The organism is Pseudobutyrivibrio sp. LB2011, from assembly GCF_000701765.1.
GTDB lineage: Bacteria > Bacillota > Clostridia > Lachnospirales > Lachnospiraceae > Pseudobutyrivibrio > Pseudobutyrivibrio ruminis.
Genome location: NZ_JNJS01000003.1, coordinates 1 through 340858 on the forward strand (window position 1 = coordinate 1; position 340858 = coordinate 340858).

The 340858-nt window shown below is 38.8% G+C and carries 319 protein-coding genes, 5 tRNA genes, 1 rRNA gene, 1 riboswitch and 1 other annotated feature; of the genes, 32 read left to right on the forward strand and 293 right to left on the reverse strand.

The genetic code is table 11. From position 1 onward, the window contains the following. Positions 1–258 precede the first annotated feature (258 nt). The gene (locus T375_RS05825; protein ID WP_044936250.1) at positions 259–720 is read right to left on the reverse strand and encodes an RpiB/LacA/LacB family sugar-phosphate isomerase; all 462 of its coding nucleotides are present in this window, start codon (positions 718–720) and stop codon (positions 259–261) included. Between the two features lie 384 nt (positions 721–1104). Here T375_RS05825 and T375_RS05830 point away from each other — a divergent pair, with 384 nt between their 5' ends. Beyond that, positions 1105–2820, forward strand: a complete 1716-nt coding sequence (locus tag T375_RS05830; RefSeq protein ID WP_197019843.1) for an EAL domain-containing protein — start codon at positions 1105–1107, stop codon at positions 2818–2820. Between the two features lie 34 nt (positions 2821–2854). Here T375_RS05830 and T375_RS05835 read toward each other — a convergent pair whose 3' ends face one another. The 6 genes from T375_RS05835 to T375_RS13160 all read right to left on the reverse strand — a co-directional run bounded on the left by T375_RS05835 (position 2855) and on the right by T375_RS13160 (position 9395). Further along, positions 2855–3307, reverse strand: a complete 453-nt coding sequence (locus T375_RS05835; RefSeq protein ID WP_044936252.1) for a low molecular weight protein-tyrosine-phosphatase — start codon at positions 3305–3307, stop codon at positions 2855–2857. Between the two features lie 12 nt (positions 3308–3319). Then, a complete protein-coding gene (locus T375_RS13150) occupies positions 3320–3928 on the reverse strand; it encodes a hypothetical protein (protein ID WP_049960313.1) in 609 nt (202 codons plus the stop codon). Positions 3929–4013: 85 nt separating this feature from the next. After that, positions 4014–4649: a hypothetical protein gene (locus T375_RS05845; protein ID WP_044936253.1), complete on the reverse strand. Its 636-nt coding sequence runs from the start codon at positions 4647–4649 to the stop codon at positions 4014–4016. Between the two features lie 79 nt (positions 4650–4728). Further along, positions 4729–7293 (reverse strand): MFS domain-containing histidine kinase, encoded by a 2565-nt coding sequence (locus tag T375_RS13155; protein ID WP_049960314.1) that lies wholly within the window; start codon positions 7291–7293, stop codon positions 4729–4731. 18 nt (positions 7294–7311) lie between these two features. Beyond that, complete coding sequence (locus T375_RS05855; RefSeq protein ID WP_044936751.1) at positions 7312–8013, reverse strand: response regulator transcription factor; 702 nt, start codon at positions 8011–8013, stop codon at positions 7312–7314. Positions 8014–8207: 194 nt separating this feature from the next. Next, entirely contained in the window at positions 8208–9395 is a 1188-nt protein-coding gene (locus T375_RS13160; RefSeq protein ID WP_049960315.1) for a hypothetical protein, read from the reverse strand. A gap of 173 nt (positions 9396–9568) precedes the next feature. Here T375_RS13160 and T375_RS05865 point away from each other — a divergent pair, with 173 nt between their 5' ends. Both T375_RS05865 and T375_RS05870 read left to right on the forward strand, forming a co-directional pair. Then, on the forward strand, positions 9569–10297 hold the full coding sequence (locus T375_RS05865; protein ID WP_044936254.1) for a CPBP family intramembrane glutamic endopeptidase: 729 nt from the start codon (positions 9569–9571) through the stop codon (positions 10295–10297). A gap of 67 nt (positions 10298–10364) precedes the next feature. Beyond that, positions 10365–10757: a pyridoxamine 5'-phosphate oxidase family protein gene (locus tag T375_RS05870; RefSeq protein ID WP_044936255.1), complete on the forward strand. Its 393-nt coding sequence runs from the start codon at positions 10365–10367 to the stop codon at positions 10755–10757. A gap of 31 nt (positions 10758–10788) precedes the next feature. On the opposite strand, the gene T375_RS13820 is transcribed toward T375_RS05870, so the two are convergent. The 3 genes from T375_RS13820 to T375_RS05880 form a co-directional block, all read right to left on the reverse strand. Further along, positions 10789–10914, reverse strand: coding sequence for a hypothetical protein (locus T375_RS13820; RefSeq protein ID WP_256377526.1), 126 nt, complete (start codon positions 10912–10914; stop codon positions 10789–10791). A 106-nt stretch (positions 10915–11020) separates the two neighbouring features. Next, positions 11021–12406: a 23S rRNA (uracil(1939)-C(5))-methyltransferase RlmD gene (gene rlmD / locus T375_RS05875; RefSeq protein WP_044936256.1), complete on the reverse strand. Its 1386-nt coding sequence runs from the start codon at positions 12404–12406 to the stop codon at positions 11021–11023. Continuing rightward, positions 12406–13356, reverse strand: a complete 951-nt coding sequence (locus T375_RS05880; protein ID WP_044936258.1) for a 3'-5' exoribonuclease YhaM family protein — start codon at positions 13354–13356, stop codon at positions 12406–12408. Before T375_RS05880 ends, rlmD begins: the two co-directional genes overlap by 1 nt. Positions 13357–13534: 178 nt before the next feature. Here T375_RS05880 and T375_RS05885 point away from each other — a divergent pair, with 178 nt between their 5' ends. Continuing rightward, positions 13535–15577, forward strand: coding sequence for a beta-galactosidase (locus tag T375_RS05885; RefSeq protein WP_044936260.1), 2043 nt, complete (start codon positions 13535–13537; stop codon positions 15575–15577). Positions 15578–15611: 34 nt separating this feature from the next. Here T375_RS05885 and T375_RS05890 read toward each other — a convergent pair whose 3' ends face one another. From T375_RS05890 to T375_RS05955, 14 genes are all read right to left on the reverse strand, one after another. After that, a complete protein-coding gene (locus tag T375_RS05890) occupies positions 15612–16025 on the reverse strand; it encodes a hypothetical protein (RefSeq protein ID WP_044936261.1) in 414 nt (137 codons plus the stop codon). 92 nt (positions 16026–16117) lie between these two features. Then, positions 16118–18592, reverse strand: coding sequence for an endonuclease MutS2 (locus T375_RS05895; RefSeq protein ID WP_044936262.1), 2475 nt, complete (start codon positions 18590–18592; stop codon positions 16118–16120). A 19-nt stretch (positions 18593–18611) separates the two neighbouring features. Continuing rightward, complete coding sequence (locus T375_RS05900) at positions 18612–19268, reverse strand: HAD family hydrolase (protein WP_044936263.1); 657 nt, start codon at positions 19266–19268, stop codon at positions 18612–18614. 137 nt (positions 19269–19405) lie between these two features. Then, positions 19406–20026 (reverse strand): cytidylate kinase-like family protein, encoded by a 621-nt coding sequence (locus T375_RS05905; protein ID WP_033152996.1) that lies wholly within the window; start codon positions 20024–20026, stop codon positions 19406–19408. A 13-nt stretch (positions 20027–20039) separates the two neighbouring features. After that, positions 20040–20744 (reverse strand): ABC transporter ATP-binding protein, encoded by a 705-nt coding sequence (locus T375_RS05910; protein ID WP_033152994.1) that lies wholly within the window; start codon positions 20742–20744, stop codon positions 20040–20042. Between the two features lie 27 nt (positions 20745–20771). Further along, positions 20772–21530, reverse strand: a complete 759-nt coding sequence (locus T375_RS05915; RefSeq protein WP_044936266.1) for an ABC transporter ATP-binding protein — start codon at positions 21528–21530, stop codon at positions 20772–20774. Next, the gene (locus T375_RS05920; RefSeq protein ID WP_330371738.1) at positions 21530–22603 is read right to left on the reverse strand and encodes a branched-chain amino acid ABC transporter permease; all 1074 of its coding nucleotides are present in this window, start codon (positions 22601–22603) and stop codon (positions 21530–21532) included. Before T375_RS05920 ends, T375_RS05915 begins: the two co-directional genes overlap by 1 nt. A 9-nt stretch (positions 22604–22612) precedes the next feature. Further along, positions 22613–23494, reverse strand: coding sequence for a branched-chain amino acid ABC transporter permease (locus tag T375_RS05925; protein WP_044936268.1), 882 nt, complete (start codon positions 23492–23494; stop codon positions 22613–22615). Positions 23495–23728: 234 nt separating this feature from the next. Next, on the reverse strand, positions 23729–24916 hold the full coding sequence (locus T375_RS05930; RefSeq protein ID WP_044936271.1) for an ABC transporter substrate-binding protein: 1188 nt from the start codon (positions 24914–24916) through the stop codon (positions 23729–23731). 121 nt (positions 24917–25037) lie between these two features. Beyond that, positions 25038–25733 (reverse strand): pseudouridine synthase, encoded by a 696-nt coding sequence (locus T375_RS05935; RefSeq protein ID WP_044936272.1) that lies wholly within the window; start codon positions 25731–25733, stop codon positions 25038–25040. Next, complete coding sequence (locus T375_RS05940) at positions 25733–26605, reverse strand: methionyl aminopeptidase (RefSeq protein WP_044936754.1); 873 nt, start codon at positions 26603–26605, stop codon at positions 25733–25735. The genes T375_RS05935 and T375_RS05940 overlap by 1 nt, the downstream gene beginning before the upstream one ends. A 19-nt stretch (positions 26606–26624) precedes the next feature. After that, on the reverse strand, positions 26625–27335 hold the full coding sequence (locus T375_RS05945; RefSeq protein WP_044936273.1) for a hypothetical protein: 711 nt from the start codon (positions 27333–27335) through the stop codon (positions 26625–26627). Next, positions 27332–28435, reverse strand: a complete 1104-nt coding sequence (locus T375_RS05950) for a coiled-coil domain-containing protein (protein WP_049960316.1) — start codon at positions 28433–28435, stop codon at positions 27332–27334. The genes T375_RS05945 and T375_RS05950 overlap by 4 nt, the downstream gene beginning before the upstream one ends. Positions 28436–28644: 209 nt before the next feature. Continuing rightward, the gene (locus T375_RS05955; protein WP_033152984.1) at positions 28645–28884 is read right to left on the reverse strand and encodes a Veg family protein; all 240 of its coding nucleotides are present in this window, start codon (positions 28882–28884) and stop codon (positions 28645–28647) included. 321 nt (positions 28885–29205) lie between these two features. Here T375_RS05955 and T375_RS05960 point away from each other — a divergent pair, with 321 nt between their 5' ends. Next, a complete protein-coding gene (locus T375_RS05960; protein ID WP_044936275.1) occupies positions 29206–29937 on the forward strand; it encodes a lysophospholipid acyltransferase family protein in 732 nt (243 codons plus the stop codon). 35 nt (positions 29938–29972) lie between these two features. Here the strand turns inward: T375_RS05960 and T375_RS05965 are convergent, their stop codons facing one another. The 4 genes from T375_RS05965 to hpf all read right to left on the reverse strand — a co-directional run bounded on the left by T375_RS05965 (position 29973) and on the right by hpf (position 34011). Beyond that, positions 29973–31352: a UDP-N-acetylmuramoyl-tripeptide--D-alanyl-D-alanine ligase gene (locus T375_RS05965; RefSeq protein WP_044936277.1), complete on the reverse strand. Its 1380-nt coding sequence runs from the start codon at positions 31350–31352 to the stop codon at positions 29973–29975. 24 nt (positions 31353–31376) lie between these two features. Further along, a complete protein-coding gene (locus T375_RS05970; RefSeq protein ID WP_044936279.1) occupies positions 31377–32417 on the reverse strand; it encodes a D-alanine--D-alanine ligase family protein in 1041 nt (346 codons plus the stop codon). Positions 32418–32504: 87 nt separating this feature from the next. Next, positions 32505–33383, reverse strand: a complete 879-nt coding sequence (locus tag T375_RS05975) for a helix-turn-helix domain-containing protein (protein WP_044936280.1) — start codon at positions 33381–33383, stop codon at positions 32505–32507. Between the two features lie 94 nt (positions 33384–33477). Then, on the reverse strand, positions 33478–34011 hold the full coding sequence (hpf, locus tag T375_RS05980) for a ribosome hibernation-promoting factor, HPF/YfiA family (protein ID WP_044936281.1): 534 nt from the start codon (positions 34009–34011) through the stop codon (positions 33478–33480). Between the two features lie 232 nt (positions 34012–34243). Here hpf and ymfI point away from each other — a divergent pair, with 232 nt between their 5' ends. After that, the gene (gene ymfI / locus T375_RS05985; protein WP_044936282.1) at positions 34244–34975 is read left to right on the forward strand and encodes an elongation factor P 5-aminopentanone reductase; all 732 of its coding nucleotides are present in this window, start codon (positions 34244–34246) and stop codon (positions 34973–34975) included. Here ymfI and T375_RS05990 read toward each other — a convergent pair whose 3' ends face one another. Both T375_RS05990 and T375_RS05995 read right to left on the reverse strand, forming a co-directional pair. Next, a complete protein-coding gene (locus tag T375_RS05990; protein ID WP_044936284.1) occupies positions 34976–35593 on the reverse strand; it encodes an Hpt domain-containing protein in 618 nt (205 codons plus the stop codon). Positions 35594–35603: 10 nt separating this feature from the next. Further along, on the reverse strand, positions 35604–36569 hold the full coding sequence (locus tag T375_RS05995) for a helix-turn-helix transcriptional regulator (RefSeq protein ID WP_044936285.1): 966 nt from the start codon (positions 36567–36569) through the stop codon (positions 35604–35606). Between the two features lie 89 nt (positions 36570–36658). Between T375_RS05995 and T375_RS06000 the strand changes: the two genes are divergently transcribed. The 3 genes from T375_RS06000 to T375_RS06010 are packed head-to-tail and all read left to right on the forward strand — an operon-like array spanning position 36659 to position 39608. Beyond that, the gene (locus T375_RS06000; protein WP_044936286.1) at positions 36659–38053 is read left to right on the forward strand and encodes a MurL-like N-terminal domain-containing; all 1395 of its coding nucleotides are present in this window, start codon (positions 36659–36661) and stop codon (positions 38051–38053) included. Beyond that, positions 38037–39326, forward strand: coding sequence for a UDP-N-acetylmuramoyl-L-alanine--D-glutamate ligase (murD, locus tag T375_RS06005; RefSeq protein WP_044936287.1), 1290 nt, complete (start codon positions 38037–38039; stop codon positions 39324–39326). Before T375_RS06000 ends, murD begins: the two co-directional genes overlap by 17 nt. A gap of 9 nt (positions 39327–39335) precedes the next feature. Continuing rightward, positions 39336–39608, forward strand: coding sequence for a hypothetical protein (locus T375_RS06010; RefSeq protein WP_049960317.1), 273 nt, complete (start codon positions 39336–39338; stop codon positions 39606–39608). Positions 39609–39611: 3 nt separating this feature from the next. Here the strand turns inward: T375_RS06010 and T375_RS06015 are convergent, their stop codons facing one another. The 7 genes from T375_RS06015 to ung form a co-directional block, all read right to left on the reverse strand. Then, complete coding sequence (locus T375_RS06015; protein ID WP_044936288.1) at positions 39612–42284, reverse strand: AAA family ATPase; 2673 nt, start codon at positions 42282–42284, stop codon at positions 39612–39614. Beyond that, positions 42281–43366 carry a metallophosphoesterase family protein gene (locus tag T375_RS06020; RefSeq protein ID WP_044936289.1) on the reverse strand — a complete coding sequence of 362 codons (1086 nt, stop codon included), beginning with the start codon at positions 43364–43366 and terminating at the stop codon, positions 42281–42283. Before T375_RS06020 ends, T375_RS06015 begins: the two co-directional genes overlap by 4 nt. Positions 43367–43479: 113 nt before the next feature. Then, a complete protein-coding gene (locus T375_RS06025) occupies positions 43480–44325 on the reverse strand; it encodes an HAD family hydrolase (RefSeq protein ID WP_044936290.1) in 846 nt (281 codons plus the stop codon). A 151-nt stretch (positions 44326–44476) separates the two neighbouring features. Then, positions 44477–46546 (reverse strand): methyl-accepting chemotaxis protein, encoded by a 2070-nt coding sequence (locus tag T375_RS06030; RefSeq protein WP_044936291.1) that lies wholly within the window; start codon positions 46544–46546, stop codon positions 44477–44479. A 126-nt stretch (positions 46547–46672) separates the two neighbouring features. After that, positions 46673–47443, reverse strand: a complete 771-nt coding sequence (locus T375_RS06035; RefSeq protein ID WP_044936292.1) for a response regulator — start codon at positions 47441–47443, stop codon at positions 46673–46675. Positions 47444–47459: 16 nt separating this feature from the next. After that, positions 47460–49904 (reverse strand): ATP-binding protein, encoded by a 2445-nt coding sequence (locus T375_RS13165; protein ID WP_049960318.1) that lies wholly within the window; start codon positions 49902–49904, stop codon positions 47460–47462. A 142-nt stretch (positions 49905–50046) separates the two neighbouring features. Beyond that, positions 50047–50721: a uracil-DNA glycosylase gene (ung, locus tag T375_RS06045; protein ID WP_044936293.1), complete on the reverse strand. Its 675-nt coding sequence runs from the start codon at positions 50719–50721 to the stop codon at positions 50047–50049. A 173-nt stretch (positions 50722–50894) separates the two neighbouring features. Between ung and T375_RS06050 the strand changes: the two genes are divergently transcribed. Then, on the forward strand, positions 50895–52664 hold the full coding sequence (locus T375_RS06050) for a sensor domain-containing diguanylate cyclase (RefSeq protein WP_044936295.1): 1770 nt from the start codon (positions 50895–50897) through the stop codon (positions 52662–52664). A gap of 2 nt (positions 52665–52666) precedes the next feature. Here the strand turns inward: T375_RS06050 and T375_RS06055 are convergent, their stop codons facing one another. From T375_RS06055 to T375_RS06095, 9 genes are all read right to left on the reverse strand, one after another. Then, positions 52667–53194, reverse strand: a complete 528-nt coding sequence (locus T375_RS06055; RefSeq protein WP_033152949.1) for a transcription repressor NadR — start codon at positions 53192–53194, stop codon at positions 52667–52669. A 20-nt stretch (positions 53195–53214) separates the two neighbouring features. Then, complete coding sequence (nadC, locus tag T375_RS13775) at positions 53215–54066, reverse strand: carboxylating nicotinate-nucleotide diphosphorylase (protein WP_044936297.1); 852 nt, start codon at positions 54064–54066, stop codon at positions 53215–53217. Next, positions 54067–55374 (reverse strand): L-aspartate oxidase, encoded by a 1308-nt coding sequence (locus T375_RS13780; RefSeq protein ID WP_090482143.1) that lies wholly within the window; start codon positions 55372–55374, stop codon positions 54067–54069. It abuts the gene before it with no gap. 22 nt (positions 55375–55396) lie between these two features. Next, on the reverse strand, positions 55397–56305 hold the full coding sequence (gene nadA, locus T375_RS06070; RefSeq protein WP_044936299.1) for a quinolinate synthase NadA: 909 nt from the start codon (positions 56303–56305) through the stop codon (positions 55397–55399). Between the two features lie 778 nt (positions 56306–57083). After that, on the reverse strand, positions 57084–57335 hold the full coding sequence (locus tag T375_RS06075; protein ID WP_044936300.1) for a TIGR03905 family TSCPD domain-containing protein: 252 nt from the start codon (positions 57333–57335) through the stop codon (positions 57084–57086). 33 nt (positions 57336–57368) lie between these two features. Further along, positions 57369–58073 carry a YARHG domain-containing protein gene (locus T375_RS06080; RefSeq protein ID WP_044936302.1) on the reverse strand — a complete coding sequence of 235 codons (705 nt, stop codon included), beginning with the start codon at positions 58071–58073 and terminating at the stop codon, positions 57369–57371. A 77-nt stretch (positions 58074–58150) separates the two neighbouring features. Then, positions 58151–59308 carry an alanyl-tRNA editing protein gene (locus T375_RS06085; RefSeq protein ID WP_044936303.1) on the reverse strand — a complete coding sequence of 386 codons (1158 nt, stop codon included), beginning with the start codon at positions 59306–59308 and terminating at the stop codon, positions 58151–58153. Between the two features lie 12 nt (positions 59309–59320). Next, the gene (locus tag T375_RS06090) at positions 59321–59740 is read right to left on the reverse strand and encodes a hypothetical protein (RefSeq protein WP_044936305.1); all 420 of its coding nucleotides are present in this window, start codon (positions 59738–59740) and stop codon (positions 59321–59323) included. Next, positions 59730–60374, reverse strand: coding sequence for an HAD family hydrolase (locus T375_RS06095; RefSeq protein ID WP_044936306.1), 645 nt, complete (start codon positions 60372–60374; stop codon positions 59730–59732). Before T375_RS06095 ends, T375_RS06090 begins: the two co-directional genes overlap by 11 nt. Before the next feature lie 90 nt (positions 60375–60464). Between T375_RS06095 and T375_RS06100 the strand changes: the two genes are divergently transcribed. After that, entirely contained in the window at positions 60465–61232 is a 768-nt protein-coding gene (locus T375_RS06100; protein ID WP_044936308.1) for a YlmH/Sll1252 family protein, read from the forward strand. Between the two features lie 6 nt (positions 61233–61238). On the opposite strand, the gene nadE is transcribed toward T375_RS06100, so the two are convergent. Together nadE and T375_RS06110 are read right to left on the reverse strand one after the other, a co-directional pair. After that, positions 61239–61988 (reverse strand): NAD(+) synthase, encoded by a 750-nt coding sequence (gene nadE, locus T375_RS06105; protein ID WP_044936309.1) that lies wholly within the window; start codon positions 61986–61988, stop codon positions 61239–61241. A gap of 11 nt (positions 61989–61999) precedes the next feature. Next, positions 62000–62812 carry an NUDIX hydrolase gene (locus tag T375_RS06110; protein WP_044936311.1) on the reverse strand — a complete coding sequence of 271 codons (813 nt, stop codon included), beginning with the start codon at positions 62810–62812 and terminating at the stop codon, positions 62000–62002. A 157-nt stretch (positions 62813–62969) separates the two neighbouring features. Between T375_RS06110 and T375_RS06115 the strand changes: the two genes are divergently transcribed. Beyond that, on the forward strand, positions 62970–64025 hold the full coding sequence (locus tag T375_RS06115; protein WP_044936313.1) for an SGNH/GDSL hydrolase family protein: 1056 nt from the start codon (positions 62970–62972) through the stop codon (positions 64023–64025). Positions 64026–64027: 2 nt separating this feature from the next. On the opposite strand, the gene T375_RS06120 is transcribed toward T375_RS06115, so the two are convergent. The 30 genes from T375_RS06120 to T375_RS06265 form a co-directional block, all read right to left on the reverse strand. Next, the gene (locus T375_RS06120) at positions 64028–65311 is read right to left on the reverse strand and encodes an alginate O-acetyltransferase AlgX-related protein (RefSeq protein WP_044936315.1); all 1284 of its coding nucleotides are present in this window, start codon (positions 65309–65311) and stop codon (positions 64028–64030) included. Positions 65312–65319: 8 nt separating this feature from the next. Further along, positions 65320–66567, reverse strand: coding sequence for an MBOAT family O-acyltransferase (locus T375_RS06125; RefSeq protein ID WP_242839267.1), 1248 nt, complete (start codon positions 66565–66567; stop codon positions 65320–65322). 239 nt (positions 66568–66806) lie between these two features. Continuing rightward, entirely contained in the window at positions 66807–67901 is a 1095-nt protein-coding gene (locus tag T375_RS06130; protein ID WP_044936319.1) for an acyltransferase family protein, read from the reverse strand. Between the two features lie 5 nt (positions 67902–67906). After that, entirely contained in the window at positions 67907–68290 is a 384-nt protein-coding gene (locus T375_RS06135) for a PH domain-containing protein (protein ID WP_044936321.1), read from the reverse strand. A gap of 97 nt (positions 68291–68387) precedes the next feature. Beyond that, positions 68388–69227, reverse strand: coding sequence for a CPBP family intramembrane glutamic endopeptidase (locus T375_RS06140; protein WP_044936323.1), 840 nt, complete (start codon positions 69225–69227; stop codon positions 68388–68390). 11 nt (positions 69228–69238) lie between these two features. Continuing rightward, a complete protein-coding gene (locus tag T375_RS06145) occupies positions 69239–69895 on the reverse strand; it encodes a hypothetical protein (protein ID WP_044936325.1) in 657 nt (218 codons plus the stop codon). A 9-nt stretch (positions 69896–69904) separates the two neighbouring features. After that, a complete protein-coding gene (locus tag T375_RS06150; RefSeq protein WP_044936327.1) occupies positions 69905–70552 on the reverse strand; it encodes a hypothetical protein in 648 nt (215 codons plus the stop codon). Between the two features lies 1 nt (position 70553). Further along, on the reverse strand, positions 70554–71432 hold the full coding sequence (locus tag T375_RS06155) for an ABC transporter ATP-binding protein (protein ID WP_044936329.1): 879 nt from the start codon (positions 71430–71432) through the stop codon (positions 70554–70556). Positions 71433–71461: 29 nt separating this feature from the next. Further along, positions 71462–71830, reverse strand: a complete 369-nt coding sequence (locus T375_RS06160; RefSeq protein WP_090394782.1) for a GntR family transcriptional regulator — start codon at positions 71828–71830, stop codon at positions 71462–71464. Positions 71831–71992: 162 nt separating this feature from the next. Further along, complete coding sequence (locus T375_RS06165; protein WP_044936331.1) at positions 71993–72607, reverse strand: DUF6033 family protein; 615 nt, start codon at positions 72605–72607, stop codon at positions 71993–71995. Positions 72608–72784: 177 nt separating this feature from the next. Beyond that, positions 72785–73246: a hypothetical protein gene (locus tag T375_RS06170; RefSeq protein ID WP_044936333.1), complete on the reverse strand. Its 462-nt coding sequence runs from the start codon at positions 73244–73246 to the stop codon at positions 72785–72787. Next, on the reverse strand, positions 73243–74787 hold the full coding sequence (locus T375_RS06175; protein WP_044936335.1) for a DUF4153 domain-containing protein: 1545 nt from the start codon (positions 74785–74787) through the stop codon (positions 73243–73245). The genes T375_RS06170 and T375_RS06175 overlap by 4 nt, the downstream gene beginning before the upstream one ends. Before the next feature lie 2 nt (positions 74788–74789). Beyond that, positions 74790–75002: a helix-turn-helix domain-containing protein gene (locus T375_RS06180; RefSeq protein WP_033152907.1), complete on the reverse strand. Its 213-nt coding sequence runs from the start codon at positions 75000–75002 to the stop codon at positions 74790–74792. 17 nt (positions 75003–75019) lie between these two features. Next, on the reverse strand, positions 75020–75496 hold the full coding sequence (locus T375_RS06185; protein ID WP_044936337.1) for a DUF2975 domain-containing protein: 477 nt from the start codon (positions 75494–75496) through the stop codon (positions 75020–75022). 170 nt (positions 75497–75666) lie between these two features. Next, entirely contained in the window at positions 75667–76401 is a 735-nt protein-coding gene (locus T375_RS06190) for a nucleoside/nucleotide kinase family protein (protein ID WP_044936339.1), read from the reverse strand. Between the two features lie 146 nt (positions 76402–76547). Next, complete coding sequence (locus T375_RS06195) at positions 76548–78230, reverse strand: phospho-sugar mutase (protein WP_044936341.1); 1683 nt, start codon at positions 78228–78230, stop codon at positions 76548–76550. Between the two features lie 71 nt (positions 78231–78301). After that, entirely contained in the window at positions 78302–79588 is a 1287-nt protein-coding gene (locus T375_RS06200; RefSeq protein WP_049960320.1) for a bifunctional folylpolyglutamate synthase/dihydrofolate synthase, read from the reverse strand. After that, positions 79588–80106 (reverse strand): folate family ECF transporter S component, encoded by a 519-nt coding sequence (locus T375_RS06205; protein WP_044936343.1) that lies wholly within the window; start codon positions 80104–80106, stop codon positions 79588–79590. Before T375_RS06205 ends, T375_RS06200 begins: the two co-directional genes overlap by 1 nt. A 64-nt stretch (positions 80107–80170) precedes the next feature. Then, positions 80171–80266, reverse strand: a riboswitch (THF riboswitch). Positions 80267–80371: 105 nt separating this feature from the next. Then, complete coding sequence (locus tag T375_RS06210; RefSeq protein WP_044936345.1) at positions 80372–81058, reverse strand: 5'-methylthioadenosine/adenosylhomocysteine nucleosidase; 687 nt, start codon at positions 81056–81058, stop codon at positions 80372–80374. Positions 81059–81086: 28 nt separating this feature from the next. Continuing rightward, positions 81087–81548 carry an S-ribosylhomocysteine lyase gene (locus T375_RS06215; RefSeq protein ID WP_044936347.1) on the reverse strand — a complete coding sequence of 154 codons (462 nt, stop codon included), beginning with the start codon at positions 81546–81548 and terminating at the stop codon, positions 81087–81089. A gap of 12 nt (positions 81549–81560) precedes the next feature. Continuing rightward, positions 81561–82112, reverse strand: coding sequence for a DJ-1 family glyoxalase III (locus tag T375_RS06220; protein ID WP_044936349.1), 552 nt, complete (start codon positions 82110–82112; stop codon positions 81561–81563). 100 nt (positions 82113–82212) lie between these two features. Beyond that, positions 82213–82572 carry a hypothetical protein gene (locus T375_RS06225; protein WP_044936351.1) on the reverse strand — a complete coding sequence of 120 codons (360 nt, stop codon included), beginning with the start codon at positions 82570–82572 and terminating at the stop codon, positions 82213–82215. 143 nt (positions 82573–82715) lie between these two features. After that, positions 82716–83639, reverse strand: coding sequence for a SufB/SufD family protein (locus tag T375_RS06230; protein ID WP_044936353.1), 924 nt, complete (start codon positions 83637–83639; stop codon positions 82716–82718). Beyond that, on the reverse strand, positions 83639–84379 hold the full coding sequence (locus tag T375_RS06235) for an ABC transporter ATP-binding protein (protein ID WP_044936355.1): 741 nt from the start codon (positions 84377–84379) through the stop codon (positions 83639–83641). The genes T375_RS06230 and T375_RS06235 overlap by 1 nt, the downstream gene beginning before the upstream one ends. A 193-nt stretch (positions 84380–84572) precedes the next feature. Next, a complete protein-coding gene (locus tag T375_RS06240; protein WP_044936356.1) occupies positions 84573–85991 on the reverse strand; it encodes an amino acid permease in 1419 nt (472 codons plus the stop codon). A gap of 147 nt (positions 85992–86138) precedes the next feature. Further along, the gene (locus T375_RS06245) at positions 86139–87704 is read right to left on the reverse strand and encodes an ABC-F family ATP-binding cassette domain-containing protein (RefSeq protein ID WP_044936358.1); all 1566 of its coding nucleotides are present in this window, start codon (positions 87702–87704) and stop codon (positions 86139–86141) included. Positions 87705–87721: 17 nt separating this feature from the next. Then, positions 87722–89665 (reverse strand): ATP-dependent helicase, encoded by a 1944-nt coding sequence (locus T375_RS06250; protein ID WP_081821990.1) that lies wholly within the window; start codon positions 89663–89665, stop codon positions 87722–87724. Position 89666: 1 nt separating this feature from the next. Continuing rightward, a complete protein-coding gene (locus T375_RS06255; protein ID WP_044936360.1) occupies positions 89667–90386 on the reverse strand; it encodes a LiaF transmembrane domain-containing protein in 720 nt (239 codons plus the stop codon). Next, a complete protein-coding gene (locus T375_RS06260; protein ID WP_044936362.1) occupies positions 90383–90844 on the reverse strand; it encodes a LytTR family DNA-binding domain-containing protein in 462 nt (153 codons plus the stop codon). The genes T375_RS06255 and T375_RS06260 overlap by 4 nt, the downstream gene beginning before the upstream one ends. A gap of 92 nt (positions 90845–90936) precedes the next feature. Further along, a complete protein-coding gene (locus T375_RS06265; protein WP_049960321.1) occupies positions 90937–91767 on the reverse strand; it encodes a hypothetical protein in 831 nt (276 codons plus the stop codon). Between the two features lie 217 nt (positions 91768–91984). On the opposite strand from T375_RS06265, the gene sstT reads away from it, so the two are divergent. After that, complete coding sequence (gene sstT / locus T375_RS06270) at positions 91985–93238, forward strand: serine/threonine transporter SstT (protein ID WP_044936364.1); 1254 nt, start codon at positions 91985–91987, stop codon at positions 93236–93238. A 53-nt stretch (positions 93239–93291) separates the two neighbouring features. On the opposite strand, the gene T375_RS06275 is transcribed toward sstT, so the two are convergent. The 21 genes from T375_RS06275 to T375_RS06375 form a co-directional block, all read right to left on the reverse strand. Beyond that, positions 93292–94182, reverse strand: a complete 891-nt coding sequence (locus tag T375_RS06275) for a hypothetical protein (protein WP_044936366.1) — start codon at positions 94180–94182, stop codon at positions 93292–93294. A 44-nt stretch (positions 94183–94226) separates the two neighbouring features. Next, positions 94227–94718, reverse strand: coding sequence for a GNAT family N-acetyltransferase (locus tag T375_RS06280; RefSeq protein WP_044936369.1), 492 nt, complete (start codon positions 94716–94718; stop codon positions 94227–94229). A 141-nt stretch (positions 94719–94859) separates the two neighbouring features. After that, positions 94860–95843, reverse strand: coding sequence for a sugar ABC transporter substrate-binding protein (locus T375_RS06285; protein ID WP_044936371.1), 984 nt, complete (start codon positions 95841–95843; stop codon positions 94860–94862). Between the two features lie 14 nt (positions 95844–95857). Next, a complete protein-coding gene (locus tag T375_RS06290) occupies positions 95858–97849 on the reverse strand; it encodes a methyl-accepting chemotaxis protein (protein WP_044936373.1) in 1992 nt (663 codons plus the stop codon). Positions 97850–98061: 212 nt separating this feature from the next. Next, entirely contained in the window at positions 98062–99249 is a 1188-nt protein-coding gene (gene tuf, locus T375_RS06295; RefSeq protein WP_015548549.1) for an elongation factor Tu, read from the reverse strand. Positions 99250–99357: 108 nt separating this feature from the next. Continuing rightward, the gene (gene fusA, locus T375_RS06300) at positions 99358–101475 is read right to left on the reverse strand and encodes an elongation factor G (RefSeq protein WP_044936376.1); all 2118 of its coding nucleotides are present in this window, start codon (positions 101473–101475) and stop codon (positions 99358–99360) included. Between the two features lie 15 nt (positions 101476–101490). Continuing rightward, positions 101491–101961, reverse strand: coding sequence for a 30S ribosomal protein S7 (gene rpsG / locus T375_RS06305; RefSeq protein ID WP_033152875.1), 471 nt, complete (start codon positions 101959–101961; stop codon positions 101491–101493). A gap of 149 nt (positions 101962–102110) precedes the next feature. Continuing rightward, the gene (gene rpsL, locus T375_RS06310; RefSeq protein ID WP_028234583.1) at positions 102111–102530 is read right to left on the reverse strand and encodes a 30S ribosomal protein S12; all 420 of its coding nucleotides are present in this window, start codon (positions 102528–102530) and stop codon (positions 102111–102113) included. A gap of 156 nt (positions 102531–102686) precedes the next feature. Further along, positions 102687–106358: a DNA-directed RNA polymerase subunit beta' gene (gene rpoC / locus T375_RS06315; RefSeq protein ID WP_044936379.1), complete on the reverse strand. Its 3672-nt coding sequence runs from the start codon at positions 106356–106358 to the stop codon at positions 102687–102689. A 19-nt stretch (positions 106359–106377) separates the two neighbouring features. Further along, the gene (gene rpoB / locus T375_RS06320; protein ID WP_044936381.1) at positions 106378–110283 is read right to left on the reverse strand and encodes a DNA-directed RNA polymerase subunit beta; all 3906 of its coding nucleotides are present in this window, start codon (positions 110281–110283) and stop codon (positions 106378–106380) included. Positions 110284–110508: 225 nt separating this feature from the next. Then, positions 110509–110883 (reverse strand): 50S ribosomal protein L7/L12, encoded by a 375-nt coding sequence (gene rplL, locus T375_RS06325; RefSeq protein ID WP_028234586.1) that lies wholly within the window; start codon positions 110881–110883, stop codon positions 110509–110511. A gap of 41 nt (positions 110884–110924) precedes the next feature. Beyond that, positions 110925–111479 (reverse strand): 50S ribosomal protein L10, encoded by a 555-nt coding sequence (gene rplJ / locus T375_RS06330; RefSeq protein ID WP_044936382.1) that lies wholly within the window; start codon positions 111477–111479, stop codon positions 110925–110927. 39 nt (positions 111480–111518) lie between these two features. Continuing rightward, positions 111519–111653 (reverse strand) — a sequence feature (ribosomal protein L10 leader region). Between the two features lie 29 nt (positions 111654–111682). After that, entirely contained in the window at positions 111683–112378 is a 696-nt protein-coding gene (gene rplA / locus T375_RS06335; RefSeq protein WP_044936385.1) for a 50S ribosomal protein L1, read from the reverse strand. Between the two features lie 83 nt (positions 112379–112461). Beyond that, positions 112462–112887: a 50S ribosomal protein L11 gene (gene rplK / locus T375_RS06340; protein WP_028234589.1), complete on the reverse strand. Its 426-nt coding sequence runs from the start codon at positions 112885–112887 to the stop codon at positions 112462–112464. A 10-nt stretch (positions 112888–112897) separates the two neighbouring features. Further along, positions 112898–113428, reverse strand: a complete 531-nt coding sequence (gene nusG, locus T375_RS06345) for a transcription termination/antitermination protein NusG (RefSeq protein ID WP_033152865.1) — start codon at positions 113426–113428, stop codon at positions 112898–112900. Positions 113429–113442: 14 nt separating this feature from the next. Continuing rightward, positions 113443–113640, reverse strand: a complete 198-nt coding sequence (gene secE / locus T375_RS06350) for a preprotein translocase subunit SecE (RefSeq protein WP_033152863.1) — start codon at positions 113638–113640, stop codon at positions 113443–113445. 18 nt (positions 113641–113658) lie between these two features. Next, positions 113659–113808 (reverse strand): 50S ribosomal protein L33, encoded by a 150-nt coding sequence (rpmG, locus tag T375_RS06355; RefSeq protein WP_028234592.1) that lies wholly within the window; start codon positions 113806–113808, stop codon positions 113659–113661. A 168-nt stretch (positions 113809–113976) separates the two neighbouring features. Next, positions 113977–114837, reverse strand: a complete 861-nt coding sequence (locus T375_RS06360) for a carbohydrate ABC transporter permease (RefSeq protein ID WP_044936387.1) — start codon at positions 114835–114837, stop codon at positions 113977–113979. Positions 114838–114876: 39 nt separating this feature from the next. Then, the gene (locus T375_RS06365; protein WP_044936390.1) at positions 114877–115785 is read right to left on the reverse strand and encodes a carbohydrate ABC transporter permease; all 909 of its coding nucleotides are present in this window, start codon (positions 115783–115785) and stop codon (positions 114877–114879) included. A gap of 89 nt (positions 115786–115874) precedes the next feature. Further along, the gene (locus T375_RS06370) at positions 115875–117272 is read right to left on the reverse strand and encodes an ABC transporter substrate-binding protein (protein ID WP_044936392.1); all 1398 of its coding nucleotides are present in this window, start codon (positions 117270–117272) and stop codon (positions 115875–115877) included. A 119-nt stretch (positions 117273–117391) separates the two neighbouring features. Then, complete coding sequence (locus tag T375_RS06375) at positions 117392–118405, reverse strand: LacI family DNA-binding transcriptional regulator (RefSeq protein WP_044936394.1); 1014 nt, start codon at positions 118403–118405, stop codon at positions 117392–117394. Positions 118406–118725: 320 nt separating this feature from the next. On the opposite strand from T375_RS06375, the gene T375_RS06380 reads away from it, so the two are divergent. Together T375_RS06380 and T375_RS06385 are read left to right on the forward strand one after the other, a co-directional pair. Beyond that, positions 118726–121161, forward strand: coding sequence for a glycoside hydrolase family 94 protein (locus T375_RS06380; protein WP_044936396.1), 2436 nt, complete (start codon positions 118726–118728; stop codon positions 121159–121161). 119 nt (positions 121162–121280) lie between these two features. Next, positions 121281–122168 carry an RluA family pseudouridine synthase gene (locus tag T375_RS06385; protein WP_044936398.1) on the forward strand — a complete coding sequence of 296 codons (888 nt, stop codon included), beginning with the start codon at positions 121281–121283 and terminating at the stop codon, positions 122166–122168. Here T375_RS06385 and T375_RS06390 read toward each other — a convergent pair. The 16 genes from T375_RS06390 to metK form a co-directional block, all read right to left on the reverse strand. Beyond that, positions 122159–122608: a J domain-containing protein gene (locus tag T375_RS06390; RefSeq protein WP_044936401.1), complete on the reverse strand. Its 450-nt coding sequence runs from the start codon at positions 122606–122608 to the stop codon at positions 122159–122161. The two genes, T375_RS06385 and T375_RS06390, sit on opposite strands and share 10 nt — an antisense overlap. 106 nt (positions 122609–122714) lie before the next feature. Further along, a complete protein-coding gene (locus tag T375_RS06395; RefSeq protein ID WP_044936403.1) occupies positions 122715–124739 on the reverse strand; it encodes a glycoside hydrolase family 13 protein in 2025 nt (674 codons plus the stop codon). 202 nt (positions 124740–124941) lie between these two features. After that, entirely contained in the window at positions 124942–126777 is a 1836-nt protein-coding gene (gene ftsH / locus T375_RS06400) for an ATP-dependent zinc metalloprotease FtsH (RefSeq protein ID WP_044936772.1), read from the reverse strand. A gap of 33 nt (positions 126778–126810) precedes the next feature. Further along, positions 126811–127335: a hypoxanthine phosphoribosyltransferase gene (gene hpt, locus T375_RS06405; RefSeq protein ID WP_044936405.1), complete on the reverse strand. Its 525-nt coding sequence runs from the start codon at positions 127333–127335 to the stop codon at positions 126811–126813. Between the two features lie 4 nt (positions 127336–127339). Beyond that, positions 127340–128698, reverse strand: a complete 1359-nt coding sequence (gene tilS, locus T375_RS06410; RefSeq protein ID WP_044936407.1) for a tRNA lysidine(34) synthetase TilS — start codon at positions 128696–128698, stop codon at positions 127340–127342. Continuing rightward, positions 128661–128969, reverse strand: a complete 309-nt coding sequence (locus T375_RS06415; RefSeq protein ID WP_044936410.1) for a septum formation initiator family protein — start codon at positions 128967–128969, stop codon at positions 128661–128663. Before T375_RS06415 ends, tilS begins: the two co-directional genes overlap by 38 nt. Before the next feature lie 21 nt (positions 128970–128990). Next, complete coding sequence (locus tag T375_RS06420) at positions 128991–129230, reverse strand: RNA-binding S4 domain-containing protein (RefSeq protein WP_033152845.1); 240 nt, start codon at positions 129228–129230, stop codon at positions 128991–128993. Positions 129231–129304: 74 nt separating this feature from the next. Beyond that, on the reverse strand, positions 129305–129577 hold the full coding sequence (locus tag T375_RS06425; RefSeq protein ID WP_044936413.1) for an HU family DNA-binding protein: 273 nt from the start codon (positions 129575–129577) through the stop codon (positions 129305–129307). Positions 129578–129806: 229 nt separating this feature from the next. Then, positions 129807–130880 (reverse strand): hypothetical protein, encoded by a 1074-nt coding sequence (locus tag T375_RS06430; protein ID WP_044936415.1) that lies wholly within the window; start codon positions 130878–130880, stop codon positions 129807–129809. Positions 130881–131031: 151 nt separating this feature from the next. After that, positions 131032–132363, reverse strand: a complete 1332-nt coding sequence (locus tag T375_RS06435; protein ID WP_044936416.1) for a CCA tRNA nucleotidyltransferase — start codon at positions 132361–132363, stop codon at positions 131032–131034. Then, positions 132359–133798, reverse strand: coding sequence for a proline--tRNA ligase (gene proS / locus T375_RS06440; RefSeq protein ID WP_044936417.1), 1440 nt, complete (start codon positions 133796–133798; stop codon positions 132359–132361). The genes T375_RS06435 and proS overlap by 5 nt, the downstream gene beginning before the upstream one ends. Positions 133799–133927: 129 nt before the next feature. Continuing rightward, positions 133928–136189 carry an EAL domain-containing protein gene (locus tag T375_RS06445; protein WP_081821991.1) on the reverse strand — a complete coding sequence of 754 codons (2262 nt, stop codon included), beginning with the start codon at positions 136187–136189 and terminating at the stop codon, positions 133928–133930. A gap of 47 nt (positions 136190–136236) precedes the next feature. After that, complete coding sequence (locus T375_RS06450) at positions 136237–136893, reverse strand: RluA family pseudouridine synthase (RefSeq protein WP_044936418.1); 657 nt, start codon at positions 136891–136893, stop codon at positions 136237–136239. Between the two features lie 79 nt (positions 136894–136972). After that, complete coding sequence (locus tag T375_RS06455; protein ID WP_033152829.1) at positions 136973–137662, reverse strand: response regulator transcription factor; 690 nt, start codon at positions 137660–137662, stop codon at positions 136973–136975. Next, complete coding sequence (locus T375_RS06460; protein WP_044936419.1) at positions 137655–138809, reverse strand: sensor histidine kinase; 1155 nt, start codon at positions 138807–138809, stop codon at positions 137655–137657. The genes T375_RS06455 and T375_RS06460 overlap by 8 nt, the downstream gene beginning before the upstream one ends. A 65-nt stretch (positions 138810–138874) precedes the next feature. Beyond that, the gene (gene metK / locus T375_RS06465) at positions 138875–140056 is read right to left on the reverse strand and encodes a methionine adenosyltransferase (protein ID WP_033152825.1); all 1182 of its coding nucleotides are present in this window, start codon (positions 140054–140056) and stop codon (positions 138875–138877) included. Positions 140057–140239: 183 nt separating this feature from the next. Here metK and T375_RS06470 point away from each other — a divergent pair, with 183 nt between their 5' ends. Further along, positions 140240–141373, forward strand: coding sequence for an HD-GYP domain-containing protein (locus tag T375_RS06470; RefSeq protein ID WP_044936420.1), 1134 nt, complete (start codon positions 140240–140242; stop codon positions 141371–141373). Here the strand turns inward: T375_RS06470 and recD2 are convergent. From recD2 to uvrB, 7 genes are all read right to left on the reverse strand, one after another. Next, positions 141363–143594, reverse strand: coding sequence for an SF1B family DNA helicase RecD2 (gene recD2 / locus T375_RS06475; protein ID WP_044936421.1), 2232 nt, complete (start codon positions 143592–143594; stop codon positions 141363–141365). The genes T375_RS06470 and recD2 overlap by 11 nt on opposite strands. Before the next feature lie 53 nt (positions 143595–143647). Further along, positions 143648–144106, reverse strand: a complete 459-nt coding sequence (locus tag T375_RS06480) for a hypothetical protein (protein ID WP_044936422.1) — start codon at positions 144104–144106, stop codon at positions 143648–143650. Positions 144107–144196: 90 nt separating this feature from the next. Then, a complete protein-coding gene (locus tag T375_RS06485) occupies positions 144197–145015 on the reverse strand; it encodes a flagellar hook-basal body protein (RefSeq protein ID WP_044936423.1) in 819 nt (272 codons plus the stop codon). Between the two features lie 195 nt (positions 145016–145210). Beyond that, on the reverse strand, positions 145211–146017 hold the full coding sequence (locus T375_RS06490; RefSeq protein WP_044936424.1) for a flagellar hook-basal body protein: 807 nt from the start codon (positions 146015–146017) through the stop codon (positions 145211–145213). 149 nt (positions 146018–146166) lie between these two features. Continuing rightward, entirely contained in the window at positions 146167–147150 is a 984-nt protein-coding gene (locus T375_RS06495; RefSeq protein ID WP_044936425.1) for a rod shape-determining protein, read from the reverse strand. A gap of 356 nt (positions 147151–147506) precedes the next feature. Then, on the reverse strand, positions 147507–150329 hold the full coding sequence (uvrA, locus tag T375_RS06500) for an excinuclease ABC subunit UvrA (protein ID WP_044936426.1): 2823 nt from the start codon (positions 150327–150329) through the stop codon (positions 147507–147509). Between the two features lie 54 nt (positions 150330–150383). Further along, positions 150384–152372, reverse strand: coding sequence for an excinuclease ABC subunit UvrB (gene uvrB / locus T375_RS06505; protein WP_044936427.1), 1989 nt, complete (start codon positions 152370–152372; stop codon positions 150384–150386). An 860-nt stretch (positions 152373–153232) separates the two neighbouring features. Here uvrB and T375_RS13170 point away from each other — a divergent pair. Continuing rightward, a complete protein-coding gene (locus tag T375_RS13170) occupies positions 153233–154030 on the forward strand; it encodes a hypothetical protein (protein WP_049960323.1) in 798 nt (265 codons plus the stop codon). An 84-nt stretch (positions 154031–154114) separates the two neighbouring features. Here the strand turns inward: T375_RS13170 and T375_RS06515 are convergent, their stop codons facing one another. The 57 genes from T375_RS06515 to T375_RS06790 form a co-directional block, all read right to left on the reverse strand. Then, entirely contained in the window at positions 154115–154741 is a 627-nt protein-coding gene (locus T375_RS06515) for a YesL family protein (RefSeq protein WP_044936428.1), read from the reverse strand. A gap of 3 nt (positions 154742–154744) precedes the next feature. Continuing rightward, on the reverse strand, positions 154745–155440 hold the full coding sequence (locus T375_RS06520) for a hypothetical protein (protein WP_044936429.1): 696 nt from the start codon (positions 155438–155440) through the stop codon (positions 154745–154747). A 99-nt stretch (positions 155441–155539) separates the two neighbouring features. Further along, entirely contained in the window at positions 155540–157123 is a 1584-nt protein-coding gene (locus T375_RS06525; RefSeq protein ID WP_044936430.1) for a glucose-6-phosphate isomerase, read from the reverse strand. A gap of 90 nt (positions 157124–157213) precedes the next feature. Continuing rightward, a complete protein-coding gene (locus tag T375_RS06530; RefSeq protein WP_044936431.1) occupies positions 157214–157789 on the reverse strand; it encodes a hypothetical protein in 576 nt (191 codons plus the stop codon). 58 nt (positions 157790–157847) lie between these two features. Continuing rightward, positions 157848–159083 carry a hypothetical protein gene (locus T375_RS13690; RefSeq protein ID WP_049960324.1) on the reverse strand — a complete coding sequence of 412 codons (1236 nt, stop codon included), beginning with the start codon at positions 159081–159083 and terminating at the stop codon, positions 157848–157850. An 81-nt stretch (positions 159084–159164) separates the two neighbouring features. After that, entirely contained in the window at positions 159165–160238 is a 1074-nt protein-coding gene (locus T375_RS06540) for a Fic family protein (RefSeq protein WP_044936432.1), read from the reverse strand. Positions 160239–160338: 100 nt separating this feature from the next. Then, positions 160339–161406 carry a DUF4422 domain-containing protein gene (locus T375_RS13180; RefSeq protein WP_049960325.1) on the reverse strand — a complete coding sequence of 356 codons (1068 nt, stop codon included), beginning with the start codon at positions 161404–161406 and terminating at the stop codon, positions 160339–160341. A gap of 16 nt (positions 161407–161422) precedes the next feature. Further along, positions 161423–162490, reverse strand: coding sequence for an FkbM family methyltransferase (locus tag T375_RS13185; protein WP_049960326.1), 1068 nt, complete (start codon positions 162488–162490; stop codon positions 161423–161425). Then, on the reverse strand, positions 162480–163598 hold the full coding sequence (locus T375_RS06555; RefSeq protein ID WP_044936433.1) for a DUF5672 family protein: 1119 nt from the start codon (positions 163596–163598) through the stop codon (positions 162480–162482). The genes T375_RS13185 and T375_RS06555 overlap by 11 nt, the downstream gene beginning before the upstream one ends. Next, the gene (locus T375_RS13190) at positions 163591–164676 is read right to left on the reverse strand and encodes an FkbM family methyltransferase (protein WP_049960327.1); all 1086 of its coding nucleotides are present in this window, start codon (positions 164674–164676) and stop codon (positions 163591–163593) included. Before T375_RS13190 ends, T375_RS06555 begins: the two co-directional genes overlap by 8 nt. A 9-nt stretch (positions 164677–164685) precedes the next feature. After that, positions 164686–165930 carry a GT-D fold domain-containing glycosyltransferase gene (locus T375_RS13195; protein WP_049960328.1) on the reverse strand — a complete coding sequence of 415 codons (1245 nt, stop codon included), beginning with the start codon at positions 165928–165930 and terminating at the stop codon, positions 164686–164688. Between the two features lie 13 nt (positions 165931–165943). Further along, complete coding sequence (locus tag T375_RS06570) at positions 165944–167095, reverse strand: radical SAM protein (RefSeq protein ID WP_044936434.1); 1152 nt, start codon at positions 167093–167095, stop codon at positions 165944–165946. A gap of 33 nt (positions 167096–167128) precedes the next feature. Then, the gene (locus T375_RS13200; RefSeq protein ID WP_049960329.1) at positions 167129–168328 is read right to left on the reverse strand and encodes a glycosyltransferase family 2 protein; all 1200 of its coding nucleotides are present in this window, start codon (positions 168326–168328) and stop codon (positions 167129–167131) included. A 156-nt stretch (positions 168329–168484) separates the two neighbouring features. Then, positions 168485–169834, reverse strand: coding sequence for a glycosyltransferase (locus T375_RS13205; RefSeq protein WP_049960330.1), 1350 nt, complete (start codon positions 169832–169834; stop codon positions 168485–168487). Positions 169835–169997: 163 nt separating this feature from the next. Beyond that, on the reverse strand, positions 169998–171239 hold the full coding sequence (locus T375_RS06585; RefSeq protein ID WP_044936436.1) for a glycosyltransferase family 8 protein: 1242 nt from the start codon (positions 171237–171239) through the stop codon (positions 169998–170000). A gap of 117 nt (positions 171240–171356) precedes the next feature. Further along, complete coding sequence (locus T375_RS06590) at positions 171357–172859, reverse strand: polysaccharide pyruvyl transferase family protein (RefSeq protein ID WP_044936438.1); 1503 nt, start codon at positions 172857–172859, stop codon at positions 171357–171359. Positions 172860–172888: 29 nt separating this feature from the next. Then, positions 172889–173884 (reverse strand): hypothetical protein, encoded by a 996-nt coding sequence (locus T375_RS06595; protein ID WP_044936440.1) that lies wholly within the window; start codon positions 173882–173884, stop codon positions 172889–172891. A 253-nt stretch (positions 173885–174137) separates the two neighbouring features. Then, complete coding sequence (locus tag T375_RS06600) at positions 174138–175079, reverse strand: nitroreductase family protein (protein ID WP_044936441.1); 942 nt, start codon at positions 175077–175079, stop codon at positions 174138–174140. 85 nt (positions 175080–175164) lie between these two features. After that, a complete protein-coding gene (locus T375_RS06605; protein ID WP_044936442.1) occupies positions 175165–176253 on the reverse strand; it encodes a hypothetical protein in 1089 nt (362 codons plus the stop codon). 87 nt (positions 176254–176340) lie between these two features. Next, a complete protein-coding gene (locus tag T375_RS06610) occupies positions 176341–176868 on the reverse strand; it encodes a hypothetical protein (protein ID WP_044936444.1) in 528 nt (175 codons plus the stop codon). A 414-nt stretch (positions 176869–177282) separates the two neighbouring features. Then, a complete protein-coding gene (locus T375_RS06615) occupies positions 177283–177546 on the reverse strand; it encodes a hypothetical protein (protein ID WP_044936446.1) in 264 nt (87 codons plus the stop codon). Next, positions 177543–177683, reverse strand: coding sequence for a hypothetical protein (locus T375_RS13555; RefSeq protein WP_155952450.1), 141 nt, complete (start codon positions 177681–177683; stop codon positions 177543–177545). The genes T375_RS06615 and T375_RS13555 overlap by 4 nt, the downstream gene beginning before the upstream one ends. A gap of 219 nt (positions 177684–177902) precedes the next feature. Then, a complete protein-coding gene (locus T375_RS06620; RefSeq protein WP_044936447.1) occupies positions 177903–178985 on the reverse strand; it encodes a hypothetical protein in 1083 nt (360 codons plus the stop codon). A gap of 131 nt (positions 178986–179116) precedes the next feature. Beyond that, positions 179117–180136 (reverse strand): galactitol-1-phosphate 5-dehydrogenase, encoded by a 1020-nt coding sequence (locus T375_RS06625; protein WP_044936448.1) that lies wholly within the window; start codon positions 180134–180136, stop codon positions 179117–179119. An 11-nt stretch (positions 180137–180147) separates the two neighbouring features. Beyond that, the gene (locus tag T375_RS06630) at positions 180148–180846 is read right to left on the reverse strand and encodes an IspD/TarI family cytidylyltransferase (protein ID WP_044936450.1); all 699 of its coding nucleotides are present in this window, start codon (positions 180844–180846) and stop codon (positions 180148–180150) included. A 160-nt stretch (positions 180847–181006) separates the two neighbouring features. Continuing rightward, positions 181007–182248: a type II toxin-antitoxin system HipA family toxin gene (locus T375_RS06635; RefSeq protein ID WP_044936451.1), complete on the reverse strand. Its 1242-nt coding sequence runs from the start codon at positions 182246–182248 to the stop codon at positions 181007–181009. A gap of 8 nt (positions 182249–182256) precedes the next feature. Further along, the gene (locus T375_RS06640; protein ID WP_044936452.1) at positions 182257–182568 is read right to left on the reverse strand and encodes a helix-turn-helix domain-containing protein; all 312 of its coding nucleotides are present in this window, start codon (positions 182566–182568) and stop codon (positions 182257–182259) included. Between the two features lie 175 nt (positions 182569–182743). Beyond that, the gene (locus T375_RS06645; protein WP_044936454.1) at positions 182744–183859 is read right to left on the reverse strand and encodes a type II toxin-antitoxin system HipA family toxin; all 1116 of its coding nucleotides are present in this window, start codon (positions 183857–183859) and stop codon (positions 182744–182746) included. Positions 183860–183918: 59 nt separating this feature from the next. After that, a complete protein-coding gene (locus T375_RS06650; RefSeq protein WP_044936455.1) occupies positions 183919–184962 on the reverse strand; it encodes a galactitol-1-phosphate 5-dehydrogenase in 1044 nt (347 codons plus the stop codon). Continuing rightward, positions 184959–185660, reverse strand: coding sequence for an IspD/TarI family cytidylyltransferase (locus tag T375_RS06655; RefSeq protein WP_044936456.1), 702 nt, complete (start codon positions 185658–185660; stop codon positions 184959–184961). The genes T375_RS06650 and T375_RS06655 overlap by 4 nt, the downstream gene beginning before the upstream one ends. 8 nt (positions 185661–185668) lie before the next feature. Then, positions 185669–186331 carry a ribulose-phosphate 3-epimerase gene (locus tag T375_RS06660; protein WP_044936457.1) on the reverse strand — a complete coding sequence of 221 codons (663 nt, stop codon included), beginning with the start codon at positions 186329–186331 and terminating at the stop codon, positions 185669–185671. After that, entirely contained in the window at positions 186328–187695 is a 1368-nt protein-coding gene (locus T375_RS06665) for a hypothetical protein (protein WP_044936458.1), read from the reverse strand. Before T375_RS06665 ends, T375_RS06660 begins: the two co-directional genes overlap by 4 nt. An 11-nt stretch (positions 187696–187706) precedes the next feature. Further along, the gene (locus T375_RS06670) at positions 187707–188450 is read right to left on the reverse strand and encodes an alpha/beta hydrolase (RefSeq protein WP_044936459.1); all 744 of its coding nucleotides are present in this window, start codon (positions 188448–188450) and stop codon (positions 187707–187709) included. A gap of 34 nt (positions 188451–188484) precedes the next feature. Further along, positions 188485–189144, reverse strand: a complete 660-nt coding sequence (larB, locus tag T375_RS06675) for a nickel pincer cofactor biosynthesis protein LarB (protein WP_044936460.1) — start codon at positions 189142–189144, stop codon at positions 188485–188487. A gap of 84 nt (positions 189145–189228) precedes the next feature. Continuing rightward, positions 189229–189489, reverse strand: a complete 261-nt coding sequence (locus tag T375_RS06680; protein WP_044936461.1) for a DUF1292 domain-containing protein — start codon at positions 189487–189489, stop codon at positions 189229–189231. Between the two features lie 117 nt (positions 189490–189606). Further along, complete coding sequence (locus T375_RS06685) at positions 189607–191022, reverse strand: methyl-accepting chemotaxis protein (protein ID WP_044936463.1); 1416 nt, start codon at positions 191020–191022, stop codon at positions 189607–189609. A gap of 86 nt (positions 191023–191108) precedes the next feature. Continuing rightward, a complete protein-coding gene (locus T375_RS06690; RefSeq protein WP_044936464.1) occupies positions 191109–191798 on the reverse strand; it encodes a class I SAM-dependent methyltransferase in 690 nt (229 codons plus the stop codon). Between the two features lie 3 nt (positions 191799–191801). Continuing rightward, positions 191802–193304: a nicotinate phosphoribosyltransferase gene (locus T375_RS06695; RefSeq protein WP_044936804.1), complete on the reverse strand. Its 1503-nt coding sequence runs from the start codon at positions 193302–193304 to the stop codon at positions 191802–191804. 21 nt (positions 193305–193325) lie between these two features. Continuing rightward, on the reverse strand, positions 193326–193550 hold the full coding sequence (locus T375_RS06700; RefSeq protein WP_044936465.1) for a Lar family restriction alleviation protein: 225 nt from the start codon (positions 193548–193550) through the stop codon (positions 193326–193328). Between the two features lie 114 nt (positions 193551–193664). Next, positions 193665–195368: a phosphoenolpyruvate--protein phosphotransferase gene (gene ptsP, locus T375_RS06705; protein WP_044936467.1), complete on the reverse strand. Its 1704-nt coding sequence runs from the start codon at positions 195366–195368 to the stop codon at positions 193665–193667. A 15-nt stretch (positions 195369–195383) separates the two neighbouring features. Continuing rightward, positions 195384–195647, reverse strand: coding sequence for an HPr family phosphocarrier protein (locus T375_RS06710; protein ID WP_044936468.1), 264 nt, complete (start codon positions 195645–195647; stop codon positions 195384–195386). Positions 195648–195813: 166 nt separating this feature from the next. Next, positions 195814–197739, reverse strand: a complete 1926-nt coding sequence (locus tag T375_RS06715; RefSeq protein WP_044936469.1) for a PTS fructose transporter subunit IIABC — start codon at positions 197737–197739, stop codon at positions 195814–195816. A 64-nt stretch (positions 197740–197803) separates the two neighbouring features. Continuing rightward, positions 197804–198709, reverse strand: a complete 906-nt coding sequence (pfkB, locus tag T375_RS06720) for a 1-phosphofructokinase (RefSeq protein ID WP_033152758.1) — start codon at positions 198707–198709, stop codon at positions 197804–197806. 16 nt (positions 198710–198725) lie between these two features. Further along, positions 198726–199478 (reverse strand): DeoR/GlpR family DNA-binding transcription regulator, encoded by a 753-nt coding sequence (locus T375_RS06725; RefSeq protein WP_044936472.1) that lies wholly within the window; start codon positions 199476–199478, stop codon positions 198726–198728. Between the two features lie 205 nt (positions 199479–199683). Further along, positions 199684–202713 carry an EAL domain-containing protein gene (locus T375_RS13210; protein WP_049960331.1) on the reverse strand — a complete coding sequence of 1010 codons (3030 nt, stop codon included), beginning with the start codon at positions 202711–202713 and terminating at the stop codon, positions 199684–199686. Between the two features lie 142 nt (positions 202714–202855). After that, entirely contained in the window at positions 202856–203332 is a 477-nt protein-coding gene (locus T375_RS06735) for a hypothetical protein (protein WP_044936473.1), read from the reverse strand. A gap of 24 nt (positions 203333–203356) precedes the next feature. Continuing rightward, the gene (locus T375_RS06740; protein WP_044936475.1) at positions 203357–204301 is read right to left on the reverse strand and encodes a flavodoxin family protein; all 945 of its coding nucleotides are present in this window, start codon (positions 204299–204301) and stop codon (positions 203357–203359) included. A 67-nt stretch (positions 204302–204368) separates the two neighbouring features. Then, a complete protein-coding gene (locus tag T375_RS06745; protein WP_049960332.1) occupies positions 204369–204800 on the reverse strand; it encodes a hypothetical protein in 432 nt (143 codons plus the stop codon). Between the two features lie 2 nt (positions 204801–204802). Continuing rightward, positions 204803–206017, reverse strand: a complete 1215-nt coding sequence (locus tag T375_RS06750; protein ID WP_044936476.1) for an MFS transporter — start codon at positions 206015–206017, stop codon at positions 204803–204805. 26 nt (positions 206018–206043) lie between these two features. Next, a complete protein-coding gene (buk, locus tag T375_RS06755) occupies positions 206044–207111 on the reverse strand; it encodes a butyrate kinase (RefSeq protein WP_044936478.1) in 1068 nt (355 codons plus the stop codon). A 10-nt stretch (positions 207112–207121) separates the two neighbouring features. Then, on the reverse strand, positions 207122–208033 hold the full coding sequence (locus T375_RS06760) for a phosphate acyltransferase (protein ID WP_044936480.1): 912 nt from the start codon (positions 208031–208033) through the stop codon (positions 207122–207124). Positions 208034–208054: 21 nt separating this feature from the next. Beyond that, the gene (locus tag T375_RS06765) at positions 208055–208618 is read right to left on the reverse strand and encodes a 2-oxoacid:acceptor oxidoreductase family protein (RefSeq protein ID WP_033152747.1); all 564 of its coding nucleotides are present in this window, start codon (positions 208616–208618) and stop codon (positions 208055–208057) included. Then, positions 208618–209373, reverse strand: coding sequence for a thiamine pyrophosphate-dependent enzyme (locus T375_RS06770; RefSeq protein WP_044936482.1), 756 nt, complete (start codon positions 209371–209373; stop codon positions 208618–208620). Before T375_RS06770 ends, T375_RS06765 begins: the two co-directional genes overlap by 1 nt. A gap of 1 nt (position 209374) precedes the next feature. Beyond that, positions 209375–210463, reverse strand: coding sequence for a 3-methyl-2-oxobutanoate dehydrogenase subunit VorB (vorB, locus tag T375_RS06775; protein ID WP_044936484.1), 1089 nt, complete (start codon positions 210461–210463; stop codon positions 209375–209377). Between the two features lie 3 nt (positions 210464–210466). Next, positions 210467–210682 (reverse strand): 4Fe-4S dicluster domain-containing protein, encoded by a 216-nt coding sequence (locus T375_RS06780; RefSeq protein WP_044936485.1) that lies wholly within the window; start codon positions 210680–210682, stop codon positions 210467–210469. A gap of 38 nt (positions 210683–210720) precedes the next feature. After that, a complete protein-coding gene (locus T375_RS06785; RefSeq protein WP_044936486.1) occupies positions 210721–211419 on the reverse strand; it encodes a nucleotide-binding protein in 699 nt (232 codons plus the stop codon). 31 nt (positions 211420–211450) lie between these two features. Beyond that, on the reverse strand, positions 211451–212302 hold the full coding sequence (locus tag T375_RS06790; RefSeq protein WP_044936487.1) for a hypothetical protein: 852 nt from the start codon (positions 212300–212302) through the stop codon (positions 211451–211453). A 331-nt stretch (positions 212303–212633) separates the two neighbouring features. Here T375_RS06790 and T375_RS06795 point away from each other — a divergent pair, with 331 nt between their 5' ends. Together T375_RS06795 and T375_RS06800 are read left to right on the forward strand one after the other, a co-directional pair. Beyond that, the gene (locus tag T375_RS06795) at positions 212634–214007 is read left to right on the forward strand and encodes an LVIVD repeat-containing protein (RefSeq protein ID WP_044936489.1); all 1374 of its coding nucleotides are present in this window, start codon (positions 212634–212636) and stop codon (positions 214005–214007) included. A gap of 85 nt (positions 214008–214092) precedes the next feature. Beyond that, on the forward strand, positions 214093–214968 hold the full coding sequence (locus T375_RS06800) for a LysR family transcriptional regulator (protein WP_044936490.1): 876 nt from the start codon (positions 214093–214095) through the stop codon (positions 214966–214968). Here the strand turns inward: T375_RS06800 and T375_RS06805 are convergent. The 13 genes from T375_RS06805 to T375_RS06865 all read right to left on the reverse strand — a co-directional run bounded on the left by T375_RS06805 (position 214965) and on the right by T375_RS06865 (position 229469). Beyond that, complete coding sequence (locus T375_RS06805; protein WP_044936492.1) at positions 214965–216155, reverse strand: pyridoxal phosphate-dependent aminotransferase; 1191 nt, start codon at positions 216153–216155, stop codon at positions 214965–214967. The two genes, T375_RS06800 and T375_RS06805, sit on opposite strands and share 4 nt — an antisense overlap. 136 nt (positions 216156–216291) lie before the next feature. Continuing rightward, positions 216292–217767, reverse strand: a complete 1476-nt coding sequence (locus T375_RS06810; RefSeq protein ID WP_044936494.1) for a methyl-accepting chemotaxis protein — start codon at positions 217765–217767, stop codon at positions 216292–216294. Positions 217768–217941: 174 nt separating this feature from the next. Next, entirely contained in the window at positions 217942–219495 is a 1554-nt protein-coding gene (gene yjeM / locus T375_RS06815) for a glutamate/gamma-aminobutyrate family transporter YjeM (protein WP_044936496.1), read from the reverse strand. A gap of 213 nt (positions 219496–219708) precedes the next feature. After that, positions 219709–221730, reverse strand: a complete 2022-nt coding sequence (gene lysS, locus T375_RS06820) for a lysine--tRNA ligase (protein ID WP_044936498.1) — start codon at positions 221728–221730, stop codon at positions 219709–219711. An 84-nt stretch (positions 221731–221814) separates the two neighbouring features. Further along, positions 221815–223200 (reverse strand): MATE family efflux transporter, encoded by a 1386-nt coding sequence (locus tag T375_RS06825; RefSeq protein WP_044936500.1) that lies wholly within the window; start codon positions 223198–223200, stop codon positions 221815–221817. A 77-nt stretch (positions 223201–223277) separates the two neighbouring features. Then, positions 223278–223757 (reverse strand): transcription elongation factor GreA, encoded by a 480-nt coding sequence (gene greA / locus T375_RS06830; protein WP_044936502.1) that lies wholly within the window; start codon positions 223755–223757, stop codon positions 223278–223280. Positions 223758–223884: 127 nt separating this feature from the next. Further along, entirely contained in the window at positions 223885–224862 is a 978-nt protein-coding gene (dusB, locus tag T375_RS06835; protein WP_044936504.1) for a tRNA dihydrouridine synthase DusB, read from the reverse strand. Continuing rightward, on the reverse strand, positions 224862–225632 hold the full coding sequence (locus T375_RS06840) for a type III pantothenate kinase (protein ID WP_044936506.1): 771 nt from the start codon (positions 225630–225632) through the stop codon (positions 224862–224864). Before T375_RS06840 ends, dusB begins: the two co-directional genes overlap by 1 nt. Then, a complete protein-coding gene (locus T375_RS06845) occupies positions 225632–225973 on the reverse strand; it encodes a DUF6145 family protein (protein WP_330371741.1) in 342 nt (113 codons plus the stop codon). Before T375_RS06845 ends, T375_RS06840 begins: the two co-directional genes overlap by 1 nt. Beyond that, positions 225960–226730, reverse strand: coding sequence for a biotin--[acetyl-CoA-carboxylase] ligase (locus T375_RS06850; protein WP_049960333.1), 771 nt, complete (start codon positions 226728–226730; stop codon positions 225960–225962). The genes T375_RS06845 and T375_RS06850 overlap by 14 nt, the downstream gene beginning before the upstream one ends. Beyond that, a complete protein-coding gene (argF, locus tag T375_RS06855; RefSeq protein WP_044936509.1) occupies positions 226724–227719 on the reverse strand; it encodes an ornithine carbamoyltransferase in 996 nt (331 codons plus the stop codon). Before argF ends, T375_RS06850 begins: the two co-directional genes overlap by 7 nt. A gap of 125 nt (positions 227720–227844) precedes the next feature. After that, entirely contained in the window at positions 227845–229038 is a 1194-nt protein-coding gene (locus T375_RS06860; protein WP_049960334.1) for a cell wall hydrolase, read from the reverse strand. An 83-nt stretch (positions 229039–229121) separates the two neighbouring features. Continuing rightward, positions 229122–229469, reverse strand: coding sequence for a response regulator (locus tag T375_RS06865; RefSeq protein ID WP_044936511.1), 348 nt, complete (start codon positions 229467–229469; stop codon positions 229122–229124). Positions 229470–229625: 156 nt separating this feature from the next. Here T375_RS06865 and T375_RS06870 point away from each other — a divergent pair, with 156 nt between their 5' ends. Continuing rightward, positions 229626–230690: an undecaprenyldiphospho-muramoylpentapeptide beta-N-acetylglucosaminyltransferase gene (locus T375_RS06870; protein ID WP_044936514.1), complete on the forward strand. Its 1065-nt coding sequence runs from the start codon at positions 229626–229628 to the stop codon at positions 230688–230690. Positions 230691–230734: 44 nt separating this feature from the next. Here the strand turns inward: T375_RS06870 and T375_RS06875 are convergent, their stop codons facing one another. The 7 genes from T375_RS06875 to dapF all read right to left on the reverse strand — a co-directional run bounded on the left by T375_RS06875 (position 230735) and on the right by dapF (position 236437). Continuing rightward, entirely contained in the window at positions 230735–231034 is a 300-nt protein-coding gene (locus tag T375_RS06875) for a hypothetical protein (protein ID WP_197019844.1), read from the reverse strand. Between the two features lie 115 nt (positions 231035–231149). Then, a complete protein-coding gene (locus T375_RS06880; RefSeq protein WP_044936516.1) occupies positions 231150–231566 on the reverse strand; it encodes an HIT family protein in 417 nt (138 codons plus the stop codon). A 12-nt stretch (positions 231567–231578) separates the two neighbouring features. Continuing rightward, positions 231579–232571 carry an SCP-2 sterol transfer family protein gene (locus T375_RS06885; RefSeq protein WP_044936519.1) on the reverse strand — a complete coding sequence of 331 codons (993 nt, stop codon included), beginning with the start codon at positions 232569–232571 and terminating at the stop codon, positions 231579–231581. A gap of 3 nt (positions 232572–232574) precedes the next feature. Beyond that, a complete protein-coding gene (locus tag T375_RS06890) occupies positions 232575–233246 on the reverse strand; it encodes a rhomboid family intramembrane serine protease (protein ID WP_044936522.1) in 672 nt (223 codons plus the stop codon). Positions 233247–233248: 2 nt separating this feature from the next. Continuing rightward, complete coding sequence (dapA, locus tag T375_RS06895; protein WP_044936525.1) at positions 233249–234142, reverse strand: 4-hydroxy-tetrahydrodipicolinate synthase; 894 nt, start codon at positions 234140–234142, stop codon at positions 233249–233251. After that, positions 234129–235601, reverse strand: coding sequence for a UDP-N-acetylmuramoyl-L-alanyl-D-glutamate--2,6-diaminopimelate ligase (locus T375_RS06900; protein ID WP_044936528.1), 1473 nt, complete (start codon positions 235599–235601; stop codon positions 234129–234131). Before T375_RS06900 ends, dapA begins: the two co-directional genes overlap by 14 nt. Before the next feature lie 2 nt (positions 235602–235603). Next, positions 235604–236437: a diaminopimelate epimerase gene (dapF, locus tag T375_RS06905; RefSeq protein ID WP_044936532.1), complete on the reverse strand. Its 834-nt coding sequence runs from the start codon at positions 236435–236437 to the stop codon at positions 235604–235606. 154 nt (positions 236438–236591) lie between these two features. Here dapF and T375_RS06910 point away from each other — a divergent pair, with 154 nt between their 5' ends. Further along, positions 236592–237449, forward strand: coding sequence for an AraC family transcriptional regulator (locus tag T375_RS06910; protein WP_044936535.1), 858 nt, complete (start codon positions 236592–236594; stop codon positions 237447–237449). A gap of 4 nt (positions 237450–237453) precedes the next feature. On the opposite strand, the gene T375_RS06915 is transcribed toward T375_RS06910, so the two are convergent. The 25 genes from T375_RS06915 to T375_RS07030 form a co-directional block, all read right to left on the reverse strand. Continuing rightward, positions 237454–238263, reverse strand: a complete 810-nt coding sequence (locus T375_RS06915) for a nitroreductase family protein (RefSeq protein WP_044936539.1) — start codon at positions 238261–238263, stop codon at positions 237454–237456. Positions 238264–238596: 333 nt separating this feature from the next. Then, positions 238597–239391, reverse strand: coding sequence for a class I SAM-dependent methyltransferase (locus T375_RS06920; RefSeq protein ID WP_044936542.1), 795 nt, complete (start codon positions 239389–239391; stop codon positions 238597–238599). Between the two features lie 70 nt (positions 239392–239461). Beyond that, positions 239462–242032, reverse strand: a complete 2571-nt coding sequence (gene secA, locus T375_RS06925; protein WP_044936545.1) for a preprotein translocase subunit SecA — start codon at positions 242030–242032, stop codon at positions 239462–239464. A gap of 97 nt (positions 242033–242129) precedes the next feature. After that, entirely contained in the window at positions 242130–242441 is a 312-nt protein-coding gene (locus tag T375_RS06930; RefSeq protein WP_044936548.1) for an FHA domain-containing protein, read from the reverse strand. A 273-nt stretch (positions 242442–242714) separates the two neighbouring features. Then, positions 242715–243959, reverse strand: coding sequence for a restriction endonuclease subunit S (locus T375_RS13785; RefSeq protein ID WP_044936551.1), 1245 nt, complete (start codon positions 243957–243959; stop codon positions 242715–242717). 9 nt (positions 243960–243968) lie between these two features. Then, complete coding sequence (locus T375_RS06940) at positions 243969–245171, reverse strand: restriction endonuclease subunit S (RefSeq protein WP_044936554.1); 1203 nt, start codon at positions 245169–245171, stop codon at positions 243969–243971. Positions 245172–245182: 11 nt separating this feature from the next. Beyond that, a complete protein-coding gene (locus tag T375_RS06945) occupies positions 245183–246748 on the reverse strand; it encodes a type I restriction-modification system subunit M (protein WP_044936558.1) in 1566 nt (521 codons plus the stop codon). A gap of 13 nt (positions 246749–246761) precedes the next feature. Beyond that, entirely contained in the window at positions 246762–249524 is a 2763-nt protein-coding gene (locus T375_RS06950) for a type I restriction endonuclease subunit R (protein ID WP_044936562.1), read from the reverse strand. 409 nt (positions 249525–249933) lie between these two features. After that, on the reverse strand, positions 249934–250194 hold the full coding sequence (locus T375_RS06955) for a hypothetical protein (protein ID WP_044936566.1): 261 nt from the start codon (positions 250192–250194) through the stop codon (positions 249934–249936). 83 nt (positions 250195–250277) lie between these two features. After that, the gene (locus tag T375_RS13560; protein ID WP_155952452.1) at positions 250278–250445 is read right to left on the reverse strand and encodes a hypothetical protein; all 168 of its coding nucleotides are present in this window, start codon (positions 250443–250445) and stop codon (positions 250278–250280) included. Between the two features lie 35 nt (positions 250446–250480). After that, on the reverse strand, positions 250481–250789 hold the full coding sequence (locus T375_RS06960; RefSeq protein ID WP_044936569.1) for a hypothetical protein: 309 nt from the start codon (positions 250787–250789) through the stop codon (positions 250481–250483). Positions 250790–250891: 102 nt separating this feature from the next. Further along, positions 250892–252112 carry a DNA cytosine methyltransferase gene (locus T375_RS06965; RefSeq protein ID WP_242839268.1) on the reverse strand — a complete coding sequence of 407 codons (1221 nt, stop codon included), beginning with the start codon at positions 252110–252112 and terminating at the stop codon, positions 250892–250894. A gap of 75 nt (positions 252113–252187) precedes the next feature. Next, positions 252188–252838 carry a hypothetical protein gene (locus T375_RS06970; protein ID WP_044936572.1) on the reverse strand — a complete coding sequence of 217 codons (651 nt, stop codon included), beginning with the start codon at positions 252836–252838 and terminating at the stop codon, positions 252188–252190. 99 nt (positions 252839–252937) lie between these two features. After that, on the reverse strand, positions 252938–253168 hold the full coding sequence (locus T375_RS06975) for a hypothetical protein (RefSeq protein ID WP_044936575.1): 231 nt from the start codon (positions 253166–253168) through the stop codon (positions 252938–252940). A 14-nt stretch (positions 253169–253182) separates the two neighbouring features. Further along, on the reverse strand, positions 253183–253992 hold the full coding sequence (locus tag T375_RS06980) for a phosphoadenosine phosphosulfate reductase domain-containing protein (RefSeq protein ID WP_049960335.1): 810 nt from the start codon (positions 253990–253992) through the stop codon (positions 253183–253185). A 595-nt stretch (positions 253993–254587) separates the two neighbouring features. Beyond that, positions 254588–255391 (reverse strand): CRISPR-associated protein, encoded by an 804-nt coding sequence (locus T375_RS06985; RefSeq protein ID WP_081821993.1) that lies wholly within the window; start codon positions 255389–255391, stop codon positions 254588–254590. Beyond that, entirely contained in the window at positions 255375–257006 is a 1632-nt protein-coding gene (locus tag T375_RS06990; protein ID WP_044936582.1) for a type I-C CRISPR-associated protein Cas8c/Csd1, read from the reverse strand. The genes T375_RS06985 and T375_RS06990 overlap by 17 nt, the downstream gene beginning before the upstream one ends. Next, complete coding sequence (gene cas5c, locus T375_RS06995) at positions 257003–257647, reverse strand: type I-C CRISPR-associated protein Cas5c (RefSeq protein WP_044936585.1); 645 nt, start codon at positions 257645–257647, stop codon at positions 257003–257005. The genes T375_RS06990 and cas5c overlap by 4 nt, the downstream gene beginning before the upstream one ends. After that, a complete protein-coding gene (locus T375_RS07000; protein WP_044936588.1) occupies positions 257634–258332 on the reverse strand; it encodes a hypothetical protein in 699 nt (232 codons plus the stop codon). Before T375_RS07000 ends, cas5c begins: the two co-directional genes overlap by 14 nt. Continuing rightward, on the reverse strand, positions 258310–259842 hold the full coding sequence (locus tag T375_RS07005) for a hypothetical protein (protein WP_044936591.1): 1533 nt from the start codon (positions 259840–259842) through the stop codon (positions 258310–258312). Before T375_RS07005 ends, T375_RS07000 begins: the two co-directional genes overlap by 23 nt. Beyond that, positions 259802–262210 (reverse strand): hypothetical protein, encoded by a 2409-nt coding sequence (locus T375_RS07010; RefSeq protein WP_044936594.1) that lies wholly within the window; start codon positions 262208–262210, stop codon positions 259802–259804. The genes T375_RS07005 and T375_RS07010 overlap by 41 nt, the downstream gene beginning before the upstream one ends. After that, a complete protein-coding gene (locus T375_RS07015) occupies positions 262164–263456 on the reverse strand; it encodes a site-specific integrase (RefSeq protein ID WP_044936597.1) in 1293 nt (430 codons plus the stop codon). The genes T375_RS07010 and T375_RS07015 overlap by 47 nt, the downstream gene beginning before the upstream one ends. A gap of 191 nt (positions 263457–263647) precedes the next feature. Next, entirely contained in the window at positions 263648–264238 is a 591-nt protein-coding gene (locus T375_RS07020; protein ID WP_044936600.1) for a site-specific integrase, read from the reverse strand. A gap of 114 nt (positions 264239–264352) precedes the next feature. Then, positions 264353–264832 carry a hypothetical protein gene (locus tag T375_RS07025; protein ID WP_044936603.1) on the reverse strand — a complete coding sequence of 160 codons (480 nt, stop codon included), beginning with the start codon at positions 264830–264832 and terminating at the stop codon, positions 264353–264355. After that, positions 264804–265037 carry a helix-turn-helix transcriptional regulator gene (locus T375_RS07030; protein ID WP_044936605.1) on the reverse strand — a complete coding sequence of 78 codons (234 nt, stop codon included), beginning with the start codon at positions 265035–265037 and terminating at the stop codon, positions 264804–264806. The genes T375_RS07025 and T375_RS07030 overlap by 29 nt, the downstream gene beginning before the upstream one ends. A 147-nt stretch (positions 265038–265184) precedes the next feature. On the opposite strand from T375_RS07030, the gene T375_RS07035 reads away from it, so the two are divergent. After that, positions 265185–265388: a helix-turn-helix domain-containing protein gene (locus tag T375_RS07035; RefSeq protein WP_044936608.1), complete on the forward strand. Its 204-nt coding sequence runs from the start codon at positions 265185–265187 to the stop codon at positions 265386–265388. A gap of 3 nt (positions 265389–265391) precedes the next feature. On the opposite strand, the gene T375_RS07040 is transcribed toward T375_RS07035, so the two are convergent. After that, a complete protein-coding gene (locus tag T375_RS07040; RefSeq protein ID WP_044936610.1) occupies positions 265392–266036 on the reverse strand; it encodes a hypothetical protein in 645 nt (214 codons plus the stop codon). Between the two features lie 465 nt (positions 266037–266501). Next, a complete protein-coding gene (locus T375_RS07045; protein WP_044936613.1) occupies positions 266502–266807 on the reverse strand; it encodes a helix-turn-helix domain-containing protein in 306 nt (101 codons plus the stop codon). Between the two features lie 395 nt (positions 266808–267202). Here T375_RS07045 and T375_RS07050 point away from each other — a divergent pair, with 395 nt between their 5' ends. Together T375_RS07050 and T375_RS07055 are read left to right on the forward strand one after the other, a co-directional pair. After that, positions 267203–267832 (forward strand): hypothetical protein, encoded by a 630-nt coding sequence (locus T375_RS07050; RefSeq protein WP_044936615.1) that lies wholly within the window; start codon positions 267203–267205, stop codon positions 267830–267832. A 256-nt stretch (positions 267833–268088) separates the two neighbouring features. Further along, positions 268089–268340 carry a hypothetical protein gene (locus T375_RS07055; protein ID WP_044936619.1) on the forward strand — a complete coding sequence of 84 codons (252 nt, stop codon included), beginning with the start codon at positions 268089–268091 and terminating at the stop codon, positions 268338–268340. A gap of 44 nt (positions 268341–268384) precedes the next feature. On the opposite strand, the gene T375_RS07060 is transcribed toward T375_RS07055, so the two are convergent. The 3 genes from T375_RS07060 to T375_RS07070 are packed head-to-tail and all read right to left on the reverse strand — an operon-like array spanning position 268385 to position 270305. After that, the gene (locus T375_RS07060) at positions 268385–268792 is read right to left on the reverse strand and encodes a Sec23/Sec24 zinc finger-containing protein (protein WP_044936621.1); all 408 of its coding nucleotides are present in this window, start codon (positions 268790–268792) and stop codon (positions 268385–268387) included. A gap of 44 nt (positions 268793–268836) precedes the next feature. Next, complete coding sequence (locus T375_RS13215; protein ID WP_049960336.1) at positions 268837–270078, reverse strand: SH3 domain-containing protein; 1242 nt, start codon at positions 270076–270078, stop codon at positions 268837–268839. Continuing rightward, positions 270075–270305, reverse strand: coding sequence for a hypothetical protein (locus tag T375_RS07070; protein ID WP_044936624.1), 231 nt, complete (start codon positions 270303–270305; stop codon positions 270075–270077). The genes T375_RS13215 and T375_RS07070 overlap by 4 nt, the downstream gene beginning before the upstream one ends. Before the next feature lie 220 nt (positions 270306–270525). Here T375_RS07070 and T375_RS07075 point away from each other — a divergent pair, with 220 nt between their 5' ends. Beyond that, positions 270526–271203 carry a recombinase family protein gene (locus tag T375_RS07075; protein ID WP_044936627.1) on the forward strand — a complete coding sequence of 226 codons (678 nt, stop codon included), beginning with the start codon at positions 270526–270528 and terminating at the stop codon, positions 271201–271203. Beyond that, positions 271196–271672: a hypothetical protein gene (locus T375_RS07080; protein ID WP_044936630.1), complete on the forward strand. Its 477-nt coding sequence runs from the start codon at positions 271196–271198 to the stop codon at positions 271670–271672. Before T375_RS07075 ends, T375_RS07080 begins: the two co-directional genes overlap by 8 nt. Positions 271673–271859: 187 nt before the next feature. On the opposite strand, the gene T375_RS07085 is transcribed toward T375_RS07080, so the two are convergent. From T375_RS07085 to T375_RS07315, 49 genes are all read right to left on the reverse strand, one after another. Continuing rightward, entirely contained in the window at positions 271860–274382 is a 2523-nt protein-coding gene (locus tag T375_RS07085; RefSeq protein WP_044936633.1) for a hypothetical protein, read from the reverse strand. A 61-nt stretch (positions 274383–274443) separates the two neighbouring features. Then, positions 274444–275946, reverse strand: coding sequence for a restriction endonuclease subunit S (locus T375_RS07090; RefSeq protein WP_044936636.1), 1503 nt, complete (start codon positions 275944–275946; stop codon positions 274444–274446). Beyond that, positions 275943–277418 carry a type I restriction-modification system subunit M gene (locus tag T375_RS07095; protein WP_044936837.1) on the reverse strand — a complete coding sequence of 492 codons (1476 nt, stop codon included), beginning with the start codon at positions 277416–277418 and terminating at the stop codon, positions 275943–275945. The genes T375_RS07090 and T375_RS07095 overlap by 4 nt, the downstream gene beginning before the upstream one ends. A gap of 30 nt (positions 277419–277448) precedes the next feature. Further along, positions 277449–277778 carry a hypothetical protein gene (locus T375_RS07100; RefSeq protein WP_044936640.1) on the reverse strand — a complete coding sequence of 110 codons (330 nt, stop codon included), beginning with the start codon at positions 277776–277778 and terminating at the stop codon, positions 277449–277451. Then, a complete protein-coding gene (gene hsdR / locus T375_RS07105; RefSeq protein ID WP_044936642.1) occupies positions 277778–280123 on the reverse strand; it encodes an EcoAI/FtnUII family type I restriction enzme subunit R in 2346 nt (781 codons plus the stop codon). The genes T375_RS07100 and hsdR overlap by 1 nt, the downstream gene beginning before the upstream one ends. Positions 280124–280582: 459 nt before the next feature. After that, positions 280583–280945, reverse strand: a complete 363-nt coding sequence (locus tag T375_RS07110; RefSeq protein ID WP_242839272.1) for a prepilin peptidase — start codon at positions 280943–280945, stop codon at positions 280583–280585. A 160-nt stretch (positions 280946–281105) separates the two neighbouring features. Next, entirely contained in the window at positions 281106–281582 is a 477-nt protein-coding gene (locus tag T375_RS07115) for a flagellar export chaperone FliS (protein ID WP_044936647.1), read from the reverse strand. A gap of 40 nt (positions 281583–281622) precedes the next feature. After that, complete coding sequence (locus T375_RS07120; protein ID WP_044936651.1) at positions 281623–283020, reverse strand: flagellin N-terminal helical domain-containing protein; 1398 nt, start codon at positions 283018–283020, stop codon at positions 281623–281625. Positions 283021–283236: 216 nt separating this feature from the next. Continuing rightward, complete coding sequence (locus T375_RS07125) at positions 283237–286194, reverse strand: DUF6240 domain-containing protein (protein WP_044936654.1); 2958 nt, start codon at positions 286192–286194, stop codon at positions 283237–283239. A 97-nt stretch (positions 286195–286291) separates the two neighbouring features. Continuing rightward, positions 286292–286468 carry a hypothetical protein gene (locus T375_RS13570; protein ID WP_155952460.1) on the reverse strand — a complete coding sequence of 59 codons (177 nt, stop codon included), beginning with the start codon at positions 286466–286468 and terminating at the stop codon, positions 286292–286294. A 148-nt stretch (positions 286469–286616) separates the two neighbouring features. After that, positions 286617–286790 (reverse strand): hypothetical protein, encoded by a 174-nt coding sequence (locus T375_RS13575; protein ID WP_155952462.1) that lies wholly within the window; start codon positions 286788–286790, stop codon positions 286617–286619. A gap of 175 nt (positions 286791–286965) precedes the next feature. Beyond that, complete coding sequence (locus tag T375_RS07130; protein WP_044936656.1) at positions 286966–287448, reverse strand: hypothetical protein; 483 nt, start codon at positions 287446–287448, stop codon at positions 286966–286968. Then, positions 287445–288014, reverse strand: a complete 570-nt coding sequence (locus tag T375_RS07135) for a rod shape-determining protein (protein WP_044936658.1) — start codon at positions 288012–288014, stop codon at positions 287445–287447. The genes T375_RS07130 and T375_RS07135 overlap by 4 nt, the downstream gene beginning before the upstream one ends. A 449-nt stretch (positions 288015–288463) precedes the next feature. Beyond that, positions 288464–288817, reverse strand: coding sequence for a hypothetical protein (locus tag T375_RS07140; RefSeq protein WP_044936660.1), 354 nt, complete (start codon positions 288815–288817; stop codon positions 288464–288466). Further along, a complete protein-coding gene (locus T375_RS07145; protein ID WP_044936662.1) occupies positions 288817–290769 on the reverse strand; it encodes a DUF1266 domain-containing protein in 1953 nt (650 codons plus the stop codon). The genes T375_RS07140 and T375_RS07145 overlap by 1 nt, the downstream gene beginning before the upstream one ends. Before the next feature lie 27 nt (positions 290770–290796). Continuing rightward, positions 290797–292416 (reverse strand): GH25 family lysozyme, encoded by a 1620-nt coding sequence (locus tag T375_RS13435; protein ID WP_197019846.1) that lies wholly within the window; start codon positions 292414–292416, stop codon positions 290797–290799. 533 nt (positions 292417–292949) lie between these two features. Beyond that, positions 292950–293840: a hypothetical protein gene (locus T375_RS07155; protein WP_044936664.1), complete on the reverse strand. Its 891-nt coding sequence runs from the start codon at positions 293838–293840 to the stop codon at positions 292950–292952. A 138-nt stretch (positions 293841–293978) separates the two neighbouring features. Then, on the reverse strand, positions 293979–294455 hold the full coding sequence (locus T375_RS07160) for a hypothetical protein (RefSeq protein ID WP_044936666.1): 477 nt from the start codon (positions 294453–294455) through the stop codon (positions 293979–293981). 34 nt (positions 294456–294489) lie between these two features. Next, the gene (locus T375_RS07165) at positions 294490–295128 is read right to left on the reverse strand and encodes a hypothetical protein (protein ID WP_049960337.1); all 639 of its coding nucleotides are present in this window, start codon (positions 295126–295128) and stop codon (positions 294490–294492) included. A gap of 37 nt (positions 295129–295165) precedes the next feature. Beyond that, positions 295166–295654: a hypothetical protein gene (locus T375_RS07170; protein ID WP_044936668.1), complete on the reverse strand. Its 489-nt coding sequence runs from the start codon at positions 295652–295654 to the stop codon at positions 295166–295168. Positions 295655–295871: 217 nt separating this feature from the next. Further along, positions 295872–298883 carry a toll/interleukin-1 receptor domain-containing protein gene (locus tag T375_RS07175; protein ID WP_044936670.1) on the reverse strand — a complete coding sequence of 1004 codons (3012 nt, stop codon included), beginning with the start codon at positions 298881–298883 and terminating at the stop codon, positions 295872–295874. 23 nt (positions 298884–298906) lie between these two features. Continuing rightward, positions 298907–299506, reverse strand: coding sequence for a recombination mediator RecR (recR, locus tag T375_RS07180; RefSeq protein ID WP_044936671.1), 600 nt, complete (start codon positions 299504–299506; stop codon positions 298907–298909). A gap of 3 nt (positions 299507–299509) precedes the next feature. Continuing rightward, a complete protein-coding gene (locus T375_RS07185) occupies positions 299510–299851 on the reverse strand; it encodes a YbaB/EbfC family nucleoid-associated protein (protein WP_028243206.1) in 342 nt (113 codons plus the stop codon). Between the two features lie 15 nt (positions 299852–299866). Further along, positions 299867–301456, reverse strand: a complete 1590-nt coding sequence (gene dnaX / locus T375_RS07190; protein ID WP_044936674.1) for a DNA polymerase III subunit gamma/tau — start codon at positions 301454–301456, stop codon at positions 299867–299869. 33 nt (positions 301457–301489) lie between these two features. Next, positions 301490–302563 carry a 6-phosphofructokinase gene (locus T375_RS07195; RefSeq protein WP_044936676.1) on the reverse strand — a complete coding sequence of 358 codons (1074 nt, stop codon included), beginning with the start codon at positions 302561–302563 and terminating at the stop codon, positions 301490–301492. Positions 302564–302595: 32 nt separating this feature from the next. After that, on the reverse strand, positions 302596–304032 hold the full coding sequence (locus tag T375_RS07200) for an aminoacyl-histidine dipeptidase (protein ID WP_044936678.1): 1437 nt from the start codon (positions 304030–304032) through the stop codon (positions 302596–302598). Positions 304033–304052: 20 nt separating this feature from the next. After that, on the reverse strand, positions 304053–305312 hold the full coding sequence (locus tag T375_RS07205; RefSeq protein WP_155952466.1) for a tocopherol cyclase family protein: 1260 nt from the start codon (positions 305310–305312) through the stop codon (positions 304053–304055). 17 nt (positions 305313–305329) lie between these two features. Beyond that, positions 305330–305833: a transcription elongation factor GreA gene (greA, locus tag T375_RS07210; RefSeq protein WP_044936680.1), complete on the reverse strand. Its 504-nt coding sequence runs from the start codon at positions 305831–305833 to the stop codon at positions 305330–305332. A 133-nt stretch (positions 305834–305966) separates the two neighbouring features. After that, a complete protein-coding gene (locus T375_RS07215) occupies positions 305967–307499 on the reverse strand; it encodes a bifunctional metallophosphatase/5'-nucleotidase (RefSeq protein WP_044936682.1) in 1533 nt (510 codons plus the stop codon). Positions 307500–307510: 11 nt separating this feature from the next. Then, on the reverse strand, positions 307511–308320 hold the full coding sequence (gene phnE, locus T375_RS07220; RefSeq protein ID WP_044936684.1) for a phosphonate ABC transporter, permease protein PhnE: 810 nt from the start codon (positions 308318–308320) through the stop codon (positions 307511–307513). Between the two features lie 12 nt (positions 308321–308332). Beyond that, entirely contained in the window at positions 308333–309157 is an 825-nt protein-coding gene (gene phnE / locus T375_RS07225) for a phosphonate ABC transporter, permease protein PhnE (protein WP_033152647.1), read from the reverse strand. A gap of 4 nt (positions 309158–309161) precedes the next feature. Further along, positions 309162–309935 (reverse strand): phosphonate ABC transporter ATP-binding protein, encoded by a 774-nt coding sequence (phnC, locus tag T375_RS07230; RefSeq protein ID WP_044936687.1) that lies wholly within the window; start codon positions 309933–309935, stop codon positions 309162–309164. 81 nt (positions 309936–310016) lie between these two features. Further along, positions 310017–311075: a phosphate/phosphite/phosphonate ABC transporter substrate-binding protein gene (locus tag T375_RS07235; RefSeq protein WP_044936689.1), complete on the reverse strand. Its 1059-nt coding sequence runs from the start codon at positions 311073–311075 to the stop codon at positions 310017–310019. Between the two features lie 134 nt (positions 311076–311209). Continuing rightward, the gene (locus tag T375_RS07240) at positions 311210–311437 is read right to left on the reverse strand and encodes a hypothetical protein (RefSeq protein ID WP_044936691.1); all 228 of its coding nucleotides are present in this window, start codon (positions 311435–311437) and stop codon (positions 311210–311212) included. Between the two features lie 25 nt (positions 311438–311462). Continuing rightward, positions 311463–311867: an ATP synthase F1 subunit epsilon gene (gene atpC, locus T375_RS07245; protein ID WP_044936693.1), complete on the reverse strand. Its 405-nt coding sequence runs from the start codon at positions 311865–311867 to the stop codon at positions 311463–311465. Between the two features lie 13 nt (positions 311868–311880). After that, positions 311881–313278, reverse strand: a complete 1398-nt coding sequence (atpD, locus tag T375_RS07250) for a F0F1 ATP synthase subunit beta (RefSeq protein WP_044936696.1) — start codon at positions 313276–313278, stop codon at positions 311881–311883. A gap of 22 nt (positions 313279–313300) precedes the next feature. After that, complete coding sequence (atpG, locus tag T375_RS07255) at positions 313301–314167, reverse strand: ATP synthase F1 subunit gamma (protein ID WP_044936698.1); 867 nt, start codon at positions 314165–314167, stop codon at positions 313301–313303. A gap of 15 nt (positions 314168–314182) precedes the next feature. After that, a complete protein-coding gene (gene atpA, locus T375_RS07260) occupies positions 314183–315688 on the reverse strand; it encodes a F0F1 ATP synthase subunit alpha (protein ID WP_044936700.1) in 1506 nt (501 codons plus the stop codon). After that, on the reverse strand, positions 315685–316251 hold the full coding sequence (gene atpH, locus T375_RS07265; RefSeq protein WP_044936702.1) for an ATP synthase F1 subunit delta: 567 nt from the start codon (positions 316249–316251) through the stop codon (positions 315685–315687). The genes atpA and atpH overlap by 4 nt, the downstream gene beginning before the upstream one ends. Next, entirely contained in the window at positions 316239–316754 is a 516-nt protein-coding gene (atpF, locus tag T375_RS07270; protein WP_044936705.1) for a F0F1 ATP synthase subunit B, read from the reverse strand. Before atpF ends, atpH begins: the two co-directional genes overlap by 13 nt. Positions 316755–316794: 40 nt before the next feature. Next, on the reverse strand, positions 316795–317052 hold the full coding sequence (gene atpE / locus T375_RS07275; protein WP_033152623.1) for an ATP synthase F0 subunit C: 258 nt from the start codon (positions 317050–317052) through the stop codon (positions 316795–316797). Between the two features lie 47 nt (positions 317053–317099). Next, positions 317100–317828: a F0F1 ATP synthase subunit A gene (gene atpB / locus T375_RS07280; protein WP_044936707.1), complete on the reverse strand. Its 729-nt coding sequence runs from the start codon at positions 317826–317828 to the stop codon at positions 317100–317102. Then, entirely contained in the window at positions 317825–318271 is a 447-nt protein-coding gene (locus T375_RS07285) for a hypothetical protein (protein ID WP_177175634.1), read from the reverse strand. Before T375_RS07285 ends, atpB begins: the two co-directional genes overlap by 4 nt. Next, entirely contained in the window at positions 318264–318566 is a 303-nt protein-coding gene (locus T375_RS07290) for an AtpZ/AtpI family protein (RefSeq protein WP_033152619.1), read from the reverse strand. The genes T375_RS07285 and T375_RS07290 overlap by 8 nt, the downstream gene beginning before the upstream one ends. A gap of 32 nt (positions 318567–318598) precedes the next feature. Beyond that, positions 318599–319084 carry a deoxycytidylate deaminase gene (locus tag T375_RS07295; protein WP_044936711.1) on the reverse strand — a complete coding sequence of 162 codons (486 nt, stop codon included), beginning with the start codon at positions 319082–319084 and terminating at the stop codon, positions 318599–318601. A gap of 44 nt (positions 319085–319128) precedes the next feature. Continuing rightward, positions 319129–319581, reverse strand: a complete 453-nt coding sequence (locus tag T375_RS07300) for an arsenate reductase/protein-tyrosine-phosphatase family protein (RefSeq protein WP_044936714.1) — start codon at positions 319579–319581, stop codon at positions 319129–319131. Positions 319582–319610: 29 nt separating this feature from the next. Further along, entirely contained in the window at positions 319611–320672 is a 1062-nt protein-coding gene (locus T375_RS07305) for an L-threonylcarbamoyladenylate synthase (protein ID WP_044936716.1), read from the reverse strand. 86 nt (positions 320673–320758) lie between these two features. Next, a complete protein-coding gene (locus tag T375_RS07310; RefSeq protein ID WP_049960338.1) occupies positions 320759–322501 on the reverse strand; it encodes a glycosyl hydrolase family 18 protein in 1743 nt (580 codons plus the stop codon). A gap of 214 nt (positions 322502–322715) precedes the next feature. Next, on the reverse strand, positions 322716–322886 hold the full coding sequence (locus T375_RS07315) for a DUF362 domain-containing protein (protein WP_028234217.1): 171 nt from the start codon (positions 322884–322886) through the stop codon (positions 322716–322718). 330 nt (positions 322887–323216) lie between these two features. Between T375_RS07315 and T375_RS07320 the strand changes: the two genes are divergently transcribed. Beyond that, on the forward strand, positions 323217–323423 hold the full coding sequence (locus T375_RS07320; protein ID WP_015550586.1) for a DUF1858 domain-containing protein: 207 nt from the start codon (positions 323217–323219) through the stop codon (positions 323421–323423). Positions 323424–323465: 42 nt separating this feature from the next. On the opposite strand, the gene T375_RS07325 is transcribed toward T375_RS07320, so the two are convergent. Beyond that, on the reverse strand, positions 323466–324212 hold the full coding sequence (locus tag T375_RS07325) for an adaptor protein MecA (RefSeq protein WP_044936720.1): 747 nt from the start codon (positions 324210–324212) through the stop codon (positions 323466–323468). A 244-nt stretch (positions 324213–324456) separates the two neighbouring features. Here T375_RS07325 and T375_RS07330 point away from each other — a divergent pair, with 244 nt between their 5' ends. Both T375_RS07330 and T375_RS07335 read left to right on the forward strand, forming a co-directional pair. Continuing rightward, entirely contained in the window at positions 324457–325752 is a 1296-nt protein-coding gene (locus T375_RS07330; RefSeq protein ID WP_044936722.1) for a serine/threonine protein kinase, read from the forward strand. Then, a complete protein-coding gene (locus T375_RS07335; protein ID WP_044936725.1) occupies positions 325730–326359 on the forward strand; it encodes a hypothetical protein in 630 nt (209 codons plus the stop codon). The genes T375_RS07330 and T375_RS07335 overlap by 23 nt, the downstream gene beginning before the upstream one ends. A 152-nt stretch (positions 326360–326511) precedes the next feature. Here T375_RS07335 and dnaB read toward each other — a convergent pair whose 3' ends face one another. Genes dnaB through T375_RS07350 form a run of 3 tightly spaced genes read right to left on the reverse strand, consistent with a single transcriptional unit; the run spans position 326512 to position 330381 of the window. Continuing rightward, positions 326512–327864 carry a replicative DNA helicase gene (dnaB, locus tag T375_RS07340; RefSeq protein WP_044936727.1) on the reverse strand — a complete coding sequence of 451 codons (1353 nt, stop codon included), beginning with the start codon at positions 327862–327864 and terminating at the stop codon, positions 326512–326514. Positions 327865–327880: 16 nt separating this feature from the next. Beyond that, positions 327881–328327, reverse strand: coding sequence for a 50S ribosomal protein L9 (gene rplI / locus T375_RS07345; protein ID WP_033152605.1), 447 nt, complete (start codon positions 328325–328327; stop codon positions 327881–327883). Next, entirely contained in the window at positions 328324–330381 is a 2058-nt protein-coding gene (locus tag T375_RS07350; RefSeq protein ID WP_044936731.1) for a GGDEF domain-containing protein, read from the reverse strand. The genes rplI and T375_RS07350 overlap by 4 nt, the downstream gene beginning before the upstream one ends. 294 nt (positions 330382–330675) lie before the next feature. On the opposite strand from T375_RS07350, the gene T375_RS07355 reads away from it, so the two are divergent. Next, positions 330676–331782 carry an ABC transporter ATP-binding protein gene (locus T375_RS07355; RefSeq protein ID WP_044936733.1) on the forward strand — a complete coding sequence of 369 codons (1107 nt, stop codon included), beginning with the start codon at positions 330676–330678 and terminating at the stop codon, positions 331780–331782. Between the two features lie 45 nt (positions 331783–331827). Continuing rightward, a complete protein-coding gene (locus tag T375_RS07360) occupies positions 331828–332742 on the forward strand; it encodes a PucR family transcriptional regulator (RefSeq protein WP_090394894.1) in 915 nt (304 codons plus the stop codon). Between the two features lie 143 nt (positions 332743–332885). On the opposite strand, the gene T375_RS07365 is transcribed toward T375_RS07360, so the two are convergent. The 4 genes from T375_RS07365 to T375_RS07380 form a co-directional block, all read right to left on the reverse strand. Beyond that, positions 332886–333824: a transketolase family protein gene (locus T375_RS07365; protein ID WP_044936737.1), complete on the reverse strand. Its 939-nt coding sequence runs from the start codon at positions 333822–333824 to the stop codon at positions 332886–332888. Continuing rightward, on the reverse strand, positions 333824–334651 hold the full coding sequence (locus T375_RS07370; protein ID WP_033152596.1) for a transketolase: 828 nt from the start codon (positions 334649–334651) through the stop codon (positions 333824–333826). Before T375_RS07370 ends, T375_RS07365 begins: the two co-directional genes overlap by 1 nt. A 36-nt stretch (positions 334652–334687) precedes the next feature. Continuing rightward, on the reverse strand, positions 334688–336115 hold the full coding sequence (locus T375_RS07375; protein ID WP_044936740.1) for an ATP-binding protein: 1428 nt from the start codon (positions 336113–336115) through the stop codon (positions 334688–334690). 249 nt (positions 336116–336364) lie between these two features. After that, a complete protein-coding gene (locus T375_RS07380) occupies positions 336365–337798 on the reverse strand; it encodes a radical SAM/SPASM domain-containing protein (protein ID WP_044936742.1) in 1434 nt (477 codons plus the stop codon). A gap of 272 nt (positions 337799–338070) precedes the next feature. Between T375_RS07380 and T375_RS07385 the strand changes: the two genes are divergently transcribed. Continuing rightward, positions 338071–339069: a zinc dependent phospholipase C family protein gene (locus tag T375_RS07385; protein WP_049960339.1), complete on the forward strand. Its 999-nt coding sequence runs from the start codon at positions 338071–338073 to the stop codon at positions 339067–339069. Here the strand turns inward: T375_RS07385 and T375_RS07390 are convergent. The 7 genes from T375_RS07390 to T375_RS07420 all read right to left on the reverse strand — a co-directional run. Continuing rightward, positions 339066–339998: a D-2-hydroxyacid dehydrogenase gene (locus T375_RS07390; RefSeq protein WP_044936743.1), complete on the reverse strand. Its 933-nt coding sequence runs from the start codon at positions 339996–339998 to the stop codon at positions 339066–339068. The genes T375_RS07385 and T375_RS07390 overlap by 4 nt on opposite strands. Positions 339999–340062: 64 nt before the next feature. After that, positions 340063–340135, reverse strand: a tRNA-Phe gene (locus T375_RS07395). Between the two features lie 6 nt (positions 340136–340141). Continuing rightward, a tRNA-Met gene (locus T375_RS07400) sits at positions 340142–340215 on the reverse strand. Positions 340216–340228: 13 nt separating this feature from the next. Continuing rightward, positions 340229–340310: transfer RNA gene (locus T375_RS07405), tRNA-Tyr, on the reverse strand. A 21-nt stretch (positions 340311–340331) separates the two neighbouring features. Continuing rightward, a tRNA-Val gene (locus T375_RS07410) sits at positions 340332–340404 on the reverse strand. Between the two features lie 12 nt (positions 340405–340416). Next, positions 340417–340490: transfer RNA gene (locus tag T375_RS07415), tRNA-Asp, on the reverse strand. A 61-nt stretch (positions 340491–340551) separates the two neighbouring features. Continuing rightward, a 23S ribosomal RNA gene (locus T375_RS07420) occupies positions 340552–340858 on the reverse strand; the annotation flags it as partial.

Sequence of the window (340858 nt, forward strand, 5' to 3'; positions counted from 1 at the left end):
TGTATTAATTCAAGGTTTGTTTCACTGTTCAGTTATCAATCTTCGTTTATTTGTTTTGCTCTGTGTGACTTGCTGTCCCTCAGTGCTCGATTATAATATCACCTGTATCATCACTTGTAAAGCTTTTTTTGATGATTTTTTTAAAGTAAATCTATTCACCCTAAAAGCGCCCTTTTGTTTGAATTGCACTAATTGTTTGTACAATATTTGTAAATACCCCACAATACCAATTATAATCCCTTTACTTGCACCTCAACTTTACTTTACAGGCACGCAATGCTTATCGTTGATATCGCAAACCTTCTGTACTCTTCTTCTATACTTTTCTTCCATCAATGGTTCAGTATTAAGCCATGTCTTAACTACTTCCATTGCCATCAAACCACCAATGATCTTTGCACCAAGGCAAATGATGTTTGAATCTGTATGCTGACGAGCTAATGTTGCACATAATGGATCCTGGCATACTGCTGCATAGCATCCGTTTATCTTGTTTGCAATAAGTGCACTACCATAACCTACACCATCGCAGAATATTCCTCTGTCGCATTCACCTTTTGCTACTGCTAATGAAGCTGGATAAACAAAATCTGATAAGTCACAGCTATTATCATCGTATGTACCAAAATCTTCTACTTCATATCCCTGACTTAATAAGTAAGCTTTGATTTCCTCCTTCATTTGTGTTCCTGCATGATCGTTTGCCATTGCAATCTTCATATTTATTTCCTCCTACTTTTATATACATAACAATAATCATCCTACTAAAAGATAACATGTCTACTTTAAATGATAAAAAGGTATTTACTTAATTGCAACATATTCTTATTTCCGTCACAGATTGTTCATTGGAATTGGTCCATATAATAGCATACAATTATTTGTAGGGAGAGCTATGGATTTTATTTGGTTGAGGGGCTTATGTGGGATTATAGTTTCGCTATACCTAGCATCTTAATATTGACTATACTATTGCTCAATTACTTTATGCTACAAAGGCTACCTGTCAGAGTAAACAAGAACTTTGTCAGTCTTTTATTAATTGAGACAATAGTAATCTCTTCTGATATATTCTCCAGCTGGGCCTGTGAGAACTATTTAGCGTTGCCTAAATTTGTTGTTATCTTTAGCAATATGCTCTTCTTCGTATTTTTCATTCTAAGAGCATATGCTTTCTTTGTATTCACCTGCAGCATACTTGAGCTCAATCCTGTTGAAAACAAATTCAGAACATTTTTATGTAGACTACCATTACTTATTTCTGAGATAGTTACATTATCGTCACCTTGGACTAAAGCTGTCTTTTCTATAGAAAGTACCGGCTATCAGCGTGGCTATTTTTACAATATTATAGTATTAAATTTCGCCATTTATCTGTTTATGAGTACCTATGCTGTAATAATTTTCAGAGGCAAACTTAAGGCAAAAAGAGAATTTTACGGAGTTTTATTCTACTTGCTTTTACTTACAATCGGTCTGATTTTTAGAATCTTGTTACCTAAGTACCTCCTTATGGATACATTCTGCGTAATGACAATAATCTCTATAAATCTTCTTTTTATGAATCCAGAGTATTTTATAGAAAGAAGAACACGTTTATTCAATAGCGAAGGACTACGAATCATTCTTCAAGATACAACTAGGCAAAAATATAACACTATATTTGCATTTGTGATTAGACATTATCAAGAGGCCGTAGAAATCTATGGTGCAAAGCAGATGGATGTTGGTATCCGTCTCATCGGTTTATACTTAAGACGAATTCTCCCAAAAGAAAAGCTATTCTATTATCGATCAGGCAGATTTGTCATTATGACAAAATCCAGCGTCGATGTTTCAGCTGTAATTAAAAAAATCGAAGAACGTTTCAAGTCCCCTTGGTTATCCGACAACGTTGAACTGTATTTGGAGGCAAGATTTGTTGAAGTAAGCCCTGACTATGAAATGTATGATTCAGATATCGTTATTAATACTTTAGTAAATGCCCTGAGCAAGGCCAACAATAGTACGGACAAGTCTCATATACTTGTGGGCCGAGAAATGTTTGATACAATACAAAACAATACCGCCATCAAGAGGGCCCTTGAAAAAGCAATCGAAAACAATAAAATTGAAGTATTTTTGCAGCCTATTATGGATGCCCAGACAAATACTTTGGTAGGTGCCGAAAGTCTATGTAGAATTAGAGATGATAAAGGTGAAATAATATCTCCTAACAAGTTTATTCCAATTGCTGAAAGCAATGGTCGAATAAATCAACTGGGTGAACAGGTTTTTGAGAAAACCTGTAAATTCATCAGCGAAAATGACATGAGTACATTGGGATTAGAGTGGATTAATGTAAATCTATCTGCTGCACAATTTATGAAAAAGGATTTAGCATCGGATTTCAGTAATCTCATTGAGAAATATAATCTTCGCCCTTCCGACATTCATCTTGAAATAACAGAGGCGGTAATCGTTGATGATGATATTATGAATAATCAAATTCAAAGTCTTCGTCAAAAAGGATTCCTGTTTTCTCTTGATGATTATGGAACAGGCTATTCCAACATTAGTAGGCTTAAACATTCGCCATTTTCTAACGTAAAAATTGATATGAGTCTTGTATGGGACTACTGTGATAATCCAAATTTACTTTTACCTATGCTGATAAAAGCATTCAAAAAAACCGGATATAGTATTACTGCCGAAGGAATAGAAACAAAAGAAATAGAAGAAACAATGAAATCTATTGGATGCGATTATCTGCAAGGAATGTACTATTCGCCTCCAATTCCAATGGATGAATTTATAAAGAAATATACTAAAAGCTCTTAGCCAACAAGACTAAGAGCTTTTCTTGTTATCAATATTAATAATTTAGATGCATTAAAAGGCCTTCGCAACCAGCCAATACATCCCTATAACAAACGTCAAACTTTCGAGTGTACCAAGGATCATCAATATCACGTGGTCTATCGGTAAAATCAAGAAGCCTGTATATTTTGTTGTCCCTGTCTTCACCAAATTCATAGCGTAGGTCACGCATATTTTCTGCATCCATTCCAATTATATAATCATAATCTCTGTACTCGTCTTTTCTAATATGACGAGCTCCATAGCCGCTACAATCTATGCCTTTTTCATTAAGCAGTTGTCTAACTGGTGGATATACTGGATTGCCTATTTCCTCGTATGTCATAGCTGCACAGTCGATATAGAAATCCTCTGCAATTCCGCGTTTGTCTACCATATCCTGCATTACATATTTGGCCATAGGCGAGCGACAAATTGAACCATGGCAAACAAAAAGTATTTTAGTCATTATTATCCTCCGCTAAGACTGTAAATCCAGAGTCGGCATAGAATCTATTACTTCTTGTAAAGGAGACCATGCCATAACATCAAAATCATCTTCTCCTATACTAGCATTTTCATCCTCGTCCTCCAAGCCCTCGCCTTTGTTTCTATTAGTTTTTCTTGCCTCCTCTATTTCATCATTATTGCTAGGCAAACTAGCATATGCATCTGTCTTTTTGAATTCCCTTACTACTTCATCCAAGGCTGCAATTATAGCTGTTTTATATTCATCTTTATCTGAAATACTGTTGTAAGCAAAGAAAATAATGTCGTTAACCTCTTCTTTAGACTGAGCAGTCTTCAGCTGATGTTCCAGATTTTCAGCCATTCTTCTGATTCTGAGATATTGTAGATAGAGTTCTGGATTGTGCTCTTTTAAATATGACTCTTCCTTTTTAGTTAGCCTTTTCCCGCTTTTTATTTTTGCCTGTATTTTTTCCATCAGCTTAGGATCTTCCTTGCTATTTGAATCAGAGGCTTCCTCCTGTAGTTTTCTAACCACATTCGTCAAATGAGCTGATACCGTTTGGCCATCTATACTATTATTTTGAAAACTCATGTTTCCTAAATCAAATGATATCTGCATAGTCTTCTCCTATACCTTACAAATAAAAAAGGGTCATGAATGATTGTTATTTCATCCATGAACCTTTTGATATCCTTAATATCGTTTAAAGCATCAAGCCACTCGAACTATAAGTTCCTGAGCTTAGCGCCATAGCCTTATTGACTATTGTGTCAATAGAATCAACTGTGCTAGCAATGTTTTTGTAATATGAAGAGGTGCTACCAAGTAGAGCTTTGATATCCTCTGGATTTGCAGCTGCAAGCTTTTCCTGATCAATTACAAGCTTGTTATCGCTGCCCATTGAAATTCCGATATTTGCAAAATCCTCAGCCTTCGCTTTGTAAGCCTCCAAGAACTCTGATTGGAATGTGTTGTATAATGTGCCTCCACATGAGGTTAGATTTGTGATAGTACTGTTATAAGCAGTTACAAAATTAGTAACTCCCTTTAACAAGTCAGCATTATCATATTCTTTTCCTGACTCTGCCTCATATAAAGACTTATCATCAAGCTTTGAAAGAGCATCCAAAAGATTTGTAGCAGCCTTATCAACATTTTTGTATTTGCTGTTGGAGCTACTAGATGATAGTCCCATGGATTCCATCTTCTGCTGATATTTCAAATCATTGTTTGAGATGATTTGGTCGATAAGCGCATTTCCACTTTTTTTGCTATTTAACATTGAAAGCAGACCTTGACTACTCTGATAATACTCATAAGAATTATTAATCGTACTCATCAAAACCCTCCTTTTTTCATTCTCCATGTTTTATATCGGACAGGTTTTGCCACAAATTAACAGGTTAAGTTTATTATTTTTATTCTTCTGTTTTAAGCTCGTCAAATTCAACTATTGCTTTAAACAAATCTCCATCAATCTCAAGAGTCAATGAGCCTCCCATTGATTCTGTTAAGCTCTTTGCTATGGAAAGACCTAAGCCATTTCCATCTGTAAAACGAGACTTGTCGCCACGAACAAAACGCTCCATAAGCTCATCTGCTGAAATGTTTAACTCATTTTTTGATGTGTTTCTAAAGTTAAATCTGACTTTGCCGTCTACTCTCTTCAAATCAATATACGCTCTTGTATCCGGTTGCGCATATTTTACGATGTTAGACATAAGGTTATCAAAAACTCTCCAAAGATAGCGATTGTCCGCCATAAGGAAGATGTCATCTGCTGGAAAATCTGTTACTACTGTAATCTTGCCAGCTTCTAGTCTTTCACTAAATTCACCTATTGATTGATTTAGCAGAACAACAGCATTTATTTTTTCCATGGAAAATTTAATATTTCCTGTAGATGCTTTTGATGCTTCTATTAAATCTTCTATTAGCTTTTTCAGACGTGCTGACTGGCGACTAAGGACTCCTAAATATTCCTTTGCCTTTTCATTATCAATCTTTTCTTTGTCAAGCAAATCCACGTAGTTGATGATTGATGTAAGCGGAGTCTTAATGTCGTGAGAGACATTAGTTATAAGTTCAGTCTTCATTCTCTCGCTTTTGGTTCGTTCATCAAGAGCTACATTGATACCATCACCAATCTGATTCATGGCAATGGCATGCTCCTCTAAAAACAGTGGCATCCCCTTTAAATCAACCTTTGCTGATAAATCTCCTGCCGCAAGGGCTATGGCTGTCTCCTTTATTCTGGCATAGCTATATAACAATTTGCGAAGCACAACGACAAAAGCTATTTTTTCAAGTACCCAGAATGGAGCAATTCCTCTAGTATCGTACGACATCATAATTACAAAATATTCAATTATCGTAATTACGATAAAGATAAACCAAATTCTTCTAGTCCATTTAATATTTTTACGAATCTTTATTGACTGCTGATGAAGGATAGCAAGCCGACCCTTCCCCCAGACGATGATTTTGTAGGCACATGTATGCTTAAAGAATCGATGTAGTTTTACATTTACCGCTAAGTTTGCAGACCACATAAGACCTACTGCCATCATAGCTGCTGCAACTATTCCAAATATAAATATAGACATTCCAAGAGATAAATTGCTATCTCTCATTGTTTCTACAAGCCAATAGGATATTGCAAAAATAATATATTCCGTAATAATAGCGCACCAGAAAAATACATCAGTCCAAACCTTACCAATCCAATTAACGCTAATTTCATCGGAATCTTTTTTATGACCAATTGCACTCATAAACAGAACATAACATAGGATTGAAAGTATAAATGAAAGGACCGCTGCTATCGGAAATACGTATTTTGTATCCTCGGCAAATCCGATGAACCATTTAGCCTGTGCATAAAAATCATTTACTCCATTAAATGTATCTTTAGGGAAGCATACAAAAACATATTTTTCTGTTTCAGGATTTAAAGTTGCAACCTCAACTGTAGAAGCAGTTTCTAAATATGCTTCATAATTTATTTCTGAAAGTGTGTTATGTATAGTAGAAAAGTCAGCAATATATTCACCCATTGGTGCTTCCTCTCCGTACCCGTCCACATAAATATTAATAGCAAAATCTTCTATACTATCTGTGATTGGAGAAAACTGGGTATCTTCAATATACAAACCATCTGTATTTTCTACAGGAGCATTAGGCAGAGCACGTTCTGCCGGCAAATAATCAACTTCATATTCTTCTGTTGTTTCTTCTTCTGTTCCTTCTGAATCCTCATCTTCTATTGTATATGTAGTCTCATCACTATCTCCCTCTTCTAAAGGAGTATAATAATCTACCACATCCGGTTTATTGGCTTCCCAAATTTTTCTGTAAATAATATTTGCAGATGAGTTCCAATAAGCATCTTCTTTTGACTCTTCATCAGCATATGTGACTGTACAAATGTCATAACATGACTCACTAAGCTTGTAAAACTCACCGTTACTATATACGTACATGTTCTGACTTATAGGATCATAACCAATACCATTGATATCATAAGTTTTCCATTCAGTGGTATTTACATCAATAATCTGATTGCCACCCCATATGTCCAGGAAATTAGCACTAAGCACAAATTCTGTATCTGGATTAATACTGTAATCTCCTACATAAGCATTATCTGGAACAGTTGTGGTGAAATTTTTATATAAATACAAAGATTCATCATCAATATCAATGTTTTCAGCATTTGTCCCCTTGATAATGCCATAATAGCAATTCATTTCATCTAGCTTGTCTTTATTAAAATCATCCTGATTATTAGAAAGAGCTAGAGTGGCATAGCCGGTGCCTGCATATCGATAAACAAAATCTGAAAATGCATCTTTATCATTCGAATATAACTTCCAGCTTTGGAAGAATGCGCATATCACCAGTGATAAAACGCAAATAAATGCAAAAATAGTGCATCCCACTGCAAGAAGTATCTTACTTGCATTACTGTATAGTCGTTTCATAATCATCCTCCTGATGAGCTAGTCATCAATCTTATATCCGTGCCCCCAGACAGCCTTTAGGTATCTTGGATTGGCACTGTCATATTCTAATTTTTCCCTGAGATGGCGGATATGAACAGCCACAGTGCTTTCGGCACCAAGCACTGTATCATTCCAAACCTTCTCATAAATGTCGCGTGGTGAGAGAACTTCCCCCTTATGTGTCATAAGAAGTTTTAATATGTCATATTCAAGCGGAGTGAGATTTACCAGATTGCCATCAAGTGTAACCTCTTTAGATTTATCATTTAACTCGATGCCTCCAATTTGAAGGATACTGTCATTGTCAGAAGCTTCCTCTGTTGATGCACCAAGCAAAGTGTATCTTCTGATTTGAGATTTAACTCTAGCCATCAGTTCCACTGGATTAAAAGGCTTTGTTACATAATCGTCAGCGCCTATTGTTAGCCCCATAACCTTATCAGCATCTTCGCTTTTGGCAGTAAGCATAATAATTGGCACATTGGAAAATGTTCTTATTTCAGCCATAGCCGCAATACCATCCATTACAGGCATCATCACATCCATAAGAATCAATTTAATATCAGTCTGAGCTTTGATGGCATCTACTGCTTCCTTTCCATTTGAAGCACTAATTACTTCAAAACCTTCACTTACAAGATAGATTTTTAACGCTGAAATGATATCTGGTTCATCATCACATATTAGAATTTTGTTCATTTTATCTCCCATATTGTTTGGACCTTTCGGCCTCCTATGATTAATCACAAATATATATTATTGTATATTATCTTAAGTTCCAATGGGGTAAATTATTAAGATTTGTTTAAGAAAAAGATGGAAATAAAAAACTAGGAGCCTTTACCTAAGACTCCTAGTTGAAAATCATATTATGGCACTTCTAAATACTAATACTACAACGACAAATCAACATGGGCTACAGTTCCCGCAGCTCCTGTGCTTTCTTTTAGATATATTCCTGATTTTCTAAGAACTGCATCGGTCTGACCAGCCACATTCTTATATGAAAATTCAGTATCTATATTACCAAGGTAAATGGCTCCCACATCAGCCTGCTTCAGATTTAGAAGCTTTTCATTTCCCTCTGCATCCTTGGTCCAAACTTTAAGTTTGTTGAAGATAGAATCATTTTCGTCAATCCAGCCATTTTTGTCTTCATCATATTCTGACAAATCTCTGAAGCCATCGCCAGACTTTGTTCCAAATAATTCTGAACCATCGTTAATCTTGCCATCCTCATTTTTATCCAAAGCCAAGAAGCCACTTCCCTGTCCAACAAAAGAAATGTCATCTTCCTTTCCATCTGAATCAATATCAAACTTAAATTTTTGGTCAGCTATTGCTGTGGCATTTGTATCCATGTTTATTACAAGCGGGTCTGTAAGAATTCTTGTGTACGTCTCTTCTGATATGGAATCAATCTTTTGAGACAAGCTGCGGCCTAACATTACTTCCACATTAAAGTTTATGCTACGGCCATCGGAGGTTTGCACCGTTCCTGTGCTCTTAAATCCCGTATTTTCATACTCCAAATGAGAACCGGATGTTGCAGTAATGCGCTGCCATACCTGGGTAGTTGTACTACCTGCTGATGATAAATCAAGTGTGTTTTGCTTTGCTCCGTTTACACTAAACTTAACTCCATCCACTTCACATTTTGAAAATACATTGCGTTGCCAATCATTGAAGGCTCGCACTTGATCAGACAACTTTTTGTCGTTAGGGCTTGTTTTTCCATTGAGAAGATCAAGAATCTTCTTCACAAGACTAATCTGCAAATCTTCGAAATCCCACTGGGACATTTGAGCATTAGCCTCTCGAATCTGCTTATCATGCTCGGCCATTTGATTAATCATGCTTTGGAGATTCTTTTGTTGTCTTTCCTTTTCCTGTTCCTTTTCAGTTTTCTGATACTCTTCTAGTGATTCTTTTAATGATTTTTCCCCATCCTTTGATAACTCAACAATCGCACCAAGCGTATCCACATTCGCTCTCTGTTCAATTGTAACGGTTTCAATATGGGTGTAAGAATAAGAATTGTGTTGAGATGCCATGTTTACATGGCTGTTTTCAATCTTCATAGCGGACTCCTTTCCACAAATAAAGAATATAAAAGTGCCAAACGCCGAAAACTGTTGCACATCCATGTGCCTAATCTTCGTATTTTATATCGGATAAAAAACTGACAATTTATAGTTCCAATGCTAAAAAATGTGATAAAATATTTCTATAATGTATTAAAGGGGCTCACGTTATGGACAATAAGGTAATTTCAAAATCTGGAATCGATCCAAAAAAGCAATATTCTGAGTATCTCATTATTGCGTATCTGACTTACATGTCGCTGTACATCATTTTTAATTCAGCCATCGATTATTTTTATGAATCCGCTTCCATATACAGAATCGGAAACTATGTTGGACTGATACTGGCAGTCGGTACTCTAGTGCCACTGGTACGAAAAGTGCCTACAGACTTTCTGATTGAACCACTAAAAGTAAACAAAGCAAAAATCTGGAACGCTATTACTAGAGGCTTTTTGGTTTGTGCCTTTTTCGGTGGATTAATGATTCTATTGAAGTTTGCAATACTTCAGCTGAATCCAATTATGCTTAAGCGATGCCAGCCATTCTTTTATCTTGATAGATTGACTCCAGGAAAAATCACAACAAACACAATGTTATATCCATTCACTGCATTTTGGCAGGAATATTGTATGAATGTCATGGGTTATGACGGAATGCGCACACTGCTAGTTGGTAACCATCGAAAGCATAAATCTGTTTCCGTTGTAGCTCTATTCTTTGGAGCCATGCATTACACCTATGGTTTCCCAATGATAGCGCTCACAATTCTATTTGTTTTATTTATGAATTACATTTATCGTCGTACTAAAAACTTATGGGTTTGCATGCTAGTTCATATTATTCTTGGTCAGTTGCTATTTACTTTGCAACTGCAAAAAATAACCTTTTCTTTTTAATTGAAAATATACAAGCATTTGCCTATAATAGATTGTGTACAATTTATTTCATAAGGAGGATATTTTCATGAAAGAAGTTTGTCAGTTTTTAAAAGATGCTGGAGTTTACTACCTTGCGACAGTAGAAGGTGACCAGCCAAGAGTTCGCCCATTCGGCACAATTGAAATTTTCGAAGATAAGCTTTACATCCAGACAGGAAAGTCTAAAGATGTTTCAAAACAGATTCAGGCTAATCCTAAGGTTGAAATCTGTGCTTTCAAAGATGGTCAGTGGATTCGTATTTGCGGAGAGCTTGTAAGAGATGATCGTGTAGAAGCAAAGGCTCACATGCTTGATAACTATCCTGACTTAAAGGCTCAGTACTCTGCAGAAGATGACAATACTGAGGTACTCTACTTCAAGAACGCAGTAGCTACTATCTCATCATTCACAGCAGCTCCAAAGACAATCAATTTCTAATATACTAAAAGGGAGGTACAAACCTCCCTTTTTACATGCTTTTCTTACATTCTGGACAGATATGCTTTCTGCCATCAGCAATATATAACTTCACATCATTAAAATTCAAGTAAACCTTCTTTTTGCATTTCGAGCAAACATACATATATAAAGCCATTACGCTTCTCCCTTTAATATAGTGACTTCTAGCATTCACCATAAAATAAACATTACGAGAAGTATAATCCCTTTTGCGTTATGTATCAAGAGGTTTTGTGAAATATTTATCGTTTTATAACTAATTTTGCAACCGTCTCTGTGTGCATGGTGTGACCGAATTGATCAACCACTGTGTATTTCTCTAAATGATAGCCATGCTCCTCCAAATGCTTGAGGTCACGTGCTAGGGTGGCGCTGTCACAGCTCACATAGACGATGCGAGATGGCTGCATTTTTATCATGGTATCAAGAGCCACTACGTCGCAGCCTTTGCGAGGTGGGTCCACCATGATGACATCTGGATGGGACATCTTCTCATAAATCTCTGGAAGGACTACTTCCGCTTCGCCGCAATAGAACTCTGCATTGCCAAGTCCATTTAGCTTTGCATTGGCCTTGGCATTTTCGATGGCCTGAGGTACTACCTCGATACCGATTACACGGCCTGCTCGCTTTGCCATAGAAAGCGAAATGGTACCGATGCCGCAGTAAAGGTCCCAGACCTCCTCTGTACCGTGCAAATCTGCATATTCAAGTGCCTTACTATAAAGTCTTTCCATCTGATCGTGGTTCACCTGATAGAAGGAATTGGCACTGATATCAAAGGCGATTGTATCACCGCTAGTGAGGGTGATTGTATCGCGAATCGCTTCTTTGCCATATAAAGCTTTTGTCTCATATCCCATGATGACATTGTCACGGCGAGTGTTAACATTAAGCACAAGTGATGCAAGCTCTGACTCAACTGCCTTGACATGAGCAACTAGTGAATCCACCTTAGGCAGTGAATCGCCATTAACTACTACACATACCATTGTCTCACCTGTGGCCTTACCCTCGCGGACCAGGACGTGACGAATCTGGCCTTTTCCAGTAGCCTCGTCATATGGCTTGATGCCACATTCATTCATATAATCAATTACCGCATATACGATATCCATGCTCTTCTTTGAGCAGATTTTGCAATCATCTGATGGAACAATTCTATGGCTTCTGGCTCCGTAAAAGCCTGCAATAATATTGCCATCTTTATCAAGGCCGATTGGAACCTGGGCCTTATTACGATAGCGAAGTGGCTCGGTCATGCCGATAATAGGATCACGTATAGATTCCACAAACGCTCTATCGTATCCGCCAATTTTGACAAGGTTGTTTGCTACAATATTATCCTTAATCTCAAGCTGCTTATCATAGGATACCTGCATAATCTGGCACCCACCGCACTGCTTTGCATTTGGGCAGGCAGGCTGCACTCGATATGGGCTGGCCTCCACAACTTCCTTAAGAGCAGCAAAACAATAGGTCTTTTTAACCTTTGTGATGATGACGTCACATACATCTCCAACCACGGCATCCTTCACAAAAATGGTCACACCATCAGTGTGACCAATTCCTGCTCCCTCCAAGGACATATCTTCAATTGTAAGTCTTACAATATCATTCTTATTCATTAATTCTTTCCTGTTCTACGGATGTTTGAATCCAATAAACGATTGAATCCCTGCCATGTAAGGTTGTTTTCCTCAACATTTTCGAGAGCTTCAAAGATTGTTTCCATCTTGGCATCGATATTGTCAGCAAATGAAAGGGCGATAGCCTCTGCAATAGCTGGCTTCTTTGGTGAGCCAAACTCCAGCTCGCCATGATGAGAAAGAATACAGTGGATAAGCTCTTTACGCTTAACCTCTGGGAAATTTGGGATGTCGTCGATAGCTCTGTCTACCATGCTGGCACCAACAAAAATGTGACCAAGGAGCTGGCCTTCGTCAGTGTAGTCATTTCTAGGGAATTCTGAGAGCTCACGGACCTTTCCAATGTCGTGGAAAATAGCTGCTGTGATGAGCAAATCTCTATCTAAAAATGGATACTGATTGCTGAAGTAATCACAGTTTGTAGCAACTGAAAGAGTGTGCTCTAAAAGGCCGCCTGTGAAACCGTGATGAACAGATTTAGCAGCTGAGTGTCCCTTAAATGTCTCGATGAATTCTTTATCTTCAACGAAGTATTTGTTAAGTAATGCTTTCATATATGGTGACTTTACGGAATTGATAAGCTTGATTAAAGCACTCCACATTTCACCAATATCCTTCTTGCTAGAAGGAATATAATCAGATATTTCGAATTCGCCAGGATTAGCCTTGCGAAGTCTTTTAATATTAAACTGTAAAGCACCGTTCCAGCTTGTGATATCGCCAGTAACTGTAATGAAATCAAGCTCATCATAATCGCTGATGCCTTCGGAATCTACGTCCCAAATCTTGGCATCGATAGTGCCTGTCTTATCACAAAGAGTAAGTGATTCAAATGCCTTTCCAGTCTTAGATACACCAAGTGTTTTCTTCTTACATAAGTATGTCTCTGTACCTCTGTCTCCCTCTTTGAGGGTGTTAATATATTTCATTTATTACTCCATTCTAAGGCAAATAAATTGCCACAAAAGATGTATTTAATTATAAGTGATAGCCCATCGATAATCAATGCGAATGGGATGGTCGAAAATATAAATTATTTCTCTTTTTTTTATTCATTTTTGCACTTTTCGTATGATATTATTCTTTTAAGTATAAGGAGAAGAAAATATGGAACGAAACAGGCTTTTTACAAAGATTTCTGGGATTTTACACGGGGGTGATTACAATCCAGAACAATGGCTTGATAGACCAGATATTCTGGATAAAGATATTGCCTACATGCGAGATGCCCATATTAATACTGTCACTTTAGGTGTTTTCTCTTGGGCTATACACGAACCTACAGAAGGAAACATCAATTTAGATTGGCTTGCAGCTATCATTGAGAAACTATACAGCAACAATATCTATACTGTACTTGCAACTCCATCTGGGGCTCGCCCTGCATGGCTTGATGAAAAATATCCATCTGCTATGCGTTGCGATGAAATGGGTGTAAGAAATCATCATGGACTTCGCCATAATCATTGTATGCAGTCTCCAGAATACCGCGAGAAGGTCCGTATTATCGACACCGCCCTTGCAAAGCGTTTTGCTGGAAATCCTGCCATTCTCATGTGGCACATCTCTAATGAGTTAGGTGGATACTGCTACTGTGATACTTGCCGCAAGAAGTTCCAGGAATGGCTTGCAGATAGATATGATAACGATATTGAAAAATTGAATAAGGCTTGGTGGACCACATTCTGGTCCCACAAATTCAATAGCTTTGATCAGATTGACCCACCTTACTCAAATGGCGAAAATTGCGTGCTCGGTCTCAATCTTGACTGGAAAAGATTTAACACCTGGTCCGCTACAGATTTCATGAAGTTTGAAATAGACACTTTAAGAGAAAACGGTGCAACCGAACCTACCACCACAAACTTTATGGAAATGTTTATGGATTACGACTATCACTATATGAGTAAATTCATAGATGTAATCAGCTGGGACAACTATCCTGAGCTCCACAATAACTGGCAGTCTGATGCAGATACTATGCTTGAGCGTAGCTTCAATCATGCTTTATTTAGAAGTATGAAGCCAGGTCAACCTTTCATGATGATGGAGTCAGCTCCTGGAGTGGTTAACTGGAGACCTTATAACAAATATCGCCGTCCTGGGGTACATAAGCTTATATCAATGCAGGCTGTTGCAACAGGTTCTGATACCGTTCAATACTTCCAGATTCGAAAAGGTAGAGGTTCTTCCGAACAATATCACGGTGCTGTTATAGATCATATTGGTACCAATGACACAAGAATTTTTAAGGAAGTAGCTTCACTTGGTGATGATTTAAATCACATATCAGAGATAACAGGATCTGTTTCAGACAATAAAGTAGCTATTCTTTTTGATTGGGACAACAGATGGGCCATAGATGATGCTTGGGCTCTTGCAAAGGATACAAAGAACTACGACAAGACCTGTATGGAAATCTACAATGAATTTATGAGCTTTGGAATTGAGCCAGACATTATATCTTCTGATATGGATTGGTCAAATTATAAAATTATTTGTGCACCAATGCTTTATCTTCTTCACGATGGAATTGGGGATAAGATAGCTGATTTCATCGGTGAAGGTGGACAATTCATGGCAACCTACTTTACCGGCTATGTGGATAAAAGTTGTTTGAACTGGCTTGGAGGATTTCCAGGTGATGGGCTTCACAATATTTTTGGCCTTCGCTCTGAAGAAATCGATACACTTTATCCAGAAGATGTTGTAAATATTAGAATAAGACATAAAACAGGATTTACATATCACTCTGCTGCAGTTCGTGATTACCAGGAATTACTTAGAGATGTAACTGCAGATGTTTTGGCAAGATATGACAACGACTATATGGCTGGCACTCCTGCCATTACAAGAAATCAATTTGAAAAGGGATATGCATACTATGTAGCATGCCGTACTAATCAAGATGACATCGAATTCCTATATCGCGAAATGCTTGATAGAGCTGAAATTTCTTATAGCAAGCTTCCAGCAGGAATCGAAAAACACACTAGATTCGCTAATGATATTAGATATGACTTCTATCTTAACTGCACTGATAAACCAGTATGTATATCAAAGATAAATGGATTTGAACTGATTTCTTGTACATCAGTTGATGGAAAACTACACCTAGACAAATATGGCGTAGCTGTAATAAAGAATTAAAAAATGGACTGGCCCATGTGGCCAGTCCTATTTTTTACATATTTCGATTAAATGACACTACTAACACATCATCAGTTTCTTCATCCTCAACAAAGAAATCTGTTATTTCTACTCTGCGAAGCTGTCCATCGTCACCTTCCTGAATAACTCTGATTTCTACCTTATCGGCGCCCTTTTCATGCTCCTTCAAAAGATTCTCTCTAGAAAATGTTTTCTTAAATAAATCTTTATCCATATCATGGATGGTGGTACACCCCGACTCTATTAATTCATCGAAGGTGCCAGCAACGCTGCACTTAGTGGATGTGAAATTCTCACTCGTAAGCATGTAGTATGTGTTTTGTGTCAGATTACCCAATATTAAAAGTGGGTATTTCTTAAATACAGCCTGATTTAAAAGGCTATTTAAATGATCATCTGTTAATAATTCTTTTCTATTAGTCTCCATAATGCTCCCCTTTATTTCTCGACAACTTTATATAATATACTTCTATTGTTGAAAAATTGCAAGGATTAACATTATATAGTAAATCTTTTGAACTACTTAAACGTTACAATTGTGACACCTGCATCACCTTCGCCAAACTCTCCAAGATGGAATTCTGCTACGTTTTTACACTTGCGAAGATACTGCTGCACACCTGCTCTAAGAGCTCCTGTTCCTTTACCGTGAACAACACGAACAGATGTAAGGTGACTGATATATGCATCATCAAGGTATTTTTCAAGCTTCGCTATACCTTCATCTACTGTACAACCAAGAAGATTGATTTCCGGTGAAATAGATGCTGCTTTGTTGAATCCACCGTAAGTCATATTCTTGACTCTGGTTCCCTTCTTTGGAACAAATTTATCTTCCTCTTCGATAAGTACCAAATCTTTGATATTTACTGTAGATTTCATAATACCCATCTGAACAGTAACATCTCCCTTGGCATTAGGCGCAGTGCATACATTACCAGTTAGATTCATAGACAATACCTTTACCTTATCTCCCACATGAAGATTTGTTGGTACATTATGATTCTCCTGAACCTCAACCTTTTCTTTTGCTTTGCTCTTTGATTTATTAATACCTTTACCAAGGGCTGCACGTTTTGCTTCCATTGCGGAAATGTTGCCGCCGCCCTTACCAAATTTATTAAAGTCACGAATAGTTTCGTCTGCAATATCCTTTGCTTCCTGAAGGATTGCTGCTGCATCCTCGTGAGCCTGACGAATAAGCTCTTCGCGCTGTGATTTAATTTTTTCTTCTTTTGCTGTGGCATTAGCAAGCTTTGCTTCTGCTTCCTTTAAGTCTGCAGCTGCCTTTGCCGCATCTTCCTCCACCTGGTGACGCTTCTGCTCTAAGTCAACCATCAAATCTTCGAATGATCTATCATCCTCTGAAAGACGGCCCTGGGCGTCATCTATTAAATCCTGAGGAATTCCAAGCTTTGATGAAATTGCAAAAGCGTTGGATTTTCCCGGCACACCAATTATCAAATGATATGTAGGGCTAAGTGTTTCAAGTGAGAATTCGCATGAAGCGTTCTCTACTCCTTCTGTCGAAAGAGCATAAACCTTAAGCTCACTGTAGTGAGTAGTTGCCATTGTGCGTACATCCAAGGTATGTAATCTATCAAGAATAGACTGAGCTAATGCTGCACCTTCCTTTGGATCTGTACCAGCGCAAAGCTCATCAATAAGAATCAAGAACTGTGGAACCTTAGCTTCCTGATTAGTTCCATATATTACCTTTGAGTGATGCAAATCTTTTTGAGTCTTTGCAAGCATTTCCTCTGTCTCATGGGAATAGCTTCCACTGTTTATTGCCTCAAGAATGTGGACAATGTTTACCATATGAGATGAGAATGTTGATAAGGACTGTTCAATTGACTGCTCATCTCCAATATCTGCGTATACATCATCGAAAACAGCAATCTGGCTTCTATCCTTTGCTGGAATGTGAAGGCCAGCCTGTGCCATCAAAGTAAGAAGACCACATGTCTTTAGCGAAACTGTCTTACCACCTGTATTTGGACCTGTAACAAGCAAGAGATTGTAATCTTCACCAAGCTTGATATCTGTAGCTACAACCTTTTTAGGGTCCAATAGTGGATGTCTTGCACCTCTAAGATTAATGATTCCATCCTCGTTAAACTCTGGATTGCTGGCGTTAAGCTCGATTGCATAACGACCCTTAGCAAGAATGAAATCGATTTCTGTAAGAAGCTCAAAGTTTCTGATGATACCTTCTGATGATTCTGCAATTCTGTTTGAGATATTTGCAAGAATGCGGGCAATTTCATCCTGTTCACGAACCTGCAACTCTCTCAACTCATTATTTAAATCAACAGCCTGCATTGGCTCAATAAAGAATGTGGAACCTGTAGATGACTGGTCGTGTACCATTCCAGGAACTCTTGATTTAAAATCTGAGCGCACTGGTAAGCAGAATCTGCCGCCACGTACTGTAACAACTGGCTCCTGCAAGTAGCCACGTGTAGTTGTATTGTTGAGAAGAGAATTCATAACTGACTTAATCTTGTCGTTTGTTCTTTTCATTCCCATACGAATGTCATACAAAGCTGTGCTGGCATCGTCGGCAATTGTCTCTTCGTCGATAATACATCTTCTGATTTCGTTTAAGATGGCCACCTCTGGTGAAAGGCCATTAAAATAAAATGTTAATGCATCTTCCTCTTCCATCTGCTTGCCATAGGTTGCAACTCTTTTTGTAACCTCAAGAACTGAAGCCACTGCAAGAATCTCTTCTATGGTAAGGCTTGAGCCAAGCTCCAATCTGGCAAGGGATGGCCGCAAGTCTGTGGTGCCGCTAGCGCTGACATCTGAAAACTTTACAAGACGATTAAAAGCACAAGCTGTCTCCTGCTGCATTATTTTGATTTCTTCTATATCGTTTATTGGCAATAGCTCAAGGCATCGTTTCTTTCCCGCCTCACATGTTGCCAATTCTGCAAGTCTATTTATTATTTTGTCATATTCAAGTGTCTTTAATACTTTTAAATTCATTTAATCACTCCTGATTGGGTTAGGCTTCAAATAAGCTTTTCATATCCATTAAACTATCTAGTCGTGCATATAAAATCTTTTGCAGTTCTTCGTCTGGCTCAGATAAATCCGGAATCATTATTACATTACATCCCGCTCTATAGGCACTCATGCAACCGTTTGGAGAATCCTCAACTGCAAAAGTGTCTGCTGGATTCACCTGCAACTCTTTACATGCATAGGCGTATATATCTGGCGCAGGCTTCCCCTGCTCTACCATATCTGCGCATATAATAGCGTTGAAATAGTCGAAGAGACCGATTTTTTTAAGATATCTATGGGCACGCTCTTTATCATTTGCTGTCACAAGAGAAATAAAGATGTTATGCTCCTTAAGCCATGAAAGTGTTTCATGAACACCTGGCTTTAAAGGGATTCCTTCTTCTTTTAAAATATCCTCTACCAAAGCTTTTCGATAATCTCGAATTGCCCAATAGTCTACATCTTCGCCATACCATTCCCTAAACTTTTCGAATACGAATGGCCTTCCTAGGGAGCGAAGCTCAAGTGGCTTCTCTGGTGACATCTCATAGCCAAAATGCTTTAGTGCCTCTGGCCATGCTGACTGATAGTATTTTTCTGTATCTGTAAGGGTTCCATCTAAATCAAATAGAACTGCCTTTATTTTTTTCTCCATACAAGAATCCTTCATCCTATAATCTTAACAAAAAGACTTTAACACTGCCTACCTGCAAAAGCAAGAATTACCAGTTTTAAAGCACATTAAAAGAGAGTTGCTTTGATTGCCAAAGTAACTCTCTTTAGTAGTTAATCTTATCTGTTTTTAATATCGATGTATGACTTTACTACTTCGATTAATTTGTCATAATCCATAACTCCTGTATCTAAACAGAAATCGTAGTTCCTAGCATCATTCCAATCATGACCTGTGTAGTAACGATAGTAGTCGGCACGATGTTTGTCGATGTCGTGCATGCGTTTTATCAGCTCTTCATCTGTTCCACTGACTTGTTTGTGGAGTCGCTCCAAGCAATCGTCCTCTGATGCGTAGAAGAAAAGAGATAATACATATGGTCGATCCTTTAAAATATAATCTGCGCATCTACCAACGAAAATACAACTGCTTGTGTTAGCTATACGTTTGATAACATCCGCCGTCAGTTCGAAAAGATTGTCGTCGGAAGTAAATGCTGCATACTCAGGTGTCAATGGCATGCCTTTGTATTTGCCCTTTGCGGACATGAATATCTTTCTAACATGCTCATCAACCTGTCCGAACATCTCCTCGTTGATACCACTTTGATCTGAAGCCATACGAAGAATTTCTCTGTCGTATACAGGAATCCCCAATTCCTTTCCCAGCTTCTTTGCCAGAGTCAAGCCTCCTGAGCCATAGCTTCTAGCGATTGTGATAACTAGTTTTTTGTCATCCATGTGATGTACCCCCCTACTCACCTAAATAAGCTTTCTTTATGGAGTTGTCATTTAGAAGAGTTGTTGCATCACCAGAAAGTACTATATTGCCTGTTTCAAGGACATAAGCCCTATCCGCAATAGCAAGAGCTTTTTTAGCATTCTGCTCTACTAAAAGTACTGTGGTGCCTGCCTTTGAGATAGATTCTATGATATTGAATATTTCTTCTACATAGATTGGTGAAAGTCCCATTGAAGGCTCATCCATCAAAACTATACGTGGCTGGCTCATCAAGGCGCGTCCCATAGCAAGCATCTGCTGCTCTCCGCCTGATAATGTTCCTGCCAGCTGATTTTGACGTTCCTTAAGCCTCGGGAAGCTCTCGTAAACTCGCTCAAATGCATCTGCAATCTCACTCTTGTTACTTCTAGTATATGCTCCCATTTTCAAGTTTTCAAGTACTGTTAATCCCGCAAAAACTCTACGTCCTTCAGGCACGTGAGCCATTCCCATGGACACTATTTTATGGCCTGGAACCTTAGTAATATCTGTGCCTTCCAACAGTACTTTTCCTGAGGTAGGAGTAAGCATTCCTGAAATTGTTTGTAGTGTTGTTGTCTTACCAGCGCCATTAGCTCCGATAAGGGCAATTACCTCGCCTTCATTTACTTCAAAGCTAATGCCCTTGAGTGCTTGAATAACACCGTAATTAACAACTAAATCTTCAACCTTTAACATATGTAAACCTCTAGATTTTATTCTTAATTATTCTCCTAAATATGCCTTAATTACTTCTGGGTCGTTTAATACATCAGTTGTCTGCCCCTGTGAAAGCACACGACCAAAGTTTAAAACTGTAAGCTTCTCACAAATACCTGAAACAAGCTTCATATCATGCTCAATCAGGAGAATTGTTACGCCAAATTCTTTTCTAATCAGCGCGATTGTGTTCATCAAGTCCTTTGTCTCGTTTGGATTCATACCAGCTGCTGGCTCATCCAATAAAAGAAGCTTTGGATTTGTAGCAAGTGCTCTGGCTATTTCAAGCTCTCTTTGCTTTCCATAAGGAAGATTTGATGCTAGTACATCTGCTTCCTTATCAAGTCCAAACACCGACAAAATTTCAAGCGCCTTTTCATCCATTGCCTTTTCCACATTGAAATATTTAGGCAATCTGAAGATTCCAGTGGCTGTTCCATAGTCAAAGGAATTGTGTAATCCGATTTTTACATTATCAAGTACTGATTGATCTCCAAAAAGACGGATGTTTTGGAATGTTCTAGCTATACCAGCTTTATTGATTTCTGCAGTTTTCTTTCCTGTAATATCTTTTCCATCAAGGAAGATTTTTCCATCTGTTGGCTGGTAAATACCTGTAAGCATATTGAAAACTGTAGTCTTACCAGCACCATTAGGACCAATCAATCCATAGAGCTCTCCCTGCTCAATTTTCAAATTGAATTCATCTACGGCTCTAAGTCCACCAAAGGAAATGCCAAGATTAGTAACTTCTAGTAAGCTCATTAGCGCACCTCCTTTGTCTTTTTAAACTTGCCAACAATTGCCGCTGTAGTAATACCGTGTTCCTCACGCCACTTAAGAATTGCTGGAGCCCAGTTAAATAACATAAGTACAATCAAGACAATTGAGTAAATAAGCATTCTGTATGTCGAAAGTCCTCTAAGCATTTCTGGCAACATTGTAAGTACAACTGCTGCAATTACAGAACCAGAGAAATTACCGATTCCACCAAGGACTACGTATACAAGAATCATGATAGACATGTTGTAGCCGAAGTTGTTTGTTGTAGCTGTAAGTGAGTTGATGTTGTGAGCATATAAAACTCCACCAACGCCTGCTATGGCTGCAGAAATAGTAAATGCAACAAGCTTATATTTTGTAACTGGAAGACCTACAGTCTCTGCTGCAATCTGATTGTCTCTGATTGCCTTTACTGCTCTACCAGTTCTTGAGTTTACAAAATTGTGTGTAACAATAAGCGCAACTATCAAAAGAATAACTGCTATGGTAAATGTTGATTGTCTAGGTGTTCCTGTGATTCCCTGGGCACCATTTACAAGCATCTTGCCGGTAGGCTCCATACCAAGTGACATCTGATCCTTGATTGAAAAATGAAGTCCATTTGAATCAACACCTACATACAAAACATTAATTACGTTTTTGATAATCTCGCCAAATGCAAGTGTTACGATTGCAAGATAATCACCGCTTAATCGAAGTACTGGAATTGCAATCAAAAATCCAAATAACGCTGCCATCAGTGTTCCAATGACAAGAGCAAGGATGAAGCGTGGTACATCTGGGATGGAATCCTGGAATAACTTTGAAAAAAACGCAGATGTAAATGCGCCGACGCACATAAATCCTGCATGTCCAAGTGAAAGCTCTCCCAAATATCCAACACAAAGGTTAAGTCCAACAGCCACCAAAGAATATGCACATACTGGAACTAATAAGCCGCTCATTAAAGAGCTTAGATTTCCTGTTCCATCCATTATTGACATTACAATATAAAGAACAACTATTACTGCTAAGGTTGTTATTAATTTCTGTGTAGATTTGTTTAGTTTCTTCATTTCTGCCACCTACACTTTCTCTTTAATCTGCTTGCCTAAAATACCAGTTGGCTTAACAAGCAATACGATGATTAATACTGCAAATACGATAGCATCTGCAAGCTGACTTGAAATATAAGCTCTAGCTAAGATTTCGATTATACCAAGTAATAATCCACCAACAAGTGCTCCTGGAATAGAACCAATACCACCAAATACAGCAGCTGTAAATGCCTTGATACCTGGCATTGAGCCTGTGTATGGAGTAAGTGATGGATATGATGAGCAAAGCAATGCACCTGCTATTGCTGCAAGTCCAGAGCCGATTGCAAATGTAAGAGAAATAGTTGCATTTACGTTAATTCCCATCAGCACTGCAGCATCCTTATCCTCTGATACAGCCCTCATTGCCTGACCTGGCTTTGTGTTCTTTACAAACCACATCAATACAATCATGATAACAACGCATGTGATGATTGTAACAATGGCATTTCCTGTAATCTTTAATGCGCCGTCTGCAAATGAAAGGCCTTCCCAGTTAATAACAGATGTAAATGACACTGGATTTGAACCAAATATCATAAGTGCCATATTCTGCAAGAAGTAGCTAACACCGATAGCTGTAATCAAGACCGCTAGGTTTGTTGCCTTTCTAAGTGGTTTGTATGCTATCTTTTCTATTATCATTCCTAAGGCTGTGCAGCATACTATTGAAATAACAATAGAAACAACAGCAGGCATGCCGGAATTAGACATGCACATAAATACCACGTATGCACCAATCATGATTACATCTCCGTGGGCAAAATTCAGCATCTTTGCAATACCATAAACCATGGTATAACCAAGTGCTATAAGGGCATAAACGCTACCAAGGCTTAACCCATTAACTAAATAAGTTAAAAAACCCATAATTACTACTCTCTTTCCCGTATAATTTAAACACGATGCGGCCTCCCCCGTGTTCCTGAGGAAGGTGCTCCGCATCGTCTTTGATGTGCAATATTTAGATGAGGATGTAGCACACATTCGATGTGTACATCATTTAAGTGAGAATGTAGTTCACAAGCTCTTTCATTTCTCAAGGGAGACGTGATGTCGACCGGAGAAATCGGAAGGCTTGTGGACGTAACATCCGGACCAGGATTACTGTACAGATACGTATCCACCATCCTGGATGATGACAGCCTTTGGTGATTTAGAAACTTCACCAGCTGCATTCCATGTCATGCCTTCTCCTGTAAGTCCATCATAGTTTACTTCCTGGATTGCTGCGATAAGTGCTTCGCAGATTTCCTCATTTGAAGCCTCTGGAGTGAGATTTGCTGACTCAAGAGCTTCCTTAAGGATGTAGATTCCATCGTAAGCATCAGCTGCGAACTGGTTTGGTGTTCCACCGTACTGCTCTTCATACTTAGAAACGAATGACTGTGTTGCCTCATCCTCAGCATCAGCTGCGAATGGTGTAAGAAGATATACACCTTCTGCAAGGCTTACATCGAAGTTTTCAACACCAAGTAATCCGTCGAATCCGTCTACACCGAACATTGTTGGCTCATAGCCCATCTTGTTAGCCTGTGTAAGTACGATTGAGCCTTCTGTGTAATAGAATGGAAGGAAAAGAAGATCTGCTTCTGCATCCTTACATTTCTGAAGCTGTGTTGTAAAATCTGTCTTTGAATCAGATGTAAAAGCTTCTGTTGCTACGATTTCAAGTCCTACATTTGCTGCCTCTGTAGCGAAGTTCTGATATACACCTGTTGAATATGGATCTGAGCTATCATAGATAATACCAATTTTGCTTCCAAGACCATTTTCTGCAATGTAATCAGCTGAAACTGTACCCTGGTTAGGATCTGAGAAACAAATCTGGAATGTATTATCATGTCCCTCAGTAACACTTGTTGATGATGCAGATGGTGTAATCTGGAAGATTCTATCATTGTAAGTCTCTGCAGATACTGCTGCGCATGCGCCTGATGTTACAGTACCTTCAAGAATCTGCATTCCCCAATCCTTTAATGTGTTGTAAGCATTAACTGCCTTCTGAGGATCTGCCTCATCATCCTGGAAATTAAATGCTACCTGATATCCATTGATACCGCCTTCTGCATTAACTTCATCTACAGCAATCTGTATCGCATTCATAACACCCTGTCCGTACTGAGCAGCTCCTCCTGTAGTTGGTCCAATACCACCAATCTTCCAAGTAAGCTCTCCTGATGTGTCAACATTCTCAGACGAACCTGTTGATGCACTATTGTCCCCACATCCTGCAAACATTGTTGCTACCATTGCACCGCAAAGAGCAAGGCTTAACATTCTTTTCTTCATACTAATCCCTCCTATGACATGAAATAGGCTTTCCCCAAAAGCATATTCCACTTTCTTACTTCATCACTTTAAAGGCTAAAACCCCTCGTTGAAATTATATTAAACTTTGTAAATTAAATCGTCAATAAAAACTTTCACGCTTTAGTTCGGTGATGTGACTTTCAGGTAGTAATTCCTCGTCCAACAAAAGTGGTCCAAACGCCGTTCTTTTCAGCTCTAGCACCTGTTTTCCAACTGCAAAAAACATTCTTTTTACTTGATGAAATTTTCCTTCATGAATTGTGATATAACATGTATTTCCACCTTCATATTTGATGGTAGAAGGTGCTGTTAAGTCTCCTTCACCAATATGAACGCCATTTTCAAGTGCATTTATATCCTCAGATGTAAGAGGGCCATCCAAAGTAACAAAATACGTTTTATCTACATGTTTTTTTGGGGATAGTAATTCATGAGCCAAAGCTCCATCATTTGTGATAAGGAGCAAACCAGTAGTATCTTTATCTAATCTACCAACAGGAGCTAAGCCTTTTGGTGCATCAGGACACTTTCGGTAAAACAAATCCATTACTGTGGCTTCTTTTTTGTCCTCAGTGGCTGTAATCACTCCTTTTGGTTTATTCATCATATAGTAGTGGAACTGGGCATAAGCATAGTCTTTGCCACCATAAGAAATAGTTACACTATTTTCATCTACCTTTGTTTCAGGTTTATTTATTATTTCTCCGTCAACTAAAATAAGGCCCTTCTTTAGAAGAGCCTTTACTTCAGACCTGGTTCCGATATTTAATTCAACCAGTAATTTATCTAATCGCATCAATATGAAATTACCTCATAGCCTGTTTCTGTTACAAGTACCTGATATTCCCACTGAGCAGAAGGCTTACCGTCTAAAGTAGAAACCTCCCAACCGTTGTTAGGATCAGTTTTAATCTTTTGTGTGCCCATGTTAATCATTGGTTCGATTGTAAACATGAAGCCTGGAACTAATAGTAGTTCTGTGCCAGGAAGCGTGTTGTATCCAACCCATGGATCCTCATGGAACTCAAGGCCTACACCGTGGCCACCGATTTCACGTACAACCTGGTATCCATTTGCATGAGCATGCTCGCAAATAGCAGCACCTACATCGCCAAGGAATCCCCATGGCTTAACCTGTGCCAAGCCTAAATCGCAGCATTCCTTTGTTACTTCAACCAGCTTCTTTGTCTCTGGATCTACATCGCCAATCATAAACATTCTTGATGAATCAGAGAAATAACCATCAAGAATTGTAGAACAGTCTACATTTACGATATCTCCACTTTTAAGAATAACATCCTTAGATGGATATCCATGACATACCTGATCATTTACAGATGTACATACACTATAAGGGAAGCCCTCGTAGTTAAGTGGTGCTGGAATACCTCCCATTTTAATTGTTGTATCGTGTACGATTCTATCAATTTCAGATGTTGGCATACCTTCGCAGATAGCCTCTGCAACTGCATCAAGACATGCCATATTAATAACTGCAGATTCTTTAATCTTAGCAACCTGCTCAGGTGTTTTGAGCATATCGTGTCTTGGTACCTTGTGGCCCTTAACTGCAAAGCTTTCGATTTTTCTATCCATTGCCTCATGGCACTGTTTGTACTTACGGCCACTGCCACACCAGCAAGGGTCGTTTCTGTTTAATTTAACCATTTCTATTGCCTTTCTTCTTTTATTTCTTTTTCTTGTCCTCATCAGTTAATCCATTAATATAATTAAGCTTACTGTGGGATAATGTAATATCACCAAGCACAAGTCTATCCCAAAGTTTGTCATTAGTTTTGACCTGGTGCTGCTCCATTATCTGCTGATAATAGTATCCATCATACTTGTAGGCAGCCTGACTAGGGCCAAGCTCCTCTGCCAAATAGTTCTGATATTTTTCAGCTATGGCTGCAAGCCTGATTTGTTCGTTGATAGTTTCTTCTGAACATGGAAGCTTTTCCCATTGAATATCAAGCAAGTCCTCCCAAAAATCTGTAATTCGATATTCCAGTTCCTGTTCTTCCTCGTCTGTAAGGGTATCCATGCCTTCTGCCACTGCCATCTGATAAAAAAGATGGTCATGCACAGCCATCCCAAGCACAACCTCCTTCGCTTCCAATTGGATAAAGGTATCGTTTGTGTGAAGATTCCAGTAATCCTTGGTGTAATCAGGATTATAGATTCTAGCCTGCTCTTCTATCTTGCCTTCTTCGTAGAGGATATAAAAAGCCAAATCTTGAAATGTGATTTCCTCTGAATCAACGGTAACCGCTGTATCCTCAAGATGCTCCTGATAGTCCAGCTTTGCTCTGTTGTTTCCCATAGTAAGAAGTGCGTAGACCATTACAGCTACGCACAGAATTAACACTATAGGTTTTACGAGTTTATTGATTCTCATAGTACCCTTCGTATAGTAATTATTGAATGGCAATTAACTGATCGGTAATTAGTAATACCTGTAGCAGTACTTTGTGCTTCCACAATTGTACCTCCACCTTGGTATATTGCTACGTGTCCTGGGTAGCAAACTATATCACCGGGTTGCATATAATTGTAACTAACTTCTTGACCCACACTCCTAAATGAACCAGAAGTCATTCGCGAACCATAAGTAACGCCAAAGTTGGCTAATACCTGCTGAACAAAACCTGAACAGTCACATCCATTTGTAAGGGAATTACCTCCCCATACATAGGCATTTCCAACGAATTGGTTTGCATATGAGACAACACTGGAACCGCTAATGCCAGTAGCGTAACCAGGATTCAAATCTCCATTAACATTGTAACTTGAACTTGCTGAAGTGTTGGCACCACCGGATGTGTTGCCATTTGCTGCCGCTGCAGCTGCTGCTCTTGCTGCTGCAAGTGCCGCTTCTCTTGCTGCTATTTCCTTTGCTTCCTTCAGCTCTTCATCCAAATCATCCATCTCACCCTGCTTTTCACTAATCATAGTTTCAAGGGCTGATTCCTGAGTTGCTAATTCTGATTTGGAAGCTTCCAAACCTGCCTTTTCTTCATCAAGGGCAGTTGCCAATTCCTCGATTTCGGCTTGTGTAGCTTCGAACTGCTCAAGCTTTTCTCTATCATAGTCGTAAACGCTGCTTGCGTATTCTAGTCTATTTAAAAACTGGCTTATGGAACCAGACTCAAGTAACATTTCAAAAACGCTAGGGTCCTCAGTCTCATACATGTATTTGATTCTGAGCTTCATAGCTTCGTATTGCTCATCCCTTGCATCCTGTGCTTCCTGCAAGGCTGCTGCTGTTTCTTCTATTTCTGCTTCTGTATCTGAAATGGCTGTTTCTATTTCTGTAATCTGACTAACTAATTCGTATAAATCAGAATCCAATGTGTCGATTTCATCCTGTAAAGCATCCTGCTCCGCCTCGATTTCCGAAACAGAACGTACCGCTTTAGAAATAATTGAATCTGATGCAAGAAGACAGCCTATAAGGGCTACTCCCAAAACAGACTTAAATATTTTTTTGTATTTCATAAACACTATCTCCAAAAACCTGAGCCTTAGGCCCAATATCTAGTGCAAATTCTCATAATCTCTCTACATTATGATACAAGTTACAAGCCCAGTTTTCAATAATTTTACACAACTATTCAGATATCCTTCACAAAAAAACAAAAAAGAACCGCCGGAATAATCCGACGGTCCTACCAAATCCATATTTAGTTGTAACTAGCAAGCCAAGCTTAGCAAAGTTTCATGCGAATCTCTTTAGTAATAATATCTGTATAACTGAAAGAAAGTAACTGTGATGGGCTTGTTTCTGTGTCGTCAACTAAGATAGTGAATACACTAGGATAAGCCTCCTGTATAACACCCTGCTGGATGTCTACCTTATTACGTCCTCTGTCTAACTGAATTACAACTCTACTACCGCACTGCGATCTAACCGATTCACGTACTTTGTCAAAGTCCTCGCGTTCCATGATGTCCTCCCCCTTTTCTAGCATTTGAGTATTTAATGATATACTCTTATGTCGTTGGGGCCATTTTATCACTTTTTGTGAATTTTGTCAAAAAGTACGGCCGTTTTTTTGAATAATTATTATAAAAAACTCCTGAACCACTTACTATCATCACCATTTTATGCCAAATTAAATTTAGATATAACTGATAGTTTATTAATACCATTCACTTTTTGTGAGTAATTATTCATTTCCTCTACATTGATAATTAATATTAGCTATTCTATAATATAAATATTCGGAGAAAATATCTGAATAATACATCAAAATATGGAGGACTCTATGATTAGAACCATAATAACTGTAGCTTTCGTTGTTATATTCCTAATTTGCAGTATTCCAATCTGGCTAATTCTTCTTATCTTAGGTTTGTTCAATAAACCAGCCAAGGATAAAATTGCTTACAACATTGTAGCTTGGGCATTTGGCGTAGTTGCATTCTTAGCCGGAGTAAAATACGAAGTAAAAGGACTTGAGAATATTCCAAAGGACAAAGCAGTACTTTTCATTGGTAACCATCAAAGCTTTTTCGATGTAGTACTTGGTTATCACCTTTGCCCAGCAGTCACTGGTTTCCTTTCAAAGAAAACTTTTGAAAAGGTACCACTTTTAAATGTTTGGATGTACATGAATTATTGCCTATTCCTTACAAGAACAGATCCTAGACAGGATTTAAAGCTTATTATAAAAGCTCAGGAATACATTAAATCTGGCATTTCAATGTTTGTTTTCCCTGAGGGTACTCGTTCAAAGACTGGCGAGATGGCTGAATTCCACGAAGCAAGCTTTAAGATTGCTACAAAAACTGGTTGTCCCATCGTACCAGTAGCTTTCACAAACACAAGAGAAGTTTTCGAGACACATCTTCCTCGTTTAAAGAAAACTCACGTTATCGTTACTTTCTGCCCTGCAATTGACACTACAGCACTTGAAGGCGACAACAAAAAGAAACCTGGCGTATACGTAAGAGGAATTCTTGAGGAACAATTAAAAAAAGACGCAGAATTAATCTAAATCAAAAGGCACCTCATATGAGGTGCCTTTAATATTTATGCCAATCTTTCTTTTAACGCTTCAACTACTTTTGTAAAGTTCATAAAGTGTGATGCCTTTACTAAAATGGTATCTCCACCGCGGATGATAGGAAGTAAATCCTCAAGCATAACATCCACATCAGTATAATGATGAGCCATGCAAGAGCTATTCTTCTGAGATAATGATTTATTAATCTCTTCTGATAAATCTCCTACAGTGAATACATATCCAATATGATTATCCTCAAGAGCCTGTCCAATTTCATAATGAAGCTCACGCTCATCCTGTCCAAGCTCTCCCATATCACCAAGGACTGCAATTGTTCTGCCTGTAGCCTTTCCAAGGACCTCGATAGAAGCCTTCATTGATACAGGGTTTGCATTGTAGCAATCATCGATGATATTGATATCACGAATAGTGATAATGTTGTTTCTACCAGCAATTGTTTCAGCCTTTGATAAGCCTTTTGCAATCTCCTGAATTGTAAGACCAAGCTCTTTTCCAACAGCTGCTGCTGCAAGACCATTCATAACGTTATGGCTGCCTGGCAATGGAATTGTAACATCGATATGTTCATCATCCATATTGAGAATAGCATCTGTTCCAGTAAGACCATTTGGCTTTACGTCAGTGGCATTGATTTGCTGACCGTTTAGACCATAGAAAATCTTTCTAAGTCCAAGTGTGTCGGCATTGATTAGCTTGTCATCATCACCATTAAGGATAACAAGACCATTCTTTGGCATGTGTTCAAATACCTCTGTCTTTGCCTGAAGAATACCGTCTCTAGACTTTAAAAACTCCAAATGACACTGGCCAATATTTGTCATAACAACAATGTCTGGCTTTGCAATATCGCCAAGACGATGCATTTCTCCAAAATCAGATATTCCCATTTCAACAACTGCGACCTGATGATTATCTCTTATTCTGCAGATTGTAAGTGGAAGACCAATTTCGTTGTTGAAGTTGCCCTCAGTCTTTAAAACAGAAAACTTTGTTTCAAGAACTGATGTAATCATTTCTTTTGTACTAGTCTTTCCTACACTACCAATAACACCAACTACTGGAATAGAAAGCTCCATTCTGTACGCTGTTGCAATTTGCTTAAGTGCAAGCTTTGTATCCTGAACCTGAATATATGGTCCGCTAGGATTATCAAGCTCTTTTTCTGACAATGATACTAACGCACCCTTTGAAAATGCATCCTCTATGAAATCATGTCCATCTACACGAGCACCAACCATAGGAATGAAAAGAAAATCCTTTTCAACCTTACGATTATCATTTACAGCTCCTGCAATTTCTTGATTTTTTGCTGCTTCACAACCTGGTACTAAAACCAATTTTCCATTTGTAACTTCGGCAATCCTTGCCAATGTCATGTTCTTCATAAATATCACTCTTACTTCTATATCTTAGTATTTCTTTAAAGACACCTTAATCAAATGCTCGCATAAATCTTCGAAATCCATTCCAATAACCTTTGCTTCCTGTGGAAGTAAGCTTGTTGGTGTCATTCCTGGAAGTGTGTTTGCCTCAAGACAGTAGATGTTTTCGTCTTCATCCATCATAAAGTCCATACGTGCATATGTTGTAAGTCCAAGTGCCTTGAATGCCATCTCGGCGTATTTCTTCATGGCCTGAGTAGCTTTCTCGCTAATATCTGCTGGGCATGTCTCCACTGCAGAACCAGCTGCATATTTATTTTTGTAATCGTAGAATCCCTGCTTTGGTGCGATTTCGATAACAGGAAGTGCCTTGCCTTCCATAACACCATCAGAGAACTCACGACCCTTAATGAACTGCTCAATTACAACTTCATCTTCCCATTCAAATGCTGCATCTAAAGCTGCATCTAAATCCTCTGACTTTTCTACGATTGTAACTCCAATGGAAGAACCACCGCAGTTTGGCTTAACGATGCAAGGGAATTTGTCAAACTTGAATCCCTTTCTGTTTGCCTTTTTAAGAGATGTACCAACTGGTGTAGGAACTCCTGCTCTGTTGAAGAATTCCTTTGTCATCTGCTTATCCATAGCTATGGCACTTGAAATGTAATCATTTCCTGTGTATTTGATTCCATATAAATCAAAGGCAGCCTGAACCTTACCGCTTTCTCCATCTCCGCCATGGAGCGCCATAAATACAATATCAGCCTTCTGACAAATCTTTATAACGTTTGGTCCGAAAAAGCTTGGGCTTTGATCTGCTCTGCTTTTGATGATTGCATCGATATCTGGTGCCTCTGATGGGATAGTTTCAACCTTAACTGAATTGTTGATGCTGTCCTCGAAAATATCTGTGATATCACACTCTGCATCAGAATATCCCATGAAAACATCAAGTACTAATGCTCTATGTCCTCTGGCTCTAAGTGCTTCTGCTACCATTGAACCAGATTTAAAAGATACGTCACGCTCAGAGCTAAGTCCGCCTGCTAAAACTACTATATCCATAATATATCCTCTTTAAAAATGTTTTTTCCGAACCACATTATACGTTTTTTCTTTCAATATATAAAGCCACTTTTTTATTTATCTACTTTATTGGTCTGTTATGGTGTAATACTTATTAAAATAATTTATCATAGCTGCCGCCGCTTCAAAGAAGTCATTTATTATTTTCTCGCCCTCAGTATTTCCCATTTCTTTAAACAATTCTTGTTGCAGACACATAACCTGGAAGAACACTCTTCCATCTATGTTTTTTATAGCTTTTGAAAAAATATATCCAATACACTTTTCAGCTTTCATATAGTCATGCTTCGCTATAAGCAGTTTAGCTAAACCAGCTGAAACAGAATTACATCTTTTTCTATAGTAATCAGTGTTGTCGTGAAATCCGTTGTTTAATAATAACTCATACAGTTCCTGTGCCTTTTCCAGATAACCTGTTTCAAGCAATGCATTAGCTTTCAGATAAATACCAAAATGTTCTAGTTTCGTAAAATGCTGGCCTGTCAGCATATCGGATTTCTCCGTCTCATGATTTGTAGGAAACAGTTCCTCTATTCGTTCAATAAACTCCTCCTTATCCATTCCACTTTTCAGCATATAAACCAAATCGCTAAGCAGCACATATTTCTGATGTTCCTCATTTTCATGATCCATATATTTCTTGAACTTCTCCAGCTTCTTCTCTATTGTCTTTTTCCCCTTAGAATTTAAGGCCAAAATCAGTTCCTCCTTAACTTTTTGGAATTCCAGGTTCTCATTCATTGTCAGTTCATGATAATCAACACCATTTACCTCGAACTCAACGCAAATTTTGTCAAATGTCTTTACACTAGGACAAGTCTTTCCTGTTTCGATTCCAGAAAGGGTTGAAGGTGCACATTTCAGCTTCCACGCCATAGTCTCTTGGCTCCAACCATTAGACTTTCTGTAGCTGTGCATATTTCTTCCTAAATTCTTCAATACCATAAAAATAACCTCCTGATATATCTTTCTCACAAAGCGGAGATTATATAATCAGGAGGTTAAAATTCCTTGAAAATTTTATTATAAAATTGCGAATTTAGAACTCTGGTTCAATTAAACCGTAAGCTCCATTTTTTCTCTTATAAACAACGTTGATTTCATCAGTATCTGCATTGCGGAACATGAAGAAATCATGTCCTAACATTTCCATTTCAAGGCATGCATCCTCAGCATACATTGGTTTCATATCGAATGTTTTCTTGCGGATAATCTGGATTGTCTCTTCGTCCGAATCCTTCTCCTCGATGAAATCCTGTGCAAATATTGTTCTAGAATCTGATTGTTTCCTATCTATAATTTTATTTCTGTGTTTCTTTAACTGAGCTTCTAATGTGTTTGTAACTGCTTCGATTGAAGCGTACATATCTGAAGTAACTTCCTCTGCTCTAAGATAAGAGCCTTTCATTGGAATAGTAACTTCTATTTTCTGACGCCCTTTCTCTACGTCTAAAGTAACGATAGCTTCTGTGTCCTTATTGAAGTATTTGTCTAATTTCTTAAAACGCTCCTCCACTGCGTCCTTTAATCCCTGTGTTAACTCAATGTTCTTTCCAGTAATTGTTGTTTTCATGATGTCTACCACCTTTGCGACGTATTTGAAAAACTATAAAACAGATTAGTGACATTCACTAATTTTATATTTGCTAGGAAGTTTTTCATGTAAAAATTATACCAATAGTATTTCATTTTCTCAAGGCTTTTATCTGAAATCTTTCTTAAATAATTATTAATTGTGTATACAACAGTCTCTGGCGTATTGTGTTATACTAAGCACAGATATTACATTGGAAAGGCGTATATTTATGAAGAAAACTGCAATTATAACAGGTGCCAGCCGAGGAATCGGAAAAGCCATTGCTGTAGCCCTTGCTGCAGAAGGATATCATCTGGCATTGTTTTGTCATAACAATATAGAAATGCTGAATCAATTAGCTTCAGATTTAAAAGACCAATATAAAGTGGAAGTTTATACCTATCAAGGTGATATTTCTGATAGTAGTTTTGTAATAGATTCCTGCAATGATGCTTTGGCTAAGCTTGGCCAGGTAGATGTACTTGTCAACAATGCAGGGATTGCTCATATAGGATTATTAACAGATATGTCCGTAGACCAGTGGAACACAATGGTAGGCACAAATCTTTCGCCACTGTTTTACACAGCAAAAGCTGTGGTTCCTTCAATGGTTAATAAAAAGTCAGGAAATATTATCAACATCAGCTCAATGTGGGGCACTGTTGGAGCTAGCTGCGAAGTTGCTTATTCTGCTACAAAAGGTGGAGTCAATTCCTTTACAAAAGCTTTGGCCAAGGAACTGGCACCTAACAATATCTCCGTTAACGCTATCACTTGCGGTGTAGTTGATACAGATATGAATGGAATGCTATCAGCTGATGAAAAGGCTGAACTTGCTGAAGAAATTCCTATCGGCCGTTTCTGCCAGCCCGAAGAAATTGCTGAGACAGTTCTTGGCATAATAAAAGCCCCATCATACATGACAGGGCAAATTATTGGTGTGGACGGTGGCTATATTTAATTATTCCGCCAACAATATTTCGATTTTATCCCAATCCATTCTTCGAAGTTGCTTGTTTATTTCTGCAACCCGCTTTTGAGCCTGGATTGGGAGTTTATATTTATCCAATTCCTCTAAGATCATCTCAACAGCATCGTAATCCATTAATGGACTCACTTCTTTTAATGCTGCAAAAGCTTCCTTTAATTCCTCATCAGATATAGGCTTCTTGTTTGCTTTTTGCTGCTGTTTCCAGGACATGTATGGAAACAAACGTGTTTTATAGCTAACGTAAAGCTTTATAAAATCATCTAGATTGGCCTTTATATATCCTTTGTCATTGGCCTTTCCAGCCATTTCCAATCCAAGCGCCATCTCTGATAATTGCTTAGCTCCAATCATTCTGGCAGATGTTTTTAATGCATGTGCCTTGATTGTAAAATACTCGATATCACCATTTTGAAATGCATCAAGAAGCTCCGCCTGCTTCCCGTCTATATCGTAATAGAATGCCTCCAAAAACTTATCAAATTCTCTAACACTACCGCAGAACTTCAATCCACTTTCGATTGATAGTCCTTCTACTTCTGACAGCCCCTTTAATTCTGGCGGAAGACTCCCTTCTGTAATACTTCCCATTATTCTACCCCTATTTATCTATTATTGCTTTTATATAATCCTTAAACTTCCTTTCTTCCTCCTCCGGAAAACATATCGTTGCCCCTATTCCTGTAAGCCAACCGTACAATTGAGGTGAAACCGCAACTGATATACGAGCTCTAACCAAATCTTCTCCTTCTGCTCGAATATCAATATCTGCCCCAAATTTATCCAGCACAACGCCAATCAGTCTTTTATCAAACCTGATGGTAACAACTCTTTCATCACCTGCAAACATACTAATGTGTTGCTTTGCGTATTCGTGAGGATTAAGAGCACCGCGCTGTTTATCACCGCTTCTTTCCTCTTCAAGCATCTCGGCAGATATTATTTTATCTACGCGATAGTGCCTTATCTGCTGGCTATCATCATCGTATGCTACAAGATAATAGTTCTCATCATTTCTAAGAAGAAATGCAGGACTTACAACATAAATTTTGCCACCGTGCCTAGGCTTCATCTCCTTTGTGAGAGTCCAGTCCTGATATTTAAAAGACATTTTTTTATTATTATCAAGGCACTGGTAAATCACATCAATAGAATAGAAAATCTTTTCATTTCCTGTGGACCTTTTCTCTGGCACAACAACCTGACGAGTCAACTGAGTAGCTTCATCCATACTGGCCAGCGTGGTTATCTTTTCCACAAGTTCCTTTGTTTTCTTTTGAGATATGAACTTTGATGCACCTACCGCATCCACAAGTAGTTTGAGTTCCGCAAGCTCAAATACTCGTGAGCCTATGTAATAGCCTTTGTCCCCTTTTACCACATCAACACCGGCTTCCATAAGCGTAGCCATGTCTTTATAGACCGTTTTTCGCTCTGCCGAAATACCTCTCGCCTCAAGACGTCTTGTCATTTCGATAGCGTTAATCTGGTGTTGCTCATCACTTTCATTCATGAGGATTTGGTATTCGTTTAGAATTTTATACTTCTGTCCTCCAACGTGTGGCATAACGTCTCCTTAACTATTTTTTATTAAAGTATTATGATATATTATATATTTGATTATAAAAGATTTATAGAATGTTTCAAAGGAATTATATGAGTAGAACAGATTTTTATAAAAAATGCAGATTAGATTATCCTACCTTTACTTATCAGGGATATTCGTACGATTTAAATGACGAAGGCATTAGTATGACCTTTGATTTTTCAATTGATGGATTATCAGAGTTTCATCCAACCTGGTTCATACCTCGCATCAACACTGTAGATTCTATTGACGAATCACTTATTGATGATATGGTATTCTCCCTTGGTATGGTTGAACTTGTTAGCTATTGGAAAATAACTTGCCCTCCTACCGTTATTATTAAAGATAGAAAACTTACAGACCAGCAGATTAGCTGGTGGAAAAAGCTCTATTTTAATGGGCTAGGTGAATTCTACTACACAAACGGAATTGATGAAGATTTTGACGCCTTCATGACAGTTAAATGCGAAAGCGACAAGACTACTCGCCAGTTTGCCCCAGTAGATATACCTACAGCTTCTGCTAATAAAAAGCCAAAGGTTCTTATACCTGTAGGCGGCGGCAAGGACAGTGTTGTTTCTATTGAATTACTCAAAGAACATGCCGATATCAATTGCTATGTTATTAATTCAAGAGGCGCCACTGACGCCACTGTTGAAGTTGCAAATCTCACTGACAATACAATCTACGCAAAGCGTACTTTAGATAAAAACATGCTTGATTTAAACAAGCAGGGATTCTTAAACGGACACACACCATTTTCTGCCTTAGTTGCTTTTTCAAGCATCATCGCAGGATACCTTAACGGATTGAGCTTTGTTGCTCTTTCAAATGAGGGAAGTGCCAATGAGTCCACAGTATTGAACAGCTATGTAAACCATCAGTATTCTAAAAGCTTCGAGTTTGAAGCTGATTTTAGAAGCTACGAAAAAAATTATATCGGTTCTGGTGTATTTTATTTCAGCTTCCTTCGTCCACTTTCAGAGCTTCAGATTGCCATGCTGTTTTCTCGTTTCAAAAAATACCATGGCATTTTCAAGAGCTGTAATGTAGGAAGTAAGCAGGATATCTGGTGCGGACATTGCCCTAAGTGCTTATTTGTTTATATCATCCTTTCTCCTTATCTTTCAGTTGAGGAATTGGATGCAATATTTGGAAAGCGCTTATTTGAGGATGAAACCTTAATGGAAGATTTTGATAAGCTTTGCGGCATTCTTCCAGAAAAGCCATTTGAATGTGTCGGAAGTCGTGACGAGGTAAATGCATCTGTTACTGAAGCAATCAGCAAATACGCAGCTCGTCAAATGCCTCTTCCTGTACTACTTAAGCACTATCAGGATGAAGCTGTTGTTCCAGCTATTCCATTTGCAAAATATATAAAGCAATATTCAACAGAACATGCTTTAAATGAATACTTTGAAAAAATAATCAAGGACGCTCTTAATAATGAAAGAAACAATTAGAAATTTAATCAAAGACAAAAAAGTTTTAATTCTAGGATATGGACGAGAAGGACAATCAAGTTTTCGCATGATTAGCTCTGTAGGCGGATATCAGGTGCTTGATATTGCCGATGCAAATGCTGTTAGTTCTGATTTAACAGCAAGCCACAAGGTTATCACAGGTGCTAATTATCTTGACTGCTTAGATGAATATGATGTTGTTTTCAAAAGTCCAGGAATTGTTCTTCCTAAGGATATTAAGGAATACAGCTGCCATATTACCTGTCAGGCCGACCTGTTTTTACAGGTTTATGGTGCTCAGACAATAGGAATTACAGGAACTAAGGGAAAATCCACAACATCTTCACTTTTATATCATATACTTAAGGAGTGTGGTAAGGATGTTCTCTTCGGAGGAAATATCGGATTACCAATTTTCGATATCACTGATCAGATTCATCCTCGTACTATTATTGTATTTGAGCTTTCTTGCCACCAGCTTGAATATGCTCACTATTCACCATCAAAGGCAATCCTTTTAAATCTTTATGAGGATCACTTAGATCACTACGGAACAGTTGAAAAATACTGGAATGCAAAGAAAAATATTTATAGAAATCAAGGCTATTGCGATTTCCTTTTCTGCAATCCAGAGTTTTTACCAGCTCCTGGTGAATGCAAAGCTACTGTTATCAAGGTTAAATCTGCTGATTTACCATTCAACTCATTTGACGAGATTGAAGGCGTAACACTCCGCGGCACACACAATCTTTTCAATACCGCCTTTGTTTACGATATCTGCAGAAGATATGACATCACTGATGATGAGTTCAAGAAGGCATTAGCTTCTTTCAAGACTTTGGCTCATCGTTTACAGTTCCTCGGTTCTTTAGATGGCGTTGATTACTACGATGATTCAATCTCTACAACAGTAGAATCTGCTATTAGTGCAATTAAAGCCATTCCAAATGCTGGCACAATTCTTCTTGGAGGAATGGACAGAGGTATTGATTACGATCCTTTGGTTGATTTCTTACAGACACGAAGCTTAGAGCATATTATTTTAATGTATGATAGCGGAAAAGTTATTTTAGAAAAGCTTAAAGCAGCTACAAACGATGAGTTCATGACTCATGTACACTACATAGAAGAACTAGCAGATGCTTGTACCTATGTTAAAGAAAACGCATCTAAGGGTACTGCTGTTATTCTTTCTCCAGCTTCGGCAAGCTATGGTCACTTCAAGAATTTTGAGCAGAGAGGCGATTTCTTTAAAGAAAATATTGGACTATGAGGATAAAGTATGAGTAATACACGATATTCTTTTTTGAATGATGAAGGTCCTGCAGTAAAACACTGTTCTAAATGTGGTAGACGTATACCACTTAGCTCGCCTTATGACCAGTGCAAAGAATGCATGAAAAAAGAACTCTTTCCAAAGGTGAAAGAGTTCATTAATGAAAACTATGATGTCAACGAAATGATTGTTGCTCAAGAGTTTGGTATCGACCGAAGTATCATCCATGAGTGGGTCCGTGATGGTCACTTGGAATATAAAACACGTCCACAACTGTAGAATTTATATTCTACTGTCGTGGCATGTGAAATATACTGTTTGTCGTTCGTCGGCAATTTTATGAAGGAGTTTTAACGACTCCTTTATTTTTTTGTCATCAAGATTTGTAAATGGATCATCCAAAATAAGAATTGGCTTCTCATCCGGATAAAGCACGTCAACAAGAGCAAGTCTGGAACAAAGCGCTACCAAATCCTGGTATCCTTGAGATAGGTATTCCGCGCTTTTGGTGCTTCCCGAGTATGCCAGCTTTATATTTAAATCCATATCAAGCTCGAAGTCTTCAATGGCATAGCCTGACTTTGTAGCCTCTGGACCATTAATCAAGCTAAGATATTTATGAAGTCCATTTTGAAGGGGTTGCATATACTTTGACTGGAAGCTCTCCCTGGCTCTTTGAAGGAAATCCTCTGTCTTTGTAAGTAACTCTGCGTTCTTTTTGAACTCCTTTTCCTTTACCTCAAGACGTTCTATTTGCTCAGAAATATCGCTTAATCTTTCAACATCCTCAAGTGCCTGCGCAAGATTATCTTTCTCCTGCATAATCTGTCTATTGAGCTCCATAATCTGCTCATCCAAAATATTCTGCTTTTGCTGAAGATCATCCACTGACTGAACCTGCTCATTCACATCGTACATTTCCTCAAATTTGGCTATTTCTTCTTTGAGGTTGTCTACACGCTCTTTTATTGCAGTGTATGCACGTTTTTTAATGCTGATGCTTTGAATCTGTTCAAGGCGCTCAAGTGATTTATCAATCGGATATCTTGAAAGAATATTGTTGATATCCTCAGTCATGGTTTTGATAGAGCTTTCATGACTGTCTATCTCTTCTTGCTCCTCAAGATATTTTGCATACTTTTCAGCATCCTTTTTGAGCTGAGCAAGGAATTCGTACTCTCCACCCATTTCGTAGAGATTGATTCCATACCATGTGGCAAAAGGCTGAATCTTTGTGTATAGCTCCAGCTGCAAATCTGCAAGCTCATCAAGTGTACCTTCTGCTTCCTGATGTCTTGATTTTTCTTCTTCAAGAAGATGTCGGTACTGATCCAGCTTTCTACGAATTTCGTATACATTTTCCTGCATGGTATCAGCTCTGGTAAGAAGGAAGTGAGACAGAAATTCTGAGCACTCTTCCTGTAATTCTCTAAGCTCTAATGTGCTGAGTTCAAGAGCATCCTCTTCTTCCGATACACGCTCCTCGTATTCTGCAGCCTGTTTCATTTTATTCTTGTGGGTACGTCTTCCGCTGATTGAAAGAATAACCACATCCACAATGATGGCCACAAAGCTGACTATTTCTACAATTCTTCCAACTACATCTGTCAGATAGTTGCTAAACACAACACCTGTCATAATAAAGATAGCTAAGAAGATTGTACCGATAATATGCCAAACACTAACTGTATTTTTCTTGTTGAGCTTTTCATTTGCTTCCTGCTCTGCTCTAATGGTGATAAGTCTCTCGTTGCTTTGACTCACCCTTGCCTCAAGACCAGTAATCAAAGTAGTCTGGCGTTCTATATGAGAAAGCTGTTCGTCGGTAGGCTCCATTTTATCGAAGAAGAACTTAAGCTCTGTAAGCTGCTTGTTGGATTCCTCTGATAGTTTTGAGTGCTCTGCCTTAGCACGAAGCTCAGAAAGATTCGATGCCATTTTGTTCCACATAGCAAATTCAGTATCATCTGGAATTCGCTCTGTAAATGGCTTATCAAAAACTGGAGTCTCTCGGCTTCTATCCTCTGACAATCCTCTAAGGGCACGCTCGTGAACAGCCAAATCTCGCTCGGTCTGCTCAAGCATGATAATTTCATCATCGCTAGGAAGCCCTGATTTAAAGAATTCTTCCAGCTCAGATAGCTTTCCAAGCTCGCTATCAAGGTTTTCTTTATGAATCTTGTATGCGCCAAGCTCCTGCTCTTTTTTACTTTGAAGCTGGATTGTCTCAGCTAGCTTTACTTTCTCTGCATTGAGCTGATTAAGGTTGCCCTGCTTTTCTTCTACCAAGCAGCTCATAGCCTCAACGCTTTCCTCTATAGCTGGAAGTTTTTCGTATTCTTCCTTACATTTGTTTATTTCGTTTTTTACACCGTAAAGCTTGCCCGGGTTGATTTTACTATTTCTAGTGTATTCAACTCTTGCATCCTTTACGCTCTTTAGAGCTACATCAAAGTTGCTGATGTCGTCTCTGGCAGCAGTGAGATTTCCCATTTTTGCATTGAGAGAATCTGTCATCCCTGTTCCTAAAGAAAGCTGTGGAATATACACACTCTTCTCGAATGAATCTCTATCTACTCGAAACAGTTCTTCACCAATATCCTCAGTGTAGTCGTTTGATAAAAGCCCTGTCACATCATCATAAAGAGAAAATGTGTCGTCTTTATCTGTCTTGCCAAAGGTACGTTCAATTCGGTATCTACGGTCCTTTGCAGTAAAGACGATATTTCCTCCACAAAGGCTACCATCCCATGGAAGATAATGGTTTCTTTCCAGAAGCTTTTTCTTGGTATTTGGAGAATATTCCAATCCATAAAACATGGCCTTGATGAACACTGAAAATGTGGTCTTTCCCCATCCATTTTCCTGAAGTATTGGATTGAAACCTTCATCAAAATCATATTTAAATTCTGTAATCTTGCCAAAGTGGGCAATATAGCATGATACTAATTTCATTCAATATCCTCCCCCATAATGGCTCTAATTCCTAGTTCGATAATCTTGGCTTTCTCCTCTTCATCCATATCCTGTGCCTGAACAAGTCGAACGAATTCACCCTTCAAGCTCTTGTCATATTTGAAGCTGTCGTAATCAACTAACGTCTTTGTTCTGTCGTAGCATTTTACGAAGAAGTATTTATTCTCAAAGAGGCGAACGAAGCGCACAATATCGAGTTCATCATCCAGTTCACGCTCACCAGTAATAACAAACTTAATAAGGTCCTGATCATCCACATCGACCAACAGCTCTTTTGCCTTTGCCACAGTATCCTGCAATGACATATCAGCTGTAACCTCTACCTGAATCTCATGAAGTCTTCTAAGAGCAAAAGGAATAAACTCTGATGTGATTTGACCATCGTTTATCTCCATCAAAACAAAGCCCTTATCTCCGGTCTCATCGAAGCCACGACCCTCCAGACATCCTGGATAACAATACACTCCTCTGTCATCCAACTGCTCATAAATGTATTTATGCACATGGCCAAGAGCAAGATAATCAATAAACTTGCCCTTCAAAGCAGTGGTATTGATGATTTCAGCGCCATCCCTGCCATCATAATCAGACTGCTGCCCGTGCAACATAACGATATTAGTATTAGCAGAATCAAGCACCAAACGCTGAGCCATAGTTGCAACGTTTGTGGAATTAATTTCCATACCAGTAATCACAACATCATCAAGCTCATAGCTGGTCCATCCATCATCTGTAAACATATGGAAATTAGAAGGTATCTCATCTATACCCTCTTCCATAAAATCGCATCTATCATGGTTGCCCTTCAGATAATAAAACTCAATCTGTGGATTATTTACTATCTGCTCAACAACTCTTCTTTTAACTTCTTTTCTAATGTGGATTTTATCGAATAAATCTCCGGCAATAAGAATAGCACGCACCTGATTATCAAGAGCGTACTCTACCATACGTTCAAATGTCTCAATCAACTCTGAACGTCTAAGAAGTGCCTGGTCTTTATCAAGATTGCTTTCCATCTTGGAGTCTAAGTGCAGGTCTGCACAATGAATAATTCGCATACAATCTCCCTAACAATTTCTCCCTTATTCTTGCCTATAATTCTAGCACATCTCCCGCCCCCGTAACATCTTCTTTTTTCACCAAAAAGTAACGGCACACGCTATTCACTTTTTCATAAGGCCGGGATTAATTTTAATTCCTTCATCCCATTATATATTCCGTCTTCAGTGATATTAGTTGTGACGAAATCCGCTATCGCCTTTAAATCATCTGAAGCGTTTCCCATGGCAACCCCAATGCCAGCATATTCAATCATCTCAAAATCGTTTGGCCCATCGCCAAAAGCAACTGTGTCTTCTCTTGTAATACCTAAGTATTCAACAAGCTTTTCCATTCCCACAGCCTTTGTGATTCCACCAACTGCTATTTCACCAGAGGACTCGTTTTCATTTTTAAAGCTCATGGCAGTAATGTAGTAATCTTCCCCAAGCATCTCTTTTATCTGCCCAAGCGACAATCCAGCTTTGTAATAGCATATTTTCTCAGCATTTTCATACTTTCCTGCGTTATTTATTAAATTGTCATCAACATATTCATGCTCAAAAATTTTGGAAATATTCTCTGGAACTCTGTCCTTGAGACGTTCCTTGAAATTCTCATGCATCGCCTCAAAGCACTCAGATGTACCAACCACCTTGTCGGTGCATTGAAGCATGTAAATCATTTCTTGAGATTTCATAAAATCAAGAAGTTTAGATAGCTGTGCCTCCGTCATATGGTTTGCAAAAATTTCTTTTCCACCGTATGTAACATTTGCTCCAGCTGCAGATACGAATCCGTCGAATCCGAATTCTAATAGTCTTTCTTCAATTTGGCAGATGCTTCTGCCAGTACATAAAATAATCTTGTGGCCATTTGCCTTAGCCAATCTTAAAGCTTCTTTGGCGGATTCTGGAAATTCCCCGCCAAAATTGATGAGTGTGCCATCAATATCAAAAAATATAACTTTCTTACTCATAATATCTAGACCTCGTCGTAATTAATTCGATTATTCCATAATTAAAATTATCTGTCTAGACTATTATTTTCTAAAATATGCATAAAAAAGTGAGGTCACCTATGATTACATAAATGGCCCCACCCCTTATCAAAATTTTGTATTATTCGGATTATTCCGCAGTCTCTGTATCTAATCTGAACTGGCTTACAACTCTTGTTAAATCCTGTGCAATGCCATTCTGCTTATCTGACATTCCGTTAATCTCAGTTACTGTCTCAGATAGCTCGGAAACAGAATCCATTACTTCGCCACTGTTTGCAGCTGTATTCTGAGTAGCCTCTGCAATATTTTGAATTGCAGATTTTACTTCGTTCATAATCTCCTGAATTGACTCTGTCATGTTCGACAACTTTTCAGATGTTTCTTTAATTGATTCTGCATCCTGACCGTATCTTTCAGCAACACCTACAAAGTTTTTATAATCTGGTGTTACTGTATTTGAAACGTAATCAAGAAGAGATTTAGCGTTAGTTGCAAGGCCTTCGAAGGCATCCTGTATACCAGAAATAGTTTCCTGAATCTTTTCTACAGAATCTGTTGTCTGGCCTGCAAGCTTTCCAATTTCTGTTGCTACAACTGCGAAGCCTTTTCCTTGCTCGCCTGCACGTGCTGCCTCGATCGATGCATTAAGAGAAAGCAATGTAATCTGATCTGCAATGTCTGCAATTACACTTGCCATCTCACCAATGTTTTCAACAACCTTTGACTGTGCAATACTGTCCTCCAGCTTAGTCTCGAAGCTAGACTGCAAGGTTTGAGATTTATCGAAGGCCTCCTGGCTGTTCTTACCGATTTCTGTAGCTCTCTTCTGAATATCAATAGCAAGATCCAAGCTACCCTTTGTCTCATCATTTAAGCTGTCTGTAGACATTGCAACCTGCTCAACAGATGCTGAAAGCTGCTGTGTTGCGGCTGAGGAATTCATCATATCCTCGTTTACTGCTGTCATAATATCTACAATCTTATCGAACTCAATCTTCAGCTCATTTGCAGAAGATTTAAGATTATTACTTGCCTCGTTAATATCCACTGAATAATCTGAAATGCTTTGAATAACACCCTTGTTATTTCCGTACATATCATTCAATGACGTTGACATTACAGCAAGCTCATCCTTACCTTTTACAGAAAGCTTCTCAATTGTAAAATCACCTTCCGCAAGCTCTGTAGCAAAGTTTTGAACCTTTCTGATTGTCTTTGCTACACCGCCGATACCGATAACAATAATTACTATTGCTACTACCAATGCCACAACGCATACGATTACTAAACGATTGATTAACAGGTATATTGGCTGTTTTAATTCATATGCATCAATGGAAACCATAAGCTTCCATCCTGTCAAATCAATAGTATCAAAGTATACTTTGTAATCAGTCTTTCCTGAAGTATATCCAGATGTTCCTTCATCTTCAGCAAGGACTGTACTCATCATGGAAACAACAGATGCATTTTCATCTTCTGTTAAATATGCTCCTGTTTGAACTTTTTCGTCGTCATATCCTGCAATAAGAAGACCATCTGCAGCTGTAAGGATACCTACACCTGTTTTTCCTACAGTTACATTACTGATAATTTCAGTGATTGCAGATAGTTCAATATCTACTGTAACGCAACCAATCTTTGTTCCATTTACAACAATTGGGGTAGAACATGAGGACATTACTGTTCCAGATGTTGGATCATAATATGGATCTGTTATTACAGGGCCATCGCTTGCCATTGCATTTGTATAGTATTCCTGAGCGAAATAATCATATGCGGAATTGCTATATTCCCATGTAGTAACTGATTTGTCACCATCCTTATATACATATGGACCATAGTATTGTTGCTCTGGGTCGTAGGCATATGGCTCGAACCATAGTCCGGATCCTAGTACGATATCGTTTGTTGCTATCATATCCTGAAGCATCTTCTCATATGCATCCCATGCTGTGAATGTATATGATGAAGCAACACTGATAGCGATGGAATCTGCTAGAGTTTCAACATCCTGCAAATATCCACTTACCTCAGAAATATTTGCACGTAACTCTGCACTCATTGACTCTTGTGTTTTTGTATCTACAAGAGCATCACTTGATGTTGCCGACATAATAGTCAATACTATCTGAGCAATAACAAGTATTGGTAAAATCATTACCAGCATCTTGGTTCCGATTTTCTTAAAACTCATATTATCCCCTCCGTATTGTCTGATAATTGTCTACATTTTAATCTATATTTGTGTACAAATGTTGAAAATTCAACGTCATCAAGTGAACATTTTGTGCATAAAAAAGCGCCCCAAAGGGCGCTTGCTTTATGATTCTGCTTGTTTTAAGAAAATATTTTCTATCGCATTTATAATCTTTGTTTGCATTGGAGGCTTTACAAAATAGCCTGCTGGCTTCAGATCAAGTACAGCATCTACATGCTCCTTATCTGCAATTCCTGTAAGGAAAATTACTGGAACATTTTTGTAATCATCCTCTGCTCTAATCATTTCAAGAGTCTGCTTACCATCTACAACTGGCATTTCATAGTCAAGAATGATTAAGTCCGGTCTATCCTGTCCCATAGCTTTCATACACTGAGCCGCAGATGTTGCAAGAGTAACTCGATACTTATCCTGAAGCATATTTCTCATATTTCTAAGAAGTACTGGGTTGTCATCTACAACAATGATGTGACGCTTCTCAGTTTCTACTACAGCATTCAAAATAGCATCTGCATTCATGCTAAAAGCCTTGCAGATTTCCTTTATAATCTCTTCACGGCCTGGCTGCTGAATATGCTTGCACTGTCCTGAATAATAGTATGAAATAAACATTTGTTTCTTAAGCTCGCGCCCAAATGTTATGACAGGAAGCTGTTCATTGTACTCTCGAATCGCTTCAAAAATATCTTCCTGATGTGTTTCAAAGTCGTCAATGTCCATCAAAACTAAATCAGGAGCGTACAACTTCAACATGCTCTTAACTATTTTTGCACTACTAGTACATAACTGTGTATGGAAATGTTGTGCAAGGAATGAATTTACATCTGATGGAGATTCGTTACTGAAATCTCCCACTATAAGTATTTTACGCATTTTGTATTCTCCTTAACTAGCTTTGTAGCTCTTCAATATCTGCAAGTGCCTCATCGTCTTCTAGATTCATAATACGAAGATTTAATTGCTCTAGTTTAACTTGTTTATCATCGTCATAAGAATATGACATAATCTGTTTCATAATATTGTCGGCCTGCTCTGAGTCATGTGTCATAATTGACATCTTCAACATTTCAAGCAAAGCAAACAGTTCATCAATATCCTCCAGCTTAGGCTTTTCAACATCCGATGAAAGCACCTTCAGCCTTTCATGCATTATTTCCAACTCTTCAATAAGAATTGGTGTAATAGCTTTAATTCTATCGATATTATTGTCCTTAGCTGCAAACTCACAAGTCTTTGCAAGTCCGCCTAAGGCTGTAGCGCCAATTGTATTGGCCATGCTTTTAACTGCGTGAACTTTTATACGATAATCTTCAAGAGTGTTTCCACTGTCTATATCTTTATAATACCGAAGTATCTCATCCCTTTCAAACATTATCGAATCATAAAAATCCACCGCCGTCTGAAATACCATGTTTGTATCAGGGAAATGCAACAATGCATAATCCCAATCAATTCCTTCAATATCAGGAAGCTCAATTTTCTTAACACGATTCCTTCTTGCTTCATCTTTTGCATCAGGCTCATGATACTCCATCAACGACTCTGGAAGAAAATCACGGATTGTTTTTTCAAGCTGTGCAGGCACCACCGGCTTTGAAAGGAAGCCATGGAAACCAAGTGTTAAATATCTTTCTTTTGCTCCTGCAATAGCATTTGCAGTAAGTGCTATTACAGGTGTGCCCAAGCACTTATTACCTTCAAGCCTTGCCATAGCTTTGAAGGTTTCGACACCATCCATACCCGGCATCATATGATCCAAGAAAATCATATCAAAATGCTGATTCTTGATAAGTTGCAAGCAATCATATCCATTTTCAGCTTCAACAACTTTTACCTTGGAATCTCTAAGCAATGCAACGAACACCTTACGGTTCATAGCATTATCATCTACAACTAGGAAAGTAGCATTTGGTGCTTCAAAACTTGTGCTGTACTCATAATTTGAAGTAAGCTGCTTTAACTTCTGCTCAAAATCACCGATTGGCTCAGGATTTACTACCTCTTGGCTAATGGTAAATGAGAAAGTAGAGCCCTCGCCGTAGGTACTATCTACATTTAATGTGCTGCCCATCATCTTAAGAAGATTTTGAGTAATGGTCATTCCAAGGCCAGCACCTTCGATATTTCTGTTTCGATTTACTTCCAATCGCTCAAAGGATTCAAACATCCTTTTGATATCCTCTGGCTTTATTCCTATACCTGTATCTTTTACAGAAAAGGTAAGCTCAACATATTCGCCAAAGCTCTTTTTACAGGTGGTGGTTATTTCAATGTAGCCTTCCTGGGTATACTTTACTGCATTTGTGATGATGTTTGTAAGCACCTGCTTGATTCGAATATCATCACCTAACATATTGCAAGGGATATTGCTTGCAATGTTAAGCTTTAATTCCAGATTCTTTTCCTTTGCCCTTAGCACGATATTATTTAAAACATCATGCATAAGGCTCATGAAATCATATTCACCTTTAACGATGCCCATCTTACCTGACTCGATTTTGGTGATATCCAAAATATCATTTATTAATGAAAGCAGGTTTTGTGAAGCCGTCTTGATATCCAAAGCATATTCTTCAACGACCTTTTCTGAGGTTTCTCTCAAAATCATCTCGTCCATACCCATGATGGTATTGATTGGAGTTCTGATTTCATGAGACATATTTGCAAGGAAATTACTTTTTGCTTCTGTCGCTGTCTGGGCCTGCTTCTCAGCCTTTTTAGCCTGCAGTGTCTTTTCTAGCAAATCATCGTTATTGATAGCAGCTTGTCTATATAATTTTTCATAAATAGATCTCTGGAATTTAATAATTGAGCCGATTGCGAAGGCACTAATCATCATGGATTGTACCACGTCAAAAAATACGCTTCGCTTTGTCTGTAAGCTCACTACATATTCTGGATGATAATAAGAAATGACGTAGCAACCAATAATGATTGCCACATCAGTTAATAACATAAATAAGAAATCCATGCCGTCTAAAAGCATGAATATAAAAATAAGTCCCATGGAGAACCAGCAAACCATACCGCTGTTGATTCCTCCGGTAACAAAGAACATAACTGGAAACAGAGCTATTCCCACCACAAAACATACTGCGATAGTGCTGTTTTTCAGCCTATTCATATAGTTGGCCATATATATGCAGACTACATCTATTATCACAGAAACGAAAATAACTGCAGTCAAAATTCCTGACATACCGTTAATAATGTTGAATGGAATAGTGATAATTCCACCAATCAATCCAACAATAGTAATGATATTGAATAACACCAAATCTATAGGTAGGTCTGGACTAAAATACTTTTTCTGAAATGCCCTTAGTTTGTTCAAAACAACGTCCCCATTATCCCTTACAAAGTGTGTATTTTCACCGAAAATACCCTAAGATAAATATAAAGGAATAAATAAAATTGTACAATACCGGGGCCAAGAATAATTCGTGAAAAAACTGTGAAAACATCACATCTATCAACTATATATTCTCAATTTGCCAATCAATGGTGCTTAATCCCTTAGATTTCAAAAATTCATTAGTTTGTGAAAAGTGCTTGCATCCAAAGAATCCTCTGTATGCAGAAAGAGGTGATGGGTGTGGCGCTTTAAGTATTAAATGGTTCGGATTATTAAGCTTTGCACACTTTTTTGCAGCTGGTGAGCCCCATAGTAAAAATACTATTGGACGGTCCTGCTGATTTAAAATGTCGATAACCGCATCGGTGAATTTTTCCCAACCGATACCTGCATGGCTTGCAGCCTGATGTGCACGAACTGTAAGTACATTGTTAAGCATAAGAACACCCTGACGTGCCCATTTTTCCAAATATCCATTGTTTGGAATATAACATCCCAAATCATCGTTCAACTCTTTATATATATTCACAAGTGAAGGTGGAGTTTTTACTCCAGGCTTTACCGAAAAGCAAAGGCCATGGGCTTGACCAGGCTCGTGATATGGATCCTGACCAATAATAACTACCTTTACTTCTGATAATGGCGTAAAATCAAAAGCGTTAAAAATATCATCTGCCGGTGGATACACAGGATGCTCGTGATATTCCTTCTTCACTGTTTCATATAAGTCTTTATAGTATGGCTTTTTAAACTCTGGAGTAAGAGGCTCAAGCCAATCATTTGTAATTGCTGACATTATTCTTCCCTTCTATAAGTCATATATTTCTTGCCTTTTATTATATCTTATCCTTGTTTTCATTAAAACCATTCTATTTGACTATCAAATTAATAGGTTAGTCTTAAAATAATCACAACATAATGTTAATATGATTACAAAATATAATTTTAAACTATTAATTTGGAGGTCATATGTTTCAAAAAACCTATTATTTTCAAAGCATAGATGAGCTCGATGATATATTAAATACAATCTCAAATTCGGAAGCATACAATTCTGCTTCTGGTATTTTGATGCAATTATATAACTCAAAGACTGACGTGGATGAACAGGCTATGATTAATAAAATTACAAACCAATGTCCTAAGGCATGTCTTACTGGTATGACTGCTGCAAATATTGCTACGGAAGAATACGATATAAGCAGCTTTCCGCTACAGCTATCTGTTACATATTTTAAAGAAACACAGCTTGTTCAATTTGAATTCGATATGGAAAACACAACAGCTTTCGTGGCTGGCCGCGTTATGAGCAAAGCATTAGAAGATTTAGAGAATGTAAAATGTCTTCAAATACTTTATTACGCAAACAGTATTTCAATAAACAACTTTGTCCATGAGTTTAACCATCACCATATACCTACCTTCGGAGCGAAGGCTGGAAGAAACATTCGAGTGTTAAATCCTGCTCATATATATGGCAAAGGTGTATACTCTACCGGATTTATTGTTGTTGCCTTTGTAAGTACTTCATTAAAAATATATATGGACAACAATCTCGGTTGGCAACCTATCGGTTTGGAAATGGCTATCACCAAAACTTCCGGTAATAGCACTGTCGTTGAAGTGGATAAAAAACCTGCGGTTGATATATTTTCTAAATATTTGAAAGTTTCACCCAATAACCACTTTGTTCAGAATGTTTGCGAATTTCCTCTGATAATCGAGCGAAATAATTTCAAAATTGCAAGAGTTCCTTCTGGATATTTGCAAGATGGCAGCATTTCCTTCACGTCAGATGTGCAAAAAGGAGACCATTTTAGATTATCTTATGCAAATCCTGATAATCTCTTTGCTCTCACTGCTCAATCCGTAAATGATGTACACAATTTTGAACCAGAAGCGCTTTTCATCTTTGAATGTGGCAATCGAGTTAAGTTTTTGAAGGATAAATATTTAGAAGAAATCAAACAGTACTCCCACTATTATCCTGAATTATCAGTAACTACCGGCTATGCCGAGCTATTCTATACTGATGATGGATTTGGTGGAGACTTAAATAGTGCTTTAGTAGCAGTAGGCTTAAAAGAATCTGACAATTCTACAGACTGTATAATTCCATGTAGAGAGTATATTGTGGAAGAATCTGACTCTCAGGATACAAATGTTGATCAAGAAATTCCATTTTTAGAACGTATCTTAACTTTCCTAGAAAGCACTTCAAAGGAATTGGATGTTCTAAATCGAGAGTTAGGTAAAGTAGCTTATACTGATCAGTTAACAAAAATTTATAATCGTTGGGAATTGGAAAGAAAAATAGATGAAGCTCTCGAGCTCACCAATCAAGGCTCATCTTATGGTCTTTTCTTCATTGACATCGACCACTTTAAGCATGTTAACGATACTTACGGACACGATGTTGGTGATGCAGTGCTCCTATCAGTTGTAAATATTATTAAGGAAAGCCTAAAGGAAGGCCATATATTTGGCAGATGGGGTGGTGAAGAATTTGTTTATATTATCCCAGATGTAGATGAAAAGACTGCAGTAGAATTTGCCGAATCTATACGAAAGAAAATCGATGAAATATGCTTTGTGACTGTAAAACATATAACAATTAGCTTAGGTGTCACTTTGGCAAAACCAAATGACACCCTTGCATCATTTGTAAAAAGAGCGGATGACGCAGTATATGAAGCCAAGGAAAATGGCCGAAATCAAGTCAAATTCCATTTAGATTAGTATTACTGCAAAATCCAATCATCAAGAGGTAACCAGAAGCCCAAATCCTTAAGCTCCTGCTCAATAATATCAAGTGTCTCCTCATTATCTGCACTAATGATATGATAATGATATCCACTTGTAGCAGAGCTTAGGGATTTTGATTTTCCGGAAACTATCGCCTCCATAAATTCCTTTGCTTGCCTTCTTGAGCTGACATTAAGCGGTGCTTCAAGACGATTGTAAAAACGGTGGTTAATAATGATATTTTCTGCACATCCACCATTATCAACTATTGCAAAAAGCTCATCTAATATCTGATCATCATTGTGATGACTCTTTATAATTCTTTTGCATTTATTCTCAGATGCTAATACATATCCTCTGTTTGTTGAAGTAATTTCTATGCCATTAGCTCTAATTAATGCAATATCTGTGACCACAACCTGACGACTAACATCAAGTTCATTTGCCAGTGCTGTGCCCGATACAGGCTTATCCGATTTTCGAATTATCTCTATAAGTCTTTTTCTTCTTGCCTGTCCGTCCATAGTTCCTCCCTTTATGCAGATTAAACTGCATGTAAGTTTTTCATCGAAATATCAAGAATTGGAGCTGAATGAGTTAATGCTCCACTTGAAACATAATCAACTCCGCTATCTATTATATTTTTTATGTTCTCTTTTGTCACGTTTCCTGAGCATTCTGTTTTAGCGCGACCATTAATTATTGCAACTGCCTCTTTCATTGTGGACACATCCATATTATCAAGCATGATAATATCTGCACCTGCTTCCACTGCTTCCTTAACCTGCTCAAGAGTTTCTGTTTCGATTTCAATCTTTCTAACGAATGGTGCATATTCCTTAGCCATCTGAACAGCCTTTGTAATAGACCCTGCTGCTCCGATGTGATTGTCCTTTAAAAGAATACCATCAGAAAGATTGTATCTGTGGTTTTGTCCACCGCCACACTTTACTGCATATTTCTCAAAAATACGCATGTTAGGTGTAGTCTTTCTTGTATCAAGAAGAACAGTCTTGCTGCCCTCTAAAAGCTTAACAACTTGATTCGTGTATGTTGCAATTCCACTCATACGCTGAAGATAGTTAAGAGCCACGCGCTCTCCCGAAAGAAGAACACGAATGTCTCCCTTTACCTTTGCCATAAGCTGTCCCTTTGTGACCTTATCTCCATCTTTTACATACTTTTCCACAATTGTATCTTCATCAAGTATCTTGAATACACGCTCGTATACGTCCATTCCACAAATTACACCATCCTGCTTGCAGATAAGCTCCACTTCACCTGCCTGTGGGCCAGGCATAACAGAGTTTGTAGTAACATCCTCGCTTGAAATATCTTCGCGCAATGCCATTTTGATAAGCTCGTCTGCATTGAGCTTCATTGTAATATTGTTCATTTATATGGCCTCCTTTTCGGCTCTCATGTCTGCTTCTTTTTTGATTTCACCAACCACCATTGCATGGTAGTTTTCCATAATGCTTGGAAGATCCTCATAACCATCCATGTTTACAAGGTTATCAAAATCCTCTGCTGATTTATAGTCATTTCTTGCTGCAATATCCAGTGCGGCACGCTTTGCAAATACAAGGCTTTCAAGCAATGAATTGCTAGCAAGACGATTTCTTCCATGTACTCCATTACAGCTGGTTTCGCCAACTGCGTACAGCTGCTCCATTGTGGTTTTGCTGTCTTTATCTACATAAATGCCGCCCATGAAATAGTGCTGTGCAGGCACCACTGGAACCCAATCAGTAAGTGGATCATATCCAGCCTCCTTGCACTTGTTGTAGATATTTGGAAAATGATTTAAAATTTCATCCTTTGGAATTGGTGAAAAATCGAGCCATACATGCTCAGTTCCCTGCTCCTTCATCTTGTCAAAGATTGCATGACTAACCACATCTCTTGGCTGTAATTCATCTGTAAATCTTTCACCGTTCTTATCTCTGAGGACTGCTCCCTCTCCACGAACAGACTCAGAAATCAAGAAGCTTCGTCCACCCTGCTTTGTAAACAGAGTTGTAGGATGAATCTGTACATAATCACAGTTCTCCAGCTTAACATTGTGATACATAGCAAGTGCCAGAGCATCGCCAGAGATATGCCTGAAGTTTGTTGAATGAGGATAAACACCGCCTAAGCCTCCGCAGGCTAGTACCGTCACATCCGCTTCAATTGCAGTTGTTTTACCATCCATATCTGCAACAACAATTCCATAGCATACATTTTCATGACAAACCCAATCAACCATAGTTGTGTGTGCCATCAAAGTGATATTATCTCGCTCCTGCACTCTCGCCAAAAGCTTGCTGGTAATCTCACGACCTGTTATATCTGCGTGAAACAAAATACGATTGTTGGAGTGAGCCCCCTCTTTAGTAAAGAGGAACTCACCATCCTTTTTATCAAATTCTACCCCATAGTTAACCAAATCATTGATTATACTCTGAGAGCTCTTTATCATGATTTCTACCGACTCACGACGATTTTCATAATGACCAGCTCTCATCGTATCTTCAAAATATGCCTCATAATCTGCTTCGTCTCTAAGCATACATATGCCACCCTGAGCCAAAAAGCTATCGCATCCATCCAAGGCATCCTTTGAGATACATAATATTTTTTTATCCTGTGGTAGGCTCAGTGCACAAAACAAACCTGCAACACCTGTACCTACGATTACTACATCATATTTCTTTTCCATGATTCATACTCTTTTCCACAAATTACTTTGCCAACTCCAGCATTCGCTTAAGTGGAATAAGTGATTTTTCCCTCTTCTCATCACTTACTTCAACTACCCCTGTTCCATCTCTCAAACAATCTCTTACCTTCTTCAAAGTAACCTTCTTCATGTTTGGACAAATCTGAACAGAGCCTGCTGAATAAAATGTCTTCTCCGGATTATTCTTCTTGAGCTGATAAAGCACCCCAAGCTCCGTAGATATGATGAATTCTTTTTTATCAGATGCAGTAGCATAATCAATTATTCCTGAAGTGCTTCCAATATAGTCCGCATACTCCAATACATCTAATGTACACTCAGGATGAATCAGAACCTCCGCATCCGGATGAGCCTCCTTCGCCCTCTTTACCGCATCCACAGTAACAGCCTTATGCACATGGCAATAACCATCGTTAAAGATGAAATTCTTCTCCGGAACCTTACTAGCAATATACCTTCCCAGATTCTCATCAGGAATAAAATAAATATTCTTATTAGGCAATGACTTTACGATTTTCATCGCATTTGAAGAAGTAACACACACATCTGAATGCATCTTCAATTCCGCTGTAGAATTGATATAGCAAACAACTGCCACATCATCATACTCAGCCCTTACCTGATTAATCTTTTCCACCTCTGCCATATGCGCCATAGGGCAATCCGCTTTCTCATCAGGCATCAGCACCGTCTTCTCAGGATTCAGAATCTTAGCCGATTCCCCCATAAACTTAACACCTGCAAAAACAATGGTACTCTCCTTCAAATCCACAGCTACCTTTGCCAAATAGTAGCTATCCCCCACATAATCCGCTATAGCCTGCACATCATCATTAACATAATAATGGGCCAAAATAACAGCGTTCTTTTCCTTCTTTAACTCCTTAATCTCTTCTGCCAGAGTAGACATAACAATTCTCCTTTTACATGCCAATCTCAGTTGACAGCAAGTATACCACATGTATAGTCTACTGACAAGACACTTGTCAAAACACCGTCACGCCCTCCAGCCCTCTAACCTATCAAGGCCGCCATGCCCTCCCGGCCTCTAACGTATAAGGGCCACCCTACCCCGGCCCCCGGCACACCCGCCTGCTACCACCTGCAAGTATCATTGGAGCAGATTTTCGGATTACCTTAATGTGTAAAGTCGCCCATATGTAGGTGTACTTACGAAGCTTTTACTATTCGAAGGTAATGTATGGGTGGGACGGACAATGTAGTTTATATAATCATCTAGTCTTAACTAGTCTTTGTATTATTACTTTTGCTACTCCGTTCACAAAGAAAAATTAAAAAAGAGATATTTGTATGTATTGGCACCGTGGCACATTCAACATCGTGTTTCAAGTGACCACTGCTGCCGCCGTCCTAGCGGCAGCTGCCAATTCATATCAAATATCTCTTTTTATTATTCTAAGTTCATTCCAAAGCAAATAGTAATAAATACAAAGCTAGCTTAAGACAGATGATTACTCAGAGTAGTGTTTGTCCGTCTCCACCCATACCTTACCGATAGAATTGTAAAACTTTGTAAGAACACCTACTAATAAATATGAGCGACTACACATTTAGATAATCCAAAATCTGTGACGTACTTGCAGGTGGAAGCAGGCGGGTGTGCCTGGGGCCGGGGTAGAGTGGCCTTGTTTGCCTATACCGGGAGGGCATGGCGGCCGGGTGTACACCTAGGCCTGGAGGGCCTGTTCGATGCCTAGGGCAAGTTGGTCGGCGCAGCTGGTGCCTTTGAAGCCGCAGAGGTTGCCCTTGAGAATTTCTACGGTGTGGGCTGCATCGGCGCCCTCAAGGAGTTTGCTGATGGCGAGTGTATTGCCTGCGCATCCTCCGGTGAATTTTACGTTGTGAAGCTTGCCGTCCTCAATTTCGAAGTCGATTTTGCGGGCGCAAACTCCCTTTGGTGTAAAGCTGTATTTTTCCATTTAAACTCCTTTTTCGCTCTGCCAGTGAGCGTATTACATTGTGTCTATTGAATTTAGCATGTCTAGGTTTTTGACTTCCGTTTCTGTAAATACATCCTCAGAAAAATCTGCAGGCATTACAGATGGAGAGTACCAAACCTGACCCATGAAATAATTCATTATTTCTGAATCTCTGAAACTATAGCCGTGACGGGCATAGATTTCGTTTTTTGCGATGTGTATAACCTCTGCAGGTACATTTTCAAAATCTGCAGTGGTGTAAACTGTTGTGTCTGTGTTGAATAAGTATGTGCAGTAGCAAGCATCACCTGTTACACCACGGGATGTTTCCCAATAGCTTGATACTGTAGGCCAGTATTTGTTATCTGTGAGGTATTGGCTGCGTTCGGATATTGCCGCAGATATTTCCTCTGAGGACCAGTCTTTGATGGTGTCAACGTATTCGCCAGGATCCACAACTGTGATAACAGAATTGTCTTCCACAGCCTCCTCTGAGGATTCTGTGGATTCTGCTATGTCGGTTGTTTCTACAACTTCTTCCTGGGCTACCGCATTTTCCTCGCTCACTGTAAGTTTTTTATCCTTCTTGTGAAGGGCATTATAAGAAAAACAGCCTGCAAGTAGACCTACCACTATACATACTACGATTTCAATTGTCCATCGACGAACATTTTTGTTGTTATAAAGCTTAACTATAAGCTTACGTAAATCATCAAAACGTGAAAACATTCCTTCCATAGCTACTCTTCCCTTTTCCATTTTTCTTTAGAGTATACCATATTTTGACGAATTTGTTACATTATATTGCATTTTTGTTACATTGTTCGCTCGATTTCGTTTCTTGTAGCTGCTACGCTGCCTTGAGCCATTTGCTTGCTGCCGCCACCTTTGGCTCCTAAAAGCTCTCGCATTCCTGCGGCAATTGCTGCACAGTCCCTGGTCTTGCTTCCAATTACAAAGTTGTAGCCATCATCGTCATTTCCTGAGAATATGCAGCACAAGCCATCATGCTTTTCAACTAAAGCGTTGACTCCATCACGCATTATCTTTGCATCTAAATCTTCAGAGAAGATTGTGATATCAGGAATATCAGATGGATAGCTTTCTATTTGATTCATCAGTATTCCTGATTTGATATCGCTTATGCGATATTTCAACTGCTTGCCTTCATCCATCAATGAAATGATCTTATCTGGTACTTCATCCTCTTTGCAGCTCAATGTGCGGTACGCTTTAGCCAGCAATTTCATACGACGATTGTAGTCGTCTAAGGCTCTTAATCCACAAAGGATATAGATTCTTGTTCCGCCTTTGTATTTCTCGTATGATACCACTTTTAACATGCCAACCTGGCCAGTGCTTTTAACATGTGGTGCACAGCAGGCACATAGATCAACTCCTTCGATTTCCACCAATCGAACTGGGCCATCAATTTCTTTTTTACTTCTGTAGGCTATTGCTCCAAGCAGTTCCTGTTTAGGATAATATGCTTTGACTGCCACATCCGCAGCAATCACCTCATTTGCCTTTCTTTCGATATGCTCAACCATATCCTCTGAAAGCTCTATATTCAGATCGAGTGTGACCGTATTGTCGCTAAGGTGGAATCCAACATTTTCAGCGCCATATTCATTATGAGCAAGTCCTGTAAAAATATGCTCTCCTGTGTGCTGCTGCATATTTGAAAAACGATGGTTCCAATCAATCACACCATGAACTTCCTCACCAATCAGGAAGCCCCCTTTGCAGTAATGATAAACTGTATCCCCCTCAATCTGTACATCAACCACCTGATGCTCATCTAAATGGCCTATATCGCTGGTCTGTCCTCCCTGCTCAGGGAAAAACAAAGACTTATCAAGAACAACCTTATAAAGCTTTTGATCCTCTTTTACAGTTTCATCGCAAGAAATTACCTTAGCTGTAAAATCCTTTGCAAATGCATCTTCATCATAAAGTGCTATTGTTTTCATATATATTCACCCTTAGTTTTTGCCGATTGGAATACCAAAAATCTTTGTCTGGAATCCATCTCGTAAGGTCTCATAATCTGTGTAGTTAATAGTAGATTTGAAATGATTATTCCAAGTATCCTTTAGCTTGTCACAGATTTCTTTGCCATTTTCTTCATTTGTAAGAATAGATGGGAACACATAATAAATCATGAAATAATTCAGATTCATTAAGTCAGCGCCTCTTACCTTGCCAAACTTTTTGAATGCAGCTGTTACATCCTCGCAAAGCTCCTTTGCGCTAGCTTCTACATCATCAGCTTCCACCAAATCCTTTAGCAAATCATATCTCTGCTGATTAAACATATCCATCTGCTTTTCATAGTCCTTTTTGTTGTGGACCTTGCTAAGATATGCTACATCCTCAAACAATTTTTCAACATTAAATCCCATCAATAATACCTCCTAAATCTTTTATGTCATCCACCTTTGCTGCGTATCCATCTACTGAATCGCCATATCCATATGCTGCCCAGATGAAATCAACCCCCGCTGCATCGCAAGCATCCTTATCGCCTTGAATATCCCCGATGTAGACCGGTTTCTTCAAACCATTTTTCTTGGCAATTCCTTTTATGTTATCAGCTTTTCCAAGACCATTGTCACCATAACAAATGAAGTCAGTGAAATACTTTCCGTAACCACTTCTCTCCAGGAATGATTCGATATATCCCTGCTGACAATTGCTTACTATAAAAAGCTTTGTCTTTTTGCAAAGTGTCTCAAGTGTTTCCTCCAAGCCTTCATATGTTGTATCACCCTTTGACTGTGCCAAATCCTGCATCTCATATTCTTCGCAGAGCTTTACTGTATCGTATCTGCGATTTGAATCTTCGTCAGGAATACAGGCATCAGCAATGTCTGTCATTGTCTTTCCAAAAAGCTGCTGAAGCTTGGCTGGAGTGAACTTAACATCATACCCTTTATCCTTGCAGGCTCTTTCCCAGCTTGCAGCGAACAATGGTGTGTTGTCCCAGATTGTTCCATCCATGTCAAAAATCAATCCATCAGTATGTATCTTGCTCATTTAATTGCTCCATTTTCTATATATAACTAGGTGCTATTTTATAACATTTTCAGTATAATTGATAGATAAATTACCTAGAAAGGAAACGGTATGAACGACGACGATCAGCTTTTATATAAACGACTAATAGAGCTTTCTAACAGAGCCTATCAAAATAACATTTATACCTTCAGTGATTTTCTCAGCCTATCCCAGCAGGATGTACTTTATCAGGCTGCAAGAGACAAATCCTTTGCACCTATCAAATACGATTTGTTTGGTGGATATGAAAATTGCGAGCGCAAGATGGTTCGCTTTGGAAGTGAAGCAGATTTTGGATACGAAATTGATTTCCCCATTAAATGTATCAAGGTAGAGCCTCTTGCCAAGAAATTTGCAAAAGAATACACCCACAGAGACTACCTGGGCTCTCTCATGAGCCTTGGCATGGATAGAAAAAAGTTTGGTGATATCTTTGTAGATGGCATGGATGCGTATATCTACGCCGATGAATCTACTGCCGATTATCTCCTGGAAAACTTTGTTTCCGTAGGACGTAATTCTGTTAAGTGTTCTATCTCGGAATTGCCTGAGTCATATAAAAAATCAGCCCTAAAGGAAACCACCATACAGGTAGCCTCCCCTAGAGCTGATGCTGTTATTTCTAAAGTTTATAACCTAAGCCGCAAGGATACCATTCCATATTTCACCGAGAAAAAGGTATCGGTTAACGGTCACATTGTCGAAAACAACGACAAGATTCTCTCTGCTGGAGATTCGGTATCTGTCCGTGGCTTCGGTAAATTTAACCTCGTAGAAGAAGGTGGCCTGTCTAGAAAAGGCAAGCTCAACCTTGTGGTGGAAATCTTTGGCAGATAGCCGCAATTAATGTCTCTTGTATGCAGGCATTAACTGAAGCTTGTGAAGATTTGCCACATGCTTTCTATCGATTGATTCTCTAACGTCGGCTGGAATGTCGGCGTTGGAATCTGAAATATATTCATCAAGCTGAGCATACTTAAATCCAAGCTTATCTTCATCAGACATTCCTGATAATCCATCAGAAGGTGTCTTGTGCACTAACTCATTTGGAAGTCCCAAATATTCTCCAATCTGAAGAACCTCTGTAACTGTGAAATCCTGAAGCAATGAAACATCACCTGCTGCATCGCCGTACTTTGTTGAATATCCAACGTAATCCTCTGAAGCATTGCATGTGTTAACAACAAATGAGGTAACTGGCTGTCCCTGTGCAACTGCGTACAAAGTAGACATACGAAGACGTGGTGCCAAATTGATACGTAAATCCTTTGTTACTTCAAAAGCACTGGCCTTTTCAAAAGTAGCAATGGCTGCATTGTAGTAATCTGTAATAGGTACTACTTCGTTTGGTATTCCAAGGAAATCTACTAGCATCTTAGCATCTGCCAAATCTGACATCTCGCCATTTGGCATAATGATTCCAACTACTCTATCTGCTCCAAGCGCCTCTTTTAAAATAGCTGCTGTTACAGATGAATCCTTGCCACCAGAGATACCAATAACTGCTCTTGTGTTATCTCCGAATTTGTTAAACCATTCTCTTGTGTACTCAATCAGCTTCTTTGTTTGATCTTCAACATTAAACTCTCTCATCGTTATGCTCCTTATTTCAGTCGATATAATTCCGACATTCTACGTCCGACAATTGACTTTTCTTTCTTACCAACTGGCTCAATTCTGTCAGCAACCATAATTCTAAAGTTGGCCTTGTAAAGGCTGTGACCTAAAAGTAACTCATAGATTACCTGTAAATCAGGAAGTGTAAACTCTTTGTTTGCCATGCTGAATGGAAGGTCAGTATATTCGATTTCTCTTCTAAGCTTGATCATTGACTCAACAATAATCTCATCATGATCAAATGCCAACTGAGATTTGCTCTTTTGCGATGCTACAGTGTTTGCATATCTAACATTTCCGTTTTGGAATCTCTTTGTAGAAAGCTGATATACGATTTCCACTCCAATATCGTCATTGAAAATACGAAGCATATTGTCTGTAAACTCAAAATCAAACCATGCAGCTTCCAATGCATCATCACCGCCTCTTACTGGTGGTGCAACTGGAGAGAGTGCCATGTAAGCAACACTCATTACACGTGTACGAGGATCTCTGTTAGGCTTTGAGAATGTGTAAACCTGCTCAAGGAATACATTCTTAAGACCTGTCTCCTCCTTAAGCTCGCGGGCTGCCGCCTCATAGCATGATTCATCCTCGTGTACGAATCCACCTGGAAGTGCCCAACAATTAATGAAAGGATGAGCTCCTCTTTTTATAAGTAATATCTTTAAACCAGAATAATCTTTTTTAGGTCCTAATACCATCATATCAACTGTTACGGATGGTCTAGGATAATCTCCTGGGCTGTACTGTGCAAGAAATTCTTTTTCGGTTAAACCGTTCTTGTCTTTATACTCCATCTTATCCTCCTATTTTCCCTCATAATCAATAATTCCATAGTAGTAATGTACTACCTGTTTTATATTTTGTCAATCATTAATCAATATTTCTTACTATTCTTATTTATGATATACTTAATACTTGAAATCTAAATATTATGATGATTGGAGAATTATTTTGAGAAAAAAACTAATAGTAATCCTTTGGATATCATTGGTTGTTCTAGTGATTGCCTTTTGTTCTCTTGTAATTTATCAAAACAAATTGGCTGATGAAAAACTAAAAGAACAGGAACGTATAGAAGCCGAACAGGAGGCTGCTGCCTTAGAGGAAGCAGAAGAAGCTGAAGAAGAAACCGATGAGGAGCTTCCAGCTGACGAATATACCTTTACAGATTTAGAGGCTACTTATTTTGCTCAATCTGACGCCACTGTTCGCGAAGAGCCATACGACACAGCCGAAATCATTGGTACTCTTTCCATCGATTCCCGAATCTCCGTGGTTGGCACTTGCAATGAAACTGATTACTACAAAATAAAGATTAATGGAGATTACGGCTATATCGCCTTTGATGATGTTTCAGAAGAATACATCGACATACCAGTTCCTTCTGCAACAAAGTCTGTACCTACAGCATCAAAGGACATCCTTTTCATAGGTAATTCCATCACCTTCTATCCAGCCACATCTGACTGGTGGGGTTCAGGATGGGGTTGCGGCGCATCAGCACCTGCCACTGATTATGTTCATTTGACAGTTGCGGCAAAGGGATACTCATCATATGATTGCATGTCGCTTAGAGCTTGGGAGTTTTCCAACACTAGAAATTACGAGCTTGATGACCTGGATCCATACATCACAAATTATCAATACAGCACTATCGTTATTGAATTAGGTGAAAATGTTAAGGGACACGAAACACACTTCAAAGAAGATTTAAAAGATATGATTACATATATCAAGTCCTACAATCCTAATGCTCGTATCGTAATGCTTGATAATTTCTGGAAATATAGCAGTATCATTAGTACGAAAAAAGAGGTTGCTTCAGAAATGGGCTGTACTTATGTAAGCCTTTCAGATATTCAGGGTGTTGCAGAATATCAGCTTCAAGAAGGCGACCAATATACAGCACCCGATGGCACTGTATATACAATCGGTTCCTTCCTTGCCGGTCATCCAAACGATGCTGGATATGCAGCAATCGCTCAGCATTTAATAAGCGCTTTGTAACATTATTTCAAAACATTTATCACACGTTGCATTGTTTTAAATGCTTCATAGTCGTATCTTTCTACGGCTTCAATAACAATTACATCAGAGTTTTTGATGTCCGAGTGTATTTCCGACATATAATCACGATGCGCAAAAGTACACTCTGTAAAATCCTTTGAAATATAAGGCATCATGTTTACACGAAAGCTGTCGCCGATAAGGCACAGCTTTTTTTGATTTGCCCCATCACTTGTGGTATGGCAAACCATAGCCTCAGTGTCCAAGCCATTAACTGTAATCTCAGGGCGATAATCCACTGTGTATTCCACATCGTCATGGTAGATTTGATCATCTGGGATACCCATGTATGTGTATAACTCGTATTTTTCTGCATCCTGTGTGCCGGTAATCCATTGAGTTGGAGCGGTCTGCTCCACTCCCATTGCAGCGTAAAGTGCATTTGTGCCATACAATGCGCCAATATGATTCCAGTGGCTGTCGTATTTGTAGTAAGTCTGCAAAATACCTGCTGCATACAAGGATTCAGTAAGTGGATATAAATATGGTGTAGAGCAATTTTCTGAAATATAGCTGTGTAGCTGCTGCTCTCTTTTGTATGTGTTTGCTATATCGACTGTAGGCATGTACTGGGAATATACCTGTGATTTATTTGGAGCGATGTAAATATATAGCTCCTTTCCCTGGGCTGTACACAGAGCCTGCAGCTCATTAAGCTTGGCTGCATAGCTAGCCATCTCACTTTCGCTAAGTATATTTGTGCCCTGATAGCATTCTATTTCATTTTCCCCGTATAGGAACAGCCAATTCTCCCTAGCAAGGATTACATCCTGATATACGTGAAGCGGGAAGTATGTATCTGTTTCAGCCACCTCTTCTACTGGCTCGCTTGCTTGAACCTCCTCGCCTGGCACGATTGGTTTATTCGTCTCACCTTTGTCAGCACTTTCAACAATATTTGTAGGAGTATAAAGCTTGTTTCCAATGGCAATCTCCACTTTATCAAACTGACCTTCCACCCCATCATTAAGAGCTTTATACCATGTAATAAGGGTATATCGAAATGGTATTCTATCGTCAATAAAGCTTGAAACAGTTTCTCCAGAGTTAAGCAAATCGCCCCAGTCTATTGTGGCCGCCTCTCGATTCTCTGTCTCTACATTTGAAATCTTGCCATAGAAATCCGGAGCAACTACTCTAAGCAATCCTCCTCCCACCCATGGGAATACAAGGATTGCTAAAAAGACTAATATGAAGATTTTGTTCTTTAAATTCGTAAAATTCATATTGCTCCTTAAAACTGATAATAAATGAATGGATTGTAAGTTCCATTTACAAGGAATAACAAACTAACTAGTAATATTGCAAGGCACACTGCCATGTTACCCTTTACCGCTTTGACACTCATATGAGCCTGGACAAATCCTGCAAATATCACTGCTGCAAAAATAGCGATTACACCCATGCCTGATAAATATGTAAACAGGTTCAATATTCTGATTCCGCCTGCAAACATTCTAGAAATATAGGTAAATGCAGATATTATGGAATCCGCTCTAAACACTACCCATAAAAGATTTACAACAAAAAATGTTAATAATCTATTTAGGAATTTCACTGGATTCTTTTCCAATATCTTTCCAAACCAAACTCTTTCGAATATAAGCAAAATGCCATACACCAAGCCCCAAGTAATAAAGGTCCAGTTAGCTCCATGCCAAATACCTGTCAAAAGGAATACGATAAATATATTCATGCAGGTCTTTTTCATGGTACATCTGCTTCCACCTAGAGGGATGTACACATAATCTCTAAACCAGGTAGAGAGTGAAATATGCCAGCGTCTCCAGAACTCTCTAACTGATTCTGCCCTATAAGGATGATCAAAGTTTTCTTTGAAATCGAATCCAAACATTTTTCCAAGGCCTATGGCCATATCAGAATATCCGCTGAAATCATAGTATATCTGGAATGTGTAACAAATAGAGCCAAGCCATGCGACTGTAGCATCCAGCTGTGATATATCAGCTGCCCAGATTTTATCTGCAATGGACGCTAACGTATTTGCGATAATAACCTTTTTGCCAAGGCCAAAGCAAAATCGTTTGATACCAGCTGCAAACTCGTAGCTTCCAACACTTCGCTCTGTCAGCTGGCCCGAGATATCTTTATAGTGAACAATAGGTCCAGCTATCAGCTGTGGGAAGCATGAAATGTATAGCGCAAAATACCAAAAGCTGCTCTGTACCTCCACCTGGTCGTTGTATACGTCAATTACATAGGACAAAGCCTGGAATGTAAAAAAAGATATACCAACTGGAAGAACAATCTGTGGAAGATTTAATGCACCTGTGCCCACTCCCGAAAATAGATTTGTAAATCTATCTGAAACAGTAAGGCTTCCGCCAAAGAATATATTTTCAATTATCGCTATAAAAAAGTTGAAATATTTAAAGAAAAAAAGAATGCCTAAATCAAGAACAACAACAGATACCAAGAATATCTTGTTGAACCTGTGGCTATGACGATTGCTTGCGCACAAAAATCCCCCAGCCCAATTTATAAAAATAACTATGCCTATCAGCAGGAGATATTTCACCCCGCCGAAGGCATAGAACACCAAGCTGAATATTAAAAGGATTATGTTGGAAAGCTTAATCCTATTTGCATATGAACCACCTTTAAGCCTTGGAATACCATAGTAGGCCAACAGGCATAAAGGTAGGAAAATTGTAGTAAATAAAATAGAACTAAAAACCAAGTTATTCTCCCTTTGTAATACTAGTTTTTAATCATTAATGTAGTGAGTGGCTTTTTCTTGTTGAAAAATGAAACTACTACATCACATACATAAGCCCCAATGAGAGTCACCACCGTACATCCCAAAACCTTAGCTGGGAAGCTGATGCTTGGAAGTAGTGACTGCACTAATCTAATGCTATAGAACTGATTTAAGTATATAAGCAAGCTCATCTTTCCACACCAGCCAAATATAGGCTTGTCAAAGATTTGATGACATGGATTAACATTTGAAAATGTAAGAATTAAACCAATCATCATAATAAACAGTGTTGGGAAGCTGTATTTAGGATCAACTCCTGTTACTGCATATCCAAATACAAGTAAATAACAAACTAGCTCTACTATTGCTAAGATGTTTTTCCCTGCCTTTGTAAATTCGATTTTGTTAAGCTGTCTCGTAAGGCTATATGCACTACATCCAAGCGCCATTTCTGACATTCCTCTAAGGAAGCACTTGTAGAAGTGACCTGTCCAGCCATCAATTCCAGCCAAGCTGTTGTATTCATGAGCCATGTAGCCCAGCACAAAGAGTGCCAAAAGTGGGCAAACAATTTTTACAAAAGCCTCGTAGTGACGTCTAAGGAAGTACCAGAAAATAAAGGTAACCATAAGCCATACATCCAAATACCAGGTAAGCTTATTTACCCAAGTACTATCAAATCCAAAGACCTGAAGGAAAAATACAGAAGCCCAGGAATCAACCACATAGCTGATTCTTCCTTTTACTGTATTCTCCAAGAAATACGCATTTACGATAATCGTAAGAATAATCGCAAACAGATGATATGGAAAAACATTCTTGATTTTCTTCCACATCATCTGTGCTGTTTCTGTACCAATTAATTCTGTGCTGACAGATCTTTTAGCAAAAGCACTGGCAGCCAGCAGATAGCCTGAAACCAAAAAGAAAAACTCTACTCCAATATACCCATGATTGAAAAAGTATATTCCTTTTATTCCAATGCTAATATTTCCATCCACTGCAAATCGCTTGTGAATATGGAAAAACAGAATCCCCAAAGCAAAAATAAAACGTAAAAACTCCACTCGTCCATTTTTCCCTTGTTTACTCATATCGTCTAAAAATCTCCTTCGTGGATGTCATTGTCATCCACATCATCTACCATATTTTCTCTTGTGTATACACGCTTTGCCTCGCGCTGCTGTTCAACCTGAACTGAAAGCATTTCCTTAACATTTGCAGAATTCTTAACGTTTCTGATTTCAAATGTGCCAAGGCTTTTATCAGATGAGCTAACAATAATAGAACCAACACCAAAGATTCTCTGTCCTAAGCTGCGCTTAAGCTGTAAATCAAGGATTCTATATAGTCTAACTTCATTCTGCTCAAGGTTGAAAAAACCAGTTTCAACAAAGAGTCTGTCTTCACTCATGCTGTACTTTGTAAAGCTGATAGGTAAGCCCAAATGTCTTTTTCTATCATGCCATAAAATGTTTGCCATAGTTATCCTCCCAAATAAAAAATGATGTAGCCTTCGGCTACTAGAGGAGGCCTTTTCTGCGCAAAGCTTGAAAAAACCTCCTCATTAATTATATCACTTATGCCTCAATTGTTCCTTCTCTTTTTGCTATAGACTTGAGAATCAATCTTGTTAAGAAGAATGAACCAACTGCAAGTACTCCCGTAACAACTGCAGATGTGATCATACTAGAGGTGTTCGCGCGTCCCACCTCTGCTGTTTCCGCAAAATCCATTCCAACCTGTTCCATTGCCCAATTCATCATAAAAAGAAGTGCCATATTGTATCCGTTGAATACTATATGCATAATCATTGATGTGAAAACACTTCCGCTGGCTCTGTTTGTGTAAGCAAAAATCAAACCTAACACAGTTGCATAGCAGAACTGATTAATATTCAGATGAAGAGCACCAAACATTAATGCTGAAATAATAGCAGCTGCTGTAAATGGTAAGATTTTGTTTAATCTATTTGTAAAGAAACCTCTGCAAACAATTTCTTCTACTATTGGAGCGCTAATTACTGTAGCTACCAATGTGAGCCCTACTGATTCTGCTGCAAACTGATCTACTTCTTGCAATATTACATTTGGAACTATAAACTGTGAAAGTACATTTGCAAACATTGCCATAGGACTTACTACAATTGTAAGCAAAATAGTCTGAAAGAATGTTGCCACTTTTATTCCTTTAAACCCAAATGCTTCAACAATTGAATCTCCCTTTTTGATAGTGTAAGCAAACACCGGAATCAAAAGGCAAATATCCAAAACAATAACGTGGGCATATGTTGGAACATTAATGCCTAATACATTTGTAAATATCCCAAAGATTGTGTTAATACCAAGTTCAATTACTATTTCCAATAAAAATAATAACATTAACTTTGCTACTTCAATTTTGTCGATTTTCTTTTCCATTTTCTCTCCCTTTATAAATCATTATTTACTGCTACTCTTCTGGTTGTTAGCCAGGCGATAATAAGTGTAACTATTATAAAAACTATGATTCCAAGCCATATTCCAAGCTGATTGTAAACAGGATTTACTAGATGATCAAAAGCGCTTGCAAAGCAATCTCTAATTACTGGGAATATGTGCGAAAGTCTAGGAACTCCAAACATTAATACAAAAATGCCAACGTAATATACCCAGTATGCATTTTTTCCAAATCGAATGATGCTATTACCAACGGCCCCAGAAATCAACGAAAATAAACCAAAACAAATTGCCGCTACTTTTAACACTACGCTAGCTCCAACCACACTTGGCAAAGCAATGATAATCAAACTAATAATAATGATTTCAACCAAATCATATAGTCTTGTATAAATAAACATCTTTTTTCTTGTCATACCAAATGACAAAGCTCTTGGAAAATCTGTTGCAATCAAAAATGGTTTAAAGAATAAGCTCATTCCTATATATCCACCTGCAATAAAGCTTGCACATAGCTCTATAATAGTTAAGTCATCTTCTGTACATGCTGTTATTATTAGAGACAGAAGCACTGCACCAAATACGATTATCCCATAAAAGATTTCATTGTACTTCTTAATCTCAAATGTTGCTTTTAAATCTCTTATCATATCGTCCCCCTACCTAACCATCATGGTTTTGCTGAGCTTGTATCCCCAGGCTTCTAAACCTACAAATAAAAGTATTATTAATATTGGAAATAGAATTGGCGGTATACTAGCTACGTTTGTTACTAATATAGCGTTGCCATCTATTGCTGCTCCAACACCTATCATTCCACCTAATATGGCACATCCCAAAACAATAACCATAATTACAACTTTTCCATGTCTTCTAAGCTTGTGCCCAATAACATTTCCTGCCGCACCGGTTACAAGCCCCATTAATGCTGTTGCATATACATAGAACATAAAAAACTTGCTTAAGAATATTGATGCAACCACTGCCACAACCACTGTATTACATACAACTATAATTAATTGCTTTATTAGCTGGCCCACGAATATATCTTTTCTTCTAGCCCCCATTGAAAGAGTGAGACTATCATACCAGCCTGGGCCATACATAGAATAAATACCATTCAGTATTGCTGTAAACAAACCGCCAACCATCACAAACATTCTAGGAATGTATTCCTTTAAATCTTCGTCACTTCCGATTAGAATCCATTCCAGAATAAGCAGCATTTCGATTAAAAGTATAATTCCATAGTTTTTTAAGCCATTAATCAAATAGTACTTATATGTTCTCTTTGAAAGATCAGACATACTAAGCCTCCTTTCTCTCATCCACACTCATGGCATAGAAAAGATTCTGAAGTGAAACTGGCTCTACCATAACATCCTCGGAAAAACTATCAACTGGCTCATCAGCAAGCACTGTAACAACCTTGTTGCGTCCAATTGACTCTGGATGATAAACCTTTAAATCCTTTACAGCTGCATCTACCAATGTTTCTTCTCCGCTGATGCGATATGCTCTAGCTAATAAGCCTTCTGTATTTTCCTTAACAACAATCTGGCCATCATCAATCATGATAACCTCTTCAAACAATGAAGCTGCCTCTTCGATGATGTGTGTACTGATGATGAATGTTCTGCCAGTAGCTGCGTATTCTTCAATAACAAGCTTGTAGAACTGTTCTCTTGCTACAACATCAAGACCTGCAACTGGCTCATCAAGGATTGTAATTTCAGCCTTACTTGCAAGAGCGATAATGATTGTTACTGCTGAAAGCATTCCCTTTGAAAGTCTGTTGATTTTCTTCTTAATATCGATGTTAAAAAGCTTTATAAGCTCCTTTGCATATTCCTCATCCCAGTTAACATAAAATGCCTTTGCTGTAGATAAGTAATCCTTTACCCTGTATGTGTTTGGTCCAAACATTGTGACTGGTGAAATCTCTCTTGAATAACAGATTCTTGAAAGAGATTTTTCATTTTCCCATACTTGCTCACCGTCAAGTGTAACTGTTCCTTCTGAGGCAGGATTTTGAGCTGTAAGGATAGAAAGAAGAGTAGTCTTTCCTGCTCCGTTTCTTCCAATCAGTCCATAAATCTTTCCTGTCTCAATATTAATGTCTACGTTCTTTAGAACTGTGTCTTTACCATATCTTTTAACAATATTCTTTCCTACTAATGTGCTCATATATCCTCCATTCCTCCCATAAAGAAAAACTATACTTCACTAGTTTCATCAATAAGCTTTTTTAAATCTTCTTTTGTAATACCAATCAACTTTGCCTCGCTAATTATTTTTTTGAGGTAAGTTTCTTTGAAGCTTGTCTTTCGAGCTTCCATGATTTGTTCTTTAGCTCCTGCCTGTACAAACATACCAATACCTCTTTTCTTGTAAATGATTCCTTTATCAACCAATAGATTAATTCCCTTTCCAGCCGTGGCAGGATTAATCTTATAAAACTTTGATAGCTCTGTTGTGCTAGGCACTTGCTCTTCTTCCTTAATGATGTCCCTTAATATTTCATCTTCTATCATTTCGCTTATCTGCAGATAGATTGATTTATCTTCCCCTAAATTGCTTAACACACACCCACCTCCTTTACTTCATCGGTTAATTACTTGTGTAATTAACCATATCACCATATATTATATCTGTCAATTATTTTTCTAAATTTTTCTAATATTTTTTTGACAATAAAAAAAGTAGCAGACTCTTTCAAGTCTGCTACGGCCTATATTTACTAGGTTTTAACCTCTACATTCATCATACATGTCTAACAATGTTTTTGCTAAATCCTCATCCTCTTCTGGAAGGTCAATAAATGCTCCTGGAATTACATTGTAATCTTCCTCTTGTGTTGGTGTTGGATATTCACCGTAGGAAGTGGAAAAATGTAACTCATCATTAACCATCGTAAAATAATATTCTATGCATTCTAATGAACATCCTATTTCAATGCCGCATTTAGCTGCCTCTTTTGTGTTCTCTTGATATACTTCATCACTTGTCACATCTCTTAGTCTTTGAAGCATTTCCTGTTCAAATTCCGGATCAGCCTGCATCTTCTTTATAACAGATACATCTATTCTGACACTTTTCTGTCCTGGCTCTGTGTAGTTTTCTCCAACTAAGTTCATTGAGCCATCATAGCCATAAAATGCACCATGGTCCATAATCTTTGATGCATCATCCAAAGTAAATGCTACATCAGGGAACTGTTTACACATATCTTTGTAGTAAGACACAGTTGTATCTTCCTTCTCACTTTTCATAGTGAACTTAAAAACTGGCTTTGCTATCTCGTTTCTAAAGCCATTATATTTAATTTTCAAATTGTAATCAGCCGATACTCTACTAATCATCTCTAATCCTCCAGTCGGGATAAATAAAAAGGCACCTATTTCAATTTCATTCCATTGAAATAAGCGCCTTCCTTAGCTTCCCTATTGAACTATTACGTATAGAATATCGGGTATAAGCTTTTTTATTTTAATATACAAACTGCACTAAATTACACTTCTATATTTGGCCTTGAATACTTAATCGATTCTTCTTCTGTAAATTATTCTTTCACTCTCATATTGAACATATCTAACATCCTCAGGATCGAGAAAATCCCCTTTTTTAACTGTTATTATGCCATCACTATGACTAGTTTCTATTCCTTTTTCTGGATTAACCTCTGTACCTAAAGCAACTAAATACATCCAGACTACAATTATTAATCCTCCTATTACAGCACCCATTATAATAAACAGGTTTTCTAATGCATTAAATCCCTCTGATTTTTTAGTTGCCTTATACCTTAAAATATAAATACATAAAAAACCTATTCCTAATATCCACATGAACAGAACTAATTCATATAAATCCATATATATAAATTCTCTCAGCTCTAATTGTTTTGGCACACTGTGCAAAAGTATATATAATACTACAGATAGAACTGCAAGGACTTCAAAATATATTGTTGCAAATCGCTTTAAAGAGTCTTCTTTCATTTCGCATCCTCAAATACTTTCTCTGCTCTCCAATATGAATAGTTGAACTTTCTGATGCTGCCATCATATCTGCTTTCCCAATAATACATAAAAACACGATCTTTATATAGATTAAGTAACTCCTCATCCGACTGAAATGCTGGAAGTGCATCCAAAGACAAGCATTCTGTTACATATGATGTAATTGATTCGTATGAAGTATCATTTCCATCCACATGTGCCAAATCATACTTCGCTATCTGATAATCAGGATTAGCAAATGCAAATACTAAGTAAGCTACTGTGATTGTTACCATGGCAGCTTTGAATACTGGAAAATCTGGTTTATACAATCCAATAATCAAATATGCAAGCCAAAGGCTAAGTACACAAAGGAACCAAAGTACAAACAATCTAAGGAATGTAAGCGTATACGCTCCGATGTATAGAATCATCCTCATAGCGGAAGATGCAATCATTATGTATGTGCAAATGCCGATGATAGATAGAATACATGTTAACAATTTATTCTTTGCAAACATTCTTGAGCAAACTGACACAAGCGCCACGTTAATCAAGCATACTGCAAGCAACTGGTAGAATCCCTCGTGAGCATATGATGCGTATGTGTATCCAGCTGGTAAAGTCATGCTTCCTGTAAATAAGAATAATACCTGTATCAAGCAGAAAAGAAGATATACTAAACCGAGTAAAACAGTGAATGTAATAGCTATAAGCGGATTTGTGTTTCCCTGTTTTGCTGGACCGATTCCAATTTTCTTCTTATATAAGGAATTTGGAATTATATATGCGCAGATAAATGAGATGCACAATGTTAATACTATGCCAACAAAATCGCCAAAATTATCTGGTAGGTGGATGCCCTCAAATACTTTTTCTAAAATACGGCTGAACACTGCATCTGCTGACACAAGCAAGCTAACAACCACTGCAAGAAGCGGAACTGCAACAATAAGTCCAATAAGAACTGCCATAATGGCATTCTTTTTTTCTTTACTTGTCTCACTGCCTCTTTCCTTTACAAAAAGAGCAAAGTCCTGAAATGGCCACGCAATGTTTGCTATAGGTCGTATCATTGTAAGTGCGATTCCGCCAAGCCATCCAACTATGTCCCAGCCAGTAGTATCAATGTAAAGCTGCATGATAAATGAAAAGAATAGTAGGAATATAGCCAAGCCGCTAAGCCACTGGATGCTATAGCTTGTAAACATGCACTTTGTAACTGATAGCAATAACAATGAAATCACATAAAATAGATTTAATCCTATTTTTCCATTTTTATTTTTTAGGAATGGCAATCCATCAGTTTTTCTCACTAAATATATTAGGCCAAATGTTATTGCCATAAATATAGGATATGTAATTCCCGATTTATTCTTGTACAAGCAAAACGTATATACGATAGCAAATACAAGAGATAATAATCCATATTTTCTGAAGCTCTTTGCATCGCCTTTAACCTGCGCCTGCACTGGAGCTTCTAAAACAATATTTGTCATACTTGGTTCATTATAATTATTTTCTCTAGCGGTATTGTCCATAACTATTCCTCCTCATCCACAACGTATTCCAATATGTCACCCGGCTGGCAATCCAATGCTTTACATATGGCATCCAAGGTTTCCAGCCTAACTGCCTTTGCTTTATTGTTCTTTAGAATTGAAAGATTGGCATTTGTGATTCCAACTATTCCCGCCAGCTCAGTCAATCCAATTTTTCTTTTTGCCATCATGACATCTAAATTTATTACAATCATATTTTCACCTGAGCTTTCTATATAGTTAAATCATTTTCCTGCTTGTAACTAACAGCTCTTTCAAACACTCGAGCTAAAACCTTGCTGAATAATCCTGCAAAGAAGAATACCCCTGCTACCACAACAGCTGAAGGTGTGAAATAAACGAAGCAACGAAGTAGCTTCACTCCTGTGATTACAAATGCGTATGTTCCCATCTTGTAAAGACTAGTAACATTTGGCATTACAAAGCAATCATCCTCTATAACAGTTTTCATCATCTTTCTAAGCTCAAACAGAATCAAAAGTGCTGAGCCGCCAGCTACCATAATGGAAACAACTGCATATGGATAATGCTCTAAAATCTTTGCATACTCTGTTGTCTTGCCAAGAATCTTAATTGTAAGATTTACTGCATATTTCAAACCAAATGGAACGGCCACTTCCATCACTGCTCCTATGAAAAAGCATATGTCCAAAATCCTTTTTACAAATACATTTAATTTATTGTTCATTGTATGCCTCCAATGCATTTCATTTCTTAACTTAATTTTGTTATATCACTCTTATTTTTGTTTTGCAACAACTTTTTATCGTTTTGCGATAAATATTTTCCGTTTTACATTTGTTCTAAACATAAAAAAGCTCATCCCCTTTTATAAGGGATGAGCTAAAAACTCAATTATTAAATTACTTTATACTCATTGTTTTCCAGGATTTCCAGATTTAAGTCTGCTTTCTTGGAATGGTGTAAAACCTCTAGGGCATTGCGCATATCTGAGTATTCTACAAACTTCTTTGCAGCTTCCAATGGAGTGTTCTTTGCTTTGCGCTCCACCAATCTGCTTCGAAGCATATCCTCATCTGCGGAAATGAAAATAGTGTAGTCTGCCATACTTGAAATGTCCTTCCAACCATCTTCATCCAAAAGCAGATAATTGCCTTCCAGAAGCACTATATCTGAGTCAATCTGGATTGTGTCTTCCACGGGATTGTGGAGATTTCTGTCGTAGGTTGGCCAGCCACATTTTTCGCCACTGGCTACTAGCTGTACGCGCTTTGAAAGAGCATCCAAATCGAATGTAATTGGCGCGCCCTTTATCTCCACCATTTTGATTGTCTTTCCATCTCTGACAGTTTCATGACTAAGTAAGTAGTCCTGATAATGATGAAATCCATCCATTCCAATTGTCTGGATTTCCTTCACCCCATCTGTATTCTTGGACAAATACTCCAGAAAATCAAGAAGCGTACTCTTGCCTGCACCAGGAGGCGCTGCAAGCATCACAAGTATCCTCCGCCCCTTATCCTGCTGCATAGCCGTAAGCTTTCGTAGCAGAGGTATAAATATCTCGTTGACATTATCTTCGCTGTAGTACGCTTCTACATCGTAGCCGTTAATATTTGCTGAATATATCATTGATGGTGAATCTCCTATTTTGTTTCCCAAAGAGTAAGAAAGTTCAAGTAGACATCAAGCTCTACTATTTCTCAAGCGAGGTATGTCACCGAGCGGAGAAATCAGTAGGCTTGTAGTCGTAACTTGAACTTTCGTAGTCCTTAGAATTACTTAAATAAAGGTTTTAAAGCTTCAGCAAGCTTGTCTTTCATATTCTGTGCTTCAGCAAGATCTTTTCCTTTTGTTGTGAAGTAAGTCTTGATCTTTGGCTCTGTACCTGAAGGGCGTACAACAACTGTGCATCCATTTTCAAGGCCATAGATAAGAACATTCGAAGAAGGAAGTCCTGTCTCTGCTGTGTTCTTGTAATCTGTAACCTTTGTAACAGCGATACCTGCGATATCCTTTGGTGGATTTTCACGAAGTGATGTCATGATACCAGCCATTGTATCCATACCTGAAAGGCCTGGGAACTCAAATGAATCTACCTTGTTGAGGTAACGACCATACTCAGCATAAATCTCCTCAAGACGCTGCTTGATAGAGCTTCCGATGCTGCGGTAGTAAGCAGCCATTTCGCAGATAAGCATTGAGCCGATAACTGCATCCTTATCACGAACATAAGGACCTGCAAGGTATCCATATGACTCCTCGAATCCGAAGATAAATCTATCTACTTCTCCGTCAGCCTCAAGACCGGCAATCTGATCACCAATCCACTTGAAGCCTGTAAGAACTGAGCGAAGCTCTACACCATAGTGCTCTGCAACTGCATCAGCAAGTGGTGTTGAAACAATAGACTTAACTGCTACAGGGTTCTTTGGCATTGTGCCCTTTTCGATACGTCCTGCTGCAATGTAGTCAAGAAGAAGTACACCAACTTCATTACCAGAAACAAGCTCATAGCTTCCATCTGGGCACTTCATAGCAATACCAACACGGTCTGCATCTGGATCAGTAGCAAGCATTAAATCTGCTCCCTCTTTCTTTGCAAGCTCAAGACCAAGCTCAAGTGCTTCAAAGATTTCTGGGTTTGGATAGCTGCATGTTGTGAAGTATCCATTTGGATATTCCTGCTCTGGAACAATTGTTATATCTGTGATACCGATATCGTTAAGTACGCGTGTAACTGGAACTAAACCTGAGCCATTAAGTGGGCTGTAAACAAGCTTGAGGCCAGCTGTCTTGCAAAGGCCTGGACGAACCTGTCTATCTTCAATTGCTGCATAGAATGCATCCTTGCAGTCATCGCCAACAAACTTGATAAGTCCCTTCTCAACACCCTCTGCAAATGACATATATTTAACGCCATTAAGAATGTCTGTCTTTTGAATCTCTGCATAAACGATAGCTGCTGCATCGTCTGTCATCTGGCATCCGTCTGGGCCGTATGCCTTGTATCCATTGTACTTAGCAGGGTTATGAGATGCTGTAACCATAATACCTGCATTGCATTTATAGTAGCGTGTAGCAAATGAAAGTGCAGGAACTGGCATAAGTGCATCGTAAATACGAACATTAATACCATTAGCTGCAAGAACACCTGCTGCAGTCTTTGCAAAAACATCACTCTTGATACGAGAGTCATAACTAATTGCTACTGTCTGGTTGCCGCCCTGAGTCTTAACCCAGTTTGCAAGTCCCTGTGTAGCCTGACGAACTACGTAAACGTTCATACGGTTTGTACCTGCGCCAAGCACACCACGAAGTCCTGCTGTACCAAAGGCAAGTGCTACTGCAAATCTGTCTTTGATTTCTTCGTCATTCCCCTCAATTTTTAATAATTCTGGCTTTAAATCTGGATCATCAAGATCAGCTGCAAGCCAACGCTTATATTCATCATTGTACATAATTATTTCTCCTCCATATGTCCTTAACTGTTATAATTTTAAGTTTTCCGGTTAGTGGTGTCAACCTAACCTTAGGCTTTATCAAATAAGGAGATTAGATATAGTGAACCTGCTAAGCATACAACCTCAGACTGCTTTTTTATATCTTCAATGGTAGATTTTGAATCTAGAGGCTCGGCTTCAATTCCTCTTTCCTGTATCATCCCCGCCAACGCCTGTGGCTTCATCGTCCTTGGATTTGGCACAGCCACTGTGTAACACTTCTTCATCATAGGCGCAAGAGTATCAAGTATTAAATCCACTTCTTTGTCAGCAAGGATTCCTAGTACAAAAGTAACCTTTTTACCTGGGAAATAAGTTTCCAAGGATTCTCGCAAAACCTTTGCTCCCTGGCGATTATGCCCACCATCAATCACCAAAGGCGGGTTGTCTGATAGCAATGTGAAACGGCCAAACCACTTCGTATTTGCGATACCTTTTCTTATGGACTCCTCAGTAATATGGTATCCCTTCTCCATAAGCTTTCTTGCTGCTGCAATTGCCACTGCGGCATTATCTATCTGATATGTTCCAAGCATTGTAGTTTCATATTGGAGTCCCTCTGATACGGCAAAGCTCTGGCCATGGATATCTCTTGATAAAATCTTTGCAGGCTCCACAAACTCTATTGGGACATTATCATTCGACTTACAAGTAACTCTCAATACCTTCTGAACCTCAGGCTCCTGGGTAGCACTTACAACTGCTGTACCAGGCTTTATGATTCCAGCTTTTTCAGTAGCTATTTCCGTTAGCGTATTTCCAAGTATAGTCATATGGTCGTAGCTGATAGGGGTGATGATAGAAACAAGTGGAGCCGGTATTACATTTGTTGTATCCATTCTGCCACCCATGCTTACTTCTAAAAGTACAATCTCACAGCCCTTTTTCAGAAAATAGATAAATGCCATAACAGTCAGGAATTCGTATTCGCTAACAAAGACTCCATCTGCTGCAAGTTCATCGTAGGCAGGCTTTACTTCTGAAAACACCTCTGCAAAATCCACGTCTGAAATATCATCGCCGTTTACTTTGAACATTTCGTTATATCTATATAAAAACGGTGAAGTAAAGGCACCCGTAACAACGGATGCCTCATTTAAAATACTTGCTAAATATGATGTTGTGGAACCTTTACCATTTGTTCCAGCTATATGGACATATTTTAGTTTATTCTGAGGCTTGTCTAGTTTTTCCAAAAGCATTAATTCTGCATCTAAGGAGAAATAATCCTTCTTGGCTCCTCCACCCTTGGGTGGAATAAAATGGGGCATGTTTTTGAAAAAGTCTATTGCCTGAGAATAACTATATTCCTTCATTATTTTGCAAATTCTCCTATTCTTGTTCTGCCAAATGCTTTGACGATTGAATAATAAATCACTGACATAATAGGAATCATGATAAGTTCCTTTGGAAGTCGTGCCATGATTGTTGCAAAATAACCGTTCTGGAAATATAAAACGTCCAGCCAGTAGCTGTTTAATATAATTCCCACTACAATAGTGTAAACAACCTGAGTTGCCAACACTCTTGCAAATGTAATCTTTTTGTTGTGTAGCATCAGTCCAAAGATAATACCACCAACAATACTACTGAATGTAAATCCTGGGAAGAATGGGCCAGTTGGCTTTACAAGATATCCTCCGATATCTGTAATTCCTCCTACAACTCCTGCTACAGCAGGGCCAAAGAGCTGTCCGGCCATCTCAACTGGCAATGCGCCAAATCTGATTTCTATCAGCTGATTGATTGGTATTTTGAAAAATCCCAGTACAATTCCTAGTGCTGATAACATGGCTGCAGCTGTAAGTGTTTTTGTGTTAGTTAATTTCTTCATAAAAAATACACCTCCTTTGCAGTCTCCTTTTGTCTACAATGAAGGTGTAATAAACCTCGTATGTAGCAGCGGGATGCGACCATAAAACCGCGGATAATCCTTCGTCCATCTGCCAACTCCCTGTGCAAACGGCACTTAACGCTTTACAGTCTACTCTGCATTTCTTGTTAATAGTTGCCTAGATTATATGTGTATTCCACATAAATAGCAATACCTATTACAGAAAAAATCTCTTTCCCGTAATAGGTATAAATTATAGCCAATATTATTTTAATTTCTCAATTACATCCAAAACGATTGCAATTGACTGCTCTGCAGCTTTACCTGCAAATGTGTTGTAATCCATTGCACTTCCATCTGCATCTGAAATAGAACGAATAAGTGTAAATGGTACTTTGTTTACGTAGCATGTTTGAGCAATGCTTGCACCTTCCATATCTGCTGCGATTGCATCAAATCTTGTTCGAATTGTCTCACGCTGCTTGTTTGTATCTACAAATAAATCTCCTGAAGCAATAACACCAACCTCGTAATTGATGCCTCTTGCAGAAAGTACATCTGTAACATTCTTTCTAAGATCGGCATCTGCTTCAAAATTGATTACATTGATACCAGAGATAAGTCCTAATGGATCACCTACTGCTGTTGTGTTCATATCATGCTGAACAGCTGACTCTGCAACTGCTACATCAAGTACCTTAAGTGTAGGTACAAGTGAACCTGCTACTCCGATATTGATTACATGGTCTACTCCAAAATGAAGCACCATAATCTCTGTACAAATAGCAGCGAATACCTTACCGATTCCACTAACTGCTGCAACTACAGGCACGCCGTTAACTTCACCTTCAATAAAGTTTACACCACTGATTGTTGATGTCTTTTGATTCTTAATGCTTGGCTTGAGATTCTCAATCTCAATCTGCATAGCACCTATAATTCCTAATTTCATCTCTATCCTCCTAGTATTACTTCCTATCCTAATCTGGATAAGTGAATTCCATATTTGACCATGAATTAAGCACGTCCAAGTAACGCTGGCACTCTGTTTTAGCGAGCTGAATATCCAGGTTCTCATAGTGGCCACACTCAATTGCACTCTTTCCGAATACGTCTCCCTCGTGGTCTACTGTCTGCTTGAAAACTTTTTTAACTACTTCGAATGTCTTTTTAGAATCTACTCCCTTAATTACAAGATAGAATCCAGTCTGGCATCCCATTGGTCCAAAGTAAATTACATGGTCCGCGATTTCTGAGTTACGCATATATGTTGCAATCATATGCTCCACTGAATGCATGGTCGCATTATCCATATAATCACCTGCGTTTGGCTTACGAGTGCGTAAATCGTATGTGATTATATCTCCATCATCTACACGTGAAATGTAGAAGCCTGGAGTGAGTACATTATGGTTAATTGTAAAACTTTTAATCTTTTCCATTTTAAACCTCGTTTAATTATTATACACAATAGCCTGTGCCAGCTTATTTGCAACATCCTCACCCTTGAATGTCTTTACAATCTCAAGTGCGAATGGAATTGCTGTTCCCATACCACGGCTGGTAATGATGTGACCATCGTGGCAAACACTGTCGGTTGAAACATTTGCTCCCAGCAAATCTCCTTCCATTCCTGGATAGCATGTAGCTTTCTTTCCTTCAAGAAGTCCTGCCTTTCCAAAAACTGTTGGCGCTGCGCAAATAGCTGCAAGCCCCTTCTTTGAAGTGTTAAATCCATGTATCTGATCCATGAGAGGCTCACAAAGCCCAAGATTTAATGTGCCTGGCATTCCGCCTGGAAGCACTATCATATCTGCTTTTTCAAAGTCAGTATTTTCTATCAGCTTATCACAGTATGTTGTGATTCCATGAGCTCCAGGAACCTTTTTGTTGCCAGTGATAGAAACCATGTCTATTTCAATATCAGCACGTCTCAGAATATCAACAACTGTAAGTGCTTCTATTTCCTCGTGGCCTTCCGCCATAAATATAAGAACTTTGCTCATATCCGTTACCTCCCTGCTATTATCATATCAACTAAAATCTATGATAACACAAAAGAAGCCGAATTTCTCGGCTTCTTTTATCATCTATTTAATATTAAATTTATGCGTATGCATCAAATCGGCTTCCCGCCATTCCATAGCTAGCGCCTACACCTTTCATACTGTAGCTAGTATTGTTTGATGAGAACTGCATTGCTATGTTATTAAATTCATTTGAAACCTGAAGGGTTTTCTTTTGTCTCTCCAGTGGATCAATCTGAATCGCCTGGTCGTCTACATCCTGCACCTGGGCATTAGGGTACTGAACAGGAGATGCCCCATTCACTACGCCACTTTGCTTAGTAGACTCAGTATTGTAAACATCTGAAAAATCTGCATCATTATCAACCGCATAATTCATAGGCTGAACTGATGCTACATTTCCATATGAACCTATTCCCATAATTGGTGAAATCGCCATACTTATTCCCTCCGTGCTTTTTCATAATATCATGATTATGTTTTTCAAAACCAAAAATCACAATCTTTATAAAGTAAAATCACAGAGAATTCATTGATACACATGATGCCAAAATATGTAGCTGAAAGTATCTACTTTCGCTTTTATCTAAGGAATCCTGCCACAATTTGTTCTTCTGCCTCTTCTTCTGTAAGTCCTAGTGACATAAGCTTAATAAGCTGGTCGCCAGCAATCTTTCCGATGGCTGCCTCATGGATAAGTGCAGCATCCACATTCTTTGCATCAAGACGTGGAATTGCTACTACGTGTGCATTTCCCATGATGATAGCATCACAAGCTGCATGACCGTTACATGCTGTGTTACCTTCGATTGCTACTTCAAAAATCTGCTCAGAATCATCCTTTGCAACAGAACGAGAAACAACGTCTGCACTTGAACCCTCGCCGTTAAGAGCAACCTTGTAGTCTGATGTAGCTTTCTGTGTACCATGTGTCATAAGAGCTTCATGGATAAGAAGTGTCGCTCCTTCTGCAAGCTCAGCAACATTTGTACGGACTGTAGAATCAACACCCTTAATCTGAACCATTTCCATTTCTACATAGCTGCCTTCTTCCTGATATACATTAGTTACAGGATTAAGAATTCTGGCGCCTTTGCCATCGCCCTCGCCATAATGCTTTTCTACGTATTTAACCTTAGCATTCTTGCCAACGTGGAATGTGTGAATACCATCGTGCTGTGAGTCCTGGTCTCCACAGTTGGAAATACCGCATCCTGCTACGATAGTAACATCTGCGCCTTCTCCAACATAGAAATCGTTGTATACCATATCCTTAAGTCCACTCTCTGTAAGAACTACAGGGATGTGAACGCTTTCGCCCTTTGTACCTGGCTTGATTATGATATCAATACCTGGCTTATCTTCTTTTGTAACGATGTCGATATTTGCTGTTGTATTTCTACCTGCGCTTGTACCGTTTGCACGGATGTTGTATGCGCCCTGTGGAATACCATCTAAATCAGCGACCTCATGTAAAATGTTCTTTTGAATTGCATCTAAAGCCATTACTGGTCACCTCCTAACTTTTCGCAAGCAATATTCGCTGCTGCAGATGTACCTAAAAGTTCAGGAAGGATTTCATCCTTTGGTCCCTGCTTCTTAACCTTACCATTTTCGATAACAACGATTTCATCGGCGATATTTAAGATACGCTCCTGATGAGAAATAACAATGATTGTTCCGTTGATTGTCTTACGCATGTTCTCGAAAACCTTGATAAGGTTCTGGAAACTCCATAAATCGATACCAGCCTCTGGCTCATCGAAAATTGAAAGCTTTGTACCACGTGCAAGAACTGTGGCGATTTCGATACGCTTAAGCTCTCCGCCTGAAAGTGAGCCATTAACCTCGCGCTCAACATAGTCCTTTGCGCAAAGGCCTACTCGTGAAAGATATTCACAAGCTGCAGCAACTGAAATGTTTTCTCCTGCTGCAAGACGTAATAAATCAATTACTCTAATTCCTTTGAAATGAACAGGTGCCTGGAATGCAAAACTAATTCCACGCTTTGCTCTTTCAGTAATATTCTTCTGTGAAATGTCCTCACCATCAAGAATAATCTGTCCTGATGTAAGTTCATTTACACCCATAATAAGCTTTGCAAGTGTTGACTTACCGCCACCGTTTGGTCCTGTGATGACGATAAACTTTCCATCCTCTACTGTGAGATTAAGATTATCAATGATTTCTTTGGTAGTGTCACCCTCATCTTCAACCTTGTAACACAGGTTTTTGATTTCTAGCATATTTCTACTCCTAACTCTATAAAACTCTCCCTAACTACTATGCCAGTAGCAGTTAGGCACAACTAATTCGATTGCACAAAATTAATCGAGCTTTATTATATTACCACGTTTTGCTCTGTTTTTTTATTAAAAATTTATTAATAAAGGGCTACTGAGAAACATTCTCAGTAGCCCTACATTTTTCATTAACTAATTAATTGTTCGCTTTTTCCTTTTTAGCAATCATTGGTAAGATTACGCCAAGTGCTGCAAGCACGATTGGTGTAAGGATGTTAAGGAATGTGTTGAATAAATCTCCCTCAACATACATACCAAGTAAGCAGCTAGCTGCTGTTACAAAGAAGCACCAGCATCCAGCAAAGATTGCAACGCCCTGATTCTTAACAAACTTGTACTCAGGATTGAATTTCTCACCAGCCTTACGGAGCATGATGTATGCGAAGAATACCCAAAGGTAACGAAGTGGCATACATACTGAGTTAAGCTTTGTAAGCTGCTTAAGAACTACTGCTGCACCAGGAACGAATGACTGGATAAGGATGATAGCACCTGAAAGAACTGCAACCATCTTGATACCATTTACATAAGCGCCTGCATCGTTCTTCTTGAGAAGCTTAGATGGGATGAACTCTCTAGCATCCTCATTGTCAAGAAGCATACGAAGTGGAGCATCAATTGAAATAACAAGTGTTGAAAGCTGCCCGATAGCATTGCAAAGTGCATATATAATCATGATTGAATTTCCAACATGATAGTACTGACCAAGCTTCTGGAATGCCCAGTATGAACCGTTTGAATTGTATGCATCAAAGTTTGCATTGATTTCAGCTGGATCAAACATCATTCCCATAGCGATAGTACCAAGAATAGCACATACCATAACCATGACAGCAAGTGTAATCATTGCCTTAGGGAATCCCTTTGAAGGGTTTTCTACCTTGTTAACATATGGGGAAATCTTCTCACATCCACCTACTGCAAATACAAGGATTGAAAGTGATGTGAAGTACTTAACATTAAACTGTGGAATAAGTGTCTGTCTTGTAAATTCCATTGATACATAATCAGCATGAGGATTGATTGCAGGTGCTGCAAACATCATGATGATGTAAAGAATTGACATAACAAACATTGATGTACCTGCGATTGTAGCAAGCTTCTTAAGTGGATTAAGACCACGAGATGCTACATAGCAGAATAAAATCAAAATAGCGAATGTAACAAGCTGAACTGCAAGAGTTGGGAAGCTATCATAAGTTTCACCATTTCTGAAGATTGCCCAGCTAAGAGCCTTTAAGCCACCTGATGACTTAGAAGCAATGTAAGTGATGTGGCATGCCCAGTATGTCCAACCTGCATAGTAAGCTGCCTTTGCACCAGTTGTTCCGAAAATCCATGAGCTGACACCTCCGCCTGATGTCTTGAATGCTGAACCAAGCTCACCTACCATAAGTGCGTATGGCACGAAGTAGAGTGCAAACATAAGAATCCAGCTAAAGATGCTCTGGATGCCGTTAAAGTAGATAAATCCGTTTAAAACGTTTCCGAATCCCCATACAGTAGAAAACGCCATAAACGCAAGTGTGGACCACTTGATTTTTTTTGAATCCATTAATTAAATGTCCTCCCTTTTTTCTTTATCGGTTTAAAGCGAATATCAGTATTATACAGCATCTCTTTAAAGAATTAAATCAAGAATTAAATATTCAGACAATTCGCTTTAGCGCTTTAAACGGCTCATCTATTTATTAAATTGTAATTATATAGTTTTTGTAGTCCACTGACTGCAATCCCAAACGTCAGTGGCAAGTCCCTCGTAAAACTCTGGCTCATGGCAAACCATAAGGATACTTCCGTTGTATTCCTTAAGGGCACGCTTTAATTCATCCTTTGCATCTACATCCAAATGGTTTGTAGGCTCGTCCAAAAGGAGAAGATTTGTCTCGCGATTTAAAAGCTTGCAAAGACGAACCTTTGCCTGCTCTCCTCCGGAAAGCACTCTACAAAGACTTTCAATGTGCTTTGTTGTAAGACCACATTTTGCAAGTGCCGAACGAACTTCATTTTGATTATATGATGGGAATTCGTTCCAGATTTCCTCTATGCATGTTGTGGAAATGTGCTGATCCATCTCCTGCTCAAAATATCCAATCTCCAAAAACTCTCCCTGATAAACTGTTCCAGAAAGAGGTGGAATCAGCCCAAGAATACTTTTTAACAGAGTGGTTTTTCCTATACCATTTGCACCGGTAAGTACAATCTTTTGCTTACGCTGCATTTCCAGATTGAGAGGCTTTGAAAGTGGTTCATTTTTGTCGTAACCAATAATCAAATCCTTTGTAGAGAAGATTACACGGCTTGGTGTTCTTGCCTCTTTAAAATAAAACTCTGGCTTGGGCTTTTCAGCTGCAAGCTCAATGACATCCATCTTATCAAGCTTCTTCTGACGGGACATAGCCATATTTCTTGTGGCAACATTTGCTTTATTTCTTGCAACGAAATCCTTAAGCTCTGCTATTTCCTTTTGCTGACGGTTGTAAGCAGCCTGAAGCTGACTCTGCTTCATAGCATATACTTCCTGGAATTTATCGTAATCACCAACATAACGGTTAAGCTGCTTATTATCCATATGATAAATAAGATTGATTACTGAATTAAGGAATGGCACATCATGGGAGATAAGAATAAATGCATTCTCGTAGTCATTCAAATATCTCTTAAGCCATTCAATGTGCTCCACATCTAAATAGTTTGTAGGCTCGTCCAGAAGAAGGATATCTGGCTTCTCCAAGAGAAGCTTTGCCATAAGCACCTTTGTACGCTGTCCACCTGAAAGCTCCGTAACATCTTTATCAAGACCTAGCTCCAACACTCCAAGGGCTCTTGCAACCTCTTCAACCTTTGAATCGATCATGTAAAAGTCATGCATAGTAAGAAGGTCCGCAATGGTTCCTGCCTCTTCCATGCGCTTATTCATCTCGTCATCGTCTGTGACCTCACCAAGACTAGCGTAGATATCATTCATTTCCTGTTCCATCTCGTAGAGGAAGTCAAATGCTGAGTGAAGCACGCTGCCAATTGTCATGCCCTTTTCAAGCACTGTGTGCTGGTCCAAATATCCAACACGAACCTTTTTAGACCATTCGATTTTTCCCTCGTCTGGCTGAAGCTTTCCTGTGATGATGTTCATGAATGTAGACTTACCTTCACCGTTTGCACCAACAAGACCGATATGCTCGCCCTTCAATAATCTAAATGAAACATCTTCAAAAATGGCTCTATCTCCAAAACCATGGGATAAGTGTTCAACGTTTAAAATACTCATATATTACCTTTCTATCTCTAACTCTGCTTACGCATTCTACTTAAATATGATGAGGCGGCTGCCGCATAAGAACCGGCTGGCGCTTTTACTTCTGCCTTTATTGTTTCTTCTTTTTGTGGCCTCAGCTCATTTATAAATACTGATTGCTTATCAGTGTATTTGAAGATTGTGAGCTTTTCTTTTGCTCTTGTTATTCCTACATAAAAGATTCTACGCTCTTCTTCAAAGTTTTTCTTGTCTTGATCTGTTGCCCTTGAATTAGCCCTAATGACCTTATTAGGGAAAACTCCATTTATTGCATCTATTAGAATAACATTCTCATACTCCAAACCTTTGCTGGAATGAATAGTTGAAAGAATGAATTTGGCGCCTGGTTTATATTGCTTTTCCTGAAGAATCATTCTGAGCTCATTCAGTCTATTTAGGAATGATGGAATATCCTTTTCCTGCTTTGCTATCATCTTTAAAATAAAGACTTTGTTGTTATCTATGTTGTTGGAAACGAGATATTCCCCGTAGCCCATAAACTTTTCGATTCGATTTATGGCCTTATATGGGTTCTCACTGGCCATGTTCTTAAAATGAGTTCTAAGGGATCTGCAATTTCCAAGCACATGTCCATTAAGATTTAGAAGCTCTGCTGCATCTAGTATTCCTGAATGATTTCTCTCTGCAAGCTGACACATTTCAATTGCATCTTTCTTACTAAGGTAAGTCTGGAATTTGAAATATATCTTCATAAATATTTCTTCATCCATAGGAACAAATGCAAACCTGAGCATGTTTACTATATCTATCACCACTCGATTTGTGAAGAAGGCCATATCCGCATTTTTTATGTTGTATGGAACACATTCTCTTTCCAACAAATCTACAAGTGGTAAAACACTTTCATTATCTCTATATAAAACAGCTGTCTTTCGATTTATTTCTTTCGCTAAGCCCAGTAAATAAGAATACTGCTTCTCACGTCCAAGCTTTACGAACTCAATATCCGTTGATGCCGCTTTAGTTGCACAGATGTGCTTTTTATGTCTGTCTTTATTGTGCTGGATGAAAATATCCGCCGCCTCTACAATCCTTGCGTTAGAACGATAATTTTTATCCATCACAAGCACCTTCGCTCCTGGATGCTCATTTTCAAAGTTAAGAAGTGCATCAGGATATGCCGCTCTAAAGCCATAGATACTTTGGTCCTCATCTCCTACCATAAAAAGATTGCCCTTTGCACCTGCCAAAAGTGCAATAATCATATGCTGAATTTTTGATGTATCCTGAGCTTCGTCTACACAAATGTATTTGTAGATTTCCTGAAAATGATTAAGTACTACTGGCGAGCTCTTAAGCATTCTATATGCGTACATCATCTGGTCATCATAATCCATCATGTTGCGCTGCTTAAGCTCATTATTGTAGGTCTTGTAAATCTTTATTAAATCGATGCCCTCATCCTTGCCAAGCTTCTTAATCTCCTCATCAGAAAGGTACATATTTTTACAATATGTGATTAGAGTTCTGACGCCCTTTATATCACTATCTGTTGGGTATTCTCCTACAACATTTACATATATATTTGTCAGAAGCTGTCCTGTGAACTTTTCATCGGTACATAATTCAAATGGATCTTTTCCGATCATTCGACCATAATATGCAATTATCTTTGCACATATACCATTGATTGTTCTAAACTCCAGCCTATCAGCAAGCTCTGGCCCGAATATACTTATAAATCTTTCAGACATATCCTTTGTGGCTGCCACCGTGTAAGTAAGTGTTAAGATATTTTCCGGTGCAATGTTCTTGCAATAAATCATATACCCCAGTCTGTTTACCAAAACTGTGGTTTTACCACTTCCTGGCACAGCAAGAAGCAGCACAGGCCCTTCTACGGTCTGCACTGCTTCTAATTGTGCAGGATTTAATTGTTTTGTATATCTATCTAAAAACTCTTTTTCTGTCATATTACTCAAAATAAAAATCTATTGTTCCCATGCCATTGTCTACATTGGCTGTAACAAGTGGCAATGATGTATCATTAGAACATTCTCCATGCATATTAATCTTGCCCATGCCATTATCACAATTGAAACTTACTCTAAAGTCCTTTGGCATGTATATTGTAAGAGCGCCTAAGCCATTATCGATATTAAGTATTGCTCCTTCTGGATCAATTGTACAGTTATTGAGATATACTGTGAGCTGTCCAAGAGCATTGTCAATATTACCGCATTTAAGATTTTGAACATTTACATACTGACTCTTTGACCCCATATTGTTATCCAGATCAAATGTGCCGTCGCCTTCTGAATATTCATCACTCATAGAACCATCTACGGCTTCATGGCACTTATCTTTAATAACACTAATCTTTGGCTTTTTATCGAATATCAAAGAAAAACCGATACCAATCAAAACAAATGCTAAAATAATGACAATATAACTAACATTTTCAAGGCCAAGCTCTTTTTGGAATAAACATGCTGCTATACCCATTGGGAAGAATACACCAAAGAAGCTTTTTTCCATGAGTGCTTCGATAACAACTAGTGCAAGTATAATGCACATTCCTATTTTAACCAGTGGAAACGCTGTAAACGCCCCTGTTTTGCTAAGTAATAAACAAACAGCAAATGCAATTATTGCAAGACCTCTTGCTATAGCTTTAATTCTATAATCTTTCATCTTTTTATCCTCTTTTCATCCATGATTTCTAACAGTGCTTTAATGTAGTTTCTTGATGCATAAGCTTTTTTAGTGGCATTTCTAAATGAAATCTCACTTGCTCCGGTGATATTCTTTTTAATTGATGAAATCAACTCCGTATTTACGATAGTTGATTTAGACACCCTTAAAAAATATCTCGGGAGCATTTCTTCAAGCTCATATAGTTTTTGTCTAATCCTGTAGATGGATTTCCCCGTGTGGATTGATATGTAGTTGCCATCAGCCTCCATGAATAATATTGTTTTGACTTCCACATAATACTCCGTGTCATCAATATAGGCTGATATTTTCTGTCCCCCAGTCTGCTTGTTTGACAACAGTCGCTGCAGCTCTAATATCTCATCTGTTATCTCACGGCAGTGAATGGTTATCATATCCTGCTGTAAAGAATCATCTACGTCAATATTTATCTTCATAATTATTGGCGCCTCCTATGGTTTATATTCTACATATCTGATACTTCAAAACAACAATTTGGGATAAGAGGTGAAATATTATTTATGACGAGTTAAAAATCTTCGAGATCTGTAACCTCATCAACAAATATCTCATTATTTTCGATTGGTTTCTTTTTAGTTTTCTTTGGTTTTCTTTTGCTAAAATAAGCCTCTACCACGAAGTGCAAAATAAAGATTGCAACTATAATGTATAGGTGGCAGAAGAAGATATTTGTAATAACTCCATTATGCTTTAACAAATAAGCTGATGAATATCCCCTTAGGCAAAGTAGTCCGAGGAATGTAAGTCCCATAATCATGATGGGTATATTCTTAGCCGCATCTTTTATGCAGTTCAAAAAATCTTTGAAGCTGGCATCAAAATATACAAATCGGCCTATCATCAAGGTTAAGAAATAGGTTATGAACATATCATAATTATTATCTTCATATATAAACTTAATATAGCAGAAGATGATAATCATATAGAGCATTCCTGTAAGTCGAATAGACGCCATCTCACTTTTATTAAGACGTTTCAGCTTCACCAAGACATGGTCGCAAAATGTATTCAAAAGGATTGATATTATCATGAAAACTAACAATAAATAATCCTTATAGCTAGACCAAAATACAAAAAAAGGTCCTGCGGTTACGAATCTATTGATAAGATAATAAGCGGCCATAAATCCTATAATGCTTCCACCTGAAAAAATCAGCTCGTAAAATCTTTCTGTCAGAGAGAAAAACTCATGCTGCATCTTACGAGGATTTTTGAATCGTCCCTTTGAGTATATATAAAATACAGCATAAACAACTGCTAGTAATACCAATGCTAATACTAAGAAAATAATACAATCTGGTAATGTAAAATAATGCTTTACATATTCTGCGTAACTCATAATCAGCCTCCATTATTTACAAATAACTCATATTACGTTTCAAACATTTTAAATTTTATCAAACCTCTACCTATTTTTAAATGTTACTTATTGTTAGAAATAATTCAATTTATGCTTTATTTTTTTATGCTCTATTTACTTTAACGAGTTAAAGCGTTAAAATATCACTTAATTAATGCCTTGGTATAAGGTAAATAAACTAATAGGGAGTTCTTATATGAAACTAGTAAAAGCGTATAATAGCGTAAGTCTTATTATTAGGATTTTATGCGGATTATTGATTGGTGCAGTCCTCGGACTACTATTTGATAATCTCCAGGTTGTTTCACTTTTAGGTACTATTTTTGTTGGCGCTTTGAAGGCTGTTGCACCTGTACTTGTATTCGTGCTTGTTGTATCTGCCCTCGCTCAGGGAAATGACAAGCTTGATAGAAGATTTGGGCTTGTTATCATCCTTTACATGGCCAGCACATTTTTAGCATCAGTGGTTGCTGTTGTCGGAAGCTATGTATTCCCACAGACAATCATGCTCAGTGAAGCTGCAGAAGCAGAAACTGTACCTACAGGTGTAGGTGAGGTTCTTTCAAATCTTCTCGTAAACATGGTTGGCAATCCTATCGGCGCTATTGTAGATGGTCGTTATATCGGTATCCTTTTCTGGGCTGTTGTTCTTGGCCTTGCCTCTAAGAGAGTTGCCAGTGACAACACAAAGAAGGTGATGGAAGATTTTGCAAACATCGTTTCACTTGCTGTTAAATGGATTATCAATCTTGCTCCATTTGGTATCATGGGACTTGTTTATTCAAATGTTTCAACAAATGGACTTGCAATCTTTACTGACTACGGAAAGCTGTTAGCTCTTTTAGTTGGATGCATGCTTGTTGTTGCACTTGTAATTGATCCACTTCTTGCTGCTATCGTACTTCGCACAAATCCTTATCCACTTGTATTCAGATGCCTTAAGGAATCAGGTGTGACTGCTTTCTTTACTAGAAGCTCAGCTGCAAACATTCCTGTAAATATGGAGCTTTGCGAAGCACTTGGCATGGACAAAGAAATGTATGCTGTATCAATTCCTCTTGGCGCTACAATCAACATGGACGGTGCAGCTATCACTATCGCTGTTATGTCCCTTGCTGCTGCCAATACTGTTGGTATCCACGTATCATTTGCAACAGCTCTTATCCTTGCATTCATTGCTACTCTTGCAGCTTGCGGTGCCTCTGGTGTTGCTGGTGGTTCATTACTCCTTATCCCAATGGCATGCTCATTGTTCGGAGTTAACGCAGATGTAGCTATGCAGGTTGTTGCTGTTGGCTTCATCATCGGTGTAGTTCAGGATTCTGTTGAAACTGCTCTTAACTCTTCAGGCGATGTAATGTTTGCCGCTACTGCAGAATACTCACAGTGGAAGCGTGATGGTAAATCTCTTCCAACATTCCTTGGTGGAACTACTAAAGTTGATATCTAATTCTGTCTAGATATATTAAAAGCTCACCCCTTTATGAGGTGAGCTTTTTGCTTTTAAAATAAATCTAACGAACTGTCTAAATAGATTTCTTCTCTTACTATAAGCTGATATTCTGGCTTAACCATATAGTACAATATGAATTCCAAAACTATTGCACTTCCAAGGCTTCGGCCTTCTATTTTATAATTTGAAAATCCCATCGGCATATATGTGTTTTGGATATCCTCAATACTAATAAAGCCTGGATTTTTCATGGCATCTGAGAATCGATAGCCTCTTTTTGCCTGAGGAGATTGGCATATGTGATCCTCGCAATCCTCCCCAAGACTTTTTCTGCTAACATTTTCATAGCATTCTTTTCTATCTGTGCAGCCAAATGAACAGCATTCATTGCACAGAAATTCCACTTTATCTTTCTGATTTGTGGATAACAGCCCCAGTTTTTCAAAGGACTTGTTCAAACGAAAGTCCGGAACTACATATTTGAAATCTTCTCTATCAAGTTCTGCCTCTAAGTCTTTAAAATCTGTAAGGACCTTTGTGGTTGATGACACAAAGTAATACTCTGGATAGTTTTGCTTTATGTAATCCATAAGTAAGTCTGAGTATATGATAATACCATTTTGGGTACCAGTTTTTTCAAATAACTCACACAGCCTGTTGCATCGCTTGTCATCTAGGTGCTCTTCTCTGATTAGTGAATTACTAAATGTAAGTCTAGCGGATATGTGGTATTCTCTCAGTAACTTGATTACATCAGTGGCCTGTTCGTCTCCAAATCCAACGCGGCCACCGCCCCACAGACAATCTGCAGGAGCACCGTAGATTGAGCCTATTTCACACCAATCATAAAAATACTCTCTATGATTTTTGAAGAGTGGTAAAAGAACCTTGTAGAATTCATAAAACTCAAACAAGCCTGGTAAATGATAATATGCTTTCATTCTTGCTCCTAACAATTTTTTTCTATGGCAATTATAGCATTTATTTAGCTTATTCTTGTGAAGTATTGTGTATCATCTTCATGATGAATATACGCTCCGTTTGCAAGCTGTGCTTTAAGACTTGGTGTGTTGTCTTTGTTTACTGATAAATAAACCTCTTGTATATCCTTTTTTCTAGCTTCCTCAAGGGCTAGTTTTAATCCCTTTGTAGCATATCCCTTGCCTCTATAAGCTCTTCCTACGCCATAACCAATGTGGCCTGAGCCTTCCCTAAGAGCATCGTTCAAACAATGTCTAAGGTTAAAGATTGCCACATACTTATCCTCATCCTCTAAAACAAATGTAGTATCTGGCACAAATCCTTCAGGAAGATTCTTTCCCATGGACCAGTCTCTTTTTATCTCTATCCATTCAAGGAATTTGTCATAATCGTAGCCATATACCGGATTCAAGAAGCCATTCTCATCTGCCTCAAATGTCATAAACAACTCGTAAGACTTTTTGTAGTCTGAATCCTGTACTCTAATTAGTTCCATAAGTGTATCCTCCTGTTGTAAATATTGTTTTGTCATATCAAATGATATGAAATAAAGGTGTCCGCCTTATTAGCAGACACCTTTACTATTTTGTGGAAGTATACATCTATATCCTTGAACAGTCAAGCTTTTTCTTAATATTTATAGATAGTCTTTTGCATTCGATGCATCAACACTTTCAAATGGAACCCAAAGATGTAATTTATCGCTTGAAATTGTATCAAAATCACTTATGGATCCGCCATTTGCAAGTTCTATTGCCGCCTTTGCTGCCTCAGCTCCCTGTGGTGCTGCTGGCTGATATACTGTGAATACCATCTCTCCGTCTATAATAGCCTGGCAACCGTCTTGTGTTGCATCGACACCTAAAATTGGCATATCACTAAGATTAATATTATTATCCTGGCACGCTTGGATTGCACCTCTTGCCATGGCATCATTATTGCAAACTATTATGTCAAATTGTATGCCTTTGCTTACTGCAAAGTTTACATATTGTCTTGCAGTATCTGTATCAAAATCAGCAAAGTCTTCGAATACATAGTTTATCTTTTTACCACTGGCATTAAGGCCTTCCTTTAATGTTTTAGTTCTTCCTACTGTTGCAGAATGTCCATCAAGGCCCTTCAATAATAATACATTGATTTCATCCTTTGATGAAAACATATTTAAGATATACTCTGCTTGAAGTTGTCCGGCTACACCTTCATCTGAAGCACAGTAAATATATTTATCCTCTTTTAAAGTGGCATCATCAGGTGCATTATTACAGAAGATGATAGGTAAGTCCCCAGCTGCTGCCTCTAATTGTCTAGCAGTAGTTGCATCCTCCGCTATACACATTATTGCATCATACCCATTGCTTTGGGCCGACTTTATAGATTCTATCTGCTTCTCCAGAGAATTCTCTGCATAATCACACTCTACTGTAGCACCAACGCTCGATGCATATTCCTGGGCTCCTTCAGCTAATGTATCTCTAAATGCATTTCCTTCTTCCTGTGAATATGTAAACAGTATTTTTACACCACCACCGCCAGATGAGCTGCCTTTTGAAGAAGATAATCCACAACCAGAGATGCATACTGTAACTAACAAAATTAGTGATAATATTTTCTTTCTCATCTCGATTACCTCCATTAAATCTTAAACTGGTGTACTTGTTTGTCTAATTCAACTGAGGTTGATGCTAACATCTCAGATTCCTTAGCGACCTTCTCACTGTTGCTTGTCAGCTTAGATGACTGTTTAACAATTTCTTCTGATGTAGATAGGATAATATCGGCACTTGCTGCCTGCTCCTCTGAAATTGCAGCTACATCAGTTGCTACTGCATCTACTTCACCTACTTTCTCAATCATGTCAGCAACCATTTCATTAGTCTGCTGAATGTTCTGGTAAATTAATGAGAATGTATCAACGGCATTGTTAATATATTCGCTACTCTCATCAATACTCTTAACACTTTCTTCTGCCTTCTTTTCTGCATCTTTTACTAAATTGTCAATTCCGTAAACAAGTTCTGTAATCTGCTGAACTGAATTTGTACTTGTCTGAGCTAGCTTACCAATTTCGTTTGCAACAACTGCAAATCCTTTTCCTGTTTCACCCGCTCTGGCTGCTTCAATAGATGCGTTTAATGAAAGAAGATTTGTCTCTTCCGCAATACTACCAATCAACTTAACAATTTCTGTAATTTCATTAGATGCTGTTCCTACGTCGTTAATAGCATTCTGCAAGTCATTAATTGATGAAATGATATTGCTCATTGCATCACTGACTTTTTCCATGTCCTTCTGACCCTTGTTTGCTACAGATACAGTTTCTGTCATTTGCTCGCTTACGCTTTCGCCATTTGTTCTAGTATCTGTTACAACCATTGCAAGAGTTGTTGCACTGTTGGCGATTTCATTGATTGAGCTTGCTAATCCATCTACTGTTTCGTTCAAGCCCTGCATTGATGTTTCCTGCATTTTTGAAGCATCATACATTTCTCTTGATACTGAATTACTTTCATCAGCCTGATTATTCAGGTTCACCGCAATATTTCCAATCTTGCTTATCAGACCCTGCATAGTGCCAGCGAAATCTCTGATTCCCTCAGACATTGATGTAATTTCATTATTTCCTTTGACTTCTACTTCCATTGTGAAGTCACCATTTGTCATTGTATTGATAACTCCTGAAAGCTTATTTACAGGATTAATTAAGATATGTACTGTTCTCTCGATTAATACAATCAATACAATTATTCCAACAGCTGCCAGAACTGCAAGTATTTTTCCTAATGTTCTAACATCGTTCAGAATAGTATTTGAAGGAACAAAGGAAACAAGGATCCAATCTGTACCACTTACCTCACAAAATGCTGTCATATATCCATTGATTTCTTTTGTAGATAAATCATCAGAATTAATCGAATCAGCTACACCACTATAAAACTTATCTGAGCTATAGTCTGCGATATTTGCGCCTACCTTTGCAGAATCTCTATTACTGATAATTGTTCCAGTTGTGGCTTCTACGAGAAACGTTTCAGCATTTTCCATTTCAACGTTGGAATTTACAATAACAGTTATTCTATCCAATGTTACATCAGCGCCAAGTACACTAATTCCTTCTCCAAAATTAAGCATACCTGTAGCACTTATTACATTTACGCCATCATTATTAACATATGGTTCGCCATATGCCATGTTGATTCGCGTAGAACCTTCCTTGTACCAGTTAGATTCTCTGACGTTACTTTCTGTCTTTGATGAGCCGGCACCAGTGATTAAACGGCCATCGCTTGTCCCAATATAGAATCCGTCAGCAAAAGTACTGTTATAGCCCACTGTACCATCCAATATCAGTTTTAATCTTTCCTCATCTGGAGTAGTACTTTCTATTGTGTTTTTAAAGATTTTGAAAGAATCCAAATTATCATTCATCCATGCCTCAATATCGCTTTTCTGGCTTCTAATGGATGTCTGTAATAATTCCTCAGCTTCCTTCCTTAAACTATTAGAAGAAATCTGATATGAGATTAACACTAAGCCAATCATCATAACCGCTACTATTGGAATAATAATAACTAGAAGATTAAACTTGATGGAACCTCTTCGTTTTGTTTTTTTAAGCCCTTCCATTGCACCCTCCTTCAAAATTATTCTTATATCACACTATATTTACTAATGTCATTGCATATTCCTTGATACTAGTTCTTATGATACACAAATATTATTAATTTTCTGTGTCTCTTTGGTGTAAATATGTATATTTATCAATAAAAAAAAGCCCTCCGAGGAAAAATCCTCGAAGGGCATAATTTTATAATTTGGGTTGGGCTGTTCGCTCAAAATTATTCGATGATTGTAGCAACACGACCAGAACCTACTGTTCTACCACCCTCACGGATAGCGAATGTAAGACCCTGCTCCATAGCGATTGGGTGGATGAGCTCGATTGTCATCTCTACGTTATCGCCAGGCATGCACATCTCTGTACCTGCTGGAAGCTCGCAAACACCTGTAACGTCTGTTGTTCTGAAGTAGAACTGTGGACGATAGTTGTTGAAGAATGGAGTATGACGACCACCTTCATCCTTTGTAAGAACGTAAACCTGAGCTGTAAACTTTGTGTGGCATGTTACAGTACCTGGCTTAGCAAGTACCTGTCCACGCTGGATCTGGTCACGGTTAACACCACGAAGAAGTGCACCGATGTTATCACCAGCCTGAGCCTCATCAAGAAGCTTACGGAACATCTCGATACCAGTTACAACAGTCTTCTGTGTATCTTCCTTGATACCGATGATTTCAAGTTCGTCGTTAAGGTGAAGAACACCACGCTCTACTCTACCTGTAGCAACAGTACCACGACCTGTGATTGTGAATACGTCCTCTACTGGCATAAGGAATGGCTTATCTGTCTCACGCTGTGGATCTGGGATGTAAGAATCAACAGTATCCATAAGTTCCATGATCTTGTCGCCCCACTCGCCGTTTGGATCCTCAAGAGCCTTAAGAGCTGAACCCTTAATGATTGGGCAATCATTGAAGTCATACTCCTCAAGCTGCTCTGTAACTTCCATCTCTACGAGCTCGATAAGCTCCTCATCATCAACCATATCACACTTGTTAAGGAATACAACGATGTAAGGTACACCTACCTGACGAGAAAGAAGGATGTGCTCCTTTGTCTGAGCCATAACACCGTCAGTTGCAGCAACTACAAGGATAGCGCCATCCATCTGAGCAGCACCTGTAATCATGTTCTTTACATAATCAGCATGGCCTGGGCAGTCAACGTGTGCGTAATGTCTCTTCTCTGTCTGATACTCAACGTGAGCTGTAGAAATTGTGATACCTCTTTCACGCTCTTCTGGAGCCTTATCGATGTTCTCGAAATCTACCTTAGCGTTACCAGCAACACGCTCAGCAAGTACCTTTGTGATAGCTGCTGTAAGAGTTGTTTTACCGTGATCTACGTGTCCGATAGTACCGATGTTACAATGTGGTTTGGTTCTGTCAAAATGCTCTTTTGCCATTTTTAAAAATCCTCCTTAATATACTGCCCCTATTTGGGCAAAGTTAGTTCTATACTCTCAGTATCTCGATTATATCGAAAATACTGAGAGTTTTCAACTATTTATGTTTTATTTTGCGTGGTTAGAGATGATCTGCTCCTGAACGTTCTTTGGTACTGGCTCATACTTCTCGAAGAACATTGAGTAGTTACCACGTCCCTGTGTAGATGAACGAAGCTCTGTTGAGTATCCGAACATCTCTGCAAGTGGAACAAGTGCTCTAACAATCTTGCCGCCGCCAAGGTCATCCATTGACTGGATCTGACCACGCTTTGCGTTAAGTGATCCGATTACATCACCCATGTATTCCTCAGGCATTGTTACTTCAACCTTCATGATTGGCTCAAGAAGAACTGGAGCTGCCTTAGCCATAGCTTCCTTGAAGCACATTGAACCTGCAATGTGGAATGCCATTTCTGATGAATCGACTTCATGGTAAGAACCATCGTAAACGTCTGCTTCTACACCAAGAACAGGGAATCCGCAAAGGATACCAGCCTTAGCTGCTTCCTCGATACCCTCACCAACAGATGGGATGTATTCCTTAGGAATAGCACCACCAACTACTGAAGACTTAAATCTGAATGTCTCTTCAGCGTTAGCATCCATTGGAGTAAATCTAACCTTACAATGACCGTACTGACCACGTCCACCAGACTGCTTAGCATACTTGTATTCCTGATCAACTGCCTTTGTAAATGTTTCCTTGTATGCAACCTGAGGTGCACCAACGTTAGCCTCAACCTTGAACTCTCTAAGAAGACGATCAACAATGATCTCAAGGTGAAGCTCACCCATACCAGCGATGATTGTCTGGCCTGTCTCCTGATCAGTATGCTGACGGAATGTAGGATCCTCTTCAGCAAGCTTTGCAAGAGCTTCGCCCATCTTCTGCTGTCCAGCCTTAGTCTTAGGCTCGATAGCAAGCTCGATAACTGGCTCTGGGAATTCCATAGACTCAAGGATTACTGGATGCTGCTCATCGCAGATTGTATCACCAGTTGTTGTAAACTTAAGACCTACAACAGCTGCGATATCACCAGAGTAAACCTTGTCTAACTCTGTACGCTTGTTAGCGTGCATCTGAAGAATACGACCAACACGCTCCTTCTTATCCTTTGTAGCGTTAAGGCAGTATGAACCTGAGTTCAATGTACCTGAGTATACACGGATAAATGCGAGCTTTCCAACGAATGGATCAGCCATAATCTTGAAAGCTAAAGCTGCGAATGGCTCATCATCTGATGAGTGCTTCTCAACTGGGTTACCATCTAAGTCTGTACCCTGAATAGCTGGTACGTCTGTAGGAGCTGGCATGAACTCAAGGATAGCATCAAGAAGCTTCTGAACACCCTTGTTTCTATATGCAGATCCACAGCATACTGGGATAGCCTTACATTCGCAAGTTGCCTTACGAAGTACAGCCTTAAGCTCATCGATAGAAGGCTCCTCACCCTCAAGATAAGCCATCATAAGATCATCATCTAACTCACAGATCTTCTCAACGAGTTCTGTGTGATAAAGCTCAGCATCATCAGCCATATCAGCTGGGATGTCTGTGATAGAAATATCATCACCCTTATCATCGTTATAGATGTATGCTTTCATCTCGAAAAGATCGATAATTCCCTTGAAATCATCTTCCTTACCGATTGGAAGCTGAAGAACGATAGCGTTCTTCTTAAGTCTATCACGGATCTGATCAACAGCTCCGTAGAAGTTTGCACCAAGGATATCCATCTTATTGATGAAAGCCATTCTTGGTACGTTATATGTGTCAGCCTGTCTCCAAACATTCTCTGACTGTGGCTCAACGCCACCCTTTGCACAGAAGACACCAACGGCGCCATCAAGTACACGAAGGGAACGCTCAACCTCAACAGTAAAGTCTACGTGGCCTGGTGTATCAATGATGTTGATACGGTGCTCAAGAGCACCCTTCTTAGGCTTGCAGTTTTCCTGCTCAGTCCAGTGACATGTTGTAGCAGCTGAAGTAATTGTGATACCTCTCTCAGCTTCCTGCTCCATCCAGTCCATGGTTGCAGTACCTTCGTGAGTATCACCGATCTTGTAGTTAACACCAGTATAGTAAAGAATACGCTCTGTAAGTGTAGTCTTTCCGGCATCGATATGAGCCATAATACCAATATTTCTGGTACGCTCAAGTGGATATTCTCTTCCTGCCACTGTTTGTCCCTCCTATTAGAATCTGTAATGAGCAAATGCCTTATTAGCTTCTGCCATTCTATGCATTTCTTCTTTTCTCTTAACAGCTGAACCTGTGTTTCCAGCTGCATCCATGATCTCGTTTGCAAGACGCTCTTCCATTGTCTTCTCTGTACGTGTACGTGAGAACATTGTGAGCCATCTAAGGCCAAGGGCCTGACGACGATCTGGTCTTACTTCGATAGGTACCTGATATGTAGCACCACCGATACGTCTAGCCTTTACCTCAAGTACAGGCATAACGTTGTTCATAGCTTCCTCGAAAACCTCAAGTGCAGGTCTTCCAGTCTTTTCCTCGACTTTGCCAAATGCACCATATACAATCTTCTGAGCTACACCCTTCTTACCATCAAGCATGATGTTGTTGATAAGCTTTGTAACTACTTTGCTATTGTATATAGGATCTGCCAAAACGTCTCTTTTTTGAGTATGTCCTTTTCTTGGCACGATACTTCCCTCCTTAACTAAAATTTGTTAGATCAACGGTACTCACAAATTTACTTGTGTTCATGCATTATTTATTCTATAGAGAAAAAATAACAACATTAACCAAATTTTTGTGATATACAATAAATTTCCTAAGCCTTTACGCTATTTTACTTAGCATCCTTAGGTCTCTTAGCGCCGTACTTTGAACGTCCCTGCTTGCGGTTTGCAACGCCGGCTGTATCAAGAGTACCTCTGATTACGTGATAACGTGTACCAGGTAAATCCTTAACACGACCACCACGAATCAAAACAACGCTATGCTCCTGAAGATTGTGACCTTCGCCTGGAATGTATGATGTTACTTCGATTCCGTTTGAAAGACGAACTCTGGCAATCTTACGAAGAGCTGAGTTAGGCTTCTTAGGTGTAGCTGTCTTAACAGCTGTACATACACCACGCTTCTGTGGAGAAGAAGTGTTAGTAGGCTTCTTCTTAAGAGAGTTATAACCTCTCTGAAGTGCTGGTGCTGTAGACTTCTTTACAGATGTCTGACGACCTTTTCTAACTAGCTGGTTGAATGTTGGCATTCTTTTTTACCTCCTAATTTATTTCTTTACGCAAAAATAGGCATAAATATCCTATTAGCGCATGCTAGAACATTATATTTCCTTAATTTCATTATGTCAAGGTTAAAAATGTGAAAAAAAGACCCTGGCAATGCCAAGGTCTTTTATATATTTTGATTATTCTACATCTACAAGCTCATCTGAAAGTGCTTCTGCACCATTAGCTTCGCCTTCGAACTCTTCTGTAGACATTGCTGCATCTGCAAGCTGATTGTCTGTTGAAAGAGGAATGTTTGAATATCTCTTCATACCTGTACCAGCAGGGATTAAGCGACCGATGATAACGTTCTCTTTAAGTCCGTTAAGTGGATCAACCTTACCCTTAATAGCTGCATCAGTAAGAACCTTTGTTGTCTCCTGGAATGAAGCTGCTGAAAGGAATGAGTTAGTAGCAAGGGCTGCCTTTGTGATACCGAGGAGTTCCTGTGTACCAGTAGCAACTTCCTTACCTTCTGCCTCCATCTGCTCGTTAGCTTCTTCAAAGTCAAGCCAGTCTACAAGTGAACCAGGCATAAATCCTGTATCACCAGCCTCGTCAACTCTGATACGCTTTAACATCTGACGGCAAAGAACTTCGATATGCTTATCGTTGATATCAACACCCTGTAAACGGTAAACACGCTGTACTTCACGGATGAGGTAATCCTGAACAGCTGACTTACCCTTGATTGCAAGGATATCGTGTGGGTTTACAGAACCTTCTGTAAGCTCATCACCAGCTTCAAGTTCCTGACCTGAAATAACCTTGATACGTGATCCGTAAGGAATTAAGTACTTCTCTACATCACCTGTTTCAGAGTTTGTAACAACAACTTCTCTCTTCTTTGTCTTAGAATCTTCTTCGATAGAAACTGTACCAGCAATCTCTGTGATGATTGCAAGTCCCTTAGGCTTTCTAGCCTCGAAAAGCTCCTCGACACGAGGAAGACCCTGAGTAATATCGTTACCAGCAACACCACCAGTATGGAATGTTCTCATAGTAAGCTGTGTACCTGGCTCACCGATTGACTGAGCGGCAATGATACCGATTGCTTCACCAACCTGTACAGCACGACCAGATGCCATGTTAGCGCCGTAGCACTTAGCACAAACACCAACGTGTGAACGACAGTTAAGTACGTTTCTGATCTTAACTTTCTTGATTGGGTTGCCCTTATCATCAACACCCTTTTCGATGATTGCAGCTGCACGCTTAGGTGTGATCATGTGGTTAGCCTTAACGATAACCTCGCCCTTAGCATCGCAGATTGTGTAGCATGAGAATCTACCAGTAATACGATCCTTAAGTGACTCGATTTCTTCACGACCATCCATGAATGCGTATACCCACATACCTGGAATCTCGCGATTTGTACCAGCAACACAGTCAGATTCACGAACGATAAGTTCCTGAGCAACGTCAACCATTCGACGTGTCAAGTATCCTGAATCGGCTGTACGAAGAGCTGTATCAGAAAGACCCTTACGAGCACCATGAGCTGACATGAAGTACTCAAGTACATCAAGACCTTCACGGAAGTTTGACTTAATAGGAAGCTCGATAGTCTTACCTGTTGTATCAGCCATCAAACCACGCATACCAGCAAGCTGCTTGATCTGCTTTTCAGAACCACGGGCACCTGAATCAGCCATCATGAAGATGTTGTTGTACTTATCAAGACCATCAAGAAGGTCCTTAGTAAGCTCATCATCAGTCTCTTTCCAAGTATCTACTACTTCACGATAACGCTCTTCTTCTGTGATAAGACCACGCTTATACTGACGTGTAATCTTATCAACTGTCTCCTCAGCCTTAGCAATAAGCTCTGGCTTCTGAGCAGGTACTGTCATATCTGAAATTGAAACTGTCATGGCAGCAATTGTTGAGTAGTGGTAACCCATTGCCTTGATATCATCAAGAACTTCTGCTGTCTTTGTAGCTCCGTGTGTATTAATAACTTTTTCAAGAATCTGCTTTAACTGCTTCTTACCAACGTGGAAGTCTACCTCTGGCAAAAGCTCGTTCTCAGGATTTGTTCTATCTACATAGCCAAGATCCTGTGGGATAATCTCGTTGAAGAGAAGTCTACCAAGTGTTGATGAAACATTACCTGTAACAACAGTTCCGTCAGCATGCTGCTTTGAAACTCGAACTGTGATACGTGCATGCATTGTTAATGCATCGTTCTCGTATGCAAGAATTGCCTCGCTAAGGCTCTTGAAGATTTTGCCTTCGCCAAGCTCTTCTCTAGTATCACCTACAGACTTACCACGCTCCTGTGTGAGGTAGTAAATACCAAGTACCATATCCTGTGAAGGAACGGCAACAGGACCACCATCTGAAGGCTTCAAGAGGTTGTTAGGTGAAAGAAGCATGAATCTACATTCAGCCTGTGCCTCCTGAGTAAGTGGAAGGTGAACAGCCATCTGGTCACCATCGAAATCGGCGTTGAAAGCTGTACATACAAGTGGATGAAGCTTGATAGCTCTACCTTCTACAAGGATTGGCTCGAAAGCCTGAATACCAAGTCTATGAAGTGTAGGAGCACGGTTAAGCATAACTGGATGCTCTTTAATGACATCTTCAAGGATGTCCCAAACCTCTGGCTCAAACTTCTCTACCATCTTCTTAGCATATTTAATGTTGTGAGCCATTCCATTACCAACGAGCTCCTTCATAACGAAAGGCTTGAAGAGCTCAAGTGCCATCTCCTTTGGAAGACCACACTGGTAAATCTTAAGCTCTGGTCCTACGACGATAACTGAACGACCTGAGTAGTCAACACGCTTACCAAGAAGGTTCTGTCTGAATCGACCAGACTTACCCTTAAGCATGTCTGAAAGAGACTTAAGAGGTCTGTTACCAGGACCTGTAACAGGACGACCACGACGACCGTTATCGATAAGAGCATCAACAGCTTCCTGAAGCATACGCTTTTCGTTACGTACGATGATATCAGGAGCACCAAGCTCTAAGAGTCGACGAAGTCGGTTATTTCTATTGATAATACGACGATATAAGTCGTTAAGATCAGATGTAGCAAAACGGCCACCATCAAGCTGTACCATAGGACGAAGATCTGGTGGAATAACAGGGATAACTGTCATAATCATCCATTCAGGTCTGTTTCCTGACTCGCGGAATGCCTCAACAACCTCGAGTCTCTTGATGATACGTGAACGCTTCTGGCCTGTAGCGTTATCTAATTCAATCTGAAGCTTTGTAGCCTCTTCATCAAGGTCAATGTCCTTGAGAAGCTCCTGAATAGCCTCAGCACCCATTCCTACTCTGAAGCCGTTACCATACTGCTCTCTAGCTTCCTGGTACTCAGCTTCTGTAAGAACCTGCTTATACATGAGAGCTGTCTCTCCTGCATCAAGAACGATGTATGATGCAAAGTAGAGAACCTTCTCAAGTGTCTTTGGTGAAAGATCAAGAATAAGTCCCATACGTGAAGGAATACCCTTGAAATACCAAATATGTGAAACTGGTGCAGCAAGTTCAATGTGACCCATACGCTCACGACGAACGCTTGCCTTTGTGATTTCAACACCACAACGATCACAAACCACACCCTTATAACGAATCTTCTTGTACTTTCCGCAGTGACATTCCCAGTCCTTGCTAGGTCCAAAAATCTTTTCGCAGAAAAGACCATCCTTCTCAGGCTTCAGTGTACGATAGTTGATTGTCTCTGGCTTTTTAACTTCGCCACGAGACCACTGTCTGATCTTTTCAGGTGAAGCCAATCCAATCTGTATTGCGTCAAATGCTATTGGTTGATATGTCGCTTCTTTATTCTCTGGCATTTTCTAGCTCCCTTCCTATTTATTCCTCATCAAAATCATCTGCTACATCTGTAAAATCATCATCTTCTTCAAATGCTGCATCATCTTCATCATCAACAAGATCTCCATCAGAATCAAACTTCTTTGTAGAGAATCCTGCCTGTGCGAATGAATTGTCATCCTCGAAGGCAAAGTTTCTATCGCTTCCAGCGATGATTGCATTGAGGTCTGTATTTCCATATTCACTTGTTTCCATAAGTTCAACTTCTTCACGATTTTCATCGAGAACACGAACATCAAGACCAAGTGACTGTAATTCCTTAAGTAATACCTTGAATGACTCAGGGATACCTGGCTCAGGGATGTTTTCACCCTTGATGATAGCTTCGTATGTCTTAACACGACCGATAACATCATCAGACTTCATTGTAAGGATTTCCTGAAGTGTGTATGATGCACCATAAGCCTCAAGAGCCCAAACTTCCATCTCACCGAAACGCTGTCCACCGAACTGTGCTTTACCACCAAGTGGCTGCTGTGTAACAAGTGAGTAAGGACCAGTTGAACGAGCATGGATCTTATCATCAACAAGGTGGTGAAGCTTAAGGTAATGCATGTGTCCGATTGTTACAGGACCATCAAATGGCTCACCTGTACGACCGTCGCGAAGCTGTACCTTACCATCACGAGAGATTGGAACACCCTTCCAAAGTGCACGGTGTGCACGGTTTGTAGAAAGATACTCCATAACATCGTCACGAAGAATATCAACGTACTTGTCGTAGAATGTCTCCTCGCCGTTTGTAGCTTCTTCCTTGTCAAATGGCATATTTACATAGTCATTTGCAAGCTCAAGTGTATCCTGGATATCAATTTCATTTGCACCATCAAATACTGGTGTCTCAATGTCAAATCCAAGTGCCTTTGCAGCAAGTGAAAGGTGAATCTCAAGGACCTGACCGATATTCATACGTGAAGGAACGCCCAATGGGTTAAGTACGATATCAAGTGGACGACCGTTTGGAAGATATGGCATATCTTCTACTGGAAGTACGCGGGAAACTACACCCTTGTTACCATGACGACCAGCCATCTTATCACCTACACCGATTTTTCTCTTCTGAGCGATGTAGATACGTACTGATTTATTAACACCTGGAGAAAGTTCATCACCGTTCTCACGAGTAAATACCTTTGCGTCAACAACGATACCATAAGCACCGTGTGGAACACGAAGTGATGTATCACGAACCTCTCTTGCCTTCTCACCGAAGATTGCAAGAAGAAGTCTTTCTTCTGGAGTACGCTCTGTCTCTCCCTTAGGTGTAACCTTACCAACAAGGATATCACCTGCACGAACCTCAGCACCGATACGGATAATACCGCTCTCGTCAAGATCCTTAAGTGCGTCATCACCTACACCAGCAACATCACGTGTGATTTCCTCTGGTCCAAGCTTTGTATCACGAGCATCGATTTCGTACTCTTCAATATGAATAGATGTATAAACATCATCCTGTACAAGTCTCTCTGAAAGGAGAACCGCATCCTCGTAGTTGTAACCTTCCCATGTCATGAAACCGATAAGAGGGTTCTTACCAAGGGCAAGCTCACCATTCTTTGTAGAAGGACCATCAGCGATAACCTCGCCTGCTTCTACATGGTCACCCTTAAATACGATTGGACGCTGATTGTAGCAGTTAGACTGGTTTGAACGTGTGAACTTGAGAAGATCATACTCATCTCTTGTTCCGTCTTCATCAGCCTTGATGATAATACGCTTTGTCTCTGACATCTCTACGATACCAGCGCGCTTAGCAACTACGCAGACACCTGAATCGACAGCTGTCTTTGGTTCCATACCTGTACCAACAACTGGAGCCTCTGTAGTAAGAAGAGGTACTGCCTGACGCTGCATGTTTGATCCCATGAGGGCACGTGTAGGGTCATCGTTCTGAAGGAATGGAATAAGGGCTGTAGCAACTGAGAATACCATCTTAGGAGATACGTCCATGTAATCAAACATAGTCTTATCGTACTCCTGTGTCTCCTCACGGAAACGACCAGATACGTTCTTTCTCATGAAGTGGCCTTCTTCGTCAAGCTTGACGTTAGCCTGTGCTACATGATAGTTATCCTCTTCGTCTGCTGTCATATAGATAACCTCGTCTGTTACGCGAGGATTCTCTGGGTCTGTTTTATCAATACGTCTGTATGGCGCCTCAATAAAACCATACTCATTGATACGAGCATAGCTTGCGAGAGAGTTGATAAGACCGATGTTAGGTCCTTCAGGTGTCTCGATAGGGCACATACGTCCATAGTGAGAGTAGTGTACGTCTCGAACCTCGAATCCGGCACGATCTCTTGAAAGACCACCAGGACCAAGGGCAGAAAGACGTCTCTTATGTGTCAACTCACCAAGTGGGTTGTTCTGATCCATGAACTGTGACAACTGTGATGAACCAAAGAACTCTTTGATTGCAGCTGTAACAGGCTTGATGTTGATGAGGTTCTGTGGAGAAATATCCTCAAGGTCACGAGTTGTCATACGCTCACGTACAACCTTCTCGAGACGTGATAAACCGATTCTGTACTGGTTCTGTAAAAGCTCACCAACAGCACGAATACGACGGTTACCAAGGTGATCGATATCGTCATCCTTACCAATGCCGTACTCAAGATGCATATTGTAGTTGATTGATGCAAATACATCCTCAACTGTAATGTGCTTTGGAATCAAATCAGCTACTGAACGCTCAATAGCATCCTCAATATCTTCTTTTGTTGTGTTTTCTGAAAGAATTCTCTCTAATACTGGATAGTATACAAGCTCAGTAATACCAAGAGCTTCTGCATCGATATCAACAAACTTTGTGATATCAACCATCATGTTTGAAAGAACCTTTACATTGCGTGTCTCAGTCTGGATGAATACATGAGTAACAGCTGCGTTCTGGATTTCATCAGCCTTCTCAAGTGTAATCTTATCTCCAGCCTTTGCAATAATCTCGCCAGTTGTAGTGTCAACTACATCCTCTGCAAGAATATGACCTGCAATACGGTTGCGAAGCATAAGCTTCTTATTGAATTTATAACGTCCTACCTTTGCAAGATCGTAACGTCTTGGATCAAAGAACATACCGTGAATTAATGACTCGGCGCTATCCTTTGCAAGTGGCTCGCCTGGACGAAGCTTACGATATAACTCAAGTAAGCCTCCTTCGTAGCTACCCTGAGGATTCTTCTCAGTAATAGAAGGATCCTTTGCGAATGTAGCAAGAATCTTTGGCTCTTCGCCAAATACATCAATAATTTCCTGGTTTGTACCTAAACCAAGAGCACGAATAAGTACTGTAACAGGTACTTTTCTGTTACGGTCTACACGAACATAGAAAACGTCATTGGAATCTGTCTCATACTCTAACCATGCACCTCGGTTAGGTATTACTGTACATGAATAGAGCTCCTTACCAATCTTGTCGTGACCGATAGCATAGTAGATACCTGGTGAACGAACAAGCTGACTGACGATAACACGCTCTGCTCCATTAATAACGAATGTGCCAGTCTCTGTCATAAGTGGTAAATCACCCATGAAAATTTCATGCTCCTGCATGTCTCCGGACTCCTTGTTTACAAGGCGTACCTTTACTTTCAAAGGTGCTGCGTATGTTGCATCTCTTTCCTTGCACTGTGGGATGGTGTACTTAACTTCATCCTTGCACAATGTAAAGTCAACAAAGTGCAACTCAAGCTGATTACCCCTATCCTGAATAGGAGAGATATCAGCAAATGCTTCTTTTAATCCGTCCTTAACGAACCAGTCATAACTGTTCTTCTGGACCTCGATTAAATTAGGCATTTCAAGTACCTCTTTTTGTCTCGAGTAACTCATACGCAAGTTCTTTCCAGCTTTCACTGGACGTATTCTGTTTTTCTCCATTGACGTTCCACCTCTCATAATATTTAAATTTGGATAAATCTTATCAAATAAAATGTGTGAAAATCCGTGCATAAAAATAAGCATAGAAATACACACTGCACCACAATAGTGCAAACTACATTCTATGCCAAAGTCAATAACAAAGTCAAGTATTAAATTAGATATTTTCAAAAAAATTTAGCAGGTTCATTTGAACCTGCTAAATATAAAACAATCGAGTTTAACTTACTTAAGAGTAACCTTTGCACCGATCTCCTCAAGCTGAGCCTTGATTGACTCTGCTGTAGCCTTGTCAGCTGCTTCCTTGATAACCTTTGGTGCGCCATCAACGAGTTCCTTAGCTTCCTTAAGTCCAAGACCAGTAGCCTCACGAACAACCTTGATAACCTTAACCTTCTCAGAACCTACTTCTGTAAGCTCTACGTCGAACTCGTCCTTCTCCTCAGCTGCTGCTGCATCGCCAGCTGCTGCTGCAACTACAACGCCTGCTGCTGCAGAAACGCCGAACTCTTCCTCACATGCCTTTACAAGGTCATTTAACTCTAATACGCTAAGCTCTTTGATAGCTGCGATAAACTCTTCTGTTGTCATCTTTGCCATGATTATTTTCCTCCATTAAATAATAATAAAAATCAATTAAATTACTCTGCTTCTGTTGCAGGTGCTTCCTCTGCTGGAGCCTCTGCCTCTGCAGCTGGTGCCTCTGTAGATGCACCACCCTGCTCTGCGATCTGGTTGAGAACGCGAGCGAAGTTTGTGATTGGTGACTGTAAGCTTCCAAGTAACTTTGAAAGAAGTTCCTCTCTGCTTGGTACAGCTGCAACTGCTGACATACCATTAGCATCATAGAATGTACCTTCTACGACACCAGCCTTGATCTCAAGGTTTGTAGCTGTCTTAGCAAATTTAGCAAGAATTCTTGCTGGAGCTGTAGCATCATCCTTTGAAACAGCGATTGCACTTGGTCCTTCAAGAACATCATCAAGTGATGCAAAATCTGTTCCCTCGAAAGCGCGCTTCATAAGTGTGTTCTTGTATACCTTGTAAGTAACACCAGCCTCGCGAAGCTGCTTACGTAACTGTGTGTCTTCTGCAACTGTAAGTCCACGAGCGTCAACAACTACTACTGAAGCTGCATCCTTAATCTGCTCTGAGATCTCGTCAACTATTGGCTGCTTTAATTCAACTTTTGCCACGAATTTTTCCTCCTTATAATATTTGTTTGTTGCTTATATGAGGATAAAGTAAAACCCTCTATGTCAAAGACATAGAGGGTGATTAATCGATAAATACTTAATCGTCCTCGGCTGGTAGATAAAATCTTTACGGCTAACGCCACCTGCTGTCTTCGGCAACAACTTTATGCATTATATCATCATGTATATTGGGCTGTCAACAATTAGTTAGAAACCTTTGCAACATTAAGCTTAACGCCAGGTCCCATTGTAGGAGCAAGTGAAATGCTCTTAATGTACTGACCCTTTAAGCTTGCTGGCTTAGCCTTGTTGATAGCGTCCATAAGAGTCTGGAAGTTGTCCGCTAACTGCTCCTCTGTGAAAGAAGCCTTTCCGATAGGTACATGGATAATGTTTGTCTTATCAAGTCTATACTCAATCTTACCAGCTTTGATTTCTTCAACAGCCTTAGCAACATCCATTGTTACTGTACCAGCCTTAGGGTTTGGCATAAGTCCTCTAGGTCCAAGTACACGACCAAGACGACCAACAACACCCATCATGTCTGGAGTAGCAACTACTGAATCGAACTCTGCCCAACCTTCGTTCTGGATCTTAGGGATGAGTTCCTCGCCGCCTACGAAATCAGCGCCTGCAGCCTGTGCCTCATCAAGCTTAGCACCCTTAGCGAATACTAAAACTCGAACAGTCTTACCTGTACCGTGTGGAAGTACTACAGCACCACGAATCTGCTGCTCAGCGTGACGTCCGTCACAACCAGTTCTGATATGAGCTTCAATTGTCTCATCAAATTTTGCAGTAGCATTCTTCTTTACCTGTGCGATTGCTTCTGCTGGATCGAATGCAGCTGACTTATCGTATGAGCTAACAGCTGCAACGTATTTCTTTCCTCTTTTCATGTTTACCTCCTGTGGTTTATCGAGCTAATGCTCTCCCACTCAAATCTTTAATAGTAAGAACGTTGTTTTCGCTAAGCTGTGAATTATTCAACAACCTCAACGCCCATTGATCTACATGTTCCTTCGATCATGCTCATAGCAGCCTCAAGTGATGCTGCGTTAAGGTCAGGCATCTTTGTCTCTGCGATTTCCTGAACCTGAGCCTTTGTAATCTTTGCAACCTTTGTCTTGTTAGGTGTGCCTGAAGCCTTCTGAAGCTTGCAAGCCTTCTTAATAAGAACTGCTGCTGGTGGAGTCTTTGTGATGAAGCTGAAGCTTCTATCTGCATAAACAGTGATAATTGTAGGAACAATTGTATCTCCCATATCTGCTGTCTTTGCGTTAAACTGCTTTGTAAACTCCACGATGTTTACACCATGCTGACCAAGTGCTGGACCAACTGGTGGGGCTGGTGTAGCCTTGCCTGCTGGAATCTGCAACTTGATATAGCCTTCAATTTTCTTTGCCATGATATTCCTCCTAATCCATCTTGCGTACGTCTGTGAAATCAATTTCTACTGGTGTTTCACGTCCGAACATTTCAACGCTGATGGTTACTGTCTGCTTCTTAGCATTGATAGACTTAACAACGCCCACAGTATCTTTCCAGGTACCGTCTACGACACTAAGAGTATCTCCGACTTCGAAGTCAACCTCAACGTTGACTCTTTCAGTGCTTTCGCCTAGTAAGTATGCTTTAACTTCAGCCTCTGACAATGGCACTGGTTTACTTCCTGGTCCAACGAAGCCTGTAACACCTCTAGTATTTCTGACAACGTACCAGGTCTCATCATTCATAATCATCTCAATAAGAACGTAACCAGGGTACATCTTCTTTGAAACTTGCTTCTTGACGCCGTCCCTAGTTTCGGTAACCTCAACCATTGGTACTCTAACATCAAGAATCTGCTCCTCGAGATGTTGTGTCTCGATAGCCTTTTCAATGTTTGTCTTGACTTTGTTCTCATAGCCTGAGTAAGTATGAACTACATACCACTTTGCCTCTGCCATATGCGATGCCTCCATTATAAATTAACTAGGATATTTACACCCTTGTTGATCACTGCATCTAAAACGATGATGATCACTGCTACAACTACTGACACAGCAACAACTGCTGTTGTCTGTTTTGACACGTCCTTTGGATCTGCCCAGACAATCTTTCCAAATTCTGTCTTAAGACCCGCAAAACGTCCTGACTTGGTTTTCTTTTCCTCTGCCATTTTGCACCTCCCGGATGACTATTTAGTCTCTTTGTGCATTGTGTGCTTCTTGCAGAATCTGCAATACTTCTTTGTTTCCATTCTGTCAGGGTGTGTCTTCTTGTCTTTTGTCATGTTGTAATTACGCTGCTGGCACTCTGTGCAAGCTAATGTTATCTTTGTGCGCACAACTTCCACCTCCGTTAAATTTCTACTTTGGTCTACTTATACTCACTTGTCATAGCGAACAATTTGACAAGGCGAAAAAAGAGCATAAAAAAAAGACCTGCTTTTCTTAGTCGCTAGCTAAATTTAGCACACGACGCAAGAACTGTCAAGTCTTTTTCATTATTATGTTTAGCCCTTTACACCGCCAAGTGTTACTCCACCAACAATGTATCTAGAAAGTATTAGGTAAACAATTATAACAGGGAAGATTGAGAATGCAATCATAATATAAACCTGTCCCATATCAAACTTTAACCAGTCTGCATTACGAAGCTGAGCAATTAATATAGGAAGTGTCTTCTTTGTATCATCGTGAAGAACAAGAGCTGGAGTGAAGTAATTATTCCAGCTACCTACAAAGCTGAATATTGCCTGTACAGCAATTGCTGGCTTCATAAGGGGTACTACAATCTGGTTAAATGTTCTAAATTCGCCAGAACCATCAATTCTGGCAGCCTCGATTAAGGAAAGAGGTAATGTAGAATCCATGTATTGCTTCATATAAAAGAATACAGCAGGAGATGCAATCGCAGGAATAATAAGTGGGATAGCACTATTATCTAAATGCATCTTGTCAATGAGCTGTAAGAAACCAAGTACAGTTACCTGTGTTGGAATCATCATAATCATTAATATGAAGGTAAACATAAACTTCTTTAATTTGAAGTCATATGCATGGATAGCATAAGCTGTCATTGTTGAAAAATATGTTGCAAGTGTAGCTGTAAGTACAGCGATTATAAGCGAATTAATCATACCACTTACAATAGGTAATGTTCCATTTTTCAAGTTTGTCCAGTTCTCAATAAGATGGACACTTGGAAATGGAGTGAAACCTGCGCTCAATTCTGAATTGCTTCTGGTAGAATTGATAAATAATACATAGAACCAGAATAAGCACAAGAATGAAATTAAAATCAATACTATATAAGAAACTATTCTTCTAGCATGAACTCCGCCGCCTTGGCTGTTGCTTGTGTTATTTGCCATTTTTATTCTCCTCATCTATTTTACTTAATTTCAACGATTTTATTTCTGTTCCTGAACGTTAGTAAACTTATAAACTATCAAGCTTAAAATGGCTGTTATTACAAACATAAATACTGAAAGTGCACCTGCAAGTCCAAAGTTCTTACTATATAAATGCTTGTTCAAGTACATAATCAAAGTCATAGATGAACGCATTGGATTACCTGTACCATTTGTTAAGATCTGAGGTACATCAAACATCTGTAAACCACCAATGAGTGATGTAATCATAACAAATACAAGAATTGGTCTAAGTAAAGGCAATGTTATTTTATAGAAAATCTGATTAGCAGTTGCACCATCAACCTGAGCAGCCTCAAAAAGAGATGGATCAATTCCAAGCATACCTGCCATCAGAAGAATTGTCGTATTTCCAAACCACATAAGGCAGTTCATTGTAGCTACCAATCCACGAACACTTGCAGCGTGATCCATAAATGAGAATGCTTCCTTGAATACGCCAATTTGAATTAACAATGAGTTAATTGGTCCGCTATCTGCAAATAATGTAAAGAACAACATCGCAAAAGCTGATGCCATAATCAAGTTTGGTAAATAGATTACCGTTTTAAAGAATGTCTGACCTTTTAATCTAAGAGATGGATCTGTAAACCATGCTCCTAATAATAATGAAAGGATAATCTGTGGGATAAATCCTAAAACCCACATAATCATTGTATTCGCAAAATATGTTGGTAAATCACCGTTAGTTACAATTGTTGCATAGTTTGCAAGACCTACAAAGTTAGGTCCAATCTGAGTAAGGCCTGAACGGTAATTTTCAAAGAATGAATTGTATATAGTTGAAACCAGTGGGATCAACTGGAATATTAAAAATATTACTGTAAAAGGTATTAGAAAGATATAACCCCACTTATTATATCTAACAACTTTGCTCTTCTTGTTCATAAATGCTCCCTTTTAGTTCTTTTAAATAGGGCGCATAGGGCCAATCCCCACGCGCCCCAAATCATTTCACTGATTAGTTGCAGTTAGAATTAGTCAACTGAAACATCTGGATACTTCTCATGAACTGCTGTCTTGAACATATCGAGAGCCTCGTCCTTTGTTGCATTTCCTGTGAAGTAGTTCTTCATTGCCTTCTGGAACTCTTCTGTACATCCCTGATCATACTTAGAAAGGTTTGAAAGATCTACTGTCTCAGCGCCTGCTGCAAGCTGCTCGTATGGATTCTGACCACCGAGAAGGTCAAGGTTACCTTCATCAGATGATGCAAGCTCTGAAAGAACTTCCTTGCTGTTTACGCAGTCAGCGTATGTTGTAGCTATATCCTTAAGAACTCCCTTATCTGTTGTCATTGTAACGATGATATCTTTTACAAGGTTAGCATTGTCTGTACCTGTTGCAGCACATACCCATGTACCACCCCAGTAGTAAGACTGAGGACCTTCGCAATATCCCCAACCACCCTGGTTAGCGATTGTGCCATCCTGGTCTGCATCAAGACAGAAGTTAAAGAACCAAGCTGGTCCAAAGTAGCAGAATACCTTTCCTTCTGGTCTCTTACCCTTTGCCCAGTCATCGCTCCAAAGATCATCTGTATCTTCAGCGCCTGCTTCAATAAGTGCCATAGAATCATCTACCCACTTATCAACGTTAGGATCGATAACAAGCTTGCCATCCTGTACCCACTGTCCAGATACGTTGTTAGCATATGTTCTGTATGTATCGTTTACTGAGCACATTGTGTAACCAGCATCAGCGACCTTCTTAGCTGTCTCATTGTACTTATCCCAATCAGCTACTGCTGCCTGAACTTCTTCTGGATCATCTGTTCCAAGAACTTCCTTTGCTGCCTCTCTGTTGTAGATAAGACCTGCTGAGCATGCCTGCCATGAAGAACCTTTAAGTTTACCATTGCTATCTGTTACGATGCTCTGTGTATATGTGTACTGATCTGAAAGAACATCAGATGTAATGCCGAGGTCAGATAATGGCATTGTTACATCCTCGTCAACATACTTAAGAGCGTAATCAGCTTCTACCAAGAATAAATCTACCTTATCATCTGCAGCTGCGTCTGGCTGAGCGATAAGAGCCTCATCAAGGTTGTTCTGATATGCATTGTCTGTAGATGGTGTAATGTTCCAAACTACTTCAACATCACCAATCTTACCGTGAGTAGCATCTACTTCTTCGTATCCAGGATAGAAATCCTTTACACGTGTCTGCCACTCATCGTTCCAACAATAGATGTTAAGAACTTTACCTGTGTCCTCAGGAAGTTCTACTGCTTCTGCCTCAGCATCAATCTCCTCTGTTGATGCTGGAGCTGCTGCTTCTTCTGTAGAAGCTGTTTCTGAGCTTCCACAGCCAGCAAACATTGTTGCTGTCATTGTTGCCATTGCGAGCAAACTAACTAATCTTTTTTTCATTGTGTGTTCCTCCCAAAATATTTTTCCTGGACTTTCGTCCTTTGATGCTGATAACACATCAACATCATATCTACATTAATTTGTTTGCATTTATATAAGTTGATTTCTCAACCCAATGCCTAATTTAGTTTCTTTAGGGTATCTCCTTCAAGCAGTCTCCCTTTAACTACAACTCGCTGTACTAATGTAGTTTTTGGTCTTTCAATTAAATCGATAAGATTCTTTCCTGCTTGTCTTCCTAACTCTTCTGTATCCTGTCTATAAGTAGTAAGACGTGGCCTAATATGTCTTGCCACTTTGATTCCATCGAATCCAACTACTGATACATCATCAGGAACCTTTAACCCTTTTTCTGATATTGCCCTCATACCACCATAAGATGCATAATCATCAGGATAGAAAATGCAGGTTGGTCTGTTTTCTAATTCCAACAGCTTTAATGTGCATTCATAAGCACCATGTGTATCTCTATATGGAGATTCCATTAAGTACTCATCTGGAGTTTCTATTCCATATTCTTCCATCTTTTTATGGAAGGTAACTAATCTTGTGCGTGTTACCGAAGAATCAGCACCGTGTATGTAAGCGATTTTTCTATGGCCAGAAGCTACTGCAAAATCAACCAGCTCAGTCATGCCTCCAACATTATCTGAAAGGATTGTTGTTGTATCATTATAAATATGATCAATTGTTACAACTGGTATATCACTTTTTACTAGTTCAACTACTTCAGGATCTCCGAAGTGAACATTTGCAATAATTACACCATCGAATCTTCTATATCTTGCATGTGTAAGATAAGAATCTCTTCCAGGCCTTGATCTGTCATTTGAAATAAAGGTTATATCATATCCCTCTTTTTCAACTTCTCTTTTAAAGCCTTCAAGAACACTTGCGAAAAAGTCATGCTGTAAACCACTGTTGGCATCGTCCATGAAAAGAACTCCTATATTATGTGTGCGATTTGTTTTCATGGATTTTGCTGCTGCATTAGGAACATATCCTAATTCATTAGCAACTTTTCTGATTCTTTCCTTTGTTTCTGCGCCGATGTCACTGTGATCATTCAATGCTTTACTAACTGTAGCAACTGATACACCGCATCGACCGGCAATATCTTTTAATGAAACCATCACTCTCTCCCTAGTGTGTTAAACATCTGCTTAATCGTTTTCGTAATTTCAATATAGCCCCTTTTCACGAAATGTACAATAGTTTTTCGAAAATTTGTCTTTTCGTTAAAGTTTCGTAACCTGTTTTAGTGAAATATCGCCAAATATTTAACAGCCTAATTGCATTTTAGGATAATTATGGTATTCTAATGCCGAGAAATTATATCTTTTAACTTAAACGTTTACGCTTCGTTTTCTTTAAATTGACCGATTTTCTCTCAGATTATTCACTTAATCGTTTTCTGTATGAATAATTGTTTCTTAGTTTTAGGGAGGAATATATGAAGTTCGGACATTTCGACGATCAAAACAAAGAATATGTAATCACAACTCCAAAGACTCCATTACCATGGATTAACTACTTGGGTTGTACCGATTTCTTTTCTTTGATCTCAAACACATGCGGTGGCTATACTTTCTATAAAGATGCAAAGCTTTTACGCATGACACGTTATCGCTATAACGACACAACTCCAGATACAAACGGTAAGTATTTCTATATTAAGGATGGAGATACAATTTGGAATCCTGGCTGGCAGCCAACCAAGACTGAATTAGATTCTTATGAATGTCGTCATGGTATCGGCTACAGCAAGTTTACTGGTGTTAAAAATGATGTAAAAGCAGAACTTATTACTTTTGTTCCAATTGGTGATCCAGTTGAATTAACAAAGGTAACAATTACAAATAACAGCTCAGCTCACAAAGATATTCAACTTTTCTCATATGTAGAATGGTGCCTTTGGAATGCTGATGATGATATGAAGAATTATCAGCGTAACCTTTCAATCGGTGAAGTTGAAGTTATTGATTCAACTATCTATCACAAGACAGAATATCGCGAGCGTCGTAATCACTACGCTGTATATTCAGTAAATACTAAGATTGATGGTTTCGAGACAAGCCGAGATGAATTCAGAGGTGCTTACAATGGTCCAGATAGACCTGCAGCTGTAATTGAAGGAAAGCTTCACAATACTATCGCTTCAGGATGGTATCCAATCGCTTCACATCAGATTAATCTTTCACTTGATGCTGGAGAGTGCAAAACTTTCGTATTCGCTTTAGGATATGTGGAAAACCCTGAAGATGAAAAGTGGGAAAAACCAGGAATCATTAATAAAAAGAGAGCTAATGCTCTTCTCGCTAAATATCAAACTACTGAAGATTTTGACAACGCTCTTGCAAAGCTTAATACATACTGGGATGGACTTCTCAGCAAGTTCCATGTTGAATCAAATGATGAGCATGTAAACCGTATGGTAAATATTTGGAACCAATACCAGTGTATGGTTACATTTAACATGTCTCGTTCAGCTTCTTACTATGAGACAGGTATTGGCCGTGGAATGGGATTCAGAGATTCTTGCCAGGATTTACTTGGATTCGTACATCTGATTCCAGATAGAGCTCGCGAGAGAATCATTGATATTGCTTCAACTCAGTTCCAGGACGGTTCAGCATATCACCAGTATCAGCCTCTTACAAAGAAGGGTAATTCTGATATCGGTTCAGGATTTAACGACGATCCACTTTGGTTAATTGCTGGAACAAGCGCATACATACGCGAAACAGGAGACACATCAATTCTTAAGGAAATGGTTCCTTACGATAATGATATGTCAGTTGCTACAACACTTATGGAGCACTTAAAGCGCTCATTTAATTACATTGTAAATCACAAGGGTCCACATGACCTTCCACTTATTGGTCGTGCTGACTGGAACGACTGCCTCAACCTTAACTGCTTCTCAGAGCATCCAGGCGAAAGCTTCCAGTGCTTCGGACCTAGTGAAGGACCTGTTGCAGAATCAGTATTTATTGCTGGTATGTTTGTAAAATATGGTCGCGAATATGCAGCTCTTGCAAAGCTTATGGGTGACACTGCTGAAGAAGCTCGTGTTCTTGCAGAAGTAGATAAGATGACTGCTGCAATCGAAAAAGATGGTTGGGACGGCGATTGGTTCGTAAGAGCTTACGACGCTTACAGCCACAAAGTTGGTTCAAAGGAATGTGATGAGGGACAGATTTACATCGAGCCACAAGGTATGTGCGTAATGGCCGGTGTTGGCGTTGATGATGGTAACGCAAAGAAAGCCCTTGATTCTGTAAAAGAAAAGCTTGATACAAAATACGGCGTAATGATTTTACAGCCTGCTTACACAAGATATCATCTTGAGCTTGGTGAGATCACATCATATCCACCAGGATACAAAGAGAATGCTGGTATCTTCTGTCACAACAATCCATGGATTTCAATTGCTGAGACATGCATTGGTCGTGGTGACAGAGCATTTGAAGTTTACAAAAAGACCTGTCCTTCATACATCGAGGACATTTCAGAAATTCATAGAACTGAGCCATACGTTTACTCACAGATGGTTGCTGGCGTAGATGCCAGATTCCACGGTGAGGCTAAGAACAGCTGGCTCACAGGTACTGCTGCTTGGACATTTACAAATATTTCCCAGTATATCTTAGGAATCTACCCAACCTTAGAGGGATTATCTGTAAATCCATGTACACCTGCTGCATTTGGTGATTTCAATATCACTCGTGAATACAGAGGTGTAATATACAACATCGAAATCAAGAATCCTAACCAGGTTCAAAAGGGTGTTGCAAGCCTTACTGTTGATGGCAAGGAAATCGAAGGAAACGTTATCCCATTCGATTCTTCTAAAAAAACAGTTAGCGTGGTTGCTACAATGAAGTAAAAGAGTAATAGCTTTACTTTCTTCATTTAACCAATTCTCCTTCTTCAATAAGAGCTCATACGCCCCAGTATGAGCTCTTTATTTTTGACTTTTTGTCTATATACAGATAAATTATAGCTATGAACAGAACATTAACTTATGAAATCAATTCTGAATATGCAGGGTATTCTATTGACAAATATCTGAAATCCCAGGGCTATTCCAGCGCCAATATCACCGCAATCAAAAAGATGCCTAATAATGTGGTTATCGATGGTGAGTGGGTACATATGAATCGCAAACTCCAAGCCGGCGAGATTTTAACTGTAAATATCTCCGAGGATAATTCATCAGAAAAGATTCCACCAGTAAAAATTGATTTGGATATCGTTTATGAGGATGATGATATTATCGTTATCAATAAGCCTGCAGGACTTCCAATTCATCCAAGTTTAAATCACTACGAAGATTCCTTAGCAAACGGTCTGGCATATTATTACGAGGCTCAGGACAAGCCTTTTATATTTAGATGTGCTAATCGACTAGATAAGAACACCTCTGGACTTACCGTCATTGCCAAGCATTTAGTTTCTGGCAATATCTTATCTACAATGGTAAAAAACCGTGAGTTTCATAGAGAGTATTATGCCATCGTCCGCGGTCATCTTGATGAGCCTGAAGGCACAATAGATGCACCTATAGGACGTGTAGACGATTCTATCATTACAAGGCAGGTAGATTTTGAAAATGGTGAACGCGCAGTCACTCACTATAAAGTGATAGACGAGAAAAAAGGGCACAGCCTAATCTCAATCCATCTTGAGACAGGCCGCACCCATCAAATTCGTGTCCATTTTAAATATATTGGTCATCCATTAATTGGAGACCATTTGTACAATCCCGATTTTGAATATATGACAAGACAAGCATTGCATTCCCACAAAATCAGTTTTGTTCACCCTATAACAAAAAAGGCAATGGAGTTTATCGCCCCATTGCCTAATGATATGAATTTCATTTACATTTGATTTTTGAGATCCTCGTACTCACGATTTATCTCTGCCACGGTAGCTGTGTCGCCAGATTCTCCATCAGGATGGTAAATCTTAATAAGGTCCTTATAACGCTTTTTAAGGGCCTTTGGTGTGGTGACACCAGAAAAGAACATCTCCCCGTGGACGATGTTATCCTCAGCTACATAAGGCTCCACAGAGTGAGCCTGTACTTGATCAAAGAATTTCTTCTTTCTCTCAAATTGTAATTTATCGTCAGCAAGCTTCTGAGTCTCCTGGATTAATAATTCCCATTTCAACTCAAACTGTTTTTCCTGCTGTTCTAGAGTATGAATCCTTGCTTCAAACTCTCTTCTTTCTTTTAGCAAATCATTCCATGCTTTTTCTAACTCTTTATGTCGGTCCTCAAGTGCTTGCATGTCGATCTTGCCTTGACATGTGAGATCCTTTGCCATAATAACTCTCCCGTATAGTATTACATTCTAGGTATTGTGGAACTTTCCCAAAACTTGTAATGATTATACTATATGTTGTGCATGCTTGTAAAATAAAATATCAATTCTATCTTTTGTACACTATGCCGGTATATGGTTGAAGGCTGACGTGAAGGTTTCCTCCTTCAACAATTATATCGGTAGGCATTATTGAATAGCCAACCTCATTGGTCATAATTACTCTTTCCAAGTTGCAATTTAGTGGAACGCCAGCTATCCAAACTGGTATATCCACTTCTATGCCATTGCCATTGCTGTTGATAACTACGATAACTTGCTCATTGGCTGTGAATCTGGCATAGCTAATAAATCCCTGGCCACAATTTAAAAATCTAAACGAGCCCTGCTTAATGGCTGGACTTAGTTTATGAACCATAATCATATCCCTTGTGTAATCGATAAGATCATAGTTGCAGTGGCCCCATGGATATGTTCTACGGCTATCTGGGTCCGTAAATCCACACACCCCAGCTTCATCGCCGTAATACAATGTTGGCGCACCAGGCCAAGTCATCTGTACCATTTCAGCTAGCTTCATAACAGGAATACTTACACCATCCTCAGCAGCCTTAGCCCCTTTTGTGGCGAGTCTTCCTACCGTATGGTTTGTTCTTGTCAAAAATCTGGAATGGTCATGGTTGGACAGCTGATTCATTGCGCAATACAGTGATGGAGTTTTCAGCCTTGCCATGAAGTGCAGCATTGTGTTTTTGAATCTTTCACCATCGCCAATAGCACTAGGCTGGAACTCATCAGAATGCTTCTCCATTCCTGTCAAAAAGAAGGTAAGTGGCTCCATAAAAGCATCATAGTTCATAACCGTATCCCACTGGTCACCAGCCAGCCATGCACTTGGATTACCATAATGCTCTGCAAGTATAATTGCGTTTGGATTTGCCGATTTTACTGCGTCTCTAAAATCATGCCAGAATTTATGATTAAACTCTTCTGAATGACCTAAATCAGCAGCTACATCAAGTCTCCAACCATCACAATTATATGGTTCGCTAACCCATTTTTTGCCTATATTGAGGACATACTGACACAGCTCAGGTGACTCCTCATAATTTAGCTTTGGCAACGTATCATGACTCCACCAGCCGTCATATGATTTGTTGTCTGGCCATGTATCCTCATAAAAGTAAAAGAAATTGTGATATGGGCTGTCCTTACTCTCGTAAGCTCCAGGAGCATATCCCTCTTCCTTTGAATAAATCTTTTCTCTGTTGAGCCATTTGTTGAAAGAACCGCAGTGATTAAATACACCATCTATAATCACTCGTATTCCCTTCTCATGGGCCTCTCTAACAAAGTCTGCAAAGAATTGGTTACTTGCCTCGAGGTTTTCCTTATTGGTCACTCTTAGCTTGTATTTAGTGGCATGGGAATTGTCATAATCCCCGTCCTTTAAACACTCTCCCCCATCCTTTTTAATTACGGTGAGGTGAGGGTCTATATAGTCATAATCAGAGGTATCGTATTTATGGTTAGAAGGGGAAACAAACAACGGATTAAAATATATTACTTCAACCCCCAAGCTTCTGAGATAATGGAGCTTCTGTCTGACTCCCTCTAGGTCTCCGCCGTAAAATCTTCCTATATCAAGATTTGCAGGTATAGCATCCCAGTTATCAACACGCTCAACTGGTGCTCCTACATAATGATATTCATTTGTTTCTACATCTGTGCTTGGGTCGCCCTTATAGAATCTATCCACAAGGATTTGGTACATAACTGCACCCTTCGACCAGGAAGGTGTGGAAAAACCTGGCATAATAGAAAACTCGTAATGTTCTCTATGATCACGCCAGAGACCTACTCTATCGTAATAATAAAGGCCATAGTCGCCGACTATTTCAAAGTGATATCTAAACTCTTTATCTTCGAGCTTAACGTCGCATGCATAGTAATCAAACTCTCCACGAGCTCTCTCTAGATGCATTCTTATATTCTTATCACCAGATACTAAAAAGGCCTCCAGGTCTTCCTGATGGTAAACGCGCAGTCTGATAGTTACTAAGTCAAAAGGCTCCGGTTCCATAGGAGTTCTATATTCAGCTGTACCGTCCGAGTAAATAGCTTGGATGTTCATTCCAACTCCCCTTAGATATTTTTAGATAGTAAAAAAGACAGCAACGATCGCTGTCTTTTTAGGAGAAGGTATTTTTACTATGGGGTTAGTAAAAATTATATAATGTATTGGGGGGTTTTTACGATGTTTATTATATGACCTCACAATACTTAAGTGTGCACAAATATAACAAATACTGACTTAGGTTTTTGTGCATGTTGCACTATTCTCCCCAGTTTATACCCTCTACAGCGGTCTCATTCGTACCTGAAGATTCAAATAGGGCCTCAAACTCGCTTCGTCCTATCTTTTCTTTTTCTAATAATAGATTAGCACATTTGTGTAGTATCTGTTCGTTTTCTCGCAAAATTTTCACAGCTTTTTCATAACATTCATCAATGATGCGTTTAACTTCCTCATCGATAGCTTTAGCTGTTGCTTCTGAAAAGCCTTTTGTATGAGCCAAATCACGGCCGATGAATACTTCTTCATCGTCATCACCGTAGTGAATCATACCTATATTTTTTGAGAATCCATACTTTGTTACCATGTTTCTTGCCATCTTTGTAGCCTGCTTGATGTCATTAGAGGCACCAGTGGTAACATCGTCAAATATAAGTTCCTCGGCAACACGTCCCCCCAGAGAAACAATAATATCCTGGGTCATCTTGCCTTTTGTATTAAAGATTTCGTCATTTTCATTTATAGGCATTGTATAGCCTGCTGCACTTGCACCTGTAGGAATGATTGACACTGAATATACAGGCCCTACATCTGGAAGTACATGGAAAAGAATTGCATGTCCAGCCTCGTGGTATGCTGTAATCTTCTTTTCTTTATCTGAAACAATCTTGCTCTTCTTTTCTTTACCAATTCCGACCTTTACGAAAGATCTTTTGATGTCTTCCTGAAGGATGTACTGTCTTTTCTCACCTGCTGCAAGAATAGCTGCTTCGTTGAGAAGATTCTCTAAATCTGCTCCTGTGAAACCAACTGTTGCCTGAGCAACCTGTTTCAAATCTACATCCTCCGCCAACGCCTTGTTGCTAGCGTGTACCTTGAGGATTTCCTCGCGTCCCTTCACATCAGGACTGCCAACATAAACCTTTCTATCAAAACGTCCTGGACGCATAATAGCCTGGTCTAAAATATCTACACGGTTTGTAGCCGCCATAACAATGATGCCTTCGTTAACACCAAAACCATCCATCTCTACAAGGAGCTGATTCAGTGTCTGCTCGCGCTCATCGTGGCCGCCGCCCATACCTGTACCACGGCGTCTAGCTACCGCATCAATCTCGTCAATAAAAACGATACATGGTGCATTCTGCTTTGCTTCCTGGAACAAATCACGGACGCGGGAAGCACCAACACCAACAAACATCTCAACAAAATCCGAACCAGAGATTGAGAAGAATGGTACTCCTGCCTCTCCAGCGATAGCCTTTGCAAGAAGTGTCTTACCTGTTCCTGGAGGGCCTACTAAGATAACGCCCTTAGGGATTCTGGCACCGATTTTTGTATATTTAGCAGGATCTTTTAAGAAATCAACAAGTTCTTCAACTTCTTCTTTTTCTTCTTTTAATCCAGCTACATTATCGAAAGTAGTGTTGATATCTTCTTTGTTTGTAAGCTTAGCTCTGCTCTTGCCAAAATTCATCATTCTAGCATTGGCACCGCCACCACCAGCGCCCTGCGCATTCATCATAATCATAAAGAGAATGAATACTGCGCCTAAGACAATGAGCATTGGTAACAATTCAGAAATCCAACTGTCATGTGGGATATCTGAAATAGTATAGGCAACCTTTGCTTCTTTTAATTCTTCCTGAATCTCGTTTACATCCGAAACATAAAGAGTAGCCTCTGTACCATCAGTAAGAGTGATTTCTGCTGCGCCAGTTGGCACCTCTTCATTCTGAGTAATATTGACTGATTTTACCTCATCTCTTGCCAAGGCCTTGTCAAATTCTTTTCGGGTGTATGTGGTAGTTGATTTACCCATGCTTGTGTAAAGTATAGCTAACACAACAAATACAAACAAAGCATAGATAATCATTCCTGAAGCTCTGTTTTTCTTCAAATCCGCCTCCTAGTCTAGCTCTACAACGCCAATGTATGGAAGGTTACGATACTTCTGGTCGTAATCAAGGCCGTAACCAACTACGAACTGATCTGGAATAGTAAATCCAGTGTAATCAACATGCACATCTACCTCACGACGATCTGGCTTATCAAGCATTGTAACCATGCGAACTGACTTAGCTCCACGATCTTTGAAAAGCTGACCAAGGTAGTTTAATGTATTTCCACTATCAATGATATCTTCAACGATAATAACGTTCTGGCCTGTTGGATCTAAATCCAAATCCTTTTTAATCTTAACTACACCAGAAGAAACTGTGCCGCTACCATAGCTTGATGTAGCCATAAAATCGATAATTACTGGAACTGTGATTCTTTTTGCCAACTCACAAGCAAAGAATGCTGCGCCCTTTAAGATGCAAACGAGAAATACTGATTCTCCTTCGTAATCCTTGCTGATTTGTGCTCCTAATTCTGAAATACGTGCTGCCAATTCTTCTTCAGGCAAAAGAACTCTGATGTTCTCACTCATTTTACTATTCCTCCGTATAACTAATCTCTAATACTCGAGTGGTATTTTTTGAAATTTTGTAATACTCGCTGACTCGGTGACCGACCACCCACATTACATGATTTCCATCACATACAAGTGGCACCTCATCTCTTAAATGTCGTGGAATTTTTTCATCTACAAAATAATCCTGTATAGATTTGCGATTTCCATCTGAATCGATGCATAGATAGTCACCCTCTGCACGGGTTCTTATTACAATATTAGCCCCTATTCTATCACAATCAAACCATTTCGTATAGGTTTCGGTAGGGTATTTCATGCCCTCTTTGTAATCAAATTCTCGATAGTTAAAAGTAGGATTAATCTGTTTTTGATTATCCTCATTCGCTGTATCGATTACGTATATTTCTTCATAGGATATGATAAGGGTCTTTTTGTATGGAAGCTGAATTTGACGCTCTCCATCTTCGTTTAATAGGTCCAGGATAGAATCCACGTGAACAGCAGCCACATCCTTCTGATATGGCATAAACTTGCTTAAATAATCCTTTATAGCCTGGCTGGCGATTACACGTGGTGCAGTTGCAATAGTTCTTTTTCTAAGCTTATCGCCCTCAAGCTTAGCCATCTGAAGCAATCCGTTTGACTCCAGGCTGATATAATCCGCGATTTCAGATAGTCGCTCTGTCATATCTGAAATATGCTCCAGGGCTCTATCATTTATTTTGGCTAATTCAGGCATGATGTTGTGTCTGATTCGATTGCGGTCGTAATCAGTTTCGGCATTTGTCCCATCGATGCAGTATGCCACTTCGTTTTCATTGAGGAATTCCAAAATATCCTTCTTTGGAACTGTAAGCAGTGGGCGGATGATTTTATCACGCTTTGGTGCGATTCCGCAGACCCCATCCAATCCCGTGCCTCTTGCCATGTGGAAAAGCACAGTTTCAGCATTGTCATCAGCATTATGGGCCACCGCAATCTTTGCTGGTATCCCTTGCTCCTCAAAAGCTGCTGCAGCTTCCTCAAAAGCTTCATATCTGGCAATTCTTGCCTCTTCTTCTATGGAACGGCCTGATGCCTTTGCAAGCGCAGGAATGTCGACTCTAAGAGCATTTAAAGGAACATTGAATTCCTTGCATAAGCTTTCCACATATTCCTGATCCTCGTCTGCGTCCTTGCCTCTAATCATATGATTTATATGAACTGCTGATATAGTCAGATTGTATTCTTCTTTAAGTGCCAACAGTACAAAAAAAAGGCACACAGAGTCAGGTCCACCTGATAGACCTAGGACGACTCCATCGCCTTTGTTTAGCATATTGTATTTTTCAATATATTCTTTAATCTTCTTTTTCTTTAAAAATAATCCAATTGTCATGTGTCAATCCAAGTTTCTGTGATGCTTCACTTTCTATGTATTCGTCAGTACCAACGTATTCCTCGTATTCCTTTAACTGCTCACTTTTTTCGTTTGCTTCATCTACTTGGCTTTGGAGAGATTCCTCCTGCTTCTTTAAGTCCTGATTTTTATCGTATAAACGAACCATCTGGACAGTCATAACGCAAATCATGAACAGCATGATAACTGCAACATATATTCTACCTGTTGAGGTTTTCTTTCGTCTTTTAACTCTTCTAGTTCTTGCCATCAAATACCTCGATAACTGATATTAAATATACTTAAATAAGTCTGCTGCCGCATCCTTTTTTGTGGTGTCCTGAATATCTAAAACTTCCACTTTAACATTTTTGTTTCCAAATGCTATTTCTATTATATCACCAATTTTAACATCGGTGGACGCTTTCGCAATTTTTCCATTGATTTGAACTCTACCGCTGTCACATGCTTCATTGGCAACAGTACGACGCTTTATAAGTCTACTAACTTTTAAATATTTATCAAGTCTCATTACATCACCTCATTAAAAAATAGGGCCCGGCATAACCGAACCCTAACCATCATCTAAATAAAATATACATTCAATTAGTTGATAGAATCCTTAAGAGCCTTACCAGCCTTAAACTTAGGAGCCTTAGATGCAGGAATCTTCATCTCTGCGCCTGTCTGTGGGTTTCTACCTGTACGAGCTGCTCTCTGAGATACTTCGAATGTACCAAAGCCTACAAGCTGAATCTTCTCCCCCTTCTTAAGCTCTTCAGCAACAACCTCTGTAAAAGCCTTTACAGAAGCCTCTGCGTCCTTCTTAGAAATGTTAGCCTTGCTAGCGATAGCTGCTACTAATTCTGTCTTGTTCATTACTATTCCTCCTCGAGAATTTGTATTGTATTATAGCGGGCTCAAGGGCCCTTAACTACAATATCCTTTATAATTCTTTTGCATTACGCTGTCAACAATAAAACCCCAAAAAATCCCCATTTTATAAGGTTTTTATGGATTATTACAAATTTTTTGCACATTTTTTAAACATTATTACTATTTACAAATCCTTGCATTTTAGAAAAGTTCACTTTTTTTTCACATATCCCTAATTTCCAAGGCTGCTGATAAGATCCGAAATAGTTGATAAATAGTCCACTTCATAGTCATAATCGTCTGATTTTTCCTCGGTTTCAGTCTCATTTTCTGTAGACGATTCTTCACTATTTTCCTCTTCTGTTGACTCGTCTTCCTGGACAACTTGTGAGTCAGTGGTGTCTGATTCTGTTTCCATCTCAAGAGTGATTGTTGCGGTCTCCGAATTAACAACTAAAGTCTTGTTCCAAGCAGTGTATCCATCGCACTGAACCACCAGCTTGTGATTGCCATACTGAACGTACTGTGGCTCCGCTGGATCAATCATTTCACCGTCGATGTAAACATAGGTATCTGCCACTGTAACAATAAATGTAATCAAGCAGTAGGATGGCCCCTCCCCCTTCAAATCATCCAGATTTACCGGAGTAGTTTCGTTTCTGTTGACAGTGTACTCTCCACTGCCTCCCCAGCCATTATTTGCAACTGTAATCTTGTAGGTGCCTTCTGGTACTTCTATTACCTGGTCTCCATTTACCATTGAAACAATCTTATTTCCAATGAAGATAAGGCTATCATCAAATAGACTTGTATTTGTGAGATAGATATATCCATGGCCTGTGGTAACCGCTATAGAAATAACCTGCTTATCCTGGCCAATAACTGTGATTACATCATCTTCACCAATACTTGATAGAAGAATCTTTTCTGTATCCGAATAGACCTTTGTTTTATCGGTAATCTTGTAATTAGTTCCGTCGATAGTAATTAGGTTTTTGTCTGCATCCAGCTTGTATTTGGAGATATCCTCATATGCCCAAACATCATCTGACTTCTGCACAGATGAAAGGGCTCCAGATGATGGAAGCAAATCGCCTATCGTAACAACTGTGCCAGCTGTAAAGTTCGCCCACACAGTGTTGCCCCCGAATTTATCAAGGAATTTCGTGGTCATATTATAGTTGTAGCGCAGTTGCTTGTCCTCTTCCAAAGAATAGAGAGCGATGGTTTCTTCCATCATATCTAGACTTTCTACGATATACAGTCCCTGTGGCTCTTCCTCCACAAGTGCCGTATCCTCCTCCACAGTCTCCTCCTGCTTTTTCAGGGCAGAGCCTGTGTGTTGAGTAACCGTAGCAGTATTAGGGTGACTTCCGCACCCCTCAAGCAAAGCTGCGCTCATGCATAATATCAATGTTAAGTTAATTAGTTTTTTTGCAAAAATCCCATTCATACGATTATTGTAGCATATCTTTTACACGATTTAACAGATATTCTCTATCGTTCAAATCTGGTTGGTCCACAACTTCGTCGAAAACTGTTTTCAGAATCTGGCCTATTTTTTGCCCCTGAGGCACGCCCATTCCGATTAAATCCTTACCATTTATCTTTAAATCCTTTATAGATAAGCAGTCCTCCTGCTCTAGGATTTGGCGATACATAGCTTCGATTGAATCAATATATGCAAGCTTCTCATCACGACAGTACATGCTCTGGGCCATGGTATCTGCTCTTTTAACAGCTAGTAAATCTTCAAAGTTATCCTTACCAACTCTGATTATTAGCCTACGAATGTTTCTAGGTGTAACCTCTGGTCTATCGTCATGATTTTTAATCAGATTGCAAACTGCATCAGTAGTTTCGTTGTCAAACTTCAAACGACGTAATATGGCTTTAGCCATCTTAGCCCCTTCTACCTGATGCATTTTGAAATGGTTTTGGCCTTCAGCATCAATTGTCTTGCAAGCTGGTTTTGCCACATCATGAAGAAGCATTGTAAGTCTGAGCACCTTATCTGCCTTTACATTGTTTAAAGCAACAATTGTATGCTCTCCCACTGTGTACATGTGGTGCTTGTTTACCTGGTCACAAGCCATCATATCATTGAACTCAGGGAAGAATACATCTGTAAGGCCTGTCTCATAAACATCTCTGATTCGCTCAGGATGGTCTGAAGTAATCAGCTTTACAAGTTCTACCTGGATTCTCTCGGCACTAATCCTATCCAAGGTTGGTGCCAAGGTCTTGATTGCCTCATATGTAGCTGGCTCTATTTCAAAGCCTAGCTGTGCGGAGAATCTGAGTGCGCGAAGCATACGAAGAGCATCCTCTGTAAATCGCTCTGTAGGATTGCCTACAGCCTTGATGATACCATTCTCTAAATCCTGCTCGCCACCAAACAAATCCACCAATCCTCTGGTGTCGTTGTAGGCCATAGCGTTGATAGTAAAATCGCGACGCTTTAAATCTTCCTCAAGAGAAGCTGTGAATGTAACTTCCTTAGGATGACGACCGTCCTCGTATTTGCCATCTACTCTGTAGGTGGTGACCTCGTATCCTTCACCATGAAGCAATACAGTCACAGTACCATGCTCAATGCCTGTATCAAATGTGCGCTCGAACAAAGCCTTCACCTGCTCTGGCAAGGCCGATGTGGTAATATCCCAATCGTGAGGAATTTTCCCTAGAATGCAGTCACGGACACAGCCGCCTACTGCATAGGCTTCGTGTCCGTTAGATTCTAAAATATTTATTATTTTTGAAACGTCTGCTGGTAAATTCATATTAATAAGCTTTACCCCAATATACTAATTTCTTAGCTGGCTTGCCGCAGCATGCACATACATCAGAAATATGCTCCTGATCATTAAATGGCATACAACGTGAAGTTACAGCTAAATCTTCTTTAATCTTATTCTCGCATTCAACATCGCCGCACCACATTGCACGAATGAAGCCTGGCTTGTTGTTAGCGATTTCTGTGAACTCTGCATAGTTGTGAGCATCCCAGATATGGCTATCACGGTGAGCCTTTGCACGCTCAAACATATCCTTCTGGATAGTCTCAAGAAGCTCTGCTACCTTTGCCTCTACCTGATCAAGTGGGCACTCAATCTTTTCACGTGTATCACGGCGAACAAGTACGCACTTGCCTGCCTCGATATCCTTTGGTCCAAGCTCTACACGAACAGGGATACCACGCATCTCTGCCTCTGAGAACTTCCAACCTGGTGACTTATCTGAATCATCAAGCTTAGCACGCATTGTCTTGCCAAGACGCTCGCATACCTCGCCTGCCTTTTCAAGTACGCCTTCCTTCTTCTGCTGAATAGGAATAACAACTACCTGTGTAGGTGCGATACGTGGTGGAAGTACAAGACCTGAATCATCACCGTGTACCATAATGATAGCACCAATAAGACGAGTAGTCATTCCCCATGATGTCTGGTGAACATACTGAAGCTGATTATTTTTATCTGTGTACTGAATACCGAAAGGCTTAGAGAAGTTCTGGCCAAAGTTGTGTGATGTACCAGACTGTAAAGCCTTACCATCGTGCATAAGAGCCTCGATTGTGTATGTAGCCTCAGCACCTGCAAATTTTTCTTTATCTGTCTTCTGTCCGCGAACTACTGGCATAGCAAGTACTTCCTCGCAGAAATCAGCATAGAGGTTGAGCATCTGAACTGTACGCTCCTCAGCCTCCTCAGCTGTTGCATGAGCTGTATGGCCTTCCTGCCATAAGAACTCACGTGAACGAAGGAATGGACGTGTCTCCTTTTCCCAACGAACTACAGAGCACCACTGGTTATAAACCTTTGGTAAATCTCTGTGAGAGTGAATAATATCTTTATAGAAATCACAGAAAAGAGTTTCTGAAGTCGGACGAACGCAAAGACGCTCCTGAAGCGGGTTAAGACCACCATGTGTAACCCAAGCTACCTCTGGTGCAAATCCCTCAACATGATCCTTCTCTACCTGTAGAAGACTCTCTGGAATAAACATTGGCATATATACATTCTGTACGCCAGTTGCCTTGAATCTTCTGTCTAACTCGTGCTGGATATTTTCCCAAATAGCATACCCATCGGGCTTGATAATCATGCATCCCTTTACAGATGAGTATGCAATCAAATCTGCCTTAACAACAACATCGGTATACCATTGTGCGAAATCCTCTGACATAGAGGTAATCGCTTCTACCAGCTTTTTTTCCTGTGCCATTTCAATCTCCTTTGTAATAATTATTCGCATTTTACTATGAAAATGCCGTATTTGCCCGTTTATTTTATAACATACCGCCACTAAAAACAAGCCCACCTCACGCAAGGTGAGGCGGGCCTTCCAATATATCTATATCAAATAAAGTTCTTCGAAGCGTTTGACTGGGAGGGGCTTGTCGAAGAAGTAGCCCTGCAGGTAGTCGGCTCCGGTGCCGCGGAGGTATTCCATTTGCTCCTGGGTCTCTACGCCTTCGATGATTACTAGCATTCCAAGGGCTTTGGCAAGGGTGATGATTGTGTTGACAATCTTGCGGCCCCTTGTAACGTTTTTGTCCATTGATAGGAATGCCATATCCATTTTCAGGATGTCGGCTGGTACTTCCTTCAGCATGTTTAATGAAGAGTAGCCACTTCCGAAGTCATCGATTTCTACCAGGAATCCGTATTCTTTGAGGGAGTTGATGATTTCTAGCTGACGCTCTTTTTCAGTCATGAAAATGGTCTCGGTTATTTCCAGCTTTAGACGGGATGGATGAATGTGATACTTTTCGACCAGTCCTACTAATGTTTCGTATAGGTCTACGTAGTAGAAATCCTTTACGGAAATATTTACCGAAATTGAAAGGTCATCGAATCCCATAGATGTCCAGTAAGCAAGTCTTTTTGCGGCCTGTTCCCAAATGTACATATCAAGCTTGTAGATGTAGCCAGTCTTTTCCAAAAGTGGAATAAATGAAGCTGGTGCAATGATTCCGCGGTCCGGATGAATCCAGCGAACCAATGCTTCCGAAAGCTTTACCTTCTGGTCCATATTTACAATTGGCTGAAGGAACATCGCAAACTGGCCTGTCTGTAATGCTTCCTCAAACTCTCCAAGAATCTTCTGTTCGCTAAGGTACTCACGGCGAAGCATATCTCCATAATAGGCAATGGAGTTCTTGAAGCTTGAGCTAATTGAATCAATTGCAAGGAACGCTCCATCTACCATGGAAATTACTGGTGCCTGCTTGTCAAAGATTTCGTATACACCAACAAGGATTACCATTCTGTACTGGGCATTGTTGAGGTAATTGCTTACCATGTTCATGCCAGTCATAAAAAGCTCTTCTGTGTAGCGGCTCTTTGGCATGAGTACTGCAAATCTATCTGCTTCAAGACGGGCAAATGTGGAGCCCTTCTGAATCTTTTCCCTGATTGTATCTGCGCATCTGATAAGTAAACGATCAGCTTCCTCCACGCCAAACATGTCGTTGATAAGCTTGAAGCCTTTGATGTTGCAGCATACCATTACGTATTCTACATTTGGATATTCATCAAGGATGTTACGAACGTCCTCAAAGAAAGCTTCTCTGTTCAACGCACCTGTAAGGCTATCGTGGGTGCTGCGGTATTTTTCTTCTTCGTATGCAATGAAATCTCCAGTTACATCATAGAAGGATAAATAACATCCGCAGTAATAACCTTTTTTGTCGTATATTTTGTTGAAATGAATATCGAATCGATATTCATCTCCGTTGATGTTGAAAATATCATTCCAGCTGGCGTTGGAAATAGAGTTTGTCTCACGGCCATCACGCCATTTTCGGAATCTCTCCTCAAAAACCCTCTTTTCTCCAGAAGGACAAAACAGTCTGTTTGCAAACTGGTTAGAATAAATGCAACAGTCATTTTCATCAAAGGATACAAGTGCGCATTCCATTCTTTCTGTGATTGTGGTAAGCATGTACTCCACAAATGTCTTTGGATTATACAAAAGTGAATAATAGCCTACATACACTGCTGCAACAGAATAAAAACAAACTGATACATCTACTGGATAATCAAAGAATAAATAAAGCACATTTAATAGAATGATTCCCACAAACATAATGAGAATTGATAAATATCTGGTTCGGTGGAAGCCACTTGTTATAATTGTCTTCTTTAAAAGAACGACAACGATAATTGCTACTAATATGTAGCAGAATATCAAATGCACCATATAATAGTCATTGATTTCAAAGGCATAGAACCATTCCTCTGGATTCAATCTACGCTCTACTAGTGAAAAAGCATGATGCCACTTTTGATTTGCAAACAAACTAATGCTGTCAAGCACAGCAATTGCCGCTATTATAAGTGGTGCTGAATAAGTATCCAACCAAATTCTAGTATACTGTCTCGCATAGAAAACAAATGTAATCAAAAGCCAATCTATTCCCGCAAAATATAGCGCATAACTAAACTCTGCCTGGCCGAAATCGTGAGTGGATATAGCCCGCACATACGCCAAACTTGTTATTATTCCAACTATAAATAGCTGGATAATGGATATGCTCAGTTTACTATGTTTGATTGTGTGTCGTGTCCCTATGTATACCGCACATGCAAGCATTATGAATGCCGTCAGCATGATTAGTAAACTGTATATCTTAATCAAATGATACCCCCCGTTCTATGCTAGCCTGCCACTTTGCTGTCTGCGAAATCTGCTCCCTTAGGTTTAATGTCAAATCCCATTCTTTCGCCTGTCACTGGGTGATTGAAACCAATGTGATAAGAACATAACGCAAGATTGTGCCCTGTAGAAATTCCGCCGTATTTTACATCACCAACGATTGGCGCAGTTCTGCTGGCCAATTGGATGCGAATCTGATGATGTCTTCCGGTGAACAAATCAATATCAAGAAGCTTTTTGTCATCCCAGTGGTCCACTGCGCGATATCTAAGAATCGCTTTCTTGGCACGAGGATCTGACTCCTTTACTACCTTTGATAGATTTGTACGATTATCCTTTACTAAATAATCAACAAGCTCCCCTTCATCCGGGAAGGATTCCCTGCTGATTACTGCATAATATTTCTTTCTAAATGTGTGGTCTGTAATCTGTTTTGTAAGCTTGTTTGCCGCTTCTGATGTTTTGGCAAAAACCATAACTCCCTCTACAGGCTGGTCTAGTCTGTGGACCACATGGGCCGTTGGCTTTTCGTTTTTTGAAACCAGATAATTATTTATCTCGCTTACCATGTCCTTTTCGCCAATACTTTTTGTCTGTGTTGCCACTCCCGCTGGTTTGTAGCATACAAGAATGCTATCATCCTCAAAAATTATGTCCATACATTATACCCCCTTATTAATTGAGTCTTAATAGAATTTTAGCACTTTTCTGTATTCTTTCATAGTTTTCGCAAAATTCTCACACTTTAAATCTGTAGCCTACGCCCCAGATCGTTTCGATGTACTGTGGCTTTGATGTGTTCAACTCAATCTTTTCGCGAATCTTATTTACATGCACTGTAACAGTAGAGATATCACCGATTGATTCCTCTCCCCAAAGTGTCTCAAAAAGCTGCTCCTTTGAGTAAATAACATTTGGATTTTCCGCAAGGAATGTAAGTAAATCAAATTCCTTTGCAGTAAATGTCTTTTCCTCGCCATTTATCCATACACGGCGGCTGGCCTTATCAATACGAAGGCCACGAATGCTGATTTCATTCTTTTGAATAGCTGGCGACTGAACGAGGCGCTCATATCTTGCAAGATGCGCTTTTACTCTCGCTACAAGCTCACTTGGCGAAAATGGCTTTGTGATGTAGTCATCTGCGCCAAGGCCAAGACCTCTGATTTTGTCGATTTCTTCTTTTTTAGCTGTAACCATGAGAATAGGTACATTTTTAACCTCACGGATACGCTTGCAAAGCTCAAATCCGTCTACACCTGGAAGCATTAAATCCAGGATGTACATGTCGTAGTTGCCTGCCAAGGCCTTCTGTAAGCCCTTTTCTCCATCAGCTTCTATATCTACTTCGAAATTAGAAAGCTCTAAGTAATCTTTCTCAAGCTCTGCAATTGCTTCCTCATCTTCGATGATTAATATTCTACTCATTTACGACCTCCTCATTTTCAATGAATTTTCTAATGACGAAATACATTGTTGTACCTTCGTTTTCCTTGCTTGTAACCCAAATCTTGCCGCCGTGGTCCTCGATAATTTTCTTTACTATTGAAAGTCCAATTCCGCTACCACCTGCCGCAGAATTGCGGGATGTATCAGCTCTATAGAATCTATCAAAAACATATGGCAAATCCTGTGTTGCAATTCCCTTGCCATTGTCTGAAATCTCTACCTGCACAAAATCACCAACATCCTTTATGACTATACCAACGCGGGATGCCACATCTGCCCTCATGTATTTAACTGAGTTGCTGACGATGTTGTGAATGATACGACCTAGCTGCTCTGGATCTGCAATTATCAAAACATCTGGATCTACAAAATTAGCATAATCAAGCCTGATATGCTGGTTTTCAAGATCCATTCCAAGTTCTTCGATACAGTCCTCAAAGTACGCTCTCAGGTTGAGCTTCTGGAAATTGTATGGAATCTTGTTGGTATCGATATTTGAATACAAGGTCAACTCATTAATCAGCGTATTCATTTCATTGGCTTTGTTGTATATTGTGCGAATGTATTTCTCCTGCTTTTCTGGAGTGTCTGCAACACCATCAAGCATGCCTTCTGCATATCCCTTGATAGCAGTGATTGGGGTTTTAAGATCGTGAGCGATATTGGATATCAACGCCCTCTGCTCTGCCTCATCCTCAAGCCTATCCTTGGCATTATTCTTAAGACGAACTCGCATGTCTTCAAATGCATTACAAAGCTCGCTCATTTCATCTGTACCCTGGCTTGCTACGCTGAAATCAAGGTTGCCTTCTTTGATGTTGTTAGCTGCAAGCTTCAACGTCTTCAGCTGTGGAGCGATTCCACGGTATATCCAAACAACCATAATAATTGCTGTCACTAGCAAAATAATGAACTCAGCAATACAAAAGTTGGTAACTAGCTCGTCAAACTTTCCTGCTTCATCCATATAGCCCTTGAAAGAATGTATAATCTCATTGGATATTAGTTGCTCTTCCGTGGCCTCCAATACAAGTTTTTTCATTCCCAGCATCAAACTGCAAAACAGTGCCACTGGAACAAGTGTAATTATAAAAAATGAAATAATAAGTCTGTTTTTTAGTTTCATAATACTTACCTCATAAAAAATAGGCAGCCCCTAAGGACTGCCTAAATTATAACATAAGTGATTTATTAAAGATATTTCTTTAAAGCCTCTGCTTTGTCTGTTGCTTCCCATGGAAGCTTAACATCTGTACGGCCGAAGTGACCATAAGCTGCTGTTGGACGATAGATTGGGCGACGAAGGTCGAGCATCTTGATGATTCCTGCTGGACGAAGATCGAAGTTCTCGCGAACGATTTCGATAATCTTTTCATCTGAAAGCTTTCCTGTGCCAAATGTATCAACCATAACTGATGTAGGTTCAGCAACACCGATAGCGTATGAAAGCTGAATCTCGCACTTATCTGCAAGACCTGCTGCTACGATGTTCTTTGCAACGTAACGTGCTGCATATGCACCTGAACGGTCTACCTTTGTGCAGTCCTTTCCTGAGAAAGCACCGCCGCCGTGACGAGCGTATCCACCGTATGTGTCTACGATAATCTTACGTCCTGTAAGACCTGCATCGCCATGAGGACCACCAATAACGAAACGTCCTGTTGGATTGATGTAGAACTTTGTCTTATCATCAATCATATCCTTTGGAAGGACTGGATCGAATACGTATTTTTTGATGTCTTCGTGAATCTGTTCCTGAGTAACATCTTCATCATGCTGAGTAGATAAAACTACAGCCTCAAGTCTAACTGGCTTGCCAGCCTCGTCATACTCTACAGATACCTGTGTTTTGCCGTCTGGGCGAAGATAGCTAAGTGTGCCATCCTTGCGGACATTGGTAAGCTGAAGAGCAAGTCTATGAGCAAGAGAAATAGGATAAGGCATGAGTTCTTCTGTTTCGTTAGTAGCGTAACCGAACATCATACCCTGGTCACCAGCGCCTGTATCCAGGTCATCTGTAAGTGAGCCTTCCTTTGCCTCAAGAGCCTTGTCAACACCCATAGCAATGTCAGCGGATTGTTGATCAAGAGCGACCATAACAGCGCAAGAGTTTCCATCGATGCCTTTCTTTCCATCGTCATAACCGATTTCAAGAAGAGTCTTGCGTACAATAGCTGGAACATCAAGCTGTGCCTTTGTTGTGATTTCGCCTGTTACAAGAACGAATCCTGTACATGAAGCTGTCTCACAAGCAACACGGCTCATTGGATCTTCAGCTAGGCAAGCATCGAGGATGGCATCCGATATGGCATCACATACCTTATCTGGATGGCCTTCTGTTACTGACTCTGAAGTAAAAAGTAACTTTTCCATTTTTTGACTCTCTTTCTTAAAATAAAAAAATTAGTTGCCTAAGCTTATATAGTATAACGTCATATGGGAGTTTCGGCAATAGACATATTATTATAACTGTCATCGTCTAAGTATTGCCTTGTAATCCCGAAATTGTATACGTATAATTATAATATATAATTATGAAAAATTAGAGGTAGAACAATGACACTAGCAGTAGACGAACTAAAGGCTGGTATGGTTGTAGCTGAGCCAATTATGACAAAGCGTGGCCAGACCATCTCAAAAGCTGGTGAAACGCTGACAAATCAGCTTATTGCCAAGCTTGCCTTTTACAAAATCGAAGCGGTTACTGTTGAGGACCCTGAGCCAGAACCTGAGCCAGAGCCAGAACCAGAACCAGAACCAACGCCTGCTCCTGCTTCCGCTAAACCAGAATCAAGAGTCAGTGACCAGATCACCTATACTCAGCGCCTGAAAGCTTCTCCAAAATTTCAGAAGTTCCAGTCGGACTATGCGTTGAATATCGGTTACTTAAAAGAAAACTTTGAAGCTATTATCGCAGGAGGTGGCGCAGAATGCTCCGACCTCATGCTTGAGAACTGTGAGTCTCTTTTCAAATCAAAGACTTCACTTGAGCTTTTAGATATGCTTTCAAACATGCGTAACTTAGATGACCCAATTTACACTCACTCTTTGAACGTAGCCCTCATTTCCCGTTCAATCGGAAAATGGCTTCAGCTTCCAAAGAATGATTTGAACGTCCTTACACTTGCCGGTCTTCTTCATGATATTGGAAAGACACAGATACCAGAATCTATTCTGAACAAGCCTGATAAGCTGACCGCAGAAGAATACGCCACAATGAAGACTCATCCTCTTCTTGGTAAAAAGCTTCTTAATAATAAGGGATTTGATTCTAGAATTCTTTCCGCTGCTTTACAGCATCACGAGCGAAGCGACGGAAGTGGCTATCCTAGAGGCCTTCTGGAAGATGAAATGGATGACTTCTCATGTATCGTTGCCATTGCTGATGTTTACGATGCAATGACTTGCGCCAGAGCACATCGTGATCCACTTTGTTCATTCCAGGTTATTGCTGAGTTTGAAAAAGAAGGACTTCAGAAATACCACACCAAATACGTGCTCACTTTCCTTGAGCGTATTGCAAACGCCTACAGCAACAGCCGCATTATTCTTAATAATGCAAAAACAGGCCGCGTGGTTTACATCAATAAGAGCAACCTTTCACGACCTGTTATTCAAATGGACAACGGCGACATCATCAATCTCGCCGATTCTGTCAACAAAGATTTATATATTAAAGCTATTCTATAAAGGCTTCCTGTATTCTGTCTTTCAATCCAGAATACCTTGCTGCCTGGGATGTATTATCCACCATAGAATAAAATACATTTGCGTCGCCTACCATGGTGACGCATTTTTTTGCTCTGGTAATGGCAGTGTAGAGAATGTTTCTGTTCATCAACATCTTTGGACCATCCATAACTGGCATTACAACTGCTGGATATTCAGAGCCCTGGGACTTGTGAATAGTAATGGCATATGCCAATTCCAACTCATCCAAGTTAGCAAATGGATAAACCACTTTTCGTTTTTCTTCGTATTCTACCGTGATTGTCTTAGCCCAATCGTTGATATCCTTGATGATTCCCACATCTCCATTAAAGACACCAACACCCTTCTCGATGGTAATGTTGTAGCCACCGGTGACTTCCCACTCAAGCTGATAATCGTTGCGTATCTGCATAACCTTATCGCCCTCGCGGAAAATACGAGTATCTCCTGACCACTCTTTTTTGTTAGGGGCAGGCGGATTCAGGAAATTCTGAAGGATTCCATTTAATCGCTCTACACCAATCAATCCTTTTCTGGTAGGAGTGAGAACCTGAATCTCGCTGATACCAGCATCTACGTATTTTGGCATTTTATCTCTAACAAGAGTAAGCATTACATTGATGATTGTATCTGCATCGTCTCTCTTTAAAAAGAAGAAATCCTTTGATTTATTATCAAGTACAACATGCTCTCCCTGGTGAATCTTATGAGCATTTACGACGATGTCACTTTCCTGAGCTTGACGGAAAATCTTTTTCAGGGTAACCGCCGTGAATCTTTCTGATGCTAAAATATCCTTTAGAACATTTCCTGGACCTACACTTGGAAGCTGATTTTCATCACCTACAAGGATAAGTCTAGTACCTGGTGAAATTGCCTTTAGCAGTGAATACATCAATGAAACATCTACCATAGACATCTCATCAATAATGATTACATCACACTCAAGAGGATTCTCCTCGTTTCGGTCGAATCTGGCAAAGGATGTGACGCTATCATCGTCATTCATGTTTCCTGCAACCTCAAGCATACGGTGAATTGTTCTGGCTTCGTAGCCTGTAGCTTCACTCATTCGCTTGGCCGCGCGACCTGTTGGCGCACCCAAGAAGATATTGTAGCCCTGGTCCTCAAACAGCTTAATCATAGTGGTGATAGTTGTTGTTTTACCAGTACCTGGACCACCGGTAAGAACGAAAAATCCTCGCTCTGCCGCTGCAATTACCGCATTTTTCTGAAGCTCATCAAGCTCCACATTCTCCTCAATTTCGATTCTGCGGATAGTGTTTGAAAGGTCTTCTTTATCAACCTTATATTTCACATCCAGCTCACGAAGCATGCCGGCGATTGACTCTTCCATGCGATAGAATGCCTTTGAGTAAACCTGACGATTTCCTTCAGAGTCTTTTTTTATAATTATCTTGCTATCCATGGCAAGATTCATAATCTGGGCATCGATTGTGCCCTCATCTACCTTTAGCAAATCCTGTGACATACGATTGAGGGTATCGATTGGGAGATAGGTGTGGCCCATTCCAGCGCCCTGGCCAAGAATATATTGTATTCCGCCCTTAATTCGGAATTCAGAATCCACCTTTATGCCAACCTGGCTTGCGATTTCATCTGCAGTTTTAAATCCAATTCCCGAAATTTCATCTGCAAGCTTGTATGGATTTGTCTGTATTACATTGTAGATTTCATTACCGAAACGATTGTAGATTTTGATAGCCTTATTGCCATGAAGACCGTATTTATCAAGAAAAATGATGGCATTTCTGATATCTTTTGCTCCAACAATCTGGTCAGAAATCTCCATAGCCTTTGTGATTGAAATGCCCTTCACTTCCGCAAGTCGCTCAGGCTCATCCTCTATAATTCTGAATGTATCGGCACCGAACTTCTTTACAACTCTGGCAGCGAGCTTTGGTCCAATTCCCTTGATAGCTCCTGAGCCTAAATATCTTTCCATGGAAAGCTCATCTGCTGGTGCCTCCACCTCATAGCTGGCCACCTTGAACTGCCTGCCGTAGGTTGGATGTTCTACAAATTCTCCTCTAAGAAGAAGATTTTCACCTTCTCCAATTACAGGAAAAAGTCCTGTACATGTGAGCAAATCATCATCTGCCACAAAGTCCAGAACTGTGTATCCATTATCTGTATTTCTGAAAATTATGTTTTCTACGTAACCCGTTAATTCTTCCATGGGTACAATAATAGCATAAAAAAACACCGCGTACTATATGTACGCGGTGGTCATTATGCTAAAACTTCTGTCACTTTTGACGCGTTTGTCTGTGCGATGTCTTCTGAAACTGTGGCTGCGTCAACACCTGCGGATTCTGTCTGAGCGCCTGTTGTTCCGGTAATTCCATAGTTGCGCATAATCTGCTCAACAAAATCATCTGTTACATCTCCACCAATTTGGTCTACAAGCTGAGATGCAACCTCTGTGATTGCCTTGTCCATATACAAATCCTTGTACATCGACATGTTTGTGTCTTTGTTTTCTTCGGCTTCGTTTACGAAAGACTCCTTAACCTGCTTTACAACCTGCTCCATCATGTAAGTCTCGAAGCTCTTAACAGCCTCTTCGATTTCTTCTCTTGATGAATTCTGGGAAATATTGCCAATTGATTTGGCAGTTGTTTCCGCTGCTGCTTTCGCCTGGTTGGTGTATTGCGATTGCAAATACGTATTCATACTCGTTAAATCCATTTCTCAATCCCCCTATTAGATAGATTTGGCATCATCCGCATCCCCTCTTCTATCAGCTAGTTAACCTCCGCTCCGCGTAGGCTTGTTACTTTATCTCTTAAGGTTATTAGCCTGCTCCAACATGGTGTCTGAAGTAGTAATCGCCTTTGAGTTCATTTCATATGCACGCTGTGAGATGATAAGGTTTACCATTTCATCTGCAACGTTAACATTTGAGCCTTCAAGGTAGTTCTGAAGAATAGAACTTCTGATAACTCCATTTGTGTTCCATTCTGAAACTGGCTCACCGGAAGCTACAGTCTCATCATACAAGTTTTCACCGATTTTTGAAAGACCAACTCTGTTTGTAAACTGATACAAAGCAATTGACTGGCCTGTGGCTGTGTATGTGCCATCGGCATTTCTATATGAAATAGCTCCGTCATCTGGATTTACTGTAAATCCATTTTCACCTGCTGTTGCAGGAAGTGTAATTGGATTTCCTGCCTGATCAAGTACTTTATAGCCTTCAGCTGTAGTAAGGACTTTTGCTCCAGTGTTGTCGATAGCCCATGTGAAGTTACCATTTCTGGTGTAGTGAGTTTCATCACCATCCTGTACTGCAAAGAAGCCTTCGCCTGTGATGCACATCGCAGTGTTGCTATCATTTGCAAGCTGAGCGCCCTGTGTAAAGTTAGAGTTGATTGATGCAACTCTTGTACCAAGACCAACCTGCGCGCTTGTAGGCTTTGCTTCGCCCTCTGCGTTTGTGCTGGTTGCCTGGAGTGTTTGATATAGTAAAGTCTTGAACTGTGTGCTCTGAGCTTTATATGCTGTGGTGTTAACATTTGCAAGGTTGTTTGCAATTGTGTCTACTGATGTCTGCTGGCTCTTCATTCCTGAAGCTGCAGCCCACAAAGATCTCATCATAAGCTAATTCCTCCTAGATGTTCTCTCGCTTGTTACTCAATTTATGGCTCGCCAGTTACGCCTACAAGCATTCACTTACTACGCTCAACACATGTTTCGCTTTAGTAAGTAAATAGCTTGTTGTCTACTGGCTAATTATAATATATTGAAACAAGCTATTTATAATCTACTAATTATTGCTTAGTGATTGGCCACTTATACCTGGCCGACCTGATTAACTGTTTTATCAAGCGTTTCGTCCTCAGCCTGAATCATTTTCTGGCCTGCCTCGTATGCTCTGGCTATGGTAATCATTGTAACCATTTCATCAACTACATTGACATTGGATGATTCAAGAACACCCTGCTCTATGTAGCCATTTTCTGCTTCTATTATTTCTCCTCCATCAATAAGTGAATAGAGGTTTTCGCCATATTTATTGATGTAATCGTAATCAGCTACATCCACCAATCCGATTGTATCGACTTCCTCGCCATTCTGAGTGATTGTTCCGTCCTGTGCCACTGCATATTCCAGTGCTGGATCAATCTGTACGTAATAGTCCTCGCCGTACTGTCCGGTAAGGGCTCCCTCTGAATTGAGGAGGTAATCTCCGTTGGATGTTCTGATATAACCATCTGTGTCTACTGTGAAAGCACCGTCTCTTGTGTACATGACTGATGTTTCACCAGCTTTGTTTGTGTAAGCAACTGCGAAGAATCCGCTTCCTGCAACTGCTAAATCTGAAGGTTTGTCGGTAATCTGGAATCCGCCCTGCTCCCAGTTTGTGTAGGTCTCGCCTACCTTTGTACCAAGAGAAATGTATCCGATTCCCTCTGGTCTGTTTGCAAGTGCTGATGTGTCCTTAATCTTGATTGCCAGGCGCTCGTCAAATGACTGTGCCACCATGCCTTCCTTTTTAAAGCCTGTAGTGTTGGAGTTGGCAAGGTTGTTAGTAATAGTATCAAGACGCTTCTGCTCATTAATCATGCCTGTATAGGCTGTATAGAGTCCTTTTACCATGGAGTCTCCCTTCTTTTAGACTTGGTTATAATACTCTCCATCTCTTTTATCGGTTTTCCGAAAAATAAAATTAACCCCTTTTATGGAAAAATATTATTTTTCATAATCATTTTACCATATAAAGGGGTCAAACATTCAATATTATTTAATTAATCTCCTGAAAGGAGCTCTACATAGCGACCTGTACCGATAGCTACGCATGTCATTGCCTCATCAGCAGTCATTGTGTTGATACCTGTGCGGTCCTCGATAAGCTCCTCAAGACCACGAAGAAGGGCACCGCCACCTGTAAGAACGATACCTCTGTCTGCAACATCGGCTGCAAGCTCTGGTGGAGTCTTCTCGAGAACTGAGTGAATAGCCTCAACAATCTGCATTGTAGATTCCTTAAGAGCTTCCTCTGTCTCCTCTGAAGAAACAGTGATTGTCTTTGGAAGACCTGAAACAAGGTTACGTCCTCTAACGTCCATAGTCTCTGCCTCGCCAAGTGGGAAGCAACGACCAATCTTAATCTTGATATCCTCGGCTGTACGCTCACCGATAAGAAGGTTGTGCTTCTTTCTCATGTAACGAACGATAGCCTCGTCGAAATCATCACCAGCAACCTTGATAGATGTGCTGACTACTGAGCTGCCAAGTGAGATAACAGCGATATCTGCTGTACCACCACCGATATCTACGATCATATTTCCCATTGGGAGGGAAATATCGATACCAGCACCGATAGCTGCTGCGATAGGCTCCTCAATAATAGAAACCTCACGAGCGCCTGCTGCAAAAGCTGCGTCCTCAACGGCACGCTTCTCAACCTCTGTAGCGCCAGAAGGAACACAAACAGCAATACGAGGCTTACGATAGCTCTTCTTGCCCATTGCCTTCTGAACGAAGTACTTAATCATTTTCTCTGTAACTGTGTAGTCAGAGATAACACCCTGACGAAGTGGACGAACTGCCACGATATTACCAGGAGTACGTCCAATCATAAGACGTGCCTCCTCGCCGATTTCCTTAATCTTATTAGTATCTCTATCAAAAGCCACAACTGAAGGCTCTTTTAAAACAACGCCCTTGCCCTTTGCATATACAAGAACGCTTGCTGTACCCAAATCAATTCCGATATCTGATGCTGCCATGTTATTATCCTTTCTAATTCTAATCTATTCTACTGCCTTATCGGCAGAATTGCGCATTTTCACGTTTCTATTATATACGAATTATTTCATTATTCAAGTATTTATAATCTCTAGTTTGCCGGTTAGGCGGTCAACCTCTGAGCCCATAGACAATAAAAAAGCCAGCGTATAAACGCTGGCGTAATTCTCGGGGAGTGCGACCAAAGTCTCCTTCGGTCGCTGAGTTATGAAAAATTTGGTATTAGCTTTCCGCTAGTACATGAAGTAATATACAGTGCTTATGTGATGGCTATGTGAAGATTTGTGAAAAAATGTCCCATATTACCAATCTTCCTCACCTCTGTGAACATGCGGTTTTATATATAATCTTTCAAATATTGCCCCGTATAACTCTTTTTTACCTTTACGATGTCTTCTGGTGTACCCTTGGCTATAACAGTTCCGCCACGATCACCTCCATCTGGACCCATGTCAATTATGTAGTCTGCACACTTAATAACATCAAGATTATGCTCGATTACTACAACTGTATTTCCTGAGTCAGAAAGCTTGCGCATGATTTCAACAAGCTTGTTTACATCGTCAAAATGAAGACCAGTAGTTGGCTCATCCAGGATGTAGATTGTCTTGCCTGTAGCACGACGTGAAAGCTCTGTAGCAAGCTTGATTCGTTGGGCCTCTCCACCTGAAAGTGTAGTGCTTGGCTGGCCAAGCTTGATATATCCAAGTCCTACATCATAAAGCGCCTGGATTTTGTTAAGAATGCTTGGAACATTTTTGAAGAATTCCACAGCCTCTTCAACTGTCATATCAAGCACATCGTAAATTGTCTTTCCTTTATAATGAACCTCTAAAGTCTCTCGGTTGTAACGCTTACCGCCGCAGACTTCACAAGGGACGTAAACATCTGGTAGGAAGTGCATCTCAATTTTAATGATACCATCTCCTGAGCAGGCTTCACATCGGCCGCCCTTTACGTTGAAGGAGAATCTTCCTTTATTATATCCGCGCTCCTTCGCCTCAGTTGTTCCGGCAAACAAATCACGGATTAAATCAAACACACCTGTGTAAGTGGCAGGGTTTGAACGAGGTGTACGTCCGATTGGAGACTGGTCGATATCGATAACCTTATCAAGGGCCTCTGTTCCAATAATATCATCGTGCTTTCCTGATACTTTTCTTGCACGATTCAGGCGCTTTGCCAAATCCTTGTAAAGAATCTCATTTACAAGAGAGCTCTTTCCTGAGCCAGACACACCAGTAACAACTGTCATGATTCCAAGTGGAATATCAACATCGATATTTTTAAGGTTGTGCTCGCGGGCGCCCTTGATAGTAAGCCATCCCTTTGGCTCGCGGCGTTCCTTTGGAACAGGGATGCAAAGCTTACCACTAAGATACTGACCAGTGATAGATTCTGGACAAGCCATAATCTCCTCTGGTGTACCAGCGGCGATGACTTCTCCACCGTCCTTGCCGGCGCGAGGTCCGATATCCACAAGATAATCAGCAGCGCGCATAGTATCAGCGTCGTGTTCTACTACTATTAGCGTATTTCCAAGGTCTCTGAGGCCTTTGAGGGATGCTAATAACTTGTCGTTATCTTTTTGGTGGAGACCAATAGATGGCTCATCCAAGATGTAGGCTACGCCAACAAGACCTGAACCAATCTGTGTTGCAAGACGGATTCGCTGTGCCTCTCCACCTGAAAGTGTGGCTGTTGCGCGGCTCAGTGTAAGATAATCCAAGCCCACATCTACCATGAACTTCAGACGAGCCTTGATTTCCTTCAAGACAACTGCACCGATTTTTTTCTGCTGCTCTGTGAGATTGAGACCGTCAATCATTTCGTACAATTCACGGACAGGATACTGAGTCATTTCGAAAATGTTTTTATCATCCAAAGTAACTGCAAGAGATTCCTTCTTCAAACGCTGACCATGACAGCATGGACAATCACTGTAGAACATGAACTCCTCGTACTCTTTCTTTGCAGACTCTGAATATGTCTCTTTATATCTACGGCTAACATTTTCGATAAGGCCTTCGAATACGGTAGGATACACGCCGCGGCCTCGCTGGCCTTCGTAATGAACATCTACTGACTTGTCAAATCCATGGATGAACATGTGGCGAATCTTCTCTGGTAGCTCCTTGTATGGAGTGTCGAGAGAAAACTTGTATTCTTTGGCAAGTGCCTCAAGCAAGGCGTGAGCAAAGCTTGTGGATTTGTTGGATGACTGCCAGCCGATAACCTGAACTGCCCCCTCATTAAATGAAAGGCTCTTGTCAGGAATCATTAAGTCCTCATCAAACTCCATCTTGTATCCAAGACCGAAGCACTCTGGACAGGCACCAAATGGATTGTTGAAGGAGAAGCTTCGTGGCTCCACCTCATCGATGCTGATTCCACAATCAGGACATGAGAATCCCTCTGAGAAATTGATTGGTTCTCCATCGATTACATCAACAATCATCAATCCCTCAGCAAGCTTGAGTACTGCTTCGATAGAATCTGTAAGACGCTTTTCGATGCCTTCCTTTATAACAAGTCGGTCAACAACGATTTCGATGTTGTGCTTTATATTTTTATCAAGCTTGATTTCTTCGGATAAATCATAAACATTGCCATCTACATTTACACGAACATAGCCCGATTTTTTAGCCTTTTCAAAAAGCTTTTCATGTGTACCCTTTCGTCCGCGGACAACTGGGGCAAGAAGCTGAATCTTTGTACGCTCTGGAAGTGCCATAATGGCATCAACCATCTGGTCTACTGTCTGTTTGCTGATCGGTTTGCCGCAATTTGGACAATGTGGCACGCCGCATCGAGCATACAAGAGACGCATGTAGTCGTAAATCTCTGTAACTGTGCCGACTGTAGAACGTGGGTTGTGGTTGGTGCTCTTCTGATCAATTGAGATGGCAGGTGGCATACCTTCCATGTGCTCTACATTTGGCTTTTCCATCTGGCCAAGGAACTGGCGAGCATATGAAGATAACGACTCCATGTAGCGGCGCTGGCCCTCGGCAAAAATTGTATCGAATGCCAACGAAGATTTACCTGAACCTGATAATCCCGTGAGAACAACAAATTCATCACGAGGAATATCCAGGCTAACATTTTTCAGGTTGTGCTCATTGGCACCCTTTATTTTTATGTATTTTTTTTCTTTCATTTTCTTTTCCTCATAAAATCGACTTGTTTTACAAGTCTATCCTGCAAGCTACCATTACTCTTCAGACATATCTCTAAGCATGTTTTTAAGCTCAACCATCTTGTCGCGGTATTCTGCGGCAGCCTCGAAGTTAAGCTCTGTTGCGGCTTTCTTCATCTTCTTCTGAATGTCGCCAATCAGTTTTTCAAGCTCCTGCTTGTTCATCTCTTCAGGATCCTTCTTGAACTGCATCTCCTTGTGGGCAATTTCCTTAGAAATAGAAATTAGCTCACGGACTGATTTTTGTATTGTCTGTGGAGTGATGCCATGCTCCTTGTTGTAAGCCTTTTGGATCTCGCGACGGCGCTCTGTCTCGGAGATGGCCTTTTCCATGGATTCTGTCATGGTATCTGCATACATGATAACGTGGCCCTCGGAATTTCGAGCGGCACGACCAATTGTCTGAATCAGCGAACGCTCGCTTCGAAGGAATCCCTCCTTATCAGCATCGAGAATGGCAACAAGTGTGATTTCTGGAATGTCCAATCCCTCCCTAAGAAGGTTGATTCCAACCAGAACATCAAACACATCCAGTCGCAAATCCCTGATGATTTCCGCGCGCTCCATGGTGTCGATGTCGGAGTGCATGTATTTTACTCTGACTCCAAGCTCTGCCAGATAATCTGTTAAATCCTCTGCCATTCGCTTGGTGAGAGTTGTAATCATTACCTTATTTTTCTTTTCAACTTCCTTCTGGATTTCATTGAAAAGATCATCTATCTGCCCCTCAACTGGGCGCACCTCAACCTCTGGATCAAGAAGGCCTGTTGGGCGGATAACCTGCTCTGTGCGAAGCAGCTCGTGCTCTTCCTCATAATCACCTGGTGTGGCTGACACAAACATAATCTGGTCGATTTTTGATTCGAACTCACCAAAGTTTAGAGGACGGTTGTCGAGAGCCGATGGCAATCTGAATCCGTACTCAACCAGTGTCTTTTTGCGGGCCTGGTCACCTGCAAACATACCACGAACCTGTGGCAAAGTGATGTGACTCTCGTCCACTATAATAAGGAAGTCGTCGTTGAAATAATCAATCAAACACTTTGGTGGCTCCCCAGGCTGCTGGTTCGTCATGTGGCGGCTGTAATTTTCGATGCCGGAGCAAAAACCTGTTTCACGTAGCATTTCAATATCGAAGTTTGTACGCTCTGCGATACGCTGAGCTTCAATAAGCTTGTCCTCGGATTTGAAAAACTTCACTCGCTCATCCAGCTCTGCCTCAATGCTGGCGCAGGCTGCGTTAATCTTGTCCTGTGGGATGACATAGTGGCTGGCTGGGAAAATCGCAACATGCTCTAGCTCACGTTTCACCTGACCAGTCATAATATCTGTCTCGCAAATACGGTCGATTTCATCTCCGAAGAACTCGATGCGAATGCCGTAATCGCTAGTGTTGGCAGGGATAACCTCCAATGTGTCACCGCGAACGCGGAAGGTACCACGGTCAAAATCCATGTCGTTTCGCATGTACTGGATATTAATCAGCTCATGAATAACATCGTCCCTATCCTTCATATCCCCTGGGCGCAAGCTAACCATCATGTTTTGGAAATCATCCGGCTCGCCGATGCCGTAAATGCAAGAAACAGACGAGACAATAATTACATCTCGCCTTTCTGATAATGAAGCTGTGGCTGAAAGGCGCAGCTTGTCTATTTCATCATTGATTGAAGAATCCTTTGCGATGTATGTATCAGTGCTAGGCACGTAGGCTTCTGGCTGATAATAATCATAGTAAGACACAAAGTATTCCACAGCGTTCTCCGGGAAGAATTCCTTGAACTCGGAATACAGCTGGCCCGCCAGGGTCTTGTTGTGAGCGATAATCAGCGTAGGCTTATTAAGCTGCTCGATAACATTGGCCATGGTGAAGGTCTTTCCAGAACCGGTAACGCCAAGAAGTGTCTGCATCTGGTTGCCTTCTTTGAAACCTCGCACCAAATCTGCGATTGCCTGAGGCTGGTCGCCTGTTGGCTTATATTCTGAATGTAATTTGAAATCCATAGTTTAGCCTTTCGGTTCAATTGTACACAATCGTATGTAATGTATTATAGCACAGCGGTATGATTAGTCAAACATTTGTTTGTTAAGCAGCGGCGCTTGATTGTCTGGTTGAGTGTACTTTGCTTTTTTGTTATTATACTTGACAAATTTGTTTTATCTATGTTATATATAACACTCGTGTGACTCACAACACACATTTCAATTTCATGCAGAATCAATATCGTAATGAACAGCAGCATTACCAGGATTACTTGCATGTCACGCCGATTTATCGGCATTTTCCCACCAAAGACAATTGAATAATGCGTTTTATAAGAGATTGTGCAAGGGTTTTAAATGCCTTGACTTGGCTTTTAATGACTTTAGTTGGCTTTTATGGGCTTTAGCTGGCTGAATCTATTAGAATTGTTAAGTTTATCTATAGCATTCGCTTATTCCACTTAAAAGTTGTGAATGCAGTTAAGTTTATATACAGGATTCTATTTTTCACTTAATTTTGCTTAAATTATTTTAACTAAAGTTAAGTTTATTACAAATTTCCTCTCTTTCACTTAACAACATTGCTATGCTTGATAAGTTTATTTCTTATTTGTCGTATATACACTTAACATCCTCTCTCAAGCTTCCACATTTTTTAAGTTTATTTTTCAAAAACGCCAATAAACTTAAGTGGTCATGACGATTTTAAGTTTATTATTTCTATCTACATAATACACTTAACAATTCATCAAAAATCATATAAGTGAAATTCCATTTCTCTCTTTTTTCACTTAACTTACTTTTTTCGGCCTTCTAACGTGTTTCTCCTATAATTCGCCTTATCATGTCTTATTCGCATTTAAACAAAAACAGGAGTAGTTATGAATACAGTTTTAAATATTGATACCAGTAGGACGGAAGCTAGCATCTACAATCTAATCGACGTGGTAGACAAAGAACTATTATCCGCTCCCAAGGGTTACATCAGATTAGAAAGTAGCAAAGGCTATCCTCGATATTATTACTACAAAAACCGTTCTGAAACATGCGGAAAGTATTTATCCGCCGATAACATCGGTTTTATCGCATCTATTTGCCAAAGAGATTACTATATTAAGCTTCTAAAAAAGCTTAAAGAATTAATCAATCGTTACCAACGCGGGATTCGTTTCGATATTTATGTGGAGATTGATAGCGTTTACTATTCTTTCAATCCTGGCAAACGCTCTTTAATTAAACCCATCATTTCCGACATAGAATCATTCATTGATGAATGGTATCTTCAGCATCCTGGTTGTTTAAACCCTTTTCCAATAGAAAATGGAGTTTATACGAATAATGGTGAATTGGTTAGATCAAAATCTAAAAAAATCATTGCGGACAGATTGCATGATTATGGAATTCCTTATGCTTATGAACCAAGCCTTATTATCGATGGATTGATTAAATATCCCGACTTTCTTGTATTAAATAAAACCACAAGAGAAACTTTTATTTGGGAACATTTAGGGCTTGCCGATAGCATAGATTACAACGCAAATAATCTAAGCAAACTAGCACTCTATGAAGCAAAAGGGTATTCGGTTGGTAAAAATGTAATCACGTCATTTGAATCCGCAAATTATCCCTTAAGCACTTTGTTGATTGATAGTAAGATTAACGATTTCTTACTTAATTAACAAAAATGTTCTTTTACATTTCTAATATCTAATTCTTTTTTTATAAAAAACGAGGATGCCAATCAATTGACATCCTCGTATCTTTTATAATTCATCCTCTTTGGCGATGTCTTCCTCGGTCATGTATTTGCGGAAGACTTTTTCGAGAATTGGGTGCAGTGTGCAGGAAATGATTCCAGGTGCGAATAATATTAAAAATAGGAATCTATAGCAAAGGTAATAGATGGCGATTAAAAGCACAAGCATTACAAGTGTCCAGCCGATGTTTGCAATCATGAAGACTGCTGAGACTTTGAATGATTCCTTGAATCCATTTTCAAAGCGGGCAATGTAAGCAAAATGGTAGATTGCCCAGAGAACCGTGAATACTAGAAGCACCATAAAGAAAATGGATGCTGCAGCAAATGGGCTGTCTGGCGATAAGTAATTTCTGGTGATGTAGATGTCGCCGCCAAGGATTGCGTATAGCAAAATGAAAATCAGCCATGATAATGTGGACTGTTTGAAGTTGTCCTTGAATGAGTGGAAGAACTCAGTGGTGTAGCCACGGCCTTTGTAGATGCATTTGTGTGTGGCATAGTAAAGTGCTGTTGAGCTGGCGCCGATTGTCACAAGTGGCAATGAGCAAGCTAAGAAGTAAAAACTAATCAAAATCACGTCTGCGATTTTTGAAATCCCGTCAATAAATCTGTTGTTAAATAATTTTTCCAAAACCTATTCTCCTATTTCTATTTCATAAAGCAGATTGTAGAAATTCTGCATGTATTCTTCATTTCCTGATAAATCAACAATGACTAGGTAACACATGTTGTCATCCAAGCCGAAGTATTCCTGAACTTTTGTGCCGGAAATATCGATGGCTGCGTAGTTGTCGAAGTATGTGTCATCGTTTTCGTTGCGTTGACTGAAGGTAGCTTCGCGATTTGCCCATAAATCTAAGAGATTGTCGGGAAGCTGCTTTGTTACATCCAGTGGTGTGCCAAGGTCGCATAAATACTGGACTCCTGCTTCGTCGGTGAAGGCGAAATCCATCTGCCCCGATACGGTGTAGATATCGATTTGATTGTAGTAGGCTGTTGAATTTGCATCAACATCTCCTGACAAACCTGCCACCATTGAGAAGCCTTCGTGCTTTCCCATTCCAAGCAGCTCCGGCAGCGTCTTTTCTAGATTTTCATCGACCTGAGATGAATTGATAACAACTCCGTATAGTTTGTAATCTATGTACGTCATCTGATGGTGGACGAACCAGCCAATCACTCCGATGATGACAAGCACAATCAACATGTGCATCCAATAATACGTAAATACGTATCCAATCTTTTTATCTAAAGGCATCTGGGCTAGCTTTGCTTTTTCCCCTGCCCATGTTTTAGTAACCTGCTCTTGCTCGTTGTCTTGATATGCCATATTACCCCACTCCATTATTTCGTCTAGAACCTATCGTAACGTAAAAAAACGGCTACCGCAATAAGCGATAGCCATTTTTAATAAACATTTTATATTCAACTAGATATCAAGAAGCTTTGCGTATGCTGCAAGTGCATCTGATGTATCGCCAGCAAGTACCTTCTTTGCAAGCACCTTACCAAGCTGAACACCTTCCTGATCGAATGAGTTAACATTCCATGCAAATCCCTGGAACATAACCTTGTTCTCGAAGTGAGCAAGGAGTGCACCAAGTGTCTCAGGTGTAAGCTGATCACCAACGATGATTGATGATGGACGGTTGCCCTCGAAGTACTTGTTGCGGTTGTCATCATCCTTACCACAAGCGAAAGCCATAATCTGAGCTGCAACGTTTGCCTTGAGCTTCTGCTGTGATGTGCTGCCTTCGATTACAACATCTGTTGCCATCTGGCTGTTCTTGAAGCCAACGAACTGAAGAGGGATGATGTTTGTTCCCTGGTGAAGGAGCTGGTAGAAGCTGTGCTGTCCGTTTGTACCTGGCTCACCAAAGATAACTGGTCCAGTAACGTAATCAATTGCCTCTCCGAAACGGTTAACACTCTTGCCGTTTGACTCCATGTCGAGCTGCTGTAAGTGAGCAGGGAAACGGCTAAGTGCCTGTGAGTATGGAAGAACGGCTGTAGACTCATATCCAAGGATATTTCTCTCGTATACGCCGATAAGTGCATCAAGTAATGCTGGGTTCTTGCGGATATCTGTGTTCTTTGCAAGAGCATCCTCTGCAGCTGCACCGTTAAGGAAACGAGCAAATACATCTGGACCAAATGCAAGTGAAAGAACTGCGCCACCTACTGAAGATGTAGATGAGTAACGACCGCCGATGTAATCATCCATGAAGAATGCATCAAGGTAATCAGATGACTTTGCAAGTGGAGATGTCTCTGATGTAACAGCGATCATGTGCTTTGAAGCATCAAGACCAGCGTTCTTAAGAGCATCCTTAACAAATGACTCGTTTGTAAGTGTCTCAAGTGTTGTACCTGACTTAGAAACGAGGATGAAGATAGAGTGAGCAACATCAACGCCTGCAAGAACAGCTGCTGCATCATCAGGATCTACATTTGAAATGAAGTGAGCCTCCATCTTGAATGTGCCTGTAACCTTTGCCCAGTTCTCAAGAGCAAGGTACATTGCACGAGGACCAAGGTCTGAACCACCGATACCGATCTGAACTACTGTTGTGAACTTCTCGCCCTTTTCGTTAGCGATTTCTCCAGCGTGAACCTTGTTAGCGAAATCTGCGATACGGTTCTGCTGCTCTACATAAAACTCTCTTTTATTAACGCCATCAGCTGTTACATCGCTACCAAGCTGACCACGTGTAAGCTGGTGAAGTACAAGTCTCTTCTCGCCAGTATTAATAACTTCTCCATCAAAAAGTGCTGCATACTTCTCAGTAAGCTGCGCCTCATCAGCAAGCTCCTGAAGTGCATCAAGAACAGTGTCATCAACCTGCTTTGCAGCAAAGTTGTAAGCCATGCCATTTGACATTGGTACTGAATACTCAGCAACACGCTTTGCACCATTTGCTCCAGCCATAACAGACTTGAGCTCAACCTGATTCTTAAGACCTACTAACTTCTTGTAGGAATCAAGCTGATCAAAATTTCTCCACTCTATCATTTTGAAACTCCTTTATAAAAACATAAAAATAACGAAAACGATTTCAGATGAATTTTATACTACTTCGCTTTTATTTTCAAGGAACATAACCTAATCCTTGACTCCTACTCTAAAGTGGGTAGCATCTCTTGCCATTGCCAGATTACCAAAGGCATTTTTTATATTGTATATATTGAGAATATACAGCGCCCCCATGGCATCTAAGCAACAGCCCAAGGTGGCATATTTAAAGTCAATTTCTGCTCCTTTTTTCAACTTGTAGTAAGAGCTCCACCAATTCAAACTGAGGCTGCCGCCCTCTGTCTTTCTCCAGCCGGACAATGGGGTACGAGAAACATAGTCCGTGTCCACCACTACTTCTCCTATAAATGGATAAAGGAGAACAATGGACTTTGCCACGTCCTCTATGACTACTAATTGACTTTCAGGGATGCCCACCATTTCCTTTGCTAAGGACTCAAACTCTACAGCAGCAGTCATAATCAACTGCTTGAACTGATTCGAATAAACTCGCTCCGTAATCAGCTCCAAGTTTTTGCCGTTGGCCTCCGTCCCCTTGAGAACGTACTGCTCCGCCTCCGCAAAGGTCTTTTCTAATAGAAGATATTTCTTCCAGCGGTCCACTACCGCAGGCTTTCCCTGATATTTTCTCTTGTCGTATTCCATGGATGTCCTCCCATGTGTTGGAAAACCCCATCCGGTGGATGGGGTAGTTTCTATACGTTCAATCTGTAACTGGTCCCGCCTGTGCCGCCGGCTCCTCTGGCTGGGTTGGCTCTGGTTCCGGTGCCGGATCAGGCGTTGCCGTGGCTGTCTCTGGAGAAGTTGGCTCCGGTTCTGGCTCAACTGGCTCTGTGTCTGGCTCAGGTTCTGGTTCAGACGTTGGCTCCGGTTCAGCTGGAGTTGTTGGCGCTGGTGTCTCAGCCTCTGAAGCCTGATTCTCTTGAGAATCAACCTTCTCCGGCTCTTCCACTGGCTCCTCTTGGATTTCTTCTGTTATAACCTGCTCAGGCTCTGGGTCTGGGAGAATAGGCTCCGCCGTCCAAGTTAAAGTAACTCTAGGGGCAACGGTCATATCTTCCCAATTTCCATTTGGATTGCAATAACCTACAAGACCAAAGGAATACTGATCAAAACCTATACTATCGGGGTCCCCAGCCATCTCATAGCTGTAGCTGCCTGTCTCATTATCAATATTATATATGTAGGCATTCTCAGGAGCTGCCTGCATTCTCACCTCAAGTGTCACCGAACCGTCCTCGATAAGTGGACGCTCGTTGCCTTCATCATCAACAACAGCCATGTACATGCTGCAGGCTTCGCTGTCACCAAAGTTGGTATTGCTCACCATCTCGATTTCCTCGAGGTTGGTTATTCTCGCAGTAACCGTGACGATTACCGGTACATTACTCTGATTTCTAAAGGTGAACTTGTCGCTATAACGAGAAAAGTCGTATTCACCCCCATGATTTCTAAACAACATGGTGGCGCCCTCATCTACTCGTCCACCACCGTATTTTGCAGCATCAGTAGCATAAACCAGCTGCTGTGGGTCAATGAGAAAGTCTAGTGGCGATGGTCCCTCATCAGAAAGTGAAGGGAACATTACCGAAACAATTGGTTCCCTGCGAGCGTTAGTTGGAAGGATGACCGTTCTCACTACTGGGCGCTTCTCGGTTTCCTCTGTTGAGTCGGATTCTCCAGTGGTCTCGGTTTCTGTGGATTCAGTTTCAGTACCCTCGGACTCTTGTGTTGATTCTGTCTCTGGCTCTGTATTAGTTTCCGTCACAGTCCCATGAGAACTATCCTGCGCAGGCTGGCTTGTCTCTTCTACTGTCTCGTGAGAACTTTCCTGGACAGGCTCTGGTACAACCTCACTTGCGAGCACACTAAGAGGAGCTGCTAACACAGCAACCAACACAACTGCCAATATTTCCTTTAAAAATCTAATCCTTCTCATAGTAAATGCCTCGCAGATTAAAAAACTACACTAATCTGTATCATGCATTATACTCCCTATGTGTTAAAAAACTTTGACTTCTTATTCCATCCCTGTATTTACGAATACATCATAAATTCGTTGATATCTATAACCTTTTTTCATCACACTGGAATCCTTTACTATTATCCCCAATGTAACCAATTGATCTATAACTTTTGATACTACATTTACAGACACACCTGACGCATCTTCTATCTCTTTTTTTGTAAAAACTATTTGTTTAAATATTTCTGGCATTATCTTATATACAGAATTTCCTTTTATAACCTCAATAGCTTTCATATCTTCTTTATATATTTCCTTAACTTTCTCAAGTTTGAAAATATATGCAGAACACTGATCTATTATGCATTGCAAGAAAAACTTGATATAACCAATTACATTTCCTTTTCTTAAATCCATTAGGCTACGTTGATAAGAAGGTTTATATAATTCGATAATCTCAGACATATAAAGCATTGGTCGTGTTTCATCCAATATTGCAGTCTGAACCGGGATAAGTGCTCTTCCCAATCTACCATTGCCGTCCTTATATGCATGAATAGTTTCAAACTGAGCATGTGATAGCGCTACATTTATTAATATCGGATCAATAAACGTATTATTCATATATTCATACAAATTCATTAGTAATCCATAAACTTGTTCTGGAATTGGTGGAACAAAAGTTGCTGTTTCAATCGTGCACCCCCTTGGTCCAATCCAGTTTTGCGTAGTTCTTATTTTTCCAGGTGTTTTTTCAGAACCTCTAACACTATCAAGTAGTATTTCATGCATTTTATTTACAAGTTCATAGCTTATACCAGCTGACAATTCGCCTTCCGCATATGAAATTGCTCTTTTTAAATTTTGAATTTCTTTATTATCATCAGTTATATCTAAATACTTTAAATAATACATCTCATCTTGAGATATTTGGGTTCCCTCTATCTGTGTAGACTTGTAACTTTCTGTTAGTATGACAGAATTCAAGAAATAAGATGCATCAAATTCAATGGAATTAAGCAAAGCTTTGTATTCTCCATATTTAGCATTGGCTTCAGAGACTAATCGCAACAGCTCCTTATCCATTTCATATTCTAATGGCATTGTTTTCGCATTATATGGTTGCATTTTTCACTCCTCAATTATTATTTCTCACATTTCTCATTTAATTATAACCATAAAATACAAAAAAATCACTGTATTTTAAAAAAACAGTGATTTTTTATATCTATATTAGTAATTTACAACCCGCATGAGTGATTTTATATTTCTCGCTATTCAACATAAAAAATATTGTCTCTAAAGTTTCCCCCATATATCCTAAATATCTATCGGAGCGGCTACTCTCATTAGGGATTGAGTACTCTTCCACTTTTGCGAGAATTGGAAACAGCCACTGGCAATATTCCTGGAGAACGCTCTTTTTAGCGAGAAGAACGTTGTAGTTAAAAAGCCACTTTTGTTTTAGGATTTCTTCAATCTGTGGTTCTTGCTCTGGGTGCAATTCCTCTATCGCTCGCCTTAACGCAGCCCAATCTTCATCCTTAAGATATCTTTTCCTGTGCTCTTCTATATTAGGCTCGTAGGTTAATGGGAATGGGAGAACCACATCGATGTCGTTCGCTGTCATTCTCGTCAGGTCTTCTGACGACAAGTCCAACATTCTCCTGTACTGGCAAAAACCCATGTACTCATCATCGGTGGCTGGCAACAGATTTTTCCATACCCAGTACAAGCCTGTAAGCTCGCAGTAATTTCCATTTTTACGAGAAATATTTTCTCCTGTGTTATCAAACAACTTGGCCCCCATGTTGTCACTGCCCACGGCGCCAACATGAATTGGAATCATATATTTCGGAATATCGTATTTACGAATCAGCGGTTTGTCGAACTTTGAACATGCCATATATACATTAAGAGTAGGCATCTCATCACCAGCATCAAAGCCATAAACAGATGCGTACCCTATGCCTCGTCTACTAGCCTCAGTGCACAGATTATTCAGTTCTTCATCCTTCATCAGGGTAATATTACAGAAACCTGCTGCATGAAGAGATTCTACTATCTCCCCCATCACGTTTGCAGGTGTGGCAACAAGAATTTGCACATCAGATTTATTTACGCAATCATTAGAATAATCTTCAAGAGTGCGCACTGGTAGACCTGCCAAAGAAGATGGATTGTTTCCAATACTAGTCACGAGAAAACACTCCACCTTTTTATCTGGATTTGAAATTGTAAATGCCTCATAGACAGATAACGCTATACCCTGAGCGCCATAGATAACAATTCGCATGATATATAATCCTTATTTACACTGCATAAAGCACCGTCTCAAGTCCTTCAAAAGAATAATGTCTCAAATATAACTTATACTCCGAATTTAGCTCCAAAATATACATCGGTATTTCCCAAATATCTTCCGGCTTATGATAAACACATATTGCAAGCTTTGGTTTCTGTTCAGCAATAATCCGTTGAGCACCCTCCAAAGCTTTTAGCTCTGCCCCCTCTATATCCATTTTTATAAACGTAATCTTTTTATCTGAAAAAAAATTATCAAGGCTGGTAACTTCTATTGAATCAACACTTCCTTCATCCGATTCGGCATCCTCACATATGCAGGAGCCTGCCGTACCTTTCGCATCAAAATAAACTGTACCATCCATATTCCAGGCACCTTTCCGTATGACTTCATACTGCTCACTAGTGATACACTTAGCCTTCATATTAGCCTCAAGACCTTTTATATTCTTTTCGTCTGGCTCAAAGCAATAAGCATATCCATTTCCATTACACCATTTTAGGAATTGAACTGCTGACATTCCATCACAGCTGCCAACATCTGCAAAAACTTCGCGACCATCTTCACGCCGCAACTGTTCTAAATCAAAATACTGTCTACCTTCAGTTAAGTCATATAGGATTGTTCCGTCGATGATATTGCCTGCGGGAACACCGTGGGTAAGTAGGTACTCCTGCATTTCTTCTTTGTATCGTTTCGAGGTAATAACAATATTATCCCCTTGGTAATCACTAAGATACTTTTCAATCTGCACTATAGGAATTGAACGCAAGTTTCCACTAGAAGCATCCTTAGCAATAATGCATTTCCACTTAACATCTGGAACTAGTTTTACCAATTGTGCTCCATATATACCCGCGCCATATAAAACCAGATTGCCATCACAAGATCTAATTCTATCAATAAACTTTTTCCATTCTTCACTCTGACATACTTTTATTCGAAACGCATCACCTAATTGATCCAAATGTTTCTCATCCAACGTATCACTATATAAGGCACGCAAATCAAAGATTCTTTTTGATTCATCATCCATTAGAACAGCTTTAATTATTTCCAGGTTATTATTGTTCATTGCACATTTCCTTCTGTAAATCTGCAGATAAAATATAGTCTTTACCCTTAACCAATCCCTCGGATAACAATAACTCCTCTACACTTTGCGGATTTGCAAGAGCCACAAGTATAGGATGTCTTTCCTTTTTTAACGCGTCCTTTAAAGAAGTAATCTCGGTATCATTAATCTTTTTACCAATTTTATTTTTATCATTATCGATGATGTTAACTATCTCAATATCCGTACCTAGTGCCATATTGGAGAAACTAAAACCATAGTGGCCAGCCCCAAAGACGTATAGTTTTCCATCCCAGTCTTGCAACATTCTCGTCAAGGCTTTGTATAGATTCTCCTTGGAGAAATATTTCCTAAGCTTCTCAAAACGCTCCGGCCCTGAAGCCAATATAATAGTTTCTTGATTTTCTGGAATTAGCTCCACATCATAGCCATAACTATCAATTATTCCTTTCCAAAAATGTCTTCCAAATCTATGCCATGCATGACAACCAAATGGCAACTTTCCACCATGAATCCTGTGACACTCTTCTGGATGCATCTCATATGCAAAATCCATTGAATCAGGTCTTTTTGCAATTTTTAAATAATCACTTCCAAAAACTGCTATGGCCATATCCTCTGGTACCAGCATTTTTCCATAATCAACCGTAGCTTTACATTCTCTAATCCATCTCAAAAATGCTGACACCTTTCTCAGAGAAAAGCCTCCATTGGCAAAGTACCATAAACTATTGTCCGGGGTATGGCACTCCAGACCATGCACCCACTCAGCACCTATGTAGTCGTAGCCCAAATCACAAAAATGCTCCAACTTGTCCTCGAAAACAAACGCGTCCAGCTGATAAATGAGAATATATTCATAATCCTCAAATAACTGATAGAATTCCTCGCTTAAAACATACTCGCTGTAGGCTTTTCTGCTAGACAGATATTCCGCCTTTACGGTAATCAATTTCTCGTCATCGCCATAGTCTATAGTTACGTCCTTAGGAACCACCAGAAACCTATCGTATTTTTTTAGCACCCTTCTACATTGCGCCAAGGATATCTTTTCATTGTTACTAAGACTCGCTTTATGAGAAGGAATTACAACCGCTACTTTATTCATCCTTTTTTATCCTCAATACCCCGTGAACTAATCGAGGTGGTTGCTCCATATTATCAGGAAAAACCATATAACCACTTGTGTTTTCACAAGCATATCCTCTAGGCTCAAGAATTTCTCTTACCTTTTCCTCATCCTCCAAATTATGATAAACGCATACCGCAAGCTTTAAGTTTTTCTTGCTTTCAAGGAGCTCCGTTGCTGCACTTAGAGCCTCTACCTCTGCACCTTCTATGTCCATTTTTATAAAATCTAAATCATATTCCTTGGCTAAAGTATTTATGCTAACGAAGTCGTCATCATCTTTATTCCCTATATACTTATTTACGATTACAACCTTTTCCTTCCAAGGCTCAAAGGTCTTTTTAAGCGCCTCATTCCAGCTGTCATCCGCTTCAACGAGAATTATCTTTTCAGCCCTCTCTACTAGCTCTAACGAGAAGTTACCTTCTGCTGCACCACAATCTAATAGCACACCACCCTCAAAAATGAAGCTATTGTCCAAGTATCTATGTGGCGACTTTTCATCCTGCTCAATTAACAAGGATTCTATGTATTTTTCTCCTGCACCTTTAGAGGAGAACTTTCGATTTAAATAAAGTTTCTTTCCATTGTAATTAGCGTAGTAAAGACCACAGCTTTCATCTAAAATACAGCTTACTGTATCTTTATATTTCTCTATAAAATCATAATTAAAAGCTCTTAATTTATCGCCATTTTCTATAGCTTCGATTACTTGCTTTTTCTCCGGATCCTCCACTTTTTTACGAGAATAATACTCAAGGAAATCCTTTCTCTGCCAATAGGTCCAATGAACTATCTTAGCTTTTTCTACCTGTAACTCTTTTTCTAGCTGAGAATATATTTCCTCATAAATCGTATCATTAACACATATGGCGACCCTATCATATTCGTATTTACGAATATCTATTGGAGAAATAACACCTACTCCCTCAACAATCTTTCCCCACTTTGACTCATTGTTATCTAGAAATGCTATCGGTGTTATTCCCTTATTCTTTAAATATCTGCATACTCTGGCACCAAATTCTCCAGACCCAAACAGCAATACTTTCTCCATAAATTGTCCCTATGCTTCTATCTTTGCAATTATTTCTCCAGAATACTTTTCCCAAAGGTCGGCAGGCATTTCCTCATAATCCTTTTTATCAACGTACTCACTGACAGTTTTATATGGTACATCGCATCTTTCTTTTGCTCCCCTTAGGAACCATTCATACTCGGTATCAAGCTGACCAATGTCCAGCGCCCAGTGGCCTTCCCTGGCCAAATCATAAGCAAGAACTGCTGCTGTTGGTCCCACAATACCAATAGTCAAATGATTTGCTGCGTACTTTCTTGCAGTCGTAAGTATTTCATCATATTTGTTAAAGGCATCCTTATCTGGAACTAGAATTCTTTTGACACTTCTAGCGTTCTTAAGCAAGTCATTTCCAACTCCAAACCTTGTATGACTTCCCTCAACAATAATCACATCCTGGTCCTGCCATAACTTCTTTATTAAGTTAAATTTTTTACTTATTACTTCGGGATTTTTATCTTTATAAATAAAATATGGTCGCGACACATATGCATTTCCATATTTCTTTGATACGTCAAGAATTTCCATATGAGCAGCACGAACCGATGGAGCTAGATACTGCCTAATTCCATTAGCTGCTGCATCTGTATATTTAGATAGATTGCCATAGTTGTCCGCTATAGCAATCAGTATTTTAGAATCGTCTGTTTTAATTATTTCTCGCAATCTATCCGCAAGCTTCTCATCTACGTTCTGATAACGCAAACGTAGCCTGCCTAGCATCATTTCAAACTCGCCGTCACCATAGCGAACCAAATTTTTCTTTGAACCCAATACCTCTTCTATAGTCTCTTCCTCTGTCATTACGTAAGGGATCTCTTTTTTCTCTAAGAGACTTTCAGTATTGGTTTCATATGGCAGATTATAAAGTGTTGGTTTTACTACTTCTTGCGTGTATTTCCAATTGAGCTCTGCCTTCCATTTTGAAGAATCAATCACTTCCTCATAAACAGGATTGTCCGCATCCTTCTCGTCAAAGAAGCAAATTATTTTCTCAGCCGGAACACCACCTTCTATTAACTCCTGACGTATCGGAGCAAAGGACATTATGCTCACTATTACATAATCATAATCTCCGCCGATGGCCTGTTCATTTATGATTGGTATACCGTCTGCATCCACCTGCTCCTGGGCATAGTTATCGATAAAGGCTTTTATTTCTATATCATTTTTAAGACATTTTTTCAGATAGGAGTACCCTACTCCTCGTCCAAAAATATAAACCTTTTTCATTACTAATCCCCTATTATCTCTGCTGTATTGCTGCCGGAATGAGATACTTTTCAGCCTCTGCTCCTCTGCAATATCTACACATACTCAGATATCCATTTTCAACAAGCCCAAGCTCAAAGGCCAATACATCTTCTTTATCCTGCACTGTATCCATGTCAAGATATTCATCAAGTCCAATAGTCTTTCCAGAGTTCTCAGAAACACTTCTGGCCATTACGCAATAGTAATATTTGTTTTCTCTGATTTCTCGGCATGGCGTATTGCAAGTCTTAAAAATCTTTCTGAGTACTTCTTCGTTTTGTCCATTGTCCACTTCAAAAAATCCATAATCAAACCACTGATCCTTTGAAGTATCTAAGACTACAGTCTTTATTCCCCGAAGTTTATCTAGTATCTTCTCGTAGTTTTTCTTAAGGTTTGGCAAGGTATACGAATAGTCCGAAATTCTAACTGTGACATTGTACTTCTTAATTAGATCTATCACGGCATCATCTGGTGTAATAGTGCCATTTGTGGTTATGGAGAACATTATTATTTTTTCTCTATAATTTTCTCCAATGTATTCTATGGCATTGCTCAAGTCTTTGTATAAAAATGGTTCTCCACCGATTAACACAAATTCCTTTACGATATCCACATTTTTAAAGAAGCTATCCGCACTTTTCTTTATACTTTCAAAGGACATATCCTCTGCTTCTCTACTCACCTTGTTGCAGGCATGTGCGCAAGCCTCGCAGCGCAAAGTACATCGCTCGGTTACACATATCTGAGCTAGATTTACAAATATTTTCTCATTACGGAAATACGATATTAGTGGCAATATATGCTTTAAAAAATGTTCCCAGTCCGTAAAGTCCTGCTCTGCCTTTAAGCCATTCTTTTCTAATTGTTGATCAATGGCCTTGGTGTTCTGTTTTGTTGCAGTAATTACGATATATGGACGGCTCTCTTTTTTGAGAAAATCCTCCAAGGAATCAACCTTCTCTCCTAGATATCCACTTTCCTGCTTGCCTTTATCATTATCAATAAATCCGCCAAACAAGTCATAGCGAATGAGCACTGGGTACAACTCCTCCCCCAGTTTTCCGCAGCCAAAGATGGCTACTTTTCTTTCTTTAGGAATATATTTTGAGATTTGATCGAATTTAATTCTTAGTTCATTCATATTCGACTCCTAAAGTCGTATGACTTTTGAAATTTACAACATAGCTTCTGAAAAGAAAGATTTTTCGATACACTCCTCCCAGATAATTTTATTAGGCTCAACATGATAATTAGTTATCAACTCATCTCTGATTACATCAGCCAATGAGGAATTCTTAACTGCTATTATTATCAAATCATAATCTTTTGACAGTCCATTGTTTATTGATTCCAATTCATAATCACACTGAAATTCTAATTGTTCATAGTTCTTATCGACCCAAGCGACCAAATTATCCTGCAAATCATTTCTACGTACATAGTGAAATAGGGCTTGACCACATGCATTTGCACCGTAAATTATGAACTTATTTTCTTGTAGTAATTGAGAGTCATAATTAAACTCCCATATATTTAACAGTCCATGATTTATTCCATATATACTCTCTAATGTATGTGATTCCAGCTCAAGAACATATCTTTTCAATTGCCTTATTAGCTCATTTTTTTTGCTACTACCTTTAAACTTCTCATGGAGTGTTGCGTATAATCTGTAAGTGTTCATTATCAACTCAGGGTTACAGTCATGACACATAGAATCATTTCTAATGCAGTAATGATAGTAGGCTTTATGGAGAATATAGATACTCTTTGCTTCCATGCAATATGAATAAATAGTAAGAGCATCTTCACCATAAAAAACACGTCGATCTATTTCTTCAAGTATTTTTTTTATAATATTTTTTTTGAATAGCTTATTCCAAAGTGTTGGATATATCCCAAAATTATTATTATTAAAATCAAATAACATGGAAGGATATATACTATTCTCAATATCTCTGTATAATCTCTCTGGGTAATTATCCATTATTATTTCATTTTTTCGTCCTGTATCATAATCACGAATTGTCCCAGAGGATATCAAATCCGCTCCTGTTTCAGAATACATTTTATATAATTCCGCAAACATCTCTGGCTCTACATAATCATCACTATCTACAAAACCAATTAGATCATATGTGGCAGCCTCAACGCCGGCTAATCTAGCAGAGGTAGAACCGCCGTTTTCTTTATGAATAACCTTAATATTTGAATATTCACCACTATATTTATCACATATCTCGTCAGATTTATCCATCGAGCCATCATCAATAAGTATTATTTCTATTGATTCAATACTCTGATGCAATATGCTTTCAATGCATCTTATTAAGTATTTTTCTGAATTATAAACAGGAACTATAATACTTATCATTTTTAATTACTCCCATTCATACATTAACAAAAAAGCGCCTCTCATCATAACGATGCGAAGCGCACTTCAAAACAATATTACCTTTTACTCCCCATCGACCCTATATTTAAAATTATTGTATTTTACATGAGGTGCAACCTTTAGCAACCTTTATACTCAAGGTGCAAGCTTTAGCAAATCACACAATAATATTATCCTTTTTTCATTAATCCCCATATCTATCAGCTCTTTGGTAATATCTAAATAATCCCTAGCAGGTGTAACAAGGATAGGAACTTCATCTAACGGTATTTCACTTGGTTTCTTTACAGATATATTCTTCGAACCCATTGCAAATATTTCATTATTATCCGCTCTCTTATCAAATATTCCTTTTACTCTATCTGAATTTGACAGTTTCAAATCAGACATAACCATACGTCCAATTTCTCCTAGTCCATATACATATATCTCGTCTATTTTATTTTTATCTAATATATCTTCTATTCTTTTACCAGTTGATGTTAATTTAGAATAGTTATAGTAACATATCCCTGAAACATCCGATTGAATCTGGGCAATTTTATTAGCTTGTGATATATCCATATTTGAATCTGCATTTTTACTTTGGATTATATCGTTCATGTCAAGATGATCAATAAATTCATCAAATCTAGCTTTTTCTTTCTCTTGAATATCTCTCGGTAAGTTATTATAGTCGTAAAAGATCCCCATTAATTCCGCCTGAAGTGTTTCTCGACGTATTTTCTCACTCGTATTTTTTACTATATCTTCAACAATATAATAAGATTTATATACACAATCAAAATTATTAGCTCTTATTCCCACCAAAGACGTATCGCGTCCCATCTGATGATTAACTACTACTGCGTCACTCAACGAAACTCTTTCCGCATTAATAAGAACTGAAACATAAAAAGACCTATCGTTAACACATTTCAAATCATTAAATACTATATTATTATTTATCAAAAAATCACGTCGATATATTCCACTCCATGGTGCACAAGTGAGTTTTCTTATCATTAAATCTATATATTCCCTAGGATTTAGCACTCTACCATCGAAGAATTTTTCATGAACGTTAAAAAGAGAATACTCCACGTATTCCTCTTCTTTTTGTGTTCCGCTATCAGCCATAAAGCAAAAACACCTAAATTTCAAGCAATCCAATTTACTGGCTACTGCTTGACTATAAATTTGAGAGTAAACATTATCATATATATAATCGTCTGCATCTAAAAAATGAACATATTCCCCCTCAGCTTTGCTCAACCCAAGATTTCTAGCCACTCCGGCATATTTTCTCGATTGTTTATATACCTTTATATTTGAATAGTTTTTTTGATACCACAAAAGAATATTGTAGGTATTATCTGTCGAGCCGTCATCCACACATATAATTTCTATGTCTTCTAAATCCTGACGCATAATACTTTGCAAACACCTATCAATATATTTTTCACTGTTATAAACCGGTATTATGATACTTAATTTTGTTTGCATACCTTCTCCGTAAAAGACTAATATTATGCTTGCTTTAATAGTTACTTTATAACAACTTTATTCTATTATCCTTTTATAGCAGTATAAAAATCTACTTTTTATAAATTTAATACTGTAGCCTCAATTATTGATATGTTGTAATAAGAAAACTCTATGCGAAGAATTATTCTTTAAATAATGATACAATCTTATCCTTTACAACGCCTAAACCATTTAAAAATTCACATATCTCATTTACATAATTTTCACTTGATACTGCAATAAGGATTGAATCATATTCACTATTTTTTATTAAATCAGGATCTTTTATATTCTCATTATTAATTTCTTTCCAATTAGTATCTACCCACATTATTACTTCACAATAATGTGTATAAGATAACTCTTCCATAAATGTTTTGCCTACAGCCCCCGCTCCATATATAATAATTCTGCTTCCAGAATCTATTCGTTCATATGGAAATCTATAATCAATTATTCCTTCACTCCACATTTTATTCTTATATATAAGTTCATAATTGTTTTTATTTAGTTGGTATAAAAGCGATACAAGATTCAATCGCTCATTTCCAAAAAAACTCTTACTATAATACTTCATAAATATTTCAGAAAAATATGGAATCTCATAATCCCACGGTTTATATTTATCTACGCAATGAATCACAACCTGATCAAATATACAATCTCTTGGAGATATATAGGCATCATTAAATAATCGCATATTAATTTCTTCAAATTTATGGTACATAAATAATGACATTAAAAAATTGTACCGCGTAGGTATATAAAGTACATCATTATTCAACACTATATTAAATACGTCTTGGTCCATGAGCTTGCTCAAATTTTGGTGCTTTTTTTTATACTCAAATAATTTTTGAGGATACATCTTATCTCGCATCATTTTTAAATTCATAAGCATTACACCAGTATTAAAATACTTTCCTTCCTCAAGCCCAATTCGTTTTCCCAAAGAATCACCATCAAGAGGTTTTTCCACAACTGCGCATGATACATCATTTATTTCATATTCAAATATCGCTCTTATATCTTTGTTTATAATTACGTCACAATCTAAATACAAAGCTATTTCAACGTTATTTAATATATTAGGAATAAAAAACTTATAACACGCACTTTTAGTAACATGATGCTCATCAATGTCTACAATACCCTCTATCAATGAATCATTATTCACATCGATAATAATAATATTTATTTTAGGATAATTAATACTCTTAATCTTATTTTTGTACTCATCACTTACTTGATTGCATATGATATAAATATTACAAGTATCCTCATTAAGTAAAACTAAATTTTCACATAGCGAAACTACAGATACAACTAATGGCAAAATGTATCTATAATCTGATATATATACCACATTGTATTCCTTCGCCATACCCCGCCTAGACTAATTTACTTAGAAATTAATCATTCCTTTCTTTTAATACCGTTGCATACTTAATCTATGATAGTTAATAATTATAAGCCTCAATACCATGTATTTAATTTTTTACTATTCTAATAAAATATCAAATGAATTTCTTCTTTCTCTTTTATTATTCACTACAGATATCATTGTCTTTTCATCTAAATAATTGGACTCCATTTCTACAACTCTTGCATATACTTTCGATGCAATATCTAATTCATCAACTGAAAAACTATATTTACTCTGATTAAATATTTTAGCTAGCGAATCATATTTTTCAGCCCAGCCTATTAATACGCAGGGTATATTTTGTCTATATGCTTGAACTATAGAATGATATCTTGAAGCAATACAATACTTCATATTTTTAATATACTCACTAAATTCAAAACAATATCTAAATCTTTCAATCAAATGAACATGGTCATTATTTATATATGCTTCATATATATCTAAACAAGCTTGTTCATCATTTGAATGACATAGTATGTATACTTCTTCTTTTTTTGAAAGTAAAAATTCAATAATTTTTTTATATAGAACAATTATTTCCTTCTTGTCGCCATATGCATAATTTTTAACATTTGGTATAATTGCCACCCCATCCATTGGACCATTTATTCTTTTACAATTGAAAGATGATTCGAAAATATTATTTAATTCTATATCTTTTTTTTGAAGAACAATATCATTTGCAAGACATAAATTTGTTAAGTTAAATTTTTCAAATTTTTCTATATCTTTACTCTCTCTCAAAAAAATCTTAGCAATAGAACTAAAAACTATTTTCATATGTTCATTATCAATTCCATAATCTAATTCCCCATATGATTGTGGCATCAAATATGTTGGAATCTTATATTTATATGCAAGTTCAAATATTAATTCCCATCTTTCACTTTTTCTCCTAGAATCCAACGAAAACCCACTAATATCAACAACAGCATCAATACCATTTTTAACTTCATACATAGTAGAATTTCTTGTATAACCATCCAATAATGTAATAAATTTGTATTTGTTTAGTTCCTCCCGACTATATATTTTTTTATCATCTTGTTCAATTGGACAGTACCATATTGTTACATCTCCAAATTTTTTTCTTAACTCATCAACTGCTGTAAATAACATTGCTTGAGCTCCTAGATTTCTAAATTGAGCCCCTGTAATCAAAAATTGTTTTTGATTAATTGAAGGAATTCTATATTCTTCTTTTAACACCTTTTCATAACCATATTGCAATATTGTATTCAATGCCAAGATATTTTTACGATTTACTCCATTTAATAGTAATTCATCAGTAATTTCATTGAACAAATTACTTGGCGTAACCAAAATCGGACAATCATTTTTTAATACACTAATATCATTAATTATTATGCCCTCTTCTTTGCTATTCTTTCCTTTATCAACTATTGCAACAATTTTTACTTTATCTCGTATCATGAGATAAACTTTTTTTCCTATTTCTCCATAACCGTATAAGAAAATTTTGTTTATTCCCATCTCAATAAGAATATCACCAACATTTATCCCATTTGATAATATTTTTGAAAGTTTAAAATATATCTGTTCACTTTTATCCATATTTATTATATATAAGAAACTACTCTAGCTTACTTACATACCTCCTCCAAAAAATCAATCAACATGTCCCCATACTGTGTTTCGTGAATTATTTTTTTACAAATCATCCCATCAGATGCAGTTTTACATTTTTTATAACTTGTTATTACTTTTTTTTCAGTATCTATCTCAACAATATACTTAGATGTCCATGGTAAAAGAACTATTTTTTTATCTATATCAAAATCAAAAGAAGTCAAAAACCAGCTATTCTTGCCTTTTACTTCAGGTGGACATTGTATTTCATAATAATGCCCATTCTCAAAATAAAATAATTGATCATCATTACATAATATCAGGCCTTCTCGAGCCTCTATTGGTTTAGCAAAAGGCTTATCAGTTTTTTCACAAGAGTAGTCACCTATTAATTCGTATTTTAAATTTAATATATAAACCTTACTTGTAGTAGCCGAAGTTAGGTATAAAAGATTTTTGATTAATGTTACAGAAAAAATCGTATCTTCGATCGGTAATTTAATAATTCTACTCTCTCTTTTTTTTATGTTAATTTCTATTAGTTCCTTCGTTCTCATGTCATTTAAATAAACTAAATCTCGATATGAATTGCCATAGGTAAATTTTAATGATTCTAATTCAGAATTATATATATTTTTTTCTTTAATAAAATTCTTTCTTAACACATCAAACTTTATTATACCGTCTCGCAAATTCTTCGGAAAAAACCAAATGTTATCACCAATCAAGCATACATATTTACAAAACACATTCTCTTCATAGATAAAACATTCATTCGCTCCAAATTTATTTTGACAGATTACAACCTGAGGACATGCTGTACCAGCGACTAGCACCTGTTCACCATGATGAAAAATGTAAGCTGGACCTTTTTCTCTTATCCATTTAATATTCATCCATGAAGATATGGTTAAATTATTTTTATTTATAGTCATTATAGCGTCATACGAGCCTGTCACAAATAATGGCTGCCCTTCTTCTTCTATACAATTTCTGATAAAATTTAACATTTAATAATCCTTTCATTTACGATTTATTATAAAATGTTATTAAAATTATTTTTCTTTAAATTAAAAATACATACCTTTACATTGCTATTGTCAACTGCTATAACAAACCCACATTCTTCATTCTTATCAGCAATATCTGATATATGCATTACCTTTATATCATCTCGTTTATTTATTTAACTCTGTTCTTATCGAATAATCTATATTAATATTATTAAAAATTTTTCTCACCTTCTTTTAGTAATATTATTTACTATATTTTCTTTATTATGTTAATTCTATTTGATTTAGTCACTTTAACTTTATCTGGATAATTTCCAATTCCAATTATGCTAATAAGAATTTCAGAGTCCCCCATCTCTATAATATTCCTTAATTTATCTTCTTGTTCGATAGTCAAACTTGCACTTAACGGTATACTCGCAAAACCCTTCGCATGTAAGGAATATAATACACTTAATGCAAACATTCCTCCTTCAATATAACCATGAAACAATTCTCTATTAATATTGCAATACTTTAAATCATATGTTATTACTATTATCACTTTTATCTCATTGCCAAATCCTTTATTACCATTCTGACATTTTAGTATTTCTGTTTTTTTTAGTTCATTTGAGACTATATATGACTTCCACCCTCGTCGATTACATGCCGACGGACTATATGACGCAATATCTATCGCCTCATAAACCTTCTCTAAATTTACTTTTGTATCTGAAAAATGACGTATACTATGTCTAGATTTTACTAATTCCTCAAATGTCATTTTTTCATAATCTTTATCACCTAGATTTTCATATTCTTCCACACCACTTTCGTCATTAGCTTCTCCCTCTAAAGAATTAAATATTGTTTCCAACTTCACATCATACTCATTTTTTCCTTTATTCTTATCTAAATATTGTCTTAAGACACATAATCCACTCTTATAATCCTTATTTATTGTTCCATATTTTAGATAATAACTCTTTAAAACATTACATAATTGAATAAACGCATCTTTTCCTGACCCATATGTATATTCATTCATTGATAAACCTTTTTCAACAATATGCGTTAATCTCCTAATAACTGCTATATATGTTTCTTCATCAAAAAACTCCACTTCTTCTGGATTAAATGCATATTCTCTATACTTTGTTATAAATCTTTCAGCCTTAGTTTTAATTTCATCACTATAATTAGTATTCATCTATGCATTCACCTCTTCCTTTTCATAATTAACAAAGGAGCCGTTAGACTATCTCTAACGGCTCCTAAAAATTTAATTTACATTTCTATTCTGGCTTTTTGAATGTTACTGTAACACTCTTCTCATCATCATTATCACATATAATCTTATATGAAGATGTTCCACCAGCCTCTAATTTACCTGCTATCTTTGTTGCCCAAGCAGCGCTGAAAGTTACTGTATTGCCACTAATTGTATAATTTGTAGCAGCTAATTCAGTACCATCTGTCTTTGTGACACCAGTAATTGCTGTAGCAGCTAAATCACCTATACCCATGTTAACTGTAACAACAATATCCTCTGTTCCCAATGTATACTGAGACACTGCTACACTTGGACCAGCATTAGCTGTAGGATCTACCCATGACCAAGTAACTTTTACCTTTGGTGCTGTTGTATCAGAAGCAATAGCCTTACCAGTTGTTGTTTCACCTTCCAAAGCAATTATTGTCTTTTGCCATGTAGCATCATATTCATCCTGAGTCTTATTAGCATCTCCACCCTGCCATTCAGCTAAGGTTTTTACTCTATACTCATATCCATCGCCATCTTCATTTACGGCAACTATAAAGTTTCCTGGTGTTCCATTAAGTGTGACTGTCTGTGTTGCTGCTGTTTCTGTAATTTCTTTTGTAGTATCTCCTACTGTTAATCCTAAATATAATGAAGCCTCTGTTGCATCAGCCAAATCAGCCTGTGCTACTAATGGAATATCTTTTCCACCTGCAGATTCAACAGCCTCAGCAGTTACAGTCAAATTAATTGCATGACTACTTTTATTTACAGCGTTTAATACATTACTTGAATTTGTATATACTGTCTTGCCGTTACCATTTGTACCATTAATAAAGTATACACCTTTGTCATCATCACCTGTTGGGAATAAAACATCGTCACCATACTTAGCATTGCTTGTTTCAGCAATTAGACGCTCTGGGTCCATTGTATAATTAAAAATATTTGTTGACTCGTCTACTGTTGGGAGTTTAACATTTGTACACTTTCTCTCAACGTGACCTTCAGATGTACCTGTACCTTCTGTAGATCCATTGTTATCATCAGCCAATGCTGTGATAGACATCGACATTACCATCATTGTTGCCATAGCAACTGCAAAAAGTTTCTTTACTTTCATAAAAAGCTTCCTCCTTGAATTAAAACCATCCCTCGCCATCCGTGGCAAAGTGTTTGTTTACATGTTCCCCAATATTAAGTTTTCATTTTACTGGTTCACTATAATTGTGATACCTACTCGTAACGTGCTAATTGTGTTTTGATTTTCATCTATCAAATGATAGATACATACACAATTATACGTACCTGCCTCTAATGGAGTGTCCAAGGCTATGTTATTAAGCTCACTTCCTCTTGGAATTACTGGAGACTTATAAATAACTTGATCCTCGTCCTCTGCCAAAACAACATCAAAGTACACATCATTTGTGTTTCCCTCTACATTTGCAACATATGCATCCTCTGATACGTCAAATCCCGTGGCAAACGTCCATGTGTTACTCATTGATGCTTCATAATATCCAGGTTCAACAAATTCTTGCAGAGCTAACTCTTCAACAACTTCATCTACATTCTCCTGAGATACTACTACGTTTCGTTTTTCAGGCTCTTCAGTCTTGCCTCTATTTATCAATAGATAAATAATAACTCCCAACAAGGCAACTATAATAACTATGCCTATTATGATTGCAATTCTTAAAACGTTATTACCCTTGTCGTTTGTGTTGTTTGACACGACCTAGCCCTCCATTTTTTCTAATTCTCCATCAGTACACGTTGCAGTTTCTTATTCAGTTTTTGTTCCGCGCGACTCACCGTACACATAACCGTATATATGTGAGTGTGTACATAATAGACCCTAATTGTTAAAATTCTGTTAATAAAACAGCTCAGTTATATATTTCGTGAAAATTTGTAACTATTCGCTATTTTTTAACACAATTTTTGTGTCTATTGATAGTTAAGATTTCTCCACTTTGTGACGAGCGATTTTTTCAAGGAGTATTTGGCGCCCTCGTTATTCATTTTTCAATGTGCGATGAAACCATTATTGCTTGTATATTATTATACCCTATTGTGTCGGAAAATACTCCCATTTTCACAAAATGTTGCGAATTTTCTTGAAATAATTATAGATAAAAAAGTGGGCCTAGCTATTGCTAAATCCACCCTTCGTTGAAAACTCTAAAATCAAATGCGCATTGTCTTTTATCATTGTTCTAAACTGGTCCATCTCTTCATCAGAATAGCCTTCTATATCTTCCCACTCATAATCAGGTAACCAACATGTCGCATTATGAAATCCGCCTATTTCATCTGGTGTTTCTATATATACTTTCACCCTGCCATCAGCTTTCATTTCAGAATGAGTTATTTCTGTATCATCTGCAAGAGTTAAAAATGGATACATCATTTGATTTTCCTCCAAATTATATTTTTTACATTTTGAAAATATGTGTAATCATCCCACCCATAAAATTGTATTTTATCATTATCCCTGCTATATTTTTCTGCAATGTCATGCAAAATAACTTCTTCATCCGACTTCATTATTTTCTCCCCTTTTTATACTAAATGCCTTATCCTTTCTCTATATAATTATAACCCGGAAAGTTTATAAACGTCCCGTTTTCATCTTTTAATATTTTATAACTTTTGTATTTTAAAACGCACGTTCTTGCGTTTTATATATCTTTTTAACGTTTAAAACGCACGTTCTTGCGTTTTATAATATATCCAAAAAAGTGGCAGTTCTCACTGCCACTTAAATTAATGCCAATTATCTACATACTCCTTGAATCTAGGTAACGGTACACTAACCGTTCCCCTTGATTGAGTTATAAGCATATGCTTTTTCATTAATCTATCTCTAAGAGAAGTATATCCAGATTCCTTTTCCATCTTCTTTTTTATCTCAGATACTTGTCCAGATTCTGTATTTAAAATGATCTTTACTAATTGCTGCTCAGCTTCTGTCAAACTATCCCATAACAAATCATATTGAGATCCTATAATGTCATCGAATTCATGTTTTATTTCTTCGTCTATAATCGACTTTTTTAATTTAAAACATATTTCTCCCAATACTTGATATGCATACGCATATCCTTTTGTAAACTTTGCGAGATTAATTGCGTCCTCTTGAGGAACCACTAGTAACTGACGATATTTTCTAGCAATACTGTGATAATCTAATGGTTTCATTTTCACAGCTTCATTTCTAACAAAGAATGACAAATGTGGTACATTAACAAAATCCTCGATGTTTTTAGATAAACCAGTACAAATAAACCTTACATTCACATCTGGTTTCATCATTATTGTTCCCAATATAGAAAGGAAACGAACCATCTCATCTGATTTAGCAATATCATCTATTCCTATTAATATTTTATAATTACTTTTCTGCGATTCCTCTATCATTTCTTGTAATGCAGCTTCATCAGAATAAAAGTTCTCGTTATCCTTAACAGTTATAGAAGTGTTTGCACTTCCATTAGCTGACATTAATACAATATCTCCGCCAACTGATGCAGTTGCTCCAATAGATTTACTTATACTTTTATCATTAATAAAAGATTCTTTACTTAGCAAAGATAACAACGTTTGTGTGGGATTTCCACCAGCAGATAATGAATAAACTAGCCAATTCTTTTTATCTCGAAAGTAGTTCATAACTAGAGAGTACTCTACTGATTTTCCAGAACCTCTCAACCCTACTATTTTATATACGTACTTAAATGATTCCTCGCTTTCGAAATTTGCTATTATTTCATCTGCGTAATGTGTTTCTATTAAGGCATTACCGGCAATTCCAGGAGTCATGGTAAATGGACTGATTTTTGTAGTCATATTTAATCTCCTAACTTCTTGTGATTATTTTATATATTTGTGATGTTTTGTGATTAACTGTGATGTTTCACTTCGTTTGTGATTCTGTGTGATGTTTTGTGATTAAATACTAACACTACTTTTTAAATAAATCAAATCTCCCCCATTACCTTCACATACTCTTCTTTTTTATCTCGCATGATTTCAAACCCATCCAAGATATCCTCCAGCTTATATCTATGCGAAATCAATTCCTCCGGATGAATCCTACCCTGCTGCAATCTGTCGATTACATAATGCCAATCGTCATCTTTCTCGTGGGTAAAGGATGAGTTCCAGGTTCCAACAAGGGTTAGCTGCTTTCTCAATATCTTCCAGTAAATATCTCGCGGCAAATCCATATCCCCATGAGGATTGCCAACCACACACACCGTTCCTGAAGGTGCTGCAATTTCTATTCCTTTTAGAAAGCTTTCGTCCTTGCCAACACACTCAAAGAAAACCTGTGGTCGAAGTGACTCAATGACTGCACCATCAGCCACATCCAAATAATGATCCTCTGGCACTCCCAGCGCTACCACTCTTCTCTTCTGAGAATCCTTATTTCCTATTACATATAAATTCTTAGCCCCAAGGTCTAGTAAAAACATACACATCAAAAGTCCAATAGTACCCAGGCCCATTACAACAATATTCGCATTTACGATATCTGCCTTCTCCAAATCTTTACCGAAGGCTTGTCTAAGGGCATGCACTGCTACCGCCATTGGCTCAAGCATTGCCGCCTGCTGCATAGTCACCTTCTCGGGAAGCTCGATTAAGTTCCACTCAGGCACTGCCACATACTCTGCAAAACCACCATCTCTGCGGCTACCTAAATAAGAATAGTCTGAGCACATCTCATATTTCTTCTCCAAACAGCAGCTGCATTTACCGCAAGGTATCAGTGGAAATACTCCCACTCTCTTCCCTGTGGCCTCCACTGTTCCTGCAAACTCATGGCCAATGACAAGTGGCATATTGTGAGCGCCGTCCCTGTAGGCTCTTGGAATATCCGAGCCACAAATCCCACAGGCGCCCACCTTTACCAAAACTTCTCCGGCGCCGCACTCAGGAAGTGCCACCTCATCAATATTTAGTTTGCCCGCACTCTTTAGCACCAACGCCTTCATACTCTAGCCTTTTATCTTCCCTTTACGATTTCTACAAATCTATCCAAATCCGCCTGAGTTGTTATCTTAAAATTGTTCTCATCTCCCGGAATCAAATGTATCTTCATGTCCGCCATGACCGCCGGCTCTGTTGAGCCATTTATACGATAAATTTCTCCAGAATCTTTAAGCACCTGGTTTGCCTCAAGGTATTTTCCGTACACAAAAGTCTCTGGCGCCTGGCCCGCATATATTTCTTCTCTATTTAATAGAGAATCAATCTGCTGTCCTCCCTTACTCAGATATACAGTATCCGTCATTGGCAACACCGGCAGCACACCGTCATAGCCTTCCATGCCGATAAAGCTTCTTGCGATCAAGTCCTCGGACAAAAGTGGTCGCGCCGCATCATGGATAAACACATTGTCCTCCACCTTAGCCACCTGCTTTAAATCCATCAGCGCATTATATATAGAAAGCTGCCTAGTTTCTCCTGGCACCGAAAATCCTATCACCTTCTTATGAACCTCGTACTCCTTGGTCCACTCCTCCACCTGGCTCATCCAGTCTTCCGCTGCCACAATCTGGATCTTGTCTATATGAGAATTCTTGCTCAAGCACTCCAGGCTGTATATAATCAGAGGTTTCTGGCATACTGGCACAAAAGCCTTTGGCACATCTGCCCCTAGTCTCGCTCCAACTCCCCCAGCTAAAACGATGGCAATATTCATAAGCACCCTCCTTATTCTCCTCTATCCAATATAGTCGCTGCGAATATGATTCAAAATTTCCTCGTATGGTCGTCCCTGATTAAACAACAAGTTAGTTCCTAAGACATACTTTCGTGCCTGTCCCCGTTACAATATTATTACATCCTTAAATGGTCCCTAACTAAACAAACGCCACTTTCATTCGTTCAATTTCTCCTCTTCCAACACCATATTTAGAAGCTAGATTTTTCCAGTTATTGGTAACAATATCTTTTATTTCATCTACCATTTTTTCCGCATCTTTTTTCTCTATTCCATAATATGGTGCCGCATCAATGGCAACATCAAAATCTAACATAGACTCAGTATCATTTATATTTAGAGATAAGTATCGTCCATATAAATCTGGATTCACATCATACATTGGAGATAAGCTCCAACCATCATTTTCTAATATAAATCCGTGATTTCTGAAATGGTCGTCTGTATTAGACACAGCAATACTAAATACAATTCGTTTCCATAATTCCTTAATGTCATCCTTCGGATGCGCCCCATTTGCCTTAAGGAAGGAAACAATTTCTAAATAACTACTTCCATCTGCTGCATTTGTTCCATCACTCTTTCCAAGCATTGTCATTGCAGATGAAAAGTGTATTCTTTTTTCGCCATCCCTATCGAATCTTTTTACAAGAAATGTTGTTCCAAGCTTTGAAAATTTCTCCGCTTTAGCTTCAGGCACATTTAGGCCACACATTATCGCCAAATCATGGACTACCATTTCCCATGCTCCCGAATCTATGTCATCATGTTTCGATGGGAATTTTGCAATCCAAAGTGTCTCATCTGGAGCTTTTACCGATGCCTTTGGACGAGCTCCCCCCAATGAAGAACCTGGTGCCAACAATTGCTTTAACCACTTATCATCTAGTCCATTATCTTCATTTTCAAATGCAATTGATGCTTGCTCCAATTCTCTAAGAGAAGTCCATGGTGGAGTTGAGAATTCAACATCATCCGAAAGGAATGGTCCATCTTCATTTGTTTTAAATCTTAAGCCTCCCATTCTAGATTCGTCGTAAACACCTAACAAATAATCACTTTCTAAAAGCTTCCTTGGGCGCTCATCATTTTCCCTAGCTCGCAATTCCTCTCTACGATCCATAAGCTTTCGGCCCCATCTATCTGGACACGAATCTGCGAACGCTCCAAATATTTTTTTATCATCATTGATATACTGCCTGCCTTTATATAATTGCAAGTCTGGATCAATAACAAAATTTTGATGTTTCAACCATTCTTCAGAATATTCGAAGCTGTAAAATTCTCTACCACGCACATTAGATACGTTTATCTTACCAACCAATTCATTATCGAATTGTTCAAAATCAGCATATACAAATATTTCTTTTCCTGATTCCATTATTTACCTCATTTTCTAACTCTTTTTTTTATAGGCAATTCTAAGTCTTGTAACTTTCTGCCTAATTCATCATCTTTCGCCACTAGCAATAAATCTTTATCCATGTAGTTAAGTGCATGCAGAACAGCTGCATAACAACCAATGGCAACAGATGATGCCCCCTTCTCAATAGATACAAGCGTAGCTCTACTAATCCCCGCTCTCTCTGCCACCAATTCTGCAGATAGCTTTCTTCGCAATCTCGCATATTTTATTTGTAATCCCATTTCTTGTAATATTTCTTCTGTTTCTGGTAATAATACTATTGACTTCTTTGCCATATTATCATCTCCTTACATCAATAATATTAAACAAATCAATGCAGTTTTGTCAAATTTTATTGACTTAAGTGTAATATAAACATTTTTGAAACGCTGTTTTTTACACTATAAAATGCAACGATTCCAAAATCGTTGCATTTTCGTTTCAAATACTCATTTTTCATTATACTTTTTCCTACCCCAAATACCCCCTCACGCATTCCTCAACTTCGACCACAATCCTCTTCGCCTTTGGCAAGCTCAATCCTATATTCTCTGCCACAGCCAACAAGTCGTTCTCCCCTGGATTAGATCCATTTCCATTGACTGTAGTTGCGTGCTCGCCTCCAATGGAGTTGCTGTATGTCATATCGTATGCCGGTGAAAGAATCCAGCGATTTTCATTTTCTAAATACAAATAGCTAAAGTTCTTAGCATGATCATCCCTATTATGAGCATACACATTAAAGCACATACGTCTAAATAACTGTTCACACTGTTCCATTGAACCTGTGAGCTGTAGTGTCAATCGCATGAGTATATTGTAATCAAGATTTGGTGTTCTATGGGATGTCTCCAGTAAGCCTGCGGCGGAAACCATGTGCACTCTATCGCAAATACGATTCCCCACTCTATCGAATCTTTTCATTCCGAAATACCCTTCCGTATCTTCAGAATCAAAAAGTCGTACTTCCTCTAGATTTATTCCACACTCCCTTGCACACAAAGCATATTCATATTCTTGCTTTCCAATATTCTTATCATCAAAGGTTGCTGGGAATTTAATTATCCAATCGTCTTCATCCACCTTTGTTAAAATCTTTGGACGTGCACCGCCTGATGAGCCTCCCTTTGCAAATAAGTAGTCCAATTTATCACTAGTCTCGGACAATAAGATTTTTTCACATTCCTTGGCAATTTCGTCCAACGAATAGTCGTCATAATCTTCATCCATATCTATCACAGGACGATAAGTAAGAGCACCCATTCCAGTCTCGCCAACTATTGTAAGACGCTCCATATTTCCATAAGAAAAAGGATCTATTCCCTTCTTTCTCATTAGGCAATCTACTAATATACGGCCCCAGCCATCAGGCAAACTATCGGAAAATGCTCCGAACAAGCCTTCAAAAGGATCTATCTTTGGCATAAATACGCCTTTTTCTAATGGAAGTGAAAAAGGGCTGATAGAGAATCCCTCTGTCAGCCATTCCTTGCTATATTCAAATGCATACAATGTCCCATTATAGAGTGCCATTGTTCCAACTAATCTATCGTGATAGAAAACATCTAATTTCTTAATTCTGTCCATTTAATATTTCCTCTATAGATTCAAAATTAGCAAATATAGCTAATATATTAGTCCTTCTTCTACTTTCCTATCTCCCCCATCACCTTCACATACTCTTCCTTCTTATCCCTCATAATCTCAAAGCCTTCCAGAATCCCCTCCAGCCCGAACTTATGAGTAATCAGCTTCTCTGGCTTCACTGCGCCCTGCTGCAATCTACCAAGCACGTAGTGCCAGTCGTCGGTGGTGTCGTGGGTGAAGGATGAGTTCCAGGTGCCCACCAGGGTTAGCTGGTTGCGGAGGATTTGCCAGTATGCATGGCGGTCGATGTTCATGTCACTGGATGGATTGCCCACTGTGCAGACCACGCCGCCAGGAGCGGCTGCGTTGATTCCGGTGATGAGGCTTTCTGTGGAGCCCACGCATTCGAAAAAAAGGTCCACATCTGAAATCTCTTTTACATAGTGAGCTTCGTCCACGCCAAACTCAAAGGCTTTCTGCCTTTGTATCTCTTTTTTTCCGATGGTATACACATTTTCAAATCCCATGTCCTTCAAAAACATGGTCACTAGCAAGCCGATAGTACCAAGACCTATTACAGCCACCTTAGCTTTGCGTAGCTGGCCCAAATCTTGCAAGTCCTTACCGCAGGCTCTCAACCCCTGCCTAATGGCATGCACTGCCACAGCCATTGGCTCCATCATTGCAGCCTGCTCCATGGCAACGCCGCTGCCCAGCTCCATAAGATTCCATTCTGGCACTGCCACATATTCGGCGAAGCCGCCATCCACACGGGAGCCCAAATAAGAATAGTTTTTGCACATTTCATATTTCTTTTCCACACAGCAGGGGCACTTCTTGCATGGAATAAGTGGAAAGATTCCCACAGCCTTACCAGCCCAGCTACTATCCACGCCTTCTCCTACTTCGCAGACCTCGCCTGCAAACTCGTGGCCTATCACAAGTGGCATGTTGTGGGCGCCGTCCTTGTAGGCTCTTGGTATGTCCGAGCCGCAGATTCCGCAGGCCTTTACATGCACTAAAACCTCCCCCTGCTTAGGGGAAGGTTTTGCTATTTCATCTATCTTGATTTTTCCAACATCTTCTAAAACTAATGCCTTCATTTCATCGCCTTTATCTGTTCAGTAAATCGTTCTAAATCATCGCTTGTAGTGATTTTGAAATTGCCCTCATCGCCAACAATCATGTGCATTTTCATGCCAGCCATCACTGCAGGTTCTGTGGAGCCGTTGATTTTCATAATCTCACCAGAATTTACAAGCCTTTCATTGGCCTCCAAATATTTTCCATACACGAAAGTCTCTGGTGCCTGGCCTGCAAATATTTCCTGTCGATTCAAAAGAGAATCGATTTCCAATCCGTCCTTGCTCAAATAAACTGTATCTTTCATTGGAAGGACCGGAATAACTCCGTCATATCCACTTATAGCTTCAAATGAATCCTGAATTGTTGATAACCTAAGATTTGGTCTGGCTGCATCGTGGATAAACACATTGTCATCGTCGCTGGCAAAATATCTGATATCCTTCAGCCCATTATAAATAGACAACTGCCTATTCTCCCCCGGCTTTGAGAAACCACAAATCTTATCCTCAACACCGTACTGCGCAGCCCAATATTTAATCAAATCTGCCCATTCATCATGAGCTACGATTTGAATCTTATCGATTAATTCGCTTTTCTCAAGGGTCTCCATGCAATACATGATGATAGGCTTGCCTTCCACATCCAGATACTGCTTTGGCTTCTGCGAACCAAGCCTGCTGCCGGTTCCCCCTGAAAGTAAAATTGCTATATTCATACGCTTACCTACAAGTTCATGTTTCTAATATCTTTGATAATCTCATCGTATGGGCGTCCCTGTCCAAACAAAAGTGTAGTTCCAAGAACGAATCCATCAAGCCCCATTGGAGCGTACTTCATAATCTTGTCCTTTGCGCAGGCGCCATCCCAGTAAAGCTTGAAATCCATTTCCTCTTTCAACTCCAGAAGACGCTCAATCTTCTGACCAACGTAAGGCAGATACATCTGACCAGCATTTCCTGGATTTACAGACATTACTAAAACCTTATCAACAATGCGAAGCATCTCCATTACCGTTTCAATACTTGTACCTGGGTTAATAGCAATTCCAGGAATCATTCCCGCATCGATAATCTTCTGCAGTGTTGTAGATGGATGGTACTCTGCCTCAGGATGGATGTAAATGGTGTCGCCCTTTCTCAGATTCTTGATAAACAATTCGATTGTGTTGCTAGGGTGCTCCACCATCAGATGAACATCCAATGGCTTGAAAGTAACCCTGGAAATATATGTCATATCATTCAAAGACATGGCAAAGTTTGGCACATAACGACCATCCATAATATCGATATGGAATGAATCGATACCTGCGTTTTCCAAATCGTTTACTTCTCTGGACAAATGTCCATAGTTGGCACACATCATTGATGCATTTAATTCAAAGCTCATACGCTCTCCTTTTCAAGCACATCCACATTTTGGATCATGATTGGTTTTTCTAATTTCTCATACAACTGCACAAGACTACTTGGGTCCCCGTAATAAGCGTCGCTGATAATAATTGCCCTATCCATATTTGGAGTGTCGTCGTAGATTCCCCAGCCTTCGGTGCGATAATCCTCAATTATCTTTTTATACTGGTCACGAATCTCAGGAACCATACTTTCGATGGTTGCCATGGTAAGTGGATGTGGGCGCCATAAAAGTGCCACGTCATCCTTGCACTCCTTGAACACTGCAAGAGCATCCTTTATCTTTTCAATCATCTTTTCCTTCTGATTGAGCATTGCAACTACGCTTGTATTATAAAAAATGATTTTCTTTCTACTGCCATCTGGCTTGGTGATAATCTTCTTCCATTCCTCTGGAATTTCCTGTTCTTCTTTGGACAAGCGAAGAAGTCTCTCGACCTTTGGTGAGCCTGTACCTTTTATTTTGGCTTCCCAGCTAGGTCTGGTATCCTCACCGAACTGCGCTGAAAGCACTCTGATGTAGGCCTCTCTCATCTGTTCCGACTGAACGATAACCTCATCTGCATTCACCACGCCCTTCGACAGCACGTATCCCTTCAAGCTCTCAAGCACATCCGGGTTGTCCACATCTGGCTCCGCCAATACGAAATATGGTATGTAAATGAGCTTGTCCGTAAACTTTTTGATGTTATCCGTGTAAAAATATGGATGTACCGATGTTACATAATTCCAATCATCATATGGATTATGAATATACACCTCATCCGGATGAACACCCATAAAATCAAAGTTTTCAAATGACACTACCGGCACATTATCAGGATAATCATTTCCTTCGTAGTGCATTTGTTTTACCGAACCATCTGGGTTCTTGTCGAAATATGGTATCGGAATTACGATAGCAGTACAGTTTGGATCCTCGTTTGCCTTCATCCAAACGCTTTCAAGGGAATCCCACATGCTTGCCTTATATGGCAAAAACACTTTCACCGTAGTGATGGTGATATCCCTATTTGCACTCTCTTCAATTCTATTAACCATGGTATCGAGGCGGGCTTTGGCAGAGTCTGCCGACAAGCCCCTTTCAGACTGAATCTCCTCGTGAATTTCATATAGAACTTCGCAAAATTCTTCCAGCAATTTTACTGTTGGATGACCTTCCCCTTCTTCACCCTCAATAAAGGTACCGAAATCAATGGCGCGCTGTTGGCACATTTCCAGATATGAACATGCCCCTTCAATATCCACATTTTTTGCGGATAAACTTGTGTAGATTCCCTCTACAATTTTCCTAAATAATGCAATGTAATTAGTGATTTGTTTAGCCTTAGACTGTCGCATCAATTAGTCTCCTATTTTTCTACAAACTCCCCAATCGCCTCTACTGTAGCCTCTGTCTGCTCTTCCACGGTGATTGTAGGCTCACCGTCCCCAGACTGCATGCCATAGTCCCCAAAATATCCATGGCAGCCGCCCTGGATAATCACCTCTTCATAATCTGCAGGCAGATTTGCTAAGTATTCATTATACTTCTCCATATTTAAAACGCCGTCTTCTGAACCACGGATTGATAAAACGTCGATTGTTGGTTCATCAGTCAAATCCTTGGTAGAATATGCGGCAAGTAGAATCAATCCTTCGTACTCACTCTGATGTCTGTCGGCATAGAGTGATGCCATGGCACCGCCTAAGCTGTGACCACCCAAGTACCATTCGTCGATTTCTGGATATTTGGCCTGGATGCCTCTAGCTCCATTTGCATCAAACATAGCCAAGTAATGTGGCATTTCTACGATGATGCACATGATATCCTGCTCTGCTAGCTGCTCCATCAAAGGCGCATATGCCTCAGATTCCACCAATCCACCTGGATAGAAAATAAATCCGGCCACTGGATTTTCCGGCTCAAATACGATTGTATTATCAACATACTCCACAGTTACTCCCTCTGCTGGGTTGTTGATGTACTCCATAGCACGGTCTGTAGCCTGATAATAGTTGTTCACATAGCTAAAAAACTTAGCCACAATTGCAATGATTAATACAAGGACAATAATCCCTGTGATTCTTAACTTTTTACCCTTATTACTTTTCATTTATACCCTTATTAACCCTTTTCTAGAATGCCCCTCAATGCACTGCCAGTCTGTTAATCTGGGTCGCGATATAACCTGCTCCGTAACCATTGTCGATGTTTACCACCGAAATCCCGTTAGCACAGGAATTGATCATGGTAAGAAGTGCGGATATACCACCCATGTTGGCCCCATAGCCTACGCTTGTTGGCACAGCAATAACCGGAACCTTAACCAATCCGCCTACCACTGACGCCAGTGCGCCTTCCATGCCTGCCACTGCCACCACGCAGTTGGCTTCATTTAAAGTATCTACGTTTTCAAGCAATCTATGAATTCCGCTTACTCCCACATCGAAAACCCTAGTTGCCTTACTTCCAAAATACTCGATTGTTTGTGCTGCTTCCTCAGCTACAGGAATATCTGCTGTGCCAGCTGTAAGCACTGCCACATTTCCGATAAGCTCCTGCTCTTTAAAATCAGGCTTTTTTGCCTTGAGAATCCTGCTCACTTTATCATAAGTGGCTGTTGGCAATACCGCCTTTACGATTTCGTATTGATGCTCCGTTGCTCTGGTGCCAAACACGCAGCCATCTCTTTCATACATCTTTTGATAGATATCTACCAGAAAATCGTCCATTTTGCCCTGGCAAAAAATCACTTCTGGGAATCCTGTCCGATTCTTTCGATCAAAGTCCAAGTTTGCAAATTCCATTCAGAATCCTCCTAGATACCTCCATTATAATGGAAATGCAATAAAAATAAAACGGGGGTAGCATTGCTACCCCTACATTATCGTTTACATCATTTCCATATAAGCTTCTGCGATTCTCTTATAGTCAATCTGGTTGGTGATCTTTTCTACTTTGAAATCTTCCTCTCCAACCTTTACTCTGTAGATGAAGCAGCCCTCGTCACTGACTGTATCTCCATCCACCAAAGCTGCTGCAACATAGCCTTTGTTCTCAAACTCGAACTGGTCTATTACAGCCATCTCTACTTCATCGCCATCTTTAGTGTTAACCACAAATGTGATGTACTCTTTGAATTCATTATCCATCGTTGGGAACCTCCTTTTAGGATTCATATCTCTCCCCGACTATAGGAAATATTGTACAATAGATTTGTGTATAAGTTTAGCAAAATTTATGAATTAAAAGCGAATATCCGGTGAAAACTATCCCCAGTTATCATCCTCATCCGAAACTTCATATGTTGTTGGCATCGTCGTGAACCTAGATGTCTTTTCCATCAACGCATTTGCTTCTGCTGACAATTCTTCAAATATTGCTTTTATTTCCTCTATATCGTCTGTCTCATTTATTCCCATTGCAAAGCTCTGCAAATTGATAGCAGAAAACTGAATATCGGAAATCATATCGTTAAACCTAGCTTTGATAGAATTAACCGACATACTGATATCATTCATCTCGCCTGGGAATTCATCCATATCTGCCACGGCCAAATTTCCCTGCTCCATCTCGGACAGAACATGCTGCTGAATATGGATAATATCTGAAAGCTCGGCCAAAGTCATAGCCAGCTTGTTCTGCAAATCACCAATCTCGTCATCGGCTGTTGCAAAATCAATAGGTGTAGAAAAATCGCCTTCCATAATTCTGTCCATTGCTGGATTAATCTTATCCAAAGGCTTTAGCACTTTTCTAACTGTGTATGTAATATCTCCAACTGCAAGGAACGCACATACTAACGCCACGAACAAACTGATTCTTATGCCTCTATCGACGTGTGACAAAAATCCCTTTCTTGGATATGCCACAGCTACAGTCCATCCACTATCGTGAAGCTTTGTTACCGAATATACCATCTCTGTTCCAGTGTAATCTGGAGCTGTTATAAATTCATCCTTGGAGTCAAGCACTTCCTCAAGCTCTGGCATTACTTCCACTGCAGAAACTATAGCTTCTGATGTTGGGTTGTACTGAGAATTTGGATGAACGATGATATTGTCCTGGCTATCAAGTAGGAATCCATATGAACCAGCCTCGAAATCGATTGTATTCATGAACTCCTGAATGCTTTCTATATCTGCATCCACTGCCACTACGCCGACCATTGTGGTGCCCCAATAAACTGGAGTTGCCACTGTCACCATCATTACATCAGGTCTGGTTGCACTTGCATATGGGTCGATTACAACTGTGTGACCATACTTTGCTGCCTTTTGATACCAGCCTCTTGCTCTTGGATCAATTCCCGTGGATTTAAAATCGATTCCCCTGGCCATGGTCATATTTCCATGGTAGTCAGCGAAGTAAACATAGAAAAACTCTGGATGATTCAACGCTACTCTATCAACAACCGCTCTAACTGTTGCTTCATTTAGATCAGCGATAGCAGTAAGGGTACTGGCCATATCCTCAGTCACTATGGCCATGTCTCTTACCCAGTCTTCAACTTCCTGAGCACTCATCTGAGTGGCTAATTCAAGCTTAGTCTCCTGCTGTTCTATTATTCTTCTAGACAAATATATCAGGTTGATAACCGTCATAAATGAAATAGTAATTACCAACGCTGCAATTACATGCCTAGTAATCTTTCTTTTTATAGATGAACGTTTCCTATTTTTCATTCTGAATCCTCTCAAATCCACAATGTCACTAAGGTACTATACGAGTATCTTAGTATATAAATAAGAGAATTCTGTGAAAAAACTATTTAATTTCTCGCAAAAACAAAGCAATCATAGCGAATCGCTTTGCCCTCCAAACTATAGCTTGGCTTTCTGTCTGCCAAGTATGGTCCCTTTAAAGGACGCTTAATAACGATTCGTTTTGGATCCGCAGCCACTGCTGCATCAAGCAGCTGTTCTTCTGTGGAGCATGGGCTTTCTAATCGCTGAATCAGCTGGAATTTTTTCTTTATCAAAGCGCTCTTTTGTCTAGCAGGAAACATAGGATCAAGCAGCACGATATCTGGCTTAAAATCCAGTTTTTTCATGCCTTCCGTGCTATCTCCGCAAACCAGCTTCATGCGCCCTACCGCTTCTTTCAGCTCTGGAATTTCCATTGCTCGTTCCATTCCATCCTTCAAAAGGACAGCGATAACTTCATCAAATTCATAAAGCTGCACCTGAAAACCTGCAGCCGCTAAAATAAGGGAATCCTCGCCAAATCCAGCAGTAGCATCGATAAGAGTCTGTGGCATTGTCTGCCCCTTTATCCTGGCTGCCTTCACCAGCATCTCTCGCTGAAGGTTGCTCTGCTTTAATCTTGGAAGCATTTCCCTAAAATCAACCATTATAGAAAGCTCACCGTCAGTCAAAGTGAGCCCCTCAGCATTTTGCTGAAGGCTCAGATTAACTGTGGCAAGCTTTGTATTAAATCTTAATAATTCTTCATTTGTCATGAACTATTTGTCCTCTTTGCGAAGAAGATCCATCTTCATGTTGTAGTAATTTGGAGTCATATCAAGGTAGTGCTTGTGAGGATTCTCGAAACGCTGCTCCTCAGGCCATACACTTGTCTCCAACTGAGTCTTAACACGGTTGCGGATTGTCTGCATATCCTCATCCTCAACTACCTGCTTTCCACCGCGGATAAGAGGCTGCTGCAACAACTCTGCTGTGCAGTTTTCAAAGATATGTGTACTCTTCCATGGCTGCTCTGGGTCAACGAACTTGTAGCCGCCTTCCACAGACATATCAACTTCCTCGCCCTTGATAGCAAGCAAATCTGCAACTGCTCTGCCGTGCTCGTCCTTGATTCTATATACATCCTTCAAACCAGGATTTGTAATCTTCTCAACTGTTTCAGAAATCTTTATCTTTGGAATCACCTGACCAGTCTTTGAATCTGTAACGGCACAAAGCTTGTAAACTGCGCCAAATACAGGCTCAGACTTTGCAGTGATAAGTCGCTCACCTACACCAAATGAATTTACCTGTCCACCCTGCTGAAGGATAGATGTGATGGTGTATTCATCCAAAGAATTACTGACGATGATTTTGGCATCTGTAAAGCCGGCATCATCAAGCATCTTTCTAGCCTTCTTTGTAAGATATGCCAAGTCACCAGAATCGATTCTGATACCAAAGCTCTTTGATTCAATTCCAGCATCCTTCATCTCCTGGAACACCTTGATAGCGTTTGGCACACCGGATTTCAAAACATTATATGTATCTACTAAAAGGATACAGTTGTTAGGATAGCTCTTTGCAAAACTTCTGAAAGCTGCAAGCTCAGAAGTACGGTAATCGTTGTCATCTGATGTAAAGTACATTACATAGCTGTGGGCCATAGTTCCGCCGATTGGAATATCGAAGTACTGGCCTGCAGATACTGTTGCTGTACCGCTGGCACCGCCGATGTATGCTGCTCTAGCACCGTAGATTGCAGCGTCATTGTTATGAGCACGTCTTGCACCAAAATCTGAAACTGCTCGACCTGCTGCCGCACGTACAATACGGCTAGCCTTTGTAGCAATCAAAGACTGGTGGTTAACCTGAGCCAAAATCTCTGTCTCCACAAGCTGCGCCTCAATGATAGGTGCAGTAACTGTGATGATTGGCTCATTAGGGTACATGATAGTTCCCTCAGGGAACGCATCCACATCACCTGTAAACTTGAAATCCTTAAGATACTCAAGGAAGTTCTCAGTGAAGTGTCCCACACTTCTAAGGTACTCAATATCCTCATCGGTGAAGTGCATGTTAAGAAGATAATCCTTAACCTGCTGAAGTCCTGCAAAAATTGCAAAACCGCCTCCATCTGGATTCATTCTATAAAACACATCAAAGCTAACCCTTGTATTGTTATCAATAGTAGGGTCGTTAAAGTACGCATTTGCCATAGTAAGTTCGTACTCATCCATCATCATGGTAAGATTACGAGCTTTATCCTGTGTCTGCTTCATCATTTCCTTCTTTCTCCCAGTTTACTCTCCTGGTGCACTGTTAATTACTTTGCCAGTATTCCAAAGCATTGCTGCTTTCTCGGCAGCTTCCTGTCTGCCTTCTTCTGTCTTGAAGCCAACAGTACCTGTGTAGCTTCCGCAGTCAAGGCATGCCACATAATATCCGTGATCTTCTGCCTCAATCAAACCTGCTCCTCCGCAGATAGGGCAATCATGTATGTCAATGTTTTCTGTAAAATCGATCATGTCAATCTCCTTAAAACCGTATTTCTAAATCATTATAGTTTAAATACACTAAAAAAGCTATCTTGTAAGCATTAAACCTTACAAGATAGCTACATAGACTATGAATATCTATATTTATTTAGCGGATGCTTTGAGCAATTCAACGATTTCCTTTTCTGTAGTGAGGGCAAGAACCTTCTCTGCAAGAGCGTCAGCCTCAGCCTTTGACCACTTAGAAATAATTGAACGTGCTGTAAGCACAAGTACAGGGTTAACACTGTATTCCTTTAATCCGAATGAGATAAGGAGTGGAATCATAAGTGGATCTGCAGCGGCCTCGCCACACATACCAACAGTGATGCCAGCAGCGTTACCAGCCTGGATAATGTTCTTGATAGAACGAAGTACAGCTGGCTGGAATGCTGAGTAAAGATATGCAACTTCTGCATTTCCTCTATCAACACTCATTGTGTACTGTGTTAAATCGTTTGTTCCAATTGAGAAGAAATCAGCTTCCTTTGCAAGGATGTCAGCGATAAGTGAAGCAGCTGCTGTCTCTACCATGCAACCAACCTCGATGTTCTCATCGAACTTAACACCTTCTGCTCTAAGCTCATTCTTGCACTCCTCAACGAGAGCCTTAACGGCGCGAACCTCGTCTACACAAGTAACAAGTGGAATCATGATTTTAACATTTCCGAATGCACTAGCTCTGAGGATACCTCTAAGCTGAATCTTGTACATATCGGAATTTGCTAAGCAATATCTAACTGCTCTATATCCGAGGAATGGATTTTCCTCTTTTTCAAGTCCGAGATATGGAATATCCTTGTCACCACCGATATCAAGTGTACGGATGATAACTGTGCGGCCACCCATGATTTCTACAGCTTCTTTGTAAGCCTCGAACTGCTCTTCCTCTGTAGGAAGGTGTGGTCTATCCATAAATAAGAACTCTGAACGGAAAAGACCGATGCCTTCGCCGTCGCATTCAACAGCTTTTCTAGCATCCTTTGGAGTACCGATGTTACAGAATAATTCAAGCTCTGTTCCATCAGCTGTAACTGTCTTCTGTCCAATGAACTTCTTAAGCTCTGCCTGAGCCTTAACGAACTCTTCACGCTTAATTACGTACTGAGAAATAACTTCTCCGTCTGGGTTGATGTAAACATCACCCTCAGTACCATCTACGATTGCTGTATCCTTGTCCTTAACGATTTCTGTAATGTTAGGAACTGAAAGTACAGCTGGGATCTCAAGTGCTCTAGCAAGAATTGCAGAGTGAGATGTCTTACCACCAACTTCTGTAATGATACCTACAACGTTCTCCTTAACAATCTGAGAACACATAGAAGGTGTAAGATCATGAGCAACAAGTACTGTACCTGGTGCTACCTTGCTAATATCAACATCCTCAATGCCAAGTAAAAGCTTGAGTAAGCTGATTTTGATATCAGAAATATCTGATGCACGCTGACGCATCATATCATCTTCCATCTTTGAGAACATGCCAATGAACATATCGCAAACAGCTGTAACTGCAGCTTCTGCGCACTGACCAGCTTCGATCATCTTTGTCATCTCGCCAGCCATTGTAGGATCAGCGATCATTGCAAGGTGACCTTCCATGATTTCTGCTTCCTTAGGACCGATGTTCTTTCTGATGTTTTCAGCCATAGCTGATGTCTCTGTCTTGAATGCTTCGATTGCGTTATTGAATCTAGCCTTCTCTGCCTCAGTATCATCGATGTGCTTAGATTCAAAGCTTAAATCGTGCTCAACAATAAGACAAATGCTTCCGATACCAATACCTCTAGACGCTTCAATGCCTTTGTACATAAGTATCCTCCTGTATTAGTCTCCGAGACCGCTCTCTACTAACTCTACTGCCTTTGCAAGTGCAGCTTCCTCATCAGAACCATCACACTGGATCTCGATTTCAGCACCACACTTAATGCATGCAGCCATAAGCATCATAACGCTCTTTCCGTCGTATGAGTTACCGTTGAATACAATCTTAACATCTGAATCGAATGGTGTAACTGCTGCGCTGAATACTGTAGCTGGGCGCATGTGCATACCCTGTTCGTTAGTTACCTTTACCTTCTGTGAAACCATAAATAAAACTCCTTTCGTTTCGCAAAATACAATTATCTATTTTATGTGTCTATACTTTATAGAATAAACGGGAAGTCTATAAAGTACAAAAACATAAAATCCATTCCGGGGGAGCCTAGTCCCCCAGAATGGTTTTTTATCGTTCAATATATTAACAGATTCTGAACTATTCTTCTACAGTTTTTTTCAATAAGCCAAGAAGTACACAGCTTACGATTGAACCAACTGCAAGTGCTACAAGGTAAAGTACTGCATGTCCTACTACTGGGAATACGAAGATTCCACCGTGAGGAGCCATAAGAGTACACTTGAATGCCATTGAAAGAGCACCAGCTACACCAGAACCTACCATAAGAGATGGGATTACGTGAAGTGGATCTGCAGCTGCATAAGGGATAGCACCCTCAGTAATGAAGCAGAAGCCCATGATAAAGTTAACAGGACCAGCCTTTCTCTCAGCTACTGTAAACTTCTTAGGGAAGATAAGTGTTGCAAGAGCGATTGCGATAGGAGGAACCATACCACCAACCATAACGGCTGCCATAATCATCCAGCCTGTAGGATTCTGCTGGGTTGCCTCTGCAAGAGCTGCTGTACCAAATACATATGCTGCCTTGTTAAGTGGGCCACCCATATCTGTTGCCATCATAGCACCAAGGATAATTCCAAGTGGTACAAGTGATGTTGTTCCCATGCTGTTAAGTACACCAGAAATCCAAGCATTAAGTGCACCAACGATTGGGTTTACTGCACACATGATAAGACCAATTACTGTAATACCAACAAGTGGATAAATAAGAACTGGCTTGATACCCTCAAGAGAATGTGGAAGCTTGTCGCAAAGCTTCTCGAGCCACTTCATGAAGTAACCAGCTGCAAAACCTGCTACTAAAGCGCCAAGGAATGCTGATGGAATGTCTCCACCTGGAGCTGCAAATGTAGCACCAGAAGCTGCAAGAGCACCACCAACGAAACCAACTGCAAGACCTGGTCTGTCTGCGATTGACTGAGCGATGAAACCAGCAAGAATTGGAAGCATGAATCCAAATGCTGCACCACCAACTGTCTTGAACCAAGCTGCTACTGGAGTGTTCATACCAAAGTTGCTTGGATCAATTGAGTAATCATCAAGTAAGAATGCGATAGCGATAAGGATACCACCACCGATAACGAATGGAAGCATGTGTGATACACCATTCATAAGGTGCTTGTAAAGCTGACGTCCGATAGACTCGTTGCTATCGTCAGACTTCTTTGAAACTGCACCTGAGTGATGATATACAGAAGCTGTCTCAGCCTTGTCGAAAAGCTTCTCTGGTGTGTGGATAGCATCCTTTGTAGATGCAAGTACAACCTTCTTACCATCGAATACGCTCATATCTACGTTCTTATCTGCAGCGATGATAACTGCATCTGCTTCTTCGATTTCCTTAGCTGTAAGAGGATCCTTAGCTCCGCCAGAACCATCTTTTTCTACTCTAAATGCAATACCAAGCTCTTTAGCCTTCTGCTCAAGAGACTCAGCTGCCATAAATGTATGTGCAATACCTGTTGGGCATGCTGTAACTGCAACAATCTTCTTTGTGCCTGAAGCAGCCTTTGAAAGATCTGTCTTGTTTGCGTTTGCTGCGTCCTTCTCAGCTTCCTTTGCATCGATGTGTGCAAGGAACTCGTCAACTGACTTTGACTCAACAAGAGTCTTGCAGAATGCAGGGTCCATAAGCATCTGCATAAGCTTAGAAAGAACCTCAAGGTGTGTATCAGCGCCACCCTCTGGAGCTGCGATCATGAATAATAAATTACTTGGCTTACCATCAAGAGCCTTGTAATCAACACCTGCTGGGCATGTGATTGCAACAAGACCAGCCTTCTTAACTGCTGCTGACTTTCCGTGTGGTACTGCAATACCATTTCCAATAGCTGTTGTGCCCTTTGCCTCACGTGCAAGGATTGCCTCTTTAAATCCTGCTACATCGCTTAAGTTGCCTACTTCGTTATGAAGAGCAATAAGCTTGTCGATTGCTTCGTCCTGAGAAGCAAGCGCCTCTTGAAGCTTGATCCCTTTAGGATCGATAAACTCTGAAATTTTCATATTCCCTCCTACATGTGTTTAAAAAATAATATATATTAACTGCCTTCTCCGAGTAAGCAGCTAATTACAATGTTTTATAAAGTGCATCGATATCTGCAGCCTGTGCAAGACCATCAGAGAATGCTGTTGCAGAACCTGCAGCTGTTCCCATCTTTAACGCTACATCGTAGTCCTTTGTCTTCATGTAACCTGCAACGAAACCAGCAACCATTGAATCACCAGCTCCTACTGAGTTGCGAACCTTTCCCTTAGGTACGCCGATGCGATATCTGTTTCCATTTTCATCAACAAGCATTGCGCCGTCGCCAGCCATTGAGATAAGAACGTTTCTAGCGCCCATTTCCTGAAGCTTTAATGCTCCCTCGTAAATCTCGTCGTCTGTCTTAAGCTCTTTGCCTACGATTTCGCCAAGCTCAAAGTTGTTTGGCTTGATTAAGAATGGATGATACTTTAATACGTTTGTAAGAAGATCCTTAGTAGCATCAACTACAAACTCAATTCCCTTGCCATCTAAAGCAGAAAGAATTCTTTCATATACATCATCTGGTAAAGAATTTGGAATTGATCCAGCGAGGATAAGTACGTCGCCCTCTACCAGCTTTGAAAGCTTATTGAAAAGTTCCATCTGTGCAGCTTCGTCAATCTTTGGTCCCTGAGCGTTAATCTCTGTTTCCTCTGTTGCCTTAAGCTTTACATTGATTCGTGAAATGCCTTCTTTTAATTCGATGAAATCTGTGTCGATTCCTGCAGCCTTAACACCTGCGTCAATTGCATGACCTGTGAAACCTGCGATAAATCCTAATGCTGTACTCTTTAATCCAAGCTCTGAGAGAACCATTGATACGTTGATTCCCTTACCTCCGAAATAATATTCCTCACTTGAAGAACGGTTTGTCATGCCTGGAAGTAAATCTCCATCCATGCGCACAACATAATCCAATGCTGGATTGAATGTAACAGTATAAATCATTGCGTTTCCTCCTAGTTTATTCTGCACATACTTTTACTACTGTGTGATTAATATAATCTCTAGCCTGTAGCTTATCTGTGATGATGCAGCAATCACCAATCTGCGCAAATGTGACCGAATTAATCTGGTCAAATTTGGTGTGGTCCGCCAAAACGTATGACATATAAGCATGTCTGATTGCTTCTGCCTTAATCATGGCCTCGTCCACATCTGGTGTGGTAAACCCTGCATGAATTGAAATGCCATTGGTTCCCATGAAGGCTTTTGTGAAATGATATTTACGAATAAACTCGACACAATCTGGACCAACCACCGCTTCTGTTGGTGCTTTCAGCCTACCACCAATCATGATGGTTTCTAGGCCTTTGTCCATAAGCTTCTTTGCATGAACTACACCGTTTGTAATGTACTTTGCCTTGCGATTATCTATGTAATCAATCATGGTCAGTGTTGTAGTTCCTGCATCGATGTACACAAAATCATTGTCCTGTATAAGCCCTGCTGCATATTTGCTGATGCAATCTTTTTCAGCTACATTTTTGCTAGCCTTTGCTTTTACTGCGTCCTCTTTGGTGTTTACATCCAAAGTAGAGATTGCAGTAGCACCTCCAAATACCTTCACCAGTTGCTTAGAACGATTGAGTGCATTGATGTCTCTTCGTATGGTAGCTGCCGATGTATCAAGCAAATCTACCAACTCATTTACTGAAACCGCCTTTTTTTCATTGACTATTTCAATTATTTTTGCCCTTCGTTCTTCTGTTAGCATTTTCCACCCCTTGAACAAATTCGATTGAATTTGATTGTTCTAAGGAAAATATAACACCATATTTCGGGCATTGCAATCATAAACGCTCACAAATGAGCACATGTAATCAAATTCTGTCACTATTACCATTTCAAGGTGGTATATTTTGTAACTATTTTACTAACAGAAAAAGGAAGACACTGTGATAATGCCTTCCTAAATATGTTTATTTCTCCGACAACTTGTCCTCATACATACGTTTGTCTGATAATTCGTACATGCGATCCTTATCCATAGACTCTGTATAGGCAGACACTCCAACTGAGACCTTTATCTTTATAGGCTCATTGTCTATTCGTTTAATCCTAGAAATCTTACTATTAAATTCTTGCGTGATGCTTTCAATCTCTTCCTTACACTGGAACTGGTGCAAAATTGCAAACTCGTCTCCGCCTATTCTAAAAGCGAGACTGTTGTTATAGGTTACTTCCTTTACGCATTTGCTTACAGCCTTAAGAACTAAATCGCCAAATCCATGACCATAATGATCATTTACGTGTTTAAACTTGTCCACATCGAAAATCATCAAAGCAAAATCAGTTTTATCCGTATTGTATTGCTCTATATATTTATCAATAATTACTTCGAATGCTCTTCTGTTAAGCACACCTGTCAATTCATCTGTGGTAGAGAGAATTTCCAAATTAGCCTTTTCTTTTTCATTATCAGTAATGTCCATAAAGAAGCCCAGTAATCCTGCTGTTTCACCATTGATTACTAATGGTTGTTTGCTGGCAGCAATATTTCTAAGCTCTCCTCTAACGATGCACTCACCATGGACATTTCTAATAGCCTTTCCTTCATTTATTACAGAAAGTTCATCCTGCTTAAATGGTTCTGGATTAATATGCCATCCCATATCTTCATCGTTTTTGCCCTTGATGCTATCCACTGATTTTAGGCCATAGTAATCCAGGAACATCTTATTTGCTCCTAAGAATCTACGGTCTTTATCCTTCCAGAAGACACCTACCGGCACCTGGTCCAGGATATTTGCATATGTATAATCCTTCACCATTTCAGGACTTACTGCTATTTCATCTATCTTTTTATGATTGATAAAGTCACTCATATAATGAGACATTGCAGTAGTAGCCTCTGATACACAGCTCAAAAGTGCCTCCCTACCATATATATCAACAATTCTTGTGGTGACAGATTTCCACACATAATCACCACTTGAATCCAGGATTCTAAACACTCCGATTTTGACACCACCCGGTTCATATAGAAGTCTTTCTTTTGCAGTCTTCAAGTCCATAAGCTTATAGAAGTATTCTCTATCCTCTTCTAATACTCTTTTTTCTCCCAACTCCTTTATCATTTCATTTGCATTTAAATTCCTGTTACGCACATGCACGCTTCCACTAGAAAGATAAACATTCTCATAATAAATCCCATCTAATCCAAATACATCAATGCACTCATAGAATGAAAAAATATAACTGCTTACCATCTTTGTTTTTTGTTCGTAACTTTCATTCAGATAACTTGCCAATGCTCTGATTGAAACTAAATATGCATCTGTATCAGTATCAATATCATATGCAATGTGACGGGCTCTCATATTAACAATCTGGCCATTTTCCACGAACTCTATGCTCTCTGCCTCACCAGATTCCTTTGCTCGTAAACACATTTTCCAAAAATCATCTCTTTGTACCCAAGTCCGTCCATTATCGTTATTTATCATGTCCTGAGCTACCTGCATATCCTCATCGCCATGAATCTTTATAGCTTTTTCGTATCCCTCATTTGCATATGCAAAACGCCATCTATTATTGCGCACTAATCCCATGGCAAGAGGGAGGTCATTTTCTGTAACATTGTTTGAAGTACCTTCCAATGGATTCTGGCGAAGAAAGTCCGTCTTTCCAACCATGTCCAGGAATTTTCTGTAATCAAGATTCTCGTAATTATGGCCAGACCTCTCCATTTCCTCCATGCTCTCTTCAAGTGGCAAAGGCCTTCCGATATAGTATCCCTGCAACAACTCGCAGCCTAAACGCTTCAAGAAATCATATTGCTCTTTTGTTTCTACGCCCTCTGTCAATGTATGAATACCCACATTTTTAAGCATAGAAACGGCATGCTTTAATACAATCTTACCATTATCAGATGTATCAAAATTCTGGAGGAATTCCATATCGATTTTTGCCAAATCAAACTGAAAATCCTTCAGCAAGTTCAAGGATGAATATCCACTTCCAAAGTCATCCATCCATACAATATAGCCATTTGTTCTTAATCTGGATATTTGTTCCTGAATGAATCTAGGATTATCTATCATGACACTTTCAGTCACTTCAAGTCTGATTATTTCTTTTTCTGTGTCATATTTTTCAATCAAACTATCCACATAAGTCAAAATATCCAGGGTTTCAAAATCTATTCTTGAAAGATTGACTGAAACCGGAACAGCTGCTTTTATACCTGCTTTTTTCATTTCTGAAAAAGTTTTTACAACCTGCTCGATCACATAACAATCAATCCTATGAATCATTCTGTATTCTTCCAAAACAGGTATAAATTCATCAGGATAATAAACTCCCTTCGGAGTAATCCAACGAACCAAAGCTTCCCAACCACAAATATTTCCCGTTAGGCTTCTAACAATTGGCTGATAGTAGACTTTAATATATCCCTTTTCCAATGCCTCATCCAGGGAATCAATTATCTTTTGCTTTCTATGTACCGTTCCGCCCAGCTCATCATCATAAAATCTGTAGTCGACATCATACTTTTTCTTTATACTGACGCAGGCCATTCTTGCTCGGTCCACGCATCTTGAAACATCTATGTTGTCATCTTCTAATATGTAAACACCAGCTTTTAGCTCAATATTTATTTTTCTTTGTAGTGCCTTTACACGTTTTCTTGTTTCAACTATTGAAGGCACTATCTGTATACTATTTGTACAAACTACAAAATGGTCCCCAGAGAATCTGGCTACAAGCTGATTTTTGAAAATATCTTTTAAAATATTACCTATACTAATTAAAAGCTCATCACCTTTTTCGTAACCGTAGTTTGCGTTGTAGAGCTTAAAATTTTCCATGTCAAAGAAGACAAACCCATACTCTACTTGTTTGTCTCTTGTGTTGATAAGCTCCTGCCCCCACTCAATAAAAGCGTGTTTATCCAGAAGTCCTGTCAATTCGTCTCGATTGTCCTTTAAAAACTCACTCTTCCCCATTACTTGGCCCTTTTCTTCTCCGATAATACATTCTATCACTCATTTGTGAATAAATTTTATACATTCCATGTATTGTAAAATAAGGGCCACCTTTCCTGATAAAATCAAGAAAGATGGCCCTCATGATGGCTAACAAGTTTATTTATGCAATTGCTTTTCCATCTGCCTTAGCAGCTGCTCCCTGAGCGATTGGAATAAAAATCATAGCAATGATGTAGCAAAGTACATACATTGGAATGAAAGTTCCGATAAATGCAAACAAGAATGCTGGCGCTGGAGCTCCTGCAAAAAGCTGCACATTTACAAAGTTCATTGCAAGTCCGATGATTGCAACAAAGATAAGTACAACTGGAACATTTCCTAAGAATCTTCCTGGAACGCTCTCAGGATCTACTTTAAATAATCCTGGGAACTTCATTGCAATAAGTGGAATAGGGAATAGCGCATTTACGATGCACGCTAATATAAATCCTAGCAGTATATTAATTGGAAGTGCTGGAGTAGCTAAATTTGCAGCATTTCCTGAAAAAATCATTCCACCAATTGACATAGCTGTTGCCAATGGAATATTCATTACTAAGTTAAATACAATAAAGAACTTTAAACTTGGTTTTCCCATTTCGTTACCCTCCCAATAATTCAATTAGACTGCCTTCGATGGTGAAGGAGTTGGCTCACATACTGATGTGAAGTGCTCTTTACGAGCCTTAAACTCAGGATCCTTGAAGAGGTTCATAAGACGTCCCTCGTTCTCAAAGATATCATCGCCGTGAAGCTTCTTTCCTGAGATTGTGTCATGAGCCTTGTGCTCATCTTCTGGAGCAAACTTGAACTTAAATGCACCGTCTACAACCTCAAGTGTTCCCTCAAGACCGCAAAGCTCGCATACACAGTGAGTTGTGCCTGGGAAGATGTAGAAGTTGTTACCATTGCAGTGAGGACATGCACCTGGCTCGCCCATCCACTTAGCATTGTCAACATCCTTTGCAGCTTCAACAAGGTTGCGTCCGATTTGTCTCATACGCTCAACCTTCTCATCCTGCATAATTACATCCTTTGACCATGAGAAGAACTCATTGTTTACTACAGTCCAAGCTGGGCTCATAGCAAGCATAGCGTGATCTGTCTCAACACGGCATGCCCAGTCAGATCCACCGATACCTACGAAAGAAATTGCCTTCTTCTTTAAGTACTTAGGATCAAGACCTTCCTTACCCTGCTCCTTGAGCTTTCCATCAAGCATGTACATCATTCCGATGTCATGTCCAGGGCCCATACGGTCACATAATACGTGGAATAATCCAGATCCACCTGACTCATAAATTGGGTCAACTACGAGAACGCCATCTGCCTCAGCCATCTTATCGAAAAGCTTTGCAAAATCGTCCTTCTGAGAGCAAACCATGCCCTTACCCATTACTAAACTTCTAGAGCAAGCAACACAGCCTGTACAGTACTTGATGTCCCAATCAAATACGTGGATAAACTCGATTTCTGCCCCCATTTCTTTTGCTGCTTCAAGAGCAACACGGCACATTGTATCGTTGTTGCCGTTTCTTGTTCCGCATGAAAGTCCTAAAATTTTCATACCATAAACCTCCTAAATAGTTATTAGTTCCTTTTATAAAATTGTTCCGCTGAACATTTTTATCTAGTTATTTGCCATACGCTAATTTAGTTACTGGCTTCTCTATAACAAGACTTGTAATAAGGCCTACAATATGAAGAATAGGATAGGTTGAAAACCAAACTGCTATAAGCGAATCCCCAACTCCAACATTAATAATGGCCATACAGAAGCTTACTATGGTCACGTATATTGCATTTACGATGAAATTCCTTGCCAACATTTCAAGGAAGGTACCAGGTTTCTGGTTGCAAACTTTTTCTGCAAACCAGCTTCCAATCATCCCCATCGGAAGAATAACTGCTGCAACTGTGTTGATTGTAAAAGCACAGCAGCATCCTCTTACCCATCCGGCCAAAGAATCTCCGCCTGCTAGTATGGTTGCTGTAGTATTGATAGAAAGCGCCATACATACATTGATGATTACATTCCATCTGAAAAAGCGAATTTTATCATCCATTTTTATTTTCCTTTCGCAGGTCTTTTAATTAATAAAGTACAGATTGTTGCAAGAACTATTGCCCCAATCATAATCATGAAAATGCTAAGATATGTGCCTTGCATGTCGTAAATCATACCCGCAAGAGTCCCTCCGAATGATGCCAATAGCAGATTCAAATTGATAATCGAAAAGTTAACTGGATAATTCTTAACACCGTAAAAATCCATTATGTATGCAGAGTTTGTAGGTGTTACACCTCCGTATGAAAGACCGAAGAATATAAATCCAATTACAACAAGTGGCAAACTTACCGAGTTGATTGCTACGATGTTGATAAGAACTGAAACCAAGAAAAGTCCGCAGTTTAAAAGCATTGTTTTCTTCTGTCCCAGCTTGTCATACAAACCGCCAAAGATTACTCTTCCAATTCCGTTGAAAACAGAAATAAGTCCTACGATTGTTGCGATAGAGCCTGCTGCAAGTGCAGGGGCTGTCTCTGTAACAATTCCACTTGCCTGCGCGATTAAAGCTAATGCTGCTGCACTAAGCAATATCGCATATACGAAGTAAAGCCAGAAGCTTACCTTCGACACCATTTCTATTGTGGTAAAATCCTCTGAAGTGTTCTTCTTAGTTTCTTTATCCTCTACTGCATATACTTTCTGCTCTTCAGCAGTAGGTTTTCTAACGATAAATGCGCCTATAAAAATTACCGCAAATACGATAATTCCAAGAGCCTTGAACTCAACTCTCCATCCGTAAGAACTTAAAAGAGCTGCGTAGACTTTTCCTATAATGAAAGCACCTATTCCAAATCCCATAAGAAGGATTCCAGAGATAAGTCCCTTTTTGTCTGGGAACCATTTTGTAACACTTCCCATTACAGCGTTATAAGAAAAACCTGCACCAAGGCCAGCCAACACTCCAAAACCTAAATAAAGCATTCCAATAGAAGAAATCATGCTGACTAACTCAAATCCGATTAAGAAAAGCACTGCAGATGCAATGAAGATGTATCTTGTCTTTACCTTGTCTGCCACAAGTCCTGCAACAAGACCTCCTATACAAAAGAAGCTCATTGCAAGTGTGAAGGTAAGGGAAAGAGCTCCCTTACTCCAAGATGTAAACTCTGCAGCGATTGGACTTGAAAGTACACTCCATGCGTAGATTAGTCCTGCAAACAGAAGCACAATTACTCCTGCGATTGCATAAATCCATCTATTTGTTTTATTCATTTATAAACTCCAAATTTCCAATAAGATTATTCGTAAATTCTTGCCTTTTCCTGGCCTCTCATAACACGAAGAGTGCCTTCAGCAAGAGCCTTCATTTCGTTTTCACCTGGAATTACTTCGATAGGTCCAACGAAACCAACGTGCTTTTTGATTGAGTCTACGAACATATCTGAATAAGCAAGACCGCCTGTAAGTACGATGTAGTCAACCTTTCCGTCAACTGATGGAGCGATACGTGCAATTGTCTTTGCAGTATTGAGAGCCATCGCCTCAAAAAGAAGAGCTGCCTCTTCATTTCCGTCAACAACCATCTGCTCAACTTCGCGCATGTCTGCTGTTCCAAGGTAAGAAGCGATACCACCCTTACGCTGGAGCTTCTTCATCATTTCTTCCTTTGTGTACTCGCCGCTGTAGCACAAATCTACAAGTGCGTATGTAGGAAGTCCGCCGGCACGCTCTGGTGCAAATGTTCCGATTTCATCGTTGAAGAAATCTACAATCTGACCATTAGAATGAAGGTTTACTGTGATACCTCCACCAAGGTGAGCTACGATGATGTTTACCTTGTTATAGTCAATCCCCTTGTCTGCACAAAGCTTGAGGGCTGCTGCTCTAGTATTTAAGTTGTGTCCCTTGGCTGGAACTCTAACGCCCTTAAGTCCTGTGATTTTGTTTACCTCTGTCATCTCGTCAACTGTGATAGCATCGTAGATGTAAGCCTTTACGCCGATTTCCTGTGCAAGGCTATATGCAATACCTGCGCCAAGATTTGAAGCATGCTGATCAACTGGGTGGAAACGTAATGTATCAACCATCTTCTCATTTACTTCATAGGCACCAGTCTTTACTGGAGGAAGTGCTCCACCACGACCTACGATTGCTCCAAGAGAATCAAGCTTATCGCCATGCTTTGCAAGGCATGCCATGATTAGTTCTTTTCTCATATCAAGCTGATCATAGATTGTTGGGTAGTTCTTTAAGTCATCCATCGAGTGAGCAATACTTTCAACCCACTGCTGTTCATCAGCTTGATAAACAGCAATTTTTGTTGAAGTAGAACCTGGATTGATGACAAGAATTTTTTCATTTGCCATGTTTTTCTCCTTATTTAACAGCTGCTGCAGAAACAACTATTGAAAGATATTTCTCCTCAGCCGATGAACCTCTTGAAACCATAACGATTGGGCACTTTGCACCTACGATAAATCCGGCCATCTTTGCACCACAGCTTATTGCATACATCTTTCCCATGATGTTTCCAGCATGGATGTTTGGAGCAACAAGTACATCTGGGTCGCCAGCGATTCTAGACTCAAGTCCCTTGAAATCAGCAAGGTCTTTTCTCATAACGCAGTCGTACTGGATAGGTCCTTCTACGATACAATTTGTAATCTCGCCTCTTTCGTTCATTGCCTGAAGCTCTGCTGCATCAACAGACTCTGGCATCTTTGGATTAACCTTCTCAACACATGCAAGAACACCAACCTTTGGGCAGTCATATCCCATAGCTACAAGTGTGTCTACTGTGTTTTGGATAATCTCCTTCTTCTGCTGAAGGTCAGGATATGTAACCATACCGCCATCAACTGGAAGAATTACTTTGTGATAAGTTGGAACTTCGAACATTGTGAAGTGAGACATAAGTCTTCCCTGACCAAGTCCGTATTCCTTATTAACAACTTCCTTAAGGATAATTTTTGTATCAACCTTACCCTTCATAAGGAAATCTGCCTTGCCTGAGCTAACAAGCTTTACAGCTGTTTCGCAGGCCTTCTGTAAATCATCAGCAGGAACATCGATGATGTTCTCCTCAGGAATCTCTTCCTTAAGCTCTGCTAAGATTTCTGTGATAATAGCTTTGTCGCCAACAAGAATTGGCTCAACAATGCCTTCGCGTCTGGCATGAACAACAGCCTCAAGTGTGTGATCATCATTTGCACATGCAACTGCCATAATCTTTCTTGAAGGATTGCCCTTTACCTTTGCGATAAGCTCATCAAAATTATGAAATACCATACGCTTTACCTTTCAATCTAATTAGTTCTTTCCGTTCTTAACCTTGAACTCACGTCCAATTTCAAGACCCTTATCAAATGCTGCCTTGTTGAGAGGTAAAAGCTTTGGCTTGCTAGAAAGCTTGTGCTCTACTGTGCCCCAAACGATTTCTGGAGCGATAACCTCTGTATAACCTACGTAAACACCAAGCATGATTACGTTAAGAACCTTTGCATTACCCATTTCAAGAGCAAGCTCTGTTACAGGTGCTTCTACGATTTCAACATCTGTTCTTTCAATCTTGTCCTTTACGATTGAGCTGTTGATGAAAAGGCGTCCGCCTGGCTTAAGTGTTCCGATGAACTTGTTTAATGAAGGACCATTCATAACGATAAGGTCGTCCATTGTGTCACCAAGTGGTGCACCGATCATTTCATCTGAAATAACTACGTAGCAGTTTGCTGTACCACCACGCTGCTCTGCGCCGTATGAAGGGAAGAATGTTACATTCTTATCTGTTGAATCACATGTTGCAGAAGCAAGGAATTTTCCGAGGGTCATAACGCCCTGTCCGCCGAATCCGGCTACACATAAATTTGTTTCCATTATTTCTCCTCCATTCCTTTGTCTCTGATGACACCAAGTGGGTATTCCTTAAGCATGTTCTCCTCAAGGAAATCAAGTGCCTTAAGTGAATCAAGTCCCCAGTTTGTTGGGCAGCTTGTAACGATTTCAACAAGTGAGAAGCCCTTGCCTTCCATCTGATACTGGAATGCCTTCTTGATGGCCTTCTTTGTCTTCAATACATTTGCTGGTGTGTTGCAGCTTGTTCTCTCAAGATAGTAAGGAGCTGTAAGCTGGTTAAGTGTCTCGCAAACGTGCATTGGATAACCATGCTCTTCAGCGATACGTCCCTTAGGAGCAGTTGATGCCTTCATACCGAAAAGTGTAGTAGGAGCAAGCTGACCACCTGTCATACCATAAATTCCGTTGTTAACGAAGATAACTGTGAAGTTCTCGCCACGGTTTGCTGCAGACATTGTCTCTGCAAGACCGATTGATGCAAGGTCACCATCACCCTGATATGTATAGTAAATAGTATCTGGATTTGCTCTCTTCATACCTGTTGCAACAGCACATGCTCTACCGTGTGGAGCTGTGATGTTGTCGTATGCCATGTAGTCCATCTGAAGACCACAGCAACCAATACCAAGAACAGCTGCTGTCTTATCAACGATACCGAGCTCATCGATAACTTCTCCGATTAACTTCATAACTGAAGAATGCATACATCCTGGACAAAATCCTGAAACCTTGTCCTCCTGAATTGTTTTTGTTCTGCTATATAATAATTCTGCCATGTTAAGCCTCCTGTCCTGCTATTTTCATTACAGCCTCAAGCACGGCCTCTCTTGACATTACGTTACCACCAGAGCATAAGCACTTCTCAACTGGGCAACGACGTCTAACAACTGCTTCAACATCTGTTGCATACTGAGCTGGGATTGACATCTCAACATCAAGAATTGCCTTTACCTTTGAGTAATCTAACTTCTCAAAAGCTTCTGTTGGGAATGGGTTAAGTGTGATAGGACGAATAAGTCCAACCTTGATTCCCTGCTTTCTGAGAATGTCTACAGAAGACTTAGCAATACGTCCTGAAATACCATAAGCTGTAAGGATAATTTCAGCATCCTCAACCATGTATTCCTCAACCATTACGTCATTCTTCTTCCATGACTCATAAAGTGCTGCAGCCTCTTCGTTACACTTCTGCATAACAGTTGTCTGCCACTGACCTGGCTGGATCCAAGCACGATTTGCATAATCAAGCTCATGTCCTACGCAAGCCCACTTCTTCTTTGACTCTCTGATTTCAGCAACCTTTTCCTCAGACATCATCTCTGGAAGCTCAACTGGCTCCATCATTGTTGCGATAACACCATCAGCAAGGATGTGAACTGGGTTTCTATCTCTATCAGCAAGCTCGAAAGCCTTAACTGTAAGATCTACAGCTTCCTGTACTGTTGAAGGAGCAAGTACCATCATCTGGAAACCACCGTTACCAGCTGCCTTTGTAGCCTCAAAGTAATCCATCTGTGCTGGCTGGATTGAACCTACTCCAGGGCCCCCTCTTGCGAAGTTTGTATACACAATTGGAATACGAGCTGATGCACAATATGAGATACCCTCACTCTTAAGTGCGATTCCTGGTGATGATGAAGATGTCATTGCTCTGACACCTGCTGATGCTGCACCGTAAACCATATTGATTGATGCAACTTCAGACTCACCCTGTATAAATGTTCCACCAACTTCTGGAAGTCTTCGTGAGAAATACTCTGGGACTTCGTTCTGAGGTGTGATAGGATAACCTGCAAAAAAACGGCAACCGGCACGTACTGCTGCTTCAGCTACAGCCTCGCTGCCCTTCATAAATGTTCTAGCCATTTTTTAATCCTCCTTATAAATCTCGATTGCCCCATCAGGACAAATGCGACCGCATGTCAGACAACCTACACAGTCATCAGGTCTTGCAGCCACTACATATTCATAGCCTTTTGCATTTACTTCTGTTCCAACTTCTAGAACATTCTTTGGACAGAATTTCATGCAATAACCACAGCTTTTGCAACGTTCGGCAACTACATTAACTTTAAACTTTGCCATTATTAGACCTCCTTTATCTAATATCTATATCCATAAACTTAGTCTCTTAACCATTCATAGGTTAGGAACAAGTGTATAGGCATAATCTTTTCTTTTTGGAGCTTGTTTTTAACAGATTCGTGTAATCCTTCATGAACCACATTCATTTCTATTTCTCTGTATTCAGAAATGATTTCATTCATTTTGTTTGCGCCATCAACAACCTCATCAATGGTTGTTGTCAGGCCTGCATTTGGATTATCCACAAAGTGAATATCCTCAAGTGTTAAATGGGAAACTGCGAGAATTTCCGAAAGGAATCGATCAATGTGATCAATGTCCTGGCAGAATGGTCTGTAGTAATTTAGTACATACATGACACATAAGGATTTTTTGTCCACACCAAGCATGAATCCTCCTATGGATCTGGCGCCGATATCATCACCGCCTACATCCATAACAACAATGCTTTCCGGATCTGCTAAAAGCTCTCTGACTCCTCCTACTACTGTTGGAGCATCAAAGAATTGTTCTTCATAGTGGATATTTACTTCAGAGAGCTTCCCGCTGTTTAGCAAATCCCTGGATCTAAATAGAGGTTTTGTCATGTCCATATCAATCAGATGGACATGCTTATCAGTATTTTTAGCAAGGTATTCAGCAAGATTAAGAGCTATCTCGCTCTTTCCGCATCCCGCCTCTCCAATGAGAATGAAATTTGTTTTGTTCATTGCTAATGCATTTTTGATTAGTTGCATTTTTCTACCTCGCTAAAACCTATAAGTGAATTTATCTAAGTGTGATATAGCCCTTGTACTGTCTTAAGTTGTCAGATGTACATCTGTCACCAAGGAATACTGAAGCTATATTGTGCTGTGGCTTTAAGAATGGGAACTCATCCTGCTGTGCCCAAGCTGGCTTTGTAAGATGTGTCTTTGCAAGATTTACACAAAGCTCATGCCATTCTTCTGGTCCTTCAAACCAAACCTCAACAACTCTATCGAACTGTGCCTCTGGAGCACCGTAGTTTACGATTACCTTGCTACTTACTACTCTGTTTACTCGAACAGATCCTGTAAGGAATGGAACCACTTCTTCATGGAACCATCTTTCGCCTTCTTCCTTACCGCACTCCTCTGGATACTTGATAAGGAACTGCCAACGGAAGTTTGGTCCATCTTCCATTGTTCTATCTTTTCCCTTGAAATCTTCTTCCCAGTTGATTGGAACGAATGAGAAAATAAATGGTGGGAAATCTCCGCCACCTGCTGCGCGACCTGCGTCGCCAGACTCTGAATTATCGTGTACTGTTGCGCTTTCTACATCAGGAATACATCCCTGCCAGCGAAGTACATCCATTGGCATATATTCACAGAAGATGTTGTTTGCCATCTCTGGAAGATGCTCATTTACTAACCAGTAATGCTCTGTAAGCTGCATCTCTCTTGCACCAAATCTTTTTCCTTCTGGTGGTGTTGGGTATGCCTGGTAGAACGCATACTTTGTTACATATGGGGAAAACTTGCTGATGCTTTCTGGCACATGATGATAGTAGAGCCAGTGCTCAAGCTTAGGTCTATATTCTTCCTTTGCTAACCCCACATAGATTAAGCTTCTCATTAAGTTAAACTCGTAAGCCATAACAATCCTCCTTCTACATCGGTTAGACAATACTAACCAACTGGACTTCTCTTTTAGGCACATTTATTGTGCATATTTAACTATTTGTGATAATAACACCGCAGATTCTTGATAAAAAATATCAATATTGTTGGACATTGATAACAAAATTGATATAAGTCTGTTAAATTTTTAACCCATATAATGAAAGAAAATTTTTATCCAGATTTGGATCTAAGTGAGAAAATTTTTTCAATAACAAAATTGATATTATTGATGACCACTTTTTAATATTGGACTTAGCCAAAATTTGAGACCTATAATTAAGGCAATCACTTATAAGGAGGTTTTTATGAGCGAAAAGTTTTATGCTAAAAGCCCAGGAAACGAAGGCTATATAAAGAATATGGAAGTTGTCGCATATCACGATGCTGACAATCATTACTTATTCCAGTCACAGTTATATAAAACAGCTGACGGCAAGTATTATCTTTACGGCGGCTGCTTCTACGGATATGGTGTTGAAATTATCGATGTAACAGACCCTGCAAATCCTCGTCATGTACAGTACATGCCTGTTATGGATCCAGAGGTTTACCCTTACATGTCTACACCAAAGGTTCAGATTGCAGATGATCTCATGATTGTTTCAAATGGTAACTGTCTTGAGTTCCTTCATGGACCTGCTCCAGAGAAGTACACTCCAGCTCCAGGCGGAGTACATATCTTCTCTCTTAAGGAAGACCCAGAGCATCCTAAGAAGCTTTCATTCTGGTCAACAGGTGATGAAGGCAACCCAGGTGCCGGTGTTCATCGTTTCACATATAACGGTGGCAAATATTTACATCTTTCTGCTACTGCAGTTGGATTTAAGGATTTCATCTACAGAATCGTAGATATTTCAGACCCAACAAATCCACATGAGGTTGGACGTTGGTGGAATCCTGGTCAGTTCTATGGAAATCAGACCAAGAAGACTAGAGAAAAAGAATGGAATGGATGGCAGGGCTACAATACATACCCTGGTTTCGTTCACTTCCCATATGTTGATGGCGATACAGCTTATCTTAGCTGCGCTGGTGCCGGATTCAAGATTCTTGATGTTTCAAATCCAGAATGGCCACAGGTAATCGGTGAAGCAAAAATGACTCCACCTTTCGCTACAAAGTTTGGCGGTGCACTTTGCCACACATTCATGCCAATCCATGGCACAAAATATGCTATTGGTATGCAGGAAGGTGAGCGTCAGTGGACTTATAACAAAAATGATTTTGATAAGTTCGGCGTACAGGCTATGTGCGGTATTGAGATGTTTGATATCTCTGATCCTGAGGATCCAGTACTTATTTCAGTACTTCCTTATCCTGAGGTTCCAGAGGACTTCCCATATAAAAACTTTAATGATTTAGGATACGGTTATCCTACATCCTTTGGTCCACACAACCTTCATGAGCCAATGACTGGTAAGCCTTGGCTTGAGGATAGAAGTGACAGAGCTTATGACTGTTATTTCCATGCAGGACTTCGTGTATACGATATCTCTGATCCATACGTACCAAAGGAAATTGCTTACTTCATCCCACCAAACCCAGAGAAGCTTTGCTTCGATGTGAAGATGCCTAACAAGCCTCTTGGAACAGCTGAGGATTTGGTTGTTGATGATAGAGGATATATCTACATGAATGCTATGCATGATGGCGTTTATATCCTTAAATGTTTAGTATAGGTTATTTCTACTAATTTTAAATTCTCCATATATAAATAACAGTTGCCCACGTGACAGCTGTTATTTTTTTGCTATAATAGGGGGCATGAATGATAAACAGATAGAATGTTTTTTACAAACAGCAAAACATTTAAGCTTTACAAAAGCTGCTCAAAATTTATATCTTCCTCAGCCAGCTGTCAGCAGATATATTTCTGCCTTGGAAGAAGAGCTTGGAGTGAATCTTTTCATCAGAGAAAACAGCAGACACATTTCTCTGTCCGATGAAGGCACACTTTATTTCAATTTCTTCCAGCGCTATTTCGCTGAGCTACACAACATCCGCAAGATGCTTGCCAACACTACCAACCATATCCGCTTGGGATACAATATCGGCTGGAATGTTTCAAGCTTTCTTCCAAAGGTTGTTAATGAATGCCGTAGTGAGGATCCAGACTTCATGATTTCATTTGAATGTCTTGGCTTTAGAGACCTTCTCCAGGCTCTTGAGGACAAGCATTTAGATGCAATTATTACTTCATCGGATTATGTTGAGGGAAGAGCTGATTTGGTTAGATACAAGTTCACAAGCATACCTCGTATCGTTGTATACTCTGAGCTTTTACCAGATTTTGACAAAATAAAAACAGCTGCCGATTTCGCATCATATACTTTCTATATGATTGACGATCCACGTGTCGGCGAGCTGTGTCAGGACATTGAATTATTATTTAGACCTTATGGTTTTGTTCCAAGATTCACTGCAGTGCCAAACATCAATACTGTGTTTGCCTCTGTAGAAAATGGACTGGGAGTGGCGGTTCTGGACGGTTGGTACCAGGGAATCCACCACCCGGGAATCCATTATTTTAATCTTAACGATCATCTTCCAATTTCTATCGCTTGGAAGCGCAATACTATTTCGTCTTCAATTGATATGCTCTACAAAAAGATTAACGAGCATTTCAAATCTATCGACTAAAGACCGCAATCCTTTGCCAGTTGTTCAAAGGCTGGCAAAGAGCGTTCTATCATTTTGTAATCCACACAATATGCAATACGTACATATCCCGGACAGCCAAATGTCTTTGTAGAAACCAGAATAATATGGTTTTTCTTTGCTGCCTTTACAAACTCTTCCTCGTTTTCATATGGGGATTTTACAAGTAGATAAAATGCTCCCTGAGGCTTAACAACTTCAAAGCCAAGATCTGTAAGCTTGCTATATAAAAGCTTTCTATTCTTGTCGTAGAATTCCAAATCTACGTCTACATCAAGGCATCTTGATACTACAAGCTGGAATAGAGATGGGGCGTTAATATATCCCAAGCATCTATTGGCTACAACCATGGCACCAATCATTTCCTCGTAGTAATCCATTCTCTTAGAAAGAGCCATGTAGCCAATTCGCTCTCCTGGAAGGGAAAGTGTCTTGCTGAATGAGTACATGTAAATGCTGTTTTTGATGATAGAAGGAATGTAAGGCACCTCATCTCCATCGTAAACAAGCTCTCTGTATGGCTCATCTGCAATAACATAAATTGGATGGCCTACTCTCTTTTCTGCCTTCTCCAAAAGCTCTGCAAGCTTCTGAAGAGTAGATGCAGGGTAAACCTTTCCTGATGGATTATTTGGATTATTTACAATGACGCACTTTGTCTTTTCGTTGATAAGCGCATCAAGCTCATCCAAATTCAAATCGAAATCGTCAAGCTTTGCTGGCACTACCTTTAGAATACCGCCATAGTTTGCCACATAGCTTCTATATTCACCAAAATAAGGAGCGAATGCAATTACTTCATCCTCGTACCCTAAAAGCGCTCTAAACACGCAATTCATGGCCCCTGCCGCACCTACCGTCATAACGATATCTTCTGGTCCATAGCCCATATCAAACTTTTTATTCAAGCTGTTTGCAACATTTGATCTAACCTCATCAAATCCTGCATTCTTCATATATCCATGAACATATGCATCAGGATTCTCTGCTAAAATATCCTTAATTGCCTGTGTAACCTTTGCAGGTACTGGCGCTGCAGGATTGCCCAAGCTGAAATCATACACATTCTCTGCACCAACCTCAGCTGCAAGCTGTAACCCCTCTTCAAATAATTTTCTGATTGTAGAACTGCCTGCTACAAGCGCTTCCATGTTCTTCGAAATAACCATTCTTCTCACCCTCTCTGTCGCTTTAAATCGTTAAATTACTTTGTATTATATGCCTCTTTTCAACCAATGTCCATGCAAAAAATAAGAGACTAAACAAATGTTAGTCTCTCATTTTTATCTATACTCATTCATTCCTCTAATTCATGCTGCTTCGAGAGATTGTGAGGATGTCATGGAGGATTTCTTTGGTGCTTTCCATGTCAGCTTCACAGTCTTGATTAAGGGTGATGCTAGATTCTGATGATGCTGCAACTTCCTGTGATGTTGCAGATAGGTTGCTGATAGCATCCATTACTTTGCTGTTGGCATCTACACAGCCATCTACATTATCTGAAATCATCGCTACGCGGCGAGCAAGATCTGTGATTTTCTCAAGGATGATTTCGAATTTCTCTCCAGTTTCTGCAATCATTTCGCCCTGCTGATTTGCTGATTCCACACTCTTTTGCATGTTTGTAGATGCTGTATTTACACGCTGAATTAACTCGTCAATTGTTGATGAAATCTGCTCTGCAGATTCTTTGGTATGCTCTGAAAGGGCACGGATTTCATCAGCTACTACTGCAAATCCTTTACCAGCTTCACCTGCTCTGGCAGCCTCAATCGAAGCGTTGAGAGCCAAAAGGTTTGTCTGGCCAGATATATCAAGAATTGTACCAACGATATCTTTTACAGTTACGGCTGATTCCTGAAGCTCGCTTGTCATTGTGGCAGTCTCTGCATTGATTGTAGATGCCTCGTCTGATTTAGCACGAAGCTCTTCAATAAGTGCATTACCATCGCTGATGTTCTCTGATACATCATCTGAGTTCTTTCTCATCGCTCTAGCCTGATGGGCAATCTCTTCAAGGGAATCTGTAATGTTTGAATTCATTTCTGTTTGAGTCTGGATTGCCTCTGCTGTAAGGTTTACAGACTCACTAATCTGCTGCGCAGCCTCTGCGCTGGAGCTAACCTTTGACGCCAATGCCTCCATTGCATCGTTTGCATCCTCAAGCTTCTTAGCAATAGTAATACCTGTATTTTTAATAACCTCAGAACTTTCTTCTTGAAGTCTTACATTCTCTTCGATTTCATCCATTGTTTCTTTGTTCTGAAGTGAATTAAGGCGTACATAGAAGATGCCCATAAGAGAAAGTAAAACCATAAATATGCTATCAGTCATAACTGCAAAATGTCTGTCTGCAACCTCAACTGAGAACATGTAAAACAATGGAATATACAATAGATTAATAACAGCTGTAATTATAGATGTAGCTATTGTCAATTTAACATCGTTGAATAAAAGCGAAAGAATAATAAATGCTGGTCCAAATGCCCACATGTATGTGACATGAACACATCCTGCCATCAATACAGCGTATCCAATGAGCATTGAGCCTATCATCAAATATCTGCCTCTTGTTCTGCGACTGTATCGGAGGTATGCATAAATTGAGAATATGAACACAATTATCTGCAGTATAGACATAGTCGTTGTATTTATAAATGAAAATCCTACTCGCTGAGCGCTATATAGGATTGTAGCTGCTAATTCGAATACCTGGATAATACAAGCCAACTTGAATCCTAGCTTATTACTTTCGTATATATGTCTTTCTTTTATATCCATAAAAAGTCCTCCTATCCCTTATAACTAAGAGAATATATTGATTTTTATTTATTTTCAACAAGGTTCACAGATTGTTACGCTTTTTTAGTATAAATGTTCATCATTAGCTATTTATAACAATAAAAAATACCTTCTTGAAATATCATTCCAAGAAGGTATTATAGCTCAAATTTATTATTCTGTTACAACGTTTTCATCAACATCAGATGTATTTTCTTTATTGAAATCACCTGCTGCTAATCTCTTTTCGTAACGTGTGTAAATAATCCATGCAGCTAATCCGAAGATTACTGGACCACTTAATGACCAGAATGTTGTCTTCCAATCGCCATCAAGAGCTGGCTGAACAATTGCAAATGCATTTGCAAAGAACAATGTAAGTGTTACAACATAGCCCCAGATATTTGCAGACTTCTGTGTCTTGAATACTTCGAAGCTTCTGTCGATGTTCTTCATCTTCTTAAACTTAGGGAATGCAAATGAAATAAACATGTATGGTACTGTCATACCAACATTTACCATTGCTGTAAGGATAACGAAGAACTGCTGCATTGTATCTCCACCAAATGAAACTAAAAGAACCATGATGCAAACAATTGCACACTGAATCCACATAGCGTTCTTTGGCATACCATCCTCTGCGATTTCACCCATCTTACCTGGCCAAAGCTCCTTTGGAGTTCCGTCGATAATCTGCTTAAGTGGTGAATAAACAAGTGTAAACATAGCACCCATAAGTGCAAGAAGCATAATAAGTGCATATACTCTAGCGAATCCGTGAGCAAGAGCTACCTGTGTAGCTGCTGAAGCGCCAAAAGCCTTACCAAATGCTGCTGCAAAGTTTGACATGATTACATATGAAACGTTTCCAAGTGTAATGTTGTCTGAGCCAAGGATTTCGCTGTAGTTTGTAAATGAACCTACAAGCATGATAAGAAGAGCATAACCAACTACGATTACCATAGCTGCTGTAACGATTCCCTTAGGGAAGTTCTTCTTAGGGTTCTCTGTCTTATCAACAAGACCACCAACTGCTTCGATTCCGCCGTAAGCGAAAAGTGCATATACAATAAATGATAAAATCATGATTGGGCTGCCCTGGTATGCTGCATTAAGAGGAACCATCAATGACTCTGTGCCAAGGAATGGCTGCTCAAGCTGTCCACGACGAGCGATAATCATAACGATTGAACCAACTACTACCATGATGTTGATTACAAGAACTGCTGTACCACCGATTGATGTAACCTTGCTAATCTTATCAATACCCTTTGAATCAAAGTATGTGATAAAGATAAAGAAGATGATTGCCATGATACCAAGAAGTCTTGAGCCAGAAAGGATTTCTGAACCAAAGAGAGACCAGCTTGATGTGCAATCCTCACCAAAAATAAGGTTTGATACAGGTACCCAGATACCTGATGAAACATTTACCATCCAAAGTACATATGATGTGTACCACATGAATGTTCCGATGAATGCATACTTAGGACCTACTGACTTGCACATCCAAGAATACATACCACCTGTCTCATCCTTAAATGCAGAACCAAATTCTGCTACCATAAATGCAAATGGTATAAAGAATAAAATACCAGCAATTACAAACCAAGGAATTGCTGCATATCCCATTAAGTAATATGAACGTGGGATATTGTTAAATCCGTATACTGATGTAAAGATCATCAGTATGAGGGCCATGAGCCCTAATTTCTTTTCTTCTTTCATTACTACTTCCTTTATAAAATATATTCTGTATTTAATTTTCTTATACACGCAGCGTCCTCGATTATACCATGATTCTCAATGTTTTTAGGGCCCTTAAACACAGAAAATACAATGCATTAGCACTTTAAACTTTAGAACTTTAAACACTAAAATTTCATGCAACAAAAAAACCTCCCTGGATATTTCTATCCAAGAAGGTTTTGAAAATTTATTTTAGTATAACTTAGCACCAGCTGGGATGTGGTTATCAATCATGAGAAGATGAAGCTCCTCATCTTCGCTGTCCTTAAGGTTGTTAACAGCACTAAGAAGCATACCGCATGATTCGATGCCCATCATTGCTCTAGGTGGAAGATTTGTAATTGCTACAAGTGTCTTACCAACAAGCTCCTCTGGTTCATAGAATGCATGAATTCCAGAAAGGATTGTACGATCTGTGCCTGTACCATCATCAAGTGTGAACTGAAGAAGCTTCTTTGACTTTGGTACTGCCTGGCAAGCCTTTACCTTTACTGCTCTGAAATCACTCTTTGAGAATGTCTCGAAATCAACCTGCTCCTCGAAAAGTGGCTCAATCTTTACGTTTGAAAAATCGATGCTAGAATTTGGAGCAAAGAATCCATTATCAGTTCCTGCTGCCTGTGGCTTTGCAGGGTTAAGTGACTTCATAGTCGGGAATAATAATACGTCACGGATTGCAGCGCTATCTGTAAGAAGCATGCAAAGTCTGTCGAGACCGTATCCAATACCGCCTGTAGGTGGCATACCAATTTCAAGTGCGTTAAGGAAGTCCTCATCTGTGTGCTCAGCTTCGTCATCACCAGCTTCTGCATTTGCATCCTGTGCTGCGAAACGCTCACGCTGATCGATTGGATCGTTAAGCTCTGAGTATGCGTTACACATCTCCCATCCGTTGATGAAGAGCTCGAAACGCTCTACCTTTGTAGGGTCAGATGGCTTCTTCTTTGTAAGTGGAGAAATCTCGATTGGATGATCCATAATAAATGTAGGCTGGATAAGATTCTCCTCGCAGAACTCCTCGAAGAAGAGATTAAGGATATCTCCCTTCTTGTGACGATCCTCAAACTCGATACCCTTCTCACGAGCAAGTGCCTTTGCAGCCTCATCGTCTGCAACTGTATCAAAATCGATGCCTGCGTACTTCTTAACAGCATCTGTCATTGTAAGTCTTTCGAATGGCTTGCCAAGGTCGATTTCTACTCCGTTGTAAGAAATCTTTGTAGAACCAACAACCTTTTCAGCAAGGTATCTGAACATGCTCTCTGTGAGCTCCATCATACCTTCATAATCTGTGTATGCCTGGTAAAGCTCCATAAGAGTGAACTCTGGGTTGTGACGAGCATCAACACCCTCGTTTCTAAATACACGGCCAATCTCAAATACACGCTCAAGACCACCAACGATAAGTCTCTTAAGGTAAAGCTCAAGAGAGATACGAAGCTTACGCTCCTCGCCAAGTGCATTGTAGTGTGTAAAGAATGGACGAGCTGCTGCACCACCTGCGTTTTCAACAAGCATAGGTGTCTCAACTTCCATGAAATCACGGTTTGCAAGGAAGTTACGGATTTCACGCATCATAAGTGAACGCTTAATAAATACATCCTTTGAATCCTTGTTCATGATAAGGTCAACATAACGCTGACGATAACGTGTGTCTGTATCTGTAAGACCGTGGAACTTCTCTGGAAGAATCTGGAGTGACTTTGAAAGAAGAGTCATCTCCTCAGCATGGATAGAAATCTCACCTGTCTTTGTTCTGAATGCATATCCCTTTACACCGTAGATATCACCGATATCTGACTTCTTGAAATCTGCATATGTATCTTCGCCGATTGCATCACGAGCAACATAAACCTGAATGCTGTTCTGTAAGTCCTGGATATTGCAGAAGCTTGCCTTACCCATAACACGCTTGAACATCATACGACCTGCAATGCTAACGTGGATTGGATCTGCATCCATGATAGCACGACGCTCGTTGTAATCATCATTAATGGCCTGCTTTGCAGCCTCCTCATCCATTCCATCTGTGTTAACAGCTGGACGACCTGCTAAAAGCTTTGCCTCATGCTCCTCGTAAAGAGCGCGAACTTCATCGCTGTGATGAGTCTGATCGAATTTTGTGATCTGGAATGGATCCTTGCCAGCTTCCTGAAGTGCAGAAAGCTTTTCACGGCGAACCTGAAGTAACTGATTAATATCCTGCTCTGCCATAATTTCTCCTTATCTATTTAAAAACATTTTAATTATTGTCAAACTACTTGATTATAGTCTAGTTTCCTCAATTGTGTCAAGGAACTATACTATCTGCTGGAGCCATACATTGCTCTTTACCATGAAATATCCCATGATATTTTTGATGATTTCTGTTCCCTGTACAAAGAAGTATACCGAAACGATTCCAAGGCTAGTAAAATGAGCCAATACAAATGCAAGTGGAGCCATAACAACCCATGTAAACACTGAGTCGAAAAGGAATGTTACAAGTGTCTTGCCACCTGAACGAAGTGTAAAGTACGAGCAATGGCTAAATGAACAGAATGGCATCCATAGAGCAGCTACAGCAATGAATTTTGTAGCAAGTGCTCTGATTTCTGGTGTGACATTGTAAATGTGAGGGAACAATCCTCCAAATGCAAACATGATAACTGCCATGATAGTACAGCAGAATACGCTGAAGGCAATCATCTTATTATCTGCATCCTTTGCTTCCTCAAGCTCACCTGCGCCAAGGTACTGTCCAACAATAATGCTGATACATGCACCAAGCTGGATGAATACAATATTAAACAGGTTTCCTACTGTATTTGAAATACTAAGTGCAGTAAGTACGTTCATTCCACGTATTGAGTAACTCTGTGTTACAGCGCTAACGCCTGCTGCCCAAAGTACCTCGTTAAGCATAAGTGGCGCACCTTTGATAAGAATCTGGTTGAATATCTTTCTTGGAATTCCAAAACCAAGGTAAGCTCCTGCAAGATATTTATTTTTGTCTGCGTGAGTGTGAGCCCAAATTATTACGATGGCTGCTTCAATATATCTTGCAATAACTGTTGCGATTGCGGCGCCTTCTACACCAAGCTGAGGGAATGGTCCAAATCCGAAAATCAAGCAGTAGTCCAAAATCGCATTTGTAGCTACTGCAACCATACCTGCAACCATTGGAACTACCGTCTGACCAGTTTCTTTGATATTGGTAGCGTATGCTTGGTTTACAGCGAAAGGTATCAAACCAATCAAAATAATACTTAAGTATTTAAGTCCAAGTGAAAGCGCAAGCTCTGGAGATGCACCTTCGCTTTCTGTAAGGAAAAGGGAAATAAGCTGGCTTCCCCAAACCTTAAACATCAAAATACCTAGTATAGTTACAAGCAATGTTGTGTAGAGCTTGAATCGGAAGGTGTACATATGACCTTTGTGGTCGCCCTTACCAAAGTACTGGGCTCCGTAGATGCTTCCTGCAGAAGCTGCACCAAAAACTGCCAGTGAAAAAACAAAGTTTAACTGATTGACTGTTGCGACAGCAGATATTGCTTCCTGCCCCAATTGTCCAACCATGATATTATCCAAGAAACTTACGAAGTTGGTAATTGCATTCTGGATAATCATAGGTGTTGCCAGGAAAATATATCGTCTGTAAAACGCCTTGTCACCGATGTATTTTTTCTTAAGTCTAGCTAGCATATTTTCCTCCTTTTGTTGTGTGATTATTTATAGGTACAAAAAAAGCGGCCCTGAATAGGCCGCCTTAATGTGCGATATTACTTGTTCTTCTTTGCAGCAAGAATCTTGTACTGGAATTCTCCAGCTTCTGTCTCTACTGTAACTGTATCGCCCTTCTTGTGTCCAAGAATAGCCTTACCTACAGGAGACTCGTTAGAAATCTTGCCCTTAAGGCTGTTTGCCTCTGTAGAACCAACGATTTTGTACTCAACTTCCTCGTCGAACTCTACATCAAGAAGTGTAACGGTCCATCCAATGTTAATGTTCTTTGTATCGTGTTCTTCTGTAACGACCTCAGCGTTTTTAAGAATCTTTTCGATTTCTTCGATACGAGCTTCGATATCTCTCTGCTCATCCTTAGCTGCATCGTATTCTGCGTTCTCTGAAAGGTCACCCTGCTCACGAGCTTCCTTAATCTTCTGTGATACTTCTTTACGTTTATTGACCTTGAGATCCTCAAGTTCGTCCTCTAATATTCTAAGTCCTTCAGCAGTAAGTAAATTCTTCTTTGCTTCCATATTATTTCCTCCAGGGTCTATAATTTTCAAAAGAGCCTTGCTAAGCAAGACCCTACTAACTTCAATAACTTAGTGAATTATAAGCCACCCACATATTGATGTCAAGAATTCCAAATTAATTCATAAATTATTTAAAATTTGCCAAAAAGTTGTGGAAAAGAGCTTCTAATTCTTCGTATGATTCTACATCGTTTATCATGCCTCTAAGCTTGCTTGCGCCCTTGTATCCAGCGGTATACCAAGCTGCATGCTTTCGCATTTCTCTGATTCCAAGGTAATCCCCTTTGAATTCGATTTGAAGTCTTGCATGACGAAGCATGGTATCAATCATCTCCTCGATAGGTGGTTTGCCAATCAGCTCTCCTGTTTCGAAGTAATGGAGAATCTGATGGAATATCCAAGGATTGCCCTGTGCTCCACGACCAATCATAAAGCCATCGCAGTTTGTCTGCTCCTTCATGGCAATCACATCCTTTGCATCAAGAATGTCGCCATTGCCGATTACCGGAATTGATACTGCATTTTTAACGTCAGCAATAATACTCCAATCCGCTTTTCCAGAATAATATTGCTCACGAGTACGTCCGTGGACTGCAACTGCAGCTGCACCTGATTCCTGTGCGATGTGAGCCATCTCTACCGCGTTAATATGTTCATCGTCAAATCCCTTGCGAATCTTAACAGTGACAGGCTTGTCGATTGCCTTTACCATCTTTTCGATGATTTCTCCAGCCAATTTAGGATTCTTCATGAGGGCAGAACCGTCGCCGTTATTAACTACCTTTGGCACCGGGCATCCCATATTGATATCAAGGATGTCGAAATTACGATGTTCGATTTTGGCCGCCATAGCTGCCATGATTTCTGGGTCTGAGCCGAAAAGCTGAAGGCTAACAGGGCGCTCTCTTTCATCAACAGTAAGAAGACTTTCTGTATTTTTATTGTTGTAGTAGATGCCCTTGGCGCTGACCATTTCCATACAACAAAGAGCCGCTCCCTGCTCTTTGCATAACAGACGAAATGGCAGGTCTGTTACGCCTGCCATTGGTGCCAAAATTAAATTATTGTCTAGTGTTACATTTCCAATTTTTAATTTATTAATCATTATCTCTTTTGCTTGTTATAAATAAACTTCATTCCATAGAGTGTAAGATTTGGATTGTAGATGTCGATGCACTTTGTCTCGCTGGCAATAAGATTGCCAAGTCCACCTGTTGCTACAACCTTGACGTTGTCATAGCCACTCTCTTCTATCATGTGTTTTACGATGTATTCTGTCTGACCAATCTGACCATACACAAGACCAGCCTGCATAGATGAGATTGTTTCCTTTGCAAGGATTTTTTCAGGCTTCTTGATTTCGATTTCAGGAAGCTTTGCTGCATCCTCCCAAAGAGCCTTTGCGCTGATGCGGATACCAGGAGCTGTTACACCTGAAACGAAAGCACCGTTTCCATCTACCAAATCGTATGTGGTAGCTGTGCCATAATCAATTACGAGAACTGGTCCACCGTAGAGCTCGTAAGCGCCTGCTGCATCAACAATTCTGTCTGCACCAATCTGCTTTGGATTCTCTGTAGCGATTCGAATGCCTGTCTTGATACCAGCCTCAACGATGATAGGCTGAATATCAAAATACTTGATGATTGCACTTGTAAGAGAGTGCATTACATTAGGAACTACAGATGCAATGATTACATCGTTTACCTTGGATGCATCCAAATCGTTTGAACGAAGGATATCCTTGATTACGATACCGAACTCATCTGATGTTCTATTTATCTTTGTAGTGATACGGAAATTGCCAAGGAGAGTATCTCCATCAAAAACTCCCATAGTGATATTTGTATTTCCAACGTCGATTGTAAGTAACATTACATGCCCTCCCCAAGGAAAACTACTTTATAGTATGTCTCAAGTGCCTCGAATAACTCTGTGCGTTCTCTCTGCATTCTTTTTACTTCAAGTGCAGAACCAATCTCGTCATAGAGTAAATCATCCTCGTTGTGATCTACGTCGATTCTGAGACTGCCATCCTCTTCGTAGATGAACTGAATTGTTCCACTAACTTCTTCAGTGTACATAACGCACATGATTTTTAATTCATCCTTAATCATTGGAGGGAGTCCCTCGAAGTCCGGATTCAAATAAAATTTTTTAGTGTAGCAGCTGGCGCCGCATAATACTACTTCTTCTTCCATATCAAATGTATCCATAGATTCCTCTAACAGAAACCTCTCCTGTACTAATTATTTGTTGCTGACCGTCAATTTCTATGATGAGCTGGCCGCGGTCATCGATTCCTCTAGCAATCGCTTCGTAGGAATTCTCCTGAGCCTCTATTCTAACACGTTCGTTCAGATTAGCAAGATATCTTTCGTATTCTTCCTTTAGTCCGGACATATCCTGGGTCTTTATGAAGATGTTGTAGTACTTCTGAAAGCTCTCCCAGATAGCCTTTGTGATTTCGGAACGATGTCCTTTTTCCCCGGATTGCTTTTTAAGCTCAATATCCACTGAAGTGGCCTTGAACGCAATCTCCTCTGGGAACTGAGTGTTGTGAACGTTGACACCAATACCTACTACAACGTACCAAACCTTGTTGTCCTTCATTTCCATTTCAGTGAGGATACCGCAGATTTTCTTGCCTCCCAACACGATATCGTTTGGCCATTTTATTTTGCCCTCTAGGCCATATAGCCTTGATAACGCATCCCTAACGGCCATTGCTGCAACAACAGTGATTGTAGGTATGGCCTCTAATGAAATATCATCTGGTGTAAGTAAGAGTGAAGTGGATACTGAATCCTTTGTAGGTGATTCCCACTTTCTTCCGATGCGGCCCTTTCCTGCAGTTTGTGTACCTGCTGAAATAACTAGTCCCTGTGCTTCGTTGTCATGAGCACGTTCTTTAATTCTGTCGTTTGTTGAATCTACTGATTCGTAATATTCGTATCGTATTTCTTCTAACATGAACCTAATGTTGCATACATGATAGCCTTGATGGAATGCATGCGGTTTTCTGCCTCATCAAATACTATTGAATGCTCGCCTTCAAAAATTTCGTCTGTAACTTCCATACAGTCTATTCCAAATTTGTCATGAATCTGCTTGCCGATTGTGGTATTCAAATCGTGGAAAGCAGGAAGGCAATGCATGAATTTTGCATCAGGCTTTGCATAAGAAAATGCCTTTGCATTTACCTGATATGGGCTAAGGTCGTTAATACGCTCTGCCCAAACCTCATCTGGCTCGCCCATTGATACCCACACATCTGTGTAGATAACATCTGCATCCTTGCAGCCCTCTGCTACATCCTCTGTAAGTGTGATTGTAGCTCCTGTCTGGCTTGCAATGTCCTGGCACTGCTTTACAAGTGACTCCTCTGGGAAATATTTTTTGTTTGTGCAAGCCACAAAATCCATACCAAGCTTTGCACAAGTAACCATAAGGGAATTACCCATATTATAACGGGCATCGCCCATATATACAAACTTTATTCCCTCAAGTTTGCCAAAATGTTCCTTTATTGTCATCATATCTGCAATCATCTGTGTAGGATGTGATTCATTTGTAAGACCATTCCATACAGGAACGCCTGCATATTTTGCAAGGTCCTCTACGATAGTCTGCTCAAATCCACGGTACTCGATTCCATCATACATGCGACCAAGTACGCGAGCTGTATCGGCAATAGATTCCTTTTTGCCAATCTGAGAACCTGATGGATCAAGGTAAGTTACATTAGCACCCATGTCGTAGGCTGCAACTTCAAATGAACATCTGGTACGTGTTGATGTCTTTTCAAAAATCAAAGCAATATTCTTTCCGGCCATGTAATCCTTTTGAGACTTACCCTGCTTCTTTTCAGCCTTAAGCTGAATAGATAAATCAATAAGATAATTGATTTCCTCAGTAGTTAAGTCCAACATCTTTAAATAGTTCTTTCCTTTTAAGCTCATAACGTACCTCCTTAGTGATGTATATTTATGCATTTATTGTAATTAATTATGCATTATACAATAAAAGAGCTCTTGGGTAAAGCCCAAGAGCTCGATTTTTTGCATCATTATCAATATATTTAAAACTAGTAAAATACGTGGTTACCAATGATAAGTCCATCTTTTGAACCTGCACGTCTAAAGTGTGTTGCGCCACCTGTTGTATCAACACCTGCAAGGGCATCGTAAGCCGCCTGAATACAAGAAGCCTTTGGTCCCTTTGAGATAACTGATGACATACGTGAAGTTGCAAACTGTCCCTTAGCGAAAATAACTCCGCTGATTGTGTTTGCATAAGAACCGCTGCGAACTCTGTTCATAACAACAGAACCAACTGCAACCTGGCCCTCGTAAATCTCGTTTCCTGCTTCAATCTGGATGATTGCTGCAAGAAGAGTGACATCGTCTGCAGAATCAATAATGCTTTGATTTGCTGCAGCGGCAGCAGCTGCTGCCTCCTTTGCCTGACGTGCTGCTTCCTCTGCTGCAGCCTTAGCCTCTGCCTCTTCTTCAAGAGTGATAGCTTCGCCAGTAACCATGTCCACCTGGACATACTCTGCCTTAACATATCCTGATACGCCTGCTGATGTAACTGCTACCCAGCCATCAACTACCTCTGCATCAGAATTAACTGTAAGCTTTGTTCCCTTAGAAACAACCTTGAGGATGCTAGAATCCTCTGAAGCTTCGCTACGAATGCGAAGTCCTGCTACATCTGTTGTAGCGTATGTATCACATACATCCATTGCAAGCTCGTAAGCTTCGATGCCTGTGACGCAGAAATCTGCTGATACAAAGCCGTGTGCATTACCTGACTCGATTTCGTACCATCCGTCAAAAACATCTACGAGTGTAGCAACATCGCCAGAACGAAGCTTTCCAATAACTTCTGAATCTGAGCTGGCTTCTGAACGAATAGAAAGATAATCGTCAACCTGTGCCATAACCTTGTCTGCCCACTCATCATATTCATCTTCTAAATCAGGCTCAACCTGATCTGTTGTAGACGCAACCACTGTAACATCCGCTGATGCATAAACCAGACTTGAATCTCCTGCTGTGAGTTCCATTGATGATACTGCTGAGAATACACCTGCTGTGCTAGTTGGCTGAACTTCTACAGCTGTAGTAGAAACCTCTTCCTCAGGTGCGCCTGTGTATGCGCCTGTAAATAAGAGCATCAATGCTACTGCAAGAGCTCCTGACTGCATAGTACGTTTATTGATATACTTTCGATTTTTATCGTACGCTGCAGCAAGATAATTGCTAAATTTAACCATAAGCCTCCGTTGTTTTTTACAAAAAAATTCTATTTATTACAACTTTGTTACGAAGGCTAATATAACATTCTTACAATTTTTTGTCAAATTACGGCATCAATACAGTCCCAAAGCTCTTGATATTTGATTGGTTTTTGGATGCAATACTTTGCTCCCATAAGCTTATATTTAAGCAAATCTGTCTTCTGTCTGCCTGAACAAACTATGATTTTGGCCTGCTCATCCAATTGGAGTAATTTATCAATCAGCCAATCTCCACCGATGCCACCCTTCATCATAATATCTGTGATTACTACATCAGGATGAAATACTTCATACATAGTGTATGCGTCGTAACAATCCTGTGCCTCGATAATTTCTGCGTCATCAGAAAGAATTCTTTCCAAAGTGCGTCTCGCAAAAAGTTCGTCATCAACTATTAATACTTTCATTAACTATATTCCCCTTTTTTTCATAATAGTTATTCTCCATAACTAATTCTATCACGTATTTTCGCAGGTTTGTACTATTATTTGACTTTTAATGCACGATTGTTATCATGTAAATGTTCAAATAAAAAAACTTTATATTTATATAAGAGGTTCTATATGAAAAAGATAGTAATGACAGGCGGAGGCACCGCTGGTCATGTCACACCAAACCTTGCTTTGGCTCCTCTTCTCAAGGAGCAGGGCTATGAAATCTACTACATCGGTTCATACACTGGAATCGAAAAGAAATTGGTAGAAAATGCCGGTATCACTTACTATGGTATTTCATCTGGTAAGCTTCGCAGATATCACGACTGGAAGAACTTCACTGATCCTTTCAGAGTAATCAAGGGCTTTTCCGAGGCAAATCAATTGCTCAAGCACATTCAGCCAGATGTTGTGTTCTCAAAAGGTGGATTTGTTTCTGTACCAGTTGTTATGGCGGCTGCTCGTCAGCATGTTCCTTCTATTATTCATGAGTCTGATATGACTCCAGGACTTGCCAACAAGCTTGCTATTCCATTTGCTACAAAAGTGTGCTGCAACTTCCCTGAAACACTTCAGTATCTTCCAGAAGGCAAGGCAGTTCATACAGGCTCACCAATTCGTCGCGAGCTTTTCACAGGCTCAAAGGAAAAGGGTCTTGAGTTCACGGGATTTACTGCCGACAAGCCAGTTATTTTAATTATGGGCGGAAGCATTGGTTCCCGTTTTATAAACAATGCTGTTTGGGAATCCCTTGATACTTTACTTGCAGATTTCCAGATTGTTCATTTAGTTGGTAAGGGAAATATCAACAAGGATTTGGAAGGCAAGGCAGGTTATCAACAATATGAGTTTGTCAGTGAACAATTAAACGATGTGTTCGCTATGACAGATTTGATGATTAGCCGTGCAGGTGCAAATTCAATCTGCGAGATTCTTGCTTTGAAAATACCAAATATCCTTATTCCACTTTCAGCTGCAGCTAGTCGTGGAGATCAGATTCTTAACGCTGAAAGCTATAAAAAACAAGGATTTTCAACTGTTCTTCAGGAAGAGGAACTTACATCAGAGATTCTTATTAATGCGGTAAAGGATGTTTATGATAGAAGAGATTCTATAAAAGAAACCATGGCATCAAGCCATTTGCTAGATGCTAATAGCACTATTTTGAAGCTTATAACAGATATAAATAAGTAAAAAGAAAGGAGCCGGTACATTAAGTACCTGCTCCTATTTTTATCTTAGTATATTGATGATGCAATTGCAGCGCCAAAAACAGCGATGAAAATAATGTAAAGTACTAACACGATAGCTGTCCAGATAAGTGCAGCTCTTGCCCAATTCTTCTTTGATGGCTTTGTGTTAGCGCTGAAAGACCAAACGAACATCATAACGATGTTTACGATTGGAATACAGCAAAGAAGTGTTGTAAGCATCCACTCACCTACACCAACTGTCTCATCAACTACAGGCTGCTGGTATACAGGCTGCTGATTAACTGGCTGACCTGTCATTGGGTCAAAGTTCATATTGTTGTCCATATCTCTTCTCTCCTTTTTGTTATGAAATTAACATACCTGTAAATTATAAATTTCTTAACAATCAGAGTCAAGAGATTAGTTAAATATTTTTAAAATAATTCTTCTTACTATTCTTTTATAATGATAGTTTCTTTACAACTTCTGCTGTCTCTTCATCCGTAAATGACTGATGGCTCCATCCGCAGATTGTTTTATCAGGATCATCCTCATATCTTGGGATAATGTGGATGTGCAAATGATGAACTGTCTGACCTGCTGCTTCACCATTGTTTTGTACGATATTTACGCCGGCGCAGCCAAGTTCTGCCTTCATTTTATTTGCTATTTTTTTAGCAAGTGGTAATGCCTTTTCAAGCACATCATCATCTGCCTCAAGAAGGTTTGCAAAATGATTCTTTGGAAGGATAAGGGCATGTCCTTTTGTAGCAGGATCTGCATCCAAAATTACCTTAAAATCATTATCCTCAAAAATAGAATTTGTTGGAATATCTCCATTTGCCAACTTACAGAAAATACAATTGTTGTCCTTCATTACATTATCCTCCTAGCTAAAAGTGAATATTTCGTCAAGCATGCGAAGGGTTCTGAAATTGCCCTTTGCTGTCATGTCTCCTACTGAAAATGCACGCTGGAATGTTTCGCGGCCTGCTACGATGTTGTCCATTATTGAGCCTGAAAGCTTCATGTAAACATCGATATTGTCCTCTTTGCCGTAGTGACATTCAAGCTGCTCACCCATTACATTCATAAATAATGGCTGGCTTTTTCCCTCTACCATAAAGAGATATTTTGCATAGAATTCTGGGTTTCCTCTAAAGTGAACCTTGAAATCATTTATGTATTCATTGGTGCTGTCTTCCTGCTTCTGTCCCATCATATCTCTGAACATGCTTGTCAAATCAGCGATATCTGCCTTTTGTGTTTGCACATATTCATCGTCAGATACAAACTTTGAAAGCTGCTCTGATTCCTGTGGAGAAAGCTCAAGCTGAGCTGTTCTAAGGATGCTTCGTGTAACAGCCTGATTGCTGGTTGGGAGTCCTTTTGTATGCTGTGAAATTGTACGGTAAAGTGTCTCTACCTTCTTTTCGATGATGTGAGCATATTCCGCATTTTCTCTGAATTCTTTAAGATCTTCCACGTATCCGCAGAAGCCAGAACATGGCAAACCACCAAGAATCTCCCAAGCATTTTCAAGTGTAACCATAGCCTCACGCTCGCCGTAGGTCGTAGACATTACAACTGGCTGCATATATGTGGTAGCAAGGGCTGATTTGTCTGCATATAACCAACATGCATCCAAAAACTGGTTCATATAGCCACCAATTCCAAGCCATTCCACTGTGGTTGCAAGAATGATTCCATCTGCATCCTTAAGTGTCTGTGGTAGCATTGAAATCGCATTTTTTTGTTCGTAAATATTGTAAAGGCGAACCTCAACCTGGAGCTCTGTCAAAACCTGCTCCATTTTGTTAATTACATATAAAGTTGGGTCCTCCAAAAGGCCTCTTCCGCCGTAATAGATATTAACTTTCATACATCATTCCTCATTGATATCATCCTGTTTTAAAGTATAATTTTTTTCGGACTCAAAATCAACGTGTGGTCCCTTTATTAATGTAGGAATTCCGTAGGTAAAGAATGTAATGATTATGCCTGCAGTAAGTCCTCCCAGGTGACCTACATTATCTGTTCCGGCGTAGGCAAATCCAAAATAAAGAGTAAGACCTGCCATAATCAGCATTCTCTTGGTGCTTATTCCTTTATATTTGCCTTTATGTACAAGAATAACGATAAGCATTCCACCAACTATTCCAAATATTCCGCCGGATGCTCCAGCCACAATATCATTTTTTCCCATCAAACACATAAAAAAGAATGACAAAAAAGAGCCAGTAAGTCCTGACCCTAAATAAATTCCCAAATAACGCACTGGCCCCACTGCTCGCTCGAAAATCTGACCAAGCAAGAATAAAAGCAGCATGTTATTCATCAAATGTTCAATTCCAAAATGCATGAATGTAGCTGTAAGAAGACGATACCACTCCCCCTCCGCAAGTACTTTGTTTGGGTTCATGGCACCATTTAACAGCATGAATAAACCATCCGTAGTGTTTCCCATGATTTCCAACACTACGAATGTAATGATATTTATAGCTACCAATATATATGTTATTGGTGTTTCCTTTGGATTAAAATACTCGTCCCTCAAAACTATGCTAGCATTTCCTGTGGCATTCTGTGCAAGAGCTTACTCATAGCCACTTTGTGCTCTTCCTCCATCTCCGTAAGTGGAAGTCTAAGGCTTCCTACATTAAATCCTAACATATTCATTGTGGATTTAACAGGGATTGGATTTACTTCGCAGAACAATGCATCTACTAGCTCGAGGTAATCAAGCTGTAATCTTCTAGCCTTTTCTTCGTTGCCATTGAGGTATTCCATAACCATGTCATGTGTACCCTGTGGTGCAACATTTGAAAGTACGGAAATTACTCCGATTCCGCCAAGTGAAAGAATTGGAATAACCTGGTCGTCATTTCCTGAATAGATATCAAGGCATCCTCTGCAGAGGCTGGCAAGCTTTGTAATCTGAGAAATATCTCCGCTTGCTTCCTTGATTCCTACGATATTTGAATTCTCAAGGCCAAGACGCATAGCTGTTTCTGGCTGGATGTTGCATCCTGTACGGCTAGGTACGTTGTACATGATGATTGGAAGTTTTACTTCATGAGCGATTGCTGTGTAGTGCTCGTACAAGCCCTGCTGTGTAGCCTTGTTGTAGAAAGGTGTAACAATAAGAAGACCATCTACATCAAGCTTTTCAAGCTTCTTTGAAAAATCGATAACAAGTTTTGTAGAATTGGCGCCTGCTCCCGCAATAACAGGAATTCTATGATTAACACGTTTTACTGTAAAATCTATAACTGAGAGCTTTTCTTCCTCAGTCATTGTGGCTGGCTCGCCTGTTGTACCGCACACAATGATTGCATCTGTATGGCCTTCAATCTGTCTATCAATTAAAGTTCCGAGCATGTCATAATTTACGGTATCATCTTCGTTAAATGGAGTAATTAGTGCTACTCCAGCTCCCTTAAATAATGTCATGTCCATCCTCCTTAATAATCTCTGCGATAAGCTCGCGCTCATCCATGTGGTGCTTAACACCCTTAATTTCCTGATAATCCTCGTGGCCCTTACCTGCAAGTACCACAATATCCCCTTCTTTTGCGTTCACAAGGCAATAGCGGATTGCTTCCTTGCGGTCAGGGATTGTTACGTATTCTCCATCAGCCTTTTTAATGCCGATTAAGATGTCGTTAATAATGTCCATTGGCTCCTCGTTACGAGGGTTGTCTGATGTAACAACTGTAAGATCAGCAAGCTTTGAGCTTACCTCTCCCATTTCATAACGACGGCTCTTTGCACGGTTTCCACCGCAGCCAAAGAGGCATACCAATCTGCCTGGCTCATAAGCCTTTAAAGTTGTGAGAAGGCTATCGAGAGCCATTGCATTATGTGCATAGTCAATCATGACTGTAAATTTCTTTGAAACCGGAACAAGCTCGATACGTCCCTTTACATGAACATCCTTGAGAGCTGCCTTAATTTTATCCTCTGCAACATCAAACTGCTTACAGATTGCAACTGCTGTAAGTGAGTTGTAAACAGAGAATGTTCCTGGCACATTTACCTCAACATCCATGTTTTCCTTGCCTGCGATGTGGTACTTAACTCCAAGAGCGCCGTGCTCCTTGAGAAGCTCAACATTTTCTGCTATAAGGTCGTTATACTTGCCGTAGCCATATTTAACAACATCGCAAGTGTGGCCCTTAAGGATTCCCTCGATATGCTCGCTATCTCCGTTGAAGATACCAACCTTACACTGCTGGAAAAGAAGGCTCTTGCAGTGCATATAATCCTCAAAATCCTTGTGCTCATTCTCACCGATGTGATCTGGCTCAAGGTTTGTAAATACACCAATATCAAAAGTGAAACCTGAAACTCTGTGAAGCATTAACGCCTGTGAGCTTACTTCCATAACAACTGCGTCAAGACCAGCATCTACCATCTGTCTGAAAAGCTCCTGAACTCTGTAAGACTCTGGTGTTGTGTTTACAGCTGGGATACGCTCCTCACCAACAATAGACTCGATTGTACCAATAAGGCCTGTCTTGATACCAGCCTTTTCAAGGATTGACTTTACCATGTATGTGGTAGTTGTCTTGCCCTTTGTTCCGGTGATACCGATTGTCTTAAGCTCCTTTGCTGGATGACCAAAGTATGCAGCTGAAAGGATTGCAAGGGCCTGACGGCTGTTCTTCACCTTGATGTAAGTAACGCCTGGAGCTGCTTCAACATCCTTTTCGATAATGATAGTGCCTGCTCCCTTTTCGATTACATCAGGGATGAAATCGTGGGCATCTCTAACTGTACCTGAGATGCAGACAAACACTGAATCCTTCTCTACTTTTCTTGAGTCATATGTAAGTGTAGATATTTCGCGGTCTAATTCTCCTGCGAATAACTCATAGTCTAATTCTTCTAAAAGAGTTGTTAATTTCATTTTTATACCTCTATTTCTCCTGAAAATACCTCGGTAGCTGGACCTGTCATGAATACGTGATTGCTTGCGCGGTCGTATTCTATGGTAAGGTCGCCACCTCTCAGGTGAACTAATACTTTGTCTTCTGTCTTTCCGTTAAGGATGCACGCCATAACACATGCACATGTGCCTGTGCCACATGCCCATGTCTCAGCGCTGCCTCGCTCCCAAACTCGCATATTTGCCTCTGTTCGGCTAATAACTTGAACAAACTCTGTGTTGGTTCGCTTTGGAAATCTTTCATGATTTTCAAAAAGTGGACCATATGTCTCAAGTGGGAAGCTTGATGTGTCATCTACGAAAACAACTGCATGTGGGTTGCCCATAGAAACACATGTCATGTTCCATGTCTTGCCGCCAACTTCGATTGGCTCGTCGATGACCTTGTCATTCTGAGAAACCACTGGGATGTCTGCAGGTGTAAGAATTGGCTCTCCCATATCTACACGAACCTGCTGAACCTTGCCATTTTCTGGATAAAGGATAAGAGTAAGAACTCCGGCTCCTGTTTCTACAGTGATTTCAGTTTTGTCTGTAAGCTTGTGGTCGTAGACATATTTAGCAACGCAACGAATTCCGTTGCCACACATCTCTGCCTCTGAACCATCAGCATTATATATGTGCATTCTGAAATCTGCCTTGTCAGATGGACCAATTGTAATGAGACCGTCTGAACCGATTCCGAAATGTCTGTCGCTAACTTTAATAGAAACTTCTGCTGGGTTATCAAGCTGCTCCTCAAAAAGGTTTACATAAACGTAGTCGTTACCGCAGCCATGCATTTTTGTAAATTTCATATGTTGTCCTTTCGAAACTAGTTAACTGTACTGTTTCTATCATACCACAAGTATACTCCGCACTTTTTAATATTATAATGCTGCTTTGTGCTGAAATTATTGCAAATAGTGCTGATAGATATATAATAAATTTAAGATATTAGAGGAGGTTTCCATGGATAGATACTCAAAGAAGGGTTATTTATACGATAATTTCAAGATTTTTCATCTTGTAGATTCCAATTTGGGCGAGATAGATTTTCATTATCACGATTTCCATAAAGTGCTCATTCATTTATCTGGAAATACTTCATATTCTATCGAGGGGCAGACTTTCGATTTGCAAGCTGATGATATTGTGTTTGTCAGTGCCGGAGAGGTTCACCGCCCTATTTTCCACGATAATTCCCCATATGAAAGAATCATCATTTATATTTCGAAGGAGTTTTTGGCGGAGTATAGTCGAGAGGGAAATGATTTGTCTTATTGCTTTAGAAATGCAATGGAAAAGGGTTCTCATGTTTTGAGACTTCATTCTTTTAAGAATTCTAAGGTGGCCGCCGCAGTCGGAAAGCTTACTGCAAATCTAGGCAAGGATGATTATGCCAACGAGCTGTTTATGCAGGTGCTGTTTTTGGAATTCATGATTGAGCTTAACAGGGCAGCAATCAGCGATGAGGTGGAATATATTTCTACAAATTATGCCGGTTCGAAAATCGGCGAAATTATTCATTACATAAACGAACATTTAGCAGAAGATTTATCAGTGGATACAATTGCCGGGCAGTTTTTCCTTTCCCGATATTACTTGATGCACACGTTCAAAGATGAAACTGGCTACACCATTGGAAACTATATTTCAATTAAGCGACTGTCATTAGCTCAATCCCTGATTAATTCTGGTGTTGCTATCGTAGATGCTGCTGAGCAAGCCGGCTTTGGTACATATTCTACATTCCTCAGAGCATACAAAAAGACCTATGGCACTAGCCCTAAGAAAAAGGCTATGTCACAGGCCTCGCTGTCATTTTAATCTATTAGAATAGGTAGCTTGCAATATATTCTGTTTTTTCTGGGATGGCAATTCCTGGATCTGCAAGCTTAAATGTAAGCTGCTTGCCTTCTTCGCGACACTGGTTTTCAAAATGATACATGGCGATACCTAAATCTACTTTCTGCAAATCATATGTGCCATTATCGTAACCACGGTCCTTTTTCTCGTAGAAATGAACGCCACTTTCTGTTACTACAACTCGCCATGGCTGTTTATTTACAGCTGATGGTGCAAGGCGAACTGCCTCAAGAGCTAAAAGAATGCCACATTCCTTTGCCTCATCCTGTGTAAGCGGAGTGTTGAAATCGCCTTTGAAGAATAGCTCTGAGAAGTCGAATCTTGTGTCGGCTTTTACGCCTTTTCTCATGAGTACTTCTTTAACGCCCATTTTATCTGCCCTATATCCAATAGGGCTCATGCATGGCATAATTTCATCTTCCTGAAGATTTGAAGCTGCTTCAAATTTATCTCTTGGCATTGTTCCACCAATCCAAACTGAACCTATTCCTTTGCTTTCCGCATACATTAATAATTCTTCAAAACTATAGCCATAGGCAACATCTGCATTTTCGCCTTTTTTGACCTTTGCTGCAATATAATACTTTTCACCAGATAGGACTGGGCTCGATAAATCATGATCTTCCTTATTCAAAAATACAAATTCAATTGGGATATTGTATGGATTTACAATACTTGTAGAGTAAGCCTGTAAATCCTTTAATTCTTCTTGAGTTAATCCCTCTCCATCAAAAGTTCTAACACTTCTTCTATTTTTTACATCATCAAAAAACATATACCGTACCTCCAATTAATTTATATTATACTATTTAATTGCGCTAAATCAATCTAAAGCGTTATAGATTTATGTTATATCGGGTCGTGTGCGTATTTTTTGTGCATTATATACATTTTATAATCGTGTAAATTGTATAATTTGTATAACTTCTCAATGGAAGTTTTCAGAAATCATGGTATTCTATAGATGTTGATTGATAAAAATGTTTATAGGAGGTTTTGACATGAACATTTTCAGAGAGTTATTTGACAGCGAAAACGGCAAGGTTATGACATTTATAGATTATTTAAAAAGCAGCTACATCGACTAAGTCGATTAGCTGCTTTTGTTTTACTTTCTCAAAATATCTACAGTGTGGGCGCTGGCGCCGAGCAAGTCGGCGCGCTCGCAGACGGCCATTTGATACTGTATGAAAGCTGCGAACTGTTCCTCTGTAAGGGCATTTACCTCGCGGCGCATATGATTTGCTGGGCCGTCTGGCGATATGATTTGTACGCGGGCAAGTCCAGCATCTGCATTCAAACTTTCAATATCCTCGGTCCTCATGAACGCGTACAAATCATCAGCGCCCGGCCGTACGTGGAAGGCTTCATCCAACTTTCCCTCAGCAATATTCTCTAAGACATGTCCCTCTTTGATTCCATAGGTCAGGAAGGCATACTCATTCATTACATACGCAACTAGAATATAGCCACCAGTCTTTGTAACACGCTTTGCTTCTTTCAAAGCCTGAAGCTGCTCTTCTCTGGTCTTTAGGTGATACATCGGTCCAAATAAAAGTGTCAAATCGAAAGACTCATCCTCAAATCTCTTGAGCTTAAGTGCATTTCCCTGGAAAGCCTTTACACCTGTGCCCTTGGCTTTAAGCATACCAAGGTTGTGCTTTACCAATTCCACCGCAGTAACATCATATCCCTCTTCCCAAAGAGGGATACTGTAGCCGCCTGTGGCGGCTCCAATATCCAGAATCTGGATATTGGATTTGTCCTTTCCTGTCTCTACTGCAACCATATCTAAATATTTGTGGACATACTTCATAGTAACAGTAAACTCCATAATTCCATGGCGGCTTCGCAGGCGTTTATCCTCATTGAATTTGTTATAGTATTCTTCTAAATCTGTCATACTCAATCCTTTTAAAAGGGCCTCATACTTTGTATGAGGCCCCTAATCTTTATATTACAAGTTTCATTTTTTATTTGCTTCTTCCGCAGCATTGTTTATACTTCAATCCTGATCCACATGGACATGGATCGTTAGGGAAGATTTTCTTTTCCTTACGAACCTTTGGTCCTGATGATGCTGTGTCATCTTTGTTTGTACCAGTAACCTTAGCCACTTCCTCACGCTCAACCTTCTTTTCAATGCGGATTCTGTAAAGCATTGTAAGTGTATCATTGATGATTGCAGCGTTCATTGCATCAAGCATATCGTAGCTGGCTGCCTTGTATTCATCAACTGGATTACGGTTACCATAAGCCTGAAGACGGATACCCTGACGAAGCTGTTCCATATCATCAAGCTCTTCCATCCACTTGCGGTCGATAACTCTAAGAAGAATAACTCGCTCAACCTCACGGAACTGCTCTGGCTGCTCGAATTCTTTTTCCTTTTTATCGTACATATCAAGTGCGATCTCTGTAAGCTTTTCTTTGAGCTGCTTCTTTTCCTTGATGTTACCAAGAGAAAGCTTTGTCATTACAGGAACTGGAATGACTGGGCAAAGGAGGTGGTTAAGCTCCTGAAGCTCCCAAAGGTCTGTCTCAACATCATCTGGAATAGTCTTTTCGATACATTCGTCAACCTTGTCCTTAATCATGCCGATAATCTGCTCATGCATATCCTCGCCCATAAGTACACGACGACGCTGCTTATAAATAAGCTCTCTCTGCTCATTCATTACCTGATCATAATCAAGCAAGTTCTTACGAGCTGAGAAGTTGTTTTCCTCAATCTTCTTCTGAGCCTTTTCGATGGCATCAGAAAGCATCTTGTGCTTAATCTGCTCACCCTCTGGAACACCAAGAGAGTTGAACATTGTGATGAGACGATCTGAACCGAAGAGTCTCATAAGGTCATCCTCAAGTGAGATGAAGAACTGTGATTCACCAACATCTCCCTGACGACCTGAACGTCCACGGAGCTGGTTATCAATACGACGAGATTCATGACGCTCAGTACCGATGATCTTAAGACCACCTGCTGCACGTGCTTCCTCATCAAGCTTAATATCTGTACCACGACCAGCCATGTTAGTAGCGATTGTAACTGCTCCGTGCTTACCAGCCTCTGCTACGATTTCAGCTTCCTTCTCATGATACTTTGCATTTAATACGTTATGCTCGATTCCTTCGCGACGAAGCATCTTTGAAACGAGCTCTGAAATATCAATATCGATAGTACCAACAAGTACTGGCTGTCCTTTTTCGTGAGCCTTTTTAACTTCCTCAACAACTGCCTTGTACTTTTCTGCCTTTGTCTTGTAAACAGCATCATCATGATCGATACGCTGTACTGGACGGTTTGTAGGAACCTCTACAACGTCCATTCCGTAGATATCACGGAACTCCTGCTCCTCTGTAAGAGCAGTACCTGTCATACCGGCTTTCTTATCGTATTTATTGAAGAAGCTCTGGAATGTGATGCTTGCAAGAGTCATAGACTCGCGCTTAACCTCAACACGCTCCTTAGCTTCGATAGCCTGATGTAAACCATCTGAATAACGACGACCTGGCATGATACGACCTGTGAATGAATCAACAATCATTACCTGACCATCTGAAACAACGTAATCCTGATCCTTAAACATAAGGTTGTGAGCACGAAGTGCAAGGATGATGTTGTGCTGGATTTCAAGGTTCTCTGGATCTGCAAGGTTCTCGATGTGGAAGAACTGCTCAACCTTTGCAACACCCTGTGCTGTAAGGTTAACTACCTTGTCCTTTTCATCTACGATGAAGTCACCAGTTTCGTTGCGCTCAACGCCCATGATGGCATCCATCTTTGAGAACTCAGGAAGATCCTCGCCTCGCTGAAGCTGGCGAGCAAGAACATCGCAAAGCTCATAAAGCTTTGTAGACTTTCCTGACTGACCGGAAATGATAAGTGGTGTACGTGCCTCATCGATAAGAACTGAGTCAACCTCATCGATGATACAGTAGTGAAGACCACGCTGAACCAAATCCTTTTCATATACACACATATTGTCACGAAGATAATCGAAACCGAGCTCGTTGTTTGTGATGTATGTGATATCACAATTGTAAGCTGCCTGGCGCTCTTCCTTTGACATGTCGTTTAATACAACACCAACTGTAAGGCCGAGGAAACGATGAACCTCACCCATCCACTCAGCATCACGCTTTGCAAGGTAATCATTTACAGTAACGATGTGAACGCCCTTACCTTCAAGTGCGTTAAGATATGCTGGAAGTGTTGAAACAAGAGTCTTACCTTCACCAGTACGCATCTCTGCGATACGACCCTGATGCAAAATAACACCACCGATGAGCTGCACTCTAAAGTGCTCCATACCAAGTGCACGCTTACCAGCTTCACGAACTGTAGCGTATGCCTCTGGAAGAAGGTCATCAAGTGTCTCTCCGTTAGCAAGTCTCTCCTTGTATTCTATTGTCTTATGGCGAAGCTCTTCATCAGTAAGAGCCCCCATAGCTTCTCTATATGATTCAATTTTATCTACGATTGGATTGATGCGCCTTAACTCGCGCTGTGAGTGTGTTCCAAACACCTTGTCGATAATACTCATTTTCGTTAACTCTCCTAACTAGGGAAAATCCCACAAACTTTTATTATTTTACCAAAAATAAAGGGAGTTAACAACAAAAGTTGGCACTTTACACCAATTACATAAACACATAGGATTCTGATGCAAATTGGATTATATCCATAGGTTTCAATTTGTATGGAATACGGTAGGACAATATATTTCCGTTTAACAACGTTCCATTTAAACTGTTGTTGTCCACAAGGAAGAAATCATCCCCCTCTTTAGTAATTTTCCCATGATTTCCGCTGACTGTACGAGCCTTTAAAATGGCATCATTATTCTTCGATGAACCAATCCTGAAAATATCTTTGTTTATGATGAAGTCATCCTCGTTATTATTGCCATCGTATACAAGCTTTCTAACAAGGGTGGAAATATAGTTTTTCAAAAAAGTATAATCCTCGTTTTTCTATTTATTTCATAGTTAAAAAACAGCTCCTCACCCATGAGGAGCTTATGTAAATATAAAAGACAGTTTAAGGTCCAAAATCTGACCAATTTAAGGTAAAGCTATTTTCTGAACAAATAATAGCGTTTTCTAGTAGGCGCAGTTTTGCGCTAGAAATGTTCACGAAACCAACTTAAATTCATAACAGTGAAATTCGTACGCTGATGTAAGAAAAAAGAGCTTGGAATTTGTAAATCCAAGCTCTTATATCATTTAATTGGGAAACATATTTTGTAACATATATTTTTTTACTTCTTTTAGTTCATCGCACTTACGCTGATGAAGGGTGATAAGGTTGTCAAGGTTTCTAAAGCAATATGCAATTTTATCTTGTTCAGCCTTACTTGGTATCATGATTTCAAATTGAGAATATTCTTGAGCATTAACGCCAGGCTGTCCGGAACGCATAGAAGTTACTTGAATAAACTTCTCATAATTATTTGTAAGCGTATTCTGATATACAAATTCTGGATTATTTTCTTCTTTAATTCTTGCACGAATTAGGAATCCTGCATAATATACTAAACCGTCAGAAGCTTTATAAATATAGCTTTTTCCAACACTAGCTCCTGTTCTAGCAAACAAAATATCTCCTTCCGATAATTTGTAATTATCAGCGACAGACAAATCTGTGTCTGGGGAAGTTAAATCATCTTGCTTAAACTCATGGCTTTCATCATCGATATCTGTTATTCGTATATATTTATTTTCGCCATCATATTCTTTAGCAGCTGCATTAAGTCCATATTCAAAAGAAGATGATAGCTCGCCCAACTTACGCTGTTCCCAAGCGTCAGTAAATCCTGGAAAACGAATTTCTGGAACCGATGAACCAGTTTTAGGAAACATTTTTTGAAGGAGTCCTTTTTTTAGTTCTTTTAAATGATCACACTTGCGCTGATGAAGGGTGATAAGGTTGTCAAGGTTCCTAAAGCAATATGCAATTTTATCTTGTTCAGCCTTACTTGGTATCATAATTTCAAATTGAGAATATTCTTGAGCATTAACACCAGGTTGTCCGGAACGCATTGAAGTTACTTGAATAAACTTCTCATAATTATTTGTAAGTGTATTCTGATATACAAATTCTGGATTATTTTCTTCCTTAATTCTTGCACGAATTAGGAATCCTGCATAATATACTAAACCGTCAGAAACCTTATAAATATAGCTTTTTCCAACACTTGCTCCTGTTCTAGCAAACAAAATATCTCCCTCCGATAATTTGTAATTATCAGCGACAGACAAATCTGTGTCTGGGGAAGTTAAATCATCTTGCTTAAACGCATGGCTCTCATCATCGATATCTGTTATTCGTATATATTTATTTTCGCCATCATATTCTTTAGCAGCAGCATTAAGTCCATATTCAAAAGAAGATGATAGCTCGCCCAACTTACGCTGTTCCCAATCATCATTAAATTCAGGAAATCTTATTTTTGGTTTTCTATAATTCATTTTTCATCCTTAAAGAAACATTTTTTGTAATAGTGATTTTTTGTATACTTTTATTTCACCATATTTACGCTGATGAAGGGTGATAAGGTTATCGAGTTCTTCAAAAAACTCTGCCAACTTTTCTTGTTCTGGGATGCTTGGCATCATAAACTTTGTCTTTAAAAAGTTATCATTATACAATCTTTGAATAGTACTTCCCTCAATACCATCCCATTTTACCGTCGGATAAACAACCTTCAAAAACTTGTTTGTCACTGAGTTATCGTGCGACAACCATACAATATTTGAATCCTGAAAATATGCTTCTTCGCCGTTATATTCAACAATGCGACCGATTGTTCCAGAAGCTGATAACAAAATTGCACCATCTTCTGGATACGAAAACTTAGATTTATATTCCTCAAACAATTCCCTGCTAATATATGCATCTGGCTCACTGCCAAAAGTACCAATCTTAAAAAAAGGAATATCTCCTTCTGGAGTAGTTTCATCCTTAAAAATACGCTTACACATTGATACTGTGCCGACATCTCCAAACTTACGCTGTTCCCAATCTTCAGTAAAACCTGGAAATCGTATTTCTGGAACTTTTGCTCCATTTTTAGGAAACATTTTTTGAAGGAGTCCTTTTTTTAATTCTTTTAAAGAATCACATTTGCGCCGATGAAGGGTGATAAGGTTGTCGAGGTTTCGAAAATACTCCCCAATCTTAATTTGCTCATCTTTTTCAGGTACCATTATTTCCTTTGTCAATAAATCATCTTTTGTGATTCCTTTTATCGCAGAACCCTGTACAATATGTAAATCATCTTGAAGACGTTTATATAAAGAATAACATGTAAATTTTGGATCAGTTTTTAACTCGGCCAAAGATGTAAAGTCTTGACTTGTAGTATAGGCAAATGGTACAAATACAAGCTTTCCAACACCTACATGAGTGACTACTGCTATAGACTTTTCTGGAACTAACTTGGCTGCTGATTTATCTAATCCCAACTGCGTGATTCTCTTTGGAATATCAAAATCAAACATCTCATTTTCTTGTACATTAGAAGACTGAATCCAAGGAATATCTCCGTCCCAGTATTCATCCACACTCGTTTTTGGAGTGCCTCCTCCGAAGACGCTCCCTACTATATCCCCTAACTTACGCTGTTCCCAATCTTCAGTAAACTCAGGAAATCTAATTTTTGGGTTTTTCTTAATTTCCATACGTCACCTCTTTAAAATGGGAATACTAAGCCAAGTTCTTTGAACGATTTTTCAAGTTCAACAGATACCTTCGAAATCTCAGTATCAATATCCTTGATATTCGCTGTAACTGCACTTAAATCGATTTCTGGCTCTTCTTCGCTTGTGTCTACGTATCTTGGGATATTAAGGTTATAGTCATTCTTCTTTATTTCATCTATTGTTGCGATGTGACAGTATTTCTCGATATCCTTTCTATCACTGTAGGCTTTAACAATTTTTTCAATATGGTCTTCTGTGATATAGTTTTGAGTTTTTTCTTTCACAAATTCTTTGCTTGCATCAATAAAGCAGATATTACCAGAATTTCCATTTCTTTCCTTCTTCAATACAAGACAGCATACAGGAATACTTGTGCCCTGGAAGCAGTTTGCTGGTAATCCAATAACAGCATCAATAACATTGAGGTCTTTTATTAAGTATTTACGAATTGTTTCTTCTGCAGCTCCTCTGAAAAGTACACCATGAGGAAGCAATACTGCAATACGGCTATCGCCAGGTGCCATATGATAAACCATGTGTTGAACAAAAGCAAAATCCGCTTTTGTTTTTGGAGCAAGCTTTCCGTATGGAGAAAAACGTTCATCGTCCATAAACTTATCATCAGCAGACCATTTAGTTGAATATGGTGGATTTGCCACCTGAATTGTATATTTTTCGCCTCCAAATATTGTGTCATTCTCTAAAGTATCAACATTGATAATGCTGAAATTCTTGTAATCAATATTATGGAGAATCATATTCATTCTTGCTAGGTTATATGTGCTGCTAGTAAGCTCCTGACCATAATACTTAGCAACATCTACATATTCTCCTACCTGAAGAAGAAGTGAACCAGAACCACAAGCGCAGTCAGCCACACTAAGAACCTTTGTAAGGCCTACTGTTGCAAGTCTAGCAACAAGCTTTGACATATTTGTTGGAGTATAGAATTCTCCACCTTTCTTACCTGCAGTTTGAGCAAATAATCCAATAAGAATTACATATGCCGTACCAAGTACATCAACATCTGTATCACTGAAGTCTACCTCAATGCTATCGATAGTCTGCAGAACTCTACCAATTAACTTTCCTCTTTGTTTTACTTCTTTACCAAGCTTAGATGACTTTAAGTCCATATCCTCAAACAAGCCGTCAAAATCTTGTTCACTATCCTGTCCTTGTGTTGAAGCAATAATAGAGTTAATAGCCTCTTCGAAGTAATCAATACTAAATTCATCTTTTCGAATAAGTTCAAGCATATGTGGAAACAAGTACTTTGGTTCAAGTACATATCCTAACTTTATGAGCATTTCATCAATAATAGCTTCTTTGTATTCATCATCTTTCCATGCTGTTTGAAAATCTACATTATCCTCTTCAAGGATTTTAGCAACGAACTTTTCTGTTCTATCTGAAAGCTCTTTGTAGAATAATAATCCCAGAATATAATTTTTAAACTCATAAGCTTCCATGTTTCCTCGTAAATCATTAGCCATATCCCATAATTTACTTGAAAGCTCTTTTGCTAATTCCTGTTGCTTTTTTATATCTGCCATTTTTGCGCTCCTTTTATTGATATCTTAAACAGTTTTCAATTATGAATTCTTCAATCTTATTAATAAGTTTTCTAGCCTTAAGAAGAGGAAGTTTTATTTCTTCTCTCATTCCTTCACGATCCATGTTACCTGAGAACTCATACTCAGATATTGCTGCCTTAAGATATTCTTGATTAATTTCATTTTCAGATGCGAATGCTTCAATTTCTTCATTTCGCCTTCTGGTTTCAAATTCTTCCCAACTCTCGTCTACATCAGCTCCAGGTGTTAGTCCTACAAGAACTTCATTCAAGAAGTCTTGGATAAGGTCAACCTTACGCTTAAGTGCAGGGTTATCTGTTCTAAGCAATTCTTTCTTAATATGCTCAATATCCTTCTTCTTCTGTGTTGGATTATCTAAATCGACATTTCTAAGAAGATTCATGATATAAGCCACATTAATTCTATCTGTTTCAATGATTTCAATAGCAAAGTCTATATCAAGTAATATAGATGTCTTCTCTGCTTTACGCTGCTGTTTAATCTGATCATATAATGTCTGGTAACGAGATTTAAAATCCTCATATTCTTGCTGAGACATGCAGCGTATTTCACTCCACTCAAAATCAATAAATGTTTCAAGTGTAAGAAGTGTCTTACTTAGCTCTCTAAAAGCTATTACGAACTTTGCTTGGTCATCTTCACTCTGAAGAGTATCTACATCTTCTGCCGTTGGACATATTGCTCTTAGTTCAAAACCTTGCTTTTCAAACTGCTTTAGATAGTGTTCATATGGCTCTAATAAAACTCCATCTATATTGCCACCACCAGAGAACAATCTTAAAGCATCATCTGTAGCTTTCTTCAGATTACGGTAACAAACAATATTACCAAACTGCTTTGTTTCTTTTTCTACTCTGTTTGTACGTGAAAATGCCTGGAGAAGTCCATGCCATTCCAAATTCTTATCTACATAAAGAGTATTTAAAGGTTTGCTATCAAATCCTGTAAGATGCATGTTTACTACGATAAGAATATCAATCTCAGGGATTTTCTTTACCTGTAATCTACGCTGAATATCCTTATCATAAGCCGAGAAAGTATCTGTGCTAAAGTTTGTATCAAACATCTGATTATAGTCTGCTATGATACGTTCAAGCTGATCACGGCTATGCTCATCTTTACCGTCTAAATCCTCATTTGCTCCAAATGAAAATATCGCAGCTATCTTTAAATTATGCTGAATCTTTTTGAACTCATCATAATATTTAACAAGCATTGGAATGCTGCTAGTTGCAAAGATGGCAGTATATTTATTTCCGCTGATACGTGTCTTAGTAGTGTGATGGTCAATAATATGATTAGCAACTAAAGCTATTCTTTCGTCACTCTCCAAAACCTCTTGACGGTCAATTGCCTCTACAAGCTCTGTATCTTCAATATCATACTGACCTTTATAAGTGCTTATATATTCGATATTAAATCCAAGGACATTTCTATCAAAGATAGCTTCTTTTATCATGTAGCTATGTAATCTATCCCCAAAAATATCCTGTGTTGTACGTCCATCTTGAGACTTATTTTCCGTGAATCTTGGTGTGCCTGTAAATCCAAAATACTGAGCCTTTGTAAAGAATCGTTTTACATCATTATGCATCTTTCCAAACTGGCTTCGATGACACTCATCAATGATAAAAATAACCTTTTCGTCTCTGTAAGCTTCAAGGTCTTTTTTGTAATGGTCAGTCTTTACAGCAATAGCCATCTTTTGGATTGTACTGATGATAAACTTTTTGTTAGGGTCTTTAATTTGCTTTGCAAGTACATAAGTCTTATCAGTAGCGTCAACGCAGCCTTCTTCAAAGCTATTGAACTCTCGCATTGTCTGATCATCAAGGTCAGCTCTATCTACTAAGAAGAATACTTTCTTAACTGTTGGTTCCTTAGATAACAGCATTGCTGTTTTCCAGCTTGTAAGAGTTTTTCCTGAACCTGTTGTATGCCATACATAGCCGCCTTTATTTGTAAAGATAGCTTGATTATAAATAGCTTCTACAGCATAGATTTGATAAGGCCTCATTACCATAATTACCTTCTCAGAATCTTTGATAATCATGTACTTATCTATTATCTTTGTAAGACGCACTTTGTCGAAAAAGCTATCTGCAAATTCGTCAAGCTTGTTAATCCTTTTATTGGCTTCATCAGTCCAATAGAAGGTTAATGATTTCATAATACGTTTCTCTTCTGTATTAGCAAAATATCTTGTCTCAACTGCATTTGAAACCACATATATTTGAACGTAATGGAATAACCCCTTATAGCTATGAATTCTATAACGGTCAATTTGATTAATTGCTTCTTTGATATCAACACCAGAGCGTTTTAATTCTATCTGACATACTGGTAGACCATTTACAAGAATAGTAACGTCATATCTATTCTTGTACTTTCCTACTACAGTAATTTGATTAGATACCTGATAATGGTTCTTATCTGGGTCATTTGAAAATAGCTCCATATAGATTTCTTTCCCATCATCAAGCTCGACAGTAAATTTATCTCTAAGCTGCTTCGCAGATGCATAGATACTTTTACTATCAATGATATTCATTACACGATTAAATTCTGCATCACTTAATGGTCGTTCTAATGTTGTAGTATTTAATCTTTCAAGTTCTTTTCTAAAATTTGCTACAAGAGCATCATAATCTTTTAGAACTATTCTTTCATAACCCTGTCCCTCAAGCTTTTGCATTAATCTCTCTTCGAGCTCTGCCTCGCTTTGATAGCCCATTTTTATTATTCTCTCCCTATTATTTTTATGATTCTATAATACTTGAGTACCCGTCCAATAAATCTCCAATATGGATTTTATAACTCATTATATATAAGTATATCATAATCAGTGATGTTTCCCATTTTTAATTTTGATAAAACATTGTAATAGTCACATTTCTAAGCACTCTTTTTACAATAAAAAAATACATCACAAAGTGATGCATTCCCTCTCTCTAACTATGTGATAATGATTTTATCATATCCCTTTTATATATACTAAAGCCTTCATTTCATTCATCTGGTTTTTTCTAATTTTATTTTTCATATTATATCTCTTGCTTTTTAAATAAAAAACTATATATTCTAAATAAAACCCTTTAAATTCAAGCTTTATCTGTTTTCCTAATTATTCTTATATTATCAACTTAAAATAAATCTAATTCTTCGTTTTCTCTAACAACAGATTCTGGATCTAGTTCTCCTTCACTGATTAGTTTATAGTAGGCTTCCATGCAGACTATTGAAGTTTCAACAATAGTTCTATTCGCAATAGGTTCAACCTTTCTATCGGCAAGACTGTCAATGGCAACTTCTATTGCCTCATTTGTGTCTCTATCGAATCTTCCCACAACGATTGCCTTTACGCCAGGCTGTGATAACCATTGATAAGCTTTATTCTTTGTCATTTTCTTCAGCCAATAGACTACCCGTGTCAGTAGGATAGTCGAATTAATCTTTCTACCCTCTGACACGGGTGGCTCTTTCGGAGCTATTTAGTTTTTATCATTTTAGATAGTTTGTTTATAAGCTTATAATCTGTATCAGTTAGTCCATCCCAATCCAAATTATTACCTTCGGTATTGATATCGAATTCTTGATCAACTATAGCATTTAATACAGATTGTAATGCATTATAACTTCTTTCAATATCTTTCATTATTTTCAATCACTCTCATTAGACTATTTCCTTCATTAACAATATTCGCAGCAAGGAGCTGTACATCCTCCTTCTCCGTTGCCCATGGGACAATTTCTACAGCCTGCATCGTCTTTTAGATATTTATTATCTTTAGATTCAATATAGTCTATATACTCTTGCCTAGCTTGTTCTTCAAAACAAGCGATGTCGTCTATTAGAAATAATGTTAATATTGGCAGTTCTCTTGTAATACCTTTTAAGTGCTTTGCCACACCTTCAGGCTCGCCATAATGTCCACAAAGATTTGAAATTAATTTTTTCTTGAAGAAAATAACTTCTATTAGTTGCTTTATATCTATCACAATTCACACCTCCAAATAATGAGACTATCCCTGTCATTGCAAGGATAGTCGGTTTATTTTTCTACCCTCTGACATGGGATGCTCAATTGGAGCTATTTAGTTTTAAGCAAATGCCATCTGTCCTGTTTCGGTTTCTTTGACATTTATATTTGGTTTTCTTACTCCCTTTAATTCTGGCAAATTAGCCTCTACAATGACTTTTGCCATAATTGGACAAACAGAGTTTCCAATTCTAAGGACCTGATCTTTAGCCGTTATTGGTTTCCAAGTAATATCTCGATTAATAATATAATCTGACGGAAAACCTTGTGCCATTTTTAATTCTTCTGGAGTTAGCATACGAAGAAATATATCTTCTACTTTTCCATTTTTTAGAATAGCACTAATAAGAGCAAATCTATCCTTAGTAACAATAGTATGTAGTGGAGCATGTAAATCAGAACCAACTCCCTGTCCGTAATATTCCATAATGAATTGATATGCTGTTGCCTTCCTCTTAGTAGTTGGGTTTAAGACAACTGTTCTACAGGGATTAGGATTGTTATAGATAAATTTATCTATTCCTCTATGGATTCTGTTCATAGTCTTTTCTGCAAGTGGTTTCTTTCTAGCATGTATAGAAAGTCCAATATTTTTACAATCTATCACGCTTTTAGCTTCAATCCATCTTGCTTTATTGCCAAAGCCATATTCATCATGTGATGCTTCTGGCCAAACAATAGGTTTTCCATCTTTTCTAAAGATAGCAAACCATCTTTTTCGGATAGTTGGAGCACCATAATCTGCAGCAACTAATTCTTTAGATTCTACTTCATATCCAATTTCTTTCATTGCATTGATGAATCGATTATATTCCTCGCCTAATCGTTCTTTGATTGGCTGTCCATTTTCATCTAACGGTCCCCAGGTTTGTATTTCAGGAACGTTTTCCATGATGATTACATCTGGCTCAATGGCTTTAGCATGTTTATAAACAGACCATGGAAGGATTCTTAATTGATTGCTCAGTGGTACGCCGCCTCTAGCACGACTAAAATGAGTGCATGAAGGACTCGACCACATTAAGGCAACATGTCTACCAGCTACATATTTAACTAAGTCTACCTTAAAAATATCCTCGGTTAAATGAAGTGTATCGGGATGGTTAGCCATATGCATTTTTATGGCACCAGGATCGTGATTAATTGCAATGTCAACTTCTCTTCCTGTTGCCATTTCTATTCCCACGGAAGCACCACCGCCACCTGCGAAACAATCAATAATAAGATTGTCTGATTTATCCTCTAGATTTTTAAAATTAATAACTTGCATATTATCCTCCATATGAAAACTACCCCCTACTAGAGAAGGATAGTTTTGTTTTTCTTCCCTCTAGTATGGGCGTCTCCAGTTGGAGATTTAGTTAGCAGCATTATTCAGTGCAAGACATTCTTCATCAGTATCATCATATATATACTCATGAAGTGCTAAATCATCACTGTCTTCTGCAAGTTCTCTTACACTTTCAATATCATCAAAAGTTGTATTAAAGTAGTCATTCAGCATCTTAATGGCTTTTTCTTTAGGCAACTCGAAGTACGTATCGCATGAAAGTTTTTTTCCTGCCTCTGTAGTTGAGTTGTTATCCCATATATCAATAAAATACAACCCTGTAAGAGTTACATCATTGGTCCTGATATCCGCACAATCCACCTGAGCAGAATAGATAAGCTCTGCTCCAGATGCATATTTATCACGAATACGAGCCCACATATTAATGTATGGGCCGTTTGCATCATCATCTGAAATGGTTAGTTGTTCGCCATTCCAGTCATAGCTACAAATATGACCTCTACAACCGATTTTCGTACCTTTTTTATCATAGACAAATCCGTCTCTGTATACTCCAATACCCGAATTGATAATAATATGTCCAAGCCACCCTTTTGGCGATTCTATGCTAGATGTTAGCCATTGGTCTTTTAACATCTTAGCAATATACTCTAATCCTTTCTTTTGCTCGTCTGTATAAGCATTAATAGTAATGTCTGTTGAACAACATGTACTCATAATAATTCCTCCATAATAAAAAGCTCCCCGAAGGGAGCTGGTTAATAGTTCCCTATCGGGTTACTCCTTATGTAGGAGTCGTTTTCTTAAATGACGATATTAGCATTTAAATTCATATGATGCGTAGTCAACTGATACGGCAAATTTACCGCTTTCAGTTTGAAATTCAGGCACTAATTGGTAATATACTTTGCCACCTTTTACATTAGCGAATATACCGCCTAGATGACCGCAAAACCAATCGATTCCGTGTTCTCTACACCATTTGATTAAATGCTCATTGATAGTGTTTAAAGTAAATTTAAAATCAAATATAATGTCTTTTTCCATTGTTTCTCCATTTATTAACTTGCTATATCTAAATAATCAAATAGATTATATTGATAATAATTGCTACGCTTCTTTTTCTCTTCTCGTTTTTTTGCACGTTGTTGCTTTTGAAATTCTCGATATTCTCTTGTAAATTCATAAGACTTACCAAATACAAAATTCATAGCCTTGTATAATTGTGGTTCGTATGTTTCAAATGTTTCTATCTCTTTTTCAAGATTTAGTGCCATCGGACAACCACAGCAGCCAGTTCTGGGCATTTTGTAGACTGAGTATAGTACAGAGTTTGTAATTCCACAGAACTCATTGTATTCAGCTTTATCTTGATTGGAATACCAGAAGATAGGTCTATACTGATCTACTTTGTCTTTATCGCCGTATTCGCTTAAACAGCTTTTATAAGCATCGGCTCTGGCTCCACCTTCAGCTCGTCTTGTACCACTTATAGATAGGTCAAAATTCATTTGATGAATTGCCTCTTTGATGACATCTTTTTTCGCATATTTACAACATTTATTTGCGACTGGGAAATCAATGCCACCTTTTGATACTATGAACTCCTTTAAATAAGGATTATGATTTATATCAAATTTTGAAGGCTTCCCATCATTGTATTTCGCATTACACCACCACATAAGTGCAGATACACAACCATAATAATAATTACCGTTGTATTCTACCCATCTATCAAGTGAAAGGGTTTCTTCGTCAGGGTTTTCTCTGTTAGCTACTATGTCTGCTACTGTAAGTTTCTTACAGTACTTATCTAGTAAGACTTCTAGAGGTTCATCTTCCCATTTAAAGTCGTATCTTTGTAATCTCATTATATACTCAGATACATTCTTGCTTATTAGTGGTACACCAAACTCCTTTACTGCTAAAGGAATAGGTTTTTTTGCTTTTAGTCGTACGATATTAATATGGTACTTAGCTTCGAGATAATCGAGATGATTTTTTGTTCCAGATGCCCGCGATAAGGGTGGAAATATAGTTTTTCAAAAAAGTATAATCCTCGTTTTTCTAATTATTTCATAGTTAAAAAAACAGCTCCTCACCCATGAGGAGCTTATATAAATACTTTCTATCATTTTATATAAATATATTATTTATAACAATTAATCTTCAATATTCATTTTATATAACTTTTTAATAACTTCAATTCTATGTAGTTCTATACTAAATACATATGTATAACAAATTCCATATAGTTTTAATCCTATCCATTTTGAATAATACTGAAAAATAATCAATAAGGATATATTTAGAATTGGATTTTAATACCTGGCAATTCTTAGTACTAGTAAAAGTATGGCGGCGCAGTTTGTGAAGATGTACTTATTTAATACCTAGCAATTCTTAGTACTAGTAAAAGGTCAAATTTATCTTAATAGAATTGCAAATAATAGAAAGTAATTATTTTTAAATTATTATCTCAGTTTGAATCCCTTCAATATGTTTTATTAATATTTCATAGTCCTCATACTTTGAGGGAATCATTAATTGCTCATCCTTCAATTTGATTTCTACTAAATCCTTTATTTCCATGTCTGAATGTCTTTCCTTTTCATCCCACTCCCAACATATAATCTTTCTTACATTCATACTTCCATGAGGTCTTGCAGTAGCTGCATCATTATCAAATATTCTTGCTAAAGCATTTTTTAATGAATATATATCTCGTTCTGTGCAACCTGTCTTTGAAGCAGCTTTTATGTTTAATCCCCCATAAGCTCCAAATAATCCGTATTCAACAAAACTAGCTCGATTATTGTATCCTGAACCTTCATTCGTTCCATCGTCGTTTTTATCGATTGCATATGAACGATTTGTTCTTACATCTTGTATTATTACTGGATTATATGTAACAGGATTTTCAATTGTTATTGGTCCTGTAGCTTTTAACATTAATTTGCCAGATAAATCACAAGCACCAAACAACCTATAATCAATAAACTTACGTGCTCGCTCTTCAATTTCTGATATATCATCCTTTTTGTTATAATTTAATTTTTGTACAACAGTTTCATCATTCTCTGTAAAGTGTAATAATTTATGACCATCTTCATAAAGAACATGTCTAATTTTATGTTTTATACATTTATCAGTTATCATGCACCTATTATCGCTCAATAATCTTGGAGTTCCATATAATGGATCTCCATTAGGATTAGCCATAAATACATCAAATATTAATAAAAATCGAAAGTTATTCATCTGTTCCATTCTCCTTTTTTCGTATATCTTCCCAATACTTACCAAACACGCAATCCATAGCTATCAATGCTTTTCCCCCCAAAGCTCTATTATTAAATCCATTCGATTTACTCAGCTCATTTGATATTATTTGGATGTTTAGCATTATTTTCGAATAATCTCTATAATCATCTTTTATATATTCATCAATTAATTGTCTTATTCTCGCCCAATTTAAATCCGGTCTACGAAAGAATACATCTTTATAATCTTGTATAACAGTATAATTAGTTTCCTTTCTATAATTGTATTTTTTCTCAGCGAGACATGCCCACGCATATAGCTCTCCCAACTTGTACTCATTCGTTTTTCTTATATTTTCCATATTTATACTCCCCTTAACAAATGGATATAATTGGCTTAATTCATATACATTATAAGGATCTGGATTGTTAGGCAACTTTACATACCAGTCTAAAATCTCTTTATATTTTTTTGTTATTACGCTTTTAAAAAATTTTGAATACAATTCATTTATTATTACTGTTTCTTTTCCTGCAATCAGATCAACAATGTTTTTCGGTTTTAATAATTGATAAACCCCCTTATCATCATTTTTTATTGATATTTCTATCCAATTCTTTATTGCTTGAATGATATCCTTTGATTCTTTGATTCCATAACTAAAAGCATTATATGTTGAAACTCGACCTTTATTAATCGCATCAAATTCCAGATATATAATTCCTCTGCCACTAGCTCTTTTTTCTATAGCTTTATATAGTTTTTCAATGAATAAATCATCTTTTGCATCTAGTTTGTAAAATAATTCAAACCCTTTAATGCTCAAATCTATTGGTGCAATTGGACTACCATCATCAGTCCCAAAATAAAACCACCTACTGTATCCCTTTGGCGTATATTGCTGCTTAATATTATAATATGCCTGCATACATTCCAAATCAGTTGAAAGTGCTATTTTTACAGTATCACTATCCTCATATCTTCCATGATAATAAAGATTATATGCCGTCGATGGCATAAGATTTGTTTTTATAGGGGAACCTGTTCTAAGCTTAATACAGCTAGTCATTTCACCGCTTGCTTTGTCCCCAATAACATCACAATGTCGTGCGTTTTGACTAATCCTATCCCATATATATGAAGAAGCTTGCCTCACTATTTCTTTTTCTTTCCATAGCTCAACACGTTTTTCTGTCAACTTATCCAAAACTACAAATCTTATAACAGCATCCTCTTTTTCAATATCTAGTTTTGCATTCGACTCGACAAAAGATATTATCGCACCTATATATTTATTAGGCATATAGTCATAAAAGTCTTTTAATCCCTGCAAATATATTTCTTTTGACTCAGTAATTAACATTCTATTTTGCAAATAAAATAAATGAGGTTTAATATATTTACCTGAGAATGCTTCAGATGGTACTCCATCAATTAATGCAATAGGATTGATGGTTTTGGAATCCTCTCTTTTTACATTTTCCACTGCAAGTAGCTTTCCATCATCATCAATAACCACATTAAAATCTGCATATAACACACTACATCCAAATGGTATTTTTATCTCATTTGGTCTACTATTCATGCCTCTTCCAAGTCTTGCAAGCAAATTAACAATCAAGATTTCTTCCACTCCCTATAGCACACACGACGATTATCAAATTCAATAATTCCATTTTTCATTTCTTGAAACCAAAAACCTGCTTTTTTTATTTCATTTGTTTTTTGTGATTTTATAAATTCATAAAACATATAAACTGGCTCTATATCAGAAATAGTATCGTAATATCCTTCACCAGAGCCAAACTCGCAGCCTTTGTAGTATCCCACACAATTCCCACTCCCCAATCGAATCATATCTCGCCCACCATATTGTATTGCTCCTTCTATGCGTTTATCATGACCCAAATGATAATCAGGACGCCCATAAAAATGATTATCTTTTTCATAATGGGCTTGAATCTGATACCTTGGTTTTTTCAGATACAGATAAACATATCTCATCCTTTTTTCATATCCAGTAAATTTAAAACTCGGAGAAAGTATTGATATTCGCTCATAATCTATAGGTGATAATACTCTACATTTTTCAACAACCCATTTGATGCCTGGCTTATAGTAAACTCGTTCAAGTATACCAACCAATGATGAATAGGTCGGCATAGGATACGAGATTCGCTCACAAGAGAGCTTACTTTGTGGTGTTGTAAACATAGCTAATTCGCCAAACACTTCTATTGAAAAAGATTTACTCCTTTCCATTGCCATTGCCTCTTTTTAATCGTTCTATTCGTTCTTTTTTGATATTCTCATCAGATAAATAAGTCATGGCTCTTGCTCTAGGATTCTCATTCAATCGAATATTGATCAAATTATTTTCTTTTAATACTATTTGAGCCGCCATATCATCTAACTCCTGAAAAGCTGTCTTATACTTTTCTAGCTCCTCTTCAAGCATTTTTATACGTTCTTTATCATTCTGCTTTTCTTTAGTTAAATATTTTTCAAAATTACTATTACTATCCATTAGCTGAATAATACGCGTATTTGCCTCATCTAATCTTTGTTTATTCTTCAAGACAACCTCTCGCGCCTTATTAATGAATTCTTCAAGTTCATATAGAACAATTTGTGATGTCTCACCTTTTATCCTGTTTTCAAAAATAAACTTTTTGGCATTAAAACTTTTTACTAATATCAAATCTTCTTGTGGTATTTTCTCTGCAATATATAATTTCCTTTTCTTTTCATACTCTCGTAATACTTTTTTTACAGGTTCTTTTTCTGCATCATCTCTGGTAAACCCCGGATAAATCAGCTTTGCTTCACGAACTATATCTGCTCTTCTAATTTCCGGCAAATATAAACCATGAGCATCAATTTTATCGATAATATGTTGAGTAAGATCTTCTAATTCTTTATCACTATATTTCGTCGGTCTCCCCATATAACTCCTCACTTTTTTTTGTATAATCTTGAATTGTTCGAATTGCTTTTACCGCATTTGTTTTATTTCCAAGTTCAATGAATTTCTTCAAATCCTCAACTTTTTTATCTATTTCGAATTGAAGTTCCGCTTCTTTATCAATTTCACTCTTCTTATTTGGTTCAAAGTATTCACACCCAATCTCACAGCCATTTTCACTTGCACATTTAGAAATGTCATCACAATGACAGTATCCTCCAATTACTTGAATACGCTCTTCACTATTCCAATATTTATTCTTTTTAATAAATTTTCTGCCATTACGATATGCTAACGACATAAGCCGCGATTTATTCATATTAATGCTATTGTTGTAATAATGACATGAAGATGAAATTGAGTCATGACCTGCAAATTCCATTATTACCGAAGGTGATATTCCCATAACAATCATATTTATCATAGATAGATGTCGTAGATCTCCTAATCGCCAATCAGAAAACCATTTATTCTTTGTGTATTGAAGATTGCTCTTTTCCTCATCAAATGAAACAAGCTCATATCCCTTTTCGCTCATTAGTTTTCCGCAAAACATCTCTTTTATTCTTTCCAGATGATATGCTTTAAAGCAATCTGACCATTTTGTATTTAATATCTTATTCAATGAATTATTACAGAAAAATCTATCCTCAGAATAATCACCATAGTCATCCTTAACCAATGCTTCATACTCTTTTACAATTGCTGCAATTTCTTCTGTAACTTTATATAATGATATTGGATAATCTATATCTACATTATTAGTTATTATTCGGTTTTGCCTCTTTCTTGCAGATTGTCTTATTCTAAGATAATAACCGTCTTTTTTTTGTATCAATGGTCTTCTTGGTAACAAGCAAAAAGCTCTAGTTCTTGATGGTATAACTCCACAAATTATCCAAAACAGATAGAGTGGACCATAGATTATTTTTTCGTTGTCGTTTGCATTATTCCAAAAATCTTTAATTTCAAAATCAAATACATAGTACGTCCAAAAATCAAATGCTAATTCCCTAGGTTTTCCATTTGACTCATCCACATTAGATATGTTTAATAATTCATCAACCTCTTCTACAAATAGATCTAAAAAACTTGCATAATCTCTTGCCTCATTTTCTGTAATTATTTCTTTGCTTTTTTCAATTAGACCATTAGTTGAATTTATTATTCTTATTAATCCGTTTATTATTTCTCTTACACTTGCTAAAACCCTATCATCAACTAACCCAATACAATATTTTTTTAAGATCTTTATAGTTTCATTTCTGGTCAAATCTCTTATTCCCACAGAGACATTAAAATAATTAATGCTTACTTGATCATATTTATCCGTTAAAGTCCAATTCATATCATCAAAACTACAAAGATGAATACCTCGTTTTTTTTGCTCATCAAAAATAACCTCAAACGGATAATCCGAATCCGATGATGTTATATCTAAATCCACTCTTTCATTTGGAATATGTGAGTTTGCGTATGTCCGGCATAGCATAATTTATTCCATCCTTTTCATATAGTTCAATCAAGTATTCTCTTAGTTTCAATTCAATTGGTATAGAATCAATGAAATCAAAGATACAATTATCTATGTATTCTATTTTTTCTTGTTGTATTTTGATGGTATTAATAACGACAAAATATTCATTAGAACGATTATCTATTTGCCCCAATAATTCTACTGTTCTTTTTTGTCTTTCTTTTATTTTGTTGACTCTATATAAAAGGTTATATATATATTGCCAAGAATATATTCCATACTTACATAGATACTCATGCTCTGGTGTCTTTTCACCACAATTGAAGCACCCTTCTTTTCCTATACAATTAGGATTTCTTCTACCCGTTAATGCCTCATAAAGGCATCTAACACTTTTTTCGTTTGCATTATTATCATCCATCAGCCTCTTGATAAATGAATCATACTTTCTATTGAACCCTACTTTTGAAACTGATGCATTCAATAAGCTAATTGCTTCTATTTGCATTTCAATTTTTGCTGGTTCAATATTCATTTCATCTATCCGAGTACATCGTTGCATAAAATCCAAATTTTTATAATCAGACTGTAACATTTTGGCTAACGCATTTTTGTAATGACCAAGCGTACCTACTAAGAAAAGCCCCTCAGCTATCTCATCTACTGTATATCCATCAGACAAATGCGGAATGTAATGAAATATTGTTTTCTGACCATGTTCATAATCTAACTTATGTCCTCGAATATAGGCAGCCACCATCTCTGGTAATGTTCTTATAGATGTTCCTAAAACTTCGTTTGCAGCATTACAATAAACAAGTAATAGCTCTTTATTCATTCGCCTACTTCCAAAAGGTTCTGGTCCTATAGCTAAATCATAATCTGAACCATATAAATAAATGTAATTACTTTTTTTTTGGACTTCATTCGTTAAGAGCTTTTTTCTACCTGATTTTTCTTTATGGTAAAACACTAATAAAATGTATAGTCCCATGACATTCCTAAACTCTTCAGGGCACATTGTGATTAATTGACCATTATTTTTTTCTGCAAGCTCGTATAAGTAGAGTACTCTTTCAATTTGTAACCAGACTTGTCTATACCGTTCGCTCTCATATATCCCTGCCTTGATATCCCTAATATAATCATCAATTTCTAATATCAACGGCCCCTTTAAATTTAGTATAGAGCCTCTTCGCCATGCACATACATAATGCATCGCCATATACAATAAGACTTGAGCAGCACCATCATTATTTAATGCTTTCTCTATAATGCTCGAATGCTTTATATAATCTAAATCAAATAACATTTGTCCTAGTCTAATAAATTGATCATATGTATATGGTTCTTTTTCTTCTCTAGTTGAGATACTCTTTTTAAACGCTCTTATATCAATTGTGTTTAGACTATAATTTGTATTCTCTCGACCAATTATTTCACTAAGATTATGTAAACATTTTCTTACATCTAAATATGTTCTTCTATTCGTACATTCATTTCTTATTTCGTATACTTCACTATCTGTAATCGATGATGCTTTCTTATCTAATTTTGCAAATAATGCTATTAAATTTAGTGTTCTAGAATTAATTGGTCCCCCACTTTTTACAGCTAGTGTTTTACTTATAGCCATTGAGATATTTATATCCACTTGTCTCCAAATGTATTCATAATTATCTTTTGGCAAACGCTTCAGATTAGTCTTAAGAAAATTTTCTAGTTCTTTTTTGTTCAAGCTACGTACAAGTACATCATGTTTTTTTGCATTTTTTATTAAAGCTTCTTCGCCTAATAATATTTTGTCATTCCAATTATTTGTATCCTTTACAAGCTCGATATACTCCTTTCTTAAAACATTTGTTAATCTAACATTTTCTTCTACCTCATATTCACCGAGTAAATATTTTAAACTTACATATTCACTATGCTCGTTATATTTTGACTCTAATTCTGAGTAAGAAAGACTACCTAATATTTTTTTTACTTTTTTTCTAGGTATCTCTTTAATTTGGACACTTGCATTTTCTTTTGCTTCAACTTCTTTAACTTTTTCTATAATCTTATTAGCTGCGTCTATATCTTTAATATCAATGTATTTATCTTTAAAAAATAAACTTTGCCAATCATTTTGTTCTAATGACGATAATCTTCTTTTTACTTTGGACTTTTCTTCTTTAGATAATCCTTTTGCATAAAGTAATGTATTAATAGATATATGTTGTTTCTCCCAATTAGATATTTTTTCTTGAATTGATGAATTGACTTTAACTATTCTTCGTTCTAAATCAATTTCTATTCCATTAATTTCAAATTCATCTAATTTGTTTATTACCTTAGACCCTAAACGGTAATATACTGGTTCTTGCTGTTGAAGTTTCATCTATACTCCCTATATCCTCAGTATTTAAGATATCTTTTGAAATCTTATTTTTTCCATAATTTATCGCATCGTCGAACACTCCGCCCTTTAATACGTATGTAATTGCTGATTTTTCTCCTTTATCGCCTCGATATTTCATTACCTCATCCCAGGAACATCCCATTCTTACTAGTTCACATGAGAAAAACTCTCTCAACATATGAGGTCCATAAAAGTTTTTCTGAAGGAGTGAAACATATTCCCTCTCTATGCCACCACGTTCCCATAAAATTGGAAATACGTACAATTCACAAATCTTTTTGAATTTTTTTTCATAACTTGTATATGTAATTGCCTTATTCCAGCCATCTGATAAAGTTTTATTTGTTACTAATGGACCAGTTGCCTCCCTTATTCTCCCCTGTGTAATTAACTCATACGATTCTATTAATTCCGCAAGTTGTTTCACAAATGCGGGGTGAATTGGAACAGTTCTTGGTCGCTTTATCCCCCCCACTTTTACTCCATCTTTTCTTAAATATCTTTGAGTACTAGGTTTCTTTAAATCAATTCGTATATCAATTGGTTCTATGCTTTCATCTATTCGCTTTGTTATTTCGTAACCTGCTCCATATATAGATTTACTTGACCTGACGTTACATGCCTCTGACGGACGCAAACCTGCTAATATTTGTAGGGCTATAAGCATGTAACAATCAATGTCATGTAACCTTGCCTGCTCCAATAATTCCACTATAAAAAAATCTGGCACCTTTCGAATTACTATAACACCATCTTTTGAGGTTTTCTTATAATATGTTAATTCATATTCCTTCCAATCATTAGAATTCATTCTTGTGATGTAATGCTCTTTCAAATTATCACACGCATTACTATTTTTCATATTTTGTAAGAATTCACTTATCCTATTTCTAATCATTTTTCTTGCTTGATTACTGATCTCATCACCATCTTTGGACCTTTTATCACAATAGTAATCTATATATCTTTGTGCCATTGATAGCTCTATTTTTCTGTAATCACTCTCAAAAAAGAACTCTTCTTCAGTTAATAAATAATTAAGGAAGTGGACAATAGTATGAAGATATTCTGAATAATCAAATCCCTTTCTTCTATTACTGGTTTTTCTTATTCCTAGAAATGAATTTGCAACGGAATAATATCCAATCATACTATCTTCTGATTCAAGTTTTATGAGCTCAAAGTGCATATTATTAATTGTCTTTTTGATCCAAATGTATCTCATCAAGAATCCCCCGTATTCTCTCGATTTCCCTATCGCTGAGCCCTGCTATTTCCTGTATTAATATCCATATTTCATCTTCAGTCATAATCTCACCTATTGCGCATTGCATTGCATTGCATTGCGTGTTTTTAGAATAATTATTTTCTTTCTTTTTGTCAACAAAAAAAGTAGCACTTTCTTTGTGCTACTTTTTATAAGCTTTTAACAATATCTTCTATTGTTTTACATGCCTCTATTAATTTTTTTGATTCTTGCTCCCCTATTTCATCCTTCTTTTCTAAAACACTATTTAATATTAGTTCACAATATTTCAAAAGTCTTCGCGCTGAATTTGATTCATGGTAGGTTTCTTCAACTAAAGTTTCTATCTTTATTTTATACCTAATATCTTTTAAAACAAAATCTGTTATCCCTAACTCTTTTTTTGCTCTAGTCACAAATGCAGAAAAAGAAGATTGTTTTATAATATTGTCATTTTTATCTACAAATAAATAGACGCCTTTTGTTCTAGGATATATTAACCTAAGCAATAAATTATATAGTTTATCATCCTCAATTACAAAGCATCCCTTTGTATTATGTAGAAATAATAAATGCTCGCTTGTTCCACGTGTTAATGTTAAGTCTTTTTTCTTAAGATTTAATATATCATTTAGCTCACCAACAGATAATTCATATAAAGATAAAATAACATAATAGTTATATTGTTTTCTCTCCAACATATATGATTTAATCAACTGGCACTTTTCAGTCAATTCATTTTTATTTTTTTTTGTACCCATCTTTCCTCATTGTTTCAAAGTCGAATAATCATTAATTCTATGCAACATAGTTTGTTTTTCAAATAATATAATCATATGTATTATAGCATTATATAACAATACCCGCATATATTTTTATGCGGGTAACATTTTATTATATTTTTTTATTGCTCGTTTTGTACACATGACCTCTGATGGGTCTTTAGTGATTACTTCTGTGACTAATATTTTTGCAATCTTATCGTTTACTTCTGATAGGACAATATCACCAGGTTTTACTGGGCTCTTCAATTCATACTTCCATTCATATTCTTTTGAATAAGCTATATTTTGCTTTTTTATTATCCTTCCCCGTATGACCTTTTTAGTAGAATTTGAAGTCGAGACTAATACGCTTGTTTTCTCTTTTGGATTAGGTTGCTCACTTAATATCACATATGTGCAATAGCCATCTATAATTTTGTTATTCTGATTAACAACAATACTATTAGTTTCTATTAATGCCTCAATCCCCATATTATCTTTGTAATCTTGATAAAACTTAAGTTTTCTCTTGCGTGGCGGGATCATATCTGAAATATCTATATCACTCAAATTCATTATTACTGTTTGCATTATTATTCTCCATAGATTCTTCTCCATCAATTAAATCATTAATATCGACCATCAAATACTCGGCTATTTTACAAAAGAACTGCAAATTGTCGGTCTGTCCTTTTTCATAGCGTATATATGACCTAATTGGAATTTCTAAATCATCTGCGACTTGTCTTTGTGATAAACCACGTTCTTGCCGCAATTTCTTTATATTATTTTTCATAATTGCCTCCATCATTAATTTTAAGCCCTTATAAAGCCTATTAATAGTGACAAAAATGGCACACTTTTATTTTACAACATATGGCCGGTTTTTCGGCCATATGTTTTTCTACGTTTTTATCTTACTCTTTTAAGTAAGAGGTGTGAAATGATAACTTACGATCCATTTTGGAAAACTATTCAAACATTATCCATTAGCCAATATGACCTAGAAAAAAAATACGGTTTTAGTCATGGAACATTAGATAGCTTACGACATAATAGAAGCATTACTATGAATACTTTAGATGATATATGTAACAGACTTAATATTGATATTCCCGATGTAATTCTATTCACACCTGATGAATAATTTTTAATAATCCATTCTAAGAATCCCTATGCTAAAAAGATTCCATAATCTTTCATTTACTACACTTGCTTCTTCCATAGATCTTTTAACAATATCCCAATAGTTTAAACTCTTTTTTTTATTCTTACAGGCTTTTTTTATCACTTTAAAATCTTGATTATTTAGATTTCCTATTTCTTTAAAATAAGCTCGTTCACATATCTCCTCTATATTTTCAATAAACGTATCCTTCAAACTTGAATTAATTCTTATAGCATATATATCATATCTATCTATACTTACAGGATTCAGATAATCATAACAATCTTCTAAAAAAAATAAGTCTTCCATTTCATCGGCAGGCACTGTAAATTCAAATCTTCCACATCTCATATTATCCTTCATCATCAAATATAATAATTTAGCATTATTACCATTTAGCATTTTCATCGAATTTAGTGTTTCCTTATCATGCAATACTATAAAACTTGGACTACTTAAAATCCCATATAATCCTTTCTTTAAGTCAAATTCTATTCTTACTCTTCCACTCTCATAATCTATATCAGCATTCTTCACTCCATCAGTATTTCTTATTTCTTCAAGTAGTTCCATATCCTTCATTTTCATCTCGTTCATTTCCATATCATCCATTTCCATATTGTTCATTTAACATTATCTCCATTCTATGTTTTATTAAATTAAATAGTACTATTTATGTTAATAACCATATAGTGACAATTTTGGCACTAAAAAAAGCCCATTAATATAGCAATCAAATGCTCGTCCTTTTTTAATAGTGGTATATAGAAAATTTGTGTGAAAAATTTAAACAGAATAAAAGCCATGTTAAATACATCCAGCTTATAAAAGGAGTAAATAACATGACTAATATACTTATAACTATTTTGGAAGGTTTAATAACAGATATTATTTCTGACTTATTAAAGATTGCTTATCACAAATTGATAAATAAGATACACAAAAAGTAGGTAGATTGCAGCTCTTCAATTATATTACAAAATATTATCTTTGTTTCCGTCCAACCATGATGAAAATGAAATATCTCATCACAATAGAGGTTTTGGCCGATAGAAAGAGCCGCAATTAAGCGGCTTTTTTCTTTTTACTTATTCATTTTTTAGCTTTCTTTTTAGCTAATTCCGCCTTATGTTCTCGTTCGTCGTAGTAGATTTTAGAAGGTTCTGGTGGCGAATCTTCATGGTAGAGCACACCGTGAGCCTCACCACATCGCACACAAAATTGCCAATAGATGGCAGAGATTCTTGATCTAGATAAATTAAAACGTTTAGCAATTTCAGTGGCAGAAAGTCCTGACAATCCTAATTTGATAATTTCTTTATCGCGTTCACTTTCACCGACATCATCAATAAATTGGATCAGATTATTATATGCAATTCGCTTGAGATTTCTATTCATATTTTTAATGTCTTTCGCTGGGTTTTAACAATACAACAGTGCTTATTATACGGTCAGCTTATGAATATAATGTGACCATTCCAAGAAGCAGCTACGCTGCAGGTCTCTACGAGCTCCTTGGATCACACGGTGCTGCAAGCCACCAAGGCTTGCCTAAATCGCACCTTAAATCGGAGACACAGAACCAGTTCAATTCTATTCTTATGAAAATGAAGAGGGCTATCATGTTTCAGATGAAGCAGCTCTAGATAAAAATCTGTATTGTAATGAATTCTTTTCAAACAGATAGTATTAATTCCTTTTTTTGCATCAGTTTGTTGCATACTTAGTATTTATTATTTAGAGTATATAGGGAATAGATTTTAGTTAACATCATGCAATGGAGAAAAATATAAATGAGAAGTGACGGAAAAAAGGGTGTACAAAAAAAGAACAGTAGAGATAGAAAAAAGGAAGAGAGAATAGCTAGAATAAAGAATAATGCAAAAATAGGACTGCTAAATGTTTTCATGTTTATTTTTGAATTAGCAGCAGCGATTATACCCAGTGTTATTGTTTATTATATGGTTAATTCAAAGCTTGATAAGAACAAAGATAATTTGATTTTTGTTTTACTTTTAGTTTTATTAGGATATTTTATTTTATATTTAGTAAAAGAACGTCCTGTTGTAGTGTTTAAATTTGGAAATATATGGAATAATTGTATAAATCCGTTAAAAGGTTTTTTAGTGTCTGGTCTAACCTCAATAATAATAGCAGTTATTACAAGTGAAACTACTTTAGTAATATTAATAGCTGTACATTTTGTTATATATGTTTTAACGGCTGCCTTTTTTTGTGCGACAATTGTTACAGCCACAAGAATTGCTGATTTAGATAATAAGATGGAAAAAGATGGGGTCAAACGCTTTCCACGATATTTATGCCTTTTTTTTAGAGGTGCACTATTATTTAGTCTTATTTTCGGTTTATTGAGTTCAGTTGCATTTCTACTATTACGTTGGATAGTAAATCTTATAAATTAAAGTATTATCGACTTAGGGGGATAGTAATAAGGGGATATAATTGATTAAGAAATACTTCAAAATAGTTTGATAGTTTTGCTATAATATTAGTGATATTTTTTGTTTGTACAAAAATTATTCTCCAACCTTGAGAGATAATTAAATGCAGAGATAATCTGGTATTCTCCTATCAGGTTCAGCTTAGAAGGTGACATTAATTGTCCGCTATCTCGTGCATAATTGTTGTGATGGAATCAAGGAGAAAGGAGAGCACTGTATGGCAAAGACAAAAGTGGTGTCATCAAAAACTCATACCAAGACACAACTTGATGATTATGCAAATCAGCATAATCCCAATAACAAAGCATACAAAGCGCGAATACAGAATGACAAGATGACCAAACAACGGTCAAAAAAAGCATTGGCACACAAGGCTAAGAAAATAGCAAAACGCCAGGCGGAATTTGATGAAAAATATGGTCTTAGTTATCCGCTAGAGTGGTTTTGCTACAGTAATCCATTCGATTAAGAATCGCAAAAAGAGGACTGCATTGCAGCCCTCTTTTTAATATATTACAAAATATTATCTTTACTGACGTCATTAATTGCACCGCACACAGTACACTTCCATTGATTGGTGGATGTATTGAAATTTTTTTGTATATTTAAAAAAGTTTCACATTCATCGCAAAACCATAGAACAGAATTATCGAATAATTTTCTTTTCATAGAATAGCCACAATCTGGACATTTCCATATCCTTTTCATAGGTCCTAGATACATATTTTTGCTTCTACATGCAGGACAATCAGTCCATTTTTTAACATGCGCATACATACTGCCTGTCCAATCGATAGTTTCGTATTCAAATCCTTCAAAAGGTATTTTGGTATTGCAATAAGGACAAATAGTGAATTTTCTATAAGTATCTATACATATTTGTGCGTTACATGATTTGCAAGTTATTTGTGTTGGGACCATTCTTATTCCTCCGTTTAAATACTATCAAAAGCAACTTAAAAGAATTATTGTAGCAACTCGCTTCTGACATATCCGATTGAACCATCGTATTCTATCTCTGTCCAGCCATTTAAATCCTCTGATTTAATTGTTATTATTTCATCCTTATATGCAATAGCTAGTTTATCCGAAGAAGAATCAGGTTGCATTCTTATATTTATAGTAGATTTTAATACATATTCGTCACCAACAGATAATCTATTATCTGAAATTGGTGTTTCGTCAATAGTAGCAGTATGTTCGTTGCTAGACTGATTTATTGCGGTGTGTGGTGCATCGGAAGTGTCCTCTTGTAGTGGGATAGGATAGGCATTATTGTTACTATATTCGATTAAATAATCTAACAACAATAATGCACGTTCTTTGGTCATCGAATATGCTGCCATATAATCTTTTTTTTCTAGTTTACTATCACGCTCTGATATCCAATCCAATTCTTTTTCTTTAAGAGAGTTCATAAATGTAGAATCTTTTATGTCATGCAAGTTAACCCAAATTTCATTAAGATATTGGTCCCACATGAGATATAGTTGTTCTTCTGAGAGACCGCTATCATTATTGTAATACTCGCATGCATCTATGGTTTGTTGAACGAAATCATATCCATGAAATGCATAATGCATGTTGGAATTAGCTAAAACAACAAATGGTAAATACCAACCTTCAGTATCATATGGTGCATCATAAAAATCTTTTCCAATCCAACTATATTCATCACTATCTATGGTATTAACATTTTTTCCAGGTAGATAGAAATATATGTCCCCCGCATTTTCCAAACCATATGGTTCAGTATAAAAATAGTGTATACCATCAACTATTTCATCAGTATCTTTAGGATTTTCGTAGCTTATACTATTAATTGTTGTTTTATACGTTAGATTATCAATTTTTTCTAGAGTACCTAATTGACCATTGAAAGCACAGTAATATTTGGTACCATTTGGAGCCTCTGATGATATTGAACCAGCATCGGTATCTGAGTATTCACCATAGAAAGATCCATCATTTTTAATGCGTAAAGTCGTACGCCATGCGCCAGCTCCACTTCCAAACCAAAACTCAGTTGTATTTAAGCATTCATAGGAAAAGTTAAACTCTTCTTCACCTGAGTCTTGCACATCTGTGTTTTCTAACACTTCAGAAGGTTCGTCAAGACTGTTAGTACTTTCATGTTTAGTTTGACTGCAGCCAGTAAATGCCAATGTTCCAATTAATAATGTAAAAACTAATCTTTTGGTTATCATTGTTTATCTTCTTCACTTTCTAATTCAAGTGCATTAAGTTTTCTGGCTACAGCATTTATTTTTTCATTATAATCACGCTCATAATTTTTTTGTAGAATCTTTGCAATTTGATTCAGTCTTGTATCTATGTCCATTAGCGCACGAGGCACTTGAATCAAAAATACTAAGCAAAAATAAAGAAGAACTAGCGATAAAATTATACATAGAATAAAAAATATTGTTGTCATATACCCCTCCCATGTTACTGTATTTTTAAATTACATGCTCTTTTATAATAATTATATTAACACCAAAAAAGTAATTTTGATATTAACAAAATAGTATTAAAATAAACGTATGCGCAAGTTGTATTAATTAGTGATAGGCTTAGCCAGATAATCTTGATTAAAAGTAGTATTAAAATAGACGAACGTCTGTTATAATACGGAATAAAGGAGATACTAAATCATGATATATGGATATGCACGTATTAGTAGACCGCAGCAATCAATTCAAAGGCAAATTAGAAATATAGAAAAAATATATCCCAAAGCTCTGATTCTTCAGGAAGCCTATACTGGAACTAAAATGGAACGTCCTGAATGGATGAAACTATATAAAAGAGTAAAAGCAGGTGACACTATTGTATTTGATAGTGTATCTAGAATGAGCAGAACTGCTGATGAAGGGTTTTCTGTTTATAAAGAGCTATTTGATAGAAATGTCAATCTGGTATTTTTAAAAGAGCCTCACATTAATACGGATACATATAAAAGAGCTCTCCAAAATAAGGTTAAACTTACAGGTGATAAAGTTGATCTAATTTTGAAAGGTGTTAATGAATATCTAATGGCTTTAGCGGAGGAGCAGATTAAAATTGCATTTGACCAATCTGAGAAAGAAGTTATGGACTTAAGACAACGTACTAGAGAAGGTATTGAAACTGCAAGACTAAATGGTAAACAGATTGGACATAAACCTGGAGTGCCTAGGGTGGCTAAAAAGGAGGCTCCATCCAAAGCTATGATTTTAAAGCTTTCGAAGTCATTTAATGGAAATCTTTCTGATGTTGAATGTATGAAACTGGTAAATTTGAGCAGAAATACCTATTATAAATACAAAAGGGAGTTATCTTTAAATGAATAATCTTAGTCCTGGTGATACAATTATAGAAATACGAGAAGGGAAAATAATTACCCCTTTTAATTTGAAAACTTTTGGTGCAAGTGGAGTGTGGGCACTATATGGTATCGAATTTAATGAAAAAAAAGAAGAATGCTTAAATGTAGGAGTGTCTACTAAAGAAATGGATAAAGAGATACTATACGATGTTGCTTGTTATTTACATATTGATTTTAAGCGCTTGGATAAGGGGACAGAAAAATATATTAATCAATTTAATGATCCAGATGAATTTTTGTATATAAAAGAACAACAACTACCATATCTATACGCATATATAGCTACCAAATTTCCTTACATACGTTTTGAATATGTATCTAGTAAGAATACTCGTGCAGTGGAGAAGGAGTTTGCTCATAATCACCATGCACGTTATTGGAGAAATGGATATCCATTTGGAATAAAACAAAATAGAAGAAAAGAGAGCTCATAATGAAGCGAGGGTTTGAAAAAATCTCAGTCATTCTATAGTTTAATTATATAAAAATAATACCGTCAAAATAACTATATCTCAAGTTAAAATGACAGTATTGTAACTATCTTTCATCAAAATGTTAAATAACTATTTTCTTCTAACAAATGGCTTGTCTTCCATATATTTGGACTTTCCTGCAATCTCCTTATCCTCGTACTATTAACATACAATTATTCTCATCATCTAATTTTGCACCTATAGAAACATTAACGCGAATATCTATTATCTTGCGCTCATCATGTATAAATTCTCGAAATTCTTTTTCTGTAAAATCTAGCGTTATACTGTCATAAATTTTATACTCATAAGAATCGTTTTCAATATTTCTTTCTACATCAATTTCACTTGTAGTAGGAGAATAAATATCAACATTTATGCTATTTACTTTTATGAATAAACCATCTGAAGTTGTAGCAATACCAGTATTAGTTCCAGGAATAAAGTTGCAAATCTTTTTTGCTAAGTAGTCCTCATGCTTTTTTCGATGTTCATAATCAGTACAAGCAAAAACTGAACCTGCTCCTAAAAATTTAGTAAACTTCTGTCCATCAAGTTTTTTTCTAAATTCTGAATCAGTTAAGCCTTTTTCTCTTTTCATTTCGTCAATTTTGAATTCTTTATCCAAGACTTGGTACATCCAATTCCAAAGGTTGATTAGCGGATCGTTTATAAAAAGTCTATTTAATCCATCTTCCAAATAACTAGTATAATGTAAACATTTAAATATTCTTACATTTTCATAATTTTTTATGTTATCATTTGGAATACTATAATTTGAGAATGCCTTCTCAAATCTTTCTCCTAATGCTTTTTTTATTTTATCTTCTACTATTTTTTGGATATCATTTGTCTCGTAATTTCTTTGACTAATAGCTGCCTTCTCTATTACTTGTTGTTTATATTTTGCTTTCATCGATATATCAAAATTCATAAGTACATCTTCGATAAATCTATTATCGTTTTTTTCATAATCAACCTCAAAAATTGTGTGCAATTCCATAAGTTGTTTTTTTAAGTCTTCTCTTTTAAAATCGCTAAGGTATTGAGAATATGTATCAACATTAAGCATTGATTCTATTCTACTATTGCTAAATGAATAGAAAGCCAAAAATAAAACAGAGAACAGGTAATACTTTTTTATTGAATTGTCAATAATACAGGTTTTAGCACTTGAATGTATTGGGAATAGCTCATATCTATCTAGTGTTCTTAATAACTCTTTACCTAGATTATCTGTTAAATCTAATCTCGAGTCAGATAACACAAAATAAAAATTAGTTATTGATTTAATGACTCCTTTATCTAGGAGTATATCTTGTATTTCTTTTTGCGACTCTATATCTATACATTCTTCAGTCTCATCAAAGGCTAAGTAATACATAAAGCAATGAACAAGCATTAGTCTTAAAACAATTTGTTCATTATCAATAGTATAAATATTTCTAATTCCATTGAGGAAAAATCCATTCTTCACAAACTCAGTAAGAGAGTTCATGAGATATCCACGACATACATTAAAGTCTCTAATTGCCATAGATTGTCTATAGATTGGTCCTAACTCCTCAGGAATAGTTGATGTTGTATATCCATATTTATCTGCTATAAGACTCTCCCAGTATTTTTTATCAACAATGTTATTCTTTGCGTATTGCTCTTTCAAGTAATATCCTAGCACATCAGCTAAACTATATATTGAAGAAATCTCATCAGATTTCCTAGAGGAATCGAAACCTATACAAAGTGCCACACGTATCACATAGTCAGAAAAACTATCCCATTCTATAAAGTCTTCCAATTCTTCAGCATCTATATTTGACATTGCCTTATAATAATCATGGGTTAGTCTATCTAAAAGAGAAATTCGTCCATTTATTGATTTTGCACTATCTTGGTTATGAAAGATCCATCTCCATATTCTTTCATAATAATTGGTTAAAAACTTTATTCCCCTCGCTTGGCATAGCTTTGTATTATGACTTAGCAGATAATAAGCTATATTTTCTGTTAAAGAGTTTAATGTATCTGTGTCTTTTTCTTTAGAGATAATTCTAATTAAGAGTTTATGAAAGAAAGACATATAGTTTTCAAATTCTTCTGATGATTGCAAAGAAACTATTTCTTTCCAATCGTCTATAAAACATGTCCCAACAACACTATAATTAGCATCATTCTCAAACAAGAATTCTACATAATCTTTAATCTCGGATAAAGTTACTCTTCTCCCCCTAAATATGCCATATACTTCAAGGATAGATGCCACTATGATTATCATTGAACCCATGAAAAGAGCAATAACAGTATTATACTTTGAATATATATGAGCCCATATATTAATAACCATACACATGAATTCAATAATGATAACCGTTTTTTGTTTAAGCAGAAATGGCTTTTTTTCAAGATAAAACATACTTACTGGTACGCCATAATATGACGTATTTATTGCTCCGGACAATAGCGCAATAATAGATAGTGTTATTGTCGTTATAGTTGCTTGAATCTGTAACAAAACTAATGATATATCATTAAAATCAGTTACTATGTGAAATACTATCCCCCTGCTAACTAAATAATCGCAAACAATTCCCACTACAAATAGAATACTTACAAATACAATTATTATGCTTTCAACAATTACTACTTTCTTTCGTCGTTTTTTCCAATTCATTTGTCTATTCTCCCTTAAATGATGAGCCTGTGATCAATTCACAGGCTCACTTATATGGCTTCTATCTTATTAATTTGTCACAATACGGCATTAATTCTTCTATCTTAGCAGCAATACGTTTTTGTTCATTGTACGGCGGAAGTGGCAGAATTATATTATTCATACTTCCTTGACTTATAGTATTCTGCCCAGCTGTTGTTTTTATTTCTGGATTCAATTGGCATCTAATAAAATGACTATTAAAAATATACTGTATATATTTAACATCAATAGAGGTCACCAAAGCATGCCCACAAAAAAGATGATCGCAGTATGATATCTCATTATCTCCATCATAAAGATATGCTCGACCAACTCTATCCCTTGTACCATTTACTCGTATAAAAATAAGATCATCCTTTTTTACAAGGTGAGAATTTTTTTCTTTCTCATCAATTCCCAACAATCTTACATCCGATGTATTCACCCTATCGTTTGACAAATCTGCTAGTCTCAGAACTGGGCACATAGGTTTTCCAAATTTACCTCTTGAAGCAAGACCATTTGTAAGTTTATAGATTTCTCCGAATCTTATCCACTTCCACGTCTCAGGAATATCAAATGGAATCTCATCCGCTGTAATCTCTGATAATGGCTTTTCTTTCTTTATCTTTCCTTCCTTAATCAGCTTCTGCTTTTCTTCCTGTATCTGCTGATACTGTTCTTCTGCGTTTCCTTCCTCCGTTCTCTGCTCTACCAATTTGCCCTGAATAGCATATTGTAGGATAGACTTTTTCATATCCTCCGGGAACTTGGCATTGAACTGTTCCAGCTTCTCATAAGCCTCGGCATAGCGGTCAACATACGGAAGAAGTTCCTCTATCTTGACAACGATACGATGCTGCTCTTGAAGCGGTGGTATTGGAACCAGCATATTCAAGACATGGCTCATTTTTAAATTTGCTTGTGCAGAACCACCGCCCTGATGTGATACATTATAGTGAAAATACTCTGTGTTAATTACGTAATACAAGTAGTACGTTATTTCATCAATAAAAGGTCTCATTTTTAGAACACGCTGATTTAGTAATGCGGGCTTATCACTCTCATAAACAGCAGTTTTCCCTAAAGGCTCTGGATTATCTGATTGCGAAGAAAGACACATTAACATATCTCCCTTTACAATTTTGCTCTCAAGCATTTTCTCAGTCGGATGTTCAATATAATCATTTCGAGGTTTCAACTGTACGCTCAACGACATTAGGTTTCCGCTCTTAATAACAGGCATACCTTTTTCATCTTTATTCATTTCCTCGGACTTATAGGCATATCCGTTTTGAACCTTAATCAGATCTCCCAATCTATACCATTTCCAGCTTTCAGGAATATCAAACGGTATCTCGTCCTCTGTAATTTCAGCAAGTGGCTTCTCTTTCTTTATTTTTCCTTCCTTGATCAGCCTCTGCTTTTCATCCTGTATCTCCTGATACAGTTCTTCAGCAGTACCTTCTTCCGATCTCTGCTCCACCAATTTACCCTTGATAGCCATCTGCAGAATACTTGCTTTTAACTGTTCTGGTGTCATTCAGTAATACCTCCAGGCAATAATGCTTCTAACTGTTCTAATACATGATCAATTTCCGCATTTAAAGCTGTTCTCTTTTCCTGATAATTTCTTATTGTATCAAGTGGATCAAGTATTTCTTCCTCTTCATGTGGATAACCACATAAGTCCAAATCACAAGCTCTTTCGTTGAGCAAATAATCAACCGAATATTTTTGTGCCTTTGGAGCATCATCAATTATGATTTCTTTTCTATCATTCCACCATTCAATACATTCCTCAAAATGTTTTAATTCCATAGGCTTCGTCTTAGAAAAATGCTTTCTATCAGATGGCATATCAAGTCTATAGAACCAAGTTTCCTCGGTTGGCTTTGTATTATCAAAGAACAAAAGATTTGTTGTAATTGATGTATATGGTGCAAATACAGAACCAGGCAATCTAATTACTGTATGCAGATTAAACTCTTTCAAAAGCTTTGTTTTGATTGCAGTCTTTGTATTGTCTGTGTTAAATAAAAATCCATCAGGCAAAACTACAGCTGCTTTTCCTTCTTTCTTCAACCTATACATAATTACAGACATAAACAAATCTGCTGTTTCTGAAGATGCCAAATCATCTGGGAAAAAGCCCTGAATAGATTTATCTTCATGTCCACCATAAGGTGGGTTCATAAGAATAACATCAAACTTATCATCATCTGTATAATCCAAAAGATTATGCTGCAAAGAATTCATGTGATAAATATTAGGTGTTTCAATATCATGTAAAAGCATATTGGTAACGCAAAGAAGATACGGGAAAGGCTTTTTCTCGATACCGTAAATACTGTCATCAAACTGCTTCTGTGCAGCTGTATCCTTTACTTGCTTCTGTAACTGCCCGAGCCATGATGTGATAAAGCCACCTGTACCGCAGGCAAAGTCAGCCATCTTTTCACCAAGTTTTGGCTGTATCATAAGAGCCATAAAATCTGTTACAGCACGGGGAGTATAGAACTCACCGGAAGATCCAGCAGCCTGTAAGTCACGAAGGATTTCCTCGTAAACAAAACCAAATGCATGACTTTCCTTTACGTCGTCAAACTCAATTTCATCAATAATATCAATGACCTGACGAAGATGTACACCATCCTTCATGTAGTTGTTTGCATCCTCGAAAGTAGACTTAACAATAGCCTTCTTAACGGGTGTATCTGGAGTTACTGGTAACTCCTTCAATGTTGGAAACAATGTATTATTTACAAAGTCCAAAAGTTTATCGCTAGTCATTGCATGACCATTATCATCTGCCTGCGCCCAATTTCGCCATCTACACTCCTCTGGTATGATAGATGTATAATTATCCTCATTTAATTCCCAATCATCTTCCTTGGCATCATACACCTTTAGAAAAAGCATCCATACCATCTGCTCGATTCTTTGAGCATCACCATTGATACCTGCGTCCATACGCATAATATCTCTTATTCTTTTTACAAAACCTGACTGCATTGCCACTGTTTCATTGTCCTCACTATTCTTTTAATAAAAATCATATCGTTCATTACATATATTCATAAATTTGATATCTGGAAAATTCAACTGACCTGGATATCCTCCACTGCACATTGCGTGTAGCTTTCCATCTCGAACTATAAATTCTTGATGATTTGTTTGATGTCCTCTCCCAGACTTAAAATGATAATATAAGCATTCATCTCCAATAGTTACATAACTACCATATCTACATGATTCCGCAATTTCATTTAATTCACTCTTTGAGACACCATAAAAATATTCTTCTTCAGCTTGATACTCTTCATAAGAATTATCATCTCCGGTATTATTAAATAAAAATCCAAATAAACCCATTATCCCATCTCCACATCGTAAATATTTTTTTCTAATTCATTCAAAGCCTTTTCATATTCAGATTTTCCACCAAATAACCTTACAATTTTTGAAGGCTTTCCATAGTTCGCAAAATCAGAAAGCTTTAATACATCCGTTCCTTCTATCTCAGCGATACCTTTGTTCATATACTTATCAAGTAGTATTTCTAAAACCGCTCTGGCATCGCCAGAATACTTTGAAAAGAAATCTCGTTTCTTTACGTTATTAGCCCTCTCTCTTCTGGTTAAAGGCTTTGCTCCATATGCCACATAACAGATAAAATCAAAATCATCAACCTCTTCCATGTTCTGTTCAGATTTAAGAGCATCCAAATCTATACCCATTTCTGCAAGAGATTCTTTAATTTTTTCTTTTTTATCAGATTCATTCCATTTCCGAATGAAATCAGACAGTGAAGCATACTCACCCTTTATATTAGTTTTTGTATAATCAATAATATTCTCACTCTTAAGTAACTTTCCGTTTATATCATAGACAAAAACCTGTTTATTTATAATCTTTACTCTACATCCATCTTTATCAACAATAGGAACCCCTAGTTTTTCTACGGGCTCAATTGGATTGTCGGTAGTGTATGGAGGCTTCTCATGAGGCTCTGTTCCACCATGATGGAAATGCTCATCCTGCTCTATTGGACCATCCCACTCTGGATCTGCAAAGAGTTTAGTAACCCCACGGAAGTCCATAACAGCAAAATGCGTCTTTCCTTCCTTTTCACGGATACGTGTTCCACGACCGATAATCTGCTTAAAGGTGGTCATGCTCTCGATATACTTATCCAGCACGATGAACTTAGTCATTTTACAGTCAGCACCGGTTGAAAGTAGCTCTGATGTTGTTGCAATGACCGGATATTCTGAGGATACAGATATAAAGTAGTCCAACTTGCTCTTTCCATAGGTATCAGAGCCTGTGATACGAACCACATAATCAGGGTTCTTTTCAACCATATCGTTATTAAGGTTCACCAAGGCAATACGCATACGTTCCGCAGCATCTTCAGTCGCACAGAATACTATGGTCTTTTGCATCCTGCCAGTAGCCTTTAGGTACTCTGTTATCTCGTTAGCAACCTCATTGATACGGTCTTCAAGGATAACACCATTCGGATAATCAAAATCACGATTATTATAGATTCGATCTGGGATTTCATTGCCATACAGGTCCGTCTGACCTTTATACGGTCTCCATCCGTCACTGATATCCAAAGTTACATTGATAACCTTGAACGGTGCAAGGAATCCGTCTTCGATACCCTGTTTCAAACTGTATGTATATACAGGATCTCCAAAGTAATCAATATTTGATACCTTCTCACTTTCCTTCGGAGTTGCAGTCATACCGATCTGTGTTGCTGTACTGAAGTATTCAAGGACTTTACGCCAGTTACTGTCTTCTTTGGCACTTCCTCTGTGGCACTCGTCCACGATAATTAGATCAAAATAACCTGTTGGTATCTGTCTGAAATGTTCTTCATCATTCTGACCAACCATCTGGTGATAAAGGGCAAAATTCACCTCATGTGATGATATCTTATTTAGGCAATCTTTATCTGAAAAATCCACCTTATAAATAGTCTTTTCCAACGGAGCGAAGTCCTGAAGGATACTCTGATCTACAAGGATATTTCTGTCCGCAAGATAAAGTATTCTCTTCTTGATGTCAGAACGAAGCAGTCTGTAAACAATCTGGAATGCAGTATATGTCTTTCCAGTTCCAGTAGCCATTACTAGAAGAAGTCTTTGTTGCCCTCTAGCAATAGCTTCAACAGTACGGTTTACAGCATTCCTCTGATAGTATCTTGGAGGATATGTATTTTGTGATGAATAATAAGGTTGATCCACTACCTTCTTTTCTGCGTCTGAATAACCTGCTCCACCATTGACCTCAGTATAAAACCTTTTAAATAGTTCTTCCTGTGTTGGGAACTGATCCAAAGGTATCTGTCTCTCTTTCCCAGTCAGAAAGTCATGCTCATAAAAAGCATCCCCGTTTGATGAATACGCAAACGGAATATCCATCATTTGTGCATAAGTTATAGCCTGCTGAAGACCAAAAGATACTGAATGATTATTATCCTTTGCTTCCACAACGGCGATTGGCTTGCCACTATTTAGGTATAATAAATAATCCGCAAACTTTGGCTTGCTACGGGCAACCATATTACCCTTAATATTTATTCTTCCGTCCGTGATCTTGGTCTCCATCGTAATATGACCAGACCATCCTGGTTGTATAGCTGGAGTTATGTAATTTAGTTTTATATCTTCTTCAGACATTTGCTTTTTTGATAATATAGCCATATTAAATACCCCTACTAGTGTTAATAATGCCCCTCTTTAATCTATTATACTATAATTGCTGTACCATATTTTTCACTTAGTTTATGTCCATAAATCACAAGGAAATTATATCATAAATCGTTTACGCTTTTATTCACGTATTCGAGATTTTCCATAAAAAAAGGTACGTCATAAAGTGACGTACCATCTCTCATTATATTGATTTTTACGAATCTATTTGTATATATTTAAACGCTCATTATCTAAAGCAATTATTTTTCTAATTTTATTTTTTATATTTTATCTCAATTTTTTTCAATTTTAGGTTTACATATCTTCCATAAACCTTATAAATTCAAGCATTTTCCCTTTTCCCCAATTATTCTTAGGTTTTTATTTCATAATTAATCTAATTCTTGTTTTTCTCCTACTTTCATTTATCAATTAGAAAAACTCTAGCCCTTAGTATTACTACATTCTTTAATAGGCTAATTTTCCTAATGTTTTTCTACCTTTCGCGATCCCAGCAAGAATCACGGAAGTGATCATCGTATTTACGGTAATGTCTGCACCCACCAGTGTTGCCATTACAGAAAACAATTTGATGTCACCAGCGCCAAGCTGTTTACCAAGAATATACAGCAGCGATAAACATGCTATTGGCCACATTGCTTTCATAAGGAAGTATGCAATTCCTATCCATCCATAGCTCAACAGGTTCACATAAATTCCTGCTAAGTAACCCAGGATGATTAGTTGATTTGGAATCCTGTACGACCTGGCATCAAACAGCGATGCCGACGTCAAAATGCTCCAGATCAAAAACGTACTCGTCTTTTTCACCTCCTGTCGACGCAACAGTATGCTCCGGATCCAAGAATAATTCCATAGCGTTTGACACTATGAAATTCGCTTGTATATTTTTAACAATAAATATATTTATAAAAAGCGCACAAAAAATGAGACCCTAGCGAACTAGAGTCTCATTTATTATTTACTACTGTTATGCCCAAAATCCTCTTCTTGCCTGGTTACCCATAACACTTTCATTCAAAGAATTTTTTCCATAAGTTATTCCTGCCATTACATGTTGTGTATTTTGCATAATCGGTGCGGACGTATCTTCCTTTGCCAACTGGTCAAAGGCATCTCCCAACTCATCCATCACCTTTTTTGCTTCTAATAATCCGTCAGCGTTTGCCTTGTATATGGACTTGGATACATTTCGCTGTACATAATCGTAAAGCGCGTACAGATTTCCACTTACCTTGTATTCAAAATTTAAATCTTTCTGGAGGTGACTTACAACTTCTGCGCACTTTTTAAGTGCTACGATTGCTTCTGTCACTTGGCCAGCTTCAAAATTGTCCAGCGCGTCTGTTTCATATTCTTCATATATATCATAAAGAATTGAAATCAATCCACATCCATTGCTGGAAGCTATTCTCAGGGTAAAAGCTGAAATCTTATCTCTGTTCATTTATTTCACTCCTATCAAAGGCAAACTGTTTCTCTAATTATCACTGAAGCAACTGTAATGCAAGTTGTGGTAACTCATTTGCCTGCGCAAGTGCAGATGTACCTGCCTGCTCTAATACGTTGAGCTTTGTGTACTCAACCATTGTTGTTGCCATATCAGCATCCTCTACTCGAGAAATAGCTGATGTCATGTTCTCTTCTGTTGTATCGAGAGATTTTGTTGTATGCTCAAGTCGGTTCTCATATGCACCAAGCTGAGATCTGACTGAGGTCACATAATTGAGAGCTGTGTCGAGAGAATCAAGTGCATCCTCTGGACCATTCACTCTTGTTACACTAAGGTCATCAATGTACATGAACTCTGTTGTAACTGCTGCAATTCTTACTTCCATGTTCTGGTTCTTATTTGCACCAACATGAAGTGTCATTGAGCCGATGTCTGTAACGTTGAATTCTATTTCTCCAACGTAACTAGCTTCTGCAAGGAAAGATAATTCGAATCCATCTACATCTGTAACAGTAATGTGATTTCCATCATATCCTGTAGTTGCCTGTGGTCCAAACATTGATGGTGATTCCTTTTTCAATTCCACAACAGCATCATCACCTACATTATGGATAATTGCTCCTTCCGTAATCTGGCCCTCAGGGAATCCTAATGCTACGGCAAATTCCTTTGAAGAAAATTCGATTTCCAAATCTGCCTTTGCACCATATTTTAATGAATAAATGCTGATGTTCTCATCTGGGTCAGAAATAGTTGCACTACCTTTTTCACAAGCATCTCGCATAGCTTCGTATACCGCTTCACGAGACATTCCCTCTGTGAATTCAACTCCGTATCCGTTAATATTCATTGTTCCAGCCATTGAAAGTGCTGTTGCACCTCCAAGCAATGGATTAACTCCACCTGCTGTTCCACGAGTTGCAGCTGATGTTATAGTCAATGTATATAATCCTGCTGGAACTGTGTTTGAAGTTTGCATACGAGTTGCATGCTCAGCATAAGTTCTATTATCAAGTGAACCATTTAATAGGTTGATTGTGTTGAACTCTGTTGTTTCTGCTACTCTATCAATTTCCTCTAAAAGAGAATCGATTTCTTTTTGAATTGTCTCTCGCTCTGAATCTGAGTTTGTGCCGTTTGCAGCCTGAACCGAAAGCTCTCTCATTCGCTGAATCATATCTGTTACTTCATTAAGAGCACCTTCAGCTGTTTGAAGTACTGAAATTCCATCGCTACTGTTTGTTGAAGCTTTATCTAATCCATCAATCTGTGCCTGCATTTTGCCCGCAATAGCAATACCAGATGGATCATCTGATGCATGATTAATGCTAAAGCCTGAACTTAACTTTTCCATTACATCTGCAAGGGAACTTTCTGTACCAAGAAGTTGGTTGTTGGTAATCACCGCTGACATGTTATTGTTAATTCTCATAGTTGCCTCCTAAATAGCCGTAATAAAGCAAGTCTAGCATCCGTGCGGTGTATTTGAAATTGTTAGGTCTTCCATGTCCTTACACATTTAATATCGGACGAGCCCCCTTAAACTTAACCCAATATATGCAACTTTTCAGGTATAAAAAATGCAAGACCTTGTATTTCAAGGCCTTGCATTCTATAGTTTCTCACTATTCATTTTTTATGGTTTCTTTTAAAACAATTCTGCAATTACATTTATATAGCCACGGGCGATGCTATAGAGAGCCTGTGTTTGGATTTCGTCCTGGCTAGCTTCGCCGGAAACGCCAGCTGCTGCTATTCCTTCATAATTTCCCTGCTCCATATTATAGATGTCAGCTGCGCTGAGTCCGAAGGACTGTGTGAAACTGAAGCTAAAAGCAAAGCCTGTTTCTTCCTGCATGATTTGTGCAATCATAGGTGCCTGGCTGGCAAACATTTCTCGCATCTGAGCAGTTTCACATTCTACTGTAGCACTAACTGAGCCTGCCTCATAGCGGAATGTAGTAGATACTGTGCCAGTTGTCTGAAGGTGGAGGGCCATCTGGATTAAACCGGATTCGCCGTCACCACGGACAATTTTCAGGTTCATATTGCCGGCCTCATCAGCAACCATAATAGGGATATGATATGTTTCACCTGTACGTGCCATTTCAGACATAACCTTTGTCTGCTGCACAACAAGCTTCATATTATCCATATCTACTGTGCGGACATCCTCTGTTTCAATCATGGTCTTCATTACATTCTCAGCCAAAGTTCCCAACGCTTCCTGAGCCTCTGCCATTTCCTCAGGTGTGTGGCAAGCATCAGCGAACCGTGAGTATGCCAATTCAATAATGTCGTCCACGTCCATGCTTTCAAGAGCGCCAAAAGTGGTGGCTGCTCTGCCAGTTGCCTTAGAGAATAAATCCTTGAATACCTGGCCATTGTTTTCAACCATTGCCTCAACTGCTGCAATCATGTTTGCAGAATGAGGTAGGTTGTATTCATCTAATATAGAAGAAACTTTTGCATCCTCCGCAATAGTTGTCTTTAACTGTTCTGTTACATAATTGTTGTAGGCCACTTCAGCCTGCTCGTCAGAAGTCTCTTCCATGGCAGTTGCAAACTGGTCTACATTCATTTCCATGATTTGCTCTTCGCCAAAGACGTGCATCTTTGCAGGAGTCATAGCTTCCTTAGCGTCGCGACAACGGTTTGTGAGGAAAACTTTCTCAATCTGTTCTGTAATAGAAAGATCCTTCACAACCATTTCGTCCAGCTGGCCAAACTTGTCGTCTATTTCATACTCTCTGCCTGTGTGCTTGCTTGAGCGAACAGCAGTCATAAGATTTCGTAATGTTACCTCTGTGCCCTGACTTATCAACGCACCGATGGCTGCGCCATCAGACTTTTCCACTTGATGAAGAAGTCTGTACACACCCACATAAGCATCTCTTTCTGCTTCAGAGATTTCCGCGTTGTGCTCTGCCTTCCAAAGGAACTTTGAAAAGCTTTCCTCATCAGAGGTGCTACCCATTTCAGCCTTAATGCTTTCTGCTTTTGCCTTAAGACTTTCCATAGTCATATCAAGAGGATTTTCTCCTCGCTTAATCATTTCTGCAACAACAGCTGGTGTCATGCTCTTGAATGTGCGAGCCACCATTTCTGTAGAAGCTTTCATTGTGGTAACAGACTCTGCTGTGATTTCCATTTTGTTGTAGGCAAGTACACGGACTGCCTTCTGACTATATTCTGTTGCCTCGATATCAAGATCTGCCAAAATGTCGTCCACATTCTGGAATGCCTTGTTCATGCTGTCACCAAGGTCTGTTCTTACCTCTGTTCCAACAGATTCATAAGTCATTTCCATGCGAGAATATTCGGCTGTAACCGACACGCTGACTTCATGTACGTAAGAGAATGTCTCTGCATTGATATTTGAAAATCTTCCAAGCATGGCAGCTGGCGCAGACTGGATGTCGTCCATCTCGTTCATTACCTGCTTGAACAGATTTACATTCGCATTTGTTGCTTCGTTATTTTCTGCCTTCATAAGAATCTGAAGGAGATTTGTTTCCTGTAATTTCAGCTTATCAAGGAGATCAGACAGGTCACTTGTGTTAACAGTTATGCCATTTTTCATCATTGTGAATGTGGCCTCAACTGTCATTGTGAGCTGGATTTCTGTAAGCTGACGCTGAGCAGTAATAGATGTAAGAGTGCTTGCATCCATTCCCATGACTTCTTCAAAAGTTTTCTTGGCCTGATCCATAAGGGAGTAGCCAGGGATAAGATATGCGTCAGTTGGCTCTTTGCCTTCTGCCACGATATCATCTATCGCATTTACGATATTTTCTTCCGATGGTTTTTCGTACTCGCCTAGCTCAACCATGTACTCAAGATGCTCCTTTGTGATTGGAACATCTTGCTTGAGCATGGTTGCCACAGTATCTTTCAATTCCTGTGGTGTCATAGGTTTCTGCGCAGACTCGGTTAACTCACCTTCGACTTGTTCTATAAGTGAATCCAGTTTATCTCCTAAATCTTCTAGCAGACTAATTATGTCTTCGTCGGTTGGCTCCGATGTTCCCTTTGGACCTGTTGGTGCCGAATATGTGGCGTTGTAGATATTTGTGATGGTTGGCTCAAGCTCGTTCTTTACAAGATATGCCTGTGCTTCCACTGGCAAAGTATCTGAAAGTCCGCGAGTCATTTCAACTGCCTGTGCCACTGAGCCGGTCATTGCCTGAATCTCGTCCTGGTCCAGGCCACCCATTTTGCTGATGTCTTTTCCAGCTTTGGCAAGATTCATTTTAATTTCGTCCACAACAGTGACGAGAGCCTCTGGCTCCATGTCCATTGGATTGTGTCCGTCTTCGCGAGCTTTTGCTGTGGCTTCCTCGTCCCAGCCGCGCTCGATATTTTTCACCTTATCAACTGTAGACATGCCAAGAGCTGATGCCTCATTTACCTCCTTGGTAAAATCTTCATCAGTCATTTTTCCTCTATTATCATAGAATGCGTTGTCTACTGAAAGTGTTCTTAATTCTGTATTAAAATTTGCTTTGTTATCGTCCTTGATACCGCTGGTGCCTACGCCAAATCCCTGGTCTGAAGCACCTTCTGTTTTGATGTAATCCGTTACCTTGAGTCCTTCAATTTGCATATAGTTCCTCCGCGGTAATTTTTCTTACAATCTTTATTTCGGACGAGTTGTAAAAAAAATTAATGCCGAGGATTTTTTCCTCGGCATCTAATCTATATTATGAACAATTTACACTCATTGCTACGCTGGGCACCGGCTGGCTGACGCCCTTGTAATTATCATAAACATTTTTCAAATCCGCTGCTAAAAAACCTGGAAAACAAGCACAAAGTGTGTCGAAATCCATGCCACAGCTACACATTGCCTCTACGGCTCTCAAATCCTGTTCCTTCATACCGGTACCTCCCATTACATTTCTAGATACAATATCTAGCACTAACTTGAGTACTAGTATAACAATATCTTGTGAAAAAACAATGTTATTTTTCATAACCAAATCAATAAAAAAGCTCCCATTACCTGGGAGCCTGTTGGCAATCACATTATGAACAATTAGCTTCTTTTATCATTATGTTTTCCACGTTGATTAATCTGTAATCTGAATAACCTGTGTTCTCTGTTGTCTTCTTGTAACCTGGAAAGCATTTGCAAATTGAATCAAAATCCATTTCATTCTCTAATAATAATTGTAATGCCCTTAAGTCTTGTACTTTCATGTCTCGTCTTTCTTCCTCCCCGAAGGTTCTTCTTTCCGAAGAACTACTACGGGAGCTAGTTTAACAATAGAATGTGAAAAAGCTATGACCAAACTTTTTAAAATTTATGATTCTTTTAAAGTAATTTTTTCTTCAGCATCTGCAAGATACCATGATAGATTCCCTGTTCTTTCACCTATTGCCCCCAATAAATATCAAAGTCTTCCATAGGTCCTTTATAAAAAGTTCTTATTTTTTTACTATCTACATTTATTACTTTGTAGTAATAAGTATTATCATCTGTTGAAGCTCCTTCTCCCCAGGCTTCAACTTCTTTGTAGAGAATATATTCTTTATCAGGTGAATAACATGCTTGCGATATCCAGTTCTCATCATCAACCATCTCTTCAACTTGAGAAATTATATTACTATCATAATTATCACCATATTCATATGATTCTATTTCTTTTAGTCCCCAAATTCTCCTTTGATATGAGTTCTGACTATCATACAGTACAATATTTTCAAAACCATTTATGAACAGATAGCTTTGGTTAAAGTCCAGATGATAGTTTATAACTAAAAAGAACCATATTATCCACACAGGAACACATAAAATTAAACTCACCACGACTCCAAATATAATGGCTCTACTAATTAATTCCTGTCTACTTATCATTCTCCCTCGCATCCCCATCGCTTTAAATCTTTCTTTAGCTCCTGTTCTGCATATCTTGCATATTCTCTAAGATCTTTCTTACCGATTTCAAAAGCACAATCTATTTTTCCATGAACTTCCTCTGAACTCCAGATAGCTTCCTCAGGAGACATACCACCAAGATTTGTTTCAGAAGTAATTATTATTACATTCGCATAACCCAGAAAGGCCATTAAATCCATGTAGATTTTTTTATCCACTTCTGAACATGGCTCATGCAAGAATAGTAAAATCTTATTAGATCTCTTAAATAAGCGTGGCTTGCCGTTAGTCTTTTTGATATAAATTCTATGTAAATATTTGAAGAAATTTTCTGCTGCTGTGTAATCAACAACTCGGCCTAGTTTAATTGGTATACATGGTTCCGATTCCAGCTCACTCCTACCAATATATTGCATACATTCATTGCCCAAACAAGCAATTTTTCCATTTTCTCTAAACATTAGTAAACAGCATTTTTCTTCATGTATGGACCTTGTCTTATAATCATAAATCTTTACGTCTGCTGCTGAATCAAAATTTCCCATTACAAATCGTCTCCTGTTTCATGTGTTTAGTAATCCAATTGTTAAGTGAAAAATTACATTTTATAGATTTCACTTAAAAACTGGGAGAGCAGTTAAGTGAATATATAAAATTTAAAAATAAACTTAAAATAAGTTAAATAGTTTTAAGTAAAGTTAAGTGAATTATATGATGGTTGATTTTCACTTAACAAATCGCGTGCTATTCTTAAGTTTATTTTTATCTCTGCAGAATAAACTTAACTGGCCAAGAATTTTTGCTATAAAAGTTAAGTGGATACGTATTTATTTTTAATTCACTTAACAGCAAGTTGTGATTTTAAGTGGAAGTATCTCAATTTTCAAATCCACTTAACTCTCTTCCCACTTTTATATAAGTGAATTTTGAAAACGAGCAAATAAACTTAATCTCCTAGTAAAACATGTTTTTCCGGAGCATTTTTCCTTCTCCCTTAGACATTAGGAAGCATGCTCTCAAATACAAGCGACGCTAATATCATCCCAATAGAAATAACCGGTGCAATTAAGACTACTACATAGTTCATTACATGTTTTATCTTACTTCTTGCTAGTTTGACTGTCCCCAAAACGCCACAAGGAACTGTAACAAAACACGTGACAAACCCAGTAAGTCCAAACCACATTGATAGAAATAGATTTCTCTCATATGAACTGAGAACCCAGTTGCTATCAAAAGTCTTCATACTGTCATGAATTAATGTTAAGCTGACTACAACTATCACTAGCCCAATCCAATACCCTGAAATCTTTGAAAACACTCTAGTTATCTTCATTTCATTTTTCATTACTCCTCCGTCTTCTTGTTCGTATATACGTTAATCTCTACGCCAGAATACATGCCTTCTGGTTGAACCCAGAAAGTGTACCAGCCCTTTTCTGTTTCATAGGTGTAGTAATCCAATTGAACGTAGCCGTTGTCGAAAGAGTTGTCGCTCTTTGTGAGTGTGCCGTACTTTTCCTGGAGATCTTCAAGTGTGGCTTCAAACTCAACTCCCTGGGCAATTTTGAATGGATAATCCTGGTATTCGTTGAAGCCAAAAATTGTAGCGCGGACGTACTGCACAGGGATGTCACCTAATTTAGCTTCCTCCTCACCATTATTGATGACTATAAAGTTCATTTTGCTGTATTCATTTCCTAAATAGTATCCGGAAAATTCGTACTGCTCATCAGGTTGAACAATGGTATCTGCGCTATCGTCAAAAATGAATCCCAACTCTAACAACTGCTGATAAGTTGTTGGCAGCTGAATAACTGTGTTGTCAATCTGGATTGTAAAATCATCCAGGCTGTCTGAAAGGGCCAACTCAGGGAGGCCTGTGTACTCTGCCCCAGGACGATACTTGTCTGTCTTCGCTTTGATAGTCATTGCCTGGGCGTAGCTGTAGTTTGAGCCGTCCTCCTTAAGAGTGGTGTAGTATTGTTCCATGTTCTGCTGACCATTTAATACAGATACAAATAGAACAAATGAGCTTACCTTGCCGTCTTCTTCTGTGATGCAGATTTTGCTCTTGTTATCGCTGTCATCTGAGATATAAAGCAAAACTGAATCTGTCATGTCATCGTTTTCAATTTCGAATTTATCAATAACATCCTTGGCATCTTCCATGTCCATTCCGGACTTTATATCACCTGGAAGTGATACCTCTACATCTCCCAATGTGGCGGTGTCAATATAATCTACAAATCCGTACTGAACATCAGTGTAGCCTTCTGAAATAGCTTCGGTAGTGACTTTGATGGTCTTTCTGTTGCGGGTAAGCTTGATGGTGTCATCTCTGTTGACGTTCAGCTCAGAAGGAGCATCCTTTATTTCCCAGCCGTTGTCTGTAAGCTGCTTGATAGTAAATGGGACATGATACAAATCACCATCGATTTCTATGTTGCCGCTTGCAGGGTTCTCGCCAAGCTCAATTGGAGCAATGTAGCCCTGCACAAATTCTGGAGCTTTGCCCTCCAGGGACTTTGTATCTACCTCCTCTGGCATTTCATCAAAATATGTGGAGTATGCTTCTCCGGTCAATTCCATATCATAATCGATTGCGTATGCGCCATCATAATATGCAGCCATTCCAACGAAAGCCTGCTGCAGCACAACTCTGTATCCTACGCGAGATGCATCGCCACAATCCCCCTGTCCAACATGACACATATATCCAGTCACATAGTTGTCTCCGTAATCGTCGAAGCTATCGAATTCCTGCTGAATCATTTTGGCAACAGGGACTGCATGCATCAAATACTGATTGAACTCTAAATCACCTGCGCAGTAGCTGGCCGCCAGAATCGACTCAGCTGTGCCCAGGTTGTAAGCTCTCTCATATGCTTTTGTATAATCTTCCTCCACCAATGCACTTGCTGCCTCTAACGCAGCATCCCCATCCTTTGCATTGTTTTCATTGAGGTATTTTTTTACTGTTTCTATATCCTCTGCTGTTGATTTGGTTCCACCAATCTGCTGCCAATCCAGGCCCTGGCCTTGAACCTCCACAGCAGTCGTTGCCAACAGCCATCTTACTAAATCATTACTCACATTGCTTTCAGTGCAATCTGAAAATGAATCATCCACTAATGGTATATCCACTAACTCCTTTTTATCGATTTCAGCCGCTTCTTCCTTTTTTGCATTTTCCTTGGCAGCTTTGAGGGCTTCACCTGGGATAGTGGTAAATTCGCAACCCGCAAGAAGCACCGCCGACATAGAGAGAGCAGTTAACTCTACCATTTTCTTTTTCATAAAATATCCTCCGCGCATTATACAATTCTATTGCAATTGTTCTATTATCTCTTCCTCTGTATATTCTCCATATAATTCTTCAAAAGCGCAAGAATTATATTCCTCAACTCTGTTCTTCAATTCTTCAGGTGATAGTTGCTCATCAGTGTAATTATTATAATTTACGGTTTCTTCCTCGTAATAACAATCTTCTGAGTATGTAGTTACAAGCTTGTTGTTTTCTATTTTCATGAGTGTATAGCCGTATGTTTCCATGTCATGTCCAAAGTATCTAAGACTATTTTTATAAGGTACATATTCGTAATTCACGCATCCACCTACACCATATCCACAGAATTCCATAGGCTCTGTCACTGTACTATTAGAAAAGCTATAAACGTTTATCCAATATCCTGTATCATCAACAAGAAGTTCGGGTATATCATCTTCATCTATATAAACCAAACTATACTTCAAATCTAATGATTCATTTTCTATTTGGTTAAACGCCACAATTGCCTTGTATGCATCACTATATGAGCTGATTTCACCATTAACAAGTCCATTTGTAAGCGCATTTATAATATTCTCTGCAGAATAATCATCAGATAATTCTTTTTCTACATATGATTCTATATCATCATCATTTACAAAATAACACGTATCCTCTTCGTATTCGCGCACACAACCTCTGTAGAGCCAGAAATCCTTTTTTCCATGATTGTAACCAACAAAAACAATATCAACGTTTCCATCAAAATTATAATCACATGTTTCTATTTCTGTTATTTGCTCTGGGAATATAAAATTAAAATCACACTTCTTTTCACCATCAATTAGGTATTCTACTGTCTGATCTGAGCTGCCATTGTATTGAGGTATGATTAATTCTATTTCACCATCAACTAATTTAGACTCTAGTTTGACCCTTGATTCACTAGCACTCTCTTTGCTCCATATAGATTCTATTTCCTTTGTTTCTTCTGAACTTCCGTTCAAATCATGCACATTGGTGCCTGACCCCAATTCCTCAAACTCTTCCCTGGTTCCATTAAAGACATTTACATCAATGTATCTTTCTTCACCTTCGTATCCATTTAGTACTGTTCGATTAGAATACTGCCAAAATGTCCATTTTACATCTTTGGGAACCTTTGAGTAGACGCTTCGATACCATAAATCACAATCATCAAAATAGCCACTTACTATTGTGTCATAACTATTTTTTGTGACATAAAGCACAGGCTTCAATCCATATTCTTCTTCCAGAATATCCACCATCTCTCTTAAATTTTTCCGAACGGCATCAACATCGATATCATCGACGCCTTTTTTATCTCCGTAGTATTCAACATCGATAACAGGTGGAAGCATACCTTCTGTTATACTTACATTTTTACAATAATTTTCAGCCTGTTTTTTCCCAGATGATTCGAAACTAAAAAAATGATATGCACCAACTCTAATGCCTGTTTTCAAAGCATTATTAAAGTTTGCATCATAGTATTCATCAACATGTGATGAACCTTCCGTAGCTTTTATATAGGCAAAACTTATGTCTTGCTCTTCAAGTTGATTCCAATCAATAACCCCCTGATATTTCGATACATCTACACCAACTACTGGGTACTCTTCTCTACTTGGATTATTAAAATGTATTATCCCCATATAGAGCATTGAAGCTATTAGGATAAGAATTATACAAATAACTATCGGGATTATTATGTATTTCTTTTTTATATGAATGTTTTTCAATCAACTCCCCCTGTATTACAGTTACTCTCAATATCGTATATGCGTTATTATATTACTTTACTCATTTAGTAGTATTGTAATACTCTTCATTTCTGCTTTCAAGGGATAATTATAAGATTTTATATAAAAAAATCGGCCTCCTAGGAGACCGATTTCTCTGATTTGATATATTTGTCAATATTCCATTCTAAATACAACGGAATATTGTATGTTGCGGTTAACTCACAAAGGTTCTCTGCAATATTTTTTGCAAAACTGCTTATTTGTGCTAATTATGACAAAAGTCCTATGACTTTTGCAATTTAATTTGCAAAATCCATAGGACTTCTACTGATATTATGTGTTCATTTTATTTGCTTCAAGCCCATTTCATAAACAGTAATACACACTTTCTAAGTGATGCGGCCACGCGGTGTTCACGAAATCAACTGTTTTAATGGACATTTTTAATTATTATCAAAATAAAATTCGGAGTCATATTCTTCATCACTCAATAACATGTAATAAGGATTTATATTTTCAGATGTATACGGAATTGTGTATATATATTCGCATCCAATTTGTGAAGTACCAAAATATAATGTTAAACCATTTTTATCCAAAGTCCATGCTACTTGCTCTTCATAATCATCTTTACCGTAATATGCATTATATAATAGGTATTCATAATACGAATAATCTTCCACGTACTGAATTTCTGGCGGATTAGAATTCAATTCTTCAATCACCGTCTTTTTAAATACAGTATAATCAATTACAACATCTGATAAATCAATATTTTCTTGTTTTTGAAAATCATAATTAAAACTACGATAACCTCCCATCCAATTTCCGCCATATGTTTCACTAATTGAAACAATGGAACTATATAATAATTTATCATTCCGCTCTATATATTCTTTACATATATGCTTTTCACTATTCATGCCTTCTACAACATCTTTTTCTTTATATAAATCTGACTTTATATACTCTTCGAACTGCACTTTTCTCTTATCATAATCCTCATTAATAGTAGAAAAAAAATCTTCTCGGTCTTCTAAAAATGGAGATGATAAACACTCTCCCTCTAGCTCATAGTAATCTATTAATATATACATTGTTGTATTACGAGGTTCTGGTCCACATTCATCATATGTGTAGGTATTATTTTTCACATCGACAGATATTTCATCTAATTTAGAAGAATCTTGTCGTTCGGTTTGTATCTCATTTTTATCTTGCAATTCTCTACCATGATTCAACTGAGAACATCCGTTAAAGACAAAAATACACAAAGTTATAATAACCGCAATTATTCTTTTTAATTGATTTATACCTTTACTATTTATAATCATCACTTTCAATCACCCTAAAAACTAATATACAGAGGAATAGCCTACTCTAATCCCTCCACATTGGTCCTCTAAGGCCGATTTTCCCCACTAAAATTACACTATTTTTACACTATTTTACATCCCGTACAAAATAAACCTCTATCCATTCTGTAGTATTTTCCTTTTTATTTTATTAAATTCTTCTGTATTTTCTGTACTTACCTCTATATTATTTCTAACAATATACTCTAAAAGCTTATCGTAGTTTTTGTATCTAAAAGAATCTATTATTATAAAATGGTATTTGTCATGAGTTAAAGTAATTATATCTGCCTTTTTATTTCCATAAAATCCGCCATTGTGCTCAAATGAACATTCTTCTACTGTATTGGTTACAATTCTTCTACTATACTTTATACGAATTTCATTGCCGCTTATTTCAACCATCTGAAACAGTTCATTATAAAACAAGCACAATATAAAGCCGACCATTATCACACAAAATATTCCGAATATCCATCCTAATATACTTTTAGCTAATAACATCATTATTATCATATTTAATTCGGCCACTAACAATAATCCCATTGCTATTGCTGTCCCAATTTTATTTCTTTTAACAATTATTTTGTCCATTTCTTTATCCTAAAATTGTAGCCCACCAAGCATATCAAATCTTTGTCCAAGCTGAAGCGTCCAACTGGTGATCCAGGATTTGTGACTTCAGTTCCTGCTCAAATTTTTCCTTTGAAACTTCGTTTCCATCAATTAAATATTCAGGGCACTTAATTGACTCATCGCCGTTGTTGTTATCTTCTCTTACAAAAAGCTCTGCGATTGAATCCGTCTCGCCTGTCGCGTCGTACTTGAAGATGGTGTAGGTTATAGAACCACCATAGTTGTACTCCTCGACCATGCTCCCATTATCAAGAGGATAATCAAAACATGTCTGCTCTAAACTATCGCTAAACCAGCACACCACTTTGTTATCTTCCACATGAAAAACAGAAGAAAATCCCTCTGGCTGATTCTCCATCTGGATTATCATCTCCTCTTTTCCATCTCCATCTAAATCCAGCAAGGTGTACTCATAAGTAAACTCATCGCTCTGAAAGTCCGGAATATACCATTCCTCCTGCTGGCCATTCTTAAGAACCGATGTATCTCCTAGCGCAAACTTTGTCAAAAGATCTTTGGTATCTGCGTCGGCACCTGTACTATCTTGTGAACAAGCCGTAATGCTAATGGCACATGCAAGGCTTGCTGCAAGCACTGCTCTTTTTGTAATTATATTGATGCTTCTTTTCATACTATTTTTACTCCCTCGTATATAGATTTTGCCCCCATTACGTATGTAGTATCTCATCTATTTCTCCCAGAGCTTTCTTGCATGGAATCCAAAAGAATACCGTTAATACAAGTAAGCCTAATAAAAGAATTGAAAGTACACTTATATCAAGTGATGTTGTAATCATTGGCCCTGCGAAGATAAGACACAATAATAAAACAGAAAAAATATGCAATATATTCATTCTCGCATCGATTGTTACTTTACTTCCATCTGTCTGCTCTGTTATATTGATTAAAATTTTCGGCAGCGCAATATTTTTTCTACTATAATGTTTAGTTTGTATTGGGTATAGCACTATCGGTTCATTATTAACATTTCCTACAAATAATGCCTCAGATTCATTTTTAGAATTGAAAGTGATTATGTCTTCATTAATGGTTATTGTTTCCAACGATTCTTTCAATTCTTTTTTGCTTTTATTAGTAATATATTCTGCTCTATAAAATGGACAAAATATTGGTATAAGCAATTTTATTTTTTTCAATCTTCTCCCTCTCCTTGTACATAGATGGCCTGCCATAGGATTTCATACTGCACACATTATGGACTGCCCCTGCCACAAATCAACGACTCTATATTAATTGTGTCGCCTATTTACTTATTTAGTAGTATTGTAATACTCTTAATTGCTGCTTTCAAGGGATAATTGTTAGAATTTTTAGTGAAATAATAAAGCTGCCTCAATTGAGACAGCTTTACTGTTATTGAACTAAATATTTAAGTTTCTGTAATTCGGTAAGCTCTGCGTCACCGTATCTTTCTTTAACCTTTTTAATTAAATCGTCCTGTGTTTTAACATTAAACTCAATCATGGTTGTTCCATATGCACTGACAATTACCTGTGCCTGAGGAATATATAATCTACCGTACTCAGCATAATCCAAAAATCCATATGAATTCAAATCAATTATGTACATATCTGTATAATTGAAAATAGATAGTTGATTCTTTTCCTCATCATAAATGGTATATGACAAGTCATTAATCTGGTTGCTCATCAGGAACACATTCTTATCCTGTTGTCTATCGTATATACGGAAATACAAATCATCTCCCTGTAAATACAACAGATTATTATCCTTTGAAAATTCCACGTAAGAATAGTCATCACCATAATATTCAATGGTATTTTCAGCTTCTTTTGTATCCCAGTTATAAACTCTCAAATAGCCATCTTCTGTGATTACTGCAATTATATTATCATCCTGACTTGTTTGAATATCATTTACTTTGTAATCCTCGAAAATTGGTTTCGACTTTCCTGAGAGGGCATTAACCTTGTATGCTTTGCCATAGACATCTATACCATATACCGTTCTACCATCGTTTGATACAGCAATGTTCCAGAAATTGAAATCAACCTCTCCACTGTATATTATTTTTCGAGCTTGTGTATCGATTACATAAAATTCCTTATCATCACCATAAGCAACATATTTCAAATTTGTAGATATTGCATAATCTGTGCTAATAAGATCTTCTTCTGATATTTTGACTTCCTCAGTCTTTTTATCGCTAACTGAATAATAAATTACTGTCCCACTATAAGTTGGGAAGATGATTGTATCTTCATCTATATAATACAGTTTTCCGTATCGTCCACCGTCGATATCAATGGTTCCAATTTCTTCTCCGGTAGCTGTGTCGAAGACTCTACAGGTGTATGCATTTGAGGCTGCATCGTTGCTAGTCTGCAATACATATGTGTCCCCGGAAGGGCTCATCGCTGCTCCACCATAGAAGCCAGTATCCATCTCAGTTTTCGCAACATAATCTTCGTCTGCGTTAAATTTCAAAACAGTAAGATTTGGACTTCTGAATCCTGATGATACAAACACACCATTTTTTATATCAAACTGAACTAACGAGCTTGCAACATCGACTATTAAATCGTCTTTCACCTCGCCAGTCAGTGCATCGTAGTAAGAAAGCTTTCCATCATAAGTACCTACGAAAATCAATTGTGTAGTTCCACTCATCATGAAGTTTTCGATGTATGAGTTGGTAGTGAATGAGCTAACCTCTTCTCCAGTATCCAAATCAAGTGTATACATTTTCTTTGAAGTATTAACAAATAACTGGCGATACTCAACACCGTCTGACTCAATTATTCTACTTCCTAATTTTGTATAGCTAGAATCAAGGGCGTCACCGTTGTGTTCAAAATCTCTCGACCATTTCACTTCACCTGTTTTTGAATCGCACTTGATAAGATGCATTGGAGTGTCTTCAAATGTAGTGAGAGCATCATAGCTCATGCTGACTACTGCAAAATCTCCATCCTTTGTAGGGGCGATATCAAGTATTGCACCGCCTTCTACTGGGACATCGATAATTGTATCTGTTTTAAGATTGATAACAGAAGCGTAGTTTTGATCCTCGTCGTTTCCTGGCAAGTGCTCAACATACAGGGTGTCTCCATCCTTATTGAACATCATAACCGCGCCATAGCTCACTCCTGTCTGATTCTCATATTTCTTTAAAGACTCACCAGTTGTGGCATCCACAACTTCTATAAAATCGGAACTTTCATAGGTTTCTTCGTCATAGTGAGAAGACTTTATAGCTACATACTTTCCAAAGTCATCTACTTTTGCAAATGTGATGCCATCCTCAGGCGCGTATTCATACTGAAGTTCACCCTGGTCATTATAGCCACGAAGATAATAATCTGATGCAACAACAGCAATATCTCCTGCGAACCCTACAGCCCTAATTCTGTCATCTTCCTCTTCAACAACATCAACCGGCTTTTTAAAAGTACATTCACCGTTATCCAAATTCCAGATATAAATCTTGTTATTGTTATCTACTGATATGACTCTGTTACCATCTTCATTAATGGCAAAATCAGAAATATTTACATCGTGATTCAGCTTTAAATCATGCTCCAGATTTAATCCCAGATTATAGGTGCCAAGAGCCTGAGACAATGCAAACACTGGGTCTGTCACATATGGGCGGCCGTTTTCTTCGGTACCGATTCCTTCCATTGCAACTAGAGCTGCTGTTTTGGCATCGCCATCATCTAATACATCAAGTGATGTGGCTGCAATTACTCTTGCTTCATTTACGAGCTTCTGCTGATACTCTTCATTTATCTTTGCAAGGTTGTAAGCTGTGTATCCACCAAACGCCACGGCGATAGCTGCAATAGCTGCTGCAATCCCAACATTTCGTCGCATCTGACGCTCTCTATGACGCTGCTTTAAATCGTCATAATCTACATGCAAAATAGAAGCAGCCAGACGAAGTGTCTCTGTCTTGAGCTTCTTCTTTACCTCTTTCTTGTTTTTACCTCTAACATCTGCTGCAAGAGGCTCCACAAGATTACCATTTTCATCTGTTAAAAGCTGTGGTGGAAATGAATCTGCTGGTTCTCCATCTACAAGCACTGCTAAGATATTCTCGCGGCCGTGCATCGCAATGAAGGTGTCGATTTCCTTCATTACCCAATATGAATCTTTTGTCTGTGGAGAACAAATGACAACTAGAAAGGCTGCCTCTCTAAGAGCTGCCTCAATATTAGAGCCCAGGTCGCTTCCGATTGGAAGCTCCTCCTGGTCTCTGAAAACTCTATCTATCTTTTTTCTGCCAATTTCCTTCTGAATCTTTCTAGGAATCTTGGTAGTCTCGAGAGCCTTGTGTACTCTCTTTGCCACAAACATATCCCGCTCCAAATGTCTGTAGCTAATAAATGCATCGTATTTCATAATCATTCTTCCCTTTTGTTTTTCTATAACTCTGTTCTGCCGTCTAACGCTCGAAGCAATGTGACTTCATCGATATACTCCAGATTTCCGCCTACTGGAACACCGGATGCGATTCGGCTCACCCTGATGCCTGTTGGTTTAATCAGCTTGCTGATGTAGGCCGCTGTGGTTTCGCCTTCCAATGATGAGTTGGTGGCGATGATGACCTCCTCTACATCTGTCTGCTGCAAGCGAACCATCAATTCCTTCAGCTTGATATCTCCTGGGCCTATGCCGGCCATTGGGGAGATTGCTCCGTGAAGCACATGGTAAACGCCCTCGAATTTGCCTGTCTTTTCATAGGCAGCCAAATCCCTGGTATCCTCCACAACCATGATGATGTTTTGGTTGCGCTTTGGGTTGGAGCAGATTGGGCAAAGCTCATCGTCAGTAAGTGTGAAACACTGCTTGCAATATCTCACATTTTTCCTGGCCTGCACGATGGCATTGGCCAAATCGTTAACCTTTTCCTCATCCATCCCTAATATATGGAAAGCCAGCCTTTGGGCTGACTTACTTCCAATACTAGGCAAATCACTTAGCTCCGCTATTAAGTTGCTAATTTCTTTGCTGTAATATTCCATCTATTAAAATCCTAGTCCACCTGGCATCTTTGGCATAGATGCTGCTGTGATTTCATCAATCTTGTGAAGTGCTTCGTTTGTAGCTGCCATAACAAGGTCTTCAAGCATCTCTACATCATCTGGATCTACTGCTTCTGGATCAATGTGTACCTTTGTGATTTCCTTTGAACCTGTAACTGTAACTTCAACAACACCGCCACCGGCTGTGCCTGTAACTTCTGTCTCCTCAAGCTTTGCCTGAGCCTCTTCCATCTGGCGCTGCATACGCTGTGCTTGCTTCATAAGGTTGGCCATATTGGCTCCACCCATTGCTCCTCCTGGAAATCCGCCTCTTCCTTTTCCCATATTTAAATCCTCCTATTACTCTGGGTCAGTTTCAATTTCTATACCTAATCCCGCGAAGTAGTCTCTTACGTCTGTCTTTGTGTTCTGTGAACTAACACCGCTGGAATTAATCTCTACTTTAATGGTTACTGTCTTGTGAATCATGCCTTCGATTGCTGCCACGATTTCATCCAACACTTCTGGGCGATTTACAAAATCTCCTGCCATACGCTCGGAACCTGCTGGCTGGTCAAATATCAGCACAAGCTCTCCCAAGTCGTTGGTGGTGACTGTTGTAACCTCTTTCAAATACATTTTTATATTTGGTGCCACCTTACCAAGCACTGCGTTCCAGTTACTTGCCACCTGCTTTACCTCTTCTTTTACTGCTGCTGGTAATGGCTCCTTTTTTACAGGAGCTGCACTGGGTGTGGCGCCTTGTGCCTGAGGTGCTGCCATCACTACTGGCACTCCCTCTTCCACCTTTTTCTCAAGGTTTGCCATTCGATTGTTGAGCGCTGAAATGTCCTGCTCCATCTGTGGCTTGCAAAGTTTTATCAGCGCAATCTCTATCAATACACGCTTTTGGCTTGCGTACTTAATATCGTTAGAAAGTGCTGACAGAACTTGAATGTATCTCATTAATATCTCTGTGTCAACCATCTGGGCTTCTTCTTTTAGAAGTGCCAGGTTGTCAGAAGACATTTCAAGCACATCTTCCATATCATCTGAGCTCTTGATAAGCATTAAGTTTCGTAAATACCAAGTGAAGTCGTTTACGAACTGATTCAAATCGCGGCCCTGGGTGATGATTTCCTCAAGGATGCCAATGCACTGGGTGATTTCGCCATTAATGATATGACGAAGCAATCTGGAGAACACCTCTGTATCGATGGCGCCAAGTACCTTTAGCACATTGTCATATGTAAGGGTCTGACCAATGTAAAATGCGATACACTGATCCAGCAAACTAAGGCCATCACGCATTGAACCATCTGCAGCCTTTGCGATGTAGCGCAAAGCTTTTTCCTCAACCTGCACACCTTCCTTATCCATCAGCTCCTGCAAACGAGCAGCAATTGTGTCGATGGAAATACGATGGAAGTCGTAACGCTGGCATCGGCTAAGGATTGTGATTGGAATCTTGTGCACTTCTGTTGTGGCCAAAATGAACACAACATAAGAAGGTGGCTCCTCCAAAGTTTTCAGCAAGGCATTGAAGGCACCGGTACTAAGCATATGTACCTCATCGATGATGTATACCTTGTATTTTCCTTCTGTAGGAGGGTATGCCACCTCCTCAACAATCTGTCTGATGCTGTCTACACCGTTGTTTGATGCAGCATCCATTTCTATTACGTTCATGGAATTGCCGGCTGTGATTGATTTACACATGGCACATTCCATACAAGGGCAACCATCCTGCGGATTCTCGCAGTTAATTGTGCGGGCGAGAATCTTGGCGATAGTTGTTTTACCTGTTCCTCTTGTTCCTGTAAAAAGATATGCATGTCCTATACGGTCACTTTTTATTTGGTTTTGAAGAGTTGTAACGATATGGTCCTGTCCTTTTACATCGTCAAATGTCTGTGGACGGAACTTTCTGTATAATGCCATATAAGACATGTCAATTACCTACCTATTATTTATTAGCCTGGCCTAGTCGCCGAAGCTTATTCCGATTCGTTTCGCTTCCTCTATCATCTGGCAATCAGGCTCAACTACCTTGAGCTTTCCTGCAACCTTTTCAAGTGGAATGCGCTTTGTCTTGCCATCTACCATTGCAATCATGTTGCCGAAATCGCCATCCATGATAGCCTGAGCTGCTGCAGAACCAAGGCGTGTGCAAAGAACTCTATCAAATGGATCTGGACTTCCGCCTCGCTGCATATGTCCTGGCACTGTAACACGAACTTCGATTCCTGTTTCCTTCTGGATGCGGTCTGCAATCTCGTAAGAAACTGATGGATACTTTGAAGTCTCAAGCTTCTTTTTGTAATCCTTCTTTGAAAGCTTTGCATCTTCCTTGGAAATTGCCCCCTCGGCAACTGCAAGAATTGTGAAGCCCTTGCCTTCTTCCGCACGATGATTGATGGCCTTGATGACCTTCTTGATATCGTATGGAATCTCTGGAAGCAGGATGATATCTGCTCCTGATGCAACACCTGCGTAAAGGGTGAGCCAGCCAACCTTGTGGCCCATAACCTCTACGATAAACACACGGCTGTGTGATGATGCTGTGGTGTGGATGCAGTCGATTGTGTTACATGCAATGTCGATTGCACTCTGGAATCCGAATGTCACATCTGTTCCAAAGATATCGTTATCGATTGTCTTTGGCAGATGGATGATATTTAATCCTTCCTCGCGAAGGAGGTTTGCTGTCTTCTGAGTACCGTTTCCACCAAGGATAACCAGGCAATTAAGATTGAGCTTGTAGTAGTTTGACTTCATAGCCTCTACCTTATCAAGTCCATTCTCATCTGGCTCACGCATAAGCTTGAATGGCTGACGGCTTGAGCCCAAGATTGTTCCTCCTCGTGTAAGGATTCCTGAAAAGTCCTGGCTAGTAAGGAGTCTGTAGTCCCCATAAATCAAACCCTTGTAGCCATTGAAGAAGCCGTACACCTCCAGGTCCTTTACATTTGCTGCAAGTCCCTTTACAACACCGCGCATTGCAGCGTTCAGTGCCTGGCAATCTCCACCACTTGTAAGCATTCCGATTCTCAACATAAAAACCTCCTCTTCTTAAGTTTGTTACGGTTTTAGTTCATATCCTCAATAACTTTTCTTACATAATTGTAAACACGCTCTGTTGAAGCGATTGATAAACGCTCCTTTGGAGTGTGAATATCGTACATCTCTGGTCCGATTGAAACTGCATCAAGTCCTGGAAGCTTTGAAGCTAAAAGTCCGCACTCAACACCTGCGTGGATTGTCTCTACGATTGGTGCCTCGCCGTACATATCTGTGTAAATCTTTACCATCTCGTCTCTGAAGCTAGACTCTCTTAAGTACTCCCATGCTGGGTACTCACCGTGGATTGATGTCTGGCAACCGAATGCCTTTGCAACCATAAGTACCTTGCGAATAAGTGCGTTCTTTGCGCTATCTACTGAGCTTCTAAGTGAGCATGAATACTTGATTTCGTCATCTAATACATTAAGGATACCAAGGTTAAGTGATGTCTCTACTAAGCCTTCGATATCGTGACTCATTGTCTGAACGCCGTTTGGCATAGACTGAAGGAGCTGGATGAAACGCTCTGACTGAGCTGCGTTTACGCCATCAACTACTACGTTGCCTTCGTTTGTGATAACGATTTCCATCTCTGGGTCTGTGATTGCAAACTCATTCTTGATTGCATCTGCTTCTTTTGTCATAGCTTCGATGGCTGCTGGAGTTGTAACAACCTTTGCGCTTGTAGCACGTGGGATTGCATTGTCCTTTGTTCCACCAACTAAATCTACGATGCAAACCTCGCCTGCCTCAAGACCTGCTGCAAGAACTCTGTTTGCTACATAAGATGCGTTTGCTCTACCCTTATCGATTTCTGCACCTGAGTGTCCACCTGTGCAGTTCTTTACTTCGATTGAAACAAGTGCGCCCTTTAAAGACTCCTTCTTTACAGGGAACTCTACATCTACACGACATCCACCTGCGCAACCTGCAAGGAAATGTCCTTCTTCTTCTGAGTCAAGGTTGAGAAGCTTGCGGCCCTTGAGCATTGAAACATCGATGCCTGCTGCACCTTCCATACCTACTTCTTCTGATACTGTGATGATAACCTCGATACGTGGGTGCTTAAGCTCCTCATCCTCAAGAATTGCAAGTGCCATTGCTACTGCGATTCCGTCATCGCCACCAAGTGTTGTGCCCTTTGCTGTAACGAAACCATCAACGATTTCAAGGTCAAGACCTTCTGTAAGCATGTCCTTCTTGCAGTCATCATCCTGCTCTGCAACCATATCCATGTGTCCCTGAAGGATGATTGGAGATGCATTCTCCATTCCCTCAGATGCTTCCTTGATCATGATTACGTTGTATAAATCATCCTGATAATACTCAAGATTGTGTGCCTTTGCGAAATCAACTAAGTATGCGCTGATTTTTTCCTCGTGATAACTTGGGTGAGGGATGTTACAAATCTCCTCGAAATAATGAAATACTCTCTCTGGCTTACAATTGCTTAATACTGCCATTTTATAAATCTCCTAACTGTTTATTTATCATATTCACCGAACTCACATCCGATGTTATAAGCTTCCATATCGTCCACCAATTCCCATTCGAATTTGGCCATAGAGCCATCCTCGTTGTCCTTGGTCTTCAATATCTTTTTGTAGAGCTTTAGCTCGCCCTTTCCATTGCCGCCATTCCAAAGATTGTTGTGGCGCTTCTCTCCATTTGGCGCTTCGTAATTGATAAGAAGCATGTCCTTTTTCTGACAGGTGAAGTGGCCCTCTATCTTTGCAAGAGGTGTCTCCTGGGTGATGTTCCAAACCACCTCATCGCCCTCTGTGTTGCAGGCGAAATCTGTCTTTGTCAAAGTCCAGAACTTTGAGAAGTTGAACTCATATGGCTCGCCCTCATACCAAACTGCGCCGAGGATAACATTTTCAAATGTCTTTCCTGTGCGAATCTTTGGGCGTCCGCCACCTATATCAAATGCTGTATTTTCAAGCCACTTACCTGTGAGCTTGCTCTTTAAATGAGAGCTTGCCAGCCATACCCATGGAGATGTGAAATCCTTTCCCCAGTTTTTATCTGCATAGCCGTAGCAGCTGTCTTTATCTACAACATATTCTTCCCCATCTAATATAACAGAGCCGTTGAAGAATGTCTTCATTCCCTCGGCGTGCCAGAACATTTCGAAGGCCTCTAATTCACGTGATGCCCAGCTTGCGCCGTAACCTACGTTGAAAGCGATGTCCTTTTCGATGTTTAGGTCCCATATCATCTTGCCCGACTGGCACATCCACTCTGGATGATTTGCTACATCCTCCTCTGTCACTTCCACCATACCAAGGGTACGTGTTTCAGAGCAGAAGCAGTTGTCAGCGCTAATCAAAAATGGGGCATCTTCTTTTATGTTGACCTGATTCCAACCAAAGAAACGATGAAGCTGCTTTGCGCCCTCGCCCCAGCATCCTGCCTTTACCATCATGTAGGATGGCTTTTTGCCTGCTGCTTTGTTCTCTGGAAGCTGGCCAAACACTGGCTCATCCCCACCAAGCTCTGGGTTGATTGTAAAGAACTCTATAAAGAAAGCCTTTTCCTCGCCGGTCTTTTTGTTGTGACCTGTGAAGCTATGCCACCACCAGTCATAACCCTCGCTGGCCAAGGCACCCTTTAACATGAAGTTGTTTCTCAAAATATCAGAGTGATTAAAGCTGCCTTCCAGCAACTTATCCTTCACGTCTAGGCCGTCAATTTTTTCAAGAACTGTCTCCCCTAGTTGACTAATCTTTTCCTTTACCATGATTCTGTCCCCGCTTTTTAATAACGCTTGATTTGATCATCCTCATCAGTTGTAGTCTTATCGATTTTACGAATTTCTACTTCGTATGAATAGCTGTCATTAACCTTTACTGTTGCTTTATCACCAACATGCTTTCCTCGGATGGCTGCACCTAAAGGCGATTCTATGGAAATAAGTCCCTTTAATGAATTGCCTCGGATGCTTGTAACAAGCTTATATGTTTCCTCGCAATCATCCTCTGGGATGTATATTGTAACTGTATTATTTATACCAATTTCATCATCTGCACTTGTATCATCTACTACCTCTGCAAACTTAAGCATTTTTTCAAGATAACGTATGCGGCTATCATTCATATTCTTTGCTCGTTTTGCCTCATGATACTCAAAGTTCTCCGAAAGATCCCCTTGTGCTCTGGTTTCTTTTACTTCTTCTAATAACTTTGGTCTAAGAACTAGCTTGCGCTCATCTATCTCGGCCTGAATCTTTTCTATATCTCCTTTTGTAAGACGCTCGCCCATTATATTGCCTCCTAATTCTTACTATATAATTTCTCAATCTGTATTATAACACAAGTGATGCTGTATCTAAAAAGCAATCTTCAACTAATATAGCCAAATAACAAAAGGCGCCGCTATACGCGACGCCATCTTATTAATATACAATCTTAAATTTGCTATTTACAATTTCCCCAACTGGAGTGTTCTTCCTGATGAAATCAATAACCAAGTCTGGCATTTCTTCTGAGTAGCTGCGGGCGAGAGGGGCTTTGCCGATGCATTCGTATCCGCCGGTGCCTGTTGCTCGGTAGTTGCTTGTAGAAAGTGTGTAGGTTTCTGTGTCAGAAAGCTCTGTTCCGTCTAGCTTTTTAAGAGTGACAACTCTATCTCCTACTGGGCGAGTGATATCGAAGGTATACTCGAGGCCAGCGTAGAAATCGTAGTTGTAGTGCTCTACCTTTGGCTCAAGGAATACCTTGGAAATCTTCACTTCCTTAGTAGCAGCATCGTAGTCGAAGTACTCAGCACATCTTTCCAATGCTTCCTTGATAACTGCCTTTGTTACCTGCTTTACTTCTACCGTATTTGCGAATTGATAAATTGCAAGTACGTCTCTTACAGTGATCTCCTTCTTTAGTCCAAGTGGATCATTTGCAAGGCTAGTGCAAGAGAAATCTGCACCTGTGAAATCAAGCTGAACCTGATTGAAAATAGCTGCCACCTTGCTGCCATTTACTGCTGCATCAATCTTTGACTCTGGAGCAATTTCATTTTCAAGTGAGCCGATTGGCTGATCCAACCAAACCTCTACGCAGTCAGTTAAGTCATCCATGAAATTATGCTCATCGATAGTGTACTGAAGTCTTTCATCAACAGGATTTACATCCACAAGCTTAGATGAAATACTAAGTCCATCATCGCCCTTTACAACCTGTAGCTCGCAGAACTTTGTGGCATTTGATGGTGGCTGAACACCGTAAGTGCCAGCAATTTCAACACCCTCAACTGGCATATGCTGATGACCTGTAAGAAGGATATCAAAGCCAAATTCTCTAGCCATTTTGCAGGCCTGATTTTCTGAAGTATCTGATAAAAGCTTTCCTGTAGCTAAGTCTTCTTCGAAACCACCGTGATAAACGCATACAGTGATATCGCATTTATCCTTGAGATAATCATACTCTTCTTTGAGCACATCTATTGGCTCAAGCACCTGAAGAAGCTCCAGGTTTGCTGGCTGCTCCCATACGTTTACATAGCCTGTAACTGCACCTGTGATTCCTACCTTTGTACCGTCTGCCATTGTGTGAATCACGTGCTTTTTAATATCAAGCTTGCCGCCCTTATCTAAAACATTAGCGCAGACAAGTGTGGCATTCATGCTGTTTGCATAATCAACAATTGCATCATAGCCAAAGTTGAAATCGTGATTACCAAATGTGTAGTAATCAAGGCCCATTTCATTGAAGCCCTCAGCCATAGGATGGAAATTGTATTCATCCTTGTGCTCTAAATAATATGTCATAAGTGGAGTTCCCTGAAGTGAATCGCCACCGTCAATAATCAATGTATCATCGTCTTTTTTTATCTGGGAAGAAATGCAAAAAAGCCCTGAGTTCTCAGGGCAGTTTTTTGCATAATTCACTGGAAAGAGATGACCATGTGTATCAGATGTAAATAAGATACGCATATTTGCCTCCTTTAACCTCTAGTGAGCTTAGTTCTGATTTTTGTTGAGATGTACTCAATAACAAGAATCAATATAATTAATCCAGCAAGGATTGCTCCTGCCTCGTTCCATCTGTATGCATTCATTGCAAAGATAAGTGGAGCACCGAAACCACCGGCACCAACTAAACCAAGGATTGTTGCATCTCTAAGGTTGATATCAAATCTGTAGATTGCTGTTGATGCAAAGTTTGGCATAAGCTGTGGCAAAATACCATAGCGGATTTTCTGCCATGTGCTACATCCTGCTGCATCAAGCGACTCGATAACGTGGATATCCAAATCCTCGATTGCTTCTGTGTACATCTTTGTAATCATACCAACTGAGCAAACGCCCATTGTAAGAAGACCGGCGAAAGCACCAGGTCCTGTAACACGGATAAACATAAGACCATATACAAATGCTGGGATTGTACGAATGGCCATAAGAACGATTCGTCCAATGAATGCGATTGGCTTTGGTACTAAGTTTACTGCTGAAACAAATGCAAGTGGTATTGAAATAATAGCACCTACGATTGTACCAAGGAATGCGATACAAATTGTTTCAAGCATCAAATAAGGTACGCCTGATGTGGAAAAGTCAAACAAAAATCCAAGGTCAGGTGTAAAAAGTCCCTTGATGATGTTCCATGCAATTGTGCTGCTTCCATCTGCTGCACCTGTTGCCTCAACTGCACTGCAGCTCCAAATGATAAGCGCAAGTGTGATTACAGCGATGCATGTATTGTAAACCCAATTCTTGGGTCTCTTTTCATAAGCTTGTTCTATTCTACTATTCATTACGCACCTCCATTAAACCAATTTCTTACGGAAATATCTGCTGATTGATTCAATGATAAATACCGTAACGAAGAGTGCTATAAGAATCATACCAACGCTTGGATAATCTCTCCAAGAAATACGCTCGTTAAGAATAATACCGATACCGCCGGCACCTACATAACCAAGTACTGCTGCATATCTAACGTTTCCTTCGAAGTTGAAGAGGCAGTTAGATAAGAAGAATGGTAATACCTGTGGGATGATTGCTGTAATGAATGCCATTGGACGTGTTGCGCCCATAGCTTCCATTGCCTCAAATGAACCCATATCTACTGTTTCGATTTCCTCATATGTAAGCTTTCCAATGTAAGCAAATGAGAAAACTGCAATTGAAATAGTACCTGCAAGTGTACCAAATCCTACGATAAGTGTTGCCACGAGAGCTGTTACGATGGTAGGAATTGTTCTAACGATACTGAAAAATAATCTAACGATTGAAACTACTACTTTGTTGCGACATACGTTTGTGCTGGCAAGCATTGCGAAAGGCACTGATAAAAGTGAACCTACTAATGAACCAAGAAGTGACATCTTGATAGTGTCGAAAATTGGTCCCCAAACGTAATCCATAAACTCTAATCTAGGAGACTTGAACATATCGCCAATGATAACGAAAAACTCTCCTATTCTCTGGGCTAAAACTGTCATGTTGAAGCCTGTAATCTTGACTGACAAAATACACATTGCCAAAATGATGATTGCGTAAACAGGGCCGCGGGAAGCTTTCTTCTCTACGGATTTGCCATTAGGCAATGTGTAAACGTGAGGCTTAAAAACCTTATCATAAATACTCATGCGTTTACTCCTCTTCTTCCTGTACGTTACCCTCGGCATCTACTTTGCCATTATATATATTTGCTAAAACCTCCGGTGTAACTTCACTGGCAGGTCCATCATAAACGATTTCACCGGCTCTGATACCAACAACTCTGTTAGCATATTTGAGAGCTAAATCAACGTGGTGGATGTTAATTAAGATAGAAATGTTCATATCCTCGTTGATTTTCTTGAAATCACCCATAACCTGATTTGCAGTAACTGGATCAAGTGCAGCAACTGGCTCATCAGCAAGGATGATTGCTGGATTCTGTGCAAGTGTTCTAGCAAGAGCTACTCTCTGCTGCTGTCCACCTGAAAGCTGGTCAGCACGAACGAATGCTTTATCCAAGATACCTACTTTATCAAGACACTCAAGTGCCTGTAACTTTTCTTCCTTTGAATAAATACCGAATACTGATCTGTACCATGGCATGTCTGGTACAAGTGCTGTTAAAACATTTTTAATAACTGTAGTTCTAGTAATCAAATTGAATGATTGGAAGATCATTCCAATTTTTCTTCTGAAACGTCTTAGCTGCTTTCCTGAAAGTGACATAACATCAACGTCATCTACTGTGAGCTTTCCGCTTGTTACATCGTGCATTCTGTTGATTGTACGGATAAGTGTTGACTTACCTGCACCAGAAAGTCCAATAATAGCAACAAATTCCCCCTGCTCAATTTCAAGGTTTACATGCTTTAATCCCTCGAAACCATTAGGATATTTTTTTCCAACATCTTCAAATTTAATCATTTAATAACTCCATTTCTTTAAAAAAAGGAAGATACCGAAATATCTTCCTTTAATAGTTCGATTATTCGAATAAATAAAACATTATTGTAATGACATAATAAGCTCTTGAGCTTTTCTCTCTGAATCGTAATCCTCTGAGTTTGCCTCAACATAACCATTGTGGCTGTAGATAGCGATTACTTCCTTACCAGCATCTGTGTTACCGATGTTGATGAATGCCTGTGAAAGAGCAGCCTTGAAAGCATCATCCATGATTGGAGATGACTTGCTAACGCTGATTGTATCGTTGTAGATACCATCTGTTACACCAATAACATTTGTCTCATCCCAGATGCTTGCGCTTCTGCCGTACTCTGATGTCCATTTATCCTCGTTGTCACGTCTTGCGTCAGCGTATGTAACAAGTACGTCTACCTGACCAGATGCAAGTCTTGAGAATGCTGTACCATAGTTATCTGATAAAGCTGTGTGTGAAAGATCTGTAATGTGCTTTCCGTAATTGTCCTGAAGCCAAAGTGAAGGATAAATATATCCTGCTGGAGATGAAGAATTCATAACGCTCCAGTTAAGTCCATCTAAATCTTCCCATGTGAGCTCTTCGCCATTGTTTACCTTTTCAGCAACAGCCTGACCTGCCTCTGAAGGACCTGCAATGATAAGTGCTCTATAGTATGTTACCTGCTCTGATGTAGCCTCTGTAGGCTTGTTGTCGTTCCAATCCTTTGCGCTATCGCTGTCGATTGAAAGACCGTCTCTAGTTGCTGTAAGAAGTACGTCGCAACCATCGTCGTATAATACGTATGTACCACCTGGAATAAGTCCAACGTCGATAGTACCAGCTGAAAGTCCCTCTCCTACTGCCTCAAAGCTAGTTCCAACTGTGATATCTACCTCGCCGATATCATAACCAAGGCCTGCAAGCTCGTTTGTAAGGAGCTCCTTAAGTGGCTCTGTAGCTGTTACGATTTCGTCTGGCTCACGTGATGGTACGAAACCAATTGTTAATTTGTCAATTTTGACATTTCCGCTTTCTGCGTCTGTTGTCTGAGCTGTCTCAGTCTTTGTAGCGTCACTACCGCATCCAACTAATAAAGACATAGCTGTGACACCAACAAGCATTTTAGAAATAAACTTCTTCATCTTTCCCCTCCTGGAATATAATTATCGTAGATATGCTACATTATTATAAGAGGATATGCAAGCACGATTTAATTTCTGTTTTTATTTAAATACAAAAAAATGGCGCCACGCATGGCGCCATAATTTTACAAAATTTATTCACTTGGTTTTTGGGATGCTCCACGTCTCTGCTGATAAACCATGCTAAGCATGTCCTGTTGATATTTATCATCATTGCTAAGGACCTTTAATTTATCCTTAACCACATTCTTACGAGCACGGAGAGTTTCAAGCTCCTTGAGAAGATTAGCCTCTTCGTCCTCATATGATTTTAATTCTCTCTTGAGATCCTCTATATCTCGTTTTGTCTCAGCATCTAACATGTTATGCCTCCCCTAATTCCTATGATTATTTTGCTTTTATGTCCTGACGAACCAATGCCTTCTTCAAGGCTACCTCAGCTCTAAGCACATCAAGATTTGCATCCTTTTCAGCTAGACGAGCTCTCGCTCTGTCTTCCGCGCTACGGGCACGTTCAACATCAATCTCATCTGGCCATTCAGCAATTTCAGCAAGCAATGTCACCTTGTCTGGAAGTATTTCAGCGAGTCCCGCATGAACTGCAGCCTTTTTCACTCCCTCTGCCTCGGTGATGGTACAAATACCTGGTGCTATTACTGTAGTTAAGGGGATGTGCTTTGGCAGAACGCCAATTTCACCCTCAACTGTATTGAATTCAACCATTGTTGCTTCACCTTCGTAGAAAGTACGCTCTGGTGTAATGATTGAAACTTTAAAGGTGTTATCTGCCATGAAACGCCACCTCCTATTTGTTCTGATTCATCTTGGCACGAACCTCGTCGATTGTACCAGCATTGAGGAAGTAGCTCTCTGGGATATCATCGTGCTTACCTTCAAGGATTTCCTTGAAGCCGCGAACTGTCTCAGCGATTGGCACATACTTTCCTTCAAGACCAGTAAACTGACCAGCTACGAAGAATGGCTGTGACAAGAATCTCTGAATCTTACGTGCACGGTTAACAACAAGCTTATCCTCTTCTGAAAGTTCATCCATACCAAGGATAGCGATGATGTCCTGCAGCTCTTTATATTTCTGAAGAATCTCCTGTACACCACGAGCAACCTCGAAATGCTCCTGACCAACGATACGTGGATCAAGGATACGAGATGTAGAACCAAGTGGGTCTACCGCTGGATAAATACCAAGCTCGGCGATAGAACGCTCAAGAACTGTAGTAGCGTCCAAGTGTGCGAATGTTGTAGCTGGAGCTGGGTCAGTCAAATCGTCGGCAGGCACGTAAACAGCCTGTACTGATGTGATAGAACCGTTCTTTGTAGATGTGATACGCTCCTGAAGAGCACCCATCTCTGTCTGAAGTGTTGGCTGATAACCAACGGCTGAAGGCATACGACCTAAGAGGGCTGAAACCTCTGAACCAGCCTGAGTAAAACGGAAGATGTTATCGATGAAAAGAAGCACATCCTTTCCACCCTTATCTCTGAAGTACTCAGCCATTGTAAGTCCAGTAAGACCAACTCTCATTCTGGCTCCAGGTGGCTCGTTCATCTGACCGAAAACCATGCAGGTCTTGTCGATAACGCCTGACTCCTTCATTTCGTAGTAAAGGTCATTACCTTCACGAGTACGCTCACCTACACCTGTGAATACTGAATATCCACCGTGCTCAGTAGCGATGTTGTGGATAAGCTCCTGAATAAGTACGGTTTTACCTACACCGGCACCACCGAACAAACCGATCTTTCCACCTTTCTGATATGGGCAAAGAAGGTCAACGACCTTAATACCTGTCTCAAGCATTTCAGTTGATGTTGCCTGCTCCTCAAACGCTGGTGCTTTTCTATGGATTGGCATCTTCTCAACACCTGTAGGTGCTGGCTGCTCATCGATAGCTTCACCAAGTACGTTGAAAATACGTCCTAATGTTGCCTCACCAACAGGAACCGAAATTGGTGCTCCTGTAGCTACTACATCCATTCCACGTACTAATCCGTCTGTAGGACCCATGGCAATACAACGAACTGTATCGTCACCCAAATGCTGTGCAACCTCAACAACCAGTCTCTCGCCGTTATCTCTTGTGATTTCAAGAGCGTCGTTGATTTCTGGAAGCTGGCCTTCGCCAAACTTTACGTCAAGTACCGCACCGATGATCTGAGTGATTTTACCAATATTATTTGCCATCTTTTCACTCCTATCTGCTTTTTTAAGAAAGCGCCTCTGCACCAGCGATAATCTCGGTCAATTCCTGAGTGATTGATCCCTGGCGGGCACGATTGTATTTTAATGATAGATCACTAATGATTTCCTCAGCATTATTTGTAGCTGAATCCATTGCCTGCATACGTGCACCATTTTCTGAAGCAACAGCTTCAACAAGTGCGCCGTAAACTAATGAAGTAACATACTTTGGAATGATAAGCTCTAAGGCTTGTTCCTCGTTTGGCTCAAAATTCATAAGAGCTTCCGCTCCTGTTGATTTTACAGCCTCTACATCTTCTTCACTAATTTCGGCTGGTAACAGCTTCATAAGCTTTGGAATCTGGCTTACTGTATTTTTGAAGTGTGTGTACACAAGATAAATCTGTCCGATCTCGCCATTAGCATAGTCGGAAAGAACGTCATTACAGATTGCCATAGCATCTGCATAAGTTGGTGCCTCCATTACTGGAGAATAGTCCTTTGCCACGGTGTAACCCTTATGTGCAAGGCTCTCACCACCTTTATGACCTATTGTGTAAAGCTTTACTTCATCAGGCTTCATGCCGGCACCTGTAATCATCTTTACAACGTTTGAGTTGTAACCACCTGCAAGACCACGGTTTGATGTGATGACGATAACGCCAATCTTATCAGAACCATTATCCTGCAAATATCTGTTGTTTACGTTGCCAGCCTTGGCAAGCATGCTACAAATTGTGTTGTACATAGCATTGAAGTATGGTGTAGTCTGCTCTGCCTTTGTTCTAGCCTTCTGGAGCTTTACTGTAGATACAAGCTTCATGGCCTTAGTGATCTGCTGAGTGCTACTAACACTCTGTTTTCTTCTTTTTATGTCTCTCATTGAGGCCATAACAGATCACCCTCCTTACTTGTAGCTCTTTTTACACTCCTCAATAGCAGCGATAAGCTTCTTCTCCATGTCATCCTCGAGAACCTTAGTTGTCTTAATAGCCTCTGGAATCTCTGGATACTTTGTATCAACAAGATCAAATAAAGCTTTTTCAAACGCCTGAATATCTGCTGTAGGAATATCAAGAAGATATTTCTTTGTAGCAGCGTAGATAATCATAATCTGATACTCTACTGGCATTGGTGCGTACTGTGGTTGCTTAAGCATTTCCTTGATACGCTCACCTTGTGCAAGCTTCTCAGCTGTATCTGCATCAAGCTCTGAACCGAACTGTGCGAAAGCTGCAAGCTCTCGATACTGAGCAAGCTCTACACGGATAGGAGCTGCGATTTTCTTCATAGCCTTAATCTGAGCAGAACCACCTACACGGGATACTGAAAGACCTGCGTTTACGGCTGGTCTGAAACCTGCGTTGAAAGCTTCTGTCTCAAGATAAATCTGACCATCAGTAATTGAGATAACGTTTGTAGGGATGTATGCAGATACATCGCCTGCCTGTGTCTCAATGATAGGAAGTGCGGTAAGTGATCCTCCGCCCAGTTTGTCTGAAAGTCTAGCAGCACGCTCAAGAAGTCTTGAGTGTAAGTAGAATACATCACCTGGGTAAGCCTCACGTCCTGGTGGACGACGGAGAAGTAATGAAAGTGTACGGTATGCAGTAGCATGCTTACTTAAATCATCATAGATAATAAGTACATCCTCACCGTTTTCCATCCACTCTTCACCGATGGCACATCCTGAATATGGAGCGATGTACTGAAGTGGAGCAAGCTCTGAAGCTGTAGCAGCAACAACTGTTGTCCATGCCATAGCACCATATTCCTCTAAAGTCTTAACAAGGGCTGCAACTGTTGATGCCTTCTGGCCAATTGCAACGTAAATACATTTTACGCCCTGTCCCTTCTGATTGATAATTGTATCAATAGCGATAGCAGTTTTACCTGTCTGTCTATCACCGATAATAAGCTCACGCTGTCCACGTCCGATTGGAATCATGGAATCGATGGCTTTAATACCTGTCTGCAATGGTGTATCTACGGATTTACGAGAGATAACGCCTGAAGCAACACGCTCGATTGGACGGAACTTTGTAGTATCAATAGGTCCCTTTCCATCGATAGGCTGTCCAAGTGCATTAACTACACGTCCAAGCATTGCATTTCCAACTGGAACCTCAACAACACGACCAGTAGTCTTAACTGTATCGCCTTCATTGATGTTCTTGTCGTTACCTAAGAGTACGCAACCAACATTGTCTTCCTCAAGGTTTAATACCATGCCGTATACTTCGCCAGGGAACTCTAAAAGTTCGCCCTGCATAGCATTCTGTAATCCGTGAATACGTGCAATTCCATCAGCAACCTGAATGACAGTTCCAACGTCTGACACGTCAAGCTGCGCAGCATAGCGTTTCATCTGCTCTTTAATAACCGAGCTAATCTCTTCTGGTTTTAAATTCATGGAGCGCATTCACCTACTTTCAATTGAATATTTGATAACTCGTGAGTTAATTTACTAATCTGAGTCTTGATTGAACTATCAATGACTCTATCTTTAATGCGAATTACCATACCCCCGATTAATTCAGGGTCTACCTTGTATGTCATGACAAATGAAGCATAATCGGTAGTTTGAAGTAAACGCTTCTCGACATCATTTTTCTGTGCTTCTGTCAATTCCATAGGAGTTGAAACTGTTGCCTTACCAATTTTCTTGTAATCGAATACTCGATCAATGAAATAGTTAAGAACTGTCTCAATATCCTTTGAATGGTCCTTCTCTTCAAGCATTCTTAAGAGTCCTACCATTTCATCACTGACTCTGCCTTTGAAAACCTCGTCGATGATTTGAAGCTTTTCTTCTTTATTAATTTTTGGATGATTCATCATCTGAGAAAAGCCGTCGTTTGATTTAACAACATCAATGACTCCTTCAGCTTCCTTCAGGAAATCATCGATTTTCCCTGATTCCACAGCTAGCTCAAACAATGCATCACCATATACGTTTGAGACTAATTTAGCCATGTTCCTTCACCCATTTCCTTAAGTGTTTGCTCTACTAAGGAATTCTGAATTGTTGTGTCGATGTTAGCAGCTACAACCTTCTGTGCCATCAATGCGGCAACGGAAATCATTTCCTGCTTAACCTCGTCTGCAACCTTCTTCTTCTCGAGCTCAGCCTCCTCATTTGCTCTTGCAATGATTGCTGCAGCTTCTTCCTTAGCGTCGCTTACAATCTTGGTTTCACTCTTTAAGGCTTTTTGTCTTGCTTCTGCTAAAATTTCATCACGCTCTTTGCTGATGTTCTTTAGCTTTGCTTCGTACTCTGCCTTTAGCTTTTCTGCCTCTTCCTTTTCTTTCTTTGCATCTGCAATGTCCCTTGCAATGCCATCTTTTCTATCCTGCAGAAGCTTTCTTGCTGGATTGAAAAGCTTGTTAGACATTATAAGGAATAGGAAGAACATTGCTATGGCTAAAAGCACTACATCATTTACTAACTGAAAGTCTAAATCAAATAGTCTTTCCAACTTTTAGCCCTCCTTCTTAAAAATTTTCTTCCTAGTTTCCTTAGCCTACTAATGGCTGTACAAAGAGTAACAGAAGGGCAATTACAAGTCCGTAAAGACCAGTTGTCTCGGCAACGGCCTGACCAAGTAACATAGTAGACATAATCTGTCCCTGTGCTCCTGGGTTACGTCCAACGGCTGCTGCACCATGACCAGCTGCAATACCCTGTCCAATACCAGGACCAATACCAGCGATAACTGCTAAGCCGGCACCGATTGCTGAACAAGCTTTAATTAAATCTTCTCCTGTAATGTTCATAAATGTTTTCCTCCTAATATAGTAAACTTTTTGTTTTCAGTCCCTTTTTAAGAATCACCGTAAGACTGAGCTATGTATGTCATTGTCAACATACAGAATACATAGGTCTGGATTGCACCTGAGAAAATATCGAAATATACATGCAATGCTGCAGGCCATATCAAGGCGAACTTTCCTAGCAATCCATATACAAGACCCATAATGATTGTTCCTGAAAGAACGTTTGCAAATAAACGTAGTGACATTGAAATAGGCACCGCAATATCAGATATTACGTTGATTGGCATCCAGATAGGTAGCCATGGTGGCAATGGAGAACACTTGTCAATCCAAATGTCCTTCGCGCTCTGGTGCCTTACCTTTACTACATGAATGCAAACAAAGGTAATTAATGCAAGGGCCAATGTTGTGCCGTAATCGGCTGTTGGTGGTCTTAAGCCAACCAAACCGGATAAGTTAGATACCAAAATGAAACAGAATATGGTACAAATCCAGTTTGCAAACACTGGTGCGTGCTTACCCATACTTCCTTCCACCATCTTATCTAAGAGTCCTACTATCAACTCCAAGATACTCTGGAAGGTATCAGGAACTTCAGTGGCATGCTTCAGCTTACGGTTGGCAATAAGAGAAAATATAACCAACGCAAGCCACACGATAAGGATGCAGACATGGGAAGTTGTGATCCAAACTTCATGACCAAAGACTTCGTATTTGAACAAGCCTTTTATCATGTCCACAGTATCGCTTGAGGCCAGCAAAATTCCTTCTGTCACACTTTCACCTCCTTTGTATTAAGTTCTTCATCATTACCCTCGGATATATTGGAACTAGTTTTTCCGAGTCTTTTTATTAGCAAAGGCTGCGCATATGCACTTACCTTAAGCCCTAAAATACCGATGAGAGCTGTAAACATGTTGCCAAGTTTAAAGACCATCATCAAAATCATCACTGCGCATACGATTAAGTATCGCATCACAGATTTGAAGGAAAGATATTTTTCATGCCCCTTTCCTATGCGAACTGATTCTTCGATAATCATTGCTATGTGGATTGCCATAAATGTGGCACATCCAACTCCTATTAGAAGTCCGCTGGTGTATCTGACTTTATCAGTTACAAACCAAACCCCAATCAGTTCAATTAAAACACCGTATATAAGTATTCCTAAAACCAAGCCAGGTAGAGCTTGATTTAGTCTTTTCATCCAATTAATCATGCTTTTCCTCTGACTGATTTTTTGCCTCTTCTTCCAGACGTCTTGCCCGCTGCCCTGGGGATTCCTCGTTCTTTAAATACCCTTTAACTGAACGATATGCCCCGTTAAATGCAGCAACTATGCCTATCAGAATTCCTCCGATGATATACATGTCGCTGTGAGAACTGGTCACCTTCGATAAAACAATTCCCACCGCCATACATAAGAAAATCGGCACTATTACATTTATTCCAAATTGAAGTACCATTACTAGCGAATTGGCCACTTCACGATTTGTCTTCTTCTTGTCCCTCAATGTAAGCTCCTATTTGCTCGATTTACAATTGGTTAAAGTGTAAATGAAATCTCTCTACCAGTATGCTTGTACTGATAGAACTCTACTCCAGCAGCTCTAAGCATGCGCTTTGATGCTATAACTGATGGTGTGTTTTCGTATTTATCACTGTCGTAGATAACAGTTTTTATGCCTGACTGAATAATAGCCTTTGCACATTCGTTACATGGAAATAGTGACACGTACAGCTTTGAACCTTCCAGTGAACCACCTCGGTAGTTCAGGATAGCGTTCAATTCGCTGTGTGTTGTATAGAAATATTTATTTTCCAGAGGGTCCCCTACTCTTGCCCAAGGGAACTCATCATCTGAACATCCATTTGGAAAACCATTGTAGCCCATTGATAAAATCTTATTGTCCTGGCTAACAATACAAGCTCCAACCTGTGTATTTGGGTCCTTAGATCTCATACCCGATAATACTGCAACGCCCATAAAGTACTCATCCCAGCTAATATAATCAAGTCTCTTATCACTCATGGTCTATTCCTCCAATACGTATATAATTCTTGCCTTATTTATATTTATGCCTCAATAACCCTCATTAACTTCTCAATCGAAGCCTTTAAGACTTCGTAGCACAAACCATAGGTCTGTACTGAGCCACCGTAGGGATCCATCACCTCAAGCTCGTCCCCAACGAGCTCGTTTAAGAGGCGTGTATTTTCCTCTGTGGCGTTTGCATATTCACTTAATATTTTTTGCCTTTGGGTCTCTTCCATTGTGATTACAAGTGTGGATTCGGAAAAATCCGTATCTAGTAACTGTTTGGAAGAGTAATCCTTCAGCGTAGTGCCATTACTGATTAAAATCGCTTCCGCCTTTTGATTCAACGGCTCCGGGAACTGAACTATAAGTCCCCTGGCCTCACAAATAATCGGCCTGCTGTGCTCAGTGGCATGGAAAATCGCCGTCGCCATGGGGGCTCTCGATGTTCCACTACCGGAAGCAAAAATCACTCTATTAATATTTTTCATTTCATATTCTCCTGACTGCCGGTTGATGCCTAAACGTCAAGTGTCTTCTGACCAGCTGCTTTCAACAATCGATTCATGATTGCCTGCCCCATATTTGGAGTAGCGAAGCTTTCAGAATATATCAAATCTACGCCCAGTTCGTCAAACTTTCGTAGAATGTCGTAAAGATTGTGAGCTATGCTGCCCTCGTCAGATCTGTCCCCTATTACAAGAATCTGACCATCGCTATATCTATCCGCAGTTTCTGATGTAGCGATAATGCCAACCTTTGAACCAGCCTCAATTGCTGCTTTTGTAAGCTCATTGATTTTGGCTACGACTTTATCCTCATCACCGGAAATGATAGTCAAATCACCCTTAGGTGCATAATGCTTATATCTCATTCCTGGTGCTTTTGGCTTTGCTCCACTGGTGGTGCCTTTGTCGTTGTAGACAATTCCTGGATCGATTCTGACCTCTCCAACCACCTCTTTCAGCATTTCCATATTGATGTATCCTGGCCTAAGGATTGTAACAACATCCTCTGTCAAATCTACGATGGTAGACTCCAATCCGATATCTACAGCACCTCCATCCAAGATGGCGTCTATCTTTCCTGATAAATCCTCGTATACGTGACTAGCCTTTGTAGGGCTTGGTCGACCTGATGTGTTGGCACTAGGCGCTGCAATCATACATCCACTTTCCTCAATAAGTGCTAAGGCGATTGGATTGTTTGGCATTCTTACTGCCACCGTATCAAGACCACCTGTTGTCTCGTATGGGATAACCTCGTTTTTGTTGACCACCATTGTAAGTGGTCCTGGCCAAAATGCATCTGCCAGCTTTTTAGCGTTCTCTGGCAAATCCTTTGAAATTTCTTGTAACTGTGAGAACCTAGCAATATGTACAATTAAAGGGTTGTCCGATGGACGACCCTTTGCTGCGTATATCTTACGCGAGGCCTCCTTATCTTTGGCGTCTCCGCCTAATCCATAAACTGTCTCTGTCGGAAAGGCCACAAGCCCTCCCTTTCTAAGTATCTCAGAAGCCTCACTGATATATTCCATATTGATTGGCTCTGCAGAAACATCCATAATCCTAGTAATCATACTCAAAATTATATCACTTTTCCATTAGAACTCAATCTTTTTGAACTGTTACAAAGCCCATAAAACCATGATTTTTTTGTGTTCTCTTATAGGTACTTTGCAATAATATTCCATACTCCTGTGCTATCAAAGCCTTTCTTCCAGAAGGCTCCTCCAGCCAGATTGTATTTATCCATTACCTTTAACTTTTCTTCGATGGAAGTTTCATCCTCCACCCAAATCTTGTAAGTTGTGCTTCCATCAGCATATTCTGCGTAGTACTGACCATACTCATCTGACCATGCTGCAGACACACCGTTTGTCTTAAGATATGACTGAATTGCATCCATTCCGTAAGCTGTGCTATCAACAGAACCATCCTCTGCCACTTCCCAAACTCTACAATAGAATGGCATACCGAGGATTACCTGCTCAGCTGGTACATCATTAAGTGTGTCAGCCACACCCTGATCTACCCAATTAATTGATGCAACAGACCCTGCTTCTTCGCTTCCGCCGTAGTGCTCATCGTAACCCATGATGATTACATAATCCGCATACTTAGCCTGTTCTGCTCGATTATAAATCTCAGATGAAGCAGTAGGTACATAATTGTCTACTGAAAGAATGATATCGTTCTTTTCACATTTAATAGAAAGCTCCTTGATGAACTGAATATATCCATCTGCTGCATCTCCTGAGAGCTGCTCGATATCAATATTGATTCCATCAAGACCGTATGTAATAGCCTGCGCAATAAGATTATTAACTAATGCGTCTCTTGATGATGTAGTGTTTAAAACTGTTGTTGTATCAACATCTGCATCCTCAAGATTGCTCACAAGGCCCCATACCTGTACATTATTTGCATGACATGTACTTACATATGAAGAGCTTGCAATTGAAGCAATTCCGCCTTTGTTATCATTCAAATAAAACCAGGTTGGTGACATAACATCAACACCTGTTGAGCTTGCAAGAACTGTGGCAATATCTCCATTCGCTGACTGGTTTGTAACCTGATGCCAAAGCAATGAAATATCCTGTCCTGCAGAAATATGGTTGTATGTACGCTCAGGCAACTCTGCAACAACTGTCTCAGTACTCTTAAAGGAAATAGCACTATTCTTGATGTAACCCATTACACCATTTTCTGAAACAACAAAGCTCCACTTACCTGTATCACGAACAACGTAAATAGATTCGCCCTTTGTGACATCCTCAAGGACTGGGCTCTTTGGACCATTAAGCTTTCTAATCTGAGTCTTACGCTTTGCTGTATACAAATCTGTAGATGAACCTACAGTCTGGACAACAACTCTATCAGGCTCTGAATAATAGTTCAGCTTAAAGTCAGTAAGAAGCTTAAGATAATCCTCCGCAATATAAACTGTATCATCCTGCGCCAATACTACTGGCAAGCCAAGACTATTATTGCTCTTATCTATTGAATAATCTGCGCTACCAACTGTTGCTGTATAAACCTCAGAATCAGTAGCATATCTCAGAGTAATCTCTGATGAATCGTAAACATATCCATCATCCAGATAATCCTTTACAAATCCAAGCTCCAAATAAACATTGCCATCATTTACTATGGCATAACCATGCTCCTCAAGCTCAGAACTGATATACTCTCCATCCAAAACGACCGCTGCTTCGTTTTCATGGAAAACCTGGAAGTAATCCGCCAAATCCATATGCTCTTTGGTAGGCGTATACTTCTTAATCGCATATATTCCTACAATCAGCACCGCAAGAGCTATAATTCCTGCCGCAATGTAAATATAACCCCTCGGAATCCTAAATCTTTTCTTTCTCTTTCGTCTATGTCTATACGTATTGCTCATAAGCATCTCCCTCGTATCTATATTCCCTCAAAGTATAACAAACCATCCCGCCAAATTCCACCTTTATGTGGCCCCGCTCCCCTGCACTGCACCTCTGCCCAGGCCCCTCCCAACTTAATAAATTGTAATACCCGCCCCTAGTGTACAGGGAGCAGACACAAAAAAAGAGCACCGCGAATGCGATGCTCTTTAACCGGTTTTCTTGATTAAGCTATTAGCCCTGAGCGATTGCTCCTGTTGGGCAAACACCTGCACATGTACCACACTCAACGCAAGCGTCAGCGTCGATGTTGAACTGTGAATCTCCCTGTGAGATAGCTCCTACTGGGCACTCAGGCTCGCATGTACCACATGATACGCATGAATCAGAAATAACGTATGCCATAGTTAAAATCCTCCTTAAATATCTTAATTGATAAAAATTAATCAATTTCATTTGATGTCTCATATATTACACCTAAATTGTGTCTAAATCAAGGACAAAATTGTTTTTTTATGAATCCCTTTAAAATCAAGGCTTACCATGGTTATATTAATCTAACTCCTGTTGATTCTGGCTAACAGTTGTTTTAATTGTGTACACAAATCAGTTTCACACTAACTTCAAATTGAGCACAATGTAATTGTATATAATTCACAACATTAGAATAATGGTTTGCGAAAAGAAAAAAAGCATGTTATTATCAATTGAAATGTTAAGAAAGGAGAAGTCAAAATGGCAAGAGTTTCTAAAGCAACTATGATCGGTGAGCTTCTTCAGATTGATGCTGATGTAGCTCCTATCTTACTTAATATCGGCATGCACTGCCTCGGATGCCCATCTTCACAGATGGAGACTATCGAGGAGGCAGCTATGGTACACGGTATCGATGCTGATGATCTCGTTGAAGAGATCAATACATTCCTTGATTCAAAGGCTTAAGACGCAAATAAAAAAAGAGCTTCGCTATGCGAAGCTCTTTTTTTATATCATTGCTAATTTCTGTACCGCATCACCGTTGACAAGTACTTCATAGTGCTCAGCCATGTATTGGTCTGTACCAACTACATAATTCTGCTGATCACTGTATTCTGATAAGATGTTGCATACTTTATTGTATGTTTCAGCTGTATCATCTGATTTACTAACTACTAAATAGTATTTGTTATCAAATGGACTCTTATAGAGAGAATTTTTTCCCTTGTAAAAGCTACCAAGTATTCCAGAAAGTCGGATTACATCATCCATGTTGTCGAAAACAAACATCTTTGTGATGTCCACTGGCAAACCATTTTTTGCTGCCTTTTCTGGTGAAGCTGTTATAGCTTCCTGTGCCTTTTCAATAAGACTGTTGAATATGTTAAGTATGTCGTCTGCTGCTGCCTCATTAAATGGCTTTGCTGGTGCATCGATGATTTCGTCATCATCATCGTAGTCATCGTCATCCTCTGAAAATCTTGAGAAACGAGTATCAAGCTCGTCAGGATTTTCTACCTTTGTCACAAGAAGGACAATGGATTCTGATGAAAGTGGTATAGCTTCTATCATAAGTGGAATATCTTCCGCTTCAAAACCGTACTGGTAGGAAGCCTGTTCCATAAGTTCTCTAAATAATTCTCTGGCCTTTGCAGAACCATAAGCTAATTCTGAGAGCTTAATGTGTCGGCTTATTAAATCTTCTCTAGACAGAGTGCATCTGATCTGGTTTTCGTTGATTCTTTCAATCTTCATAAAAATCACCTCCCGATCGATATAAGATGCGCTACTATTAGCATTTTTCTTATATGGATTATATATATATTATATCGGAAAGTAAAGCAAAGATACCATATAAAAGGTGATAAAAGTATTAAATTTTTCTTAAGTGGTTTGTTATAAAAAGAAAATATATTTCAAATTTATGCTTGCAATATAATTTATTCTGTGTTATAAACTTGTCTGCGAGATGCCTTTCCGAAAGGAAGGAGCTGATAGATTGATACCAAAAGGTATTGAAGACAAGTACGAAGTCATTCGTATACTGCAAGAAACAGCAGCTACCGCAGTATTACTTGTCAATTATAAGTCGATAGGAGCATTAAGAATTCTTAAAGCCATTCACAAGGCGAGTCCTAATGCACACAGCATCCTATCCGAAGCACATCTTTTACAAGGGATTAAATCATCCCGAATACCCACCATTTTTAGTGTAGAAGATACAAATGATATGTACTACCTAGTTGAGGAATTTATTGAAGGAATTTCCCTCAGGGAGTATCTGTTACAAACTAAGTTATCTAAAGAAGAGCTATATAGATTGGCCATTGAAGTATGCCATATCTTTGAAGCGTTGCATTCTGCAGAGCCGGAGCCTGTGCTTTACAGGGATTTAAAGCCAGAGCATCTTATTTTGCAGGGTGATAAACTACGCCTTATTGACTTTGGTATTGCTATTAATAAGTCTCAGTCGGCTACGGCTATGCCCTTAGGCACAAAAAATTGGGCCGCACCTGAACAGTTAAAAGGCCAAAAGCTTGATGAGCGTTGTGATATATACAGCGTTGGAAAGATAATTGAGTTTTTGCAGATTAATAGTTATGCAAAAGATGATTTCAGGTTGAAAAAACTAGTAGATAAAGCCACTGCTGCAAATCCATCTGATAGGCACAATTCTATCAGTGAATTAAAGTCACAGTTGCTAAAACTACAGGGAGTTAGAGCTAATGAAAATACGGAATCAGGCATTCTCGATAGGAAAATAGCCGTGATTGGAGCCGATTGTGGAGTCGGAACCACTCATATCGCTATTAATCTATGTCGCTATCTTAATAGCAAACATATAGAAACATACTACAAAGATTTTGAAAAAAACACTGTTCATCATCTTTGGGAACATTTCAAAGACAGCCACGTTAGGTCAGGTGTTTTATACCACAAAAACTTTAGAGGCATTCTAAATTATGGGGATGCCATAGAAAGTTACACACCTCCAAAAGGTCTTTATGTCCTGGACTGTGGTACTAATGACAAATACATTTCAGATGCTCAAATTATATTTTATATAGTAAGTGCATCTCCTTGGAAAACTATACATTATCCATATTGGATCAAGGATAAAACTGTTTATGTTATTTCTAATTTTTCTAACAAACTTTTTTCCTTGAAACTTGCAAAGGATTTACATAAAAAAGTTTTCATGTATCCATTAAATAAGTGGTCTTTGCATATATCTAAGGATGAAGATAGGTTTTTTTCTATGGTTCTGAAGAATGAAAAGGATTTTACTGTTTAAACACTGGCTTAATAAGTCAACAAAAAATAAATTCGAAAAAAATAAAAAGATATCTGTTACAGCGGTTTCTCATAAGCTTGGTGTCACTCACTTGTGCCTTTGTTTAGCAAATTTTTTAAGCTCCGGGCTTAAAAAGCCGGTTCTTTATATTGAAATTTCTGATGATAGCCAACTATTGGGATTTGTTGGAGAACATCAAATAAAATATAAAGACATCACTTGCTACAAATATATGGATGTTGTTTACGCTTTGGGATGTAACACATCTGTTGCCAGCTATCTCATTAACGAATGGGATGGATATGTGATTGTGGATTTTGACAAGCTTACTCCAGAAAACGCTTCTATTTACAACCAGTGTGATAAGCAATTTTTGATAGGTTCTATTATGCCTTGGTGTAAACGTGATGTTTACAGATTTATAAATAATATGGAAGGAGTAGTAGATATGAAAAATATTGGGTTTTTAACCAAATCAAATGAAGTTAATGATAAAGCGTTATTTAATATAAAGAAATATGATTCTATTCAAGGCCTCCCTATCATAAACAATCCTTTTCGTTTAAAAGAATCAGACTTTGAGGCATTGTTTCAATTAATAGAGTAGCTGCGGGGAATTAGTTATGCGAGTATTACTCTGATAAAGGACTCCAGTATCGTCAAATTGAAGTTCTTCAAGAAAAAGACAAATAAAAATGAATTAAAAATTGAAAATATATTAGAGTACAAAAATAGAGGGCGAAATATCGCCCTCTTATTTTATTCATCATGGTTTGCATACTGGCTTCTGTCGCGGTTTGCGAATCTTGTGTATTCTGGGAGCCATGTAAGCTCGATAGTTCCGATAGGACCGTTACGTTGTTTAGCAACGATGATTTCTGAAACATTTTTTAATTCTGTATCGTGGTTATAGTAATCATCACGGTAAATGAACATAACCACGTCGGCATCCTGCTCGATGGCTCCGGATTCACGCAAATCCGACATCATAGGTCTGTGGTCAGGACGCTGCTCAACCGCACGGGAAAGCTGTGATAGTGCTATAACAGGTACGTTTAGCTCACGGGCAAGTCCCTTTAGTGAACGTGAAATATCTGAAATTTCCTGCTGTCTACTTTCTGATTTACCGTTACCAGACATCAACTGTAAGTAGTCGATGATAATAATAGACAAGCCAAATTCCATTTTGAATTTTCTACATTTGCTTCGAAGCTCACCAATTGAAATACCTGGTGTATCATCAATAATAAGCTTTGAGTTACCGATTTTACCAGCACCTTCGATGAGGTTTTCCCAATCTGCCTCCTGAAGATTACCTGTTCTAAGCTTTTGCGCATCTACTCTTGACTCCAGAGCAAAAAGACGGTTAACTAATTGCTCCTTTGACATTTCCAGTGAGAATATTGCTGCACAAAGATGCTCGTGAATAGTGATGTGCTGTGCCAAGTTAAGAACGAAGGCTGTTTTACCCATTGAAGGACGGGCCGCAATAAGGATAAGATCCGAAGGCTGAAGTCCAGCAGTCTGTCTATCCAAATCGATGAATCCTGTTGGGATACCTGTAACTACACCCTTCTGCTTTGAAGCCTGTTCAATCTTTGCGATTGCATTCATAACAACCTGACGGATTGGAACATAATCTGTGTTTCCTCTGTTCTGAACCAATGAGAAAATATCTCTTTCAGTCTGGTTCAAAATAGTATCAACATCATCAGTGCCTTCAAAGCACATGTTCTCGATTTTCTGATTTACTTTAATTACATTTCTAAGTACTGCCTTATCTTTTACGATATTAGCGTAGCTTTTAGCATTGACTGTGGTTGGTACTCCAAGTACAAGCTCCTGGATAAATTCCAACGAAGCAAATTCCGGTGGAACCCCCTTTTCTTTAAGCTTATTTTGAAGAGTAACCTCATCAACAGGCTCGCCAGCATTAAAAAGTTCTACGATTGCTTCAAAAAGCATTCCGTACTGCTGATGATAAAAATCGTCTTTGATGAGGATTTCTGAACACTCAACAATTACATCTCTATCAACAATCATTGAACCGATTACTGACTGCTCCGCCTCCAAAGAGTTGGGCATTTGTCTGCGAATTACATCTTCCATTATGTATTCTTTCCTTTATTTATTGTTCTGAAACATGTACACGAAGTGTTGCTGTTACCTTTGGATGAAGCTTTACCTTTACCTCGTATGTGCCAAGGGCTCTGATTGGATCATCAAGAACAATTTTCTTTTTGTCGATTTCCTTGCCGTACTGCTTCTTTGCAGCCTCAGCGATTTCTTTTGTTGAAACAGATCCGAAGGTTCTTCCGCCCTCACCTGTTTTAATCTTTGTTTCTACTTTCCACTCTGCAATTTCTTTTTCAAATGCAAGTGCTGCCTCATAGTTTTCCTGAGCGACTTTTTCATCGTGTTTATTCTGAAGCTTAAGGTCATTAAGTGCTGCGTTTGTTGCCTCTACTCCAAGCTTTTTCTTGAAGAGCATATTTCTTGCGTAGCCTTCGCTAACCTCTACAACCTCGCCTTTTTTACCAAGTGACTTAACGTCTGAAAGAAGTATTACTTTCATAGCCTAATTTCTCCTTCTTCTAGCATTTTATCTATTGTTGCTTCAAGGTCCTCTCGAACCTCATCAAGTGTACGATTTTGAATCTGGGCTCCTGCAATATTTACATGTCCACCACCACCCAGACGGGCCATAATACTTTGTACATCGATTTCATCGATTGAACGAGAACTGATGTAAATCTTGTCCATATATTTTGTCAAAACAAATGACGCTTTAATACCTACGATATTAAGAAGCTCGTTAGCTGCCTGAGCACCAACTACTGTTGGGCTTTCAAGATTTCCATCTGGCTCGCATTCTGCGATGGCAAATGCATCTCTGTATACTGCTGCATTTCTAACGATTTCTGCGCGCGCCTTGTATGTCTCCATGTTTTCACGAAGCATCTTTCTAACTCTAGTAACCTCTGCTCCATTTCTACGGAGGAAGGCAGCTGCCTCAAATGTACGAACACCAGTCTTTGTCATAAAGTTGTTTGTATCAATCAAGATACCTGCATAAATACAATCAGCCTCAGTAGGGTTGATATTGATTTTCTCTGCGAAATACTGAAGTACCTCAGCTATCATCTCACTTGCAGATGATGCATATGGCTCGATGTAAGAGAGAATTGGATTTTCAATAATCTCCTCCACCTGTCTGTGGTGATCAATTACAACGATGTTTTTATTTTTATATAGAAGTCCTGGACATTCTACATAGCTTGGTCTGTTGGTATCAACAACCATAATAAGGGTGTTTTCATTGCAAAGATTGAGTGCCTGCTCACTTGTGATGAACATGTCGTCTGGGTACTCGCCCTTTTCTGTAAAGCTCTCAACTACTGGACGCATAGAGCTTGTGATTGTATCAATAACGATATTTACAGGCTTTCCAATTTCTCGACCTGCACAGAACACACCAACTGATGCTCCTAAGCAGTCTGCATCAGAAAGATTGTGTCCCATAACGATGATTCTTTCTCTTGTTTCCATGAGCTCGCGAAGGGCCTGCGCCTTAACTCTGGCCTTAACACGAGTTGAACGCTCCACTTCCTTACCATGAGTACCATAATAAGAAACGTCCTGTCCATTCTTAACAACTACCTGGCATCCGCCACGGGCAAGTGCAAGATCGATAGCAACATGCGCATACTGTGCCTTTTGATTGTAGTTGTCGCTTCCAAGTCCGATACCAATACTTACTGTGATATCTTTATCATTTCCCATCTTAATTCCAGTAATATCTTCCACGATAGAGAATTTGTCATCCTCGAAGTTCTTGAGATATTTGTGCTGGAACATAATGAGGTATTTATCTTTTTCAAGACGGCTGACTATTGCATCAGCTTCGCCAAAGTATTTGTTAATCTTTCTATCAAGAAGTGCTAAAAGCATTGAGCGCTTTGCATTCTCTACCTGATCAAATACTTCATCGTAATTGTCTACATAAAGAAGGGCCATTACCATGCCCTGGTCATTAATCTTTGCTTTTGTAGCTTGAATATCTGTCTCATCAAACAAGATGATAGCAACCAAACCATCTGTAACCTCGTCCATGTTGGCTACAAGATTGCTGCCCTGAAGAGGCTCGGTCATATCAAGTCGCTGAAGACATGCTAAATACTTTCTTTCATTATATTCAATATGAATATCGAAGTTGTCGTCCTTAGCATGGTCGATTCCTTCACGTGTGATTTCTGAGAAGATGCTTGTGATTGATTTATTGTAAGTTTTGTTTTTATCTACAAGCTGACAAAACTCCTCATTCATCCACATGATTCTTCCAGTAGAATCTAGCAATACATATGGCAATCTAAAGTTCTTTAAAAGCTCCTTCTGGACTGTTCCATAATGAACTGCATATTCAATTATAGTGTTTTTAAAGGATTTAAGATTAGCCTTGTAATATGCAAAGCAGGCTACACCATAAACTAGAACAAAGATAAGTGTTATGCCGGCTGCCTTTGGATTTACAAAGCTTAGAATGATACAACCTATTAAAAAAATAATAAGCATGTACAGAGGGAATCTCAGATATCTTTTCAGACGATTCCTATACTTTAATGCTTCCATAATATTCTCCCGATTAGTCAATTCTCTACTATCATCAGATAGTTACCTCAATTCTACCTTTGGCATGTATTATATCATATCACATCCAGTTTTATATAATTTATTATCCAAGTATGGAATATGTGCTCAATTCATACAGGGCCATTTTGTATATATTTCACAGCCCGTTGTTAAAATAACGAAACGTTTTTGTATTTTTTGGTTATTCTAACATTGTTCACAGTTTCACCATTTTTTATAATTTTAGATAGTTCAGGGGGGAACCCTAATTTTTCAAAGAGAGGATATTTTATTATGGCAGACATTTCATTAAAAAACATTAATAAGGTTTATCCAAATGGCTTCCAGGCTGTTAAGGATTTCAACCTTGAGATTAAGGATCAGGAATTCATCATTTTCGTAGGACCTTCTGGTTGTGGTAAGTCTACAACTCTTCGTATGATTGCAGGTCTTGAGGAAATTTCTTCAGGTGAGCTTCTCATCGACGGAAAGCTTATGAACGACGTAGAGCCAAAGGACAGAGATATCGCAATGGTATTCCAGAACTACGCTCTTTATCCACATATGACAGTTTACGATAACATGGCATTTGGTCTTAAGCTTCGTAAGGTACCAAAGGACGAAATCGATAAGAAGGTACGTGAGGCTGCTAAGATCCTTGACCTTGAGAAGCTTCTTGACAGAAAGCCAAAGGCTCTTTCAGGTGGTCAGAGACAGCGTGTTGCTATGGGTCGTGCAATCGTTCGTAACCCTAAGGTATTCCTTATGGATGAGCCTCTTTCAAACCTTGATGCAAAGCTTCGTGTTCAGATGAGAACAGAGATTTCTAAGCTTCATGATTCACTCGGAGCTACAATGATTTACGTTACACATGATCAGACAGAGGCTATGACACTTGGTACAAGAATCGTAGTTATGAAGGACGGTGTTGTTCAGCAGATCGATACACCTGCAAACCTTTACCAGAAGCCATGCAACCTCTTCGTTGCTGGATTCATCGGTTCACCACAGATGAACTTCCTCAATGGTACACTTAACGCTGATTGCACAGCTATCCAGGTTAACGGTGCTACAATCCAGATTCCACCAGCAAAGACAAAGGCTCTTTCAGAGAAGAACTACGGTGGTAAGGAAGTAATTCTTGGTATCCGTCCAGAGGATATTCATGATTCTCAGATTTACGTTGATACACAGTCTTCTTCAGTTATCGAAGCTAAGATTTCTGTATACGAGCTCCTTGGTGCAGAGGTTTACTTATACTTCGATTATGCTGGAACTCAGGTTACAGCAAGAGTTGACCCTCGTACAACAGCTAGAGGTGGCGACACTGTTAAGTTTGCTCTTGATATGGAGAAGGCTCACTTCTTCGATAAGGACACAGAGCTTACAATTGCTAACTAATCAATTGATTAGTCCAATTTAATGATTTAAAATGGAGGTATCTTTTTGAAAGGTACCTCTTTTTTTATGAATTTCGATGATAAAAAGGAAAAATTACTAGAACAGTTATCAAAGGCTACAGGCATTAATTTTCAAATCACTGATTCAGAATTATCAGATGAGGAAACCGTTAATAAATTAAAAGAAATGGTTGTCCGCTTTAATGTGCTGGACTCCAAGAGCTCTTTTTATAGGGCCTATTTAACCAGAGAGCTTTCCTACTCTGATGCAGCCGCTTACATTCATCGCTTTCATATTGATGAAAACGCCATCCGTATGCTTTTCTATTTGGAAAGTCAGGTTGATTATCCAAAGGAAGCCGTGTCGTTGTTGAAGAGTTTGTTGCCTGATTCCCAGGATGCTTTGGTTCAAATAGATTCAAAGCACATTGCGATAATCGTCCACTTTGATACTGTTCCATCTGACGAGGATATCCTTCAGTACTGTAATGAGTTCTTAGATATGTTAGAGTCAGAAGCATTTTTGAGTTTTAAGGTTTCTTACGATTTGCCTATAAGCAAATTCACTGAGTTACCTAATTCTTATAAAGATATTGTTTTGGCTATGCATATTGGAAATATATTCAGAAGCTCTGACCACGTATATTCATACAGCACCATGGGATTGGGCCGATTGCTTTACAATATTCCTGAAGAAGAAGTTGAAACATATCTAAACAATCATATAAATATCGACATTTTAGCGCAGCTTGACGTGGAAACTTTAAACCTTTTAGAGGCATTTTTTGATAATGATTTGTCACTTGCCGAGACTTCCCGCAAAATGTTTATTCATCGAAACACCTTGATATATCGTCTAGATAAGTTTGCCGATCTAACAGGATATGACGTGAGAAAATTCAGTGATGCAATTACGGTGAAGCTGTCACTGATGCTCTACAACTACATTCGCAGTAGATAAATAACAAAAAGCTAGTATGTTACGACTACAAGCCTGAAGTTACTCCGTTCAATAACACATTTCACTTGAGTAACCTCAGAGCTTGCTGTCTACATACTAGCTTATTTTATATGCATCGCACCATTTTTGATTACGATATGTAATTATACAAATGCTTTAATCTGCTTGTAAATACCTTCAGCGTCGAGCTCATACTTAGCAAGAAGTTTTACAGCTGGGCCTGACTCACCGAATGTATCCTTTACGCCGATGCGAAGCATCTTTGTAGGGCACTTCTCTGAAAGAACTTCTGCAACAGCTCCACCAAGACCACCGATAACTGAATGCTCTTCTACTGTAACAACCTTGCCAGTCTTAGATGCGCTCTTTACGATAAGATCAGCATCGATAGGCTTGATTGTGTGGATATTGATAACCTCAGCATCAATTCCGTCTTCTGCAAGCTTCTTTGCAGCTTCAAGTGATTCATTAACCTCAAGACCTGTAGCAATAATTGTAAGGTCCTTGCCCTCTTTAAGAACAACACCCTTACCAATTTCAAACTTATAATCTGGTCTGTCGTTGATTACAGGTACTGCAAGACGTCCAAAACGAAGGTAAACTGGACCATCCATCTTGTAAGCAGCCTCTACAGCAGCCTTTGCTTCAACATCATCAGAAGGATTGATGATAGTCATGCCTGGGATTGTACGCATAAGAGCGATATCCTCGTTACACTGATGTGAAGCGCCATCCTCACCTACTGAAATACCAGCGTGAGTTGCACCAATCTTTACATTGAGGTGTGGGTAACCAACTGAGTTACGTACCTGCTCGAAAGCACGTCCTGCTGCAAACATTGCAAATGATGAGCAGAATGGAACCTTTCCTGTGCTAGCAAGACCTGCTGCAATACCAACCATGTTTGACTCTGCAATACCACAGTCAATATGGCGCTCAGGAAATGCCTTCTTAAAAATACCTGTCTTTGTAGCCTCTGCAAGGTCAGCATCAAGAACTACTAAATTGTCATATTTCTCACCTAAAGCAACGAGAGCGTTACCGTAGCTCTCACGAGTTGCGATTTTCTTAACATCTGCCATTACTCTTCACCTGCTTTCTTTAATTCTTCCATAGCGATAGCATACTCCTCGTCGTTAGGAGCTTTTCCGTGCCATCCTACCTGGTTCTCCATAAATGAAACACCCTTGCCCTTTACTGTCTTCATAATGATTGCAGTAGGCTGTCCTTTTGTTTCTCTTGCTTCTTTGAAAGCAGCGCGAAGCTGATCAAAATCATTTCCATCTGCAACTTCTACTACGTGGAAGTTGAATGCTCTGAATTTGTCTGGGATTGGATATGGGCTGTTTACGTCCTCGATACGTCCATCAATCTGAAGACCGTTGTTATCTACGATTACGCAAAGGTTATCAAGCTTCTTTGCAGCTGCGAACATAGCAGCTTCCCATACCTGACCTTCCTGGATTTCACCATCTCCAAGAAGTGTATAAACTCTATAAGATTCATTAGAGAGTTTTGCTGAAAGAGCCATACCTGTTGCTACAGAAATTCCCTGGCCAAGTGAACCTGATGATGCATCAATACCTGGTGTATGCTGCACACATGGATGTCCCTGTAAGTGACTTCCAATGCTACGAAGGCCCTTTAAATCCTCAACTGGGAAGAAGCCTCTCTGCGCAAGTGTAGCATAAAGACCTGGTGCTGTGTGTCCCTTTGAAAGCACGAATCTATCTCTGTCTGCCTTCTTTGGATTCTTTGGATCGATATTCATCTCCTCAAAGTAGAGATATGTAAATACCTCTGTTGCTGAAAGAGATCCGCCTGGATGTCCAGCTTTTGCAGCATGAACACCTTCAATGATTCCCTTGCGGACTTCAATAGCAGTTTTTACTAGCTCTTGATTTGTCATTTTTCTCCTCCTAAAATCATTGGGTAAAACCTATAATTATCTCATTTCATCCAACGTAATCAACATAATGTTTTTGATTGCTGATGAAATGGTGATAGCATTTTCATGGAAGCCTGCATTAGAAAATACCAGATAAAATGCATCTCCCTGTCTGTGAAGCTGCTTTGTTTTTTCAATTAATGACTTTAATTGAGCAACTTCTATTGGCTCATGGATATAATAGCACTGGGCAAAAATCGTAGCTGACTTGCCATCACATTTTCCAAGTGATACCAAATCAAATCCGTCTGTGGTTCCTGCTTCATCGTCATTAACCCACCAGTTTCCAATCTCTTCGATTGTAAATGGAAGAAGGTTATTATCGCTTCTATCTCGTAAGTATTCAGCACATATTTTGATGAATACTTCCTTCATATAGTCATCAATATCTGCTTTGATTGTGTCCCAAAGCTCATCAACCTGACCTGAAATATATAAATTGTAATTTGCCACAATGTGCTTGTACCAGAATAATGTGCTGGTATTTACTATCGAATAACGAGTTTTCTTTCTATTTGTAATCTCAGTAATTGCAGTATCTTTTGTACAAACGCCAATCGACATTAGTGAGTTCAAGTAAGGAACCACAACATCCTTTGGCTTTTCAACCTCTGCCGAAATCTGATTTACTCTATTTAATCCCTTGGCAAGTGTCGCAAGCATATAGTTGTAATATGATAGCTCACGAAGCTCAGTAGCCATAACCTGCTCCGGATTCAAACCTAGATTGCAATTCTTATCCAAAAACAGCTTGTACGCCACTTCTTTTATTTTATCTTCACCATGTATTGGACTGATGCCGTACATATCGTACCCATCTATTCCAAGTAGTGCTGCTGTGCGTACCAGGTTGTATGGAATACCGCCTGTAATGCCATATAAAAATGCAGCTTCCTTCGGACTAGCATCTGCAAAAAACTCGCAAGAGTCATAAAATCCTAATGGCTGAACTACCAAATCAAGTGTTATATCGTTTTTCCATAGGGCCTTTTTACCCTTTATGTATTTATCAACTAGCATAAACGCATCGGAACATAGAATGAGCTTAACTGGTAATTTCTTCCATTCTCCGACGATATATTCATGAAGTTTTTTATCAAAATCTGGATCTGACTTAACAATATGAGGGTATTGATCAATGATGATAAGCTGCTTAGATTTTGCAGCTCTCTTAGAAATTTCTTGGCAAAATGCCTCCCCATCAAGAACAGTTGACGAGCCTATAGTTTTGCTAATCTGCTCAAACTTATGCTTAGCAGTAGTCTCGTAAGCCTCGAAAAAAATGGCCTCTTTATCCTTTGCAAACTCTCTTAATAGAGCTGTCTTGCCAACCCCCAATTGGCCAGAAACAACTGCAACGGATGCTTCTTCTCCCTCATAAAATCCATTTAGTTTTTCAATTTCTGATTTGCGTCCTTTAAACATAACACCTCTCCTTTACACACTAACTAGCGTGCAAATCCATGGTATCACGTTTCAACTATGGATGCAATATTCTGAAAATATTAAGATTTAATTTTTATTATTCTAAACTATTTTAGAATAATCTTTAATAACCTTTCTTTACTTTAGCATTATCTCTTATTTTTATCAACTATGCATTCTCTTTTTTTACCTTATAATGGCTAAAAAAAGACCTGACAGCTGTTCTCTGTCAGGTCTAAAGCATCTTTATTAATTTACTTTATATGCATATCCCTTTTCTTCTGCATTTGCATAATTAATATATCCTTTTTGTCTGTATGGATGCTCTTCCCAAAGCTTATCTGCTGTTGGCTTCCAGTTTGCTGCATATTCTGCGCACTTCTCACATAAATGCTCAACAGGCTCTTCCTGCTCAACATCTGTAGAATGAGCTCCTGAACGCTTAACCATCTCTTGAAGAAGTTCTGGATTTTCAAGCATAGGACAAGGTCTAAGCATATTATCATTAAATGGCTGTCCTTTTCTGTACTCCATGAATAATGGCTGCTGGAGACACTCTATAAGAGATTTTTCACGAATATTTGCACCAGAATAATGTATAAATACGCATGGCTCTACATCGCCCTTTGGATTAATATGGCAATAGTTTCTACCACCAGCGATGCATCCACCAACAAACTCTCCATCGTTCTGGAAGTCCATAACATAAATTTCTTTACCACCTTCACGGCCACGAATTTCACGAAGTCTATGATAAATGTACTCTCTTTGTTCTGGAGAAGGCATTAATTCTGGAGAAGCCTTCATTCCAACTGGCATAAGATGGAAATACCAAGCAAATCTTGAGCCATGTTCAATCAGTAAATCAAAGAATTCATCGGAAGTTACTGAATCCATATTCTTTGATGTATAGCAAACTGAATTACCGAAAATTAATCCATTTTCATGGAGTAAATCCATAGCATGAATTACCTTTGCGAATACACCTTCACCACGGCGGAAATCATTTGCATCTTCAAAGCCCTCGAGAGAAATTGAAAGTGATAAATTTCCTACTCTCTTCATTTCATCACAGAATGCCTGATCTACAAGTGTTCCATTTGTGTAGCTATGGAATGCACAATCGTTATGCTTTTCGCAAAGCTTGATAATATCAGCCTTTCTAACAAGTGGTTCGCCACCAGTTAACATATAGAAGTAAATTCCAAGTTCCTTACCTTGGGTGACAATGCTGTCTAATTCTTCAAATGTTAAATTAAGTTTATGACCATACTCAGCTGCCCAACATCCTGTGCAACGAAGATTGCAGGCACTTGTTGGATCCATGAGAATCAGCCATGGTATATTACAACCAAATTTTTCTCTATTCTCCCTAATCATCTTGGTACCTTTAAATGCAGCCTGGTATCCAAGATTTAATGCTGTCATTTTTGCAACATGTGGATCTGTTTCAGTTAATAATCGTGTAACATAGTTCATCCACTTAGAGTCTTCTTGATTAATGAGATCTCTAGCTCCTGCAAAAGCAGCTGTACGGAATCCTTTACTACTTCCACCCATCATTTTCTCTGTCATATCAACAATCTTTAATAGGCTTTTCTGTGGATTCTTTTTTACATTCTTCAGAACTTCATCTATAGCCGCACTAAATGCAGCTCTTTCAACATTATCTTTTACTCCCATTTTAGTTCCTCCGTTTCATTTAACCTAACTTTAGTATAGATTCCACAAATTTTTATGCTATATACAAAGTTTTTTCTTTGTTTTTTGACTTATACAATTTTTTTCATATGTATAGCTATGCTATATAATCTTATTTCACAGTATTTTAGCAATATGTACCACTATATATGGTATTATGGATTTATACCAAGTTATTGCATTTATTGTTCCTTTATCATAAAGGTATTCTAGCTTGGTAAATTCGGGGTAAATTTTTTGTATTGGGAGAATATATGCCAGGTTTTATTACTCATTTAACTTTCGGGGAACAATGTATATCATTCATCGAATCTGACGATACTAAGAATCTGATTGAAAAACATCAGACATGTTTTGGATTGGGCCTTCAAGGACCTGATATCTTTTTCTATCATATCCCTGCATATGTCTTTTATAAGAAGAATATTGGAAATGTAATGCATAGAGAACGGGTTATGCTTTTTTTTGATTACCTTTTTGACGCAAGAAATAGCTTTGATGATGCTCACGATAGACGTATTTGTGATGCTTATATAATGGGATTTATGGGTCATTATTCCTTAGATGTGATTTGCCATCCTTATGTCTACTTTAAAAGTGATCATTTTAATAATCTGAAGAAAAGTGGAATATATGATTTTGGAAGACATGTTTCTCTAGAAACTGATATAGATCATTTGGTCCTAGATCATTTTAAGCATGTACTCCCTAGTCAATTTGATTATGCTAGAACTGTATCACCTTCGGACAACGAGAAACGAGTTATTACAGAATTGCTTTTTATAAGCATAAATCGAGCTTTTCCAGAATATCACGTACGATATGGAACTATAAAAAATGCTATAAAATCATTTATAAAACTGAATCGATTAATGAATGATCCATCAGGAAAAAAGAAAAAACGCATTCAAAGAATAGAGCACCTATTCTTTAAATGCGATGTTATTTCGTCTATGATTCCTAGTGATACTATTATTAAATACAATGATCCCTGTAATTCATTTAATGCAAATTGGCATAATCCTTGGAATAATTCAATTAATAGAAACGAAAGTATTTTTGAGTTATTCAATGAAGCTATGCCTGAATTCATAGAACGAATAAACCTTTATATGAAATCCTGCGGTAATACTTCATTCTTTGATTCCGATATCGATACTGTCACTGAAACAAATATGTATCTTCATTATAGAAACAAATTATTAGTAAGTCTCAGTGACAATAGTTATCTATCAGGTTTACCTCTTGATTAATTAAAGTAATCCTTTACCTGATTGTAAATAATCTTCATCAAACGCTGTCTTGCTTCTACAGCTGCCCATGCAATATGTGGTGTAATGATAAGCTTGTTGCTGTCTTTTATATTGCGTAATGAGTTTTCTGGAGACATAGGCTCAACATCAAGTACATCTAAGCCAGCTCCAGCTATTTGTCCACTCTCAAGTGCGTCCGCAAGGTCTTTTTCCACAACGATTGGACCTCTACCAACATTTATGAGAATGGCACTATTTTTCATCTTTTCAAATGCATTCTTATCCATTAAGTGTAAGGTGTTTTCATCAAGTGGTGCGTGGATAGAGATAACATCTGATGTGGATAACAAAGTGTCAAAATCGACTTCTTTGTAGATATCGCTGTGATTCTTTCCACTAGTAGAATAGTAAACTACATTCGCGCCAAGGCAAGTTGCTATTTCTGCCACTCTTTTTCCAATAGCACCTAATCCAATAATGCCCCATGTCTTATTAGCTATTTCGTTAAAATGCATCTCAAAATGTGTAAATAACTTATCATTTACATACTTTTCGCTTTTTACATAATCATCGTAATAACTTAAATGCTCGTATAAGTTTAATAATAATGCCAAAGTATGCTGCGCTACTGCTTCTGTAGAATACCCTGCAACATTTCTCCATTCTATATTTCTCTTAGCTAAATAGTCTTTATCAAGATTATTAGTTCCCGTAGCTGTAACACATACAAGCTTAAGATTATTAGCCTTGCCAATTGTATTTTCATTGATTGGTACTTTATTTATGATAACCACATCGGCATCTACGGTTCTTTCAGCTGCCTCTTCTGGGGTAGAATAATCATATATAACAACTTCCCCAAATTCATTAAAACAACTTAAATCTATATCTTCACCTATAGATTTTCTGTCTAAGAATACTATTTTCATATTGCCTCCTATAAATACAAAAAAACCTTCAAGCATTATATCTTGAAGGTTTATAAAAAACAAGTGCCCAGAGTCGGAATCGAACCAACGACACGAGGATTTTCAGTCCTCTGCTCTACCAACTGAGCTATCTGGGCACGTAGTTGCGGGAGATGGATTTGAACCACCGACCTCCGGGTTATGAGCCCGGCGAGCTTCCAGACTGCTCCATCCCGCGATATTAAAAAAGATGGGCGGTGGTGGATTCGAACCACCGAAGCAATTTGCAGCAGATTTACAGTCTGTCCCCTTTGGCCACTCGGGAAACCGCCCATAGTAAAATATTTAATTAAGTGGGACCTACAGGGCTCGAACCTGTGACCCCCTGCTTGTAAGGCAGATGCTCTCCCAGCTGAGCTAAGATCCCACATTATTAAAACGACCCCAGAGGGACTTGAACCCTCGACCTCCGCCGTGACAGGGCGGCGCTCTAACCAACTGAGCCATGAGGCCATTTAAGGTTATAACAACCTCAAAACTTCACACAGTATTCCGATACTACATATCTTCTTTTTAGAATAAACCTTCGATCTATTAGTATTCATCAGCTGAATGCGTTACCGCACTTACACCTTGAACCTATCTACCTTATCGTCTATAAGGGATCTTATTTCCTTAAAGGAATGGGATATCTCATCTTGAGGGGGGCTTCACGCTTAGATGCCTTCAGCGTTTATCCCGTCCAGACTTGGCTACTCAGCTATGCCGTTGGTCGACAGCTGATACACCAGTGGTCCGTCCACCCCGGTCCTCTCGTACTAGGGGCAGCTCCTCTCAAATATCCTACGCCCGCGCCGGATAGGGACCGAACTGTCTCACGA

What these genes read in the sequence shown, in the direction of transcription:
- T375_RS05825 (WP_044936250.1), bottom strand. Translation starts at nt 720, where the DNA reads ATGAAGATTGCAATGGCAAACGATCATGCAGGAACACAAATGAAGGAG.
- T375_RS05835 (WP_044936252.1), bottom strand. Translation starts at nt 3,307, where the DNA reads ATGACTAAAATACTTTTTGTTTGCCATGGTTCAATTTGTCGCTCGCCT.
- T375_RS13150 (WP_049960313.1), bottom strand. Translation starts at nt 3,928, where the DNA reads ATGCAGATATCATTTGATTTAGGAAACATGAGTTTTCAAAATAATAGT.
- T375_RS05845 (WP_044936253.1), bottom strand. Translation starts at nt 4,649, where the DNA reads ATGAGTACGATTAATAATTCTTATGAGTATTATCAGAGTAGTCAAGGT.
- T375_RS13155 (WP_049960314.1), bottom strand. Translation starts at nt 7,293, where the DNA reads ATGAAACGACTATACAGTAATGCAAGTAAGATACTTCTTGCAGTGGGA.
- T375_RS05855 (WP_044936751.1), bottom strand. Translation starts at nt 8,013, where the DNA reads ATGAACAAAATTCTAATATGTGATGATGAACCAGATATCATTTCAGCG.
- T375_RS13160 (WP_049960315.1), bottom strand. Translation starts at nt 9,395, where the DNA reads ATGAAGATTGAAAACAGCCATGTAAACATGGCATCTCAACACAATTCT.
- T375_RS05865 (WP_044936254.1), top strand. Translation starts at nt 9,569, where the DNA reads ATGGACAATAAGGTAATTTCAAAATCTGGAATCGATCCAAAAAAGCAA.
- T375_RS05870 (WP_044936255.1), top strand. Translation starts at nt 10,365, where the DNA reads ATGAAAGAAGTTTGTCAGTTTTTAAAAGATGCTGGAGTTTACTACCTT.
- T375_RS13820 (WP_256377526.1), bottom strand. Translation starts at nt 10,914, where the DNA reads ATGGCTTTATATATGTATGTTTGCTCGAAATGCAAAAAGAAGGTTTAC.
- rlmD (WP_044936256.1), bottom strand. Translation starts at nt 12,406, where the DNA reads ATGAATAAGAATGATATTGTAAGACTTACAATTGAAGATATGTCCTTG.
- T375_RS05880 (WP_044936258.1), bottom strand. Translation starts at nt 13,356, where the DNA reads ATGAAATATATTAACACCCTCAAAGAGGGAGACAGAGGTACAGAGACA.
- T375_RS05885 (WP_044936260.1), top strand. Translation starts at nt 13,535, where the DNA reads ATGGAACGAAACAGGCTTTTTACAAAGATTTCTGGGATTTTACACGGG.
- T375_RS05890 (WP_044936261.1), bottom strand. Translation starts at nt 16,025, where the DNA reads ATGGAGACTAATAGAAAAGAATTATTAACAGATGATCATTTAAATAGC.
- T375_RS05895 (WP_044936262.1), bottom strand. Translation starts at nt 18,592, where the DNA reads ATGAATTTAAAAGTATTAAAGACACTTGAATATGACAAAATAATAAAT.
- T375_RS05900 (WP_044936263.1), bottom strand. Translation starts at nt 19,268, where the DNA reads ATGGAGAAAAAAATAAAGGCAGTTCTATTTGATTTAGATGGAACCCTT.
- T375_RS05905 (WP_033152996.1), bottom strand. Translation starts at nt 20,026, where the DNA reads ATGGATGACAAAAAACTAGTTATCACAATCGCTAGAAGCTATGGCTCA.
- T375_RS05910 (WP_033152994.1), bottom strand. Translation starts at nt 20,744, where the DNA reads ATGTTAAAGGTTGAAGATTTAGTTGTTAATTACGGTGTTATTCAAGCA.
- T375_RS05915 (WP_044936266.1), bottom strand. Translation starts at nt 21,530, where the DNA reads ATGAGCTTACTAGAAGTTACTAATCTTGGCATTTCCTTTGGTGGACTT.
- T375_RS05920 (WP_330371738.1), bottom strand. Translation starts at nt 22,603, where the DNA reads ATGAAGAAACTAAACAAATCTACACAGAAATTAATAACAACCTTAGCA.
- T375_RS05925 (WP_044936268.1), bottom strand. Translation starts at nt 23,494, where the DNA reads ATGGGTTTTTTAACTTATTTAGTTAATGGGTTAAGCCTTGGTAGCGTT.
- T375_RS05930 (WP_044936271.1), bottom strand. Translation starts at nt 24,916, where the DNA reads ATGAAGAAAAGAATGTTAAGCCTTGCTCTTTGCGGTGCAATGGTAGCA.
- T375_RS05935 (WP_044936272.1), bottom strand. Translation starts at nt 25,733, where the DNA reads ATGCGATTAGATAAATTACTGGTTGAATTAAATATCGGAACCAGGTCT.
- T375_RS05940 (WP_044936754.1), bottom strand. Translation starts at nt 26,605, where the DNA reads ATGGTTAAATTAAACAGAAACGACCCTTGCTGGTGTGGCAGTGGCCGT.
- T375_RS05945 (WP_044936273.1), bottom strand. Translation starts at nt 27,335, where the DNA reads ATGAGAATCAATAAACTCGTAAAACCTATAGTGTTAATTCTGTGCGTA.
- T375_RS05950 (WP_049960316.1), bottom strand. Translation starts at nt 28,435, where the DNA reads ATGAAATACAAAAAAATATTTAAGTCTGTTTTGGGAGTAGCCCTTATA.
- T375_RS05955 (WP_033152984.1), bottom strand. Translation starts at nt 28,884, where the DNA reads ATGGAACGCGAGGACTTTGACAAAGTACGTGAATCGGTTAGATCGCAG.
- T375_RS05960 (WP_044936275.1), top strand. Translation starts at nt 29,206, where the DNA reads ATGATTAGAACCATAATAACTGTAGCTTTCGTTGTTATATTCCTAATT.
- T375_RS05965 (WP_044936277.1), bottom strand. Translation starts at nt 31,352, where the DNA reads ATGAAGAACATGACATTGGCAAGGATTGCCGAAGTTACAAATGGAAAA.
- T375_RS05970 (WP_044936279.1), bottom strand. Translation starts at nt 32,417, where the DNA reads ATGGATATAGTAGTTTTAGCAGGCGGACTTAGCTCTGAGCGTGACGTA.
- T375_RS05975 (WP_044936280.1), bottom strand. Translation starts at nt 33,383, where the DNA reads ATGGTATTGAAGAATTTAGGAAGAAATATGCACAGCTACAGAAAGTCT.
- hpf (WP_044936281.1), bottom strand. Translation starts at nt 34,011, where the DNA reads ATGAAAACAACAATTACTGGAAAGAACATTGAGTTAACACAGGGATTA.
- ymfI (WP_044936282.1), top strand. Translation starts at nt 34,244, where the DNA reads ATGAAGAAAACTGCAATTATAACAGGTGCCAGCCGAGGAATCGGAAAA.
- T375_RS05990 (WP_044936284.1), bottom strand. Translation starts at nt 35,593, where the DNA reads ATGGGAAGTATTACAGAAGGGAGTCTTCCGCCAGAATTAAAGGGGCTG.
- T375_RS05995 (WP_044936285.1), bottom strand. Translation starts at nt 36,569, where the DNA reads ATGCCACACGTTGGAGGACAGAAGTATAAAATTCTAAACGAATACCAA.
- T375_RS06000 (WP_044936286.1), top strand. Translation starts at nt 36,659, where the DNA reads ATGAGTAGAACAGATTTTTATAAAAAATGCAGATTAGATTATCCTACC.
- murD (WP_044936287.1), top strand. Translation starts at nt 38,037, where the DNA reads ATGAAAGAAACAATTAGAAATTTAATCAAAGACAAAAAAGTTTTAATT.
- T375_RS06010 (WP_049960317.1), top strand. Translation starts at nt 39,336, where the DNA reads ATGAGTAATACACGATATTCTTTTTTGAATGATGAAGGTCCTGCAGTA.
- T375_RS06015 (WP_044936288.1), bottom strand. Translation starts at nt 42,284, where the DNA reads ATGAAATTAGTATCATGCTATATTGCCCACTTTGGCAAGATTACAGAA.
- T375_RS06020 (WP_044936289.1), bottom strand. Translation starts at nt 43,366, where the DNA reads ATGCGAATTATTCATTGTGCAGACCTGCACTTAGACTCCAAGATGGAA.
- T375_RS06025 (WP_044936290.1), bottom strand. Translation starts at nt 44,325, where the DNA reads ATGAGTAAGAAAGTTATATTTTTTGATATTGATGGCACACTCATCAAT.
- T375_RS06030 (WP_044936291.1), bottom strand. Translation starts at nt 46,546, where the DNA reads ATGAGTTTTAAGAAAATCGGAACCAAGATGCTGGTAATGATTTTACCA.
- T375_RS06035 (WP_044936292.1), bottom strand. Translation starts at nt 47,443, where the DNA reads ATGCGTAAAATACTTATAGTGGGAGATTTCAGTAACGAATCTCCATCA.
- ung (WP_044936293.1), bottom strand. Translation starts at nt 50,721, where the DNA reads ATGTCAGCAATTACAAATGATTGGCTTGAGCCTCTTACTCCAGAGTTT.
- T375_RS06050 (WP_044936295.1), top strand. Translation starts at nt 50,895, where the DNA reads ATGTTTCAAAAAACCTATTATTTTCAAAGCATAGATGAGCTCGATGAT.
- T375_RS06055 (WP_033152949.1), bottom strand. Translation starts at nt 53,194, where the DNA reads ATGGACGGACAGGCAAGAAGAAAAAGACTTATAGAGATAATTCGAAAA.
- nadC (WP_044936297.1), bottom strand. Translation starts at nt 54,066, where the DNA reads ATGAACAATATTACAATGAAGCTCAATGCAGACGAGCTTATCAAAATG.
- T375_RS13780 (WP_090482143.1), bottom strand. Translation starts at nt 55,374, where the DNA reads ATGGAAAAGAAATATGATGTAGTAATCGTAGGTACAGGTGTTGCAGGT.
- nadA (WP_044936299.1), bottom strand. Translation starts at nt 56,305, where the DNA reads ATGTCTACTCTGGCAGAAGAGATTAAGGAGTTAAAGAAGGAAAAGAAC.
- T375_RS06075 (WP_044936300.1), bottom strand. Translation starts at nt 57,335, where the DNA reads ATGGAAAAATACAGCTTTACACCAAAGGGAGTTTGCGCCCGCAAAATC.
- T375_RS06080 (WP_044936302.1), bottom strand. Translation starts at nt 58,073, where the DNA reads ATGGAAGGAATGTTTTCACGTTTTGATGATTTACGTAAGCTTATAGTT.
- T375_RS06085 (WP_044936303.1), bottom strand. Translation starts at nt 59,308, where the DNA reads ATGAAAACAATAGCACTTTATGATGAAGATGCATTTGCAAAGGATTTT.
- T375_RS06090 (WP_044936305.1), bottom strand. Translation starts at nt 59,740, where the DNA reads ATGGGATTTAATGTTGAAAAATTGTTTGAGGATGTAGCATATCTTAGC.
- T375_RS06095 (WP_044936306.1), bottom strand. Translation starts at nt 60,374, where the DNA reads ATGAGCAAGATACATACTGATGGATTGATTTTTGACATGGATGGAACA.
- T375_RS06100 (WP_044936308.1), top strand. Translation starts at nt 60,465, where the DNA reads ATGAACGACGACGATCAGCTTTTATATAAACGACTAATAGAGCTTTCT.
- nadE (WP_044936309.1), bottom strand. Translation starts at nt 61,988, where the DNA reads ATGAGAGAGTTTAATGTTGAAGATCAAACAAAGAAGCTGATTGAGTAC.
- T375_RS06110 (WP_044936311.1), bottom strand. Translation starts at nt 62,812, where the DNA reads ATGGAGTATAAAGACAAGAACGGTTTAACCGAAAAAGAATTTCTTGCA.
- T375_RS06120 (WP_044936315.1), bottom strand. Translation starts at nt 65,311, where the DNA reads ATGAATTTTACGAATTTAAAGAACAAAATCTTCATATTAGTCTTTTTA.
- T375_RS06130 (WP_044936319.1), bottom strand. Translation starts at nt 67,901, where the DNA reads ATGAGTAAACAAGGGAAAAATGGACGAGTGGAGTTTTTACGTTTTATT.
- T375_RS06135 (WP_044936321.1), bottom strand. Translation starts at nt 68,290, where the DNA reads ATGGCAAACATTTTATGGCATGATAGAAAAAGACATTTGGGCTTACCT.
- T375_RS06140 (WP_044936323.1), bottom strand. Translation starts at nt 69,227, where the DNA reads ATGGAAAAGAAAATCGACAAAATTGAAGTAGCAAAGTTAATGTTATTA.
- T375_RS06145 (WP_044936325.1), bottom strand. Translation starts at nt 69,895, where the DNA reads ATGATAAGAGATTTAAAAGCAACATTTGAGATTAAGAAGTACAATGAA.
- T375_RS06150 (WP_044936327.1), bottom strand. Translation starts at nt 70,552, where the DNA reads ATGTCTGATCTTTCAAAGAGAACATATAAGTACTATTTGATTAATGGC.
- T375_RS06155 (WP_044936329.1), bottom strand. Translation starts at nt 71,432, where the DNA reads ATGAGCACATTAGTAGGAAAGAATATTGTTAAAAGATATGGTAAAGAC.
- T375_RS06165 (WP_044936331.1), bottom strand. Translation starts at nt 72,607, where the DNA reads ATGATTAGTAGAGTATCGGCTGATTACAATTTGAAAATTAAATATAAT.
- T375_RS06170 (WP_044936333.1), bottom strand. Translation starts at nt 73,246, where the DNA reads ATGAAAGAAGACTCTTTAAAGCGATTTGCAACAATATATTTTGAAGTC.
- T375_RS06175 (WP_044936335.1), bottom strand. Translation starts at nt 74,787, where the DNA reads ATGGACAATACCGCTAGAGAAAATAATTATAATGAACCAAGTATGACA.
- T375_RS06180 (WP_033152907.1), bottom strand. Translation starts at nt 75,002, where the DNA reads ATGATTGTAATAAATTTAGATGTCATGATGGCAAAAAGAAAAATTGGA.
- T375_RS06185 (WP_044936337.1), bottom strand. Translation starts at nt 75,496, where the DNA reads ATGAACAATAAATTAAATGTATTTGTAAAAAGGATTTTGGACATATGC.
- T375_RS06190 (WP_044936339.1), bottom strand. Translation starts at nt 76,401, where the DNA reads ATGATATATTCAGCAAATATTAACGGCTACGATGTAGAAGCGTACTAC.
- T375_RS06195 (WP_044936341.1), bottom strand. Translation starts at nt 78,230, where the DNA reads ATGTACAATGATGAATATAAGCGTTGGCTTGCAGCTGATCTTGATGAT.
- T375_RS06200 (WP_049960320.1), bottom strand. Translation starts at nt 79,588, where the DNA reads ATGAAGGAATATAGTTATTCTCAGGCAATAGACTTTTTCAAAAACATG.
- T375_RS06205 (WP_044936343.1), bottom strand. Translation starts at nt 80,106, where the DNA reads ATGAAGAAATTAACTAACACAAAAACACTTACAGCTGCAGCCATGTTA.
- T375_RS06210 (WP_044936345.1), bottom strand. Translation starts at nt 81,058, where the DNA reads ATGAAATTAGGAATTATAGGTGCTATGCAGATTGAGATTGAGAATCTC.
- T375_RS06215 (WP_044936347.1), bottom strand. Translation starts at nt 81,548, where the DNA reads ATGGAAAAGATTAAAAGTTTTACAATTAACCATAATGTACTCACTCCA.
- T375_RS06220 (WP_044936349.1), bottom strand. Translation starts at nt 82,112, where the DNA reads ATGAGCAAAGTTCTTATATTTATGGCGGAAGGCCACGAGGAAATAGAA.
- T375_RS06225 (WP_044936351.1), bottom strand. Translation starts at nt 82,572, where the DNA reads ATGGCGATTTCACCAATTATGGGAATAGGTTCATATGGAAATGTAGCA.
- T375_RS06230 (WP_044936353.1), bottom strand. Translation starts at nt 83,639, where the DNA reads ATGGCTTTAGATGCAATTCAAAAGAACATTTTACATGAGGTCGCTGAT.
- T375_RS06235 (WP_044936355.1), bottom strand. Translation starts at nt 84,379, where the DNA reads ATGCTAGAAATCAAAAACCTGTGTTACAAGGTTGAAGATGAGGGTGAC.
- T375_RS06240 (WP_044936356.1), bottom strand. Translation starts at nt 85,991, where the DNA reads ATGGATTCAAAAAAAATCAAGTGGTCCACACTTGCGTTTATGGCGTTT.
- T375_RS06245 (WP_044936358.1), bottom strand. Translation starts at nt 87,704, where the DNA reads ATGAGTATTTTAAACGTTGAACACTTATCCCATGGTTTTGGAGATAGA.
- T375_RS06250 (WP_081821990.1), bottom strand. Translation starts at nt 89,665, where the DNA reads ATGACAGAAAAAGAGTTTTTAGATAGATATACAAAACAATTAAATCCT.
- T375_RS06255 (WP_044936360.1), bottom strand. Translation starts at nt 90,386, where the DNA reads ATGAAAGATTATAGAATTAAAGCTATAGCAAGAGGTCTTGCAATAATT.
- T375_RS06260 (WP_044936362.1), bottom strand. Translation starts at nt 90,844, where the DNA reads ATGAAGATAAATATTGACGTAGATGATTCTTTACAGCAGGATATGATA.
- T375_RS06265 (WP_049960321.1), bottom strand. Translation starts at nt 91,767, where the DNA reads ATGAGTTACGCAGAATATGTAAAGCATTATTTTACATTACCAGATTGT.
- sstT (WP_044936364.1), top strand. Translation starts at nt 91,985, where the DNA reads ATGAAACTAGTAAAAGCGTATAATAGCGTAAGTCTTATTATTAGGATT.
- T375_RS06275 (WP_044936366.1), bottom strand. Translation starts at nt 94,182, where the DNA reads ATGAAAGCATATTATCATTTACCAGGCTTGTTTGAGTTTTATGAATTC.
- T375_RS06280 (WP_044936369.1), bottom strand. Translation starts at nt 94,718, where the DNA reads ATGGAACTAATTAGAGTACAGGATTCAGACTACAAAAAGTCTTACGAG.
- T375_RS06285 (WP_044936371.1), bottom strand. Translation starts at nt 95,843, where the DNA reads ATGAGAAAGAAAATATTATCACTAATTTTGTTAGTTACAGTATGCATC.
- T375_RS06290 (WP_044936373.1), bottom strand. Translation starts at nt 97,849, where the DNA reads ATGGAAGGGCTTAAAAAAACAAAACGAAGAGGTTCCATCAAGTTTAAT.
- tuf (WP_015548549.1), bottom strand. Translation starts at nt 99,249, where the DNA reads ATGGCAAAAGAGCATTTTGACAGAACCAAACCACATTGTAACATCGGT.
- rpsL (WP_028234583.1), bottom strand. Translation starts at nt 102,530, where the DNA reads ATGCCAACATTCAACCAGCTAGTTAGAAAAGGTCGTCAGACATCTGTA.
- rpoC (WP_044936379.1), bottom strand. Translation starts at nt 106,358, where the DNA reads ATGCCAGAGAATAAAGAAGCGACATATCAACCAATAGCATTTGACGCA.
- rpoB (WP_044936381.1), bottom strand. Translation starts at nt 110,283, where the DNA reads ATGGAGAAAAACAGAATACGTCCAGTGAAAGCTGGAAAGAACTTGCGT.
- rplL (WP_028234586.1), bottom strand. Translation starts at nt 110,883, where the DNA reads ATGGCAAAGATGACAACAGAAGAGTTTATCGCAGCTATCAAAGAGCTT.
- rplA (WP_044936385.1), bottom strand. Translation starts at nt 112,378, where the DNA reads ATGAAAAGAGGAAAGAAATACGTTGCAGCTGTTAGCTCATACGATAAG.
- rplK (WP_028234589.1), bottom strand. Translation starts at nt 112,887, where the DNA reads ATGGCAAAGAAAATTGAAGGCTATATCAAGTTGCAGATTCCAGCAGGC.
- nusG (WP_033152865.1), bottom strand. Translation starts at nt 113,428, where the DNA reads ATGGCAGAGGCAAAGTGGTATGTAGTTCATACTTACTCAGGCTATGAG.
- secE (WP_033152863.1), bottom strand. Translation starts at nt 113,640, where the DNA reads ATGGCAGAGGAAAAGAAAACCAAGTCAGGACGTTTTGCGGGTCTTAAG.
- T375_RS06360 (WP_044936387.1), bottom strand. Translation starts at nt 114,837, where the DNA reads ATGGCAAATAACACAAGCAACAGCCAAGGCGGCGGAGTTCATGCTAGA.
- T375_RS06365 (WP_044936390.1), bottom strand. Translation starts at nt 115,785, where the DNA reads ATGAACAAGAAGAGCAAAGTTGTTAGATATAATAAGTGGGGTTATATC.
- T375_RS06370 (WP_044936392.1), bottom strand. Translation starts at nt 117,272, where the DNA reads ATGAAAAAAAGATTAGTTAGTTTGCTCGCAATGGCAACAATGACAGCA.
- T375_RS06375 (WP_044936394.1), bottom strand. Translation starts at nt 118,405, where the DNA reads ATGGTTTCATTAAAAGATATTGCCGGTCGATGCGGTGTATCAGTTGCT.
- T375_RS06380 (WP_044936396.1), top strand. Translation starts at nt 118,726, where the DNA reads ATGAAGTTCGGACATTTCGACGATCAAAACAAAGAATATGTAATCACA.
- T375_RS06385 (WP_044936398.1), top strand. Translation starts at nt 121,281, where the DNA reads ATGAACAGAACATTAACTTATGAAATCAATTCTGAATATGCAGGGTAT.
- T375_RS06390 (WP_044936401.1), bottom strand. Translation starts at nt 122,608, where the DNA reads ATGGCAAAGGATCTCACATGTCAAGGCAAGATCGACATGCAAGCACTT.
- T375_RS06395 (WP_044936403.1), bottom strand. Translation starts at nt 124,739, where the DNA reads ATGAACATCCAAGCTATTTACTCGGACGGTACAGCTGAATATAGAACT.
- ftsH (WP_044936772.1), bottom strand. Translation starts at nt 126,777, where the DNA reads ATGATTATCTATGCTTTGTTTGTATTTGTTGTGTTAGCTATACTTTAC.
- hpt (WP_044936405.1), bottom strand. Translation starts at nt 127,335, where the DNA reads ATGAGTGAGAACATCAGAGTTCTTTTGCCTGAAGAAGAATTGGCAGCA.
- tilS (WP_044936407.1), bottom strand. Translation starts at nt 128,698, where the DNA reads ATGACAATTGGATTATTTTTAAAGAAAAAGAAGATTAAAGAATATATT.
- T375_RS06415 (WP_044936410.1), bottom strand. Translation starts at nt 128,969, where the DNA reads ATGGCAAGAACTAGAAGAGTTAAAAGACGAAAGAAAACCTCAACAGGT.
- T375_RS06420 (WP_033152845.1), bottom strand. Translation starts at nt 129,230, where the DNA reads ATGAGACTTGATAAATATTTAAAAGTTAGTAGACTTATAAAGCGTCGT.
- T375_RS06425 (WP_044936413.1), bottom strand. Translation starts at nt 129,577, where the DNA reads ATGAACAAGACAGAATTAGTAGCAGCTATCGCTAGCAAGGCTAACATT.
- proS (WP_044936417.1), bottom strand. Translation starts at nt 133,798, where the DNA reads ATGGCACAGGAAAAAAAGCTGGTAGAAGCGATTACCTCTATGTCAGAG.
- T375_RS06445 (WP_081821991.1), bottom strand. Translation starts at nt 136,189, where the DNA reads ATGCTGACGGCATTCATAATGCTTGCATGTGCGGTATACATAGGGACA.
- T375_RS06450 (WP_044936418.1), bottom strand. Translation starts at nt 136,893, where the DNA reads ATGGACATAATTTTTGAGGATGATAGCATTCTTGTATGCTACAAACCA.
- T375_RS06455 (WP_033152829.1), bottom strand. Translation starts at nt 137,662, where the DNA reads ATGAGTAGAATATTAATCATCGAAGATGAGGAAGCAATTGCAGAGCTT.
- T375_RS06460 (WP_044936419.1), bottom strand. Translation starts at nt 138,809, where the DNA reads ATGAAACTAAAAAACAGACTTATTATTTCATTTTTTATAATTACACTT.
- metK (WP_033152825.1), bottom strand. Translation starts at nt 140,056, where the DNA reads ATGGAAAAGTTACTTTTTACTTCAGAGTCAGTAACAGAAGGCCATCCA.
- T375_RS06470 (WP_044936420.1), top strand. Translation starts at nt 140,240, where the DNA reads ATGACACTAGCAGTAGACGAACTAAAGGCTGGTATGGTTGTAGCTGAG.
- recD2 (WP_044936421.1), bottom strand. Translation starts at nt 143,594, where the DNA reads ATGGAAGAATTAACGGGTTACGTAGAAAACATAATTTTCAGAAATACA.
- T375_RS06480 (WP_044936422.1), bottom strand. Translation starts at nt 144,106, where the DNA reads ATGGATTTAACGAGTATGAATACGTATTTGCAATCGCAATACACCAAC.
- T375_RS06485 (WP_044936423.1), bottom strand. Translation starts at nt 145,015, where the DNA reads ATGATGAGATCTTTGTGGGCTGCAGCTTCAGGAATGAAGAGCCAGCAG.
- T375_RS06490 (WP_044936424.1), bottom strand. Translation starts at nt 146,017, where the DNA reads ATGGTAAAAGGACTCTATACAGCCTATACAGGCATGATTAATGAGCAG.
- T375_RS06495 (WP_044936425.1), bottom strand. Translation starts at nt 147,150, where the DNA reads ATGGCAGCATCAGATATCGGAATTGATTTGGGTACAGCAAGCGTTCTT.
- uvrA (WP_044936426.1), bottom strand. Translation starts at nt 150,329, where the DNA reads ATGAAAGAAAAAAAATACATAAAAATAAAGGGTGCCAATGAGCACAAC.
- uvrB (WP_044936427.1), bottom strand. Translation starts at nt 152,372, where the DNA reads ATGGATTTCAAATTACATTCAGAATATAAGCCAACAGGCGACCAGCCT.
- T375_RS13170 (WP_049960323.1), top strand. Translation starts at nt 153,233, where the DNA reads ATGAATACAGTTTTAAATATTGATACCAGTAGGACGGAAGCTAGCATC.
- T375_RS06520 (WP_044936429.1), bottom strand. Translation starts at nt 155,440, where the DNA reads ATGGCATATCAAGACAACGAGCAAGAGCAGGTTACTAAAACATGGGCA.
- T375_RS06525 (WP_044936430.1), bottom strand. Translation starts at nt 157,123, where the DNA reads ATGATAGAGTGGAGAAATTTTGATCAGCTTGATTCCTACAAGAAGTTA.
- T375_RS06530 (WP_044936431.1), bottom strand. Translation starts at nt 157,789, where the DNA reads ATGGAATACGACAAGAGAAAATATCAGGGAAAGCCTGCGGTAGTGGAC.
- T375_RS13690 (WP_049960324.1), bottom strand. Translation starts at nt 159,083, where the DNA reads ATGAGAAGGATTAGATTTTTAAAGGAAATATTGGCAGTTGTGTTGGTT.
- T375_RS06540 (WP_044936432.1), bottom strand. Translation starts at nt 160,238, where the DNA reads ATGCAACCATATAATGCGAAAACAATGCCATTAGAATATGAAATGGAT.
- T375_RS13180 (WP_049960325.1), bottom strand. Translation starts at nt 161,406, where the DNA reads ATGCGAATTGTTATCTATGGCGCTCAGGGTATAGCGTTATCTGTCTAT.
- T375_RS13185 (WP_049960326.1), bottom strand. Translation starts at nt 162,490, where the DNA reads ATGAACAATAATAACCTGGAAATAATTAAAGCTGTTCTAATGGATGAT.
- T375_RS06555 (WP_044936433.1), bottom strand. Translation starts at nt 163,598, where the DNA reads ATGAATAAAGTAGCGGTTGTAATTCCTTCTCATAAAGCGAGTCTTAGT.
- T375_RS13190 (WP_049960327.1), bottom strand. Translation starts at nt 164,676, where the DNA reads ATGGAGAAAGTATTGCTGTTTGGGTCTGGAGAATTTGGTGCCAGAGTA.
- T375_RS13195 (WP_049960328.1), bottom strand. Translation starts at nt 165,930, where the DNA reads ATGAAAAAGGTTTATATTTTTGGACGAGGAGTAGGGTACTCCTATCTG.
- T375_RS06570 (WP_044936434.1), bottom strand. Translation starts at nt 167,095, where the DNA reads ATGAATGAACTAAGAATTAAATTCGATCAAATCTCAAAATATATTCCT.
- T375_RS13200 (WP_049960329.1), bottom strand. Translation starts at nt 168,328, where the DNA reads ATGATAAGTATTATAGTTCCTGTTTATAATTCAGAAAAATACTTAATA.
- T375_RS13205 (WP_049960330.1), bottom strand. Translation starts at nt 169,834, where the DNA reads ATGCAAACAAAATTAAGTATCATAATACCGGTTTATAACAGTGAAAAA.
- T375_RS06585 (WP_044936436.1), bottom strand. Translation starts at nt 171,239, where the DNA reads ATGGCGAAGGAATACAATGTGGTATATATATCAGATTATAGATACATT.
- T375_RS06590 (WP_044936438.1), bottom strand. Translation starts at nt 172,859, where the DNA reads ATGGATAAAAGTGAACAGATATATTTTAAACTTTCAAAAATATTATCA.
- T375_RS06595 (WP_044936440.1), bottom strand. Translation starts at nt 173,884, where the DNA reads ATGTTAAATTTTATCAGAAATTGTATAGAAGAAGAAGGGCAGCCATTA.
- T375_RS06600 (WP_044936441.1), bottom strand. Translation starts at nt 175,079, where the DNA reads ATGAATACTAATTATAGTGATGAAATTAAAACTAAGGCTGAAAGATTT.
- T375_RS06605 (WP_044936442.1), bottom strand. Translation starts at nt 176,253, where the DNA reads ATGAAAGTAAAGAAACTTTTTGCAGTTGCTATGGCAACAATGATGGTA.
- T375_RS06615 (WP_044936446.1), bottom strand. Translation starts at nt 177,546, where the DNA reads ATGATGTATCCATTTTTAACTCTTGCAGATGATACAGAAATAACTCAT.
- T375_RS13555 (WP_155952450.1), bottom strand. Translation starts at nt 177,683, where the DNA reads ATGAAGTCGGATGAAGAAGTTATTTTGCATGACATTGCAGAAAAATAT.
- T375_RS06620 (WP_044936447.1), bottom strand. Translation starts at nt 178,985, where the DNA reads ATGACTACAAAAATCAGTCCATTTACCATGACTCCTGGAATTGCCGGT.
- T375_RS06625 (WP_044936448.1), bottom strand. Translation starts at nt 180,136, where the DNA reads ATGAAGGCGTTGGTGCTAAAGAGTGCGGGCAAACTAAATATTGATGAG.
- T375_RS06630 (WP_044936450.1), bottom strand. Translation starts at nt 180,846, where the DNA reads ATGAATATTGCCATCGTTTTAGCTGGGGGAGTTGGAGCGAGACTAGGG.
- T375_RS06635 (WP_044936451.1), bottom strand. Translation starts at nt 182,248, where the DNA reads ATGGAATCAGGAAAAGAAATATTTGTATATGCTGATTTTGAACAATTC.
- T375_RS06640 (WP_044936452.1), bottom strand. Translation starts at nt 182,568, where the DNA reads ATGGCAAAGAAGTCAATAGTATTATTACCAGAAACAGAAGAAATATTA.
- T375_RS06645 (WP_044936454.1), bottom strand. Translation starts at nt 183,859, where the DNA reads ATGGACAGAATTAAGAAATTAGATGTTTTCTATCACGATAGATTAGTT.
- T375_RS06650 (WP_044936455.1), bottom strand. Translation starts at nt 184,962, where the DNA reads ATGAAGGCATTAGTTTTAGAAGATGTTGGAAAAATCAAGATAGATGAA.
- T375_RS06655 (WP_044936456.1), bottom strand. Translation starts at nt 185,660, where the DNA reads ATGAATATAGCAATTTTACTTTCAGGGGGAACCGGCAGCAGGCTTGGT.
- T375_RS06660 (WP_044936457.1), bottom strand. Translation starts at nt 186,331, where the DNA reads ATGAGCTTTGAATTAAATGCATCAATGATGTGTGCCAACTATGGACAT.
- T375_RS06665 (WP_044936458.1), bottom strand. Translation starts at nt 187,695, where the DNA reads ATGCGACAGTCTAAGGCTAAACAAATCACTAATTACATTGCATTATTT.
- T375_RS06670 (WP_044936459.1), bottom strand. Translation starts at nt 188,450, where the DNA reads ATGAAAAGTAATAAGGGTAAAAAGTTAAGAATCACAGGGATTATTGTC.
- larB (WP_044936460.1), bottom strand. Translation starts at nt 189,144, where the DNA reads ATGGAATTTGCAAACTTGGACTTTGATCGAAAGAATCGGACAGGATTC.
- T375_RS06680 (WP_044936461.1), bottom strand. Translation starts at nt 189,489, where the DNA reads ATGGATAATGAATTCAAAGAGTACATCACATTTGTGGTTAACACTAAA.
- T375_RS06685 (WP_044936463.1), bottom strand. Translation starts at nt 191,022, where the DNA reads ATGAAAAATAGGAAACGTTCATCTATAAAAAGAAAGATTACTAGGCAT.
- T375_RS06690 (WP_044936464.1), bottom strand. Translation starts at nt 191,798, where the DNA reads ATGACAAATGAAGAATTATTAAGATTTAATACAAAGCTTGCCACAGTT.
- T375_RS06695 (WP_044936804.1), bottom strand. Translation starts at nt 193,304, where the DNA reads ATGAAGCAGACACAGGATAAAGCTCGTAATCTTACCATGATGATGGAT.
- T375_RS06700 (WP_044936465.1), bottom strand. Translation starts at nt 193,550, where the DNA reads ATGATCGATTTTACAGAAAACATTGACATACATGATTGCCCTATCTGC.
- ptsP (WP_044936467.1), bottom strand. Translation starts at nt 195,368, where the DNA reads ATGTACAAAGGCATTGAAGCGTCTAGAGGTATTGGTATCGGAAGCATT.
- T375_RS06710 (WP_044936468.1), bottom strand. Translation starts at nt 195,647, where the DNA reads ATGGTTTCACAGAAGGTAAAGGTAACTAACGAACAGGGTATGCACATG.
- T375_RS06715 (WP_044936469.1), bottom strand. Translation starts at nt 197,739, where the DNA reads ATGAAAATTTCAGAGTTTATCGATCCTAAAGGGATCAAGCTTCAAGAG.
- pfkB (WP_033152758.1), bottom strand. Translation starts at nt 198,709, where the DNA reads ATGATTTATACTGTTACATTCAATCCAGCATTGGATTATGTTGTGCGC.
- T375_RS06725 (WP_044936472.1), bottom strand. Translation starts at nt 199,478, where the DNA reads ATGCTAACAGAAGAACGAAGGGCAAAAATAATTGAAATAGTCAATGAA.
- T375_RS13210 (WP_049960331.1), bottom strand. Translation starts at nt 202,713, where the DNA reads ATGGGGAAGAGTGAGTTTTTAAAGGACAATCGAGACGAATTGACAGGA.
- T375_RS06735 (WP_044936473.1), bottom strand. Translation starts at nt 203,332, where the DNA reads ATGGGAAAACCAAGTTTAAAGTTCTTTATTGTATTTAACTTAGTAATG.
- T375_RS06740 (WP_044936475.1), bottom strand. Translation starts at nt 204,301, where the DNA reads ATGAAAATTTTAGGACTTTCATGCGGAACAAGAAACGGCAACAACGAT.
- T375_RS06745 (WP_049960332.1), bottom strand. Translation starts at nt 204,800, where the DNA reads ATGGATGATAAAATTCGCTTTTTCAGATGGAATGTAATCATCAATGTA.
- T375_RS06750 (WP_044936476.1), bottom strand. Translation starts at nt 206,017, where the DNA reads ATGAATAAAACAAATAGATGGATTTATGCAATCGCAGGAGTAATTGTG.
- buk (WP_044936478.1), bottom strand. Translation starts at nt 207,111, where the DNA reads ATGGCAAATGAAAAAATTCTTGTCATCAATCCAGGTTCTACTTCAACA.
- T375_RS06760 (WP_044936480.1), bottom strand. Translation starts at nt 208,033, where the DNA reads ATGGTATTTCATAATTTTGATGAGCTTATCGCAAAGGTAAAGGGCAAT.
- T375_RS06765 (WP_033152747.1), bottom strand. Translation starts at nt 208,618, where the DNA reads ATGGAAACAAATTTATGTGTAGCCGGATTCGGCGGACAGGGCGTTATG.
- T375_RS06770 (WP_044936482.1), bottom strand. Translation starts at nt 209,373, where the DNA reads ATGGCAGAATTATTATATAGCAGAACAAAAACAATTCAGGAGGACAAG.
- vorB (WP_044936484.1), bottom strand. Translation starts at nt 210,463, where the DNA reads ATGGCTAGAACATTTATGAAGGGCAGCGAGGCTGTAGCTGAAGCAGCA.
- T375_RS06780 (WP_044936485.1), bottom strand. Translation starts at nt 210,682, where the DNA reads ATGGCAAAGTTTAAAGTTAATGTAGTTGCCGAACGTTGCAAAAGCTGT.
- T375_RS06785 (WP_044936486.1), bottom strand. Translation starts at nt 211,419, where the DNA reads ATGCAACTAATCAAAAATGCATTAGCAATGAACAAAACAAATTTCATT.
- T375_RS06790 (WP_044936487.1), bottom strand. Translation starts at nt 212,302, where the DNA reads ATGGCTTACGAGTTTAACTTAATGAGAAGCTTAATCTATGTGGGGTTA.
- T375_RS06795 (WP_044936489.1), top strand. Translation starts at nt 212,634, where the DNA reads ATGAGCGAAAAGTTTTATGCTAAAAGCCCAGGAAACGAAGGCTATATA.
- T375_RS06800 (WP_044936490.1), top strand. Translation starts at nt 214,093, where the DNA reads ATGAATGATAAACAGATAGAATGTTTTTTACAAACAGCAAAACATTTA.
- T375_RS06805 (WP_044936492.1), bottom strand. Translation starts at nt 216,155, where the DNA reads ATGGTTATTTCGAAGAACATGGAAGCGCTTGTAGCAGGCAGTTCTACA.
- T375_RS06810 (WP_044936494.1), bottom strand. Translation starts at nt 217,767, where the DNA reads ATGGATATAAAAGAAAGACATATATACGAAAGTAATAAGCTAGGATTC.
- yjeM (WP_044936496.1), bottom strand. Translation starts at nt 219,495, where the DNA reads ATGAAAGAAGAAAAGAAATTAGGGCTCATGGCCCTCATACTGATGATC.
- lysS (WP_044936498.1), bottom strand. Translation starts at nt 221,730, where the DNA reads ATGGCAGAGCAGGATATTAATCAGTTACTTCAGGTTCGCCGTGAAAAG.
- T375_RS06825 (WP_044936500.1), bottom strand. Translation starts at nt 223,200, where the DNA reads ATGCTAGCTAGACTTAAGAAAAAATACATCGGTGACAAGGCGTTTTAC.
- greA (WP_044936502.1), bottom strand. Translation starts at nt 223,757, where the DNA reads ATGGAAGCAAAGAAGAATTTACTTACTGCTGAAGGACTTAGAATATTA.
- dusB (WP_044936504.1), bottom strand. Translation starts at nt 224,862, where the DNA reads ATGATTAATAAATTAAAAATTGGAAATGTAACACTAGACAATAATTTA.
- T375_RS06840 (WP_044936506.1), bottom strand. Translation starts at nt 225,632, where the DNA reads ATGTTACTTACAATCGACGTTGGAAATACAAATATCACTATGGGAGTT.
- T375_RS06845 (WP_330371741.1), bottom strand. Translation starts at nt 225,973, where the DNA reads ATGGATACATTTGATATGGAAGAAGAAGTAGTATTATGCGGCGCCAGC.
- T375_RS06850 (WP_049960333.1), bottom strand. Translation starts at nt 226,730, where the DNA reads ATGTTAGAAGAAATACGATACGAATATTACGAATCAGTAGATTCAACA.
- argF (WP_044936509.1), bottom strand. Translation starts at nt 227,719, where the DNA reads ATGAGCTTAAAAGGAAAGAACTATTTAAAGATGTTGGACTTAACTACT.
- T375_RS06860 (WP_049960334.1), bottom strand. Translation starts at nt 229,038, where the DNA reads ATGGTTAAATTTAGCAATTATCTTGCTGCAGCGTACGATAAAAATCGA.
- T375_RS06865 (WP_044936511.1), bottom strand. Translation starts at nt 229,469, where the DNA reads ATGAAAGTATTAATAGTTGATGACGAACTTTTTGCGAGACGCACTTTG.
- T375_RS06870 (WP_044936514.1), top strand. Translation starts at nt 229,626, where the DNA reads ATGAAAAAGATAGTAATGACAGGCGGAGGCACCGCTGGTCATGTCACA.
- T375_RS06875 (WP_197019844.1), bottom strand. Translation starts at nt 231,034, where the DNA reads ATGGACAACAATATGAACTTTGACCCAATGACAGGTCAGCCAGTTAAT.
- T375_RS06880 (WP_044936516.1), bottom strand. Translation starts at nt 231,566, where the DNA reads ATGAAGGACAACAATTGTATTTTCTGTAAGTTGGCAAATGGAGATATT.
- T375_RS06885 (WP_044936519.1), bottom strand. Translation starts at nt 232,571, where the DNA reads ATGAAAGTTAATATCTATTACGGCGGAAGAGGCCTTTTGGAGGACCCA.
- dapA (WP_044936525.1), bottom strand. Translation starts at nt 234,142, where the DNA reads ATGACATTATTTAAGGGAGCTGGAGTAGCACTAATTACTCCATTTAAC.
- T375_RS06900 (WP_044936528.1), bottom strand. Translation starts at nt 235,601, where the DNA reads ATGAAATTAACAACTCTTTTAGAAGAATTAGACTATGAGTTATTCGCA.
- dapF (WP_044936532.1), bottom strand. Translation starts at nt 236,437, where the DNA reads ATGAAATTTACAAAAATGCATGGCTGCGGTAACGACTACGTTTATGTA.
- T375_RS06910 (WP_044936535.1), top strand. Translation starts at nt 236,592, where the DNA reads ATGGATAGATACTCAAAGAAGGGTTATTTATACGATAATTTCAAGATT.
- T375_RS06915 (WP_044936539.1), bottom strand. Translation starts at nt 238,263, where the DNA reads ATGTTTTTTGATGATGTAAAAAATAGAAGAAGTGTTAGAACTTTTGAT.
- T375_RS06920 (WP_044936542.1), bottom strand. Translation starts at nt 239,391, where the DNA reads ATGACAGATTTAGAAGAATACTATAACAAATTCAATGAGGATAAACGC.
- secA (WP_044936545.1), bottom strand. Translation starts at nt 242,032, where the DNA reads ATGAGTATTATCGACAAGGTGTTTGGAACACACTCACAGCGCGAGTTA.
- T375_RS13785 (WP_044936551.1), bottom strand. Translation starts at nt 243,959, where the DNA reads ATGAATTATAGAAAACCAAAAATAAGATTTCCTGAATTTAATGATGAT.
- T375_RS06940 (WP_044936554.1), bottom strand. Translation starts at nt 245,171, where the DNA reads ATGGAAATTAAGAAAAACCCAAAAATTAGATTTCCTGAGTTTACTGAA.
- T375_RS06945 (WP_044936558.1), bottom strand. Translation starts at nt 246,748, where the DNA reads ATGGCAGATATAAAAAAGCAACAGGAATTAGCAAAAGAGCTTTCAAGT.
- T375_RS06950 (WP_044936562.1), bottom strand. Translation starts at nt 249,524, where the DNA reads ATGGGCTATCAAAGCGAGGCAGAGCTCGAAGAGAGATTAATGCAAAAG.
- T375_RS06955 (WP_044936566.1), bottom strand. Translation starts at nt 250,194, where the DNA reads ATGACAAAGAATAAAGCTTATCAATGGTTATCACAGCCTGGCGTAAAG.
- T375_RS13560 (WP_155952452.1), bottom strand. Translation starts at nt 250,445, where the DNA reads ATGAAAGATATTGAAAGAAGTTATAATGCATTACAATCTGTATTAAAT.
- T375_RS06965 (WP_242839268.1), bottom strand. Translation starts at nt 252,112, where the DNA reads ATGGAGGATAATATGCAAGTTATTAATTTTAAAAATCTAGAGGATAAA.
- T375_RS06970 (WP_044936572.1), bottom strand. Translation starts at nt 252,838, where the DNA reads ATGAGTACATGTTGTTCAACAGACATTACTATTAATGCTTATACAGAC.
- T375_RS06975 (WP_044936575.1), bottom strand. Translation starts at nt 253,168, where the DNA reads ATGGAAAAAGACATTATATTTGATTTTAAATTTACTTTAAACACTATC.
- T375_RS06980 (WP_049960335.1), bottom strand. Translation starts at nt 253,992, where the DNA reads ATGAGATTACAAAGATACGACTTTAAATGGGAAGATGAACCTCTAGAA.
- T375_RS06985 (WP_081821993.1), bottom strand. Translation starts at nt 255,391, where the DNA reads ATGGAACAGATGAATAACTTTCGATTTTTATTAATATTTGATGTATTT.
- cas5c (WP_044936585.1), bottom strand. Translation starts at nt 257,647, where the DNA reads ATGGAAAGGAGTAAATCTTTTTCAATAGAAGTGTTTGGCGAATTAGCT.
- T375_RS07000 (WP_044936588.1), bottom strand. Translation starts at nt 258,332, where the DNA reads ATGGGGAGACCGACGAAATATAGTGATAAAGAATTAGAAGATCTTACT.
- T375_RS07005 (WP_044936591.1), bottom strand. Translation starts at nt 259,842, where the DNA reads ATGCTATGCCGGACATACGCAAACTCACATATTCCAAATGAAAGAGTG.
- T375_RS07010 (WP_044936594.1), bottom strand. Translation starts at nt 262,210, where the DNA reads ATGAAACTTCAACAGCAAGAACCAGTATATTACCGTTTAGGGTCTAAG.
- T375_RS07015 (WP_044936597.1), bottom strand. Translation starts at nt 263,456, where the DNA reads ATGAGATACATTTGGATCAAAAAGACAATTAATAATATGCACTTTGAG.
- T375_RS07020 (WP_044936600.1), bottom strand. Translation starts at nt 264,238, where the DNA reads ATGGGTACAAAAAAAAATAAAAATGAATTGACTGAAAAGTGCCAGTTG.
- T375_RS07025 (WP_044936603.1), bottom strand. Translation starts at nt 264,832, where the DNA reads ATGCAAACAGTAATAATGAATTTGAGTGATATAGATATTTCAGATATG.
- T375_RS07030 (WP_044936605.1), bottom strand. Translation starts at nt 265,037, where the DNA reads ATGAAAAATAATATAAAGAAATTGCGGCAAGAACGTGGTTTATCACAA.
- T375_RS07035 (WP_044936608.1), top strand. Translation starts at nt 265,185, where the DNA reads ATGATAACTTACGATCCATTTTGGAAAACTATTCAAACATTATCCATT.
- T375_RS07040 (WP_044936610.1), bottom strand. Translation starts at nt 266,036, where the DNA reads ATGAACAATATGGAAATGGATGATATGGAAATGAACGAGATGAAAATG.
- T375_RS07045 (WP_044936613.1), bottom strand. Translation starts at nt 266,807, where the DNA reads ATGAATAGAAATCTCAAGCGAATTGCATATAATAATCTGATCCAATTT.
- T375_RS07050 (WP_044936615.1), top strand. Translation starts at nt 267,203, where the DNA reads ATGAGAAGTGACGGAAAAAAGGGTGTACAAAAAAAGAACAGTAGAGAT.
- T375_RS07055 (WP_044936619.1), top strand. Translation starts at nt 268,089, where the DNA reads ATGGCAAAGACAAAAGTGGTGTCATCAAAAACTCATACCAAGACACAA.
- T375_RS07060 (WP_044936621.1), bottom strand. Translation starts at nt 268,792, where the DNA reads ATGGTCCCAACACAAATAACTTGCAAATCATGTAACGCACAAATATGT.
- T375_RS13215 (WP_049960336.1), bottom strand. Translation starts at nt 270,078, where the DNA reads ATGATAACCAAAAGATTAGTTTTTACATTATTAATTGGAACATTGGCA.
- T375_RS07070 (WP_044936624.1), bottom strand. Translation starts at nt 270,305, where the DNA reads ATGACAACAATATTTTTTATTCTATGTATAATTTTATCGCTAGTTCTT.
- T375_RS07075 (WP_044936627.1), top strand. Translation starts at nt 270,526, where the DNA reads ATGATATATGGATATGCACGTATTAGTAGACCGCAGCAATCAATTCAA.
- T375_RS07080 (WP_044936630.1), top strand. Translation starts at nt 271,196, where the DNA reads ATGAATAATCTTAGTCCTGGTGATACAATTATAGAAATACGAGAAGGG.
- T375_RS07085 (WP_044936633.1), bottom strand. Translation starts at nt 274,382, where the DNA reads ATGAATTGGAAAAAACGACGAAAGAAAGTAGTAATTGTTGAAAGCATA.
- T375_RS07090 (WP_044936636.1), bottom strand. Translation starts at nt 275,946, where the DNA reads ATGACACCAGAACAGTTAAAAGCAAGTATTCTGCAGATGGCTATCAAG.
- T375_RS07095 (WP_044936837.1), bottom strand. Translation starts at nt 277,418, where the DNA reads ATGCAGTCAGGTTTTGTAAAAAGAATAAGAGATATTATGCGTATGGAC.
- T375_RS07100 (WP_044936640.1), bottom strand. Translation starts at nt 277,778, where the DNA reads ATGGGTTTATTTGGATTTTTATTTAATAATACCGGAGATGATAATTCT.
- hsdR (WP_044936642.1), bottom strand. Translation starts at nt 280,123, where the DNA reads ATGGCTATATTATCAAAAAAGCAAATGTCTGAAGAAGATATAAAACTA.
- T375_RS07115 (WP_044936647.1), bottom strand. Translation starts at nt 281,582, where the DNA reads ATGAACAGAGATAAGATTTCAGCTTTTACCCTGAGAATAGCTTCCAGC.
- T375_RS07120 (WP_044936651.1), bottom strand. Translation starts at nt 283,020, where the DNA reads ATGAGAATTAACAATAACATGTCAGCGGTGATTACCAACAACCAACTT.
- T375_RS07125 (WP_044936654.1), bottom strand. Translation starts at nt 286,194, where the DNA reads ATGCAAATTGAAGGACTCAAGGTAACGGATTACATCAAAACAGAAGGT.
- T375_RS13570 (WP_155952460.1), bottom strand. Translation starts at nt 286,468, where the DNA reads ATGAAGGAACAGGATTTGAGAGCCGTAGAGGCAATGTGTAGCTGTGGC.
- T375_RS13575 (WP_155952462.1), bottom strand. Translation starts at nt 286,790, where the DNA reads ATGAAAGTACAAGACTTAAGGGCATTACAATTATTATTAGAGAATGAA.
- T375_RS07130 (WP_044936656.1), bottom strand. Translation starts at nt 287,448, where the DNA reads ATGATAAGTAGACAGGAATTAATTAGTAGAGCCATTATATTTGGAGTC.
- T375_RS07135 (WP_044936658.1), bottom strand. Translation starts at nt 288,014, where the DNA reads ATGGGAAATTTTGATTCAGCAGCAGACGTAAAGATTTATGATTATAAG.
- T375_RS07140 (WP_044936660.1), bottom strand. Translation starts at nt 288,817, where the DNA reads ATGAAAAATGAAATGAAGATAACTAGAGTGTTTTCAAAGATTTCAGGG.
- T375_RS07145 (WP_044936662.1), bottom strand. Translation starts at nt 290,769, where the DNA reads ATGAAAAAGAAAATGGTAGAGTTAACTGCTCTCTCTATGTCGGCGGTG.
- T375_RS13435 (WP_197019846.1), bottom strand. Translation starts at nt 292,416, where the DNA reads ATGGGGATAATACATTTTAATAATCCAAGTAGAGAAGAGTACCCAGTA.
- T375_RS07155 (WP_044936664.1), bottom strand. Translation starts at nt 293,840, where the DNA reads ATGATTATAAATAGTAAAGGTATAAATCAATTAAAAAGAATAATTGCG.
- T375_RS07160 (WP_044936666.1), bottom strand. Translation starts at nt 294,455, where the DNA reads ATGGACAAAATAATTGTTAAAAGAAATAAAATTGGGACAGCAATAGCA.
- T375_RS07165 (WP_049960337.1), bottom strand. Translation starts at nt 295,128, where the DNA reads ATGAAAAGAAGCATCAATATAATTACAAAAAGAGCAGTGCTTGCAGCA.
- T375_RS07175 (WP_044936670.1), bottom strand. Translation starts at nt 298,883, where the DNA reads ATGAAATACGATGCATTTATTAGCTACAGACATTTGGAGCGGGATATG.
- recR (WP_044936671.1), bottom strand. Translation starts at nt 299,506, where the DNA reads ATGGAATATTACAGCAAAGAAATTAGCAACTTAATAGCGGAGCTAAGT.
- T375_RS07185 (WP_028243206.1), bottom strand. Translation starts at nt 299,851, where the DNA reads ATGGGAAAAGGAAGAGGCGGATTTCCAGGAGGAGCAATGGGTGGAGCC.
- dnaX (WP_044936674.1), bottom strand. Translation starts at nt 301,456, where the DNA reads ATGTCTTATATGGCATTATACAGAAAGTTCCGTCCACAGACATTTGAC.
- T375_RS07195 (WP_044936676.1), bottom strand. Translation starts at nt 302,563, where the DNA reads ATGTTGAGAATCGGAATGCTTACAAGTGGTGGAGATTGCCAGGCACTG.
- T375_RS07200 (WP_044936678.1), bottom strand. Translation starts at nt 304,032, where the DNA reads ATGGCAGTATTAAGCAATTGTAAGCCAGAGAGAGTATTTCATTATTTC.
- T375_RS07205 (WP_155952466.1), bottom strand. Translation starts at nt 305,312, where the DNA reads ATGGTAAAGGAAAAGATTAGTCAACTAGGGGAGACAGTTCTTGAAAAA.
- greA (WP_044936680.1), bottom strand. Translation starts at nt 305,833, where the DNA reads ATGGGCGAGCGTCTTACAAAAGGAGATATAGAAAAGATTCAGGCCGAG.
- T375_RS07215 (WP_044936682.1), bottom strand. Translation starts at nt 307,499, where the DNA reads ATGCGTATCTTATTTACATCTGATACACATGGTCATCTCTTTCCAGTG.
- phnE (WP_044936684.1), bottom strand. Translation starts at nt 308,320, where the DNA reads ATGAATAGTAGAATAGAACAAGCTTATGAAAAGAGACCCAAGAATTGG.
- phnE (WP_033152647.1), bottom strand. Translation starts at nt 309,157, where the DNA reads ATGAGTATTTATGATAAGGTTTTTAAGCCTCACGTTTACACATTGCCT.
- phnC (WP_044936687.1), bottom strand. Translation starts at nt 309,935, where the DNA reads ATGATTAAATTTGAAGATGTTGGAAAAAAATATCCTAATGGTTTCGAG.
- T375_RS07235 (WP_044936689.1), bottom strand. Translation starts at nt 311,075, where the DNA reads ATGAAGAAGTTTATTTCTAAAATGCTTGTTGGTGTCACAGCTATGTCT.
- T375_RS07240 (WP_044936691.1), bottom strand. Translation starts at nt 311,437, where the DNA reads ATGTTAGATGCTGAGACAAAACGAGATATAGAGGATCTCAAGAGAGAA.
- atpC (WP_044936693.1), bottom strand. Translation starts at nt 311,867, where the DNA reads ATGGCAGATAACACCTTTAAAGTTTCAATCATTACACCAGAGCGTACT.
- atpD (WP_044936696.1), bottom strand. Translation starts at nt 313,278, where the DNA reads ATGGCAAATAATATTGGTAAAATCACTCAGATCATCGGTGCGGTACTT.
- atpG (WP_044936698.1), bottom strand. Translation starts at nt 314,167, where the DNA reads ATGGCCTCAATGAGAGACATAAAAAGAAGAAAACAGAGTGTTAGTAGC.
- atpA (WP_044936700.1), bottom strand. Translation starts at nt 315,688, where the DNA reads ATGAATTTAAAACCAGAAGAGATTAGCTCGGTTATTAAAGAGCAGATG.
- atpH (WP_044936702.1), bottom strand. Translation starts at nt 316,251, where the DNA reads ATGGCTAAATTAGTCTCAAACGTATATGGTGATGCATTGTTTGAGCTA.
- atpE (WP_033152623.1), bottom strand. Translation starts at nt 317,052, where the DNA reads ATGAACATTACAGGAGAAGATTTAATTAAAGCTTGTTCAGCAATCGGT.
- T375_RS07285 (WP_177175634.1), bottom strand. Translation starts at nt 318,271, where the DNA reads ATGATTAATTGGATGAAAAGACTAAATCAAGCTCTACCTGGCTTGGTT.
- T375_RS07295 (WP_044936711.1), bottom strand. Translation starts at nt 319,084, where the DNA reads ATGAGTGATAAGAGACTTGATTATATTAGCTGGGATGAGTACTTTATG.
- T375_RS07300 (WP_044936714.1), bottom strand. Translation starts at nt 319,581, where the DNA reads ATGAAAAATATTAATAGAGTGATTTTTGCTTCCGGTAGTGGAACATCG.
- T375_RS07305 (WP_044936716.1), bottom strand. Translation starts at nt 320,672, where the DNA reads ATGATTACTAGGATTATGGATGTTTCTGCAGAGCCAATCAATATGGAA.
- T375_RS07310 (WP_049960338.1), bottom strand. Translation starts at nt 322,501, where the DNA reads ATGAGCAATACGTATAGACATAGACGAAAGAGAAAGAAAAGATTTAGG.
- T375_RS07315 (WP_028234217.1), bottom strand. Translation starts at nt 322,886, where the DNA reads ATGGCATACGTTATTTCTGATTCATGCGTATCATGTGGTACATGCGAG.
- T375_RS07320 (WP_015550586.1), top strand. Translation starts at nt 323,217, where the DNA reads ATGGCAAGAGTTTCTAAAGCAACTATGATCGGTGAGCTTCTTCAGATT.
- T375_RS07325 (WP_044936720.1), bottom strand. Translation starts at nt 324,212, where the DNA reads ATGAAGATTGAAAGAATCAACGAAAACCAGATCAGATGCACTCTGTCT.
- T375_RS07335 (WP_044936725.1), top strand. Translation starts at nt 325,730, where the DNA reads ATGAAAAGGATTTTACTGTTTAAACACTGGCTTAATAAGTCAACAAAA.
- rplI (WP_033152605.1), bottom strand. Translation starts at nt 328,327, where the DNA reads ATGAAAGTAATACTTCTTTCAGACGTTAAGTCACTTGGTAAAAAAGGC.
- T375_RS07350 (WP_044936731.1), bottom strand. Translation starts at nt 330,381, where the DNA reads ATGGAAGCATTAAAGTATAGGAATCGTCTGAAAAGATATCTGAGATTC.
- T375_RS07355 (WP_044936733.1), top strand. Translation starts at nt 330,676, where the DNA reads ATGGCAGACATTTCATTAAAAAACATTAATAAGGTTTATCCAAATGGC.
- T375_RS07365 (WP_044936737.1), bottom strand. Translation starts at nt 333,824, where the DNA reads ATGGCAGATGTTAAGAAAATCGCAACTCGTGAGAGCTACGGTAACGCT.
- T375_RS07370 (WP_033152596.1), bottom strand. Translation starts at nt 334,651, where the DNA reads ATGACAAATCAAGAGCTAGTAAAAACTGCTATTGAAGTCCGCAAGGGA.
- T375_RS07375 (WP_044936740.1), bottom strand. Translation starts at nt 336,115, where the DNA reads ATGTTTAAAGGACGCAAATCAGAAATTGAAAAACTAAATGGATTTTAT.
- T375_RS07380 (WP_044936742.1), bottom strand. Translation starts at nt 337,798, where the DNA reads ATGGGAGTAAAAGATAATGTTGAAAGAGCTGCATTTAGTGCGGCTATA.
- T375_RS07385 (WP_049960339.1), top strand. Translation starts at nt 338,071, where the DNA reads ATGCCAGGTTTTATTACTCATTTAACTTTCGGGGAACAATGTATATCA.
- T375_RS07390 (WP_044936743.1), bottom strand. Translation starts at nt 339,998, where the DNA reads ATGAAAATAGTATTCTTAGACAGAAAATCTATAGGTGAAGATATAGAT.